Origin of the sequence: Rhodococcus sp. AQ5-07 (genome assembly GCF_009707305.1) — a bacterium.
Lineage (GTDB): Bacteria > Actinomycetota > Actinomycetes > Mycobacteriales > Mycobacteriaceae > Rhodococcus_F > Rhodococcus_F erythropolis.
Window position 1 is genome coordinate 1,440,138 of the sequence record NZ_CP046099.1, and the last position, 432,363, is coordinate 1,872,500.

General features: G+C 63.1%; 364 protein-coding genes, 3 tRNA genes, 2 rRNA genes, 2 pseudogenes and 3 riboswitches (2 of these 374 running past the window's edge). Of the genes and pseudogenes, 189 read left to right on the top strand and 182 right to left on the bottom strand.

Features of this window, described 5'->3' with window-relative positions; translation table 11 throughout:
* On the bottom strand, positions 1-94 hold the beginning of the coding sequence (locus GJB56_RS06845; protein ID WP_230091147.1) for a sensor histidine kinase. The gene continues 1,121 nt to the left of window position 1, outside the view; only the first 94 of its 1,215 coding nucleotides appear in the window; it begins with the start codon at positions 92-94; the stop codon falls past the left edge of the window.
* A gap of 111 nt (positions 95-205) precedes the next feature.
* Between GJB56_RS06845 and GJB56_RS06850 the strand changes: the two genes are divergently transcribed.
* The gene (locus GJB56_RS06850; protein WP_003943331.1) at positions 206-406 is read left to right on the top strand and encodes a hypothetical protein; all 201 of its coding nucleotides are present in this window, start codon (positions 206-208) and stop codon (positions 404-406) included.
* Position 407: 1 nt separating this feature from the next.
* A complete protein-coding gene (locus GJB56_RS06855; protein WP_113683587.1) occupies positions 408-1,109 on the top strand; it encodes a GAP family protein in 702 nt (233 codons plus the stop codon).
* A gap of 30 nt (positions 1,110-1,139) precedes the next feature.
* On the opposite strand, the gene GJB56_RS06860 is transcribed toward GJB56_RS06855, so the two are convergent.
* Positions 1,140-2,060, bottom strand: coding sequence for a hypothetical protein (locus tag GJB56_RS06860; RefSeq protein ID WP_019748298.1), 921 nt, complete (start codon positions 2,058-2,060; stop codon positions 1,140-1,142).
* Complete coding sequence (locus tag GJB56_RS06865; RefSeq protein ID WP_003943322.1) at positions 2,057-2,413, bottom strand: GntR family transcriptional regulator; 357 nt, start codon at positions 2,411-2,413, stop codon at positions 2,057-2,059. Before GJB56_RS06865 ends, GJB56_RS06860 begins: the two co-directional genes overlap by 4 nt.
* A gap of 145 nt (positions 2,414-2,558) precedes the next feature.
* On the opposite strand from GJB56_RS06865, the gene GJB56_RS06870 reads away from it, so the two are divergent.
* The 10 genes from GJB56_RS06870 to GJB56_RS06915 all read left to right on the top strand — a co-directional run bounded on the left by GJB56_RS06870 (position 2,559) and on the right by GJB56_RS06915 (position 14,160).
* Positions 2,559-3,311, top strand: coding sequence for a YebC/PmpR family DNA-binding transcriptional regulator (locus GJB56_RS06870; protein WP_007732951.1), 753 nt, complete (start codon positions 2,559-2,561; stop codon positions 3,309-3,311).
* Positions 3,312-3,436: 125 nt separating this feature from the next.
* Positions 3,437-4,006, top strand: coding sequence for a crossover junction endodeoxyribonuclease RuvC (ruvC, locus tag GJB56_RS06875; protein WP_020907638.1), 570 nt, complete (start codon positions 3,437-3,439; stop codon positions 4,004-4,006).
* The gene (ruvA, locus tag GJB56_RS06880) at positions 4,003-4,602 is read left to right on the top strand and encodes a Holliday junction branch migration protein RuvA (RefSeq protein ID WP_007732953.1); all 600 of its coding nucleotides are present in this window, start codon (positions 4,003-4,005) and stop codon (positions 4,600-4,602) included. The genes ruvC and ruvA overlap by 4 nt, the downstream gene beginning before the upstream one ends.
* Entirely contained in the window at positions 4,599-5,696 is a 1,098-nt protein-coding gene (gene ruvB, locus GJB56_RS06885; RefSeq protein ID WP_019748300.1) for a Holliday junction branch migration DNA helicase RuvB, read from the top strand. Before ruvA ends, ruvB begins: the two co-directional genes overlap by 4 nt.
* A 136-nt stretch (positions 5,697-5,832) precedes the next feature.
* On the top strand, positions 5,833-6,180 hold the full coding sequence (yajC, locus tag GJB56_RS06890; RefSeq protein ID WP_113683588.1) for a preprotein translocase subunit YajC: 348 nt from the start codon (positions 5,833-5,835) through the stop codon (positions 6,178-6,180).
* Between the two features lie 220 nt (positions 6,181-6,400).
* Positions 6,401-8,122: a protein translocase subunit SecD gene (gene secD, locus GJB56_RS06895; RefSeq protein WP_019748302.1), complete on the top strand. Its 1,722-nt coding sequence runs from the start codon at positions 6,401-6,403 to the stop codon at positions 8,120-8,122.
* Complete coding sequence (gene secF, locus GJB56_RS06900; RefSeq protein WP_020907642.1) at positions 8,119-9,342, top strand: protein translocase subunit SecF; 1,224 nt, start codon at positions 8,119-8,121, stop codon at positions 9,340-9,342. The genes secD and secF overlap by 4 nt, the downstream gene beginning before the upstream one ends.
* Positions 9,343-9,344: 2 nt before the next feature.
* Complete coding sequence (locus GJB56_RS06905; protein ID WP_113683589.1) at positions 9,345-11,075, top strand: ABC transporter substrate-binding protein; 1,731 nt, start codon at positions 9,345-9,347, stop codon at positions 11,073-11,075.
* On the top strand, positions 11,072-11,650 hold the full coding sequence (locus GJB56_RS06910; protein ID WP_019748305.1) for an adenine phosphoribosyltransferase: 579 nt from the start codon (positions 11,072-11,074) through the stop codon (positions 11,648-11,650). The genes GJB56_RS06905 and GJB56_RS06910 overlap by 4 nt, the downstream gene beginning before the upstream one ends.
* 98 nt (positions 11,651-11,748) lie before the next feature.
* Entirely contained in the window at positions 11,749-14,160 is a 2,412-nt protein-coding gene (locus GJB56_RS06915; protein ID WP_029255290.1) for a RelA/SpoT family protein, read from the top strand.
* A 52-nt stretch (positions 14,161-14,212) separates the two neighbouring features.
* On the opposite strand, the gene GJB56_RS06920 is transcribed toward GJB56_RS06915, so the two are convergent.
* Together GJB56_RS06920 and GJB56_RS06925 are read right to left on the bottom strand one after the other, a co-directional pair.
* Positions 14,213-15,025, bottom strand: a complete 813-nt coding sequence (locus GJB56_RS06920) for a peptidylprolyl isomerase (RefSeq protein ID WP_370627687.1) — start codon at positions 15,023-15,025, stop codon at positions 14,213-14,215.
* On the bottom strand, positions 15,025-15,906 hold the full coding sequence (locus GJB56_RS06925; protein ID WP_113683590.1) for a peptidylprolyl isomerase: 882 nt from the start codon (positions 15,904-15,906) through the stop codon (positions 15,025-15,027). The genes GJB56_RS06920 and GJB56_RS06925 overlap by 1 nt, the downstream gene beginning before the upstream one ends.
* Positions 15,907-16,100: 194 nt before the next feature.
* On the opposite strand from GJB56_RS06925, the gene GJB56_RS06930 reads away from it, so the two are divergent.
* From GJB56_RS06930 to GJB56_RS06945, 4 genes are all read left to right on the top strand, one after another.
* Positions 16,101-16,781, top strand: coding sequence for an MBL fold metallo-hydrolase (locus GJB56_RS06930; RefSeq protein ID WP_021344166.1), 681 nt, complete (start codon positions 16,101-16,103; stop codon positions 16,779-16,781).
* 15 nt (positions 16,782-16,796) lie between these two features.
* Entirely contained in the window at positions 16,797-18,068 is a 1,272-nt protein-coding gene (gene hisS, locus GJB56_RS06935) for a histidine--tRNA ligase (RefSeq protein WP_019748310.1), read from the top strand.
* The gene (locus GJB56_RS06940) at positions 18,058-18,687 is read left to right on the top strand and encodes a hypothetical protein (protein ID WP_020969537.1); all 630 of its coding nucleotides are present in this window, start codon (positions 18,058-18,060) and stop codon (positions 18,685-18,687) included. Before hisS ends, GJB56_RS06940 begins: the two co-directional genes overlap by 11 nt.
* Positions 18,688-18,753: 66 nt before the next feature.
* The gene (locus GJB56_RS06945; RefSeq protein ID WP_019748312.1) at positions 18,754-19,743 is read left to right on the top strand and encodes a malate dehydrogenase; all 990 of its coding nucleotides are present in this window, start codon (positions 18,754-18,756) and stop codon (positions 19,741-19,743) included.
* A gap of 33 nt (positions 19,744-19,776) precedes the next feature.
* On the opposite strand, the gene GJB56_RS06950 is transcribed toward GJB56_RS06945, so the two are convergent.
* Both GJB56_RS06950 and GJB56_RS06955 read right to left on the bottom strand, forming a co-directional pair.
* Positions 19,777-21,069, bottom strand: coding sequence for a hypothetical protein (locus GJB56_RS06950; RefSeq protein WP_113683591.1), 1,293 nt, complete (start codon positions 21,067-21,069; stop codon positions 19,777-19,779).
* A complete protein-coding gene (locus GJB56_RS06955; protein ID WP_378666465.1) occupies positions 21,066-21,395 on the bottom strand; it encodes a type VII secretion target in 330 nt (109 codons plus the stop codon). The genes GJB56_RS06950 and GJB56_RS06955 overlap by 4 nt, the downstream gene beginning before the upstream one ends.
* A 173-nt stretch (positions 21,396-21,568) precedes the next feature.
* On the opposite strand from GJB56_RS06955, the gene otsB reads away from it, so the two are divergent.
* On the top strand, positions 21,569-22,357 hold the full coding sequence (otsB, locus tag GJB56_RS06960; RefSeq protein ID WP_019748315.1) for a trehalose-phosphatase: 789 nt from the start codon (positions 21,569-21,571) through the stop codon (positions 22,355-22,357).
* Between the two features lie 9 nt (positions 22,358-22,366).
* Here the strand turns inward: otsB and GJB56_RS06965 are convergent, their stop codons facing one another.
* The 5 genes from GJB56_RS06965 to GJB56_RS31600 all read right to left on the bottom strand — a co-directional run bounded on the left by GJB56_RS06965 (position 22,367) and on the right by GJB56_RS31600 (position 26,702).
* A complete protein-coding gene (locus tag GJB56_RS06965; protein WP_113683593.1) occupies positions 22,367-23,167 on the bottom strand; it encodes an alpha/beta fold hydrolase in 801 nt (266 codons plus the stop codon).
* A 133-nt stretch (positions 23,168-23,300) separates the two neighbouring features.
* A complete protein-coding gene (locus tag GJB56_RS06970) occupies positions 23,301-24,092 on the bottom strand; it encodes an ABC transporter permease (RefSeq protein WP_019748317.1) in 792 nt (263 codons plus the stop codon).
* Positions 24,092-25,066 (bottom strand): ABC transporter ATP-binding protein, encoded by a 975-nt coding sequence (locus GJB56_RS06975; protein WP_021332944.1) that lies wholly within the window; start codon positions 25,064-25,066, stop codon positions 24,092-24,094. Before GJB56_RS06975 ends, GJB56_RS06970 begins: the two co-directional genes overlap by 1 nt.
* An 80-nt stretch (positions 25,067-25,146) precedes the next feature.
* A complete protein-coding gene (locus tag GJB56_RS06980; RefSeq protein WP_113683594.1) occupies positions 25,147-26,202 on the bottom strand; it encodes a serine/threonine protein phosphatase in 1,056 nt (351 codons plus the stop codon).
* On the bottom strand, positions 26,199-26,702 hold the full coding sequence (locus tag GJB56_RS31600; RefSeq protein WP_230091149.1) for a hypothetical protein: 504 nt from the start codon (positions 26,700-26,702) through the stop codon (positions 26,199-26,201). The genes GJB56_RS06980 and GJB56_RS31600 overlap by 4 nt, the downstream gene beginning before the upstream one ends.
* A 158-nt stretch (positions 26,703-26,860) precedes the next feature.
* On the opposite strand from GJB56_RS31600, the gene GJB56_RS06990 reads away from it, so the two are divergent.
* Genes GJB56_RS06990 through GJB56_RS07000 form a run of 3 tightly spaced genes read left to right on the top strand, consistent with a single transcriptional unit; the run spans position 26,861 to position 30,942 of the window.
* Positions 26,861-27,481, top strand: coding sequence for a TetR/AcrR family transcriptional regulator (locus GJB56_RS06990; protein ID WP_020969546.1), 621 nt, complete (start codon positions 26,861-26,863; stop codon positions 27,479-27,481).
* Positions 27,481-29,244, top strand: coding sequence for a 3-oxosteroid 1-dehydrogenase (gene kstD / locus GJB56_RS06995; protein WP_113683595.1), 1,764 nt, complete (start codon positions 27,481-27,483; stop codon positions 29,242-29,244). The genes GJB56_RS06990 and kstD overlap by 1 nt, the downstream gene beginning before the upstream one ends.
* Positions 29,245-29,259: 15 nt before the next feature.
* Positions 29,260-30,942: an ATP-binding cassette domain-containing protein gene (locus GJB56_RS07000; RefSeq protein ID WP_113683596.1), complete on the top strand. Its 1,683-nt coding sequence runs from the start codon at positions 29,260-29,262 to the stop codon at positions 30,940-30,942.
* Between the two features lie 17 nt (positions 30,943-30,959).
* Here the strand turns inward: GJB56_RS07000 and GJB56_RS07005 are convergent, their stop codons facing one another.
* Positions 30,960-31,607: a hypothetical protein gene (locus GJB56_RS07005; protein ID WP_030245609.1), complete on the bottom strand. Its 648-nt coding sequence runs from the start codon at positions 31,605-31,607 to the stop codon at positions 30,960-30,962.
* Between the two features lie 439 nt (positions 31,608-32,046).
* Between GJB56_RS07005 and GJB56_RS07010 the strand changes: the two genes are divergently transcribed.
* Positions 32,047-32,601: a LysM peptidoglycan-binding domain-containing protein gene (locus GJB56_RS07010; protein ID WP_019748325.1), complete on the top strand. Its 555-nt coding sequence runs from the start codon at positions 32,047-32,049 to the stop codon at positions 32,599-32,601.
* A 12-nt stretch (positions 32,602-32,613) separates the two neighbouring features.
* Here GJB56_RS07010 and GJB56_RS07015 read toward each other — a convergent pair whose 3' ends face one another.
* Positions 32,614-33,345: a TetR/AcrR family transcriptional regulator gene (locus tag GJB56_RS07015; RefSeq protein ID WP_113683597.1), complete on the bottom strand. Its 732-nt coding sequence runs from the start codon at positions 33,343-33,345 to the stop codon at positions 32,614-32,616.
* Positions 33,346-33,542: 197 nt separating this feature from the next.
* Here GJB56_RS07015 and GJB56_RS07020 point away from each other — a divergent pair, with 197 nt between their 5' ends.
* From GJB56_RS07020 to GJB56_RS07040, 5 genes are all read left to right on the top strand, one after another.
* Positions 33,543-35,102 (top strand): amino acid permease, encoded by a 1,560-nt coding sequence (locus tag GJB56_RS07020; RefSeq protein ID WP_113683598.1) that lies wholly within the window; start codon positions 33,543-33,545, stop codon positions 35,100-35,102.
* Positions 35,103-35,104: 2 nt separating this feature from the next.
* On the top strand, positions 35,105-35,938 hold the full coding sequence (locus tag GJB56_RS07025) for an urea amidolyase associated protein UAAP1 (RefSeq protein WP_113683599.1): 834 nt from the start codon (positions 35,105-35,107) through the stop codon (positions 35,936-35,938).
* Positions 35,935-36,588 carry an urea amidolyase associated protein UAAP2 gene (locus GJB56_RS07030; RefSeq protein ID WP_113683600.1) on the top strand — a complete coding sequence of 218 codons (654 nt, stop codon included), beginning with the start codon at positions 35,935-35,937 and terminating at the stop codon, positions 36,586-36,588. Before GJB56_RS07025 ends, GJB56_RS07030 begins: the two co-directional genes overlap by 4 nt.
* Positions 36,585-38,567 (top strand): 5-oxoprolinase/urea amidolyase family protein, encoded by a 1,983-nt coding sequence (locus GJB56_RS07035; protein ID WP_113683601.1) that lies wholly within the window; start codon positions 36,585-36,587, stop codon positions 38,565-38,567. Before GJB56_RS07030 ends, GJB56_RS07035 begins: the two co-directional genes overlap by 4 nt.
* 159 nt (positions 38,568-38,726) lie before the next feature.
* A complete protein-coding gene (locus GJB56_RS07040; RefSeq protein WP_113683602.1) occupies positions 38,727-39,092 on the top strand; it encodes an AraC family ligand binding domain-containing protein in 366 nt (121 codons plus the stop codon).
* On the opposite strand, the gene GJB56_RS07045 is transcribed toward GJB56_RS07040, so the two are convergent.
* The 4 genes from GJB56_RS07045 to GJB56_RS07060 are packed head-to-tail and all read right to left on the bottom strand — an operon-like array spanning position 39,070 to position 42,635.
* On the bottom strand, positions 39,070-39,852 hold the full coding sequence (locus GJB56_RS07045; RefSeq protein WP_113683603.1) for a Fic/DOC family protein: 783 nt from the start codon (positions 39,850-39,852) through the stop codon (positions 39,070-39,072). The two genes, GJB56_RS07040 and GJB56_RS07045, sit on opposite strands and share 23 nt — an antisense overlap.
* Positions 39,849-41,282, bottom strand: a complete 1,434-nt coding sequence (locus tag GJB56_RS07050; RefSeq protein ID WP_230091150.1) for a putative nucleotidyltransferase substrate binding domain-containing protein — start codon at positions 41,280-41,282, stop codon at positions 39,849-39,851. The genes GJB56_RS07045 and GJB56_RS07050 overlap by 4 nt, the downstream gene beginning before the upstream one ends.
* A 49-nt stretch (positions 41,283-41,331) precedes the next feature.
* Complete coding sequence (locus tag GJB56_RS07055) at positions 41,332-42,216, bottom strand: DUF5995 family protein (RefSeq protein ID WP_020969555.1); 885 nt, start codon at positions 42,214-42,216, stop codon at positions 41,332-41,334.
* Positions 42,217-42,269: 53 nt separating this feature from the next.
* Positions 42,270-42,635: a RidA family protein gene (locus GJB56_RS07060; RefSeq protein ID WP_019748335.1), complete on the bottom strand. Its 366-nt coding sequence runs from the start codon at positions 42,633-42,635 to the stop codon at positions 42,270-42,272.
* 98 nt (positions 42,636-42,733) lie between these two features.
* On the opposite strand from GJB56_RS07060, the gene GJB56_RS07065 reads away from it, so the two are divergent.
* The 4 genes from GJB56_RS07065 to GJB56_RS07080 are packed head-to-tail and all read left to right on the top strand — an operon-like array spanning position 42,734 to position 48,478.
* Positions 42,734-43,771 (top strand): Rv2578c family radical SAM protein, encoded by a 1,038-nt coding sequence (locus GJB56_RS07065; protein ID WP_003944842.1) that lies wholly within the window; start codon positions 42,734-42,736, stop codon positions 43,769-43,771.
* A 37-nt stretch (positions 43,772-43,808) separates the two neighbouring features.
* Positions 43,809-45,233: a 3' terminal RNA ribose 2'-O-methyltransferase Hen1 gene (locus tag GJB56_RS07070; RefSeq protein WP_113683604.1), complete on the top strand. Its 1,425-nt coding sequence runs from the start codon at positions 43,809-43,811 to the stop codon at positions 45,231-45,233.
* Positions 45,230-47,773 (top strand): polynucleotide kinase-phosphatase, encoded by a 2,544-nt coding sequence (locus tag GJB56_RS07075; protein WP_084325908.1) that lies wholly within the window; start codon positions 45,230-45,232, stop codon positions 47,771-47,773. The genes GJB56_RS07070 and GJB56_RS07075 overlap by 4 nt, the downstream gene beginning before the upstream one ends.
* 36 nt (positions 47,774-47,809) lie before the next feature.
* The gene (locus tag GJB56_RS07080; RefSeq protein WP_021332950.1) at positions 47,810-48,478 is read left to right on the top strand and encodes a class I SAM-dependent methyltransferase; all 669 of its coding nucleotides are present in this window, start codon (positions 47,810-47,812) and stop codon (positions 48,476-48,478) included.
* On the opposite strand, the gene GJB56_RS07085 is transcribed toward GJB56_RS07080, so the two are convergent.
* Positions 48,439-49,668 (bottom strand): MFS transporter, encoded by a 1,230-nt coding sequence (locus GJB56_RS07085; protein WP_021332951.1) that lies wholly within the window; start codon positions 49,666-49,668, stop codon positions 48,439-48,441. The genes GJB56_RS07080 and GJB56_RS07085 overlap by 40 nt on opposite strands.
* A gap of 70 nt (positions 49,669-49,738) precedes the next feature.
* Here GJB56_RS07085 and GJB56_RS07090 point away from each other — a divergent pair, with 70 nt between their 5' ends.
* Positions 49,739-50,794 carry a LacI family DNA-binding transcriptional regulator gene (locus GJB56_RS07090; protein ID WP_228117894.1) on the top strand — a complete coding sequence of 352 codons (1,056 nt, stop codon included), beginning with the start codon at positions 49,739-49,741 and terminating at the stop codon, positions 50,792-50,794.
* Positions 50,791-51,414, top strand: a complete 624-nt coding sequence (locus GJB56_RS07095; RefSeq protein ID WP_230091151.1) for a hypothetical protein — start codon at positions 50,791-50,793, stop codon at positions 51,412-51,414. Before GJB56_RS07090 ends, GJB56_RS07095 begins: the two co-directional genes overlap by 4 nt.
* Positions 51,415-51,509: 95 nt before the next feature.
* Here the strand turns inward: GJB56_RS07095 and GJB56_RS07100 are convergent, their stop codons facing one another.
* Complete coding sequence (locus tag GJB56_RS07100) at positions 51,510-52,328, bottom strand: helix-turn-helix domain-containing protein (protein WP_113683606.1); 819 nt, start codon at positions 52,326-52,328, stop codon at positions 51,510-51,512.
* Positions 52,329-52,417: 89 nt separating this feature from the next.
* Between GJB56_RS07100 and GJB56_RS07105 the strand changes: the two genes are divergently transcribed.
* Positions 52,418-52,789 carry a cupin domain-containing protein gene (locus GJB56_RS07105; protein WP_020969562.1) on the top strand — a complete coding sequence of 124 codons (372 nt, stop codon included), beginning with the start codon at positions 52,418-52,420 and terminating at the stop codon, positions 52,787-52,789.
* On the opposite strand, the gene GJB56_RS07110 is transcribed toward GJB56_RS07105, so the two are convergent.
* From GJB56_RS07110 to GJB56_RS07125, 4 genes are all read right to left on the bottom strand, one after another.
* Positions 52,790-53,518 (bottom strand): HD domain-containing protein, encoded by a 729-nt coding sequence (locus tag GJB56_RS07110; protein WP_020907678.1) that lies wholly within the window; start codon positions 53,516-53,518, stop codon positions 52,790-52,792.
* 208 nt (positions 53,519-53,726) lie between these two features.
* On the bottom strand, positions 53,727-54,323 hold the full coding sequence (locus GJB56_RS07115; RefSeq protein WP_021344205.1) for a CHAP domain-containing protein: 597 nt from the start codon (positions 54,321-54,323) through the stop codon (positions 53,727-53,729).
* A gap of 17 nt (positions 54,324-54,340) precedes the next feature.
* Entirely contained in the window at positions 54,341-55,912 is a 1,572-nt protein-coding gene (locus GJB56_RS07120) for an MDR family MFS transporter (RefSeq protein ID WP_019748347.1), read from the bottom strand.
* Positions 55,913-55,955: 43 nt separating this feature from the next.
* On the bottom strand, positions 55,956-56,588 hold the full coding sequence (locus tag GJB56_RS07125) for a TetR/AcrR family transcriptional regulator (protein WP_024487257.1): 633 nt from the start codon (positions 56,586-56,588) through the stop codon (positions 55,956-55,958).
* A gap of 113 nt (positions 56,589-56,701) precedes the next feature.
* Between GJB56_RS07125 and GJB56_RS07130 the strand changes: the two genes are divergently transcribed.
* From GJB56_RS07130 to GJB56_RS07145, 4 genes are all read left to right on the top strand, one after another.
* Positions 56,702-57,061: a zinc ribbon domain-containing protein YjdM gene (locus GJB56_RS07130; RefSeq protein WP_020907681.1), complete on the top strand. Its 360-nt coding sequence runs from the start codon at positions 56,702-56,704 to the stop codon at positions 57,059-57,061.
* Between the two features lie 101 nt (positions 57,062-57,162).
* Positions 57,163-58,194 (top strand): ABC transporter substrate-binding protein, encoded by a 1,032-nt coding sequence (locus GJB56_RS07135; protein ID WP_230091152.1) that lies wholly within the window; start codon positions 57,163-57,165, stop codon positions 58,192-58,194.
* 51 nt (positions 58,195-58,245) lie between these two features.
* Positions 58,246-58,665, top strand: a complete 420-nt coding sequence (locus GJB56_RS07140) for a DUF1622 domain-containing protein (protein ID WP_007728052.1) — start codon at positions 58,246-58,248, stop codon at positions 58,663-58,665.
* A 31-nt stretch (positions 58,666-58,696) separates the two neighbouring features.
* Positions 58,697-60,097, top strand: coding sequence for a DUF2252 domain-containing protein (locus GJB56_RS07145; RefSeq protein ID WP_019748352.1), 1,401 nt, complete (start codon positions 58,697-58,699; stop codon positions 60,095-60,097).
* A 4-nt stretch (positions 60,098-60,101) separates the two neighbouring features.
* Here GJB56_RS07145 and GJB56_RS07150 read toward each other — a convergent pair whose 3' ends face one another.
* From GJB56_RS07150 to ypfJ, 3 genes are all read right to left on the bottom strand, one after another.
* Positions 60,102-60,818, bottom strand: a complete 717-nt coding sequence (locus tag GJB56_RS07150; protein ID WP_113683608.1) for an SRPBCC domain-containing protein — start codon at positions 60,816-60,818, stop codon at positions 60,102-60,104.
* Between the two features lie 2 nt (positions 60,819-60,820).
* Complete coding sequence (locus GJB56_RS07155) at positions 60,821-61,432, bottom strand: ArsR/SmtB family transcription factor (protein WP_113683609.1); 612 nt, start codon at positions 61,430-61,432, stop codon at positions 60,821-60,823.
* Positions 61,433-61,508: 76 nt separating this feature from the next.
* Positions 61,509-62,432 carry a KPN_02809 family neutral zinc metallopeptidase gene (ypfJ, locus tag GJB56_RS07160; protein ID WP_021332960.1) on the bottom strand — a complete coding sequence of 308 codons (924 nt, stop codon included), beginning with the start codon at positions 62,430-62,432 and terminating at the stop codon, positions 61,509-61,511.
* Positions 62,433-62,595: 163 nt separating this feature from the next.
* Here ypfJ and aspS point away from each other — a divergent pair, with 163 nt between their 5' ends.
* The 3 genes from aspS to GJB56_RS07175 all read left to right on the top strand — a co-directional run bounded on the left by aspS (position 62,596) and on the right by GJB56_RS07175 (position 66,761).
* Positions 62,596-64,404 carry an aspartate--tRNA ligase gene (gene aspS, locus GJB56_RS07165; RefSeq protein WP_019748356.1) on the top strand — a complete coding sequence of 603 codons (1,809 nt, stop codon included), beginning with the start codon at positions 62,596-62,598 and terminating at the stop codon, positions 64,402-64,404.
* Between the two features lie 18 nt (positions 64,405-64,422).
* Positions 64,423-65,388, top strand: coding sequence for a DUF389 domain-containing protein (locus GJB56_RS07170; RefSeq protein WP_019748357.1), 966 nt, complete (start codon positions 64,423-64,425; stop codon positions 65,386-65,388).
* A 191-nt stretch (positions 65,389-65,579) separates the two neighbouring features.
* The gene (locus tag GJB56_RS07175) at positions 65,580-66,761 is read left to right on the top strand and encodes a kinase (RefSeq protein ID WP_024487255.1); all 1,182 of its coding nucleotides are present in this window, start codon (positions 65,580-65,582) and stop codon (positions 66,759-66,761) included.
* 71 nt (positions 66,762-66,832) lie between these two features.
* On the opposite strand, the gene GJB56_RS07180 is transcribed toward GJB56_RS07175, so the two are convergent.
* Complete coding sequence (locus GJB56_RS07180) at positions 66,833-67,213, bottom strand: nuclear transport factor 2 family protein (RefSeq protein WP_019748359.1); 381 nt, start codon at positions 67,211-67,213, stop codon at positions 66,833-66,835.
* Between the two features lie 207 nt (positions 67,214-67,420).
* Here GJB56_RS07180 and GJB56_RS07185 point away from each other — a divergent pair, with 207 nt between their 5' ends.
* The 11 genes from GJB56_RS07185 to aroQ all read left to right on the top strand — a co-directional run bounded on the left by GJB56_RS07185 (position 67,421) and on the right by aroQ (position 79,214).
* Positions 67,421-68,767: a replication-associated recombination protein A gene (locus GJB56_RS07185; RefSeq protein ID WP_371331482.1), complete on the top strand. Its 1,347-nt coding sequence runs from the start codon at positions 67,421-67,423 to the stop codon at positions 68,765-68,767.
* 77 nt (positions 68,768-68,844) lie between these two features.
* Entirely contained in the window at positions 68,845-71,517 is a 2,673-nt protein-coding gene (gene alaS, locus GJB56_RS07190; protein ID WP_019748361.1) for an alanine--tRNA ligase, read from the top strand.
* A gap of 2 nt (positions 71,518-71,519) precedes the next feature.
* A complete protein-coding gene (ruvX, locus tag GJB56_RS07195; protein ID WP_003944838.1) occupies positions 71,520-72,053 on the top strand; it encodes a Holliday junction resolvase RuvX in 534 nt (177 codons plus the stop codon).
* Complete coding sequence (gene mltG / locus GJB56_RS07200) at positions 72,050-73,360, top strand: endolytic transglycosylase MltG (RefSeq protein WP_019748362.1); 1,311 nt, start codon at positions 72,050-72,052, stop codon at positions 73,358-73,360. Before ruvX ends, mltG begins: the two co-directional genes overlap by 4 nt.
* Positions 73,350-74,189, top strand: coding sequence for a shikimate dehydrogenase (locus tag GJB56_RS07205; RefSeq protein ID WP_019748363.1), 840 nt, complete (start codon positions 73,350-73,352; stop codon positions 74,187-74,189). The genes mltG and GJB56_RS07205 overlap by 11 nt, the downstream gene beginning before the upstream one ends.
* Before the next feature lie 80 nt (positions 74,190-74,269).
* Positions 74,270-74,908, top strand: coding sequence for a prepilin peptidase (locus GJB56_RS07210; protein ID WP_019748364.1), 639 nt, complete (start codon positions 74,270-74,272; stop codon positions 74,906-74,908).
* 225 nt (positions 74,909-75,133) lie between these two features.
* On the top strand, positions 75,134-75,832 hold the full coding sequence (locus GJB56_RS07215; protein WP_020907692.1) for a S1 family peptidase: 699 nt from the start codon (positions 75,134-75,136) through the stop codon (positions 75,830-75,832).
* 111 nt (positions 75,833-75,943) lie between these two features.
* Positions 75,944-77,131 carry a chorismate synthase gene (aroC, locus tag GJB56_RS07220; RefSeq protein ID WP_003944974.1) on the top strand — a complete coding sequence of 396 codons (1,188 nt, stop codon included), beginning with the start codon at positions 75,944-75,946 and terminating at the stop codon, positions 77,129-77,131.
* Between the two features lie 13 nt (positions 77,132-77,144).
* Positions 77,145-77,654 (top strand): shikimate kinase, encoded by a 510-nt coding sequence (locus GJB56_RS07225; protein WP_020907693.1) that lies wholly within the window; start codon positions 77,145-77,147, stop codon positions 77,652-77,654.
* A 25-nt stretch (positions 77,655-77,679) separates the two neighbouring features.
* Complete coding sequence (gene aroB, locus GJB56_RS07230) at positions 77,680-78,789, top strand: 3-dehydroquinate synthase (protein WP_020907694.1); 1,110 nt, start codon at positions 77,680-77,682, stop codon at positions 78,787-78,789.
* On the top strand, positions 78,786-79,214 hold the full coding sequence (gene aroQ, locus GJB56_RS07235; RefSeq protein ID WP_020907695.1) for a type II 3-dehydroquinate dehydratase: 429 nt from the start codon (positions 78,786-78,788) through the stop codon (positions 79,212-79,214). Before aroB ends, aroQ begins: the two co-directional genes overlap by 4 nt.
* Before the next feature lie 87 nt (positions 79,215-79,301).
* Here aroQ and GJB56_RS07240 read toward each other — a convergent pair whose 3' ends face one another.
* A complete protein-coding gene (locus tag GJB56_RS07240; protein WP_019748369.1) occupies positions 79,302-79,910 on the bottom strand; it encodes a B-4DMT family transporter in 609 nt (202 codons plus the stop codon).
* Positions 79,911-80,021: 111 nt separating this feature from the next.
* On the opposite strand from GJB56_RS07240, the gene GJB56_RS07245 reads away from it, so the two are divergent.
* From GJB56_RS07245 to GJB56_RS07340, 19 genes are all read left to right on the top strand, one after another.
* Entirely contained in the window at positions 80,022-81,116 is a 1,095-nt protein-coding gene (locus GJB56_RS07245; RefSeq protein ID WP_069146550.1) for a M24 family metallopeptidase, read from the top strand.
* Positions 81,117-81,150: 34 nt separating this feature from the next.
* Complete coding sequence (gene efp, locus GJB56_RS07250; RefSeq protein ID WP_003944958.1) at positions 81,151-81,714, top strand: elongation factor P; 564 nt, start codon at positions 81,151-81,153, stop codon at positions 81,712-81,714.
* Positions 81,715-82,212, top strand: coding sequence for a transcription antitermination factor NusB (gene nusB / locus GJB56_RS07255; protein ID WP_007728014.1), 498 nt, complete (start codon positions 81,715-81,717; stop codon positions 82,210-82,212).
* Positions 82,213-82,385: 173 nt separating this feature from the next.
* Entirely contained in the window at positions 82,386-83,027 is a 642-nt protein-coding gene (gene pyrR, locus GJB56_RS07260; protein WP_020907698.1) for a bifunctional pyr operon transcriptional regulator/uracil phosphoribosyltransferase PyrR, read from the top strand.
* Positions 83,024-83,968 carry an aspartate carbamoyltransferase catalytic subunit gene (locus GJB56_RS07265; protein WP_003944883.1) on the top strand — a complete coding sequence of 315 codons (945 nt, stop codon included), beginning with the start codon at positions 83,024-83,026 and terminating at the stop codon, positions 83,966-83,968. The genes pyrR and GJB56_RS07265 overlap by 4 nt, the downstream gene beginning before the upstream one ends.
* Complete coding sequence (locus GJB56_RS07270; protein ID WP_113683610.1) at positions 83,965-85,302, top strand: dihydroorotase; 1,338 nt, start codon at positions 83,965-83,967, stop codon at positions 85,300-85,302. The genes GJB56_RS07265 and GJB56_RS07270 overlap by 4 nt, the downstream gene beginning before the upstream one ends.
* Before the next feature lie 6 nt (positions 85,303-85,308).
* Entirely contained in the window at positions 85,309-85,875 is a 567-nt protein-coding gene (locus GJB56_RS07275) for a PH-like domain-containing protein (RefSeq protein ID WP_113683611.1), read from the top strand.
* On the top strand, positions 85,872-87,047 hold the full coding sequence (gene carA / locus GJB56_RS07280; RefSeq protein WP_003944927.1) for a glutamine-hydrolyzing carbamoyl-phosphate synthase small subunit: 1,176 nt from the start codon (positions 85,872-85,874) through the stop codon (positions 87,045-87,047). Before GJB56_RS07275 ends, carA begins: the two co-directional genes overlap by 4 nt.
* A complete protein-coding gene (gene carB / locus GJB56_RS07285) occupies positions 87,047-90,403 on the top strand; it encodes a carbamoyl-phosphate synthase large subunit (RefSeq protein WP_113683612.1) in 3,357 nt (1,118 codons plus the stop codon). Before carA ends, carB begins: the two co-directional genes overlap by 1 nt.
* Positions 90,400-91,221 carry an orotidine-5'-phosphate decarboxylase gene (gene pyrF, locus GJB56_RS07290; RefSeq protein ID WP_020907702.1) on the top strand — a complete coding sequence of 274 codons (822 nt, stop codon included), beginning with the start codon at positions 90,400-90,402 and terminating at the stop codon, positions 91,219-91,221. The genes carB and pyrF overlap by 4 nt, the downstream gene beginning before the upstream one ends.
* Before the next feature lie 57 nt (positions 91,222-91,278).
* The gene (locus GJB56_RS07295; RefSeq protein WP_020907703.1) at positions 91,279-92,478 is read left to right on the top strand and encodes a glycosyltransferase 87 family protein; all 1,200 of its coding nucleotides are present in this window, start codon (positions 91,279-91,281) and stop codon (positions 92,476-92,478) included.
* 369 nt (positions 92,479-92,847) lie between these two features.
* On the top strand, positions 92,848-93,168 hold the full coding sequence (mihF, locus tag GJB56_RS07300) for an integration host factor, actinobacterial type (RefSeq protein WP_003944825.1): 321 nt from the start codon (positions 92,848-92,850) through the stop codon (positions 93,166-93,168).
* Positions 93,169-93,204: 36 nt separating this feature from the next.
* Entirely contained in the window at positions 93,205-93,804 is a 600-nt protein-coding gene (gmk, locus tag GJB56_RS07305) for a guanylate kinase (protein WP_029255329.1), read from the top strand.
* A 98-nt stretch (positions 93,805-93,902) separates the two neighbouring features.
* Positions 93,903-94,202 (top strand): DNA-directed RNA polymerase subunit omega, encoded by a 300-nt coding sequence (gene rpoZ / locus GJB56_RS07310; RefSeq protein ID WP_003944996.1) that lies wholly within the window; start codon positions 93,903-93,905, stop codon positions 94,200-94,202.
* Positions 94,199-95,497, top strand: a complete 1,299-nt coding sequence (gene coaBC, locus GJB56_RS07315) for a bifunctional phosphopantothenoylcysteine decarboxylase/phosphopantothenate--cysteine ligase CoaBC (protein WP_113683613.1) — start codon at positions 94,199-94,201, stop codon at positions 95,495-95,497. The genes rpoZ and coaBC overlap by 4 nt, the downstream gene beginning before the upstream one ends.
* A 188-nt stretch (positions 95,498-95,685) precedes the next feature.
* The gene (metK, locus tag GJB56_RS07320; RefSeq protein WP_003944827.1) at positions 95,686-96,900 is read left to right on the top strand and encodes a methionine adenosyltransferase; all 1,215 of its coding nucleotides are present in this window, start codon (positions 95,686-95,688) and stop codon (positions 96,898-96,900) included.
* A 25-nt stretch (positions 96,901-96,925) separates the two neighbouring features.
* Positions 96,926-98,944, top strand: a complete 2,019-nt coding sequence (locus GJB56_RS07325) for a primosomal protein N' (RefSeq protein WP_019748377.1) — start codon at positions 96,926-96,928, stop codon at positions 98,942-98,944.
* Between the two features lie 190 nt (positions 98,945-99,134).
* On the top strand, positions 99,135-99,803 hold the full coding sequence (locus GJB56_RS31605) for a PadR family transcriptional regulator (RefSeq protein WP_370627685.1): 669 nt from the start codon (positions 99,135-99,137) through the stop codon (positions 99,801-99,803).
* Positions 99,804-99,897: 94 nt separating this feature from the next.
* Positions 99,898-100,917: an esterase/lipase family protein gene (locus GJB56_RS07340; protein ID WP_019748380.1), complete on the top strand. Its 1,020-nt coding sequence runs from the start codon at positions 99,898-99,900 to the stop codon at positions 100,915-100,917.
* Positions 100,918-100,959: 42 nt separating this feature from the next.
* On the opposite strand, the gene GJB56_RS07345 is transcribed toward GJB56_RS07340, so the two are convergent.
* A complete protein-coding gene (locus GJB56_RS07345; RefSeq protein ID WP_003944900.1) occupies positions 100,960-101,166 on the bottom strand; it encodes a hypothetical protein in 207 nt (68 codons plus the stop codon).
* A 288-nt stretch (positions 101,167-101,454) separates the two neighbouring features.
* On the opposite strand from GJB56_RS07345, the gene fmt reads away from it, so the two are divergent.
* The 16 genes from fmt (at position 101,455) to tpiA (ending at position 117,414) form a co-directional block, all read left to right on the top strand.
* Positions 101,455-102,378 carry a methionyl-tRNA formyltransferase gene (fmt, locus tag GJB56_RS07350; protein WP_019748381.1) on the top strand — a complete coding sequence of 308 codons (924 nt, stop codon included), beginning with the start codon at positions 101,455-101,457 and terminating at the stop codon, positions 102,376-102,378.
* Positions 102,375-103,823 carry an RsmB/NOP family class I SAM-dependent RNA methyltransferase gene (locus GJB56_RS07355; protein ID WP_019748382.1) on the top strand — a complete coding sequence of 483 codons (1,449 nt, stop codon included), beginning with the start codon at positions 102,375-102,377 and terminating at the stop codon, positions 103,821-103,823. The genes fmt and GJB56_RS07355 overlap by 4 nt, the downstream gene beginning before the upstream one ends.
* Positions 103,824-103,863: 40 nt before the next feature.
* Positions 103,864-104,211 carry an MmcQ/YjbR family DNA-binding protein gene (locus tag GJB56_RS07360; RefSeq protein ID WP_019748383.1) on the top strand — a complete coding sequence of 116 codons (348 nt, stop codon included), beginning with the start codon at positions 103,864-103,866 and terminating at the stop codon, positions 104,209-104,211.
* Between the two features lie 98 nt (positions 104,212-104,309).
* Positions 104,310-104,993, top strand: coding sequence for a ribulose-phosphate 3-epimerase (gene rpe, locus GJB56_RS07365; RefSeq protein ID WP_019748384.1), 684 nt, complete (start codon positions 104,310-104,312; stop codon positions 104,991-104,993).
* A gap of 8 nt (positions 104,994-105,001) precedes the next feature.
* Positions 105,002-106,054: a bifunctional diaminohydroxyphosphoribosylaminopyrimidine deaminase/5-amino-6-(5-phosphoribosylamino)uracil reductase RibD gene (ribD, locus tag GJB56_RS07370; protein ID WP_113683614.1), complete on the top strand. Its 1,053-nt coding sequence runs from the start codon at positions 105,002-105,004 to the stop codon at positions 106,052-106,054.
* A gap of 5 nt (positions 106,055-106,059) precedes the next feature.
* Positions 106,060-106,668 carry a riboflavin synthase gene (locus tag GJB56_RS07375; protein ID WP_003944892.1) on the top strand — a complete coding sequence of 203 codons (609 nt, stop codon included), beginning with the start codon at positions 106,060-106,062 and terminating at the stop codon, positions 106,666-106,668.
* A gap of 110 nt (positions 106,669-106,778) precedes the next feature.
* Entirely contained in the window at positions 106,779-108,053 is a 1,275-nt protein-coding gene (locus GJB56_RS07380) for a bifunctional 3,4-dihydroxy-2-butanone-4-phosphate synthase/GTP cyclohydrolase II (protein ID WP_003944833.1), read from the top strand.
* Positions 108,050-108,547 (top strand): 6,7-dimethyl-8-ribityllumazine synthase, encoded by a 498-nt coding sequence (ribH, locus tag GJB56_RS07385; RefSeq protein ID WP_003944999.1) that lies wholly within the window; start codon positions 108,050-108,052, stop codon positions 108,545-108,547. Before GJB56_RS07380 ends, ribH begins: the two co-directional genes overlap by 4 nt.
* Positions 108,544-109,017 (top strand): PH domain-containing protein, encoded by a 474-nt coding sequence (locus GJB56_RS07390; RefSeq protein ID WP_099697595.1) that lies wholly within the window; start codon positions 108,544-108,546, stop codon positions 109,015-109,017. The genes ribH and GJB56_RS07390 overlap by 4 nt, the downstream gene beginning before the upstream one ends.
* 74 nt (positions 109,018-109,091) lie before the next feature.
* A complete protein-coding gene (gene uvrC, locus GJB56_RS07395; protein WP_019748387.1) occupies positions 109,092-111,284 on the top strand; it encodes an excinuclease ABC subunit UvrC in 2,193 nt (730 codons plus the stop codon).
* Positions 111,281-112,180, top strand: coding sequence for an RNase adapter RapZ (rapZ, locus tag GJB56_RS07400; protein WP_003944872.1), 900 nt, complete (start codon positions 111,281-111,283; stop codon positions 112,178-112,180). Before uvrC ends, rapZ begins: the two co-directional genes overlap by 4 nt.
* The gene (locus tag GJB56_RS07405; protein ID WP_019748388.1) at positions 112,177-113,241 is read left to right on the top strand and encodes a gluconeogenesis factor YvcK family protein; all 1,065 of its coding nucleotides are present in this window, start codon (positions 112,177-112,179) and stop codon (positions 113,239-113,241) included. The genes rapZ and GJB56_RS07405 overlap by 4 nt, the downstream gene beginning before the upstream one ends.
* Complete coding sequence (gene whiA, locus GJB56_RS07410) at positions 113,238-114,215, top strand: DNA-binding protein WhiA (RefSeq protein ID WP_021344225.1); 978 nt, start codon at positions 113,238-113,240, stop codon at positions 114,213-114,215. The genes GJB56_RS07405 and whiA overlap by 4 nt, the downstream gene beginning before the upstream one ends.
* Before the next feature lie 158 nt (positions 114,216-114,373).
* Complete coding sequence (gene gap, locus GJB56_RS07415) at positions 114,374-115,393, top strand: type I glyceraldehyde-3-phosphate dehydrogenase (RefSeq protein ID WP_113683615.1); 1,020 nt, start codon at positions 114,374-114,376, stop codon at positions 115,391-115,393.
* 17 nt (positions 115,394-115,410) lie between these two features.
* Positions 115,411-116,622, top strand: a complete 1,212-nt coding sequence (locus GJB56_RS07420; protein WP_019748389.1) for a phosphoglycerate kinase — start codon at positions 115,411-115,413, stop codon at positions 116,620-116,622.
* Between the two features lie 6 nt (positions 116,623-116,628).
* On the top strand, positions 116,629-117,414 hold the full coding sequence (gene tpiA / locus GJB56_RS07425) for a triose-phosphate isomerase (RefSeq protein ID WP_019748390.1): 786 nt from the start codon (positions 116,629-116,631) through the stop codon (positions 117,412-117,414).
* Positions 117,415-117,524: 110 nt separating this feature from the next.
* Here the strand turns inward: tpiA and GJB56_RS07430 are convergent, their stop codons facing one another.
* A complete protein-coding gene (locus GJB56_RS07430; protein ID WP_113683616.1) occupies positions 117,525-118,310 on the bottom strand; it encodes a tyrosine-protein phosphatase in 786 nt (261 codons plus the stop codon).
* A gap of 209 nt (positions 118,311-118,519) precedes the next feature.
* Between GJB56_RS07430 and secG the strand changes: the two genes are divergently transcribed.
* From secG to GJB56_RS07445, 3 genes are all read left to right on the top strand, one after another.
* On the top strand, positions 118,520-118,753 hold the full coding sequence (gene secG / locus GJB56_RS07435; protein ID WP_003944946.1) for a preprotein translocase subunit SecG: 234 nt from the start codon (positions 118,520-118,522) through the stop codon (positions 118,751-118,753).
* Positions 118,754-118,856: 103 nt separating this feature from the next.
* Complete coding sequence (ppc, locus tag GJB56_RS07440; protein ID WP_029538096.1) at positions 118,857-121,631, top strand: phosphoenolpyruvate carboxylase; 2,775 nt, start codon at positions 118,857-118,859, stop codon at positions 121,629-121,631.
* A 104-nt stretch (positions 121,632-121,735) separates the two neighbouring features.
* Positions 121,736-122,521 carry an oxidoreductase gene (locus GJB56_RS07445; protein WP_070796977.1) on the top strand — a complete coding sequence of 262 codons (786 nt, stop codon included), beginning with the start codon at positions 121,736-121,738 and terminating at the stop codon, positions 122,519-122,521.
* Here GJB56_RS07445 and GJB56_RS07450 read toward each other — a convergent pair.
* The 4 genes from GJB56_RS07450 to GJB56_RS07465 all read right to left on the bottom strand — a co-directional run bounded on the left by GJB56_RS07450 (position 122,508) and on the right by GJB56_RS07465 (position 124,589).
* The gene (locus GJB56_RS07450; protein ID WP_230091153.1) at positions 122,508-123,020 is read right to left on the bottom strand and encodes a hypothetical protein; all 513 of its coding nucleotides are present in this window, start codon (positions 123,018-123,020) and stop codon (positions 122,508-122,510) included. The two genes, GJB56_RS07445 and GJB56_RS07450, sit on opposite strands and share 14 nt — an antisense overlap.
* 121 nt (positions 123,021-123,141) lie before the next feature.
* Positions 123,142-123,462, bottom strand: coding sequence for a TfoX/Sxy family protein (locus GJB56_RS07455; protein WP_019748395.1), 321 nt, complete (start codon positions 123,460-123,462; stop codon positions 123,142-123,144).
* Positions 123,463-123,489: 27 nt separating this feature from the next.
* Positions 123,490-124,212: an AAA family ATPase gene (locus tag GJB56_RS07460; RefSeq protein WP_029255337.1), complete on the bottom strand. Its 723-nt coding sequence runs from the start codon at positions 124,210-124,212 to the stop codon at positions 123,490-123,492.
* 32 nt (positions 124,213-124,244) lie between these two features.
* Complete coding sequence (locus GJB56_RS07465; protein ID WP_113683617.1) at positions 124,245-124,589, bottom strand: iron chaperone; 345 nt, start codon at positions 124,587-124,589, stop codon at positions 124,245-124,247.
* A gap of 67 nt (positions 124,590-124,656) precedes the next feature.
* On the opposite strand from GJB56_RS07465, the gene GJB56_RS31900 reads away from it, so the two are divergent.
* Complete coding sequence (locus GJB56_RS31900) at positions 124,657-124,785, top strand: hypothetical protein (RefSeq protein ID WP_268248279.1); 129 nt, start codon at positions 124,657-124,659, stop codon at positions 124,783-124,785.
* A gap of 10 nt (positions 124,786-124,795) precedes the next feature.
* On the opposite strand, the gene GJB56_RS07470 is transcribed toward GJB56_RS31900, so the two are convergent.
* From GJB56_RS07470 to tkt, 6 genes are all read right to left on the bottom strand, one after another.
* Entirely contained in the window at positions 124,796-125,719 is a 924-nt protein-coding gene (locus tag GJB56_RS07470) for an SDR family oxidoreductase (RefSeq protein WP_113683618.1), read from the bottom strand.
* A 326-nt stretch (positions 125,720-126,045) separates the two neighbouring features.
* Positions 126,046-126,783, bottom strand: coding sequence for a 6-phosphogluconolactonase (pgl, locus tag GJB56_RS07475; protein ID WP_021344233.1), 738 nt, complete (start codon positions 126,781-126,783; stop codon positions 126,046-126,048).
* Positions 126,776-127,684 carry a glucose-6-phosphate dehydrogenase assembly protein OpcA gene (gene opcA, locus GJB56_RS07480; protein WP_019748400.1) on the bottom strand — a complete coding sequence of 303 codons (909 nt, stop codon included), beginning with the start codon at positions 127,682-127,684 and terminating at the stop codon, positions 126,776-126,778. Before opcA ends, pgl begins: the two co-directional genes overlap by 8 nt.
* The gene (zwf, locus tag GJB56_RS07485; RefSeq protein ID WP_020907722.1) at positions 127,684-129,228 is read right to left on the bottom strand and encodes a glucose-6-phosphate dehydrogenase; all 1,545 of its coding nucleotides are present in this window, start codon (positions 129,226-129,228) and stop codon (positions 127,684-127,686) included. Before zwf ends, opcA begins: the two co-directional genes overlap by 1 nt.
* Positions 129,229-129,232: 4 nt before the next feature.
* Positions 129,233-130,357, bottom strand: a complete 1,125-nt coding sequence (gene tal / locus GJB56_RS07490; protein WP_113683658.1) for a transaldolase — start codon at positions 130,355-130,357, stop codon at positions 129,233-129,235.
* A gap of 5 nt (positions 130,358-130,362) precedes the next feature.
* Positions 130,363-132,465, bottom strand: a complete 2,103-nt coding sequence (gene tkt / locus GJB56_RS07495) for a transketolase (protein WP_019748403.1) — start codon at positions 132,463-132,465, stop codon at positions 130,363-130,365.
* A 201-nt stretch (positions 132,466-132,666) separates the two neighbouring features.
* On the opposite strand from tkt, the gene GJB56_RS07500 reads away from it, so the two are divergent.
* Positions 132,667-133,650 (top strand): heme o synthase, encoded by a 984-nt coding sequence (locus GJB56_RS07500; RefSeq protein ID WP_003944994.1) that lies wholly within the window; start codon positions 132,667-132,669, stop codon positions 133,648-133,650.
* Between the two features lie 56 nt (positions 133,651-133,706).
* On the opposite strand, the gene GJB56_RS07505 is transcribed toward GJB56_RS07500, so the two are convergent.
* Positions 133,707-134,672 carry a quinone oxidoreductase family protein gene (locus tag GJB56_RS07505; RefSeq protein WP_020907725.1) on the bottom strand — a complete coding sequence of 322 codons (966 nt, stop codon included), beginning with the start codon at positions 134,670-134,672 and terminating at the stop codon, positions 133,707-133,709.
* 83 nt (positions 134,673-134,755) lie between these two features.
* Between GJB56_RS07505 and GJB56_RS07510 the strand changes: the two genes are divergently transcribed.
* Positions 134,756-135,118 (top strand): hypothetical protein, encoded by a 363-nt coding sequence (locus GJB56_RS07510; protein ID WP_019748406.1) that lies wholly within the window; start codon positions 134,756-134,758, stop codon positions 135,116-135,118.
* A gap of 63 nt (positions 135,119-135,181) precedes the next feature.
* Here the strand turns inward: GJB56_RS07510 and GJB56_RS07515 are convergent, their stop codons facing one another.
* The 5 genes from GJB56_RS07515 to mptB all read right to left on the bottom strand — a co-directional run bounded on the left by GJB56_RS07515 (position 135,182) and on the right by mptB (position 141,243).
* Positions 135,182-136,156, bottom strand: coding sequence for a COX15/CtaA family protein (locus GJB56_RS07515; protein WP_019748407.1), 975 nt, complete (start codon positions 136,154-136,156; stop codon positions 135,182-135,184).
* A gap of 101 nt (positions 136,157-136,257) precedes the next feature.
* Positions 136,258-137,652: a hypothetical protein gene (locus tag GJB56_RS07520; RefSeq protein ID WP_021344236.1), complete on the bottom strand. Its 1,395-nt coding sequence runs from the start codon at positions 137,650-137,652 to the stop codon at positions 136,258-136,260.
* Between the two features lie 47 nt (positions 137,653-137,699).
* Positions 137,700-138,536 carry an ABC transporter permease gene (locus tag GJB56_RS07525; RefSeq protein WP_370333988.1) on the bottom strand — a complete coding sequence of 279 codons (837 nt, stop codon included), beginning with the start codon at positions 138,534-138,536 and terminating at the stop codon, positions 137,700-137,702.
* A gap of 14 nt (positions 138,537-138,550) precedes the next feature.
* On the bottom strand, positions 138,551-139,492 hold the full coding sequence (locus GJB56_RS07530; protein ID WP_007727917.1) for an ABC transporter ATP-binding protein: 942 nt from the start codon (positions 139,490-139,492) through the stop codon (positions 138,551-138,553).
* The gene (gene mptB, locus GJB56_RS07535) at positions 139,489-141,243 is read right to left on the bottom strand and encodes a polyprenol phosphomannose-dependent alpha 1,6 mannosyltransferase MptB (RefSeq protein WP_081329031.1); all 1,755 of its coding nucleotides are present in this window, start codon (positions 141,241-141,243) and stop codon (positions 139,489-139,491) included. The genes GJB56_RS07530 and mptB overlap by 4 nt, the downstream gene beginning before the upstream one ends.
* A gap of 130 nt (positions 141,244-141,373) precedes the next feature.
* Between mptB and GJB56_RS07540 the strand changes: the two genes are divergently transcribed.
* The 8 genes from GJB56_RS07540 (at position 141,374) to GJB56_RS07575 (ending at position 162,674) form a co-directional block, all read left to right on the top strand.
* Entirely contained in the window at positions 141,374-142,120 is a 747-nt protein-coding gene (locus GJB56_RS07540; protein WP_269455348.1) for a helix-turn-helix transcriptional regulator, read from the top strand.
* 155 nt (positions 142,121-142,275) lie between these two features.
* Complete coding sequence (gene sufB / locus GJB56_RS07545; protein ID WP_003944799.1) at positions 142,276-143,736, top strand: Fe-S cluster assembly protein SufB; 1,461 nt, start codon at positions 142,276-142,278, stop codon at positions 143,734-143,736.
* A complete protein-coding gene (gene sufD, locus GJB56_RS07550; RefSeq protein WP_020907733.1) occupies positions 143,736-144,956 on the top strand; it encodes a Fe-S cluster assembly protein SufD in 1,221 nt (406 codons plus the stop codon). Before sufB ends, sufD begins: the two co-directional genes overlap by 1 nt.
* 61 nt (positions 144,957-145,017) lie before the next feature.
* A complete protein-coding gene (gene sufC, locus GJB56_RS07555; protein WP_003944795.1) occupies positions 145,018-145,824 on the top strand; it encodes a Fe-S cluster assembly ATPase SufC in 807 nt (268 codons plus the stop codon).
* 5 nt (positions 145,825-145,829) lie between these two features.
* Positions 145,830-147,095 carry a cysteine desulfurase gene (locus GJB56_RS07560; protein ID WP_113683619.1) on the top strand — a complete coding sequence of 422 codons (1,266 nt, stop codon included), beginning with the start codon at positions 145,830-145,832 and terminating at the stop codon, positions 147,093-147,095.
* A gap of 3 nt (positions 147,096-147,098) precedes the next feature.
* Positions 147,099-147,602 carry a Fe-S cluster assembly sulfur transfer protein SufU gene (gene sufU, locus GJB56_RS07565; RefSeq protein WP_003944894.1) on the top strand — a complete coding sequence of 168 codons (504 nt, stop codon included), beginning with the start codon at positions 147,099-147,101 and terminating at the stop codon, positions 147,600-147,602.
* Entirely contained in the window at positions 147,599-148,021 is a 423-nt protein-coding gene (locus tag GJB56_RS07570; RefSeq protein ID WP_003944963.1) for a metal-sulfur cluster assembly factor, read from the top strand. Before sufU ends, GJB56_RS07570 begins: the two co-directional genes overlap by 4 nt.
* A gap of 340 nt (positions 148,022-148,361) precedes the next feature.
* A complete protein-coding gene (locus GJB56_RS07575; protein WP_113683620.1) occupies positions 148,362-162,674 on the top strand; it encodes a non-ribosomal peptide synthetase in 14,313 nt (4,770 codons plus the stop codon).
* 1 nt (position 162,675) lies between these two features.
* Here GJB56_RS07575 and ku read toward each other — a convergent pair whose 3' ends face one another.
* Entirely contained in the window at positions 162,676-163,515 is an 840-nt protein-coding gene (gene ku, locus GJB56_RS07580) for a non-homologous end joining protein Ku (RefSeq protein ID WP_442792712.1), read from the bottom strand.
* A 149-nt stretch (positions 163,516-163,664) separates the two neighbouring features.
* Here ku and GJB56_RS07585 point away from each other — a divergent pair, with 149 nt between their 5' ends.
* Positions 163,665-164,636, top strand: a complete 972-nt coding sequence (locus GJB56_RS07585) for an alpha/beta hydrolase (RefSeq protein WP_113683622.1) — start codon at positions 163,665-163,667, stop codon at positions 164,634-164,636.
* 32 nt (positions 164,637-164,668) lie between these two features.
* On the opposite strand, the gene GJB56_RS07590 is transcribed toward GJB56_RS07585, so the two are convergent.
* The gene (locus GJB56_RS07590) at positions 164,669-165,799 is read right to left on the bottom strand and encodes a lycopene cyclase family protein (RefSeq protein ID WP_113683623.1); all 1,131 of its coding nucleotides are present in this window, start codon (positions 165,797-165,799) and stop codon (positions 164,669-164,671) included.
* A gap of 10 nt (positions 165,800-165,809) precedes the next feature.
* Entirely contained in the window at positions 165,810-166,595 is a 786-nt protein-coding gene (locus GJB56_RS07595; RefSeq protein WP_019748418.1) for an SDR family oxidoreductase, read from the bottom strand.
* 129 nt (positions 166,596-166,724) lie between these two features.
* Here GJB56_RS07595 and GJB56_RS07600 point away from each other — a divergent pair, with 129 nt between their 5' ends.
* Positions 166,725-168,356: an ABC-F family ATP-binding cassette domain-containing protein gene (locus GJB56_RS07600; protein ID WP_020907739.1), complete on the top strand. Its 1,632-nt coding sequence runs from the start codon at positions 166,725-166,727 to the stop codon at positions 168,354-168,356.
* 60 nt (positions 168,357-168,416) lie between these two features.
* Here GJB56_RS07600 and GJB56_RS07605 read toward each other — a convergent pair whose 3' ends face one another.
* Together GJB56_RS07605 and acnA are read right to left on the bottom strand one after the other, a co-directional pair.
* Positions 168,417-168,983, bottom strand: coding sequence for a TetR/AcrR family transcriptional regulator (locus GJB56_RS07605; protein ID WP_003944970.1), 567 nt, complete (start codon positions 168,981-168,983; stop codon positions 168,417-168,419).
* Between the two features lie 101 nt (positions 168,984-169,084).
* Complete coding sequence (gene acnA, locus GJB56_RS07610; protein WP_019748421.1) at positions 169,085-171,886, bottom strand: aconitate hydratase AcnA; 2,802 nt, start codon at positions 171,884-171,886, stop codon at positions 169,085-169,087.
* 456 nt (positions 171,887-172,342) lie between these two features.
* On the opposite strand from acnA, the gene GJB56_RS07615 reads away from it, so the two are divergent.
* From GJB56_RS07615 to GJB56_RS07650, 8 genes are all read left to right on the top strand, one after another.
* Positions 172,343-172,933, top strand: a complete 591-nt coding sequence (locus GJB56_RS07615) for an Rv1476 family membrane protein (RefSeq protein ID WP_020969605.1) — start codon at positions 172,343-172,345, stop codon at positions 172,931-172,933.
* A gap of 451 nt (positions 172,934-173,384) precedes the next feature.
* On the top strand, positions 173,385-174,932 hold the full coding sequence (locus tag GJB56_RS07620; protein ID WP_113683624.1) for an NlpC/P60 family protein: 1,548 nt from the start codon (positions 173,385-173,387) through the stop codon (positions 174,930-174,932).
* Positions 174,933-175,082: 150 nt separating this feature from the next.
* Positions 175,083-176,279: an AAA family ATPase gene (locus GJB56_RS07625; protein WP_021344246.1), complete on the top strand. Its 1,197-nt coding sequence runs from the start codon at positions 175,083-175,085 to the stop codon at positions 176,277-176,279.
* Entirely contained in the window at positions 176,276-177,268 is a 993-nt protein-coding gene (locus GJB56_RS07630; RefSeq protein ID WP_003944991.1) for a DUF58 domain-containing protein, read from the top strand. Before GJB56_RS07625 ends, GJB56_RS07630 begins: the two co-directional genes overlap by 4 nt.
* Positions 177,265-178,245: a VWA domain-containing protein gene (locus GJB56_RS07635; RefSeq protein WP_113683625.1), complete on the top strand. Its 981-nt coding sequence runs from the start codon at positions 177,265-177,267 to the stop codon at positions 178,243-178,245. The genes GJB56_RS07630 and GJB56_RS07635 overlap by 4 nt, the downstream gene beginning before the upstream one ends.
* A gap of 70 nt (positions 178,246-178,315) precedes the next feature.
* The gene (gene fabG1 / locus GJB56_RS07640) at positions 178,316-179,065 is read left to right on the top strand and encodes a 3-oxoacyl-ACP reductase FabG1 (protein WP_007727875.1); all 750 of its coding nucleotides are present in this window, start codon (positions 178,316-178,318) and stop codon (positions 179,063-179,065) included.
* A 54-nt stretch (positions 179,066-179,119) separates the two neighbouring features.
* Complete coding sequence (gene inhA / locus GJB56_RS07645; RefSeq protein ID WP_003944803.1) at positions 179,120-179,917, top strand: NADH-dependent enoyl-ACP reductase InhA; 798 nt, start codon at positions 179,120-179,122, stop codon at positions 179,915-179,917.
* Between the two features lie 84 nt (positions 179,918-180,001).
* Positions 180,002-181,054, top strand: coding sequence for a ferrochelatase (locus tag GJB56_RS07650; protein WP_021344248.1), 1,053 nt, complete (start codon positions 180,002-180,004; stop codon positions 181,052-181,054).
* Between the two features lie 17 nt (positions 181,055-181,071).
* Here the strand turns inward: GJB56_RS07650 and GJB56_RS07655 are convergent, their stop codons facing one another.
* Both GJB56_RS07655 and GJB56_RS07660 read right to left on the bottom strand, forming a co-directional pair.
* Positions 181,072-181,680, bottom strand: a complete 609-nt coding sequence (locus GJB56_RS07655) for a hypothetical protein (RefSeq protein ID WP_020907744.1) — start codon at positions 181,678-181,680, stop codon at positions 181,072-181,074.
* 106 nt (positions 181,681-181,786) lie between these two features.
* Complete coding sequence (locus tag GJB56_RS07660; RefSeq protein ID WP_003944783.1) at positions 181,787-182,128, bottom strand: metallopeptidase family protein; 342 nt, start codon at positions 182,126-182,128, stop codon at positions 181,787-181,789.
* A 77-nt stretch (positions 182,129-182,205) separates the two neighbouring features.
* On the opposite strand from GJB56_RS07660, the gene GJB56_RS07665 reads away from it, so the two are divergent.
* Positions 182,206-182,697: a hypothetical protein gene (locus GJB56_RS07665; protein WP_019748429.1), complete on the top strand. Its 492-nt coding sequence runs from the start codon at positions 182,206-182,208 to the stop codon at positions 182,695-182,697.
* Between the two features lie 181 nt (positions 182,698-182,878).
* Entirely contained in the window at positions 182,879-184,645 is a 1,767-nt protein-coding gene (locus tag GJB56_RS07670; RefSeq protein WP_228118218.1) for an enoyl-CoA hydratase-related protein, read from the top strand.
* Here the strand turns inward: GJB56_RS07670 and GJB56_RS07675 are convergent.
* Positions 184,635-185,426 carry a hypothetical protein gene (locus GJB56_RS07675; protein ID WP_020969612.1) on the bottom strand — a complete coding sequence of 264 codons (792 nt, stop codon included), beginning with the start codon at positions 185,424-185,426 and terminating at the stop codon, positions 184,635-184,637. The genes GJB56_RS07670 and GJB56_RS07675 overlap by 11 nt on opposite strands.
* Before the next feature lie 67 nt (positions 185,427-185,493).
* Between GJB56_RS07675 and GJB56_RS07680 the strand changes: the two genes are divergently transcribed.
* From GJB56_RS07680 to GJB56_RS07690, 3 genes are read left to right on the top strand one after another with little or no spacing between them, the layout of a single operon-like run.
* Entirely contained in the window at positions 185,494-186,321 is an 828-nt protein-coding gene (locus GJB56_RS07680) for a DUF3097 domain-containing protein (protein ID WP_003944813.1), read from the top strand.
* A 42-nt stretch (positions 186,322-186,363) separates the two neighbouring features.
* A complete protein-coding gene (locus tag GJB56_RS07685) occupies positions 186,364-186,795 on the top strand; it encodes an NfeD family protein (protein ID WP_113683626.1) in 432 nt (143 codons plus the stop codon).
* A complete protein-coding gene (locus GJB56_RS07690; protein WP_003944935.1) occupies positions 186,795-188,078 on the top strand; it encodes an SPFH domain-containing protein in 1,284 nt (427 codons plus the stop codon). The genes GJB56_RS07685 and GJB56_RS07690 overlap by 1 nt, the downstream gene beginning before the upstream one ends.
* Before the next feature lie 36 nt (positions 188,079-188,114).
* Here the strand turns inward: GJB56_RS07690 and GJB56_RS07695 are convergent, their stop codons facing one another.
* Genes GJB56_RS07695 through GJB56_RS07705 form a run of 3 tightly spaced genes read right to left on the bottom strand, consistent with a single transcriptional unit; the run spans position 188,115 to position 190,039 of the window.
* Positions 188,115-188,648: a hypothetical protein gene (locus tag GJB56_RS07695; RefSeq protein ID WP_003944797.1), complete on the bottom strand. Its 534-nt coding sequence runs from the start codon at positions 188,646-188,648 to the stop codon at positions 188,115-188,117.
* A gap of 55 nt (positions 188,649-188,703) precedes the next feature.
* Positions 188,704-189,300, bottom strand: a complete 597-nt coding sequence (locus GJB56_RS07700; protein ID WP_003944858.1) for a hypothetical protein — start codon at positions 189,298-189,300, stop codon at positions 188,704-188,706.
* A 31-nt stretch (positions 189,301-189,331) separates the two neighbouring features.
* Positions 189,332-190,039, bottom strand: a complete 708-nt coding sequence (locus tag GJB56_RS07705) for a TVP38/TMEM64 family protein (protein ID WP_166655130.1) — start codon at positions 190,037-190,039, stop codon at positions 189,332-189,334.
* Between the two features lie 423 nt (positions 190,040-190,462).
* Here GJB56_RS07705 and mutA point away from each other — a divergent pair, with 423 nt between their 5' ends.
* From mutA to meaB, 3 genes are read left to right on the top strand one after another with little or no spacing between them, the layout of a single operon-like run.
* Positions 190,463-192,358: a methylmalonyl-CoA mutase small subunit gene (mutA, locus tag GJB56_RS07710; RefSeq protein ID WP_020969616.1), complete on the top strand. Its 1,896-nt coding sequence runs from the start codon at positions 190,463-190,465 to the stop codon at positions 192,356-192,358.
* Positions 192,355-194,607: a methylmalonyl-CoA mutase gene (scpA, locus tag GJB56_RS07715; protein WP_019748436.1), complete on the top strand. Its 2,253-nt coding sequence runs from the start codon at positions 192,355-192,357 to the stop codon at positions 194,605-194,607. Before mutA ends, scpA begins: the two co-directional genes overlap by 4 nt.
* 17 nt (positions 194,608-194,624) lie before the next feature.
* The gene (gene meaB, locus GJB56_RS07720; protein ID WP_003945003.1) at positions 194,625-195,617 is read left to right on the top strand and encodes a methylmalonyl Co-A mutase-associated GTPase MeaB; all 993 of its coding nucleotides are present in this window, start codon (positions 194,625-194,627) and stop codon (positions 195,615-195,617) included.
* A 61-nt stretch (positions 195,618-195,678) separates the two neighbouring features.
* Here meaB and GJB56_RS07725 read toward each other — a convergent pair whose 3' ends face one another.
* The 14 genes from GJB56_RS07725 to GJB56_RS07790 all read right to left on the bottom strand — a co-directional run bounded on the left by GJB56_RS07725 (position 195,679) and on the right by GJB56_RS07790 (position 212,568).
* Complete coding sequence (locus GJB56_RS07725; protein WP_019748438.1) at positions 195,679-196,626, bottom strand: sulfite exporter TauE/SafE family protein; 948 nt, start codon at positions 196,624-196,626, stop codon at positions 195,679-195,681.
* Between the two features lie 230 nt (positions 196,627-196,856).
* Complete coding sequence (locus GJB56_RS07730) at positions 196,857-197,891, bottom strand: nucleoside hydrolase (RefSeq protein ID WP_113683628.1); 1,035 nt, start codon at positions 197,889-197,891, stop codon at positions 196,857-196,859.
* Positions 197,884-198,360: an OsmC family protein gene (locus tag GJB56_RS07735; protein WP_019748441.1), complete on the bottom strand. Its 477-nt coding sequence runs from the start codon at positions 198,358-198,360 to the stop codon at positions 197,884-197,886. Before GJB56_RS07735 ends, GJB56_RS07730 begins: the two co-directional genes overlap by 8 nt.
* 31 nt (positions 198,361-198,391) lie before the next feature.
* Positions 198,392-199,705 (bottom strand): CoA transferase, encoded by a 1,314-nt coding sequence (locus GJB56_RS07740; RefSeq protein WP_020969619.1) that lies wholly within the window; start codon positions 199,703-199,705, stop codon positions 198,392-198,394.
* A gap of 18 nt (positions 199,706-199,723) precedes the next feature.
* Positions 199,724-200,602, bottom strand: coding sequence for a hypothetical protein (locus GJB56_RS07745; RefSeq protein ID WP_020907755.1), 879 nt, complete (start codon positions 200,600-200,602; stop codon positions 199,724-199,726).
* A gap of 3 nt (positions 200,603-200,605) precedes the next feature.
* Positions 200,606-201,694 carry a hemolysin family protein gene (locus GJB56_RS07750; RefSeq protein ID WP_003944826.1) on the bottom strand — a complete coding sequence of 363 codons (1,089 nt, stop codon included), beginning with the start codon at positions 201,692-201,694 and terminating at the stop codon, positions 200,606-200,608.
* Positions 201,687-203,069: a hemolysin family protein gene (locus GJB56_RS07755; protein ID WP_019748444.1), complete on the bottom strand. Its 1,383-nt coding sequence runs from the start codon at positions 203,067-203,069 to the stop codon at positions 201,687-201,689. The genes GJB56_RS07750 and GJB56_RS07755 overlap by 8 nt, the downstream gene beginning before the upstream one ends.
* Positions 203,070-203,380: 311 nt before the next feature.
* The gene (locus tag GJB56_RS07760) at positions 203,381-204,817 is read right to left on the bottom strand and encodes a GuaB1 family IMP dehydrogenase-related protein (protein WP_020907756.1); all 1,437 of its coding nucleotides are present in this window, start codon (positions 204,815-204,817) and stop codon (positions 203,381-203,383) included.
* 3 nt (positions 204,818-204,820) lie between these two features.
* On the bottom strand, positions 204,821-205,702 hold the full coding sequence (locus tag GJB56_RS07765; protein WP_020907757.1) for a DMT family transporter: 882 nt from the start codon (positions 205,700-205,702) through the stop codon (positions 204,821-204,823).
* A 4-nt stretch (positions 205,703-205,706) separates the two neighbouring features.
* Positions 205,707-207,209: a DEAD/DEAH box helicase gene (locus tag GJB56_RS07770; RefSeq protein WP_020969621.1), complete on the bottom strand. Its 1,503-nt coding sequence runs from the start codon at positions 207,207-207,209 to the stop codon at positions 205,707-205,709.
* 62 nt (positions 207,210-207,271) lie between these two features.
* Positions 207,272-208,729: an NADP-dependent phosphogluconate dehydrogenase gene (gndA, locus tag GJB56_RS07775; protein WP_113683629.1), complete on the bottom strand. Its 1,458-nt coding sequence runs from the start codon at positions 208,727-208,729 to the stop codon at positions 207,272-207,274.
* Between the two features lie 217 nt (positions 208,730-208,946).
* Positions 208,947-210,914 carry a DEAD/DEAH box helicase gene (locus GJB56_RS07780; RefSeq protein WP_113683630.1) on the bottom strand — a complete coding sequence of 656 codons (1,968 nt, stop codon included), beginning with the start codon at positions 210,912-210,914 and terminating at the stop codon, positions 208,947-208,949.
* A gap of 261 nt (positions 210,915-211,175) precedes the next feature.
* Positions 211,176-212,129 (bottom strand): M56 family metallopeptidase, encoded by a 954-nt coding sequence (locus GJB56_RS07785; protein WP_003944922.1) that lies wholly within the window; start codon positions 212,127-212,129, stop codon positions 211,176-211,178.
* 25 nt (positions 212,130-212,154) lie between these two features.
* Positions 212,155-212,568, bottom strand: coding sequence for a BlaI/MecI/CopY family transcriptional regulator (locus GJB56_RS07790; RefSeq protein ID WP_003944876.1), 414 nt, complete (start codon positions 212,566-212,568; stop codon positions 212,155-212,157).
* Positions 212,569-212,759: 191 nt separating this feature from the next.
* Between GJB56_RS07790 and GJB56_RS07795 the strand changes: the two genes are divergently transcribed.
* The gene (locus GJB56_RS07795; protein WP_113683631.1) at positions 212,760-215,333 is read left to right on the top strand and encodes a bifunctional lysylphosphatidylglycerol flippase/synthetase MprF; all 2,574 of its coding nucleotides are present in this window, start codon (positions 212,760-212,762) and stop codon (positions 215,331-215,333) included.
* Positions 215,334-215,343: 10 nt separating this feature from the next.
* Here the strand turns inward: GJB56_RS07795 and GJB56_RS07800 are convergent, their stop codons facing one another.
* The 3 genes from GJB56_RS07800 to GJB56_RS07810 are packed head-to-tail and all read right to left on the bottom strand — an operon-like array spanning position 215,344 to position 218,740.
* Positions 215,344-216,195, bottom strand: a complete 852-nt coding sequence (locus GJB56_RS07800; RefSeq protein ID WP_020907760.1) for an ABC transporter ATP-binding protein — start codon at positions 216,193-216,195, stop codon at positions 215,344-215,346.
* The gene (locus tag GJB56_RS07805) at positions 216,192-217,283 is read right to left on the bottom strand and encodes a FecCD family ABC transporter permease (protein ID WP_113683632.1); all 1,092 of its coding nucleotides are present in this window, start codon (positions 217,281-217,283) and stop codon (positions 216,192-216,194) included. The genes GJB56_RS07800 and GJB56_RS07805 overlap by 4 nt, the downstream gene beginning before the upstream one ends.
* On the bottom strand, positions 217,280-218,740 hold the full coding sequence (locus GJB56_RS07810; RefSeq protein WP_019748453.1) for a FecCD family ABC transporter permease: 1,461 nt from the start codon (positions 218,738-218,740) through the stop codon (positions 217,280-217,282). Before GJB56_RS07810 ends, GJB56_RS07805 begins: the two co-directional genes overlap by 4 nt.
* Positions 218,741-218,942: 202 nt before the next feature.
* On the opposite strand from GJB56_RS07810, the gene GJB56_RS07815 reads away from it, so the two are divergent.
* Both GJB56_RS07815 and GJB56_RS07820 read left to right on the top strand, forming a co-directional pair.
* The gene (locus GJB56_RS07815) at positions 218,943-219,725 is read left to right on the top strand and encodes a hypothetical protein (RefSeq protein WP_020907762.1); all 783 of its coding nucleotides are present in this window, start codon (positions 218,943-218,945) and stop codon (positions 219,723-219,725) included.
* Positions 219,726-219,961: 236 nt separating this feature from the next.
* Positions 219,962-220,390, top strand: a complete 429-nt coding sequence (locus GJB56_RS07820) for a PaaI family thioesterase (protein ID WP_020969625.1) — start codon at positions 219,962-219,964, stop codon at positions 220,388-220,390.
* A gap of 87 nt (positions 220,391-220,477) precedes the next feature.
* Here the strand turns inward: GJB56_RS07820 and GJB56_RS07825 are convergent, their stop codons facing one another.
* On the bottom strand, positions 220,478-221,893 hold the full coding sequence (locus GJB56_RS07825; RefSeq protein ID WP_019748456.1) for an NAD(P)/FAD-dependent oxidoreductase: 1,416 nt from the start codon (positions 221,891-221,893) through the stop codon (positions 220,478-220,480).
* A gap of 410 nt (positions 221,894-222,303) precedes the next feature.
* Here GJB56_RS07825 and GJB56_RS07830 point away from each other — a divergent pair, with 410 nt between their 5' ends.
* On the top strand, positions 222,304-223,101 hold the full coding sequence (locus tag GJB56_RS07830; protein WP_113683633.1) for an ArsR/SmtB family transcription factor: 798 nt from the start codon (positions 222,304-222,306) through the stop codon (positions 223,099-223,101).
* 421 nt (positions 223,102-223,522) lie between these two features.
* Here the strand turns inward: GJB56_RS07830 and GJB56_RS07835 are convergent, their stop codons facing one another.
* Complete coding sequence (locus tag GJB56_RS07835; protein ID WP_029255360.1) at positions 223,523-223,825, bottom strand: hypothetical protein; 303 nt, start codon at positions 223,823-223,825, stop codon at positions 223,523-223,525.
* A gap of 58 nt (positions 223,826-223,883) precedes the next feature.
* Between GJB56_RS07835 and GJB56_RS07840 the strand changes: the two genes are divergently transcribed.
* From GJB56_RS07840 to galE, 5 genes are all read left to right on the top strand, one after another.
* Complete coding sequence (locus GJB56_RS07840) at positions 223,884-225,971, top strand: glycosyltransferase (protein ID WP_113683634.1); 2,088 nt, start codon at positions 223,884-223,886, stop codon at positions 225,969-225,971.
* A 61-nt stretch (positions 225,972-226,032) separates the two neighbouring features.
* Positions 226,033-226,305 carry a PqqD family protein gene (locus GJB56_RS07845; protein ID WP_020969628.1) on the top strand — a complete coding sequence of 91 codons (273 nt, stop codon included), beginning with the start codon at positions 226,033-226,035 and terminating at the stop codon, positions 226,303-226,305.
* Between the two features lie 64 nt (positions 226,306-226,369).
* Positions 226,370-227,191, top strand: a complete 822-nt coding sequence (locus tag GJB56_RS07850; protein ID WP_029255362.1) for a hypothetical protein — start codon at positions 226,370-226,372, stop codon at positions 227,189-227,191.
* Positions 227,170-228,300: a nucleotidyltransferase family protein gene (locus GJB56_RS07855; RefSeq protein ID WP_113683635.1), complete on the top strand. Its 1,131-nt coding sequence runs from the start codon at positions 227,170-227,172 to the stop codon at positions 228,298-228,300. Before GJB56_RS07850 ends, GJB56_RS07855 begins: the two co-directional genes overlap by 22 nt.
* Positions 228,297-229,331 (top strand): UDP-glucose 4-epimerase GalE, encoded by a 1,035-nt coding sequence (galE, locus tag GJB56_RS07860; protein WP_113683636.1) that lies wholly within the window; start codon positions 228,297-228,299, stop codon positions 229,329-229,331. Before GJB56_RS07855 ends, galE begins: the two co-directional genes overlap by 4 nt.
* Here galE and GJB56_RS07865 read toward each other — a convergent pair.
* On the bottom strand, positions 229,303-230,286 hold the full coding sequence (locus GJB56_RS07865) for a hypothetical protein (RefSeq protein WP_113683637.1): 984 nt from the start codon (positions 230,284-230,286) through the stop codon (positions 229,303-229,305). The genes galE and GJB56_RS07865 overlap by 29 nt on opposite strands.
* Positions 230,287-230,773: 487 nt before the next feature.
* Between GJB56_RS07865 and GJB56_RS07870 the strand changes: the two genes are divergently transcribed.
* A complete protein-coding gene (locus GJB56_RS07870; RefSeq protein WP_020969633.1) occupies positions 230,774-231,907 on the top strand; it encodes a GGDEF domain-containing protein in 1,134 nt (377 codons plus the stop codon).
* Here GJB56_RS07870 and GJB56_RS07875 read toward each other — a convergent pair.
* The 4 genes from GJB56_RS07875 to GJB56_RS07890 form a co-directional block, all read right to left on the bottom strand.
* On the bottom strand, positions 231,896-232,369 hold the full coding sequence (locus GJB56_RS07875; protein WP_019748468.1) for a DUF5709 domain-containing protein: 474 nt from the start codon (positions 232,367-232,369) through the stop codon (positions 231,896-231,898). The two genes, GJB56_RS07870 and GJB56_RS07875, sit on opposite strands and share 12 nt — an antisense overlap.
* A gap of 73 nt (positions 232,370-232,442) precedes the next feature.
* Complete coding sequence (locus GJB56_RS07880; protein ID WP_153213195.1) at positions 232,443-233,618, bottom strand: lipase family protein; 1,176 nt, start codon at positions 233,616-233,618, stop codon at positions 232,443-232,445.
* A 110-nt stretch (positions 233,619-233,728) separates the two neighbouring features.
* Positions 233,729-260,305, bottom strand: a complete 26,577-nt coding sequence (locus GJB56_RS07885; protein ID WP_113683659.1) for a non-ribosomal peptide synthase/polyketide synthase — start codon at positions 260,303-260,305, stop codon at positions 233,729-233,731.
* A 279-nt stretch (positions 260,306-260,584) separates the two neighbouring features.
* On the bottom strand, positions 260,585-260,941 hold the full coding sequence (locus tag GJB56_RS07890; RefSeq protein ID WP_020907776.1) for a hypothetical protein: 357 nt from the start codon (positions 260,939-260,941) through the stop codon (positions 260,585-260,587).
* A gap of 189 nt (positions 260,942-261,130) precedes the next feature.
* Between GJB56_RS07890 and GJB56_RS07895 the strand changes: the two genes are divergently transcribed.
* On the top strand, positions 261,131-261,469 hold the full coding sequence (locus GJB56_RS07895; protein WP_019748472.1) for an RNA polymerase-binding protein RbpA: 339 nt from the start codon (positions 261,131-261,133) through the stop codon (positions 261,467-261,469).
* A gap of 427 nt (positions 261,470-261,896) precedes the next feature.
* Here GJB56_RS07895 and GJB56_RS07900 read toward each other — a convergent pair whose 3' ends face one another.
* From GJB56_RS07900 to GJB56_RS07925, 6 genes are all read right to left on the bottom strand, one after another.
* Complete coding sequence (locus GJB56_RS07900; protein WP_113683639.1) at positions 261,897-263,075, bottom strand: PrsW family intramembrane metalloprotease; 1,179 nt, start codon at positions 263,073-263,075, stop codon at positions 261,897-261,899.
* Entirely contained in the window at positions 263,072-263,725 is a 654-nt protein-coding gene (locus GJB56_RS07905) for a hypothetical protein (RefSeq protein WP_230091154.1), read from the bottom strand. Before GJB56_RS07905 ends, GJB56_RS07900 begins: the two co-directional genes overlap by 4 nt.
* Before the next feature lie 136 nt (positions 263,726-263,861).
* A complete protein-coding gene (locus GJB56_RS07910; protein WP_113683640.1) occupies positions 263,862-264,707 on the bottom strand; it encodes a hypothetical protein in 846 nt (281 codons plus the stop codon).
* A 92-nt stretch (positions 264,708-264,799) separates the two neighbouring features.
* Positions 264,800-266,368, bottom strand: a complete 1,569-nt coding sequence (gene lnt / locus GJB56_RS07915; protein WP_113683660.1) for an apolipoprotein N-acyltransferase — start codon at positions 266,366-266,368, stop codon at positions 264,800-264,802.
* A 37-nt stretch (positions 266,369-266,405) separates the two neighbouring features.
* Positions 266,406-268,040 carry an amidohydrolase gene (locus tag GJB56_RS07920; protein WP_020969641.1) on the bottom strand — a complete coding sequence of 545 codons (1,635 nt, stop codon included), beginning with the start codon at positions 268,038-268,040 and terminating at the stop codon, positions 266,406-266,408.
* Between the two features lie 12 nt (positions 268,041-268,052).
* Complete coding sequence (locus tag GJB56_RS07925; RefSeq protein WP_113683641.1) at positions 268,053-268,613, bottom strand: FxsA family protein; 561 nt, start codon at positions 268,611-268,613, stop codon at positions 268,053-268,055.
* Between the two features lie 250 nt (positions 268,614-268,863).
* On the opposite strand from GJB56_RS07925, the gene GJB56_RS07930 reads away from it, so the two are divergent.
* Entirely contained in the window at positions 268,864-269,523 is a 660-nt protein-coding gene (locus tag GJB56_RS07930; RefSeq protein ID WP_020969642.1) for a hypothetical protein, read from the top strand.
* Between the two features lie 37 nt (positions 269,524-269,560).
* Here the strand turns inward: GJB56_RS07930 and GJB56_RS07935 are convergent, their stop codons facing one another.
* Together GJB56_RS07935 and GJB56_RS07940 are read right to left on the bottom strand one after the other, a co-directional pair.
* Positions 269,561-270,220 (bottom strand): response regulator, encoded by a 660-nt coding sequence (locus tag GJB56_RS07935; protein ID WP_003945024.1) that lies wholly within the window; start codon positions 270,218-270,220, stop codon positions 269,561-269,563.
* Between the two features lie 57 nt (positions 270,221-270,277).
* A complete protein-coding gene (locus GJB56_RS07940; protein ID WP_019748480.1) occupies positions 270,278-271,441 on the bottom strand; it encodes a sensor histidine kinase in 1,164 nt (387 codons plus the stop codon).
* 38 nt (positions 271,442-271,479) lie between these two features.
* Here GJB56_RS07940 and GJB56_RS07945 point away from each other — a divergent pair, with 38 nt between their 5' ends.
* The 4 genes from GJB56_RS07945 to GJB56_RS07960 are packed head-to-tail and all read left to right on the top strand — an operon-like array spanning position 271,480 to position 276,058.
* Positions 271,480-272,247 carry a TSUP family transporter gene (locus GJB56_RS07945; protein ID WP_080910376.1) on the top strand — a complete coding sequence of 256 codons (768 nt, stop codon included), beginning with the start codon at positions 271,480-271,482 and terminating at the stop codon, positions 272,245-272,247.
* A 30-nt stretch (positions 272,248-272,277) separates the two neighbouring features.
* Complete coding sequence (locus tag GJB56_RS07950) at positions 272,278-273,798, top strand: TldD/PmbA family protein (RefSeq protein WP_021344293.1); 1,521 nt, start codon at positions 272,278-272,280, stop codon at positions 273,796-273,798.
* Positions 273,795-275,153, top strand: a complete 1,359-nt coding sequence (locus tag GJB56_RS07955) for a metallopeptidase TldD-related protein (RefSeq protein ID WP_113683642.1) — start codon at positions 273,795-273,797, stop codon at positions 275,151-275,153. Before GJB56_RS07950 ends, GJB56_RS07955 begins: the two co-directional genes overlap by 4 nt.
* A complete protein-coding gene (locus GJB56_RS07960; protein WP_020969646.1) occupies positions 275,153-276,058 on the top strand; it encodes a TIGR01777 family oxidoreductase in 906 nt (301 codons plus the stop codon). The genes GJB56_RS07955 and GJB56_RS07960 overlap by 1 nt, the downstream gene beginning before the upstream one ends.
* Before the next feature lie 5 nt (positions 276,059-276,063).
* Here the strand turns inward: GJB56_RS07960 and GJB56_RS07965 are convergent, their stop codons facing one another.
* Positions 276,064-276,444: a PPOX class F420-dependent oxidoreductase gene (locus tag GJB56_RS07965; protein ID WP_113683643.1), complete on the bottom strand. Its 381-nt coding sequence runs from the start codon at positions 276,442-276,444 to the stop codon at positions 276,064-276,066.
* 203 nt (positions 276,445-276,647) lie between these two features.
* On the opposite strand from GJB56_RS07965, the gene GJB56_RS07970 reads away from it, so the two are divergent.
* A complete protein-coding gene (locus GJB56_RS07970) occupies positions 276,648-278,303 on the top strand; it encodes a GMC oxidoreductase (RefSeq protein ID WP_113683644.1) in 1,656 nt (551 codons plus the stop codon).
* A gap of 39 nt (positions 278,304-278,342) precedes the next feature.
* On the opposite strand, the gene cobN is transcribed toward GJB56_RS07970, so the two are convergent.
* The gene (gene cobN, locus GJB56_RS07975) at positions 278,343-281,963 is read right to left on the bottom strand and encodes a cobaltochelatase subunit CobN (protein ID WP_092763989.1); all 3,621 of its coding nucleotides are present in this window, start codon (positions 281,961-281,963) and stop codon (positions 278,343-278,345) included.
* A gap of 39 nt (positions 281,964-282,002) precedes the next feature.
* Positions 282,003-282,135, bottom strand: a riboswitch (cobalamin riboswitch).
* A 51-nt stretch (positions 282,136-282,186) separates the two neighbouring features.
* On the opposite strand from cobN, the gene cobG reads away from it, so the two are divergent.
* The 9 genes from cobG (at position 282,187) to GJB56_RS08020 (ending at position 287,937) form a co-directional block, all read left to right on the top strand.
* Positions 282,187-283,329, top strand: a complete 1,143-nt coding sequence (cobG, locus tag GJB56_RS07980) for a precorrin-3B synthase (RefSeq protein ID WP_021344300.1) — start codon at positions 282,187-282,189, stop codon at positions 283,327-283,329.
* A gap of 19 nt (positions 283,330-283,348) precedes the next feature.
* A complete protein-coding gene (locus GJB56_RS07985; RefSeq protein ID WP_007729839.1) occupies positions 283,349-283,975 on the top strand; it encodes a precorrin-8X methylmutase in 627 nt (208 codons plus the stop codon).
* Positions 283,972-285,459, top strand: coding sequence for a precorrin-3B C(17)-methyltransferase (gene cobJ / locus GJB56_RS07990; protein WP_113683645.1), 1,488 nt, complete (start codon positions 283,972-283,974; stop codon positions 285,457-285,459). The genes GJB56_RS07985 and cobJ overlap by 4 nt, the downstream gene beginning before the upstream one ends.
* A gap of 26 nt (positions 285,460-285,485) precedes the next feature.
* Positions 285,486-285,845 carry an HNH endonuclease gene (locus GJB56_RS07995; RefSeq protein ID WP_020969652.1) on the top strand — a complete coding sequence of 120 codons (360 nt, stop codon included), beginning with the start codon at positions 285,486-285,488 and terminating at the stop codon, positions 285,843-285,845.
* Complete coding sequence (locus GJB56_RS08000; protein WP_113683646.1) at positions 285,842-286,246, top strand: nuclear transport factor 2 family protein; 405 nt, start codon at positions 285,842-285,844, stop codon at positions 286,244-286,246. Before GJB56_RS07995 ends, GJB56_RS08000 begins: the two co-directional genes overlap by 4 nt.
* Positions 286,247-286,350: 104 nt before the next feature.
* The gene (locus tag GJB56_RS08005) at positions 286,351-286,602 is read left to right on the top strand and encodes a hypothetical protein (protein WP_021344304.1); all 252 of its coding nucleotides are present in this window, start codon (positions 286,351-286,353) and stop codon (positions 286,600-286,602) included.
* Entirely contained in the window at positions 286,599-286,931 is a 333-nt protein-coding gene (locus tag GJB56_RS08010; RefSeq protein WP_037119480.1) for a type II toxin-antitoxin system HicB family antitoxin, read from the top strand. The genes GJB56_RS08005 and GJB56_RS08010 overlap by 4 nt, the downstream gene beginning before the upstream one ends.
* Before the next feature lie 98 nt (positions 286,932-287,029).
* Complete coding sequence (locus tag GJB56_RS08015) at positions 287,030-287,269, top strand: PLDc N-terminal domain-containing protein (RefSeq protein ID WP_046378573.1); 240 nt, start codon at positions 287,030-287,032, stop codon at positions 287,267-287,269.
* 77 nt (positions 287,270-287,346) lie between these two features.
* The gene (locus tag GJB56_RS08020; protein WP_046378574.1) at positions 287,347-287,937 is read left to right on the top strand and encodes a dihydrofolate reductase family protein; all 591 of its coding nucleotides are present in this window, start codon (positions 287,347-287,349) and stop codon (positions 287,935-287,937) included.
* Positions 287,938-288,353: 416 nt separating this feature from the next.
* Here the strand turns inward: GJB56_RS08020 and GJB56_RS08025 are convergent, their stop codons facing one another.
* Positions 288,354-289,136 (bottom strand): alpha/beta hydrolase, encoded by a 783-nt coding sequence (locus GJB56_RS08025; protein ID WP_113683648.1) that lies wholly within the window; start codon positions 289,134-289,136, stop codon positions 288,354-288,356.
* A 273-nt stretch (positions 289,137-289,409) separates the two neighbouring features.
* Here GJB56_RS08025 and ccsB point away from each other — a divergent pair, with 273 nt between their 5' ends.
* A complete protein-coding gene (gene ccsB, locus GJB56_RS08030) occupies positions 289,410-290,369 on the top strand; it encodes a c-type cytochrome biogenesis protein CcsB (protein WP_113683649.1) in 960 nt (319 codons plus the stop codon).
* A 13-nt stretch (positions 290,370-290,382) separates the two neighbouring features.
* On the opposite strand, the gene GJB56_RS08035 is transcribed toward ccsB, so the two are convergent.
* The 8 genes from GJB56_RS08035 to GJB56_RS08070 form a co-directional block, all read right to left on the bottom strand.
* Complete coding sequence (locus GJB56_RS08035; protein ID WP_029538145.1) at positions 290,383-290,898, bottom strand: DUF1990 domain-containing protein; 516 nt, start codon at positions 290,896-290,898, stop codon at positions 290,383-290,385.
* Positions 290,898-291,257 carry a VOC family protein gene (locus GJB56_RS08040; protein ID WP_019748498.1) on the bottom strand — a complete coding sequence of 120 codons (360 nt, stop codon included), beginning with the start codon at positions 291,255-291,257 and terminating at the stop codon, positions 290,898-290,900. Before GJB56_RS08040 ends, GJB56_RS08035 begins: the two co-directional genes overlap by 1 nt.
* 10 nt (positions 291,258-291,267) lie before the next feature.
* A complete protein-coding gene (locus GJB56_RS08045; protein ID WP_113683650.1) occupies positions 291,268-291,909 on the bottom strand; it encodes a ScbR family autoregulator-binding transcription factor in 642 nt (213 codons plus the stop codon).
* Positions 291,910-292,068: 159 nt separating this feature from the next.
* A complete protein-coding gene (locus GJB56_RS08050; protein WP_230091155.1) occupies positions 292,069-292,989 on the bottom strand; it encodes a HAMP domain-containing protein in 921 nt (306 codons plus the stop codon).
* A 145-nt stretch (positions 292,990-293,134) separates the two neighbouring features.
* A complete protein-coding gene (locus GJB56_RS08055) occupies positions 293,135-293,881 on the bottom strand; it encodes a cobalt-precorrin-6A reductase (RefSeq protein ID WP_113683651.1) in 747 nt (248 codons plus the stop codon).
* A 23-nt stretch (positions 293,882-293,904) separates the two neighbouring features.
* Positions 293,905-294,654 (bottom strand): precorrin-4 C(11)-methyltransferase, encoded by a 750-nt coding sequence (gene cobM / locus GJB56_RS08060; RefSeq protein WP_113683652.1) that lies wholly within the window; start codon positions 294,652-294,654, stop codon positions 293,905-293,907.
* On the bottom strand, positions 294,651-295,934 hold the full coding sequence (gene cbiE / locus GJB56_RS08065; protein WP_113683653.1) for a precorrin-6y C5,15-methyltransferase (decarboxylating) subunit CbiE: 1,284 nt from the start codon (positions 295,932-295,934) through the stop codon (positions 294,651-294,653). The genes cobM and cbiE overlap by 4 nt, the downstream gene beginning before the upstream one ends.
* Complete coding sequence (locus tag GJB56_RS08070) at positions 295,931-296,692, bottom strand: SDR family NAD(P)-dependent oxidoreductase (protein ID WP_069146593.1); 762 nt, start codon at positions 296,690-296,692, stop codon at positions 295,931-295,933. Before GJB56_RS08070 ends, cbiE begins: the two co-directional genes overlap by 4 nt.
* Before the next feature lie 30 nt (positions 296,693-296,722).
* Between GJB56_RS08070 and GJB56_RS08075 the strand changes: the two genes are divergently transcribed.
* Positions 296,723-297,148, top strand: a complete 426-nt coding sequence (locus tag GJB56_RS08075; RefSeq protein ID WP_019748505.1) for a PPOX class F420-dependent oxidoreductase — start codon at positions 296,723-296,725, stop codon at positions 297,146-297,148.
* Here GJB56_RS08075 and GJB56_RS08080 read toward each other — a convergent pair whose 3' ends face one another.
* Complete coding sequence (locus GJB56_RS08080; RefSeq protein WP_020969665.1) at positions 297,149-298,285, bottom strand: M24 family metallopeptidase; 1,137 nt, start codon at positions 298,283-298,285, stop codon at positions 297,149-297,151.
* A gap of 37 nt (positions 298,286-298,322) precedes the next feature.
* On the opposite strand from GJB56_RS08080, the gene GJB56_RS08085 reads away from it, so the two are divergent.
* Positions 298,323-299,288, top strand: a complete 966-nt coding sequence (locus tag GJB56_RS08085; protein WP_069146631.1) for a 5'-3' exonuclease — start codon at positions 298,323-298,325, stop codon at positions 299,286-299,288.
* Between the two features lie 4 nt (positions 299,289-299,292).
* Here GJB56_RS08085 and GJB56_RS08090 read toward each other — a convergent pair whose 3' ends face one another.
* The 7 genes from GJB56_RS08090 to pafA form a co-directional block, all read right to left on the bottom strand.
* Positions 299,293-300,126 carry a DUF4333 domain-containing protein gene (locus tag GJB56_RS08090; RefSeq protein WP_020907805.1) on the bottom strand — a complete coding sequence of 278 codons (834 nt, stop codon included), beginning with the start codon at positions 300,124-300,126 and terminating at the stop codon, positions 299,293-299,295.
* Between the two features lie 52 nt (positions 300,127-300,178).
* Entirely contained in the window at positions 300,179-302,890 is a 2,712-nt protein-coding gene (locus GJB56_RS08095) for a DEAD/DEAH box helicase (RefSeq protein ID WP_021344319.1), read from the bottom strand.
* 48 nt (positions 302,891-302,938) lie between these two features.
* A complete protein-coding gene (gene tatC / locus GJB56_RS08100) occupies positions 302,939-303,967 on the bottom strand; it encodes a twin-arginine translocase subunit TatC (RefSeq protein ID WP_019748510.1) in 1,029 nt (342 codons plus the stop codon).
* 73 nt (positions 303,968-304,040) lie between these two features.
* Entirely contained in the window at positions 304,041-304,316 is a 276-nt protein-coding gene (gene tatA, locus GJB56_RS08105) for a Sec-independent protein translocase subunit TatA (RefSeq protein ID WP_003944836.1), read from the bottom strand.
* A 134-nt stretch (positions 304,317-304,450) separates the two neighbouring features.
* The gene (locus GJB56_RS08110; protein ID WP_113683654.1) at positions 304,451-305,428 is read right to left on the bottom strand and encodes a helix-turn-helix transcriptional regulator; all 978 of its coding nucleotides are present in this window, start codon (positions 305,426-305,428) and stop codon (positions 304,451-304,453) included.
* On the bottom strand, positions 305,428-306,441 hold the full coding sequence (locus tag GJB56_RS08115) for a helix-turn-helix transcriptional regulator (RefSeq protein WP_019748512.1): 1,014 nt from the start codon (positions 306,439-306,441) through the stop codon (positions 305,428-305,430). The genes GJB56_RS08110 and GJB56_RS08115 overlap by 1 nt, the downstream gene beginning before the upstream one ends.
* Positions 306,442-306,551: 110 nt before the next feature.
* Entirely contained in the window at positions 306,552-307,910 is a 1,359-nt protein-coding gene (gene pafA / locus GJB56_RS08120) for a Pup--protein ligase (RefSeq protein WP_007729869.1), read from the bottom strand.
* 144 nt (positions 307,911-308,054) lie between these two features.
* On the opposite strand from pafA, the gene GJB56_RS08125 reads away from it, so the two are divergent.
* Complete coding sequence (locus GJB56_RS08125; protein WP_021344323.1) at positions 308,055-309,473, top strand: phosphatase PAP2 family protein; 1,419 nt, start codon at positions 308,055-308,057, stop codon at positions 309,471-309,473.
* A 37-nt stretch (positions 309,474-309,510) separates the two neighbouring features.
* Here the strand turns inward: GJB56_RS08125 and prcA are convergent, their stop codons facing one another.
* From prcA to dop, 4 genes are all read right to left on the bottom strand, one after another.
* A complete protein-coding gene (gene prcA, locus GJB56_RS08130; RefSeq protein ID WP_047888147.1) occupies positions 309,511-310,278 on the bottom strand; it encodes a proteasome subunit alpha in 768 nt (255 codons plus the stop codon).
* The gene (gene prcB, locus GJB56_RS08135) at positions 310,275-311,153 is read right to left on the bottom strand and encodes a proteasome subunit beta (RefSeq protein WP_019748515.1); all 879 of its coding nucleotides are present in this window, start codon (positions 311,151-311,153) and stop codon (positions 310,275-310,277) included. The genes prcA and prcB overlap by 4 nt, the downstream gene beginning before the upstream one ends.
* The gene (locus tag GJB56_RS08140) at positions 311,150-311,344 is read right to left on the bottom strand and encodes a ubiquitin-like protein Pup (RefSeq protein WP_003944925.1); all 195 of its coding nucleotides are present in this window, start codon (positions 311,342-311,344) and stop codon (positions 311,150-311,152) included. Before GJB56_RS08140 ends, prcB begins: the two co-directional genes overlap by 4 nt.
* 147 nt (positions 311,345-311,491) lie before the next feature.
* A complete protein-coding gene (dop, locus tag GJB56_RS08145; protein ID WP_019748516.1) occupies positions 311,492-312,991 on the bottom strand; it encodes a depupylase/deamidase Dop in 1,500 nt (499 codons plus the stop codon).
* Between the two features lie 58 nt (positions 312,992-313,049).
* Here dop and GJB56_RS08150 point away from each other — a divergent pair, with 58 nt between their 5' ends.
* Positions 313,050-313,607, top strand: a complete 558-nt coding sequence (locus GJB56_RS08150) for an NUDIX hydrolase (protein WP_020969670.1) — start codon at positions 313,050-313,052, stop codon at positions 313,605-313,607.
* A gap of 66 nt (positions 313,608-313,673) precedes the next feature.
* Here the strand turns inward: GJB56_RS08150 and GJB56_RS08155 are convergent, their stop codons facing one another.
* Entirely contained in the window at positions 313,674-314,351 is a 678-nt protein-coding gene (locus tag GJB56_RS08155) for a TIGR00266 family protein (protein ID WP_003944961.1), read from the bottom strand.
* Between the two features lie 118 nt (positions 314,352-314,469).
* Positions 314,470-316,245: a proteasome ATPase gene (gene arc, locus GJB56_RS08160; RefSeq protein ID WP_003944870.1), complete on the bottom strand. Its 1,776-nt coding sequence runs from the start codon at positions 316,243-316,245 to the stop codon at positions 314,470-314,472.
* Positions 316,246-316,440: 195 nt separating this feature from the next.
* On the opposite strand from arc, the gene GJB56_RS08165 reads away from it, so the two are divergent.
* Positions 316,441-316,965 carry a hypothetical protein gene (locus tag GJB56_RS08165; RefSeq protein ID WP_113683655.1) on the top strand — a complete coding sequence of 175 codons (525 nt, stop codon included), beginning with the start codon at positions 316,441-316,443 and terminating at the stop codon, positions 316,963-316,965.
* 64 nt (positions 316,966-317,029) lie between these two features.
* Here GJB56_RS08165 and GJB56_RS08170 read toward each other — a convergent pair whose 3' ends face one another.
* Positions 317,030-317,953 (bottom strand): tRNA (adenine-N1)-methyltransferase, encoded by a 924-nt coding sequence (locus GJB56_RS08170; RefSeq protein WP_007729892.1) that lies wholly within the window; start codon positions 317,951-317,953, stop codon positions 317,030-317,032.
* A 138-nt stretch (positions 317,954-318,091) separates the two neighbouring features.
* On the opposite strand from GJB56_RS08170, the gene GJB56_RS08175 reads away from it, so the two are divergent.
* Positions 318,092-318,982: a RecB family exonuclease gene (locus GJB56_RS08175; protein WP_370627683.1), complete on the top strand. Its 891-nt coding sequence runs from the start codon at positions 318,092-318,094 to the stop codon at positions 318,980-318,982.
* A 1-nt stretch (position 318,983) separates the two neighbouring features.
* Positions 318,984-319,793 carry a thioesterase family protein gene (locus tag GJB56_RS08180; protein WP_019748522.1) on the top strand — a complete coding sequence of 270 codons (810 nt, stop codon included), beginning with the start codon at positions 318,984-318,986 and terminating at the stop codon, positions 319,791-319,793.
* A gap of 46 nt (positions 319,794-319,839) precedes the next feature.
* On the opposite strand, the gene hisG is transcribed toward GJB56_RS08180, so the two are convergent.
* From hisG to metH, 6 genes are all read right to left on the bottom strand, one after another.
* The gene (gene hisG, locus GJB56_RS08185) at positions 319,840-320,691 is read right to left on the bottom strand and encodes an ATP phosphoribosyltransferase (protein ID WP_003944905.1); all 852 of its coding nucleotides are present in this window, start codon (positions 320,689-320,691) and stop codon (positions 319,840-319,842) included.
* A 97-nt stretch (positions 320,692-320,788) separates the two neighbouring features.
* Positions 320,789-321,052, bottom strand: a complete 264-nt coding sequence (locus tag GJB56_RS08190) for a phosphoribosyl-ATP diphosphatase (RefSeq protein ID WP_003944933.1) — start codon at positions 321,050-321,052, stop codon at positions 320,789-320,791.
* Positions 321,053-321,111: 59 nt separating this feature from the next.
* Positions 321,112-322,026 carry a pseudouridine synthase gene (locus GJB56_RS08195; RefSeq protein ID WP_113683656.1) on the bottom strand — a complete coding sequence of 305 codons (915 nt, stop codon included), beginning with the start codon at positions 322,024-322,026 and terminating at the stop codon, positions 321,112-321,114.
* A gap of 3 nt (positions 322,027-322,029) precedes the next feature.
* Positions 322,030-322,890 (bottom strand): oxygen-dependent tRNA uridine(34) hydroxylase TrhO, encoded by an 861-nt coding sequence (gene trhO / locus GJB56_RS08200; protein ID WP_003944828.1) that lies wholly within the window; start codon positions 322,888-322,890, stop codon positions 322,030-322,032.
* A gap of 12 nt (positions 322,891-322,902) precedes the next feature.
* A complete protein-coding gene (locus tag GJB56_RS08205; RefSeq protein WP_020907815.1) occupies positions 322,903-323,601 on the bottom strand; it encodes an HAD family hydrolase in 699 nt (232 codons plus the stop codon).
* Positions 323,594-327,163 carry a methionine synthase gene (metH, locus tag GJB56_RS08210; protein ID WP_154606652.1) on the bottom strand — a complete coding sequence of 1,190 codons (3,570 nt, stop codon included), beginning with the start codon at positions 327,161-327,163 and terminating at the stop codon, positions 323,594-323,596. Before metH ends, GJB56_RS08205 begins: the two co-directional genes overlap by 8 nt.
* Positions 327,164-327,331: 168 nt before the next feature.
* On the opposite strand from metH, the gene GJB56_RS08215 reads away from it, so the two are divergent.
* The 6 genes from GJB56_RS08215 (at position 327,332) to GJB56_RS08240 (ending at position 337,725) form a co-directional block, all read left to right on the top strand.
* Positions 327,332-328,186 carry a PAC2 family protein gene (locus GJB56_RS08215; RefSeq protein ID WP_230091210.1) on the top strand — a complete coding sequence of 285 codons (855 nt, stop codon included), beginning with the start codon at positions 327,332-327,334 and terminating at the stop codon, positions 328,184-328,186.
* Entirely contained in the window at positions 328,183-329,343 is a 1,161-nt protein-coding gene (locus GJB56_RS08220) for an MFS transporter (RefSeq protein ID WP_113684315.1), read from the top strand. The genes GJB56_RS08215 and GJB56_RS08220 overlap by 4 nt, the downstream gene beginning before the upstream one ends.
* A gap of 146 nt (positions 329,344-329,489) precedes the next feature.
* On the top strand, positions 329,490-330,575 hold the full coding sequence (locus GJB56_RS08225) for a hypothetical protein (RefSeq protein WP_019748530.1): 1,086 nt from the start codon (positions 329,490-329,492) through the stop codon (positions 330,573-330,575).
* A gap of 33 nt (positions 330,576-330,608) precedes the next feature.
* Positions 330,609-332,114, top strand: coding sequence for a TIGR02677 family protein (locus GJB56_RS08230; protein ID WP_019748531.1), 1,506 nt, complete (start codon positions 330,609-330,611; stop codon positions 332,112-332,114).
* Positions 332,111-333,553: a TIGR02678 family protein gene (locus tag GJB56_RS08235; RefSeq protein WP_113684314.1), complete on the top strand. Its 1,443-nt coding sequence runs from the start codon at positions 332,111-332,113 to the stop codon at positions 333,551-333,553. Before GJB56_RS08230 ends, GJB56_RS08235 begins: the two co-directional genes overlap by 4 nt.
* Positions 333,550-337,725, top strand: a complete 4,176-nt coding sequence (locus tag GJB56_RS08240; protein ID WP_047888143.1) for a TIGR02680 family protein — start codon at positions 333,550-333,552, stop codon at positions 337,723-337,725. The genes GJB56_RS08235 and GJB56_RS08240 overlap by 4 nt, the downstream gene beginning before the upstream one ends.
* Before the next feature lie 57 nt (positions 337,726-337,782).
* Here the strand turns inward: GJB56_RS08240 and mshC are convergent, their stop codons facing one another.
* Together mshC and GJB56_RS08250 are read right to left on the bottom strand one after the other, a co-directional pair.
* A complete protein-coding gene (gene mshC, locus GJB56_RS08245; protein WP_047888142.1) occupies positions 337,783-339,024 on the bottom strand; it encodes a cysteine--1-D-myo-inosityl 2-amino-2-deoxy-alpha-D-glucopyranoside ligase in 1,242 nt (413 codons plus the stop codon).
* A 10-nt stretch (positions 339,025-339,034) separates the two neighbouring features.
* Positions 339,035-341,224, bottom strand: a complete 2,190-nt coding sequence (locus GJB56_RS08250) for an MMPL family transporter (RefSeq protein ID WP_230091156.1) — start codon at positions 341,222-341,224, stop codon at positions 339,035-339,037.
* Between the two features lie 30 nt (positions 341,225-341,254).
* On the opposite strand from GJB56_RS08250, the gene GJB56_RS08255 reads away from it, so the two are divergent.
* Positions 341,255-341,716, top strand: a complete 462-nt coding sequence (locus GJB56_RS08255; protein ID WP_003946187.1) for a MarR family winged helix-turn-helix transcriptional regulator — start codon at positions 341,255-341,257, stop codon at positions 341,714-341,716.
* Here GJB56_RS08255 and GJB56_RS08260 read toward each other — a convergent pair.
* Genes GJB56_RS08260 through GJB56_RS08275 form a run of 4 tightly spaced genes read right to left on the bottom strand, consistent with a single transcriptional unit; the run spans position 341,713 to position 344,778 of the window.
* Positions 341,713-342,504 carry an SCO1664 family protein gene (locus GJB56_RS08260; RefSeq protein WP_020907822.1) on the bottom strand — a complete coding sequence of 264 codons (792 nt, stop codon included), beginning with the start codon at positions 342,502-342,504 and terminating at the stop codon, positions 341,713-341,715. The genes GJB56_RS08255 and GJB56_RS08260 overlap by 4 nt on opposite strands.
* Positions 342,505-342,523: 19 nt before the next feature.
* Positions 342,524-343,123 (bottom strand): DUF3090 domain-containing protein, encoded by a 600-nt coding sequence (locus tag GJB56_RS08265; RefSeq protein ID WP_019748537.1) that lies wholly within the window; start codon positions 343,121-343,123, stop codon positions 342,524-342,526.
* A gap of 55 nt (positions 343,124-343,178) precedes the next feature.
* Positions 343,179-343,874, bottom strand: a complete 696-nt coding sequence (locus GJB56_RS08270) for a histidine phosphatase family protein (protein ID WP_019748538.1) — start codon at positions 343,872-343,874, stop codon at positions 343,179-343,181.
* A 58-nt stretch (positions 343,875-343,932) separates the two neighbouring features.
* The gene (locus GJB56_RS08275) at positions 343,933-344,778 is read right to left on the bottom strand and encodes an undecaprenyl-diphosphate phosphatase (RefSeq protein ID WP_019748539.1); all 846 of its coding nucleotides are present in this window, start codon (positions 344,776-344,778) and stop codon (positions 343,933-343,935) included.
* Between the two features lie 228 nt (positions 344,779-345,006).
* Here GJB56_RS08275 and GJB56_RS08280 point away from each other — a divergent pair, with 228 nt between their 5' ends.
* The 5 genes from GJB56_RS08280 (at position 345,007) to GJB56_RS08300 (ending at position 349,746) form a co-directional block, all read left to right on the top strand.
* Entirely contained in the window at positions 345,007-345,942 is a 936-nt protein-coding gene (locus GJB56_RS08280; protein ID WP_003946175.1) for an aldo/keto reductase, read from the top strand.
* 92 nt (positions 345,943-346,034) lie between these two features.
* The gene (locus GJB56_RS08285) at positions 346,035-346,721 is read left to right on the top strand and encodes a biliverdin-producing heme oxygenase (protein ID WP_003946162.1); all 687 of its coding nucleotides are present in this window, start codon (positions 346,035-346,037) and stop codon (positions 346,719-346,721) included.
* Positions 346,718-347,725, top strand: coding sequence for a heme/hemin ABC transporter substrate-binding protein (locus tag GJB56_RS08290; RefSeq protein WP_019748542.1), 1,008 nt, complete (start codon positions 346,718-346,720; stop codon positions 347,723-347,725). Before GJB56_RS08285 ends, GJB56_RS08290 begins: the two co-directional genes overlap by 4 nt.
* A gap of 63 nt (positions 347,726-347,788) precedes the next feature.
* The gene (locus tag GJB56_RS08295; protein WP_021344344.1) at positions 347,789-348,886 is read left to right on the top strand and encodes a FecCD family ABC transporter permease; all 1,098 of its coding nucleotides are present in this window, start codon (positions 347,789-347,791) and stop codon (positions 348,884-348,886) included.
* On the top strand, positions 348,883-349,746 hold the full coding sequence (locus GJB56_RS08300) for a heme ABC transporter ATP-binding protein (protein ID WP_080910962.1): 864 nt from the start codon (positions 348,883-348,885) through the stop codon (positions 349,744-349,746). The genes GJB56_RS08295 and GJB56_RS08300 overlap by 4 nt, the downstream gene beginning before the upstream one ends.
* On the opposite strand, the gene GJB56_RS08305 is transcribed toward GJB56_RS08300, so the two are convergent.
* On the bottom strand, positions 349,727-350,149 hold the full coding sequence (locus tag GJB56_RS08305) for a hypothetical protein (protein ID WP_020969683.1): 423 nt from the start codon (positions 350,147-350,149) through the stop codon (positions 349,727-349,729). The two genes, GJB56_RS08300 and GJB56_RS08305, sit on opposite strands and share 20 nt — an antisense overlap.
* A gap of 183 nt (positions 350,150-350,332) precedes the next feature.
* Here GJB56_RS08305 and GJB56_RS08310 point away from each other — a divergent pair, with 183 nt between their 5' ends.
* From GJB56_RS08310 to GJB56_RS08320, 3 genes are all read left to right on the top strand, one after another.
* Positions 350,333-351,358, top strand: coding sequence for a hypothetical protein (locus tag GJB56_RS08310; RefSeq protein ID WP_113684311.1), 1,026 nt, complete (start codon positions 350,333-350,335; stop codon positions 351,356-351,358).
* Complete coding sequence (locus tag GJB56_RS08315) at positions 351,358-351,606, top strand: DUF5703 family protein (RefSeq protein ID WP_003946171.1); 249 nt, start codon at positions 351,358-351,360, stop codon at positions 351,604-351,606. The genes GJB56_RS08310 and GJB56_RS08315 overlap by 1 nt, the downstream gene beginning before the upstream one ends.
* Before the next feature lie 75 nt (positions 351,607-351,681).
* Positions 351,682-352,752, top strand: coding sequence for a quinone-dependent dihydroorotate dehydrogenase (locus tag GJB56_RS08320; RefSeq protein ID WP_080910956.1), 1,071 nt, complete (start codon positions 351,682-351,684; stop codon positions 352,750-352,752).
* Positions 352,753-352,810: 58 nt separating this feature from the next.
* Here the strand turns inward: GJB56_RS08320 and GJB56_RS08325 are convergent, their stop codons facing one another.
* Positions 352,811-353,347: a YbhB/YbcL family Raf kinase inhibitor-like protein gene (locus GJB56_RS08325; RefSeq protein WP_113684310.1), complete on the bottom strand. Its 537-nt coding sequence runs from the start codon at positions 353,345-353,347 to the stop codon at positions 352,811-352,813.
* A gap of 65 nt (positions 353,348-353,412) precedes the next feature.
* A complete protein-coding gene (locus tag GJB56_RS08330) occupies positions 353,413-354,765 on the bottom strand; it encodes a M20/M25/M40 family metallo-hydrolase (protein ID WP_003946170.1) in 1,353 nt (450 codons plus the stop codon).
* Positions 354,766-354,883: 118 nt separating this feature from the next.
* On the opposite strand from GJB56_RS08330, the gene GJB56_RS08335 reads away from it, so the two are divergent.
* From GJB56_RS08335 to GJB56_RS08370, 8 genes are all read left to right on the top strand, one after another.
* A tRNA-Leu gene (locus GJB56_RS08335) sits at positions 354,884-354,969 on the top strand.
* 162 nt (positions 354,970-355,131) lie between these two features.
* Positions 355,132-355,217 (top strand) — tRNA-Leu (locus tag GJB56_RS08340).
* Positions 355,218-355,325: 108 nt separating this feature from the next.
* Positions 355,326-356,867, top strand: coding sequence for an SDR family NAD(P)-dependent oxidoreductase (locus tag GJB56_RS08345; protein WP_003946151.1), 1,542 nt, complete (start codon positions 355,326-355,328; stop codon positions 356,865-356,867).
* A gap of 157 nt (positions 356,868-357,024) precedes the next feature.
* Positions 357,025-357,456, top strand: coding sequence for a universal stress protein (locus GJB56_RS08350; protein ID WP_020723653.1), 432 nt, complete (start codon positions 357,025-357,027; stop codon positions 357,454-357,456).
* Positions 357,457-357,500: 44 nt separating this feature from the next.
* A complete protein-coding gene (locus GJB56_RS08355) occupies positions 357,501-358,751 on the top strand; it encodes a saccharopine dehydrogenase family protein (RefSeq protein WP_019748550.1) in 1,251 nt (416 codons plus the stop codon).
* A 152-nt stretch (positions 358,752-358,903) separates the two neighbouring features.
* Positions 358,904-361,087 carry a malate synthase G gene (locus GJB56_RS08360; RefSeq protein ID WP_019748551.1) on the top strand — a complete coding sequence of 728 codons (2,184 nt, stop codon included), beginning with the start codon at positions 358,904-358,906 and terminating at the stop codon, positions 361,085-361,087.
* Positions 361,088-361,246: 159 nt separating this feature from the next.
* The gene (locus GJB56_RS08365; RefSeq protein ID WP_113684309.1) at positions 361,247-362,941 is read left to right on the top strand and encodes a VWA domain-containing protein; all 1,695 of its coding nucleotides are present in this window, start codon (positions 361,247-361,249) and stop codon (positions 362,939-362,941) included.
* Positions 362,941-364,089, top strand: a complete 1,149-nt coding sequence (locus GJB56_RS08370; protein ID WP_084324764.1) for a metallophosphoesterase — start codon at positions 362,941-362,943, stop codon at positions 364,087-364,089. The genes GJB56_RS08365 and GJB56_RS08370 overlap by 1 nt, the downstream gene beginning before the upstream one ends.
* Before the next feature lie 22 nt (positions 364,090-364,111).
* On the opposite strand, the gene gcvP is transcribed toward GJB56_RS08370, so the two are convergent.
* The 11 genes from gcvP to GJB56_RS08425 form a co-directional block, all read right to left on the bottom strand.
* Positions 364,112-366,970 (bottom strand): aminomethyl-transferring glycine dehydrogenase, encoded by a 2,859-nt coding sequence (gene gcvP, locus GJB56_RS08375; RefSeq protein WP_113684308.1) that lies wholly within the window; start codon positions 366,968-366,970, stop codon positions 364,112-364,114.
* A 53-nt stretch (positions 366,971-367,023) separates the two neighbouring features.
* Positions 367,024-367,152, bottom strand: a riboswitch (glycine riboswitch).
* A gap of 3 nt (positions 367,153-367,155) precedes the next feature.
* A riboswitch (glycine riboswitch) is annotated at positions 367,156-367,283 on the bottom strand.
* Positions 367,284-367,360: 77 nt separating this feature from the next.
* Positions 367,361-367,915: a MerR family transcriptional regulator gene (locus tag GJB56_RS08380; protein ID WP_021344354.1), complete on the bottom strand. Its 555-nt coding sequence runs from the start codon at positions 367,913-367,915 to the stop codon at positions 367,361-367,363.
* Positions 367,916-368,250: 335 nt separating this feature from the next.
* On the bottom strand, positions 368,251-368,724 hold the full coding sequence (locus GJB56_RS08385) for a bifunctional nuclease family protein (protein ID WP_003946194.1): 474 nt from the start codon (positions 368,722-368,724) through the stop codon (positions 368,251-368,253).
* A 93-nt stretch (positions 368,725-368,817) separates the two neighbouring features.
* Entirely contained in the window at positions 368,818-369,555 is a 738-nt protein-coding gene (gene ftsR / locus GJB56_RS08390) for a transcriptional regulator FtsR (protein WP_003946161.1), read from the bottom strand.
* Positions 369,555-370,049, bottom strand: a complete 495-nt coding sequence (garA, locus tag GJB56_RS08395; protein WP_113684306.1) for a glycogen accumulation regulator GarA — start codon at positions 370,047-370,049, stop codon at positions 369,555-369,557. The genes ftsR and garA overlap by 1 nt, the downstream gene beginning before the upstream one ends.
* A gap of 211 nt (positions 370,050-370,260) precedes the next feature.
* Positions 370,261-370,665: a glycine cleavage system protein GcvH gene (gene gcvH, locus GJB56_RS08400; protein ID WP_019748557.1), complete on the bottom strand. Its 405-nt coding sequence runs from the start codon at positions 370,663-370,665 to the stop codon at positions 370,261-370,263.
* A 44-nt stretch (positions 370,666-370,709) separates the two neighbouring features.
* Positions 370,710-371,489 carry a DUF881 domain-containing protein gene (locus GJB56_RS08405; RefSeq protein WP_113684305.1) on the bottom strand — a complete coding sequence of 260 codons (780 nt, stop codon included), beginning with the start codon at positions 371,487-371,489 and terminating at the stop codon, positions 370,710-370,712.
* A 3-nt stretch (positions 371,490-371,492) separates the two neighbouring features.
* A complete protein-coding gene (locus GJB56_RS08410) occupies positions 371,493-371,843 on the bottom strand; it encodes a small basic family protein (RefSeq protein ID WP_003946178.1) in 351 nt (116 codons plus the stop codon).
* Positions 371,844-371,856: 13 nt separating this feature from the next.
* On the bottom strand, positions 371,857-372,723 hold the full coding sequence (locus GJB56_RS08415) for a DUF881 domain-containing protein (protein ID WP_020907836.1): 867 nt from the start codon (positions 372,721-372,723) through the stop codon (positions 371,857-371,859).
* Positions 372,720-373,319: a CDP-alcohol phosphatidyltransferase family protein gene (locus GJB56_RS08420; protein ID WP_020969691.1), complete on the bottom strand. Its 600-nt coding sequence runs from the start codon at positions 373,317-373,319 to the stop codon at positions 372,720-372,722. The genes GJB56_RS08415 and GJB56_RS08420 overlap by 4 nt, the downstream gene beginning before the upstream one ends.
* Positions 373,320-373,428: 109 nt before the next feature.
* Positions 373,429-374,043, bottom strand: a complete 615-nt coding sequence (locus tag GJB56_RS08425; RefSeq protein ID WP_020969692.1) for an NUDIX hydrolase — start codon at positions 374,041-374,043, stop codon at positions 373,429-373,431.
* Positions 374,044-374,182: 139 nt separating this feature from the next.
* Between GJB56_RS08425 and GJB56_RS08430 the strand changes: the two genes are divergently transcribed.
* Both GJB56_RS08430 and GJB56_RS08435 read left to right on the top strand, forming a co-directional pair.
* Positions 374,183-376,318 (top strand): bifunctional lysylphosphatidylglycerol flippase/synthetase MprF, encoded by a 2,136-nt coding sequence (locus tag GJB56_RS08430; RefSeq protein WP_020969693.1) that lies wholly within the window; start codon positions 374,183-374,185, stop codon positions 376,316-376,318.
* Positions 376,319-376,322: 4 nt separating this feature from the next.
* Positions 376,323-378,590, top strand: coding sequence for a DUF2254 family protein (locus tag GJB56_RS08435; RefSeq protein WP_097387349.1), 2,268 nt, complete (start codon positions 376,323-376,325; stop codon positions 378,588-378,590).
* Here the strand turns inward: GJB56_RS08435 and GJB56_RS08440 are convergent.
* From GJB56_RS08440 to GJB56_RS08460, 5 genes are all read right to left on the bottom strand, one after another.
* Entirely contained in the window at positions 378,552-379,841 is a 1,290-nt protein-coding gene (locus GJB56_RS08440; protein WP_113684304.1) for an alpha/beta hydrolase, read from the bottom strand. The two genes, GJB56_RS08435 and GJB56_RS08440, sit on opposite strands and share 39 nt — an antisense overlap.
* Before the next feature lie 65 nt (positions 379,842-379,906).
* Entirely contained in the window at positions 379,907-382,390 is a 2,484-nt protein-coding gene (gene pepN / locus GJB56_RS08445; protein WP_113684303.1) for an aminopeptidase N, read from the bottom strand.
* A 48-nt stretch (positions 382,391-382,438) separates the two neighbouring features.
* Positions 382,439-383,239, bottom strand: coding sequence for a bifunctional hydroxymethylpyrimidine kinase/phosphomethylpyrimidine kinase (thiD, locus tag GJB56_RS08450; protein WP_113684302.1), 801 nt, complete (start codon positions 383,237-383,239; stop codon positions 382,439-382,441).
* A gap of 93 nt (positions 383,240-383,332) precedes the next feature.
* Entirely contained in the window at positions 383,333-383,947 is a 615-nt protein-coding gene (locus tag GJB56_RS08455; protein WP_230091157.1) for a class F sortase, read from the bottom strand.
* A complete protein-coding gene (locus GJB56_RS08460) occupies positions 383,944-384,684 on the bottom strand; it encodes a hypothetical protein (protein ID WP_113684301.1) in 741 nt (246 codons plus the stop codon). Before GJB56_RS08460 ends, GJB56_RS08455 begins: the two co-directional genes overlap by 4 nt.
* Before the next feature lie 337 nt (positions 384,685-385,021).
* Here GJB56_RS08460 and GJB56_RS08465 point away from each other — a divergent pair, with 337 nt between their 5' ends.
* Together GJB56_RS08465 and GJB56_RS08470 are read left to right on the top strand one after the other, a co-directional pair.
* Complete coding sequence (locus GJB56_RS08465) at positions 385,022-385,465, top strand: DUF7144 family membrane protein (RefSeq protein WP_020969697.1); 444 nt, start codon at positions 385,022-385,024, stop codon at positions 385,463-385,465.
* A gap of 21 nt (positions 385,466-385,486) precedes the next feature.
* Complete coding sequence (locus tag GJB56_RS08470; RefSeq protein WP_113684300.1) at positions 385,487-386,308, top strand: class II glutamine amidotransferase; 822 nt, start codon at positions 385,487-385,489, stop codon at positions 386,306-386,308.
* An 84-nt stretch (positions 386,309-386,392) separates the two neighbouring features.
* Here the strand turns inward: GJB56_RS08470 and GJB56_RS31340 are convergent, their stop codons facing one another.
* A complete protein-coding gene (locus GJB56_RS31340; RefSeq protein ID WP_162793459.1) occupies positions 386,393-386,512 on the bottom strand; it encodes a QsdR family transcriptional regulator in 120 nt (39 codons plus the stop codon).
* A gap of 672 nt (positions 386,513-387,184) precedes the next feature.
* On the opposite strand from GJB56_RS31340, the gene GJB56_RS08475 reads away from it, so the two are divergent.
* From GJB56_RS08475 to GJB56_RS08485, 3 genes are all read left to right on the top strand, one after another.
* The gene (locus GJB56_RS08475; protein WP_113684299.1) at positions 387,185-387,829 is read left to right on the top strand and encodes a hypothetical protein; all 645 of its coding nucleotides are present in this window, start codon (positions 387,185-387,187) and stop codon (positions 387,827-387,829) included.
* A 336-nt stretch (positions 387,830-388,165) separates the two neighbouring features.
* On the top strand, positions 388,166-388,531 hold the full coding sequence (locus tag GJB56_RS08480) for a hypothetical protein (protein ID WP_162793458.1): 366 nt from the start codon (positions 388,166-388,168) through the stop codon (positions 388,529-388,531).
* Positions 388,532-389,553: 1,022 nt separating this feature from the next.
* On the top strand, positions 389,554-390,402 hold the full coding sequence (locus tag GJB56_RS08485) for a hypothetical protein (RefSeq protein WP_154606654.1): 849 nt from the start codon (positions 389,554-389,556) through the stop codon (positions 390,400-390,402).
* A 372-nt stretch (positions 390,403-390,774) separates the two neighbouring features.
* Here the strand turns inward: GJB56_RS08485 and GJB56_RS08490 are convergent, their stop codons facing one another.
* The gene (locus tag GJB56_RS08490) at positions 390,775-392,082 is read right to left on the bottom strand and encodes a hypothetical protein (protein WP_113684297.1); all 1,308 of its coding nucleotides are present in this window, start codon (positions 392,080-392,082) and stop codon (positions 390,775-390,777) included.
* Positions 392,083-392,307: 225 nt separating this feature from the next.
* Complete coding sequence (locus GJB56_RS08495; protein WP_113684296.1) at positions 392,308-392,898, bottom strand: M48 family metalloprotease; 591 nt, start codon at positions 392,896-392,898, stop codon at positions 392,308-392,310.
* A gap of 499 nt (positions 392,899-393,397) precedes the next feature.
* Here GJB56_RS08495 and GJB56_RS08500 point away from each other — a divergent pair, with 499 nt between their 5' ends.
* Both GJB56_RS08500 and GJB56_RS08505 read left to right on the top strand, forming a co-directional pair.
* Positions 393,398-394,834: a hypothetical protein gene (locus tag GJB56_RS08500; RefSeq protein WP_154606655.1), complete on the top strand. Its 1,437-nt coding sequence runs from the start codon at positions 393,398-393,400 to the stop codon at positions 394,832-394,834.
* A 292-nt stretch (positions 394,835-395,126) separates the two neighbouring features.
* Positions 395,127-396,140: a hypothetical protein gene (locus tag GJB56_RS08505; RefSeq protein ID WP_154606656.1), complete on the top strand. Its 1,014-nt coding sequence runs from the start codon at positions 395,127-395,129 to the stop codon at positions 396,138-396,140.
* 379 nt (positions 396,141-396,519) lie between these two features.
* Here GJB56_RS08505 and GJB56_RS08510 read toward each other — a convergent pair.
* Positions 396,520-397,772, bottom strand: a pseudogene (locus GJB56_RS08510) (IS3 family transposase).
* A 273-nt stretch (positions 397,773-398,045) separates the two neighbouring features.
* On the opposite strand from GJB56_RS08510, the gene GJB56_RS08515 reads away from it, so the two are divergent.
* The 4 genes from GJB56_RS08515 (at position 398,046) to GJB56_RS08530 (ending at position 402,989) form a co-directional block, all read left to right on the top strand.
* Positions 398,046-399,161, top strand: a complete 1,116-nt coding sequence (locus GJB56_RS08515; RefSeq protein ID WP_113684292.1) for an HNH endonuclease signature motif containing protein — start codon at positions 398,046-398,048, stop codon at positions 399,159-399,161.
* A gap of 175 nt (positions 399,162-399,336) precedes the next feature.
* Positions 399,337-400,533 carry an ABC-three component system protein gene (locus GJB56_RS08525; protein WP_162793456.1) on the top strand — a complete coding sequence of 399 codons (1,197 nt, stop codon included), beginning with the start codon at positions 399,337-399,339 and terminating at the stop codon, positions 400,531-400,533.
* On the top strand, positions 400,520-401,023 hold the full coding sequence (locus GJB56_RS32055; RefSeq protein WP_442792713.1) for a three component ABC system middle component: 504 nt from the start codon (positions 400,520-400,522) through the stop codon (positions 401,021-401,023). Before GJB56_RS08525 ends, GJB56_RS32055 begins: the two co-directional genes overlap by 14 nt.
* 73 nt (positions 401,024-401,096) lie before the next feature.
* Positions 401,097-402,989 (top strand): DUF3732 domain-containing protein, encoded by a 1,893-nt coding sequence (locus tag GJB56_RS08530; protein WP_154606659.1) that lies wholly within the window; start codon positions 401,097-401,099, stop codon positions 402,987-402,989.
* 298 nt (positions 402,990-403,287) lie between these two features.
* Here the strand turns inward: GJB56_RS08530 and GJB56_RS08535 are convergent, their stop codons facing one another.
* The 11 genes and pseudogenes from GJB56_RS08535 to GJB56_RS31610 form a co-directional block, all read right to left on the bottom strand.
* Complete coding sequence (locus GJB56_RS08535) at positions 403,288-403,497, bottom strand: hypothetical protein (protein ID WP_154606660.1); 210 nt, start codon at positions 403,495-403,497, stop codon at positions 403,288-403,290.
* A gap of 238 nt (positions 403,498-403,735) precedes the next feature.
* Positions 403,736-404,524 (bottom strand): CPBP family intramembrane glutamic endopeptidase, encoded by a 789-nt coding sequence (locus GJB56_RS08540; RefSeq protein ID WP_113684289.1) that lies wholly within the window; start codon positions 404,522-404,524, stop codon positions 403,736-403,738.
* 1,230 nt (positions 404,525-405,754) lie between these two features.
* Positions 405,755-406,213, bottom strand: coding sequence for a hypothetical protein (locus tag GJB56_RS08545; RefSeq protein ID WP_154606661.1), 459 nt, complete (start codon positions 406,211-406,213; stop codon positions 405,755-405,757).
* 434 nt (positions 406,214-406,647) lie between these two features.
* Positions 406,648-407,142, bottom strand: a complete 495-nt coding sequence (locus GJB56_RS08550) for a hypothetical protein (protein ID WP_113684286.1) — start codon at positions 407,140-407,142, stop codon at positions 406,648-406,650.
* Positions 407,143-407,279: 137 nt separating this feature from the next.
* Complete coding sequence (locus GJB56_RS31345) at positions 407,280-407,426, bottom strand: hypothetical protein (RefSeq protein WP_195849591.1); 147 nt, start codon at positions 407,424-407,426, stop codon at positions 407,280-407,282.
* The gene (locus GJB56_RS08555) at positions 407,411-407,791 is read right to left on the bottom strand and encodes a hypothetical protein (RefSeq protein WP_154606662.1); all 381 of its coding nucleotides are present in this window, start codon (positions 407,789-407,791) and stop codon (positions 407,411-407,413) included. The genes GJB56_RS31345 and GJB56_RS08555 overlap by 16 nt, the downstream gene beginning before the upstream one ends.
* Positions 407,784-408,584 carry an N-formylglutamate amidohydrolase gene (locus GJB56_RS08560; RefSeq protein WP_113684284.1) on the bottom strand — a complete coding sequence of 267 codons (801 nt, stop codon included), beginning with the start codon at positions 408,582-408,584 and terminating at the stop codon, positions 407,784-407,786. Before GJB56_RS08560 ends, GJB56_RS08555 begins: the two co-directional genes overlap by 8 nt.
* Positions 408,585-409,024: 440 nt before the next feature.
* Positions 409,025-409,684 (bottom strand): hypothetical protein, encoded by a 660-nt coding sequence (locus tag GJB56_RS08565; protein ID WP_113684283.1) that lies wholly within the window; start codon positions 409,682-409,684, stop codon positions 409,025-409,027.
* A 60-nt stretch (positions 409,685-409,744) separates the two neighbouring features.
* Positions 409,745-410,971, bottom strand: coding sequence for an insoluble domain protein (locus GJB56_RS08570; protein ID WP_113684282.1), 1,227 nt, complete (start codon positions 410,969-410,971; stop codon positions 409,745-409,747).
* A 75-nt stretch (positions 410,972-411,046) separates the two neighbouring features.
* Positions 411,047-411,859 (bottom strand): hypothetical protein, encoded by an 813-nt coding sequence (locus tag GJB56_RS08575; RefSeq protein ID WP_230091158.1) that lies wholly within the window; start codon positions 411,857-411,859, stop codon positions 411,047-411,049.
* 83 nt (positions 411,860-411,942) lie between these two features.
* Positions 411,943-412,335, bottom strand: a pseudogene (locus GJB56_RS31610) (transposase); the annotation flags it as partial.
* Between the two features lie 294 nt (positions 412,336-412,629).
* Here GJB56_RS31610 and GJB56_RS08585 point away from each other — a divergent pair.
* Positions 412,630-412,905, top strand: coding sequence for a hypothetical protein (locus tag GJB56_RS08585; protein WP_205318861.1), 276 nt, complete (start codon positions 412,630-412,632; stop codon positions 412,903-412,905).
* 61 nt (positions 412,906-412,966) lie between these two features.
* Here the strand turns inward: GJB56_RS08585 and GJB56_RS08590 are convergent.
* From GJB56_RS08590 to GJB56_RS08685, 20 genes are all read right to left on the bottom strand, one after another.
* A tRNA-Pro gene (locus tag GJB56_RS08590) sits at positions 412,967-413,040 on the bottom strand.
* A gap of 102 nt (positions 413,041-413,142) precedes the next feature.
* On the bottom strand, positions 413,143-414,570 hold the full coding sequence (gene der / locus GJB56_RS08595) for a ribosome biogenesis GTPase Der (protein WP_019748583.1): 1,428 nt from the start codon (positions 414,568-414,570) through the stop codon (positions 413,143-413,145).
* Positions 414,567-415,247 carry a (d)CMP kinase gene (gene cmk / locus GJB56_RS08600; RefSeq protein WP_029255443.1) on the bottom strand — a complete coding sequence of 227 codons (681 nt, stop codon included), beginning with the start codon at positions 415,245-415,247 and terminating at the stop codon, positions 414,567-414,569. The genes der and cmk overlap by 4 nt, the downstream gene beginning before the upstream one ends.
* Positions 415,248-415,258: 11 nt before the next feature.
* Positions 415,259-416,680 (bottom strand): pseudouridine synthase, encoded by a 1,422-nt coding sequence (locus GJB56_RS08605; RefSeq protein ID WP_113684280.1) that lies wholly within the window; start codon positions 416,678-416,680, stop codon positions 415,259-415,261.
* 77 nt (positions 416,681-416,757) lie between these two features.
* Positions 416,758-417,486 carry an SMC-Scp complex subunit ScpB gene (gene scpB, locus GJB56_RS08610; RefSeq protein ID WP_406682407.1) on the bottom strand — a complete coding sequence of 243 codons (729 nt, stop codon included), beginning with the start codon at positions 417,484-417,486 and terminating at the stop codon, positions 416,758-416,760.
* Positions 417,483-418,355, bottom strand: a complete 873-nt coding sequence (locus GJB56_RS08615; RefSeq protein WP_019748586.1) for a segregation and condensation protein A — start codon at positions 418,353-418,355, stop codon at positions 417,483-417,485. The genes scpB and GJB56_RS08615 overlap by 4 nt, the downstream gene beginning before the upstream one ends.
* Positions 418,355-419,368 (bottom strand): ParA family protein, encoded by a 1,014-nt coding sequence (locus GJB56_RS08620; RefSeq protein WP_020969711.1) that lies wholly within the window; start codon positions 419,366-419,368, stop codon positions 418,355-418,357. Before GJB56_RS08620 ends, GJB56_RS08615 begins: the two co-directional genes overlap by 1 nt.
* A gap of 143 nt (positions 419,369-419,511) precedes the next feature.
* Complete coding sequence (gene xerD / locus GJB56_RS08625; protein WP_113684279.1) at positions 419,512-420,435, bottom strand: site-specific tyrosine recombinase XerD; 924 nt, start codon at positions 420,433-420,435, stop codon at positions 419,512-419,514.
* A gap of 1 nt (position 420,436) precedes the next feature.
* Positions 420,437-421,069, bottom strand: coding sequence for an NUDIX domain-containing protein (locus tag GJB56_RS08630; RefSeq protein ID WP_020907867.1), 633 nt, complete (start codon positions 421,067-421,069; stop codon positions 420,437-420,439).
* A 6-nt stretch (positions 421,070-421,075) separates the two neighbouring features.
* Positions 421,076-422,836 carry a CTP synthase gene (locus GJB56_RS08635; protein ID WP_003946139.1) on the bottom strand — a complete coding sequence of 587 codons (1,761 nt, stop codon included), beginning with the start codon at positions 422,834-422,836 and terminating at the stop codon, positions 421,076-421,078.
* 156 nt (positions 422,837-422,992) lie between these two features.
* Positions 422,993-423,946, bottom strand: a complete 954-nt coding sequence (locus GJB56_RS08640; protein ID WP_019748590.1) for a copper transporter — start codon at positions 423,944-423,946, stop codon at positions 422,993-422,995.
* Positions 423,943-425,127, bottom strand: a complete 1,185-nt coding sequence (gene steA, locus GJB56_RS08645; RefSeq protein WP_113684278.1) for a putative cytokinetic ring protein SteA — start codon at positions 425,125-425,127, stop codon at positions 423,943-423,945. Before steA ends, GJB56_RS08640 begins: the two co-directional genes overlap by 4 nt.
* An 86-nt stretch (positions 425,128-425,213) precedes the next feature.
* Positions 425,214-426,992 carry a DNA repair protein RecN gene (gene recN, locus GJB56_RS08650; RefSeq protein WP_113684277.1) on the bottom strand — a complete coding sequence of 593 codons (1,779 nt, stop codon included), beginning with the start codon at positions 426,990-426,992 and terminating at the stop codon, positions 425,214-425,216.
* Between the two features lie 2 nt (positions 426,993-426,994).
* The gene (locus GJB56_RS08655; protein ID WP_019748593.1) at positions 426,995-427,942 is read right to left on the bottom strand and encodes an NAD kinase; all 948 of its coding nucleotides are present in this window, start codon (positions 427,940-427,942) and stop codon (positions 426,995-426,997) included.
* A complete protein-coding gene (locus GJB56_RS08660) occupies positions 427,939-428,796 on the bottom strand; it encodes a TlyA family RNA methyltransferase (protein WP_019748594.1) in 858 nt (285 codons plus the stop codon). The genes GJB56_RS08655 and GJB56_RS08660 overlap by 4 nt, the downstream gene beginning before the upstream one ends.
* A gap of 1 nt (position 428,797) precedes the next feature.
* The gene (locus GJB56_RS08665) at positions 428,798-429,040 is read right to left on the bottom strand and encodes a hypothetical protein (RefSeq protein ID WP_019748595.1); all 243 of its coding nucleotides are present in this window, start codon (positions 429,038-429,040) and stop codon (positions 428,798-428,800) included.
* Between the two features lie 76 nt (positions 429,041-429,116).
* Positions 429,117-430,100: an HAD-IIA family hydrolase gene (locus tag GJB56_RS08670; RefSeq protein WP_113684276.1), complete on the bottom strand. Its 984-nt coding sequence runs from the start codon at positions 430,098-430,100 to the stop codon at positions 429,117-429,119.
* Entirely contained in the window at positions 430,097-431,038 is a 942-nt protein-coding gene (locus GJB56_RS08675; protein ID WP_073513327.1) for a hypothetical protein, read from the bottom strand. The genes GJB56_RS08670 and GJB56_RS08675 overlap by 4 nt, the downstream gene beginning before the upstream one ends.
* A 61-nt stretch (positions 431,039-431,099) precedes the next feature.
* Positions 431,100-431,216: ribosomal RNA gene (rrf, locus tag GJB56_RS08680) — 5S ribosomal RNA — on the bottom strand.
* 159 nt (positions 431,217-431,375) lie between these two features.
* A 23S ribosomal RNA gene (locus GJB56_RS08685) occupies positions 431,376-432,363 on the bottom strand; it runs 2,147 nt beyond the window's last position.

The following is a 432,363-nucleotide window of genomic DNA, read 5'->3' on the forward strand; positions in this document are numbered from 1 at the left end:
ACAGGCCGACCAGGTAGAGGAGTACCCCGATCGCGAACAGGCCGAAGGCGATGAGCGGATCGTTCCACTTGCCGACACTCCGACTTCTGGTCACCACAGACTTATCAGAGCACATCGGGGCGCCTGACTTGTCATACCAAATGATGAGGTCGGCGTTGTTCCGATGGCTGATGTGCGGATTCGATAGAGAAGACAGGCTCGACGTATGAAAATTCGCTTCGAGTTGATGATCGGCATTCTCTTGGTCGTCGGTGGCGGCTGTCTGTGGCTGTTCGCGCGTGACGCCGAGTTCTTCTGGTTTCGCGGCGGACCACTCGGCGTGATCCTCGCGATCATCGGTGCCTTCGACATCGTGAATGCAGTCCGAACGAGGGAGACAGCGATACCCGAGCGCCGAAACGACTGACGTGGAACTCGTCCTGCTCACCACGCTGGGCGGGCTCGCCCTGCTGGACAGTACGAGCATCGGAACTTTGGTCGTCCCGGTCTGGATGTTGTTGATGCCGGGACGACCGCAGGTTCGCAGGCTGCTGACGTATCTGGTGGTCATCACGACGTTCTATTTTGTTGTCGGGGTGGCAGTCTGGACGACGGCACGGGCAGGTATGCCTGTCGTCGCCCCGCTGCTCGAAACCCCCGCCGCCCGCGGTGCGCAGTTGATACTCGGTATCGCGTTGTTCGCGTGGAGCTTTCGATTCGATTCCGAGAAGAGGCGCACATCCGGTCAAGCCGATCGAACCCATGTTTGGCGAGAGCGGGTGCTCGGCTCGGCCAGTTCCGCGAGAAGTGTTGTACTTCTGGCAATTGCTGCCGGGACCGCCGAATTGGTGACGATGCTGCCCTACTTGGCGGCGATCGCGATGATCACCGCTGCTCGGCTGTCCGCAGTCACGTCTGCGTCGATACTTGCCGGATACTGCCTGATCATGGCCACTCCGGCAGTGCTTCTGTTGTGCGGGCGGATCGTGGCCGGCGACCGACTGGACAAGCCGCTGAGCGGGGTGGACTCGTTCATCTCACGCCACGGCTACAGCGCGATGGGTTGGGTGTTCGGCATTGCCGGCTTCTACCTCGCCGGCAATGCCGCTGCCGTGTTGTTCGTGAATTGACGTTGTTCGTAAATTGACGTTGTTCGTGAATCAACCAGCCTGAACCAACGAATTGATCAGCTTCACACCGTCTTCCGGGTGATCGACGGTTACGGCGAACAGTCGTCCGTTCTCGAGAGTGACCACGATGGCCTCACCCGAGCGGAGCGTGACGGCTGTTCCGCGCGGTGTCATTCGGTAACCCCATCCACCCCATTCGGCCGGACGTATCGCGTCGACTGATGCGGACTTCACCTTCGAGATGGGGATCTTCTTCCATCGAACGCCCCAGGAACTGATGCCGACACCATGACGGTCGACGCGAACGGTGACCGACGCGAATGCTGTGACGGCGAGGGTGGACACACCCAGGATCACGGCAACCCACCAATCCGAGTACGCGGCAGTCGCGATCACGAGAACTACGAGGCCGGCGGTAACGATCCACGGCCAGACGCTGCGGACCTGCCCGACCCACACTGCACGTTCGGAGGCCGTCAGCGGAGTGTCGAGCGTCGGGGTTGGCAGTGGCGACTCCGGGCCGCTTCGTTGCTGGTCAGGCAGCGCGTATGCCAGAACTCCTACGAGTACCGCCGCGATCGGCGCAAGAATCCACCAGCCGATACGCGCGTCTTCCGGCGACCCGGCGTCGATCGTCAAGGCGACGCTCAGAATCCAGATCGTCGCCAGTGTCGCACTCGAGATCGAGGTTACGGCGAGAAACAAGGGCGCGTTGTCGCTCGAACGGGCCGCGACGACACAGGCGCAAACGACAGCCACCAGTGAAATCACCAGTGCGATGGCGAAAAACGTCGTCGTGGTGCTGAACCCGTCCGGGGTCGATCCGGACCAATGGCTCGCGACGGTCTCGGGTAGGCGGTCACCCCACGCGAAGCGTGCGAGAACCAGAATCAGGGTCGGGATCAGAGTCAGCGAAGCTGCTGTCCAGAGTCGGATCTTGCTGGTCGTCATTGTGTGCTGGTCTCCTTGATGAGGTCGAGCATGTGCGCAGTGTCGAGTCCGAGATTGCGGGCCTGCCGTACGAACTCGCGCGCAGATTCGTTGAGAGCTGTTCTTCCCGAGTCGAATTCGGCGCGAATGACGGCGCCACGTCCGCGTCGGAGGTCGATCAGGCCTTCGTCGCGGAGTGTTGCGTACGCACGAAGAACCGTGTGGAGATTGACGTCGATCGACTCGGCGAGAGCGCGAGCGGACGGCAGGCGGTCACCTGGTCCGATCTCACCGCGGATGACCGAGCCACGAACCCCGGCTGCAATCTGCTCCGCTAGTGGAGTTGTGGAGGCGTGATCTATTCGGACCAACATGTTTGCATTCTATGCAAACAATGCGCGGTTTGACTAATTCGTGTCGGGGGATGCAGCGCGTTGTGACGTGGGACGGGTAACATCGGCAGAGCTGAAAGACGCGCATTCGGCGTGCGCAACGCAGCAGGAAAGGGGCTTGAATCGCATGAGCGGCCACTCAAAATGGGCCACCACCAAGCACAAGAAGGCTGTGATCGACGCACGTCGTGGCAAATCCTTCGCGAAGCTGATCAAGAACATCGAGGTGGCGGCACGAACCGGCGGTGGCGATCCCACGGGCAACCCCACCTTGTACGACGCCATCCAGAAGGCGAAGAAGACGTCTGTTCCCAATGACAACATCGAGCGTGCGCGCAAGCGCGGCGCCGGTGAAGAAGCGGGCGGCGCAGACTGGCAGACCATCATGTACGAGGGCTACGGACCCAACGGCGTCGCCGTTCTGATCGAGTGCCTCACCGACAACCGCAACCGCGCAGCCGGTGAAGTTCGCACCGCGATGACCCGTAACGGTGGCAACCTCGCTGACCCGGGTTCCGTCTCCTACCTGTTTGCTCGCAAGGGCGTCGTCACGCTCGAGAAGAACGGCCAGTCGGAGGACGACGTCCTGATGGCTGTGCTCGACGCCGGTGCCGAGGAAGTCACCGATCTCGGTGAAACCTTCGAAATCGTCAGTGAGCCACAGGATCTGGTTGCCGTCCGTTCGGCACTTCAGGAAGCCGGCATCGACTACGACTCCGCTGAAGCCGATTTCCGCGCTTCCGTCGAGGTTCCCTTGGATGTCGACGGCGCACGCAAGATCTTCAAGCTCGTCGACGCGCTCGAAGACTCTGACGACGTGCAGAACGTCTACACCAACATCGATCTGTCCGACGAAGTTCTCGCGGCTCTCGAAGACTGATTGCTTTTCAACTCAACCCGGCCCTGACGTCCGCGTCTCGGCCGGGTTGCGTGTTGATGCGGGGCAGTACGCCCGCGCACCGCTAAGCTATCGAACAGCTGTTCGGTATGGAGAGGTGTGACAAAGTGCGCGTGCTCGGAGTGGACCCAGGCTTGACTCGCTGCGGGTTGGGTGTGGTCGACGGGAGCAACGGCAGGAAAGTGCGCCCCATTGCCGTCGACGTGGTGCGGACCCCGCCCGAGATGGACCTCGGGTCTCGGCTACTGCGGATCTCCGATGCGGCGGAACTGTGGATCGAGCAGTACAAGCCGGAGGTCGTCGCGATCGAGCGTGTATTCGCGCAGCACAACGTCAGTACCGCGATGGGCACGGCGCAAGCAGGCGGAGTTGTCGCGCTCGCTGCCGCCAGACGCGGCATCCCGGTGTGTTTCCACACGCCCAGCGAGGTGAAGGCCGCCGTTACCGGCAGCGGTAACGCCGACAAGGCGCAGGTCACCGCGATGGTGACGCGAATCCTGAACTTGAAGACGGCGCCGAAACCGGCTGACGCCGCTGACGCTCTGGCGCTCGCGATCTGTCACTGCTGGCGAGCACCGATGATCGAGCGAATGGCCCGCGCCGAGGCGATGGCCGCTGAACAAATGCGTAAGTATCAGGCAAAATTGGCCGAGATGAAGAAGGCAGGTTCACGATGATCGCGTCGGTACGCGGCGAGGTACTCGATATTGCACTCGACCATGCGGTCATCGAAGCGTCAGGTGTCGGCTATCGGGTCAATGCCACCCCGGTGACTCTCGGTGCACTGCATCGGGGAAGCGAAGCGCGACTGTTCACGACGATGATCGTTCGCGAAGACTCGATGACGCTCTACGGTTTTTCCGATACCGAGTCGAAGGACCTGTTCAGCCTCTTGCAGACGGTTTCCGGAGTCGGACCGCGCCTGGCGATGGCAACTCTTGCAGTGCTCGAACCGGACGCATTGCGGCGGGCACTCTCGGAAGGCAACCTGACGGCGTTGACGAGGGTCCCCGGTATCGGGAAACGCGGCGCCGAGCGCATGGTCGTCGAACTGCGCGACAAGGTCGACGCCGTCGCGACGACGGCCGGCGCGGCGTCCGGTGTCGTCGTCGGCAGTTCGATCCGTGATCAGATCGTCGAGGCTCTCGAAGGTCTGGGCTTCCCGATCAAGCAGGCCGAGCAGGCCACGGATTCGGTCCTGGCGGAATCGCCCGAGGCCACTACGTCGGTAGCACTGCGTTCTGCTCTGTCGCTGCTCGGTAAGACTCGATGAACTTCGACCCGATCGACGATTTCGACGACGAGTCGCAGGTCTCTGCCGAATTGGTGGCGGGAGACGGCGATGTCGAAGCGAGTTTGCGCCCCAAGAGTCTCGACGACTTCATCGGGCAACCCCGTGTTCGCGAACAACTGCAGCTCGTGCTCACCGGAGCAAAACTTCGCGGCAGCACACCTGATCACATCCTGATGTCCGGTCCCCCCGGACTCGGCAAGACGTCGATGGCGATGATCATCGCGGGGGAGTTGGGCTCTTCTCTGCGGTTGACGTCCGGACCGGCGCTCGAACGCGCCGGAGACCTGGCCGCGATGCTGAGCAATCTCGTCGAGGGTGACGTGTTGTTCATCGACGAGATTCACCGAATCGCTCGTCCGGCCGAGGAGATGTTGTACCTGGCGATGGAAGACTTCCGTGTCGACGTCGTCGTCGGTAAGGGGCCGGGTGCCACGTCGATTCCTCTGGAGGTTGCACCGTTCACGCTGGTCGGTGCGACTACACGGTCAGGTGCGCTGACCGGTCCGTTGCGCGACCGCTTCGGGTTCACCGCTCACATGGATTTCTACGAACCCGAAGAGCTGCAACAGATTCTGATGCGTTCGGCCGGAATTTTGGGAGTCAATCTCGAAGTTGACGCTGGCGCCGAAATCGCACGACGCTCGCGGGGGACACCGCGTATCGCGAACCGATTGCTGCGCCGGGTTCGCGACTTCGCCGAGGTGCGCGCCGACGGAATCGTCACCATGGACGTCGCTCAGGCGGCCTTGGCTGTCTACGACGTGGACCAGTTGGGCTTGGACCGTCTCGACCGATCCGTACTGAGTGCATTGGTGCGGTCGTTCGGCGGCGGGCCCGTCGGCGTGTCGACGCTTGCGGTGGCCGTCGGCGAGGAACCGTCGACGGTGGAAGAAGTGTGCGAGCCGTTCCTGGTTCGGGCCGGGATGATCGCCCGGACGCCGCGAGGACGCGTGGCTACCGCCGCTGCCTGGACTCAACTCGGAATGACACCGCCGCCGGATGCCGCAGCGGGCGGTATCGAGGTTCGTGTCAACGAACCGCAGGCCACGTTGTTCGATCCGAACGGAGAGTGAATTTCGACTGGAAAGGCCTACTTGAACGGCCGATCTGTCAGGAATCCTCAGACTAATGGCACACTGGTGTATTGCGTAGGTCCATCCGGGACCATCGCGGCGTAAAACGTGCAACACAACCGAGGTTGATCAACACATGTCGAGTTTGCTTTTCCCACTCTTGATCCTCGCACTGCTGGTGCCCATGTTCCTGGGCATGCGCAAGCAGAAGAAGGCTTTGGCTGCCACTTCCGAGATGCAGGACTCGCTGCAGGTCGGCGATCGAGTGCAGACCACGGCCGGGCTCTATGCCACGATTGCTTCTCTGGACGACGGCACCGTGGACCTCGAGATCGCCGACGGTGTCATCACCACCTGGTCGCGTCTGGTCATCCGTGAGCGCGTTGTCGAGACGACCGAAACCGACGAGTACGACGACGACTCGGTTTCCGAGATCGAAGAATCAGCTGCTGACACCGAAATCCGGCTCACCAAGGAGTCCTGACTTCGTCGACCTGGCACGTGTTCTAGAGTTGTGAACTCGGACACACGTCCAGATCGGTTGGTCTGTAGTAGTTCTTTCATCGGAGTAGTTCTTTCACCAGCAGCTCAGTTCATCCCGTTGATCAATCGTTGCAGTTCGAACGCCGCAGCTCGGGTGGTCGTCGACCGCCCGAGCCCTGCATTTACTGAAGCTCTGCACCTACTGAGGAGACTTAAAGATCGTGGCACCTTCCACCGGAACGGTGCATCCGGTCCGCTACCTGGCCCTTTTCGGGGTCCTGGTGGTGGCACTGTATGCCCTGGTGTTCTTCACTGGAGACAAGTCGGCCACGCCGAAACTCGGCATCGACCTGCAGGGTGGAACGCGCGTCACGTTGACCGCTCGTACCCCGGACGGCAGCGCTCCCAGTCAGGACAGTCTCAAGCAGGCTCAGGAAATCATCGAGACCCGCGTCAACGGTCTCGGCGTTTCCGGCTCCGAGGTCGTCGTCGACGGTGACAATCTCGTCATCACCGTTCCCGGCGACGACAGTGCGCAGGCTCGCTCGCTCGGCCAGACCGCCCGTCTGTACATCCGCCCGGTGACGGGTTCGATCGATGTCGCCACCCGTGACGCGAACCGGACAGCTACCCCTGAGGCGCCGGCGGCCGAAACTCCGGCCACTGATGCCCCGGCTCCCGAGGCGCCGGCCGACGGGACCCAGACGCCGCAGAACCGCCCGTTCCTGGCTCAGGACCCGACCACTCCGGAGGCAACCCCGGCGCCGGAGACGACAACACCGGCTCCCCCCGCGGACGCATCGAGTGACGGCACCGACGAAGGCGACGCAGCAGCAGCGGAAATCGCCGCAGCGCGCGCCCTCCGACAGAGCAGCGATCCGACGGTGCAGCAGCAAGCAGTGGCGAACCTCGACTGCTCCGTCGCGGATCCGCTCCGTGGAAACGACGACCCGACTCTTCCGCTGGTCGCGTGCTCGCAAGACGGACTGAACATCTATCTTCTCGGTCCTTCGATCATCGACGGCCAGGAGATTGCCGACGCGTCTTCGGTCTTCAACTCGCAGCAGTCGCGCCACGAGATCAGCCTCTCGTTCAAGACGACCGGCAGCAACACCTGGGCCGAGTTCACCTCTGCCAACATCGGCAAGCAGGCAGCGTTCACGCTCGACTCGAAGGTCGTCAGCGCCCCCACGATTCAAGGTGCAACGCCTGCGGGTAGCGCGACCTCGATCACGGGCAGTTTCACTGCGGAGAGCGCCAAAGAACTTGCCAACACTCTGAAGTACGGTTCGCTTCCGCTGTCGTTCGCAGCTTCCGAGGCCGAGACGGTCTCGGCAACGCTCGGCCTGGCCTCACTGCAGGCGGCATTGATTGCCGGCGCGGTCGGTCTCGTTCTCGTTCTGCTGTACTGCCTCGTCTACTACCGGATGCTCGGCGTCCTGACGGCGTTGTCGCTGATCCTCTCCGGAGTCATGGTCTACGCGATCATGGTTCTGCTCGGCAGATACATCGGCTTCACACTCGACTTGGCCGGCATGGCTGGTCTGATCATCGGTATCGGTATGACCGCCGACTCGTTCGTCGTGTTCTTCGAACGCATCAAGGACGAAATGCGTGAGGGCCGTAGCTTCCGCTCCGCGGTGCCACGCGGTTGGGCGCGAGCGCGCCGAACAATTCTTTCCGGCAACGCGGTGAGCTTCATCGCCGCTGCAGTTCTGTACGTGCTGGCGGTCGGACAGGTGCGAGGCTTCGCCTTCACCTTGGGTCTGACCACCATCCTCGACGTGATTGTCGTGTTCCTCGTGACGTGGCCACTGGTCAGTATGGCGTCCCGTTCGGCGTTCTGGTCCAAGCCCAGCGTCAACGGTCTCGGCGCAGTGCAAGAGGTTGCCCGCGAACGTAAGGTTGCCGCCGCTGCGTCGGCTAAGGAGACACGAGCATGAGCGAGTCCAACAACTCCCCGGTGGGGTCCAACAACAGTTCCTCGGCCGAGTCCGCCGATGCCGCAGCCCGGTCGGAGATCACCGACTCCGGCGTCGATCAGGGCGCGATGCCCAAGCACAGTTGGCTCTCGCGGCTGTACACGGGAACGGGTGCGTTCGAGGTCGTCGGCAGGCGTCGTTTCTACTACGGACTGACCGGCGCTCTGGTCGCCATTGCGCTGCTCAGCATCATCCTGCGCGGCTTCACCTTCGGTATCGATTTCGAGGGCGGATCGCGCATTCAGTTCCCGGCCGAGGGTGGAGTCGAGACGTCGGAGGTGGAAACCGTCTACTCCGACACACTCGGGTTCGAGCCGGTCAGCGTGCAGACGGTCGGCTCGGGTGCCAGCGCCACCGTGCAGATTCGGTCGGAGACGTTGAACGCGACGCAGATCAACGATCTGCAGTCGGCGCTCTTCGACGAGTTCCAGCCCAAGGACAAGAACGGGAACCCGTCGGCGCAGGCCATCAGTTTTGCGGACGTGAGTGAAACCTGGGGCGGCCAGATCACCAAGAAGGCGCTGATCGCGCTGATTGTGTTCCTGGTGATCGTGAGTATCTACATCGCCATCCGCTTCGAGCGGGACATGGCGGTAGCCGCGATTGTCGCGTTGTTCTTCGACATCATCGTCACTGCCGGCGTCTACTCGCTCGTCGGTTTCGAGGTGACGCCCGCGACGGTGATCGGTTTGCTCACCATTCTCGGTTTCTCGCTGTACGACACAGTGGTGGTGTTCGACAAGGTCGAAGAGAACACACGCGGTGTTCTGCATCTGACGCGCCGGACGTACGGCGAGCAGGCCAACCTCGCGGTGAATCAGACCTTGATGCGATCGATCAACACGACCGTCATCAGTGTGCTCCCGGTGATCGCTCTGATGGTTGTCGCGGTCTGGATGCTCGGCGTCGGCACGCTCAAGGACCTTGCGCTGGTTCAGCTCGTCGGCATCATCGTGGGTGCGTACTCCTCGATCTTCTTCGCGACGCCGCTCCTGGTGTCGATGAAGGAACGCTGGGGACCCGTTGCCGCGCACACTCGTAAGGTGCTCTCGCGCCGGGCTACGCTGGCCGAGAAGGGTACGCAGACGGTTGCCGTCGGCGCACCAGTTGCACGCCGTGCGCCGGTTGCTCCGCAGCCGGGTGTGCGGCCGACCGGAAAGCGAAACAAGAAGGGGCACTGAACATGCTCCCAAGAACACGCACACTGGTTCGATCGATGACGTTCGTTGCGGCCACCGCTGTGGCTGCCGGTTCGTTGGCGGCCTGCTCGGAAAGCGCCGAGCAGGTTCCGTCCATCGGATATGCCATCGACAACTCCATCTCCACGTACAACGCCAACACGACAGCTGGATCGGTGTCCGGGGCGATGGCCGCGTTCGGCCGGGTGCTTCCCGGCTTCACGTTCACCGGTCCGGCCGGTGCTCCTGTGTCGGACACCGACATCGGCACGGCGTCGGAGTTGCCCGGTGACGTGCTCACGGTCTCGTACAAGCTCAATCCGGCGTCGGTGTACTCCGACGGGATTCCGATGTCCTGTGACGATCTGGTCCTCACCTGGGCGGCGTCGAGTGGCAAGTACACCAAAGACGTCGATGGTGCGGTGAAGCCCATGTTCGACACGGCGAACAATCTCGGTTACGCGGACATCGACCGGATCGACTGCCAGAGCGGGTCGAAGGACGCGACTGTCTTCTTCAAGCCCGGGCGATCGTTCAACGATTGGCGGTCGTTGTTCGGTGCGACTGCATTGATGCCTTCACACATCGTGACGCAGCGCGCCGGAGTCGGCGACGTGGTGAGCGCGGTGAATGCCGGTGACACCGAAGCGTTGTCGAAGATCGCCGACTTCTGGAACACCGGGTGGAACCTGACTCCAGGTCAGGTGGACACCTCCGTACTGCCTTCCGCTGGTCCGTATCGAATCGACTCGTACAGCGCCGACGACGGCCTGGTGCTGGTCGCGAACGAGCGGTGGTGGGGCAACAAGCCCGCGACCGATCGCATCGTCGTCTGGCCACGTGGTGTGAATCTGACCGAGGATCTCGACAAGAACTCGATCGAGGTCGTCGACGTCGCTTCCGGGTCGGCCGGCGAGCTCGGTACTCCGTCCGGGTTCGACGTCCAACAGATTCCGTCGCGGTCGATCGAGCAGTTCGTTCTCGCGACGTCTGGTTCGCTGGGCGACGAAGCCGCCCGTCGAGCGTTCGCGCATTGTGTTCCGCGGACAACTCTGTTCGAGAAGTTCGGGCAGACGGAGAATGCGCCGCAGGCTGGTCTGGGTTCCGGCGTGGTCGATTCGCGACTGATGGCGCCGGATTCACTCGTGTACAGCGACGCCGCTGCGGTCGACGGTGACCGGTACGCCAATGCCGACGTCGATGCCGCGAAGACGTCGTTGTCGGAAGCCGATCTCGACCAGTTGACCGTCCGGGTCGGGTACCTCGCACCGGACCCGGTGCGGGCGCAGATCGTCTCTGAAGCCAAAGCCGCGTGTGCTCCAGCGGGAATTACGATCGAGGACGCGAGTACCGACAGCTTCGATCCTGCGAGTCTGCAGTCCGGGGGAGTCGACGCTGTGCTTTCCGGCATGGCAGGCAAAGTCGGGGCAGGCGGAACAGCGAGCATGATCGACGCGCGCGGAGCGTTGCGATCGGGCAACGGCGCAAACCTCGGTACGTACGGAAATGCACGGATCGATCAGATCATCGATCAGTTGAACGTGGATGCGAGCACCAGTGCGCAATTGGGACTCTCGGTGGAGGCGGAGAACATCCTGTGGACCCAGGTGCCTACGATTCCACTGTTCAATCAACTACGAACTGTCGCTGTAGCTCCAGGCATGTCGGCAGTGTTGGTCAATCCGACTCGGGCCGCTACCGGCTGGAACATGGACAGATGGGTATTACGCAGATGAGCGTCTCGAATGGTGTTGCCTTGCACACGCCTGAAGAATTGATCGCAATCCACCGGGCTGCCGGAGACGCCGTTGTTCGGCTGACCCGCTGGGCGGACAACTTTCCCGGGCCCGGGGTTCGGTTCGCCGATCTGACTCCGGTGTTCGCCGACGCCGAGGGGTTCGGGGCCGTGCTCGACGCCCTTGTCGCCTGTGCTCCGGACGCCGACACGATTGCGGCCGTCGATGCTCGCGGTTTCCTGCTCGGTGCCGGCGCGGCTGCGAAGATGGGTGCAGGGGTGGTGGCCGTGCGGAAGGTCGGCAAACTGCCGCCGCCGGTACTCTCTCGTTCGTACAGCCTCGAGTACGGATCCTCGACTCTCGAGATCCCCGCAAACGGCTTCGATCTCACCGGGCGGAATGTTCTGGTGATCGACGACGTTCTGGCTACCGGAGGGACACTCGAGGCGGCTGTACAGTTGGTTGAGTTGGGTGGAGCGAACGTCGTCGGCGTCGCAGTGGTGCTCGAGATCGAGGAACTGCGCGGTCGAGATCGCTTCTTGAAGTACCCACTGACATCCCTGGTGAAGGTCTGAGTATTAAAGTTGTCTCCTGGGGGTCGAGTTAGACCTCCAGGGCAATTACCCGATGCAGGGCGGTTGCCTCAACCAACTCGGTGGTAGGAGGTGGCGACATGACGTCGAATCTTGATCGATCACAGAACTCGGGTGCAGTGTCGCAGGAGACGGGTGCAGATCCGGCTCCGGAGACGACACCATCGAAGTCCGCGGTGCCCGACGATTCGGGATCTGCGCAAACTGCCGGCAATCGGGGTGGGCAGAACCTGGCCGTGCCCGCTTCCGCCTCCCGTAGGGTGCGCGCTCGGCTTGCTCGGCGCATCACCGGTCAGCGCAACGCCACCATCCGCCCGGTGCTCGAGCCGTTGGTCAGCCTCCACCGTGAGCTGTATCCGAAGGCCGACCTCGCGCTGCTCCAGCGTGCGTACGACGTCGCCGAGGACAGACATTCGAGCCAGCGTCGCAAGTCCGGCGATCCGTACATCACGCATCCGTTGGCCGTCGCAAGCATTCTGGCCGAGTTGGGTATGGACACCACCACCCTCGTCGCAGCCCTGCTGCACGACACCGTCGAGGACACCGGGTACTCACTCGAAGAGTTGACCAAGGACTTCGGTGACGAGGTCGCTCACCTCGTCGACGGCGTCACCAAACTCGACAAGGTCGTTCTGGGCACCGCCGCCGAGGGCGAAACCATCCGCAAGATGATCATCGCGATGGCGCGGGACCCGCGCGTGCTCGTGATCAAGGTCGCGGATCGTCTGCACAACATGCGCACGATGCGATTCCTGCCGCCAGAAAAGCAGGCACGTAAGGCGCGAGAGACTCTCGAAGTCATTGCGCCACTTGCACATCGACTTGGAATGGCGACCGTCAAGTGGGAACTCGAGGACCTCTCATTCGCCATCTTGCACCCGAAGAAGTATGACGAGATCGTTCGACTGGTCGCCGATCGCGCGCCTTCTCGTGACACCTATCTGGCCAAGGTTCGGGCCGAGATCAACTCGACCCTGTCCGCCTCGCGGATCAACGCCATCGTCGAAGGCAGGCCCAAGCATTACTGGTCGATCTATCAGAAGATGATCGTCAAGGGCCGCGATTTCGACGACATCCACGATCTGGTCGGCGTCCGCATCCTGTGTGAAGAAGTGCGTGACTGTTACGCCGCGGTCGGCGTTGTCCACTCACTGTGGCAGCCGATGGCCGGACGCTTCAAGGACTACATCGCACAGCCGCGCTACGGCGTCTACCAGTCGCTGCACACCACCGTCGTGGGACCGGAAGGCAAGCCCCTGGAGGTCCAGATCCGGACCCAGGACATGCACCGGACCGCGGAGTTCGGTATCGCCGCGCACTGGCGGTACAAGGAGACCAAGGGCAAGCACGCGGGCGACATCGCCGAGGTCGACGACATGGCGTGGATGCGTCAGCTACTCGACTGGCAACGTGAAGCGGCCGATCCGGGGGAGTTCCTCGAATCGTTGCGTTACGACCTCGCGGTCAAGGAGATCTTCGTCTTCACGCCAAAGGGTGACGTGATCACGTTGCCTGCCGGATCGACTCCCGTCGATTTCGCGTATGCGGTGCACACCGAGGTCGGGCACCGATGCATCGGTGCCAGGGTCAACGGCCGGTTGGTCGCGCTGGAACGAACTCTCGAAAACGGCGAAGTGGTGGAGGTCTTCACGTCGAAGGCTGCCACCGCCGGGCCGAGCCGAGATTGGCAGACGTTTGTCGTCTCGCCGCGTGCCAAGGCGAAGATCCGTCAGTGGTTCGCGAAGGAACGCCGCGAAGAGGCGCTCGAGTCCGGCAAGGATCAGATCGCGAAGGAAGTCCGCCGTGTGGGACTTCCGTTGCAGCGGTTGATGAATGCCGAATCGATGAGCACGATCGCGCATGAACTTCGCTATCCCGACGTCTCGGCGTTGTACACGGCGGTAGGCGAGAGCCAGGTGTCAGCGCACCACGTCGTGCAGCGACTGGTTGCTCATCTGGGCGGCGTCGGCGCCGTCGAGGAGGAACTGGCCGAGCGTTCGACGCCGTCGACCATGCCGGTGCGCACCCGCAGTACGGGTGACTCCGGAATTCTGGTTCCCGGAGCACCCGGTACGGTGGCAAAACTCGCAAAGTGTTGCACGCCGGTTCCGGGCGATTCGATTCTGGGCTTCGTCACGCGCGGTGGGGCGGTCAGCGTGCACCGTACCGACTGCACCAACGCCAACTCGCTCCACGATCAGTCGGAGCGAATCATCGACGTCGAATGGGCACCGTCAGCGACCTCGGTGTTCCTGGTCGCGATCCAGATCGAGGCGCTCGATCGTCATCGGTTGCTTTCCGACGTCACCAAGGCGTTGGCCGACGAGAAAGTGAACATCCTGTCGGCCTCGGTCACCACCTCAGGTGACCGAGTGGCGATCAGCAAGTTCACCTTCGAGATGGGCGACCCGAAGCACTTGGGTCATGTGCTCAACGTGGTTCGCAATGTGGAAGGCGTCTACGACGTCTACCGCGTGACCTCTGCTTCGTAAACTGCTGTGCGCCTTTATTAACCGCGGGCGGTTAATAAAGGCGCACAGTCGGTCAGGCGACTACTGCAGTCTCGATGGTGATCGGGGTGTTGGGTGCGCCGCCACCGGTTGCACCCATGCCTCCGTCGTCGCCGTCGGCTGCGATCTTCTCGATCGTCGCCAGGCCGGCGTCGTCGATGGTGCCGAAAACCGTGTAGTCAGGCGGCAGCATCGAATCCTCGTAGACGAGGAAGAACTGGCTACCGTTGCTGTCAGGTACGGACGAATGAGCCATCGCCAGAGTGCCACGGGGGTAGACGACCGGCAGCGACAGCGCCGGGTCGTTCCCAGCGTATGTGGTCGTGGGGTACTCGTTTGCAAATTGGTACCCCGGTCCACCGGTGCCCTTACCCGACGGGTCGCCGCATTGGAGAATCTGCAGACCAGGCATCGTCGAGAGTCGATGGCACGGGGTGTCGTCGAAATACTTCTGCTCGGTCAGGCTCACGATGCTGTTGACCGTGCAGGGGGCTGCTGCGCGATTCAGTTCCATCCCGATCGGGCCGGCCGTAGTCGTGAGCGCGACGTTGACGGTTCCCTCGGTGGACACGCCCGTGGAGTTCGGCGGATTGACGGTCTTTGCAGCGCCCGCCGCGCTCGGGTACGAGCAGTCGACAGTCGCCGACGCCGGAGTCGGGACAGGCGGGAGTGCGTCGAACTGTGACATGTCGAGCGGCGGCATGGCAGCCGTTGTCGTCTTCGCCTTGGAGGTGCTGGACGGCGAGTCCGAGCTACCGGAATCACTGGAACAACCAGCCAGAAGCAGCGCTGCGGCGCTTGCAGCGGCAATAACTACAGGAAAGCGCATCACAGGATTACGTCGCATCAGTCGAGCCTTACTGTCTTGATGTCGGTGGTCAGATTCGGCTTGCCGTCACCCTCTGGTGTCGATCCGCCGGCCGCGACCTTGTCCAAAGTGGCGAGACCGGTCTCGTCGATCGTGCCGAAAACCGTGTACTGCGGCGGGAGTTGTGAGTCGCCGTAGACGAGGAAGAACTGGCTGCCGTTGCTACCGGGTGTCCCGGTGTTGGCCATCGCAACCGTGCCGCGCGCGTAGGTGACTGGCTCTTGCGCTGCCGGGTCGGTGGTGGCGTACGCCGTGGTGGGGAACTCGTTGTCGAATCCGTAGCCCGGTCCGCCGGAGCCGGTGCCCGACGGGTCACCGCACTGCAGAACCTGGAGCGAGGGGCTCGTCGTCATGCGGTGGCAGGTGGTGTCGTTGAAGTAATCCTGCTGCGCCAAGCTCACGAAGCTGTTGACCGTGCACGGAGACTTCGTTCCGTCGAGCGTGAGCCCGATGTTTCCCCGCGAGGTTTCGACGCTGATGCTCGGCGTCGCGTCCGGCGCGGTGGTGGGAATCCCGTCGGTACGAGGAGGGTTGTTGGCCTTGGACGCGGTAGCGCCGTCAGCCGGGTACGAGCAGGAAACAGTGTCGGCCAGCGGCGTCGACAGACCGGCCGGCATTGCACCCGCGGTCTGCGGCGTGAGGCTCGAATCGTCGGCAGCAGTGTTGGTGGTGTTCGCGTCGTCGTCACTGCGATTGCTGAACCAGATGAGTCCACCGACGACGCCGACTACGACGACCACGCCGAGCGCAGTTCCGGCTATCGTCATCTGCTTGCGCTTGCGGGCACGTTCTGCGCGACGTTCGAGCTGACGCTCGAGCTTGCGTTTCGCCGCCTCGCGGCGTTGCTCGTTACTCGGCACTGCTGTAGTCCTCCGTATCGCGGGTGGATCGTGGTCGGCCCGCCGAGCGACACCCTGGGGTCGGCTTCGGCAAGCGGCTCTACTCGTCGTCAGAGTCTCCCATTGCAACCTGAGAACTTACTGGCGGGGCAGCAGCTTAGGCTGTAACCGACAGCGTGTTGTTCGTTTCCACCCTTCGAAGAGGAGTTGCCCCCGTGCTCGTCACTGGTTTTCCGGCCGGGATGTTCCAAACCAACTGCTACATACTCGCTCAGGACGACGCGTGCGAATGCGTAGTCGTCGATCCGGGTCAGGATGCAGCCGAGCCGCTCTTCGAATATCTCGACTCCAAGGACATGTCGGTCAATGCAGTACTTCTGACCCACGGTCACCTCGATCACGTGTGGTCGGCCCGCGAGGTCTGTGAGCGGTACTCCGTGCCCGCGTACATCCATCCCGAGGATCGCTACATGCTCAGCGATCCGGCACGAGGGATCGGCCCGACGATGAAGGAATTCATTCAGGGCATGACGTTCGTGGAGCCGGACGAGGTGATCGAACTGAGTGACGGAGACAAGATCACCGAGGCCGGAATGACGTTCGTCGTGGACCACACGCCCGGGCACACGCAGGGATCGGTGGTGTTCCGCACCCAGGCGAACACCGAGAGCGGGCCCGTGGACTTGGCGTTCACAGGTGACACCCTGTTCCAGGGTTCCATCGGGCGCAGCGACCTGCCAGGCGGAAATCACGAGCAGTTGCTCGCTTCGATCGCCCGGAAGCTACTGGTACTCGGTGACGAGACCGTGGTCCTGCCCGGGCACGGTGGCAACAGTTCGATCGGCGCCGAGCGAAGCTCGAACCCGTTTCTCGTTGGACTCAGCGCACAAGAATAAGGAAAAGTACCTCTCGTGAGTAAAGCCAGCACCTTCTCTGCACCCAAGGGAATTCCGGACTACGTTCCGCCGCAGTCAGCCGAATTCGTCGCCGTTCGTGACGGTTTGACGCGCGCCGCCAGGTTGGCCGGGTACGGCCACATCGAATTGCCGATCTTCGAGGACACCGGCCTGTTCGCGCGCGGTGTCGGCGAGTCGACCGACGTCGTCAGCAAAGAGATGTACACGTTCGCCGATCGCGGTGACCGTTCGGTGACGTTGCGTCCCGAGGGAACCGCCGGTGTCATGCGTGCCGTCATCGAGCACAGCCTCGATCGTGGACAGTTGCCGGTCAAGGTCAGCTACGCGGGCCCGTTCTTCCGCTACGAGCGCCCGCAGGCCGGTCGCTACCGCCAGTTGCAGCAGGTCGGCGTCGAGGCCATCGGGATCGACGACCCCGCGCTCGACGCTGAGGTCATCGCGATCGCTGACGCCGGATTCCGGTCGTTGGGGCTCGACGGCTTCCGCCTCGAAATCACCTCTCTCGGCGATGACACCTGCCGACCGCAGTACCGCGAACTGCTGCAGGAGTTTCTCTTTGCACTTCCGCTCGACGAAGACACACGGCGACGCGCCGAGATCAACCCGCTTCGGGTGCTCGACGACAAGCGCCCAGATGTACGCGAGATGACGGCCGGCGCACCGCTCATGCTCGATCACCTCTCGGAGAGCTGCAAGGCGCACTTCGACGAGGTACTAGCGCACCTCGACGCTTTGGGAGTTCCCTACGTCGTCAACCCGCGCATGGTCCGCGGCCTCGACTACTACACCAAGACGACCTTCGAATTCGTGCACGACGGACTGGGCGCGCAGTCCGGAATCGGTGGTGGTGGTCGTTACGACGGACTGATGGAACAGCTGGGCGGACAGCCGCTCTCGGGGATCGGGTTCGGAATCGGCGTCGACCGCACGGTTCTCGCGCTCGAGGCCGAGGGTAAGTCGGTTGCGCCACCGGCACGTGTCGACGTCTTCTGTGTACCGATGGGAGCCGAGGCGAAGGCGGCACTGGTGAAGATCGCACACCAGTTGCGTGCCAATGGGATTCGCGTCGACCTGGCGTACGGAAATCGTGGCGTCAAGGGCTCGATGAAAGCGGCCGATCGCTCGGGCGCCGCAGTCGCGTTGGTTCTCGGCGAGCGCGAGCTCGAAGAGGGCGTTGTCGTTGTCAAACAATTGGCGACGGGTGAGCAGGAGACGGTGCCGCTCGACCAAGTTGTCGACAAGCTCGGGGATCTCGTTGAGCACTGAGGCTGAACCGGTTTCGCTCGATCTGGTTCCCGTGGCGTTGATCGCGCCGCGGCTGAAGAAGTTCGCCGTTGTTGTGGTGGTCTTCGGTGTGGTCGTCGGGTTGATCGTCAGTGTGTTCTCGACGGTGACGGTCGGAGTGATCGTCGGTGCCGTCATCGCGGTTCCGACGTCACTGGCGATTCTGATGACGCTGCGCCGGCATATCACCCTGTATGGCAACAGGATTCGAGCACAAGCTGGTTTTCGCACCAACGACGTCGACGTGGCCGAGGTGCTCACGGCGGCGTTGACGGTGCGATCCGGCCGGATCAGCGAGGTCAGCCTGACACTCGGTGACGGTCGGTCCACCGTGCGAATACCGCTGGCGCTCTACACGGCAGGGGGCGGGCGCGAGTTGGAGATCCTTGCACTCCGCAAGCTCGCCGACGCCCTGGCGGCCAGTGAGTTGGTACCGGCTGCCGCGTTGTCCTCGGTGCTGATCGAACAGTTGCGTGCCGAAGCCCGCGGCGCCGGACTGGCCGAGCGTCCGCTCTACCGCGCCGTCGAACTCGTGACGGCGGAGGGACGAGTGCCGAGAACCACACTGACAGACCACGAAGTGGCCGGATTACTCGACTAGCGTGGAAACCGTTCTTACAGCGTTGTAGAACGGACAGTCGTGAAAACGGCAGGTGAGGAGTCGGCAATGAGTATTGCGCCCGTAACCGTCACGGTGACCGGAGCGTCGGGTCAGATCGCCTACGGCATGCTTTTCCGCATAGCTGCGGGGGAGATGCTCGGCGCTGACGTACCGATCAAACTTCGACTGCTCGAGATTCCCGCCGCCGTGTCCGCTGCCGAAGGCGTCGCGATGGAGCTCGAAGACGGCGCATTTCCCTTGCTGAGCTCCATCGACATCACCGACGATCCCGATGTCGCCTTCTCCGGCGCGAACGTCGGGATGCTGGTCGGTGCACGTCCGCGGAGCAAGGGGATGGAGCGCGCCGACTTGCTGAGCGCGAACGGCGCTATTTTCACAGCGCATGGGAAGGCGATCAACAACAACGCAGCCTCGGACGTCAAGGTGCTGGTCGTCGGAAACCCGGCCAACACCAACGCTCTCATCGCGATGAACAACGCGCCGGATGTACCCGATACTCGGTTCAGTGCGCTGACGCGCCTCGACCACAACCGAGCGATTGCGCAGGTGGTGAAGAAGACCGGCGTTCGTGCGTCGTCGGTGCGCAAGGTGTCCGTCTGGGGAAACCATTCGGCGACGCAGTACCCGGACCTGTCCCACGCGACCGTCGCGGGTGAGCCTGCGCTCGCGGTGATCAACGACCGAGACTGGGTGGAGAACGATTTCATCCCGACTGTGCAGGTACGAGGCACCGCCATCATTGCTGCGCGTGGATCGTCCTCTGCGGCAAGTGCGGCCAGCGCGTCGATCGACCACGTCCGTGACTGGGTGATCGGAACGGCCGAAGACGACTGGGTATCCATGGCCGTCTGTTCGGACGGTTCCTACGGGGTGCCAGAAGGATTGATCTCGTCCTTCCCGGTGACCTGTGCCGATGGTGAATTCGCTATCGTTCCGGATCTCGCGATCGACGACTTCTCACGCGAACGGATTGACCTGTCCGTCAGCGAATTGGAGCAGGAGCGTGCGGCGGTACGGGAGTTGGGCTTCGTTTGAGGTTGTAATGCCGCCCCGGCCGGGGAGTCCCGATCAGAGATCTCGGAACAGGTACTGATCGGGATTCTCGGCACCGAGCACGGGCGGTGACACCATCGGTAGATCGTCGACCATCGAGTTTTCGTCACCGGCGCTGACGAGATACCCCGGAGTCGTGCGTGACGACTCGTCGTCCCGCGTTCCGCGAGGACCGCCGCCCATCATGCCGCCCGGCGATATGCCGCTACTGCCGACCGCCGAAGATGGTGCACCCAGGCCGGGCGTTGCTACCGGAACCGGTTGAACTGCAGCAACTCCCGCTGCACCTCTCATCGTTCCACCGGTAGTGCCGCTTCCACCCACCCATGCTCCGCCGGAGCTCGCTGTCGCACTGGGCGACGGCGACCCGCCGGCTGCGAGTGACGTCGACGAATTGCCTGCGCCCCACAGCTTGTCGACGCCGGTCGGAAGTCCGGCGCCTGCCTGCGCTGCCGAGGTCCGAACGGCGTCGGCGCCTGAGTGGGTGGAGAACGGTGCGTCGCCGGCATCGGTCGATCCAGACAGCGGCGATCCAGACAGCGGCGATGCCGACACGGCTGATGCCGCCAGAGGTTGGGCGATCTGACGGGCGGCGTCGGCGAGCGCCTCCGGAGTGGCAAGGTTGGCGAGAGCCTCACCGATCGGTGGAGTCGGCACGGGGATCGACCCGGCAAGGGCGTTCATGGCAGCGGTGTGCCGGAGCATTTCCCCGCGAGTCTGTGTCACCGCCGCGACGGCTGCCTGCATGTGTTCGGCTGCGGAGGCAATCAGCATCGCCTGTCCTGGTGGTGTCCACGCGATCGGTGCAGCAGCTGCAACCGTGGTCGCGAAGGACTGCGCGATCGCCGCGAGATTCGCGTTGCCTCGCTGCACCGATTCCGCGGCGGCAGCAGCGGTTTTCGATATCGCGGTTCCGCGTTCGCTCAATTCTGCGCCGCTGTTCTGGGCGGATCGCGACAGTTCGGTCGCGGCTTCGCTGCCGGTGCTGTTCCAGGTCTGGCCCACCTCGGCGACCGCGCTTTGGGACAGTCCCATGGCTTGGTCGATGAGAGTGGACGCCTGGTTGAAGATGCCGACGGGATCGATGCCGGCAAAAGTGCCGGTGCCGAGGCTCTTCCCGAGTTCGATCAACGGCGCGAACAGATCTTCGATTCCGGGTAATGCCGGAACCGGTATGCCGGCGAGCATCGATTCGACCGTGTTGTTCGGCAATGCCGGGGCCGGAGCACCACCTTGAAGGAATTCGAGGACCGTCGTCGAGTCGTCTTCGGTGTTCATGCGATCGGTGTCGATGCGATCGCTGTTCACGCGATCGCGTCCGTCGATCCAGCGATGCCGGCCAGATCTGACGCGGTTGAAAGATCTGTGGTGTCGTAGGCCTGAGCGGCTGCACTCGCCGTTGCTGCGTTGCCGGCGTAGAAGGTCGCCAGTGCTGCAACATCTTTGGTGTGAGTTGCCTGGGCGCGCGCGAATGCCGCGAGAAACTCGATGCCGACAGGACCGACGGCTGGTGCGACTGCCGCGATGTTGGCGCCCAGATCGACGGCGGCGGCCTGCGCGATGTGTCCTGCAGCTTCGGCCGACGTCGAGCCGTACCTTCGGATGTCGTCAGTGACGACAGTCAATTCGCTCATCATTACCCCCCAGTTGGTAAGCGTCGTGAGAACTGTATCGGAGAGAAGCGGCGCCGGAGGGGAGTGGACACGGCTCACCCTGCGCTTTCCGGACAACCTGGACGAAGTGGCAGAGATTACATTCTGATCCGGTGTTGGTATTGCGGGTGCGATCGATTTGGCACACTCGAACCATGCGAACCGCTTCGGACGTCATCCTCCGACTCACGTCCGATCCAGCTCGCTGTGGACTGGTGATGGATTTCGACGGTGTGCTTGCACCTATCGTCGACGATCCGTCGGCCAGTGCGCTCCTGCCCGGTGCCGAGGAGGTGCTCGCGACTTTGTCGAGGCACTTCGGCGTGGTGGGCTTGCTCTCGGGACGGCCGGCGTCGTTCTTGCGAGAACGACTGAGTCTGGATTCGGTTGTTCTCATGGGTTCCTACGGCGTCGAGACCTGGACGGAGAACGGAATCGAAGTGCTTCCGGCCGTCGCTGCGTTCAGTGATGCCGTCGCCGAAGCAGAAGCCGAACTGCGTCGCCTGTTCGACTCTCAGTCAGTTCCTGGCATCCACGTCGAGAGCAAAGGCCTTGCGGTGGCTGTGCATTGGCGTCGGGCCGCGGATCGAGCGGTCGCGCAGCGCCTGGTGGAAGCAGCGACGACAGAAATCGCGAGCCGGACCGGGTTGCGGCGTGAGCCCGGCAAGTTGGTCGAAGAATTGCGTCCACCCGTTGAGGAGGACAAGGGGACAGGCCTCCTTCGCGCGATCGCCACCGCAGGCGTCGACGTCGTCGCGTACGCGGGCGACGACCGTGGTGACCTACCTGCCTTTGCTGCTGTCCTTGCCTCGGGTGGAGAAGCGTTGGTGGTCAAGGGCGATGACATTGCACCGGAAGTGGCTGCTGTCGACGGCGTCCAGTTCGACGGCCCGCCGGCATTCCTCGATTGGATGAAAGAGCTTGCCGCGCACCTGGAACGCTGACACGTGAGGTCAGTCTGCCAAGAACTCGACCAGCGCGCGGTTGACCTCTTCCGGATTGTCCTGTGTGCATTGATGTCCGACGCCGGTGATCACCACCCGGCGAGTCAGGTCCGGTAGTTGATCGCTCAGGGCGTCGTAGATTCGATCGAGTTGGCGCGGCATGTCGACCTCTCCCCGCATCAGGAGGGTCTCCTTTCGGGGTGCCGTATCCACCGGGCAGAGTGACGCGAACCCGCTTGTTCCCAGATCCAGCCAGGTCTGCCGTCCGGCGGCCAGCATGCAGTCTGCAACGTATCTGCGAGTTGCGGGATTTCGACTCGACCACCGGCCACTGTAAAAGGCAAAGGGACCCCACGGAATCCGTCGATACAAATGCGTGCCGATTTTGATCGCCGAGGCAGCGGCTCCACTCATTTCCCGGTGCTGGCCAGGGCTGCCGATCATGACGAGCTTGTCTACTCGATCCGTATGACGATGGGTGAACTCCTGCGCGATGTTTCCGCCGAACGAGTGTCCGACGATGCTTGCGCGATCGATTCCGAGCGAGTCGAGCATGACCTTCACGTCGTCGATCACAGTGTCGAGAGTGGCGCGGTGGCCTTCCTCGAGAATCGACAGCCCTTGACCGCGTAGGTCGGGCAGCACCAGGGAATAGGCGCCCGCGAGTTCCGCGACCTGGTTGTCGAACATTCGATGATCAACTCCGGCGCCATGCAGGAAGACCACGCATTTCCGATCGAGCGCCGGCGTGCGCCACACACGCATTTCGGTGCCCGGAGTGGAAATAGTCTGGGTTGTCAGAGTCTGCATCGCTGTCCGTTGCCTCAGTTCGTTGCCGAATCAGATAGAAGTGAGCCTATCCTAAGTTCTGTGAACCGCGGTTGTGGCAACAAGAAACTGGCCGCACCGGAACATCTCCGGTACGGCCAGTCTTGGTGTTAGGTCAGGCGTCGCGCTTGTTGACGACGGCGATGCTGATTCCGAAAACCACCAGCACAAATGCTGCGAAGTAGAACAGGCTTCCCCAAGGGCCCCAATGGAAATTGGTGCTCGAACCCGAAGAGAGGAAGTGGTCGGCGTTGGCGAACGGGAGGAACGGTGTGACGTTCCTACCGAAGGATCCGAACATGCCGAACAGGCTCTCGATGAGCAGCGGCCAGAGCAGGAGCAATGCAATAGCGCCGGCAGATTGCCGCAGGAGTGCTCCGACGGCGATGGCAAGGACAACGCAGAGGAAGGCGAAGATCGGTACGCCGTAGACGGCGCGCCAGGCATCAGCGTTGTCGAGTGCCAGATTGGTGGAACCTTCAGAGCCTGCAGCAGCTTTGGTGATGAATACCGCGCCGAGCATGAGAACGAAGGACAGCGCCGCGCCGAAGGCGCCGATCAGGCCGGCTTTGGCGATCAGGACCGAAGCCCGGCTCGGGATGGCCTGGAAGGTGGTGCGGATGATGCCGAAGCGGTATTCGCTGGTAATCGCGAGGGCCGCCATGATCATCAGGACCATGACGCCGAAGCCGGAAACTCCTAGTCCCGCTTCATTGAACGTGGGGAGGAACTTCTCGAAATCAGGAGTTCCTGATGCGGCTTCGTCGTTGTACGCCTGAATGCTCGAACTAGACGAACGCCCGATCATCCAGGCGACGCCCAACCCTAGGACGATGATTGTGATCGTGCACCACAGCGGCGACTTGGTCGTGGTGATCTTGATACGTTCTGCACTGAGAACAGCCATTACAGTGCACCTCCCATAGCATGCTGTGTGTTTGTGTGGTGGGCTCCGGCACCCGGATCGATACCGGATGCGTGGTATTGGACATCGTCTCCGGTCAACTTCATGAACGCGTCCTCGAGCGACCCCTGCACAGACGCCAACTCGTGCAACACGATTCCCTGCGAACCAGCCAGACCGCCGATCACATCAGTGGTCGAATCCACCACCACCAACACCGGCTCCGATCCTGAATGTTCCTCGCGGACAGTCAGTCCGTGGGCAGTCAATGCGGCATGGAGAGCGTCCAATTGTGGGCTGCGCACGCGCACCGTCGACTCCGACGAGCGATCCACGAACTCCGCGACCGTCGAATCCGAAATCAACCGTCCCCGACCGATCACCACCAACTGCTCCGCCGTCAATGCCATCTCCGAGAGAAGGTGACTCGACACCAGCACCGTGCGGCCCTCGGCGGCCAACCGCTGCATGAACTTACGAATCCAGACGATGCCCTCCGGATCGAGACCGTTGACCGGCTCGTCGAACAACAACACCTTCGGATCACCCAACAACGCACCCGCCAACCCGAGACGCTGCGACATACCGAGCGAGAACCCGCCGGCCTTCTTGCCCGCCACCTCGGACAATCCGACCAACCCGAGCACCTCGTCCACGCGGGACTTCGGGATCCCGTTCGAAGCGGCCATCCACTGCAGATGCGCCCGCGCACTGCGATTGGGGTGCACCCACTTCGCATCCAACAACGCGCCCACCGTCCGCAGCGGTGTCTTGAGCTCGCGGTACGGCTTGCCGTCGATCAACGCCGCACCCGACGTCGGCTGATCCAAACCCAGGATCATCCGCATCGTCGTCGACTTACCCGCACCGTTCGGGCCCAGAAAGCCCGTCACGATGCCCGGCTTGACCGTGAACGACAAATCGTCCACCGCTTTCGTCGGTCCGTAAACCTTGGTCAATCCCCTCAGTTCAATCATGATGAGAACTGTGCCCTACGGCGCTGACCAGCACATCGGTCCGGAGGATGACATGGACCCTGAGATGTGGAGACGGCAGTTCAGGGAAAACCCTGTCCTCGACCGGAAGTCGGAACTGCCGCGGCATGAGGGTAGGGCGCATCGAAGTCGCCGTCGAACAATCGCCAGTAGAAGTCGTTCATTCTCGCAGCGGCGGGCGCGTGCCGGGTCAAGATCGCGGCCACCTCCGGTGCCACATCACCTGGGACATGACCTGTGGCGCATCGTCGTACGTACTGGTTGCGGGCGACTGGTCCGCCGTGTTTCGGTCTCGGCACTCCGCAGACTTCGGTGACCAGCCAGTTGACCAGAAGCATGGCGGCGTAGTCGGCGTCATGGGTGGCATGGCGCCGGACGAAGTCATGTTCGGTAGTCGACAGGTCGAAGTGTTGGGATGTGGCCAGTCCGAAGTCGGTGAGGTAGATCCGCTCCATATCGGTGCGCATGTTGCCGAAATGGCCGTCCATGTGCAGCAACTGTCGATCGCGTAAGAACGCCACGATCTCCGAAAACTGTCGCTCGACTTCGGCAGCTTTGGCGGCCGGGTTGTCTTGCAGCCAATCCGAGATCGGGTGTGCGATGTACTCGCAGAACAGTACGAGGCTGCACGGCGCAGTGGCGAGTGCTTCGAGGCGGACCCGCGCTTCACTACTGGCGCAGGCGGTGGGAACGGAAGCGATGTCGGCGTGTTCGAGTGCAACCGGCGATCGACCGGGCAGCACCCGCCAGTGGTAAAGCATTGGGAACGACTGTGTTTCGCCGGCCAGAACGGCCTCTGTGACCATGACGTTCGCGGCCAGCTCTCGCCAGGCGTTGAAGCTCGGGCCCCCAATGCCGTACTGGCAGAACGTCGGCAAGTCGAAATGGTTGGAAGTAGAGCCCACGTCGGCGAGTTCCTGTTCGGTCAGTGGGATGCGTTTGGTGAAGACCGGAACGCTGTCGAACCTGTTTTCGCAGACACCGACGAGTCCTGCGGCGCCGCCCACGCCTACGCTCGAGACTCGAGCGGTGTCGACCAGTCGGGCCAGTTCGACATCGTTCCGGGAAGACAGGAATGCTGATCGTTTCCGGTGGCGGTCAATCCTGACGTCCGTCATTCCGCGACTGTGCCACAGGCTCGTCCGGCTTCGATTTCGCGGAGCCGTCTGTCGAAGTCACCGATTCTGGCGGTGTCCTCGTAGTAGTCCTCCTGCTCGACGATTCTTCCCCACTTGGTTCGAACGAGAAGCACTGTTCGATTTTGATAGATGACGGCGCCGTCCGGACCACGGGCTCGGTCGTCGAATCGGGCGAGCAGTGTCATGCGCCAGAGCGGACCACCGAAATACGCTTCGGTGACCGCGCCTTGAAGCCCCGCGTCGACAAATTCCTGGAGAAACGTCTCGATTTGGTCCCGTCCGGCATGCACTCCTGCCCACCGATGATCACCCTCGGCGAATCTGAGCACCGCGTGGTGGTGATAGGAATTCAACAGCGGCCGGTAATTGCCGGAATTGAGTGCACGTACGTCGCGTCGGAACTTGAAGATGAGTGCTTTGCGCAGAAGTGATCGCGAGACGATCGCCGTTCCGAAGCCCGCCGCGAACCATCGTTTCATCTTCGAAGCTTGTCGTGGCATCGAATGCCCTGTCAACGAAATGCCGAGGTCTGCTGATATCTGACAGAGAATTGGATATTGACAGTGACTGTCACAATAGGTGAGACTCGCATTATCGAGAATGGCCGGATCTCGGCCGAGGCGGGAGGACGTTGCTGATGTCACTACGGGAGAGACAACGGTTGCAGGTGCGAGCAGACATTCAACGTGCGGCATTCGATCTGTTCGCGCGTGACGGTTTCGAGGATGTGACCACCGAGCAGATTGCGGCAGCAGCGGGGGTGTCGGCGAGTACGTACTTCCGGCACGTTCGTAACAAAGAGGATCTGCTGTTGGACCCGGTCAGGCAGGGCGGTGCCGGGATCGTGACACTGCTCGAGGATCGCCCGGCATCTGAGTCGGCTGATCTTGCGATCTCGCGGGCAATCCTCGAGCGTTCCAATGCTTTCGAGTCCGCGGAGATCGATCAGTGGCGAGCAGCGTTCCGCACCGCGCCGCACCTGATGGATCGAGTCGCGCTGATCGCGCCCGAGCATCGTGATCGGTTGGTGGAGTTGGTGGCACAACGAATGCAACTCGATCCTGAAAATGACAGCCGACCAGGACTACTCGTTCACTTGATGTTGGCGGCGGCGGAGTTCGGCTATCGGCAATGGATACGTAACCCCCAGAAGCGTGGGGCATCACTTCCCGTGTGCGTCGAGGGGGCACTCGACGCGGTTCAGGGATCCCGGTGGCGCACGCAGGATGACGATGACATGAAAGGTCGTGACCAGTGATGAACGAGAACTCTCGAAACTCCGAGCTCTCGGTAGTGGATGTACCAGCGGTGGATGTGATCGTTGTGGGATCGGGGGCTGCCGGCATGTCCGCAGCCATCACTGCAGCCCGCAACGGACTCTCGACAATTCTCGTGGAGAAGTCGGAGTACTGGGGCGGTTCGTCGTCCCGGTCCGGGGGCGGAGTGTGGATTCCGGGAAACTCGATACTTCGCCGCGAGGCGCCGGCGGATGATATCGACTCTGCGCGAACATATCTGAAGAGCATTGTCGGAGAGGATGCAGACACCGACCGTATCGACACGTATATCGATCGAGGCCCGGAAGCCCTCGATTTCCTGATTCGGCACTCTGCACTCGAGCTCGAATGGGTGAAGGGTTACTCCGACTACTTTCCCGAGGCACCTGGCGGACTTGCAAGCGGCCGCTCGTGCGAGCCGCGCCCGTTCGACGCGCGAGCTCTGGGCGACGATCTCGCGACCCTTCATCCGCCGTACATGAAGGTGCCGCTCAACATGGTTGTCCAACAATCTGATTACCGTTGGCTGAGCACGGGGGTTCGGCATTGGCGGGGGCCGGTGCGAATGCTTCGGGTGGGAATGAGATCCCTGGTCGCAAAAGCTCGGAAGAAGAAGCTGATCGGGCTCGGGCCGGCGCTCATGGCGGAACTGATGCTCGGAGTTCGGGACGCCGGAGTGACGGTCGAGCTCGGAACGAGGCTTGTGGATTTGGTTGCCGACAATGATCGTGTCGTGGGTGCGCGACTCGAGTCCGGGGGAGTGCAGAGAACCATGCACGCTCGATGCGGTGTCATCCTCGCGTGCGGCGGGTTCGACAACAACGACGACATGCGAGGCGAGTATCAGCGCCGGCCGAGTAGTGCGCAGTGGACTCTCGGGGCACCGACCAATACCGGAGACGGTATCCGTGCAGCTCTACGCGTCGACGCGGCAATTTCGTACATGGACGACGCGTGGTGGGCCCCGTCGATTCCGCTACCCAAAGGCCCGTGGTTCGCCTTGGCGGAACGCTCGTTGCCTCGAAGCCTGATGGTCAACGCCAGCGGTCAGCGCTTCATGAACGAGTCGCTTCCCTACGTCGAAGCCGCGCACGCCATGTTCGGCGGAAAGTACGGCCGAGGTGAAGGACCCGCTGAAAACATCCCCGCTTGGCTGATCTTCGATCAGACGTACCGTGACCGTTATCTGTTCGCGGGAGTGCCGGCGCGCAGGCCGATACCTCGGTCGTGGATCGAATCGGGTGCGATCGTGCGAGCTGGATCGATTGCCGAACTCGCTGCCGAGATCGGAGTGCCGGGCGATGCGCTGTCCGCCACCATCACACGATTCAACAGTCACGCGCGCGACGGAGTCGATCGCGACTTCGGCCGTGGGACAAGCAGATACGACCACTACTACGGCGACTGCACCAACAAGCCCAACCCCAGCCTCGGAGAACTCACGAAGGGTCCGTTCTATGCCGCGAAGATGGTGCCCGGAGACCTGGGGACCAAAGGCGGCATCAACACGGACGCTCGCGCGCGAGCGTTGCGCGCCGACGGTTCGGTCATCGACGGGCTCTACGCAGCAGGTAATACCAGCTCGCCGGTCATGGGTCATACCTATGCCGGTCCAGGTGCAACTATCGGTCCCGCAATGGTTTTCGGATATCTGGCCGCGCTCGATGCGGTCGGACGATCCCATGACGGTCGTGAACTCGACACCGAAGGCAGGAATAATGGTTTGGCAGATCGCCGTGGGTAGGGTTCCCTTGAGAGCGTGACCCACCTCAACATCGCCGACGTCGACTACTTCCTTCCTGATGGTCGACAACTGCTCAGCGGTGTCAGCTTTCGGGTCGGAAACGGTGCAAAAACTGCACTGATCGGGCCCAACGGGACTGGTAAGACGACATTGCTTCGCATTGTCGCCGGAGACGCCGTCGCTGACGAGGGCGCTGTCACTCGATCCGGAACACTGGGCGTGATGCGGCAATTCGTCGGCCAGGTTCGCGACGAGTCCACCGTGCGCGATCTTCTGTTGTCCGTCTCTCCGGCGCGGATCCGGGATGCAGCACTGGCGCTCGATACGGCAGAAAACGCGATGATCGAGCGCGACGAGGAATCAACTCAAATGAAGTATTCGCACGCGCTGGCCGATTGGGCCGATGCGGGCGGCTACGAGACCGAAGACTTCTGGGACAAGGTCACTACCGCGGCTCTCGGTGTTCCTTATGACCGTGCGAAGTGGCGCGCGGCCAACTCGCTCAGCGGTGGCGAGCAGAAACGGTTGGTTCTCGAAGCACTGTTCGCTGGGCCCGACGACGCACTCCTGCTGGACGAGCCGGACAACTACCTCGATGTTCCGGGCAAACGATGGCTGGAAAAGACGATCTCGGAATCGTCGAAAGTGGTTTTGTTCGTCAGCCACGACCGCGAACTGATCGCCAACGCGGCCACCCACATCGTGACGCTCGAGCCTGGAATCAGCGGCGCAACGTCGTGGACCCACGGCGCTGGGCTGGCCAGCTACCACCAGGCCCGCGAGGATCGCAACGCTCGATTCGAAGAACTGCGTCGACGCTGGGACGAGGAGCACGCGAAACTGCGTGCCCTGGTTCTGCGATTGCGTGAAAAGGCCAAGTTCAACGACGGCGTCGCTGCGCGGTATCACGCCTCGCAAACCAGGTTGGCGAAGTTCGAGGAGGCAGGGCCACCCGAAGCGATTCCACTTCAGCAGAAGGTGACAGTTCGGCTGGCGGGCGGGCGAACCGCCAAGCGCGCGTTGGTATGTCAGGATCTCGAGCTGACCGGATTGATGAAGCCTTTCGACACCGAGATCTGGTACGGAGATCGGGTTGCCGTGCTGGGCTCCAATGGATCCGGGAAGTCACATTTCCTTCGTCTCTTGGCGGGTGGTGGGACCGATCCGGGGACCGAGCATCTGCCCGTCGAGGCGCTCGACATCGCGCCGGTCGAGCACGGGGGTACTGCGACGCTGGGTGCCCGGGTACGTCCCGGATTGTTTGCGCAGACCCATTCCAGGCCTGATCTGACCGGGAACACGCTGCTCGAGATCCTGCACATGGGCGACGAACACCGAAACGGAATGGGGCGTGAAGCGGCGAGCCGCGCGCTCGACCGTTACGGATTGTCCCAAGCAGCCGAACAGAAGTACGACGACCTGTCCGGCGGACAGCAGGCGCGCCTGCAGATTCTGCTCCTCGAGCTTTCCGGCGCCACGATGTTGCTGCTCGACGAGCCGACAGACAACCTCGACCTTCATTCGGCTGACGCGCTCGAACAGGGCATCGCACAGTTTGCCGGCACCGTCATCTCGGTAACCCACGATCGTTGGTTCGCGCGCGGGTTCGACAGGTTCCTCGTCTTCGGATCGGACGGGAACGTGTACGAGAGCGAGTCTCCGGTGTGGGACGAGGCCAGGGTCGAACGAGCGCGCTGAGATCGAGTAGCCGCTTGCTATCTGGGGAGTGGCGGCAACTCGTTGATCATCGCGCGCAGGAGGCCCGGATCGCTGCGATCCGATCGAGGTGGGGGACAGCGCGAAAGATCGAGCAGTGTCGGGAAGCCCCACAGAACGCGACCTGGATCCACCCTGTCCACCGCCGAGTACCAGTGGGTGAGCGGCTCGGCGAGCGCCGCGTGAAGCTCGAAATGCCGTCGTCGGCGGCTGGGGTCTCCTTCGCGCTGCAGTCGAAGTTGCTTCGGTGACGGTATCGAGATGACGGTCAGATCCGCGAGACCCAGTTCGAGGCGCGTAAAAGCCGTCTCGACTGCCTCGAGCTCGTACTCGAATCGCTCCCTAGGTGCTGCGCCCACCGCGGCGAGACACCAGCTGTAGTGCAGTTTCAGCGGGTCGCTGTCGCAGAGCGCGATCCCGGTTCTCGATTCGAGTTCTTCCGCTTGCGACCATCGCTTCGAATTGACCGTTGCCCAGTAACTTGCCTGGACGTCGAGATCCGTGCCGTCCGGCTCGCGCCCCGTGGGCTGATACTCGGCGACGAATCCTTCCGCTGCGGTTTGTCCACCGAGTTGGGTTCGGCACCAGGTGGTCTTGCCGGCGGCGCTGGGTCCTTCTACTGCGACGATCACCAGTTCATTCTCCATAATGATTGGGGCGGTTGGTTTTTGCTCGTTGCCAGGACTCTCTTAACATTTGAATGGGGCTGTTTTGCGTTCCGACACGCCCGTTTCGGTGCGGTGGGTCACAAAATCGCAGTGACGGTTGCCACATAACGGACGGATAACGATCGGTATGGTTGAAGTTCGAATCAACTAGTTGACCTGTGGTTATTTCTTGAATCTCGACTGAATCTGGTACGGCAGTGCCGGAAAACTGCCCCGTGACCAATCCGTGACCATCGCCTACGGTCGTTGACAGCCCGAAACAACCGGGCAAACACCGACCCGCAACTGCGTGCTTCTGCCCCGCGGGTCCGGTACTCCCGAAACCTTCGCGGGGCAGGAGTGAAACAGGCGAGTCGATCGACGAGACGTGAAAGCGTCCGGGCCGACCTCGTCCGCGGTAGCGGAGAGGATTTACCCAATGACCAGCATCACCTTCAAGCGCGCCCTCGGCGCAGTTGCAACCGCAGGCGCAGTCGTCGCAATCCCGCTCGCCATGAGCACCGGCACCGCTTCGGCAGCCGGCCACGACTGGTCCGGAGTCGCAAACTGCGAGTCCTCCGGTAACTGGGCCGCCAACACCGGAAACGGCTTCTACGGCGGACTGCAGTTCACGCAGAGCACCTGGAACGCATTCGGTGGATCGGGCAACGCTGCCAACGCCAGCCAGTCTGAGCAGATCCGTGTCGCCGAGAACGTTCTCGCAGGCCAGGGCGTCGGCGCATGGCCCGTCTGCGGTCAGTACCTGACCACCGGCACCACCGCAGGCAACTACGAGGCCGCAGCAGCCCCCGTCACCGCTGAGGCTTCCGTCGAGTCGGCTCCGGCAGCAAGCACCGGAAGCGGCAACTACGTGGTCAAGGCAGGCGACACCCTGTCGAAGATCGCTGCTGCACACGGCATCTCGCTCGAGAACCTCGCCAGCCAGGTCCCGAACATCAACCTGATCTTCCCGGGACAGTCCCTCTCGGTCTAGTCTCGTGGCCGTTTAGGTCCTCATTGCGTCGAAATTGTCCGGAGCTGATGCAGCCCCGGACAATTTCGACGTTTCTGCGTTCGCAATGAGCTCTGCTGCTTCCGTGTGGATGGGATCAAGATCCTGGCGCCACCCCAGAATGTGCAGTGCCGACCCGGCGATGACGGCGGAGTCGGGGATCGGGGTGCCTTCGAGTGCGTCGGCTCGCGCGCTGATCACGCTTTCCACCAGGCGAAACGGAAGCTCGGCCAGGTGAGTTGATGCTGGATCGTCAATCGCGTCGAGCACTGCCTGGGCGAGGGCCCGGTATTGCTCGCGAAGCCGATCGCGATCGGCTCGGAACGACATGAACCTGTCGCTTCTCAGTTCCGGCAAGAGATAGAGGACGCCGAGGTTCCACCGTCCGGTGATCAGTTGGGCCGCGTCGATGTACGAAAGCGCGTACAGCTTCACCTCGGGTGAGGTGCCGAGTGGCCTGAGATTCTCCGCGAAGTCCAGCGCCGGAGTCACGGTGTCGGCGAGCAGTGCAACCAGGATGTCGTCCTTGGTGGCGAAATGGTTGTACAGCGACGCCTGACGCATTCCGACTGCTTCGGCGATGTGGCGTGTCGACGTCGCGGCGAAGCCTCGGGTGGTGAACAGTTCAGCGGCTGCATCCAAGATCTCCGCCCGGGCAGTCCCACCCGGGCGTCGGCGAGCGGTCAGGCGGGGTCGTCCGGGGCCGGCGTTGGTCACGCCTTCCATAGTGGCAGGCTCTGGCCTTACATGCGGGGTGGCCGTCGCTGTGAGCATTCGGTCACGTGCTCGAAACGTACTCAACGAGCCTGTTACAGAATCAGGCGAATCGTATACGCGGGCGTCACCTGCGGCGAGTGGATTTCGCGAAAACTATCAATCGACAGTTATTCGCCTCTGAATCGCTTCGCCGAAGGAGTACGCCGTTGAGTGCAACCACCCCGGCTGCGCAGCCCACCACCGCATCCGCACTCGCCTCTTCGCCTCACGACGACGGTGACCTCGCGGAGTTCGGCTACGAGCAGCAGCTGCATCGATCGCTGGGAAAGTTCGCGTCGTTCGCCGCGGGCTTCTCCTTCGTTTCCATCCTGACCACGATCTTCCAATTGTTCGGCCTCGGTTTCGGTTTCGCGGGTCCGGCGTTCTTCTGGACCTGGCCCGGCGTCTTCATCGGTCAGTTCATGGTTGCTCTCAACTTCGCGGAACTTGCTGCCAGATATCCGATTTCGGGCGCCATCTACCAGTGGTCGCGGCGGATGGGTGGTGAAATCGTCGGCTGGTTCGCGGGTTGGTTCATGATTCTCGCTCAGATCGTCACCGCGTCGGCCGCCGCGATCGCCTTGCAGGTCGTGCTCCCGAATGTGTGGAGCGGGTTCCAGATCATCGGTGAGGACAGTGCACTCACCTCCTCGAGCGGTGCTGCCAATGCCGTGCTGCTCGGATCGGTACTTCTGGTTCTGACCACCTTCATCAACTGCATCGGCGTCAACTGGATGTCGCGTATCAACAACATCGGCGTGACCTGCGAAATCGTCGGTGTCATCGCGGTGATCGGGATGTTCTTCACCCACGCTCAGCGCGGACCGGACGTCGTCTTCGACACCGGCAGTGCCGGCGGTCAGCCCGGATACGCCTGGGCGTGGATCATGTCCGGACTGATGGCTGCCTACGTCATGGTCGGCTTCGGTTCGGCAGGCGAACTGGCCGAGGAGACCCGCAACCCCCGACGCGTCGCACCTCGTACGATCCGCCTTGCACTCTCCGCTTCCGCACTCGGCGGCGGCTTGATGATCCTCGGCGCGTTGATGGCAGCGCCCTCACTCACCGACGGACGCCTGGCCACGGAAGGTTTGCCGTACGTACTGACCTCCATTCTGAGTTCGCCGTGGGGCACGGTCTTGTTGATCGACGTCTCGATCGCAGTGTTCGTGTGCACCTTGGCCATTCAGACTGCTGCTTCACGGCTGATGTTCTCCATGGCCCGCGACGGGCGGCTTCCTGCCTCGCAGGTACTGGCAAAGGTCAACCCCCGCACCGGAACACCTATCGCGCCGTCCGTCCTCATCGGTCTGGTCTGCATTGCCGTCCTGGCCGTCAACGTAGGCAACTCGGCAATTTTCGCAACCCTGTCCAGCGTATGCATCATCTTGATCTACTTGGCCTACCTCATGGTGACGGTGCCGCTGCTGGTTCAGCGTCTCAAGGGATGGCCTCGCACGGCAGTCGGCCCCAAGTTCGACGCCGAAGGCAAAAAGCTTTTCTCCCTGGGCATCTGGGGAGTTCCGGTCAACATCGCCGCGGTTGTGTACGGCGCGCTGATGGTGATCAACCTGTCCTGGCCACGAGCCGAGATCTTCAACCCCACGGGGGAGTACCCCATTCTGCAGTGGGCCGCGCCCATCACGATAGCGCTGGTCGTGGGGCTGGGAGTCGCTTGCTTCCCACGTGGCCGCGCCACCCCGAATCCCGTCACGATCGGAGCCTGACCATGAGTACTCAGACCACCGCCGGAGCGCGCGAGCATGCCCGGTCCCAGGCCGGAACAATCACAGACTCCATGCCGGTGTTGCCGGCCACCCGCTGGCCGAACCCGCCCGACGACGTCGCTCCCGAACGTCTGACCTGGGCTGAAACAGTGCCGGGTGGGCGATACACGACCAAGGTTCTCGCCCGTGGAACCCGATTGCGACTTCGCGACATCGTCGGCAGCGCCTGTGCAAACATCTTGCTCTACCGCGCCGACGCCCCCTGGGAGCGTCTCAACGTCGCCGATACCGTCAAGGTGCCATGGCAGGCCTATCTCGGTGTCGGGCACCCGTTGCTCTCCGATCAGGGGCGAGTACTCGCGACGGTGGTCGCCGACACGTCGGGTCACCACGACGCGTTCTGCGGAACGACGTCACGCGCTACCAACGAGGCGAAGTACGGGCAGGGTTCGCTGCACAGTGCCTCACCCGCCGGTCGTGAACTGTTCACCGTCGCTGCCGCGAAGAACGGACTCGGGCCGCAGGACATTGCGCCGCCGTTGTCCCTCTTCCATGGTGTCCGCGTCGAGGCGGACGGCGCTCTCACCAGTACGGGTTCCGCCGGCGCCGGCGCGACGGTCGACCTTCTGATCCACCTGCCGGTCATCGTGATGATCGCCAACACCGCGCACCCACTCGATCCGGCGCTGGAGTTTCCCACCACGTCCCTCGAAGTGCTCGCGTGGAACGCGGCCGACGAACTCTGCAGCCTTGACGATCTCGGGCCGGAATACCAACGCGCAGTGCTCAATACCGAAGACGCCTGGACGGCTTCGAACCTGGAGGAGATCGCATGACCACCACCTTGGATGTCCCCGCCCTCGTTCCCGGAACGGTGATCCTCGACGAGATTACTGAAGCCTTCGGGCCGTGGTCCGCAGTTGTACGCGCCGGCGACGTCCTGACCATCGTCGATCTGCACGGAAATCAAGCCGTCGACACACTCGTCTACGCCAGTGACGATCACAGCGTTCGGTACTCGGCAGCAGCGACGGTCACAGCGCAGCAGAATCTGTTTCTGACCACAGGATCCGTGCTCCGCAGTGACGACGGAACTCCACTCATGACCCTGGTCGCGGACGAGGTCGGAAACCACGACACCGTCGGCGGAGCGTGCTCACAGGAATCGAACACCCTGCGATACGGCCACCACACCAAGCATCAGCACGCGTGCGTCGAGAACTTCCTCGTCGAGGGCGCCAAATGGGGGCTCGGTAAGCGGGACCTGGTGTCCAACATCAACTTCTTCATGAACGTCCCGGTCGACCCCGACGGCACACTCGGAATCGTCGACGGACTGTCTGCGCCAGGCAAGCGGCTCGCGTTGCGTGCCGAACGCGACGCGCTTGTCCTCGTGTCCAACTGCCCGCAGATCAACAACCCGTGCAACGGCTTCGATCCGACGGCCGTCCGCATGATCGTCACACGGCCGGAGGCAGACGAATGAACGCAAAACTGACCATCGTGCGTCCCGGAATGTTGACGACGGTTCAGGACTATCCAGGGCGCGTCGGGTACTGGCAGATCGGTGTCCCACCGTCGGGCCCGATGGACGACCTGTCGTTTCGGTTGGGAAACACCGCACTCGGAAATCCCGAAGGCGCACCCGGCATCGAATGCGCGATGGCCGGACCTGCGATGACGTTCGACGAGGACACCACGGTGTGCGTCACGGGCGCTCCGGTGTCTGTGACCGTCGACGGCATCGCCCACGGTCAGTGGCGTCCTGTTTTCGTCCCCGCTGGAGCGGTGCTCGACGTCGGGACGCTCAGCGGCCCAGGACTGCGCATCTACGTACTCGTACAGGGCGGAATCGAGACCGACGACTATCTCGGCAGTGCGTCGACCTTCACCCTGGGCAGGTTCGGTGGACACGAAGGTAGGACTTTGCGGGCGGGGGACGTTCTCAAACTTGGACAGGCGACCGGCGCAGCGGGAGGTGTTCCCGCCGAGCATGTTCCGGCGATACACACGTGCTGGGAACTTGCGGTGACCGAGGGCCCGCACGGGGCGCCGGAGTTCTTCACCCGCTCCGACATCGACACGCTGTACGCGACCGAGTACGAGGTCCACTTCAACTCCGACCGCACCGGAGTCCGGTTGATCGGTCCGAAACCTGACTGGGCCAGAACCACCGGCGGCGAAGCGGGACTTCACCCTTCGAACATCCACGACAACGCGTATTCGATCGGTGCACTCGACTTCACCGGCGACACGCCCATCCTCCTCGGACCCGACGGACCGAGCCTCGGCGGCTTCGTCTGCCCGATCACGGTGGTGTCTGCTGATCGCTGGAAGCTTGGACAGTTGGCTCCCGGGAACAAGATTCGCTTAGTGCCGGTCCGCGCCGACCGGGCAGCCTCCCGCCGTGACCTCGGAGTATCGCGTCGAGCGTCCAATTCGGTTGTGCATTCCTCCGGTGGTGACGGCGACGACGGCGTCATAGCCCGCCGTGACGGCGACACCGCGGTCACGTACCGGCGCTCAGGCGATGACAATGTGTTGGTCGAATACGGCGACATGAATCTCGACCTGGCGTTACGTGCGCGTGCACATGCACTGCATCAGCGACTCGAAGCCGAGAAGCCGGCCGGACTACTCGATCTCACCCCGGGAATCCGTAGCCTGCAGGTCCGCGTCGACCCAGACGTGCTGCCTGTCGGCAAACTGATGGGAATGCTCGCCGAGGCGGAGGACACCTTGCCTGCGGCCAACGAACTCGTTGTGCCCAGTCGCACTGTGCGGATGCCACTGTCGTGGGACGACCCGGCTACGCGCGAAGCGATCCAGCGGTACATGCACGGAGTGCGCGCGGACGCGCCGTGGTGCCCGTGGAACATCGAGTTCATCCGCCGGATGAACGGTCTCGAATCCGTGAACGACGTGTTCGACACCGTTTTCGGCGCCGAATACATGGTGCTCGGACTCGGCGACGTCTACCTCGGAGCTCCGGTCGCGACGCCGCTCGACCCACGTCATCGCCTTGTCACGACCAAGTACAACCCCGCCCGCACCTGGACCCCCGAAAACGCCGTCGGGATCGGTGGGGCTTACCTCTGCATCTACGGCATGGAAGGCCCAGGTGGGTACCAGTTCGTCGGGCGTACGACGCAGGTGTGGAATCACCGCCACCCCGCGAAGTCGGGCCCGTTCGAGGAGGGCACTCCGTGGTTGCTGCGATTCTTCGACCGGATCTCCTGGTACCCCGTCGAGCCGGAAGAGCTGATGGATCTGCGCGCGGACACCGCCGCCGGCCGCGGCGGGGGAGTCGAGATCGAGGACGGCAGCTTCTCGCTGGCCGAGCATCAGGAGTTTCTCGCGTCGAACTCGCACTCGATCGAGGAGTTCCGCGCGATGCAGTCCGTCGCATTCGGAGCCGAGCGTCAGCGCTGGTCCGACGCAGGAGAGTTCGCGCTACCCGGTTGATGGTCGAGTGAGCACAGTCGTCTTAGAGTGAGCACCGCTTCCAGAGTGTCGGAAGCGGTGCTCACTCAGCAGTAACGGTGTTCAGTCCGCGGTGGTTGTCATCATTGGTCATTCATGGTTGGTCATTGTGGAGGTCGACGACGTGAGCGACACTCAGCCATGCGATTCGTGACTCTGCCCCAAGGAAGCCTGGACGCCGACGAGTACGGCAGCCGGAACATCACCATGATGCAGCTCGCCCGTTCGGCGGACGGTGGAGAATTCAGGAGTCACTTCGCGTGGTGTCGGCCGAACAGCCTGTTGGGGAAGCACTCTGCGAACCTCTGGCAGCTGTACGTCGTCGTGGACGGCTCGGGCTGGGTAGCCGAAGACGACGGTCGACGGGTCTCGATGGCGTCAGGCGAGGCAGTGTTGTGGAGCCCTGGCGAGATCCACGAGTCCGGTTCGGATGACGGGATGCTTGTGGTGATAGTGCAAAGCGGCGCTCCGTTCACCGGGCTCGTCAGCGAGTCAGCGCGCGATTGAACAGATCGATGAACGGGCGAGGCGACGGGGTCCCGGTGGGCCGGAAAGGCGCAGAATCCCTGGACGCGGATACCCACTCGGTTCTGCTCACCCGCGACAAGTCGAGCTGATATCGGGTGTCGGCGGCGAGTCGGTGCAGGAAGAGAGTTCCGGTTCGCCCGTTTCCTTCCCGAAACGGGTGGGCATGATTGAGCGTCGAGTACACCGATGCGAGCGCGAACGACGCAGCTCCGTGATCGAGCGCTACCCAATCGACGGCGGCGATGATCTCTTCCACCTCGGACAGGTAGTGCCGAATCGCCGAGACCGGAGCAAATGTTGCCGCACCTTTCCTGATGTCGACGGTTCTGATGTGTCCGGCCCACTGGTACAGATCTTGGAAAACGTGCTGGTGAAGTAGGAGAAGTTCGGCTGTGTCTCGCGTGTGCGGTACGAGGTCGCCGCCGAGATGCGCCTCACCCAGACGAAGCGCGGTCGCCGCGAACTCGAGTGATTGCAGTGCGGCGGGATCTCGCACGTCGAAATTGTTCTCGAGCACCGATGTACCGCGATAGACGTACGGCGCTGATCTTCGCCAGCGGATCCGCGGGGGAATTGCTGACGACAGGCCGACGGCTCGCGCTAATTCCTGCTCGAAATACTCACGCCGAGAAAGCATCCCGATCATGACGGCCTCGAGTTCCGCGATCTGCTCGTTACTCGGATCCCAGCCTTCGAGGCGCTCCGCCGCCAGAACCTGTTCGAGCGCAGTGCGATTCACGGGTCGATGTCGGGTAGCGCCGACGCGGACGCGGCATATTCGAGTCGTCGTTGCACACCTGCGACCTCGCGCACTGCATTGCTCAGCAAGCTCCGCGAGAGCGGAGTGAGTTCGGAGATCACGACTTCGTCGGTCGGTGGCCGACCTGCCGCGAACTGATCGGTCTGGTGGCGGACACGAATCTGCTGCAACACCTCGAAAGATTCGATCAGTACCTGGGCGTCGTCGTCGAGTAGGAAACCGCTTCCCGCTGCAGCCTTGAGGCGTTCGAGTGTCGAACTCGTGCGGGCGCCCACGGAAATCCCCGCCCATCGAGCGATGTTCACGATCGGTTGGACGGCGCTGGCTTTGAGGTCGACGGTTCCGGTCCGACGCGTCATCACGTCCTTGAACGAATGGAGCTTTGCCTTGTCTCCGACCGCTTCGCGAAGGAGCAGTCGCATGACGGCCGGGTGCAGTCGCAGTTGATCCAACGCCGCAGGGCGAGGATCCAACGCCGGATCGCCTGCGACGACGCGGGCATCCGCCAGCATCGACAACATGACCAGGGCTTGGTCCTGGTACGGATTGGATACCCATTTCCGCAGCGCAGTGCGCCATTGTGGGAGCGTCCGAGCAAACCTGGCCTGGGTCGCGACGGCGTTCTTGGTGTCGCGAGGGAACCCGCAGAGATCGAGGATGTCGTGGATGGTCTTCGCGGCGTCGGCTCCCTCGTGATGAGATTCGCCGCCCCACACCAGCGCACTGTCGATATCCGAAGAGGGGAGCGCTTCACGCCTGGCGACGCTGCCGAGCGACAGCCACGCGAAATCCGGTCGCTCGTCTCCGCCCACCACCAATTCGATGGCTCGCCTGACCGTCACGTCGATCAGCACGGCCAGCGTCGCGCCGATGTCGAGCGGTGAGACCCGTGAGGCCACCAATTCCGTCACCAGAACAGGGACCGCGCGGGCTGTTTCGACGAGGTGGGCGTCGTCCTGTGCTGTGGCGAGCGCTGCGCGCAGTTCGAAACCCTGATTGGTGGCCGAAGTCAGGAGGTCGCTGAGTTCGAGCACACCCATCAGTGCGCCTGCCTCGGTCACGACCGGGAGATGGCGCAATCCGTACTCGAGCATGTCGGTCACGGCGTCGGCGCCCAATCGATCCGGATCGACTGTCACTGCTGACGGCGTCATCACTGTTGATACCGGCTGATTGCTGTCGATACCACCGACTACCACGCGAGCGCGTAGGTCACCTTCGGTGAAGATTCCGAAATCGCTTGTCTCCGTCGGGATCACAACAGCACGGCGGCCCGCATCGGTCATCAACTTCGCGGCCTCGCGGATGGTTGCCTGGCCGTCGCAGACAATTGCGGGCCCGCGCAACAGGTCTCGCACCCGGCGCATGGCGGGACTCTGGATGCCTTGCCCCGCCGAGTGCCCCGTCATGGGGTCATTGTCGCAGGTGTGTCCGTTTCAGGCAGCGGAGGGTGAGATGTCAGAGACCGCCGAGTCGCGAGAGTACGTCGAGAGCGGAATCCGTAGTACGCCAGAGTGCGTCGATCTCCTGTTCTGCGCCGGGACGTGTCTGCGGATTCTGGAGGGCGAATCCGTTGGCCAGTGTGATGGTGTTGTATCCGCTGTCGGCGGCGCGGAGCAGCAGTTCCGAGGGCTGCGAGTTTCCGGCCAATCGGTCGAGTCCTTCGCCGACGAAGTAGAACCGCCAGAGCGGCCCCAGATCGGCGTCGTACTCGGCCTTGGTGAGGGTCACGATCGAACCACCCTTGACGGCAATGGAATCGACGATCTTGTAGAAATCCGTGACATCCTCCGCAGTGGTTCCGGACGTGGCGACGGCGTGAGCGAGGTCGACGGTGAGATGCGCGTTGTAGCCGGCCATGGCAACCCGTGCTGGACTGGCGTCGCACTGACGTGTCAGGGCGAAGTAGTTGGTCCACGCCGGATCGGTGGGAGTACCGGTGAACTCCGCATGGACGTTCACCAGGTACCTGCGCAGCAATTCGAAGCTGACGGAATGGGCCCACTCGTCATCGGCGAAGGCCGCAGGGTCTCGCTGCAGCGGCATCACCGCCTCGTGTTCGACAGCGTCGAGGCCGATGGAGAACAAGCCTCGCCAATCGTGGTGTGAGACGAGGATCGACGTGATCTCACGATGACGTTCGACAGCGGTCTCGAGCCGAGGCAGTCCGGCACCGTTCAGCGTCGTGACGTCGCTGAGTTCGGCAATCCGGCCCACCTCGGCATTGCTCAACTGGCTGCCGCAAGCCGTCGAAAGACTCTCGCCCGGATCTGCGAGTGCAGAACCGGGCGAGAGGAAAGCGGCGGTGATGCCGAGCGCGAGCGTCAACGGATACAGCCGCATCGGTTTCATCGGCTCAGACTAGGCGCCCATTTCACAAATGTCCGGATTGGCGATCAGCTGAGAACCGCGTCGGCCTCGATCTCGATGAGCAGAGCGGGGTCGATCAGCGAGCTGACCTCGAGGATGGTCGTGGCGGGACGAATCTCGCCGAACACTTCACCGTGCGCGAGAGCGGCCTGCTCCCACTGCGTCATGTCGCGCAGGTACATGCGAGTGCGGATGACGTCGTCGAGCGAGGCGCCGGCCTCGGCAAGTGCTGCCTTGATAGTTTCGAGCGCTGCGCGGGTCTGATCTGTGAGGGTCTCACCAGGAGCGGTGGTGCCAGAGACTGCGATCTGGTTACCGATGCGCACGGCACGGGAGTAACCGATCTTGGGTTCCCATTCGGAACCGGACGAAATATTGATTCTGTTCGACATGCCCCGAATTCTGCCAACAACTTCCCGGCCGTGGTGAGGCACGGTCGGGTATTCGCTCCATCTTGACATACCTTAGAACAAGTGTTCGACTTGGGGCCATGAGGTGGTCGGGTCAGGCATTGGATGCAGATGACGGAGCGCTACCCGGACTCGAACGGGCCGGGTTGGTTCGCTCCGTGCAGACTCCCGAGTTCGAGGGAATTACGTTTCACGAGGTGCTCTGCAAGAGCGCGCTCAACAAGATGCCCGAAGAGTCGACGTTGCCGTTCAGCTTCACCGTCAACGCTTTTCGTGGTTGCTCGCACGCATGCCGATATTGCTTCGCGAGACCGAGTCACGAGTACCTCGACCTCGACGCCGGCGCGGATTTCGATTCCCAAGTGGTCGTGAAGACGAACATTGCCGCGGTGCTCCGCAAGGAATTGGCGCGAAAGTCCTGGAAACGGGAGGCAGTGGCACTGGGTACCAACACTGATCCTTATCAGCGAGCGGAGGGCCGATACCGCTTGATGCCCGGCATTATTCGCGCGTTGACCGAATCGGGAACTCCCTTCTCGATCTTGACGAAGGGAACTCTGCTCCGACGGGACCTGCCGCTGTTGAAGATGGCGGCGGCGCAGGTCGACGTCGGAATCGGAGTGTCATTGGCGATCAACGACGCTGCACTTCAGAAGCAGATCGAGCCTGGTACCCCGTCACCGCGGGCGCGTCTCGAGATGATCCGGGCCATCACCGACGCGGGATTCTCGTGCAATGTCATGGTGGCGCCGGTCATTCCGTTCCTCACCGATTCCACCAGTCACCTCGACGGTCTGTTCGAGGCACTGTCCGAAGCCGGTGCGACGAGTGTGACGGTCTTCCCGATGCACCTGCGGGGGAGTACTCGGGGTTGGTTCATGAATTGGCTTGCTCAGGAACATCCGGCACTCATCCGTCGCTACCGCGAGCTGTACGGGCGGGGTGCGTATGTCACTCCCGAATACAAGCGTTGGCTCGCAAGCCGTGTCGAGCCATTGGTCGAGCGTCATGGGTTGGGTGGTCGTTCGGAGCATCGAGACGTCAGTGCGGCTGGCAGTGAACCGCGTGAGGCGCCTCGGGAACTGGTGGGTGCGGGAGCAGCTCTCACTTTGTTCTGACGGCCGCGGGCGCGTAAATCGGAGGCGCCCCGGACGTTTGCCGGGCTACATTCGCCTGGTGCTACTCACACTGACGTCCACCCCGACCCCGCAGACTCCTGATGCGACCGCGTTGAGCTACCTGCTGCACAAACATCCCGACCGCGTGCAAACCTTCGACTTGGCGATCGGCACCGCCACGGTTCTGTACCCGGAGGCCTCGGCCGAAAAGACCACGGTGGCAGTGATTGTGGACGTCGACCCCATCGAACTTGTGCAGAGTAGGTATCGCCGCGGCAAGAGTGGCGACAACTTTTCGCTGGGGGAGTACGTCAACGATCGGCCGTATGCGGCGTCGTCCATACTCTCGGTTGCTCTGTCGAAGCTGTTTCGGACCGCGTTGACGGGAACGTGCAAGTCGCACCCGGAACTCGTCGGAGCCGAACTCGCGTTGACCGTCTCGATTCCGGTGGTTCCGTGTGGCGGCGATGCGGAATTGCCTCGTCGGCTGTTCGAGCCGCTGGGCTGGGACGTGACCGCGATACCGGTGCAGCTTGATCCGCACCTACCGACGTGGGGAAACTCCGACTTCGTGTCGCTGACACTTACCGGGGAACACACGGTGCAGAGTGCCCTACGGCACCTCTACGTGCTGTTGCCCGTCCTCGACGATGTGAAGCACTACTGGGTGGGACCTGACGAGGCAGACAAATTGATCCGCGTCGCTGGAGAGTGGTTGGCGTCGCATCCGGATTCCGCGCTGATCATGTCCCGCTACCTGGCTCGTCGACGCGACCTGGTCGAATCGGTGGTCGATCGACTGATTCCCGAACAAGCTGAGGCGCAGATCGAAGCACCGAGACCGGATCCGCCGCTGGCACGCCTTCGCGTCGACGCAGTTTTGGCGACGCTTCAGCGACTGCACGTGAGAACAATTGTCGATATCGGTTGTGGCGAAGGTAAATTGCTCGAGGCGCTGATGCCGCACGCTCAATTCGACAAACTTGTCGGCGTCGATGTGAGCGCGCGCGAACTGACACGGGCGCAACGCAGATTGAAGTTCACCGAAATGTCCGACGTCCAGCGTGAACGTGTGTCTTTGATGCAGTCGTCCGCGACGTACCGCGACGCACGCTTGAAAGGCTTCGACGCAGCCGTGCTGATGGAGGTGGTCGAGCACGTCGACACGGCGCGCCTGCCGGCGCTGGTCAGATCGGTCTTCGTGGACGCAGAACCGCAGTATGTGCTGCTGACTACTCCGAATGCCGACTACAACGTGCTGTATCCGGCATTGGCCGCGGGAGAGTTCAGGCACCCCGATCACAGGTTCGAGTTCTCACGGACCCAATTCGACGACTGGGCAACCGAAACGGCCCGAGTCCACGGCTATTGCGTGGAGTTCGAATTTATCGGAGCAATTGATCCGGTCCTCGGCGGGCCGACACAGATGGCAATCTTCACGAAGGAGGCACGAACGTCATGACGGTGTACGAGATTCCAGATCTCGCCCTGGTAGTACTCATCGGCGTCAGTGGCTCGGGAAAGTCGACCTTTGCGGCGCGCCACTTCGGTGAGTACGAAACCCTCTCGAGTGACACATTCAGAGGGTGGGTCAGTGACGATCCGAACTCACAGGAGTCGACGTCCGATGCTTTCGAAGTGCTGGAGTTCGTCGCGGCCAAGCGTTTGCGACGCGGACGCCTCACGGTGGTCGACGCGACCAACGTCCAGCCCGCTGCGCGCAAGCGACTCGTTGCGTTGGCTCGCGAGCACGACATACTGCCGGTGGCAGTCGTGCTCGATGTTCCGGAATCGGTCTGTTCTGCACGAAACGACGCACGCTCTGATCGGACGTTCGGACGCGACGTGATTCGTCGCCAGCACCAACAGTTGACTCGCTCGCTCCGCGGGTTGGGTAAGGAAGGTTTCCGTTCGGTTCACATCCTCAGAGGTGAGGACGCGGTTTCCGAAGCCACATTCTTGCGCCACCCGCTCCGCAGCGATCTGCGTGTCGAGCGTGGTCCGTTCGACGTCATCGGTGACATCCACGGATGTCGAAGTGAGCTCGAGACGCTCCTCGTGAAACTCGGCTACACCGTCGACTTCGGGACGGATGGCAGAGCTGTCGATGCGGTGCCGCCGGTCGGGCGAACTGCCGTCTTCCTCGGTGACTACGTGGATCGGGGACCGGATTCGGTCGGTGTGCTGCGTCTGGTCATGGGGATGGTCGCGGCGGGACATGCGATAGCGGTTCCGGGTAACCACGAGAACAAACTCGTCAAGGCGCTGCGCGGTAAGAAGGTCACGCCGAGTCACGGACTCGCCGAGACCCTCGAGCAGATGGCCAGCGAGTCGGCGGAGTTCCGCGAAAGCGTCGTCGACTTCTGTGACGGTCTCGTCGCGCACCTCGTCCTGGACGACGGCAAACTCGTTGTCGCGCACGCCGGTCTCAAGGAGGACTACCACAACAGGGCGTCCGGCCGAGTGCGAAGCTTTGCGCTCTACGGTGAAACCACCGGTGAGACGGACGAATTCGGCCTGCCCGTTCGATACCCGTGGGCGCAGGACTACCGAGGATCAGCGATGGTCCTCTACGGTCACACTCCGGTGCACGAGGTGGAATGGATCAACAACACCGCGTGCCTCGACACCGGCTGTGTGTTCGGTGGATCCCTCACCGCCCTTCGATACCCGGAACGAGAGATCGTGTCGGTTCCGGCGGAGCAGGTTTGGTACGAGCCGGTGGTACCGCTGGCACCGCCGACTCGTGATCCGGATGTGCTCGATCTCGCCGACGTCCTCGAAACAACCGGCGTCGACACCGAACTGCGCGGTCGAGTGTCCGTTCGCACCGACAACGCTGCCGGCGCCTTGGAAGTGATGAGCCGATTCGCCGTCGCGCCGCAATGGCTGCGGTACCTACCGCCGACCATGGCGCCCTGCGCGAGCGCCCAATCCGATGATTATCTGGAACACCCGTCGACCGCGTTCGACGCATACCGGGCCGGCGGAATCGGAACAGTGATCTGCGAAGAGAAGCACATGGGTTCGCGGGCAGTGGTGCTCGTGTGCCGTGATCGATCGGTTGCTCAGTCCCGCTTCGACGCACCGGATGCGCTCAGCGGGATGGTGCACACCCGCACCGGCCGCCAGTTCTTCGACGACGACCTGACTCAGCAGTTGATCGACGACATCGCCGCCGCAGTCACCTCCGCTGCGTTGTGGGAAGAGTTGGGCACCGACTGGCTGCTCCTCGACTGCGAATTGTTGCCGTGGAACGTCAAAGCGGAAGGTCTGCTGCGCTCGCAGTACGCGTCGGTCGCCGCGGCCGGGCGATCAGACCTCACAGCTCGCGAGGCCGTGTTGGCGCGGGCCGGGTCGCGGGGCCTGGACGTGGCGGAGATGTTCGAACAGACAACTGTTCGGGCCGCCAGTATCGAGCGCTTCGGCGAGGCGTACCGACGGTACGTGTGGCCGACGAACGGACTGGACGGCGTCACCATCGCGCCGTTCCAGATTCTGGCGGCCGAGGGCAAGTCGTACGGGGAACGGGATCACGAATGGCACCTGGGTATTTCGGACCGCCTGGCCGCGGCCGACCCGAGTCGATTTACCACTACACGTCGCCTGGTGGTCGATCTCGGTTCCGAAGACTCGGTGTCCGAAGCGACGAAGTGGTGGGAGTCGCTCACCGGTGACGGTGGTGAGGGGATGGTCGTCAAACCGCTGGCGAATCAGATTCACGGACCGCGGGGGTACAACGCGAAGGTTCAGCCGGGGATCAAGGTTCGCGGCCGGGAGTACCTGCGATTGATCTACGGTGCCGACTACCTCGAACCGTCGACGCTTGCGAGATTGCGTAACCGCAACCTCGGACACAAGCAGTCGATGGCGCTGCGCGAGTACGCGCTCGGCATGGAGGCGGTATCCAGGCTCGTCGACCGTGAACCATTGTGGCGAGCGCACCAGGCCGTGTTCGCAGTGTTGGCTCTCGAATCGGAGCCGGTCGACCCGCGGTTGTGACGGCCGGTGCCCGGGCTCGGATTGATACCGTCGGGTATGGGTGTGATTGCGCGCTTGGACGGTTTCAACCGACGCCATCCGTGGAGTCACAACGATCACTACGGCCGGTGGGTTCTACGTAATCTGCGCGGAGTCAGGTCGGGTCGCGCTCTCGACGTGGGGAGCGGGACCGGCAATCTGATCGACCTCTTGCGGCGGCGGTTCGACGTGGTGGTCGGTGTGGAACCTGACCTGACGACGTCTGCCGCCGTGCGCGCAAGGTTTGTCGACGACGAGAACGTGATCATCGAAGCACGGCGGATCGAGGACTTTGCATCCGAGGCGAAGTACGACGCGATCACAGTCGTCGCGGCGTTGCATCATCTTCCACTCGAAGAGTCGATGAAGCGGCTGAGCGGCCTGCTCGAACCGGGCGGCCGGCTCGTCGTGGTCGGGTGTTATCGATCGACCACAGCCACCGACGCACTCCTGTCGGTGTTGGCGACCGTGTGCAATCCCGTCGTCGGCGTCGTCAAGCATCGACGGGTTGCCTCCGAGCCACTGAAGGCGATGACGGTTCCCACCGCGGAACCGAGTGAGTCGATGGCTGACGTCCGACGCGCGGCCGCGTTGTATTTGCCAGGTAGCCGGATCAGGAGACGACTGTTCTGGCGATACACCCTGATCTACGACGCGACCGTCGCTGCCGCGTCGGTGGGGGAGTGAGTAGACCGCTGCGGTTCGCGGGGAAATGCGCGTCGGCCGAACCCGACTATCACCAACGAACCGATCATCAGAGTGGCCCCGATGCCCGCCAGATGTGAGAGCCCGCCACCGTCGACGACGGCAGAGCCGAGCAAGGCACCCGTAGCAATCGCGATTTGGAAAACGACCACGTAGACGGCGGAGGCTCGGTCGGTCCCGATCGGGACGGCGCGCAGAACCGAGGACTGGAGGCAGATCGGAACGGTGGTGAACGCCGCACCCCACAAGATCGTGGCGACAACTGCGAACGCTCCCATCGACGGCGCCAAGAGCCAGAAGATGGCCAGCGCGCCTGCCACCGTCGCGATCGAGATGAGCGTGAAGAGACGCGGTCGGCGGTCGTAGTACTTGCCGGCGACCCACACTCCGACTGCGCCGGCGGCGCCGTAGACCAGAAGCATCGCGGTACGGATGCCACCGGACGAGCCGAGGCTTTCCTCCACCAGAAGTGTGAAGAACGTGTACGAAGCGAACTGCCCCAGGGCGGCAAACAGCGTTGCCGCGCAGATGACGGCGAGTGCCCGTTTCATCGCCGGTGTCGGCTTCGGTTTGTCTCGCTTGCTCCGATGGTGTTGATCGACCGGCATTTCGGGCAACGCACGATGCAGTGAGAAAGCGATGACCACTGCCACCACACCGATTGCCGCCGACGCAGTCCGCCAACCCCAGGATTGGCCGATCGCCGAAGACAGTGGACCTCCGAGAACAAAAGCGAGAGACGTACCGGCATACACCATCGCGATTGCCTTGCCCTGTTGTCCGCGCGGAACCAGAGTGGCTGCGACCGGGGCAACGACAGCCCAGAACACTCCGTGCGTCGCAGCGCAGAGCAATCGTCCGATCACCAGCATCGGATAGTTGACGGCCAATGCTGCGACCAGTTGCGACACCGCGAGGGTGGCCACCGTCAGAACGACAACACGTCGGCGCGGCCAAGTTTTGACCGCTCCGATCAGCGGAAGCGTCAAGACCGCGACACCGTATGCGTAGAAGGTCAGCAGTAGGCCGACACGCCCTTCGGTGACGTCGAGGTCCGTCGAGATTTCGCTGAGCAGTCCGACGGGGAGCATTTCGGCCGTCACGTAGGCGAAGGCTGCTCCGGCCAGTGTCATCAGCCGTAGCGTGGTTGCCTTCGGCAGTCGAACAGTCATGTTGTGTAACGATACATGTATCGATACACACCTGCGCAATGGATATTTTGCACTCGCTATGCTGATGCTCATGGCCATACGTGCGCAGCGTTCGAGTCGTCCGACGATGGCCGACGTCGCCAAGGCCGCAGGCGTGTCGGTGATGTCGGTGTCGTACTCCTTCGCGCAGCCCGAGCGCGTGTCTGAATCAACGCGGGCCAAGGTGTTCGCCGCCGCCGAAGAGCTCGAGTACGCGGGCCCTAACCGGGCGGCGCAGTCCTTGCGGAGCGGGAAATTCAACAACATCGCGGTCGTCTTCAGCGAGAAGCTGACGTACGCCTTCGAAGACGCAGTAGCTCGGCGATTCCTCTCGGGAGTCGCCGAAGCGTGCCTGGATGCGAACGCCGGGCTGATGATGCTGCCGAACTCGGGGAAACCGGGAGACGTCGACAGAGTTCGCGACGCGGCAGTAGACGGCTTTGTCGTCTGGACCACCGTCTTCGACGATCCCATCCTTGACGCGATTGTCGGCACCGGAAAACCCGCATGCATCCAGGGTGGGCCGTTGCACGAGGGTGTGGATCTCGTCGGGATGGACGATGTTGCCGGCGCCGTTGCGATCGCGGCAGTCGGGTTGTCGGGGGCGCAGCGCCCCGCGGTGATCAGCCTTCCGTGGGATCGTGAGCGTCGGTCCGAGATTCGGATGGACGTGGTTTCAAGTGAAGCGTTCTTTCCGGTGTCCCGCCATCGGCTCGAGGGCTACGAGCGCGCCGTCCGCGACGCGGGCCTCGATTGGCCCTCGGTGCGGGTGGGGGTCGTCACCGTCAACGAGCGGAGCGAGGGTGCGCGGATGGCTCGGTCCCTGCTCGACGTTCCCGAGAGCCGAAGGCCCGATGTCATCTTGGCGATGAGTGACGAACTGGCTCTGGGGGTTCTGGACGCGATCCGTGAACTCGGCCTCGCGCTGCCCGACGATGTCGCAGTCGTCGGATGGGACGACACAACAGCCGCATCGGACGCCGGCTTGACCACAGTTCGCCAGTCCCTGTTCGATCAAGGGCGCAATGCAGCTCGCGTGGTTCTCGGGCTGGACGATGCGGTGGAGCCGGTCGAGTGGTCGGTGCGTCGGCGAACTTCGACACGATGATCACGCCGGTAGTGGTCGACGCTCTGCGTCTTCGGTGGTTCGTTCCTCCCGAATTGGGGGAGACCGTCCGGTGGGGACTTTCCTGGAATGTCGACAGCCCGAGCAGGTGGGTGGTAGTCGAGCCGGCGTGGGTCTTGACGGCGGAAGTGCGAACGAGTTCGAAACCATTGATGTGGAGACTGCCTCGCGACGGGTCAGACATCCGGGAGCCGGTCCAGCCGGCGATCGCTCGCGTCGGCGCACTGCAATTCATGTTCGACGCCGAACTACCGTTGCCGTCTCGGATCGAAGCCGCGGGCGCTTTGCAACTACGCGCCGGAACTCCTCGTGACGACACAAATGCCCGTCAGGCGTGGACCGATTTCGACGAGAATGCCTCTACTACCGGAGTGGTTCGCCGTCTACGGCTGATGTCGATGGAGTCCGACATGCTGCCCGACCCGAAGTTTCCGCACGGCCCGAACTGGGGTTGGGCATCGAGGCAGTTCGTGTCCGGGTCCGAGCGGTTCTACGAATTGGCCCGCGCGCCTCGCGCGTTGCGCTCGTATCAGCTGACCGATCGTGAATACGGGCCGCGGCGCGAGGACCTCCTCCTGGTCGACCTCGAGACGGCTGCTTGATCGTTGGGACCTGACACCGTTTTCATTCAGTGGACACAGGCACCAGCTGACCGGAACCAGTGTCTGCTCGACGAAACCGGTGCCAGGTGCTTCGACTAGCGCGCTCTGCCGACCACGTTTAGTGCGTATTTACCGGGCGGCGCCCCGACATGCTTGACGAAGTGCCGCGACAGGTGGGATTGATCGTGGAATCCGACGTCGACGGCCATGTCCGCCAATTCGCGAACGGCGAGGATTGCGCGTCGCGCCAGATCGATCCGACGTCCCGTCACGTACTTGTGAGGCGGAAGCCCGAAATGCTTCGCGAAGTTCTTGATCAGATACGTGGGGTTCCGTTGCAGGATGTTCGACGCTTCCCGCATCGTGATTCCCGTTGTGAGTCGCGCATCGAGCAGGTCCCGAAGTTGATCGGCAACGCGTTCGTCAACGGTCGGCGTGTGAAGGGATCGACCTGTGGCCGGTGTGAGGATCTTGTTCAATCTTTCAGCGAGGAACCTCAGGCGACTTTCGGCTTCGAGTGATTCGCCGTCCGGGCCGAGTGCAGAGTGCAGTTGATCGATGCGGTGGCGCAGTAGAGGGTCTCGAATCTCGGGGCTGTCCACCGCCGGGCCTATGAGGACCTCGCCGAGAACTGACGTGTCGAGGTAAAGGATTCGTTGACGAAATCCGGCCTCGGTGACCGGAACTCCGTCGTGTGCGATGGCTGGCGGCAACAGAGTCACGATCTCGGGTGCTGCGCCATGAGCGCGATGATCGAGGTCGTATGCAATCGTGCCGCGGTCGACGAGCATCAGAGACCACTGATCGTGCGTGTGTTTGGGATAGGCGTGTCCGACGAAATCGGCATGGAAGACCTCGGTGATTCCCGCGAGGCCCGGTGCCCACGCGGTGATCTGTGCGCCGCGGGGATCCATGTCAGAAACGTACAAGACGCAGCTGCCGCGGGTGACGAAGAGTGGCGGGGTCGTCATCGCGGTGGTGGCGCGCCCGAGGGAGGAACAACATGAACAGTTCGGCAACAGCGGTATCGCTCCGCGAGAAGTTCGGTCAGTTCACCGAGCACTGGTCGCCCAAGAAGATTGCGGTCCTCAATGATTACGAGATCAAGATCGTCAAGATCAAAGGTGAATTCGTCTGGCACTCCCACACCGACACCGACGAAATGTTCCTGGTGACGAAGGGGCAGATTCGAATCCAACTCCGAAACGGAGATGTTCCACTGGGGCCCGGTGAACTGTTCGTGGTACCTCGCGGAGTCGAACATTGCCCGATCGCCGAGGAAGAAGCGGAGGTGATGTTGATCGAACCCGTCGGCGTGGTGAATACCGGGAACGTCGGAGGACCGCGAACTGCAGTGCTCGAGGACTTTTCGTAGTTACCGGCTCTTCCAATCCAGGGGATTGGTACGCAACGGCAGGGCCATTCCCGATCTCCAGAGCGTCGCCGCGCGAGAGTGCGGACGGAGCTCGACCTCGCGCCGCATCGATTGCGCGAACTCGTCGGTGAACCCTGTTCGCGGGTACTCCGCGATTGTTGCATCAACAGTTGCTCGCGGAATTTCGGGCGCACGCCGACCGGCAACGTCGAAATGCGCTGCGGCATGCAATAGATAGGCGTCAGCGCCCGCGCCGCGGTCGACGGTCAGATCCATGTGTAGACGGATCGCTTCGCCGATTCGCCGTACCGACCTCTCCGAAGTTCCCACTCGGGTCGCGAGTTCTTCTGCGTCTGCGGCACTGATGTAGGTGAAACACCCGTGCTCGGCCGATCCTTCTGCGCCCAGTCCGACATCGTGAAGGGCGCACGCAGTGAAGAGATCTTCGGGGTCGTACTCGATCGCATCGATCTGCGCGAAGGCGTCGGCCCAGATCCAGCAGCGCAGGCTGTGGTTCAAGACCGCGGGGGAGAGGGTTCCTCTGGCGTGATCGAGCGCTTCGCTGCACAGCTTGGTGTCCGGGAGTGGGCGTTTGCGCAGCTCGGGTGTGCGAGTGGGGTAGCGGCCGAGCCGCAGCCGGAGCATCGACGGCGTGCTCATGGCCTGCGCAGCAGCCGCGCGGGCCATGAGCTGTATCTGCTCGAGGGTGGTCAGCTCACCAGGGCGCATCGAATTCCTGTCTGAGGTAGGGGGCAGCTGGATATGAATCTAGTTGTCAGGTCAGATCCTTCGTTCGATATAGATATCTGTCGACGACGGAAACACTGAATTATCCGAACAATGTCGATCAGTTTGCACCAATCAACGGTTGAACCAATTCGGAAATCTCACCGCTCGCAACAATCAAGTTTCATCACGCAAAGACGGCGGGGGTGGCTCAGATGACGCCGAACCCGACGATCCCCGGGACTTCCGACGGGACGATGCGATGGAGCATGACCTTGTTGTTCTCGTTGCCGCCGACGGTCGTCAGAGTGCCGCCGTCGTTGACCAGAACGACGTTGACGTGTTGGCCGAAGGGGCTCGAGTCGCCGTACAGGATCGTGTCGCCGACCTTGGGCTGGTAGTCCTGACCGTAGGGGACAAACGCGTCGACGGACTCGTAATACTCCTGCAGCGTGTACACCCCGGGGATGCGCCACGACCCTGAGTTGGGGTTCGAGAACGGCGTGCCGATCTGGTTCATCGACCAGCTCACGAAATCGGCACACCACGATTCTTCGACACCCTCGGCGTATTTGGTGCCGGGACTCCCTGACTCCCACTCCTGCTCGAGGACGCCCAGTAGCGCACTCTGCTGAGCGCTGAGAATGCCGTGGTCGACGGCCGGGAACGAATCGAGATTCTCGCCGGCAAGAGCGTCGTCGCCGCGCGCGAACCACCACAGTGCGCCGGCGACAGCTACGACCACCACAACGCCGAATACGCCCAGAACAGCGAGAGTGCGTCTGGGCGTATTCGGTGCGTGCGACATCACGCCACGATAGTCAATTACTCGAGCGGGGGTGCCGAGCGATCGATCGTCGTCGCGAGTGGCTTCTCCTTGACGAAGAGCAACAGGACAACTGCCGCGATGACCAAGGGGACGAGGTACAGGAAGATCGGCGCCAGCGCGTCGTTGTACGCACCGACGATGATCTCGCGAACCTGGCTGGGCAACTTCCAGAGGATTCCCGGGGTCAAGGAGTTCTCGTCACCACCGACCGCGCCGCCATTCGCGGGGAGTCGCTCGGCCAGGAGATTGGTCAGACGCGAGGCGAACAGGCTGCCCACGATCGCGCTGCCCAACGACGCACCGATCTGACGGAAGAAGTTGTTCGACGCGGTGGCCGTTCCCACTTCGGCCGCGGGGAAGGTGTTTTGCACGATCAAGATCAAGATCTGCATGACGAGGCCGAGGCCGATACCCATGAGTGCGATGTAGCAACCGAAGACCAGCAGTGAGGTCGACGGCGTCAGACGTGAGAGCAGGACAAGAGCGACTGCGACGATGGATGTTCCGACGATGGGGAAGATCTTGTAGCGGCCGGTCTTGCTGACCAGCTGACCGGATCCGATGGAGGCGACCAGCAGGCCTGCCATCATCGGAATCATCATCAGTCCTGCTTCGGTGGCGTTCTTACCGGTCACCATCTGGATGTAGGTCGGCAGGTATGCGAGCGCACCGAACATCGCGATGCCGATGATCAGACCCGCGACCGTGGTCAACACGAAGTTTCGTTGAGCGAACAGGTGCATCGGAATTACCGGTTCGTCAGCACGCTTCTCGACGAAGACAAACGCCACTGCGGTCACGATGCAGCCGATGATCAACCCGATGATGACGCCTGACCCCCAGGCGTAGGTGTTGCCGCCCCAGGTGGTGAACAGGATCAGACAGGTTGCGGCCGTTGCGACGAGGATCATTCCCAGATAGTCGATGCGAGGTTTGCCGAGGTTCGGCTTCCGCAGGTGAAGGAATGCCATTGCGCTCGCGATTGCGAGGAGCCCGAGGGGGATGTTGATCCAGAATGCCCAGCGCCAGCCGATGCCCTCGGTGAACCATCCACCGAGAAGGGGGCCGGCAACCGAAGCCAGTGCGAACACGCCGCCCATCGCACCCATGTACCGGCCGCGTTGCCTGGCCGGGACGACGTCGGCGATGATCGCCTGGGACAGCAGGATCAATCCGCCGCCGCCGAGTCCTTGCACGGCTCGACCAGCGATGAGTGTGGTCATGTCGTGGGACAGACCGCCGATCACCGAACCGACGATGAAAATGCTGATGGCGCCGATGAAGAGGCCCTTGCGCCCGATCAGGTCACCGAGTTTTCCGTACACCGGCATCATGACGGTCGAGGCGAGGATGTATGCCGTCGTCACCCAGACCATGTGGTTGACGCCGTTCAATTCGCCCACGATGGTCGGGAGCGCGGTGCTGAAGATCATCTGGTCGAGCGATGCCAGAAGCATCGTGATCATAAGCCCGACAAAAACGAGGATGATCGACCGTTTGTCCGGCGCGGCCTCGGTATCGGTATGCGTGCCGTCGGGCTCGACGGTCGCAGCTTCTCGAGTGGACATGTAGTTCCTTAGTTGAGTGACAGCTGGTGCGAGAGAGTGTGGATCAGCTCTCGGACCTGAGTATTCGAGCCATCAGGAGTAGTGCCGGATCAAGCAAGTCGGTTCTGGGGCTTGCCCGTTCACTGTTCTGCCATTTTCGGAAGACGTAACGCATCGCGGCGCCTGCGGTGATGACCGTTGCCGTGGCTTCGTCGGCAGCGGCTGTATCCGAGTGCAGGCGGCGATACTCGGTTCTGTGCGACAACTCCCGCGTGAGGATCCGGGTGAGCGTGTCTTCAAGATCGTGGAAGGTGGCCAGATGTTGTTGCAACAGCGTGGGATGACGTTCGAACAATTCGCGTCGATGCGCGAGCAGATCGGGTCGCTCGTCGACGATCTGCATCGCCGCCTCGAAGACCGCGAGGGCGCCGCGCAGCGGATCGTCCGGGTGCTCGCCGATGAGCGTGAGCATGGTTGCCTCACTTGGCACGACGAGCATGAGCCCACCGATCGCCGCGTCCTTGGTGGGGAAGTAGTTGAAGAACGTGCGGGTCGACAGATTGCAGGCCTCGCAGATCTTCTCGACGGTCACTTCGTCATAGCCCAGGTCGAGGACGAGTTCGACGGCAGTGTGCTCGATCAACTGCCTCGTCGCAATTCGTTTTCGTTCGCGCAATCCGAGAGTTTCGGTTCCCATTTCATCCATAATTGCACAGAGTGCAAAGTTTCATCGAATGCAATATTTCGCCCAAGAATGCCTCATGAAATGCAAAAATGGGGATCGGGTGCCTGGTGGATAAGATGAACCGCGTGGAAGACACCTTGCCCCCTTGCCCCGAATGCGCCGGCGAATACACCTACGAGATGGGCGCGTTGATGGTCTGCCCGTCCTGCGCGCACGAGTGGGCGCCGACCGGTAGTGCCGGCGAGGACTCGGGTGTGGTGAAACTGGGTGTGGTGAAAGATGCCGTAGGAAACATCCTTGCGGACGGAGACACGGTGACGGTCGTCAAGACACTCAAGGTGAAGGGCAGTCCGACCGGCATCAAGTCAGGTACGAAAGTGCGCAACATCCGCCTTGTTCAGGGCGTTGGCGACCACGACATCGACTGCAAGGTCGACGGCATCGGACCGATGCAATTGAAGTCGAGTGTCGTCAAGAAGGTGTGACCGGACAGCGATAGATGTCGGCTCGAAATCCTGTTCAGTTTCGACGGTTCGATAGCCACAATCGAGGAGATCTTCGACCGCTCGAACGAATGGACCGAACTGTGCCGAACTCGATCTGCCTGGCGCCCGCACTCGATAACACCACACTCGATACAGACGAGCAGTGGGAACGCATCGTCGATGCGCTGACACGCAGGGGATTGTTCGGCGCCGGGCTCGGTGTCGCGGCTGCGACATTGCTGGCAGCGTGCAGCAGCGACGAAAACGGCTCGGCGCCAAGTGGTCTCGTCACAGTGCAGGATGAGACGGGCAGTGTCGAGATTCCGTCGGATCCGCAGCGAATGGTCATCGCCCACGTCAGCGCCATGGCGACGGTCCTCGACCTCGGTGTGCCGCCGGAGAAGATCGTCGGCGGCTTCTTCGGTCTCGAAGGGGTGGGCGGCGACGCGGTGTTGCGCACGATGCCGGAGGCGGCGAACATCCCGAACCTCGGCACGGCGGGAACGTGGAACAAGGAAGCGATCATCGGCGCGTCGCCGGATCTGATCGTCATGCTCCTGACCGCCGGAAATGCTTATGCGGCAAAGTCCTACGACGAACTCTCTGCGACCGGTGTTCCAGTGTTCGCCGGCTTCAACGGGTACCTCACGTGGGACGAGATGAAGAAGTTGGTCACCTCGATGGGCGTCGCGGTCCGACGGGAAGAAGCTGCTGCGGAATTGAACGCGAGAACGGAAGAGCACCTCCTCGCAATCAAGGATCGGCTCTCGGCCCTCGGCTCGCTACCGTCGGTGACGCTGCTGCGTACCGGCGAAAACGGTGTCGTCTACAACCAGGTCGACGCTCTTCTCGATGCTCTCGGTTTCCCGGGCGATCGAGCTACATCGGAGGAGTTCACCCGCACACTCACAGCGGAGCAACTCGATCAGGTGACCAGCGACGTGATCATCGTGGGTGCATTCCAGGACCAGCAGGACGTCCGCGCGCAGTTGGCAATGAACCCGCTCTGGGAGCGTCTTCCCGCTGTCCGCTCGGGGAACGTCCATTGCGTCGACGACAGCCTGTGGGGCTCGGGCTATTCTCCTCGCGCGACCGAGCTGCGACTCGACGACATCGAGCGGATCTTCAGCTGACTCCGTCGTGTCACCTCGACTTATCGGTGCATTACCTCGAGAATCATGATCATGGACAAAATCAGGTTCTTCGAGCTTGTCACCGAATGGTTCGAAGTACTCGGTGTTGTCGCCATGGTCCTCGGGTTCGTGTTCGCATTCGTGATCGCGGGGCGCGCCTGGAGTCGAACGCGCGACGGTAGTTCAGCGTTTCGCACTCTGCGCGAGACGATGGGTGCGGTCATCCTTCTCGGGCTCGAGATCCTTGTCGCCGCTGATCTGGTGAAGACTGTGACGTCTTCACCGTCGCTGACCGACGCCGCAGTTCTGGGCATGATCGTTCTGATTCGGACCGTGTTGAGCCTGTCGATTCAGATCGAGATCGACGGGGTACTTCCGTGGCGCAAGGCGTTGGTGTCAAGTCCGGAACTCCTGGTACGCGCAGCGCGCGGATCAGGAGGCCGAACGACGCCCGACGCGTCGAGTTCGTAGCGATAGCCGTTGCGAGTGAAAGGTCGGGCAGATGACAGCAGTGCGTACCGAGCATCCCACTGTCGACGAGAGGCGGGCGCGCGGCCGCCAGGCGCGTAGAGATACGCCATTGGCCGCGCTCGCGGATCTGACAGAGAGCGACCGCGATCCGATATCACTGCTGGAATTGCAGGCGAAGTCGCGGGTACAGGACCTGGTGCCCATCCGATACGGGCGCATGTCGGCGTCCCGGTTCTCGTTCTTCCGTGGTGCTGCCCTGGTGATGACGGACGACTTGTCCCGAAGCCCTGATTCCGGCCTGAACAGCCAACTCTGCGGCGACGCACACCTGAGCAACTTCGGTATCTATGCGACGCCCGAGCGAAAGCTCGCGTTCGACATCAACGACTTCGACGAAACGTACCCGGGGCCGTTCGAATGGGACGTGAAACGGCTGGCCGCCAGTTTGGCGATCGCAGCGAAGGACAACGGATACTCCGGCAAAGAGCGTAAGAAGATCGTTCGCGGGTGTGCGGCCGAGTATCGCGAAACCCTGATCGCTCAGGCAGGATTGGGGAACCTCGCAGTTTGGTACGCGCACATCGCACCCGAAGACGGACTGGAAGAACTTCGCGTCGATTTGAAGAAGCGAATGCTCGAGCGGACCCAGGCGACGTTGGACAAGGCTCGTCGCCGAGACAGCGCTCAGGCTGCCGGCAAATTCACCGAAATCGTCGACGGGAGAAGGCGGTTCATCAGTGACCCGCCGCTGATCGTGCCGGCAGAGGAATTGTTCGCGGGCACCGACCTCACTCAGATCGAGGAGTTGCTACGTCAGCGCGTTCGTTCCTATCGAAGCACGTTGCAGTGGGACCGTCGGGTGTTGCTCGAAAGCTTCGAGATGACGCACATCGCGCGGAAAGTTGTCGGTGTCGGGAGCGTCGGAACGCGCGCGTGGATGATCCTGATGAAAGGCGTCGACGACGACGATCCGTTGATCCTGCAGGTCAAGGAGGCGCAGCCGTCCGTTCTCTCGGCGTACGTCGATGGCCCCACCTTCTCCAACGAGGGCGAACGAGTAGTGAACGGGCAGCGCCTGATGCAGGCCACCAGTGACATCTTCCTGGGGTGGGAGCGCGGACCGGGACTCGACGAGGATGAGCACGACTTCTACATCCGCCAACTTCGGGACGGCAAGGGATCAGCGGTCATCGAAACCATGAAACCTGAAGGGATGGAACTCTACGGGCGACTATGCGCGAGGGTCCTGGCCTATGCGCATGCTCGCTCGTCCGATCGGATTGCGATCGCCGAATATCTCGGTGACGGAACCGAATTCGATTTCGCGATCGGGGAGTTCGCGGCTGCCTACGCCAAACGCAACGCACGCGATCATGCCGCTTTGCTGACCGCGATCGACGACGGTCGCGTGTCAGCAGAGCGGGGAGTGTGACGACTCAGGCGAACACGCCGTCGAGCCAGGCCTGCCACGCTGCCGTTGCTGATCCACCGTCAGCGCCCTCTGCGAAGAGGTGATGGGCCGCGTCGACGGTGCCGCCGAAGGCGTTTCGTCCGTAGAACCGCAGCAATGCGTCCTCGGTACGCAAGCCGATGAACCAGTCGTTGATGTAGTCGACAATCGCGTCGACGGTTCCGATTCCGGGGACTTCCACCGACGCGGCTTCACCGACAGCGGTGCCCGAGGTGATTCCGAGGGCGCTGCGAAGCGTTCCCATCGCTTGCGGCGAGGACGAGGATTCCGGGCCTTCGGCTGAGACATAGGTGACGGGTTTGCCGGCGAAGTACCGCACGTATTGGCCGAGACTGTGCAGGTAGAAGTCCGTGTGCTTACTCGCGCCGTCGTACTGGTTGTCCCAGTCCTCGGCAAACACTCCGGCGTGGACGTAGCGGACAACGGCGGTGCTCTCGTCGCGGGCCTCGACGACGTACTCGAGGTTGTTGAACCAGCCGTCGGGGCCTTGCATGTGGATGGCTAGCTCGCGGGGCGGCTCCCACGTCGCGATGATCGGGCTGTCCGGACTACTGCCGTCCGCAGGGATTTCGAGCGGGGACGGGAACATCCAGCCGGCCGTCTCTGCCGAGATTGCGGCCCAGATCTGCTCGGGAGTTCCGGGGACGACCACCTCGCGGCGGATTTCGAATTTCTCGGACATCGCTACTGCTCCGTTTCGGGTGTGGTGACGTGGGGTGTGGTGAGACTGGGATGCAGGGCGACAACCAAGCGGTGATTGCGCCCGGCTTCGGAATTGCCGTCGTGGTATTTGGCCACGAGTGAGTTGACCGACTCGCCGAGTTCGCCGGCGAAGGCGGCGCGGTCGGCCGCCGTGGCAAAGGTGATGTCGCTGTCGATGGCAAAGGACGCCAACGGTTTTCCGGCCGCAGTTGCGCCGGCGATCAGTTCGCCGACCTCTCGGACGATCCGCGCCGCGAGAGTGACGAGCCAGCGCGCCGAGAGCTGATCCGGGAACCGGCTCGGGTCCGGCGCGAGCGCGGACATTGCAGCGGGGGAGATGACGTACGACGCGGCGCTGGCCTGCATGATCCGCTCCGTCATGTTTCCCCGCTTGCGCTCCTCGACGAGTTCGACGAGTCCGTGTTCCTCGAGAGTGCGCAAGTGGTAATTGATCTTCTGGCGCGTCAAGCCCACTCGGGGTGCCAGCGAGGATGCTGATGCCGGGACTGCCAGTTCAGCCAGAATCCGTTGGCGGATCGGATCGAGCGAGGCCTCGGCAGCTGCGGGACGATCGATGACTGCAACTTCCAACATGAGAAAACCATCCCACCGACAACCAAATCTGTCAAGACAGAAAAAATTGTCGGCGGGATGGTATTTCGGAGGTTCTCTACCGCTTCAGATCGGGCGGATTGTTCAGATCCCGCGCCGAGTACGTGTCACACGACGAAATCTGGCCGGTCTGGTATCCGGTCTTGAACCACGCCTGCCGCTGTGCGGAGGAACCGTGTGTCCAACCTTCGGGGTTGACCCGACCGGTCGTGGACTTCTGGATGCGGTCGTCGCCCACCGATGACGCCGCCGAGAGGGCGTCCCGAATATCGCTCTCGGACAAGGGCTTCAGGAATGGTTGACCGGTCGCTTCGTCGGGAATCGTGTCCGCAAAATGTGCCCAGACGCCGGCGTAGCAATCGGCCTGGAGTTCGGTGCGAACCGCGCCGGACTGCTCGCCCTGTGGGTCAGCTTGCGCGCGGCCGATGTCGCCGAGCTGATTCTGGATGTGATGTCCGAACTCGTGAGCGACCACGTACTCCTGTGCGAGCGGTCCGGCACTGGAACCGAAACGGTCGACGAGCAATTGAAAGAAGCTCGTATCGAAGTACGCCGTTTGGTCCGCCGGGCAGTAGAACGGACCGACATCACTCGACGCCTGGCCGCAACCGGTGTTGACCGAACCGCTGAACAGAATGACTTCGGGTCGCACGTATGCCGTGCCGGTCTGCTTGACCAACTGCTGTTCCCAAACGTCGTCGAGGCTTCCGACGGTCAGTGTGACGCGGCAGTTCACATCGGCGTTTGCCTGAGCGCCGGTGCACTCGTCGACCGACGACAGTCCGGTCGACGAACTCGAAGTTTCGGTGGACGTGCCCAGTAGTGAGCCGGGGTCACCGCCGAACAACAGCGCCAGGATCAGAACGATGATGCCGCCCGCGCCACCGCCGATCGCGATCTTGCCGCCGCGGCCACCGCCGCCCCCGCCGCCTTGAACCTGAACGCGTCCCGCTTCGCCGCGGGCCCCCTCGTTGAAGGTCATCTATGTCCGCTTTCTGCTGTCGTGAACAAGTGCTTGCCGTCACTTCTGGAGATAGCTTCGCATGCGATGCGGGTCCGCGTTTCCGCTCTGCGCAGTTCGCTCCGTAGGATCGCAGGCAAAGTAGTCGGTCATCGGTTATTGGAAGTAGTTCGAAAGGAATCCCGTGCTGCGCACACATCTCGCCGGTTCATTGCGACCCGAGCAGGCAGAGCAGACCGTAACGCTCACCGGTTGGGTAGCCAGGCGTCGTGATCACGGCGGAGTGATCTTCATCGATCTCCGTGATGCATCCGGAGTTGCGCAGGTAGTTTTCCGGGCAGGTGACGTGGCCGAGCAGGCGCACCGTCTGCGCGCGGAATACTGCGTTCGCGTAACCGGAACGGTCGAGGTTCGCCCCGAGGGCAACCAGAACTTCGAGATCCCCACCGGAGCAATCGAGGTCAACGCCACCGAACTCGAGGTTCTCAACGAAAGCGCACCGCTGCCGTTCCAGCTCGACGATCAGGTCGGCGAAGAAGCACGCCTCAAGTACCGATACCTCGACTTGCGTCGTGAAGGGCCCGGATCCGCAATTCGCTTGCGTTCCAAGGTAAGTGCCGCAGCGCGCGGCGTTCTCGCGCACCACGAGTTCGTCGAGGTCGAGACTCCGACGCTTACGCGTTCGACGCCAGAGGGTGCCCGTGACTTCCTCGTACCGTCACGCCTGCAGCCCGGTAGCTTCTACGCACTGCCGCAGAGCCCGCAGCTGTTCAAGCAGCTACTCATGGTCGGCGGCATCGAGCGCTACTACCAGATCGCGCGTTGCTACCGCGACGAGGATTTCCGCGCCGATCGTCAGCCCGAGTTCACTCAGCTCGACATCGAGATGGCTTTCGTCAACCAGGACGACATCATCCTGCTTGCCGAGGAAATCCTGACGGCGCTCTGGAAGCTCGTCGGCCACGAGATCAAGACGCCGATCGATCGCATGACCTACAACGAGGCAATGCGTCGTTACGGCAGCGACAAGCCGGACCTGCGTTTCGGTATCGAACTCGTCGAGTGCGCGGAGTTCTTCAAGGACACGACCTTCCGCGTCTTCCAAGCCGAATACGTTGGCGCCGTCGTGATGCCCGGTGGTGCAAGCCAGCCGCGCAAGCAGCTCGATGCCTGGCAGGAGTGGGCGAAGCAGCGCGGCTCCAAGGGCCTGGCGTACGTGTTGGTCGGCGAAGACGGCACTCTCGGTGGTCCCGTTGCCAAGAACCTGACCGACGCCGAGCGTGAGGGCCTGGCCGCTCACGTCGGAGCCCAGCCGGGCGACTGCATCTTCTTCGGAGCGGGCGCGACCAAGTCGACGCGCGCTCTCCTCGGCGCTGCCCGTGGTGAGATCGCCCGCAAGAAGGATCTCATCGATCCCGACGCGTGGGCCTTCGTGTGGATCGTCGACGCTCCGATGTTCGAGCCGACCGCCGACGCCACTGCATCCGGTGACGTTGCTCTCGGCCACTCCGCCTGGACCGCCGTGCACCATGCGTTCACGTCGCCGAAGCCGGAGTTCTTCGACACGTTCGACACCGATCCGGATTCCGCTCTCGCCTACGCCTACGACATCGTCTGCAACGGCAACGAGATCGGCGGCGGCAGTATTCGTATCCACCGCAAGGACATTCAGGAACGAGTGTTCAAGGTGATGGGTATCTCCGAGGAAGAGGCGCAGGAGCAGTTCGGCTTCCTTCTCGACGCCTTCGCCTTCGGCGCGCCTCCGCACGGCGGAATTGCTTTCGGCTGGGACCGCATCACCGCTCTCCTCGCCGGCATGGATTCCATCCGTGAGGTCATCGCGTTCCCGAAGTCCGGTGGCGGCGTCGACCCGCTGACGGATGCTCCGGCACCGATTTCTGCGCAGCAGCGCAAGGAATCGGGTATTGATGCGAAGCCCGAGAAGAAGTCAGAGGACAAGAAGTCCGAAGGCGACACCGTCGAAGCCAAGTAGAGCCGACACCGGATCGCCATGCTGCATTTGCGGGTGATCTGCCCGACCGAGCGCACCGAGCAAGTTCTCGGTGCGCTCGCGTCGCAGCGGGGCGCGACACACATCGTCGTATTACGTGATGTCGCGGTTCATCCCGCCGGCGACATGGTGGAGGCCGACGTCGCCCGTGAGGCGGCCAACGACGTCGTCGATGCTCTGACCGCTCTCGGCGTCGCCGAGGACGGCGGAATGACGCTCGTACCAGTCGAGACGGTGTTGTCGGCGGCGGCGCGCAAAGCTGAGCGCGACGTGCCGGGTGATCCCGCGGATTCCGTCGTGTGGGAGGAATTGCTGTCCCGCACTCGGGAAGAATCAACTCTCAACGGATTGTTCGTCGCGTTCCTGACGATCGCATGTCTGCTCGCGGCAATCGGCGTTGTCACCGACTCTCAGATCACGATCGTGGGCGCCATGGTCGTCGGCCCGGAGTTCGGGCCGCTGGCCGCGCTGGCTGTGGCACTCGTACGGCGGGATCGACGGTTGCGTCGACGTTCGATTCTCGCGCTCGCCGTCGGATTCCCCATCGCGATGGGCGTGACTCTCGCCGCAACGTTCGTGGTGAAGTTCTTCGGGTGGATGGACGTCGTGAGTCTCGAATCGCTCCACGAGGTCGATTTCGTCTACAAGGTCGGGCCCATCTCGTTTGTCGTCGCGCTTCTTGCCGGTGCGGCTGGAATGCTGGCACTCGTCTCGTCGAAGTCCGCTGCCTTGGTCGGAGTGTTCATCTCCGTCACCACGGTTCCTGCCGCCGGTTTCGCGGTGGTTGCGGCAGCAAACGGAGAATGGCGGATCGCCGGGTTGTCGTCGCTGCAACTGGCTGTCAACCTGGTCGGGATCGTCACTGCCTGCGTGCTCGTCCTCTGGGTCAGAACCCGGGCCGACGAGGAATTCGAAGCAGCGTTGAAAGGCATTTCTCGATTTGTCGACGAGGACAAAACTCCATGACATCGCCGGTTCGGAGTTCTGCTCACCGACAGCAGAATTCTCGCGAGAACTGTGTGCCGGTGTGGCGATTAGGGACTTTTGTCATCACCGCAGGTAGGCGGCAATTTCTGTCGCTGTGAGAGCTTGAATTCGCCGCTGTGAGTGGATGAGCTGGGCATGATCGGAGTCACTAACGGGTAAGTTGGTCGGTGATGACCGCATTACTGGCAGACCCCGTTTCCGAAGTCGTCGCAGCTGCTGAGCAGTTGCTGACACGCCGCACAGGGGCACCCGTAACCCTGGTGGATCCAGTCGATCTCGGGGGGAGTGGCCGCACCGTCGTGCTACGCGTACGTGTCGCCGAGAACCCGTTCTCGCTGCCTCGAACGCTGGTGATCAAGCAGGTCCGCGACAACTTCCAGGGAGCCACCAAAACCGCGATTGCGCTCCCCGCCGCGTCCGAAGGTGACTTCGACGTCGAGACCGCTTTCCTTCGTGAAGCGGTGTCGTATCAGTTCGCCAACGCGCTTGCCAAGGACGCACGCCCCGGCGCCGAACTGTTGGCGTCCGACCTCGATGCTCGCCTCTTGATCCTGAGTGATCTCGGCGACGCCACCGCAATCAGCGTCCGACTCGAAGACTCCGACCCGGACACCGTCACTCACACGCTGATGGCCATGGCGCAGGCCATGGGGCGCATGCACGCCGCGACCGTCGGCCGTGAGGACGACTTCACCGCACTGCTGCGTCGAGCCGAGGTCGCCCATTGCTCCGATGAAGTGGCGGATCAGGTGGGACGCGCAGTGGCCGGTGTTCCCGCGATGTTGGTGGAAAGTCTCGGCATCGATGTGAGTTCGGACATTCTCGAGCAGGTTCAGCACGCGCAGACACTGTTCAGTGGCGGTCGATTCCGCGCCTTCAGTCCGTCGGACCTGTGCCCAGACAACATCATCGTCAACGACGACGGCGTGCAGTTCCTCGACTACGAGTGGGGTGGCTACCGGGACGCCCTCCTCGACATCACCTACGCGTTGGTGTCGTTCCCCGGTTGCCTGTGCAACATCGACCTGACCGAAGAGCGGGCGTCGGCGATGGTCGATGCCTGGCGGGCCGAGGTCGTCGGGATGTGGCCGGCCCTGGCCGACGAGGCCGAATTGGGGCGCAGGATCGTCGAGGCCCAACTCATCTGGGTCTGGCTCAGCACCTATCTGTACCTGCCCGAGGATCATTCACGTATCGCCGCTGTCCGCGAGCACTATCTCTCGATTCCACGGGCCGACGCACTGGTGGGACGCTGGGCAAGACTCGCGCGTTCGGCGAAGCTCGCCGGCAACGACGCCGTCGAGGCACACGCCCGCGACGTCGTGGCGGCGCTGCGCACCGAGTTCAGTTGAGTTTCTGACTGATCACACGCAGAAGGGCGCCCGTGCATGCAGCACGAGCGCCCTTTTTCGGTCGAGTCCGCTCAGTTGTCGGAGACCAGATCGTTCTCGGACAGGTCCGTCGCCGCGAGCGCCGTCGCCAGATCAGGATGGCGGAACGTCGACGTCACCTGGTCGGCCACGACTCGGAAAGCCGAGGCCAGGGTCGCGGACTTGTCCGGTTCGGCCGCCCACGTTGCGGTCTGTTCGACGACGACCACGCCATGGTGGACGTACATCTTCCCGGGGACGAGCGTGATGCCGGCGTTGGTGGCCCACTCGCGCAGGGCAGCGAGTCCCTGGCTCGCGCCCTTGGGGCCGCCTACCTCGATGTCGTCACTCGACAACTGCAGAAGCGTGTCGATGTCTTGGGAGTTGAGTGCATCGTGCCACGCGAGGACGGTGGCGATCTCGGAGGTGCTCATGGCGACAACGCTATTACAGCGCCTTTGCCGAGGACGTGAGGGCTGGCGGAACTGCGGGTTGTGTCAAGCGTCGGTGGTCTCTAGTAGCGTCGATTCGTGAGCGATTGGCAAGCGGAAGACAGTGTGGGGGCGAAAGACGGCGTGGTGGCGGAAGACGGCGTGGTGGCGGAAGACGGCCTGTTCGAGGCAACTCCGGAGGAATCCGCGATCGTCGACGAACCCGATGTCGTGTCTGTCGCCGAGCGCGCATTGTCCTCGGTGCCGCCTGGTGCTCCTCTGGCTGTCCGCATGCGCCCCCTCACTCTCGGTGAAGTTGTCGGTCAACAGCACCTGCTCGGCCCTGGTGCTCCGCTGCGCAGAATGGTCGAGGGGTCCGGCGCTGCATCGGTACTTCTGTACGGACCTCCCGGCACCGGCAAGACCACGCTCGCGTCGTTGATCTCGGGCGCTACCGGCCGTCGGTTCGAGGCATTGTCTGCCCTGTCCGCCGGCGTCAAGGAAGTCCGCGGTGTCATCGAACTTGCCCGCCGTCGTCTGCTGAACGGCGAACAGACCGTCTTGTTCATCGACGAGGTCCATCGTTTCTCCAAAACCCAGCAGGACGCCTTGCTCGCCGCGGTCGAGAACCGGATCGTGCTCCTGGTCGGCGCGACCACCGAGAACCCGTCCTTCTCGGTCGTCTCCGCGCTGTTGTCGCGCTCGTTGGTCCTGCAACTGCAATCGCTCACCGCTGCGGATGTCCAGGAACTGCTCGAGCGTGCGGTCACCGACGAGCGCGGGTTCGGGGGAGCGATCGCGATCGACGACGACGCGATGGAACACCTCGTTCGTCTGGCAGCCGGTGACGCACGCCGAGCCCTGACGGCACTCGAGGCCGCTGCCGGAGCTGCACTGGACACGGCCGGTGACGCTCCGGGCCCGGTGGTGCTCGACCTCGCGACCGTCGAGGCCAGTGTCGACAAGGCCGCGGTTCGGTACGACCGTGCCGGGGATCAGCACTACGACGTCATCAGCGCCTTCATCAAGAGCATTCGCGGCTCCGACGTCGATGCCGCCCTGCACTACCTCGCTCGGATGCTGACCGCGGGCGAAGACCCTCGTTTCATCGCGAGGCGTCTGGTGGTTCATGCCAGCGAGGACATCGGCATGGCGGACCCGATGGCGCTGCAGACTGCCACCGCCGCTGCCCAGGCAGTGCAGCTGATCGGTATGCCGGAGGCTCGTCTGGCGCTGGCACAGGCCACCATTCATCTGGCGACGGCTCCCAAATCGGGTGCGGTGATCGCCGCTCTCGGTGCAGCCATGGCCGACGTGGCCGCCGGAAAATCCGGACTGGTACCGCCGCATCTGCGTGACGGGCACTACAAGGGTGCCGAGCAATTGGGCAACGCAGTCGGATACAAGTACCCGCACGACACACGTGATGGTGTTCTGCGGCAACAGTATCCACCGGACGATCTGGTGGGTGTCGACTATTACCAGCCCACCGCACACGGCAACGAGCGAGAGATCGCCGATCGGGTGAGCAAACTCCGCCGAATCGTTCGTGGCTGACGCCTGCCAGGTTCCACCGGTCGACGCGTTAGTCTGGACACCCATAGCTCGACGCTCTTGAAGGTAAGGACCGGTTAGTGCAAACCCACGAGATCCGCAGGCGATTCCTCGACCACTTCGTCAAGGCCGGCCACACCGAGGTGCCCAGCGCCTCGCTGATTCTCGACGACCCGAACCTTCTGTTCGTCAACGCGGGCATGGTTCCGTTCGTGCCGTTCTTCCTCGGGCAGCAGACGCCGTCCTACTCGCGCGCGACGTCTGTGCAGAAGTGTGTCCGCACCCTGGACATCGAAGAGGTCGGCATCACCACCCGCCACAACACCTTCTTCCAGATGGCGGGCAACTTCTCCTTCGGTGACTATTTCAAGAAGGAAGCCATCTCCCACGCCTGGCAGTTGCTGACAGGTTCGGTCGAGGACGGCGGATACGGCATCGATCCCACGCGCTTGTGGGCAACCGTCTATCTCGACGACGACGAAGCGTTCTCGATCTGGCGCGACGAGGTCGGTGTGCCCGAAGAGCGCATCCAGCGCCGCGGCATGAAGGACAACTACTGGTCCATGGGCATTCCCGGACCGTGCGGCCCCTGCTCCGAGATCTTCTACGACCGCGGCGCCGAGTACGGCGTCGAGGGTGGCCCGGAAGCCGACGAGGATCGCTACATCGAGATCTGGAACCTCGTGTTCATGCAGAACGAGCGCGGCGAGGGCACCAACAAGGGCGACTACCCGATCCTCGGACCGCTGCCGAAGAAGAACATCGACACCGGCATGGGCGTCGAGCGCGTTGCGTTCCTCCTGCAGGGCGTCGAAAACGTCTACGAGACAGACCTTCTCCGCCCCGTCATCGACAAGGCCGCCGAACTGACCGGCAGCGTGTACGGGACCGATCACACTTCTGACGTCCGTTTCCGCGTCATCGCCGACCACGCACGCACCGCCGCGATGTTGATCGCCGACGGTGTGAACCCCGGCAACTACGGCCGCGGATACGTCCTGCGCCGGTTGCTGCGTCGCATCGTGCGCTCGGCCAAACTGCTCGGCAGCGAGCAGCCCACCATGCGCGAGTTCATGATCGTCGTCCGCGACACGATGGCGCCGTCGTACCCGGTTCTGGAAACCGACTTCACGCGCATCGAGAACGTTGCCGTCGGTGAGGAGACCGCGTTCCTCAAGACGCTGGCGTCCGGTTCGGCCCTGTTCGAGAATGCTGCCGAGACGGTCAAGTCGTCCGGAAAGTCGGTCATCGCCGGCGATCAGGCGTTTGCACTGCACGACACCTACGGCTTCCCGATCGACCTGACGCTCGAAATGGCATCCGAGGCCGGTCTCACCGTCGACGAAGACGGCTTCCGCACGCTCATGGCCGAGCAGCGCAAGCGCGCCAAGGACGACGCTCAAGCGCGCAAGCACGCGCATGCGGACCTCACGGTCTACAAGGAACTGCTCGATCGAGGTGCCACCGAGTTCACCGGTTTCGACGAGCTCGTCTCCGAGGCTCACGTCCTCGCACTGATCGTCGACGGTGTCCGCGTGCCGGTCGCGAAGGCAGGTCAGGACGTCGAGGTCATCCTCGACCGCAGCCCGCTCTACGCAGAGTCCGGTGGACAGATCGCCGACATCGGTTCGCTCACCGCGCCGGGTCTCGAAGCCAAGGTCAACGACGTGCAGAAGATCGCCAAGAAGGTCTGGACGCACAAGGTGACGGTGCAGAAGGGCGAGATCACCGAGGGCGACGTCGTGCTCGCGCACGTCGACGCCGAGTGGCGCAAGGGTGCAACCCAGGGGCACTCCGGTACCCACATGGTGCACGCGGCGCTGCGTCAGGTGCTCGGCCCCAACGCCGTTCAGGCGGGTTCGCTCAACAAGCCGGGTTACCTCCGCTTCGACTTCTCCTGGCAGGGTGCGCTGTCCGACTCCCAGAAGCAGGACATCGAGGCACTCACCAACGAAGCCGTGGCGTCCAACTACGCGGTCAACACATTTGTCACGGATCTCGACAAGGCCAAGGCGATGGGTGCGATGGCACTCTTCGGTGAGAACTACGGCGACGAGGTTCGTGTCGTCGAAATCGGCGGTCCGTTCTCGATGGAACTGTGCGGCGGTACTCACGTCGGAAGCTCCGCCCAGATCGGTCAGGTCACGCTGCTCGGTGAGCAGTCGGTCGGCTCCGGAATCCGACGCGTCGAGGCGTACGTCGGTTTGGACTCCTACCGCTACCTCGCCAAGGAACGCGCTCTCCTCGCCGGACTCTCCTCCTCACTGAAGGTTCCTTCGGAAGAGGTACCCGCCCGCGTCGAGGCGCTCGTCGAGCGACTCAAGGTGGCCGAGAAGGAACTCGAGCAGACCAAGGCCAAGGCTGTGCTGGCGTCGGCAGGCGAGTACGTCGCCAAGGCCAAGCGCATCGGTAGCGTCCTGGTCATTGCCGAGCCTGCTCCCGCGGGAGTCGGCGGCAACGATCTGCGCAGCCTCGTCACGGACATCAAGGGCCGACTCGGCTCCGAACCTGCCGTTGTAGCTCTCCTCGGTGACGTCGACGGCAAGGTCCCGTTCGTGGTCGCATCCAGCAAGGCGGCCCAGGGTCTCGGTGTGAAGGCCGGCGAGCTTGTCGCGTCCTTCGGTCCCAAGATCGGTGGCCGCGGCGGCGGAAAGCCCGACATGGCCCAGGGTTCGGGTTCGGACTCTGCCGGAATCCCGGCGGCGCTCGATGCGATCCGGGACAGAGTCGGAGAGCTGGCGGGCGGCAGCTGACGGTGGTGGCTACGCAGCAGGGTCCCGATCGCCCCGGCATCGACGACCCTGGTCGCGGGCGGCGCATCGCCATCGACGTCGGCAGTGTTCGCATCGGCGTCGCGTCCAGCGACCCCGACGGCATCCTCGCGACACCGGTGGAAACGGTTCCACGCTCGAAGGAGCGTGGGCCCGACGCGCCGGATATCCGGCGCATTATCGCCATCGTGTCCGAATACGAGGCCGTTGAGGTTATCGTCGGACTGCCACAGACGCTGCGCGGTGAGCAAGGTAAAGCCGCCGGTATCGCGACTGCATTCGCCAAACGACTGCAGCGGGCCGTCGAACCGATCCCGGTGAGATTGTCCGACGAACGACTGACGACCGTCACGGCTGCGCGCAACCTCCGCGAAAGTGGAGTCAAGGCTCGCGGCCAGCGGCCGATGATCGATCAGGCTGCGGCGGTGGAAATCCTGCAAGGCTGGCTGGACGAGCGGAGTAGAGCTGTGAAACCAGGGGAGTCGTCGAAGGACGCTGCACTGGAGGGCGATCTGTGAACGCGCGGTGGGATGAGGGCGGCGGAAGCCGGCCCACCAGTTCGTTCGACTTCGACAACGACGAGACCATGGTCATGCGTGCGTTGCCGCAGAACATCGATCCGCCGCATATGTCGCGAGCGGAGGCACGCAAGCAACGCGAAGCGCGCAACAAGCGCGCCAAGCGAGGTAAGAAGGTTGGTGTTCTCGCGCTCCTGGTGTTGGTGATCGCGGTTCTCGGTGTCGGTGCCTACGGCGCCCTCTGGTACATGGATCGCAACAAGGCCGCGGAGGACTTCGCCGGCCCGGGCGGCGCACCCGTGGTCATCCAGATCAACAGTGGAGAAACCGCATCGGAGATCGGTGCGACGCTGGAGGCGAAGAACGTCGTCGCGAGTTCTGCTGCTTTCTACAACGCTGCGATCGCCAATCCGTCGGAGATCCAGAAGGTACAACCCGGCTTCTACCAGGTGCCGGTGCAGAGTAGTGCCGCGAGCGCACTCGACAGTTTGGTTGCCCCGGACTCCCGAGTCGGCAGTGTTGTCATCGCCGAAGGGCGTCAGCTGCACGACAGTTCGGACGCGCAGACCGGCTCGCTCAAGAAGGGCATATACAACCTGATTTCCGAGGCGAGTTGTGTCGGCCCGGTTTCTGCTCAGAAATGTGTCTCGACAGACGAATTGAACACTGCGGGAGCATCTTCCGATCTGGCTTCGCTCGGCGTGCCGGACTGGGCGATGTCGTCGGTCAAGAGTGTTCCGGACAAGGATCGCCAGCTCGAAGGTTTGATCGCCGCCAGCAGTTGGGATTTCGATCCCACTGCGACGCCTACCGAGATCCTGCGGTCGTTGGTCGAGGGTAGCGCCGCCAAGTACGAGGCCACCGGGATTCTGACAGCCGGCAGCGGAGTCGGAATGTCGCCGTACCAGTTGTTGGTGGCAGCGTCGCTGGTCGAACGTGAGGCATTGCCCGGTGACATGGCCAAGGTCGCGCGGGTGATCGTCAACCGACTCGCAGTCGATCAGCCGTTGCAGTTCGACTCCACGGTCAACTACTCACTCGACACCACCGAGGTCGCCACGACCGATGCCGACCGTGAGCGCGTCACCCCCTGGAACACGTACGCAATGCCCGGTCTGCCTGCGACGCCTATTGCTTCACCGAGCATCGACGCGCTGAAGGCCGTGGAATCTCCGGCGGCCGGTGACTGGTTGTACTTCGTCACGATCAACAAGGAAGGCCAGACGCTCTTCACCAAGAGTTACGAGGAGCATCTGGCCAACATCGAACTGGCACAGCAAAGTGGGATTCTCGACAGTGGACGGTAGTACCGCGACTTCGCTCGCGACGCCGCGTAAGGCGGCAGTTCTCGGAAGCCCGATCGCTCACTCGAAGTCGCCGTTGCTGCACCTTGCTGCGTACGAGGCTTTGGGTCTGAGCGATTGGACCTACGAGCGGATCGAATGCACCGGCGAGCAGTTGCCTGCCCTCGTTGACTCACTCGGCCCCGAATGGGTCGGCCTCTCCGTGACGATGCCGGGCAAGATCGCAGCACTCGACTATGCCACCGAACGCACACCGCGAGCGGTGACCATCGGCTCGGCCAACACCTTGGTTCGCATCGAGGGCGGTTGGCGTGCCGACTGCACGGACGTCGACGGAGTCAGCGGTGCGTTGATCGCCGGCGGCGTCGGCGATCTCAGCGGCACTTCGGCGGTAGTCGTCGGCGCGGGCGGCACCGCGCGGCCGGCATTGGTCGCGTTGGCCGACATGGGAGTTCGGGCAGTCACCGTGGTCGCGCGTGATCCGGGACGTGCGTCCGGGGCCGTCGAATGCGGCGGCGCGGTCGGGTTGGAAATTGATCTGGTCACCTTCGACGACGCACGACTCGGTGGGATCTGTGCCGAATCCTCGGTCTTGGTCAGCACCGTTCCCGCAGAAGCGGCCGCGCCTTTCGCCCAGCAACTGGGGAGGGCACGATTTGTCCTCGACGCGATCTACAACCCCTGGCCGACGCCACTCGCTTCGGTTGTCGAGGCGGCTGGTGGCACGGTGATCGGTGGCCTCGAGATGTTGCTCAATCAGGCCTTCGGGCAGGTAGAGCAGTTCACGGGCAAGCCCGCTCCGCGAGAGGCGATGGCAGCCGCTATCGCTTAGCTCTGTTCACAGTGTCGAGGTAGTCCACAAGGCGATTCGTAGAGTGCCGCTGGTGAACGCCAGACACCAAGCTCGAAACCATGTGGACGTTGGTGGTCTTGGCAGGCGCTGGGGTAGTCGCTGGTGCCGGTGCTCGGGCGATCGTCGACAGTTGGTTGCGACGACACGGTTATCGACCAGTCGTGGCTCTCTGTTGTGTGCCCCAGTGCGGTGTCGCCACAGGTTGGGTTGCCGTCGGCGCACTGAATACCTCGGTGGTGCAACTGATCTCAGGTCTTGCCGTGGTGTGGTGGTGCGTCGCAATCTCGACTGTCGACCTGGCCGTGCGCCGGCTGCCCAACAGTTTCACGCTGCCGGGTTACGTCGTCGTGATGGTCTACGCGGCGGCGTCGGGAACGGTGTGGGTTGCTGCAGTGGGATCGGCACTGCTCGCCGGAATCCACCTCCTGGCGCACGTGATGTCGCCTGGTTCCATGGGTCTCGGCGATGTGAAGCTCTCTCTTCCGTTGGGCGCTCTGACCGGATTGGTGGGCGCTGACGCCTGGCTGTGGTCGTTGGTGTCTGCATCGGTGCTCACCGCAACCCTGGGTGTCGTGATCGAACTGCGAAAACTGGGCCGGCGACAGTCGGAGCCGGTAGCCCACAATTCGCCCATCGCGCACGGTCCCTCGATGTGCCTGGCAGCCTGCGGTTCGACGGCGTTTGCCTGGTTGACGTGACGAGTGCAACATCCGCGGAAAACCTTGCGTTATTGACTGTTCAACGACGGACCGTGATCTGCAGGAAAGACGTAACCGTCGGTTTCATAAAGGCGGGTATCGCAGGCGCGCAGTCCCAGTATGCGGCGAGTCGGACTTGCCGAATGTCCACTCCCTGACGTTGACTGAGGCTTCGGAAATGGGACAAAACGAATCTCGTTTCGCACTCGATTATCGGGGGAACCTATGCGCACAAGGCTTTTCGTCGCTGCGGCAGCCTGTTTGGCGGCTGTGGCTGCAGGGGCGGGCGTCGCCGGCGCCGCGCCTGCACCTTCGTCGGTGGCACTGGGCGGGGGCTCAGGAATCCTGCTGCCGGACGTGGATCATTCCGATCCGGAGCAAGTTGCGGCGTGCACGTTGACCGCGGTCGGATACGACAACGCCGGCTCGCTCGTGGCACTCACCGCCGGACACTGCGGAGTTGTCGGGGACCGGGTGTTCGCCGAATACCTGCCCGAAGCCGGCCCCATCGGTCGGTTCTCCTACTCGAGTCCGGTCTCGGATATCGCGGTGATCGATCTCGACGACGCGAAGGTAGCCCCGCTACGTACCGTCGGCGGCACGACGATCAACGGAATCGGCGCTCCGCCGGCACCGGGCACGATCGTGTGCAAGGAAGGCCGTTCGACCGGCAACACGTGCGGTATCACCTGGGGCTACGACTCCGTCTACGGTGAAATTGTCGAGCACACGTGCTCGATTCCCGGAGACTCCGGTGGACCACTCGTCGTCGGCGATCGCCTGGTGGGCTTGATCAGCAACGGCTTCGAACCGTACTGCTTCGAGCCGCTCCCGCCGCCGTTCCATGCTCCCGACAACTCGGCAGACATCAACATCGGTTTGGCTGACATCAATGCCAACGGTGGAGGATTCCGCCTGTTCTAGGCCCGCAGGAACCTCTGAGATGGCCCACACGCATCGTGCGTGTGGGCCATCTGCGTTCACCCGGAGGGCCACTGTGACAACTGAGGTCTGCGACGTGGAAAGATGGTCGGCGTGCTGCGTTGGATAACTGCCGGAGAATCCCATGGTCCCGCCCTCGTCGCGATGCTCGAGGGCATGGTCGCGGGGGTCGAAGTGACCTCTGAGGCCATCTCGTCCGAACTTGCCCGTCGTCGACTCGGTTACGGCCGTGGCGCGCGGATGAAGTTCGAGGCCGACAAGGTCACCATCATCGGTGGTGTCCGCCACGGATTTACGCTCGGTGGCCCCGTGGCCATCGAAATCGGCAACACCGAGTGGCCCAAGTGGGAAACCATCATGTCCGCCGACCCGGTCGACCCGGACCTGCTCGCCGATCAGGCTCGCAATGCCCCGCTGACGCGCCCGCGTCCCGGTCACGCCGATTACAGCGGCATGCTCAAGTACGGCTTCAACGACGCGCGTCCCGTCCTCGAGCGCGCCAGCGCTCGCGAGACCGCAGCCCGTGTAGCCGCCGGAACAGTCGCACGGTCGTTCCTGCGTCAGGTATTCGGTGCCGAGGTCGTTTCACACGTCATTTCCATCGGTGCTTCCGAGCCTTACGTCGGGCCCGTGCCGGAGGGCAAGGACCTGGACGCGATCGACGCGAGCCCGGTCCGCGCATTCGACAAGGCTGCAGAAGAGTCGATGATCGCCGAGATCGAATCGGCCAAGAAGGACGGCGACACCCTCGGCGGCGTCGTCGAGGTCGTCATCCACGGCCTGCCGGTCGGACTCGGCACTTTCGTCAGTGGCGCCGAGCGTCTCGATTCACGACTTGCCGCAGCTCTCATGGGAATTCAGGCCATCAAGGGTGTCGAGGTCGGTGACGGCTTCGAGACCGCGCGTCGTCGTGGCAGCGAGGCTCACGACGAAATCCGCCCGGGCCCGGACGGCATCGTGCGTTCCACGAACCGCGCAGGCGGTATCGAAGGTGGCATGACCAATGGTGAGGCCCTTCGAGTTCGCGCCGCGATGAAGCCGATCTCGACGGTTCCGCGCGCTCTGGCGACGGTCGACATGGAGAGCGGCGAGGAAGCGGTTGCCATCCACCAGCGCAGCGATGTGTGCGCGGTTCCGGCCGCCGGCGTCGTCGCCGAGTCGATGGTTGCGCTTGTCGTGGCTCAGGCCGCACTCGAAAAGTTCGGTGGTGATTCCATTGCTGAAACCACTGCCAACTACCGTCGTTACGCCGAGGGCATCGCAGCCCGACCGCCTCGATAGGACTCACGTATCGATGAAGCCGAAGGCTGTACTCATCGGTCCGCCCGGTGCCGGCAAATCGACCATCGGTCGACGTCTCGCGCAGGCACTCGAACTCGAATTGGTCGATACCGACGCCGAGATCGAACGGACCACGGGTAGAACGATCCCGGAGATCTTCACCCATGACGGAGAGCCTCGGTTTCGTGAGATCGAGGAATCGGTGGTTCGCGACGCGTTGCAGGCCACCGACGGAATCGTCTCGCTCGGCGGTGGTGCGATCCTGTCCGATCGCACGCGCGAACTGCTCCAGGGTCACACGGTCATCTACCTGGAGATCAGTGTCGCCGAAGGGCTTCGCCGCACGGGGGCGAACAATCATCGTCCGCTGCTGGCCGGCGGAGATCCCAAGGTCAAGTACCAGGAGCTGATGAGGCGTCGTCGTCCGCTGTACCGGCGTTCGGCCACGATTCGGATTCGGACCGACGGCCGAAGCCCGGCGCGTGTCGTCGGGCAATTGGTGTCGAAACTTCAAGACAAATGAACAACCGGAGCGGAGTAGTGGAGCAGTGACCGAACCCGTACGTGTAGAGGTGAAGACCGCAAGTCCCTACCCGGTCGTGATCGGCCGCGGCCTGCTCGGTGACCTTGTTGCCGAGTTCGACGGCGCGCGCACTGTCGCGATCTTCCATCAGCCGCCGCTGGCAGAGACCGCGGAGGCTGTACGGGCTGCGTTGGCAGAGAAGGGAATCGACGCTCACCGCATCGAAATCCCCGACGCCGAGGACGGTAAGGATCTTGCCGTCGCGGGCTTCTGCTGGGACGTGCTCGGCCGGATCGGCCTGACTCGCAGCGACGCGATCATGAGCTTGGGCGGGGGAGCGGCGACCGACCTCACCGGCTTCGTCGCGGCTACGTGGATGCGTGGTGTCAAGGTTGTTCACGTCCCCACCACTTTGCTCGCGATGGTCGACGCAGCAGTGGGCGGCAAGACCGGTATCAACACCGAAGCGGGCAAGAACCTCGTCGGTTCGTTCCACGAGCCGGGAGCGGTGTTCATCGATCTCGCGACGCTCGAGACTGTGCCGCACAACGAGATCGTTGCAGGCATGGCCGAGGTCATCAAGACCGGATTCATCGCCGACCCGGTGATCCTGGACCTCATCGAAGCCGATCCCAAGGCTGCTCTCGATCCGTCGGGAACTGTTCTGCCCGAGCTGATTCGGCGCTCCGTCGAGGTCAAGGCCAAGGTCGTGGCCGCGGATCTGCGCGAGTCGGATCTGCGCGAAATCCTCAACTACGGCCACACCCTCGGCCACGCGATCGAACGTCGTGAGCGCTACAAGTGGCGCCACGGTGCCGCTGTCTCCGTCGGCCTGGTCTTCGCTGCCGAACTCGGACGGCTCGCGGGCCGACTCGACGACGCCACCGCCGATCGTCACAAGTCGATCCTCGATCTCGTCGGGCTGCCGACGTCGTACGACGGTGATGCGTTCGGCGATCTGATGAAGGGAATGCAGACCGACAAGAAGAACCGTGCCGGGTTACTCCGTTTCGTGGTCCTCGACGGCCTCGCCAAGCCGGGCCGCCTCGAAGGGCCGGATCCGAGCCTGCTGGTCGCGGCGTACTCCGCGATCGCCCGTGATCCCAGGCCGGCCGGCGGAACGGTCCTGCTGTGAGGATCAACGTCGTCAACGGACCCAATCTGGGGCGTCTGGGTAAGCGTCAGCCCGAGGTCTACGGCGCGACCACACACGACGATCTGATCGAATTGTGCGTCGCGGCAGGTAAGGACCTCGGCGTCGAGGTGATCGTCCGTCAGAGCGATCACGAAGGCGATCTGCTCGGTTGGATCCACGACGCGGCGGACGCGGGGGAACCGGTGATCCTCAATGCCGGTGGCTTGACGCACACGTCGGTGGTCCTGCGAGATGCATGCGCCGAACTGACCGCAGGTCTCGTCGAGGTGCACATCTCGAACGTTCATGCGCGAGAAGAGTTTCGGCACCATTCCTACCTGAGTCCGATTGCGACCGGCGTGATCGTCGGACTCGGCGTCGCCGCGTATCCGCTGGCGATCAGGTTCCTCGCCGAGCGAGGCTGAACGAGGGAAGTCGAAAGGCCGACCACACGAATGCGGCCCCGAGGAAAATTTCCTCGGGGCCGCATTCGGTTGTGTGGACGGCGGGCGTTACTGCTCGCGCTTGCCCAGATCGATCGCTGGGAAGACCGCGGTATCGGCGTCGGATTCCTCGACGGACATGGCGGCTCCGCTGTATGCGTGCTGCTCGGTGGGGGAGTCGTAGCCCTCGCTGACGGGCACCGGTTCGTGGTGACGCTCGTGGGACGGGGTCTGCGGAGCGGTTCCGTTCTTGCGCTGCTCACGACTGACGAAGAAACGTCCGACGGTGATGGCGATCATGGCAGGGACGAAGATGAGAAGGATCGTGAACGCCGCACCGGAGGTCACCTCGAAGAACAAGCCCTGCTGAGTGAGTTCGAGGGAGGGGACCAGGCTGAGTGCCCAGCTGGCAGCGCCGGCGACGAATCCGCCGACCAAAGCAGCTTTGAGCCACAGCATGGTCAGATCGGCGCCGTCCTCGGGTTCGGGGAAGTTTCGGCGGTCGCGAATGCCGTCGATACCACCCCAGATCGCGGCGAAGACGATGACGATCAACAGGGACAGCCAGCGCAGGGTGGACCCCTGAAGTGGCCACTGTGCGATTGCTGCACCGAGCAACGCACGAAACACAACATGTATCAGGGCCATGCCGAGGCCACGTACCAACCACGCATTCATGGGTACAGCCTAACTAGAACCCATTGCACCTTGTGGCCTAACCCACACTTATTGCTGTAACCGTGAGTTTCGAGTTGATCGGCAGGTCTGCCAGGGCGGTAGGTTCGAGGGATGCCGGTCGACTTCAGAACACGCCGTGAATCCCTCAGACGCCTCCTCGCGGAGCGCGAACTCGACGCGATTCTCGTCACAGATCTCCTCAACATCAGGTACCTCACCGGTTTCACCGGTTCCAATGCGGCGCTCGTCGTCAGTGCGTCCGATTCGGCGTCCGACGAACGCGCGACGGTGATCTGCACCGACGGTCGTTACGTGACGCAGGTGGCGGAGCAGGTTCCGGACCTGCGCGCTGAAATCGCCCGTTCGAGTGCTGCGCACTTGATCGAGAAGTCGACGATGCCCGTTCTCGCGTTCGAGTCACACGTCGCGACGTTCGCCGAACATCGCGCATGGACCGAGGCAGCACCGAAGATCCGGTTCGAACCGGCGAGTGGACTCGTCGAACAGTTGCGCATGGTCAAGGACGAGCACGAGGTGGAGTTGTTGCGCGCCGCATGCACTTCAGCTGATGTCGCGTTGGCGCAGTTGATCGCTCGCGGCGGTCTGCGACCTGGCCGAACCGAACGAGAGGTCGGTCGTGAACTGGAAAACCTGATGCTCGACAACGGCGCAGACGGTATTTCCTTCGAGACGATCGTGGCGGCAGGCGCCAACTCGGCGATTCCGCATCACCGACCGACCGACGCGATCCTGGCGTCGGGTGACTTCGTGAAACTCGACTTCGGCGCACAGGTCGGTGGGTACCACTCGGACATGACCCGGACGTACGTGCTCGAGTCCGTTTCCGATTGGCAACGGGAGATTTACGAACTCGTCGCGCGGTCACAAGCTGCCGGTTGCGATGCCCTCGCTCCGGGTGTCGAATGTGCGGCCGTGGACGCCGCCGCCCGTTCGGTGATCGACGATGCAGGCTACGGCGAGTTGTTCCTGCACGGCCTCGGCCACGGTGTCGGCCTCGAAATCCACGAAGCACCGGGAATCGGCAAGCTCGGCACCGGTACACTTCTTTCCGGCGCGGCGGTGACCGTCGAGCCGGGCGTGTACTTCTCCGGGCGCGGAGGTGTACGGATCGAGGACACGCTCGTTGTTCGTGAGCAGGGGCCAGAGCTGCTCACACTGACCGCAAAAGACCTTACCGTCGTCTGAGACGGTTTCCCGACCCCTAGGAGACGCGAAGCAAGTGGCTTCCACCAGTGATTTCAAGAATGGTCTGGTTCTGCAGATCGAAGGCCAGCTGTGGACGATCATCGAGTTCCAGCATGTCAAGCCCGGCAAGGGCCCTGCCTTCGTGCGCACCAAGCTCAAGAACGTGCTCTCGGGCAAGGTAGTGGACAAGACGTTCAACGCCGGTGTGAAGGTCGAGACCGCCACGGTCGACCGTCGTGACATGACCTACCTGTACCACGACGGCAGCGACTACATCTTCATGGACGGCGACACCTACGACCAGGTGTCGATCAGTGAATCCACCGTCGGCGACCAGTCGCGTTTCCTGCTCGAGAACATGGCCGTCCAGGTCGCGACCCACGAAGACGTTCCCCTCTTCGTCGAGCTTCCGGTCACGGTCGAGCTCGTCGTCAAGCACACCGATCCGGGCCTGCAGGGCGACCGCTCCACCGGCGGCACCAAGCCTGCCACCCTCGAGACCGGTGCCGAGATCAACGTGCCGCTCTTCATCAACACCGGTGACAAGCTCAAGGTCGATTCCCGTGACGGCAACTACCTCGGGCGTGTGAATTCCTGAGTGTCCGGCACACATAAGAAACTCGGTGCACGCCACAAGGCGCGCAAGCGTGCCGTCGACTTCCTCTTCGAAGCCGAGGCACGTGACCTCGATCCGGTCGCGCTCGCATCGGAGCGTTCCGATCTGTCCGTCAAGGACGACGCGGTAGCACCCGTCGCGGCCTACACCGTCACGTTGGTGTCCGGCGTTGCGGAGAATCTGGACCGGATCGATCAGGTCATCTCCTCGCATCTGCAGGATTGGACGCTCGAGCGTCTGCCCGCCGTCGACCGTGCGATTCTGCGTATCGCCGTGTGGGAGCTCTTCCATGCGACGGACGTTCCGCCGGTTGTCGCCGTGGACGAGGCCGTCGAACTCGCGAAGCAGCTCTCGACGGACGACTCTCCGGGATTCGTCAACGGAATCCTCGGTCAGGTCGTTCTCGTTGCGCCGCAGGTTCGATCGGCTGCAGCTGCGACCTCGCAGCGCGCGCAGGAATCGGATTCGGGTACCGAGTAGCAAGTTCTGTTCCACCACCGCCGTGCGAGTGTCACCGTGCGCGTTGTGTGTCTGCACACAACCGGTCTCAGTCGCTGCTCGCACGGCGGGATCAGGTCTGTCGGCTGATAGGGTGGGGACCGTCAGACATCCTTTAACGATCCGTCCAGTGAGGCGGAGAAGGAGGTCGCTGTATGAGCGTGCCCGAAGGGTCTCGCCCATCCGATCTTGCAGGTCCAGGCAGCGCCAAGGCATCCGCTGGTGCCGAGGCAAGTAGTGAGACCCGTGAATTGTTGTCCGCCCAGGATGTGGGCCGGACCATCGCGCGGATCGCTCACGAGATCATCGAGAAAACCGCACTCGACGGACCCGAGGGAACAGCCCCTCGTGTGGTCCTGATCGGCATCCCGACGCGCGGAACCACCCTCGCCACGCGACTGCGCGCCAAGATCGAAGAATTCTCCGGTGTGCGTCTTCCCATCGGATCTCTCGACATCACGCTCTACCGTGATGATCTCCGCACCAAGCCGCATCGCCCGCTCGAGCGCACGTCCGTCCCCGAAGGTGGCGTCGACAATGCTCTGGTCGTCCTGGTGGACGATGTCCTCTTCTCCGGTCGCACCGTGCGCTCCGCCCTCGATGCGTTGCGCGATCTCGGTCGCCCCCGGGCCGTCCAACTCGCAGTGCTGGTCGATCGCGGTCATCGCGAACTGCCGCTGCGCGCCGACTACGTCGGCAAGAACGTCCCGACCGCGAGGTCAGAAGACGTCAAGGTTCTCCTCCAGGAACACGACGGCAGGGAAGCGGTAGTCATCTCCGGAGGTAAGAGCGCGTGAAGCACCTTCTTTCCATCGCGGACCTCGATCGTGAGTCCGCGGTAGAACTTCTCGACGAGGCAGAACGCTTCGAGCAGGCGCTGCTGGGCCGCGAAGTACGCAAACTCCCGACGCTGCGCGGACGCACTGTCATGACGGTGTTCTTCGAGAACTCGACGCGCACCCGGGTGTCCTTCGAGGTGGCCGGCAAGTGGATGAGCGCGGACGTCATCAACGTCAGCGCATCGAGTTCCTCGGTGTCCAAGGGCGAATCCCTGCGCGATACCGCGATGACCCTGCGCGCGGCCGGTGCCGACGCCCTCATCGTGCGGCATCCGGCTTCGGGTGCCGCCCATCAGATCGCCAAGTGGACCGGAGCGGCCGACGACGGTGGCCCGGCAGTCATCAACGCAGGTGACGGCACGCATGAGCATCCAACTCAGGCGCTTCTCGACGCTTTGACCCTTCGCCAGCGCCTCGGCGACATCGAGGGCAAGCGGATCGCGATCGTCGGCGACATTCTGCACAGCCGTGTGGCCCGGTCCAACGCGCTGCTGCTCTCGATGCTCGGCGCGGAGGTCGTCTTGGTGGCGCCTCCGACACTGTTGCCGGTCGGCGCGCACACGTGGCCGGTCACGGTCTCGCATTCGCTCGACGCCGAACTGCCCGGACTCGACGCGGTGCTGATGCTGCGGGTTCAGGCCGAACGCATGAACGGCGGCTTCTTCCCTTCGCAGCGCGAGTACTCGATCAACTACGGCCTGTCCGAGAAGCGACTGGCGATGCTGGCCGACCACGCGGTGGTCTTGCACCCCGGTCCGATGCTGCGCGGCATGGAGATCGCATCCGCCGTCGCCGATTCCTCGAAAACTGCTGTACTGCAACAGGTTACCAACGGCGTACACATGCGCATGGCTGTCTTGTTCCGACTGCTGGTCGGGTCGGAGGACGGTGCGCTGTGACCAGAAACGAGAACGGAGAATCACCCGTGAGTGTCCTGCTCCGCGGAGTCCTGATCTACGGAGAAGGTGAGCCCACCGACGTACTCGTCGGCGACGGCACGATCCTCGAGATCGGCGTGGACCTCGATCCGGCCACGGCATCCGAGGTGATCGATGCCGGCGGGCAGATCCTGCTTCCCGGCTTCGTGGACCTGCACACCCATCTACGTGAGCCTGGTCGCGAAGACACCGAGACCATCGAAACCGGAAGCTCCGCGGCCGCTCTGGGTGGATACACCGCGGTCTTCGCGATGGCGAACACGAGCCCCGTCGCCGATTCGGTGGTCATCACCGATCACGTCTGGCGACGCGGACAGGAAGTCGGCCTCGTCGACGTCCACCCCGTCGGCGCAGTCACCGCAGGCCTGGAGGGCAAGCAGCTCGCCGAGATGGCGACCATGGCCGCAGGCGTCGGCAAGGTCAAGATGTTCTCCGACGACGGTCACTGCGTCTACGACCCACTGATCATGCGTCGCGCGCTCGAATACTCCAGCTCGTTGGGCGTCCTGATCGCGCAGCACGCGGAAGAACCGCGTTTGACGGTCGGTGCGGTCGCCCACGAGGGTCCCACGGCCGCGCGTCTCGGACTGGCCGGTTGGCCGCGAGCAGCCGAAGAATCGATCGTGGCCCGTGACGCACTGCTCGCGCGTGACGCCGGCGCCCGCGTTCACATCTGCCACGCATCCACCGCCGGAACCGTCGAACTCGTGAAGTGGGCTCGCAGCCAAGGGATTTCGATCACCGCCGAGGTCACCCCGCATCACCTGCTCCTCGATGATTCACGTCTCGAGACGTACGACGCCATCAACAAGGTCAACCCGCCGTTGCGTGAGGCCAGCGATGTTGCTGCCCTGCGCAAGGGTCTGGCCGAGGGCATCATCGACTGCGTCGCGACTGACCATGCACCGCACGCCGAGCAGGACAAGTGCTGCGAATTCGCGGCCGCCCGCCCCGGAATGCTCGGCCTCGAGACCGCGCTCTCGATCATCGTGCAGACGATGGTCCAGCCCGGCCTGTTGGACTGGCGCGGTGTTGCCCGGGTCATGAGCGAGCGCCCAGCGGCGATCGTCGGACTCGAAGATCAAGGCCGTCCCATCGAGGTGGGGGAGCCGGCCAACCTGACATTGGTCGATCCGTCGGCCGAGTGGACGGTCCACGGCCCCGACCTGGCGAGTGTCGCGCATAACACTCCGTACGAGTCGATGACATTGCCCGCACGGGTCACGACCACACTGTTACGTGGCCGCATCACCGCACACGACGGGAATGTGCGGCTGCGGAGTAGCGAGGAGTAGCGCGTCATGGACAGAGCACTGTGGATCATCGGTCTGGCGATCTTCTGGGTCGCGATGATCGGCCTGATGTACGTCGGCTGGCGTGGACGCGCTCGACGGCAGAAAGACAAGATCGGCGAACTGCCGACGGTACCGGCAACCCTGGGTGAACTGCTCGTCCTGCCGACCACCGGCCTGTACGTCGGTAGCACCATCGCACCCAGTTGGCAGGACCGCATCGCCGTCGGCGACCTCGGTTTCCGCGCCACCTGCGAGATCAGCCGCTACAGCGGCGGAATTCTGGTCGAGCGTGACGGTGCGTCGGCAATCTGGATTCCGGAGAAGTCGATCCGCGCAATCCGCACGGAGAACGGTCTTGCCGGCAAGGTCATGAGCAAGGACGGCGTCCTGGTGATGCGCTGGGAATTGCCGAGCGGAACCGAGATCGACACGGGCGTGCGCGGTGACGACAAGACGGTTTATCCGGACTGGGTCAAGCCGGTAACTGCTTCGAACAAGACTGCCTCGAACAAGACGAATGACAACGAAGACGCAAGCTCTGGCGACATCGAGCAGAACGGAAAGAACGCATGAGCGGCTTTGGCAACAGCCCCGCAGTACTGGTCCTCGAAGACGGACGGGTGTTCCGCGGAACCACCTTCGGTGCGGTTGGACAGACCCTGGGCGAAGCGGTGTTCAGCACCGGCATGACCGGCTACCAGGAAACGCTCACCGATCCCAGCTACCACCGCCAGATCGTGGTCTCCACCGCGCCGCAGATCGGCAACACCGGCTGGAACGACGAAGACGACGAGTCGGTCGGACCGACCGGCGAGAGTGCCGGCGCCAAGATCTGGGTTGCCGGGTACGTCGTTCGTGACCCCTCGCGCGTCACCTCGAGCTGGCGTGCAACCGGTTCGCTGCAGGCCAAGCTCGAAGAGCAGGGCATCGTCGGAATCGCCGGGATCGACACTCGTGCCCTGGTTCGCCACCTGCGTACTCGCGGTTCGATGAAGGCAGGCGTCTTCTCCGGTGAAGCCATCGCCGCCGATGACGAACTGGTCCGACGGGTTCAGGATCAGCCGACCATGCTCGGCGCCGATCTTGCCGGTGAAGTCAGCACCACCAGCGGCTACGTCGTCGAGCCGAAGGGCGGGGAGGCGCTGTACACGGTTGCCGCGATCGATCTCGGTATCAAGACAAACACCCCGCGCATGTTCGCCGAGCGCGGTATCCGCGTCCACGTCTTGCCGTCCAATGCGAGTCTCGAACAGATCCTCGACCTCAAGGCCGACGGAGTGTTCCTCTCCAACGGTCCCGGTGACCCGGCCACCGCCGACGGCGCAGTGCACCTGACGAAAGAGGTCATCGGACAGGGCTTGCCGCTGTTCGGTATCTGCTTCGGCAACCAGATCCTGGGCCGCGCCCTGGGCCTGAGCACGTACAAGATGAAGTTCGGCCACCGCGGCATCAACATCCCGGTGATCGAGCATCAGACCGGTCGCATCGCGATCACCGCGCAGAACCACGGCTTCGCGCTCGAAGGCGAAGCCGGCCAGGAATTCGACACCCCGTTCGGTCGCGCGGTGGTCAGCCACACCTGCGCCAACGACGGAGCCGTCGAAGGTGTTCGCCTGCTCGACGATTCGGCCTTCTCGGTGCAGTACCACCCGGAGGCGGCAGCCGGCCCGCACGACGCTGCGTACCTCTTCGACCGCTTCACCAGCCTGCTCTCCGCACGGAAAGAAACCGGAGTCAAGAACTAATGCCACGCCGTACAGATCTCAAGCACATCCTGGTAATCGGCTCCGGTCCGATCGTCATCGGTCAGGCCTGCGAGTTCGACTACTCGGGCACCCAGGCTTGCCGCGTCCTCCAGGAGGAGGGCCTACGCGTCAGCCTGGTCAACTCCAACCCGGCCACCATCATGACGGACCCCGAGTTCGCCGACGCCACGTACGTCGAGCCGATCACGGCCGAGTTCCTCGAGAAGGTCATCGCCAAGGAAGCGTTGCAGGGCAACAAGATCGACGCCGTCCTCGCGACGCTCGGCGGTCAGACCGCTCTCAACGCCGCAGTGGCGCTGCACGAGCAGGGCATCCTCGAGAAGTACGACGTCGAGCTGATCGGCGCCGACTTCGACGCCATCCAGCGCGGCGAGGATCGCCAGAAGTTCAAGGACATCGTCGCCAAGGTCGGTGGCGAATCCGCGAAGTCCGCAGTTTGCTACACGATGGACGAAGTACACGCCACGGTCGCCGAACTCGGTTACCCGGTTGTCGTGCGTCCGTCCTTCACCATGGGCGGCCTCGGTTCCGGCATGGCGTACGACGTCGACGATCTCAACCGCATCGCCGGTGGCGGTCTGGCCGCGTCGCCGACGGCGAACGTCCTGATCGAGGAATCCATCCTCGGCTGGAAGGAATACGAACTCGAGTTGATGCGCGACAGTCGCGACAACGTCGTGATCGTCTGCTCCATCGAGAACGTCGACCCGGTCGGTGTCCACACCGGAGACTCGGTCACCGTCGCTCCCGCGATGACGCTGACCGACCGCGAGTACCAGGCGATGCGCGACCTCTCCATCGATATTCTGCGTGAGGTGGGCGTCGACACCGGTGGCTGCAACATCCAGTTCGCGATGAACCCGAAGGACGGCCGCCTGGTTGTCATCGAGATGAACCCGCGCGTTTCCCGCTCGTCGGCGCTGGCGTCGAAGGCGACCGGTTACCCGATCGCCAAGATGGCCGCCAAGCTTGCCATCGGCTACACGCTCGACGAGATCGTCAACGACATCACCAAGGAAACCCCGGCTTGCTTCGAGCCGACACTCGACTACGTCGTCGTCAAGGCTCCGCGGTTCGCTTTCGAGAAGTTCCCCGGTGCCGACGGAACCTTGACCACCACGATGAAGTCGGTAGGCGAGGCCATGAGCATCGGCCGCAACTTCACCGAGGCTTTCGGCAAGGTCATGCGTTCACTCGAGACCAAGCGTGCGGGTTACTGGACCGGCGCCGACATCGAGACGGAGAGCCTGGACGCCCTGCTCGCCGATCTGAGCGTTCCGCAGGACGGCCGCATGTACGGCATCGAGAAGGCATTCGCCCTCGGCGCAACTGTCGAGCAGCTCTTCGACGCCACCAAGATCGATCCGTGGTTCCTCGACCAGTTCCAGCAGATTCACGAGCTCGGTGAAAAGCTTCGCGCTGCAGAGTCTTTCGACGAGGCTGCCCTGCGTCAGGCCAAGTACCACGGCATCTCGGACCGCCAGATCGCGGCTCTGCGCCCCGAACTCGGTGGTGACACGCACGCAGGTGAGGACGCCGTTCGCGCTCTGCGTGATCAGCTGGGCGTGCGCCCCGTCTACAAGACCGTCGACACCTGCGCCGCAGAGTTCGAGGCCAAGACGCCGTACCACTACTCGACCTACGAGCTTGATCCCGAGGCCGAGTCCGAAGTTGCTCCGCAGACCGAGCGACCCAAGGTTCTGATCCTCGGATCCGGCCCCAACCGCATCGGCCAGGGCATCGAGTTCGACTACTCGTGTGTCCACGCTGCCCAGACGCTGTCCGAGGCCGGGTACGAGACCGTCATGGTCAACTGCAACCCCGAGACCGTCTCCACGGACTACGACACCGCTGATCGCCTGTACTTCGAGCCGCTGACATTCGAGGACGTCTTCGAGGTCTACCGCGCGGAGGCGCAGTCGGGCACCGTTGCCGGCGTCATCGTCCAGCTCGGCGGCCAGACCCCGCTCGGATTGGCGAAGCGCCTCGAAGCTGCCGGCGTTCCCATCGTGGGAACCAGCCCCGCAGCCATCGACCTGGCGGAGGACCGCGGCGAATTCGGTCGCGTGCTCACCGAAGCCGGTCTGCCTGCACCGAAGTTCGGTACCGCCACCACGTTCGACGGCGCCCGCGAGATCGCAGCAGGCATCGGCTACCCGGTGCTGGTGCGTCCGTCGTACGTGCTCGGTGGGCGCGGCATGGAGATCGTCTACGACGAGGCTTCACTCGCCGACTACATCTCGCGTGCCACGGAGATCTCCGACGATCGTCCGGTCCTGGTCGACCGCTTCCTCGAAGACGCGGTCGAGATCGACGTCGACGCTCTGTGCGACGGCACCGAGGTGTATCTCGGCGGCGTCATGGAGCACATCGAGGAAGCCGGCATTCACTCCGGTGACTCGGCGTGCGCACTCCCGCCCATCACTCTGGGCCGTGCGGACCTCGAGAACGTCCGCCGCTCCACCGAGGCTCTCGCAAAGGGCATCGGCGTCAAGGGCCTGCTCAACGTCCAGTACGCCCTCAAGGACGACATCCTCTACGTGCTGGAAGCAAATCCCCGCGCCAGCCGTACGGTTCCGTTCGTCTCCAAGGCGACGGCCGTCCAGCTGGCCAAGGCATGCGCCCGCGTCATGCTCGGCGAATCCATCGCCGACCTGCGCGCAAGCGGCATCCTGCCGGCGACCGGCGACGGTGGAAACACCCCGGCCGGTGCACCGATCGCGGTCAAGGAAGCTGTGTTGCCGTTCAACCGCTTCCGCCGCGCCGACGGTACCGGCGTGGATACCTTGCTCAGCCCGGAAATGAAGTCCACCGGTGAAGTCATGGGTATCGACTTCGACTTCGGTACGGCTTTTGCCAAGTCGCAGACGGCCGCCTACGGGTCGTTGCCCACCACAGGCGCGGTGTTCGTCTCGGTCGCCAACAAGGACAAGCGTTCGCTGATCTTCCCGGTCAAGCGCCTGGCAGATCTCGGATTCACCATCCTTGCCACCGAAGGAACCGCAGATGTGTTGCGGCGCAACGGTATCGAGTGCAAGCAGGTGTACAAGCAGTCGGGTGAGAATGTTCCGGCCGGTGCCGAGACCATCGTCGACCAGATCCGCAGCGGTGAGGTCGCCATGGTCATCAACACCCCGTACGGCAACAACGGTCCGCGTGTCGACGGCTACGAGATCCGAAGCGCAGCAGTCGCGTCGAACATCCCGTGCATCACGACGGTCCAGGGCGCCTCGGCAGCCGTGCAGGGCATCGAAGCGGCCATCCGCGGCGACATCGGAGTTCACTCCCTGCAGGAACTGCACGCAGGTCTTCGTCAGCCGGCACAGCAGTCGTGAGTCACAGTTGGGGGCATCGTCTCCGGTCCGCGATCGCGGACCGGGGGCGGCTGTGCGTCGGTATCGACCCGCATCCCGCGCTTCTCGACGCGTGGGGACTGCCACGTACCGCCGAAGGTCTGGAGACTTTCGCCGAGATCTGCGTCGAGGCCTTCACCGGTGAGGTTGGACTCGTCAAACCTCAGGTTGCGTTCTTCGAGGCGTACGGCAGCGCCGGCTTCGCCGTGTTGGAGCGGACCATCTCGGTTCTTCGCGATGCTGGAACGCTTGTCGTCGCGGACGCCAAGCGCGGTGACATCGGTTCGACGATGGACGCGTACGCGCAAGCCTGGTTGGGTGATTCGCCGTTGGCCTCCGACTCGGTCACCGTTTCGCCGTACCTGGGATTCGGGGCGTTGGCTCCGACACTCGAACTGGCAAGGCAGAACGCACGCGGGATCTTCGTGCTGGCACGAACCTCCAATCCGGAAGGCGGCGTACTTCAACAGTCGTCGGCTGACGGTGTGAGCGTGGCTCAGTCGATCGTCAACGCTGCGGTCGACGCGAACTCCGACGGCCGTGACACCGTCGGACTGGTGGTCGGTGCAACTCGGGACCACGGTCTGGACCTGTCGCAGTTCAACGGCCCGATTCTCGCTCCGGGGCTCGGCGCGCAGGGTGCGACGGCAGCGGATCTCGCAGACATCTTCGCGGGATCGACCGAGCTCCTGCTGCCGAACACTTCCCGTGGGGTGCTCAAGCATGGTCCTTCGGTATCGGCACTTCGGGAGGCAGCAATGCGTGACCGAGACGAGATCGAAGCCGCATTGGCGCACTGATCCGTGAGTGACCTCGAGGCTCGTTCGAGCGGTGGAACCCGGTGGTACCGTCCGTCGGTGAATCGTTGGTGGCAGATCGGACTTCTCGTCGCGGCGTGCGCGCTGCTCGCCACCGGGTTCCAATCCGTCACCGGCGTACACGGCGACGATCTCGCCGTGTACCGGACGGCAGGTCAAGCCGTCCTCGACGGCTCGAACCTGTACGACGAGTCGTTCAACGCGAGACTGCCGTTCACTTATCCGCCCTTCGCTGCGCTCGTCGCCGTTCCGGTCGCCTTGGGTTCCTGGGGTGCGGTCCAGTGGGGATGGAGTTTCGTCAGCCTCCTGATGCTGGCCGCGATCATCGTGCTCAGCTATCGCGAGGTCCCGTTCACACGTAGGCGGCCCGTCGTCGTCTACGTGGGTTTCCTGGTCCTGTGGACGGCGGCATCGCCGATCTCCGATCACCTCGGGTACGGGCAGGTCGGGTTGTTCCTGACACTCCTGTGCCTGATCGACGTGCTGGCTCGACCACGGTGGATTCCCGAGGGTGTGCTGGTGGGGATCGCCGGGGCCGTCAAACTGGTGCCTCTCGTCTACATCGGTTACTACGTGATCACCGGGCGTTGGAAAGCAGTTGCGGGCGGCCTCGCCGGCTTCCTCGGCGCCACGGCACTCGGCTTTGCCGTTCTCCCGCGCCAGACGATCGACTACTTCGGTGACATCGCCTCACTCTCGGGGCGCGTCGCGGTCGGTGACCCGTCCGTGTTCGGTAACCAGTCCGTGCGTGGAATGGCCTTACGGCTACTCCCCGAGGGCCTGGTGGGTCCGGCATGGCTCGTCGCCTGTGCAGTGTTGGGTGTCCTCGGAATTGTCGCGACGCGGCGCGCTCAGCGCCTGCGAGGTGATCTTGCCGGTTTCACGGTGGTTGCTCTGCTGGCGGCAATCGTGACTCCCATTGCCTGGACCCACCACTTCGTGTGGTTGGTGCCGGCGGTGGGTGTGCTCCTCGTTCCGATCAAGTCGGGCGTGGGGGAGGACACCCGATCGGTACCCGCGTGGTCCTGGATCGCGATCGGTCTCACCGCTGCGGTCGTGCTGTTTCGGCTTCCTCGGGTCGGCGCGGACATGGATATCCCGGTCGTCGGCTTCGTCCTGGAGAATTCATTGCTCTGGGCGAGCCTCGCGGTAGTACTCGCTCTGGCCGCCCCCGGCGTGAGCCGCACCGAACCGGACACGGTCGATGCCGACGATCCGAAATCGTCGCTGCCGACCTGAAAACAGGCCGCGACACGCGCATGGGCGTCGAAAATGCTCGAAATTTTTGGATGTGTCGGCGACCACGTTCATTCCCGCAGGTAACGATTTCGCACACACGCATGGGGACGTCGCACCCGATGTATCGAAATGCTTTGTGTTACAGTCTATTTCGGTACTGCACGCACGTTCGTGTTGCGTCGAATCCGTCTCGATCCAGCCGAAAACGGCGACGATGTGTGACATCGATTCGACGCGCATAACCCACCGCGATCTGCATCGGACCGCGGGGGGTGGGTTAGCAATTCGCGCCAGGCGTGAGTACGGTCGCTATCGCTGCTGGTTATCAGCGGAATAGACAAAATTTGCACACGACGAGACGGAGGAACCGTGGCCCTTCCCCAGTTGACTGATGAGCAGCGCGCTGCTGCTTTGGAGAAGGCAGCTGCTGCCCGCAAGGCCAGGGCTGAGCTCAAGGAGCGCCTGAAGCGTGGCGGCACCGACCTCAAGCAGGTCCTCAAGGACGCCGAAGACAACGAAATCTTGGGCAAGATGAAGGTTTCGGCACTGCTCGAGGCGCTGCCCAAGGTGGGCAAGGTCAAGGCTCAGGAGATCATGACCGAGCTGGAGATTGCACCGACCCGTCGCCTTCGTGGCCTCGGTGATCGGCAGCGCAAGGCTCTGCTCACCAAGTTTGACTTCGAGGCCTGAGCCGACAAGTGATGATTGCTGACGCGGCAGTGTCTGATGATTGCTGACGCAACAGTGTCAGAGAGCAAGACCGCAGTGCGGAGGGGTCGGCTGGTTGTACTGGCCGGCCCTTCGGCTGTCGGTAAGTCCAGCGTCGTTCGCGAGCTGAGAACTCGGTTGCCTGAACTCGTTTTCAGCGTTTCGGCGACCACTCGCGATCCCCGTCCCGGTGAAGTGGACGGCAAGGACTACCGATTCACCTCCCGTGAAGAATTTCAACGGATGATCGACTCCGGTGAACTTCTCGAATGGGCGGAAATCCACGGCGGTCTACAGCGCTCCGGCACCCCGGCAGCGCCGATCGAAGAAGCGCTCGAAGCTGGAAAGCCCGTACTCGTCGAGGTCGATCTCGCCGGAGCACGAGCTGTCCGCCAGGCGATGCCCGAAGCTCTGTTGGTGTTCATGGCTCCACCGAGCTGGGACGTTCTGGTGCAACGGCTGACCGGACGGGGAACCGAAACGGAAGACGTCGTGGCACGCCGACTCGAGACGGCCCGAGTGGAATTGGCCGCGCAGGACGAGTTCGACACGGTCATCGTGAACGAGGATGTAAGCCGTGCTTGCGATGAGTTGGTATCCTTGTTGGTTGGGAACTGATTCCGCACCCTTCGGGAACCGATTTCCACCCCGTTTCTCAGATATCCGGATCGATAAAACTAGTTCTTCAATGAAGATCTAATTCAGGAGACACAAGAGTGAGCAGCACTTCAGCCGCGTCCGCAGCAGGTCAGGGCGCTCTGCCTGCCTACGACACCCCGCTCGGCATCACCAACCCGCCGATCGACGAGTTGCTCGAACGCACCTCTTCCAAGTACGCCCTGGTCATCTACTCGGCCAAGCGTGCGCGCCAGATCAACGACTACTACAACCAGCTCGGTGACGGCATCCTCGAATACGTCGGACCTCTGGTCGAGCCCGGTCTGCAGGAAAAGCCGCTGTCCATCGCGTTGCGTGAAATCCACGCTGATCTCCTCGAGCACACCGAAGGCGAGTGAGCACCACGTCTGCCGCACCCGAACCTCGTTCGGGTGTCGGGGGAGTGTCCGACGCGCCCACATCGATACGTAAGCGCATTGTCGTCGGTGTCGGTGGGGGTATCGCCGCGTACAAAGCGTGCTCGATCATCCGCAGCTTCACCGAGAGCGGTCATCACGTCCGCGTGATTCCGACCGAATCCGCTCTGGAGTTCGTCGGCCGCGCCACGTTCGAAGCACTCTCCGGCAACCCGGTTCACACCGGCGTCTTCAGCGACGTCCCGCAGGTTCCGCATGTCCGCCTCGGACAGGAAGCCGATCTCGTTGTCATCGCGCCGGCAACCGCTGATCTGATGGCGCGAGCTGTCATGGGCCGCGCGGACGACCTGTTGACAGCCACCTTGTTGACCGCACGCTGTCCGGTCGTCTTCGCCCCCGCAATGCACACCGAGATGTGGGAGCACCCCGCAACGGTGTCCAACGTGGCGACACTGCGCTCGCGCGGCGTCCACGTGATCGAACCTGCCTCCGGGCGTTTGACCGGAAAAGACACCGGAGCCGGTCGACTTCCCGAACCCGACGAGATCGTCGGGTTGGCATCGTTGCTCCTCGAGCGCTCGGACGCGTTGCCGCGCGACCTGGAAGGTCGCCGCATTCTGGTCACCGCCGGCGGTACTCGCGAGCCGCTCGATCCGGTGCGCTTTCTCGGTAATCGCAGCTCCGGCAAACAGGGCTACGCGCTCGCCCGTCTGGCCGCCCAACGCGGCGCTCACGTCACGCTGATCGCCGGTTACACGGCCGATCTTGCCGACCCCGCCGCTGTCGACGTCGTGCACATCAAGACGGCCGAAGATCTCCGGTTGGCAGTGGAGAAGCACGCACCGGGACACGACGGAGTCGTCATGGCTGCAGCTGTCGCGGACTTCCGCCCCACCACCGTCGAAGGCAGCAAGATCAAGAAGGGCGCAAACGAACCCGACTCGATCAGCCTCACCAGAAATGCCGACATCCTCGCCGGTCTCGTCGAAGCGCGTCGTGACGGCGATCTGGACGCTCGAACGGTGATCGTCGGATTCGCCGCAGAGACCGGTGACGCCCACGGTGACGTTCTCAGTTACGCCCGCTCCAAGCTTGCCCGCAAAGGTTGCGACCTCCTCGTGGTCAATGCGGTCGGCGAGGGCAAGGCGTTCGAGGTCGATCACAACGACGGTTGGCTGCTCGGTTCCGACGGCTCGGAGTCCGCGCTCGAGCACGGATCCAAGGCTTTGATGGCCAGTCGAGTACTCGACGCCCTGGTCAAGCTCTTCCCCGAGTAGCGACACGCGCCCGATGGTGAGAGTTACCCCACGATAATCGGGTGAGCACAAGGGTGTTGCGCAGGCGGTCCAACCGTTATCGTCGGCTCAGCCCCCAGCTAACAAAGCATGACAAAACGGTCACCGAACGGTGATTCGGATACTTCAATAAGCTGTAGTCAAGAACTCAGTCGTCGAGAGGGAGATCTGTGAGCAAGTCCGGCAGTCGGCTATTCACCAGCGAGTCCGTCACCGAGGGGCATCCGGACAAGATCTGTGACGCGATCAGCGACTCGATCCTCGACGCGCTGCTCACCCAGGACCCGCGCGCCCGCGTGGCCGTCGAAACTCTGGTCACCACCGGCCAGGTTCACGTAGCCGGCGAGGTCACGACCACTGCGTACGCAGACATTCCGAAGATCGTGCGCGACACGGTCCTCGAGATCGGCTACGACAGCTCGGCAAAGGGCTTCGACGGTAACTCCTGTGGCGTCAACGTCGCGATCGGCGCGCAGTCGCCCGAGATCGCGCAGGGTGTCGATCACTCGCACGAGGCTCGCGTCGACGGAATCAGCGACGACGAGATCGACCGTCAGGGTGCGGGCGACCAGGGCCTGATGTTCGGCTACGCCACCACCGACACGCCGGAACTGATGCCGCTGCCCATCGCGTTGGCTCATCGTCTCTCTCGCCGGTTGACCGAGGTCCGTAAGTCCGGCGTGCTGCCGTACCTGCGCCCGGACGGTAAGACCCAGGTCACCATCGAGTACGACGGTGACAAGGCTGTCCGTCTCGACACCGTGGTCATCTCCACCCAGCATGCCGCTGACATCGACCTCGACAACCTGTTGACGCCCGATCTTCGCGAGAAGGTGCTTCACTCGGTGCTGACCGACGTGAACCTCACCGATCTCGACACCTCCGATGTTCGTCTGCTGGTGAACCCGACGGGCAAGTTCGTCCTCGGTGGCCCGATGGGTGACGCCGGTTTGACCGGCCGCAAGATCATCGTCGACACCTACGGCGGAATGGCTCGCCACGGCGGCGGCGCGTTCTCCGGCAAGGACCCGTCAAAGGTCGACCGAAGCGCTGCCTACGCCATGCGTTGGGTGGCCAAGAACGCTGTTGCCGCAGGTCTGGCCGACCGCATCGAGGTTCAGGTCGCATACGCCATCGGCAAGGCAGCTCCGGTCGGACTCTTCGTCGAAACCTTCGGCACCGAGAAGACCGATCCGGCACGGATCCAGAAGGCGATCACCGAGATCTTCGACCTGCGTCCGGGAGCGATCATCCGCGACCTCGACCTGCTGCGTCCGATCTACGCGCAGACGGCGGCATACGGTCACTTCGGTCGCACCGACATCGACCTCCCGTGGGAGAGCACCGATCGCGCCGACAAGCTGCGTAGCGCAGCTGGTCTCTGATCACTGACGTACAGACGGGGCGCGGGTGGGCGCGGAAAGAGTAGCGGCAGAAGTCGATCCGGTCGCCCGGGTGCTGCCGATGCTCCCGCTCGCTCACCTCGACCGTGAATTCGACTACCTCGTTCCTCGTGAACTCGAAGCGGATGCGCAGCCCGGAGTCCGGGTGCGCATCCGCTTCGCTGGTCGTCTGGTGGACGGTTTCATCGTCTCGCGCGAGGCCACCAGTGACCATCAGGGGAAGTTCGGCTGGCTCGAACGCGTCATCTCGTCCGAGCGGGTCCTGACGGCCGAAATCGCGCAAGTCGTCGATCGTGTGGCGGAGCGTTATGCCGGAACCCGTGCTGACGTTCTCCGTTTGGCGGTACCGCCGCGCCACGCGAAGGTCGAGGCGGAACCGTGGGAGCCCGCCGAGCCGCCGTCCGCTCCTGAACCGATCGAAAATGGTTGGCATCTCTACAGATTCGGTGACGCCTTCCTGTCCGCGATTCGCGAGTCGAAAAGCCCGCGTGCGGTCTGGCAGGCGTTGCCTGGTGAAAACTGGCCACTGCGCCTGGCCGAATTGGCCGGGGCTGTAGCGGCAAGTGGCAAATCCGCGATCCTGGTTGTGCCCGATCAACGCGACCTGGACCGCGTCGTCGCCGCATGTACCGAACTCTCCGGAGCGGATGCAGTGGTGGGTCTGTCCGCAGGCCTGGGGCCGGCCATGCGATACCGAAGGTGGCTCGCTGCACTGCGCGGGACCGCCCGGATCGTCGTCGGCACGCGCAGTGCAGTTTTTGCGCCGACGCCCGAGACCGGTCTTGTCGTCGTCTGGGACGACGGCGACGACAACTTGTCCGAGCCGCGGTCGCCGTATCCACATGCCCGCGAAGTTGCCGTCCTGCGTGGCTACGTCGCCGGGTGCGCCGTCGTGATCGGTGGGTTCTCCCGTACGGCAGAATCGCAGGTACTCGTCGACTCGGGATGGGCGCACGATCTGGTCGCTACGCGGGACGTCGTTCGTGCTCACGCACCCAAGATCACCGCGCTTGCCGACAGCGATCAAGCCTTGGCCCGCGATCCGGGAGCCAGAGCGGCTCGTTTGCCCGCTATTGCATTCGCGGCCGCCCGGCGCGCTCTGGGTGAGGGCAACGGAGTCCTGGTGCAGGTGCCTCGGCGGGGGTACGTACCGACCCTGGCCTGCGGAAAGTGCCGTGCCCCGGCACGGTGCCGTCGGTGCAACGGCCCACTGGCTCTTCCCGCTGCGGCAGGTCCCGACGGCGCCGGGACACCGGCGTGCCGCTGGTGCGGGGTTGCCGATGCCGCCTACCGATGTCACGCGTGCGGGGCGAAAGCGTTGCGCGCGGTGGTGGTCGGTGCCGGCCGGACCGCCGAAGAACTCGGGCGCGCTTTTCCCGGTGTGAAAGTGGTTCTGTCCGGAGGCGGTGATGTGGTCAAGGAACTGCCACACGGGCCCGCGTTGGTGGTCTCGACGGTGGGTGCGGAGCCGGTGATGACCGGCGGCTACGGCGCCGCGCTCTTGCTCGACGGTTGGGCACTGCTCGGTCGGCCCGATCTTCGCGCCGCCGAGGAAACACTCAGACGCTGGATGTCGGCTGCTGCCATGGTGATTCCGCTGTCCGAAGGTGGTGAAGTTGTGGTTGTCGCAGACTCGGGTATCCCGACGGTGCAGGCGTTGGTCCGATGGGATCCGGTGGGGCACGCACAGTCTCAATTCGAGGAACGGGACGAGGTCGGCTTTCCTCCGGCCGTTCACATGGCTGCGATCGACGGTGGATCCGCAGCAATTGCGGAGTTGGTGGACTCAGCTGATCTGCCGGCAAGTGCTGTACTACTCGGACCAGTGGAATTGCCTGCGGGGGAGAGGCTTCCGTATTCCGGTGAGGACGAGAGCGGTGTCGCGCCGGAGCGAATGCTGGTCCGCGTTCCACGCAAGGACGGTCGCGGCCTTGCGGACGCTCTGGCACATGCGAGGGCCGCGCGCAGTGCGCGGAAGTCATCGGGTCCGGTCCGCATTCAGATCGACCCACGCCGCATCGGCTGATTTTCGAGTTCTCCAAGGCATGCTTGTGTGCAGCAAAAATGTTGCGCAACCCGATATGGCGATATATCGTCGAACTATCAACGATAGTGATGGAGGTTCGACAGTGGATGCAAGTTTCCCGAACGAGGGGATGTTCGGCCGACGCGGTTTCTTCGGCGGTTTCGGCCGTGAGCAACGGCCACCATTTGTGATGTGGGTGCCGACGGACGACGGCGCGCCGGGCGATGGTCCCGGCGATCGAGACGGTGGACGACGCGGTCGACCGCACGAGCGGCCGGGCTTCGGTGACATGCCACGCAGAGGCCATCGGCGGGGGCGTTTCGGTCCAGACGGCGGACCCGGCCCCGGCTTCGGTCCGGGCGCTCAGTTCGGTCGCGGGCGAGGACGTGGCGGACGAGGTCGTCGTGGAGATGTGCGCGCTGCGATTCTGTTGTTGATCGCGGAAGAGCCGATGCACGGCTACGAATTGATTCAGCAGATCGTCGAGCGCAGCGGCGGCGTCTGGAAGCCGAGTCCGGGTTCCATTTATCCCGCGCTGTCCCAACTCGAGGACGAGGGACTGGTCATCATCGAAAAGGTCGCCGGCCGCAAGACCGCCAAGCTGACCGAGGAAGGCGTCGCGTACGTCGAGGAGCATCGCGCCGATCTCGGGGCACCGTGGGATGACGTTCGTCTCAGCGTAGGGGAGCCGGAGCAGGACCTTCGTGAACTGATCGGCCAGCTGATGGGCGCGGCCGGTCAAGTGGCTGCTGTAGGCACACCAGCGCAGGTCAAGGCCGCAGCCGACGTGCTTGTCGAGGCGCGCAAGTCGCTCTACCGAGTGCTTGCCGGTGATGACGCCGATGAAGGCGGCAATTGAGACGTCGGATACCTACTGTTCGGTAGGGTATGCGCCCCGAAGTTTCTGGTGTTACGGTCAGCTCCCTCGTAGGATCAGAGCAGGAGCAGGAACAATGGCTGGCGTCAAACGGTCTGTGGGACTGACATTTTCGGTAGCAGTGGCGCTGCTGATCGGAGCACCGCCGGCGATATCGGCTGCCGCACCGACGCTCCCGTCTGCGAGTGCCGACGCGATGGACGTTCCTCTCGACATCGGTCCGGGTCAGGCGACTCGTTCCGTTGCCACGGCATATGCGCATGCTCATCCAGGATCCGCGCCTGCCGGGTCGAACGATTTCGGCTGTGAGCCTTCCGCCACGCATCCCCGACCGGTTGTACTCGCCCACGGAACCGACACCGAGGCGTACGCGGATTGGGCGGCCCTGTCGCCGGCACTGGCAGCTGACGGCTACTGCGTCTTCGCCCTCAATTACGGCGGTGCGATCGAAGACGAAGACGGGGACGTCGCACACGAGACTTACGGCGTCGGCGACATAGTCGGTAGTGCGACCGCATTCGGTTCTTTCGTCGATCAGGTGCTGACCGCGACCGGAGCGGACAAGGTCGACGTGATCGGCTACTCCCAAGGCGCGACGGTGACGCGGTACTACGTCAACAAAATGGGCGGCGACGCCTACGTCGATCATTGGGTCGGCTTGGCTTCGCCGACCTACGGCGGGGTGATGTTCGGGTTGGTTCCCATCGTCCGTGCGATCCCCGGCGGAGAAGACTTTGTCGAAGATGTCTTTTCGCGAGCTGTCCGCGAGCAGATGCAGGGGTCGGATACGTTGAACGCCCTCAACGACGGCGGCGATACCGTACCCGGAGTGCGCTACACGACTATCGGGTCCACTGTCGACGAGATGATCCAGCCGTCCTCGAACATCGCGCTCCGCGACGCCGGTGCAGAAAACATCGTCCTCCAGGATCTGTGCCCGTCGAACCTGACCGGCCACTTCCGCATGCCGTACGACCCCTACGTGATCGACGTCATCCGGACGGTCCTCGACCCCGATGCCGAGCGGCACGCTTCGTGCAGCGCGGTGCCGCTCGGCACGGATATTCCGCAAGTGGTCATCGACGCAAATTCGTGAGCTGCAAATTCGTGAGCACCGAGACCACGTGGGTCGGGATGTTTACTCGGCGAGCTTGGCAGTGGCCTGCGCCCACAGGAAGAACTTGTTCGTTCCGAGGTCGCGGACGGTCTTGATGTTGAACGCTGCCTTCAAATGTTCTGCGTCCGAATCGCTTACGCCGTTGAGTGCCGCGACCGGGGCGTCCGCCAATTCTTCGACGGACTTTCCTGCGTAGGCCTTGTCGAACTTACTGTCGATGCCTGCCATCTAAGTTCCTCCGTGTGATCGGTGTATCCCGTATCAGCCTCCGCCGAGTGGCGACGACAGAGACAGTCAATACCGAGGACCGGTGAATCTGCAGGGTTCTGATCAAAGAAATTGCTGAGAAAGTGGTTCGGTGTGGCGCGAGGTAGGTCGTAGCTCCCGCAGTCCTTAGACTGACAGTTCCACCCACCGACACATCCGGGAGCATTTTCGTGAGTTGCAGTCCACCGCGTTCGACAGGCCGATCGGCTGATCAGAGTCCGAAGAGCCCAACGAAACGGGAGAGCTGACATGCGCGTCGTGTTCGCCGGAACGCCCGAACCCGCGGTTCCTTCACTGCGGCGTCTCATCGAGTCCGCCAACCACGAAGTGGTAGCCGTCGTCACGCGTCCGGACGCTGTGGCGGGCCGCGGTCGCAAAGTCACCCGCTCGCCGATCGGTCTGCTTGCCGACGAGCACGGCATCCCGGTCCTGACCCCGGTCAAGGCGTCCGATCCCGACTTCGCAGCCGAACTCGCCCGCCTGGAACCGGACTGCGCACCCGTCGTCGCCTACGGAAACCTGTTGCCGCAGAACGTCCTCGACATTCCGAAACACGGTTGGGTCAATCTGCATTTCTCGCTGCTTCCGGCGTGGCGCGGCGCCGCGCCGGTGCAGGCCGCGATCAGTGCCGGTGACGAGGTGACGGGCGCCAGTGCGTTCCGTTTGGAAGCCGGCATGGATACCGGCCCCGTGTACGGAGTGATGACCGAGCGGATTCGCGACACCGATACGGCAGGCGACCTGCTCGGGCGTCTGGCGGAAAACGGCGCTGCCCTGCTCGAATCGGTACTCGACGGCCTGGAGGCCGGAGAGATCAACGCGGTTCCGCAGTCTGCCGACGGCGTCTCGTACGCCCCCAAGGTGACTGTGGACGCGGCCCGCGTGCGGTGGGAATTGCCCGCTCGCACGGTGGACCGGCACATCCGAGCAGTCACACCCGCACCCGGGGCCTGGACGATGATCGGTGATCTTCGAGTCAAGGTCGGCCCGGTCACCGTTACGGACGAGACCCTGGCAGTCGGTGAGATCTCGGTACGCAAGGATGGTCTGTACATCGGTACCGCGACCACCGCGGTACGACTCGGGCAGATTCAGCCCCCGGGCAAGAAATTGATGTCGGCAGGGGACTGGGCACGCGGTGCCCGACTCGACGCGGAGGTACGAGCACAGTGACCGAATCACGACGACCGGCACGGCGGACACAGGGTCCCGGAGCCAAGAATGCAACCGGCGGCAAGAACACCAAGCCGAAGCAGGCCAAGCGGCCGGATCCGGCAACCGCCGGGCTCGATCAGCCGCGCCTGGCTGCGCGCGACGTCCTGCGCGCGGTCCGTGAACGTGACGCATACGCGAACCTGGTTCTGCCCGGGCTCCTGCGTGACCGCAAACTCGACGCACGCGATGCGGCGCTGGCGACCGAACTCGCGTACGGCGCGGCACGTGCTCAGGGCCTCCTGGATGCGGTGATCGCGCATGCGGCGGGTCGGCCGATCGAAGAGATCGACGGAACCCTGCTCGATGTACTCCGACTCGGCTCGTACCAACTACTGCGTACTCGTGTCGCACCGCACGCTGCTGTTGCCACCTCGGTCGACCTCGTTCGCGCCGAAAACGGCCAGGGCCGAGCAGGATTCGTCAACGCGGTCCTGCGCCGTGTTTCCGAACGCACCCAGGACGAGTGGGTCGAGCTGCTAGCCCCGAAGGACCCGGTCGGCCGACTCGCCTTCGAGCACGCGCATCCCCTGTGGATCGCGCAGGTATTTGCCGACTCGCTCGGCGCTGCAGCCGGAGAGCTCGAAGACGTCCTGATCGCCGACGACGCCCGCCCCGCCGTGCACCTCGTCGCCCGCCCCGGTGAGATCTCCGCCGAGGAGCTCGCACTGGTGACCGGCGGCGAGATCGGGCCGTACTCGCCGTACGCCGTGCATCTCGACGGCGGTGACCCCGGACAACTCGAGGCGGTCCGCCAAGGCCTGGCAGGAGTGCAGGACGAGGGCAGTCAGCTGGTTGCCCGCGCCCTCAGCATTGCTCCTCTCGAAGGTGAAGACTCCGGACGCTGGCTCGATCTCTGCGCAGGTCCAGGAGGAAAAGCGGCACTTCTCGGTGCTCTTGCCGGCATCGAAGGTGGTCGACTCGACGCCGTCGAGCCGGTCGAACACCGTGCCGAGTTGATTCGCAAGACCACTCGCGAGCTTCCCGTGGACGTACACGTGGCGGACGGCCGCGAATCCGGGCTCGAACCCGGATACGACCGCATCCTCGTCGACGCTCCCTGCACCGGGTTGGGTGCGCTGCGTCGGCGCCCGGAGGCACGTTGGCGTCGCCAGCCGTCCGATGTGGCTCCGCTCGTGAAGTTGCAGCGTGAATTGCTTGCTGCCGCAATCGAACTGGTTCGCCCCGGCGGAGTGGTGCTGTACTCCACGTGCTCGCCGCACTTGTCGGAAACGCTGGCAGTGGTCGCCGATGCGGTGCGGCGTCATGGCGTCGTGGAACTCGACACCAAGGAATTGGTGCCAGGTGTCCCGGACGTCGGAGACGGATCGTCGGTTCAGTTGTGGCCGCATCGACACGGCACGGACGCTATGTTCATGGCCGCTTTGCGCAAGCCGCTGGCCTGATCGGATGACTTCTGGGCATCGGTAGTCGTATGGTGCCTACATGGTTACGTGGGAACAGGTTGTAGTACTGGGTTCGGCTCTTCCCTCCGTGGAAGAGTCGACCTCGTACAACACCCCGGCACTCAAGGTGGCAGGTAAAACTTTTGCGCGGCTCCGCACCGAAGCGGAGGGCGCTTTGGTCGTGATGTGCGGTCTGGACGAGAAGGAGGCGCTACTCGCCAGTGGCGAGGCGGCTTTCTTCACCACAGATCACTATCACGGGCACGGATCGATCCTCGTGCACCTCGAACTGATCGACGAGGTGCAGTTGGGCGAGATGCTCGAAGATGCGTGGCGGATCAAGGCGCCCGCCAAGGTGCGAAAGCTCCGCACCGTCGTCAAGAACTGATCGGATTTCACCGGCTCCGATGTGCATGCACGGTCGGCGATGAAGCACAGCCGATGTGCATGCACGGTCGGCGATGAGTCACAGCTAAACTCGGCGGCGTGGCTTCCCCGATGATTGCACCGTCCATTTTGTCCGCAGATTTTGCTCGACTCGCCGATGAAGCGACTGCCGTGTCCGGCTCCGACTGGCTTCACGTCGACGTGATGGACGCGCATTTTGTTCCCAATCTCACGCTGGGTCTGCCGGTGGTCGAGAGTCTGCTGAAGGCGACGGACATTCCTCTCGACTGCCATCTCATGATCGAGAATCCGGAGCGCTGGGCGCCGCCGTACGCCGAGGCCGGTGCGTACAACGTCACGTTCCACGCCGAGGCCACCGACGACCCGCGTTCGGTTGCCCGCGATATTCGTGCAGCTGGTGCCAAGGCGGGGCTGAGCATCAAGCCTGGAACCCCGATCGACGACTACCTGGAAATTCTCAAGGACTTCGACACCCTCTTGATCATGAGCGTCGAACCCGGATTCGGTGGTCAGTCCTTCATGCCTCAGGTGCTCGACAAGGCACGCGCAGTTCGCAAGCTCGTCGACTCGGGTGAGCTGACGCTCCTCGTCGAAATCGACGGCGGCATCAACGCTTCCACGATCGAGCAGGCCGCTGAAGCAGGGATCGACTGCTTCGTCGCCGGTTCGGCGGTGTACGGGGCGAGTGATCCCGGTGAGGCGGTGCGCAAGCTCCGCGCGCAGGCCGCCTCGGCGTCGCCGCACCTGACGCTGTCGGTCTGAGCCGCTCGATGGCAAAGGGTGGACAGGCGTCGACGGCTGATCTTGACGCCGCGATGCAGATTGCGCTGGCCGCAGCCGATTCTGCGCGCGGATTCACCAGCCCCAACCCGCCGGTCGGCGCTGTCATCCTCGCCGCCGACGGCACCATCGCGGGCGTCGGTATGACGCAACCGCCCGGTGGACCGCACGCGGAGGTCGTGGCTCTCGACGAGGCTGGCGATGCGGCACGTGGTGGAACGGCCGTGGTGACACTGGAACCGTGCAATCACCAGGGGCGAACCGGCCCTTGCTCGCAGGCATTGATCGACGCCGGGGTCTCGGCGGTCGTCTACGCAGTCGGTGATCCCAATCCCGAGGCTTCCGGCGGCGCAGCGACGCTCATGCGAGCTGGAATCAGCGTCACCGCCGGACTGCGAGCACCCGAGGTGGAAGCTGGTCCACTGCGAGCCTGGCTGCACAAACAGCGCACCGGTCGCCCGCACATCACGTGGAAGTACGCGGCCAGTCTGGACGGGCGCAGCGCCGCCGAGGACGGAACGAGTCAGTGGATCACCGGTCCGCAGGCGAGGGCGCGCGTGCATGCTCAGCGGGCGCAGATCGATGCGATCGTGGTCGGCACCGGCACCGTGTTCGCCGATGATCCATGGCTGACGGCGCGTCAGCCCACCGGTGAGCTAGCGGCGCATCAGCCCGTACGCGTCGTCGTCGGAAAGCGTGAAATACCTTCGACGGCAAGCGTTCTCGATGACACCGCACCGACTCTGTTGCTCAACACCGACAACATCGACGAAGTTGTCGAGGCGTTGGGGGAGTACACAGACGTACTGCTCGAGGGTGGGCCCCGTCTGGCCGGAGCATTCCTCGCCGCCGGATATGTCGACGTCATCGAGGCGTACATCGCTCCGATACTGCTCGGCGCGGGCGCTTCCGCGCTCGTCGATGCCGGAGTGCACACCATCACCGACGCTCACCGATTCCGTTTGGAGTCCGCGGTAACGATCGGCCCCGATATTTTGTTGAGTCTGGTTCCGGAGAGTTCTGCTCCGGGGAACGAGGAGTAGGGCGCGTGTTCACAGGAATTGTGGAAGAACTCGGCGAAATTGTCGCCAAGGAAGAACTGGTCGATGCTGCACGCTTCACGGTGCGCGGGCCACTGGTCACCTCCGACGCCGGTCACGGCGATTCGATCGCGGTCAACGGCGTGTGCCTGACGGTCGTCGATGTGCTTGCCGACGGTTCGTTCACCGCAGACGTCATGCAGGAAACGCTGAACCGCTCGAGCCTGGCGAAGTTGGATGTCGGCTCTCGCGTCAACCTCGAGCGCGCCGCGGCGCTGAACAGTCGACTCGGCGGCCACTTGGTTCAAGGGCACGTCGACGGAACTGGCCACGTCATTTCCCGCTCGCCTTCCGAGAACTGGGAGGTAGTGCGGATCGCACTGCCGGACTCCATTTCCCGATACGTGGTGGAGAAGGGTTCGATCACTGTCGACGGAGTCTCGCTGACGGTCTCCGCGCTGGGTGGCGACCGCGGGTTCGAGTACTTCGAGATCTCGCTGATCCCGACAACGCTCGAGTTGACGACGCTCGGAACCGCTGTGGTCGGTACGCCGGTCAACCTCGAGGTGGACGTGATCGCCAAGTACGTCGAGCGGCTTCACTCTGCCGGTCGGTAGGACCAGGCTGATCGGACCCGTCCGATTGGTCGTAGGGTTGTCAGTGCATCCGTCGGATGCACTTGTTGTATTCGATGATGTTAAAAGTCAAGACTTTGGAGTGCGAGCACGTGACCAGGTTCGACAGTATCGAGCGCGCAGTAGCAGATATCGCTGCAGGTAAAGCTGTTGTCGTCGTGGACGACGAGGATCGCGAGAACGAGGGCGACCTCATCTTCGCCGCCGAGAAAGCCACCCCGGAACTGGTGGCGTTCATGGTCAGGTACACCTCCGGCTACCTGTGCGTGCCGCTCGACGGTGACGATTGCGATCGGCTGGGCCTGCCCCCGATGTACGCCACCAACCAGGACAAGCACGGCACCGCCTACACCGTGACCGTCGACGCCCGCGAAGGAATCGGTACCGGCATCTCGGCATCGGACCGCGCTGCGACGATGCGTCTGCTCGCAAACCCCGAATCCGGTGCCAACGATTTCACTCGTCCCGGCCACGTCGTTCCGCTCCGCGCGAAGGAAGGCGGAGTGCTGCGTCGTCCGGGCCACACGGAAGCTGCAGTCGACCTCGCCCGCATGGCGGACCTGCGTCCCGCCGGCGTCATCTGCGAAATCGTCAGCCAGAAGGACGAAGGCGCGATGGCTCAGACCGACGAGTTGCGAGTCTTCGCCGACGAACACAACCTTGCTCTGATCTCGATCGCGGACCTCATCGCATGGCGTCGCAAGCACGAGAAGCACGTACTGCGCATCGCCGAGGCCCGCATCCCCACCCGCCACGGTGAGTTCACCGCTGTCGGCTACACCAGCATCTACGACGAGGTCGAGCACGTTGCGCTGGTGCGCGGCGACATCGCAGGCCCCGACGGAGACGGTAGCGACGTACTCGTCCGCGTTCACTCCGAGTGCCTCACCGGCGACGTCTTCGGTTCGCTGCGGTGCGATTGCGGCCCACAGCTCGACGCCGCACTGGACATGGTCGCCCAGGAAGGCCGCGGCGTTGTCCTGTACATGCGCGGACACGAGGGTCGTGGCATCGGCCTCATGCACAAGCTGCAGGCCTACCAGCTCCAGGACGCCGGTTCCGACACAGTCGACGCCAATCTCGAACTCGGGCTACCGGCGGACGCCCGCGACTACGGCATCGGTGCGCAGATCCTCGTCGATCTGGGGATCTCGTCGATGCGTCTGCTGACCAACAACCCGGCCAAGCGTGTGGGTCTGGACGGCTACGGCCTGCAGATCACCGATCGCGTTCCGATGCCGCTGCGCGCGAATGCGGAGAACCTCACCTACCTGCGCACCAAGCGAGATCGGATGGGTCACGATCTGATCGGACTGGACGAGTACGAGGCGAACCAGAACACCGCACAGCCGGGAACCGCACTGTGAGCGGCGAAGGTCAGCCGCAGCTCGCGATCGCCGAGGCCAAGGATCTGAAGCTGGCGATCGTTGCCGGGCAGTGGCACGCGACGATCTCCGAGGCTCTGATCGCCGGCGCGCAGCGCGTCGCGCAGGAGGCACAGATCAAGGACGTGACACTGGTCCGTGTCGCCGGTGCGATCGAACTGCCGGTCGTTGCGCAGGCATTGGCGCGCACGCACGACGCCGTCGTCGCACTCGGTGTTGTCATCCGCGGCGGCACGCCGCACTTCGAGTACGTGTGCGACGCGGTCACCGCGGGCCTTACACGCGTCTCACTCGACGAAAGCACTCCCGTGGGGAACGGTGTCCTGACCACCGACACCGAGCAGCAGGCTCTTGACCGTTCGGGGCTGCCGGGTAGCGTCGAGGACAAGGGCGCACAGGCCTGCGCCGCCGCACTGGACACCGCAGTGACCCTGCGCCATCTCCGAGCACCATGGACCGAGGATTCGTTTCGATGAGTACACCCGGCGACAACGAGAACTGGGAACTGATTGCGTCACCGCGTAAGTCGACGCGATACGCGATCGGAGTTGCTGTCCTCCTGGTGATCGTTCACGTCACACTTGCACTCCTGCTCCGCCAGGGGTCCACCGGCGTGTACTTCCGAGCCGCGGACCAACTTGCGATGGCAGGCATCGGCACCATTCTGGCTCTCGGTGTACTGATGTTGACGCGGCCCCGGGTCAAGGTGGGCAAGCAGGGAATCGCCGTACGAAACATCTTGGGCGAGAAGATGGTCGACTGGGATCTGTTCGAGGGACTCTCGTTCCCCGACGGCGCCGCCTGGGCACGCATCGAATTGCCCGACGACGAGTACATGGCAGTGATGGCGATCCAGTCCAACGACCGTGAGTACGCCGTCGACACGGTCGGCAAGTTCCGCGAACTGGCCGACCGCTACGCACCGGTCGCGCACAAGAGCAACTGACGTCTTCCGACCGGTTCGGTGCCCGCATCCTGCGCGTTTCCGAGTCGGTCGGTGGCGGCGACTAACCTGAAACCGTGCCGGATCCCTCGACTTACCGCCCCGCTACCGGAACCATTCCGGCTGCGCCGGGCGTCTACAAATTTCGCGATCCGCATGGTCGGGTCATTTACGTCGGAAAGGCGAAAAGCCTCCGTTCACGTTTGAACTCGTACTTCGCGGACGTCACGACACTTCATCCCCGTACTCGGCAGATGGTGACCACCGCCGGCAGCGTCGAGTGGACCGTCGTCAGTACCGAAGTCGAAGCGCTTCAGCTCGAGTACAACTGGATCAAGGAATTCGATCCGCGGTTCAACGTGCGGTACCGCGACGACAAGACGTATCCGGTTCTCGCCGTGACGCTCAACGAAGAGTTCCCGCGGCTGTTCGTCTACCGCGGTCCGCGGCGCAAGGGCGTCCGCTACTTCGGTCCCTACTCGCATGCCTGGGCGATTCGCGAAACACTCGATCTGCTGCTGCGAGTGTTTCCCGCACGAACGTGCTCGTCCGGAGTCTTCAAACGACACAACCAGATCGGCCGGCCGTGTCTGCTCGGTTACATCGACAAGTGCTCGGCGCCCTGCGTCGGACGAGTCAGCGCCGAGGAGCATCGTCAGATCGTCGAAGATTTCTGCGACTTCCTCGCCGGCCGCACGGACAAGCTGGTCAAAGATCTCGAAAAGCGCATGCAGCAGGCTTCCGAGGACCTCGATTTCGAGACTGCAGCCCGTCTGCGTGACGATATCGGGGCTTTGCGCAAGGCGCTCGAGAAGCAGGCCGTCGTACTCGGTGACGGCACCGACGCCGATCTCGTAGCCTTTGCCACCGATGATCTCGAAGCCGCCGTTCAGGTGTTCCACGTGCGCGGCGGACGCGTGCGGGGTCAGCGTGGATGGGTCGTGGAGAAGGCAGGCGATGCCATCGACTGGGCCGCACTCGACGCCGAGTCCGACCTGCCGATCCTGGTCGAGCAGTTCCTCACCCAGTTCTACGGTGAGCAGGCGGCACTCGACCCGGGAGCGGGCTCCGAGGCCGGGATCAGCGCCGTTCCCAAGGAAGTTCTCGTGCCGGTCCTGCCCGCCAACGCGACCGAGATCCAGGCGTGGCTGAGCAAGCTTCGGGGATCGCAAGTGCAACTGCGGGTTCCGCAACGCGGCGACAAGAAAGACCTCGCCGAAACGGTCCAGCGAAACGCGAAAGAGGCTCTGGCGCAGCACAAGCTCAAACGCGCCGGTGATTTCACCTCGCGTTCTGCGGCGCTTCAGGGCATCCAGGAAGCACTGGACCTGGACTCGGCTCCGCTACGAATCGAATGCATCGACATCAGTCATGTCCAGGGAACCGACGTCGTGGCGTCACTGGTCGTGTTCGAAGACGGGCTCCCGCGTAAGTCGGACTACCGCCATTACGCGATCAAGGAAGCTGCCGGCGACGGTCATTCCGACGACGTGGCGAGTATCGCCGAGATCACTCGCAGGCGGTTCCTCCGACACAACCGCGACCTGGGCATTCTCGCTGCGTCGGCGTCGACCATGGACGCGGACGGTGGGGATCTGGCTCCCGAAGCGGCGATCGACCCGGCGACGGGCCGGCCTCGGCGGTTCGCCTATCCACCCAATCTGTTCGTCGTGGACGGCGGCGCCCCCCAGGTCACGGCCGCAGCGGCGGTCCTCGACGAGCTGGGGGTCACCGACGTCGCGGTAGTCGGCTTGGCCAAGCGACTCGAAGAGGTGTGGGTACCGGGGGAAGAAGATCCGGTCATCCTTCCCCGAACGAGCGAGTCGTTGTACCTCCTGCAACGCATCCGAGACGAAGCCCACCGCTTCGCGATCACGTTCCATCGCAGCAAGCGCTCGAGGCGGATGACGGCTTCGGCTCTGGACTCGGTCAAGGGGCTCGGTGAAACTCGCCGTACTGCTCTGGTGGCTCACTTCGGTTCCGTGGCGAAGCTGAAAACGGCAACGGTCGAGGAGATCATGCAGGTCCCCGGTATCGGTGAGACCACAGCCACAGCAGTTCTGGCCGCACTCGGCACGGATTCGGCTGCAGCCGATGCGGGTGCTGAAGCTCGAGCGCTGCCAGCCGCGGTAGGGGATGATGAGCTGGACAAGGAATCCGAATCGTCTGTTACCTCTGCTGACGCGCCAAGCGCCGAATCCGGTAGCGGTGACGAGGGCTCCGAGTCGCGAGAATTGTCCATGCCGACGACGGGGCCGAGTGCACAGTGACTACCGACAGCGCCAAAGACAGTCGAACGATGGATTTCCTGCTGGTGACGGGATTGTCCGGAGCCGGTTTGAGTACCGCTGCCAAGGTGCTCGAAGACCTCGGCTGGTATGTCGCGGACAATTTGCCACCTGAGCTCATTTCCCGGATGGTCGGTCTGAGCTTGACCTCCGATCCGCCGGTCGATCGTCTCGCCGTCGTGATCGACGTGCGGAGTCGACTCTTCACCGGCGATCTCGGGTGGGTGCTCACCGAACTCGAGGCGGAGCCGATCCACACTCGGGTGCTGTACCTCGAAGCGTCCGACGACGTGTTGATCCGACGGTTCGAACAGGTTCGCCGCAGTCATCCGTTGCAGAACGACGGCATCGACGGCACGTTGTCCGAAGGGATCGCAGCCGAGCGTCGGCAGTTGGCCGTGGTGAAGGCGGCCGCCGATCTGGTCATCGACACGTCGGCGCTGAAGGCACATCAGTTGCGTCAGAAGATCGAAACGGCGTTCGGGAACGATGCCAACCGCACGATGAAGGTGACGGTCCAGTCGTTCGGATTCAAGTACGGCCTGCCGATGGACGCCGATCTCGTCTGTGACGTTCGATTCCTGCCCAATCCCCACTGGATCCCTGAACTTCGCCCGCACACCGGTCAGGATGCCGACGTCCGCGACTACGTGTTGTCCCGCGAGGGTGCGGAAGACTACCTAGACACCTACCGACATCTGGTCGATTTGACGATCGCCGGATATCGGCGAGAAGGAAAGCGCTACATGACAATTGCGGTCGGGTGTACCGGCGGTAAGCACCGAAGCGTGGCCATGTCCGAAGCTCTCGCGAGGCGTTTGGGTTCCGAGGACGACATCTCGGTCAGCATCGTGCACCGGGATCTGGGGCGCGAATGAGTGAACCGACACATAGCTCGCGGGAGAAGCCAGATGGGCCGGCCATCGTCGCGCTCGGCGGCGGGCACGGATTGTTCGCCACGCTCCAGGCCGTCAGACGCCTGACGGTCGACGTCACCGCAGTGGTCACGGTCGCCGACGACGGTGGTTCGTCGGGCCGGCTGCGCGCCGAACTCGGCGTCATCCCGCCCGGTGACCTCCGGATGGCGCTCGCGGCTCTCGCGTCGGACGAACCCGAGATAGTCGACTGGACTCGGACCATTCAGCATCGCTTCGGCGGTGTCGGCGCACTTGCCGGGCACTCGGTGGGCAATCTCATCCTGGCCGGACTCACCGAGGTGCTCGGCGATCCGGTCGTCGCGCTCGACGAGATGGCGCGACTGCTGCGAATCCGTGGCCGCGTGCTGCCGATGTCGCCGATCGCGCTCGAGATCGAAGCCGACGTTCAAGGACTCGAAGAGGACCCACGCGTCAGCCGCTGCATTCGTGGACAGGTCGCCGTCGCGACCACGCCGGGCAAGGTTCGGCGTGTGAGACTGCTCCCGTCCAATCCGCCCGCGTGTCCCGAGGCTGTGACTGCGATCGATCGTGCCGATCTCGTGGTTCTCGGCCCGGGATCGTGGTTCTCGAGCGTGATCCCGCACGTACTGGTACCCGAACTTGTCGAATCACTGTCGTCGACGAATGCTCGAAAGGTGCTGGTGCTCAATCTCGCACCCGAGCCGGGGGAGACCGCCGGATTCTCCGCAGAGCGTCACCTGCACGTACTCTCCCAACACGTGCCCGATTTTCGGGTCGACTACGTGGTGGTCGACTCGGCGTCGGTACCGGCCGGGCGTGAACGTGAACATCTGCAGCGTGCGGCGGATCAATTTTCAGCCGAAGTCAGGTACGCGGATGTCGCGGACACCTCACCGGGCGCAGCGCATGTACACGATCCGGCAAAACTGGCCGATGTACTGGCTGAACTGTCGAGCAGTGCGGCAGTAGGGGATTCGACACAGTCTTCCCTGCAAGAACAGCAATCCGAAGAACAGAGGGAGAACGCTTCGTGGCAATGACAGCGGAGGTCAAGGACGAACTGAGCCGGTTAGTGGTGACTCAGGTCAGCTGCCGCAAGGCAGAGGTCTCCGCGTTGCTGCGCTTTGCCGGTGGGCTCCACATCGTCGGCGGCCGGGTGGTCGTCGAAGCAGAGGTGGATCTGGGCTCTACGGCGCGACGTCTGCGCCGGGAGATTTTCGACCTGTTCACCTACAGTGCCGATGTTCACGTACTCAGTGCGGGCGGGCTTCGAAAATCCGCTCGCTACATCGTGCGTGTGGCGAAGGAGGGTGAGGCCCTCGCGCGCCAGACGGGACTGCTCGATCTTCGCGGGCGCCCGGTTCGCGGCTTGCCTGCGCAGGTCGTCGGCGGAAGTGTCGGCGACGCCGAAGCAGCTTGGCGCGGTGCGTTCCTCGCGCACGGTTCCCTGACCGAACCCGGCCGTTCGTCGGCGCTCGAAGTGAGCTGCCCCGGCCCGGAAGCTGCACTTGCTCTGGTCGGAGCTGCGCGGCGTCTGGGGATCTCGGCGAAGGCACGTGAGGTTCGCGGAACGGATCGTGTGGTGATCCGCGACGGTGAGGCCATCGGCGATCTCCTGACCCGAATGGGAGCCCAGGACACACGCCTGGTGTGGGAGGAGCGACGGATGCGACGCGAGGTCCGCGCCACCGCCAATCGTCTCGCCAATTTCGACGACGCAAACCTGCGACGCTCTGCTCGCGCTGCCGTTGCGGCTGCTGCGCGCGTCGAGCGTGCGTTGGAGATCCTCGGCGAGGACGTGCCCGATCACCTCGCGGCGGCGGGCGCACTGCGCGTTGAGCATCGGCAGGCGTCCCTCGAAGAACTCGGCCAGTTGGCCGACCCGCCGATGACCAAGGACGCCGTTGCCGGACGTATCCGTCGCCTGCTGTCCATGGCTGATCGCAAGGCGAAGGAAACGGGCATACCCGACACCGAATCCGCAGTGAATGTGGAGCTACTCGAAGAGGGGTGACCTGCCCTCCGTCAGGGTGGGCTGCGCACGTTCGGGCCACGCGCATTAGGGTATGAGTCACATCGACCGATGAACCCCACGTCCGCGTCGTGCACACACGGATTCGGAGTATGCGTGGGTCAAGTTGCACACCAGAATCATGGTCAAAGGAGCGAATTGTGACTGTCCGGGTTGGCGTAAACGGTTTCGGCCGTATCGGACGTAACTTCTTCAGGGCGGTGGATGCGCAGAAGGCGCTCGGAACCACCGATATCGAGATCGTGGCAGTCAACGACCTGACTGACAACGCGACGCTCGCTCACCTGCTGAAGTACGACTCCATCCTCGGCCGTTTGCCGTACGACGTGTCGCTCGACGGTGACGACACGATCGTCGTCGGCGATCAGCGCATCAAGGCCCTCGCACACCGCGGCCCGTTGAACGAGCTTCCCTGGGGCGAGCTGGGCGTCGACGTCGTCGTCGAGTCCACCGGCATCTTCACCGACGCCGCAAAGGCCAAGGGACACCTCGAAGCCGGCGCCAAGAAGGTCATCATCTCGGCTCCGGCCAAGGGTGAAGACATCACCATCGTCATGGGCGTCAACGACGACAAGTACGACGGCAGCCAGAACATCATCTCCAACGCGTCGTGCACCACCAACTGCCTCGGCCCCATCGCCAAGGTTCTCGACGACGAGTTCGGCATCGTCAAGGGTCTGATGACCACGATCCACGCGTACACCCAGGATCAGAACCTGCAGGACGCTCCGCACGCAGACCTCCGTCGCGCCCGCGCAGCTGCCCTCAACATCGTTCCCACCGGCACCGGTGCAGCCAAGGCAATCGGCCTGGTTCTCCCGCGGCTGCTCGGCAAGCTCGACGGCTACGCACTGCGCGTGCCGATCCCCACGGGCTCGGTCACCGACCTCACCGCGAACCTGAAGAAGTCGGCTACCGCCGACGAGATCAACGCCGCGATGAAGGCCGCTGCCGAAGGACCCCTCAAGGGCATCCTGAAGTACACCGACGCACCGATCGTCTCCTCGGACATCGTCACCGACCCGCACTCGTCGATCTTCGACTCGGGTCTGACGAAGGTCATCGACGACCAGGTCAAGATCGTTTCCTGGTACGACAACGAGTGGGGCTACTCCAACCGCCTCGCCGACCTCATCGGCCTCGTCGCCAAGTCTCTCTGAGCGGAGTTTCGATAACAGTGGCAGTTCAGACGCTGAAGGATCTGCTGGACGCTGGGGTCGAGGGGCGCACCGTACTGGTGCGTTCCGACCTCAACGTCCCGTTGGATGGCGGAGAAATCACGGACCCGGGCCGCATCGTCGCGTCCGCTCCCACCCTGCGGGCACTTGCCGAGGGTGGAGCGAAGGTCATCGTGACCGCGCACCTCGGGCGCCCCGACGGTCAGCCCGATCCCAAGTTCTCCCTCGCACCGGTTGCTGCGAAGTTGGCCGAAATCCTCGGTCGCAACGTGCAACTCGCCGGTGACGTAGTGGGACAGGACGCGCTGGCTCGTTCCGAAGGACTCACCGATGGCGACGTCCTGATGCTCGAGAACATCCGTTTCGACCCTCGCGAGACCAGCAAGGACGAAGCCGAGCGGGTCAAGCTCGCCAAGGCTCTCGTCGAGCTGGTCGGTGACGACGGCGCATTCGTCTCCGACGGATTCGGTGTTGTTCACCGTAAGCAGGCGTCGGTCTTCGACGTCGCGAAGCTGCTCCCGCATTACGCCGGTTACCTGGTCGGCGCCGAGGTCGAGGTGCTCGCCAAGCTCACGCAGGACGCTGCGCGTCCGTACGCGGTGGTGCTCGGTGGCTCGAAGGTCTCGGACAAGCTGGCCGTCATCGAGGCACTGGCACCGAAGGTCGACACTCTGGTGATCGGCGGCGGAATGTTCTACACGTTCCTCGCGGCTCAGGGTGTCTCCGTGGGCAATTCGCTGTGCGAAGAGTCCATGATCGAGACCTGCAAGGGTCTCCTCGACCGGTACGCCGACGTCATCCACATCCCTCAGGATGTTGTCGTCGCGGACTCCTTCTCGGCCGATGCCGAGTCGAAGATCGTTCCGTTCGACAAGATTCCCGACGGCTGGATGGGACTGGACATCGGACCGGAGTCGGTCAAGCGCTTTGCCGCGATCCTGACCGGCGCCAAGACGGTGTTCTGGAACGGCCCGATGGGCGTGTTCGAGTTCCCGAAGTTCGAGGCAGGCACCCGCGGTGTCGCCGAGGCAATCGTGGAGGCAACCGAGAAGGGCGCCTTCAGCGTCGTCGGTGGCGGCGACTCTGCAGCAGCCGTTCGTCAGCTCGGTATCCCGGACGAGGGCTTCTCGCACATTTCCACCGGTGGTGGCGCTTCCCTCGAGTACCTCGAGGGCAAAGAGCTGCCTGGCATCGCAGTTCTGGAAGGCTGATCCGACATGGCACGTAAGCCGTTGATCGCCGGCAACTGGAAGATGAATCTGAACCACCTCGAGGCTATCGCCCTGGTGCAGAAGATCGCTTTCTCCTTGCCTGCGAAGTACTTCGACAAAGTGGACGTCACGGTCATCCCGCCGTTCACCGACATCCGTAGCGTCCAGACGCTGATCGAGGGCGACAAGCTCCTCCTCACGTACGGCGCGCAGGATGTCTCGGCTCAGGACTCGGGTGCGTTCACGGGTGAGATCAGCGGCTCCATGCTGGCCAAGCTCGGATGCACCTTCGTCGTGGTCGGCCACTCGGAGCGTCGCACCCTTCACGGTGAGACCAACGAGACCGTCCTCGCCAAGACCAAGGCCGCTCTCAAGAACGGCCTCACGCCGATCGTGTGCATCGGTGAAGGCCTCGAGATCCGCGAAGCGGGCGATCACGTTGCCTACAACGTCGACCAGCTCAAGGGTTCATTGGCGGGCCTGAGCGCGGAGGAGATCTCCAAGATCGTCATCGCGTACGAACCTGTCTGGGCCATCGGCACCGGCCGGGTCGCTTCTGCCGCCGATGCACAGGAAGTGTGCGCTGCGGTACGAGCAACAGTTGCCGAACTTGCCGACGCCGAGGTCGCAGCCGGCGTTCGCGTTCTGTACGGCGGCAGCGTCAGCTCCAAGAACGTCGGAGAGATCGTCGGCCAGACTGACGTCGACGGCGCTCTGGTCGGCGGCGCGTCGCTCAAGGCTGACGAGTTCGCGACACTGTCTGCGATCGCTGCAGGCGGTCCACTCCCGTGATGTGATCGGGTCGTGAGCTGGAAACTGCAGGACACTGTTACTGCATGACACTGAACTGCGGGCGTGTGACCGAGTAGGTCACACGCCCGCAGTTTTTTGATTCGCCGGATTCAGCGCACGAGTTTGGTTTCCAAAGCGCCGACGAGTTCGGGAGCAAGGTCCAACCCGGTGGTCAGATAGTTCTCGACGGTCCCGTAGTGGTGTTCCACCTGCTCGAAGGCAGCGCCCAGGTAACTTGCGTCGACGGACAGCAGCAACCGGATCACCTCGCCCTTGTCTGCATCTGTGGCGGCGGCGATCGTTGCGACCGTCGCATCGATGTACTCGGCCGAGTACGTATTCGTGAGCAGGTAGTCCGCCATGATCGTTTCGCGCAGTACACCGGCGAGTGTTTGCAGTAGTGCTGCTGCCCAGCCTGTTCGGTCCTTGCCTGCCGTGCAGTGGAAGAGTTGCGGCCCGGCGGTAGTGGCCAGGGCGGCGAACAACTGCGAGAATCCGCTGCGAGTGACCGGGTCTGCGACAAAGCTGCGATTGATGTTCTGCATGAAAGCTGTTGCAGCGTCCGCTGTTCGGAGAGCCATCGCTTCGGCGTGGATGTTGCCGGACAGGATGGGAATGTGGGCGTACATAGCCGGCGTAGGCACGGTGTCGGGAGTTTCGTTCGCTTCGGTTTCGGAGCGCACGTCGTAGACGGCAGTCAGCCCCAGCGATTCCACGATCGCAAGATCCTCAGGCGAGGGCGTCAGCACGTTTGCGCGGTAGAAAACTCCGCGGCTCATCGCCTGTCCGCTGGTCGTGACGTACCCGGGGCCGGCCACGTCGCGGAAGTTGTGAATCGAAGCCAGACGTGGTGTGTCAGGCAAGGGTATGTCTGGCAGTGCAGTGTCGGAAAGCATGGAGCCGGCCTTTCGGAGGTAGAGTCGCGTCAACTGAAAAACTACTGAATCGGTATCTCGACAGTGTGATCGATGCCACTGACCAAGAGTCGTGCCTGGCCGGGTGCAAAGTCATGTGCGAGGCGGGTATGTGGTCAGGCTATCTGTGCGCGCCTGTATGGTGTTATCGGTTGTAGTTGTCCCTATTGGATTGGTGGACGTAGACAGACATGAAACTGTTCCTGGATATCCTGCTGGTCATCACCAGCTTGCTCCTCATCGCCTTGGTGCTCCTGCACCGCGGTAAGGGCGGCGGTTTGTCGAGTCTGTTCGGTGGCGGTGTCCAGTCCAGCCTGTCCGGATCGACTGTTGTCGAGAAGAACCTCGACCGGTTGACGGTCTTCACCGCGTTGATCTGGCTCATTTCGATCGTCGGCATCGGCCTGGAGATCAAGTTCGCCTGATTCTCGGCTCATGACTTGCAGCCGGTAGTTTTTCACACACGAATTTCAGACACGGAACCCCGCCTATCGAGCGGGGTTCTTTGTTTCGGTCGATAATTGAGTGATGACTGAAACCGCGTCGCATCGAGAAACACCGCGAGAGGCCACCGAGCCGCTGCGCGAAGACATCCGGCTTCTCGGCGGAATACTCGGACAAATAGTGCGAGAGCAAGCCGGCGACAATGTTTTCGATCTGGTCGAGCGAGCCCGTGTCGAGTCGTTCCGAGTCCGTCGGTCGGAGATCGACCGCGCCGAACTGGTGTCGCTGTTCGCCGAAATCAGTACGGACGACGCCATTCCCGTCATTCGTGCGTTCAGTCACTTCGCGCTGCTCGCCAACCTGGCCGAGGACATCCACCGCGAGCGTCGACGGGCCATCCACGTCAACGCGGGTGAACCGCCCCGCGACAGCACTCTCGCCGCCACGTACACCAAACTCGATGCAGCCGATATCGATTCGGCTACCGTCGAAGAAGCGCTGCGGGGCGCCCTGGTCTCACCCGTCATCACCGCTCACCCGACGGAGACTCGACGCCGCACGGTGTTCGAGACGCAGAGTCGGATCACCGAGTTGATGCGATACCGCGAGCGCACGGCGCTGAGCGTCGCAGAAACCGCTGATGTCGATCTGCAATTGCGCCGTCAGATCCTGACCCTGTGGCAGACGGCTCTGATCCGGCTCAGCCGCCTCCGTATCCAGGATGAAATCGAGGTAGGCCTGCGCTACTACGACGCGGCGTTGTTCGAGGTGATTCCGAAGATCAATGCCGAGGTCCGCAAAGCTCTACGCACGCGTTGGCCGGACGCCGGGCTCCTGCCGGAACCGATCCTGAGGCCGGGTTCGTGGATTGGCGGTGACCGGGACGGCAATCCGTACGTGACCGGCGAAATCGTCCAGCGCGCCACGTCGCGCGCTGCGGCGACTGCTCTCGAGCATCATCTCGAGGAACTCGAACATCTCGAGCGTGAACTGTCGATGTCGGCGCGGCTGGTGTCCGTCACGCCCGAACTCGATCTGCTGGCGTCTACCTCCGGCGACGATTCTGCATTCCGGGCCGACGAGCCGTACCGTCGCGCGATTCGCGGCATCCGCGGGCGATTGAGCGCAACCGCACTGACGGTGCTGGGGGAGTTGCCCGCCCACGGCTCCGACGACGGACTCGAGGCGTACACCGACCCGGCACAGCTGCAGCGGGATCTCGGAATCATCGACACCTCGTTGCGTCGTTTCGGCGACGAGACCATCGCCGACGATCGACTCGATCGGCTCCGAGAAGCGGTGGAGGTGTTCGGCTTTCACCTGTCCGGTCTGGACATGCGGCAGAACTCCGAGGTACACGAAAGCGTCGTCGCAGAACTTCTGGCGTGGGCCGGAGTTCACCCGGACTACACGTCCTTGCCGGAAGCCGATCGAGTCGAACTGCTGTCGGCCGAGTTGACGACGCGGCGACCACTGACTTCGCCGGACGCCGAGTTCAGCGAATTGACCACCAAGGAACTGGCCATCATGGCGGCCGGCGCCAAGGCAGTGCGGGTTCTCGGAGCGGGCGCAGTACCCAACTACATCATCAGCATGTGTACCTCGGTCAGCGACATGCTCGAAGCTGCGGTGCTGCTCAAAGAGGTCGGGGTGCTCGATCCGGGCGTCGGTAGCGAACCCTCCTGCCCGATCGGCATCGTCCCGTTGTTCGAGACGATCGAGGATCTGCAGGGCGGCGCCGACACATTGCTGGCGACGCTCGACATCCCGATCTATCGTGCGATCGTCCGTTCGCGCGGTGACAGTCAGGAAGTGATGCTCGGGTACTCCGACTCGAACAAGGACGGCGGGTACTTGGCCGCCAACTGGGCGCTGTACCGTGCCGAACTCGACCTCGTCGATGCCGCGCGTAAGAGCGGAATCAGGTTGAGGCTCTTCCACGGCCGCGGCGGAACCGTCGGACGTGGCGGCGGACCGAGCTACGAAGCGATTCTCGCGCAGCCCCCCGGCGCAGTCGCTGGTTCTCTGCGAATCACCGAGCAGGGTGAGGTGATTGCGGCCAAGTACGCCGAACCGCGTCTGGCGCACCGCAACCTCGAAACACTCATCGCCGCGACTATCGAGTCGACGTTGCTCGATGTCGAAGGTCTTGGCAGCGACGCAGATGCGGCCTACGCGGTGTTGGACGAGTTGGCGGCACTCGCCCGTACCGCGTACAGCGAATTGGTGCACGACACACCAGGATTCGTGCAGTACTTCGAAGCGTCGACACCGGTCGCCGAGATCGGAGCACTCAACATCGGCTCTCGTCCGGCCTCTCGCAAGCAGACCAAGGCGATTTCCGATCTGCGTGCCATTCCCTGGGTGCTCTCGTGGAGTCAGTCTCGCGTGATGCTTCCGGGTTGGTACGGAACCGGCGCCGCGTTCGAAAGATGGATAGACGGAGACGACACTCGGCTTGCCACGTTGACGGCCCTGTACGAGAAGTGGCCGTTCTTCCGAACCGTGCTCTCGAACATGGCCATGGTGATGTCGAAGTCTGATCTCGGTTTGGCGGCCCGCTACGCGGACCTCGTGCCCGACGCCGAACTGCGCGATCGAGTCTTCGGAATGATCACCGACGAGCACGAACGCACAATTCGCATGTACAAGGCAATCACAGGCAACGAGAACCTCTTTGCCGACAACTCGGGCCTCGAGCGTTCGGTTCACAACCGGTTCCCGTACCTCGAACCTCTCAACCATCTACAGGTCGAGCTGATCCGTCGGTACCGTTCCGGCGACGAGAGCGATCAGGTGCGTCGGGGTATCCAGCTGACGATGAACGGCCTGGCCACTGCGCTTCGTAACAGTGGCTAGGTAACAGCGGCTGGTTCTGCAGGTTTACCAGGGTGTGCGTGCGGCGACTCTAGAGCTGTCGCACGCACACCCAACGCTGCGCACCGGACCGAACGGGGACCGCAGTGGATCTGCAATTGGACGGACGAACTGCCGTGGTTACCGGCGCGGGAAAAGGTATCGGGTTGGCGATCACTCGGGCCTTGGTGGCCGAGGGAGTCCACGTCGTCGCGGGCTCGCGGACGCTCTCGGCGGAACTCGAATCGCTGCAGTCCGGCGGCGCCGTCACCTTTGTCGGCGTCGACCTCGCGAGTGTCGAAGGATCTACCCGACTGCTCGAGGTTGCAGCAGCGAGGGGCGGCGTCGACATCTTGGTCAACAACGTCGGCGCCGTCACTCCGAGAACGAGCGGCTTCGCGGCTATCACGGACGAAGAGTGGGCGTCGTCGTTCAGTCTGACGTTCTTGTCGGCTGTACGCACTGTTCGCGCTGCGCTGCCGGAGTTGATCCGCCGAGGTGGCGGGAGCATCGTGACGATCAGTTCGGTCAACGCATTCTTGCCTGACCCCACGGTGATCGACTACAGCGCCGCCAAAGCGGCGTTGACCAACTTCTCGAAGTCGTTGTCGAAAGAACTGGGCGGGAAGGGGATCCGCGTCAATACCGTCAGCCCTGGTCCGGTGCAGACCGAGTTGTGGCTCGGCAAGCACGGAGTGGCCTCGACGCTGGCGAAGGCGAATGGTTCAGCGGCCGACGATATCGTCGAAAGTGCGGCCGCCGGCGCCGAGACGGGCCGCTTCACCTTTCCCGAAGAGGTAGCGGACCTGGTGTTGTTCCTCGCCAGCGATCGCGCGGGGAACGTGACGGGCGCGGATTTCGTGATCGACGGCGGTCTGATCAAGACCTTGTGATCATTGCTGCCTGAAACCTGATCATGTGCGCGACGGTCGACGACGTGATGCACAGGATCACTGCGGACGCGATGACCACCCACAATCCCCACCCGATGGACGGTCCGGCGGTGTGCCCTGCGACCTCCGTACTACGTCGCACAATGGACGCGGCGTTTCCGACGGCAACGATCAAGACGGCGATTCCCACCAGCGGTCCCGTGCAGTGATTCTTCATCTCGGGCGTGACGTCTCGAACCATGAGGGTGATAAGCGCGGTTACCGCGCCCAGAGCGAGGACGAGTGTGATCACTCCGCATTCGTCGATACCACTGTGGTCGAGGGCGGAGGACGACGTCCACGGGCCGAGGCTTCCGGCGACGATCCCGGCGCACGCCCACAGCGATCCGATGAGGCTAGGTCCGTAACGGTCGGGCATGAGGGAGGGAATCGTGCGGGTTGACGGCGACTGAAACCCGAAGGCGCGTTGGTGATCCGGCTGATTGGGTGTGAACGTCACGCGACGGACCACCTTTCCTCCGCGCCGTCGTGGCGCCCAATCCAATGCTTTTTCGGAGTCTAGGGCCGCCCACTTCACTTTTTGCCGAATCGAGCGAAATTGATCGAACCGGCAGTACCAGTCAGTGCACGAAGTCCAGAGCTTCCTTGATCCACGCATTGAACTCGACGTTCGAACTCGTCCCGGTTCGGTCGACGACGATCCATCCCTTGCTCATCGGCTTACCCCGCATCTCGGGCCAACTTGCACCCTTGTGCGTCAGGAGTTCGTCAACTCGATCGGGGTCACACCGAACCATGATGTTGCCGTGTGAGTTCGCACTGGCGGCCAGCTTCCCGTTCACCATGAAGCTCAGCCCACCGAACATCTTTACTTCTTCGACGTCGCTCTCGCCCGAGAGCGCATCGCGGATACGCTCAGCCAGCGCCTTGTCGTATGCCATGGAGGCCTCCTGGGGTGGAGTTCCAGGTTAGATCAGGTGGCGCAGGTACGTCTGCGGGTCGTGAAGGAACCGCTGCCAGTTCGAGACCAGATCGAGGTCCTCCCAGCTCGCGGCTCGGATTCCCCATTCGCCGATCTCGAGCAGATTGGCGTTCGGCAGTGCCGCGATGATCGGCGAGTGCGTCGCGATCACCGCCTGCGCGCCGGATGCCACCAGCTCACCGAGCAGTGCGACCAGCGTCAAGGTCCCTTGGAATGAGAGTGCGGCATCGGGTTCGTCGATCAGATAGAAGCCGCCGTCGGAGGTCCTCGACGACAAGATCTCGAGCAGCGCCTCACCGTGTGAAAGGTGATGGTAAAGCGGTTCAGGTCGCCTGGGATTGGGGTTGTCCTCCAAATACGTGTACAACCCGTGCAAGGTTTCGTCTCGGAGGTAGTACGCCCACTTCGACGCGCCGGGGCTCCGCTCGACCACAAGGTCGAGGCCGCTCGGTTCACTCGATCTGGTCTGATGTCGCGTATTGGTAGACCCGCCTTCGGCATTGAGACCGAGAACGGCGGCAAGAATTTCGATGACGGTCGACTTCCCCGCTCCGTTTTCGCCGACCAGAATGGTGACACCCGGTGGAAGTTCAAGACCGTCCCGAACGATCTGCGCAACCGCGGGCACCGTCATCGGCCAGCTGCCTACGTCAGCGCCCGACGATGTCCCGGCCTTGATGCGTCGGATGGGTTGTCTCTGCACGGCCATACGCTCTCACAAGGCTCCGACGGGAACTGAGGTTAGTGGCGCTGCGCGAGCAATTCGATGATTCGAGCCACGAGATCGAGGGGGATCGGTTTGTTCAGCGGGAACTTCACGGTTGATTTCGCAGCCCGGTACGGGTCGACGGACTTCTCGAACTCTGCGTCACCTGCCGGGAGTGGGTACATCGAGATGTGGTGTTTCCAGCCTGCGAAGTGAACCAGGTTCTTCCCATTCACCGTCATGGTCGGCATCTGATAGCTGATGGTCTCATCGAGGCCGGGAACAGTGCTGTGGATCGTCTCGCGGATGCTCCCGAGGGATCGCTGCACGTCGGTGGGAAACGACGCGATGTAATCGTCGATCGTCGCGAATTCGGCCATGAGCGGATCCTAATCGCGCTCCGACTCCCACTGGCGGCGACTTGGGGGACAAATGAGACCATTAGGTATGAAAAATCTGGAACCTTGGGAGTTCGCCGGCATGCTCACGCATGTGCGCGCCTACCTGACCAACGCAAGGCGCTTTCTGCGGGGGTGGTCTTACCGCGAGGTAGACGGCTCGTCGGAAGACCGTTGACTAGTCACGCTCAGCGTTGGTAATGCCAAAAATCGGGGCGGCTGCCGTCGGTGTCGGTGAACCCGTATTCCGTTCCGAGTTCGCCTGAACTGACCGAACGCTGATTCCATCGCTTCCGATTCGAATCGGCGGCGAGGGCGGCGATCGCACGTCCTGTGAATCTTGGTGACTCGGAGCGGGCAAAATCCGGAGGTGCAGTCGGCCTATCCCGCTCCGGCGACAAAGCGTCACGCCAATTCGATTCACCGACACCAAAATTGTCGAGCATCATCTCCGATCGCAGGAACCCCGGAGTGATGGCGACGGCAGTACAGCCGAACGGGGCAAGTTCGTGGCCTTGCGAAAATGCAAGCCTGTTCACGGACACCTTCGCCAGGTCGTAGAACACCGAGATGCGATAGTTCGATGCGTTGTATCCGGTAGTGCCGTCAGTTATTTCGGCGACCAGTCCGCCTGGCCGATCGATCATCAGCGGCAGGAGGTGGTGCGACGTGGTGATGTGGGTGTCGATCGCCAGGCGCAGAATGTGAAAGCCCTTGTCCAGATCGTGTTCCCATACCGGCGTGTTCCACTCCGCCGGCCCACCCTTGAGTAGTTCCGCGCCCCAGATGTCATTGACCAAGATGTCGACATGTTGATAGTCGGCGCGCAAGCGTTCGGCGAGATCAGCCACTTGTTTGCTCTTGAGATGATCGACGGCAATCGGCACGCCGACGCCGCCCAGTTCGGTGACAAGCTCTGCCGTCTCCTCGATGGTTTCGCCGCGCGGATAGTCCGACTGAAGTATTCCGGCAGATGTGCTCCGGCCAGTGCAGATGACGGTTGCACCGGCCTCACCCAGGGCTGCGGCGATTCCGCGTCCGGCGCCCCTCGTCGCCCCGGCAACAACAGCCACTCGCCCGCGAAGTGCATCCGGATTCGGTGTCCACGACATTGTTCGATTGTTCTCGCCTGGATTGATTCGTTCAAGAGTGAAAGCGATCTACGGAACCGAACCCTACTTCGCGGCGTCCAAGGTAGTAATCGCTCGAAAGAACGAGACAGGGGGAGAGATGAATCGTTGTGCAGGGCAGAGTGCCCGTTGGAGACAAGGGATCTCGGGATTGAGTTCCGTTCCGTCAAAAGGAAATTCGCATCGGCTCCGGACTCAGCGGGTAGTCATGACTCGCCACTGTGAAAATGTCCTCGATGTACCACCGGGCCGGGAATCGCCTGAAGACGATTCCCGGCCCGGTGTGAAATCAGATCCGTGAAATCAGATCAGAGCTGCGAGGCAGCGTCCGTATCGAGGAACCAACGCGTCGCCACCAAACCGGTGGCGCCGGCGGACGGCCAGTCCTCGGACGAAGCACCTCCGACGGCTTCGGCAACGGCCTCGGCCTTTGCAGCACCCGAGACGAGCAGCCAGACCTCTTTGGCACGCCGAACAGCAGGCAGCGTCAGGGTGATCCGTACCGGTGGCGGCTTGGGGGAGTCCGTCACCGCGACAACGAAACGAGCTTCTTCGCGAACGGCGTCGGTATGCGGGAACAACGAGTTGACGTGTCCTTCTCCACCCATGCCGAGCAGGTGCACGTCGAACGTCGGAACCTGATTGCCGTGTGCCTGAGCGCCCAGCAGTTGTTCGTATGCCGTCGCCGCCCCGTGCGGATCACCGTCGTAGATACCGTCGGATGCGGCCATCGCATGCACCCTGTCGGGATCGACCGGCACATGATCGAGAAGCGCCTCACGAGCCTGGACTTCGTTCCGCTCGGGATCGCCGGACGGCAGGAACCGTTCGTCGCCCCAGTACAGATCGATCTGCGACCAGTCGATGTCGCCGGGAGCGTCACGCAACTTCTCGAGAAGTGCGATCCCGGTTCCGCCACCCGTCAGCACGATGGATGCGAACCCGCGAGCCTTCTGGGCATCAACGATTGTCGTGACCAGGCGTGCGGCAGCGGCATCGACCAGTTGGCCGGCGTCGGAAAACTTCTCTACGACAACATCACTCATAGGTCACCTTCTCCAATCCAGCCAGCGCTTCTTCGTAGATCTCGTCCGGATCGAGCCGACGCAATTCCTCGGCGAGGCAATCGCGCGTCTCTCGACGACCGAGCGAGACCAGCGAGTCGGGCTGACCGGTGCGGATCAGGGTTGCGGTCGTACCCTCCTGTGGGCGGCTGATGGAGATGCTGCGAGTCTCCAGCTTCAGCTCGACGGTGAGCTCACCCGTACGTCGGATGACCGGACCGTCGATCTTGGCTGCCAACCAACCGGCGAGAATATCCAGTGCCGGTTCGGTTTTGAGACCGGAGACCACCGCTGAGGTGATCTTCTCGTGCGGCGGCTGATCGAGAGCCGACGCGAGCAGTGCGCGCCAGTAGGTGACGCGACTCCAGGCGAGATCGGTGTCACCGGCGGTGTACGACGCGAGTCGTCCCTTGATGGTGGCAGTCGGATCCGGGGCACCGGTGGCGTCGGTGATGCGACGGATCGCAAGCTTTCCGACGGGGTCCTTCGCCGGAATCTCAGGTGCCTCGAGGGGCCACCACGCGACTACCGGTGTGTCGGGGAGCAGGAACGGGATGACGACGCTGCTCTCGTGGTCCGCCAGGGGGCCGTAGAGGCGCAGCACCACGACCTCAGAGGCGCCGGCATCCCCACCGACGCGGATCTGAGCATCGAGCCGAGGCTCGCTCTGCTCGTCGCCACGCAGAAGCACGATGACGCGGCAGGGGTGCTCGCGGCTTGCTTCGTTGGCGGCCTCGATTGCGGCCTCGGCGTTCCCGGTGTCCCTGGTGCAGACGACAAGCGTGAGCACACGTCCCAAGGTGACAGCGCCGCCGGTCTTACGTACCTCGACCAGTTTCTTGCTGACCTGGACCGTGGTGGTGGAGGGCAAATCGAGAATCACTAGGGTCGCCTCCATTCGCGTCCGGTGCGTTGCATCATTTCGTCCGCAGACGGTGGTCCCCACGTTCCAGCCTCGTAGGGTTCCGGCTTGCCGCCGGCTGCCCAGTGTTCGAGGACGGGATCGAGGATTTCCCAAGACAATTCGACTTCGGCATTGACGGGGAAGAGAGACGGCTCGCCGAGCAACACGTCGAGGATGAGTCGCTCGTACGCCTCCGGTGACGACTCGGTGAAAGCCTGACCGTACGAGAAGTCCATGTTGACGTCACGGACTTCCATGCTCGATCCGGGAACCTTCGAGCCGAACCGCATGGTGACGCCCTCGTCAGGCTGCACGCGGATCACGAGTGCGTTCTGGCCGAGATCTTCGGTCATGGTCTTGTCGAACGGCAGGTGTGGTGCGCGCTTGAAGACCACTGCGATCTCGGTGACGCGGCGGCCGAGACGCTTGCCCGTGCGCAGGTAGAATGGCACGCCCGCCCAGCGACGGGTGTCGACCTCGAGGGTGATGGCGGCAAAGGTCTCCGTTGTGGAGTCCGCTGCGAAGCCCTCTTCTTCGAGGAGCCCGACCACCGGCAACCCGCCCTGCCAACCACCTTCGTATTGTCCGCGGGCAGTGGTCTCGTCGAGTGGTTCGGCCAGACGCGTTGCCGAAAGAACCTTGATCTTCTCCGCCTGCAGATTGAGCGGTTCGAAGCTGATGGGTTCTTCCATCGCCGTGAACGCGAGCAATTGGAGCAGGTGGTTCTGGATCACGTCACGGGCCGCGCCGATGCCGTCGTAGTACCCGGCACGCCCACCGAGGCCGATGTCCTCGGCCATCGTGATCTGGACGTGGTCGACGTAGTGCGCGTTCCAGATCGGATCGAACAACTGGTTCGCGAAGCGCAGAGCCAGGATGTTCTGGACCGTTTCCTTGCCGAGGTAGTGGTCGATACGGAAGACCGTGTCCTCGGGGAACACCTTGTTGACGACGGCGTTCAGTTCGCGAGCGCTCTCGAGGTCGTGACCGAACGGCTTCTCGATGACAACTCGTCGCCACTGACCGTCCTCGGCCTGCGCGAGGCCCGACGCCGACAGTTGCTCGAGCACCTGAGGAAACGCGTTGGGCGGAATCGCAAGGTAGAACCCGTGATTGCCGCCGATACCACGTTCGTTGTCGAGCGTGGCCAACGTCTCGGACAGGTTCTGGAAGGCCTCGGCCTCGTCGAAACTGCCCTCCACGAACCGGATACCTTCGGCGAGCCTCTCCCAGACGTCCTGACGGAACTTGGTGCGAGCACCGTCCTTGACTGCTTCGAGGACGACGTTCGCGAAGTCCTCGTCCGTCCATTCACGCCGGGCGAACCCGACCAGAGCGAATCCGGGCGGCAACAGTCCACGGTTGGCGAGGTCGTAGATGGCTGGCATGAGCTTGCGCCTGGCGAGGTCGCCGGTAACACCGAAGATCACCAGGGCGCAGGGCCCCGCAATGTGCGGAAGCCGTTTGTCGGTGCTGTCCCGAAGGGGATTCACCCAATCTGATGCCGCCGCGGAATCGCTCACAGGCTCAGCTCTTCTGGGTTGCTGCGCGAAGCTGCTCGGCAGTTGCGTCGAGCAACTCGTTCCAGGACACCTCGAACTTGTCGACGCCCTCGGTCTCGAGGACCTTGAACACGTCCGCAAGATCGATGCCGACAGCTGCGAGCTGATCGAAGACGACCTGCGAGTCCTGAGCGGTGCCCGAAATCGTGTCGCCCGTGATCTCACCATGGTCGGCGAGAGCGTCGAGCGTCTTCTCCGGCATGGTGTTGACCGTGTTGGGCGCAACCAGCTCGGTGACGTAGAGCGTGTCCGGGTAATCCGGGTTCTTCACGCCGGTCGACGCCCACAGCGGGCGCTGAGCCTTGGCGCCATCGGCCAGGAGAGCCTGGAAGCGCGGCTGCACCTCGAAGATCTGCTGGTACGCGTTGTACGCCAGACGAGCGTTTGCGAGTGCAGCCTTGCCGCGAAGCTGGAGAGCTTCCGGCGTGCCGATCGCCGTGAGGCGGTTGTCGATCTCGGAATCCACACGGGAGACGAAGAACGAGGCGACCGACTCGATGGACGAGATGTCGCGGCCGGCAGCCTTGGCGGTGTCCAGACCGTCGAGGTAGGCGCCCATGACAGCTTCGTAGCGCTCGACCGAGAAGATCAAAGTGACGTTGACGCTGATGCCTTCACCGATCACCTTGGCGATGGCGGGGATACCGGCCAGCGTTGCGGGGATCTTGATGAGGACATTCGGGCGGTCGACGATCTTGTGCAGCTCGATCGCCTGCGCGACAGTCGCGTCGGTGTCGTGCGCCAGACGAGGATCGACCTCGATGGACACGCGGCCGTCGACGCCGTTCGATGCCTCGAACTGCGGGGCCAGGATGTCGCACGCAGCGCGCACGTCGTCGGTGGTGACGGCCGTGATGGTGGCGTCGACATCGGCGCCGCGCTCGGCCAACTCGCGAACCTGAGCGTCGTAGTCGGAGCCCTTGGACAGTGCCGCCTGGAAGATCGACGGGTTGGTCGTGACACCCACGATCGACTTCGTGTCGATCAGGTTCTGCAGGTTGCCGGACTGGATGCGATCTCGCGAGAGGTCGTCGAGCCAGATGGAAACGCCTGCAGCGGAGAGCTTTTCGGTATTCACGTTCTGTGTCATCGAGATCATCCCTTCACAGATGCGAGGGAGCGCTGCGCGGCTTCGACAGTCGCGTCGGCGGTGATGCCGAACTCCCGGTACAAGGTCTTGTAATCGGCGGAAGCGCCGTAATGCTCGAGCGAGACGGCCTGACCGGCGTCGCCGAGGATGCGCCACCACGGCATTGCGATACCGGCTTCGACGGACACGCGTGCGCGGACGGCGGGCGGAATGACCTCGTCGCGGTACGCCTGATCCTGCTCGAGGAACCAGTCGAGGCACGGCACGGAAACGACGCGGGTTGCGACGCCCTGAGCTTCGAGGGTCTCGCGAGCCTCGGTGGCCAGATGCAGTTCGGAACCGGTCGCAAGCAAGATGACCTCGGGCGAACCGTTGGCAGCGTCGACGAGGACGTAAGCGCCGCGCTTGACGCCTTCGGCAGCCTTCTCCTTGGTGCCTTCGAGAACCGGGATGTCCTGGCGGGTGAGCGCCAGAGCCGTCGGGCCCGTCTTGTTCTCGAGTGCTGCCTGCCATGCGAACGAGGTCTCGTTGGCGTCACCCGGGCGGACGACGGCGAGGTTCGGGATCGCTCGAAGAGCAGCGAGGTGCTCGACCGGCTGGTGAGTCGGGCCGTCTTCGCCGAGACCGATGGAGTCGTGGGTCCAGACGTAGGTGACGGCAGTCTTCATCAGTGCAGCCAGGCGAACCGCCGGACGCATGTAGTCGGAGAAGACCATGAAGGTTCCGCCGTACGGGCGGGTGGGCCCGTGCAGCGCGATGCCGTTGAGGATCGAGCCCATCGCATGCTCACGGATACCGAAGTGGAGCGTGCGGCCGTAAGGCTGCGCAGTCCAGTCGCTGGTGGAGATGGAGAAGGGGCCGAACGAATCTGCGCCCTTGATGGTGGTGTTGTTGCTGCCGGCGAGGTCGGCGGAACCGCCCCACAGTTCGGGCAGGATCGGTCCGAGCGCGTTGAGTGCCGAACCGGAGGCCTTGCGAGTCGCAACGCCCTTGGCGTCGGCCTCGTAGGTCGGGAGAGCGTCGGCCCAGCCGGCAGGGAACTCACCGGCGAACAGGCGGTCGAAGAGTTCCTTGCGCTCGGACTCACGTGCGGCCCACGCGTCGAACTCGACCTGCCATGCCTTGTGTGCGTCGGCTCCGCGCGAGACGACCTCACGGGCGTGAGCCAGAGCGTCGGCGTCGACGTCGAAGGACTTGCTCGGATCGAACCCGAGGGCTTCCTTGACCGCGGCGACCTCGTCGGCACCGAGTGCAGAGCCGTGAACGTCGCCGGTGTTCATCTTCTTCGGCGCCGGGAAACCGATGATGGTGCGGAGCAAGATGATGGACGGACGGTCGACGACGGCCTTGGCTGCGGCAACCGCGTCGAGGATGCCGGAGACGTTCTCGCCGCCATCGACGTGCTGAACGTGCCAGCCGTACGCCTCGTAGCGCTTTCCGACATCTTCGCCGAGAGCGATGGCGGTGTCGTGCTCGATGGAGATCTTGTTGTCGTCGTAGAAGACGATCAGGTTGCCCAGTTCCTGGACACCCGCGAGAGACGACGCCTCGGAGGTGACGCCTTCCTCGATGTCACCGTCGGACGCGATCACGTAGATGTGATGGTCGAAGGGGGAGGAGCCGACCGGGGTCTCCGGATCGAACAGCCCGCGCTCACGACGCGCAGCCATGGCCATGCCGACTGCGGACGCAAGGCCCTGGCCGAGCGGACCGGTGGTCATCTCGACGCCGACGGTGTGGCCGACCTCGGGGTGACCGGGGGTCAGTGCGCCCCACGTGCGGAGAGCTTCGAGGTCAGCAAGCTCGAGACCGTAGCCCGAGAGGTAGAGCTGGGTGTACAGCGTCAAGGACGAATGGCCACAGGAAAGAACGAAGCGGTCACGGCCGACCCATTCTGCATCCGAAGGATCGTGGCGCATGATGCGCTGAAAGAGGGTGTATGCCAACGGCGCCAAGCTCATTGCAGTTCCGGGATGGCCGTTGCCGACCTTCTGAACCGCGTCGGCGGCGAGCACGCGGGCGGTATCGACAGCCTTGGTGTCCAGGTCGGTCCAGTCCGAGGGGTGGACGGGTTGCGTGAGGACGTGGATCTCGTCTGTGATCGACACTGGCAGATGTCTCCTGACATGGTGTACGTGGATTGCGAGGGTGGGGTGTCCCTCCACTGCGTAACCCAGCCTAATGGTCCTGGCTGTCCGGGTCGATTCGGTTCCTCAATGGCTGCGGTCTACCATCGTTCGTAGTAGAGGACAGTGTCAGCAGTGTGTCGTGAACAGTTAGTGCGGTAACGCGTGGTGCAAGGAGAGAACGTGCGGACAGGGCAACAGCCGAGCGGACATGGCTTCGGCAGCCCAGGTGCCGCCCCGCGGGCGACCAATACCGATACGGTGTGGGGTCGCGCAACGGGCAAGGTTCTGGCTTATATCGCGCTCACGAAGCCGCGAGTTATCGAATTGCTGTTGGTGGCAACCATTCCGGCAATGCTGCTGGCAGATCGCGGAACGGTCGACATCGTTCTGATCCTCAGCACCCTCTTCGGTGGCTGGATGGGCGCAGCGAGTGCGAACTCGCTCAACTGCGTCGTCGACGCCGACATCGACAAGGTGATGAAGCGCACCGCGAAGCGTCCGTTGGCCCGCGAGGCGGTGCCGACCCGTAACGCACTCGTCTTCGGCCTTCTTCTCGGACTCGCGTCGTTCCTGTGGCTGTGGTGGCGAGCCAACCTCCTGGCCGGCATCCTCGTCGTGATCACGATCGCGTTCTACGTCCTCATCTACACGATGGTTCTCAAGCGTCGCACCTGGCAGAATGTCATCTGGGGTGGCGCAGCCGGATGTATGCCCGTCCTCGTAGGCTGGGCCGCTGTCACCGGGTCACTGAGCTGGCAGCCCGTCGTGCTGTTCCTGATCATCTTCTTCTGGACGCCGCCGCACACCTGGGCACTCGCGATGCGATACAAAGAGGACTACAAGGCGGCAGGCGTTCCCATGCTTCCGGTGATCGCCACCGAGGAGCACGTCACCAAGCAGATCCTGTTCTACAGCTGGGCGATGGTCGTCACGACGCTTGTCCTCGTCCCCGCGTCGGGCGTCATCTACGCCGCAATCACCATCGTCGCCGGTGCGTGGTTCCTGCTCATGGCTCATCAGCTGTACCGCAGCGTTCGCGGCGGTGCTCAGGTCAAGCCGCTGCGCCTGTTCCTGCAGTCGAACAACTATCTTGCGATCGTTTTCGTCGGCCTCGCTGTCGACTCGGTTCTCGGACTCCAGACGATCAGCGACATGCTCAGCTGATTCTGCTGTGCGCCTTTATTAACCGCGGGCGGTTAATAAAGGCGCACAGCACTTCGCTAGGGGATCAGAACGATCGACCCGGTCGTTGCTCTACCTTCCAAATCCCGATGGGCTGTTGCCGCGTCGGCGAGGGGATACTCGGCGCCGACGCGAATATCGAGCTTCCCGGCCGCAATGGCGTCGAAGACATCGCCGGCACGCCAGGTCAGTTCCTCACGAGTGCGAATGTGATGCGCAAGCGTCGGACGCGTCAGGAACAGCGAACCCGATGAATTGAGCCGCTGCGGATCAACCGGCGGAACCGGGCCACTGGCCGCACCGAACAATGCGACAGTGCCGCGAATACGGACGGAAGCCAGGCTCGAATCAAAAGTTGTCGCGCCGACGCCGTCGTATGCCGCCGCTACTCCTTCGCCGCCGGTCAACTCCCGGACTCTCGCTGCGATGTCCTCGTCGTACCGCAGGACCTCCGAGGCACCGGCGCCGCGCGAGAGTTCTTCCTTCGCATCCGACGACACAGTCGTGATGACCTTCGCCCCGAGGCTGACGGCCATCTGCGTCAGGATCAACCCGACGCCGCCCGCGCCCGCGTGCACGAGCACGGTGTCGCCGCTCTGGATCGGATACGTCGACTTAGCGAGGTAGTGCGCCGTCATCCCCTGCAGGAGCGCCGACGCTGCGGCCGATGCCGGGACACCGTCGGGCACCTTCACCGCGACTGCGGCGGGAACAGCCACCTTCTCGGCGTAGCTGCCCGTGGCGGCCGCCCACGCGACACGGTCACCAACGGCGAATTCGGTGACGTCGGAACCGGCAGCTTCGACGACGCCGCTGCCCTCGTCGCCGGGAATATAGGGGAGCGGGCGCTTGTACTGGCCCATTCGGAAATACGTGTCGATGAAATTGATGCCGATCGCTTCGGTCCTGACGAGTAGATCGCCTGGGCCGGGTGTCGGTTCGGGTTGTTCGGTCAGAGTCAGAACCTCTGGTCCGCCGGTCTCGGTCACGTAGATGGCTCGCATGGTTTCTGTTCTACACCCGGGACGGCCGACGCTCAGTCCATGCCTGGTGTCGCTTCCGGGCTACCGACCAGTATTGTCGAGTCATGAGCACCGATACCGAGAAGTCGGACGCCACCCCGTCCGCGCCGGAACTGCCGAAGTCCACGGTGAACGCCATCACCAAGTTCGTCGCCGAGCACGGCGGCTCCGCCAGCGCCGTCATTCAGCCGGTCGGCCTGGCCGGCGTTCGCATCACTCTCGTGGGTGCCGACGGCATCCTCGGTGATCAGGTTGTCGAGGACCTCGCCACGGCCAATGCCGTCGTTGCGTCGTTCGACACCGTCACCGTTGCCGAGTGGGAGCGTGAGCTGACGAGCATCGTCACCCCCCAGGAAGGCCACTTCAAGAAGATGGCCGGTTGGGTCGCCAACCAGACCCGGTTCCCGAAAGCACGCAACGAAGCCTGAAATGACGTGTGGGGCGTAGGAACACCTCTTGGTGTTCCTACGCCCCACACGTGTCTTGAAGCGTCAGAGAGCCGGTATCGGCGAATCGGTCGGCGTGTACTGGCGGGTCTTACCCGCAGCCCAAACTGCTGCGGTCGCAGCCGTGCACAGTCCTGCACCGGCGACGTGCATGATCACCAGAACTTCCGGCACATCGGTGAAGTACTGCACGACCCCGATGAGCGCTTGGGCGAGGATCAGTCCGAGCAGGACCTTCAGACGGATCTTCACGGCCGCAGATGTCCCGACCGCATATAGACCGAATGTCAGACCCACGACCAGCGCGAGATATCCGACCAGCAGCTGTGAGTGCAGATGAACAAGCGTCACGATCTCGACCTCCAGGCGCGGAACCGTGCGGTCCAGGCCCTTGTCGCCCGCGTGGGGACCTGCACCCGTCACGAGAGTTCCGGCGACCAATACGCCGGCGAGCGCGACACCTGACAGCGCGGTAAGCCAGCGCAGCGGCTTCGGCATCACGACCAGAGTTGTTGCCTCGTCGGGTTCCGCGATCTTCGCGTACATCACCGTGGCAACCCAGACCATCAGCATCGACGCAACCAAGTGAATGGCGACCGTCCACCACAGGAGACCTGTGAGGACGGTGATACCGCCGATCACTGCCTGAACGACAGTGCCGAGCGGCATCATCCAGGCGTAGACAAGCACCTCTTTGCGGCGGCGAGCGCGAGTCACCGCGAGCACGATTGCGGCAGCGACGATGACGACCAGGAACGTGAGTAGGCGGTTGCCGAACTCGACGGCTTGGTGAATCACCGCGACCTGTCCGTGGCCGACCGGGACGAAGCTACCGGGGAAGCACTGCGGCCACGTCGGGCAACCGAGTCCCGAGTCCGTCACGCGCACCACCGCGCCGGTGACAGCGATGCCGCCCTGCGTCAGGATCACGATGAACGCGATGATTTTCTGCGTTTTCAGCGAGGGGAGAGGTAGTCGATCCACCAAGCGTAAAAATCCGGCATACACACGATTCACCACGCCAACGATCGTAGTTCCCCATCAACTACACAGTGTCGTTGGGGGCAGGCGTTGAAGCAGGCGCGAAGCGAGCTGCCCCGCGTCGTCGGGACCAGCTCGCGTCAGTTCGCGCGAACGCGCACGATTCCCGAGATCGTTCCCTGGAAGTACTCGCCCGACTCGGTGATGAGTGCCGACATCTGCAGGGTGTCGTTGAGGATCGTCGACGGCAGCGGAGTCGAACCGATCTGTGACCCGTCCTTCGAGTCGATCACCGCGAACGAGTACCCGTCGAGCGGAGAGGTGCTCGGATTACCGTCCCGCGTGACGGTGTAGATCGAGCCGTCCGCCGTCGAGAGGTGCGGTACCGCGGAGCTACGAATCGTGTTGTCCCACACGACATGGCAGCCGACCGGATCTATGTCGACCCGGGTCATTCCGCCGTTGAAGGGTGCCGTGGCGGGGACCGCTGGACCGGCACCTTCAGGAGTCGTGGGGTACGGGTATCCGTAAGTGCCGGCCACGTAGACCGAATGACCGATGCCGACGGGGGAGTTCTCGCTGCCACTCGGTGAGCCGTCCTTGCTGGCCGCGGACAACACCGGCTGCGTGCACACCTCGGCGCCCGTGTCAGCGCGATAGACGTGCAAGCTCACTGTCGGGTGGGCGTTGTCGACGATGGTCAAGAAATCGCTGCCCGTCGACGGGCCGAAGTACGTCGGAGTCGATCCGGTTCCCCAGCTGAGCTGACCCGGATTGCGGGCCGGCCCTCGGTCGTACGGCTGACGCCAGTCGATGACGACTTCGTCGCCACTTCGCTTCAGTTGGTAAAGCGCGTGGGTCGTTGCGACGGCAGTGCCCGTCGGGGAGGTGGAGATGCTGTTCTGCACCTGCTCACCCTCGGGGAGCGCAATGCTGTGCGCGATTCGATCCGCGCCGACGTACCCGACGGTGCCGTGCCCCGTGGCGAACCAGACATTGCCGTCCCAATCCGGAGCGAGGCCGGTGACGTTGTCGTCGGCGGCAACCGCACCACTGAGATCGATGACATCCGCGAGTTCCAGCCGCCAACTGCCGTCCGGATTCTGCGCATGGGAAATGCGGACCAGTTGACGGTTTCCGTCGACGGCTACGAGACGGTTCTCGTTGTCGAGGTAGGCGTAGACGCCGCCGAGCAGGCTGCCCTTCGCGAGCGGCAGTTGCGCGACCGACCGTCCCAAGGGTGTGGCGTCGGCCTTCGGATCGATCAAATGGATGGTCGGGATCTGGCCGATCATCGTCGTGCAGAGCGAGACGATCATGCCGTCGGACCCCTGGAGGACCGTCGGGCAGGCGGCCATCATCGGGAAAGCTGTCACCTCGTGTGGGCCGGTTCCTGGACCAGGCAGCGGCGTGACGTCGGACGAGCCCGCGTCACCGTGCATGGTGGAAGTACCGACGGGACCGAGGTGCGGATTTGCAGGTGCGAGTGGACCGGACACCGAAGGGGTCGCCGTTGCGGGTCCGGCACACAACATCACTGTTGCGGCCACACAGCCGACGATCTGAGCTGTCCGTCGTGTACTCACGTGAACTTGAACCACCTTGCTGCGCAGACTCCGGCCACTGCGGCCCAGACGAGAAGTACGAGAATCGAGAACCAGTCCATCGAGGTGTCGAGGGCCGCTTCGAGTGCGTGTGCCAGGGCGCCGGACGGAACAATGCGCACCAGCGTGTGAACAGCGGTCGGGAGTTCACCGCTGGCGAAGACCACACTGCCGATGCCCACCATGATGAACCACAGGACGTTGGCGAGCGCGAGAACGATTTCTGCTCGCAATGTACCGCCGAGCAGCAGGCCAAGCGCTGCAAATGTGACAGTACCGATGGCAATGACCACTGCGCCGAGTACAAGTTCGACGAACGACGGACGCCACCCCAACGCCAAACCGATAGCGCCGAGCAACAGCGACTGCAGCGCCACGACGATGATGACGGCAGCGCTCTTGCCTGCGATGATTCCCCACCGCGGTAGAGGCGTTGCACCGAGTCGTTTGAGCGCGCCGTATCGGCGATCGAATCCGACGGCGATGGCCTGTCCGGTGAACGCCGTCGACATCACGGCAACCATCATGACACCGGGGAGCACGGTATCGACCCGAGAATCGCCCAAATCGCCGATCGGAAGTAGACACAGTCCGATGAGCAGGGTGATCGGGATGAACATGGTGAGCAGCAATTGCTCACCGTTGCGGAGCAGAAGTGTCAGCTCCAGTTTGGTCTGCGCCGCCAGCATCTTGGCCGCCGAATTGGGGCGGGGATCCGGCGAGAAGGTGCCTGGCTCGAAGCGGTTCTCGGCGAGCCGCCGGTCTCGGGCAACGCTGATGGGACTGCTCTGGCCGTTCGACGCTGTTTCGTTCATGACCTTGATCTCCGTCATCCCCTCAGTTCCCGGCCCGTCAATTCGAGGAAGACGTCTTCCAGACTCCGTTGATCGACGCGAATGTCGTTGATCAGCACGTCCTGATCGGCACACCACGTCGCAACTGTTGCCACGGTTGCCGGATCGATTGCACCTTCGACGACGTAGGTGCCTGGGTTGGATTCCTCGATGCGGAACCCGGCGAGTGAACCGGCCAGCGAATCGAGGCTCAAACCGGGAACCGTCGTCAGACGGAGTTGTCCTTCGGCGCCCTTGCTGGTGACCTCGGCCGGCGTTCCCGATGCGACGATCTTGCCGTGGTCGATGATGACCAGTTCGTCGGCGAGTGCTTCGGCCTCGTCCATGAGGTGTGTGGTGAGCAGGACGCTCACGCCGTCGCGTCGCAGAGCGTCGATGAGTTCCCACACGAGCAGGCGCGCCTGAGCGTCGAGTCCAGCGGTGGGTTCGTCCAGAAATACCAATTCGGGGCGGCCGACCAGCGCGCACGCCAGGGACAGTCGTTGCTGCTGGCCTCCGGAGAGACGGCGGTACGGGGTCTTGCGCGCATCGGTGAGGCCGAGTTTGGAAAGGAGCCAGGCGGGATCGAGCGGGTCGGCCGAGTATGCGGCCACGAGGTCGAGCATTTCCCCGGCCTTGGACCCGGGGTACGCGCCGCCGCCCTGCAGCATGACGCCGATTCGTGAGCGGACTTCACCGGAGTCGGCGATGGGGTCGAGACCGAGCACTCGAACCGTGCCGGCATCGGGGGTGACAAACCCTTCGCACATCTCGACGGTGGTTGTCTTACCGGCTCCGTTGGGGCCGAGCAGGGCAACGACCTGGGCCGTCTCGACAGTGAGATCGATACCGTCGACGGCTCGAACACCGTCGAAGGACTTGACGACACCCTGGATCTGTACCGCCGGCGTCGACGATCTGGAGGCTCTCGAGGTCACGGGGAATCAGCGTAAGCCCCCGCCGAGTTGTCTTCGTCTACCGGTCCGCCTTTCGTGATCTCCGCTACTGGCTTGTCGCTACGCCAGGGGAGTGAATTGCGGGTGAAGACGATGAGCGTTCCGGCGGTGAGGATGGTCGCGATGACGGCCTGCACGATCATGAACGGAAGGTATTCGGCGCCGTTGGACATCAACATGACGCTGACGATCGAGGTGAAAACGACGGCAGGGATGCGGAAAATCGGTGCGGTGGCCCACGCGGCCAGCGGAAGGATCGCCCACAGCAGGTACCACGGCTGAACAACGGGGAACAGGAGAACGATCGCTCCGAGTGCGATGCCGAGTCCACCGACCGGGTGTATGCGGCCCATGTACACCGAGATCATCATCCGTGCGGTGACGAGCATGGCGACGAGAGTCGCGATGGGCCGCGTGATCGTGAGGATCGCCGTCGTGTGATCGCCGAGTCCGAGCAGTACACCGGCCAATCCCGTGCCGACGCCCAGGAGCGTCGGGATGGACATCCAACTCCGGACTGCGGTGGCGGTGTCGAGGGTGTTGATCCAACCCATACCGAGCCCACTGGCCACGCTGATGACAAACGTGACGACAGCGGCAACGACGCCCAGGAGGATCGCGGCTCCCGCCAGGGCTTTCCAGGTTCCACCCCAACGCCGAGCCAAGGCCATGCCGACAAATCCCAAGGCAAGCAAGGACGGAATTTTGACGGTCGACGACAATGCGATCAAACCTGATCCCGCAACGAGATAGAACAGCGCTCGGCCACGGATGGGCCCGGACCCTTCGACTGCGCGGAGGGCGATCTCGATTCCGGCGAGCATCAACCCGAGCATGAGCGCTTCGTTGTGGATGCCGGCCACCAAGTGGAAGAGCAACAGCGGGTTCGCGGCACCGAGCCAGAGCGAACTGACGGCAGAGACACCGCATCGCTTGGCCAGTCGAGGTATCGCCCACACGATGAGCGCGACGCCGGCCAATGCGAGCAAGCGGTGCAAGAAGATTCCGGCCACGATGTTGTCGCCGGTCAGTGAGCTGATCCCGCGTCCCAGCCACAGGAAGAACGGTCCGTACGGAGCCGGGGTGTCGCGCCAGATCGTCGGAACCGTGCGGGTGAGAACGTGGTCGACACCCAGTGCCGCCTTGGGACCGATGGCGTACGGATCGAGTCCACGGGCCGCGATTTCGCTTTGAGCCAGATACGAGTAGACGTCGCGGCTGAACATCGGCGGTGCGACCGAGAGCGGCAGGATCCACAGCAGGAGTGTGCGGTCCAACTGGGAACGGGTCATGCGCCGCGGTGCGCCGGAACGGCTGCGTATGTCCCCGACTGCAAATCGGCCCATCATCAGCCAGGCCAGAACGACGAGCACGGTTCCGGTCATCGTCATGGTGAGTGAGACCGTCGGCATACGTCCGGGAAGGCTGAGGACTCGAAGTCCTGCGGTCGGATTCTGCAGGACGGGTTGTGCGCCGGCGCCGAGCGCTCCGACTGCCATCAAGACCGCGCCGGTCGCGCCGAATCGGCGGATCCCTCGCAGTTGTGCGGTTTCCTTCGCGTTCAGGCCCGGGCGCTCGTCCTCGTCGCCGTGCAGCACCGCGGCCATACTCTGCCGGGGAGCGGATCCGAAAGGTCGAACGCCGATTGTGGAAAGCGCGAGTGCCTTGGGTTTTTCCAGCAGGATCGCGCGCGCCGATCGCGCGGTCGTCGTCTTCTCGGGGGTCTGCGGCACACCAGGCAGCGTAGCGGCTCCATCCAGCCGGACAGACAAGCACAAACAACGTAGGTTGTCCGGATATTCCCGAATGTAATGCAGGTTGCCCTTAGTAGACCTGCGAAAAGAATTCCGTCACACTTGTGTTGTGAAAAGAAATGCGTCAGACCCACGAAGCAAGGAAGTTGCAGGTCAGCCCACTGTAGCGGCCTCGCCGAGTGCTGCCGCAAATCCGGTGACGGTGAGCGTCGAAGGTCAGACGCGGGCGGCAGTGGTCAAGCTGCTACTCGAAGAAGGCCCCATTACCGCCTCCGAAATCGGCACACGCCTCGGTTTGAGTGCCGCAGGTGTCCGACGTCACTTGGATGCGTTGATCGAGTCCGGCGAAGCCCGTACCGCTTCGGCGTCGTCGCTGCGTCAGCGCGGACGAGGTCGTCCCGCCAAGCAGTTCCAGATCACCGCGACCGGTCGCGGCCGCCTCGGCCACACCTACGACGATCTGGCGGGAGCCGCGATGCGGCAACTCCGTGAAATCGGCGGAGACGCGGCAATCGAGGAGTTCGCCAAGCGTCGGGTCCAGGCGATCGTCGGAGACGTCGAACCGGCTGATCCGACAGATGTCGACAACGTCGAGGCGACAGCGGACGCAATCGCCGAAGCCTTCAACGCGGTGGGGTTCGCAGCGTCGACCCGGCCAGTCGGCAACGGCGTGCAGATCTGCCAACACCATTGCCCGGTTTCCCATGTGGCAGAAGAGTTTCCGGAACTGTGCGAGGCAGAGCAGCAAGCATTCCGGCAATTGCTCGGGACTCATGTCCAGCGTCTGGCGACCATCGCCAACGGTGACTGCGCCTGCACGACGCACGTGCCCCTCGTGTCCACCGGGAGTAGATGACCGGACCACAGTGTTCTACCGAGCGTTGCCGCCGTGCAGCGTTCGAATTGAGATTTTTCAGCTAGTTCTTCAAAGTCAGAACTGCTCGACCACAGCGACCAGCCCTCGCTGAACCCGAGCAGCCGTCAAGAAACAAGACTCCGGAAGGAGCTCGCATGACCGTCACATCAGACCAGGCGACTACCACTGCGGCAGCAGGCACCGAGCCGCTCACGCAGGAAGAGACCATCGCGTCCCTCGGTCATTACGGCTACGGCTGGTCCGATTCCGACGAAGCCGGAGCCAGCGCGCAGCGCGGGTTGTCCGAGGCTGTCGTGCGGGACATCTCCGCCAAGAAGAGCGAGCCCGAGTGGATGCTCGACATCCGCCTCAAGGCGCTGCGCACCTTCGACAAGAAGCCGATGCCGAACTGGGGCAGCGACCTCGAAGGTATTCACTTCGACAACATCAAGTACTTCGTCCGGTCCAGCGAGAAGCAGGCCGAGTCGTGGGAAGACCTGCCCGAGGACATCAAGAACACGTACGACAAGCTCGGCATCCCCGAGGCGGAGAAGCAGCGCCTCGTTGCCGGCGTCGCAGCTCAGTACGAGTCCGAGGTCGTCTACCACTCGATCCGTGAGGACCTCGAGGAGCAGGGCGTCATCTTCCTCGACACGGACACCGGTCTCAAGCAGCACCCGGAGCTGTTCAAGGAGTACTTCGGATCGGTCATCCCGGCCGGCGACAACAAGTTCTCCGCGCTGAACACCGCCGTGTGGTCCGGTGGCTCGTTCATCTACGTTCCGCCGGGAGTCCACGTGGACATCCCGTTGCAGGCGTACTTCCGCATCAACACCGAGAACATGGGTCAGTTCGAGCGCACCCTGATCATCGTCGACGAAGATGCCTCCGTGCACTACGTCGAGGGTTGCACCGCGCCGATCTACAAGTCCGATTCACTGCACTCGGCCGTCGTCGAGATCATCGTGAAGAAGGGCGGCCACTGCCGCTACACGACCATCCAGAACTGGTCCAACAACGTCTACAACCTGGTGACCAAGCGCACCAAGGTCGAGGCAGGCGGATCCATGGAGTGGGTCGACGGCAACATCGGCTCCAAGGTCACCATGAAGTACCCGGCCGTGTGGCTGATGGGCGAGTACGCCCGCGGTGAGGTTCTCTCCGTTGCGTTCTCCGGCGAGGGCCAGCACCAGGACACCGGCGCCAAGATGCTCCACCTCGCGCCGCACACGTCCTCGACCATCATCAGCAAGTCTGTCGCCCGTGGTGGCGGACGTGCGTCGTACCGCGGTCTGGTGCAGGTCAACAAGGGTGCCCACGGCTCCAAGTCGACCGTCAAGTGTGACGCTCTGCTGGTCGACCAGATCAGCCGAAGCGACACCTACCCGTACGTCGACATCCGCGAGGACGACGTCACCATGGGTCACGAGGCCACCGTCTCCAAGGTCAGTGACGATCAGCTCTTCTACCTGATGAGCCGCGGACTGACCGAGGACGAGGCGATGGCCACCATCGTGCGTGGATTCGTCGAGCCCATCGCGAAGGAACTCCCGATGGAGTACGCGCTCGAGCTCAACCGCCTTATCGAACTTCAGATGGAAGGGGCTGTGGGTTAGTGACCACGCCAGAGACCGGAGTCATCGGAGCTGTTGCCGGGGAGAACCCGACCGCTCCTGTAAAGGGTGCAGCCACAGGCTCACCTATCACGAACAAGGGCGAGCAGTTCTCCTCGTTCGACGTCAATGCATTCGAGGTTCCCGGCGGACGTGACGAGATCTGGCGGTTCACCCCGCTGCGTCGTCTCCGGGGACTGCATGACGGCAGCGCCGTCGCCAACGGACAGGTCACCGTCGAGGTCGACGGGGGAAGCGACATCACCGTCGAGACCGTCGGCCGTGACGACGCGCGTCTGGGCAAAGCCGGCGTTCCCGCTGATCGCATTGCAGCGCAGGCGTATTCGAGCTTCGAGACTGCAACGGTCATCTCGGTGGGCGCCGAGGTCGAGGTCGAGAAGCCAGTCGTGGTCACCATGACCGGCCCCGGAGTCGACAACGTCGCCTACGGACACACCCAGATTCACCTGGCACAGTTCGCCAAGGCGACGTTCGTGATCGACCAGCGCGGCAGCGGAACCTTCGCGGAGAACATCGAATTCGTTCTCGGTGACAGTTCGCAGCTGACCGTGGTGGCCATCCAGGACTGGGCGGACGACGCAGTTCACGTGACGTCACACCACGCTCGCCTGAACCGCGACGCAGTGCTTCGATACACCTCGATCAGCCTGGGCGGCGACCTGGTTCGCCTGTCCGCCACCGTCAAGTACGACGGACCGGGCGGCGACGCCGAACTGCTCGGCCTGTACTTCGCCGACGCCGGCCAGCATCTGGAACAGCGTCTGCTGGTGGATCATTCGCAGCCCAACTGCAAGTCCAACGTGGTCTACAAGGGTGCGCTTCAGGGCGATCCCGGATCCGGCAAGCCCGACGCGCACACCGTGTGGATCGGCGACGTTCTCATCCGCGCCGCAGCGGAGGGCACCGACACGTTCGAGCTCAACCGCAACCTGGTGCTGACCGACGGCGCCCGCGCCGACTCGGTTCCGAACCTCGAAATCGAGACCGGTGAGATCGTCGGAGCCGGCCACGCAAGTGCAACGGGACGTTTCGACGACGAGCAGCTGTTCTACCTGCGTGCTCGTGGTATCCCGGAGGATCAGGCTCGTCGTCTGGTCGTACGTGGGTTCTTCCACGAAATCATCAACAAGATCGCTGTTCCCGAGGTGCGCGATCGCCTCGAAGCCGCAGTCGAAGCCGAACTTGCAGCCGTCGGCTCCTGACCGCCCCGCCTGCGACACCACCCCGTCGCTACGCTCGCCCGCCTCATCTTGAAGGAATTTCATGTCTACCAGTGACAACACCACCACCTCGGTCCTCGAGGTTCGTGACCTGCACGTCGAGGTCGCCAACTCCGATGCCAACGCCGAGCCCATCCAGATCCTCAAGGGCGTCGACCTGACGGTCCGCTCCGGCGAGACCCACGCGATCATGGGCCCCAACGGCTCCGGCAAGTCGACTCTGTCGTACGCCATCGCCGGTCACCCCAAGTACCAGGTCACATCCGGCTCCATCACCCTCAACGGTGAAGACGTCCTCGCAATGAGCGTCGACGAGCGTGCACGTGCCGGGCTCTTCCTGGCAATGCAGTACCCCGTCGAGGTTCCCGGCGTTTCCATGTCCAACTTCCTGCGCACCGCCGCCACGGCCGTGCGAGGCGAGGCTCCCAAGCTTCGCCACTGGGTCAAGGAAGTCAAGGAAGCCCTCAGCGAGCTCGAGATCGATCCCTCGTTCATCGAGCGCTCGGTCAACGAAGGCTTCTCCGGTGGCGAGAAGAAGCGCCACGAGATCCTGCAGTTGGGCATGCTCAAGCCGAAGATCGCGATCCTCGACGAGACCGACTCCGGCCTCGACGTCGACGCTCTGCGCACCGTCTCCGAAGGCGTCAACCGCTACAAGGAGCGCGAGAACGGCGGCGTTCTGCTGATCACGCACTACACGCGCATTCTGCGCTACATCAACCCCGACTTCGTTCACGTGTTCGTCGGTGGCCGCATCGTCGAGTCCGGTGGACCGGAGTTGGCCGACGAGCTCGAGACCAACGGCTACGTTCGTTTCACCGCGGACACCGCAGCTACCCAGGGAGCGTAATCACGATGACCACCTCGGTGCGCGAGCTCGACGTCACAGCGGTTCGGGCCGACTTCCCGATCCTGGCGCGAACCGTGCGCGACGGAAAACCTTTGGTGTACTTGGATTCCGGCGCTACCTCGCAGCGTCCGGTCCAGGTTCTCGATGCCGAACGGGACTTCCTGACCACGTGTAACGCGGCAGTACACCGGGGTGCTCATCAGCTCGCAGAAGAGGCGACGGACGCGTACGAGAATGCTCGCGCCACCATCGCTTCTTTCGTGGGCGCGGATTCGGACGAGTTGGTGTTCACCAAGAACGCCACCGAGGCTCTCAATCTGGTGACCTACGTTCTCGGGGACGATCGCTTCGACCGCCATGTCGGTCCTGGCGACGAAATCGTCATCACCGAACTCGAACACCACGCCAACCTCGTTCCCTGGCAGGAACTTGCGCGCCGAACCGGTGCGACGCTCAAGTGGTACGGCGTCACCGACGACGGCCGGATCGATCTCGATTCGCTGGAGCTGACAGACGCGGTGAAGGTCGTTTCGTTCACCCACCAGTCCAACGTGACCGGCGCGATCGCGCCCGTCGAGGAATTGGTGCGACGAGCACGCGCCGTCGGTGCACTCGTCGTGCTCGACGCGTGCCAGTCGGTGCCTCACATGGCCGTCGACTTCCACGAACTGGGAGTGGACTACGCGGCGTTCTCGGGCCACAAGATGCTCGGCCCTTCGGGGGTCGGAGTTCTCTACGGCCGTCGTGAACTGCTGGCAGCGATGCCTCCGTTCATCACCGGCGGGTCGATGATCGAGACGGTCACCATGGAGGTCAGCACCTACGCGCCGCCGCCTCAGCGTTTCGAAGCCGGCGTACCGATGACCTCACAGGTGGTCGGACTGGGCGCTGCCGTGGATTACCTGAACACCTTCGGGATGGACGCCGTCGCTGCGCACGAGCACGTGTTGGTGGAGGCTGCTCTCGAAAAGTTGTCGGCGATCGAAGGTCTGCGCATCATCGGACCGCAGACGTCCGAGAACCGCGGCGGAGCGATTTCATTTGTCGTGGACGGTATTCACGCCCACGACCTCGGACAGATCCTCGACGACGAGGGCGTCGCGATCCGCGTCGGACACCATTGCGCGTGGCCGCTGCATCGTAAGTTCGGTGTCGCTGCGACGGCCCGTGCGTCGCTTGCGCTCTACAACACCACCGCGGAAATCGATGTTCTCGTTGCAGCGATCAAGCGTGCGCAGGAATTTTTCGGTGTCGCAGGGGAGTTGAACTGAATCATGCGCATGGAGCAGATGTATCAGGAAGTGATCCTCGATCACTACAAACATCCGCACGGCCGCGGACTCCGTGAGCCGTTCGGCGCCGAGGTGCACCACGTCAACCCGACGTGTGGCGACGAGGTGACGTTGCGCGTCCAGATATCCGAGGACGGAACGGTCTCCGACGTCTCGTACGACGGGCAGGGTTGTTCGATCAGCCAGGCGTCGACGTCGGTGCTGAACGACCTCGTCATCGGGATGCAGGTCACCGACGCACTGAAGACGGTGACGGCGTTCAACGAGATGGTGAGCAGTCGGGGCACCGTCGAGGGGGACGAGGACGTTCTCGGCGACGGCATCGCGTTCGTCGGTGTCTCGAAGTATCCGGCACGCGTGAAGTGCGCCTTGCTCGGATGGATGGCATTCAAGGATGCTGTAGTCCAGATTGTCGACGGCAGTGCTGTGACGACGGCGGACAGCAGCAGTGAATTGGTCGACACGACTGAAGGACAGGGATCATGACCGAGACACAACCAGTGCAGGACGCCGAGGTCGGCGCTCCGGTGAATCCGAATCCCGATTCCACTGCGGAATTCGGTGGCGCACAGGGCAGTGGCACTGTCCCGTCGCCTGAGCGACTCGACGAACTCGAAGAAGCGATGCGCGACGTCGTCGACCCCGAACTGGGAATCAACGTCGTCGATCTCGGCTTGGTCTACGGACTCTTCGAAGACGACGGTGTCGTCACGATCGACATGACTTTGACGTCGGCGGCGTGCCCGTTGACCGACGTGATCGAGGACCAGGCGCGCGGCGCACTTGTGCGTAGCGATCTGTGTACCGACATGAAGATCAACTGGGTGTGGTTGCCGCCGTGGGGACCGGACAAGATCACCGAAGACGGACGCGAGCAACTGCGCGCACTCGGCTTCACGGTCTGACAAGCAGCCTCGCTGCACGACCAACTGAATACATTTCACCGGAGCGTCGGTGCCCGTTCGTCGGGTACCGGCGCTTCGGTTTGTTATATAGGGCCGTTTTAGCCATGATATTCAGGACAATAGTCCCAAATGGTTGTTTGATGAATATTTGCTGGAAGCTGACTGATCGGTAACATCGCAGCTGATTGTCACGATGTGATCTCCGGCGGGCGATTTGCCAGTTTCCACCCGAGCTTTCCAATGTATTCGTCTCATTTCGAAGTGCCCCGATCAGTTCGAAGCGTCCAGCGGACGCATATACCTGTTTGCATCATGATCAAGTTGTAAGAGGGAGATTCGTGTGGATGGCAGTCCCGACCGAGGAATCGTTTCCGCAGCTCGTCCGGACGACGAACTCACCTTCCCTCTTTCTGCCGCGCAACTTTCCCTGCTTGTCGCACAACAGCTTCGACCCGAGATTCCCGTCAGCATCGCTCAGTACGTCGACGTGGACGGTCCGCTCGACATCGAGCTGCTGACCGCTGCCAGTAAACAGACCGGCCGTGAGATCGGCTCCGGATACCTGCGCCTGGTCGAGTTGGACGGGGTTGCGCGTCAGTGGCTCGATCTCGACATGGACGACTCTCTCGACGTGGTCGACCTGCGCGCCGAATCCGATCCGGAATCGGCGGCGCGAGAATGGATGCGCAAAGAGCACACTGCTGCCATCGATCCGTTCACCGATCGCCTGGTCAGGCTGGCAGTCCTGGTGCTTCGCGACGACCATTACTACTGGTACAGCCGTATTCATCATGTGGCGCTCGACGGTTTCGGCGCGATGTCGATGATGAACCGCACAGCCGAGATCTACACCGCCGCGGTGCGGGATCTGCCAGTTCCCCCAGCGGTAACTGCCCCCCTCCAATCGTTGGTGAAGGCAGAGGCCGACTATCTGGGCTCTTCCCGGTGGGAACGCGATCGCGACTACTGGAACACCAAGATGGCCGACAAGCCGGGCGGAACCTCGCTCGCGTCCTCGACGGCTCCGTCGCAGGCGTGGTCACGCCTTCGGTCGGCGACGGTACCTACGGAACTGCGAAGCTCCCTCGAAAGGCTTGCCGTCGCTCACGACGTGACTACGTCGTCAGTGGTGATCGGTGCACTGGCGGCTTACCTCGCCCGGGCCACCGGGACCCGCGACGTGGTCCTCAGCTTGCCGGTCTCGGGGCGGACGACAAAAGCTGCTCGCCGGTCCGGCGGAATGATGTCGAACGTCGTCCCGATACGTGCGAGTGTCGATCCGCACTTCGCGGTGGGAGACTTGCTGCACGAGGTGAAGATCGAACTCACCGGCGCACTGCGTCATCAGAAGTACCGCCACGAGGACCTACGACGCGACCTCAACGCCGGTGATCACAGCATCGCCGACGGACGCGGCTTCCACGGGCCGTTGATCAACCTCATGCTGTTCCACTCGGGAATCACTCTCGGGGACGCGCACGGCGAACTGAACGTGATCTCGACCGGGCCGATCGAAGACCTCTCGGTCAACGTCTATCAGACTTCCGCAGCCGAAGAGATCCAGATCGACTTCGCCGCGAATCCAGACCTCTACACCAACGAGGACATCACGCGTCACCACCGACGTTTCCTCGAATTCCTCGAATTGTTCTGCGCTGCGGAATCGGGAACTCGATTGATGGACATCGACCCGGACGCCGCGGGGAAGTGGATCGCCGAAGTTCAACACGCCCGCAACGTCGAGTACTGGTCTTCGACATTGTCGAACCCCGCCGAGGATCTGGGTTTGCCGGTCGTCGCCGGATCCGGTCGGACGTCCACGCCCCTCGAGATCGAGGCAGACCTCTGCCGCCGCCTCGAGACGATGGCGACGACGATGAACACGAGTCTGTTCGTGCTGTTCCAGTCTGCGATGGCCGGACTGCTGCGCCGCGTCGGTTCGGCTGACGAGGTGTCGATCGGCGTCTCGGTCCGCGGGTACGGCGCCTCGAACCCGGACGATTTCGTCTCGATGTTCGCCAACCAGTTGGTGCTTCGCTCGACGGTGTCGAACACCATGACGCTCAACGACCTGGTCGGTGCGGTGGACACCGTCGCAATCGAAGCTTTCGAACACGCAGACATTCTTCTGTCTTCAGTAACCGCCGCACTCGGTGACGGCCGCTGGGTGGAGACGGGCCCGTTGTTCCGGGCGATGGTCTGCTTCGAGGAGCCGCTGGATGCTCACCCGAGGTTTCCGGGGCTCATGGTCGGTGCGCCTATCGGATCGGATCTGGCCACCGTGCCGGAACTGTTTGTCTCCCTGGCGATTCCGACTGGTGAGCATGCCGATTTCGATCAGCCGATCTCCGGTGTTCTGGATTGGCTCGGCACGAAGGAGCAAGCCGAGGACCTCGCCGACCGTTATCTACGAATCTTGACCGCGATGGTCGGTGCTCCGCACTCGGCGCTCGGCTCAGTGGATCTACTCCGCCCGGACGCGCGCCAGGCGCTGGTGCCGCCCGTTCTGCCGATTACCCCGGTCCGAACGCTCTCCGACATCCTTTCCGACCGCATTCGGGCGACCCCGGAAGCGATCGCCGTTGTCGCAGGTAGCGAGCGCGTGTCGTACCGCGAACTCGATCGACGATCGAATCAGTTGGCGCGCAAGCTCGTCGAGCATGGCGTGCAATCCGAGTCGTTGGTCGGAATCATGCTGCCGAAATCCGTGGACATGATCGTTGCCGCTGTCGCGGTAGTGAAGGCCGGCGGCGGATACCTCCCACTCGATCGTGCGCACCCCGCCGAGCGTTTGGCATACGTGGTCGAGGATGCGCAACCGGTGTGCGTCATCTCCGATTCCACTTTCCCGAACTCCGCCTTTCCGAACTCTGACGTGGTGGTCGTCGGGGTCGACTCCGACGAGTACTCCGGTGAGGGTCTGGAAACCGATGAGTGCCCGCGCGGGCACGGAGCCGACAATCTGGCGTACGTGATCTACACCTCGGGGTCGACGGGCCGACCCAAGGGCGTCTCGGTTACCCACGCCACCGTGGTGCGATTGTTCGAGAACACGCAGGTCGAATTCGGATTCGACGGCAACGACGTGTGGACGATGTTCCACTCGTTCGCCTTCGACTTCTCGGTGTGGGAAATGTGGGGCGCGCTGCTCCACGGTGGAACGCTGGTTGTGGTCGATCACGAAGTCTCACGCGACCCCGATGCCTTCCGCGCGCTCGTCGCCGCAGAAGGCGTCACCGTGCTCAATCAGACGCCCTCGGCCTTCTACCAGTACATCGAAGCCGACCTTCGGGCCGATTCGGCGACCCGGCTCCGGTACGTGATCTTCGGTGGCGAAGCCTTGGATCTTCGTCGCCTCGGGCGCTGGTATGACAATCACGCGGGCTACGACGATCACACGGAATCCGGGCCCGCACTCGTCAACATGTACGGCATCACCGAGACGACGGTGCATGTCACCCATCTCGAAATCGACCGGGCGAGCGCGAGTGCGGTTACCGGCAGCCGGATCGGTGACGCGATCGACGGACTTCGTGTGTACCTGCTCGACGAGCATCTCTCCCCGGTCCCGGTGGGGATTGCGGGGGAGATCTATGTCGCCGGCGGTCAACTCGCCCGTGGCTATCTGGGCCGACCAGACCTCACCGCGGGCCGGTTCGTTGCCGATCCGTTCAATGCCGGCGGACGACGGTTGTACCGGTCCGGTGACCGCGCACGATGGATTGCGCCTGGACAACTCGAGTACCTCGGACGCGGCGACGCGCAGGTCAAGATCCGCGGATTCCGGATCGAACTCGGCGAAATCGACTCCGTGATCCTCGGCGCGCCGGGAATCGACGACGCCGTGACCGTCGTGGCTCCGACGCCGGCCGGCGGCGCTCTCGTGACCTATGTGACCGCTTCGGACGCCGTGGACGCCGAAGCCCTTCGCGCGCACGCCGCCGAAGCCCTCCCGACCTACATGGTTCCCGATGCCTTCATGGTCATCGATTCGATTCCGTTGACCACCAACGGAAAACTCGACCGGCGTGCGCTGCCGTCGCCGATCCTCGCCTCCACCAGGGTCTTCCGGCCCCCGACGACCCCGACCGAGGGCAAGGTAGCCGCGGTTCTGGCTGACATCCTGGGTAGCGGACCGCTCGGGCTCGACGATAATTTCTTTCATTTGGGCGGAAACTCGCTGGTAGCGACGACGGCTGTGGCGCGCTTGACCGAAGCCACCGGAGTTCGTATGCCACTGCGTGCGCTCTTCGACCATCCCACGGTGTCCGGGATCGCGGCGACGATCGAGCGTGCCGCCCAGACCCCGGACGCTGACGGTATCCAGGTCGTGGCCCGGCCGGCGGTACTACCTCTCGCTCCCGCGCAGCAGCGACTGTGGTTCCTGAACCGCGTCGCACCGGAATCAGGTGCATACAACATTCCGTTGGCGGTGTCGTTGCGCGGCGACGTCGATCCCGACGCACTGAGCGCCGCGATCGTGGACGTCGTGACACGTCACGAGTCACTACGCACCGTGTTTCCTCAAATCGGGGACAACGCAACGCAGAAGGTTCTGGGCCTGGGCGAGGGTATCGCGGGGCTCGAGTCGATCGAAGTGGAACGCGAGAATCTCGAAAGTGTGATCTTCGAATTCTCCTCGGCGGGTTTCGATCTGGTCCGCGAACGCCCGGTCCGCTACCTGCTGATCACTGTCGCCGACGATGAGGAAGGCGATGGCAAGGACGGCGATGACGAGCAAGCAGTCCTCGTCGTAGTTCTGCACCACATGGTGGCCGACGGCTGGTCGCTCGCGCCGTTGGCTGCTGATCTCACCGGCGCTTACGCCGCCCGCGTCGGCGGCAACAGCCCGCAGTGGGCGCCCCTTCCGGTGCAGTACGCCGACTACACGCTCTGGCACCGAGAACACCTCGGCGACGCGGCATCCACCGATTCGCTTGCCCACTCACAGATCGCGTTCTGGAAGCAGCAGCTGGCGGGAGCGCCCGAGCAACTCCACCTGCCGACGGACCGTCCGCGCCCACTCGACCCGACCATGCGCGGGGCCGGAGTCGACATCAGAATTGGCGCTTCCACTCATCAGAAGCTCGTTGTACTTGCCGGCGATCACGACGCCACGCCGTTCATCGCCCTGCACGCGTGCTTCGCCCTGCTTCTGGCCAGGTACAGCGGCACGGACGACATCGTCATCGGAACACCGGTGGCAGGACGAGGGGACAGATCTCTCGATCTGCTCGTCGGCATGTTCGTCAACACTCTGGCCTTGCGGACCGTCGTCGATCGGGACGCGACGTTCGCCGCACACCTGTCGCAGGTCAGGGCCGTCGACGTGGATGCCTTCGACAATGCGGACGTGCCTTTCGACGTCGTCGTGGACGCGCTCGAACTGGACCGCTCGCCTGCGCACCATCCGGTCTTTCAAGCTGCCATCACCTCTCGGATAACCACCGCTCACACAGCCGAACTGGCCGGGGTGTCGATGACGGCGCGGGCAGTCGAGACGGGGCTGACCAAGTTCGACCTCGAGCTCACCGTCACCGAACGTCACGAGTCCGGGGCCGCAGCAGGAATCGATGCCACGTTCACCTATTCCACCGACCTGTTCGACAACGCGACCGTCGAAGCCTTGGCGCGAAACTTCGTGACCCTCGTGGAATCGGCAGTGTCGGAACCGACTGCACCGGTTGGTGATCTTCGTGTACTCGGATCCCGGGAGAGTGCCGCGATATTGCCGCGGCGCGGCGTGGCTTCGGTGGGCGAATCGACGCTGGCGCAGATCCTCGGGGATACCGCGAGTACGTATCCCGACGCGATCGCCCTCGAAGACTCCGAGCGCTCACTCTCGTACGGGGAGCTGGAGCGTCGATCGAATCGGATCGCTCGATACCTCATGGACCTGGGCGTCGGCCCCGAGACACCGGTCGCACTGGCCGTCGCCCGATCGGTCGACTCCGTGCTCGCAGTCTGGTCGGTCACCAAAGCCGGTGGCGTTTTCGTCCCGGTCGATCCCCGTTATCCCGCAGATCGAGTTGCGCACATGCTCGAGGATTCGGGTGTGCGGATCGGAATTCGGTCCGCCGAGGTTGCGGCCGGTCCGGCAACCGGCGGGAACGTCGCAGTCTGGATCGACCTCGGCGACGCGGACACGGTTGCAGAATGTGCCGCCTACTCCGACGCTGCCATCGACGACGCTGCCATCGACGACGCGGACAGAACAGCGTCGATCACTGCGGCGGCTGCGTACGTCATCTACACCTCCGGCTCGACCGGAGTGCCGAAGGGCACCGTCGTCACTCACGCAGGTTTGGCCAATCTTGCTCGCGAACAACAGGATCGGTATCGGATCACCGCCGGGTCGCGGACTCTGCATTTTGCGTCACCGAGCTTCGACGGCGCAGTACTCGAGCTACTGCTCGCCGGTTCGACCGGCGCGACGATGGTGATCGCCCCTCCCGACATCTACGGAGGGGAGGCGTTGAGCGAGTTCCTCCGAAGCCGCGATGTCACTCATGCCTTCATCACTCCGGCTGCTCTGGCGACCGTCGATCCGGCGGGCGTGACGGCGCTGGAATGCGTAGTCGTCGGCGGCGACGTGTGCACCCCGGAATTGGTCTCGAGCTGGGGCAACGGGCGCAGACTGCACAACGGATACGGCCCGACCGAAACCACTGTCATGGTTGCCATCAGTGACCCACTCTCACCGGGCGAGCCGATCACCATCGGCGGTCCCATCCGCGGAATCGACGCCGTGGTGCTCGACGCTCGGCTGCAACCGGTCCCGATCGGCGGCGTCGGCGAGCTGTACATCGGTGGGCCGGGGCTTGCACGTGGTTACCACCTTCGTCCCGCGCTGACGTCGGATCGTTTTGTCGCGCATCCGTACTCGACGTCCGGTGCCCGGATGTACCGAACCGGTGACCTGGTCCGCTGGACCAAGGACCTGACCCTCCGCTACGTGGGCCGCAGCGATCATCAGCTCAAGATCCGCGGGTTCCGCATCGAACTCGGCGAGATCGACGCTGCTCTGATGGATTCCCCTCTCGTTCACTTCGCCACGACGATTCCCGTCGAATCCGCCGCAGGCACCACTCTGGCGTCGTACGTGCTGCTCAGCGGCGACGCTGATATCGAGTCGCTCTTTGCGGCACTCGCCGACACGCTGCCGCGGTACATGATTCCGTCGTCGATCACCCCGATCGACGCGATTCCGTTGACTCCGGTCGGCAAACTCGATCGGAGAGCATTGCCGACGCCGATACCGCGCGAAGTCCTCGGTACGGGTCGTGAACCCGAGGCCGGGCCCGAACGCACCGTCGCCGACGTGTTCGCTTCACTGCTCGACGTACCCGATGTCCGGGCCGGAGACAGTTTCTTCGATCTCGGGGGCAACTCCCTCGTCGCGACGCAGGTGTCCGCGCGGTTGAGCGCAGCGACGGGACTCGCTGTGGACGTGCGCTCGATCTTCGAAGCGCCGACCGTCGAAGCGCTCGCTGCACGTCTGGCGGCGAGCGCCGAAGAATCAGACGATCGACCTGCCCTGAGCGCCGGTGCTCGCCCGGACCGACTACCGCTCTCCGCTGCGCAACAGCGGCTGTGGTTCGTCAATCGCTTCGACCCGCAGTCCGCGGTCTACAACATTCCGTTCGCGATCCGGATCACCGGAGACATCCACGGCGATGCACTCGAGGAGGCGCTTGCGGACGTCATTGCACGCCATGAGGTGCTTCGAACGATCTACGTCGACAGCGCCGACGGCCCGAGTCAGGTCATCCGAGCAATTTCCGACGTGCAGTTCTCCGTCGAGCGCTACCGCGGATCCGAAGGTATCGAATCCGCGACGACGGAGTTCGCGGCGCGTGGGTTCGATCTCGGTTCGGATCTGCCGATTCGGGCCATGCTGGTGCGCGAGGACACTTTCGCTCACGTACTGGTCGTCGTCATCCACCACATCGCCTTCGACGGCTGGTCCCTGACTCCCTTCGCGACAGATTTCGTCGCGGCGTACTCCGCACGCGTCGTCGGAGACGCCCCGGTTTTCACACCGCTCGACGTGCAGTACGCCGACTACGCGGTGTGGCAGCAAGACTCGCTCGGGCAGATCGACGACCAGGAGTCTCTGGTTGCCCGCGAGCTGACCTTCTGGACCGCTGCCATGGCCGGTGCCCCGGACGAGGTACTGCTACCAGTGGATCGCCCACGCGGATCTGTCACCACGACCGCCGTCGGATCGGTGCCGATCGTCATCGACGCGGCGACCGGGGAGCGGCTCGCCGCCTTGGCAAGGCGCAGTGGCACGACGCAATTCATGGTCGTACACGCGATCTTGACGGTTGTTCTGGCGCGTCTCGGTGCTACCGACGACGTGGTGGTCGGCACTCCGGTGGCTGGCCGCGGCCGACCCGAACTGGATTCCCTGATCGGGATGTTCGTCAATTCGGTACCGCTTCGCACACCGGTCGATCACCGAGCGTCGTTCACCTCCCTGCTCGAGGTCGTCCGTGAACGCGACCTTGCCGCCCTCGCGCACCCCGAGTTGCCATTCGAGGTGCTGGTCGACGCCCTCGATCTCGACCGGTCAACTACGCGACACCCGCTGTTTCAGGTCATGCTGTCGTACCACCAGAATGTGGTCTCGCCGCAGGTAACCGTCCACGACGCGCATCTCGAGGCGCAAGCGCTCGAACCGTCCGTCGCGAAGTTCGACCTCGAGTTCACCCTGCTGGCAGGCGATTCCGAGAACGCGGAGATCACCGGGTCGCTCAGGTTTGCCGAGGCGCTCTTCGACATTTCCACTGCGGAAACGATCGCCGCACGTGTGCAGTCGGTGGCCCGCGCCGTCGCCGCAGACCCGGACACCGCAATCGACGACATGGAATTCCTCAGCACCCTCGAGCGTGCGTCGCTGATGCCGGTACGCGGTCCGGCGTGGACCAGTTCGCGCACCTTGGCCGAAATATTGACGCGGACCGCCACCCGTTCAGGCGATTCGGTGGCCCTTCGATCTGGTGACACCACCGTGCTCTACCGAGATCTCTTCGCCCGTGCATCGGCGCTTGCCCGCCGTTTGACCACAGAAGGTATCGGCGCCGAAGACATTGTGGCGATAGCGATTCCGCGTTCGATCGACTCGATCGTCGCGTTGTGGGGCGTTTCCTTGACCGGCGCCGCGTTCGTTCCGGTCGATCCGCGATACCCAGCCGATCGCATTCTGCACATGCTCACCGACTCCGGAGCCACTCGCGGAGTGACAACGGAAGCGGTGATCGAATCACTGCCCCGTCCGGTTCCGTGGATGACGATGGACGACATCCACGGCGACGGTGTCTGGCAGCCGGTTCCTGCCGCGCCGATCCGAATCGACAACCTCGCCTACATCATCTACACCTCCGGATCGACGGGAAAGCCCAAGGGTGTCAGCGTCACTCACCGTGGCCTGAGCGCATTGGCCGCCGAGCAGACGGCGCGCTACGGCATCTCGGCGCAGTCGAGGACGCTGCACTTCTCCTCACCGAGCTTCGACGCATCCATCCTCGAACTGCTGCTCGCCGTCGGTGAGGGCGCGACGATGGTGATCGCATCTCCCGATGTGTACGGCGGCGAGGACCTCGCAAAACTGATCACCGATCAGCAGGTGAGCCACGCGTTCATCACGCCGGCAGCGCTGGCCTCGGTCGATCCCACCGGGCTGGACGTCTTGCAGTCGATCGTTGTCGGCGGCGAGGCCTGTTCACCCGAACTGGTCCGCAAGTGGGCACCGGGTCGCCGGTTGTTCAACGGTTACGGGCCGACGGAAACCACGGTCATGGTGTGCATCAGCGATGCCCTGACGGTGGGGGAGACCGTGACCATCGGCGGACCCGTCCGGGGCGTGTCCGCGGTAATTCTCGACGGCTCGGCTCAGCCGGTACCCGTCGGGGTCACCGGTGAGCTCTACATCGCCGGCCTGGGACTTGCCCGCGGCTACCTCGACCAACCCGCGTTGACGGCGACGCGATTCGTGGCAGCGCCGTTCGGCCCGGCCGGCGCCCGCATGTACCGGACCGGTGACCTGGTTCGGTGGACGCCGCTCGAGACGATCGAATACGTCGGACGCTCTGATCACCAAGTGAAAGTACGCGGATTCCGCATCGAACTGGGCGAGATCGACTCCGTCCTCAGCGATTACCCCGGCGTCGAGTTCGCGGTCACCGTGGGCATCGACGCAGCTTCCGGTGAGACGATGTTGGCGTCGTACGTAGTACTCGGCGCCGATGCGGTCGAGATGGACGAATTGCTGATCCATGCGCGCCGCTCACTGCCCGCCTTCATGGTGCCGTCGGCGATCACCCCGATCGAGCACGTTCCGCTGACCCCCGTCGGGAAACTCGACCGAGCGGCACTGCCGGCGCCGACACTGCGTTCGTCCGAGCGAAGTGTCGAGCCGCTGACCACCGCGACCGAACTCCAGGTTGCCGGCGTCGTGGCAGAACTACTGGGTATCGAACAGATCAGTGCGTCGGACAGTTTCTTCGAACTCGGCGGCAACTCACTGCTCGCCACCAGACTGGCCCAGCGACTGGGCGAATCGTTGGGCAGGCAGGTACCTGTCCGAATGCTGTTCGAGCACCCCGAAATTCGGGAACTTGCCACCGTGCTCGACACATCCGCCGGGGCGAAGGCGCTACCACCGATCACCGCCGTCGACCGCCCCGAGCAAGTTCCGCTGTCCTACGCGCAGGCCCGCATCTGGTTCCTCAACCAGATGGATCCCGGCTCACCCGCGTACAACGTCCCCGCCGCGATCTCCCTCGACGGTGCACTCGACGTCCCAGCCCTCGAAGCTGCGGTCCTCGACGTGATCGAAAGGCACGAAATCCTGCGCACGGTGTTCCCCGACTCCGACACCGGCCCACACCAGGTGATCCAGGATGCATTCACCTCGCTGGAGTACGCAAATGCGGACACCCGTGAACCGGCAGAGCTCGCCAGAGAATTCGCGTCGCGTGGATTCGACATCACGACCCAATCTCCCGTTCGCGCGCTCCTGCTCGAGTCGACGCCGCAGCACCACACACTTGTCATCGTGATCCACCACATCGCGGCGGACGGATGGTCGATCGCGCCGTTGATGAAGGACGTACTCACCGCCTACGTCGCGAGAAGTTCGGGACGCGCTCCCGAGTTCACCCCGCTCGAGGTGCACTACGCGGACTTCGCCATCTGGCAGCGGGAAGCGCTGGGCTCTGTGAACGAATCCGAGAGCGTGCTCGGGGCACAGGCGTCGTACTGGCGGGAGACGTTGCGGGGAGCACCTGAGCTGATCGACCTTCCGAGCGATCGAGCGCGCCCGCTCACCCAGTCGTTGAGTGGCGGCCACACCGCGGTCTCGCTTCCGGCGCACACCCGGATCGCGGTCGAGGCGGTCGCCGGCTCGAATGCGGCGACGCCGTTCATGGTGTTGCACGCTGCCTATGCCGTGCTGCTGTCCAGGCTGAGTCGAAGCACGGACATCGTGATCGGATCTCCGGTCGCCGGGCGAGGACACCGAGTTCTCGACGACCTCGTGGGAATGTTCGTGGGCACGGTCGGACTGCGCACGACGGTCGATCCCGGGTCGACGTTCGTCGACGTTCTGCGTACTGTCCGCTCCGTCGATCTCGACGCCTTCGCCCACGCGGACATTCCGTTCGAGCAGGTCGTGGACGTTGTGGCGCCGACCCGGACCACCGACCGTCATCCGGTGTTCCAGACGATGATCTCGTTCCACGGCGCCCACCCGACGACGTGGGACCTGCCTGGACTTGCCGTTCGTGCCCACGAGATCACACCGGACATCGCCAAGTACGACCTGCAGTTCACCGTTGTCGAACAGATCGCGGAGGAAGGCGGCGGCTACGAGGCCTCCCTCACATACGCGAAGGACCTCTTCGACACCGATACGGCGGAGTCGTTTGCGGTGATGCTGGAAACGATCATCGAGACACTGACTGCCCAGCCCTCCGCCGTCGTCGGTGACGTGGATCTTGCGGGGCGTGGCCTGCGTGCGTTGCCCGGACGTCCGGCCGGCGATGCTTTGACCTTGCCGGAGTTGCTGCTTCGCGGCGCGGCCGATCCGCATGCTCCGGCAATCGTCGACGTCGCGGCTTCCGCCACGCTCACGTACGGCGAACTCGACCGACGCTCCGACGCAATGGCGTTTGCGTTGATCGCTCGCGGGATTGCGCCGGAAATGATTGTGGCACTCGCGCTTCCGAGGTCGGCCGACTATGTGATCGCGCTCTGGGCCGTAGCGAAAGCCGGCGGAGTGTTTCTTCCCGTGGACCCGGCGTACCCCGCCGAGCGGATCGAGCACATGCTCACCGACAGTGGGGCGGTACTCGGTATCACCATGGGCGAGTATGTGGCCGGCCTTCCGGGCGCCACGTCGTGGATCGAGCTCGACGCGGTCGAATTCACCACCGAAATCGAGGCAGCCCATTCCGAGACACTGCCGGACGCGCCACTCGAGTTCGACAACCCGGCTTACCTGATCTACACCTCGGGCTCGACCGGAAAACCCAAGGGCGTATTGGTCACTCACGCGGGATTGGCCGCGTTTGCCGACGAACAGCGGGAACGTTTCGGCGTCACCGCGCACTCTCGCGCTCTGAGCTTCGCCTCGACGAGCTTCGACGCGTCGGTTCTCGAGCTCCTTCTGGCATTCGGCGCCGGCGCAACGATGGTGATTGCGCCTCCGACGGTTCTCGGCGGTGTCGAATTGCACGAACTGCTCGACGAGCAGATGATCACCCATGCATTCGTGACTCCGGCCGCCCTGGCGACTGTCGATCCCGCCGGTCTCGACCATCTCGAGGCCGTCGTTGTCGGTGGCGACGCCTGCACCGCCGACCTCGTATCTCGGTGGGCGCCGAGGCGCCGAATGTTCAACGCGTACGGCCCGACCGAGGCCACCGTCGCAGTCACCATCAGCGATTCACTCGTCGCGGGGGAGACCGTGACGATCGGCGGTCCGATCCGAGGCGTGGATGCGATGGTTCTCGATTCCCGACTGCACTCGGTCCCCGGACGGGTCGTCGGTGAGCTCTACGTGTGCGGCGACGGTCTCGCCCGCGGGTACCTCGGCAACCCCGCGCTCACGGCAGCGCGGTTCGTCGCCGACCCGCACGGACCCGAAGGCTCTCGGATGTACCGCACCGGGGATCTTGTGCGTGAAGATCGCGCACGGTCGCTTGTCTATCTCGGACGCGCGGACCACCAGGTCAAGGTTCGAGGGTTCCGGATCGAACTCGGTGAAATCGACGCGGTGCTGGCGTCGGAGGCGTCCGTGCATTCGGCTGTGAGCGTGGTCGTCGGCGACGGCGTCGACGCTCGGATAGTCGCGTACGTCGTCCCGGCACACGGGGACGTCGACGTCACCGCACTACGACGCCACGCAGGCACATCCCTACCTGCGCACACGATCCCGTCCGCTTTTGTCACGATCGATGCAGTCCCGACCACACCGGCGGGCAAGCTGGATCGCGCAGCTCTGCCTGCGCCCCTCTGGGAGGCGCCGAGTGGACGCAGTCCGGAAGGCAGCGACGAGATTGCGATCTGCGCTGCTTTCGCGGAGGTCCTCGATCTCGCCGACGCAGACACGTACGCCGATTCGAGCTTCTTCGAACTCGGCGGAAACTCGCTCATGGCAACGCGTTTGGTCGCTGCCATCAAGGAACGCACCAGCATGACCGTCCCCGTCGCGTGGATATTCTCCGACCCGACGCCGGAGGCATTGGCGCGCAGACTCTTCGAACTCGAGGCAACAGTTGTGACAAGTGACGCGGATACCTCCGCACTTGCAGTAGTCCTGCCACTACGCCCGGAAGGCCGCGCCGAGCCACTGTTCTGCATCCATCCGGCCATCGGATTGGCCTGGTGCTACGGGGCACTCGATCGGTACGTCGATTCCAGCCGGCCGCTCTACGGCCTGCAGTCGCCGATTCTGACGGACCCCGAATTCCGGGCGGAGCTGATCGAGGATTTCGCAGCGCGGTACGTCGAGGAAATTCGCGGAGTTCAGCCGCACGGTCCGTATCACCTGCTGGGGTGGTCGATCGGGGGATTGATCGCTCATGCGGCGGCGGTGCAGTTGCAAGCCGCGGGTGAGAGCGTCGCCGACCTGATTCTTCTCGACAGCTTCGTTCTCGAAGACCCGACGATGGCGGGCGCGCAGCCTTCTCTCGCCGAACTGATCGGCGGGTTGGGGATCTCGGTCCCGGACGCCGACGAGCGTGATCTGACACCGGAGGATGCCGAAGCGCTCTTGCATGAAGCCATCGGCGATCACCCTTTGGTCTCGAGCGATCGGATCGAGCGACTGTTCGAGGAATACTCCGCAGGCGCGGAGCTTGCCCACCGGTACCGCCCGGGCAAGTTCGTGGGCGATCTGCTGTTCTTCTCGGCACAGACCGACACCTTCGACCCGCTGCGAACGGCGTCGGCGTGGCGACCGTTCGTGTCCGGGGTGATCATCGACCGTCCGGTGCCCACGTCACACGCCGAAATGTTCACCGAGGCAGGTCTGGAGGCGATCGGGCCCGTGATCAACCTGGCGGTCGGAACCGGTCGTCACGCGGCCCCGGACGTCGACGCCGAGTTGGACGCTCTGATCGAGATCCAAGACGTGCGCGGCTGACTCAGGCTCGTTTCTTCCTCGACGTCGTCGACTTCGACGAGCCGGCCTTGGAGGCGTTCGACTTCGCTTCGTCCACACTGCGCTGCAGTGCGGCAACGAGGTCGACCACCTCTGCATCGGTGCCCTCTTGGTCGACCTCGGCGGCGGGGATGACCTTCTTGCCGCCGTTCTCGATCATCTCGTCGAGCAACTGCCGCAGTTGGAGCTGGTAGTCGTCGGTGAACTCGGTCGGATCGAAATCGCCCGCCATGCTCTCGACGAGCGTCTGCGCCATCTTCAGTTCCTTGGCCTTCGGCTTCTCCACGTCGTCGAGTGAAGGGAACTCTGCTGCGCGAACTTCGTCGGGCCACAGCAACGTCTGGATCACGAGGACGCCGTCGCGAGCGCGCATCGCGGCCAGGCGCGTCTTCTGTCGCAGAGTGAAATGCACCAGTGCCGTTCGATCACTCTCGGTGAGCACAGTCGAAAGCAGGACGTACGCCTTCGGCGACGCCGAATCCGGTTCGAGGAAGTAACTCTTCTCGAACAAGATCGGATCGATCTGATCGTTCGGCACGAATTCCAGCACCGGAATCTCGTGCTTCTCCGCGGCCGGGAGTTTGTTGAAGTCCTCGTCGCTCAAGATGACGCGCGATCCGTCTTCCGAGTCGTACGCCTTGTCGATGTCCGCGAACTGAACCGTGTTTCCGCACTCGGAACACACACGGTTGTACTTGATGCGGCCACCGTCTTTTGCATGGACCTGGTGAAATCGGATGTCGTGGTCCTCGGTCGCCGAGTACACCTTGACCGGAACGTTGACCAGACCGAAGGCTATCGAGCCTTTCCAAATCGAGCGCATGCCTCCCATGATGGTCGCCCCCAGCCGATTGCGCGAGGCAAACGCTCACGGTTGATCCCGAACCGTTGCGTCCGGGTGGGCCGGTTCGAGGCGCGGCGAGCGGGTATCCGCTCCGAGAATCCGACTCGCACACCTGGGGGCATACTCCGATGAGTATCCGAACCTACCGTCGACGCGTAGCAGCAGCGCTGGCAATTTCACTGGTTCCACTGCTGTTTGCGCCTTGGCCCGCGAACGCAGATCCGGCACGCACCGTAACCATCAGCGTCCACTCCGATGCGATGGGCCGCGACATTCCACTCGAGGTGATCCTCCCCGCCGACACGAGCGCCCCACGGCCCACGTTGTATCTGCTCAACGGCGCCGGTGGTGGCGAGGACAGTGCAACGTGGGAAGGACGGACCGATGTCCTGGACTTCTTTGCCGACAAGAACGTCAACGTCGTGACGCCGCTGGAAGGAGCGTTCAGCTACTACACCGACTGGCAGAAGGACGATCCCGTACTCGGACGCAACAAGTGGCAGACGTTCCTCACGCGTGAACTGCCGCCAGTCATCGATGCGCAGTTCGGTACCAACGGGGTCAACTCCATCGCGGCGATCTCGATGACCGCGACCTCGGTACTCAATCTCGCGATCTCAGCCCCAGGGCTGTATCGGAGTGTCGGGGCCTACAGCGGGTGCGCGGAGACTTCCACCCAGCCGGGTCAGGACTACGTGCGACTGGTGGTCGGTGCGCGGGGTGGCGCTGATCCGACAAACATGTGGGGACCGTTCGACGGTCCGGGATGGCGCGAGAACGATCCCGTCGTGAACGCGGAGAAGCTGCGGGGGACCGAACTGTACGTCTCCACCGGATCCGGGCTGCCAGGTCCGCACGACAACCTTCAGGCGCCCGATGTGAACGGAAATCCCGGAGCACTCCTGAATCAGATCATCGTCGGCGGCATCATCGAATCCGCGGTCAACGGGTGCACACACGGATTGGCGGACCGACTGAACGCACTGGGCATCCCCGCGACCTTCGACTTCAAGCCGAGCGGAACCCACTCGTGGGGTTACTGGCAGGACGACCTCCACAATTCGTGGCCGATGATCGCCGGCTCGATGGGAGCGCAGTAGTCGGTGCGGATCAGTAGTCGGTGCGGATCTAGTCACCGGAGAAACGGCGCGCGCATCAACGTCTTTCTCACGTGCCACGGTGACGATCGGAACAGTGTTGCCATCACCTTCGCCGTCGCGGCCGCGTCCCGCCGATCGGAAAGGTATGACCGCTGAGCCTCGACCGGTAGATCGAAGAACTTGTCGAAGAATGTGGTGACTTCGCCCGAGTCGAGGGTGAGAAGTGCGTTCAGACCAACGCGGCGGAGAGCGGATACCGCCTTGGCCGAGCGAGGCCAGAGTGCCGCGTTCGGATCCTCACCGTCGGCGATTGCTTTCGCGACAGTGTCGGCCTCGGCGAGTGAGGAGGCAACGCTGTATCCGGTTCCCGGATGCATCAGACCGCCTCGCCCGCCGAACCGGAGGACAGCGTCCGGGGACGAGTCCTTCGGGCCTTCGACCGCAAAACGGACTCGCTCGACCGGCGCGTCGTCGGGGACTTCGCAGCCCCGATTGTGAAGTCGGGTGCGCAGACGTGTTTCGAGTTCGCGCAACCCCAACGCCGGCCGGCCGACGAGGCAGGTCTCCTCGAGGAGGACTCGCTCGTCGTCGAGCGGGACCGCGTAGAGAAACGACGGAGTGTCGGCGTCGGAGGTGCCGTTGTCTGTTCGCCAGTCCATGAACCAGGCCTCGCTGCCGCCCAGAATCGGATCGGCCAGAGCTCGGTCCACGATCATTCCGAAGGCCGTCTGCTGCGCGGTTGTCACTGCCAGATCGGTGCCTCGGGCGTCGACGACGACGGATCCCGTCAGCTGCGATCCGTCCACGCACACGACGGTGGTAGGGGACAGTGTTTGAGCACGTAAGCCTCTGACCTTTATGGATGTGCCGGTGAGAAATGATTGCAGTAAAGATGTATTCAATACGCAATAGATGCGATCAAGCGTTTTCTGCCCGCTGGTCCACACGCTCGGGCGCTCGATCCGGCTCGCGATCACCTCGCCCGGCAGCCACGACGGCAACTCGTCTGCCCACGCCGAGTACGTCGGCGTCCACACCCGATGAGGATGCGGATCGACAACGACAACGGTGAGTTGCCGGGCGATACAGCGCGTCGCGAGTGCCCGCCCCGCCGGCCCTCCGCCCACGATCACCACGTCGGCGGAGGAGTCGAGTGTGCTCATGATCGGCGCACTACATCGATCCCGTTGCGAGCAGACCGCCGTCGACCCGGACCGTTTCGCCGGTGATCCATGCCGCCGCGTCGGAGACGAGGAAGCCGACCAAGCCGGCAACGTCCTCGGGAGTGCCGAGCCGCTTCATCGGGTAGCCCGCCGACGCCTTGTCCTCGCCGGCAGCGACCAGGGCTGCCGCGAACTGCGTCTTGACGATCCCGGGAGCTACGGCATTCACACGAATCTTCGGTCCCAGTTGCCAGGCCAGTTCTTCCGTCAACCGGATGAGCGCAGCCTTCGACGCGCCGTACGCCGCGATGACGCCCGTCGACCGGATCCCGGCCACACTTGCCAGGTTCACGACGGCTCCACCGTGTTCGCCCATCCACGCCCGATGTGCTTGTTGGACGTAACCGAGGGCGGCAACCACGTTCACGTCGAAGATCTTGCGCACGGCGTCGAGGTCCGCCTCCATGAGCGAACCGAAGACGGGATTGATTCCGGTGTTGTTGACCAGAATGTCGAGCGAACCGAACTCGGCGACGGCGCGGTCGACGGCACCGGATCGGGCCTCGGCATCGGCTGCGTTGCCCGCGAATGCGACGACCTTGCCGCCGTGCCCCAGATCGGACAGTTCGGATGCAGCAGCCTCGAGGGGCTCCGGCTTGCGGGCTGTGATCAAGACGTCGGCGCCGCGAGCGAGGAGTTCGGCGGCGACAGCTTTGCCGATTCCGCGACTTGCGCCGGTGACGATGGCGGCGCGGCCTTCGAGGTCGCGAGGACGAGTGCTGTTTTCGCTAGTCATGTCCCGAACGTTAGCGGACTCACACGCTCCTGGTCGGAACGACCGTCAGGTCACGGTAAAATCGATAGTTCTTGTGTCTGTAGTCAGGCATTGTTTACCCGTATTCGTCGTTTTTCCTGAGGAGTTTGCTTGATTACCGCCACTGACCTCGAAGTTCGTGCCGGTGTCCGCACCCTTCTCACAGCTCCCGGGCCTTCGCTGCGCATCCAGCCGGGCGACCGGATCGGACTCGTCGGACGCAACGGAGCCGGAAAGACGACCACTCTGCGCATCCTCGCCGGTGAAGGTGAGGCATATGCGGGAAGCGTCGTACGCACCGGTGAACTCGGATACCTCCCGCAGGACCCCAAAGAGGGCGACCTGAGCATCCTCGCCAAGGACCGGGTTCTCTCTGCCCGCGGCCTCGACACGATGCTCCGCGAGATGGAGAAGCAGCAGATCCTGATGGGCGAGGTGCTCGATCAGGAATCTCAGGACCGCGCGGTCAAGAAGTACGGCCAGCTCGAGGATCGATTCTCGGCCCTCGGCGGCTACGAAGCCGAGAGCGAAGCCGCACGTATCACCAGCAGCCTCGGCCTCGAAGACCGTATTCTCGGGCAGCCGCTCAGCACGCTGTCCGGCGGTCAGCGTCGTCGTGTCGAATTGGCGCGAATCCTCTTTGCCGCCTCCGACGGCAGCGGCGCCCGCTCGGACACGACTCTGCTGCTCGACGAGCCCACCAACCACCTCGACGCCGACTCCATCACCTGGCTGCGTGGATTCCTCCAGAACCACGAGGGCGGACTGGTGGTCATCAGTCACGACGTCGACCTGCTCAACGACGTCGTCAACCGTGTGTGGTTCCTCGATGCCGTCCGCGGTGAGGCCGACGTCTACAACATGAACTGGAAGAAGTACCTCGACGCTCGTGCCACGGACGAGCAGCGTCGTCGCCGCGAGCGCGCGAACGCCGAGAAGAAGGCCGGTGCGCTGCGGATTCAGGCTGCGAAGATGGGTGCAAAGGCAACCAAGGCCGTCGCGGCTCAGAACATGGCCAAGCGAGCCGACAAGCTGATGGCGAACCTCGATGCCGAACGTGTCTCGGACAAGGTTGCGCGGATTCGTTTCCCCGAGCCCGCCGCTTGTGGCAAGACTCCGCTGATGGGCAAGAACCTCACCAAGGTGTACGGCTCGCTCGAGATCTTCACCGGTGTCGATCTCGCGATCGATCGTGGGTCTCGTGTGGTTATCCTCGGACTCAACGGTGCAGGTAAGACCACACTGCTCCGCATCCTCGCGGGCGCGGAGAAGGCGGACGCGGGTGAGCTGATCGCCGGTCACGGACTCAAGGTCGGCTACTTCGCTCAGGAGCACGACACCCTCGACGACGACGCGTCCGTGTGGGAGAACATCCGCCACGCTGCGCCGGATACAGGGGAGCAGGAACTGCGTTCTCTGCTCGGTGCCTTCATGTTCACCGGCCCACAGCTCGAACAGCCGGCCGGAACGCTCTCGGGTGGTGAAAAGACGCGTCTGGCTCTGGCCGGTCTGGTGTCGTCCGCTGCCAACGTTCTGCTTCTCGACGAGCCCACCAACAACCTGGACCCGATCTCACGCGAGCAGGTGCTCGACGCGCTCCGCAGCTACACCGGTGCCGTCGTCCTGGTCACTCACGATCCGGGCGCTGCCGAGGCACTCAACCCCGAGCGGGTCATCCTCCTGCCCGACGGCAACGAGGACCACTGGTCGCAGGAATACCTCGAGCTGATCCAGCTCGCCTAACCCCCTGTGAGTGGTTAGGGAGTCCCCGCACTCCTCAACCACTCACAGGGGCGAAGCCCCTCAATCTCGCCGCCGCACCGATTCCTCGACCAGATCGAGAACAGCTGACAGGTTGTCGACGCCGTGGCCGGAGGCGATTCTCGCGACCAGGCCGTCCATCACCAGATCCAGATACCCGATCAGGATTTCGGTCGGAACGTCGTCACGGAGCCGACCGGCCGATTTCTGTCTGGCGAGGCGCGCACTGGTCGCTTCCGTCAGTTCTACGGAGCGCTGTGACCACTTCTCGCGGAAGTCGGCGTCGTTGCGCAGTCGACGCGCTATCTCCAGTCGCGTTCCCAGCCAATCGAATTGATCGGGCTGCGCGAGCATGTCCCGCATGACCTGGACGAGTCCCTCTTCGGCGACGACATCTGCCATCCGGCTCGCATCCTCGCTTGCGAGAGCGAGGAACAGGCCGTCCTTGTCCTTGAAGTGATGAAAGATCGCTCCTCGGGACAAACCGGTGACTTCTTCGAGACGGCGAACTGTGGCGCCGTCGTAGCCGTATTCCGCAAAGCAGCGGCGGGCGCCGTCAAGGATCTGACTGCGCCGTGCCGCGAGATGGTCTTCACTGACCTTGGGCACGTTGTTGTCCTCGTCTCGCGCTTTCTTTGTGCTCTGAACGCACGTGGCGGACTCAGCACCTCGCTGAGTCCGCCACGTGGGTTAGAGCAGGGCTCGGTTGACTAGCCCCGGATCATGTTGCGAAGCACGTACTGCAGGATGCCACCGTTGCGGTAGTAATCCGCTTCGCCGGGGGTATCGATGCGTACGACTGCGTCGAACACGACCTTCTCGCCGTTCTCGCGCGTCGCCGTGACCTTCATGGTCTTCGGGGTGACGCCCTCGTTGAGCTTCTCGACGCCTTCGATGTCGAAGGTCTCGGTGCCGTCGAGCTTGAGCGAACCTGCGGACTCGCCGACCGGGAACTGCAGCGGGACAACGCCCATGCCGATGAGGTTGGAGCGGTGGATGCGCTCGAACGACTCGGTGATGACGGCCTTGACGCCGAGCAGGCTGGTGCCCTTGGCTGCCCAGTCACGCGAGGATCCGGAGCCGTACTCCTTGCCGCCCAGGACGACCAGCGGGATGCCGGCTGCCTGGTAGTTCTGCGACGCGTCGTAGATGAATGCCTGCGGTGCGCCTTCCTGCGTGAAGTCGCGGGTGTAACCACCGGAGACGTCGTCGAGGAGCTGGTTGCGCAGACGGATGTTCGCGAACGTTCCGCGAATCATGACCTCGTGGTTACCGCGACGCGAGCCGAGCGAGTTGTAATCCGCACGCTCGACGCCGTGGGAGTCGAGGTACTGCGCAGCGGGGGTACCGACCTTGATCGGACCTGCCGGGCTGATGTGGTCGGTGGTGACCGAGTCGCCGAGCAGTGCGAGGACGCGAGCGCCCTTGATGTCCTTGACCGGAGCCGGATCCATCGTCATGCCGTCGAAGTAGGGTGGCTTCCGCACGTAGGTGGAGTTCACGTCCCACTCGAAGGTGTCACCCTTCGGGGTTTCGAGGTTCTGCCAGCGGCTGTCGCCCGCAAAGATGGTTGCGTACGACTTGCGGAACATGTCCTGGTCGATCGAGGACTTGATCGTCTCTTCGATTTCCTGCGTGGACGGCCAGATGTCCTTGAGGTAGACGGGGTTTCCGTCGGTGTCGTTACCGAGCGAATCGGTCTCGAAGTCGAAGTCCATGGTTCCGGCGAGGCCGTATGCAATCACGAGCGGCGGGGAAGCCAGGTAGTTCATCTTGACGTCGGGGGAGATACGTCCCTCGAAGTTACGGTTACCCGAGAGCACCGCGGTGACCGAGAGGTCGTTGTCGTTGATGGCCTTCGAGACTGCCTCGGGCAGGGGTCCGGTGTTACCGATGCACGTGGTGCAGCCGTAACCGCCGAGGTAGTAACCGAGCTTCTCGAGGTACGGCCACAGGCCGGCCTTCTCGTAGTAATCGGTGACGACCTGCGAACCGGGAGCCATGTTGGTCTTGACCCACGGCTTGGTGGCGAGGCCCTTTTCGACGGCGTTGCGTGCGAGCAGTGCAGCACCGAGCATGACCGACGGGTTGGACGTGTTGGTGCAGGAGGTGATACCTGCAACAACGACGGCGCCGTGGTCGAGAACGAACTCACCGGCGTCGGACTTGACGACGACCGGCTTGCTCGGACGGCCTTCTGCACCGTTGGCAGCAGAGAGAACGTCGACCGCTCCGTCGTCGGCAAACGACAGAACCGCGGGATCGGAAGCCGGGAAGGACTCTTCGACGGCCTCGTCGAGCTGGGTGTGCTCGGTCGGGTAGTTCTCTTCCACGTAGTTGTGGATGTCCTTGCGGAACGCAGTCTTGGACTCCGACAACAGGATTCGGTCCTGCGGGCGCTTCGGGCCGGCGATCGAGGGAACAACGGTTCCCAGATCCAGCTCGATGTACTCCGAGAAGACGGGTTCCTTGTCGGGGTTGTGCCACAGGCCCTGTTCCTTGGCGTACGCCTCGACGAGAGCGAGCTGCTCGTCGCTGCGGCCGGTGAGGCGCAGGTACTCGATGGTCTCGGCGTCGATCGGGAAGATCGCTGCGGTGGAACCGAATTCGGGGCTCATGTTGCCCAGCGTTGCGCGGTTCGCGAGCGGAACCTCGGCAACACCGTTGCCGTAGAACTCGACGAACTTGCCGACGACGCCGTGCTTACGGAGCATCTCGGTGGCGGTGAGCACGACATCGGTTGCGGTGACGCCGGGCTTGATCTCACCGGAGAGCTTGAAGCCGACAACGCGGGGGATCAGCATGGAGACGGGCTGGCCGAGCATTGCTGCCTCGGCCTCGATGCCGCCGACGCCCCAGCCGAGCACGCCGAGGCCGTTGACCATCGTGGTGTGCGAGTCGGTGCCGACACAGGTGTCGGGGTATGCCTGTCCGTTACGGGACATGACGGTGGGCGCCAGGTATTCGATGTTGACCTGGTGAACGATGCCCATTCCCGGGGGGACGACCTTGAAGTCGTCGAATGCGCCCTGGCCCCAACGGAGGAACTGGTAACGCTCGCCGTTGCGCTCGTATTCGAGGTCGACGTTGCGCTCGAGTGCGTCGGCCTGGCCGAAGACGTCGAGGATGACCGAGTGGTCGATGACCATGTCGGCGGGGGAGAGCGGGTTGACCTTGTTCGGGTCGCCGCCGAGGGTGGTGACGGCCTCACGCATGGTGGCGAGGTCGACGATGCAAGGAACGCCGGTGAAGTCCTGCATGATCACGCGGGCAGGCGTGAACTGGATTTCGATGCTCGGCTCGGCTGAGGGATCCCAGCTCGCGATTGCGCGGATGTGATCCGCGGTGATGTTGGCACCGTCTTCGGTGCGGAGAAGGTTCTCGGCGAGAACCTTCAAGGAATAGGGCAATTTCTCGGTGCCGGGGACGGCCGAGAGGCGGAAGATCTCGTAAGAGTTCTCACCGACCTCGAGGGTTCCCTTGGCTCCGAATGAATCGATACTGGTGCTCACGTCTGCTCCACTCGTCTATGAGGGTCGCTACCGACGGGGCTGTGTCGGCAGCTGAAGCGAGGTACTTCGGCCGGGAAGACCCTCCGTAGCTCACGCCAATCGCACAGTTCGCGTGAGAACTGTCCGAACATCGGAGCTGCAGTAGAACCTGTCCTGACCGGTGGTACCTCTTGGTCCAAGTCTAACAGTACGCTTGTCCTGTGAGAATTCAGGGCAAGTCGACCGAAACAATCTTCATGCAGACTGCGGGCCTGCGCAACGCAGGCTTGGCTGGGTGACCACACCCACAGTTATCGCTCGGGCGGCACGCGCGGCGGTTGCGTGTGACGCCTGGTGGCAGTCGACCTGAAGTAGGCTGCATGCAGGCCCGTCGCGGGTCGGCCGCCGAAAAACGACCTCGGAAGAACTCCCCGCATCTCAGCGGTGGACGGAATCCGAACAGCACCCGGATGAGAGATGTCTGCTCCTACCAATCACGCTTTTGCGCCTGTGCACGTGAAGTCCCCGTTGCACGTCGCTGTTCCGTCGGATGTCGATCTCGACGACGTGCTCGCGGACCTTTCGACGGACGGCGTCTCCGCCCCGGAGTCCGATGTTGTGGGGCTGACTGCGGTGGTGACCGACGCCCGTGAACGTGGTGTCGACTTGAGCGTCGTGGTGGTCGACGCAAATCCGGGCCGGCCGTCCGATCTTCGCGACCTGGCCACGACGGTCGGCAAAACCGAAGGCGGCACGGTTCTCGTTCTGAGCCCAGACTGGATGGGTAGCTACAGCGACTCGATCAGTCGCGTGCAGCTCGAAACCGCGCAGGACCGATCTTTCGGAGAAAGTGCGAGCGTGACCGCGGACCGCTTCTCGCACGAGATCGTGGCGCCGGGTCCGCCGTGGACGCTTTACACGGTCCTTGTCATCGCACTGGTTGCGGTTATTGCCGGAATTACCTTTGCCGTCAAGTGGCGGCGAGAGCCGGAAAACGCGCAAACCAGACATATCGCCTCGACTTCAGAAACGGCGACATCTTCCGACCACCGGGCCGATTCCGTCTGACCTTGGTCCTTTTGCGAGATTTTCAGTAACTCGTCGAAAACAGGTACTCACCGCTGTTTGCGGTGAGTACCTGCCCTTTTTGGTACCTGCATGCCATTCGACCAGCTCAAATACCGTTTGTGTTATTTGTGGCTAAAGTTTCCAAAGAACGCTTGAGTGTCGTACGGTACAACTGGCACTTTTTGGGGAAGAAGTGTCGCAGACAGGCTGATGTTGTTCGACGCGTACTTGTCGGTTGCCTTGTTCTCGAGGTGTCGACGGTGGCGTTCGTACGGCACGTCCAGGTCGACGAGCAGCTCTCGGGCTGTGGGCGACCGGTGCTTGGTCTGCGCATTCCCTCCCCGCACGGATCGGCGACCCAGCGGGCCGTGGCGTTACACGCGAGGGAGAGTTATTTGTGAGGCAAGTAACACGTGGCGGCGAGTCCCGTCGTGGTCCTTCCCGTAAGTCGATGCGCCTGGCGCAACTGGTCATCGGATTCGGCATTGTCGGGTCCCTGATCGTCGGTACGCCCGCCATGTCCTCGGCCGTACCACCGCCGCCGCCGAATCCGAGTGACTCGGACATCGCTGCGGCCGATTCGCAGGTCTCGTCGAGCGTCGGCACCGTCAGCGCGCTCATCAATCAAGTCGCATCGGCCAACGAACAGTTGTCGGCACTCGACAACGAAGTTGCGATCAAGCGTGAAGACGTCAACAAGACGCTCGTGGATCTGCAGAACGCTCGCGGCGCCGCAGACACCGCAGCGCAGGCCGTCGGCGTCACCAAACAAGCTCTTAAGGACGCGTCGGCGCAGATCGAGGTCGCTCAGACGGACTTCGACAAGTACGCACGCTCGAGCTACGTCAAGGGCACCAACACCGCGTCCATCTCGTCGTTCCTCGACGCCAAGGGCCCGGGCGATGTCCTCGACCGCGCGCAGGTCCTCAAACTGCTCGGCAATACGCAGAGCGCAGTGCTTGACGGTCTCCAACGAGCACGTACCGAGCAGGCGAACAAGGACTCCGCGACCCGCCAGGCAAAGCAGCAGGCCGACGCCGCCGCCGAGGTCGCGGCACAACTGAAGGATCTGGCCGAGCAGGCGATTCAGATCGCGCGCAACGCTCTCGATCAGCAGGTTGCCAAGAAGGCCGCGATCGAAGCCGAGCGGAACTCCGCTCAGGCTCAGCTCGACGCCGCCCGCAATGCAGTCGCAGGTTTGCAGGGCCAACGCCAGGCGTATGCGACGTGGGACGAGCAGCGTCGCGCCGAGGAAGCTCATCAGAAGGCTCTCGAAGCTGCCGCCAAGGAAGCTGCCGCACAGGCTGCTGCCCGCGCAGCTGCCGACCAGGCCGCCAAGGATCGAGCTGCAGCACTGGCAGCGGCTCAGCGTCCGCACACCGCTGTGGAAGACCCGACTCCGACCGTCATCCCGGACGACGACGACACCTGGACTGACGAGGAAACCGGGACCGACGAGGAAACAGGCACGGACGAAGAGACCGGTACCGAAGAGGAAACGGTCACGACGCCCAAGCCCACCACCCCCAAGCCGACGACGCCGAAGCCCAGCACGCCGAAGCCTTCCGTTACCGGAAGCGCTGCAATCGAATCCGTCATCGACCGCGGAATGTCTCAGCTCGGCGTGCAGTACGCCTGGGGCGGCGGCGACGAAAACGGTCCGACGCGAGGCATCCGTGACGGCGGCGTCGCCGACAGTTACGGCGACTTCAACAAAGTCGGGTTCGACTGCTCGGGCTTGATGATCTACGCCTTCGCCGGCATCGGAATCTCGCTGCCGCACTACACCGGCTATCAGTACACCGCGGGCACGCAGGTTCCGTCTTCGGAGATGAAACGCGGCGACATGATCTTCTACGGCCCCAACGCCAGCCAGCACGTGGCGCTCTACCTCGGTAACGGGCAGATGCTCGAGGCACCACAATCCGGTTCGAGTGTCATGGTCTCCCCGGTTCGCTGGGGCGGAATGACGCCGTACGCCGTCCGACTGGTGTCCTGACCGTCAGAGGAAATGCCGCTGACACCCGCATTGTCAGGGAACTATCAAGTTCCCGACGTGGTGTTACGGCATCGAGCGCAACTACCTGGAATAGTTGACGGGGAACACGTTACTGTCGGTACTTTTCTAGGTGAAAGCGATGGATTCTTGGTGACCTCACGTGAAGATTCGGTCGGAACGGTCGACGTAAGCAAGGCGAGCGGAAGTGCGGACGGAGCAGCACCTTCCCTGGCAGCCGACGTTCAGACCTTGGAACGAGCGATCTACGAGGTCAAGCGAGTCATCGTCGGGCAGGACCGGCTTGTCGAGCGCATTCTCGTCGGACTTCTCGCCAAGGGGCACGTCCTCCTCGAAGGCGTACCCGGTGTCGCCAAGACGCTGGCCGTCGAGACTTTCGCGAAGGTCGTCGGCGGTTCGTTCTCCCGCGTTCAGTTCACCCCCGACCTGGTGCCAACCGACCTCATCGGCACGCGCATCTACCGTCAGGGCCGCGAGGAGTTCGACACCGAACTCGGACCCGTCGTCGCCAACTTCGTGTTGGCCGACGAGATCAACCGTGCCCCGGCCAAGGTGCAGTCCGCGCTCCTCGAGGTGATGGCAGAACGCCACGTCTCGATCGGTGGCAAGCGGTACCACATGCCCGATCCGTTCCTGGTGATGGCGACGCAGAACCCCATCGAGAACGAGGGTGTCTATCCGCTCCCCGAGGCGCAGCGCGACCGCTTCCTGTTCAAGATCCTCGTCGACTACCCGACTGTCGAGGAAGAACGCGAAATCGTCTACCGGATGGGTGTGGCAGCCCCGGAGCCGCACCAGATCCTCGGTCCGGAGGAGTTGGTCAGGCTCCAACGCGTCGCCAGCAACGTCTTCGTCCACCACGCGCTCGTCGACTACGTGGTCAGGGTCATCGCCGCTACGCGTACGCCGCGTGAGGTCGGACTCGAGGACGTCGCGGGCTGGATCGCGTACGGCGCCTCACCCCGCGCGACGCTCGGCATCATCGCCGCGTCGCGGGCTCTCGCTCTCGTCCGCGGCCGCGACTACGTCGTGCCGCAAGACGTCATCGAGGTGATCCCGGACGTGTTGCGCCACCGCCTCGTTCTTTCCTACGACGCCATGGCCGACGAGGTGACTCCCGACGCGGTCATCGCCCGGGTGCTGCAGACCGTCGGACTGCCGCAGATCGCCGCGCGGCCTGTTCCTACCGTTCCCGGTCCGCCTCAGCAGGGCGCACCGCAGGCACCTCAGCTCAACGCACAGGGCACCGCGAATCCACAGGGCACAGTCAATCCACAGGGAAACGGCGCGCCGATCGCGACCGCTGAGACGATGAGTCGCCCGCAGTGACCGAAGGCCGCGACGGTGGCCAGGCGACACCCGCCGGATCCACCGGTTCGCCGCCGTCGTTCCGATCCGGCGAGCTCAGCGATCCCAAACTCACCGCTGCGCTGCGCACCCTCGAGCTGACGGTTCGTCGTCGCCTCGACGGTGTGCTGCACGGCGATCACCTCGGCCTGATTCCCGGCCCGGGTTCCGAACCGGGTGACGCCCGCGAGTATCAGCCGGGCGACGACGTGCGGCAGATGGATTGGTCCGTGACTGCACGGACGACGCACCCACACGTGCGCCAGTCGGTCGCGGATCGTGAGCTCGAGACGTGGCTTGTCATCGACCTGTCTGCAAGTCTCGACTTCGGGACCGCCGGATGCGAGAAGCGCGACCTGGTTGTCGCCGCAGCCGCGGCGATCACTCACCTGACCAGTTCGGGCGGTAACCGCGTCGGCGCCATCATCTCGACGGGCGCCCAGACAACTCGAATTCCGGCCCGCGGTGGGCGCATTCACGCACAGGCGATGCTCCGCAAGATCGCGACGACTCCGCACGCTCCGGACGGGGTACGCGGTGATCTGGTCGGCGCTATCGAAGCGCTCAGACGGCCACAGCGTCGGCGCGGACTCGCGGTCGTCATCAGCGACTTCCTCGGGCCGATCGACTGGGAACGCTCGCTGCGCGCCATTTCGGGACGTCACGACGTGCTCGGCGTCGAGGTGGTAGATCCGCGCGACCTCGAACTTCCGGACGTCGGCGACGTGGTGCTCCACGATCCCGAGTCCGGCCGGACCAGAGAATTCACCACGACGCCGCAACTGCGCGCCGACTTCGCCAGAGTCGCCGCCGAGCATCGCGTCGAGGTCAGGCAAGCTCTACGTCGTTGCGGCGCACCGCTCATGTCCCTGCACACCGATCGGGACTGGATCGCCGACGTCGTGAGATTCATCTCGGCACGCCGACACAGTTATGGTGCCGGCGCCGGAACTGGGGGCGTTCGTTCGTGAGTCTTTCTCAATTCACCGCACCGTGGTGGCTGCTGTTCCTTGCTGTCATCGCCGCGTTGGTGGTCGGTTACGTACTGGTGCAGAAGCAGCGGGCCAAGCACACACTTCGGTTCACGAACTTCGAACTGTTGGAGAAGGTGGCGCCTTCGCGGCCCGGGCGGTGGCGTCATATTCCGGCGATTCTGATGGTCGTCGCGTTGGTGTTCTTCACCGTCGCCCTTGCCGGTCCGACGGCAGACAAGAAGGTCCCGCGAAACCGTGCCACGGTGATCCTCGTGATCGACGTGTCGCTGTCGATGCAGGCCACCGACGTCGAGCCGACGCGATTGGCAGCAGCGCAGGAAGCTGCGAAGTCGTTCGCCGACGGTCTGACTCCCGGCATCAACCTCGGGTTGGTCGCATTTGCCGGAACGGCTTCGGTTCTGGTGTCGCCCACCACGAATCGTGACGCGACGAAGGTCGCCATCGACAACCTCAAGCTCAGTGAGCGGACGGCGACGGGCGAGGCGATCTTCACCTCGTTGCAGTCGATCGACACGCTGTCGGCTGTTCTCGGCGGCAGCGATCAGGCGCCACCGGCGCGCATCGTGTTGCTGTCCGACGGTAAGCAGACCGTTCCCGAGAACTCGGACGATCCGCGGGGCGGATTCACCGCTGCCCGTCAGGCCAAGGACAAGGGCGTTCCGATCTCGACCATTTCCTTCGGAACGACATACGGGCGAGTCGAGATCGAAGGAGACCGAATCCCCGTCCCGGTCGACGATGCGTCACTGAAGGAGATCGCCAACCTGTCCGGCGGAAGTTTCTTCACGGCATCGAGCCTCGAAGAACTGCGCCAGGTGTACGACACGCTCGAAGAGCAGATCGGTTTCGAGACGACACGAGGCGATGCGAGTCGACCGTGGTTGGTCCTCGGCGTCGTGTTCGCGACCGCTGGTCTGACGATTGCCCTGGTACGCAGGCAGCGTCTGCCCTGATCGAGAGCAGTTCCGAATTGTCCAAATACCGCTGGTACGCGGCCCGCAGAGAATTGATAGGTTGATCGCCATGTCTACCCCTCCCACGACAGTGGTTTCCGAACGGACCGTCACCACACCGCGCTCGGTGCTCGTCACCGGCGGTAACCGCGGAATCGGCTTGGCCGTCGCTCAGCGGCTCGCCGCAGACGGCCACAAGGTAGCCGTCACTCATCGCGGTTCCGGTGTCCCCGAAGGGTTGTTCGGCGTCGTTTGCGACGTCACCGACACCGAGTCGATCGACCGTGCATTCAAAGAGGTCGAAGCGCACCAGGGGCCGGTCGAGGTCATCGTCGCCAATGCCGGCGTCACCGACGACACACTGATCATGCGAATGAGCGAAGAGCAGTTCACGAGCGTCGTCGACGCGAACCTCACCGGTACGTTCCGCCTCTCGAAGCGTGCGACCCGGTCGATGCTGCGCGCGCGTTTCGGACGCTTCATCTTCCTCGGTTCGGTGGTGGGTCTGGCGGGACAAGCCGGCCAGGTCAACTACGCCGCGTCCAAGGCAGGCATCGTCGGTATCGCTCGTTCCCTGACAAGGGAACTCGGCTCGCGTTCGATCACCGCCAACGTCGTCGCACCGGGTTTCATCGAGACCGACATGACGGCAGCACTGGGCGACGACGTGAAGGACAAGGCCACCGAGTTCATCCCGTTGCAGCGGACCGGAAAGCCGGAAGATGTTGCAGCAGTTGTCAGTTTCCTCGCCTCCGACGATTCGGCATACGTCTCGGGTGCAGTCATCCCCGTCGACGGCGGACTCGGCATGGGGCACTGACCCGCTTTTCGCACACACACCTTTCTCGTACGTCTGAAATCAGGAGGACATCTCATGGGCGGTTTGCTCGAGGGTAAGACCATTCTTGTCACCGGCATCATCACCGATTCGTCGATCGCGTTCCACGTGGCCAAGGTCGCGCAGGAGCAGGGCGCGAAGGTACTGATCACCGGATTCGATCGTCTGCGCCTCATCGATCGCATCGCCCAGCGCCTGCCGCAGCCCGTGCCGCCGGCAATCTCGCTCAACGTCCAGAGCTCGGAGGATCTCGCATCTCTCGCCGAGCGTGTGCGCGAGCTGGCTCCCGAGGGTATCGACGGCGTGGTCCACTCGATCGGCTTCGCTCCCCGCTCCTGCCTGGGAAGCCCGTTCATGGACGCGCCGTGGGAAGACGTGGCGGTCGCGCTAGAGGTGTCCGCATACTCGTACAGCGCACTGGCCAAGGCCTTGCTGCCAGTGCTCAACGACAACGCGTCCATCGTCGGAATGGACTTCGATCCGGCACGCGCAATGCCCTTCTACAACTGGATGGGTGTCTCCAAGGCAACCCTCGAGGCCGTCAACCGTTACGTGGCCAAAGAGGTCGGCGTCCGCGGCATCCGCTCGAACCTGGTGTCCTCCGGCCCGATCAAGACCCTGGCCGCCAAGGCCATTGCCGGCGACAGCACCGGTCCGGGCGCGGAGTTGGACAAGCTGAACACCGCATGGGACGGTGCTGCGCCCATCGGCTGGGACGTCGACGATCGCGAGCCGGTCGCCAAAACGGTCTGCACCGTTCTCTCGGATTGGTTGCCCGGCACGACCGCGTCGATCATCTACGTCGACGGCGGCTTCCACGCGATGGTCGGCTAGTAGCACCCCTTCTACTACACAGGTGAGTACCCGGGTGACCCCCGCCGAACGGCATCACGCAAGATTGAACGCATGACCGCAAGTATGGACATGCAGTTCGATGCTCTTCTCGTTTTGTCGTTCGGCGGTCCCGAAAAACCCGAAGACGTACGGCCGTTCCTCGAAAACGTCACGCGCGGTAGGGGAGTGCCACCGGAGCGGCTCGACGCCGTTGTCGAGCACTACATGCATTTCGGTGGAGTTTCGCCCATCAACGCGCTCAACCGAGACCTGATCGAACGGGTCGAAGGTGAGTTGGCAGCAGCCGGCGTGGACCTGCCCGTGTACTTCGGCAACCGCAACTGGCACCCGATGGTCGAAGACACCGTCGCCAAGATGCGCGAGGACGGTGTCCGCAATGCCGCCGTGTTCGCCACGTCGGCGTGGGGCGGTTACTCGGGATGTCGGCAGTACCACGAGGACATCGTCCGTGCCCGTGAAGCCGTCGGTGACGGCGCACCGACGCTGACAAAACTTCGCCAGTACTACGACCATCCGCTCGTCGTCGGCGCGTTCGCCGACGGTGTGCGCGCGGCCCGCGCAGAGTTGCCCGAAGCGACTCGCGATACCGCGCGCCTGGTGTTCACGGCGCATTCGGTCCCGAGTGCCGCAGACCGCAATGCAGGGCCGCCGGCAGAGGGCGGAAACCTCTACAGCCGACAGGTTGCCGAGGCTGCGAAGTTGGTTGCCGAGGCCGTCGGCGTCGAAGATTTTGATCTGGTGTGGCAGTCGCGATCAGGCCCGCCGCAGGTTCCGTGGCTCGACCCCGACATCTGTGATCACCTGGATACGCTGTCCGCCAAGGACGTTCGCGCCGTGATCGTGTGTCCTGTCGGTTTCGTCTCCGATCACCTCGAAGTGGTGTGGGACCTGGACACCGAGGCCAAGGACAAGGCGGCCGAACTCGGTATGGATTTCGTGCGCGCCGCGACACCCGGCCGCGATCAGCGTTTTGCGCAGCTGGTGCCGACGCTCGTTCGGGAACTGGCCGACGCCGAGCAGCCACTGCGATTGGGGGTCGAGCCGCTGCTCGGCTCGACCACCAACGGTCTCTCGTGTGCGGTGAACTGCTGCGCCGCCGTTCAGCGCCCCCGCTGACGGAAGCTTTCCGACGCTCAGGAGTTCGGCTGCTTCAGCTTTCCGCAGGGTCCCGGAACGGTGGACGTGCTGCGTGAGGTGAGGAGCGTCTCGACGATCTGTCGATCCTCGGGGCTCAGTGACGGGTCGATGTAGTTGAGCTTGGGCGCCCCCAGTTCGCGGACTCGCCCGGCGAGGGTCGCTACAAATGACACTCGTTCTTCGTCATCGTCGTTGACGTCGTGGATCTGCAGCACCGACACCGGAAACTTGCGCAGCGTCACAGGCAGGAAGCGGGCGCCGAGCACATGGTCGACGTTGAATCCCGCCCACTGCCCCTGGTTGGCTTCCACGCATTCGGCGTCGGAGTGAATTGCGCTCTCGCCGATGTACTTACGGGCGGGGAGCATCTTCTTCGGCGCAAGTTCGGATGCACCTTGCTGCAGCACGGGAAAGTCGCCGTCCGAGTACAACCAGGGTTGGTTGGCCATCGAGATCAACCGGCCGGCGTCCAGATCCGGGAGATAGCGAGACTTGAGGAGAAACGCGACGCTGTCGACCGAGATGCCCAGCAGTTCGGCGGCCTTCTGTCGGCTCATCGCAAACGTCGGGGCATTCTTCGGGGCGATCTGGATCAAATTGACCATGCGAACTCCTGTAAGTGTTCAATTTTTGCGGGTTTGGTACAGCTGACATGACAATTCGCCGATTATCAACCTCTAGCTGATTTCCGACTTGTAGATGAGTCGGTTGTCACCATCCGAGTTCACGCAACCGGGGATCTCCGATCCCGAAGTGGTGGCCGATTTCGTGGATCACGGTTCGGCGAACTTGCTCGATCACCTCGTCTTCGGTGCTGCAGATCGCACAGATGGCCCTGCGGTAGATCGTGATGCGGTCGGGGAGGACGCCGGCGTACGTGGTGGTTCTCTTGGTCAGTGGGATGCCCTGATACAACCCGAGCAACCCCGGTCGTCCCCCTTCGAGTTGAACGGTCACCGCGACGTTGGCCATCTCCGCACCCAACTTCGGGGGCAGACTGTCGAGCGCCCGCTTGACCATGTCCTCGAACTGACTGTCGTCCACGTCGATCATCTGCCCATTGTGCGTGCGAGGGCGGGATCCGGGTGTGTCCATGTGGAAACAGTGCAGCTTACGGCTATGTTCATTGCGTGGCCGAAGACCTCTATCACCGTTACGAATTCACATTCATCGTTCAGATGCTGACAGTCTCGCAAGAGCAGGCGATCGAAGAGAGCTTGGGCGGAAAGGTCGAGGACCGGCGTGGACTGCAGTTGCTGACGCTCACCTCGGAAGGTATGCGAGCGGCGACGACGGCTATCACCGTGGTCGACCAGTTGGTGGCTGCAGGCGTGCGTCCCCAGCGGACGCATCCCGATTTGGTGTCACGTCAGGACATTGCCGACCGTGCGGGAGTGACGAGGCAGGCTGTCGGACAATGGGTGCGAGGGGTCCGGCAGGCGGCCACTCCCTTTCCGATTCCGTACAACTCGGTCGCCGGGGGGATCTGGTTCTGGGGCGATGTCCTGGATTGGTTGCGCCGTCAGGGGTACAGCCAGGACACCGGTTTGCGCTACCCGACGCTGGACGAACATATTCGCATCGACCGCCATATCGCGATCAATCACAAGACTGCGGGTTGACCGATCAATCGGTTTGCCTGAAAATAGCTATTGAAACAAACCGACGGTAGGTATAAAGTCCCTAAATACCTCAATCAATCTATCGGTGCGTCGGTCCTGCTCTGGGGGGAGTTCGGTCTGCGCTGCAGATACCCGAGCATGCGAGCAGGAATCCATGGTTTCGACCCCCGAAGTTAGACCGATGCCCAAATCGGCCGCACTCACGACTTCTGTGGCTATTTCCAGCGCTGGAGCAACGACGAAGCTACGCGAAGATGCAACGGGCAGGGGTCGTCTGCGAGCGGCGACGGCGGCGCTGTTCCGGCGCTCACGCCCACGCGCGGCTTCCGCGCCACCGTTGAGCGTGCTTCTTCTCGTCACCTCCGACAATGGTCTCTCGCAGCGGGCTGGTCTTGTTCTTCGCGAGGCGGGGCACCAAGTCCGCACCGCCGTCGTCGCCGACGCGGACGCAGTGCTGGCCGCGACGTCTGCGGGAGATTTTGATCTCATCATCTGCCCGTTTCTGAAAGCCTATGTACCGGAATCTATTTGGCAGCGGTGGACAACGATCATCATCCATCCCGGCCCGCCCGGTGATCGCGGACCGTCGTCGCTGGACTGGGCGATAACGGATGGCGAACCGATCTGGGGAGTGACCGCGTTGCAGGCCGCCGAGGAACTCGATGCCGGAGCGGTGTGGGCGTGGCGGACATTCGAACTCCAGAGCGGTGTAACCAAATCTTCGGTATACAACGAGGCAGTCACCGACGCGGCGATGGAGTGCATTACGGAGGTCGTCGAACATTTCCGTACTCCTGACTTCAAGGCGATCCCATCGGACCGAGTTGCGCGGCCCGTGGCATCGGCCCGATCGAGGCCCAGCATGAAACAGGCCGATCGCGTTTTCAGCTGGGAGGAAGACGCGTCGAGCATCGTCCGCGCCGTCAACGCCGCCGACGGGTTTCCCGGCGTCGCCGTTCAGTTGGGGCTCGACCGGGTCTACGTCTACGACGCTCACCCCGATACCCACGTCGATGCAGCGCCCGGCACAATTGTCGAGTACTTCCACCAGGCGATACGTGTCGCCACCGGTGCGGGCTCCGTATGGATCGGACATGCGCGGCTCGTCGGCGCCGGCAATGTCAAACTTCCGTCGACCGCGGTCGTACGTCCGGACGTGTTCGTTCCACAGGTCTGGGAGAGTCGTTACCCCGAGACCGACTATCACCGCGACGGCGAAATCGGATATCTCTCGTTCCGCTTCTACAACGGTGCTATGAGTACGAAGCAATGCGCCCGACTGGCCGCCAGGCTCCGCTGGGCGATCGCGCAGGACACCAAGATCCTTGTCCTGACGGGTGACTACGACAGATTCAGCAACGGTATCCACCTCAACGTCATCGAGGCAGCGTCGGATCAAGCCGGAGAAGCGTGGGCCAATATCAAAGCCATCAACGAGATCGCGAAAGCGATCGTCACCTGTACGGAACAGGTTGTGGTGGCGGCATTCACAGGCAACGCCGGTGCCGGCGGGGTCATGCTCCCGCTTGGAGCCGACGTAGTCGTGGCCAGGGACGGTGTGGTTCTCAATCCTCATTACGCCACGATGGGCCTGTTCGGCTCGGAACTGCACACGTACACATTTCCGGCTCGGGTCGGCGAGGAGCAGGCCCGCAGCCTGCTGGCCGAGTGCAGTGCGATCGGTATCCGTCGAGCCTTGGACATCGGACTTGTCGACGCGATCGGCCCCAGACGGCCGGATCTGTTCGAGGCGTGGTTGCTCGAGGTCGCCACCGACTTGCTCGAAGGAGATCGGATGGAATCGATGCTGGAGCGCAAACGTCTTCGACTGGAACGTGATCCGGTGGAGCCCTACGAGGAGCGTGAGCTCGAAGAGATGAAGATCGACATGTTCGGTGACCGCAACGGGTTTGCCGAGAAACGCCGGAACTTCGTGCTCAAGCTCTGATCGACACGCTGTTCGCCGACGCGACACGGGCAGTGCGAACGACGTCCCACAGTCGTCGCAGCAGGTCGTCACGCCTCTGCGCAGTGGACACGCTCGGGGCCTGATTGGTCGAGACCGACGCAGCGACGGTAAGAATGGCTGCCACGTTGTCGGCGGTGTCGATCACCTGTAGATGCCGAGGTGACAGTGTCGACGGCCAGCGGTACCCGGCCTGGGCCTGCAGCGCTTCGGCGACCAGCGTACGAGCGTCGCCCCCAGGCATTCCGGTGGCTACGGCCGGAAGCCCGCCGAGCACCTCCGCTGCGTCCCGAACAGCCTGGCGCAGTTCGTATTCGGCTTCACGGAGTCCGATCGATTCGGCGCTGCCCGCCACAGCGGGAATGGAGAAAACCGTCCACCGCAAGACGTCCGGACCTTCCTGCGACGGCACGAGGCCGACTCCCGGCTTGCCGACGGCGCCGATCTGTATCCCTTCACCCGTTGCGATCGCAGCGCGTGCGAACTCGGTGCCAGTGGGCAGGCCACGTACATCGCCGGCCGTAGGAAGGACCAGGCGGACTTCAGCAGCCTCCGAGCGGGCGATTCTCAACAGGGTGGACACACCCGAAGCCGTGACTCCCGGCCACTCGAGATCGTGGCGGACCGCGGTTTCCGCATCGGCGGCGCCGATCAGGTGCATCGGCGCCCACGCGGCAAGGGCGTCGATGACGTCGTCCGGCGCAGCGTCGCCCGCGAGCCATGACGCTGCCCACACGGTGAGGGTTGCGCTGGGAGAACTCATGACCGTGAAGTTTAGTTCGGCGTGGCGACATGCGCGGCCCCGGCGTTGTGACCTAGCGTGATCCGGCGTGAGCGGTGGCAACGGATACGGTGACATTTTTGCGGGTCATACCCGCAAACAGAAGCGCGTGACGCCTGAAGTGGCGGCCGAACGTGATCTTGTCGTCGAGGATGCGGCGACAGGATTCTGCGGTGCGGTAGTCGGTTTCGAGCGCACGTACGACGGCGATTTCGTGCGACTCGAGGACGGGCGTTCCCGGACGCGGTTGTTCGCGATGCGCGAGGCGGCCTTCCTCATCGACGGCTCACCGGTCACCCTCGTTCGCCCGGCCCCCAAGCCCGCGTCCACCAAACCCGCACGATCGGCTTCGGGTTCGACCCGAGTCGAAGGCTTACGTGCACGCACGGCACTGCCCAGCCGGATCTGGGTGGAGGGAGTACACGATGCTGCCCTCGTCGAGCGGGTGTGGGGCCATGACCTTCGCGTCGAAGGTGTTGTCGTCGAACATCTCGAAGGGCTCGACAATCTGGGGGAGCGGCTTGCCGAATTCGGGCCGGGCCCCGGCCGCCGTGTCGGTGTCCTCGTCGACCACCTGGTCACCGGTTCCAAGGAAACCCAACTGACTCAGGGCCTCGGCCCGAACGTGTTGGTGACCGGACATCCGTACATCGACGTGTGGGAGGCCGTTCGTCCCAAATCTGTCGGAATCGCCTCCTGGCCGAAGATTCCACGCGGCGAGGATTGGAAGACGGGAATCTGCCGCGAACTGGGCTGGGGGACACCTCAGGAGGGCTGGCGGCGGGTCTACAACTCGGTCGAGAGCTTCCGCGATCTGGAAGCTCCCTTGATCGGTGCCGTCGAACAACTTGTCGATTTCGTTACCGAGCCGAACTGACGTAGCGGCGGCCTGGGTCACACATTCTGGTTAGATGGTGTTGTGGCTGCACTTATTTGGCTGATCGGAGCACTGGTGCTCGCCGGGGCCGAAGCGCTGGTGGGGGATTTCTTCCTGCTGATGCTCGCCGGTGGGGCGCTCGCTACTGCCGGTGTCAGTGCTGTCACCGACTTCCCGGTGTGGGTCGACGCCGTCATGTTCGGAGTGTTCTCCGCCGCCCTCGTCCTGGGCGTGCGACCGATCATGTTGCGTCGCTTCGGTAGTCCGCCACCGACCCCGACCGGAATTCAGGCACTCGAAGGTAAGCACGCTCTGGTTCTGGAAGAAGTGGGCGAGCATTCCGGGCAGATCAAGTTGGACGGCGAGGTGTGGACTGCCAGGCCGTACGACACCACCGAGGTGTACCCGCCGGGCACCAAGGTGACGGTGATGGAAATCAACGGCGCAACAGCAGTCGTCTGGAGGGGACCTTAATGGCAGCACTCATAGTGCTCGGTGTGTTGGTGCTATTCGTGATCTTGGTGGTCGCGAAGTCGGTAGCACTGGTACCGCAGGCAGAAGCCGCGGTGATCGAGCGGCTCGGTAGGTATTCGAAGACGGTGTCCGGTCAGCTCACATTCTTGATCCCGTTCGCCGATCGTGTGCGCGCCAAGGTGGATCTTCGTGAGCGGGTGGTCTCCTTCCCACCGCAACCGGTGATCACCCAGGACAACCTGACACTGTCCATCGACACGGTGGTGTACTTCCAGGTCACCAATCCGCAAGCTGCGGTGTACGAGATCAGCAACTACATCGCTGCCGTCGAGCAGTTGACAACCACGACGCTGCGAAACGTCGTCGGCGGAATGACCCTCGAAGAGACGCTGACCTCGCGTGATTCCATCAATGGTCAGCTTCGTGGTGTCCTCGACGAGGCGACCGGCCGCTGGGGCCTGCGAGTGGCCCGCGTCGAACTCAAGAGCATCGATCCTCCGCCCTCCATCCAGGAGTCGATGGAAAAGCAGATGAAGGCGGACCGCGAGAAGCGCGCGATGATTCTGACGGCTGAAGGCCACCGCGAATCCGCTATCAAGACAGCCGAGGGTGCCAAGCAGAGCCAGATTCTTTCCGCCGAGGGCAACAAGCAGGCCTCGATCCTCAACGCCGAGGGTGAGCGTCAGTCCCAGATTCTTCGGGCTCAAGGTGACCGCGCGGCCAAGTACTTGCAGGCCCAAGGCGAGGCCAAGGCCATCGAGAAGGTCTTTGCTGCTATCAAGTCCGGTAAGCCGACTCCGGAATTGCTTGCATACCAGTATCTTCAGACGTTGCCGCAGATGGCGCAAGGCGATGCGAACAAGGTGTGGCTCGTGCCCAGCGACTTCGGTGACGCACTGAAGGGATTTGCGAAAACGCTTGGCGCGCAGGGGCAGGACGGTGTCTTCCGTTACGAGCCGCCGGCCGCCGAAGAGAATCTTCCCAACCCTGAGGACGATTCAGCTGAGGTGGCGGAGTGGTTCGAAACGAAATCCGATCCGGCTATCGCAGAAGCAGTCCGCGCCGCTGAAGTTGCTGCACGTACTCCCGTCGAAGATCCGGCAGCTGCGGTCAGGCACCTCCGTGAAAGTGCGCCCGAGCAGCCCGGATTCGTAGATCCCGCGCTGCCGCAGCAGAGTGAAAATCCTTGGCCCGGTCAGCTACCGCTGCCGTCCGAACGCGAAGAGTTCCAGCAGAAGTACCCCTACCAGGATCAGCCGCCGGAGGGCGGCCAGCGCCGGTAGGCTCCTCTCGTAGTAATCGGGACGGGCACTCGTCACCTACGTGATGAGTGCCCGTCCCGTTCCGCATACAGCGATCGCCCAGAGGACACTGACGAAAGTTCCCATGATGAACTGCTCGGACGCGTGAGGTTCGCGAAGTTCCGGGTACCGTGCGAGCCCCTTGACTGCCAAGACGATCGCGATCCCCTCCGGCCAGGTTGCGAGAATCGACGCCGCCACCGCGAGCCGTTCGAGGATGCCGATCACACGTCCGCCGCGAAGAGGTCCGGCGTCCGGTGCCGGGCTCCCGTCCGGTTGGCGACGAGCGATCTTGAAGGTGGCAAGTACCAACGGTGCACCGGCCGTGGCGGCGGCAAGTACGCACAGGACAAGCGTCGCCCCGAGAGCGAAACCGGTGACCGGGGTCGTTCGGGTCGATGCCAGTGCGGCAACACCCAGCGCCGGAAGAGCCACCACGGACGACGCCCATTCGGGGACTTCCAGTCGACCACGACTGAGCGGTCCCAGTGCCGCTGCAACTGCTGGTGCCGCGGCGGCGACGGCGAGCGCGATCAACGCCAGAACGACCATGTATTCGAGCCCCCTGCTGTGTCGACGAGTTTGTACCGGTGCGAGCGTGAGCAGTCTAGGGCTGGAGTCTGACCAAAAGTCGTTCTGCGAGTCTGCGCCCGGCGAGTTCTGCGTGCCACCCGGCTGTCAGGAGTCGCTTGGACATGGCCTGTTTGGTGATTCCGAGGTGGGCCGCCGCGCTGACCTGAGTGAGTCCGCTGTCCATCAGAGCGATGGCTTCGCGTCCGTCCTTCGTCTGTCTCGTGACAATCGTTCCGAGCAAGGTGAACGCGGCATCGACATCGGCGGCGAGTTCGTCGCGTGAGCTGTCGGCCGGCGCCTGTTCGACGGCAATTCTGGCCGGAGCTCGCTTGGCTCGCTCGACGGCGATCCGAGCAGCTTCGAATGCCGGTCCGCGTCCGGCCCGGGTCTGCCGTGGGAGAGGCTGCTCGACGGGACCGATCCCGATCCCGACACTCCAGTGCTCGCGCCGAATCAGCTCGAGTGCGACGAGGACGAGTAGAGCCGGATCGTCGGTCACCGCTTGAATCTCGTCGCCCGCCGTGCGCTCGAACGGCCGCAGGAGCCTGCGATCGGCCATGTCGTCGATGATGTCCCCGACGCGGTCGACATCGCGTCGGCTACCTCGCTGATCCACTGTCAGTACGAACATTGGTCAATGCTAGATAGTTGACTGTCAATAGTCAATCGTTTTGGGTTGACTCAATCAAATCAACCTCTTGAGGTTGACCGCTGTCGACGATGGTTTCGCCCGGCGAAGGCTGACGGCGAGCGTCGAACACCAGACCGGCGATGCCGATCGCAATGCAGATCCCGGACAGAATCAGGAGACGAGGATCGGCTTCGCCGGAGAGCGCATCGCCCAGAACGACAATCCCAACAGTGCCGGGCAAGATGCCGACGACGGTGGCAAGGATGTAGGGCACGATCCGGATCGACGAAATGCCGCAGCAGTAGTTCACCACCGAGAAGGGGACAAACGCGATCAAGCGCAGAGAGCCGACGGCCAGCCACCCCCGCTTTTCGATCCGTTCGTCCACCCGCCGGATCGTCGGACTCGAAATCCGTTGCCACACGACGTCACGGCCGATCGCGCGGACCAGGTAGAGGGCCAGAACCGCGCTCACAGTCGTTGCCGCCACGGTAAGGGCGATGCCGGTCACCGAGCCGAAAAGAACCCCCGCACTGAGGGTGAAGACAGTGCGCGGGAACGGCGCGACGGTGACTATCGAATGAACCAGGAAGAACACGAGGGGAAACGCCGGGCCAACCGAGTCCGCCCACTCTCGCACCTGGGACACCGTGGGATGTGGGGCGAGGAGGGCTGCGAGGAACAAAGCGAGCACTACCAGGACTATTGCGATCAATCTTCGGTCCAGCAGGCGTCCCATCACAGGTCACAAGGCTACCTGCGAACGGTGAACCGGGCCGACTGCCGACCCGCAATCGTGAGTCGAACATTGCCACGGGGGCGGGAAAGCGACGTGCTCCAGGCGACAATGAAACGGCGCTGTGACGAAAACCACTAGGCTTTCGGAGTGGCCTTCACCTGTAGTCCCGGCCAGTGAAACGAACTCGCGGGTAACCCGTAAACATGCTGAACAATCGCTAGGTAAGGGCCGGTCACACGTGCACGAACGACCGAATCTGCACGTCGTCTGACCGGTCGGAAAGTGGCCGCGAACAGCCCTGTGAAGAACATGACGTGATCCTCACGATATCTGGGCTCAACCGCGGGTTAGCATCACAGAACTAACGAACAAATCCGATTATCGGTAAAGCGCTCACGCAAAAAATGAGAGGGAGCGGACACAGTGTCATTAGCTTCAGAAGCCGAGGCTGTCGAGCAGGCGTACGCGGAGTGGCAGCGCTCCGTAGCCGGTGTGCTCGCCAAGTCCCGCAGAGTCGATGCGGCAGAGCTGGGCCCCGAGCCACAGAAACTGCTCGAAACCGTCACCTACGACGGTGTCACTGTCGCACCGCTCTACAGCCCACGCGACGAGCGTCCCGAGCAGAGCTTGCCGGGCACGTTTCCGTACGTGCGTGGCGTCGACGCTCACCGTGATGTCAATGCCGGTTGGTTGGTTTCCGCTGCATTCGGAACCGCTTCGGCGGCCGAGACTAATCGCGCCATCCTGGACGCCCTCGAAAACGGAGTCAGCGCACTCTGGTTGAAGGTGGGCGCCGACGGCGTTCCGGTCACCGACCTCGCCGCTGCGCTCGAGGGCGTTCTTCTCGACCTCGCACCGCTCACGCTCGACGCAGGCGCCGAGGTGAACGATGCAGCCCGCGCACTCTTCTCTCTCCTCGATGCTCGCGGCGAAGCCGGCGACGGCGTCAGTGATCGCAGCAGTATCCGAGTCCACCTCGGTGCAGCGCCGCTGACCAGTTCGTTCTCCGGCGCAGCCGACGTCGAATTTGCAGGCGCCGTCGAGTTGGCCGCCCTCGCTGCAGCTCGCGCGGAAACCGTGCACGCGATCACCGTCGACGGCACGGCCTTCCACAACGCGGGTGCCGGCGACGCCGAGGAACTCGGAGCCGCGATTGCCGCCGGACTCGAATACCTCCGCGCACTCACCGCAGAGAGCGGTCTGACCATCGGTGCTGCGTTGTCGCAGTTGGCTTTCCGCTACTCGGCAACCGACGATCAGTTCCAGACCATCGCGAAGTTCCGCGCCGCACGTCTCGTGTGGGCCCGCATCGCTCAGGTCTGTGGAGCTTCCGACTTCGGTGGAGCGCCGCAGCACGCAGTCACCTCCGCCGCGATGATGGCTCAGCGTGATCCCTGGGTGAACATGCTGCGCACGACCCTCGCCGCATTCGGCGCCGGCGTCGGCGGAGCAGATGCAGTGACTGTTCTTCCGTTCGACGTCGCCCTGGCCGACGGCACCCTTGGTGTCAGCAAGTCCTTCTCCTCGCGCATCGCGCGCAACACGCAGTTGCTTCTCCTCGAGGAGTCGCACCTGGGCCGCGTGCTCGATCCGTCGGCGGGCTCCTGGTACGTCGAGGACCTGACGCAGCAGATCGCCGCCACCGCGTGGGAGTTCTTCCAGGAAATCGAAGCAGCCGGCGGATATCTGGCGGCACTCGAAGCGGGAATCGTCTCCGGTCGTATCGCTGCCACGAAGGCCAAGCGCGACTCCGACATCGCACACCGTAAGACCACGGTCACCGGTGTCAACGAGTTCCCGAACCTCGGCGAAACGCCGCTGTCCGCCGAAGCCGTCGAGCCCGGCCAGTCCGTCGCCCGCTACGCAGCTGCATTCGAAGCGCTTCGTGACCGTTCGGACGCGTTCCTCGCCGCCGGCGGCGCCCGTCCCACCGCGCTTCTCGCGCCGCTGGGCTCGGTTGCAGAACACAACGTGCGCACCACGTTTGCGTCCAACCTGCTCGCTTCGGGTGGTATCGACGCAGTCAACCCCGGCCCCCTCGAGGTAGGCGCAGAAGCCATCTCCGCAGCCGTCAAGGCTTCCGGTGCCACCGTCGCGGTGCTGTGCGGCACGGACAAGCGCTACGGCGAGAGCGCCGCAGCGGCCGTCGCCGAACTTCGCGCTGCCGGCATCACCAAGGTGCTGCTCGCAGGACCGGAAAAGGCAGTCGCCGACGCGACCGGCGATTCTCGCCCGGACGGATTCCTCACAGCCCGCATCGACGCAGTGTCGGCTCTGACCGAACTGCTCGACTTCATCGAGACGGGAAGCTCCAAGTGACGACACGAGAGGTCAAGCACGTGATCGGCAGTTTCGCCGAGGTCCCACTCGAGGACCCGCAGTCTCCGGCACCCACACCGCCGTCGGTCGAGCAGGCACAGGCGCTCATCGAAGAGGGCGCAAACGCCAACAACTACGCCGCCGAGCAGGTTGTCTGGTCCACCCCGGAAGGCATCGACGTCAAGCCGGTGTACACCGGTGCGGACCGCACGGCCGCCGCCGAGTCCGGTTACCCGCTCGACAGCTTCCCGGGCGCAGCGCCGTTCCTGCGTGGTCCGTACCCGACCATGTACGTGAACCAGCCGTGGACCATTCGCCAGTACGCCGGATTCTCCACTGCCGCGGAGTCGAATGCGTTCTACCGTCGTAACCTCGCGGCCGGTCAGAAGGGCCTCTCGGTCGCCTTCGACCTCGCCACACACCGCGGCTACGACTCCGATCACCCTCGCGTTGCGGGTGACGTCGGAATGGCCGGTGTCGCAATCGATTCCATCCTCGACATGCGTCAGCTCTTCGACGGAATCGACCTCTCGCAGGTGTCGGTCTCGATGACGATGAACGGCGCTGTGCTCCCGATTCTCGCGCTGTACGTCGCCGCGGCAGGCGAGCAAGGCGTCACCCCGGACAAGCTGGCCGGAACGATCCAGAACGACATCCTCAAAGAGTTCATGGTTCGTAACACCTACATCTATCCGCCCAAGCCCTCGATGCGGATCATCTCGGACATCTTCGCGTACTCCAGCGCGGAAATGCCGAAGTACAACTCCATCTCCATCTCGGGCTACCACATCCAGGAAGCCGGAGCGACGGCCGATCTGGAACTGGCGTACACCCTTGCGGACGGCGTCGAGTACATCCGCGCCGGCCTCGACGCCGGTATGGACATCGACAAGTTCGCACCTCGCCTGTCCTTCTTCTGGGCCATCGGCATGAACTTCTTCATGGAGGTCGCCAAGCTCCGCGCCGGACGCCTCCTGTGGGCCGAGCTTGTTGCCAAGTTCGATCCCAAGAGCGCGAAGTCGCTCTCGCTGCGTACCCACTCGCAGACCTCGGGCTGGTCCCTGACCGCGCAGGACGTCTTCAACAACGTTCCGCGTACCTGCGTCGAAGCCATGGCTGCCACCCAGGGCCACACTCAGTCGCTGCACACCAACGCACTTGACGAGGCCATCGCACTGCCGACGGACTTCTCCGCCCGCATCGCCCGTAACACCCAGTTGCTGCTGCAGCAGGAATCCGGCACCGTGCGTCCCATCGACCCGTGGGGCGGCTCGTACTACGTCGAGTGGCTCACCAACGAACTCGCCAACCGGGCTCGTAAGCACATCGAAGAGGTCGAGGAAGCCGGCGGAATGGCTCAGGCCATCAACGAAGGCATCCCGAAGCTGCGCATCGAGGAAGCTGCCGCCCGCACCCAGGCACGCATCGACTCCGGTCGGCAGCCGCTCGTCGGCGTCAACAAGTACGTTCCCGACGAGGTCGACACCATCGAAGTTCTCAAGGTCGAGAACTCCAAGGTCCGCAAGGAACAGCTTGAGAAGCTGGTTCGCCTTCGCGCAGAACGTGATCCGGAAGCCGTCGAGGCCGCACTCGCGAACCTCACCCGCGCTGCCGCATCCACCGAAGGCGGCATGGAGAACAACCTCCTCGCCCTCGCTGTTGTCGCCGCCCGCGCGATGGCTACCGTCGGCGAGATTTCCGACGCCCTCGAAAAAGTGTACGGACGCCACCAGGCCGAGATCCGCACCATCAGTGGTGTGTACCGCGACGAGGCAGGAACGGTGAGCAACATCAGCAAGGCGATGGAACTGGTCGAGAAGTTCGCCGAGGACGAGGGACGTCGTCCCCGTATTCTCGTCGCGAAGATGGGCCAGGACGGTCACGACCGTGGCCAGAAGGTCATCTCCACGGCCTTCGCGGACATCGGATTCGACGTCGACGTCGGACCGCTGTTCCAGACCCCCGAAGAGGTCGCCAATCAGGCGGCCGACAACGACGTCCACGTAGTCGGTGTGTCGTCGTTGGCAGCCGGTCACCTCACCTTGGTGCCGGCCCTGCGGGAGGCTCTGGCTGCGGCCGGTCGACCCGACATCATGATCGTCGTCGGCGGCGTCATTCCGCCCGGTGACTTCGACGAACTCTACGAGGCCGGCGCTGCTGCCATCTTCCCGCCCGGCACCGTCATCGCCGACGCTGCCAGCGGATTGTTGGAGAAGCTCTCCGCCCAACTGGGTCACGACCACAGCTGAGAAGGGGGTCACTGAAGATGGCACGTCAGCCCATCGACATTGATTCCCTCGCCGAGGCGGTACGCGGAAATCAGCGTGCCGGCCTCGCTCGGGCGATCACCCTCGTCGAGTCCACTCGCGACGACCACCGGGCCCTTGCGCAGCAGCTTCTACTGAAGTTGCTGCCCGAGGCCGGGGGAGCGCACCGGATCGGCATCACCGGCGTTCCCGGCGTCGGCAAGTCGACGTTCATCGACGCGCTCGGAATGTACTTGCTGGGCAAGGGACATCGGGTTGCGGTGTTGGCGGTCGATCCGTCGTCCACCCGCACCGGCGGCTCGATTCTCGGCGACAAGACACGCATGGCTCGGCTCACCGTCGAACCGAATGCGTACATCCGGCCGTCACCGACGTCCGGCACGCTCGGTGGTGTTGCCAAGGCAACCCGCGAGACCATCGTGCTTCTCGAAGCTGCCGGTTTCGACGTCATCCTGGTGGAGACGGTGGGTGTCGGCCAGTCCGAAGTCACTGTTGCCAACATGGTTGACTGCTTTACGTTCCTGACCCTCGCTCGTACCGGTGATCAGCTCCAGGGCATCAAGAAGGGTGTCCTCGAGCTCGCAGATCTGGTGGCGGTCAACAAGGCCGATGGAAAGCATGAGCGCGAGGCAAAGGGTGCTGCCCGCGAATTGGCCGGAGCGCTTCGCCTGATCTACCCGCACGACGCCATCTGGAAGCCGCCCGTCATCACGATGAGCGGCCTCGAGGGTGTCGGGCTGGACGAGTTCTGGGGAACTGTCACCAAACACCGTGAGGTGCTCACCGAAGCAGGACAGTTCGAGGAGAAGCGTCGCAAGCAACAGGTCGATTGGACCTGGACGATGGTCAACGATCAGCTGCTACGCAGGCTCTCGAGCAACGATCGGGTGCGTGCGATCCGGGCCGACGTCGAGCAGAGCGTGCGTGACGGTTCGCTGACAGCAGCGTTGGCGGCGGGGCGAATTCTCGACGCGTTCGACGGAAGCAACTAGGGCGAAAAAACAAAATCCCGGGTATCCGACAGCGGATACCCGGGATTTCTTCTGTGACGAGCTATCGTTCGCGTTTGACCGCAGGCTCGGTGAGTTCGTTCTCGACAGCGAGTTCGACTCCCGTGAAATCGCCTTCTGCCTCGGCTGGGGTGAGCGTGGACCGCTTCCACGCGTAAAACAGCAACGCTGCCCACGCGCCGAGAATGGCCAGGTAGCCGGCCACTGTGACCGCCCCGGTGATGTCGAAGGATTTGAACAGCTTCTGTGCGTTGGTCAACACGATGACGCCGCCCACCGCCGTTCCGAGCAAGGTTGCAGGCACGCGGCTGACCAGCCACGCCGCGAACGGGGCAGCGATGACACCGCCGAGCGCGAGACCGGCGACAACGAGGAGGTTTCCAGCAGACTCACGACCCAATCCGACAAGAAATCCCAGCGACGCGGCTGACGCGACCAGAAACTCCGAGGCGCTGACCGAGCCGATCACGGTGCGCGGCGCGGTCTTGCCCCGCGAGAGCAGCGTGCTGGTGGTGATCGGACCCCAACCACCACCGCCGGATGCATCGATGAAACCACCGAACAGGCCGAGTGGGGACAGGAAACGTGCAGTGTGCGGAGTGGTACGAGCATCCGCGACGGCCGGTGGGCGGACCGAAAAGCGAAGTGCCACATAGATACCGATGGCCAGCAGGATCGTCGCCGTGATGGGGACTGCCGCTTCGGTGGACAGACCCGAGAGCACGGTTGCGCCGATGAATGCACCGACTGCGCCGGGCACACCGAGCTTGGCGACGAGCTTCCAGTCGATGTTCTTGAACTTCCAATGCGACACGCCCGAAGCGAGGGTGGTGCCGACCTCGGCCAGGTGAACAGCGGCGCTGGCCTGAGCCGGACCGAGGCCACCGATCATCAACAGAGTGGTTGCGGTGACACCGAAGGCCATACCGAGGGCGCCGTCGACGAGCTGGGCGCCGACGCCGACAAGGGTGAACAAAAGAAGGTTGAACATGAGAAGACAGACTCCGAGCGAAGAAGCGACAAAGTCAGGGGTGCAGGCAGCGAGAATCGCCGCTCAGCAACACGCCTGATCGAAGCATGCGCTACGACGAGTGGGCCAGAACGCCATCAATCCGAGCGCAAATGCCGGGGAGGCATCGTGGCTGGAAATCTGCACGTCAGGTCCTTTGTTCTCGTTCGTTGGTGTTCTGTCCATGCGAGCATAGCCGGTGCCCGGCTCGGTCAACCCACGACGCGGGCGTAATTTCCCACTCGGTGGACAAGTCGATCAAAGAATTCCGCCGGATCGGTGCTGACCGCGATATCCGCGTTGGGCTCACGCTTCCAGTGCCCGACCCAGTCCGCGACCGTCGTTCCGATCAGCAGTGGACTCTCGGTTTCGACATCTACCGTTGCCGGCTTCAGCGTCGCCAAGCTCGGATCGAGCGCGACGGCAGCAGCAAAGGGATCATGCATGTGAGCAAGAAAGCCCTGGTCGTATTCACGATGGAATTCCATGTAGAACCGGATCGCGTCGGACATATGCCTGATCACGCTGTTGGACGCGGAACTGCGGACGTCGGGGCCGTCGTCAGGCGAGATGATCTCTTCCGGAGTGCTCCCGGCAGCGTCGGCGAGCCGACGCACATGTTCGGGGAACATCTCGATGGATTCGGTGACGTTGAGGCCGCAGATGATCGGGCGCCGGTGCGCGGGTACGACGGAGAACGCGTCGAACACCTCCTTGGCGGCGTGCGGGTCCACCGAGACGTTCCACTCCGCGGTCGGCGTCGTGTTGCCCGGATAGTTGAACGACCCACCCATCACGACCAGTCGCTTCAGCAGAGACGGCAGATCGGGTTCACGTCTGATCGCCAGCGCAAGGTTGGTGAGCGGCCCCGTCACCAATCCGGTGAGTTGTCCGGGGTACTCACGCACGAGATCCACCCAGAGGTCGGTGGCCGTTCGGACCGAGCGCTTGCGACCCGAATCGGGGAGGACGGCATGGCCGATCCCTTGCGGACCGTGAGTCTCCTCGGTGGTGCGCAACGGGATGACCAGTGGCTCGCGGGCGCCGAGTGCAACCTCGATGTCCGGGGCGCCGCAGAGCGCAAGCCAGTTCAAGTTGTTGGCCGCGACCTGTTCCACCGGAACGTTGCCGGCGGTGCTCGCAATCCCCAGAATCTCGGCTTCGGGGCTGGCAAGGAGATAGAGAAGCGCCAACGAGTCGTCGATGCCGGTGTCGACGTCGACGATGAGCTTGTGCGTATCACTCATCGGTGGCCACCAGGATCGTCGGTGAATGCAGGACAGGGAAGTTGACCGACCGAGCGATGAAGCACTTCGTGTGTGCGGGGCCGTGAAGCTCCTCGGCCTTCTCGACCATCGACGCCTCCGCGACCAATACCGTCGGATTCAACGTCACTTCGATGAACTGGCCGCCGCCATCGGATTCCTCGATCATGCTGCCGACCGGCTGATCGCTGTAGTCGAGAACGACGACCCCAGCGGCAGCTGCCAGACCGAGGTACCAGAGCATGTGGCATTGGGCGAGGGAGGCAACGAGCAGTTCCTCGGGGTTCCATCGCTGCGCGTCACCGCGGAACGAGGGATCGGAGCTGCCGAGAAGTTCCGGCTTTCCGACCGCGGATATTGCATGATTGCGCGAATATCCCTGCGTGCTGGACGTTCCGGTTCCCAGATCGCCCGTCCACTGAAGGTCGAGTGTGTAGGTATGTGACTTCACAGGTCCATCTTGCCCTGAATGTGCCGGTCCCTCAGTGTGCCCACTCCGCCCGATCCGATCCCCACGGATGGGATGGTTCGGGGTAGTCCTCGAACTCTGCCAGCGCGGGTCGTGCGGTGGTCACGTCGGCATGGTTGACAACAGCATTCAGGCCGGGAGCGGTCGGTAGACCGGGATGGACGGTTCGGCCGGGTGCGTCGAGAAGACGGGCGCCGGTGCTGGCCAATGACACGTCGACATCGCGGCCACGGCCGTCGTGCGAGCGCAGCGTCAACGCGTCGAGGATCCCAGCTGCCAAGAAGTATCCGGTCGAGTGGTCGAGGGCCTGCGCTGGAAGTGCGCCCGGTTTCTCGCCGCCCTCGAGGAACGAGATACCGGATGCGGCCTGCACGATGCTGTCGAAGCCGCGGCGATTCGCCCACGGACCTTCCCATCCCCATGCGCTGACGCGCCCGTGAATCAGGTGGGCGGGAAGATCCTGCCCGATGAGTGCTTCGAGTGCGCCCGGACGGTAGCCGGTGACCAGTACGTCTGCGGTGTCGAGGAGTTCGCGGAATGCTGCCGCTTCTGCCGAGGACTTCAGGTCGAGAAGCGCCGACCGCTTGCCCTGGCCACTGTCGAGGTGCTGCCATCCGATCTCGGGGATCGCCGGAGGGTCGATCCGCAGAACGTCAGCGCCGACCAGCGCGAGGGCACGGGTCGCGACCGGGCCGGCGATGACGCGGGTCAGGTCGAGAACACGTGGGCGCGTCGGATGCGTGCGGGGTTTTCCCTCGTCGCGTACTCGGATGGATACCAGAGGCTCAGACCTCGCAGCTGCGCACTGCTCACTCAGGCGCCACTCGGTCTCGGTACGAACACGGACCGCGATGGCGCCGATCTCGGCGGCCTGCTGCTCGATCTCGATGGCGCTGAGTTCGGATATCCGTTGCGCCACTGCATCTTTAGGTGATCCATGGTCGAGTTCGAGGATGGCGAGCAGGCGGTCGCGATGGTGTGGATAGTTGCCGTGCGTGCGGACCCAACCGTCGCGGGCGGCAAAGAACCCCGAGTATTCGGAGAATCCGTTGATCGGTTCGCCGCCGATCCGGAACAGTCGATCGCTCGAGAAGGACGCGGCGATGCGCTCGGGATCGAGGGTCCAGTGTCCGTCGCCCGGGCTGGTTGACCGATGAATTGCCGAGGCGAAGGCCGCGACTGAGCCTGCAGCGAGGTCGAACACCGGCAAGTGCGCCGCAAGGAAGCCCGCCGAGTCCGGGCATTCGATGTGGCCGCGTCGGTCGTCGGTGTGCACCCCGACGTCACGTTGGTATTCGTCGAGATAGAACCCGTACCCGTGATCCATGTGGCGCCTTTCGGCAGTTCAGTGGCCGAGAAGCTCCCGGCACTTCTCTGCCAGCGTATCGCGGAGCGGCGCAGCACGATCCGCCAACTGTTGTTGCTGACGCACGTATTCGGCGCGGCCCGCGGGAGTTTCGATACGAATGGGGGAGTACCCGTACTCGGCGAGGTCGTATGGGCTCGCGCGCATGTCGAGTTCACGGGCCAGGAGCGCGTGTTCGAAGCACCGCATCACCAGATCGGAATCCACGAGTGGCAACAACTTGAAGCTCCACTTGTACAGATCCATACCGGCGTGCAGGCAGCCCGGCTGTTCGTGATCGATCTGGGTTTCGCGTGCAAGCGGGAGCGAGTTCTTGGGGGCCGCGTCCGGTGTGAAGAACCGGAACGCGTCGTAGTGCGTGCATTTGAGTGGCAGGGATTCGACTACCGCGTCGGTACCGGCGAACCCGAGCCGCAGCGGCACTGACTGGTGACGGATCGCGTCCTCGCCGCCGCGATAGACCATCGCCCATTCGTGGAGGCCGAAACAGCCCAGCACAGCGGGCCGCGCCGACGTCTGATTCAACAGATTCCACACGAATTCGACTGTGTGACGCCGACGCTCCAGCACGGCGGCCTCGACCGTCGCGGTACCCGATTCGTCGACGCGGTAGCCGGAGAAGGCTGCGTATTCGCCGGCGTTCTCGAGTGCGACTCCGTACCCGGGGTGCCAGCGGCGCAGTTGCGCGGGCTTGAAGTTGTAGTACGTGAAGAGGAAGTCGTGCACCGGGTGAGAGATACCGGCGCTACGACGCGCTCGGTGCGGCTCGACGAGCTTTTCCACCTCCTCGAGGTGAAGTGCCCGCCGAACCGTCCACTCGCTCTGCGCGAGTGCGAGTGAATGCACCGAACGTGTCATCGATCAGCTGTTTCTTTGTCCGGGAACAGCATCTGTGCCGCGGTGCGTGCCGTCGCGAACCGTTCCGACGTACTCCTCGAGCAGATCCTCGAGCGCGACGATACCGATCACGACTCCGTCGGCGTCCGTGACTGCTCCGAGGTGCGAGCTGGCCCGACGAAGGCCGGCCAACGCTTCGGCCAGCGGCGTGCTGAGCGGAACGATGGGCAACGGGCGGATATCCGATGTCGGAACGACGGTGTCCGGCCCGGCAGCTTCGTCGAGCACCTCGTCGAGCACATCCTTGAGGTGCACGTACCCGGCCAGCGATCCGTCGCTCGCTCGGACCGGGTAACGCGAGTATCCGGTCTCGATGACCGCACGCTCGATCTCACCCAGTGTTGTTCCCGACGGCGTGAGGGGAATGGTCCGCACCTTGTCGAGGGTGATCAGGACCTCGGAGACGGTGCGATCTGTCGATTCGAGTGCCTGCTTCAAGCGCCGGTGTTCTTCGGCGTCGATCAGACCCTCGGATCGCGATTCACCGATCATCGCGGACAACTCCACCGCCGAGACAGTGACATCGAGTTCGTCCTTGGGTTCGACGCGCAGGAGCTTGAGTACTCCGTTGGCGCAGAGGTTGTAGAACGCGATGATCGGGCGAGCGATCTTGATGAACGCCAGATGCACGGGAACGAGCAGCATGGCCGTCTTCTCGGGGCCCGCCAACGCGATGTTCTTGGGCACCATCTCGCCGAGCAGGATGTGCAGCACGACGACCAGCGAGAGCGCGATCGCAAACGAAATCGGGTGCAGCAATCCGTCGGGAAGGCCGACGGCTTCCATCGGCACCTCGAGGAGGTGCGCAATGGCGGGCTCGGCGACCTTACCGAGGAGGATCGAGCAGATCGTGATGCCCAGCTGAGCTGCCGCAAGCATCAGCGAGAGGTTCTCACCGGCCTTGATGACCGTGAGTGCCCGCTTCTTACCCTGCGCGACAAGTGCCTCGAGGCGGTCGCGTCGTGCGGAGATCAGCGCGAACTCCGCACCGACGAAGAATGCGTTACCGGCGAGCAGCACGACGGTGAGGAGTACACCGAAGAGGTTATTCATCGTCGGACTCCTTCGTGTCGTCGTCTGCGGATTCGGGTTCGACATGTGCCGGGACCGGCGTGATGGTCACTCGGTCGATACGACGGCCGTCCATACTGGTCACTCGGGCGATCCACTTGCCGCGGGAATCACCGGACGAGTCGACGTCGGGCAATTCCACTTCGTCACCCTCGTCGGGGATTCGGCCCAGTTCGGTGAGCACCAAACCGCCGAGCGTGTCGTAGTCGCCTTCGGGCGCGGTGTATCCGGTTGCCGACGTGACCTCGTCGATGCGCAGGAGACCGGAGCACGACCAGCCGTCGCCGACGCGCTGTACGTCGAGTTCGGGTTCGTCGTGTTCGTCGCGCACATCACCGACGATTTCCTCGATGAGGTCTTCCATCGTGACGATGCCGGCTGTTCCGCCGTATTCGTCGACGACAAGAGCGACCTGCATGCCGTCGGAGCGGATCCGCTCCATGACGGTGTCTCCGTCCAGGCTCGACGGCACGACGGGAACACGTTGAGCCAGACTGTCGACGCGCGTCGTGCGCCTGCGCTCGGCCGGAACGGTGAACGCGTGTTTGATGTGTACGACGCCGACTGTGTCGTCGAGATCGCCGCGAACGACGGGGAAGCGCGAGTAGCCAGTTCGCGACGCCGTCACGATCAGGTCTGCGACGGTGTCCGAGAGTTCCAGCGATTCGATCTTCACTCGCGGAGTCATCAGCTCTTCTGCGGTGCGGTCACCGAACTGCAGCGAACGGTCGACGAGCATCGCCGTGCCCTTGTCGATGGACCCGCGCTGCGCGGACGTCCGCACGAGGGACCCGAGTTCCTGCGGTGATCGCGCCGAGCGCAATTCTTCCGCGGGTTCGATGCCCAGGCGTCGCACAATCCAGTTGGCGGTTCCGTTGAGGCCGTTGATGGCCCACCGGAAGATCAGCGAGAAGCCCGCTTGCAGGCCCGCAGTCGCGCGGGCGGTGGGCATCGGTTTGGAGATTGCGAGGTTCTTCGGTACGAGCTCACCGAAGATCATGGAGAACGAGGTCGCAATCACGAGCGCCAAGATCAAAGACGTTGTCGAGGCAGCGGATTCGCTGAGCCCGACGGCCTTCGTGACCGGTGTGATGAACCGTGCCAGAACGGGCTCGGCCAGGTAACCGGTGATCAGGGTTGTGATCGTGATACCCAGCTGAGCGCCGGAGAGCTGGAACGAGAGAGTCTTGTGCGCGTGTTGAACCTGCCGCGAGCGTCGGTCGCCGCCACGAGCAGCTTCGTCGACGGTGCTGCGTTCGAGCGCGGTCAGTGAGAATTCGGCCGCCACGAAGAGGGCGGTGCCTGCAGTCAGCGCGATGAAGCCGACCAGGCTGAGAATGGTGAAAACGATGTCCATGTGTCATCGCCACCTGAGGTGTGCAAGGGGGCCGCCGGGTTTGTCTCCCGGCTCGCTAGAGGAGCCCTCCGAACCAGCGGAATCAGACGATTCCTCGGATAAAACGACGGGTGTAGCGCCGGGTAAGTGTGTGGGTGCCTCGGGCACCGGGTTCCTCTCGTCGAAGCCGAGTATTTCTCGGCTGTAGCGGGCTCGGTCGGGTCGCCGATGGGCACCCGACCGAGTTTTGTTTCCTGTTTACGGATCCAATGATACCGGCGGGTGCCCGGGAGTAGGGACCCGAGCACCCGCCGACTGTCATAAAACGTGGTTCACCAACCCGACGGAAGCGGCCGTCCTTCGGCGAATCCGGCGGCGGACTGCACTCCCAGAACTGCCTTCTCGTGCAGCTCCTCGAGTGAGCGCGCACCCGCGTACGTGCAGGTACTGCGTACGCCGGAACAGATCTGATCGATCAGGTCCTCGACTCCGGGACGCTCGGGATCGAGACGCATCCGCGAACTGGAGATGCCTTCCTCGAACAATCCCTTACGGGCGCGATCGAAAGCCGTTTCGGTGGCGGTGCGAGCGGCAACAGCGCGCTTGGAGGCCATACCGAAGCTCTCCTTGTACGCGTTGCCCGCCTGATCGACTTTGAGATCGCCGGGGGACTCGTACGTGCCGGCGAACCACGAGCCGATCATGACGTTCGACGCGCCCGCCGCGAGGGCGAGTGCAACGTCGCGAGGGTGGCGAACGCCGCCGTCGGCCCAGACGTGCTTGCCGAGCTCGCGTGCTGCTGCAGCACATTCCGCGACGGCCGAGAACTGCGGGCGTCCGACGCCGGTCATCATGCGAGTCGTGCACATGGCTCCGGGCCCGACGCCGACCTTGACGATGTCTGCGCCTGCGGCGATCAGATCACGGGTTCCCTGTGCGGACACGACGTTGCCTGCAACCAACGGGACGCCGAGGTCGAGCGCCTTGAGCGTGGTGAGCGCATCGATCATTCTCTGCTGGTGACCGTGAGCCGTGTCCACGACGATCACGTCGGCACCGGCGTCGACGAGTGCCTTGGCCTTGGCGCCCACGTCACCGTTCACACCGACCGCAGCAGCGACTCGGAGTGCGCCGCGATCGTCGACTGCGGGGTCGTAGATGCCGGCACGAATCGCGCCGGTGCGAGTGAGGACGCCGGCGAGGGTTCCGTCCTCGTTGACGATGACGGCCAACGGATCGTGCTTGGTTTCGAGCAGTTCGAAGACCTCACGCGGTGTGGCGGTGACCGGGGCGGTGACGAAGTCGGTGATCGCGACGGTACGTAGGCGAGTGAACCGATCGACATCCGCGCAGGCAGCCTCGGTGACGACACCGAGAGGCTTGCCGTCCTCGACCACTACGACTGCGCCGTGTGCACGCTTGGGTAGCAGCGCCAGCGCATCGGAGACGGCGTCGTCCGGACTCAGCGTGACCGGCGTATCAGCGACGAGGTGGCGGCTCTTGACGAACGCCACGGTCTCGGCGACAGCGTCAGTGGGGACGTCCTGCGGAATGATGACCAGTCCGCCGCGGCGGGCGACAGTCTCGGCCATGCGGCGGCCGGCGACTGCGGTCATATTGGCGACGACGACGGGAATGGTCGTTCCGGATCCGTCGGAAGAATTGAGATCGACGTCGAACCGAGAGGTGACCTCGGTCCGGTTAGGGACGAGGAAGACGTCGTCGTAGGTCAGGTCGTATGGGGGGCGTTGCCCTTCGAGGAACTGCACGTTTCACGAGCCTACCGTCGATTCCGCCGTAGCGCCCTCGGTATCGCGCGCTTGTGAGCGGGAGAGGGCGATCGTGGTCATGATCATGACGGCGACGGCGCACCCGATGAGAGCAATTCCGGGACCGTCGACGCGGAGGCGTTCGTCGAGAACCGTCATCCCCAGGAAGATGGCCGCGATCGGCTCGCCGATCGTCAGGGCGGGTAGCGACGCCGACAGGGGCCCGACCTGGAACGCGCGCTGTTGGAGGTAGACCCCGATTGCGCCCGAGGCGATCAGCGCCCACGTCTGCCATGCCGAAATCACCCCGACGACACCGTGCCCGAGTAGGTCGGTGACGTACTTGGTGAAAGCGACGGCCACGCCGTAGAAGATTCCGGCCGCGGAGCCGAGAAGCAGTGCGCGCCAGCCACCGTCGAGTTTGGACAAGCCGCCGATAGTTGCGACCACGGCCACTGCGACCGTGATCGTCAGGGGCACAGCCCAATCCGACCACGGAGCGTTGCTGTCTCCCTCGGTGGGATCGCCGACTACGAGGAAGATCGCCAAGGAAATCGCGAGCATGATCGCCAACGACCACGCAGAACGGGTGATGCGAATTCCAGAGAACCTGGCCGAAAGTGGCAGCGCGAACAGCAGCGAGGTCACGATCAGCGGCTGCACCACCAACACCGAACCCAACGACAGTGCAACGGCCTGCATGACGTAACCGCCGCCGTCACCGATCAGCCCGGCCCACCACCGAGGACTGCGAATCAACGACGCCACCAACGCCTCGCCCTCCGGAACCGCAGACGCGGCGCGCTGCTGAGCGACGGAGGCACACGCGAAGAGAAGCGCGGCGACGAGTGCGCAGAGAACCGAGATCAGTGGAAGATCACCCATTCCCTCAGTGTGCGCGCTTGCCCGCCCGATTTCCGGCAGACGGCTTTCCTGCGCCGGGTGCGCCGCGACGCGGGGTCAAGCCCTTGGACGCCAGTCGCTCCGAACGGGTCGGGACGGGAGTGCCGTCCGCACGGATCTTCTTCACACTCTTCGGATCGGTGACGCGCCGCGAGGAAGCGGCGCGCTTGTCGCCGTCCTTCTTCATCCGGCCTCCGGCAGCGGTCCGGCCTGCAGTGTCGTGTTCCTGACGGCCGCGCTTGGCGGTGTGCTTGACGGCGACCGTCGTATCGGGAGCTTCGACCGGTATTCCCGTCGGCTCCATCGCGCCGGTGATGCGCGTGAGCTCCAGATCGTCGGGGCGGACCCGCACGCCGTGAACCTTGATACCTGCCTGCTTGGTCAACTTCTCGACCGAATCACGTTCTTCGTCGGTGACGATGGTGACGACGACGCCTGATTCCCCGGCGCGTGCCGTCCGGCCGGCCCGGTGCAGGTAGTCCTTCGCCTCCGCCGGGGGATCGACGTGAACGACGAGCGTCACGTCGTCGACATGGATTCCGCGCGCGGCGACATCAGTGGCGACCAGGACCGGTGTCGTCCCGTCGGAGAACGACGCGAGGGTCTTGGTCCGATTGTTCTGCGTCTTGCCGCCGTGCAGGGCGCCTGCGGAGACACCGATCAAATGCAGTTGCTGCGCAAGACGATCCACACCGTGCTTGGTCTTGACGAACATGATGGTCCGCCCCGCCCGTGAACCGATATGTGCGACAACGGATCTCTTGTCGTCGCGGTCGACGAAGAGCAGGTGATGCTCCATGGTCGAGACGGTGGCAACCGGGGGAGCAGTCGAGTGCGACGCCGGATTGCGCAGGTAACCCGCGACCAGATCGTCGACCTTGCCGTCGAGTGTTGCCGAGAAGAGAAGGCGCTGACCGTCTTTCGGTGTCGTGTCGAGAATCTTCGCAACCTCGTCGATGAAACCCATGTCTGCCATGTGGTCGGCTTCGTCGATGGTCGTGATCACGACGTCGTCGAGAATCACCGACTTCTGCTCGAGTAGGTCGAGTAGGCGCCCTGGGGTCGCGATCAGGAGATCGACGCCGCGGGCAAGGATGTCGGCCTGACGCTTGATCGGAACGCCACCGACCGCATTTGCCACACGCAAACCGATCTCGGTAGCAGCGTCGTCGAGTGCCTTGTGGATCTGGATCGCCAGCTCACGGGTGGGAGCGAGCACCAAACCGCGCGGACGATTCCGCTTGCTCGCCCCACCCTTGAGGCGCACCAGCATCGGAAGCCCGAAGGCCAGAGTCTTTCCGGAACCCGTCGCGCCGCGCCCGAGGACATCCCGGCCGGCAAGAACATCGGGGATGGTTGCCGACTGAATGGGGAAGGGGGCATCGATGCCGCTACGGCGCAACGCGTGCACCATCACGGCGGGGATTCCGAGGTCGACGAACGAACGCCCTTCGGTCGAGGTGGGCGAGTCGATCGTCGATTCCTGCATTTGTCCAGGCTACCGGGTATCGGTAGACGCAGATGACCGCATCTACCGATACCCGCTGTGAATCAGGCCTCGATTTCGCTGCGGTCACCGCTCCACAGTGTGTGGAACTTGCCCGGCTTGTCGATGCGCTCGTAGGTGTGCGCGCCGAAGAAGTCGCGCTGCCCCTGAGTCAGGGCGGCCGGCAGACGCTCCGCGCGGAGACCGTCGTAGTACGAGAGCGAAGACGCGAACGCCGGTACCGGAATGCCGAGCATCGTCGCGGTGGCGACCACACGGCGCCAGCTGTCGATGCCTGCCTCGATGGCCTCGCGGAAGTACGGCGCCAGAATCAAGCTCGGCAGGCTCGGATCCGCGTCGAACGCGTCCTTGATGCGGTTGAGGAACTGCGCACGGATGATGCAGCCACCGCGCCAGATCGTCGCCAGGTCGGCAGGCTTGAGGTTCCAGTCGTACTCGGCGCTGCCGGCAGCGATCTGATCGAAGCCCTGCGCGTACGCCACGATCTTCGACGCGTACAGCGCGGCCTGGATGTCGGCGGCGAACTGCTCGGCGTCAGCAGGCTTGTCGCCGAGAGAGCCGGCGGCCAGACCCTGCGCCTGAGCTGCGGCGCGCTGATTGCGGCTACCGGACAGTGCGCGAGCGAAAACGGCCTCGGCGATACCGGTGACCGGCACGCCCAGATCCAGAGCGGACTTGACCGTCCAGCGGCCCGTGCCCTTCTGCTCGGCAGCGTCGACGATGACGTCGACCAACGGCTTGCCCGTCTCGGCGTCGACCTGGCGGAGCACCTCGGCGGTGATCTCGATCAAGTAGGACTCGAGCGTGCCCTTGTTCCACTCGGTGAAGACGTCTGCGACCTGACCGGCGTCGTAACCGAGTGCGTCGCGGAAGAGGTTGTACGCCTCGCCGATGAGCTGCATGTCGGCGTACTCGATGCCGTTGTGCACCATCTTGACGAAGTGACCGCTGCCGTCGGGGCCGATGTGCGTGCAGCACGGGGTGCCGTCGACGTGAGCGGAGATGGACTCGAGAAGCGGGCCGAGAGCCTCGTAGGACCCCTTCGGGCCGCCGGGCATGATCGACGGACCGTTGAGTGCGCCTTCTTCGCCACCGGAGATACCAGCGCCGACGAAGTGCAGACCGCGGGCGCGGATCGCTGCTTCACGACGGATCGTGTCGGTGTAGAGCGAGTTGCCACCGTCGATGATGATGTCGCCGGGCTCCATGGCGTTCGCGAGCTCTTCGATCACGGCGTCGGTCGGGGCACCGGCCTTGACCATGATCAGGACGCGTCGCGGCTTCTGCAGTGCGGCAACAAACTCCTCGACGGTCTCGGTGCGCACGAAATCGCCCTCGGAACCATGCTCGGCGATCAGGGCATCGGTCTTCGCGATGCTGCGGTTGTGCAGGGCAACGGTGTGACCGTGGCGGGCGAAATTGCGGGCAATATTCGAACCCATGACGGCCAGGCCGGTGACGCCGATCTGAGCTCGGGGTGATTCGGTGCTAGTGGTTGACATACTTACAGCTTTCCCTCTCGGTCCGCGGCTGTGAAATCATGCGCTGTGCGCAGCCGAAAACGGTGCGGCCGCGACGCGCGTGAACATCAGACCGTGCATACAAAACACGGATGCAGATCACTTTAATTGCAGTGACCTGCATCCGTCTCGATACAGCTTCCGGCACAGCCGGAAGGTTCTCAGTGTTCAGTTGTCGAGCCGCAGCTCAGCGCAGGTATTACCGCTGATCGCGCTTCGGGCCGTCGAATCCGTCATAGCTACGACGGTCGGTGCGGCTGCGGAAGCCGCCACCGCTGGTCGAGGCTGCACGGTTGTCGCCGCCGTCGCGGTTGCCCTGGTAGCCACCGGAAGAGCGGTTGCCCTGGTATCCGGTCGAGGGGCGGCTGTCGCGATCGCCGTACGAGCGGGTGTTGTCGCGGTTGCCCTGGTAGCCACCACCGGACGAACGGTTGCCCTGGTATCCGCCGCGGCTCTCGCCGTCACGGCTTCCCTGGTATCCGCCCGAAGAGCGGTTGCCCTGGTAACCCGTCGACGGGCGGCTGTCGCGGTCTCCGTAGGACGGACGGCTGTCACGGTTGCCCTGGTAACCACCGCTGGAGCGATCACCCTGGTATCCACCGGAAGAGCGGTTGCCCTGGTATCCGCCGCGGCTCTCACCGTCACGGTTGCCCTGGTATCCACCGGAAGAGCGGTTGCCCTGGTATCCGGTCGAGGGGCGGCTGTCGCGGTTGCCCTGGTAACCACCGCTGGAGCGATCACCCTGGTATCCGCCGCGGCTCTCACCGTCACGGTTGCCCTGGTATCCACCCGAAGAGCGGTTGCCCTGGTAGCCGCCGGAAGAGCGGTTTCCCTGGTAGCCGCCACGACTTCCGCCACGATCACCGAAGGAACGCTCGCCACGAGAAGAGCTCTCGCGCAAGGGTTCTCCGGTCGGCTTCTTGGCGCCGGTGATGCGAGCAAGTTCAGCAGAACCCGGGGTGACGGCAACGGCTGCGGCATTGACGCCGGCCATTCCGGTCAGACGCTTGAACTGACGCTTCTGGTTGGGCAGCACGATGGCGACAACGGTGCCCTTCTCGCCGGCGCGAGCGGTACGACCAGCGCGGTGCAGGTAGTCCTTGTGGTCGGCCGGGGGATCGACGTGAACGACGAGGTCGATGCCGTCGACGTGGATACCGCGCGCTGCAACGTCCGTTGCGACGAGGACCGGGGTGCGGCCGTTCTTGAAACGCTCGAGGACGCGGGTGCGCTGGTTCTGTGCCTTGCCGCCGTGAAGCGACTCGGCAGCGATGCCGACTGCGCGGAGGCGATCGGTGATTCCCTCGCAACCGAGCTTGGTGCGGGCGAACATGATGGTGCGTCCGTCACGGGCACCGATCTCGGCGAGGACGGAATCCTTCTGCCCACGATCGACGAGGAGGACGTAGTGCTCCATCGTGTCGACGCTTGCGCGGCCGTCTTCGGTGGAGTGGGTGACGTGGTTGGCCAGGAACTGACGAACCAGCGACTGGACCTCACGGTCGAGGGTTGCCGAGAACAGCAGACGCTGTCCGTCTGCGGGGGTCTCGCCGAGGATCGAGCGAACCTCGGGCAGGAAGCCCATGTCCGCCATCTGATCGGCTTCGTCGAGTGCGGTGATTTCCACCGAGTCGAGGATGCAGGTGCCCTGACGCAGGTGATCGCCCAGGCGACCCGGCGTTGCGACGAGGACGTCTACGCCGCGGCGAAGCTGATCGACCTGCTTGGCGAACGGCGTTCCACCGACAGCGGGACGAACCGTGAGTCCGAGTGCGCCGGCGTAGGAGTTGAGGGAGTCGACCACCTGGAAAGCAAGCTCACGGGTGGGGACGAGCACGAGTGCGCGGGGACGCTTTGCGGCCGGGCGATCTTCGTGGCGTGAGAGGCGGGTCAGCATCGGCAGGCCGAAGGCGAGGGTCTTACCCGATCCGGTCTGTGCGCGGCCGAGAACGTTGGTTCCGGCGAGCGCGTCCGGGATGGACTGCGCCTGGATGGGGGACGGGACGGTGATGGAGTTGCGCGCCAATGCGGCAACAAGCTGCTCGGGCAGGCCGATCTCGGCGAAGGTGATACCCGGCTCGGTGGCGACTGCTTCTTCGGCAGCGGGGGTGTTGACGGTGGGGTCTTCGATGTTCTCGGAAGACGACATTTGGACAGCGTTGGTCACGCGGAAACCTCTCCGGACTACGGGCACGTCGCGGAGCGGAAGAAGCCATGCTGAAATACACGACACAGTTCGCAAAGGGACGAGCCAGGGCACATGTCACCTGGCAATCCGAACGCATACTGCGGGGAATTGGGCTGTGTGCCGTTATATGTTGACGGACCACGATGGTGGCCGTGGTCCACTCTACGCCACCGGGGACACCGAAGTCAGGTAGCCCCGCCTGTGACCTGCACTACTACACGGGGTTGCGCAGGTCAAGACTCAGTATGCGTTGAAAAGCAGTCGAAGTTCGGTGAGCCAGGGCACAGCCACCGCAACCGTGGGAACAACGAGAATCGCGACCGCCCCGAGATACGCAAAAACTGCGATGCGGGGATCTGCATCGTCGGCCGAGAGGCGCTGCACTCGGATGAGCGTCGACGGGCCGCCCGCTGCCATCGCTCCGCGGGGTGCCGTCGATCCGGCACACGCGACAAGTGCCCGCGCGAGGGGAGTGGGACCGGTAGCCCGCACAGCTGAATCGTCGGCGAGCAACTCCACCAGCAGTTGTACCGATCCCAGAGCCGACTTGCTACGGACGAAACGGGGGAACGCGTGGTTGACGGCCGTGAAAGCCTCGAGGACCAGATCGTGACGAGCTCGCAGGTGTGAACGCTCGTGCGTCAGAATTGCTTTGACCTCGGCATGATCGAGGTTCTGCAGAGTGCCTTGACTGAGAACCACGCGTTGGCGCAGACCTGGCAGGCAGTATGCGATCGGTTCGTCCACGTCCAGCACCCGCAGATCGGGTGTGCGTTCCACCGACGCGGGCATGGCGCAGTCGTCGAGAAGGTCCACCAACACGCGGTGACGTGCACGGCGACGTCGGGTTCTCACAGCGACCTGGATTATCGAGAAGATCAGCTTCGCGCCGATCAGAAGCGTCAGGGCAAAAACAACCACGTACAGAATCCACAGCGGGAGCCCGAGTGCATCGATTTCGGCGGTCGGGGCCGTCGTCGGCCTACCGTCAGCGCCGGGAACGAGCAGCTGGCTGGCAATGGCCAGGCCCGAGCTGAATGCCGACAGCACCGCAGCAATTGCGACGGCTTGCCACAGAACCAACGCCGCGCGTGGAGCGCGGTAAGGCCACGTGGAGCGGCTCAGGAGTGCGGGAACCGGACCGGCCAGCAACAAGGCAAGCAGTCCGAAAACCAGTGCAGTAGTGGCGTTCATGTCCTACACATCATGCACGACGAAATCAGTTCGGCCTAGAAATTCCGGGCTGCGCAGCCTTTTTCGCGGACTCGCGCACCTCGAGGGCAGCGAGCGCTTCGCGGAGAGCATCGGCTTCGTCAGCATTGACCTGTCCCACGAAGTGGACGAGTGCCGCAGCGCGACCGCCGGACTCCGGAGCCTGGGCCAGAGCGTCGACCATCAGGCTCGCGACCAGTTCTTCGCGCTTGTTGACGGGAAGATAACGATGGGCGCGATCGTCACGCTGCTGAATCACCAGATGCTTCTTCGCCAGGCGCTGCAGAACGGTCATTACCGTCGTGTACGCCAATTCGCGATGTGTCGCGAGTGCTTCATGCACCTGTCGCACAGTTTGCGGTTCCGATGTGGACCACAAATGATCCATCACCGCGCGTTCGAGTTCACCTAGACCTGCCATTCTTCGATTCTACGGACTTCCACGACGAAATACGTACTACTGGTAGTAGTAACCGCCTCGGTGGGGGTGTGGTATTGGCCATAGTGATCTGCGTGACGGTTACGGTGGTGTGAGACGACCAAAGTCCCGACAATGACGATGCCCGATAATTGCAAGCCAACAGTCGATCCGCAGAAAGTAGCCGCACGTAGATGACGATCGACAGTTCGCCGGGCACCGAAGAATCGACATCACGGGCGCGGGTAGTCACGCAGAAAGCTGCCGGCATCATCCGTTTCGGCATTCGCGACGCACCCTTGACGGTCGTCCTACTTCTCACCATGTGGATACTGGGCGCCGTAACCGGCAGCATCGTTCACGGACCGTCCCGCGATCTCGAGCACACGATCGGGGCGGGAATGGGCTCGATCCAGCACGGACATGTCTGGATTCCACTGAGCTCCGCGCTGTGGGCAGGAAACCTGCTCGGGTACATCGGCGCGAGCGTGCTCCTGATTGCGGTCGCTGCACCCCTCGAACGGCGGATGGGAACGATCAAGCTGGCGATCGCCGGCGCAAGCACTCAAATCTTGGGAGTTCTGCTCGGGCTCGGCTGGGCATCCTTCGTGAAAGTGTTCGACTCCAATTGGGGGTTCCGCCTCCATGTCGGCTCCGCTGTCGGCGCGAGCGCGTGGATCGTCGGCGCCGCGATGGCCGCCAGCTCGAACATGGGGACATTGTGGCGTCGCCGCATCCGCGTCGGAACCCTGGCTTTGACCATCACCTTGGCCCTGTTCAGTGGTCAGCTGCAAGATGTCATCCGATTCTTTGCCGCTGTGGTGGGTTTGGTCATCGGACAGTGGATCGTCGGACGATCGGCTCGCGGTGAACGCATCGCCGGGACACAGCGAGAGGGCCGCGTCCTGGTCGCCATCGTCGTCGCGGCAAGTGCGATCGGCCCGATGATCGCCGCGCTGTCCCCACAGGCGGTTGGCCCACTCGCCGTACTCCGCGATCTCTTCCGTGGTGTTCCCTGGACTGTCGCAGAAGTACGTGAGCTGTGCGCCGAATCCGCGTCGGATCCGGACTGCCGACGCGGCCTCCTCGAGCTGAGACTCTCGGGGATCGGGCCGACTCTGCTCTCGTTGATGCCGTCGATTTTTGTGCTGGTGTTGAGCGATGGGCTCCGTCGTGGCCGCAGATTCGCCTGGATTGCGACTGTCTGTGCTCAGGTCGTCTTACTCGTCCTCTCGATCGGGAACTTCGTCATCAGGTTCGTCGACGCAGTCGACAGTGACAGCTTGTTCTACGGAATCAGCGATCCGAACGTGTATCGAACTCTGGTGCCGTTCCTGACACCGCTCTTCGTGCTGATCCTGCTGATCGCCACACGTCGATACTTCGACGTCGCGGCCCCGGCCAAGACGTATCGACGTCTCGGTGCTGCGATCGTGACCTTGCTCGCGGTCCTCGCCGTGATCTACGTCGGCGGCGGAATGCTCGCCAGGCACGGGTTCGACCGCGAGCCCACGGTCACGATGCTGCTCGCGGACTTCCCACAGCGCCTTGTACCGCCGGTGTACCTGCAGTTGATCGACCCGCGCCTGCTTCCCGTGGACATCGAGTCGACGTTGCTCTTCGAGTGGACCGGCGTCGTGTTCTGGGGCGTTGCCGCCTTGTTGGTGTTCGTGAGTTTCCTCAAGCCGGTCAAGACCGCCGATCCCAAAGCCGCCGAACGAGCGCGATCCATGTTGATCGCCGGTACCGGCAGCCCGTTGTCGTGGATGACGACGTGGAAGGGGAACACCTACTGGTTCAGCGCGGACGGTTCGAGTTACGTCGCGTATCGCGTCATCGCCGGCGTTGCTCTCACCACCGGTGATCCGGTCGGTCCTCCAGATCGCATGCGCGCGGCGATCGAGGGGTTCGCCGAGTTCGCGTCGTCGAACGGTTGGATTCCCTGCTTCTATTCCGTGACCGACGACGCCCGAACCATCACCGATTCGATGGGCTGGAGCGGTCTACAGGTCGCCGAGGAAACCGTGCTCGACCTGGGACAAGTCGCGTTCACAGGAAAGCGGTTCCAGGACGTGCGCACAGCACTGAACCGGGCGAAGAAGTCCGGTATCACCGCCGAGTGGATTTCCTTCCCTCATGCACCTCTCGCGATCAAGGATCAGATAGTCGCCATCTCGGAGGAGTGGGTAGCGGACAAGGGGATGCCCGAGATGGGATTCACCCTCGGCGGACTCGACGAGGTCGACGACGAACAAGTGCGATGCCTGATCGCGGTCGACGAGGATCGCACCGTGCACGGTGTCACATCGTGGCTACCGGTGTACCGCGACGGCAAAGTCGTCGGGTGGACACTCGACTTCATGAGGCGACGCTCCGAAGGGTTCCGTCCCGCGATGGAGTTCCTCATCGCTTCCGCTGCACTGAAATTGGAGGAGGAGGGCGTCGAGTTCCTCAGTCTGTCCGGTGCACCGCTGGCAACAATCGCCGGTGACTCCGAGAGGAATGCGAACGAACCGGAGGCCACGACTTTCTCGGCGATGATGGACAGCGTGCTCGACCTACTCGGTCGCACCCTTGAACCGGTGTACGGATTTCGATCGCTGCTGGCCTTCAAATCGAAGTTCCAGCCGCGATACGTGCCGATGCACATGACATTCGCCGATCCAGCCGCGTTGCCGAGCATCGGCAACGCGGTCGGACGGGCATACCTGCCGACCGTGACGATCGGTCAGGGATTCAAACTCGTTCGGACGATTCTGGGTCGCTGATTCGCGATCGTCACGCAGGCTTTGCCGGCCCGCCGACGGCGCCGAACACGTGCCGGGTTCCGATCGGAACGATCAGCGGCCGATCCGAGACGGGATCGTCGATGACCGCAGCTTCGAGACCGAACACCTCGAGCAGAAGTTCCGCGGAAATGATGTCCTTGGGGACACCAGAAGCGACGACGGCGCCGTCGCGCATCACGATCAGATGATCGCTGTATCTGACCGCGAGATTGAGGTCGTGCAGAACCATCACCACGGTGCGCCCCATTTCCTCGTGGAGTTGATCCACCAGGTCGAGGACTTCCATCGAGTGCGCGAGGTCCAGATAGGTAGTCGGTTCGTCGAGAAGCAGGATGTCGGTTCCCTGGGCGAGAGCCATCGAGATCCAGGCTCGCTGACGCTGACCGCCGGACAATTGATCGACGGGCCGATCGGCGAGATCCGAGACACCGGTCAGCTCGAGCGCTTCGGCGACCTCGCCCTCGTCGTCCGCGGACCACTGCCTGATCCACGACTGGTGCGGGTGGCGCCCACGTGAGACCAAATCGGCGACGGTGAGCCCTTCCGGCGCAACCGGAGTCTGGGGGAGCATTCCGAGCACCCGCGCGACTTCCTTGGTCTTCATCGAACTGATCGCCTTGCCGTCGAGGATGACCGATCCACCCTTTGGCTTGAGCAGACGACCGAGCGCGCGCAAGAGCGTCGACTTGCCGCAACCGTTGGGTCCGATGACCGTCGTGATCACGCCGGTGGGGATCTCGAGATCGAGTCCGTCGACGATGATGCGATCCCCGTACCCGAGCGTCAGATTCTGCGCGACGAGACGCGAAGGAGCATCGGTGGACTGGGCGATGGTGGTCATGCTGTGACCTTCCGATTGTTACGAACCAACAGGTAGAGCAGGAACGGGCCGCCCAGTGCGGAAGTCACGATTCCGACGGGGAGTTCCACAGGCAGAATTGTTCGAGCGATGACGTCGCTGCCTACCACCAGTACAGCACCGGTCAGCGCGGAAGCCACGATGGGCGGGCCGGCGGAGCGCACCAGACGCATGGCGACCTGTGGCGCAGCCAGGGCGACAAAGCCGACCGGACCTGCTGCTGCGGTCGCGATGGCGGCCAGTGCCACGGCGGAAAGCAACAACTTGGCCTGTGATGATTGCAAGCGAACACCGAGTGAGGTTGCGTTGTCGTCGCCCAACCGCAGCGCTCCCATGGTGAACGATGCGATCACCGCGTAGCCGCCGACTACTGCGACGGCGATTGCGACCGGCCACATCTGATTCCAGGTGGCACCGTTGAGTGAACCGTTGAGCCACACCTGTGCGCGAGAAGCGTCGTTGATGTCCGCCGAGATGAGGAGCCATCCCGTCGCTGCCACCAGCATGGCGTTGATGCCGATACCGATCAGGATGAGGCGGAACCCCTCGACGCCCTTGCGCCACGCCAAGGCGTAGATCACCACTGCTGTCAGTAGGCCGCCGCAGAGCGCAGCCAACGGAATCCCCAGTGTGGCAAGCAGTCCCACGAACGAGCCACCCCCGCCGAGTACGATGAGTGCCACTGCGGCGGCACTCGATCCAGCCGTGATTCCGAGGATGTCGGGGCTGGCGAGGGCATTGCGCGCAATCGTCTGGGTGACCGCACCGGCAATGCCGAGTGCCATACCGATGAAGAGCGCGGTGAGCGACCGAGGAAGTCGAAGGTCGAAGACGATCAGGTTCTGTGTCTTGCTGCCATTGCCGAGCAGGACCGAAATGACATTGGGGATCGAGATCGGATAGTCGCCCCGCCCGATGTTGATGCAAAGCAGAAGGAACAGCGCAACTGCGAGGGCAATGCTCACCGACACCGCGAGTGGGCGGTAGACCAGCGAGAATCCACCGAGGCGGATCGACTTACGTGAGGGGACGGTCCGGGGGAGTACCCGGAGTTCCTGCTTGAGCGTCACAGACTTGCCAACTTCCTGCGGCGTACGAGAGCGATGAAGAACGGAGCGCCGAACAGGGCCAAGATGATGCCGACCTGCAACTCACCAGGGCGCACGACCACGCGGCCGATGATGTCCGCGGTGATCAACATGACCGCGCCGAGTAAGCCCGCGTACGGGACCAGCCAGCGGTAGTCGGGTCCGGTGATGGCCCGGGCCACGTGAGGGACCACCAAACCGATGAACGCGATCGGACCACACGCCGCGGTGGCGGCGCCGGTCAGCAGGGTGATCGCGACGATGCCGAGTGTGCGACTGAACGCGATGTTAGTTCCCAAGGCTTTTGCGACGTCTTCACCCAAGCTGAGGACGTTGAGCCCCGGCGTACTTGCCAAGGCGATGACCAATCCGAGTATCAGGAAAGGCAGGACCTGCCAGAGGACGTCGAACCCGCGACCGGACACCGACCCGACAACCCAGAAACGGTAGGCGTCCAGGCTCGTCTGGTCGAGGATTATCACGGCGTTGGTCATGGCTTGCAGGAAGAACGCGACGGCTGCGCCCGCCAGAGCCAGACTCAGAGGACTTGCGCCGCCGTTTCCGATGGAAGACAAGCCGAAAACGACGATGCTGGCGACGAAGGATCCTGCGAACGCGAACCAGAGGTACTGACTCGGCGCCGTAAAGCCGAAGAGGTAGATCGCCATGACCACGAAGAACGCCGCGCCTGCGTTGAGGCCGAGTAGACCGGCATCCGCCAACGGGTTGCGCGTGTGTCCCTGAATCAAGGCACCGGCGATACCGAGTGCAATTCCGACAACAAGACCCAAAATCGTTCGTGGGGCGCGCAACGTCCGCACGATGATGTCCGTTTGAGTTCCGTCCGAATTGAAGAGCGCGTGGAAGATCTCGGCGAACGTCAGTGGACGAGCACCCACCGCGATACTCGCGAGCATCACAAGCGCGAGCAGCACGGTGAGGACCGCGAGTCCGATCAGGCGGCGCCGGCGAGTTGCACCGACACTGTTGTCGCGTGCGAGTTCTTCGAAGCCCTCGTCGCGGGCCGTGCTTTCTCGGACCACCTCGATGCCGCTTCGGTCGAACGGTCTGCGCAGAGCCCGGCGGACACCGATGGGCTGTTTGGTGGTCGCGTCACGCGTGACCAGGCCAACCCATCCCTTCCCCGAGGTCCGACCGGTGGCCCCCTCACGGAATCCGAGGTTCCACACAAGCAGACCGACGGCGATCGCTATTGCTGTCCCGCCGAAGACTGCTCGATCGGCCTCGCCGCCACCGTTGTCGTCACGGAGCGACTGGACGATGTACCAGCCGACGATCAACGGAAGTAGGAACACCGCCGCGTCGAAAAGTCCAGCCAGGACACGCATTCGGACAGGAGCGGGGCCGCGCGGCACGATGCGCCGTCCGTACGTCTCGCTGGGTCCTCGGGGATGTCCGTTCCCGAGAGATTTGATCATCGTCACTGGCGGTTCGAGCTCCTGGTCTTGGTGCGCAGGGAATTCGCATCTTAGGTTACGGAACCCTATGCGGGTGCGCTTCCTGCGGGGGACGTTCCTGTGAATATGCGGTGCCCAGCGTCACAGTTCTTTACTCTTGAATTATGGTGAGGCTAACCTACATTAAGAACCACAAGACAACTTCGGCCGATTGGAGTGCACGGTGACCATCACCTTGACCACCCAGCATGCGGATGTTCGTGAATTCGAACTCCGGTCGAACGCATTGAGCCGCACCAGCGTTCGCCTACGAGCACTCAACCCTGACTATCCGCGCGTCTACGCGGTTGCCGCCATGGCGGGCGAAGGTAAACGGCGTTGGTGGCAACTGAGCGAGGGCCTGTGCGGGGATCGGGTGCATCAGATGTTCGCCCGTTCACTTCAAGATCTCGACAGCGCCGAAGCTGCGGCGATCCAGGTTGCAACGTCACTTATTCATGCCGTGGTCGGCAGGGTGGCCGCGTCGATCGTCTCCGAGGGGTCCGCATGGGACCCGGGGCTCGAGAACCTGTTCATCCACATGGACAGCGACGGCGGAATCGACTGGGCCGGCGTGGTCGACGAAACGCTGCGCGTTGCGCCCAACGGACGGGAGTCCGGCAGTGACGGTGTCGTCGACATGCCATGTGAAGAAGCGCTCCTTGTCTGGACCGCGCACCGTTGCCTGACTTCACTCCGAGCGATCTATGACGCCGTCGCCAGGTGTGCGCCCGTCGACCAGTTCAGATTCTGGGGCCTGGTAGGGGAGTCGATCCTGGGTGCAGCGGCCTACGTCCCCATCTTGGCCGGTGAGGGCGAATCGGCCGCTCAGCGTCGAGGGCAGGGACTGCTGGACGCCTTTGTCGCCGCCGGGCTGCCGGTTCGTGCGCGCCGCAAGGTCTCGCTACGCCCTCGTTGGAACCAGTTCGACGAAGGGCTTGCTAAATTAGGTCAGCCTTGCCTATGATTATGGAACACCTCGCAGAGAGCTACACGACGCGAGAGTGACGAAACTGCCGGACCGCGCCGGAGTCCTGAGGGCTGCAGAGACTCCCGGTCCTTCCCACGGCGGGTTTCCCATCGAATGATGGGAAACCCGCCGGTTCTTTTTCCAGACCTGATTCCAAGCTCGAGTTACCTCTCGTGTAATCAGGTAGGGAGTGGCAGCCACACCGGCGCCAGAGAATCACAGATGGAGATGGCATGGTCGACACTGCTGAGACCGCAGAGATGATGAAACGGCTCGGGACTGGCTTCGACGCCACCATCGGCCTGGAATACACCGAACTGAGCCCAGACCGTGTGAGGGCGCAATGGACGGTCAAGCCCACGCTGCACCAGCCCGCCGGGATACAGCACGGGGGTGTGTACTGCTCGGTGGTGGAGTCTCTCGCCAGCGTCGGTGGCACCGTGTGGCTGGGCGAGCGAGGACACGTAGTCGGAGTCAACAACAACACCGACTTCCTGCGCGCAACGCGGGAGGGCACTCTCACCGCTGAAGCCACCCCGATTCATCGCGGACGCACCCAGCAACTCTGGGAAGTTCGCATCACCGACGAGAACGGCCGACTCGTTTCCAAGGGGCAGGTTCGCCTCGCGAACATCACCGAGGTGGCGAAGATCGGAAACTGACCACGCGGCAGTCGATCAAATGACGAAGGGCGGCTGTGGAGTTGAACTCCACAGCCGCCCTTCGTTATTCGCCCAGGTGCTGATCGATCAGCCGGCGGCCTTCTGCTGCTTGCCGGCAGCCTTCTTGGCTTCGCCATTCGAAGTGCTGCCGGACTCCGTCGCTTCCTTGTTCTTCTTCTCCAACTCGCCCATCGCGTTTCGCGCGAAGACCTGCTGCTCGGTGGACGCCATCTGAGCACGGCCACGCCCGAAGAACGTCACTGCCCACGACAAGAGCGTCGAGGCGCGTGAACGGAATCCGACGAGGTACAGGAGGTGAATTGCCAACCAGGCAACCCACCCGATGAAGCCGCTGATCTCGAGCTTGCCCACCTTGGCTACCGCGCTGAAGCGCGAGATCGTCGCCATACTGCCCTTGTCGAAGTACTTGAACGGAACTCGTTCCGACGGGGACTTTCCATCCAGTGACGCTTTGATCTGTTTGGCCGCATACTTGCCGCCCTGCATGGCGACCTGAGCCAGTCCTGGAAGCTTGTCGAGCGACATCATGTCGCCGATGACAAAGACGTTGGGGTGTCCGGGAAGCGACAGGTCAGGATTGACCATCACTCGGCCGGCGCGGTCGGTTTCTCCGCCGCTTTGCTCTGCAAGCTGCTTGCCGAGGGGGCTGGCCTGCACGCCGGCGGACCAGACCTTGCACTGCGACTCGATGCGGCGAAGAGTGCCGTCCTTTTCCTTGATGATCAGACCGTCGTTGTCGACGTCGGTGACCATTGCGTCGAGCTGGATCTCGACGCCGAGCTTCTCGAGCGTCTCGGCAGCCTTGCGGCTGAGCTTCCCGCCATACACGGGCAACACGGCAGGGGCGCCGTCGAGGAGCACGACGCGCGCTTCACGAGGATCGATCTTGCGGAAGGCGCCGTCCAGCGTTCGACGGGAAAGCTCGGCGATCTGCCCGGCCAACTCCACCCCGGTGGGGCCGGCGCCGACCACGACGAAGGTGAGCAAGCGCGCGCGCTCGGCGGGATCGTCCGACAGTTCGGCCTGTTCGAAGGCCCCGAGGATTCGTCCGCGCAGTTCGAGGGCGTCGTCGATCGTTTTCATTCCGGGGGCGAACTCCGCGAACTGATCGTTGCCGAAGTACGACTGACCGGCACCTGCCGCCACGATCAGACTGTCGAACGGCGTAACCGTGACGCGTTCGAGCAGACGCGAGGTCACGGTCTGATTCTCGAGATCAATGGTCTCGACCTCACCGAGCAGCACCTGGGCGTTCTTCTGCTTGCGCAGCACCAGTCTCGTGGCGGGAGCGATGTCACCGACCGAGAGGATGCCGGTCGCAACCTGATAGAGGAGCGGCTGAAACAGATGGTGGGTTGTACGCGCGATCATCGTGATGTCGGCATCGGCTTTTTTGAGAGCCTGAGTGCCGAACAATCCTCCGAAGCCGGAACCGATCACCACTACGCGGTGGCGGTGCGGTTCAACCGACTGGATGCTCATTCCGTACTCCTCGAGTTCTAGGCGACAGTCCTACGGTAGTCCCACCGCGGCCGAGCTTCTCTGCGAGCAGTCCGACGCGCGCCGGTGTGTCCGAATCGATCAAGCAGCCTCCGGCGGCGATCACCCCGAGACGCGTGTCATCCTCGCGCCGGGGGTGTTCACCACTTTGTCGAGGTGTCAGCTACTGGCGGACCGACAAAATGAACAGTGCGATGCACCCGCCGACGAAAACCAGGATCGACAGAGCCACCGAGGCATACCCGACACCCACTCCAATTGCTGCCCAGTCCATGTGCTCAACCTCTCTTACGGTGTGATCCGGGATTCAGATCACATCTGCCTGAAGACATCACACCCTATTTATCCCTACTTCCGAAACCCGGCACGCCCAACCATTGACATGCAAGCAAATGCTTGCATATCGTGAAGTTGTGAACGACCGGATGAATGCAGCCTTCAAAGCACTTGCCGATCCCACGCGAAGACTTCTGCTGGACCGCCTGTTCGTAGCCAACGGGCAGTCGCTCGGTGAGCTGTGCGAGAGCCTCGACATGAGTCGCCAAGCTGTCACGCAACACCTCACGGCGCTCGAGGATGCAAATCTGATCAGCACGGTGCGGCAGGGGAGAACGAAACTTCACTATCTCAATCCCGTTGCGCTCGAGGAGATTCGAGAGCGATGGATCAACAAGTTCGAGGTACCGCGCCTGCATGCGCTCAGTGCCGTCAAAAAACTCGCGGAGGAAGCCATGACCGACAAGCCCAGTTTTGTATATGTCACCTACATCGCCAGTACGGCCGAGAACGTCTGGAAAGCACTCACGGACGCGGGGGCCACTGCAGAGTATTGGGGACACAGCAACGTCTCCGACTGGCAGCCGGGATCGACGTGGGAGCACCGCCGGATCGACGGTTCGAACATCGCGGATGTAGTCGGCACCGTAGTCGAAAGCAGCGCACCGTCCAGGTTGGTCACCACCTGGGCTGATCCGAACGGCGAACCGGGCGTCGATATCTCGCGGGTGAGTTTCGACATCGAAGCCTTCGGCGCGATCGTGCGATTGACCGTCAAGCACACCGATTTGGCAGACGAATCGGCTCGCATGGAGGTAGCGGGCGGATGGTCGGCGGTGCTGTCGAATCTGAAGTCCTACCTCGAGACCGGAAATACTCTTCCGGTGGCGCCGTGGGAGATGCCGGTCGGTTGACGGTTGTCGACCGGGACAAACGAGTCCCCTGAACAGGAGGAGATCGCCGTACTTCTGTCCGAACAGTCGGCGCAGTCCGGACTCAAATTCGCATACCCGTCAAATATCGGCGCGTTCAGTCTGTAAAGTTGCCGGAAGGATGCTAGCGTTTTGCCCGACATCGAGTGAGGACGACCTCGTCTCGGACGCATGGGAGAAACGCTATGGGCGGCGACGCTTTTCAGAATGTTCCGGTTGATCGACGCAAGTTCGTCAAGACAGTTCTAGCGGCCTCGGCGGTAACTGTTCCGGTCGTGACGTCGATCAGCCTCGGTGGTGCGGCACCGGCCTTCGCAGCCGGTGACACGCCGAACCTCTCCGGAGCTCCTACTCGTGGTCAGCAGAATCCGAATCAACCAGGCGGCGAGCAACCAGGCGGGAATCAGCCCGGTGGTAATACTCCGGGAGGGAACCAGCCGGGCGGAAACGAGCCGGGCAACCCCGGATCGTCGGGAAGTTCGGGATCGTCGGGAAGTTCGGGTAGTTCCGGGAGTTCGGGATCGTCTGGAAGTTCCACAGGTTCCGGATCAACCGGTAGCTCGTCAGGTTCGGGTGGAACGACGACCGCCAAGCCCACCGGGCCGACGGAGCCGACAGAGCCGACCGTCCCAACCGTCCCAACTGTGCCGACCACTCGCACCGAGCCGACGTTCCCAACCAGCCCGACCAAGCCGACAGATCCCACGGAACCTGCGTAACCGACGTAATCGATACAACGCCACGGGTTCCCAGGGAGCACACCGATGCCCGAGTTCGACGACGCCCTGCACCGCGCTCTGAAGAGGCTTCAGAGCGCGGTGCCAGTACAGGTGAAAGAAACTCCGCCGCACGGAGAATCTGCCGACCTCACCATTGCAATCGCGACCTACGACGATTTCGACGGCGCATACTTCACGATCCACTCGATCCTGGTCCATCATCGCGAGATTCTGGACAGAGTCGAATTCGTCTTGTTGGACAACAACCCCGAGGGGTTGCCGGCGCCGATGCTCGAATCGTTTGCCGGTTACATCGATCGGTTCCGCTACATCCCGTTCACCGACGTTCGATCGACTGCGGTGCGGGACGTCCTGTTCCGCAAGGCCACCGGAAAGTATGTCCTGGTCCTCGACTCCCACGTGATCCTGGCACCGGGATCGTTGTCGGCGTTGCTGGCGTATTTCGATGCAAATCCGGAAACTGACGATCTGATCCAGGGACCGATGCTCTCCCAGGATTCCTCGCACATCGCGGCCACCCACATGGACCCCAAGTGGCGCAACGGAATGTTCGGCTCCTGGGGAGTTGATCCGCGAGCGAAGCAACACCCGGACGTGCCTTTCGAGATCATCATGCAGGGCCTCGGCTCATTTGCCTGCAGGCGTGAGGCATGGCCGGGATTGAACTCGCACTTCACCGGATTCGGCGGTGAGGAGGGATACATCCACGAGAAGTTCCGGATCAACGGCGGAAAGGTCGTCTGCCTTCCGACATTTGGTTGGCACCATCGATTCGAGCGCCCGGCGGGTGTCCCGTATCGAATAAATTGGGAAGATCGCGTTCACAATTACCTGCTCGGTTGGAATGAGGTCGGATGGGATCTCGACTCACTCCATCGTCAGTTCTCCAGGTACCTCGGTGATTCGTATCCCGAGATTCGTCGCCGTGCCGAACTGAGCGTCCAGCGACCCGAGTTGGTCTTCGGCGGGGTGATCGTTCTCAGCGACGACGGCCGAGTAGCTCCGTGGCGTTCATGCCTGGCGGAGGCCGAGTCGATCGAACTGACCGTTCACCGTGCCATTCCGGCGGAGGACGACGGTCCGGATGGGTGGAGGACGGCCTCAGCGTTCGTCGCCGGACTCGACAAGGCGATTCTGCTGGGCTGGAAGTCGGTGGTCTTCCTGGACGAGGCTCGCGTGATCGAACCCGCGGTTATGTACAAGCTGCGGAACATAACAGACGACCTCCCCGCCGAAGCCGATGCGGCCGTCATCCACGCACACGGCGAAGACCTGGTCGGGGCTGCACTGATTGTTCGCGCCGCGGCATACCGAACCTTGCGAGACGAACTCTCTCGGAGCATGGACGGACCCGTGCGGTCCGACTTTTCACTGGCGACCTATCTGCTCGAGCGGGGCGCAGTCGACGTTGTGCTCGATCGCCCACTGTCGCCTGCCCGAGTAGGGGGAGAACCCACCCTGACTGTCGAGGATTCGAAGTCGGACCTCGGTGTTGTCGTCGTGAATCTTGACCTCGATATCGACAGATGGAAGGCGTCCTGGCATCGATTCATTCGCTTACCGCGCGTAACAGCGGTGGAGAGAGAATCAGCTTTCGAGGACGTGATGAATCAGGAAGCGGCCTTTGCCGTCTCGTGGCGTCGCGCGGTTTCTCGGGCGACCGAGAAGAGCTGGGATTCGGTCCTCATTGCAGCTGACGACGTGAGTTTGCTGGATGCGGCTGCGTCGATCCTGGACCACGCACGTGAAGACCTCGATCACCGCGATTGGGATGTCGTCCAACTCGGACACGACGCGAAATCGGCCGACGGAGCGCTGATCGACGGTTCGGCGCTCTTGCGCACCAGTCCGGAGAACCGTGGAGTTCACGCCGTCCTCGTTCATTCGCGCGCCTTCGAACGAATTCTGGACGCGATTGCGGATCCGGAGGTAGACCCCGAAGCATTCGAAAAATGGGCGGGCCACTACAAAACTTTGGGCAACTACCTGGTGGATGCGAACGCCGGGGGAGCGCTCACGTGTCTGACGCTCGCACCCGGCATCGCCTCCACACGCAGCCTGATTCGTTCGGGCGCAATCGAATCCGAATACTCACGACGCTTCTCGCTCTGACACCACCGCAAACGCAAATAGCTCAACACGAATATCGGACTGGTTGGAACAAGGAGATATCTTGACGGAACTACTCGAAGACGCGAGGCCTCAGCGCTCACAGACGGTGGAGAGCAATGATCTCACCGACGGTGTCGTGCTGTACGACAGTTCCAGCGAGGTTGCCCATCACCTCAACCCCGTCGCGACTTTGGTGTGGGAACTGTGTGACGGCCGGACCGTCAGTGACATCGTCCAGGCGGTGTCGGAGGTACTCGAGATCCCTGACCATGACGCGGAGTCGGTGGTCAGCGAGACCTATGGACAGCTGAGCGCCTCGCGTCTGCTGGTGTGAGAATCCCGTGACAGGCAGCCACGTACCACAATTCCGAACGCACTACCTATGGGTTGATGCGATCGTGCGCGGCCCTGCCATACCCGAACTCGGTGTCATCGAGCATCGAATTGCCAGCCCCTGGCCTGCGGACCACAACATCGAAGTTCGGATTCAGCGGAATCGATCGACGTTCGGTCGCTGGGACGCCACCATCGACTCGACCATCGGAGGCAGAAAGGAACCGCTGATCGGTCTCGACGGACTCCACCTCGCGGAGAACGTTTACCGCACTGTGCACCGGGATGTCATGACGGCCGCAGATACCGAACTGTGGACACGCCTGCATGCCGCTCTGGTCGACTGCAACGGTGTGAGAGTGGCGATCGCCGGGCACTCCGGGGCGGGTAAAACCACCTTGGCGCTTGCCCTTGCCTTACGGGGTGCACAACTGCGAGCTGACGAAGGGGTCTTCATTCGCGGTACCGAAGCGGTGGGCTTGCCGCGCCGGGTCCACCTGAAAGCCGGTACGTTCGACGTTCTCCCGGACATCAAGGCGCACGATTCGCTGTATCTCCCGTATACCCCTTCGGTGTGGGCACTGGACCCGTCGACATTGCCCGCGACTCCCAACGTCGATTCGGCGGTTCGCGGAATCGATCTGGTGCTGATTCTCGATAAATGGGACGGGGGTCCTACTCGTGTCGCGCCGATGCCCGCACCCCAGGCGATACAGTCGCTGGCCGAGCAATCCGCTCTGTGGTCCGACAATCACGGACTGACCCTGAGAAACATCGCTGCCCTGCTCTCGAATGCCCCGTGCTACAGAATGATCCGGCACCACGGCGACACCGGCGCCGACACCGTGGAGGAACTGGTGGCGTCATGCGTGACACCCGGTACCTGATTTCCATGTTGGAACCCGAGCGCGGGGCCGACGTCATCCGTTCGTGTTCGCAGCAAGATTGGCCGCGAGTCATCGACGCCGCTGCCAGGCACAAGGTGCTGCCGCTGCTGGCCGCCCGCGCAGTCGATGCCGGCTTCGCATCGGTCCTGCCGGCGAGTTTCGCCGAAATGCTGTCGGAATCCGCAGCTAGCGCGTCGAGTCCGGAATTGACGCTGAGCCTTGTCCATCACCGAAACGCGCTTCGTATCGCGGACCTCGATGCGCAGCGCGTAGACCTGCAAGAGTTGTTACACAGCAGCGGATTTCCGACTGTCGCGCTGAAAGGTGCTGCTCTTCTCGAGCGAAGAATCTGGCCGAACCCGGCGGCACGACGGATGACGGACATCGACCTCTTGGTCGTAGATCCCGCACACGCCGTTCCAGCCAACGACGCGATCATCGACTTCGGCTATCGAATGGTTCGCCCGGACGAGGTGGCAAGGGATTCCATCGATCACGACGATCATCAGGAACCAGCGCTCCTTCGCGACGACCGTCACGGCTCCGTCGAAATCCATTCACACTTGCTTCCGCGGTTCGCCCGTCACGCGTTGACCCGCGAGTCCGCGGTCCGAGGACTCAGCGCGGAGACCGAAGGATCCAGACTTGCCCTTGCCGATGTCACGCTTCATGTCATCGCTCACGCGCGGCTTGCCGATCGCGCCTTGATTCGCGCTGATCTGGCGTTGAACAGCGTCTTCGACGTGGGGTACCTGTTCGACTCCGAGCCGTCACTCCCGGCGATGCTCGCGCGACGCCGATTGCCGCGCGATGTCCGTCGCGCGGTGAACGTCCACTGGGCTGCGGTGGAATCGATCTTCGGAGTGAATACCGGGGTGACGACTACGTCGGCGCGTTGGTGGTGGCAATGCACGCTGTGGTTGGCCGATCGCCCACGTCTGCACTCGCTCTACCGCGATCTGGTCATGGTGCCGCTCTTTCTCGACCGTGATCGGCTTTCCATCCGGGACGGGCGCGACCTACGTGGATGGGACTTGGCACGCTCACGCGTATCCCACTTCGTCCGTCGTGCGAGGGCTGCCGTCGAAGATGCCGGGGGAGCAGCGTGAAAGTACTGATCACCGGCGGAGCGGGATTCATCGGAAGCACCGTGGCGTCGAAGTGCGTCGACGCCGGGATCGATGTCGTGATTCTCGACAACCTGCTGACCGGCCGTGCCGAATTTGCGCACAGATTCCCGTTCTACTGCGGCGACATCGCGGACGAGAAACTGCTCGACAGGATATTCGCAGATCATCCCGATATCGTTGCCACAGTTCACGGTGCGGCCTTGATCGTGGTCGGAGATTCCGTGAGTAGCCCGGCGCGGTACTACGAGAACAACGTATCCAAGTCACTGACACTGGTATCGAGTGTCCTTCGGAACGGCTGTGAGCGCTTCTTGTTCAGTTCCTCTGCTGCGGTGTACGCGCCGAGCGACGGTGGGTGTGTCGACGAACATTGGCGGATCGCACCGCAGAGTCCCTACGCGCACAGCAAGGCTCAGTTCGAAACGATGCTTGACGACATCGTGGCGGCCACAGGATTATCGGCAATATCTCTACGCTACTTCAACCCTGTCGGGGCAGATCCGGAGCTGCGAAGCGGACCAGCGTCGGCGCGCCCGACCCACGCACTCGGAAAGCTGTTCGAATCATATTCGACAGGAACGCCTTTCAGGGTTACGGGGACGGATTGGCCGACGCGCGACGGATCGGGAGTGCGTGACTACGTTCACGTCTGGGACCTTGCAGACGCTCATGTTCGAGCACTCGAAAGGTTCGACCGGGTCACCGCTGATTCATCACGCATGACTGTGGTCAACTTGGGCAGCGGGCGGGGGACGACGGTGTGGGAATTGGTACACACATTCGAGAACGTGCTCGGCGAAGACGTCGACGTGGTCGCTGCCGACCGACGCACCGGTGACACTGCCGGCGCCTATGCGTCGAACGATCGTGCGTTACGACTACTCGGGTGGGTTCCGACGTTCACCCTGGAACAGGGGATCGGGGACACTGCACGGTGGCTGGCCGTACGGGCGCACCGGCTGAATTCTGCGCCGCTGAGCGTCAGCTTGGTGGCTCGCCCTCGACGGTGATGTTGTTGCTTCGTAGCCAGAATGTGGCGTCCGGATCCCACCCGGCGAGCACGGTGGCCCCCGAGTTGGCCGACAACGGGATCGCGATGCCTGGCGTGGTGAGATAAGCCATCAAGGTCAGATGGACGGCGTCGTAATCTGCGGCCACCGAAACCCAGTCCGGAATGAACCAGTCACGGTATTCACCGGTCGTGTCGTACCAAACGAAGCGACGTGAAGCGGGCACTGGCAGGGGATAGGTATCGACCAGATTCGCCCAGTCCTGCGGACCGGTGATCTCGTAGATGCGGGGCGCGCCGTAGATCCTTACCGGCTGCACCCGCGCCTCGTTCGAGGAGCTGTCTTCTTCGAGAAACACCCCGAGGGCCCCGATACCGTCGCGGGCCCTGGTTGTTTCGGATGTGCCGTTGGCAAAAGGGGTAGACCACCATTCGCCTCCGATGTTACGGTCCGGATCTTCGATCTGGTATTCCAGAAACTGACGTTCGTTGTCGAGTGCCTCAGCGCGCCACTGTTCGAGGCCGTCCTTCGTGGGGTAAATCCGCAGGGGTAGGACCGACCAGCCGTAAATGGGGTTTCGCTTTTCAACCAGATTCTGGTTCAGGCGGTCGATCGGCTCGGTCCACCAGGCGGTGTGTGGCGAGTCGAGTAGGGCTCCGGCAATCGATCGCAGCGCCGCTGCGACATCCGGCCGGACGAAGATCAGGTCTTCTTCGTCCGGCGGCTCCCAGTAGCGTGCAAAATCCACGGCATACGCAAGACAGTGCAGAATCTCGAGTTCGGACATCTCGCCGATTGCCCGGATATCAACAGCGCCGAGAACTTCGAGCGCATGTTCCGGCGATTGAGGCCAGTGTCCACCGGATGTGCGTGCGCCGGCGCGGCACGCGTGCCCGACGTTCGCACAGAAGCGACGGCCACGCGGTGAACCGAGGACGAGTGCAACGGAATCCATGTGGGTAAAGCTAGCGGACAGGCTGACGGGGGACGTTCGAATAACCATTACTTGACATAATGTAGATTATCGGCAAATTGTCGACCTGGCGATATCGGCTCATGATCCGTTTCCTGCGTCGTCGATCCGTAGATGTATCTGTCGACCATTCGCGTGCTTCCGCCCTGAACCGCTGGACGCATTGCGTGAGCTGATCATCTTGGCGTGCCCGTCGTCGGACAATCAATCGTCGCTCGCCGTCCGACCCCGGCCGGCCACCGAGCAACCCTGCCGCTCAGGTGTCCAGGCCGCGCGGCAGGCCGCCTGACGCGGGTTGATGTTGATGGATGAGTCTCGCCCACTCCCAGCTACCCCGCCTCAATTCGTCACTGTGACGTATTGGGGACGACAGGCTGCGTGCGGGTGCAGTTCCATTGTCATCGCCACGGACTACTATCGCCGCATGTGTTTTATTTCGACCGGCCGCTTCGAATGATCAGTGGCCGCGATGAGTGACACACCCAAGGCCGTGCACCGCTGGCTTGCAGTGCCAGACCAGTTCGACCGATTCACGCGATTCTTGCGCGACAACGGAATTCTGATGCCGACTCGGATAGGCATCGGCATATTGGTTTTCCTCCTGGGAGTCACGATTCTGCTGAAGCGACTGGGCACCCATTCGGTACAGACCATCGGATTTCCGTTGGACGTCGTCATCGCAGTGCTCGTGATGATCGGCGGAACAGCGCTGCCGTTCACTGCGACGACCCGGGAACGGTCGTACCTTTTCGTCATCGCGGGCGACCTCGCTGTTGCGGTGATCGTGCTGGCGGAGGCCAATCCGGATCAAAGGCTGTTGGGGTGCCTCGTCTTCGGACTCGTCGGCTCATATATAGCGTTCTTTCACAATCTTCGAGCGCAGCTGTGGCACCTGCTGTTTTCCGGGGCGGTCATCGTTATCGCCAGCATTGGCGTGTTCACCGATGTACCTTCCGGCCTCTCAGACGTCCTGGGACGCATTGCCTTTGCCATCCCTGTCATCACCGTCATACCGGTGGTCACGCAGATTGCTCTGGCGCTCCTGAGCAACGACGCTCAAAGCTCCGAACTCGATCCGTTGACGGACCTGCTGAATCGGCGTGGACTCTCACGGCGGACTTCCGAACTCCTGCAAGCGAAATCCAGCCTCGACCAGTCCTTGCTGGTGGTGGTGATCGACATCGACAATTTCAAACACTTCAACGACACCTACGGTCACGACGTCGGCGACCGCGTCATCCTGCGCACGGCGTATCGACTCCACGACTGGGCCAGATCGGACGCAGCGATCGCTCGTATCGGCGGTGACGAGTTCGTCGTCGTTCAGATCATGCCGTTGCCGTACGTCGGCGACTTGCTCGCACGGATCGCCCCCATCATGAACTCCCCTACGGGCGAACCACTCTCGACGACAAGCATCGGCATAGCCATACACAACGGCGGCTGGCCAGACGTGCAAGCAGCAGAAAGCGGCGTTCACGATCTACATCGCCTAGCCGATTCGGCGATGTACGAAAGCAAGAGGATGGGTGGAAATCACGTCCACTCCATCGTTCTCACCGATCAACAGCCACAACAGTCAGGCGGTCGGTCAGTCGTCTGATTCTTCGATCAGATGCATCGCGGCTTCCTCCGCCGACGCTGCGCCGCCGTCGATTCCGACGTCTCCGGCAATGAGTTCGCTTTCCTCGTCCTCGTATCGGCCCTCGTCTTCGGCAACGAGACGCCCGACGCGGCGATTTCCGACTTCGTCACCGTTCGGGAATTCTTCTTCCCGTTCGAATTCGTCGGCATCTGCCGGATCCTTCAGGGGATCTCCCAGTGACGCGTACGGATCCGGTTCTTCCTCGGCCAGGCGCTCGTCGAGGGTCTCCCCCGCCGATTCTTCACTGCCGGTCAACCCGTGGGCGTCCAGGCCCAATGGGCGTTCCGGTGGTGAGATTCCCTCGTCGAGAATGTCGTCCACGCCTCGATCGATCAGGGTGTCTTCGGGTTGAAGCTGGTCGTCGGGATCGAGACTGTAATCGCCATTGCCGGCCGCGCCGGTGTCATCCGTGTCGCTCATACGATCAACGATGCCACGGGCACACCGAGTTGGCCATGTGCCGCGCCTGCTCGATACATCACTCCGGAGACATTCAGCACGAACGCGGGGCCGGCACTCCGTCGAACCGGTCCTGCAGGTACTCGAACGCGGTGGGCAGACCGAGGACCGCAGTGGTGAGGTGGTCCGGGCTGGGGAACAGCTGAGATTGAACCGTGGCTCCGGCGGCGCAGTACCGAGAAATCGTGTTGACCACCGAATCGATGGGGATAAGGACGTCGTCGGGCGTGTGCCATTCGAATACCGGGGCAGTCGGCACACCCGGATAGAGCTCGACGCTGTTGTCGTCCATAACCTTTCGCACTTCGGGGCTGGACAACAGGGAAGTCGACGTCGACACCTGGGAAGCGCTGCGTCCTGCGCCAACTCTCAGGATGTCGTTGGTGCACGCGTTGGTGAGTTCGGTCCGCATCGACCGACCGAGGTCGTTGAGTTGGTTGCTCAGCGGAAGAAGGTCGGGGTACTCGCGTTCAAGGCCCATTGCGGCGGCGAACGCGAGGCCGAATGCCGGGTGCGGATCCTGTCCGAGGCCGTTGGCCATCTTGGACAGATTCATCGGAACGCCGCCCTCGGCTACACCGACGAGGTTGACCTCGGGTGCGTAGGTCGGGGCCAGTGCGGCCGCCCAGGCGGTGGCCATTCCGCCGCCGGAGTAACCGGCCATACCGACTGGGCTGGCGGCACTACGCAATTCGGGGATTTTCTGAACGGCGCGGATACCGTCGAGCGTGATCTGTCCTCCCAGGCGTGCGGCGCCGTAGGCGCTGTTGGGTCCGAGATGGTCGGGAAGGGCAATGGTCCATCCACGTTGAAGCGCGACGTTGAGGATGGGCGCTTCACGGATGACGATGTTGGGATCCGATGCGTAAAGCGCGCGAGATGGCGCACATCCCGTTCCGAGTGCGTTGACGATGTGCTGATAGGAGAGCAACGGGCCGTCTTGCGCTTGATTCGGCGGGACCAGGATCGTGCTGACCGCGGCGATCGGCTTGTTCTCGGAGTTCGTGGACCGATAACTGACCTGCCAGATCGCGACACCAGGGAAAGTCATCAGGTCAGGGGCCCGGCGCACGGAGATCGGCGTGCCGGCGGTCCCCTCGGCCGCTGCTTGCGAATAGAACGGGTCAGGGTCCGGTGCCGGATATGCGGGATCTGCTTGTGCAGTCCACCCGGAGAGAAGTGCGGCAGTCAGTGCAGCAGCAGTCAGCATCGATCCGGTAAACACGCGTCTGGTTCGCAGTTTCAACGTTTTCCCCTCGTCCGGACCCACCCGGGGTCCATCACCCTGTGTGTTTCACTCATACCCATGTCGAACCTGGTTCAGACACCCCACTGAGCGATAACTTCCCGCAATCGTACAGCTATGGTTGCCGCCGGACCCGGTTCGATCATCTGGTTGTGTTCACAGTCGACTTCGGTGACTCGGATGTCGCCTTGTACAAACCTTCGCCATTCGGCCACGTCGTGTCCGTTCTCCGTAGATCTTCCGGCTACGAAGAACTCGATGGCCCCAAGATGGACAGGCGGTTGGTGCCGATTCGTCAATTCGACGGAGTGGGAGTAACCGCGACTGATCCGCGCTAGATGCTCCGCTTCGATTCCGATTCCGGCGCCCAGGGTCTGCTCCAGCAATTCCGCCGCTTCTTCGAAGGTTTCGACGGTCTCGGATCCCGCCGGCATCGCGAGCCCGGCCAGTAGTTCGGAGACCGAGAGTTCTGCGGGCTGATCGGAATCCGACGACGGATAGCTGTCGAGGATCGACAACGTCACGTCACGTCCGCTCCGAGTGAGACTGTGCGCCACGGCGTGTGCGATGACGCCGCCGAGCGACCAGCCAGCCAGATGGATCGGGCCGGTCGGTGCCACGGCTGCAATGCGATTCGCGTAGTCGTCGGCGAGTTCGGTCAGCGAGTCGAAGCTGGGTCCGCCGCTCAGGGACGGTAGCTGAAGACCGTATACGGGTTGATCCAGCTCGAGGTGCTTGACGAATTCTGCATAACCCCAGGACAATCCGATACCCGGATGGACGAAGAACAGTGGTGCTCGATCGGATCCGGCGCGCAGCGTGATCATCGGGGCGAGCAGATCCGAAGAATCGTCCGGTGTGTGTGCGTCCATTCCGTCAGCCGCCCGGGCGACACCGGCCGGTGTCGGATCCAGGAAAAGCGACTGCAACGGCACTCGCATCCCGAGGCGCTTCTCGAGTTCGATGGTTATTCGAGTGGCGACGATCGACGTTCCTCCCAGTTCGAAGAAGTCGTCGTCGACACCGATGTGCTCGTGACCGAGCACGGTCTCGAAGATGTCGACGACCGTTCGTTCGGTGTCATTGGTCGGCGGCGCGTACGGGACAGTACGACGCTCGAAGCTCGGCGTCGGCAGTGCTTTACGGTCCAGCTTGCCGACCGGTGTCACCGGAATTCGGTCGACGACGACAATCGCGCCGGGAACCATGTGCGCAGGCAGGCGAGAAGACAGGTGGCGGCGAAGCTCCCAGTCGTCGACGGTCTGTCCTTCCACAGGCTGGATGTAGGAGGCGATCATCGTCTCCCCCGACGGTGCTTCGTGCCCAAGTGTTGCGGCGAAGTAGACGGATGGGTGTGCCATCAGGACTGAGTCGATTTCGCCCAGCTCGATGCGGAATCCGCGGACCTTGATCTGGAAGTCGCTGCGGCCGAGGTATTCGAGTGTGCTGTCGGAGCGCCAGCGCACCAGGTCGCCTGTGCGGTACATCCGCTGGCCGGGTTCGCCGAACGGATCGGCGACAAATCGGTCGGCGGTGAGGTCGGGACGATTGTGGTACCCGCGGGCGAGTCCGGGGCCGGTCACGTACAGCTCCCCGATGACTCCCACTGGCACGGGCTTGAGGTGCCCGTCGAGGACCAGGCCGGCAAAGCCGATGGCCGGTCGGCCGATGTTGATGTCCTTGCCCGGCCGCATGGGTTCACTGACGCTGGCCTGGATGGTGGATTCGGTAGGTCCGTATCCGTTGAACATGCGGCGGTCTCGGCCCCAGATGTCCACGAGTTCGGGTGGGCAGGCTTCGCCACCGACTGCGAGCACGCGGAGTTCTGGCAGCGCGGAGCTTTCGATGGAGCTGAGCGCGGTCGGCGTGATGAACGCGTGTGAGACGTGTTCGTCGGCAAAGATTTCGGCCAACTCGGATCCGCCGAAGACCGTGGGTGGGATGACGACCAGGCAGGCTCCGCTGCCGAACGCCATCATGAGTTCGAAGACCGAGGCGTCGAAGCTCGGTGATGCCAAGTGAGAGATACGCGAATAGGGCTGGACGTTGAATCTCTGATGTTCCTCGGCGTTGAGGTTGGACAAACCGAGGTGGGTGACGATGACGCCCTTCGGCTTCCCGGTTGAACCCGAGGTGTAGATCAGGTACGCGGGATGCCCGTGATGCAAGGGGATCGTGCGGTCGAGGTCGGTGATCGCGGCGGCGCTCTGGCCGTCGATCTCGTCGACGGTCTGCGCTTCATCGAGGACCATCCACTCGACAGTGTCGGGAAGTTGACTGCGGTGAGCGTCGTCGGTGATGCCGAGTACGGCCCGCGAATCGTCGAGCATGTGGTTGATGCGATCGTCTGGATAGTTCGGGTCGACCGGCAAGAATGCTGCTCCGGTTTTCGTGACCGCCCAGATGGCGACGATCTCCGCCGTGGACCGCGGCAGACCCAGCGCCACAAAATCTTCGGGTCCGACACCGCGCCGGCACAACGCTCGAGCCAGCTTCGTCGATTCCTCGTCGAGCTCGCGGTAGGTCATCGACCCCTCGCGACTCGAGAGAGCTGGAGCATCCGGGTTCGAGGCGACTGCCTCGGCGAGGATCTCCGGCCACACCTGCACGCGAGTCGCTGCTGCACCGGATGCCGGCACCAGGGCTGCTGTTTCGTCGGCGGCGAGGATGCCGATGTCGGCGATACGTGTTGCGGGTTCGCGTCCGACAGTGTCGAGGATCAGACGCAGGCGGTCGGCAAAGCGCCGAATGGTGGCGGGTTCGAAGAGATCGGTTGCGAAGTCGAAGGCAGCGGACATCCCGGCCGGGGCGCCGGACTCGTCGAACTTCTCGTCGACGATCAGTTCGAGATCTTCCTTCGCGTATTCGGTTTCCACGGTGAGGCCTTCGATATCGAGGCCGGGCAAGTGGAAATGCGCTGGTTCGTTGTTCTGAAGTTCGAGGGCGACCTGGAACAACGGTGAGTACGACGTGGATCTGGTCGGATTGATGACGTCGACGAGCCGTTCGAATGGCAGATCCGAGTTCTGGAATGCGGCCAGATCGATTTCCCGGATGTGTTCCACCAGTTCGGCAAACGTGATGTCGGGGTCGACGCCTGTGCGCAGGACCAGCGTGTTGACGAACATTCCGACGAGGTGGTCGAGCGCTGCCTGACCGCGGCCGGCGATCGGTGTGCCGATGGTGACCTCTTCGGCGCCGGACAGCTTCGACATCAGCACGGCCAGTGCGCCGTGCAGAGCCATGAACATCGTCACTCCGTTTGCCCTGGTGAGGTCCGCGAGGGCGCGGTGGGTGTTGGCGTCGATGTCGAAGGTGAATCGGTCGCCGTGGAAGGTCTGTTGCACGGGCCGCGGGTGGTCGGTGGGCAGTGCGATGACGTCGTCGAGGCCGGCGAGTTGCTCACTCCAGTAGCGCAATTGGCGACTGATGACGGATTCCGGATCGTCTTCCGATCCGAGTACGCGGTGCTGCCACAACGTGAAGTCCGCGTACTGCACTTCGAGTGGCGCCCAGGTGGGTTCGGTTCCTGCCGTGCGCGCCAGGTAGGCCGTCATCACGTCGCGTGCGAGCGGCGCCATCGACGAACCGTCGGCGCAGATGTGATGGACCACGACAAACAGAATGTGAACGGGTTCATCGGTGTCGAGGCGGAAGAGCGCGACGCGCAGCGGCAGGTCCACCGACACGTCGAAACCGGTCGTGGCGAGTCGTTGCATGCGCTCTGCGAGTTCGTGCTCTCCCAACGTCATTTCACGGACCGGCGGTACGGCCTCGTCGGCGGTGAGCACTTTCTGAATCGGATCGCCGCCGACGGCGGGGAACACCGTCCGCAGGGTTTCGTGCCGCTCGACGACGTCGGCGATCGCCTGTTGCATGGCGGTGACGTCGAGGTCACCGGTGAGGCGAACAGCTAGTGGGATGTTGTACGCGGCTGAGCGTGTGTCGAACTGGTTCAGGAACCACATGCGCTGCTGCGCCAACGAGAGCGGGACGTTACCGTCGCGCTCCATGGGAGTGAGCGGCACAGTGCCGACGGCAGTGACAGCGTCGGAAAGCCGTTCGGCGAGCTGAGCTGTCGTCGGTGCCTCGAAGAGCACTCGCACCCCGACGTCGATGTTCAGTGCGGAGTTGAGCCGCGAGACCACACGAGTGGCGATCAGCGAGTTGCCGCCGAGTTCGAAGAAGTTGTCGTCGACGCCTACCTGCTCGACGCCGAGTACATCGATGAAGGCGTCGGCGATCCGACGCTCGAGGCTGGTGCCGGGAGCCCGGAATTCCACGCCGGTTCCGGTGAACTCCGGGGTCGGCAACGCTTTTCGATCGAGCTTGCCGACCGCGGTGCGCGGTAGCTCGTCGACGATCATGATACTGGCCGGAACCATGTGCGAGGGAACACGTCCGGCGAGGTGCGCGGTGATCTCTGCGCCGGTCAGCGTCGACCCTTCCTCGACGGTGAGGTAAGACGCGAGAACGGTTGCGCCAGCCGGTCCGTCGACGCCGAGTGTCACGCAGTTCGTGACACTTGCCATTGCAGTGATCTGGGCGTCCACCTCACCGAGTTCGATACGGAATCCGCGAATCTTGACCTGGAAGTCGCTGCGCCCGACGTACTCGATGGTGTGATCGCTTCGCCAGGAGGCGATGTCACCGGTGCGGTACATCCGGTCGCCTGGCTTGCCGAAGGGGTCGGCGACAAATCGCTCGCTGGTCAAGCCGGGACGCCGGTGGTATCCGCGAGCCAGGCCGATGCCGGCGATGTACAGCTCACCGGGAGCTCCGACGGGCACCGGTTGCAGCCGCGAATCGAGGATCATCTCGTGCACACCGCGGATCGGGCCACCGATCGTGATGGGTGCACCCACTGTCATGGGTTCGCTGATGTCTGCCATGACGGTTGTCTCGGTGGGGCCGTAGGCATTGACGAATTCCCGCCCGGGTGCCCACAGACCGACGAGATGTGGTGGCAGGGCCTCTCCCCCGACGACGACGTGCCGGAATTCGTCCAGGCCGGCCGGATCGACGGTGGCGAGTGCCGCCGTGGTGACGAACGCGTGAGTGACGTGTTCGCGGCGGATCAGACTTGCCAGTTCGGCGCCGCCGTAGATGTCGGTCGGGACGATCACCATGGTTGCTCCGACACCGAATGCCTGCAGGTACTCGAAGATGGCACCGTCGAAGCTGGGGGTGGCGAAGTGCAGGGTCCGAGAGTGGTGATCGGCGTGGAATCGACGTTGCTGATCGAGTGCGAAGCTGTCGAGTCCGGTGTGGGTGACGACAACTCCCTTGGGTCGGCCGGTGGATCCCGAGGTGTAGACCACGTAGGCGGCGTTGTCCATGACCACCGGTGCAAGCCGTTCGTCCTGGGCGATCGGCAGCGTGCAGCTTGTGGCGACGTCGTCGTCGAATGCTTCCTCTCCGAGCACCAACCAGGACACTATGGGTGGCAATGTGTCGATGGCGTCGACGACGGTCAACCCGAACAACACCTCGGAGTCGCTGAGCATGTGTTCGATTCGGTCGGCCGGATAGGTGGGGTCGACGGGGACGAACGCTGCGCCGGTCTTGGCCACTGCCCACACCGCGAGTACTGATTCGACGGACCTTTCGATGCCAATGGCGACCGACGTCTCGGGCCCGGCGCCGCGGCGGATCATGGCTCTGGCCAACTGGTTCGAGCGTCGGTCCAGTTCGATGTAGGTCATGGAACGGCTGCCTGCCGAGAGCGCGATGCGGTCGGGATATGTGGCGGAGACGTCGGCGAGTATTTCCGGGAGCGTACGAGCGGAGCGACCCGGGGATCCGAAGACCGGCGCAAGATCACGGCTCTCGAACTCCGTGAGAACCTGCAGGCGGGCCAGCGGCTGATCCGGCGCCGACGCCAGCTGCTCGAGGACGATGCCCACGCGCTCGGTGATCTTCGCGACTTCGCGGGCGGAGAAGTGCGTCGGCAAGTACTCCATCTTCAGGTTCAGCGTGTCACTTTCCGACGCGACAACGGCAATCGGATAGTGCGCCGAGTCGCGTCCGTCGATGCCGAGGACGTGCATTCCCGCGATGTCGGTTTCGGCGGTCAGGGCTGCCTCGTCGACGGGATACGACTCGAATACCGTCAGGGTGTCGAATGAACCGGCGGCGCCCACTGCTCCCGCGATGTCCGACAGTCCGATGTGGTGGTGGTCGAGTAGTGACGCTTGCTCGGATTGGACGCGAATGGCCAGTTCCGCGAGGGTTTCTCGGGCGTCGAGGCGGATTCGCACGGGCACTGTGTTGATGAACAAGCCGACAATCGATTCCACACCGGACACCTGTGGTGGGCGTCCGGAAACGGTTCCACCGAAGACGACGTCGTCGCGGCCGAGGAGTTCGGCGAGCACGATTCCCCAGGCCACTTGGACCAGGGTCGCCATGGTCAATCCGCGGCTTCGCGCGAACGCCCGAAGGGTCTCGGCTCGTTCGGTCGGCAGCGAGTACGAGTGAATGTCACTGGCAACGGTTTCGGCGGCGGTGCTCGCTTGCGAGAGTTGGGTGGATGAGTCCACTCCTCGTAGCGCTTCCTGCCAGGCTCGCAGAGAAGAGTCGGGGTGCTGCTTCGAGATCCAGGTGAGGTAATCGCGATACGACTGAACTCTGGGCAGAATCTCAGGGTCGCCGTCGGTTGCGTAGAGAGTGAGCAGGTCGCGAAGTAACAGCGGGGTTGACCAGCCGTCGAGCAGGATGTGGTGGTTCGTCACGACGAAGCGTGCTGTGTCCGGTCCGAATCGTACGAGCATGAACCGGATCAGGGGTGCTGTTTCCATATCGAAACGCTGAGCGCGATCACGCTCGAGCAGCTGAGCGAACGCGACTTCACTGTCCTCGGTCCCGGACAGGTCGATCTCGGCCCAGCCGATCTCGACACCGGAACGGATTACCTGCAGCGCCCGCCCTCCCGGCGCGGAGGCAAATCCCGCGCGCAAGCTCGGATGACGATCAACCAAGGCCTGCGCGGCGCGACGCAGGCGCGGTGCCTCCACCCGACCCCCGAGCTCGAGGGTCAGTTGCACCATGTACGGATCGATTTCCGTTTCGTCGAACTGGGCGTGGAAGAGCATGCCCGACTGCAGCGGTGACAGTGACCAGATATCGGTCAGGTCGGGGAACCTACGCTCGAGCTGTTCGATGCTCTGCTGATCCGCGGTGACGAGATCGAGATCGGTGGGCGTGAGCTCGCGCTCGGAGTGTTCGTCCACGTATTCACTCAACGAGCCGAGTGCTCGGGACCAGAGTTCCGCCAGTTCCGTGACTTCGGCTTCGCTGAGGATGCCGCGGGGGAAGGACCACGTAGCGCGCAGAATCGGACCGTGCGCGGTGTCGGTGGTGACGGCATTGATGTCGAGCACCGACGCGGCGGCAAGATCTCCGCTGTGCGCTTCGTCGAGCGTCACTTCCGAGATCGGCAGCCACGGCACCTCGCCGTGCTCGGGGTCCGAGCCGGCAAAACGTCCGAGGTAGTTGAACGAGATCTGAGGTGTGGGCAACTCCTGTAGTTCGTCGTTTCGGTCGAGGTACTTGAGCATCCCGAACCCGATGCCGTTGTCCGGCAGACCGAGCAGCGTTTCCTTGACGACTTTCACAGCGGAGGCCGCGGTTGATCCCCCGGACAGTGCATCGACGACATTGAGTCCGGTGAGATCGATCCGGACGGGGAACAAGGTGGTGAACCAACCGACTGTGCGCGAGAGGTCTGCGCCAGGCGCTGCGTTCTCCTCGCGCCCGTGTCCCTCGAGATTGACGAGCACTTCCCCGCTGCGCTGTCCGCGCGATCGACGCCAGGCGGTGACGGCAATCGCGAGAGCAGCAAGCAGCCCGTCGTTCACCGAGCCTCCGAAATGTCGTGGCACCGCCGAGATGATGTTCTCGGTCACCGAGGTCGGTACGTCGACGCTGACGCGGTCGACGGTGGCTCCGACGTCGACCGCGGGGTCTAGCCCGCGCGTTCCGAGCATTGGTTCGTCGGTCCGCATCCTCGACCACAGGTCGATCTCGTCGCGTCGATCTGCGGCGGTCTCGGCGAGCGCTGTCGCCCAGCGACGTATCGACGTTCCGCCGGGCGGAAGAATCGGTGTTTCGCCGTCGAACGCCGACGCATATGCCGTGACCAGGCCGGGGACCAGCATTCGCCAGGACACACCGTCGACCGCGAGGTGATGAAGTACCAGGAGCAACCGTCCCGCCTCAGGCCGGTTGCCGTTCGCGCTGACCGGATCCAACCAGACTGCGCTGATCATCTTGCCGTGCTCGGGATCGAGTCGGCTGGATGCGTCCTGCATCGCGGCTTCTGCCGCGCGCAGGAATTCTTCGCCGCCGGTGGACACGATGGGGGTTCGGTGCAAGATGTCGGAGGCTGCGACGGTGCCGGGTTCGCTGATCTCGAGTTGGTGAGTCACGGCCTCCAGACGTGCCCGCAGTACGTCGTGGCGGTCGAGGATCGTTTGTAGTGCGCGCTCCAGCGCGGGGCCGGACACATCCGCGGGCAGTGCGATCAGCGCGCTCTGGCTGTAACTGCGGATCGTGCTCAGGTCACCGCGACTGCGTTCGACGAGCCACTCCATGATCGGTGTGAGCGGTAGCGGGCCGGCTCCCCCGCCGGGTAGCTCGGTGAGAACCGGTGCCGTTTCCGATGATTCGATGAGGAGGACCTTGGTGAGGCCGGCCACGGTTTTCGCTTCGAAGACGTCCCGCGGAGTGAAGATGAGGCCTGCGGACTTCGCCCGTGAGACGAGTTGGATCGACATGATCGAATCGCCGCCGAGGCCGAAGAAGGAATCGTCCACTCCGATACCGCCCCGCCCCAGAACCTCTCCGAAGAGGTCCGCGAGGACCGCTTCGGTGGCGGTGGCTGGTGCCCGCGTCGCCTCGGTTGTTCCCGTCACGGTGAAGTCCGGAGCCGGGAGGCTGCGTCGGTCGAGCTTTCCGTTGACCGTCAGTGGAAGCGATTCGAGGACGACGATCGCGGTGGGCACCATGTACTCCGCGAGTTCGGCGGCGACGAAGTCGGTCACCGTCGCTGAATCGACGGTACTGCCTGTTTCGGCGACCACGTACCCGACGATCCGCGGTGACGCTCCCTCTGTGCGAACAAGTGCTACCGAGGCAGCGACGCCGGGGCAGCGGAGCATTGCGGCTTCGATCTCTCCGAGTTCGATGCGGAAACCACGCACCTTCACCTGGAAATCACTGCGGCCCACGTACTCCAACTGCCCCGCGTCGTTCCACCTCGCCAGGTCCCCGCTCCGATACATTCGATCCCCCGAACTACCGAATGGATCGGGAAGGAACCGCACCGAAGTCAATGCGGGTTTCCCGAGGTATCCCCGAGTCACCTGGTCACCGGCGACGTACATTTCGCCGACAACACCTGGTGGCACCAGGTTCAGTCGCCGATCGAGTACGTAGACGGACAATCCTGGTACTGCTCGCCCGATGATGCTCGCCGACGCGTGCTCGCTGTCGTTGCGGTCGAGCGCGATTCGACTGACGTGCACTGTCGTCTCGGTGATCCCGTACATGTTGACCAGCGTCGGCGCCGTGTCGGCCCGCCGGTCGTACCACTTGCGCAATTGCCCGAGATCGAGCGCTTCTCCACCGAAGACGACGTAGCGCAGTGCAAGGTCGAGACCGGTGCCGTTCGGTGAGTACGCACGGTCGGCTTCGGCGAGTTGGTAGAAGGCGGTGGGTGTTTGGTTCAGCACCGTCACTCGCTCACGGCGGAGCAGTTCGTGGAACATGTCCGGCGATCTGGTCGTGTAGTAGTCGACGACGACCAACCGGCCACCGTGCAGCAGTGGCCCCCACAGCTCCCAGACGGAGAAGTCGAATGCGTACGAGTGGAACATCGTCCACACGTCCGTGTTGTCGAACCCGAATGTCGGGGAGGTGTTGTCCATCAGAGTAAGGACGTTTCGGTGGCTGACCTGGACACCTTTGGGGCGCCCTGTGGATCCGGAGGTGTAGATGATGTACGCGATCGCGTCGGGCAGAAGTGGTGTCGTCCGGTCCGCGTCGGTGATGCGATGTGGCGCGGAGTGATCGAGGCGTACAGCGATCTCCGGCGATCCGAGTTCGACGATGTCGATGCCGGATTCGATGATCTCCGAAGGTAGGTCGCTTCGGAAGTCTCCGGTCGTGACCAGGCATACCGGCCGCGCGTCGTCGAAGAGGAATCGCATGCGCTCGGCCGGGTAGGTGATGTCGACCGGCAGGTATGCCGCCCCGGTTTTGATGACGGCGACGAGGGCGAGCACGAGATCGGTGGTTCTGGGCATCGCAACGGCAACCACGGATTCCGGACCGATACCGCGGCCGATCAGGAGCCGCGCCAGGCGGTTCGCGCGCCCGTCCAGTTCGGCGTACGTCATGGCGCCGTCGCTGTCGTTGACCGCGGTCGACGACGGATGTGCTGCAACAGCTTCGAAGAATCGGTCCGCGATGTTGTCGGCCGGAGCCGGTTCGGCGTGAGTGTTCCACTCGGTCAGCATCTGTCGACGCTCGCCGGCGCCCACGACGTCGATGTCACCGGTAGGAGTCGACGGCTCTCGGGAGACCGCCTCGAGGAGGGTGAGCAGCCTGCGTGAGAACGATTCGATCAATTTACCGTCGAACAGGTCTGTGGCGTAGATGAATTCGGCGTCGATTCCATCCGTTCCGCCATCCGCGTCGTAACGCTCGGTGACCGAGAGTTGCAGATCGAACTTGGCGACGGGTAGGTCGAACTCGACTCCCGAGACCGACAGCCCTGGCAGTTCGAGTTGCGGTAGCGCGTTGTTACGGAACTCGATGAGGATCTGGAACAACGGAGTGTGCGAAGTCGAGCGTTCCGGGGCGAGTGCGTCGACCAACCTTTCGAAGGGCAAGTCGGTGTGTTGGAACGCGCCGAGGTCGCCTTCGCGAACCTGGGCGAGTACGTCCTCGAACGACGCGTCGGGCGTGATCTGTGTCCGCAGCACAAGAGTGTTGACGAACATTCCGACCAGGTGATCGAGTTCGGCCTCTCCGCGTCCGGCGACGGGTGTACCGATGGCGATGTCCTCGGTACCCGCCAGGCGTGCCGCAAGTACCGCCAGTGCTGCGTGCACGACCATGAACATGGTGCTGCCGTGCTCGCGGGCCAGATCGGTCAGCGCCCGATGGGTCTGCGGCGATACCGCGAACCGGTGGACAGAGCCGACCATGGACGGCTTTGCCGGACGTGGGAACGACGTCGGCAGGGCGATCGGCTCGCCCAGTCCCGCGAGTCGGTCCTTCCAGTAATCGAGCTGACGGGTCAGAGCCGAGTCCGGATCTTCCTCGGAGCCGAGCACTTCGTGCTGCCACACAGCGAAGTCGCCGTACTGCACGGCCAGTTCCGACCAGCTCGGCGCACTGCCGGCGCTGCGGGCCGCATATGCCGCTGCCACGTCCGCTGCCAGGGGGTTCATCGAGAACCCGTCGGCGACGATGTGGTGGACGACGATCACGAGTACGTGCCTGCGCTCGTCCCCGTCGACGCGCAGGACCGCGCAGCGGATCGGAACTTCGGCCGAGGCGTCGAAGCCTGCCGAGGCCAGCTCGAGGATTCGATCGGACGCTCTGGCAGCAGTGACGATTTCCGGCTCCAGGATCGGCATGACCTCGTCGCTGGGCATCACCTGCTGCACCGGCTGTCCGTCGATCGAAGGGAACTTCGTCCGCAAGCTCTCGTGGCGACCCAATACGTCCGCTACCGCGGCCTGCAATGCGGCGAAGTCCAGATCGCCGTCGAGGCGCACTGCCAGGGGAACGTTGTAGGCGGGGGAGGTCACGTCGAACTGGTTGAGGAACCACATCCGCTTCTGTGCCAATGACACGGGCAGTGGATCCGGGCGAGATCGCCGAGTCAACGGTGGTCTGGGGTTCTCGCCGCGGCCGACACTCTCCGCCAGACGAGACAGCTGCCGAACTGTCGGAGACTCGAACAATCCTCGAACGCCGATGTCGGTGCCGAGAAGTGCGTTGACGCGGGCGATGACGCGGGTCGCGGTCAGTGAGTTTCCGCCGATGTCGAAGAAGTGAGTATCGATACCGATCGGGGACACTCCGAGCACGTCCTCGAAAACGCCCACGACCAGCCGTTCGAGCTCGGTCGCCGGTGCAGCGAGTGTTTCGGCATCGGTGTCGAAGCGAGGTGCCGGAAGAGCAGCCCGATCGACCTTGCCGACGCCGGTCAGTGGTAGCTCGTCGAGCACGACGACGCTCGCTGGCACCATGTGTGCCGGCAGTAGCTCCCGTGCCGCCGCCCGGATGTCCTCGGCGCTCACCGGGCGTTCGTCGTCGCAGACGACATATGCCGCCAAGGCCTGCTCGTCGGAGGGTCCGCGCACCGCCAATGTGACCGCGTACTCCACACCGGGCAGCTGACCCAACGCCGTGTCGACCTCGCCTAGTTCGATACGGAACCCGCGGATCTTGACCTGGAAGTCGCTGCGTCCGAGGTACTCGATGGTGCGGTCACTGCGCCAGCGCACCACGTCTCCGGTGCGGTACATCCGCTCCCCCGGCTCGCCGTACGGGTTGGCGACAAATCGTTCGCTCGTCAGCGATGAACGCCCGTGATAGCCGCGCGCGAGTCCAACTCCGGCGACATACAGTTCGCCGGGAACTCCGACGGACACCGGTTGAAGTCTGCGATCGAGGACGACCTCGCTGAAGCCGCGGTTCGGCGGCCCGAGATAGACCTTCTCACCGGCTGGAATGGGGTCACTGAGGTTGCAGGAGATGGTGGTTTCGGTGGGTCCGTAGACGTTGACGAACGATCTTCCCGGCGCCCAGGTGCGCACCAGGTCCGCCGAGGGAGCCTCGCCACCGACCGTGATGGTGGTCAGATCGTCGAGTCCCTCGGGATCCACCGACGTCAGCGCTGCGGGCGTGATGAACGCGTGCGTGACATGTCCCTCTCGGAGAACGTCGGCCAGTTCGGCCCCTCCGTAGACGGTGGTGGGAGCTACGACCAGTTCGCCGCCGACGGCGAAGGCGAGCAGATACTCGAGAACGGAGGCGTCGAAACTCGGCGAGGCGAAATGCAGTGCGCGTGAATTCTCCGTGAGACCGTAGCGATGACGCTGTTCGTCGGCGAAGTTCTCGAGACCGGTGTGCGTGACGACGACACCCTTGGGCCGGCCGGTCGAGCCCGAGGTGTAGATGAGGTAGGCAGTGTTCTCCAGCCGCGGGGTTCCCCGGCGCTCGTCTTCGCGTAGCGGTGACGTGGACACTCCGGAGAGCCGAGTGGCGTTCTCCGGGTCGTCGAGTTCGAGCCACTTCGTTGCGCCACCGCCGGCCGGTGCGTGTGCAGCCGTGGTCATTCCGAGCGATGATGCCGAGTCCTCGAGCATGAACGAGATCCGGTCACTCGGGTAGCGAGGATCGATCGGCACGAAGGCGGCGCCGGTCTTGGTGATCGCCCAGACCGCTGCGACGGATTCGAAGGACCGTTCCACACAGATCGCCACCCGTGAGTCCGGGCCCGCGCCTTCCGAGATGAGCACGCGCGCCCACTGATTCGACGCCTCGTCCAGCTCTCGATAGGTCATCTTTCTGTCACCACAGGACAGTGCGACCCGTTCGGGGAATCTGCTCGCGGTGTCCGAAAAGATGCGATCGAGTGTCCTTACCGAGCGGCCTTGCCGGCCGCGCGCGGGAACCAATTGCTGCACTTGCGAATCCGGCATCAAACGCAGTTTCGCCAGCGGAAGATCCGGTTGTGCGGTGATCAGTTCGAGGGTGCGGAGCAGCCGGTCCGCGATCGCGTCGATGTCGTGATCGCCCAGGACTCCCGGGAAATACTCGAATTTGAGCCGCAGTCGCCCGTCTGCCGCAGAGGCAACGATCGCGAGTGGATAGTGCGCGGCATCCTCGGCGTCGTGGACGTCGAGAACGTGCATTCCGGCGATGTCGGTGCCCGAGGAGAGTCCACCGCGGTCGACGGGATACGACTCGAACACAGTCAGCGTGTCGAACGATGCAGCGGCCCCCACTGCCGAAGTGATGTGCGAAAGCCCCACATGATGGTGATCGGACAACCGCGCCTGTTCCGCTTGGACACGAACGCACAGCGCTGCCAGTGACTCTCGCGGGTCGAGGCGAACTCGGACGGGGACAGTGTTGATGAACAAACCCACCATCGACTCGACGCCAGACACCTGGGGTGGTCGGCCGGAGACGGTTCCACCGAAGACGACGTCGTCGCGGCCGAGGAGTTCGGCGAGCACGATTCCCCAGGCCACCTGGATCAAGGAGGCTGTCGTCAGGCCACGGGAGCGGACGAATCCACGCAGAAGTTCCGTCTCACGTTCTCCGAGGGCTGTGGTGGTCGAGCGTGAGGTGGCGCCGTCCTCGTCGACGGCGTGAGTTCCGGTGAGCAGCGTCGGGTCGCCGAGTCCGCGGAGCGCTTCGCCCCAGGCTTCGATCGACACGCTGTCGTCGCGAGTGCTGATCCAGCTCAGATAGTCCCGGTAGGGGTGCACGCGTGGGATGGCACTGTGATCACTGTCGGTGGCGTAGAGCGTCAGTAGGTCACGGACCAGCAGCGGCATCGACCATCCGTCGAGGAGGATGTGGTGGTTGGTCAGGATCAACCGATACGCGTCGTCTCCGGTTCGCAGAAGCAGGAACCGCAGCAGGGGCGGCGTGGCCATGTCGAAGCCTCGCACCCGATCCGCATGGAGGAGCTCGCGTATCTCGGTTGCCTGTTCGGTGGGGGCCAACGGAGAGATGTCGATCTCGGTCCACGGCACGTCCACGTCGGCGCTGATCACCTGCACCGATCGCCCACCGGTGTCGGTCGTGAACGCAGCTCGCAGGTTCTCATGACGGTCGAGCAACGCCTGTGCGGCGCGGTGCAACCTGGACGCGTCGACGCCGTCGAGTTCGAGTGCGAGTTGGACGGTGTACGCGTCGACTGTGTGTTCGGCGTAGCGGGCGTGGAAGAGCAGTCCGGATTGCAGCGGTGAAAGGGACCAGACGTCGGTCAGTGTCGGGAACTCGCGCTCGAGGTGGTCGATGGACTCCTGGTCCAGTTCGATCAGGTCGATGTCCGACGGTGTGAGTCCCCCGCGTTCGCTGTGTTCGGCGTAGGTGGCCAGAGCGCGCAACGACTGCACCCAGAGTTCGGCGATGGCGCGAGCATCGCGCTCTGCCAGCACGCCGGTGGGATAGGCGATAGTGGCACCGATGTGCGGTGCACCCGAGATTTCGGTGGTGACGACATTGACGTCCAGGACCGAACCCACGGGCATCTCGGACCGAGCTGCCGCTTCCAGATCGACGTCACGGGCCAGTGCCCAGTCCCCCAGCGACTCTCCTGCCTCGGTGCCGGAGAAACGACCGAGATAGTTGAAGGAGATCTGCGGTTGGCGGAGATCTTCCAGTTCCGCTCGGCCCACCTCGTCGAGATAACGCAGAACTCCGTACCCGATGCCGCTGTCCGGAACTCCCAACAGTTCTTCCTTGACCCGCTTGAGAACCACCGCTGCCTCGGGGCCGCTGCTCAACACGTTCGAGATGTCGATGTCGGCGAGGTCGATTCGCATCGGGAAGACACTGGTGAACCAGCCGACGGTGTGCAGGACGTCCGCACCGGGCACCACGTGAGCCTCGCGTCCGTGACCTTCCATCGAGACGAGCACGTTGTCGGTTCGTATGCCCTGTGCCTGCCTCCACTGCGTCAGTGCCAGCGCGAGAGCAGCAACGAGACCGTCGTTGACGGATCCACCGAAGAGCGCGGGAAGCGTGGTCAGGACTGTGTCGGACAGTTCGACGGGCACGTCGGCGACAACTCGGCCGACCGAATCGAACGTGTCGAGCCGCGGGTCCAGCGGCCGGGTTCCGATCAGAGGGTCGTCACCTTCGAGGATCGAACGCCACCGGGGCAATTCGACTCTTCGATCGGGCGCGATGTCACGGAGCGCATGCGACCAACGACGAACCGACGTGCCCGAATACGACGGCTCCGGCTCCTCGCCGGCGTCGATCCGGTGGAAAGCGGACGCAAGTTCCGGTACGAGCACGCGCCAGGACACGCCGTCCACCGCGAGGTGGTGGATCACCAGGATCAACCGGCCGGTGTTGCGTACGCCGGACAACCAGACGACCCGCACCATCTCGCCCCGGACGGGGTCGAGTTCTCGACGTGCATCACCCAGGGCAGCGACGATCGCCGCGTCGAACACTGCGGAGCCCGGCTCGGCCTCGACCTCGACTACCCGGCAGATGTCCTCGGCTGCAACAGATCCCGGATCGTCGACAACGAGCCCGCGCTCGCCGTCGAGTTCGAGACGCGAGCGAAGGATGTCGTGACGATCGAGAACAACTTGAAGCGCTGCGGTCAACTGCTCCGCACTGCGAAGCCCGTGCGGCGCATTGAGAAGAGTCGCTTGGGAGAACGAATCGAGCCCCTGGAGATCGGAGCCGAGCCGGTCGAGCCACCACTGAGCCACCGGCAACAACGGCACGTGGCCGACGCCGCCTCCGGGAAGTTCCTCGAGCACCTCGGGTTCGTCGTCCTTGGTCGATGCCAGCAAAACCGCAAGACCGGCGACCGATTTCACCTCGAAGACGTCACGCGGGGTGAACACGAGCCCGGCGTCGCGGGCACGGGCGACGAGCTGAATCGACATGATCGAATCGCCGCCCATCGAGAAGAACGAGTCGTCGACGCCCACCGATTCGACACCGAGGACATCGACGAACAAGGCGGCCAGCGTGCGCTCGGTATCGGACTCGGCAGCCCGCGAGCGTGCCTGGGTTGCTCGCAGGTCGGGAACCGGCAGGGCTCGGCGGTCGAGCTTTCCGTTGGCAGTCATCGGCAGTTCGTCGAGCACGACCACCGCCGCAGGAACCATGTACGGGGCCAGAGCCGAGCCCGCGAACGCGATGACGGCCTCGGGATCCACAGTCTGAGCATCGTTGGCGGGCACGACGTATCCGACGATTCGCGCGGCGCCTCCGTCACGTTCGAGCGTGGTCACCACGGAATGCGCGACCCCGGGGTAACGAGCCAGAACTGCTTCGATCTCGCCGAGTTCGATGCGGAACCCACGAATCTTGACCTGGAAATCACCTCGGCCCTGGTACTCGAGTTCGCCGTTCTTGTTCCACCTGGCGAGGTCGCCGGTGCGGTACATCCGTGTGCCCGCACTGCCCGCGGGATTGGGCACGAAACGTTCGGCGGTGGTGCCGGCGCGGTTGCGGTAACCGCGGGCGAGTCCGTCGCCACTGACGTACAGCTCCCCCGTCACTCCGACCGGGACGCGGTGCAGGCGATTGTCGAGGACCCACGCAGTGATGCCTGTCGACGGGCGACCGATCGTCACTCGATCGGCCGGGGACATCGGCTCGGTGATGCTGGCGACGACCGTCGATTCGGTCGGTCCGTAGGCATTGATCATGATCCGGTGATCACTGACCCAGGCGGCGACGAGATCGGGCGGGCAGACGTCGCCACCGGTTCCGATGCAAACCAGCTCGTTCAGTTCGCTCGGATCGACCGTGGCCAGAGCGGCCGGGGTGATGAAGGCGTGCGTGACGTGCTGATCGGCGATCAGGCTCGTCAGTTCGGTTCCGCCGATGATGCTCGGTGGAGCGATGACCATCGTGGCCCCGGCACCAACGGCCATCAGGAGTTCGAGAATCGAGGCGTCGAAGCTCGGTGAGCTGAAATGCAGCGTGCGCGAAGTCGATTCCACCCCGTATCGAGTACGTTCCTGTTCGGCGAGTGCCGAAAGCCCACGGTGAGTGACCATGACACCTTTGGGGACGCCGGTGGAACCGGAGGTGTAGATGACATAGGCGGGATTGTCCAGAGACACCGTCCCCGCCAGTTCCGAGGCCTCCAGCCGCTGATCTCCGAACTGTTCGAGGGTTACCAGTGTCTCGGCCTGATCGAGCAGAACTGCGTCTGCCTCGTCGGGGACGACACCCACATGCTCGGCGGTGGTGAGGACGACGCCCGCTCCCGAGTCGTTGATCATGTGATGTACGCGGTCGACGGGGTACGCCGGGTCGACGGGTACGAATGCGGCGCCGGTCCGAGCAACCGCCCAGATCGCGACCACGGATTCCAGTGAGCGTGGCAATGCCAGGGCGACAACGGATTCCGGACCTGCCCCGCGGCCGATCAACAGTCGTGCAAGCCGATTGGCCCGGCGGTCCAGATCGGAGTACGTCAGATGTCGGTCGCCGAAAATCAGTGCAGTTCTCTGCGGTTCGTCGACGTACTTCCGCTCGAGCAACGTCGAGAAGTGAACCTGGCCGGGAAGTTCCGGTGCAGACACGACGCTCATCGTGTCGGTGTCGACCACGAGATCGATGTCGCCGACCGGCGTGTGCGGTGATTCGGTCACCGCACCGAGGATCCGAACAAGATATCGAGCGAAGCCTTCGACCGTCGACTCGTCGAACAGGGCGCTCGCGTAGGTGAACCCGGCCTCGATTCCCGCCGGCCGGCCGTCGTCGTCGAATGTCTCGGCAAGCGTGAGTTGCAGATCGAAATTCGAGACGGCGGATTCGAGTTCGAGGACCTCGACCTCGAGGTCCGTCAGACGAACTGCTGGTCGACTGGTGTTCTTGAACTCCAGCATCACCTGGAACAACGGGGAATGCGAAGTCGACCGCTCCGGAGCCAGTGCATCGACGACGCGCTCGAAGGGGACGTCTGCGTGAGCGAAGGCGTCGAGGTCGGTGCTGCGAACTCTGGCCAACAGATCGGTGAACGAGGCTGCGGGGTCGACATCGGCGCGCAGGACCAACGTTCCGACGAACATACCGACCATCGGATCCAGGAGGGCATTTCCGCGTCCGGCGATCGGCGAGCCGATCGTGATGTCTTCCAGGCCGGACAATCTGGCCACGAGCACCGCGTACGCGGCGTGTATCGCCATGAACATACTGCTTCGGTGTTCGATCGCGGTTTCGCTCAGACGACGATGGATGCCGGCATCGATGTCGAATCGAACGACGCCGCCCGAGAGATCCTGTACACGCGGCCTCGGACGATCTGCGGGGAGCGCGAGAAGCTCGGGCACACTTGCCAGCTGACGTGTCCAGTACTCGAGCTGGCCGGCGAGGGTGCTCTCCGCTTCGTCTATCCGTCCGAGAGCCCTTTCCTGCCAGATCGCGAAGTCCGCGTACTGGACCGGGAGAGGAGACCAGTCGGGTGCCTCACCTCGATGCCGTGCCGAGTACGCGCTCATCACGTCGCACGCCAACGGTGCCATCGAGAATCCGTCGGCGCAGATGTGATGGACGACCACAGCCAGGACGTGATCTTCTGCGTCGACCTCGATCAGTTCCGCCCTGATCGGTGGAGCCTGCGTCACGTCGAAGCCCCTTGAGGTGACGCGTTCGATCTCCCCGAGTACCGCTTCGGTGCTCGCGCCGACAATCGGTAGCGACCCCAACGCTTCACCGGGTTCCACGATTACCTGCGCCGGCACTCCCTCGATCATGGGAAACAGCGTGCGCAGCGATTCGTGGCGATCGAGCACATCGGTGATCGCGCCTTCCAAGGCCGCAACGTCCAACCGGCCTCTCAGCCTGATCGCTATGGCCACGTTGTACGCCGCGGAGGTGACGTCGAATTGATTGACGAACCACATGCGCTTCTGGGCCAGCGACAGCGGAATCGACTGCGGCCGCGGAAACGCCTCGAGCGGAAGAACGGCTGCTCCCCCTCGCGCCGTGGCGCACTCGACCGCCAACTGCGCAACGGTCGGCGCGTCGAACAACTCTCTGATCGACAGGTTCAACGAGAGTGAATCGTTCACGCGCGCCACGGCTCGGGCAGCGACGAGACTGTTTCCGCCGATCTCGAAGAAGTTGTCGTGAACACCGACTGCCCCGGATTCCAGAAGCTCCTCGAAGATCGCCGCCAACTGTGCTTCGAGCGGTGTTCTCGGCGCCAGATACGTCTGCGAACTGTCGAAGCTGGGCGCGGGCAGAGCTTTCCGATCGAGCTTGCCGGTCGAGCCGAGCGGAAACACGTCGAGGGCGATGACCACTGCGGGAACCATGTAGGCGGGAAGGAGACCTCTCAACTCGGCGCGCATGCCGTCCGTGTCGATCGAGGTGCCTGTCTCGGCGATGACGTAGCCGACCAAGCTGTCACCGACCACGTCGTCGTGATGGACGAGAGCAGCAGCTTGCGTGACACCGGGCAGCCTGAGCAACGCTGCTTCGACCTCGGCGAGCTCGATGCGCTGGCCGCGGATCTTGACCTGGAAATCGCGTCGACCGACGTAGTCGAGCAGCCCGTCGGCGCGCCACCGGACGACATCACCGGTTCGGTACATCCGGGTGCCAGCCGGGCCGTACGGATCGGCCACGAATCTGTCGGCGGTGAGATCGCTGCGCCCGAGGTATCCACGCGCCAGTTGCACTCCCGCCAGGTACAGCTCGCCGTGAACGCCGACCGGAACGGGATGCAGCCGCCCGTCGAGGACATAGAGCTGGGTGTTCCACACAGGCGCACCGATGGGAACGGTGACGGTCATGTCTGGGGTGAATTCGGCGGCGCTCACGTCGACGGCAGCCTCCGTGGGTCCGTACAGGTTGAACAATCCTGCAGAACTCAGACGGGTGAACGCCTCCGCGGTGGTGGGAGCGAGAGCTTCACCGCTGCAGAACACCTGACGCAGGCTTGCGCACTGCCCGGCAGTCGCGACCGCGACGAATTCCGCGAGCATCGACGGAACGAAGTGCGCCGTCGTGACGCCTTTTTCGGCCATCAACGCCGACAGGTACCCGGGATCACGGTGCCCCTCCGGTTCCGCGATCACCAACTGCGCACCAGTCTGCAGGGGCCAGAACAGTTCCCACACCGAGACGTCGAAGGTCACCGGAGTCTTGTGCAGCACCACGTCCGACGCGTGAAGTGAGTACGCGTCTTGCATCCACAGAAGGCGATTGACGATCGAACGGTGTGATACTGCAACGCCTTTCGGCCGACCGGTCGATCCGGACGTGAAGATCACGTATGCAGCATTGTCCGGGAGGAGGGGTCGGATCCGATCAGCGTCGGTGATCGGCACCGTCGTGGACACGGGACGATCGAGATCGACGTCGACGATCGGGACTCGCGCGGGAAGTGCGCCGTGGTCCTGGGGCCGGCTCAGCACACAGATCGGTGCGGCGATGTCGAAGACGTACGCGATACGTTCGGCCGGATGGTCGGGGTCCACCGGGACATACGCCGCGCCGGCACGGATCACGGCGTGGACCGCGACGAGTAGTTCGGGTGACCGGCGAATCGACACCGCGACGCGCATGTCCGGGCCGACACCGTGGGCGATGAGGGTTCTGGCAAGTTCACTGACCCTCGCGTCGAACTCCGCATACGTCAGTGTCCGCTCGCCGTAGATGAGCGCGGCCCCCTCGGGCGTCCGGGCTGCCTGCTCCGCCACCAGGTCGGAGAGGGTGGTGATCGGTACGGCGTGTTCGGTGGCATTCCAGCGCTCGAGGACCAGTTCCGCCTCGCCCACAGCTGTGAGATCGACGTCGCCGACGATTGATTCGGGGTCGGCCGCTACCGCGTCGAGGAGCATCGTGAAGCGATCAGCGAGGCCCGACATGGTGTCCGAGTCGAAAAGTTGGCTGGCATAGTTCAACTGGCCGTCGAGATGGTCGCCGCGGTCGGTGAGAATGACCTGAAGATCGAACTTCGCTGCACCCGTGGACAGTTCGTCAACAGTGATGTCGAGCTCGGGCAAGGTGACCTCGGCGGGAGCAGCGCCTTGCATCACCAACATGACCTGGAACAGCGGTGCCTGGCGCTCTGCGAGGGATTCGACGAGTACGTCGTACGGCACTTCGGTGTGCTGCAAGGCCGCCACGTCGACGTCCCGGACGCGGGTGAGAACTTCACCGAAGGTGAGTCCCCCGTCGAGAACCGTCCTCAGCACCACCGTGTTGACGAACATTCCGACGACGTCGTCGAGGGCGCGCTCGCTACGCCCGGCCACCGGGGTGCCGATCGTGATGTCGTTCGCTCCACATTCTCGACTGAGCAGGACGGCCAGCGCGGCGTGGATCACCATGAACACGCTGACGTCGCATCGCGCCGCGATCTCGCCGACCCGGCGGTACGTCGCGGAGTCGATCCGGAAATCGAGATCTCCACCGCGCAGCGAGACACCTGCAGGCCGCGGGTGATCCATCGGCAGTTCCGCGAGCTCACCGCGTTCGGCGAGCGTGTGCGACCAGAACCGCAACTGCTCGGCGAGAATCGAATCCGGGTCGGACGCTTCGCCGAGCGCTCCTCGTTGCCATTCGCTGAAATCGCCGTACTGCACTTCGAGCGGCAACCACGCCGGTACACGCCCGCTCGCCCTCGACGCGTAAGCGACCATCACGTCACGAGCCAGCGGCGCCATCGACAGGCCGTCCGCTGCAATGTGGTGAACGACGAGGACCAGCGTGTGCTCGCGTTCGTTCACCTCGAGCAGAGTGGCGCGGATCGGCACCGATTCGCTGACGTCGAATCCCGTTCGTGCCAGTTCGCTCGCCCGCGCTGCGGCCGCTGCGGCAGGCACCGTTTCCACCTCGAGATGATCGAACATCTCGTCCACACCGAGAACGTGCTGGACCGGACCACGGGCGCTCTCGGGGAAAACGGTCCGCAAGACCTCGTGCCGAACGATCACGTCCCGCAGTGCGGTGAACAGTGCGTCGACGTCGAGATCGCCGGTCATCGAAACCGCGATCGGAATGTTGTACGCCGGCGAACTCGGATCGAGTTGATTGGTCAGCCACATACGTTGCTGAGCCAGAGATACCGGTATCCGGTCAGGGCGATCGATACGCGTCAGTGCTGGGGCGCGCGTGTTCCGCGAGTCCGCGAGGTCTGCGCGAGCAGCCAGAGCGGAGACGGTCGGCGCCTCGAAGAGGTCGAGAACGCTCAGCGTCGTCCCGAGTGCTCCGTTGACCCTCGACACGACTCGGGTCGCGATCAGCGAGTCACCGCCGAGGTCGAAGAAACTGTCGTCTGCTCCTGCCCTGGTGATGCCGAGCAGATCGCAGAACACCGCAGAAATTCGCTTCTCGGTCGAGGTCTCGGGGGCACGGTATTCGGCCGTGCCGCCAGCCGAATCGATGTCCGGTAATGCTTTCCTGTCGATCTTTCCGGCGGGAGTCAGTGGAATGGAATCGAGTACGACGATCCGCGACGGAACCATGTGCGCTGCCAACGAGGATCCGGCGTGGGCGATCAATTCGGAGTTGTCGATGTGCGTGCCCTCAGCCGCCGTGACGTACGCCGCCAACAGTGTTTCCCCACTCGGGCCCGAAACTCCGGCGGTGACGGCCTGCGCGACGCTCGGATGGCGGCGCAGTACGTCGTCGATCTCGCCGAGTTCGACGCGGAAACCGCGGATCTTGATCTGGAAGTCGCTCCGTCCGAGGTACTCCAGCTCACCCGCGCCGTTCCACCGCGCGAGGTCACCCGTGCGGTACATGCGCTCTCCCGCAACGCCGTTGGGGTCGGCGACGAATCGTTCGGCCGTGATCGTGGCTCGCGCGTGGTATCCACGCGCCAAACCGATACCGCTCACATAGAGTTCGCCGGCGACACCGATCGGCACCGGTTGAAGCCGCGAATCCAGGAGGACGGCCGCGGCGCCGCGCATCGGCTTTCCGATGGTGACGGGAACATCGCTGCTCAGCGGTCCGGTCAGGGTGGCGACGACGGTGGTTTCGGTCGGTCCGTACGCGTTGAACATCGAGCGTCCGTGTGACCACTGATCTACCAGCGCGGGCGAGCAGGCGTCGCCGCCGGTCACGACCACTCGTAGATCCGGTAGGCCGGCGGGATCAACTGTTGCCAGCGCGGCCGGGGTGACGAAAGCGTGTGTCACCCGGCCGACGCGCATCACCTGGGCCAGTTCGTCGCCGCCGTACACGGTGGGCGGCGCTATCACCATCGTCGCCGCGCCGCCGAAGGCAAGGAGAAGTTCGAGTACCGAAGCGTCGAAGCTCGGCGACGAGAAATGCAGGGTGCGGTCGCCTGGTTCGACTCCGAACCTGATTCGTTCTTCGTCGGCGAAGCTGCTCAGCCCGCGGTGACTGACCACGACGCCTTTGGGGACGCCGGTAGATCCCGAGGTGTAGATCAGGTAAGCCGGGTCGTCGTAGCGCACGCGTGAGCGACGTTCGCCATCGTCGAGCGGTGCGTCCGAGCGGTACGCGTTCGGTTCGTCGGTGCTGAATTCGTCCAGAAGCAGCCAGTCCACCGAATCGGCGAGCCCGGCATGGTGCTCCCCCACGCTGATTCCGACAACAGCTCCCGAATCGGTGAGCATGTGCCGAATACGATCCTCGGGGTAGTGCGGATCGATCGGAAGGAAGGCGCCGCCGGTCTTGGCCACTGCCCACGTCGCGGTCACCGATTCGATCGACCTCGACAGTGCAAGGGCGACGTAGGTGCCTGGGCCGACTCCCCTGTTGATCAGTTCGCGGGCGAGTGTGTTCGACTCGGCGTCGAGTTCCCGGTAGCTCACCTCACGATCACCGAAAACGAGCGCTGGGGCATCGGGGTTCACAGCCGCGGCCCGGCGGAGGATATCGGGCAGGGTCAACGGCGCGGACGCGGTCGCTCCCTGTGCCGGCACCAGGGACTCACGCTCGAACTCGTCGAGAAGATCGAGATCTCCGACCGACGTTCGCGGGGCTGCCGCTGCGCCCGCAAGGATCCGCACCAGTCGCGAGAGGAAGGCTTGGACCGTGGATTCGGCGTAGTGCTGCGTGGAGTACGCCACCTCGAGGGCGCCGGTATCCGCGTGGACGTCGATCGCCACATCGAGGCCGGCAATCGTGGTCTCCTGCGAGCCGTCGTTGAGATGGACGTGCAACTCGGGCAGCTCGGGGATACCTGCCGCCGATCGAACCAACAACGTGTCGCGTTCTCGAGCAAGAAAACTCACGAACTCGTCGAACGGCGCCGCCGGATCGACCTCGCAGCGCAGTGGCGAAGTCCCCCACTCGGTCCTCGTTCCGATCAACACGTCACGGCGCTCGGTCGATCTCGACAACAATGCCGCAAATGCCGCGTGGACAACGGCGAAGAGTGAGACATCTTCCGTACGTGCAAGTTCGGCGACCGCGGGATCGAGCGGGAAGCTGAGCCGATTCGTAGTGGTCGGCTCCGATTCTGCGTCGATTCGCTCGAGCCCCAGCGCCGAACCCTCGTCGGAGTCCCCCAGATATCCAGCCCAGAACCTTTCGGTTTCCCTCCGCTGCGCACTGCGTGCCCCGGCCTCGGCGCTTGCCGGATGAATCCGGTTCATCGGCGTACCGGCCGGTGCTGCTGTCAGTTCTGCGACCAACTCGGTGAACGCCCGGTGGTGTTCAACCAGTTCGTCGTGACCGTAGCGATTGGGGTTGCCACGAAAGTCGATCAACGTCTGAGCTGGGTCGCCACTCTGGTACACGTTGACCAGGAGATCCTCGACGGGCCCCGACGTGACGATGTGAAACTCGCCGGTCAGTGATCCCAGTGTTATCTCCTGCCGGAAGAGCATCACATTCATCATCGGACCGGACAGTCGTGCATCGCCGACCGCCAAGCCCGCATCGCGCCTGATGTCTTCGAGACTGCATCGCTGATGACGAAGCGCGCCGAGGAGTTCGAGTTGGACCCGCCCGACCAGATCGTCCACGCTTTCGTCGGGGTCGACGTGGATGTGAAGGGGCGCGACGTTGACCAGCATTCCGCCGGAGCGTTGCAGCGGTGCCGTGGTCCTCGCCGAGACCGGCAGATTTATCAGAACGTCGTCGTAGCCGGTGTTGCGAGACAAATAGCACGCCAGTGCAGAAATCAGCACCGCCGCCGCAGTGGCACCGGAACGCGAATTCCACTCGTCCAAGGCAACAAGGCTGTTCGCCGACATCGCGGCACTGACGAGTTCGCTACGCGCGGTCGGAGGTCCCTCACGCGTTGCCAACGTAGAACCGTGCTCGACGCCGGACACTCGCTGGGCCCAGTATTCGCGGTCGGCCTCGAACCGACTCGATTCGCGGTACTTCTGATCGAGTTCGGACAGCGTCGTGACGTCGAGCGCCTTGTTTACCGCAGGCTCCCGGCCCTCGACTGCTGCGGTGTAGATCGCGGCAATGCGATTCACTATCGTCATTCCGCTGTATCCGTCGAGAGCAACGTGGTGAATCCTGGTGTACCACAAGTAGTCTCGATCGCCAGTTTGGAGAATTGTCATCTCGACGAGACGATCACGCGTCAAGTCGAGCGTCGTCGCGTAATCGTTGTCCATCCACTCCGACGCAGCCTGCCGAGGGTTCTCACGCTCGCGGAAGTCGAAGTAGTCGATACCCGGATCGATCGTGAAGTCCACGATCTGGCACGGCTCACCATCGGGGTACATCAACCGCAGAAATGGCGACTCGAACTCGTGGGCGGCCTCCACTGCAGCGCGGCTGAGCAGTTGCATGTCCAGGTCGCCGTGGAACTCGATGTACTGCGCAATGAAATACGGCACCGTCGGGTGAAGTTGCTGCGCAAACCACATACTGCGCTGCACCGCTGACAGGGGAAACGCCCCTGCCGGCAGGCTTCGCGATCCGGTCAGCGGATCGATCCTCTTGTCGGTATCCATCACGACCACCCCCACACAGCGTTGTGACGATCAGCGCCGGGAACTGTGGCTAGGGGATTGAAGAGAAACATCGCACCGCCTCGATATCGAGTGGAAACCATGTGGCGATCCTGCGAGAGCGCAGCCGAAGGTCATCGACCTCGACGAAGGGTCGCTTCGAAGTCCGAACCTCCCCGAAGGTCCGAACTCAGGATCAGAATTTGTCGTCGTCAGGCGTCAGGCGCACCGCAGTGCTGCGGTGCTCAACGCAAGGCTAGAAACCGGTTGCCCACACCTGCTTCACCGGAAACGTTCGGCTTCACGGGCAAGTTCGGTCAACCGTTCACACAACTGTGCGAGTTCCGAACTTTCGGCTCCCTCGGCAACAGCAGTCGCCACATCTTCGGCGGCGCAGCGAACCTCGAACATCCGATCCACCAGTTCGACGGCCTCGACGGCGGTCAAGATGACGGCGTCAGCCGGGATCGTCGTGCCCTTGACGGCATTGCGCTGCTCGTACGCGCGCTGGCGACAAGACTGGCTGCAGTACCGGCGACGACGACCCACTCCCGTCACCGCGACCTCGCGGCCGCACCACACACACGGGTTTCCGGAACGCGCAGTCTGCGGTGATCCGACGCGTGTGCTCTCAGCCATGAGTCGACACTGTACTCGAGATTCGGACGCCTTCGCTGAACGCGCGCGGTACCCGGTAAGATGGAGAGGTTGCGTCTTCTCGCCACACGGGAACCAATCGGGTGCTCGTGGCGTTGTAGATGAGTGTGAGCGTCTACTCCCCAAGTCAGGGCGCCCACCAGCGGTGACGAACGAAGAGAGGACACCACCATGGCAGATCGCGTACTTCGAGGTAGCCGTCTCGGAGCTGTGAGCTACGAGACCGACCGTGACCATGACCTCGCGCCCCGTCGTATGGCCAAGTACAAGTGCGAGAACGGCGAGATCTTCGACATCCCGTTCGCGGACGAAGCCGAGATCCCCGGCACCTGGTTGTGCCGCAACGGCCTCGAAGGCGCCCTCATGGAGGGAACTGCCCCCGAAGCCAAGAAGGTCAAGCCTCCCCGCACCCACTGGGACATGCTGCTCGAGCGTCGCTCGGTCGAGGAACTCGAAGAGCTCCTCAAAGAGCGTCTCGATTTGCTGAAGGCCAAGCGTCGCGGCGCATGAACTAGCACTTCGATCAAGACCGTCCGGTTCTACACCGGGCGGTCTTTCTCGTTCTACGGGGAGTGATCGTTCACAAGTCGACGTCATACTTCGGCCCTTCTTCGACGTGGCAACTTCAGGATGCTTCGCGGTCCTCAAAGGCACTTCAGGACAACGTCATTCAGCATCCAGGCGCACTCGCGAGCCGACAGTGCGCGGATTCGCGATTCGCGCTGGAGAACCATCGGCACTGCTTCGTGCACCAGTGTGAGCTGTATCCCCCACCCCGCGACACACCAAACTTCGGTACCCCGCTCACGCCGATCGTGAACTGGTAGCCCAGTCACTCGGCCGGGTTGCTTGCCAAGTGACGTTGGCAAACAACCCGGCCGACTGGGGTGTGGGTAAATGACTTACGGTGCTGAACGGTACTTCCGCTACTTCGCGGTCACCGAGCGATGCTCTGTGCCGCGGTTCCTTGGCGGAGGCGGGTGATTTCGTTGCGTGATTCGACGACCTGGGAGCTGTCGTCGCCCTTGCTGACAGCAAGGTCGCTGCACAGATCCAGCGCGGCACGAACGATATGTCGTCGTTGGCGACGTTCGGTGCGAGTGGGTGCGGCTTTCGCGTAAGTGCGTTGTTGTCGCCATCCGCCGGCGGCTGTCACCTCGGCGTCGGTCAGGACGCCGGACTCGATTTCCGGGGCGAGAATGTCACGGACGAAGTGGGACTCACGTGGGTGCGCCCAGACGAACGCGATCCACAAGGCAGTGAAAGCGAAGACGATGTCGCCGATCATGATGACGAACACGAGCGAACTGCTGCCGCCGGCGATCGCGAGCATCGAATCCCACACGCCGTGGATCAGGATGGGTGCCACGATCAACGCCAATCCGCGTCCGATCCGCCGGGGCTGGGCCGGGGTGCCGATCAGATAGATCACGCCGGCGCAGAAAAGGGCTGTAAAGAGGGGATGAGAGACGATGTCGGAGTAGGTGCGGGTGGCGATGGAACCGATCAGGCCGTCGGTTTGGTGGGCGCCGAAGCCCTGCGTCGCGCCGGCAATCGAGTACAGAAAGTCTTCGCTGGTCTGAAATCCCAAGCCGATGAAAGCGCCGAGGAGCAGGCCGTCGGTTGCGGTGCGCACCAGTCGCGGTGCAAGCGCGAGGAGGACGACGATGCCGATGCCTTTGGCGGTTTCCTCCACGAACGGTGCAGAGAGGCCCGCATGCCAGTCCTGAGCCCATACCTGCCCGAAAATCTTCGTGTAGAGCGAGCCGACTGCTCCGTTCGCGGGTACTGCGATAGTGAACGTTGCTGCGGTGGCGCCCCAGATGAAGCCGGTGACCACTAGTCCTACGGGTTGGCGTTCGTAGCGGTCGATGTGCCGGAACCACCATGTCCAGACCGCGGCACTGATGATGCCGACGATGCCGGCAACGAGGAGTGCGCGCCCGAAGTATCCGGCGAAGGGGGCGAACATCTGCCAGCCTTTGACGAGGCCGAATCCGCACATCCACAGGTATATCCAGAACACGACGTTGCGTGGTTGGAAGAAGCGAAATTTCTCGCCCCAGGCCGTCGTATCGAATGCGCGGGAGCGGGTTTCGAGGAGATCGCTGCTCACTTGGTGTCTCCCTCATGTGTGCCGATGGAGGCGATCATGTCGGTGATTTCTCGACCGCGGGCGGCGATCTGATCGGGTGGGCCGACTACCTGTACCCGAATTCCCTCGCCGTCGGTGACGAATGTGGTCACCGATCCGGCGGACCGCGGAGTGTCAAAGCTGACCTGGACGCCGCTCAGACCCCCGTCGGTGCTGATCGGCTGGCGTGTACCGGAGACCGCAAGCACGGAACTGCCGTTCGTCGCAAGACTCACGGCATCTGTTTGGGAGAGGAGCTCGTCGGCAGTTCCACTGAATGTGTCGGCGTCGACGCTCACGGTGACGGTGCCGCCGGTCAACGTCACACGTGGGAGCGAATCGGACGCGCCATGTTGGTCGGTTCGGAAACCACTCTCGACATTCCAGCCCGCAGGTGCGGCGAAGGAGACCGTTTCGGTCACGGCCATTCGGTCTCCGGCGCCGGTTGGATCTTCGGAGGAGACAGCGGAATCGATGGCGGGCACGATCACGGTCCAGAGCATCCACACCCCCAAGATCGCGAGGGCGTGTGGGAAGACGCGTGTGTCGAGTCCGAGGAAGCGGTGATCCGCTGGTGGACGTCGTCCGTGTATGGGCTCGTGCTTGTGTGCAGTACTCGAAATAACGCTCAATTTCCCTCGTTTCCATTGCACGGCAGGTGCACTGACTATCGCAGAAACGGACAAATTCCGTGCATCAGCCGGCACCTGCCGGTCATCGAGACGATCGTGCACCAAGTTCCCGTCGGCGCGAGATCACCGAGAGCTCCTAGTCGACGGTGAACCGTCGCATCGCCAGATGTCCGAACACGCCGACCAGAATCAACGTGACGCCTGCGGTCACGGAAACGGAGTCGGTCACCAACCCCGCGATGCCGGTCACGGCTACGAACACCGGCAAAAAGTCGAACAGCCTGAAAATCGACTGCGGTGGTTCGGTTTCGAGGCCCTGAGCCTGAGCGGCCTTGTTCGGCGCATACTCGGGGTACCACTCGGTGAAGGAGATCGCGAAGAAGGTTCCGAGCAACTGCAGAATCCATCCGGTCCAGAAGTTGTCTCCGTCGTGCAGCAGTGCGTCTCCGAACAGGCCCACTGCGGCCGACCATGTGAAGGCGAGCGCCCACACTGCGGTGATGACGTAGTTGATGCGCAGAAACAGTGGCGTCGTCCAATACTCTTCAGGCGTCGACTCTTTCGCGTACTGCAAAGTGAAAGGATTGCGGAGCAGGATCGATCCGAAGGCAAAGACCACCAGCGCGATGTTGGTCAGTTCGCCTCCCCAGAGTTCGAACCACCGAATCGTGTTCGCCGACGCGAGGAGGCCGATGGCCGCCAGAACGCCGAAGAACACGACGTCGAAGACCTCCAACAGCTTCACCGTGCCGCCGCGCCGGTGACTGGCCGCCAAGATCAGCAGTGACAACCCGAGCGCGGCGGCCGCGGATTCCTCGAACCTTCCCGGCCCGGAGAGCAAGGACAGCAGGATCCACGGTGACAGCCCCGCGAGCGGTGACTGCAGCACCGCGTCGACGACACTGGTCTTGCGAACTGCAGTCTGGGGCCCGGTCTTCTCAGGCTGGGTCTTGTCTGGCTCGGTCTTGTCTGGCTCGGTCACAGGAGGCCGCCTTTACGCAGGAACGGGTGGCACAGCGAGTACCCGCGTAGGCGCCCCTCGGAACATCGGCAGCCCGATATCCGTTGCTCGGGTCAGATTGCCGCAGTCTCCTCAGGTGATTGCTCGGCCCGATCTCGGCGCCGGGCTACCAGCGCCAGTGAAATCGCACCGACCGCGATGATGCTGAGCACGATCTCCGGCGCCGGACCTACTCGGGTAGCGAGGGTGGAGCTGGTCGAGAGCGGCACCTTGGCCACAAGTGCCGCCGGCACGAACAGGTCGGTCTGCGAAGTCACTGCCCCGTCGGGAGCGATGATGGCGCTGACACCACTGGTTGCGGCCACAACGACGGCACGGCCGTGCTCGACTGCCCGCACACGGGACATTGCCAGCTGCTGATACGTCATCTCGGTGTCCCCGAAGGTGGCGTTGTTGGTCGGTACTGCCAGCAGCTGCGCACCATTGCGCACCGATTCCTGGAACGCCCGGTCGAACGCAACCTCGTAACAAGTCGCGACGCCGATCGGTACACCCGCTGCGTGGACAACGCCGTTGCCATCGCCGGGCACGAAATTGCCCGCACGATCGGCGTACGAGGAGAAGTTCCGGAAGAAGCTTCGGTATGGCAGGTATTCACCGAACGGCTGGATGATCTTCTTGTCGTGCTGTTCCTGAGGACCATTGGCGCCGTCCCACACGATCACTGAATTGGTGGTCGTCCGATCGGCATTCACGAGTACGGTGCCGACAAGAATCGGGGCTCCGATCGCTTCGGAGGCTCGGGTGATGTCGGCCGCGGCATCGGCGTTTCGCAGCGGGTCGATGTCAGAGGCATTCTCCGGCCAGATCACGACGTCAGGCTGATCGACGCGGCCCGCGTCCACCTCGGCTGCCAGTTTCACAGTTTCGGTGACGTGGTTGTCGAGGACCTGCTTGCGTTGCGAGTTGAAGTCCAAGCCCAACCGCGGAACGCTGCCCTGGATCGCGGCGACGGTGATCGTTCGGTCGCCGGAATCCATGGTGGCAAGAAACGGCGACACCACGAGAGCAACGATCACGGGCACGATGGCGGCGGCAACGGCTCCGAAGAATCCTCGGTCCCATCGTTTTGCCGCGACAACGACGACGACTGCTGCCAAGCCGGTACCGGTCAGGGCCACCGCGAAGCTGAGCAGCGGCGCACCGCCGATACTCGCGAGTGGGAGGAGCCATCCTTCGGATTGACCGAATGCGAGCCTGCCCCAAGGAAATCCGCCGAAAGGGACGCTGGAACGAAGCCACTCGGTAAGCGTCCAGGTCGCGGCAATCCACAAAGGTGCCCAAGGCAACCTCGCCACCAGTACCGCCAGCAACCCGAACAGTCCGATGAACAACGACTCCACCGCGGCCAACGCGATCCACGGGACCGCGCCCACGAACACACCGATCCACGGAAGCAACGGCACCAGGAATCCGAGACCGGCCAGGTACCCGTAACCGAAGCCGGCACGAAGACGCAATCCGCCTCGACCGAAGTTCGTCAACACGCACGTCAGAAGAGCGATCCCGACTGGCGCCAGAAACCACAGCGGACGAGGTGGGAACCCGGCGAAGATCAAGAATCCGCCTGCGGCTGCGTACAGCGAACGTAGCCATGCCGAACCGGTGAGCACAGCGCTCACGCGGGAGCGATCACTGCTGGGCGCCTCTGCGCCGGCCTCACTCACTCGTCGAGCCGCGCTGGTAGACGACGCGTCCGCGATGCACCGACTTGATGCAGACCGGAATCGGCGCATCTTCCGCCAGCCTGGGCAGAGCGGGTACTCGCGAGCGCGGATCGGTAGACCATCGCTGGACCGAATCGGCCGGTGCACTGACTTCGAGTTCGCCTGCCTCCCACAACACGTAGGAGGCGGGTGCACCCGGATTGAGCGTTCCCGCGGCGCCGTCCCGCACTCCGCCCGCGCGCCAGGCGCCGCGCGTTGCGGCGGAGAAGGCCGCACGCGGTGAGATTCCACTTCCGTCGGTGCGGTGCTGGACAGCGGCGCGCAGCATCGCCCACGGCTCGATGGGGGTGACCGGGGCATCGGAGCTGAATGCGAGCGAGACACCCTTACCGGCAGCAGGTGCAAACGGATTCAACGCTGCTGCGCGGTCGACTCCCAGGCGCGTGGCGTACAGACCGTCGGTACCGCCCCACAGTGCGTCGAACACCGGTTGGACGCTCGCGATGACACCCAAGGCCGCGAAGGTTTCCGCGTCGGCCATCGACATCATTTCCGCGTGCTCGAGGCGGTGACCCAACGCGGCGACCTTCGGGCCACCCAGTTCGTCGGCGACCTTGCGGAACGCGGCCGCTGCCGACGAGACGGCACCGTCACCGATCGCATGGAAGCCGGCCTGGACACCCGCGAGGGTGCAGGCCCGGATGTGTGCGGCGATCGCGTCGACGTCGAGATAGGCGTTGCCCGTCGAATCAGGTTGGTCTGCATAGGGTTCGAGCAGCCACGCGGTATGCGAACCGAGCGAACCGTCGATGAATAGATCCCCGCCGAGTCCGTCTGCTCCGGTTTTGTCGAGGAGTGCACGAGCATCCTCTTCGGTGTCGACGCGCTCACCCCAGTAGCCCCGAACCTCCACTCCGTGGTCGTGGGCCAGCAGTTCCTGGAAATCGGTCAGTCCCGAGATGTCCGGTCCCCCGCACTCGTGCACTGCGACGATCCCGCGGGAGGCGCACAGATCGAGCGCCGCGGTACGAGCAGACGCGCGCTGAGATTCGGTCAGCAGGTTCCGAGCCGCATTGCGCGCCAGGTGGTGTGCGTCGAAGGTCAGCGGGCCGTCGGCCGAGTATCCGGCAGTGTCGGCGAGGCCGGAGATCCCGTCGCGCAATGCGCTCGAGCACGCGGCCGAGTGAACGTCGATCCGCGAGAGATACACCTTGCGGCCAGGGGCAGCCGCGTCGAGATCCGCGGTCGAGGGCGGCGTCTGATCTGCCCACTCGGTGTCGTCCCAACCGTGTCCCCAGATGACTGCGTCGGGATGGGCAGTTTCGGGGTTTGCCGCTGCGAATGTTCGTACTCGCGAGAGGCATTCGTCCAGTGAGTTCGCGCCCACGAGATCGAGACCGACGAGATTGAGTCCCAATGCAGTGATGTGGACGTGGGTGTCGACGAACCCGGGAGTGACAAACGCACCGCCCAGGTCTTCGATCTCCGCGGCGGGGTGCAACGCCCGTCCGGCGCGCTCGTCGCCGACCCACACGACGGTGCCGTCGGTGATGGCGATCGAGGTCGCGTCAGGTGCAAATGAACTGTAGATCCGGCCGTTGACCAGCAGACGAGTAGTCACGAGCACCCAGTCTGCCTGTTAGTACTGCGGCCCCCGCGAACGGGTGGGTGTATCCGTGTCCAGAATCTCACCCTCGAGGACGAGTTCCTTGCCGTTGCTTGCTACGTACTCGGTGGTTTCGGGTGTCTCGACGATGATCTCGCCGTCGATCACCTCGCCGTTTCCGCGCATGCGCGCCGCGTAGCCGCCGGTTCCGGCGAAGGCGTCACCACCGGCGGCAAATGCTGCTGCGCGCTTGCCTGCCAGGAGCACCGCAAGCGGGCGGAGCGCCCACCGGGTCGGCGGAATCAGAAGCAGAAGGCCCAGAACCGAAGTCACGAGTCCGGGTACGAACATCAACGCGGAGCCCGCCGCGACCAAGGCGCCGTCGGCGACCGCCAGTGACGGCGATCCCTCACCTCGCGTTGCCTTGCGGAATCCGTCCATGACTCGTCGCCACTGCGAACGCATGAGGATCAATCCGACAAGCGAACCGGCGAGAAACAGCAGCACTGTCCAGGCGACACCGATGGCGTTGCCCACGATGACCAATGCGGCGATCTCGACGATCACGTAGAGGAGGAATACGGCGGCGATCATGACGTCCCCTTTCAGACGGTCTATCCGTTCAACGCTCGAGGGGCCGGATTTTCTCCCGACAACGACGCAGAGGTGCAAAACAGGCGAGTGCCGTGAGTCACACGGGCCTTCTCTCGCGCACGTGCGACTTGCCTGGCGTTAACTAACGCTCCGCTAACGATTCTAAACCTCAAGTTGACGTTGAGACTATGCGCATGGTCAAGTCACTTCGGGCCGCATTTCCCGGCCTCATGAAATGAAGGAGCCCGACATGAGCCGACTCCCCGGCAAGACACTCGCCCGACGCATTCCCGCTGCCATCGCCGGCACTGCCGCCGTCGTGGCACTCACCGCCGGCAGCACGATGATCAGCGCGGGAACCGCGGCCGCAGAACCGGTAGTACCCGAAGGAATTGCCGCGCTGATCGCGCAGGCCGCAGCCATCTCCCCCGAAGCCTCTGCTGCTGTTCAGCAGTTGATCGGCACGGCAGGCGCTGATCAGATCACGACCGCCCTCGATCTCCCGGACATCGGCGTCACCAAGCCGCAGTCGTTCATGTACCCCGCACCGACGGTCGGGTGTGGCGTGGCCGGTGAACCTGTCACCGTCACCCTCAGCTCCGCACAGGCCGGTCCGAACTTCCCGTTGCCGCCGTGGGTCGAGGCCGACCATCTCCGGTTCCAGGCAATCCCGGGTTACGTCGGCATACCCAAGACCTCAGGGTTGAGTGTTGCCTGGATCAACGTCGGCACCTTCAAGGGTGGCATCGTCCCGTTGGACGAGAAGTTGCCCGTACTCGATACGCCGTTGCTCTCGAAGGTCGTCGACACCGGCGACGGCAAGGTGTTTGCCGCTCTGTTCGGCAATGTCGATTACGCAGACGGGAAGACCTGCATCGTGCTGCCAACAGTGGGCGCTTTTGATGCCTGAGCAGAGCGAAACGCTCGCTGCCTGACAGGCGGCTGGCCTACGCGCCCGGAGTTACCAGTCCGGTCTCGTAGGCCAGCACCACCGCCTGCACACGATCACGCAGATCGAGTTTGGTCAGAATGCGTCCGACGTGCGACTTGATCGTCGATTCGGACAGGTACAGCTGCTGTGCGATCTCGATGTTCGACAGTCCCGTGGCCACGTGCCCGAGGACTTCGCGTTCGCGTTCGGTCAGGACGTCGAGAACCACCGGATCGCGTCGCGGCGCCGGACCGTCCACGATGAACCTCGACAGCAGACGACGTGTCACCTTCGGGGAAACAACCGCATCACCGGCCGCCACGCTGCGGATAGCCGACACGAGGTCCTCGGGCGGGGTGTCTTTGAGAAGAAACCCACTCGCTCCGGCACGCAGGGCGCCGAGCGCGTGTTCGTCCAGGTCGAACGTCGTCATGACCAGGACCCTGGATTCGATCCCGGAGGCAAGAATCTGCTCCGTCGCTTTCACCCCGTCGACAATCGGCATCCGCACATCCATCAACACGACGTCAGGCTTCAGCGCCACCGCCGCTGCGACCGCCGCGGCTCCGTCACCGGCCTCACCGATGACCGAGATGTCCTCATGTGCTTCGAGCACCATGTTCAGGCCCATCCGCATGAGTTCCTGGTCGTCGACTAGCAGCACGGTGATGGGCACGGCGTAAACCTATCGGGCCTGAGACGTCGGTGCCAATGCGATTGCGGCGAGCCGGTATCAATCGTGGATCTCGAGCGGCAACTCTGCGTACACACGCCAACTGCCGTCGGGGCGTCGTCCCGTCTCGAGTGTCCCGTGCAGTACCGCCACCCGCTCACGCATGCCGACCAGTCCGTTGCCCGAACCGTGAGCGAAGGTCGAGCTCGACGTTCCGTTGTCGACGACCTCGAGCAGTACCGCGGTCTCGGTGCGGCGCACGGTGACTCGGGCCTTCGGGTTCGCGCCGGCGTGGCGGAGGACATTGGTCAGTGATTCCTGAACGAGGCGATGAATGCCCAGGCTGACCGATGGACTGACGTCGTCGAGCTCGCCGGTCAGCTCGAGGCGCACGCCGAGACCGGCAGCCCGCATCATCTCGACGACCTTGGCGATGCCGGCCGTTCCGTGTTGCGGCATCAAATCGCTACTGACCTCGGTGCGCAGAAGCGAGACGGTCCGGCGAAGCTCGGCAAGCGCGTCACGTCCGGTGCTGGAGATGTTGCCGAGCGCCTTCTTCGCCAACGCGGGATTGGAATCGACGGCGTACGAGGCGCCGTCCGCCTGAACGATCATCACGCTGACCGCGTGTGCGACGACGTCGTGGAGTTCGCGGGCGATCCGGGTTCTTTCCGTCGCCACCGCATCCTCGGCGCGGCGGTCTCGTTCGTATTCGGCCACTTCGAGTCTGGCGGCCACTTCCTCGTCGTAGGCACGTCGCGCGCTCAAGAACTCGGCGGTGATCCAGGCCAATGCATAGAGCAGCGTCGCGATGATGATCGTCAGGATCACGTCTTGGCGGATGACGAGCAACGAGAAAGTCATGTCCAGGGCAAGGAAGCACGCGAATATCGCCCCGGTACGCCGATCGACGTACGCAACGAGTGTGTAGAGCGAAACTCCGAGCGCCAGCAGGCCTGGATGTTCCGCAGCCGGATCCCCGGTCGCCCACATCATCAGGGTCGCGAAGTACGACATCGACAATATGGATGCAGCGGACACACGCGGATATTTGCGACGCCACACGACGGGAAGGCAGATCAGAAATCCGACGACGAGCTGAGGCCACCGCTCCTCACGCGGCGAACTGACGAACGTGACTACCTCGAGCGCGAAGAACACGAGCGCCAGCGCGCTGTCCGCGATCATCGGCTTTCCTCGCAGCCACAGGCTGAACCTCCGCATGTGCTCAAGAGTGTCACAGCTGTGAAAGAGTCACCGCCGTGGATATTGCTGATTGGGGACTGCTGATGACGGCAGCAACGGCGGCGGGTTGGGTGGACGCCGTCGTCGGCGGCGGCGGATTGATTCTGTTGCCCGCGCTCTTTCTGGTCGCCCCGCAATTGACCCCGCAGGCCGCACTGGCCACCAACAAACTGACGGCATTCACCGGGACGAGTGCTGCGGTGTACACGTTCTCGCGTCGAATCCCGATGCAATGGCGGCAGATGGCGCCGGCAGCCGCCTTGGCTGCGGTGACGTCCGCGTGCGGGGCGGCGGCCGTTTCACTGATCGACAAGAAGTACTTCATTCCGATCGTGATGGTCGTACTCGTCGCTGTCGCCGTCTTCGTGACAATGCGGCCGACGCTGGGCACCACGATCGCCACTCATCGTCCGACGCAGCGCAAGACCGTCCTCGTCCTGCTGCTCTCCGCCGGACTCATCGGGCTTTACGACGGTCTGCTCGGACCCGGTACCGGCACTTTCCTCATCATCAGCTTCGCCACCTTCCTCGGAACCGAATTCGTTCGGAGCGCAGCCATGGCGAAGGTGATCAATCTCGGTTCCAATTTCGGCGCGCTCGCCTACTTCGCCGTCACCGGGCATGTCTGGTGGAGTTTGGGTTTGGCGATGGCGGTGTGCAACGTTCTCGGCGCGGTCATCGGTTCGCGGATGGCGCTGAGCAAGGGATCCGGATTCGTCCGGATCACGCTGTTGGTGGTCGTGATCGCCATGGTGATTCGCCTCGGATGGCAGCAGTTCGGTTGAGATCGGCGGTCGTCGGCTAGCGTCGTGTGCGTGACCGTCACCCGAGATGTCGATGCAGATTTCCTCGCCCTCCCGCTGCGAGCTGTCGCTGATGCGGCGCTGTCGGCAGCGAGAACAGCCGGCGCTCAGCACGCCGATGTTCGTGTCCACCGCGTGCTCACACAGTCGATCCGCTTGCGCGACGGCGTAGTTCAGGCGGTGTCCGACGGAGACGAGATCGGGGTCGCCGTCCGTGTGATCGTCGACGGCACGTGGGGATTCGCTTCGCACGCCGAGGTATCCCCTGACGTCGCGGCTGCGCTGGCACGCCAAGCGGTCGAGGTTGCGAAGGCATTACGCTCGCTCAATCGGGATCCGGTCACCCTCGCCGACGAGCCCGTCTACGCCGACGCGACGTGGGTGTCCCCGTACCTCGAAGATCCCTTCGCGACACCGACGGCCGACAAGGTAGCGCTGCTGGTCGACTACTCCGGACGGCTTCAAGCCGCTGACGGCGTGGATCACGTCACGGCGAGTGTCCTCCAGGTCAAGGAGCAAACTTTCTACGCGGATCTGGCCGGTTCGTCGATCACCCAGCAACGGGTGCGTCTGCACCCCGAGTTCGAGGCGACCGCCGTCGACAAGTCGGCCGGCAGCTTCGAATCGATGCGCACCTTGGCGCCGCCGGTAGGTCGCGGATGGGAGTACCTCGGGGCGCAGAGCACGTGGAACTGGGGCGATGAGCTCGCGCAGATCCCGGAGTGGCTGGCCGAGAAGACCAAGGCACCGACCGTCGAAGCGGGTCCGACCGACCTCGTGATCGATCCGACCAATCTGTGGCTCACGATCCACGAATCCATCGGACACGCCACCGAATACGACCGGGCGATCGGCTACGAAGCGGCCTACGCCGGTACGTCGTTCGCGACGCCGGACAAGCTGGGAACGCTGAAATACGGAACGCCACTCATGCACGTGACCGCCGATCGCAACGAAGAGCACGGCCTGGCCAGCGTCGGATTCGACGACGACGGCGTCGCCTCTCAACGGTGGGATCTGGTGGCAGAGGGAACACTGGTCGGGTATCAACTAGACCGCGTGTTCGCGCCGAGGCTGGGGCTGACGCGTTCCAACGGCTGCTCGTACGCCGACTCCGCACATCACGTTCCCATCCAGCGAATGGCCAACGTCTCGCTCTCCCCTGACCCTTCTACGGACACCTCGACCGCAGACCTGATCTCGCGAGTCGAGAACGGCATCTACGTCGTCGGTGACAAGTCCTGGTCGATCGACATGCAGCGCTACAACTTCCAGTTCACCGGTCAGCGGTTCTTCAAGATCCGTGACGGAAAACTCGACGGTCAGGTACGTGACGTGGCGTATCAGGCGACGACGACGGATTTCTGGGGCTCGATGGAGGCCGTTGGCGGTGAGTCGACCTGGCGCCTGCAGGGCGCGTTCAACTGCGGCAAGGCGCAACCCGGTCAGGTTGCGGCGGTCAGCCACGGCTGCCCGTCCGCTCTGTTCCGCGGAGTCAACATCCTCAATACTCGTTCGGAGGCTCAGCAGTGATCGATCCGCAGCAGGTCGTCGAGCGTGCATTGGCCGCGAGGACGGTAGACGAATCGTTGGTGATCGTGACCGATGCGAGTGAGGCGTCGCTGCGGTGGGCCAACAATTCGATGACCACCAACGGAGTTTCGCTGTCCCGGACGTGGACGGTGATCTCGATCGTGCGCGAGGGTGACATCGCGAAGGTGGGCACTGTCAGTTCCAGCAGTGTCGATCCGGAGCAGATTTCCGCACTCGTACAGGCAAGCGAACAGGCTGCGCGCACAGCCACTCCGGCTGACGACGCGTCCGACCTGATCACGCAGTCGGCGGCAGAGACCGACTGGGACCTGCCGGCCGCCCTGACCGACATCGGTGTCTTTGCGCAGTTGGCTGCCGACCTGTCCACGGCCTTCGACAGTGACGACCAGTTGTTCGGCTTCGCTCACCACCAGTTGCACACCACCTGGCTCGGAACTTCGACGGGCGTGCGACGTAGAACGGCTCAGGCCACCGGCTCCGTGGAGATCAACGGCAAGCGCGGCGACGCCAGCGCCTGGGTCGGATCCGGAACTGTCGATTTCACTGACATTTCAGTGCCGAATCCTTTGTCGCAGTTGACCACTCGACTCGACTGGGCGGAAAATTCGGTCAGTCTGCCCGCCGGCCGCTACGAGACGATTCTTCCGCCTTCGGCTGTCGCGGACCTGATGATCTATCTGATGTGGACCATGGAGGGGCGCGGCGCCGAAGAGGGCCACACCGCACTTTCCACCACCGGTGGTACCCGGATCGGCGAAAAGCTCGGATTGCCACTGACACTCACCTCCGACCCCGGCGCCGAGGGCTTGCAGTCCGCGCCGTTCGTGATCACGACGTCGTCGAGTGAATCCGTCTCACTGTTCGACAACGGTATGGAGATCGAACCCGTCGACTGGGTCCGAGACGGCGTCGTCAATGCACTGGCGTACCCGCGCCACGCTGCACGAGAATTCGGTCGACCTGTCGCAGTTCCCGGCGACAATCTCATCCTGACCGGTGGTGACGACACCTCGATCGAGGACATGATCGCAGGTACCGAGAAGGGGCTACTGCTCACAACCCTCTGGTACATCCGTGAGGTGGATCCGACGACGCTGCTGTTGACCGGACTCACCCGTGACGGGGTGTATTTGATCGAGGACGGCAAGATCGTCGGCGCCGTCAACAACTTCCGTTTCAACGAGAGCCCGCTCGATCTCCTGCGGCGGGTCACCGAGGCTGGACGCACCGAGATCACGCTTCCCCGCGAGTGGAAAGACTGGTTTACCCGCACGGCCATGCCGCCGATGCGGATTCCCGACTTCCACATGTCCTCGGTCAGCCAGGCGCAGTGATGACGAAGGTCGTGATCGCCGGCGGTACCGGCGCTCTCGGCCGCCGAATCAGCGACGATCTCGCCGACCGCGGGTATGACGTCGTGGTCCTGACTCGGTCACCGAAACCCGGCAGGCACAGGCAGGTTCAGTGGGACGGTGTCACGGTCGGCGACTGGGCAGGAGAACTCGACGGCGCCGCGGTGATCAACCTCGCCGGCGAGTTGGTCGATCGCCGACCCACCCCGGCAAACATCGCACTGCTCACCAGTTCCCGAGTCGATCCGACCCGCGCACTGGTCGAAGCGTCGAAACTACTGGCGCACCCTGTTCCGGTGTGGATCCAGGCGAGCACGCTCGCAATCTACGGCGACGCCGGAGAGACCCGACTCGACGAGGCTTCCCCACTCGCTGACGGACCACCTCAGATGACCGACGTCGCAAAGGACTGGGAGGCAGCGGTCGAGGGAGCAAACACGTCACGAGTAGTGATCCTGCGAACCAGCGTCGTGTTGGAGAAGGGCACACCGGCGCTCGAGCGACTCCTGTTGCTCGTACGTCTCGGTCTGGGCGGACGCGTTGCGTCAGGTCGACAATGGACAAGTTGGATTCACATCGACGACTGGCTGTCGATCGTTCGTTGGGCCCTCGAACCCGATTCGGCTGCCTCGGGGGTGGTCATCGCGACTGCCCCGGATCCCGTCCGCAATTCAGAACTGATGGCCGGGCTGCGCAAGCACCTTCACCGGCCACCTGCGCCGCCGACGCCCGCTGTCATGGTCAGATTCGGCGCGTTCCTGCTGCGCAGCGACGCTGCCTTGGGCCTGACGGGTCGTCACGCCGTGTCGAAAGTGCTGACGGACAACGGCTTCCCCTTCACCTATCCGCGGTTCGATTCAGCGTTGGACGATCTGCTCGGCAACTGACGCGGTCAAGCTGCAGTGATGGCAAGTCCGATCGTTCCGGTCTTGCCGCGGCGCAGGAGACTGCCTTTCATGGTGATCCAGCCAAGGATTCCGTAGCGACGCGCGATCGCGTCGCGAGCATGATCGGTGCCCGGCGCGTCGAGGATCTCGGCGACGGCGGCAATCGGTTCACCCTTCGGATTTCCCCTCGCGTCACACGCGGCGACTGTGACCGAGGGGTTTCGCTTGATGCGCTTGACCTTGTAGGAATCGGTGACGGTCCACATCAGGAGCTTGTCGCCGTCCGGCGCGGCCCAGAGCGGCGTCGCCACCGGCGTTCCGTCCTTGCGGAAGGTAGTGAGTAGGACGTACTTGGCCTCGGAGACGCGCTTGAAGTCGGAGTTCACTCCTCGAGGATAGGGGCGGGAACCTCTCACTGGACACCGATGAGCCTCGGCGACTACCCGGCGACCTTCCGCAATCGGCTGAAACATGCCACTTATGCACGTTTTATTCGGTTTCTGTGCGCATTCAACATGCCGTTTCGTCCCCAAACTGCATCTCGAGTTATTCTGAGGCAAATCGTCGAACTGGGGAGTCGAACAAACACATGCAGCGTCGTGACATGCAGCGTCGTGACTTTTTCAAAGCGGCCGGAGTGGGGGCAGCAGTTGCAGCCGCGACACCGCTCATGTCGACCTCGATCAGCCACGCCGCCCCCGCGCCTCTGCGTGCGCTACCGATGGGTGCCGATCACTACCGCGCACTCGTCCCCGAGTTGTTCGTACTCTCGCCCACTCCCCCGGAACATTCCGAAGCCATCGTCATCGGGTCAGGTTTCGGCGCCAGCGCGACCGCTCTCCGGTTGGCGCAGAGCGGCACCCAGGTCACCATCCTCGAACGCGGACTCCGATGGCCGCATGATCCGCAGCGGGAGATTCACACCTCCGACATGCTGGCCGACGGCCGCGGAGTTTTCCGGCGCACATCGTTCACCAACCTCACCGGACTCCCGGTGGTGTGCGACTACTTCAGCGGCGTCCTCGATGCCACCGACTACGAACACATCTCGGTCTGGCGCGGCGCTGCAGTCGGCGGTGGTTCCATCATCTTCACCGGCGTGATGATCGCGCCCGAGCGCCGATTCTTCGACGCAGTCTTCGGCAACTCCCTCGACTACGACGAGATGGCGTCCACCTGGTACCCCAAGGTGCGCCAGATGCTGCGTCTGAGCCCGTTGCCCGAAGATATTTACCAAACCCCGAATTTCGGCCACTCGCGTCGTTGGGATCAGGACGCTCGTCGTGCCGGATTCGATCCGCAGCGGATCGACGGGATCTGGAACTGGGACGTGGTGCGCTCAGAACTCGACGGCCGAACCCGAGCCTCGGCCACTGTCGGTGACAGCAACATGGGTAACTCCAACGGCGCGAAGTTCGACCTCACACAGAACTACATTCCTGCCGCCGAAGCCACCGGACGAGCCACCGTCTGTTACGGACATCAGGTGCTCGCGATCAGTCGCGAACGTGATGGACGCTACGTCGTCGACGTCGAATCGACGGATCCGACGGGTGGCGTTCTGGCCCGGAAGACTCTTACCTGTGACCGTCTGTTCCTCGGCGCCGGTTCGATCGGCACCTCCGAACTGCTGGTACGCGCCCAGGCGACGGGCGCGCTGCCGAACCTCAACGAACACGTCGGTAAGGGCTGGGGAACGAACGGCGACGCCGGGATGGTGCGCTCGTTCGGCTTCAGTGACGGCACTGCGCAAGCCGCACCGTCGGCATCACGGATCGTCGACGAGTCGGGAATGCCCCTCTCCCTGGAAAACTGGTACGTCCCCGGGCTACCCGTCAACATGGGCATGCTCGGAACCTTGGGTATGACCCTCGATTCGCAGCGTGCCGACTTCGCCTACGACGGGGGCAACGATCGGGTGGTGCTGAACTGGCCGAAGAACGGCAACGACGCCACCGTCGAGGCCCTGCGCGCCGTCCAGAACAAGATGGCCTTCGCCGGCACCACGCTGCCGTCCGCCTTGCCGTTCGCGAAGGACGTCAATTCCTCGTTCACCGCGCATCCCCTCGGCGGTGCGGTTCTGGGCAAGGCCACTGACGGCTACGGGCGAGTCAAGGGCTACGACGGCCTGTACGTGATGGACGGCGCTGCCATTCCGGGCAGCACCGGCACCGTCAATCCGTCACTGACCATCACTGCTCTGGCGGAGCGGAACATCGCTCAGATCATCAAGTCCGGACGCTGAAACACTTCAGCGCCCGGACCTGCCGGTGATTCTCGAGGTTTACTCCCCCTCGAGTTCGCCTTCGGTTTCGAGGTACACCTGACGCAAGCCGTCGAGTGTCTTCTGCTCGGGGTGCTCCCACATGTTGCGCTCGGCGGCTTCGAGGAGCCGCTCGGCGATTCCGTGCAGGGCCCACGGGTTGGATTGCGTCATGAACTTCTGGTTCTGCTCGTCCAGAACGTAGGTCTCGGCGAGCTTTTCGTACATCCAGTCCGCGACCACGTTGGTGGTGGCGTCGTATCCGAAGAGGTAGTCGACCGTGGCTGCCATCTCGAAGGCACCCTTGTACCCGTGACGGCGCATCGCGTCGAGCCAGCGGGGATTGACCACGCGCGCCCGGAAGACACGTGCGGTCTCTTCCGAAAGTGTGCGTGTGCGAACCGATTCCGGCCTAGTGCTGTCGCCGATATATGCCTCGGGCGACTTTCCGGTCAGCGCGCGCACGGTGGCAACCATGCCGCCGTGGTACTGGAAGTAGTCGTCCGAATCGGCGATGTCGTGCTCACGTGTGTCGGTGTTCTTGGCCGCCACGTTGATTCGACGGTAAGCACTGCGCATGTCGTCGGCTGCCGGGATTCCGTCGAGCCCACGGCCGTACGCGAAGCCGCCCCAGTTGGTGTACACCTCGGCGAGGTCGTCGTCACCGCGCCAGGTCTTGGAGTCGATGAGTTGCAGCAGTCCGGCGCCGTAGGTTCCGGGCTTCGAACCGAAGATACGGGTGGTCGCACGCCTGGCGTCGCCGTGCTCGGCAAGGTCGGCCTGTGCGTGGGCGCGCACGTAGTTCTGCTCGTCCGTCTCGTCCAGTGCCGCGACCAGCTGAACGGCGTCGTCGAGCAGTGCGAGCACGTGCGGGAACGCATCACGGAAGAATCCGGAGATGCGGACGGTGACGTCGATGCGCGGGCGGCCGAGTTCTTCGAGATCGATGACTTCGAGGTTGACGACGCGTCGGCTTGCTTCGTCCCAGACGGGGCGAACACCGAGGAGCGCGAACACTTCGGCGATGTCGTCGCCGGAGGTACGCATTGCGGCGGTTCCCCACACCGACAGACCCACCGAGCGCGGGTATTCGCCGTGATCGGCGAGATAGCGAGCGGCGAGCGACTCGGCCATCGCCTGACCGGTCTCCCACGCCAGGCGTGAAGGAACTGCTTTGGGGTCGACGGAGTAAAAGTTACGACCAGTGGGAAGAACGTTGATCAGGCCGCGCAGCGGCGAACCGCTCGGACCCGCGGCGATGAATCCGCCGTCGAGCGCGTGCAGGACCTGCTTGATCTCGTTGTCGGTCTGCCGCAGACGCGGAACCACTTCGGTGGCCGCGAACTGCAGGATCTTCACGACGGTCTCGTCGTCGCTGAGTTGTTCTGCCGCAGCGGGGTTCCAATCGGCGTCGTACATGCCGCGAACCAGTGCGTGCGCCTTTTCCTCGACGTCGTCGACACGGCTGCGCGACTCGTCGCCGTCTTCGCTGAGCCCGAGTGCTTCACGCAAACCGGGGACGCTCTGTTCGCCGCCCCACATCTGACGGGCACGCAGCATGGCGAGGACCAGTTCGATTTCGGCGTCGCCCTGGGGTGCACGGCCGAGAATGTGCAGACCGTCGCGGATCTGGACGTCCTTGATCTCGCACAGCCAACCGTCGACGTGCAGGAGCATGTCGTCGAACACGTCTTCTTCAGGCCGCTCGGCGAGGCCGAGGTCGTGGTCCATCTTGGCGGCACGCATCAGTGTCCAGATCTGCTGGCGAATAGCCGGGAGCTTGGACGGATCGAGTGCGGAAATGTTGGAGTGCTCGTCGAGCAGTTGCTCGAGGCGGGAGATGTCGCCGTAGCTTTCGGCACGGGCCATCGGCGGGATCAGGTGATCGACGAGCGTCGCGTGAGCACGACGCTTGGCCTGTGTTCCCTCGCCCGGGTCGTTGACCAGGAACGGGTAGATCAGCGGCAGGTCGCCGAGCGCTGCGTCGGTGCCGCAGTTGCTGGACATGCCTAGCGTCTTGCCCGGCAACCATTCGAGGTTGCCGTGCTTGCCGAGGTGCACAACGGCGTCGGCGCCGAATCCGCCGTTGTCCGGGGTGGCAGCGATCCAGCGGTAGGCCGCGAGGTAGTGGTGGCTCGGCGGCAGATCCGGGTCGTGGTAGATCGCGACAGGCTTTTCACCGAATCCCCGTGGCGGCTGGACCATGAGGACGATGTTGTTGAATCGCAGTGCCGCGATGACGATTTCGCCGTCCGGATCCTGCGAGCGATCGACGTACAGCTCGCCGGGCGCTGTGCCCCAGTGTTCCTCGACTCCGCTGCGCAACTCTTCGGGCAGGGTGGCGAACCAGTCGCGGTACTTCGCTGCCGAGATGCGGATCGGATTGCCCTCGAGCTGCTCGGCAGTGAGCCAGTCGGGATCCTGTCCGCCGGCCGCGATCAGGGCGTGGATCAGCGCATCGCCGTCCTTGGCTGCCAGGCCGGGAACTGCGTCAGGGCCGTCGACCGGACCGAGATCGTAACCGGCAGAACGCATTTCGGTGAGCAGATCGATTGCGCTCGCCGGAGTGTCGAGGCCGACGGCGTTGCCGATGCGGGCGTGCTTGGTCGGGTACGCCGAGAGCATCAGAGCAACGCGACGCTGGGTGGTCGGAATGTGACGAAGCTTGCCGTGACGGACGGCGATACCGGCGACACGGGCAGCGCGCTCGACATCGGGGACGTACGTGGACAGCCCGTCGGAGTCGATTTCCTTGAAGGAGAACGGGACGGTGATGATGCGACCGTCGAACTCCGGCACCGCCACCTGCGTCGCGACGTCGAGAGGCGACAGTCCGTCGTCGTTCTCGTCCCAGGTGGCGCGGCTACTGGTCAGGCACAGCCCCTGCAGGATCGGGACGTCGAGTGCAGCGAGTGCGGCGACATCCCAGGCTTCGTCGTCCCCACCAGCGGACGCGGTGGCGGGCTTGGTGCCGCCGGCAGCAAGAACTGTCACGACCATGGCGTCGGCGCGGCGGAGCGTGCTCAAAAGTTCGGCTTCTGCGGTTCGCAGAGATGCGCAGTAGATCGGCAGCGCGGTTCCACCGGCCTCGGCGACCGCGTCGCACAACGCCTGGATGTACCGGGTGTTTCCGGCCAAATGCTGGGCGCGGTAGTACAGAACTGCGATGACCGGACCGCTCGCCGAGTCGAGATCGGGCGCGAAATCAGCGATTCCCCAGGAAGGCAGGTGGGCCGGCGGCTCGAAACCGTGGCCGGTGAGCAGGACGGTGTCGGAGAGGAAGTGGTGCAGCTGTGCCAGATTCTGTGCGCCACCCTCGGCCAGGTAGTTGTGCGCCTCGGCAGCAACACCGGCGGAGACCGTCGAGCACTCCATGAGGTCGGCATCCGGCGCGTGCTCGCCGCCGAGAACGACTACGGGGAGTCCGGAGGCGAGGACCATCTCCAAGCCGTCTTCCCAGCTGCGACGGCTGCCAAGGATACGAACGATCACGAGGTCGACGCCGTCGAGCAAGGGCGGCAAGTCCTCCGAGACCAGCAAGCGTGAGGGGTTGGCCCAGCGATAGGAGACGCCGTCGCCGGCTTCCTGGCTGGCGCGGGCGCTCAGCAGATCGGTGTCGGACGTGGAGAGCAGAAGAATCACGGGTGAAGCCTTCCTGGGGTTTCGCGCCCCGTGGCACAGATCTGTCATCGACGGCGGTTGAGGGTCTGACTCGTGTTTCCGAGCGGAAACACGTCCCGCTCAAGCAACACTCACAGTGGCGCGACCGCACCGGACTTTCACCGGTTTCCTCAACTGCCGTCACTGGTGGTGGTGATGCTACCGGTCCGCAGAAGGCACTCATGACAGGTCGTACCCTGGAGCCATGCCCACGGACCGTTCACAGCCAGACGCGTGCCCGGGTGCACTGCAAGTTCACCACGCCGCCGACGGCGCACTGGCACGCGTGCGCCTACCCGGCGGACTCCTCACCCCGGTCCAATTGCAGACGCTCGCCGACGCAGCGCGCGATCTCGGCAACGGGCAGATGGAACTCACCTCGAGGGGCAACGTCCAACTGCGCTCGGTCTCGGATCCCGAAGCCTTCGCAGCGCGAATCGCGTCGGCCGGCCTGCTGCCGTCCGCGACGCACGAGCGAGTGCGCAACATCCTCGCGTCCCCACTGTCCGGCCGTATCGGGGGCGTAGCCGACATTCGTGAACTGGTCCACCGTCTCGATTCGGCGATCCAAGCGGATCAAGCATTGGCGGATCTGCCAGGGCGAACCCTGTTCACCCTCGACGACGGGCGCGGAGACATCACCGGGCTACGGGGCGATTTCGGACTCCATGCGCGCAGCGCCACCGAGCATTCACTGGTGCTCGCCGGTCACCACACCACTCATCTCGTCCAGGCGGACGACGCCGTCGAATTGCTCCTCGAGGCGGCTCGATCATTCCTCGACGTCCGCGACAAGCACTGGCGCCTGGCCGAGGTTCCGGACGGAATCGAACGCACCCTCGAGCAGCTGGGTCTGAGCGCCGAGTCCACCGGTGCTGCGGACCTCACGCCGGATGCACGGCCCACCATCGGCTGGCTCGAGCAGCGCGACGGGACCGTAGCCCTGGGCGGAGGCTTGCGATTCGGGCTGCTCGACGCTCGGCTGGCCGAGTTCCTGGCCGCCGTCGACAAGCCCGTTGTCGTGACGCCGTGGCGATCGGTGCATATCTTCGACCTCGACGAATGGGCTGCCGAGCAGGTAGTCCGGGTGTTGGCGCCGATGGGGTTGATCTTCGACGAGAACTCACCGTGGCTCGACGTCACCGCCTGCACCGGAAGCCCGGGATGCGAGAAGTCGCTCGCCGATGTGCGCACCGACGCAATCACCGCCGTCGAGCAGGCAGAACTGCCCGTCGTCGGGCGCCAGCACTGGGCCGGGTGCGACCGCAGCTGCGGACGTCCCCGCGGGGACGTAGCGGATGTGATTGCGACGGGTGACGGTTACCGGGTGAATCCGGCCGATCGGTGATGCCTCTATCGTGTGGCACATGATCGAGTACATCCGTGACGGCGCGGAAATCTATCGCCAGTCCTTTGCCACCATTCGGGCCGAAGCCGACCTGAGCCGTTTCCCGGCGGATGTCTCGCAAGCCGTAGTGCGCATGATTCATGCAAGTGGCCAGGTCGATCTCGTCGACGACGTCGCCTTCACACCCGGTGTCGTCTCGGCTGCGCGCGCAGCTCTGCGCGACGGCGCGCCGATTTTCTGCGACGCCCAGATGGTGGCTGCCGGCATCACGCGCAAGCGTCTGCCCGCCGGTAACGACGTCATCTGCACCCTCGGCGATCCGCGGGTTCCCGTGCTGGCGTCGACCATCGACAACACTCGCTCGGCGGCTGCTCTCGAACTGTGGGGAGCCAAGCTCGAGGGCGCTGTTGTCGCGATCGGAAACGCACCCACCGCACTGTTCCATCTCCTGAACCTCATCGAAGCCGGCGCACCCCGTCCGGCCGCCATCGTCGGAGGTCCGGTCGGCTTCATCGGCGCTGCCGAGTCGAAGGAAGCCCTCATCGAACACGCCAGCGGGATCGATCATCTCGTTCTCCGCGGCCGACGCGGCGGCAGCGCGATCACCGCGGCCGTCGTCAACGCGATTGCGAGCGAAGTCGAATGAGTGCAGGCAAGCTCTGGGGTGTCGGTATCGGCCCCGGCGATCCCGAATTGGTGACCGTCAAGGCCGCCCGCGTCATCGGCGAGGCCGATGTGGTTGCGTTCCACTCCGCGAGGCACGGCAAGAGCATCTCCCGCGGAGTTGCAGCGCCGTACATGCGCGAAGGACAGATCGAAGAACACCTCGTCTACCCCGTGACCACCGAGACCGTTGATCATCCCGGCGGATACCAGGGCGCGATGGACGAATTCTACGAAGCGGCTGCCGAACGGCTGGCAGTTCACCTCGCGGCCGGTCGAACCGTCGCGTTGCTCGCCGCCGGCGATCCGCTCTTCTACAGCTCCTACATGCACATGCACAAGAGGCTGGCCGATCGCTTCGACGCCGAGGTGATTCCCGGCGTCACCTCCGTCAGCGCGGCATCTGCGGCACTCGGAAAGCCGCTGGTCGAGGGTGAAGAGATCCTGACGATCCTGCCCGGAACGTTGCCGCAGGCCGAGCTGACCAGGCGACTCAAGGAAACCGACGCCGCAGCCATCCTCAAGCTCGGACGTACGTTCCCCCCGGTCCTGCAATCGCTCGAGGATTCCGGCCGCTTGGATGAAGCGCACTACGTCGAGCGCGCGAGCACCACACGTCAACGCGTCGAATCCGCTGCCGAGGTCGACCCGGACGGAGTTCCGTACTTCTCGATCGCCATCGTTCCGAGCCCGTCGAACAACCCTCGACCTGCAACCGAATCCCGCGGCGAGGTGGTCGTGGTCGGACTCGGGCCGGGCGACACCGCCTGGACCACACCTGAAGTGGCGCATGAGCTTTCGTTGGCCACCGACCTCGTCGGCTACGGCCCGTACGTCGATCGCGTGCCGACGCGTCCGGGCCAGCGGCGCCATTCCAGCGACAACCGCGTCGAAGCGGAACGCGCCGCGATGGCGTTGGACCTGGCGAAGAACGGCGCCCGTGTAGCTGTCGTCTCGTCGGGAGATCCCGGCGTATTCGCCATGGCTGCAGCAGTTCTCGAAGTTGCCGCCGAAGACCAGTGGCGCGACGTCCCGGTACGCATCCTTCCCGGTATGACGGCGGCAAATGCTGTCGCCAGTCGCGTCGGCGCTCCCCTCGGGCACGACTATGCGGTGCTCTCGTTGTCCGATCGCCTCAAGCCGTGGGATATCGTCGCTCGCCGTATCTCGGCAGTTGCAGCCGCAGACATGGCATTTGCGGTCTACAACCCGGCGTCGAAGTCCCGGACGTGGCAGGTCCAAGCCATGAAAGACCTCGTGCTCGAGCACCGCTCCCCCGAGACTCCTGTTGTCATCGGGCGCGACGTTGCCGGCGCCGAGGAATCAGTTCGCGTCGTGACCCTCGGCGAGCTCGAGCCTTCCGAAATCGACATGCGGACTCTGCTGATCGTTGGATCGTCGATGACCACGGTCGTCGAAACCGGTTCGGGCCGTCAGGTGTTCACCCCGCGGCGCTACCCGGAGTAACCACCACTCGGCGATAGCATGGCGTCATGCCCGTCAACCGGACCCGGAAAGCCAGATACGCGCGCAAACGCAAACGCCGAATGGATCTGGTGGAGCACGACCTGTCCGTCGAGCAGTGGTCCGCGCTCAAAGCGGCCTGGGGTGGCTGCGCGTACTGCGGTGAGCCGGACGGGTCGCCGCAGCGTGACTGTGTGCTGGCGATCTCCCGTGGTGGGCGCTACACGCTCGACAACATCGCACCGGCGTGCCGCTCGTGCAATGCAAGCAAATGCAACAGCGAGGTCACTCTCTGGTTGCGGCGCAAGGGGTATGACGAGAAGGCCTTCCTCCTGCGACACGCGGAGATAGGTATCGAGATGAGGGCGCAGTTCTCGGAGCAGTCGTGACGACCCCGCACGAGTTGCGCCCGATCCTCGACGAGTTGATGGAGTTCGAACCTCTGTTTCACCGAACTCGAGTAGCGATGTCACGAGACGAGTTCGATGCGGTCGTCGACCCGGAGTTCCGGGAGATCGGAGCCTCCGGCGCTCGATACACCCGCGACTACGTGCAGTCGGTAGTTGAGCGCCGACGCCTCCGCGGCGAGGTGAACGACGCCGCCGAACTCGGGTGGACGGTTGACCGGCCAGCGCTGAGCAGGATCGCGCCTGACACCTATCTGGTGACGTACCGGCTGGCGCAGGCGCATCGTGTCACCGAGCGATCATCCATCTGGCGGTTCGCCGAGAATCGATGGAGTGTGTTGTTTCATCAAGGCACAGTCGTCGAAAGTGGTTTGGAAGCGTGAACAGCTCCACCTCCGCCTCGGGAGAGAGAATTGCACGGTGTGGGCACTTACACCTTGCGCACTCCGCTGACCCACGGTGATACTAGATGCAGTATCAATATTGCATGGGGAAGAGAGACAAGCTGCTCGCGCAAATGCGGACCGCGCCGCAGAACGTCACCTACGACGAACTGTTCGCACTCTGCATCGATGTCTTCGGCCAGGCCAGGCAGAACGCCGGGTCTCACGCCAAGTTCCAGACGCCGTGGCCGGGACCACGCATCAACATTCAAAAGGGTTCGGGCGGTAAGGCCAAGCAGTACCAGGTAGGGCAAGTTCTGGCAGCAATCGAACGCATGGAAGGAGAATCGCCGTGATCCCCGCAGTGGAGCACTACACATACCGAGTCGAGTGGTACGAACCAGACGGAGAGTTCCTGGGAACCTGCACGGAGTTCCCTGGCCTGTCGTGGCTCGCGGATACTCAAGCAGCCGCCCTCGACGGCATCCGTACAGCGGTGGCCGAGACGCTCGCGGACATGGCAGAGACAGGTGAGCGGATCCCCGAACCGCTGAGCGAGCGCGGATATTCGGGCAAGTTCCAGGTCCGAATCACCCCGACTTTGCACCGCAAGCTGGCACGAGCAGCCGCCGAGGAAGGAGTTTCCCTCAACGCGTTGGTCTCCGAACGTCTCGCGTCCGCGTAATCAACGGGGCACCGAGGGAACGTCGATCTCGCAGTAAGCCCGAGCGCTGGAGCGTGTTGTTCCAATCAAGTCACAGCGGTTGAAAGGGATTTGTAAGCGTGAACGAATCGATCCACAACCCCACCATTCCGCTTTGGGTGGACATCACCTTCACCGTCTTCGTTCTTGCCTGGATCTTCATCACGATTAGCGTGCTCGTGGCGATCGTGCGCACCGACTTCGACCGCTCGGGCGGCAAATTCTGGTGGTCGGCACTGGTGATCGCGGTGCCTGTACTCGGTGCGCTCGTCTGGTTACTGTTCGGTCGACCCCCGCGTGACTCCAGGTCCCGAACCTGATCTACACCGACGGCCCGGCAGTAGTCTGAGTACGGTCCGGTGCTGTCACTCTGCGCGTATCAGGGGAGAACAACGAGATGAGACCACTTCGATACTCGATCAACGTCACCCTCGACGGCTGCTGCCATCACGAGGCGGGGCTTCCACCCGACGAGGAGTCGATGCGCTACTGGACCGCTCAGATGGAACGAGCCGATGCTTTGCTGTTCGGCCGGGTGACCTACGAGATGATGGAGTCGGCGTGGCGGCGGCCCGCAACGGGGGCGTGGCCTGACTGGATGGACGAGTGGGAGATCCCGTTCGCCGAGGCAATGGACCGGGCTAAGAAGTACGTCGTGTCGAGCACGCTGAGCGGGGTCGATTGGAATGCCGAACTCGTGCAAGGCGACTTGGGGTCAGCGATTCAACGGCTCAAGGAGCAGCCCGGCGAAGGTCTGTGGGTTGGCGGCGTGACACTCCCCCTGGCATTGGCAGACCTGGGACTGATCGACGAGTACGAGTTCGTTGTGCAACCGGTCCTTGCCGGACACGGACCGACGTTGCTCGCCGGTCTGCACGAGCGCATCCAGCTTGAGCTCGTCGACCGCCACGAGTTCCAGTCGGGTGCAGTCGCCGTGCGATATCGGCCCACTCAAATACCGCCCCCGGGTCAGGTATCGGACGGGTAGTCGACGCATGGCTGGACATGCGCGGTTGAAACCACATGTCGTCGCCTCAGTTCGGACGCGAGAAGAGTTTCCAGTCTTGTTCGGTGTTCGGTATTGACCGGATACTCGGCACAGCACGAGCATTAGCCACCGAAGTTCTCCGGACAATCCTCGACGAGATCGAAGTATCGAACTGGATCACGAACAAGTTCGTTCCGCCCGGCGGACCGTAAGGACCACTCGTCGCTATCGAACACTCTGGCCCCCTATTCCACGGGCACTGCACCTCGAGCTGTAAGCACCCCCGGTCGAGGGCCATGCTTGCGCGCACCCTCGCGCGCCTCAGCAAAAATGGCCAAGCTGGACGGCTACTAGCGAGCGAAGGATCAAAATCGTATCGGCGTCCGACACAGGCCGGACGCCGATACGTGTTCACGTCAGCTCACAGGAGCGCCACCGCTCCCGCCGAGGTGGCGGGCGAAGAACCGAGCCGAACTGTCTCGCTCGTAGTCGGGCACGGGATAGTGCCTGCCCGAGTAGGCGTGCAGCGTCTTCTCCTTCGAACCGAAGGCATCGAACAACGCCACCCCTGACGTGCGGTCGTAATCCTTGTCGTCCCAAGGGATCCGGTACTCGACCGGGACCGTGAGCTTTCGCGCTGCCTCGATGAGGGAGTCGTCCACAAAAACTCCCCCGAAGCTCATGGCAGCGATCCTGGATTCGACCGGGGCCAACATCAGCCCGGTCACGACCCCTAGCGACACGCCGCCGAAGCCGATCGGAGCGTCGGCGTTGACGTCGGGCAGTGTTTGCAGAGCGTCGATGGTCGCCTGCCATTCCGGCACTGCACGCTCCGCCAACGATCGGTTGTACTCGACGACGATCGGGGCGATCGGCTCGTGGGCCGCCCTAGCCTGGTGGATCGCCTCGACCCACTGTTCGTCCTGTGTGTTCCGCGGCCGGTCGCCGTGTCCGGGCGCGTCGATCGCGGCGACTGTGAACCCGTGGGAGCTCACGCTGTGGAGCGCACTGGCAACCAGTCCTGGTGCCTTCTTGTGCATGCCGCCGGAGTGCCCGGACAGCAGAAGGGGTGATTCGACAGATCCGGACGCGGGTGACCAGAGCACACCGGTGATGTCGTCCAGAGTGAAATGGCGTTCGACGACCCCGTTCAACGTCGTCTCGGAAGTGAATTCGATGGTCTGAGAATTGGATTGCATGGTGTTACCTTTCGGGATGCCTACTCGAGGCGCTCCCGGCGACACCTACGTCAATCGCCGATCCGTGAACACGAGTGGGAGCACCCACATGGTTACAGCGTTCATGGGTCTCACCTCCTGGCGTGTTGTCACGGTCTCGCACAAGCTATCAATCCGAACCGAAGCTCGTCCAATCATTTTCCGGACCACTGATCCGACAGACGGCCCTGCCAGTTCTACGATCGTGTGTAGTAGATTCCAAATGACAACCAACCGGTCGTTATGAGGAGCCTGATGTCGGTCGATCCAGTTCTCGCGCAGTACAGCGACTACGCCTTCGCGTCGTCTTTCGCGATTTACGTTCTCGCCCTGGTTCTTTCCGTCGTCGACTTCGCCAGCGCACCCCTCTCTGCCACAGTGCGACCGGCACTCGCACATGCCGGAAGTGCATCGAATCCGGCGTTGCCCGGCCGGATCGCATTGCCGCCGAATCGAACCCGCGCCCATCGTGCGGGTCGCGCTGCCATGTCTCTCATCGTCGTCGCCCTGGTGCTCAACGTCACCGCGCTTGCACTTCGCGGCATCTCGACGCACCGATGGCCTCTCGGAAACCTCTACGAGTACGCGCTTTTCCTCAGCGCGGCATTGGTGGCATGCTGGCTGGTCATTCTGCGGCGGTACCCGATTCGATCGTTGACCATCTTCGTTCTGTCACCCACCGTGGTGCTTCTGTTCGTCGCCGCCGCAAGCATGTATGCCGAGGCAGCGCCGGTCGTACCCGCTCTTCGTTCGTACTGGATCGGCGTGCACGTCACGATCATCGTCGCCGCCTCCGGCATCCTTACGTTCGCAAGTGCGGTCAGCGCACTTTTCATGATTGCCGAGGTGGGTCCGCAGTCGAAGAAACGCGCGTTGCGTTGGATTGCGGCACGACTGCCGTCATCCGAATTGCTTGACCGCGTGGCCTACCGAACAACGGTCGTCGGGTTCCCATTGTTCAGCATCGGGGTGATCTGCGGGGCGATCTGGGCGGAAGCCGCGTGGGGACGTTTCTGGGGCTGGGACCCCAAAGAGACGGTCTCGTTCATCTCCTGGGTTCTCTATGCCGCGTACCTCCATGCGCGCGCTACCGCAGGGTTGAAGAACATGCGTGCGGCATGGATCAATGTTGCTGCGCTCGCAACCATGCTTTTCAACATGTTTGCAATCAACTACGTCGTGTCGGGATTGCACTCGTACGCTGGATTGAATTGACGCCTACAACGGGTCAAACCCGCGATCGGTCGACGCTCGCGCGGACGGCACGGATGTAGCGGCGCGTCACAAACGCCTGAACTCGACGTCCGATCGGAGCGCCGAGACGCACCCACCACGTTCCAGGCTTGGAGAATGCGACGATCTCGATACGAACCGCTTGGCTGGTCTCGTCGAACTGGACGACAAACAACTCCTCCCCGCATTCGGGGTGGCCTGCGCGGGTTCCGTACGCGAAGCCCTTGCGATTGGGGTCGTCGACGACATAGACGATCCGAACCGGGATAGTCACCGGACCGAGTCCGAAAGTCGCATCCTGACCTGCCACCGCGGTCGGGGCTGCCGTACGGACGGTCAGACCGGCTCCGCGGTGCATTCCCCATTCCAGGACGGTACGAGCTGCGACCTCGAAATCTTCACGTCCGGATCCGACGGTCGCGCTCTCGTGAACGTGGTGATAGCCAGCGGGGAGAACGCCTGCCGTCGCGCCCACCTCGAGGTACGTCAGTCCGCCCGGGCCGGACACCATCACTGCTCGCGTCGGTGGCTGAGGATGTTGATCACGTGACCGTCGGGGTCGGCAGCGAAGAACCTGCGCACACCCCACGGCTCCTCGGTGACGGGGTAGACGATCGTGTCGCCGCGCTGCACCGCGGCCTCGTACGCTGCGTCGAGATCGTCCACCTCGACGGAGACGTCCGGCACGACGGGGGCATGAGCGTCGTGCGTCATGACGCTGATCTGCAAGGACGGATCCGTCGGCGAAGCCAACGTCACGATCCACCCGTGATCCATGACAACTTCGAGGCCCAGCACTTCGGTGTAGAAGCGCTGCGCGGCCTCGAGTGAACTACTCGACAGATCCGAAACTATCCGCGTGACGGCCATGTCCCGCAGGCTACGCCGCCGCCGGAGTCCACCGCGACTTGACGAGGCGCTCGATGTCACCGGAAAGTTCGTCGCTGACGATTCCCGGAAGCAGGATCTGCCACATCTCGTCGACACGATCCGGAAGGTCCGAGCGTCGGGTGAGAACGTTCGAAACCAGCTGTACCCCGGTGAATGCCGAGGGCATGAACCTGCCGAACGATTCTGCGCTGACCGATTTTCGGATTTCACCTTCCGCCTGAGCTTTGGCGGTGAGATCCGTGATTGCCGAGATCCATTCGGCGTACGGTTCCACCGGCCCCTCGTACGTGCTCAGTTCCAGCGTCAGGCGAATGCCCGCGCGAACGATCGGCTCGTCGACAATCTGACGTGCCATTTCGTGCGTGAGCATGATCATCTGTTCCAACGGGTCCTTGCCCGTCGCGGAAATCGCCTGCACCGATTCGATCGAGAGCCGATGCTGTTCGGCAATGATGAATTGCGCGAGCTCGTCCTTCGACGCGAAATGGAAGTACAACGCGCCCTTGGTAGTACCGGCCCCCGAGACTATGTCGGCCATGCTGGTGCTGCCGTAACCAGTCTTCTCGAACTGCGCGGCCGCGCCGGCAACGATTTGCTGCCGAGTCAGCTCGGCGCGTGCTTGCTTGACCACTGAATCCCTCTCGTCCTCCAAAGGCCCCCGCCCAGCAAACCCCACGGTTCGCGCCACACTCCAGCTATACCCAAAAACTTCACAATTGCCCCACATTACCAGCGCTCCTTCCATTGCTTCAATTACGAATGCAACAAAGGCGCTGGTCAGACGTCCGATTTAGAGGGAATCTCCTCTCCCCAACGTGCTTTCGTCAACCCGCGCACGGTCCACCAAGTCTCCGACTAGGAGCGTCAACTCCATCATCTGGTCCGTGATTTCCTCACGCAACTGCGTTGCATCTGCCTCGGAAATCGCGCCGGACTTGGTATCGAAAGACATCAACAACTCGATATTGGTGCGAAGTGCAGTCAACGGAGCCAGAAGGTCCTGGCCCGCTTCGGTGATCAGACTTCTCTGGCGCGCCCGCGATTCCGACAACGTCCCGAGCATCCGATTGAAACTGACTGTCAACGACGCCAACTCGTCGTCGCCGGTCACCGGAATCGGCGCAAGATCATCCGTTTCGGCAACCCGCCGCGTTGCCGCAGTGAGTCGCGCAATTGGTCGTAATCCTGTGCGTGCCACAGCATCTCCGGCCGCATAGGCGAGTGCGATGCCGGCCGCCCCGAGTGCCGCCAACACCACTGCGAGTCGCTTGAGGACCGAACGGGTCGGCCCCAAGGATTGGGCGACAACCAAAGTTTGGCCCGCAACCGAGGGCTCGACAAGAATTCGATACGCATCGACGGTTGCGATCGTCTGCGACGAATTGCCGTCTGCGATCGACCTGATGGCGTCTGCGCTGGTGCTGAACGGCGGCAGACCGGGAGTCGCCGTCACCAAGGCGCCGTCGGCAGTGAGAAGCCCCACCGCCTGGATGACCGCTGTATCCGCGCCGGCCGTCAATCCCAGAACCGGTGTGACACCGCCGAAATTGACGGTGTCGGTGATCGCGTCACTCGTGCGCTCGAGTTGTCGATCGACGTTGCCTTGCAAATACGCGTTGAACACGATGTACACCGCCGACGCCGACACGATCACCGCGATCGCCACCAGCCCTGCAGTCAGCAATTTTACGCGCGCGTGGAGCGTCCGCACGTGAATTCCCGATGGTTTTCGACGGCTCATTCCGGGAACCGACACTCTCATGCGCGGTCCCGCAGTGCGGCGTCGAAAGATCCCAACATCCCTCCAGTATGGTCACGGAACCTTAGACGAACCTGAAGCGAACGCGATGTCGGCCTCACAGCGCCGTTCCACTACCGAAAGCCGTGAGCCAGTCCACCGCCCCGGCTTCGGTGTCGAATGCCGGAGCGGTCGCCGGGATCGGTGGTCGTTCGACGACGATCACCGGGATCGACAATTGCCTGGCGGCGGCGATCTTTGCGTACGTCTGCTCGCCGCCACTGTTCTTGGTGATCACGACGTCGATGCCGTGAGTTCTCATCAGATCGACTTCCGCTTCGACGTCGAATGGGCCACGTGCGAGCAGCAATTGCGAATGAGGCGGCAATGTCCCTGAAGGCGGATCGATGGAACGCACGAGAAACGAGACGTTCTTCACGCGGTCGAACGCCGAAACTCCTTGCCTCCCGATCGTCAGAAAAGCGCGTGAGCCGATCGTCGGCACCAATTCTGCGGCGTGATCGAGATCGCGTACCGGAAGCCAGGTGTCGCCGGGTTGCTCGCGCCACGGGGGGCGTCGGTACATGGCGTACGGAACGGAATTCGCGCGGCACGCGTCGAATGCATTTTTGGTGATGCGAGCGGCAAACGGATGCGTGGCGTCCAGCACTGTACGAATATCGTTGGCCGACAACCACTCCGAGAGTCCTTCGGCTCCCCCGAACCCACCGATGCGCACTTCCCCCTCCGGCCATCGAGGATCACGAACCCGGCCGGCCAGCGATGTGACAACTTCGAGGTCGGCTGAACCGGCCAACCGAGAAGCGATCACTCGGCCTTCACCCGTGCCGCCGAGCAAGAGCACGCGACGACGAGTACCCGCCGAGGTCAGTGTGTGCTTCTCTCACGCGCCGCCGAGTAGAGATAGCTGTCCGGGAATCCTTCAGCAGTCAACACTCGGCCGACGATCACAACGGCCGTCTTCGTGATGCCGGCTGCATGAACAAGTTCGACGACCGTCTTCAAAGTGCCTCGAACAACGATCTCCTCAGGCCGCGAGGCGAAGGCGACGACCGCCACCGGGCAGTCCTCGCCGTAATTGTCGGCCAACTCGGATGCGATCTGTTCGATGCGATGAGCGCCGAGGTGAATCACCATCGTTGCGCCGCTGCGGCCCAGGGACCGCAGATCCTCGCCCTCCGGCATTGCCGTCGACAAGGTGGAGACTCGGGTGAGAACAATGGTCTGCGAGACGCCTGGGACGGTCAGCTCACGCCCCAGTGCAGCTGCTGCCGCGGTAAATGCAGGAACACCGGGAATCATGTCGAAATCGACACCCGCGGCGTCCAGGCGACGAGCCTGCTCGGCCACCGCGCTGAAGATCGACGGATCACCGGAGTGCAGACGCGCGACGTCCAGCCCGGCGGAATCCGCTTCGACAAGGATTGCGGTGATCTCGTCCAGGCTCAGGCGAGCGGTGTCCACGACCTGCGCCCCGACCGGGCACCACTCGAGCAACTCCGCTGGGACAAGGCTTCCGGCGTACAAGCACACAGGGCTCGCAGCGATGATGCGTTGCGCGCGGACAGTGATCAGATCTGCCGCACCGGGACCCGCACCGATGAAATGAACGGTCATTGTGTGGATTCCTCCGGCGTATCTGTGTCTGCGCCTGCAGACGGCTGACTTTTTGTGACGGACCATTGGACCACCGGAAGTTGCGGTCGCCAAACGTTGAACGCACCCAAAGGCTCGGCGCGCTGCACCTGAAAGCGTCGCAGCGTCCCACCCTGGCGACTCATCCAGCCGAGCAGCAACGATTCGGACTCGGCAGTCACGGCGTTGGCAACCAGACGCCCGCCCACGCTCAACTGCTCCCAGCACGCTTCGAGCATTCCCGGTTGCGTGACGCCGCCGCCGACAAACACCGCATCGGGACGCCGAACCTCGTCCGCAAACGCCTCGGGCGCGGTCCCTTTCACGGCCAACGCAGGCACGCCGAGATTGAGTGCATTGGCACCGATCTGCGATACCCGGCTCGCCACCTTCTCGAATGCTGTTGCAGTGCAACGCGGGTGGGTTCTCATCCACTCGATAGCGACGGTTCCCGACCCTCCGCCGACGTCCCAGAGGTGTTCTCCCGGCGCCGGTGCGAGTGCGCACAACGTCAATGCGCGGATCTCCTGCTTGGTCATCTGACCGTCGCCGACAAAGGCAGCATCCGGTAGACCCGGGATTCGAGTCAGCCGCAACGGATGATCGACCGAGATGCACTCGACGGCCAGAACGTTCAACGCGTCCACGTCCTCGTCCGCGTGATCCCACTCGTCCGCCACCGTGACGGTCCGCGATTCCTCGGCCCCGCCCAGCTGGGCCAGTACAGTCAGAGTCGATCGTCCGAAGCCCGCGCCGGACAACAGACGTGCCACCTCCCCCGGTGTCGAGCGCCCGTTGCTCAGAACCAACAGGCGCGCGCCATCGACCACTGCCGCCAAGACGGTCGCCGAGTCTCGGTTCACCAGGCTCACGACGTCGACCTCGGACGATGCCCATCCCATTCGCGCGCTCGCCAACGCCACCGACGACGGGTGGGAGATCACTCGCACGTTGTCCGCGCCGAGCAGCCGGACCAACGTGACGCCGAGGCCGTGGAACATCGGGTCACCGCTGGCGAGAACACATACTTTGCGGTCCGCGTTCTCGGCGAACATCGACGGCAACGCCGGAATCATCGGAGACGGCCAGGTGAGCCGGGTGGGCGCACGCCGTGCCCCGAGATGTGCCGCCGGGACCAAGTCCAACTGGCGCGGCGATCCCATCAGGACCTCCGCACCGAGGATTGCGCCCTTTGCGCTCTCGGACAGCCCGTCCCAGCCGTCGGCGCCGATGCCGACGATCACCACCGGGTGTGCGGTCATCGCGGCATCCGGCGCCAGATCGTCTGAGGCAGAAGCCGCATGACGAAGAACACCGGCTGCAGAATTCGCGGAACCCACACCCGAGTCGCCCCGGAGTTCAGTCCCCGTACGACGGCGTCGGCGACCTGCGACGGAGTGCTCGACATCGGGGCAGGCGACATTCCCTCGGTCATCTTCCCGATGACGAACCCTGGCCGTACCAACATCAACTGCACGCCCGAACCGTGCAGCGCGTCGCCCAGACCGCTGGCAAAACCTTCCAAGCCGGCCTTTGCGCTCCCGTAGACGTAGTTGGCGCGGCGAACCCGAACGCCGGCGACGGACGAGAACACCACGATCTTTCCGGTTCCCTGTCGGCGCGTGATCTCCGCGAGGTGCGTGAGGATGCTGATCTGCGCCACGTAGTCGGTGTGCACCACCGCGACCGCATGCGCCGCGTCGGTTTCGGCACGCGCCTGATCGCCGAGAATTCCGAAGGCCAGTACTGCAACCGAAATCCGACCGTGCTCGGCGACTACGGCGTCCAGGAGGTCTCCGTGCGTGTCGACGGCGTCGGCGTCGAACTCGACGGTGGAGACGCCGACCGCTCCGGCGTTCCTGAGCATCTGCTCCTGCTCCGACAGCTCGCCGCTGCGTCTGGCAGCCAGAACGATGTTGCGGCCCGGCGCGAGCCTGACCGCGATCTCGAGGCCGATCTCACTTCGTCCGCCGAGGAGCAGTACCGTCTCGATGTCATTCACGTTCGCACCCGCAGTCACCGCTCCAGTGTCCTGGATTACCGTCGTGGCATGACGCTCACCCCCTCCACCACGCCATCGGCACAGCAGACTCTCACCGAAGACGGGCTGAAGTTCGTCGGTGAATACCACCTCGCGACACTCACGACGTTGCGTCCGAACGGCACCCCACACGTCGTGGCCGTCGGGTTCACCTGGGACCAGGAAGCCGGAAAGGCGCGCGTGATCACCAGCGGTGGTTCACAGAAGGCGATAAACGCAGCGCGTGGCGGATACGCCGCAGTCAGTTCGGTCGACGGTGGTCGCTGGCTCACGCTCGAAGGGCCGGCACGCGTGCTCGCCGACGAGGACTCCGTGGCCGACGCCGTTCGGCGCTATGCCGAGCGGTACCGCCAGCCACGGGTCAACCCAGCGCGCGTGGTCATCGAAATCGACGTCACCCGCATCCTCGGGTCCGCGGCGTTCAAGGAAAGCTGATCAGCCGAGGACAGTCAGGCCGTGCGGACGGTTGTTGAACGACTCGCAACCGTCCGCGGTCACGACGACGATGTCCTCGATACGGGCACCCCAACTGCCGCGGAAGTAGATTCCCGGTTCGATGCTGAAGGCCATACCTTCGACGAGTTCGATGGTGTTGCCCTCGACGATGTACGGCTCCTCGTGCACGGACAGCCCGATACCGTGACCGGTGCGGTGAACGAAGACCTCCGCAAGACCTTGTGCGGCAAGCACTTCGCGGGCGGCAACGTCGACGGATTCTGCGGATACTCCTGGCCGCACCGAATCGACGGCAGCCTGCTGTGCCGCTTCGAGTACCGCGAACTGCGCTGATACCTCGGCGGACGGCTGCCCCATGCTGTACGTGCGGGTGGAATCCGAGTTGTAGCCGGGCTCGACCGGTCCGCCGATGTCGATCACCACGATATCGCCGCTCTCGATCACCCGGTCCGAAACCTCGTGATGCGGATCGGCGCCGTGCGGGCCTGATCCGACGATCACAAACGCGGCCTCGGTGTGCCCCTCTTCGAGAATCGCCTCCGAAATTGCCTCGCCCACTTCGGCTTCCGTACGGCCGACGATCAAGAACTCGGCCATGCGGGCGTGAACACGGTCGATCGCCGCACCGGCCCGTCGCAACGCCTCGATCTCGGCGTCGTCCTTGACCATCCGCAATTCACGCAATACGCCGGTAGCGAGGATCGGCAACGCGCCCAAGGTGTCTGCGAGCGGGATCAGGTGCAATGCAGGCATCGCATCCGTCACCGCAACCTTGGCGCCGGTCGGGAGTTGCGCCGCCACAATCGCATACGGGTCGACACCGTCGACCCAGTCGAGGACGGTCAGCCCGAGATCGCCCACCGCCGATTCCTTCAACGACGCCAACTCCAAGCGAGGAAGCACGACAGACGCCTTCGCCGTGTCCGCAGCGATGACCAACGCGGTCAAGCGCTCGAACGAGTCGGCCCGAGAACCCGTCAGGTACCGCAGATCCGGGCCTGGAGTCACCACCAGACCGTCGAGTCCTGCTGATCGAGCCAACTCCGCGGCGCGAGCGATACGTGCGCCGTAGACGGCGCTGGAGAATCGGGAATCCTGTTCGGCTGGAGACGTCATGGCTTACAGGTTAGTGCCGACTGGCAGGATGGTGACCATGAGTGGGCCATTGCTTCTCCTCGACGGTGCCAGCCTGTGGTTTCGTGCGTTCTACGCGCTGCCCGAGTCATTCGTCGACCCCGACGGAAGACCTGTCAACGCCGTGCGCGGTTTCACTGACATGGTGGCTTCCCTGATCACCAAACACCAGCCGAGTCGTCTCGCGGTGTGCCTGGACTTGGATTGGCGACCGCAGTTCCGCGTCGATGCAGTCCCGACGTACAAAGCGCATCGCGTCGAAGAAGGCTCTGACGGTTCGTCCGAAGAAGTTCCGGACACGTTGACGCCTCAGGTCGACATGATCATGGACGTGCTCGCAGCAGCAGGAATCGCGACGGCGGGTGCCGTCGGACTCGAAGCCGACGACGTGCTGGGAACGCTTGCCGCCACCGAGCGCGAAGATCTCACCGTCGTCGTCAGTGGTGACCGAGACCTTCTGCAGGTCGTCACCGACGAGTACGTGCCCGTTCGTGTCCTCTACGTGGGCCGTGGCTTGTCCAAGGCAGAACTCTTCGGACCGGTCGAGGTTGCCGAGAAGTACGGAGTACCCGGTGATCGTGCGGGCGAGGCATACGCCGAACTCGCGGTACTGCGCGGAGACGCCTCCGACGGTCTACCCGGCATCAAGGGTGTCGGTGAGAAGACTGCGTCGACGCTGATGCTGCGCTACGGCTCGTTGGCCGGACTTCGCGCGGCCGCAGCTGATCCGGAATCCGACATGGCCAAGGGAATTCGCGCAAAACTCACCTCACCAGAGGCCATCGCTTACCTTGATGCTGCGTTGCCGGTAGTACGAGTGGTTCGCGACGCGGACGTTCAGTTCTCGAAGGACGACCAACTCCCGGCGACCCCCGCCGATCCCGCACGCTTCGAGGAAGTAGCGGCCTCGCTGAACATCGAGCGCTCGGCCGGACGGCTTGCCGCCGCGCTCGCGGCTGCGGCGGCAGGCCGTTCCGACCAGTAGAGCGTCAGCTCGGGCGGCTGACCTCGTACGTGCCGTTGTCGTCGACAAAAGTCACAGTCACGTTCGACTTCACACCCGCGATCGAAAGCGTGCAGGTGAACTTGTTGCCTGACTTGACTTCCTGGTCCGCGGGGCACTGAACGTTGCTCACGTTCTTTGCCCCGTAGGACTCGGTGACGATCTTCTCGACGCCGGCCTGAGCCGCGCTCTGATCGAGTGTGTTCTTGCCGAAGACACCGAACACCAGGGCCACCACGACAGCAGCAAGTACGACGAGAACACCGATCGCACCGAAGATCAAGGGCTTCTTCGACTTACCCGACTGGTTTCCGGGCGCACCGGGACTCGGGAACGGCTGAGCCTGGTTCCACTGATTCTGCTGTCCCGGCGCTTGGCCGGGAGCCGCGGCGCCCCATGCCTGCTGAGGTGCGGCAGCAGGCGGCTGACCCCAGGCCTGGGTCGCGTCAGGTGCCTGCTGTTGCCCGGGCTGACCCCACGGCTGAGCGGGAGGCTGCTGCTGGGGTTGTCCCCACGGCTGTTGCTGGCCGGGTTGTCCTTGTCCAGGTTGCTGCGGCTGACCGTACGCAGGCTGACCACCAGGCTGCCCGGGCTGGCCGTAGGCAGGTTGTCCCCACGGCTGTTGCTGGCCGGGTTGTTGACCGGGCTGCGGTGTTTGACCAGGCTGACCCCACGGCTGCTGCTGACCAGGCTGCTGACCAGGCTGCTGCTGACCGCCCGGCTGCTGAGGATTCTGCCCCCACTGCTGCTCGTTCGGCTGCTGCTGATCACCAGGACCCCATTGCCGATTCGGATCGTTCGGTCCGTAAGGCCCGCTCATGTTCGCCTCCCACTCGAAATACCAGTCTGCGAATCAAACCACATAGTTGCGGTCATGCTGCGTCGACAGCAACTACCCCGCGACGAATTGCAGCTACCGCCCGCGCCGCAGTCTTCGCGACGTCGGCATCCGTCGATGTCAGGCGGACCTGATCGAGGAGATCGATCACCTGACGACACCAACGTACAAAGTCACCCGCAGACAGCGCACGGCCTTGCACTCCGGCCGCGATCAGTGCGTCGACAAGCGAGTTCTCACTCGCCCAGTGATAAACGGCGGTGACGAATCCGAGATCCGGTTCCCGCGTCGGCGGCAGCTTGTGGCGAATCTCGTCCGACCGCAGTTCGCTCCACAATCGTTGAGTGTCGTTGAGGGCGTGACGAAGCGCCGCTGTCGGCACCCGATCAACGGTGTCGCCGTCCCGACGTGATTCGTAGACCACCGAGGAGACGACGGCCGCCAACTCGGCCGGGCTGAGACCTGTCCACGCCCCGGTCCGCAGGCACTCGGCGACCAGAAGGTCGCTTTCCGAGTAGATGCGGCTGAGTCGTCGTCCGGATTCGGTGACTTCGGGCGCTGCTTCGGCAGTCATGTATTCACGCTCTTTGAGTAGCGCAATGATGCGGTCGAACGTCCGCGCCAACGAGTTGGTCGTGGCCGCTGCCTTTTCCCTCATCGACTGCGTTTCCCGGGCCAGCCGGTTGTAGCGCTCACCGATCCGGCTCAGATGTTCACGATCGGGCCAGCTGTGGCACGGATGCGAGCGAATAGCGCGTCGCAAAGTAGCGACCTCGGCGTCTTCGGACGCGCCCGCCTTGTGGCGCTTCTTCCGCCGGGGGGCACTGATCCCGGTACTACGCAACGCCGAGGCCAGATCGCGCCGGATCCTTGCGGTGTGGTGATCGACATGCTTGGGCAGGCGCATCTTTCCCAGAACGTCGGCTGCTTCCGGGAAATCACCCGAGGAGAGTCGGCCGGCCCACTGATCGGCAGTCAGAACCAGCGGACGCGGGTCCTTCGGATCGTTGTCCGGGACGAGGACCACTGCCACCCCGGAATGACGACCGATGGGAATTGCGATCACATCACCGCGGGCGAGTGCACGGAGGGACTCCACCGCATCTCCGCGTCGGTCTTCGCGGCCCTTACGTTCGAGCGCGCGCTCGCGCGCACTGAGCCGCTCACGCAACGACGCGTATTCGAAGTATTCGCCGTCCGCACCGCCGAGTTTCTCCTGCAAACCCTTCAGTGCTTCTTCGTTTCGCTCGATGCCACGCACCAGGCCGACCACCGAGCGATCCGCTTGGAACTGTGCGAAGGAACGCTCGAGCAGCTTCCGTGAATCGGCCGCGCCCATGCGTTCGACGAGGTTGATCGACATGTTGTACGAGGGGCGGAACGAACTGCGGAGCGGGAAAGTCCGGGTCGACGCCAAGCCGGCGACATCCGTGGGCTCGACCCCTGGCTGCCACAGGACCACAGCGTGCCCTTCGACGTCGATGCCGCGTCGGCCTGCCCGACCGGTCAGCTGCGTGTACTCCCCCGGTGTCAGTTCGGCATGCGATTCACCGTTGTACTTGACCAGACGTTCGAGGACCACCGTGCGTGCCGGCATGTTGATGCCGAGGGCCAGCGTCTCGGTCGCGAAGACCGCCCGCACGAGACCTTTGACGAACAGTTCCTCGACTGTCTGGCGAAATGCCGGCAACATGCCGGCATGGTGAGAGGCCAGTCCGCGTCGCAGTGCCTTGCACCAGTCCCGATATCCGAGAACTTCGAGATCCTCCTCGGGTAGTTCCCCGGTGTGTTTCTCGATGATGGTGTCGATCTCGCGAACCTGCTCCGGAGAAGTCAGATCCAGTCGGGACCGCAGGCACTGTGCAAGAGCCGCATCACAACCGGCGCGGCTGAAGATGAAGGTGATGGCCGGGAGCAGTCCGGACTGGTCCAGCTGCGCGATGACGTCAGGTCGTGGCAAGGGTCGGAAATCGTTGGAACTCTGGTAGCTGCCACGACGCCCGCGGCCACGCGGCTGCCAGCTCTCGACGCGTTCGAGAGCCTGACGCTGCTTGACGTGGCGAACCAGATCCTGATCGACGAGCACGGTCTTCGGCCCAGCCGCAGGATGACTGCGGCTGTCGAAGAGATCGAAGATCCGTCGACCGACCATGATGTGCTGCCACAGCGGGATCGGCCGCGTCTCGTCGACGACCACGGTGGTGTCGCCGCGGACGGTTTCCATCCAGGAGCCGAATTCTTCGGCATTGCTCACGGTCGCCGACAAACTCACCAGCCGAACATCCTCGGACAGGTGCAGGATCACTTCCTCCCACACCGCACCACGGAACCGGTCCGCCAGGTAGTGCACTTCGTCCATGACTACGTGCGAAAGCCCGCGCAGTGCCTCGGAATTTGCGTAGAGCATGTTCCGCAGGACTTCAGTGGTCATGACGACCACCGGTGCGTCGGAGTTGATACTCGAATCACCCGTCAGCAGGCCGACCTCGCTCGGGCCGTACCGCTCGACGAGTTCTGCGTACTTCTGATTACTCAACGCCTTGATCGGCGTCGTGTAGAAACACTTGCGGCCCGCCGCGAGAGCCAGGTGGACAGCGAACTCGCCGACCACGGTCTTGCCTGCGCCGGTCGGCGCGCAGACAAGGACTCCGTGGCCCGCTTCGAGCGCAACGCATGCCTTCACCTGGAATGGATCGAGTTCGAACTTCAGGCTGGACGCAAACGTGCTCAGTTCACTCTTGTTCATAACCACCTCGTCAGGGTTTCACACGCCGCCGACGTGGTGGCACGGCGCTCAGAGGGTGTCAGTGAAATCCTGACCGGGCGCGTTGTCGCCGCCGGTGTCGGATTTCTCCGCAACCGGAGCCTTGGACTTGGACTTACGTCCGAACAAACCACTCGATTCGGCCTTGGGTTTGGTCGGATTGTCGAAAGCCTCGTTCAGATCGGACGGAGACGAGATGGAGGACGCTTCCTCGTCGGACAGTGCGCCCCAGTCTTCACCGGCTCGCTTGGCCTTACGTTTGTCGTTGAGGCGAGCGATCTGAACAGCGACCTCGAAGAGAAGCGTCAGGGCCAGCGCGAGCGCCAGCATCGAGAACGGATCCGAACCCGGCGTGGCGACTGCAGCAAATACGAAAAGCCCGAAGATCAATCCTCGACGCCAGGCCTTCAAACGCTCGTACGTCAGAATGCCGGCAAAGTTCAGCACGACGACGAGCAGTGGAATTTCGAAGCTGACACCGAAGATGAGCAGCAGGTTGATGATGAAGCCGAAGTACTCCGAACCACTGAGCGCGGTGATCTGGACGTTGTCACCGATGGTCAGGAGGAAGTGCAAAGCCTTCGCAACGACGAGGTACGCCAGGATCGCGCCGAGAATGAAGAGTGCGGCACCAGCGGTGACGAATCCGACCGCGTATCGACGTTCTTTGGCGTAGAGCCCCGGGGTGATGAATGCCCACAATTGGTAAAGCCACACTGGGCAGGCAAGAACGATGCCGGCGGTGAGCGCCACTTTGAATCGCAGCATGAACTGCTCGAACGGCCCGGTCGCCAGCAATCGGCACGCGTCGTCGGTGCTGAGGTTGGCGCGACTCTCGGACGGAAGCTCGCAATACGGTCCACGAAGCAGATCGCCCAGACTCTCGAGACCGAGTATCGAGTGTGAGTACCAGAAGAAGCCGAACGCCGTGGTGATGATCACGCCGAGGAATGCGAACAACAAACGAGTCCGCAATTCGTACAGGTGGTCGACCAACGACATGGTGCCGTCTGGGTTGACCTTCCGCTTGCGGTTACGCGGATCTAACGGAATACGCACTGTGCATCCTGGTCTTGGTCAGCAGACAACCGGGGTGAACGAATATTTCACCCCGGCTAGAACGCAGTGTGTACTAGAGCGGCTTGACTTCGGTCGGCTGCGCAACAGGTGCTGCTGCACCGTTTGCGACCACCGCGGTGTTGGCCGTCGGCAACTGTGCCGGAGCAGGCTGTGCGACCGGCGCGCTTGCGGGCGCCGCATCGTCGTTCTGCATTTCCTTGACTTCGCTCTTGAAGATGCGGAGTGAACGACCCAGACCGCGTGCTGCATCGGGAAGCTTCTTCGACCCGAACAGAATTACGACGACAACAGCGACAATCAGCCAATGCATCGGCTGCATTGCACCCATAACGACCTCCCATGATCAGATTCCTCGATGCTACCGGACACAACCGGCGCTCGGAGGTGTCAAAGCACTTACTTCAGCTACCTTTTACCTGTTTGTTTCCTGCGAACCCACTGAACGCGGAGTTTCCCCAACTTTTACGAACCGATTACGTCGTAGGCGTCGAGTGCCGCAACGGCCCGATCATGGACTTCGGAGACCAGTTCCGGCGGATGAAGGACCCGAACTCCCTCACCGAATCCCAACACCAGCCTTGCCATCCATTCGAGTGTTCCGAAACTCATCGTCGCCTCGACCGACCCGTCGTCGTTCACGTGCTCGACGTCCATCGGGTAGTAGTCGAGCATCCACACCCACTCTTTGGTGATGAACAACCGTGCTTCCGGAAGGGAACCGTCGCCGCTGAACAACTCGAGATTCGAATCTTCCTCGAGGGCCTGCGGCGGCGGGTCGGCGGGCTCGTCGAGTTGGACGGCGGCATCGATCCGATCGAATCGGAACAACCGCACACCCTCGGCCTGACGGCACCAGGCCTGGAGGTAGCTGTAGTTGTCGACCAACACGATACGAACGGGATCGACGATGCGCTCGGAGACCGCGTCACGCGAGGCCGAATAATACGTCAATCGCAGGGCGGTCTTGTCTGCGAGCGCGGCTCTGACCGTCGCGGCGATCGGGTCTTCGGCGATGTCCGGCGCCGGCGATGTATCCCGGTCCTGACCGATAGCTCGTGCCGCGGCCGAGCCTGCTGCGTCCTCGATCTTCGCGATAGCGCGCTGGGCCGACGACGGATCGACCATGCCCGGCATTTCCACCAACGACCGAAGGGCGATCAGCAATGCCGTCGCTTCGGTAGAGGTGAGGCGCAGCGGGCGATCGATCCCGGCCGAGAACGTGACCTCGATACTTTCCTCGGAGAAGGACAGGTCGATGAGATCGCCGGGACCGTACCCGGGCAGTCCGCACACCCACAGCTGATTCAGATCGGTCATCAGTTGAGTCGTGCTGACGCCGAGTTCCTCGGCGGCCTCGGCGGGACTGATGCCCGGATTCGCCATGAAGTACGGCACGAGGTTGAGCAGCCGTGCCAACCGCGATGACAGTCGATTGCTCATCAGTTGTCCCCCTGTCCGTCATTGCTGGTGGCCGGGCTCGCCGCGGCGGCGCGAAGCTTCGCGACGACCTCCGCACGCAAATCCGGTGGGTCCAACACCAGTGCATCCAAACCGTGACCGGCGATCAACCGAGCGGTCCATTCCCAGGATCGGACGGGAATGGCCAGCACGCTGCCATCACGATCGGTCAGCCGCCGATCGGACGACGACGTCGCAAGCCGCCGAAGCTCATGTGCGCGGCCGTCTGCGACCCAGACCGTGGCGGTTCCGGTGACGACTCCCGATCCGGTCACGCGGTCGACGACCTCGCGAAGATCAACACCTTCGGGTTTGTGAACCGAACCGGCCGGGCCGAACTCCCTGACGTCGTCACCGATCCGGGAGAGCCGGAAGGTCCTCACCGCATCACGGTCGACGTCGTGCCCGACCAGATACCACTTGCCGTTGTGCGTGACGACGCCCCACGGCTCGACGGTGCGCTCGGTGAACGGTTCGTTCAACGCGCCGCGGTGCTGAAAATGAACTGCTCGTCCGGCGTCGACGGCTGCAAGCAGCTTGCCGAGCGCGGGCTCCGAACCGCGGGTGCGCGCGGGAATCGCCGTGACCGGCGCGGCACTGACTTCTGAGTCGACCTGGACGCCGGCCGCTCGGAGTTTGAGTAGTGCACTCTGGGCTGCCGAAATCAGTTCCGGCGACTCCCACAACTGCACGGCGACAGCAACCGCAGCAGATTCCTCGCTGGTGAGGTCAACGTCCGGAAGCTCATAGGCATTGCGATTGATCCGATAACCCTCGACCGTCGAGAACCGTCCTGCCAGACCGGTTTCCAACGGGACACCCAGGTCACGAAGTTCGTTCTTGTCGCGTTCGAACATGCGACTGAACGCTTCGTAGTTCGCGGAATCGTTGTACCCGGCCACACTGTCGCGGATTTTCTCCGCCGTGAGGAACTGTCTGGTGGACAGCAATGCGATCACCAGGTTCATCAACCGCTCGATTTTTGATGTCGCCACGCCGAAATCCTAGTGGCTATCCGATAACCGAACGCGCGCCGGACACTTTCGTGCCCGGCGCGTCGCCGCAAAACAGACCTGCCGTGTTGTAAATCGTGAAAATGAGTGACCTACATCGAAGCGATCAAACGCTCGACACGCTCGTCGACGGAACGGAACGGATCCTTGCACAGCACCGTTCTCTGCGCCTGGTCGTTGAGCTTGAGGTGAACCCAGTCGACCGTGAAGTCCCTGCCTGCGGCCTGGGCTGCAGTGATGAAGTCGCCTCGCAATTTGGCGCGCGTGGTCTGCGGCGGATTCTCGACGGCATCGTCGATCGTCTCGTCCTCGGTGACCCGCTTGACCAAGCCCTTTCGCTGCAGCACGTCGAAGACACCCCGGCCGCGTTTGATGTCGTGGTACGCCAAGTCGAGCTGCGCGATCTTGGGATCGGACAGGTCGAAACCGTGACGGTCCTGATAACGCTGGAACAGCTTGCGCTTGATGACCCAGTCGATTTCCGTGTCGACCTTCGCGAAATCCTGAGCTTCGACGGCATCGAGGGTGCGACCCCACAGGTCGACTACCTGCTCGACCTGCGGGTCCGGTTCGCGGTTACGCAGGTGTTCGACTGCCTTGGCGTGGTATTCGCGTTGAATGTCGAGGGCACTGGCCTGACGACCACCAGCTAGACGGACAGGCTTTTTACCCGTCACGTCGTGACTCACCTCGCGGATGGCACGAATCGGGTTGTCCAAAGCGAAATCGCGGAACGAAACCCCGGCTTCGATCATCTCGAGCACGAGTGCTGCAGAACCGACCTTGAGCATCGTCGTTGTTTCGGCCATGTTCGAATCGCCGACGATCACGTGCAGTCGGCGGTACTTCTCGGCGTCGGCATGCGGTTCGTCGCGGGTGTTGATGATCGGGCGCGAGCGAGTGGTCGCCGACGAGACACCTTCCCAGATGTGTTCCGCGCGCTGCGAGAGGCAGAACGTCGCGGCCTTCGGCGTCTGCAGCACCTTGCCGGCGCCGCAGATCAACTGGCGCGTGACGAGGAACGGCAACAAGACATCCGAAATGCGGGAAAACTCACCGGCGCGCGCGACGAGAAAGTTCTCGTGGCATCCGTACGAGTTTCCGGCCGAGTCGGTGTTGTTCTTGAAGAGGTAGATGTCGCCACCGATCCCCTCCTCGGCGAGTCTCGCCTCGGCGTCGATCAGCAGTTCTTCGAGCACTCGCTCACCGGCACGGTCGTGATTGACCAACTGGATGAGGCTGTCGCATTCTGCGGTCGCGTACTCCGGGTGCGAACCCACATCCAGGTACAAGCGGGCTCCGTTACGGAGGAAGACATTGGAGCTGCGACCCCACGACACGACACGACGGAAGAGGTAACGAGCAACCTCGTCGGGGCTCAGTCGCCTGTGCCCGTGAAAGGTGCAGGTAACGCCGAATTCCGTCTCGATACCCATGATTCGTCTCTGCACACTTCGACACTACAACCAGAATGCGAGGTTCACCCGTGTACTTCGATCGCGTCGTAAGTCACGACTCGACAACGTCGGGCGGCGGCATAGTGTGACGGTGTGAGCCTTATTCGCCGAAAAGTTGTCCGAAGCGACGTCAAAGTCATGGAAAGCACTGGAGCACTGCGCCCTTCCGTGCTCGACCCGACCATGCGGTTTCTCTCCAGAGCTGCCGATCACGGCGTTTTGTGGATGGTTGTCGCAGCCTTGCTCGCGATGATCGGTGGCCGCCCCAGGAGGGCAGCGGCACGTGGGATGCTCGCGCTGGCAGGTTCGAGCGCGCTGGCCAACGGCATACTCAAGCCCCTCTTCCCTCGGCGGCGCCCACCGGCGCGTGTCTGGCTGAGCCCGAAGCGAGGCGTCGACATTCCGACGTCGTCCTCGTTCCCCTCCGGGCATTCGTCTTCTGCCGCGGCATTCACCGCGGCAGTGGCCATGGAGTCCCCGGCGGCGGGCGCCGCACTCGCGCCACTGGCCGCAGCAGTGGCGTACTCACGCGTTCACAACGGAGTGCACTGGCCGTCCGACGTCTTCGCAGGCCTCGCGGTAGGCGGCGCAATCGCTGCCGGCACGCGTCGTTGGTGGGCGGTGCGGGACGAAGAACCCGCCGAACTCGGACCCGAGTGCGTGGTTCCCGCGCTCGCGCGCGGAGAAGGCTTGTTGGTCTTCACCAATCCTGGTTCAGGCTCCGAGGACGACGGGATCGTGGAATCGATTCGAGAACTGCTACCGGAGGCCATCGTCTACGAGTTCGACGCGGACATCGACTTCGACATGCAGATCGATGCCAAGATCCCCGAACTCTCGCCGAAAGCGTTAGGAGTATGCGGCGGCGACGGAACAGTGGTCACGGTCGCGACCGCGGCGACAAAGCACGAGCTACCACTTGCGGTCTTTCCCGGCGGAACGTTGAACCATTTCGCCCGCGACGTCGGGGCGGTGAATGTCGAGGAGACCGCACAGGCAGTCGAGTCCGGTCAGGCGGCATTTGTCGACCACGCGGTGGTGCGCACGGATTCCGGAGTGACTGCACGGTTTCTCAACACAGCCAGCCTGGGCGGATACCCGGACGCTGTGCGTCTGAGGGAAAAGTGGGAACCGCGTTTCGGTAAGTGGCCGGCCGCTGGTGCTGCAATGATCCGGGTTCTCGCAGCGGCAGAGCCGATGACTGTCACCATCGACGGGAAGCGGACCACCATCTGGATGCTTTTCGTCGGAAACGGGCGATACTCCCCCGCTGATCAGGTGCCTATGTCGCGTCCGGAGATGAACCGTGGACTGCTGGACGTCCGCTACTTGCGCGCGGACAAGAAGTTCTCGCGTTCACGCCTGCTGTTTGCTGCTGCCACAGGAACATTGGGCAGCTCGCGGGTCTACGTTCGCGAACTCGTGTCCTCGATGTCGGTTCGAGTGGCCGATTCACCGGTCGCCATCGCCACCGACGGTGAAGTGGTGGCAGACGCGCGCCGGTTCGATTTCGACACCGAACCGGGCGCGGTGGCCGTCTACAGAATCACTCAGTAACTCCAGACCTGCAGTAACTCCCAGACCGACGCAGCAACTACGAGGGTGCGTCGCCGTTTGCCGGCGGCGCGTCCTCAGTTGCTGCCGGAGTTGGAAGCATCTCTTCCAATGCCGAACCAGCGATTCTTTTGAACGCACGGCGTGGACGGTTGCTGTCGAGAACGGCAACCTCGAGTGCACTCACATCGAGTGTTCGCGGTTCCGCCTCAGTGGTTCCGGCCGGCGCCGGACCGCCCTTTTGAAGCGCCCCGACCGCGAGCCGCACCGCGGATTCGAGGTCGAGGTCTCGCTGGTAGAACTCGCGCATCGCCGTCACGATCGGTTCGGTTGTACCGCCCATGACCACGAATTCCTGCTCGTCCGCGATGGAACCGTCGTACGTGATCCGGTAGAGCTGAGCCGGCGTACTACTCCCGAAACGGCCGATCTCGGCAACGCAGATCTCGACCTCGTACGGCTTGGGCTGCTCGGTGAAGATCGTTCCCAAGGTCTGTGCGTACGCATTGGCGAGGGAACGCCCCGTGACGTCCCGACGGTCGTACGAGTACCCACGCATGTCGGCGTGGACGATGCCCGCGCGGCGCAGATTCTCGAACTCGTTGTACTTGCCCACTGCCGCAAATCCGAGACGGTCGTACAGTTCACTGACCTTGTGCAGCGCCCTCGACGGGTTCTCGGCGACAAAGAGCACTCCGTCACGGTAGGTGAGAACGACGACGCTGCGTCCGCGGGCAATTCCCTTGCGCGCCAATTCCGAACGATCGCGCATGATCTGTTCGGCTGATGCGTAGTACGGCATCGTCATAGCGCAGACTCCCCTTCCGGACTCGCTGTCGCAGTACGAGCCGCGACGATCTCCCTTGCGATCTCGGCAGCCTTGGCCGTCGACAACTCCACGGCACCGGCCGAGGTGATGGTGACCGCTGTCGGATAGATCCCGCGTGTCAGATCAGGACCACCGGTAGCCGAATCGTCATCTGCCGCGTCGTACAGCGCCTCGACTGCGAACCGAAGCGCGGTGTCCTCGTCGATTCCCGGGGAATACAGCTTCTTGAGCGCCGATTTCGCGAACAGGGAACCGGATCCGACTGCGTGATAGCCCGCGCGCTCCTCGTATCGCCCACCGACGACGTCGTAGGAGACGATGCGACCTGCCCTCGACGGATCGACCGCGTCCAGGTCGTAACCCACGAGCAGTGGCACGACCGCCAAGCCTTGCATCGCTGCTCCGAGATTTCCTCGAACCATCGACGAAAGTCGATTGGCCTTGCCGTCGAACGTGAGTGGGACGCCTTCGATCTTCTCGTAATGTTCGAGCTCGACCGCGAAGAGCCGGACCAGTTCGATTGCGATCCCGGCCGTACCGGCGATACCCGCAGCCGAGTAGTCGTCCGTGACGTACACCTTCTGCACGTCACGGCTGGCGATGAGGTTGCCCATCGTCGCTCGGCGATCACCCGCGAGCAGAACTCCACCCGCATAGCTGATCGCGACGATGGTGGTGCCGTGCGGAGCTACGTCTCCCCCGCCCATGACAACACCTCCTGTGTCGGCGAAGCGGTTCTGCGGAAGATGCTCCGGTGCATGCACCCGAAGGTATTCCGAGAATGACGACAGATTCGAGCCGAAGCTCAACCGTGTGTCCCCGTCGGTGATCCGGGGCGCGCGATCCACCGTCACTGGCCGCCCTTCTGGACATAGGCACGGACGAAGTCCTCGGCGTTCTCTTCCAACACGTCGTCGATCTCGTCGAGCAGGTCGTCGGTTTCTGCAGCGAGCTTCTCACGACGTTCCTGGCCGGCACTGCCGTCGCCACCAGTGGTTTCGTCGTCTTCGCCGCCACCGGCACGCTGCGTCTGTTCTTGAGCCATCGCCGTCGACCTCCTTGTGTGAAGGGAGCTCTCGCGAGCATCCTGTTCGGCCCAGCAGAGTCGGTAACTGATCCCGCTCGGACCTTCACCCTACCGAGCGGCACCGTCAGGTGTGGAGAGACGCGACGGCGAGCCGCATCGGCTGTTTCAGTGAGTGAGCTGATCAACCAGTTCCGCGGCGCTGTCAACGGAGTCGAGCAACGCTCCGACGTGCGCTTTGGTACCTCGAAGCGGCTCGAGGGTGGGGATGCGGATCAACGACTCGCCTCCGAGATCGAAGATGACCGAATCCCAGCTCGCGGCCGCGATATCGGCCCCGAATCGGCGTAAGCACTCGCCACGGAAGTATGCGCGAGTGTCGGTGGGAGGGTTCGTGACCGCGTCGAGAACCTGCTGTTCGGTGACAAGCCGCTCCATGGAGCCGCGAGCAACCAGACGGTTGTAGAGGCCCTTGTCGAGTCGCACGTCGGAGTACTGCAGATCCACCAGATGCAATCGCGGAGCCGACCACGCGAGTCCCTCACGATTGCGGAAACCTTCGAGCAGGCGCAGTTTGGCCGGCCAGTCGAGGATGTTCGCGCACTCCATGGGATCGCGCTCGAGGAGATCGAGAACCATCGCCCACTTGGCGACGATATCGTCCGCTCGCGGATCACGATCCGCCTCGCGATCGAGGAACTTCGAGACACGTTCGAGGTAAATACGTTGCAGCGCAAGCCCCGTCAGTTCACGACCGTCGGCCAGCGCAACGGTCTTGCGAAGAGTGGGGTCGTGGCTGATGTGGTGGACGGCGGTGACCGGACGTGCCAGTTGCAGATCGGTGAGGTCGACGCCCGCCTCGATCAGGTCGAGTACCAGCGCGGTTGTTCCCACCTTGAGGTAGGTCGACATCTCCGCGAGGTTCGCGTCACCGATGATGACGTGCAGCCGGCGGTACTTGTCCGCATCCGCGTGCGGTTCGTCGCGGGTGTTGATGATTCCGCGCTTGAGCGTGGTCTCGAGGCCTACTTCGACCTCGATGTAGTCGGATCGCTGCGAAAGCTGGAATCCGGCCTCGTCGCCGGACTGACCGAGACCTACACGACCGGAACCGCAGATCACCTGCCTGGACGCGAAGAACGGCGTCAAGCCGGTCACGATCGAGGCGAACGGGGTGTCACGCGAGCAGAGGTAGTTCTCGTGCGTGCCGTACGACGCACCCTTGCCGTCGACGTTGTTCTTGTACAACTGCAACCGTGGGGCACCCGGCACGCTGGAGGCGTGCCGCGCAGCTGCCTCCATCACTCGTTCGCCGGCCTTGTCCCAGATCACGGCATCGAGCGGGTCGGCGACCTCGGGGGCCGAATACTCAGGATGGGCGTGGTCGACGTACAACCGTGCCCCGTTGGTGAGAATCATGTTCGCGGCGCCGATCTCGTCAGCGTCGATGACCGGTGCGGGCCCGCTCATTCGCCCCAGATCGAAGCCTCGGGCATCTCGCAGCGGAGATTCGACCTCGTAATCCCAGCGTGTGCGCTTGGCCCGTGGCACGCCCGCTGCGGCGGCGTAGGCAAGCACCGCCTGGGTTGAAGTGAGAATCGGATTCGCCGACGGCTCACTGGGTGAAGATATTCCGTATTCGACCTCGACACCGATGATCCGCTGCATGACACAAGAGCCTATGTGATTGCGGCGCGGCACCCACAGGCGTGGCACAGTTGGAGGAATGCACCAACCTCTCACCGCAGACCTGAATCCCGCGGACGAGGTAGTCGCCGTGTACGACCGGACGGGTAATCCGATCGGCCGAGCACCACGTTCCGTCGTCTACTCGGGTGGGCTCTGGCACGCGAGTGCGGGGGTCCTGGTTCGCACCGGGGACGGCTCCCGCATCTACGTCCATCGCCGAACCGATACAAAAGCGGTGTTCGGGGGCTATCACGACTGTCTTGCCGGAGGTGTCGTTGATCCAGGTGAGACGCCGCAGGAAACCGCGATCCGTGAAGTCGGTGAAGAACTCGGAATCTTCGGAACAGCAGATCAGCCACTCCAACTGACGGAGATCGCTCGAATCTCCTGGGACGGCGAGTGGAACAACTCTCCGTTGCGCTGTCACCTGTTTGCGTTCGAACTCAGATACGACGGGCCGATGGCACATCAACCCAGCGAGATCGCCGAAGGTTGGTGGTGGACGCCGAAAGAACTCGGCGCCCACCTGCAGGACCCGTCGTGGCCGTTCGTTCCGGACTCACGCGCGCTGCTGGCCGACTATTGCTGGAGCTGAACACCGCTGGAGTTGAACACCGCTGGAGTTGAACACCGCTGCGACTGAACACTGCCGCGACCGTGATCAGCCCGGGGTGATCGCTGAGAGCCAAGCAGCAAACGCGCTGGGGTTGCGGGTCTGCGCGAGAACGCGTCCGGGGCCGGTGAAGTCGAAGACAAATCCTTCACCGGACTTCATCGACTGAATGGTGCGCCCCTGAACGGCGCGCCGCATGTTGAAGTTCATCCCGAGGTCGTAGGCGACCACGTGACCGGTATCGATCGTGACCGTCTCGCCTGGCTGCAAGTCGATGACGTCGATCGCGCCGTAGACGGCCAGCACTACTTCACCGTCGCCACTTGCCCGCAGACCGAATCCACCCTCACCGCCGAAGAGGTTGGACATGCCTCCCCACTTGGACTCGACGGTCACGCCGTAGGAGTTGGCCAACCAGGTTCCACGGTTGAGGAAGAACGGGCGATCGGACGTGATGGTCAGTGGGATCAGATCGCCGGGAAGCACGCCGGTCACGTCGACCCAACCACCTTGCGGCGGAGCGGTATACGTCGTGACGAAAAACGACTCCCCACTGAGCATCGACCGCTTGAGTCCCTGCAGGACGCCGCCCTGCGCCTTCGCTTCGAGAACTACGCCGGCGGAATGCGCGAGCATTGCCCCGCTCTCCACGCGCAGCGGTTCGCCGGGCGCGAGGTAGCAGCGAGCGACAGTGGACGACGGATTGTGTCGAAGATGTATCTGCACGGCGGGACTCTAAACCAGCGCGACCGACCGGTCCAATCGCAACGGAGGGAACGGCAGCGACGCACAGATCGGGCCGACGACTCCCGAGGAGTGGCCGGCCCGATCGGTGTTCGTTTCGCTACAGGTACTGGCCCGTGTTCGACTCTGTGTCGATCGCGCGGCTGGCACTGGCGTTCTTACCGGTGACGAGTGTGCGGATGTAGACGATCCGCTCACCCTTCTTGCCCGAAATACGTGCCCAGTCATCAGGATTGGTGGTGTTCGGCAGATCCTCGTTCTCGGCGAACTCGTCGACGATGGAATCGAAGAGGTGCTGCACACGCAAGCCAGGAGCACCGGTGTCGAGTACCGACTTGATCGCGTACTTCTTGGCGCGGTCGACGATGTTCTGGATCATCGCACCCGAGTTGAAGTCCTTGAAGAACAGAACTTCCTTGTCGCCGTTGGCGTAGGTGACCTCGAGGAAACGATTCTCTTCGCTCTCCGCGTACATGCGATCGACGACACGAACGATCATCGCCTTCAAGCATGCGGTGCGATCGCCACCGAACTCGGCAAGGTCGTCCGCATTGATCGGCAGACCGTCCACCAGGTACTTCGAGAAGATGTCCTGAGCGGATTCCGCGTCGGGGCGCTCGATCTTGATCTTCACGTCCAGTCGGCCGGGACGCAGGATGGCCGGGTCGATCATGTCCTCACGGTTGGAAGCGCCGATGACGATGACGTTCTCGAGCCCTTCCACGCCGTCGATCTCGCTGAGCAGCTGCGGGACGACCGTTGTCTCCACGTCGGAAGAGACTCCCGAACCACGGGTACGGAAGATCGAGTCCATCTCGTCGAAGAAGACGATCACCGGCGTCCCCTCGGACGCCTTCTCACGAGCACGCTGGAAGATCATCCGGATGTGACGCTCGGTTTCGCCGACGAACTTGTTCAGAAGTTCCGGGCCCTTGATGTTCAGGAAGTAGGACTTGGCGTCCTTGCTGTCCTGACCGCGAGCTTCGGCGATCTTCTTGGCCAACGAGTTGGCGACGGCCTTGGCGATGAGCGTCTTACCGCAACCAGGCGGACCGTAGAGCAGTACACCCTTCGGCGGCCTCAGCGAGTACTCGTGGAACAAGTCCTTGTGGAGGAACGGGAGTTCGACGGCATCACGGATCTGTTCGATCTGACGCCCGAGACCACCGATGTCGTCGTAGTGAACATCCGGAACTTCCTCGAGAACCAGATCTTCGACCTCGGCCTTCGGGATGCGCTCGAAGGCGTACCCGGCCTTGGTGTCGACGAGCAACGAGTCGCCCGGACGCAGTTTCCTGGTCGGAGAATCGGCGTCGTACGCGATGATGTCGGCTTCGGGGTCGGCGAAGACGGCTGCCAACGGTGCTGCGAGCCAGACGATGCGCTCTTCGTCGGCATGACCGACCACCAGTGCGCGCAAGCCGTCGTCGAGTACCTCACGGAGCGTGCTGATCTCACCGACCTGCTCGTAGGTGCCGGCCTCGACGATGGTGAGTGCCTCGTTGAGGCGCACCGTCTGTCCGAGGGCAAGGGTGTCCGTGTCGATGTTCGGTGAGCACGTCAATCGCATCTTGCGACCCGACGTGAACACGTCGACGGTCTTGTCCTCGTGTACCGAGAGAAGGACTCCGTAACCGCTCGGCGGCTGACCGAGTCTGTCGACTTCTTCACGAAGTGCGATGAGCTGCTGACGGGCCTCCTTGAGGGTGTCCATCAACTTGCTGTTTCGGATGGACAGCGAGTCCACCTTCGACTCCAGCTCACGCACCTGCTCCGGCGATTGTGCAAGTTGTCGGCGCAGTACTTGTGCTTCCACTCGTAGCGCGTGGAGTTCTTCTGCTGCCGCAACCGAATCCGGGTTCTCTGTCGAGCTCATGTGCGTCTCCTCCCAGTGCGATCCATCAACGCTACCGGCATAAGGCCCTAAGTGTCGCCAGACACGGTGCGCGAGTGCGAATTCACACGTGAGTACGGACCGTGCCGACTGGTCTCGAGCCAGGTTTTGGTCATGTTAGCCTTGCCTACAAGATGGAGACAGCGCCTGTCTCTCTTTACAACGAAAGGTAACGCTGTGATCATCCGCAAGACTCTCATCAGCGCTTGTGCCGTCGCTGCCGTCCTGACCATGGGCGCATGCAGCTCGGACGACAACAAGGATTCGACGGCTGCCAGCGCGACTTCGGTCGCCGCCTCGAGCACCACGGCCAAGGCCTCGGCTTCCGCTACGACGCCTGCTGCCGCTGCCGCAACGGCTCCGACGGCCGAGGAGCTCAACGCTTCGCTCGTCGCTCTGATCGATCCGGCCAAGCCGATCGAGGAGAAGACCGCTCTGGTGGTCGACGGAACCAAGCGTCAGGCCAACATCGAGACGATGAGTGCTGCGCTGGGCGGTAACCCGGCCTACGCGATCACGTTCAACGTGGACAACGTCAAGGTCGACGGTCAGACCGCAACCGCAGACGTCGCCGTCGTCAGCCCGCACGGCGCCGCACCCGCCACCCCGTGGACCTGGGAGCTCGAAGACGGCTCCTGGAAGCTGTCCGACACCTCGGCATGCGTGCTCCTGGAAATGGGCCGCGCTTCCTGCACCGCATAACTTCCAGCTACGACAAGAGCGGCGATCCGGAATCCGGATCGCCGCTCTTGTTGTTTTCGTGTGACTACTTGGCTGCCGTGTTCGAGCCCTTGCCCGCGCGCCGCTGCGGCTTCGGGGTGACCGTTCCTTCGGCCAGACGACGAGCGCTCACGAGGAACGCGGTGTGGCCCTGCATCCGATGCTCGGGACGCACCGCCAATCCGACGACGTGCCAACCGCGCACGATCGATTCCCACGACCGTGGCTCGGTCCAGCATTCCTGCTCACGCATCGCTTCGACGACCTTCGAGAGCTGAGTAACGGTCGCGACGTAGACGATCAACACGCCGCCTGGCACGAGCGCCTTCGAGACGGCGGGCAGGACGTCCCATGGAGCCAGCATGTCGAGTACGACGCGATCGACCTTGCCGCCGTGCGCTTCCGGATCGAACTCCGCCAGATCGGCGATGGTCAGTTCCCAGTTCGGCGGACGTTCACCGAAAAAGGTCTCGACGTTGCGAACCGCGTGTTCGGCATGATCGTCGCGGACCTCGTAGGAGATGACCTTGCCCTCGGGTCCGACGGCACGCAGTAGTGAACACGTCAGTGCGCCGGAGCCGGCTCCGGCTTCGAGCACGCGTGCTCCTGGAAACACGTCGCCTTCGTGGACGATCTGAGCTGCGTCCTTCGGGTAGATGACCTGTGCACCGCGCGGCATGGACAGCACGTAGTCGACCAGTAGCGGGCGCAGGGCGAGGTAGGGCGTGCCGTTGACCGACTTGACGACGCTGCCCTCGTCGGCGCCGATCAAATCGTTGTGAACGATTCCGCCCTTGTGGGTGTGGTACTCGCGGTTCGCCTCGAGAACGATCGTGTAGTGGCGTCCCTTGCCGTCGGTCAGCTGGACTCGGTCGCCGACGCGAAACGGCCCCGACGGCCGCTTGCCCGGCGCAGTGAGATCAGCTTCTGGAAGCTCTTGTTCGGGAATCTCGGCGACAGCGGACTGCACAACCTCATCCACTTCGGTCGTGCCTTCTTCTGGTTGCAGCTCGTTCGCCATGCGCAGATGATCCCTGTTCGCTTGTTTCCGGTGTCCTCGCCACCGGCTCCGACGGAGTTGTCGGACCAACCGCATAGCCTGCCAGGTGTGAGCTCTGTCGAATTGCCAACCCCCACTCCAACGGGTGCAACATCACAGGAGCGCCCGCGTAGTCGGCCGGCGCTCTCTCCTTCGCGTGCGGGTGACTACAAGCAATGCCCCCTGCTCTACCGGTTCCGAGCGGTCGACAGAATTCCGGAAACACCTACCAGAGCCCAGGTCAGAGGCACCGTCGTCCACGCGGCCTTGGAAGCGCTTTTTGCACTCCCGACCGGTCACCGGGTTCCCGATCGCGCAGCCGAACTCGTCCGTCCCGCGTGGGAACGTGTCAGTGCCGAGTCTCCCGAGGCAGCTGATCTGATTCCGGAAGACGAGCTGGACGCGTTTCTCGGCGAAGTCGGCAAGCTCGTCGCGACGTACTACACGCTCGAAGATCCCACTCGATTCGATGCCGAGGCGTGCGAGGTCTACGTCGAGACCGAGTTGGAGAACGGCGTTCGACTCCGCGGCTTCGTCGACCGGATAGACGTTGCACCGACCGGCGAGGTGCGGGTGGTCGACTACAAGACCGGAAAGGCACCCCGCGAGTTCACCGAGTCCAAAGCGCTCTTCCAGATGAAGTTCTACGCGCTCGTACTACTGCGCACTCGCGGAATCGTTCCCGCGCAACTGCGCCTGATCTATCTGGCCTCCGGCTCGATTCTCACGTACGCCCCGGATCACGACGAGCTCATTCGATTCGAGCGGACCCTCTCCGCCATTTGGAAGGCGATCCTCGCGGCAGGTGCGACCGGAGACTTCAGACCCAAGCCTGGCAAACTGTGCGACTGGTGCGATCACAAGTCACTGTGCCCCTCGTTCGGCGGAACACCACCGCCGTATCCAGGTTGGCCGGACCTGCTGAGCACCGAACCTGTTGCTGCAAAGGAGAATTCATAACATGACGGACAGTTCGTACTACCGCTACCTCGGAACCACGGAGGAAGGGCACGAGCGGTTCGCGAGCACGCAGGCGACTGTCAGCATCTGGGGCCCGACACTGCAGCACGGTGCTCCCCCGTCGGCGCTGTTGGTACGAGCCCTCGAGCGGTGCGGTGCGCGCGACGAAACCCGTCTGACGCGCGTCGTCGTCGAGATTCTCGGGCCCATTCCGATTGCCGACCTCGAAGTCCGGTCGTGGATCGAACGCCCCGGTCGCCGAATCGAATTGATCGTCGCCGAGCTGTGGGCAACCACCGCCGACGGATCTGCCCGCGCGGTTGCGCGCGGTACGGCATGGCGGATGGAGACCGTCGATACCGGCGAGGTCGTCCACGTAGTCGATCCCCCGCTCGAACCCCGTGACAGCGGCACCCCGGGCGTTCTCGAGGGTCTCTGGAGCGTCGGCTACCTCAAGACCCTCGACTGGTCCTGGATTGCTCCGATCGGGTGCGTGGGAACCGGGAAGGTCTGGGCGCGCCCCAAGCCCGAGCTGGTCGAGGGCGAGAAGATGTCTGCCCTCGAGCGTTTGTTCGCGGTGGCCGACATCTCCAACGGCGTCGGCGCCAAGCTCGACCCTGAGCACTGGACGTTCCTCAACACCGATCTCACGGTGCATATCTTCCGTGTGCCCGAGGGCGAGTGGGTCGGTGTCGCCGCCGAAACCACAACCGGTCCGGATGGCGTCGGCATGTGTGCGGGAGTGCTCTACGACGAGCAGGGTGCCGTCGGCCGTATCGCCCAGACTTTGCAGATTCGCGCCCGTTCCTGATTTCCAGGAACGGGCGCGAATGCGCGTAAATCTATTCAGGCAGTGATCAGAAAGCGCGTACCGAGCGGATGTTCGACGCGAGGATGGCCTTGGCGCCGAGTTCCGCCAAGGCATCCATCACCTGGTTGTGTCCCTTGATCGGAACCATCGCGCGAACCGCGACCCAGTCGGGGTCAGCCAACGGCGAGAGGGTCGGCGACTCCATACCCGGAGTCATCTTGATGGCGTCGTCGAGGATGGTGCGCGGGCAGTCGTAGTCGATCATCAGATTCTGCTGCGCGAAGACAATTCCGCGTACGCGTTCGATGAGCTGATTGCGTGCGGGATCGTCCTGCGGAGCGCCGGTGCGCTCGATCAGGACACCTTCGGAATCGCAGAGCGATTCACCGAAAGCAACGAGGTTGTGTTGGCGGAGAGTACGACCCGACCCGACCACGTCGGCGATCGCGTCGGCGACACCGAGCTGAATCGAAATCTCCACTGCTCCGTCGAGACGGATGACGGTTGCGTCGAGTCCGCGGTCGGTGAGGTCCTTGCGGACAAGGTTCGGGTACGACGTCGCAATGCGCAGGCCGGACAGATCCTCAACGGCCCAGTCCTTGCCTGCCGGTGCTGCGTAGCGGAACGACGAACGGCCGAAGCCCAGTGACAGACGCTCGGATACGGGAGCGCCCGAGTCGCCGGCGAGATCACGACCAGTGATGCCGAGATCCAGCTCACCGGAGCCGACGTAGATCGCAATGTCCTTGGGACGCAAGAAGAAGAACTCGACCTGGTTGGCAGGATCGAGGACCGTCAGATCACGGGAATCGGTGCGTCGACGGTAGCCGGCCTCGCTGAGAATTTCGGCGGCGGACTCGGACAGTGAGCCTTTGTTGGGAACTGCTACGCGCAGCATGGTGGATGTCCTTTCGGAAGGTGTGGGTGACGTGAGACGACATGAATCGGAAGCCCTGGACGAGCGAGATGGCGAACATCTCGCTGGTCAGCTCCGATCACAGATGTCGGTACACGTCCTCGAGGGTCAGTCCGCGACCGACCATCAACACCTGCGTCCAGTACAGCAGCTGGGAAATTTCCTCGGCTAGCTGCTCATCGCTCTGGTATTCCGCAGCGATCCACACTTCACCGGCTTCCTCGATGACCTTTTTGCCCTGAGCATGCACACCGGCGTCGAGGGCGGCGACAGTGCCGGACCCCTCAGGGCGAGTAGCAGCACGCTCGGTCAATTCGGCGAACAAGGATTCGAAGGTCTTCACGGGTACACATTCTTTCACGAGGACGGAAGCGGTTTGCACACGCCCACGAACAGCGGTGTTCACAGGCCTGCGTCGAGGCTGCGCGAACTCACGAACCTGCGAGTCTGCCCGGTGATCGGATCCGGGTATTCCAACGCCCGCGCCAACAATCGCAACGGAGTCGAGAAGTCGCCGGGCACCGCGGGAAGGTACTCGGGGTAGTAATTGTCACCGACGATCGGGACGCCCAGCGAGTTGAAGTGCAGCCGAAGCTGATGGGTACGGCCGGTCCGTGGCAGCAACCTGTATCGACCGAGAGTCCGGCCGGCCGAGTCGGTGATCGTCTCGATCAGTTCGATCGAAGTCTCACTGTTCGGCTCGCCATCGATCTCGGTAGCCGTCATCTCGCCGTGAACTTTGTTGATGCGGCTACGCACCGTGCGAGGGAAAGTCAGTTCCGGATCGAAGCCTGCAATCGCCTCGTATTCCTTGACGATCCGCTGCTCGGCAAAAAGTTCCTGGTACGGCCGTCGTAGGTCCGGTGTCACCGTGAATACGATGACACCCGCCGTCATTCGGTCGAGGCGATGAACGGGCGCAAGATCCGGAAGATCCAGATCACGACGCAGTCGCACGACGGCGCTTTCGACGATGTGCGCTCCCCGTGGAATGGTCGCCAGGAAGTGCGGTTTGTCGATCACGAGAATGGAGTCGTCGCGGTACAAGATCTCGATCTCGTGCGGAACCGGAATCTCGGGGGCCGGCTCGCGGTAGAAGTACACGAAACGGGTCGGCTGGTAGGGCGTTCGGCTCGTGATCTTCCGCCCGTGCTCGTCGACGACGTCTCCGGCATTCACGAGGTCCGCCCACAGGTCCCGCTCCCCCGGGTGCTCGCCGATCAGATGCTCGAGGACGGTATGCGCCGACGACTCCGCCGGCATCCGCAGCCGGTCGGGTCCGAGACCGTTTCGGATCGGCAACGGAGCCTTGGGCACTACTCAGTCCTGCTCGAGGTCTGGTGAACAACTCTCGCAGAGCAATTCGAGGGTGCGGCCGTCGCCGTCGATCCGATTGCGGTACCGCGGTGTCGGAGTACCACAATCGACACACACGCCGAGTGTCTTGGCTTCGGATGAGAACTCGATGTTCATCCGCTTGTCGAACACGTACAGGGAGCCGTCCCAGAGGCCCCGGTCGCCGAAAGTCTCGCCGTAACGGACGATTCCGCCGTCCAACTGGTAGACCTCGTCGAAGCCGCGTGAGCGCATCAGCGAAGACAACACCTCACAGCGCACTCCGCCAGTGCAGTAGGTGACTACGGCTTTGCCCTTGAGATGGTCGTATTTTCCACTGTCGAGTTCGTCGACGAAATCGCGGGTGGTGGCGACGTCCGGAACTACCGCATCCCGGAAGCGGCCGATCTCGGCTTCGAAGGCGTTGCGGCCGTCGAAGAACACAACGTCGTCACCGCGACTGTCGACGAGTTCGTGTAGTTCCTTGGGCGCCAGATGAACTCCGCCACCGACAACACCGTTCTCGTCGACTTTCAGCTCGTCGGGGGCTCCGAACGTCACGATCTCCGAGCGAGCCTTGACGCTGAGGCGAGGGAAGTCGTTTCCGAGTCCGTCCGACCACTTGATGTCAGCGGTACGGAACGGCTCGTAGCCACGCGTTCCGCGGACGTATCGCTTGACATCCTCGATGTCTCCGCCGACCGTCGCATTGATTCCGTGAGGCGAGACGATGATCCGGCCCGTCAGGTTGTTGGACTCGGCCAGGCTGTGCTGCCACAGCTTGATCGCTTCCGGGTCCGCCAACGGCGTGAACTGGTAGAACAGAACAATTTTCGGAATAGCCACAGCAAATCCCGCCTAACGTGCCGCGCTCGAGTGAACGTCGTGAAGATCGTGAATGGACAAGTCCACCAGAGACTCTCGAAACACGCGTCCAGGCCCCTCCGGGACATCGACCTCACACGGAACGACGAGCACCGCGCAACCCGCGGCGCTTGCCGACGCAGTACCGGTCGGCGAGTCCTCGATCGCGAGGCACTGCGCCGGTTCGAGTCCGAGCAGATGCGCTCCGCGCAGGTACGGATCCGCCGCCGGTTTTCCGTTGGGAACCTCGTCGCCGCACACCGAGTGGTCGAAGAATTCACGGCCGAGCATGCCGAGTGCCCGATCGACCAGTACTCGCTCGGTGTTGGTGACCAGTGCAGAACGCAGACCACCGTCACGCACGGTCGCCAGTGCATCGCGAGCACCCGGCCGCCAGGTCACGCCGTCCTCGAACAGATCGCCGACGCGGGTGTACATCCAGTCCTTCGCCTCGGCGACGGCATCGGGATGCTTCTCCAAGCCGAGGGCGTCGAACACCGTCGCCAGGGCGAAGGGGCTCGACGCACCGATGACGGCGATGCGTGTCGCTTCCGTCATCGGTCCGCCCAGGCGTAGGGACAACTCACGAAGCGCGATGTCCCACAGCTTCTCCGAATCGAGCAGGGTGCCGTCCATGTCCCACAGGACACCACCGAGGGTCGATTCGGATACCTCGGTCAACAGTTCAGACATTGAAATACTTTGCTTCCGGGTGGTGCAGGACAAAAGCGTCCGTGGACTGCTCGGGATGCAGCTGCAGTTCCTCGGACAATTCGACACCGATTCGCTCGGGTTCGAGCAACGCCACCAACTTGGCACGATCCTCGAGGTCCGGGCACGCGCCGTATCCGAACGAGTAACGAGCGCCGCGGTACTCGAGATCGAAGTAACCGGCAACCTCGGTCGGGTCCTGCTCCGCGACGGTATGCCCCTCGGGAAGCACAAGCTCTTCACGAACGCGTCGATGCCAGTACTCGGCCAGAGATTCCGTGAGCTGGACGCCGATTCCGTGAACTTCGAGGTAATCACGGTACGAGTTCGACGCGAACAACTCGTTGGCGAAGTCCGCGATCGGCTGACCCATCGTCACCAACTGGAACGGAAGAACGTCCACCTGGCCGGTCGCTTCTGCTTCCTTACGCGAGCGCACGAAGTCAGCGATGCACAGGAAACGGTCGCGATGCTGACGCGGGTAGGTGAACCGGAACCGTTCAGGTGCATCCGGTTTCGGTTCGGTGAGCACGATGACGTCATCGCCCTCCGAGATCGCCGGGAAGTAGCCGTACACAACCGCGGCGTGCGCGAGGATGCCCTCGGACGTCAGCCGATCGAGCCAGTACCGGAGCCGCGGACGGCCTTCCGACTCGACCAGTTCCTCGTACGTCGGACCGTCGCCCTTGCGCTGACCGCGAAGGCCCCACTGGCCGAGGAAGAGAGCGCGCTCGTCGAGCAGCCCCGAGTACTCGGACAGAGAGATTCCCTTGACGATGCGCGAGCCCCAGAACGGCGGTGTCGGCACCGCGATGTCGGTAGCGACATCGGAACGCTCCGGCAGGACGACGGGAACCGCTGCAGCTTTACGCTTTTCGGCGATGCGCTTGGAACGCTCGTGACGAGCCTTACGCTCGGCAGCCTTCTCGCGAGCAGCGATGGCCTCCGGGCTGTCCGGCGCCGGGCCGCCGCCGCGCTTGGTCGTCATGATCTGGTCCATCAAGTTCAGACCCTCGAAAGCGTCGCGGGCATAGCTGACGTCGCCCTCGTACACCTCCTGCAGATCGTTCTCGACGTACGAACGCGTCAGCGCGGCACCACCCAGCAAAACCGGGAACTGTTCCGAGACACCGCGAGAGTTGAGTTCCTTGAGGTTGTCCTTCATGACCACTGTCGACTTCACGAGCAGTCCGGACATGCCGATGACATCGGCCTTGTGCTCGATCGCAGCATCGAGAATGGTCGCGATGGGCTGCTTGATGCCGAGGTTCACGACGTCGTAACCGTTGTTACTCAAGATGATGTCGACAAGGTTCTTGCCGATATCGTGGACGTCGCCCTTGACCGTCGCAATGACGAGGCGGCCCTTGCCGTCGTCGTCCGTCGCTTCCATGTGCGGCTCGAGGAACGCAACTGCTGCCTTCATGACCTCGGCGGACTGCAGAACGAACGGCAACTGCATCTGTCCGGAACCGAACAATTCACCGACGGTCTTCATGCCCGAAAGCAGTGTCTCGTTGATGATTTCGATCGGGGACTTGACCGTCATTGCTTCGGTGAGATCGTCGTCGAGGCCGTTGCGCTCGCCGTCGACGATGCGACGCTCGAGCCGGTCGAACAACGGAAGTCCGGCGAGTTCCTGCGCACGGGACTCGCGCGCCGACGCAGCCGAGACACCCTCGAACAGAGCCATCAGCTTCTGCAGCGGGTCGTAGCCCTCGCTACGACGGTCGTAGACCAGGTCGAGTGCGGTTTCACGCTGCTCGTCCGGAATTCGCGCCATCGGCAAAATCTTGGACGCGTGAACGATCGCCGTGTCCAGACCGGCCTCGGTGCACTCGTGCAGGAACACCGAGTTGAGGACCTGACGTGCCGCCGGGTTCAAACCGAACGAAATGTTCGAGATACCCAGGGTGAAGTGCAGTTCCGGGTACGCAGCCTTGAGCTGACGGATGGCTTCGATGGTCTCGATGCCGTCGCGTCGCACCTCTTCCTGACCGGTGGAGATGGGGAAGGTCAAGGCGTCGACGATGATGTCGGACTCGGCGAGTCCCCAGTTTCCCTTGATGTCCTCGATCAGACGCTTGGCGATGGCGACCTTGGTCTCGGCGGTGCGAGCCTGGCCCTCTTCGTCGATGGTCAGGGCGACGACTGCCGCGCCGTGCTCCTTGACCAACGTCATGATCTTGTGAAAACGCGATTCGGGGCCGGCGCCGTCCTCGTAGTTGACGGAGTTGACAGCGCAGCGGCCACCGAGGTGTTCGAGACCGGCCTGCAACACGGCAGGCTCGGTGGAGTCGAGCATGATCGGCAGCGTCGAGGACGTCGCCAGACGGCTGGCCAGTTCCGACATGTCGGCGGCACCGTCGCGGCCCACGTAGTCGACGTTGAGGTCGAGCATGTGTGCGCCGTCGCGGGTCTGGTCCTTGGCGATGTCCAGGCACTTCTGGTAGTCCGCGGAGAGCATTGCCTCGCGGAAAGCCTTGGAGCCGTTGGAGTTCGTGCGTTCACCGATCATCAGGATGCTGGCGTCCTGCTCGAACGGCACCGCCGAGTACAGCGAAGAGGTACTCGGCTCGTGGATCGGGGTGCGCTGGGCCTTCTCGACCTGACGGACCGCGTCGGCGACCGCGCTGATGTGCTCGGGTGTCGTACCGCAGCAGCCGCCTACGAGGCCGAGTCCGAACTCGGAAACGAAACCACTGAGGGCTTCGGCCAATTCGTCGGCGGTCAGCGGGTACTCGGCGCCCTTGGGGCCGAGCTGCGGCAGGCCGGCATTGGGCATGACCGACACCGGCAGCGTCGAGTACTTGGACAGGTGCCGGAGATGTTCGCTCATCTCGGCCGGCCCGGTGGCACAGTTCAGGCCGATCATGTCGATACCGAGTGGCTCGAGTGCCGTCAGCGCCGCACCGATCTCACTGCCCAGGAGCATCGTTCCAGTTGTCTCTACCGTCACGTGCGTGATGATCGGCAACCGCAGTCCGAGTTGCTCCATCGCGCGCTGACTGCCGAGAATGGCCGCCTTCACCTGAAGCAGGTCCTGGCAGGTTTCGACGAGGATGGCGTCGGCGCCACCGTCGATCATGCCGAGCGCGGCTTCGGCGTACGCGTCACGAAGGACTGCGTACGGTGCGTGTCCGAGGCTGGGGAGCTTGGTTCCCGGTCCCATCGAGCCGAGTACGAATCGGGCCATGCCGTCGCGGCCTGGTCCCATCTCGTCCGCTACTTCACGGGCGAGAGCAGTGCCTTTTTCCGCGAGTTCGCGGATCCGGTGAGAGATGTCGTAGTCGGCGAGGTTGGGCAGGTTGCAACCGAAGGTGTTGGTCTCGACGGCATCGGCACCAGCGGCGAAGTACGCACGGTGGATGTCTTTGAGCACGTCGGGACGGGTGTCGTTGAGGATCTCATTGCACCCCTCGAGGCCGAGGAAGTCGTCCAGGGTGAGGTCCGCGGCCTGCAACATGGTGCCCATCGCTCCGTCGCCGATGACAACGCGCTGTTTCAGCGCATCAAGCAGGGCAGAGTTAAATGGGGCAGACATGCCGTCCAGAGTAGTGGGCGCACCGACAAGCTCTGGCCGTAGGCTGGGTGGGTGAGTCCAAGTGAGTTCCCCGTCACTCCCGACGGCCCGGTCGATTTCGACGATTCGGCGGCCTTCGAGAGCCCTGACGGCTTTGCCGTCGACAGCAGCGACCGCCTCGAGGGCGACATCCCAGTCCTACGTGAGCCCATCCTCGTTGCAGCTTTCGAGGGCTGGAACGACGCCGGTGACGCAGCCAGCGGTGCGGTCGAACATCTCGAGCTGATCTGGGATGCCCAGCCGCTCGCCGAACTCGATTCCGAGGACTACTACGACTACCAGGTCAACCGTCCCACGGTCCGTCAGGTCGACGGTGTCACTCGCGAAATCGTTTGGCCGGCAACACGTTTGTCGGTCTGTTCGCCTCCAGGCAGTGAGAGCGACATCGTCCTTCTTCGCGGGATCGAACCCAACATGCGGTGGCGTAGTTTCTGCGAGGATCTGCTCGAGTTGATCGACCAACTGAACGTCAAGACGGTGGTCATCCTCGGCGCCCTGCTCGCCGATACTCCGCACACCCGCCCGGTGCCGGTCACGGGCACGGCGTACAGCAGCGAATCCGCTGCACGATTCAACCTCGAACAGACCCGATACGAAGGCCCGACAGGCATCACCGGAGTTCTTCAGGATGAGTGCGTTCGTGCTGGTGTACCCGCTATTTCGTTCTGGGCAGCGGTTCCGCACTACGTCTCGCAGCCACCCAACCCGAAGGCCACAGTGGCCCTCCTTCAACGAGTCGAGGATGTTCTCGACATCGAGGTCCCCCTCGGTGAACTCCCAGCTCAGTCGGAGGATTGGGAGGAAGCGGTCAACGAAATGACCGCGGACGACGAGGAAATCGGCGAATACGTGCGCACCCTGGAAGAGCGGGGAGACGCCGAAACCGACATCAGCGAAGCAATCTCCAAGATCGACGGCGACGCCATCGCCGCGGAATTCGAGCGCTACCTCAGACGGCGAGGACCCGGCAGCTTCGGACTGTGAGCAAGAACACTCCAGAAGAAGGTGGAAGTACACAGCGCCCACTGCGCCTCCGGCTTCAACTGATCGCGCTGTACGCCGGCGGGTTCCTCGGCCCGTTCGGCGGCGGCGTGGTTGCTTCGATCCTCCCCGAGATCGGTGACGATCTAGGGGTCGGACCGTCGGCGGCCGCCTCCTCCCTCACCGCGTACCTGCTCCCCTTCGCCGCTCTGATGTTGGTGTCGGGGACGCTCGGGACACGGTGGGGCAAGGTCCGGACGGTGCGGATCGCATACGGCGTCTACGTCTTCGCGTCGTTGGCATGCTTTCTCGCCCCGACACTCGAGATCTTCCTGGCCGCCCGGGTACTGCAGGGCTCCGCGAACGCATTCACCACGCCGCTGTTGCTTGCTTCGTTGGCGGCCGCAACTCCGCAGGCTCGGTTGGGTCGAGCCCTCGGTGCCTTCGGCGCATTCCAGGCGGCAGGGCAGTCGTCGGCTCCGTTGATCGGCGGACTGGCGGCCGAATTCGACTGGCGTCTGGCCTTTCTCGTCATCGCAGTGGTCGCGGGCATTCTGGGAGCCGTCGGACTCCCGAAGTCCGAAGCACCGGCAGCGACCACCCCCGCCCGTCTCCGCGATGCATTACGCCCCGAAGTGCTCCGCATCGGTATCGCTGCATTGCTCGGCTGGGGCGCCCTCGGTGGACTGAGCTTCCTGCTCGCCTTCCGCTTCGAAGACGAGTTCGGGCTGTCCCCCACCGTCCGCGGCCTACTGCTCACCGTCTTCGGCGTGGCCGGCATCCTCTCGGCCCGGCGCATCGGAATCCTCATCGATCGCATCGGCGCACGCTCCTCCGTGATGATCGGTGCACTGGGCGGAGCAGTTCTGGTCTCCGTCGTCGGCCTTGCCGGCTTGGTGCCGGTGATCGCGATCGCATGGTTGGTCGCAGGTGTCGCGAGCCAGTTCGTCCTTGTCGGCGTCAACGCGGCGGTGCTCGGATCCGCGGGGCCCAACCGTGGCGGCGCCGTGTCGGTCGTCCAAGCGATGCGCTTCGGCGGCGCCGCTCTTGCTCCCCTGGCCCTGACACCGATTTACGACTCTTCGCCTGCCGCGAGCTTCCTGATCCCCGCACTATTGCTCGCCGTCGTCGCTCCCCTGATCATGCCGAAGCAACGCTGATCGGTCTCGGCAGTTTCGAATTTGAAGTTGTGTAGGTAGTGAGTTTCTCGGGGAAAGCGACCACCGTTGTAGCGACGCTGTCAGGGTGAACATTATTCGGAAAATCTTGTGTTTCCGTCGTCGACAGATATTGATACCATTGGAACATGAGCGAATCTGAGTCGGAACCGGAACGGCCGATCGACATTTTTCGGCGATCGGTTGCCGTCATCGAAGAAAATTTGCCTCCTACCTGGTCTTTGTCGACACAGCGCTCCCCCGACCTGTCCGAGGCGCCACTCCGACTCGACCTCCGCTCCCCTGACGGCGCGGTGGCCAAATTCGGCGTCTACGCCGCTCACGGTGTCCTGAGCAGCGACGTTCCCGGTATCGCCGATCGCTTCCCCACCGGTCAACCCGGCTTCGTGTGCGCAAAATATCTGTCCGAGCCGGTCCGCCGGCAGCTCGATTCCCACGCGATCTCGTACGCAGACGCCACGGGCAACGTGTCGTTGACCGCTGATCGACCTGCCGTCTGGGTGCGTGGACGCGGAGCCGACGCCGATCCGTGGCGGGGGCCCGGACGTCCTTCCGGACAGTTGACGGGCGATCCGTCAGCTCGCGTCGTGCGTGCGCTTGCCGATTTCGCGGCGCCACTGGCGATCACTGCCTTGGTGCGCCTGGCCGGTGCGTCGACGGGAGCAACCTATCGGGTGGTTCAGACACTGTCGGATCGTGAACTGGTGACCAGGCTCCCCCGCGGTGGGATCGGTGACGTCCGCTGGCCGAAGATGCTTCGTGAATGGGCGGCTGAAGCCGGCGCCAAAGCGCCGACGCCTCACGGCTTTCACGCGCCGGACGGGTTGGAAGCACTCTTCGATCAACTGCGTCAGCTCAGCGGTCACATCTACGCCGGTACCGCCTCGGTGGCCGCGGCACCCTTTGCTCGGTACGCGCCCACTCGACGTGCCCACTTCCATGCCGACAACGTCGATCAGTTCGCCGACGCTCTCGGACTACGGCGGGTGGAATCCGGCGGTGACGTGTGGATCACCGCTCCCCTCTCACCGTCTGCCTTCGACCGATTGCTCACCCGCGACGGCATCCGCATCGTCGCCCCCAGCCAAGCGTTCGCCGATCTGCTGGTCGGCCCGGACTCCGACGAGGCGGCGGCCGAGCACCTGCTCACATGGATGATCGAGAACGAATCGCAGTGGCGACGCGCCGCATCCCCTGCTACGGATCGCCCGTAGGAAAAAGAGGGGGCGTCTCTCGCCTACCCTGTCATGGTGGAAGAAACGAGTGCGCCCGATTACGCCGCGTACGCCGACACCAATCGACTGAAGCTGTTTTCGTTCACGATCGCGGAAAAACGGGCCGAGTACCTCTGGGTACTTCGTGCCTTCGACCATGCTCGCGCCAACTACACCGTCCTGCTGCATGCCGGAGCCGTCGCGCAAATCCTCGAGAAGATCGGTGGATCGGATCCGGCGGCCGATCTGTCGGCAGCAGAGGTCACTCCCCTGTTGGATCAGCTCCATGTGTGGGAGATCCTCGAGCGCAGCTACGACGGAACCCGCGCGGCCACGCTGGCCGAGTACCGCAATCGCCACTTCGTCTACCAGTTCGGTCAGGCTGGATACCAGGTCTATCGATCAGTCGAAGACGTTCTCGCCGCACGCCTGGACTCGGCCTCGCTCTCGCGCCTCGCTCTGCCGGACCTGCTCGCAGATATGTCCGAACTCGCCGAGGCCAACCGAAGCTCCGACGGCGACCTGATCTTCCGCAAGCTCAAGCGCCTCGACTCGACGCTCTCCGACATGGCCGATCGAGCCGCGCACTTCTATCTGACCCTCGGGGACCTCGTACGGACCACGGAGATCACTCCGCAGGCTTTCCTCACGCACAAGGACGCTCTGCTCACGCATATGCGGGAGTTCAGCTCCGATCTGGCGCGCTACGCCCCCAAGCTCAAGGAAGCGATCGAGCACGTCGAATCCACCGGGGTCGATCGCATGATCCGCCTCGCCGCCGCCAGTGACGAACGGGTGTTCGTCCCGATCACCGAACGCGAAGACGACTGGGCTGCGCGTTGGCGAGGATTGACCGCCTGGTTCGTCTCCGCGGAATCGGGGATCAGCGAGTCCGAGCGTCTACGTGAGGGCACGATGAGCGCGATCGCCGCGGTTCTGGCGCTCCTTCGCCGCGTCACGGAAACCCGTCGCGGCGGCGTCAGCCGCGAGAGCCAGCTCCGGCACCTCGCCGGCTGGTTCGCCGCCACGCCGTCCGAAGACGCAGCTCATGCTCTGTTCCAGGCAGTGTTCGACCTCGGCCGTCCACGCCACCTCTCGATGGTGCATCCGGACGCCGACATCATTTCTCACTCACGTTCGTGGTGGGAGGCACCGCCGGTCGAGATCGCGCGAACACTCGCCGAAACCGGCCGCCCGCCCTCACCAGGATTGCCGAGCAAGGTCGCCCGCAACGACGGCAGCATCCGCCGCCTACGCGAAGAGCAGTTGGCAGCGCAACGTACGCGCAGCGCCGCGGCGCAATCACTCGCGTCGAACGGCGTCTATCAGCGTGAACTCAACGAGCAGGAGACCGAAGTTTTGCTGAGTCTGCTCAATGCAGCACTGACCGCGCGTGTTCCGGTGGTGGGACGCGTCAAGAGTTCCACCGGTAGTGAGAACGGGGTGAAGCTGACGCTCAGTCCCTCGGACGGTTCGACCACCATCAAGACCGCCCGCGGGCGTATGCACCTCGACGGCATCGAGGTCAGTGTTCGATGAGAGCTCGCGAGATCACGCCCCTTGCCCTCGACTCGTATCAACGCGCGGCGCGGGTGATCCTGTCCAACCACCTGATCACCTCGACGTACCCGGATCGAATTGCGTTGCCGCTCTTGCGCCGTTGGGCCACCGAGCTGCGTGACGACCTACTCGAACTGTTCGGCTATCGCCTCGAGGTGACGGAGACCACCGCGCGCCTGTTCACGGTGTCGGATCGACTCAACCCGTCGGCACCGGCCCGAACTGCCTCCGAGCGAACCTTCGATCGCACCCGTTACGCCTACCTGGCATTGTGCCTGGCCGCGTTGGGCCGCGCCGGGAACCAGATCACGTTGTCGGAGTTGGCGGATCACGTCGCGGCCGATGCTGCACAAGTCGACGGCGTCGAACTCTCCACCGATCGTGCGTCGGACCGCGACGCCTTCGTCGACGCAGTGGGCTGGCTCGGCGTCAGAGGCGCCATCGCCCTCGCCGACGGTGACGCAAACGGCTGGGCGTCCAATCCCGAAGCGGGAGAAGCGCTCTACGACATCGACCGTTCCGTCGTCGTAGCCCTGTTCCGTCCGCCGCGCGCCCTGCAGCACCTCCACTCCATCCGCGGACTCCTGGCCGCCGACACCTCGAGCGCTGCCGAGGACGACGGAATTCCCGTGGACGCGAAAGAGATCGGACGCCGAGTGCGTCGGGCTCTCGTCGAGCGGCCGGTCGTACTGGCCGGTGAACTCGATCAGCACGAATTGATCGCCTTGGCGCAGCCCAAGACCGCGTCGGAAGTCGAACTACTGACGGGGTTGGTGGCCGAGCGTCGCGCCGAGGGAATCGCGATGATCGATCCCACCGGTCGCCTCTCCGACGTCCGCTTCCCGAGCACTGGAACGATCGCCCAGGTAGCGCTACTCCTCGCCGGCGAGATTGCCGACCGCGTACTCGACGTCGACGCTCCGGAGCTGCCGAAACTTCCGATCCCGCACGTGTCGGACGATCACCTGATCGAACAACTCGATGCCGCCATCCCCGAGGCCGGGATCTTCGAGGACCTCGCCGACGAGGACGACGATTTCGTGCTGCCCGCCGGCGAACCGGCCGAGCCCCCGGAACCCGTCACGTACCCGATGATCGACGACGACTGGCTCGCCGACAAGGTCACCGAGTTGGTGGACCAGTTCGGTCGCACGTTTGCAGCGCAATGGCAGGCCGATCACAACGGGCTGCGCAAGCAGGCGCTCGGGTTGCTGCAACGTCTGCGCCTGACGCATGCGGTCGACGGCGGCGTACTGGTGTTGCCCGTCCTTGCCCGGTACCGCGACGTCGTGGTCTCCGTACGCGAACGCGATCCTCAGATCGACTTCGCGGTAGACAACTCCGCACCGGATCCGGTCGACGAATTCGGCCCCGAATCTTCCACCAACGGCGAACTATCAGAGGTAGAGAACGTATGAGCAACGCCCGCTTCCGACCTACTCGGGCTGGAATCATCAACCTCTGGGATTACCGAGACCAGGAGTTCTCGTTCGCCGACGGTCGACTGGTCCTACGAGGGCCAAACGGATCCGGTAAGACCAAGGCCCTCGAGGTCTTGTTCCCGTTCGTTTTCGACGGCCGCATCGAACCGCGGCGCCTCAACCCCTTCGCCGGTGAAGAGCGCACGATGAAGTCCAACCTTCTCTACCGGGGCCAGGACAGCGCGCACTCCTACGTGTGGATGGAGTTCTGCCGCGGCTCCCTCGAAGATCCCGAGTCGGTGACCGTGGGAATCGGCATGCGGGCAACCCGCACCAACGACAAGGTCACCCGCTGGTACTTCGTCGCCGACGGCCGCGTCGGAGTCGACTTCTCGCTGATCGGCAACGACGATCGTCCTCTCACCAAGAAGCAGTTGGCCGAACAACTCGGCAGCGATTCCATCACCGACCGTCCCCTCGACTACCGCACCGCGATCGACGCGCGAATGTTCGGTCTCGGAGTGCAGCGCTACGACCAGCTGATCAATCTCATTCTCACGCTTCGCCGTCCCCAGCTCGCGAAGAACCTTGATCCGAAGGGCCTTTCGCAAGCGCTCACCGACGGCCTCCGTCCACTCGACGACCAACTCGTCCTCGAAGCTGCACGTTCGTTCAGCGATATGGAAGAGGTCGGCCGCGCGCTCGAGGGGCTCGCAGCCGCCGATCAGGCAGCGCAGAGTTTCATCGGCGTCTACACCAAGTACCTGCGTCAGCAGTCGCGCGGAGAGATCGAACAGGTCAGCACCCGCCTCGCAGCAGTCACCAGAGGCGTTGCCGCCATGGACGAGTCGTCGCTCGCCCAGACCCGCAGCCGTGAAGCCCGGGCAGCAGCCGAGGAGCGCTTCAACCAGGCCGAGCAGGCACTCGAGAACGCGCGCGCCAATGTCGAGGCGTTGCAACGCTCGAGCGCCTACGAAGGCAAACAGCAACTCGACGATCTCGCTCAGGCCGTTTCGACGCTCAAGCTCTCGACCGAGCAACAGGCAGACAAGTCGAGGAAGGCGCAGGCTGCACTCGCGCAGCGCGGCGACGAAGCCGACAAGGCTGCATCGTCGGTCAAGCGTGCAGCCGAGGCACTCTCACGTGCCGAGGACGAACTGCAGGCAGCCGCCGAGGACGCCGGCATCGTCTGGACTCCCCTGCCCGACGGCTCACGCAGCGACCAGATCACCGCAGCAGTGCGTGGCCATGCCGAGGAGCGTGACGGCGACGTACGCGTAGTCCGCACTGCGCTCGCGACCGTCGAGAAGGCCGCTACCGAACGAACCCGGGCCGAAAACAGCTCGCGCCGTGGACAAGAGCTGCTCGAAGCGTCCAAGGCCGCTGTGCTCGAAGGCGAAGCTGCCGTGGAACTCGCACGCAGTCAGTGCGCCAGTGGGCTGCGCGCGTGGTGGACCGATCACTCCTCCCTGTTTTCGGCTGTCGGCGCCGACACCTCGCTGTTCGAGGCTCTCGACGCGGCGCTCGCCGAGGTCGGCGACGAGGACGCTCCGGCGCTGTCCGCAGTTCTCACCGAGCACACCGAGGCAGGCACCGAGACGCTGCGCGAGCGACGTCGTGAGGCCGAAGCTGAAATATCTGCATCACACGCCTCCATCGCAGCTCTGAAATCCGAGCGCAAGGCCGTCTCGGCGGAACACGACGATGCTCCGCCGGCCTTCCACGCACGGACCGACAACCGCAGTGATCTGGGTGGGGCACCGCTGTGGCAGCTGGTGCGCTTCGCCGATTCAGTCGAACCAGACGTGGCTACGGGAATCGAATCCGCACTCCAGGCGGCAAATCTGCTGGACGGCTGGGTCTGCCCCGACGAAACGATTCCCGATCACGTCAGTGAGCAGTTCCTGACCGCTCTGCCGGTCAAGCAGCGCCCGAAGGGACGAACGCTGGCCGACGTCCTCGAGGTCGAAGGCAATGCCGACGTACCCGACGCTCGGGTACAGGACATTCTCGCGTCGATCAGTCTCGTCGAGGCACCGGGCGACTCCGATGCCAGCGTCGCGATCGGCGTCGACGGGCGCTTCTGGCAGGGCGTCGCGCGTGGCCGGCACGTCAAGGCCGACGCCGAGTACATCGGCACGACAGCGCGGGCGCGTCGACGCGAAGCTCGGATCACCGAGATCGACGCGGCTCTGGAAGAACTTGCCGCGGCAGTCGATGCAGCCAAGGCACTGGTGACGCAGACCAACGAGCAGCTGAGCCGAATCAACTCTGCGGCAAAGGAATTGCCGAAGACAGGGTCGATCCTCCGCGCACTCAAAACTGTCACCGAATCCGCCGGTGCACTCCGCACTCGCTCGGAGGCCACGGAAACAGCGCAACGCGAACTCGATGCGGCGATCGCCGATCTCGCGGCGAAGGAAAAGCAACTCCGGGCGACGGCGTCGCAGCACCGGACCCCGCATATCGGCCGTGAACTCGACTCCCTCGCGGCGGCGATCCGTCATTTCGAGAAGCAGGGCGAACTGGCGCTGCGCTGCCGACGCGAACATGCCAAGGAAGTCGAACTCGAACGCGAGTCTCGCGACCGTCTCGACGAATCACGCGCCAATGCGGAGGAATTCGCCGAGGAAGCCGCCATCGCCGAGGAGAGTCTGCTTCAGCAGGTCCAGCGCCTCGAGACACTGCGCGACACCCTCGGGGCCAGCGCCGAGCAGATCGACCTCGACCTGGCAAAAGCCCGCGCGAAGATCGAAGAATGCAAGGTCGAACAGCGTGCTGCGCGAAAGGCGTACGACGCTGCGGTACTCCAGATCGGCACGGCAGAGGGTGCGTACAACACCGCCGTCGAGACGTTGCGCCACACCCTGACCGAAACCCGCAGTGATGCAGAGCGACTCGCACCCTATGCTCGCCCGGACCTTCTCGAGTTGTTGGGCGTCAAGGAACATCTGAGCTGGCCGGCAAGTTCAGCGGCGTGGATGAGCCCCGATCAGTTGGTCTACCGCATCCAGAACGAAGACCGCAGCGAGGACGCGGCCCACCCGCCCGTCCTCCCCGAAGACGTCGACAAGTTGTACCGAGCGCTCGAGGCTGCGACCTCGGCGGTACGCGTCACCGACGGAGCCCGCAAGGCAACCCGCACGGCACTGACCTCGGCGTTGCAGGACTTCGACGCCCAACTCGCAGCGGCCGGACAGGACTACCGCCTGCAGTGGGATGCACCGGACGGACTGACCGTCGTACGAGTGCAGGACGATCAGGGCTATTCGTCGATCGGTGAATTCGCAACGCGGATCCACGATGCTCGTGGCGATCAGGAGCAGTTGCTCACCGAATCCGAGCGTCGCATTCTCGAAGATGCCCTGCTGACCGGATTGGCTCAGCAGATCCACGAGCGCACGGTCGATGCACGCGTGTTGATCGCACAGATGGGCACGGAGATGCGTGAGCGTCGGATGTCCTCGGGCAACACCATCGGCGTTCACTGGGTGCTCGCCGACAACCTCGACGACAGCTCGCGGGCGATCTCCAAGCTGCTGGATCGAGACGCGTCGGCCCTCGGCGTCGATGAACTGGCTACTCTGCGAGCTCATTTCGCGACCCAGATCCGTACCGCCCGCGCGGCGCACCCCGAACGCTCGTACCCGGAAATCCTGTCCTCGGCGCTCGACTACAGGCAGTGGCGCGTGTTCTCGTTCACCCTCATCAGCGGTGAGGGCAAGGAAGACCGCCTTACCGTCGCGCGGCACAGCGCACTGTCCGGTGGCGAGCAGTCGGTTTCGCTGCACCTTCCTTTGTTCGCCGCGGCGCACGTCATGTTGGACTCGGCCGACCCGCACGCCCCACGTCTGCTGGCACTGGACGAGGCCTTCGCCGGTGTCGACGACAACGGACGCAGCGAGCTGCTCGGCTTGAGCGTTCAGTTCGACCTGGATCTCTTCATGACCGGCTACGACCTGTGGATCACGTACGCAGACGTCCCCGGCTGTGCGCACTACGACCTCGCGCACTCCACGGCCGAACAAGCTGTCAGCGCCGCGCTGCTGGTGTGGTCGAACGGTGAGCTGCTCGCCGAGCACGACGGAACGGATCTGGCGCGGGCATTGGGCTCGCCGCTACGGCGCCGGGTGCCGACACCAGCCGAAGGTGCGTTGGACTACGCCTAGAAACTGCTGTGCGCCTTTATTAACCGCCCGGGGTTAATAAAGGCGCACAGCAGGGATTCAGCGAAGCGAAATACCCAGTAGGGCGTCGACGGCATCGGCGAACTCGCCGGGTGCCTGCGTGTCGGATCCGCCGCCCTCGATGGCGCGGCGTGCCCAACCGTCGAGCGCGTCGAGCGCCTTCGGAGTGTCGAGATCGTCGGCCAAATGCTGACGCAAACGCGCAACAGTGTCGGTGGCTGACGGCGCGGAATCGAGAGCCGCTGCCTCGCGCCATACCTTCAGACGCGACTGAGCATCCTCGAGGACCTGATCGGTCCACGCGCGATCCTGGCGGTAGTGGCCGGAGAGCAATCCGAGACGAATTGCTGCGGGATCGACCCCTTCACCGCGCAGTTTCGAGACGAAGACGAGGTTTCCGCGACTCTTCGACATCTTCTCGCCGTCGAGGCCGATCATGCCGGTGTGCACGTAGTGCCGCGCGAAACGGCGATCACCCGTTGCCGATTCGGCATGTGCTGCCGAGAACTCGTGGTGCGGGAAGATCAGGTCGCTGCCACCGCCCTGGACGTCGAAGCCGGAGCCGATGCGGTTGAGCGCAATGGCCGCGCACTCGATGTGCCAACCGGGGCGTCCCGGTCCGAAGGGCGACGGCCAAGAAGGCTCGCCCGCACGCTCCGCCCGCCAGACGAGTGCGTCGAGCGGATTGCGCTTTCCGACGCGATCGGGATCTCCGCCACGTTCGGCAAAGAACTTCTCCATCGTCGCGCGGTCGTAGCCCGACTCGTAGCCGAACTGCTCGGTCGCGTCGGCGCGGAAGTAGACGTCGGGGAACTCCGCGTCGTCGACGATGTACGCGGCGCCGGACGCCACGAATTTCTCCACCAACTCGACTACTTCGTTCACCGATTCGACGGCGCCGATGTAGTCCTTCGGCGGAAGCACGCGCAGCGCTTCCATGTCCTCCCGGAAGAGCGCGGTCTCACGCATGCCGAGGACGATCCAGTCCTCGCCGTCGCGATTGGCGCGCTCGAACAGCGGGTCGTCCACGTCGGTCACGTTCTGGACGTAATGGACGTCGTGTCCGGCGTCGCGCCAGATGCGGTTCACGAGGTCGAACGTGAGGTAGGTGGCCGCGTGACCGAGGTGGGTGGCGTCGTACGGGGTGATGCCGCAGACGTACATCGTCGCTTTCTTGCCCGGGGTGACGGGGCGAACCTGACGGTCGGCTGTGTCGTACAGCCGCAACGGCGGCCCCTGACCGGGAACGGACGGGAGTGCGGTATCGGACCAAGACTGCATGCTGCCGAGCCTAGTGGAGACTGCTCTGAGGCTGGGAAGGTGCTGGCTGATCCTGCTCCGGTTCGGGCATCGACGCGAGCTTGCTCGGCCACCAGATCTTCTGACCGATGTCGTAGGTCAGGGCCGGGACCAGCAAGGATCGGACGATCAGAGCGTCGAGCAGGACACCGAACGCCACGATGAACGCGATCTGCGCGAGGAACAACAGCGGGATCACCGCCAACGCCGAGAAGGTTGCTGCCAGAACAACTCCGGCAGACGTGATCACCCCGCCGGTCACGGTGAGTCCCCGCAGCGCACCCGCCCGAGTGCCGATCTTCAGCGCTTCCTCACGCACCCTCGTCATGAGGAAGATGTTGTAGTCGATTCCCAGAGCCACGAGGAACACGAACGCAAACAGCGGGACCACTGGATCCGCGCCGGGGAACCCGAAGACGTGGTCGAACACCAGCGACGAAATGCCCAGTGTCGCAGCAAACGAGAGCACAACGGTGCCCATGAGAAGCAGCGGTGCGAGAAGCGAACGCAGCAACAGGGAGAGAATCACGAACACCACGATGATCACCACGGGAATGATGAGTGTCCGGTCCCGTGTCGAGGTGGTCTTCGTGTCGAGGTCGGTCGCAGTGACGCCACCGACCAACGCGTCGGCGCCGTCCACGGAGTGAACTGCATCACGTAGTCGCACGATGGTGTCTTCGGCCTCGAGTGAGTCGGCAGCGTCAGTCAACGTCGCCTGCAGGGAGACTCGTCCGTCGACAACCAGTGGGGCTCCCCCGTTCTGCACGACGCTTACGTCGCTGACGCCCTCCACGCGACTGGCTGCCGCGACGGCGTCCACCTGATCAGCATTCGCGATGACCACGGCCGGGGAACCCGAACCCGCGTCGAAGTGCTCGCCGAGAATCTCCTGGCCTGCAACCGAATCGACGTCGAGCAAGAAGATGTCGGACGAAGAGACACCGCTGGCTTTGAACTGCGGGATCATCAGCGCGAAGATCACAAGCACCAGCGTCGACGCCACCCAGAAGCGGCGCGGGTGCCGTCCGATTCGAGCAGCGAGCCCGGCCCAGAACCGGTGATCGTTCGCCTCGTCGTGGTGCTCGCGGTCGGCGTCGAACTTCGGCTTGGTCGGCCAGTACGCAGTCCGCCCGAACAGAACGAGGACAGCGGGTAGGAACGTCATCGATGCGAGGAAGGACGCGGCGATACCGATGGCGGCCACCGGACCGAGTCCGCGGTTCGAGTTCAGGTCGGAGAGCAACAGGCACAGAACGCCCGCGATGACCGTTCCGGCAGATGCCGCGACGGGTTCGAGCGTCGCGCGCCACGCAGTCCGCATTGCTGCGTACTTGTCCTTCTCGATCCGCAATTCTTCCCGGTAGCGAGAGACCAGAAGCAGCGCGTAGTCGGTGGCGGCACCGAACACGAGGATGAACAGGATGCCCTGGCTCTGACCGTTCAGTGCGATGACGTCCGCGTCGGCGAGCAGATACACGAGCAAGCTCGACAATCCGAGTGCGAAGATCGCCGAAAAGATCACCACGAACGGCAGGATCGGACTCCGGTAGACGATGATCAGGATCAGGATCACGACGGATCCGGCTACCAACAACAGCAGTCCGTCGATACCGGCGAATGCTGCCGACAGATCCGCAACCTGCCCAGCGGGGCCGGTGACCTTGACTGTCAGTCCGTCAGGGCTCGACTCCAGCGCCGCGCGCAGCGCTTTCACGCTGTCCTTGACCTCGAGGGTGCTGTCGACCGGCAGGAACATCTGCAACGCCTGGCCGTCGGCCGACGGGATCGGCGGCGATGACGCGTCACCGAATCCCTCGGTACCGACAAACGAATCGACGGTCTGGGACAGGAAGGTGGAGTCGGTGGGCTCGAGGCCACCTGGTCGTTCCGCCACGACGATGGCCGGCACGAAGCGGGTGTCCGTGAAGCTCTCTTGAAGCTTTGCCACCTCGGTGGCTTCGGCCGACGCCGGCAGGAACGACGTGTTGTCGTTCTGCTGCACGGTGCTGAGCTTTCCGGCGAACGGGCCGCCGAATCCTCCGATTGCCAGCCAGCCGATCACAAGGAGAGCTGGCACAATCCATCGAAGGCGACGAACAGGACGATTTTGTACTGGTGTGCTCACTGGGTCTCCAGGGATCGGCAGCAGAGAGGACTTGCCGACTATTTTGTTCAGCATGCTGAGTAATTGCAAACGGAAGGCAAAAACATGAGCAGCGACGGCCTGGACGACTGGCCAACCGGCCGGCTGTTGTCCACCGCTGCGCGCCTGGTAGAGCACTCGTGGGAGAAGGTTCTGCGGTCTCAGGACATGACGCACGCGGGCCTGATCGTGCTCCACTCGATCGCCGGTGGGGCGGCATCTCAACGCGACATCGCGAAGAACGCCCGCGTCACCGATCAAACGATGAGCCGCACGATCGACCGTCTCGAACGAGCGGGTTACGTCACGCGTGACACCGATCCGCGGGACGAGCGCCGGCGCGTGATCGCGATAACCGACGCCGGAAGACTGACGTACGAGCGACTACTGACGCTCGAGAAGGAAGATGCGGCGTTGACCGTCGGCGTCGGGGACGTCGCCGCGCTGCGCGAACAACTACTGCGATTGGTTCGCTCACCCGGGTTGAAGACGGCAACTCGCGAACAGCAGGAAACGTCTCGAGACTAGAAAGCCGGCCAGGGAATCGTTCGATGGCCGTTCGGTTCGGGCATTACCGCGGACTCGGCGAACTGCATCGCCCGGACCGCCAAGGCCACGATTTCCTCTTCGGTGATCAGTTCGGACAACTCGTCCCCGAGATCTCCATCGAGAGTTGTCGCGAATTCGGCGACGTCGGCGATCAAAGCACCGGGTACGGGCTGCCCCGCCCACCCCCACAACACAGTCCGCAGCTTGTTCTCCGAGTGAAGACAGATTCCGTGATCAACGCCGTACACCGAGCCGTCGACGCCTTCGAGGGCGTGACCACCTTTGCGGTCGGCGTTGTTGATGAGGACGTCCAGAACGGCCATTCGCTGCAGCCGTGGATCGTCCGCATGGATCAGAGAGACTGGTTCGCCCTCCGAGTCGAAGGCCTGCAGGACCTCGAACCACCCTGGCGGAACATTGCCGGGACTGCACAGGTCGACCATCTCGAGTCCGCCAGATCCATCCGCGCGGCGATCGACGGTGTCAATCCAGCGCTGCACCATGCCTGTCCCGAAAGGGCCGTCCCGCAACACTGTTCGCGGAATCACTCCCCAGCCCAGCGCCTCGGACACGCGGTACGACGCAACCTCACGCCCGGCCAGAGTGCCGTCCGGGAAATCCCACAGTGGGCGTTCACCCCGCACCGGTTTGTAGACCACACGGGTGGACTGCTCCCCCAGAGTCGACTCGCACACCAGCGTGGCGTTGCTTGCCGTGGTTATCTGGCCGATCAGGGTCAGATCTCCCTCGAGCAGAACGTCCGGCATTCCAGGTTCGGACACGACGTCAGACCTCGTCGTCGTCTGCGTCGTCGATCGCAAAACCGAAGGACTCGCCGCGCCGGTATCCGTTGGTTCGGATGCACACGTGCCCCTCGGGCGCCAGCGGCTCACCACACAGAGGGCATGGCGCGCGTCCCGCCGCGATGACGCGTTCGGATCGGAGCGAGAATTCGCGCGCTTGTTCCGGGGTCAGGAACACACGGACCGCGTCCGGACCGTCGTCGGCGTCGTCGAGGACAACCGATTCGTCGAACTCCGTCTCGCTGACGGCAAGCAACTCCACGACGACCGCACCGGCATCGGCGTCCCAACCGAGCCCCATCGTGCCGACCCGGAACTCCGCGTCGAGCGGTGTGACCAGCGGGCTGAGATCGGAGACATCGTCGGCCTGCGGCGGAACCTCGGTTCCGAAGCGTCGATGTACCTCTTCGAGGAGAAGGCCCATGCGATCGGCGAGGACCTGAACCTGCTGCTTCTCGAGCAGCACACTCACCACCCGTGAATCGTGCACGGCTTGGAGATAGAAAGACCTGTCACCGGGCTCGCCCACCGTTCCTGCGACAAATCGGTCAGGAGTGCGAAATACGTGAATCGCGCGCGACATTGCACCTCCTCGAGTTCGAGCAGAACATCACTGAATACCCATTATCCGTCACAGCTCACGCACCGACCTCTCCGCCGGGTACGGACTCCTGCGCGGGAGCCGAACCGTTGGTCGCGGTCTTCGCTGCACTGATCGCTGCGAGAACGTCTCCGGTGTCGTTGACTCGAAGAACGAACGGCAGTGTGGCCGTGTAGCGAATCACGCTGACCGAGGCCGGCTCGGCGACGATCCGCTGGAACGAATCGAGGTGCATCGCAAACGCGTCGGCGAGAACCGATTTGATGACGTCACCGTGTGTGCAGGCGATCCAGACGACGTCCTTGCCGTGTTCTTCGGCCAGCCGTGCATCGTGCTCTCGGATCGCGGCAACGGCTCGCGCCTGTACCTGGGCCAGCCCTTCACCGCCGGGAAAGACTGCGCCGGAAGCGTGGCGCTGCACCACTTTCCAGAGCGGTTCTTCCAACAGCTCCTTGAGCGGGCGACCCGTCCAGTCGCCGTAATCGACCTCGATCAGGCGATCCTCGACCACCGGCGTCAGACCACGGTCGACGGCAATGGGGCCGACCGTCTGCTCGCACCGCAACAGCGGCGAGCGGACGATCTCCGCGATGTCCAGACCGACCAGCCGATCGACGACGCCTTCGGCCTGTTTCCGGCCGTGGTCGTCGAGTTCCACACCCGGCGTTCGACCGGCCAAGGTATGGGCAGTGTTGGACGTCGACCGCCCGTGCCGCAGTAGGACAACTGTCATTCCACAACCCTAATGGGGCGGTGGCCGCACGGACGGGTGGTCGACGTCGAAACGGGCTCTATGTCGCGGACACGACCCCTGTGGCCAGCAGCGCAAGGACGACTACGCCGAGAGCGATTCTGTATCCCACGAACCAGTACATGGAGTGATCGACAACAAATCGAAGCAGCCAGGCGATCGCTGCGTAACCGACCGCGAAGGCGATGACGGTTGCCACCAGCAACTGCGGACCGCTCGCGTTCAGACCCTCACCGGCCGGCTCGAAGGCATCCGGGAGGCTGAACAAACCGGAGGCGAGAACCGCCGGGATCGCCAGCAGGAACGAGTAACGAGCTGCGGCCTCACGGGTGAGTCCGAGGAAAAGACCGGCACTGATCGTGCCACCCGAACGTGAGACACCCGGGATGAGCGCGAGCGCCTGAGCCGAACCCATGATGATGCCGTCGCGCGCTGTGAGCGATTCGATCGGGCGCGTCTTGCGTCCGTAGTACTCGGCAGCGGCGATGACGAGCGCGAACACGATCAACATCGTGGCAATCAGCCACAGATTGCGTGCGCCGGTACGGATCTGGTCTTTGAACAGAAACCCGAGGATGCCGACCGGAATGGTACCGATGATGACGTACCAGCCCATCCGGTAATCGAGATCGCCCCGGTGCTCGGCATTGAACACACCCCGAAACCAGGCAGTGATGATCCTCACGATGTCGCGCGCGAAGTAGATCAACACAGCTAGTTCGGTGCCGAGCTGCGTCACCGCGGTGAACGACGCACCGGCGTCACTGCCGAAGAATATCTCCGACACGATTCGCAAATGTCCGGAAGACGAGATGGGCAAGAACTCGGTCAATCCCTGCACGAGGCCCAGGATCACGGCCTGGAGCCAGGTCATCGCTTCGCCCATCACTCACCGATCCCGGCTGATTCGAATGGGGTTACTGCACACAGGTTTCGTGTGTCGGGTTCACGTTTCACCGGCGCCACGCTACCGGGGCCCACGACGCCGCGCCGCGCCCGGCACGTCCGTGTCCGAATACCCCGACTCGAGGCGAGCGCCTACTAGTCTGCACGTGGTGAGATCTCTCGGGTGCCGCACTTGCGCACACGAGTCGGGCGCGAGATGCAGGCGGTTATGAAGCACAGATCTGTCGGAACGAGCGGACTTCGGGTCTCGCGACTTGGGCTCGGCACACTGACATGGGGACGCGACACGGACGGCGACGAGGCTGCGGCGCAGCTGCTCGCCTTCGCCGAGGCCGGCGGAACCTTGGTCGACACCTCGCCCGCATACGGCGCCGGTGCGGCGCAACGGATCCTCGCCGAGTTGCTCGACGACGTCGTTCCACGTGACGAACTCATCATCAGCTCGAGCGCCGGCATCGATCCCACTCCGATCGGCACCGACCGCGTCGACTGCTCGCGGCGCGGATTGCTCCGCCAGCTCGACGCGACTCTTCGTGAACTCGGAACCGACTTCCTCGACATGTGGCAGGTCGCAACCTGGGATCCGCTCACGCCCGTCGACGAGGTTGCAGCAACCCTCGACTACGCGGTCTCGAGCGGCAAGGTGCGGTATGTGGGCGTGCGCGGCTACCTCGGCTGGCAGCTCGCGACGGCCGTCGGAGCCGGTGGCGCAACAACACTCGCCGCGACGCAGGCCGAGTACTCGTTGCTCGCGCGCGGCGTCGAGGAAGAATTGTTCGCAGCGGCGGCCCACCACGGCGTCGGAGTGTTCGCCGCAGTACCCCTGGCGGGCGGTGTTCTGACCGGCAAGTACCGCGACGGCATTCCCGTCGATTCCCGCGGCGCCGACGAAGCACATTCGCAAGATGTACAGAGCTATCTGACCGATTCCTCGATCCGGGTGGTCGACGCCGTCGTTACCGCCGCCGACGGTCTGGGTACTTCCCCACTGGCGGTGGCACTGGCCTGGGCGCGCGATCGCGCCGGGGTGGCCAGCGCCGTCGTCGGCACGCGGGATCTCGCCCAGTTGACAGGAGTACTGGCAACCGAAGAATTGGAACTTCCGAAAGCGATTGCCGCGGCTCTCGACGATGTGAGCGCTTGATCTGTCCCGCTGATCGAAATACCGAAGGTATCGTGTTGGCGAGGGCAGGCTAACCTAGTAGGCAACGCTTGACTACAGCCTCAGGAGAATCAATGACCACGCTCGACGTAGACAGCCTTTCCGCAGACGCAGGCCCCGCCTTCTCCGAACGAATCAAGACCGAGACGGACGCAGCACACCGCGAGACGGAGCAGTCCCGATTCGTAGGCGCGCTTCTCGGCGGTGAGCTGACCACGGCTGGCTACGCCGCTCTTCTGGGACAGACGTACCTCGTCTACACGAGCCTCGAAGAGGCCGGCCGCACACACGCCGACAACGAGTTGGTCGCTCCGTTCCTGTCCGAGGATCTGTTGCGGGTGGCTTCGCTCGAAGCCGATCTCGAGTTCCTCGGCGGACCGAACTGGCGCGACGAACTCGTGGCCTTGCCGGCAACCGAGCGTTACATCGCCCGCCTGAAGGAAGTGGCGTTCGACTGGCCCGCCGGCTTCGTCGCACATCACTACCTGCGATACATGGGTGACCTCTCGGGCGGACAGATCATCCGCCGGATGCTCGAGCGCGCCTACGGATTCGAGACCGACGGACTTCGCTTCTACATCTTCGAAGGCATCCCCAAGCCGAAGCCTTTCAAGGACGACTACCGCTCGAATCTGGATGCGCTGCAAATTCCGGCCGAAGAACAGCAGCGTTTCATCGACGAGGTGAATCTGGCGTACCGCCTCAACGGTGACCTGTTCGCCGACCTCGAAGGCGACATCGAGAGCTACCTCGTCAAATGATGAAGCGCTTGGCCGCGGCGGCACTGGTCGCAGCAGCCGGTTTCGGTCTGGTGGCTTGCGGATCCAGCGACAACTCCACGACATCTCAGGGTGCCCGGACCGCAGTACTCGAAGATTCCAGCCCGGTTCCCGTGTCCGACAACCCGACCGCAACGCTGCCCGTGACGGTGAAGAGCTTCGACGGCGTCGACGTGACCATCACCGACAACAGCCGGATCGTTGCGGCCGACCGCTACGGGACGCTCGCAACGACAACGGTGGCGCTCGGTCTCGGTGACAACCTTGTCGGCCGCGACACCGCCGCCAAGTTCCCCGCGGTCGCGGACGTACCGGTTGTCACGGTCGGCGGCCAATCGCTCAATACCGAAGCCATCCTCGATTTGAATCCCACCGTGGTTCTCACTGACACGAGCATCGGGCCCAAGAGCGTCCAGGATCAGTTGCGCGCCGCCGGTGTTCCCGTGGTGTTCTTCGACCCGACCCGAACCCTCGAAGGTGTGCCGGGGCAGATCCAAGCAGTCGCCGACGCGCTCGGCGTTCCGGCCCAGGGCGCAGCGCTGATCGATCGAACCGAATCGGAGATCGCTGCTGCGCGCGATCTGGTTCCCAACGACGGCGATCCACTGAAGATCGCGTTCCTCTACATGCGCGGATCGGCCATCACCATGATCGGCGGTGAAGGTTCGGGTGCCGATTCCTTGATCGAGGCCCTCGGCGCCACAGATGCGGGTACCGCCTCGGGCATCACACAACAGTTCGTACCCATCACCAGCGAAGCGCTCATCGCCGCAGCGCCTGACGCCCTGCTGATGATGACGGACGGATTGGCATCGATCGGCGGAATCGACGGCCTCGAAAAGGTCCCTGGCATCGCTCAGACGCCGGCCGGAAAGAACAAACGAGTAGTCGACATGGAGGACGGTGTCCTGCTCAGCTTCGGGCCGAACACCGGACGCGTCATGGCGGCACTCGCCGAAGCGATCTACGAGCCCGGTGGATCGTGAGCAAAGATTTGTGAGTGCTGATTCGTGAGTACAGAAACAGGTAGTTCCGAAGCAGGTAAGTCTGTGTCCGCAGCCGAGGATTCACATGACGTCGGGGGCGCCGACAAATCGGCGTCTGGCCCCGCGTCGCGGTCGCGGGTGAGTGCGGTTCTGGTCAGCTTGACTCTCGCCCTGGTGATCGCCGCAGTGCTGTCGGCGTGCATCGGTCAAGTTCCGACATCGCCTCTCGAGGTTTTGGGCAGCATCCTGCACCGCATCGGGATCGATCTCGGTCCGATGCCCGCCCATCCCAGCGGTGAAGTGACTTTGTGGGAGGTTCGCTTCCCCCGCGTCGTGCTCGCCATCTGTGTCGGCGCGGCGCTGGGATGTTCCGGTGCGCTCCTGCAGGGTGTGTTCTCCAATCCACTCGCGGAGCCCGGGGTGATCGGAGTGTCCGCGGGCGCTGCAGTTGGCGCGAGCGCTGTCATCGTCGTCGGCGGCACGTTCGTGGCCGGCTGGGCCGTTGCTGCGGCAGCGTTCGTCGCCGGGCTGTTCACCACCGCGGCGGTCTACCTGCTTGCGCGCCACGAAGGCCGAACCGAAGTAGTGACATTGGTGCTGACCGGCGTCGCGATCAATGCGTTCGCCGGCGGACTCATCGCGTTCTTCACCTTCGTCGCCAGCCCGTCCGCTCGCGATCAGATCGTGTTCTGGCAACTCGGCTCACTCAACGGAGCGTCGTGGAATGCCGTCATGATCGTGGCGCCGATGACCGTTGTCGGAATTGCCGCGACGGTCATGATCGCGCCACGTCTGGACCTTCTCGCACTCGGTGAACATGCAGCTCGTCACCTGGGTGTCAACGTCGAACGGCTGCGCCAGTTCGCGGTTCTGATCGTCGCTCTCCTGGTCTCGGCGAGTGTTGCCTTCACCGGCATCATCCTCTTCGTCGGACTGATCGTTCCGCACCTGATGCGCATTCTTGTCGGCCCCGGCCACCGCGCGCTGATTCCGGCGAGCGCCCTTGCCGGCGCACTGGTTCTGCTTGTCGCAGATCTCGGCTCGCGGTCGCTGATCGACAACGCAGACCTGCCCCTCGGAATGCTGACCGCTCTGGTTGGCGGCCCCTTCTTCTTCTGGCTTCTCCGACGAACACGCGCGCAACAGGGCGGGTGGGCATGAGCAGCCTCGTAAGAAACTGGCGCGAACTGTTCGGCCGCGTCACCCCCGAACCGGAAAGCCCTGGCGTCGGTGATGTCACCCTCGAAGCGCGCGACATCACCGTCGAACGCGGTGGTCGACACATTCTCGAAGGCGTATCCATCGAAGTCCGGGCAGGCGAGCTCGTCGTCCTCGTCGGACCGAACGGCGCCGGTAAGTCGACTCTTCTTGCGGCGTTGGCCGGTGATCAGCCCGTCATCGCTGGGCGGGTGGACGTCGAAGGCACCGACCTCACTCAGTGGGCGCCGATCGACATGGCGCGCCGACGCGCGGTTCTCCCCCAGAAACACACGATCGGATTTTCGTTTAGCGCTCGCCAGGTCGTTCGCATGGGACGTGCGCCATGGGCCGGAACGCGCCGAGAAGACCGCGACGGCGCTGCTATCACCGCGGCGATGAAGACCTGCGATGTCGAGGGGTTCGCCAATCGGCCGTTCGCCGTGCTGTCCGGTGGCGAGCAGGCGCGGGTCGCTCTTGCCCGGGTACTGGCACAGGAAACGTCGACCATCCTGCTGGACGAGCCGACTGCAGCACTCGATCTCGGACACCAGGAAGCGGTGATGTCCGTGGCGCGCGCTCGCGCTGCGGACGGCGATGCCGTCGTCGTCGTTTTGCACGATCTCGCGTTGGCAGCGGCGTATGCCGACCGAATCGTCGTACTCGAGAATGGACGCATCGCCGCCGACGGTCCCCCGGAATCGGTGCTACACGAAGAGCTTCTGACCCGCGTCTACGGTTATCCGGTCGAGGTGTTCCCGCATCCGACAACCGGAGCAACGCTGGTTATCCCGCGCCGAGAATTCACCGAACAGAATCGATGATCGATCCCAGCCTGTTCAGGACTGCTCTCACCGTCGGTAGGCTGCGACCCTCGCCCTGACGAACGCCGTCACCGACGTCCGGATGTGACCAATCAGTCTCGGTCGAGAGAACTGCGTCGCGGACCACACCGGCGATGCTTCGCTCGTCGGTCAGATCGATGTCGGTGACCGATCGCTCCGCCGTGGCGACAACGTCCGAAGGGGTCGGCACACTGTGCTCGCAGTATTCGCCGTAAACCTCGACGAACAGCACGCTCTTGCGTACGCGGAACGCGAAAGTTCGACCGTCGGACCTGCCGAAACCGTGTGCATGAGCGCCGACGGTGAGGTCCTCGATCTCGAAGCCCGGCCGCGCCGGTTCGGGCGGCTGTGCGCCGGAATCGGTGGGTTCTGTGGGAATCACAATGATCTCCTCGGTGATTGCAGCGTCAACCGCAACCGCTGTTCGTACGGTATCGCGTCAAGGGTGTGAGCGGAATGGTCGGTAGTTCCTCGACGCGATGAACGGCGCCCGACTGCGATCAGGGATGATCGATGACAGTCGCACTGCGTGAAGAACAGATGACAAGAAAAAGAGGAACTACACATGGCTCGCCTAGGGATCCGCACCACTGCAGCAGCAATGGGGGCGGCGGTTCTGCTGGTCACAGGATGTTCTTCCGGAGATGGCGGAGACGACCTCATCACGATCGATCCCGCTACGGCAGCGGTCTCACCGGCCACCACCAGCACCCCGGACGGCGTGGTTCACCCGTATTCAGGTCTGATCGATTCCATCACATTCGACCCGATCACGCGCAGCGCTGTTCTGGTTGCCAACGACCCACAATCGGTGCTGGTCGTTCCTTCGGACAGTTTGGCCGGCGCCGACCCCGCCTCCGCAGGTCGTCCGATAGCTCTGGATTCAGACGTACGCGACGTTTCGATCGGCTCCGACGGTAGCGCTCTGCTGGCGATGGATCGCCAGGTAGTGAAGCTGAATCTGACATCGGGCGAACAGACGTCCATACCGGTCGACGGCCAGGCGAACTCCGCGGTTGAGCTGACCGACGGCCGCATCGCGATCGGCACGGACAATGGTTCAGTTCACATCGTCGACCCGAAGACCGATCAGTCACAGACGGTTTCGGGGTTTGCATCCGTCGACGAACTTGCGGTGACCGGCGACAACCTGAGCGCCCTCGATCACCGTCAGACCTCGCTGACGGCGATCAATCTCGAAGACGGCAAACTCGGCGTCGCTCTTCGCGCCGGTGAGGGCGCAACTCATCTGGCCACCGATCGCTTCGGACGCATCCTTGTCACCGACACCACCGGCAACGAACTGCTCGTCTTCACGGCCGATCCGCTCCTGATGCACCAGCGCTACCCCGTCGGCGAATCGCCTTACGCCGTCGCCTACGACGAGACCGCGGATCGGGTGTGGGTGACACTGACGGCGACCAACGAAGTGGTCGGCTTCGATCTGTCGTCCGGCATCCCCGTGGAGACCGGGCGGTTCAAGACGGTGCGACAGCCGAATTCGTTGGCCGTAGACTCTTCCAACGGCAATCTGATCGTCGGATCGGCAACCGGTGACGGGCTGCAGGTCATCCCGTCACGGGAGAACTGATGGAAAAGCGTACGCGCGGGATCCCCGCGCAGTGGGAGACGTCGGACGACAAGTTCGACTACGTGCCGCTCCGGCTACCGCCGAACGTTTCGCGGGTCACGGCGTCGATGCGCCTGGCGATCTCCGCCGAGTTCGGCGGGTGGGAACTCTCCCGAGTCCGTCTCTACCCCGACGGCAGTCGTCGCGTGCTCCTCAAGCGAAAGAAGACGCCGCTGCACGTGACCGATCCGGACGGCATTCAGCACTGATCGTTCAACAGACGACCAGAACCCGCCGCTATCGAAACCGCTGACAAAATCACACCATCGAAGAGCTGGAGAATCGTGTACCAACTGCTGCTGAGCCTGATGTTCCGAGTCCCACCGGAACGCATCCACCACATTGCCTTCACCGCGATGAAACTGGTGACACGGTTCGCTCCCCTTCGCTGGCTGGTCGCAAAAGTCCTTGTCGTCGACGACCCGGTTCTGCGCAGTCAGGCTTTCGGTCTGACGTTCCCGGCACCTCTCGGTCTGGCCGCAGGATTCGACAAGGACGCCACCGGAGTTGACGCCTGGGGCCCGTTGGGATTCGGTTTCGCCGAGGTCGGAACAGTAACGGCCCAAGCTCAGCCCGGTAACCCCGCGCCGCGTCTCTTCCGACTTCCGGCCGACCGCGCTCTGATCAACCGAATGGGCTTCAACAACCACGGCGCTGGTCACGCGGCGAATTTCCTGCGACAGCGCCGCGTCACGGTGCCGATCGGTGCCAACATCGGCAAGACCAAGATCGTCGAAGCTGCCGACGCCGCTGCCGACTACACGGCCAGCGCCCAGCTTCTGGGTCCGCTGGCCGACTTCATGGTCGTGAATGTCAGCTCGCCGAACACGCCCGGACTCCGTGATCTGCAGGCCGTCGAATCTCTGCGCCCGATCCTGCAGGCCGTGCTCGACACCGTCAGCGTGCCGGTACTGGTGAAGATCGCGCCCGATCTCTCGGACGAGGACGTCGACGCTGTCGCCGATCTGGCAGTCGAGCTCGGGCTTGCCGGAATCGTCGCGACCAACACCACGATCCGCCGCGACGGTTTGAAGACCCCGGATGCCGAGGTAGCTGCACTCGGCGCTGGCGGGCTGTCCGGTGCACCGGTTGCCGACCGCTCGCTCGAGGTGCTCCGGCGCCTGTACGCCCGCATCGGCGACAAGCTGACCATCATCTCGGTCGGCGGTATCGAGACAGCCGACCAGGCGTGGGAACGCATCCTCGCCGGCGCGACGCTGGTGCAGGGGTACACCGGCTTCATCTACGGCGGACCGTTCTGGGCTCGCAGCATCCACAAGGGCATAGCCAAGCGGGTCCGCGCAGCCGGTTTCTCGTCAATTGCCCAGGCTGTGGGAGCTGAGAACCCTCGCTAGAAACTGCTGTGCGCCTTTATTAACCGCCCGCGGTTAATAAAGGCGCACAGCAAAGTGATTACTCGACCTCGAACGTCCCGGTCAGGGTTGCACGCGCAATCGCGTGATGGAACACGTTGAAACCGAGGAACGCCGGCGACGAGTCAGGGGTGACTCCGTCGAGCGTCTCCACGTCGAGGGCATGCACCACCACGATGTAGCGATGCGGACCGTGCCCGGGAGGCGGGCCTGCACCGATGAAACCGAACCCGCCACCGTCGTGGCGGAGGGTGACGGTTCCGGCGGGCAGGACATCGCTGTCCGCTGCGCCGGCACCGGCCGGGAGTTCGGTGACGGAAGCGGGGATGTTCGCCACGGCCCAGTGCCAGAATCCTGACGCCGTCGGTGCGTCCGGATCGAACACCGTCACCACGAAGCTCTTCGTCTCGGCCGGAAAGCCGGACCACGAGAGCTGCGGTGAGATGTCTTCGCCACCGGGAACACCGAAAGCTCCACTGGCCTGAGTAAGCTTCAGCGGCTGGCCCGCAGTGATGTCGTCACTGGTCAGCTCGAAACTCGGCAACTTCGGCAATGGTTCGTACGGATCGTGCGCCATGCGAATCCTTTCTGTGACAAGAGAGCTCGATGTGCGTCGAGCTCACGGATCTATCTACGTGCTCGTCAGGAATTGAGCAGGAAATGTTCCAGAACACGTGTCCCGAACAGTAGTGCGTCCACCGGAACTCGCTCGTCGACGCCGTGGAACAGCGCGCTGAAATCCAGCTCGGGTGGCAACTGCAAAGGTGCGAAGCCGAAGCAGCGAATGCCCAGTTTCGCGAATGCCTTCGCGTCGGTTCCGCCGGAGAGCATGTACGGAACTGTGCGAGCTTCCGGATCATGCGCGAGGATCGCCTCGTTCATGGCATCGACGAGATGTCCGTCGAACGTCGTTTCGTACGAATCCAGCTTGGTGATCCACTCGCGGGTTACGTCGGGGCCGATCAGTTGGTCCACCGTGCGCTCGAATTCGGCCTGCCGTCCCGGCAGCACGCGGCAGTCGAAGACCGCCTCGGCAGTCTGCGGAATGACGTTCGCCTTGTATCCGGCCTTGAGCATCGTCGGGTTCGCCGTGTCACGGAACGTCGCCCCGATGATGTTGGCGATCGTCCCCAACTTCGCGAGAGTCCCGTCGATGTCAGGTGATCCCGGATCGAAGTCCAATCCGGTCTCTTCGCCGACGGCGGTGAGGAACTCGGCAACCGAATCCGAGATCACGATCGGGAACTGATGAGCAGCGAGTCTCGAGACCGCGCCGGCGAGTGTCGCGACTGCGTTGTCGTCGTGGAGGAAGGAGCCGTGCCCGGCGCGTCCCTTGGCCGTCAGACGCATCCAACCGAGGCCCTTTTCCGCAGTCTCCACGAGGTAGAGCCGTCGGTCGGTTCCGTCCGGCCGCGGAACCGTCAGCGAGAAACCGCCCACCTCACCGACGGCTTCGGTCACTCCCTCGAACAGATCCGGGCGGTGCTCGACCAGCCACTGGCATCCGTACTTTCCGCCAGCTTCCTCGTCCGCCACGAAGGCGAACACCAGATCACGCGGCGGTACGACGCCTTCCGCCTTGAACTGCCTGGCGAGGGCCAGGATCATCCCGACCATGTCCTTCATGTCCACGGCGCCGCGCCCCCAGACGTAACCGTCCTGGACGGTGCCGGCAAAGGGATGGACGCTCCAGTCGGCGGGCTCGGCCGGAACGACGTCGAGGTGACCGTGAAGCATCAATGCACCTCGACCCGACTCAGCTCCCTTCAAGCGAGCAAAGACGTTCCCGCGGCCGGGCGCACCGGACTCGACGTATTCCGTCTCGTAGCCGACTTCTTGAAGCTGCGCGGCAACCCACTCCGCGCACGCACGCTCACCCTTGGTGGTTTCGAGTTCTCCCGTGTTCGAGGTGTCGAAGCGGATGAGAGAACTGACCAGTTCGACTACTTCTGCTTCGGCTCTGCTCGGATTCGGATTATTCGGGGTTGTGGTCATTCCACTTTCCTACCATCGAATCAAACGACGCGGGCGACCGGAATGCCCCGCAACCTGGCGATTTGGGGCAGCTGACCTAATCGGATACTCTTTCCCAGCACCGAGAAATCGGGGCCGAGTCCGAGTGGCGGAATGGCAGACGCGCTAGCTTGAGGTGCTAGTGTCCTATTAACGGACGTGGGGGTTCAAGTCCCCCCTCGGACACTCGAATACAGCAAAAAGACCCCAGCCTGATCAGGTTGGGGTCTTTTTGCTGTGCGCCTTTATTAACCCCCGGCGGTTAATAAAGGCGCACAGCAGTGGGGCGATTTGGGACCTGGCGATGGCATCGGATACTCTTTCCCAGCACCGAGAAATCGGGGCCGAGTCCGAGTGGCGGAATGGCAGACGCGCTAGCTTGAGGTGCTAGTGTCCTATTAACGGACGTGGGGGTTCAAGTCCCCCCTCGGACACTCTGTGTTGAGACAGACAGGAAAAGCTCCGGTTCATCGAACCGGAGCTTTTCTCGTAATTGGCGAAGTTCCCGCACCAGGGAACAGTCCGCGCGAGCGGCGATCGAGATGGAACAGAAGTTCGAAGTGGATACAGACACCAAGAAGTCGGATGCACTGCAGGCAGATTCGCTGGAAACAGCCGATTCAGAATCTGCTCGAGCCGAACTCACCGGCCTCGACCCCGCAGAACTCGAAATCTGCCTGAAGGTCCTTTCCGAAGCCGCCGAACTCGACGACGAGCATCCCGATTCGATCACCATGCAGCGCGCTGTCGGCCATCTGTTCAAGCGACTCAAGAAGAAGCGCCGCCTCGCCTCGCGCGCAGCCGTCAACGAAGCGGACCGCCAAGTAGTCGCCGCGACTGCCACAGGTTCACCCGATCGCATCGACGACGAGACCGCAGGCATTCCGATCAAGTCGAACACCGCCGGCGCTTCCGCCGGCACGCTCATCAAGGCGCGACCGTGCTACATCTGCAAGCAGCGCTACACCGCAGTCGACGCCTTCTACCACCAACTGTGCCCCGAGTGCGCTGCCACCAGCCGCAGCAAACGTGATGCGAGCACTGATCTCACCGGCCGACGCGCACTTCTGACCGGCGGCCGCGCGAAGATCGGTATGTACATCGCGCTGCGCCTGCTGCGTGACGGCGCACATCTGACCATCACGACGCGATTCCCCAACGACGCGATCCGCCGATTCAAGGCGATGGAAGACAGCAACGACTGGATTCACCGTCTGCGCATCGTCGGCATCGACCTCCGCGACCCCGCCCAGGTTGTTGCACTCGCGGATTCCGTTGCCGCACAGGGTCCGCTCGACATCCTCATCAACAACGCCGCGCAGACCGTCCGACGCTCCCCCGGTGCCTACGGCGCTCTGGTTGACGCCGAGTCCGGAGCACTGCCCGCCGGTGAACTCCCTGATGTCCTGACCTTCGGCAAGACGAGCGACGCTCACCCCGCGGCTCTGGCCGGATCGCTGTCGGACGTCGCAAGCATCACCTCCGGAAATCTGTCCGCCGACGCGGTCAGTTCACTCGCACTCGTCGCCAAGTCGGCTTCACCCGATCGCATCGAGCAAGGCATCGCCATCGACGCCGGCGGGCTGCTGCCGGACCTCGCGCACACCAACAGTTGGGTCCAGACCGTCGAGGAAGTCGATCCGATCGAGCTTCTCGAAGTCCAGCTCTGCAACTCGGTCGCGCCCTTCATCCTCGTTTCACGCCTGCGCCCGTCGATGGCCGCGGCAGCTGCGCGACGCAAGTACGTCGTGAATGTCTCCGCCATGGAAGGCCAGTTCAGCCGCGCATACAAGGGCCCTGGCCACCCGCACACCAACATGGCCAAGGCAGCACTGAACATGCTGACCCGCACCAGCTCCAAGGAAATGCTCGACGACGGCATCCTCATGACCGCCGTCGACACCGGCTGGATCACCGACGAACGCCCGCACTTCACCAAGATGCGGTTGGCCGACGAAGGTTTCCACGCGCCGCTCGACCTTGTCGACGGTGCAGCCCGCGTCTACGACCCCATCGTTCAGGGCGAGTTGGGCGTCGACCTGCACGGCTGCTTCCTCAAGGATTACAAACCCTCGCCGTGGTGATGGGCGGCACCCCGCAGTGGTGACAGGCAGCACCTAGGCGCCCCGATGTGGCGATCTCGTCACCGCCAAACCCCCGTGTCGAGTAGCTCAATTCAGGTAGGGCACAGCATTGCAGGCGATAATGGACTGCGAACCTGCTCACCGACTCGGAGGAACCATGACGATCGCCGTCGTACACAAGGACAGCCCGGAAGGCCGCGCCGCAATCGTGGCCGCCGCACGGGAATCCGTGGGTCGAAGCGAGGAACTGCTGGTTCTGCACGTCCTGGACGATGTCAACATCGGGGACACGGCCGACACCGGAGACACCGAGGACGATCGGGCCGCTCTTCGCGGCGAGATTCAGTCAGCGCTCGACGCCGGTGGATTCTCGGAGACGAAGTGGGATCTGCGCACCACCGAGCACGACGGCGATCCGGTGACCGCGCTCGTGAACCTGGTCCACGGCGCGGGTGTCGATCTCCTGATCGTCGGAACACGCCGGATGTCCCCCATCGGCAAGTTCCTCCTCGAACGCCCGCTGCAGCGTCTCCTGCTCGAAGTGGAGGCTCCGATCCTCGTCGTCAAGGAACCCCTCCCTGCTGAGTGACCACGGTCACATCACTTTCGAGTGCGCGTTTGTAGGCTGGCTCCATGACTGGAACCTCGCCCGCCCGAGAACTCGACATCATCGTCTACGGAGCGAGCGGCTTCGTCGGAAAGCTACTCGCCGACTACCTCGTCAAACATGCTCCCGAAGGCACGAAGATCGGCCTCGGTGGCCGCTCCCTCGAGAAGTTGGCAGCCACTCGCGCCGATCTGGGTACCGCCGCTGCCGATCTCCCCCTGATCATCGCCGACGCCGACGACGCCACCGCATTGAAGGCGCTCGCGCAGCGAACTCGGGTCGTCGCCACCACGGTCGGCCCGTACGCCAAGTACGGTCACACCCTTGTTCACGAATGCGCCTCCGCCGGAACTCATTACGTCGACCTCACCGGTGAGGTGCTGTTCCACCGCGAGAGCATCGACGCCAACCATGAGCTGGCGGTCTCGACCGGCGCAAAGATCGTCCATTCCTGCGGATTCGATTCCATCCCTTCCGATCTCGGAGTTCACGTCCTCCACGAGAAGGTCACTGCCGACGGCGCCGGTGAGCTCACCGACACAACGCTGGTGGTCACGGCGCTGCGCGGCGGAGTGAGCGGTGGCACGATCGATTCGCTTCGCAATCAGATCGACGTGTCGAAAGACGATGCGCGCCTGCGGAAACTCGCTGCCTCGCCGTATTCACTGAGCCCCGATCGTGACCGGGAGCCGGACCTCGGACGACAGAACGACGTGAGCGTGGTCGACGGCAAGAAGATCGATCCGTCGTTGAAGGGATGGAAGGCACCGTTCGTGATGGCGTCGTACAACACACGAGTCGTCCGTCGCAGCAATGCGCTCCGAGAGTGGGCGTACGGCAAGAAGTTCAAGTACAGCGAGGTGATGAGCGTCGGCTCCTCGGTGGTGTCACCGGTAATCGCGGGCGGTGTCGCAGTCGGCCTCGGCGCGCTGGTCGCCGGACTCGCTCTACCTCCGACGCGTTTCCTTCTCGACAAGGTATTGCCTGCACCCGGCGAGGGCCCGAGCGAGAGCACCCAGAAGAAGGGGCACTTCACGCTCGATGTGTTCACCACGACCACGACCGGCGCTCGATACACCTCACGAGTGAAGGCGAAGGGCGACCCGGGATACAGCGCGACGGCGGTAATGCTCGGCGAATCTGCGTTGTCATTGGCGAAGGACCACAAGGATCTCCCCCCGGCCACCGGCGTTCTGACTCCAGCGACAGCGCTCGGCGACGTCCTGGTCGAGCGTCTACGCGCGGCTGGTTTCGAGATTTCCGCGCGCAAACTCTAGACAGAACGAATTTCACTTGATCGTTTCAGCTCTTCGCGCCCGATTATCGCAGCTCAGGGCGCGGACAGCGGTGGGAATACTCCCAGGTAACATTGATGTTGGTTCATGGCATCCATATGTGGTGCTCCGCTTTCGGAAAAGTGAGGCTATTCATGACTGAGCGCGTTCAGGTCGGCAGTCTTCAGGTTGCCAAGGTTCTCTACGACTTCGTGGTCGAGGAGGCTCTTCCCGGCACCGGTGTAGACGCCGAGACGTTCTGGGCCGGCGCCGACAAGGTCATCACCGAGCTCGCACCGAAGAACCGCGATTTGCTTGCCAAGCGTGACGATCTGCAGGCTCAGATCGATCAGTGGCATCGCGATCATGCCGGCGCTCCCATCGACGCTGCCGCATACAAGGCGTTCCTGCAGGAGATCGGCTACCTCCTGCCGACGCCTGCCGAGTTCTCGGTCACCACCGCGAACGTCGACACCGAGATCACCTCGACGGCCGGCCCGCAGTTGGTCGTGCCGATCCTCAACGCGCGCTTCGCTCTCAACGCGTCCAACGCCCGCTGGGGTTCGTTGTACGACGCGCTGTACGGCACCAACGCCATCTCGGAGGAGAACGGCGCCGAGAAGGGTTCCGGCTACAACAAGGTCCGAGGCGACAAGGTCATCGCCTGGGCGCGTGAATTCCTCGACGCGGCAGCACCTCTCGCGTCGGGGTCGCATGCAGATTCGACCAAGTACGTGATCGACGGCAGTGAACTGAAGATCACGTTGGCAGACGGTACGGTCACCACCCTCGCCCAGCCGGAGAAGTTCGTCGGCTACCTCGGCGAGAAGGACGCACCGACGAGCATCCTGCTGCTCAACAACGGATTGCACGCCGAGATCCAGATCGACGCGTCCTCCCCGATCGGCAGCACCGACGCCGCCGGTGTCAAGGACGTCGTTCTCGAATCGGCCGTCACCACGATCATGGACTTCGAGGACTCGGTCGCCGCTGTCGACGCCGACGACAAGGTTGTCGGTTACCGGAACTGGTTGGGCCTCAATCGCGGTGATCTGTCCGAGGAGATCAAGAAGGGCGCCAAGTCCTTCACTCGTACGCTCAACGGCGACCGTAAGTACACCGCCGTCGACGGCAGCGAACTCAGCCTGCACGGTCGTTCGCTCCTGTTCGTCCGCAACGTCGGTCACCTCATGACCAACCCCGCGATCCTCGATGCCGACGGCAACGAGGTCCCCGAGGGCATTCTCGACGCTTTGATCACCAGCACCTGTGCAGTGCACGGCCTCTCGATCAGTGACGCCAACGGCCCGCTCGACAACAGCCGCACCGGCTCGATCTACATCGTCAAGCCCAAGCAGCACGGCCCCGAGGAAGTTGCCTTCACCACCGAACTGTTCGGCCGCGTCGAGCAGGTCCTCGGGCTTCCCGAGAACACGCTCAAGGTCGGCATCATGGACGAGGAGCGTCGCACGACAGTCAACCTCGCTGCCTGCATCAAGGAAGCAGTCGACCGCGTCGTGTTCATCAACACCGGCTTCCTCGACCGCACCGGCGACGAGATCCACACCTCCATGGAAGCCGGCGCGATGGTGCGCAAGGCCGAGATGAAGAAGCAGAAGTGGATCGGTGCGTACGAGGACTGGAACGTCGACACCGGACTGGCCTGCGGCCTGCAGGGCAAGGCGCAGATCGGCAAGGGCATGTGGGCCATGACCGAGCTGATGGCAGACATGCTCGAGCAGAAGATCGGCCACCCCAAGGCCGGCGCCAACACCGCGTGGGTTCCTTCGCCGACCGGCGCAACGCTGCACGCGACGCACTACCACCGCGTCGACGTGTTCGCTGTTCAGGACAGCCTGAAGGGCAAGCCGCGTGCGAGCGTCGACGACATCCTGACCATCCCGCTCGCTCCCAGCACCGACTGGACGGACGCGGAGAAGAAGGAAGAGCTCGACAACAACTGCCAGTCCATCCTCGGCTACGTCGTCCGCTGGATCGACGCGGGCGTCGGCTGCTCCAAGGTTCCCGACATCCACGATGTCGCGCTCATGGAGGACCGTGCCACCCTGCGCATCTCGAGCCAGCTGCTCGCCAACTGGCTGCGTCACGGCATCGTCAGCGAGAGCGACGTTGTCAGTGCACTCGAGCGCATGGCCCCGGTTGTCGACCGTCAGAACGAGGGCGACGCCGAGTACCGCAACATGGCACCTGATTTCGATTCCAACATCGCGTTCCAGGCTGCCAAGGAACTCATCCTCGAAGGCGCGAAGCAGCCCAGCGGATACACGGAGCCGATCCTGCATCGCCGCCGGCGCGAGTACAAGGCTGCCAACGCCTGATTTCACCTTCTTCGAACTCGAAGCTGAACCCGAACAGCCTCGGCACCGCTACCGGTGTCGAGGCTGTTCGCGTAGGCCCCGAAGATTCGTCACTAGACTGGCCGAGGACACAGTCCGTTCAGCAGACATTCTTCGAGTGACCAAGGTAGGGCAAGGTACGTGGGCGAACATCGCGGCGGGTCAGGCGCCAGAGGTATCAGCAAGGGGCCGATTCTCGTCGTCGTGCTGATCGTCTTGATCGTTGCAGGCTTCTTCGGGTGGAAGGCCCTCAGCAACCGGATCGACGATCAGGGCCAGCAGGCAGCAGGTACGTGCGTCGAAGGCAACAAGACACTCGACGTCACCGCGGATCCGTCCATCGCCCCACAGATCGAGGAACTGGCCAAGCGGTACACCCAGACCTCTCCGGTCGTGCGCGATCACTGCATCACCGTCGTGGTGCACGGTGCGCCGTCCGCGTCGGTCTCGACGGCACTCGAAGCCGGTCCGGCGGCACCCTGGGACGACGCAGCATTGGGACAGCGTCCCTCCCTGTGGATCCCGACGAGCTCGTTCGAACTCGCGCCGCTGGCGGGCAAGGCCGTGATCAACGGTGATCCTCGCTCGCTCGCGAGTTCCCCGATCGTTCTGGCAACCGGCCCCGAGACCGCGACAACATTGGTCGGCGCAGCATCGAGTTGGAAGTCATTGCCTTCCGATCTGACGGTCGCCCTGCCGGTCGGAAGTACCGAAACCTCGATGGCCGCACAGGCGATCGCTGCCGACGTCGCCGATGCGGGTGCCGGTCCGATCACGACGGATCAGGCGAAGTCCGCGCAGGTCAACGCTGCGCTCAGTGCGCGGGCGTTGCAGTTCCAATCCTTGCCGAGTCCCCCCACGTCCACCGCCGAAGCCCTCGGAGCACTGAGCGCCGGAACACCGGATTCGGTGAAAGCCGTTCCGGCCACGGAACAGTCGATAGCGCAGAGCGCGAACGCGGCGATGACGACGTACTCCCCCGCCGGCGCAACGCCAGTCGCGGACTATCCGGCGGTCATCGTCTCGGGCAGCGGGATCGACGAAACCGCCTCGCGCGCAGCGGCGCAGTTTGCCGATTTCATGCGTGAGCCGAATCAGTCACAGTTGTTCGTCGGCGCCGGTTTCCGGGTCGAGGGTCAAGATCTTCCCGATCTCGGTGCGGTGTCTCCGGCCAAGATCTCGTCCACGTTGAAACCGGCTTCGGCCGAAACCGCAGCTGCGCTCGGTGACATCGTCGCCAATCCGGTCTCTCCGCGTAGTGCCACCATCCTGATGGACACGTCGGCGTCGATGGGTACCGACGACGGTGGCGCTACCCGCTTGGCGAACGTTGCCGCGGCAGTGAACACCCAGTTGGGTCGCAGCCCTGACGCTTCGGACATCGGCCTTCGCGAGTTCAGCACGGGCACCGACGGAAAACCGTCCGAGCGCATCCTGGTTCCGGGCGGTTCACTGTCCGAGCCGAATCGGCGCGCCACCATCACCGATTTCCTCAACGGGCTTCGAGCCGGCGGAAAGACCTCCAAGTATCCGGCGCTTGCCAGCTCCTACAAAGCCGCGGTTGACGGTTTCGACGCGGGACGAGTCAACTCGGTGCTGCTGATCACCTCGAGTACACCTGACGAATCCACCACGACGCGAGCCGAACTGCTCAGCGCGATCGCCGCTGCGGGCAATCCGTCGCGTCCGGTACAGGTCGACGTGATCGTCGTCGGTGCGGGCGACGACGTCTCCACACTCCAAGACGTCTCGGATCGGACCGGCGGAACCTTGGTTCGCGTCGATTCGACGTCCGACCCCGCTCTCGCGGCCACAGTGACCAAGATGCTGTCCTGATGGGGCGCGTCGCGGTTTTTGCAGTCCTTCTCGCCCTTCTGACCTGGTTCCTGCACCGCCGACTCGTTCGCGCCACCGGCATCCCGAGGCGATGGGCTCGTCTTGCCGACACTGCGCTTGTCGTCTTGGCGGTCTCGACGCTCATCGGGGTCGGCAGCGGCGAAATCTTCCCGACGTCCTGGGCGCGACCGATCGGATTTCTCGGATGGGTCTGGCTGGCTTCGTGGCTGTACCTGATTCCCGGACTGCTCGTGATCGGCCTGTTTGCCGGGATCAGTCGACTACGTGCACGCCGCACGGATACCACGACCGAAGTCGACCCGGCCAAGCGTCGTACGTTGCAGTTGGCTACAGCAGCAGTCACTCTCGCGGCGATCGGCACCGCCGGCTACGGCGTCTACGAGGCGTCGGGCCCCAAGATTTCACGCGTCCGCGTGCCGCTTGCTCGCCTACCTGAGCGCTTCAACGGATACCGGATCGCCTTGATCACCGACCTGCACGTGGGACCGGCCCGCGGGGTCGACTTCACCCGCAAAGTGGTCGAGATCGTGAACTCGCAGAATGTCGATCTGATCGCGATCGGCGGCGATCTCGTGGACGGCACCGTCGCAAAAGTTGCTCCCGATCTTGCTCCGCTCGCCGATCTTCAGGCGCCGGACGGAATCTTCGGAGTCAGCGGAAACCACGAGTTCTACGCGGACGACGGTGGCAAATGGCTCGACGTGTGGGAAACATTGGGGATCACCACACTTCGCAACAGCCGCGCCTCGATCCAGCATGACGGCGACACCATCGACATCGTGGGCATCCACGACTACACGTCGCCGGCCCCGTACGAGCCGAACCTTACTGCCGCGCTCGCAGGTCGCGATGCGAATACTTTCGCCTTGCTTCTCGCGCACGAACCGCGTCAAGCGATCGAGGCGTCCGAGATGGGTATCGATCTGCAGCTGTCCGGGCACACTCACGGCGGTCAGATGTGGCCGCTGCGCTATCTCGTTCCGCTGCAGCAACCTTCGGTGCAAGGCTTGGACAGGGTCGGAAACACAGTGCTGTACACGACGCGTGGCGCCGGGGCCTGGGGCCCGCCGGTGCGCGTCGGCGCACCGCCGGAGATCACCGTTCTCGAACTCGTACGCGAGAGGTGATGATCTCCGGCGGGCACACGCCTTAGTTGCCTGCGAACGCTTCGATCGGCGGGCACGAGCAGACCAGGTTGCGGTCGCCATGTGCACCGTCGATACGACGCACGGACGGCCACACCTTCGGGCGAGCCTTGCCTCGCGGGAAGACGGCGATCTCACGCGAGTACGGGTGATCCCACTGCGCTGCAATGCTTCCGGCAGTGTGGGGAGCACCGCGTAGCGGGTTGTCCTCCACCGTCCACTCGCCGGCGCCGACGCGATCGATTTCGCCGCGAATAGCGATCATCGCCTCGCAGAACTCGTCGATCTCTTCGAGGTTTTCGCTCTCGGTGGGCTCGACCATCAGTGTGCCGACCACGGGGAAGCTCATGGTCGGTGCATGGAAACCGTAGTCGGCCAGACGCTTTGCCACGTCGTCGACGGTGACGCCAGTGTCCTTGGTCAACCCACGGAGGTCGAGGATGCACTCGTGCGCGACCATGCCGTTCTCGCCGGTGTAGAGAACCGGGAAGTACTCGTCGAGTCGACGCGCGATGTAGTTGGCCGACGCGATGGCGGTCAGGCTGGCGCGGCGCAGGCCCTGAGCACCCATCATCCGGATGTAGGTCCAGGTGATGGGCAGGATGGACGCACTGCCGTACGGCGCTGCCGAGATCGTGCCTCTACCACCGAGTTCGGGGGCCATCGGATGTCCGGGCAAGAACGGCGTCAAGTGTGAGCGCACACCGATCGGGCCGACGCCGGGTCCGCCGCCGCCGTGCGGGATGCAGAAGGTCTTGTGCAGATTCAGGTGGCTGACGTCGCCGCCGAATCGGCCCGGACGGGCAAGGCCGACAAGCGCATTGAGGTTGGCCCCGTCGACGTACACCTGTCCACCGGCGTCGTGTACCGCTGCGCAGATGTCGGAGATCTCATGCTCGTAGACACCGTGTGTTGAAGGGTAGGTGATCATGATCGCGGCGAGACGCTCGGCGTGATCGGCGATCTTCGCGCGCAGATCGTCGACGTCGACGTCACCGTTGGGACGGCAGGCGACTACCTCGACGCGCATCCCGGCCATGACGGCGGACGCCGCGTTGGTGCCGTGAGCACTCGACGGGATGAGGCAGGTGTCGCGGTGGTCGTCGCCCCGGCTGAGGTGGTAGTTGCGGATCGCGAGCAGGCCCGCGTACTCCCCCTGGCTGCCGGCGTTGGGTTGCAGGCTGACGTTGTCATAGCCGGTGACCGCGACCAGCCAGTCTTCGAGATCCTTGATGATCTTCAGCAGACCGGGTGCATCCGACGTGGGCGCGAACGGATGGATCGCGTTGAACGCGGGCCAGGTGATGGATTCCATCTCGGCGGTCGCATTGAGCTTCATGGTGCACGAACCCAGCGGGATCATGCTGCGATCGAGGGCGATGTCCTTGTCGGAGAGCGCGCGCAGGTAGCGAAGCATTGCCGTTTCCGTACGGTAACGGGTGAAGGCTTCGTGCTGCAGGTAGTCGGACGTGCGCTCCTGAGCAGCCCGAACCGAGTTGCCCTCGGCTTCGATGGCGACAACAGCATCCTCGATACCGAACGCGTCGAGCACGGCAAGGACGTGGTCGGCGGTGGTGGCCTCGTCGCAGGAGATACCGACATGATCGGCATCGACCAGACGCAAGTTGATCCCGGATTCCTTGGCCGCAGCGACGACGTCGGCTGCCTTGCCCGGAACCTGAGCCAGCACGGTGTCGAAGAACGAATCGTGGACTACGGTCACGCCGCCCTCGCGCAGGCCGTTTGCCAACGCATGTGCGCGGGCAGCGACGCGCAACGCAATCGCCTTGAGCCCCTCGGCGCCGTGGTAACTCGCGTACATCGCAGCGAGGATCGCGAGGAGCACCTGCGCGGTACAGATGTTGGACGTCGCCTTCTCGCGGCGAATGTGCTGCTCACGTGTCTGCAGCGCGAGGCGGTATGCCTTGTCTCCGTCGGCGTCGATGGAGACGCCGACCAAACGGCCGGGCAGCTGACGCGCGTGCTTGGAGTGCACGGCCAGGTAACCGGCGTGCGGTCCGCCGTACCCCATCGGAACACCGAAGCGCTGGGTGGTGCCGAAGCACGCGTCCGCACCGAGTTCACCCGGCGAGGTGATGAGCGTCATCGCAAGAAGGTCGGCGCCGACGGCAACCAGTGCGCCGCGCTCGTGAGCTTCCGCGATGATCGAGGTGTAGTCCACGACGCGTCCCGAAGCGCCCGGGATCTGCGCGATGACACCGAAGAAATCACCCTCGGGCAGTCCGGCAGTGAGATCTGCGGAGACGATCTCGATGCCGAGCGGCTCGGCGCGTGTCTCGATGACGGCGAGGGTCTGCGGGTACAGGTCCGCGTCGACGACAAAGCGTGGGGACTTGCTGCGGTTCGCGCGGCGCAGGAGCGTCATGGCTTCGGCAGCGGCGGTGGCCTCGTCGAGCATCGACGAGTTGGCCAGTTCCATGCCGGAGAGATCGGCGACCATGGTCTGGAAGTTGAGGAGGGCTTCGAGGCGGCCCTGGCTGATCTCCGGCTGATACGGGGTGTACGCGGTGTACCAGGCCGGGTTCTCGATGATGTTGCGCAACAACACCGGCGGCGTCAACGTGTCGAAGTAGCCGAGGCCGATCATCGACGTCGCGACAGTGTTCTGGGCTGCGAGTGCAGTCAGTTCGGCAAGTGCCTCGTGCTCTCCGACCGGAAGCGGCAGAGCGTCGAGTCCGGCCGCGATGCCGTTCGGGGCAGCGTCGAGGATGACGGAGGGAACGGCCTTGGTTGCCAGTTCGTCGAGTGAATCGACCCCGACGAGTTCGAGGATGCGCGCGAGTTCCGCGGCGTTCGGACCGACATGGCGGTCGGCAAATATACGGCTTGCAGCGTCGATCACGACAACTCCCAGACAGATCGGAGGATCAGGACACACACCGAACTGCGGTGCGTTCCTCCCCCTCTGTCGCATGCTCGATTCCCGAGCGCCTGAGAGATTCGGTAGTGATCCGCCGAAGACGGAAGCCACAGCCTTTCCCCGTCGGCGGGTGGGTTGTCCCACCGCTTTCCAGAGGCGTCGGAGCCCGTACGGTCCTTGGTGCCTGAGAGATTGACGGGGAGGTATTGCTCCTTCGGCGCCCTGATCCCGCTCACGACTGGCCTTTGAGACAAAGACAAGTTCGGTGAATCGGTATCCGAGGCTCTCCCGTACGCCGGCGACGCAGGCCCAGTCTAGTTGACCGAAACGCCTACCTGCACCGTGGCATCCTCCAAAGAGATGTGACGTACGTTATCCGGTTTTGCGGCTGGCGCGATTCTTGCGTCGCGAAGCCAACTCGTCTTCCGGGTTGGGATCGCTTTCGCCGCCGTCAGCCCGCTCGGCTGGGAAGTCGGCGATCGTTCCGGTGAGTTCACGCATCGCTCCACTGACGGCGATGCCGAATACGCCCTGACCACCCTGGAGGAGGTCGACGACCTCTTCGGGAGACGTGCATTCGTACACGGTGGTGCCGTCGGAGAACAGGGTGATGTTGGCAAGATCGCGGACGCCGCGCTTACGGAGGTGATCGACGGCAACGCGAATGTTCTGCAGTGAGATGCCGGTGTCGAGCAGACGCTTCACGATCTTCAGAACGAGGATGTCCTTGAAGGAGTACAGACGTTGGCTACCGGATCCGGCAGCGCCGCGGATTGACGGAACAACCAACGACGTCCGTGCCCAGTAGTCGAGTTGGCGGTACGTGATCCCGGCGATCTGGCACGCACTGGGTACTCGATATCCGACGAGGTCGTCGGGGATGGAATCGTCCGGGAACAGGCCTGGCTGCAGCTCTTCGGAAGACATTTCTGCAGTCGGCTCGGCACTATCGGCTATGCCCGTTCCGCGCTTATTCGACTGTTCTTCCACTGCCGTCTCCCTCTCGCTTCGCCATCATGTAACCAACCTGTGCTATCAGCAGTCACGAGAATCCCGTGCCGACCGAACTTTCAGATGTGAATCCAAGGCAGGTAATTCCATGAGTGGACTTACCCAGAGTACGCCTCGATCGACAAGGCGAGAAGATCTCCACCGCACGCAACGGTAAGACCACGAGGGTGCTCGGTCAACGCAACACGCCGACCGAGACTCAACCTCTACTTGAGAGTTGAAGACTAAAGCCTGATTACGGACAAACAGGACTAACCGTCAGTGGCTTTGAAGTCGTCCGGCGAGATGGTGTCAAGGAATTCCTTGAACTTCTCGACCTCGTCTTCACGCTCGTCGGGAATGACCAGACCGGCCTCGGCGAGAACAGCCTCCGACGCGAAGATCGGAACGCCGATGCGCAGGGCCAATGCAATCGAGTCCGACGGACGTGCCGAGACGGTGGTCTGCTCGTCGAAGACGAGATCCGCGTAGAAGGTGCCCTCTTGCAGGTCCACGATCCGCACTTCCTTGAGGCTCCGACCGAATGATTCGATCAAGATCTTGATCAGGTCGTGAGTCAGCGGCCGCGCCGGCTCGACTCCCTGTTGTTCGAGAACAATCGCGGTAGCTTCGGTTTGCCCGATCCAGATCGGCAGGTACCGATCGCCGTCGGACTCTCGCAGCAACAGGACCGGCTGATTCTGAGGCTGCTCGACACGAACTCCGATCACACGCATTTCGCCCATCGAGCTTGCCTCCAACCTGACGTGATCCAGCCGACCGACTCCGATGCGGTCGTACTGAAATTCTATTCGAGTGTGCCCCGCTGATCGAGGAACTCAGCGATCGAGACTTCCCCGAACCGCCGACTTGACCAGACATGTGTGCAAAGTCAGCGACAGCGCAGCCAGTTCCCGGACCATTTCCTCGGCACGATCACGTGCTCCGGCGTCACGACCCTTGGCAACCGGTCCGGCGATCTGGGTCACGAGTCCCGCTTCACGATCAGCAGCCAACTTGAACGCCCGCAGATGACGAACCTCCAAGCCGTACTCGGACATCGCCTTCGCGGTGCGCGCCAGCGTCACGGCGTCCTCGTCGAAGAAGCCCGCTGCGCCGGGAACGACCAAACCGGTGCGGATCAGATCGGTCAGAAACCGATCGTCGATGTCGGCGCGAGCGAGAAGGTCCTGACGACCGACTCGAACTTCGCGATCGACCCGGAACGCCTCGGGTGAGACATCGCCCGTAGCGATCGACAGGACGCGAGCACGACGAGGCGCAGGAACTTCTGCACTCACCGTCGCTGCGCCGCTGTCGATCGCTTCGAGTTGTTCTTTGATCACTTTGAGCGGCAGGTACTGATCGCGTTGAGCGGTCAGCACGAAGCGAAGACGCTCGCAGTCCTCGACAGAGAATCTGCGGTATCCCGACGGTGTCCGTTGTGGGCTGATCAAGCCCTCGGACTCGAGGAAACGGATCTTCGAAATCGTCACGTCGGGAAAATCTGGACGCAACCGATCCAGCACGGAACCAATCGACATTCCGGGCTGGCTCTGCTGCCGCACTGCCGTCATTAGCTACCCGCACCTGCTGACGACTCGCCAACCTGCGAACCGCCGGCACGAGGGCCGGTGAGGAACACCAGACGGAACTTGCCGATCTGAACCTCGTCACCGTTCGCGAGAACTGCCGAATCGACAGGCTCACGGTTGACGTAGGTGCCGTTGAGGCTTCCGACGTCGACGACGTGGAAATCTGCATCTTCCTGACGGAACTCGGCGTGACGACGGCTGACGGTCACGTCGTCGAGGAAGATGTCGCTGTCCGGGTGCCGACCTGCCGACGTCGTCGGCTGATCGAGCAAAAAGCGGGATCCTGCATTCGGTCCCCGCTTGACCACCAGAAGGGCGGCTCCGGCGGGAAGGCCTTCCACGCCCGAAACCGGCTGCTCGGCGGCCGGTGTTGCAGAGGAGGTGTTGTCGAGCTCATTGAGGAAGTCCGCACGGAAAACCGAAGTGGTCTCCGCCGGCGACTCCCCATAGCCCGCGTCGTTACCGTTCTCGCTCACTGTTTCTCCTCCTGGGTCAATCATCCAGATCATGAATCACTGGACTACGCAGTGCACTTTCTTCACGAGCATCTTTCACAGTCACGTTCGATACGGCCCTGCGCCCCGACTCGGCACATGCGTACCTAACGACCGTACCCTGCGCAGACCGCCGCGTGCAGCGAGACAGGCCGCGACACAACACGAGTTGGCCGGTCCACGCGCAGGTTTTCTACTCGGACGTGAGTCCCTTGTATGCCTCCGCGTCCAGCGTTGCCGCGAGTGCGGCGTCGAGTGTGGCCTCGTCGGCGACCTCGAGCTCGACCAACCAACCCGTGTTGTACGGATCGGTGTTGACGAGGTCAGGCTGTCCGTCCAATTCACCGTTAGCTGCAAGAACTTTCGCAGTGAACGGAGCAAAGATGTCGGAGACGCTCTTGGTCGACTCGACCTCACCGAGCGATTCACCGGCGGTCACGTCTTCGTCGACAGCAGGAAGCTGGACGAACACGACGTCACCGAGCTGCGACTGAGCAAAGTCGGTGATACCGACTCGAACTGAGGTCGGGCCGGTCCGCTTCACCCACTCGTGCTCCGCGGTGTAGCGCAGATCGGTAGGTGTATCGAGCTCACTCACAGTGGCTTCCTTTCACAGGCCGTCCGAAAGTCGGACGCAAAAGATCAATTTCCGGGTTGAGCGTATTGGCGTGGATTCAATTGTCGCAAGACGGAGATCGTGACCTGCTGCGATTGGTCGACTGAGGAAGTTCCGCCGTTGCGTGCGACGTTGTCGAAAACGCCTCCGGGAATGTTCAACGCTGCTGCCAACGTCGGTGGATCCCCGATCGCGGTCACAGTGTACGGCTGCTCGATCCGGGTTCCGTCCAATTCGATCTCGCCGCCGCGCCCGCTCACCCACGAGTTCACGCCGATACGAATGGGTTCGCCGTTCGCACCTGCGATCGAGATGGCTTCGGCACCGGCAGCGCGTAGTTCCTGGATGAGATCGAGAATCACTTCGGAGCCGACGCCCCCTGCTGGATCCGTCAGGGTCATCGTCACACCCGGTCCGGTAGCAGGAGCGGTCCCCACCTGAATGGAAAGCGAGGTCAGCCGCCCCCGCGCCTCGTCGAGCGCTGCTCCCGTGTTGCCGCCGGCTTCCAAAGTGGCAAGCGATTCCTGAAGATTCGCGACTTCCTGCCTCAGCGCGGCTTCACGCCGATTCAAGTTGTCGAGAACCACCAGGAGGTCGGCAGGGCGCGCGGCGTCGAGTGAATCTCCGGCCACGGTGCTGCGTACCTGTGTGGCAATCGCGACACCGAGCACACCCAGGAGCACGGCGGCGAGGATCGCGAACACGACGTTCGTGCGATGTTTCGACGGCGAACGCAACTCGTGACGACCTTCACCCGTAGTCGTCACCGGTGGTTCTTCGGGGTCAGTCGTGGCGTGGTCGGACATGGCTCACGCTCCGAACAGTCGTCGTCGCAATGCCGCTGCGTTGCCGAAGATCCGGATACCCAACACGACGACGATTGCCGTCGAGAGTTGAGTACCCACACCCAACTGATCGCCGAGCCAGACGATCAACGACGCGACGAGCACGTTGAAGACGAAGGAGACCACGAACACCTTTGCGTCGAATATCTCGTCCAGATACGCGCGTAGCCCGCCGAAGACGGCGTCGAGTGCCGCAACGACAGCGATCGGAAGATAGGGCTGGATGACGTCGGGCACCTGCGGGCTGAAAACGACGCCCAAGACGATGCCGACGACCAGTGCTGCGAGTCCGTACAGGGCGGAACCGGCCTTCATCGAACTCCTTCTGTCACTTGGGTTCTGTGGGTTCTGTTGCCACCCGGACCGCACGAGGCGTCGCGGGCGGCAGTGTCAACGAGTCGTCCTCGGCCACTGCGAAACCGACTCCGTACAGTTGCGAGACGCTCGACATTCTCACGTAGGCGTCGCTGACGACGAACTCTCGCTGCAGCGCGCGCGTGTCGCCGATCGCCTCGACGCGGTACGGCGAGAAGACAGGTTGGTTGTCGACGAGCATCGCGCCGCCCGCCTGACGGATGGTCACCGTCGGCCCGATTCGCACGCCGCCGACGGCGATTGCCTCCGCTCCGCCAGCCCACAGGGCGTTGACGACGGTCTGCAGATCGCGATCGAGGACAACTGTCTTACCGCCGACGCTGCGCTGGGACGCATCCGAGAGGTTCGGGCGTCCGGCCGGGTCCGTCAACGTCACCACCAGCCCCTCCCCGTGAACAGCTTCGGCTCCTGCGCCGGATTCGACCGCTCGCAATTGATCGAGGACCGCGCTACCTCTGGCATCGCCTTCGAGCGCTACGCCACGGGCGGCGTCGACGTCGCCGCCGAGTGAATCGCGGGACGCGGCCAGCGAATCGATTCGATCCTCCGCGTCACGGACCTTGGCGACCAACTCGCTTCGAACCTCCTCGGTGCCGGTCACCTGCTTGGTGGCCTGAACTGCAGAGACCGTGACGATGAACCCGATCAGCAGTGCACCGAGGGCCAGCCACGGCCCCGTCTTCGAGGATCTGTTCGTCGTGTGCTCGTGTTGGCGTTCGAATGCCGTCGCTTCGTAGCCCGGATCGAGATGTTCGGTCATGAGCGACCGAAGCAGCGACGGTACCGGGTTACGACGGACGTCCTCCCCGGTCGACTTCATCGAGGCACGACCTCGTGCGTTCGCGCAACGTCAACGGCTTTGAGCACGTAGATCGCAGCAGTCCACACGTACAGGACGGTTCCCCAGATCAGGAAAGCGAAACCGAAGGCATGGGTGAACGGTCCGATGGCCCAGTCTCCGTGTCCGGCAAGAATCAAGGGCAGCGCGAACATCAGGAGGAAGGTCGCAGCCTTGCCGAGGTAGATGACCTCGGGCGGCGGCAGTCCACGCCGGCGGTAGATCGGCAGCGTCAACGCGAGTAGAAGATCACGGCCGATCAAAATCGCCGCGACCCACCAGGGAATGAAATCGCGGGCAACGAAGGTGACCAGTGTCGTCACGACGTACAGGCGATCGACCAACGGGTCGAGAAGCGCTCCCAGACGCGAGGTCTGCCCGAGCACCCTGGCCAACTTGCCGTCGAGCCAGTCGGTGAACCCGCTGAGCATCAGCAGCGCCAATGCCCAGCCGTCCGAGTGCGTGACGAGCAGCAGGTAGGCGAACAGCGGCAGAGCGAGTAGACGCACGATACTGAGCACGTTGGGAACAGTGAGAATCCGATCCGTGGGGACCAGTTCTTGTTCGCCAGAGTTCACTGCACACACCTCGCGTCTTTCGATTGCCGTGCGGCCAGCTTTCCACAGCACGACGGACTATTCGCCGAGGCGCCGTAGCCCGAACTGTCCCGAACGTGTCGAGCTGACCTTATCGCCAGGCGAACACCGGCTGCTCGAGGTTGTCGATGCGCGTGTTCCGTCCGTTCAGCACTTCGCGGAACTGATAGATGACGGCTCCGGTCGGCGCATGGATCAGGCTCGTTCGGAAAGGCCATTGGATCACCGGGTTCGGTGATTCCTCGATGGTGACGAATCGCGAGTCCACGTCGAGTTCCTCCGACGTCACGGCATACACCTGGGCCACCTCGTCGGGATTGGGTACCAGTCCCCCGATGTCCTCACCGGACCAGACGACGAACGGTCGGATCACAAATCCCGAACGGGTGACGTAGTCGTCGAGCCGGCCGATGATGTTCGACTCAGGGACGTCGACGCCCAACTCTTCGGACAGCTCCCGAACCGCTGCTTGTTCGGAAGACTCACCCGGGTCGACGCTTCCGCCTGGCAACGCGAACTGACCGGGGTGAGCGCGCATCTTGCTCGGCCGCTTCGTCACCGGGAACACGGGTGTTCCGTCCGCAGTCCGCATGACGACGATGACCACCGACGCCGAGCGCCTTCCGTCCAATTCGACCGACCGAGGTTCGAAAGCGGCAAGTGAGGCGACCAGGTGGTCCCGATTCAGTAAATCTCCGTTCACCATGGCTCGACAGTAGCGCCACGAGACTGAGACCCCCAGCCAGTCTCGTCCATTTTGACCGCTTCGCCTGATTATCGGTCTGTATTCCTGTCATGCTGAACAGGCAGAATCCACCGTGCGGCATGGCGAGAAGAGAACCTCGATGGCTGAGCAGTCCCAGACCCCCACCCCGCAGACCGACCAGAGCGCGCCAGGCGCGCCGAATCGGGCCTCTCGCTTTGCCTCCGACGCGCTGAGCGTCCTGCGGCGCGTGCCGTTCACCTCGATCGTCGTGCTCACCATCACCGTCGTCGGGATCGCGACCGGCGCCTTGTGGAATCACGTCCGTACCTACTCGTGGTTCGACGACATCGCCTACGGAGTCCCTGCCTTGCAGGAAGGTAAGTGGTGGACTCTCGTCACGGGTTGGTTCTTCGGCTTGACGCCGGGTCAGTATGTTTCGATCATCGTCGTTTTTGCCTTCGCGGTCGGCTGGTGCGAGTGGCGCCTGGGAACCAAGAACGCGGCCATCGTCACGATCAGCGGTCAGTTGGCGGGCGAACTGGGTGCATCGCTCCTCCTCTGGGCGGGCAGCCACACCGATTGGGATTGGGCTCGCAACCTCGCCACCCACCGCGACGTCGGTGTCACCACCGCCATCATCGCCGCACTCGCCGCGACCACCGCAACTCTGCGCTCGCCCTGGCGAATGCGAGTGCGCGCCATCCTGTGCGCGTACATCGCGATCGCCTTTCTCTTCGAAGGTCGCCTCGCCGACGTACAGCACCTCATCGCGGTTGCGATCTTCCTTCCGGTCGGCGAAAAGTTCTTCGGCGACGGAGAGCGCGGGTTCATCCCCCGAACGCGACGCGAGATCCGTCTGCTCGGATTCATCGGCCTGCTCCTGATCGGAGTGGTCGAGATCGCCGTGTGGTTGTTCCCCGGCAGTGGACCCTTCGGGCCGACGGAAGCCGAAACCGGTTCGGGCTGGACCGCATTGGTCGACGTGATCATCGTTGCACTGATCGCGGATCAGTTGCGACGAGGTCGCCGCTGGGCCTGGTGGGTTGCCGTGGTGTTCGGCTCTCTGACGGTCTTGGCCACCGCCCTCGTCCTCGGTTCGGTCATCTTCTTCGACTACGAAAGCGCCGGAGCCGTCACGGTCGGTACCGCGCTGCTCTGGCTTCTCGAACTCATCTTGCTGATCAAGGGCCGTCACGCTTTTCACGTGCCGATGCGGCGCAAGATTCGAGGCGGACCGCTGTCCGGGAACGATCCTCGCGCCACTGCTCGGGAACTGCTCAAACAGCACGGCGGCGGAACCATGTCGTGGATGACGACGTGGGACGGCAACAGTTACTACTTCGGCGAGTCGGGTGAGAGCGTCGTTGCATTCCAACGGCATGTCGGTGTCGTCGTAGTGCTGGCCGATCCGATAGCGAGCCCCGACCGACTTGCCGCGGCGGTCGACGAATTCACGACGATGTCCGAAGCCAACGGCCTCACTCCCTGCTTGTTCTCCGTAGGGAAGGAAACAGCCGATGCCGCCACACGGCGCGGGTGGCGCACCGTTCAGGTCGCCGAGGACACGATCGTCGACCTGCCGGAATTGCAGTTCACCGGAAAGTCCTGGCAGGACATCCGCTCGGCGCTCAACAAGGCCAAGAAGGACGACATCACCTTCCGGATGACAACACTGGCAGACGAGCCGTTTTCCGTCTTGGCTCAAGTGCGCGCTATATCCGAGGAATGGGTGGGCGACAAGGGACTCCCCGAGATGGGGTTCACCCTCGGCAGCGTCGAGGAGGCGCTCGATCGCGACGTCCGGGTCGGTTTGGCCGTCGACCCGACGGGAAGTATTCACGGCGTCACCTCGTGGTTGCCGGTGTACGGCGAAGGCGGCGTGGTCCGGGGTTGGACGCTCGACGTCATGCGTCGACGCCCGGACGGCTTCCGGCCGGTGGTCGAGTTCCTCATCGCATCGTCGGCCCTCGAATTCAAAGAACAAGGTGCCCAATTCGTCTCACTGTCCGGCGCGCCGCTGGCCCGCAGCGACGACGGCGCCGACGCCGCATCGATGGACCGCCTGCTCGACATGCTCGGAGCCGCGATGGAACCGCTCTACGGCTTCCGGTCTCTTCACGCATTCAAGAAGAAGTTCAAGCCGAGATACGAACCCGTTTTCCTGTGTTTCCGCGACGAGGCCGACCTGCCTCGAATCGGAATCGCGCTCACGCGTGCTTACCTTCCGGACGCGACAGCTCCTCAGCTGATCAAGCTCGCCACCAGCAAGAGCTGACGCCGTGCGGTCCTGGTTCGAGCACACGGTCGTCGACACCGGCAGACTCCCACTGTTCTTCCTTCTGCTCGCCTTTGTCCTGACGTTCCTGTTCATTCGGTTCAGCGTTCGAATGATCCGAGCTGAGGTCTCGTGGTGGCCAGGCAATGTCACGCCCGGTGGAATGCACATCCACCACATGGTTTTCGGTTTGATGATGATGCTCGTGTCCGGCTTTGCCTTCATCGCTCTGGCCGACTATCACACCCCGATCGCCAACTGTGTTCTTGCGTCGGTGTTCGGTATCGGCAGCGCGCTGGTCCTCGACGAGTACGCACTCGTGCTACATCTGCGCGACGTCTACTGGGCCGAAGAGGGTCGCTCGTCCATCGACGCGGTGTTCGTTGCCATCGCGATCTCGTTCCTTTTCCTTCTCGGAGTCCACCCGATCGGGTTCGCGGGAGAGTTCGACCCGTATGAGCAGGACCGTAGCCTGGCGACGTTGATCGGCGTTGTCGTCGCGATCGTGATCCAACTCGGACTCGCCGTGATCACGTTGATGAAGGGCAAACTCTGGACCGGCTTGATCGGACTGTTCTTCACCCCGCTTCTGTTGGTCGGAGCAATTCGGTTGAGTCGCCCGGGTGCGCCGTGGGCGCGTTCGCGTTACCGCGACAAGCCCGCGAAGATGAGCCGGGCAGTCGCCCGTGAGCAGCGGTATCGCGAGCCGATGATCCACGCGAAGATCTACGTTCAGGAAACGGTGTCAGGAAGTTTCGGTTCCACTCCTCCGACCCCACCACCACTCCCAGTCGTCGACACCACGACGCCTACGACGAAAGTCGGACTATCACGGCGGCTTTCGGACAGAATTCGCTGGCGCCGAACTCGCCGACGATTACGAACAGTCCCGGTCTGGCGCCTCCCCGTGATCCTCGTCGTGCTGTCCGTCGTCACCGCGAACATCCTCGTCGGGATCGACGGAGACCTGGTGAGCGACGGCGACGTCGGTACCATTTCCGAGGGCGTGGACGCCGGGGCCACCGCAACGCTGCTCAGCGTCATCGCCGGCGGGATGATCACTCTCACCGGTCTGGTGTTCACCGCCATCACCCTCGCAATGCAGTTCGGCGCCTCGCAGATTTCGGTGCGGGTGGTCCCGATGCTTGCGCAACAGCGAGTGATGCGGTGGTCGATCGGCATGTTTCTGGCCACGTTCGTCTTCTCCTTGATCATTGCGCTCGATCTGGCGCTCGATTCGGAGAATTCCTCACCGACCATCTCCACGGCGATCGCACTCCTTCTGGCATTGGCCAGTGCGATCCTGTTCATCGCGTTGGTGGCGAAGGTCGGGTCGATCCTCAATTCCAGTCGGTTGCTGCGTTGGATAGCGGCCCAGGGTCGCAGCGCGACGATTCGTGCCTATCCGCTGTACGAGGACTTACCTTCCGGCGCACCGAAACCCAGTCAGCCGCTCCCCCTCCCACAACCGCGCGAGTCCGAAACCTCCGAGAGCGCCGACGCACTGGTGATTCGCCTGCGCCACCTCTCACCCGACGGCCGGATTCTGCTGGCGATCGATCTCGCACGACTGCAGCGGTTGGCGAGCCGCTGGGACGTCTCAGTCGAGGTCGTCCCCAGCATCGGCGAGTTCGTCGCCCAGAACGCGCCCCTCTTCGAGGTACGCGGACCGTCGCTGAAGGTACGTCCTGACACCTTGATGTCGTGCTTGATCTTCGGTGACACGCACAGCCCGGTCGTCAGCCCCGGTGCAGCGCTTCAGTCGATCGTGGACATCGCACTCAAGGCACTGTCACCCGCCATCAACGACCCTGGCCGAGCGGTGCAGGCTCTCGACCACATCGAAGATCTTCTGGTACTTCTCGCCCCGCGGGTCCGCTTCGACACGTCAACCTCGGATCTCACGCTGATCCGAGGGCAGCAACGCACCTGGACCGATTACGTGTCCGTCGCCACCGACGAGATCCGGCACTTCAGTACCAATTCCGCGCAGGTCCAGCGTCGTCTACGCGCGGTATTCGCGACCTTGCTCGAAGCCTGCCCGCCGGACCAGCACCCTCCGCTACTCGAGCGCGTCGACGCACTCGATGCGCAATTGACCCGAGAATGGACCGGCGCACTCGACCTTCGGCTCGCGAGTGTGGCAGATCCGCAGGGATTGGGCTCCGAAGCCGGGGCGACCGGAAGAATTCACCCGCTGATCATCGGGTCTTCGGAACTTCCAGACGAACGTTCATCCGGGCAGGCCGAGTCGCGTTCCCAGCCAACCTAATTGACTCGCCAATCCAGCCGACCACACCTGGAAGCTGTGTCCTCCGTCGACCTCGGCGTACTGGACGTCCATCCCTGCGGCTTTTGCGGCTTCGTAGAGCGTTTGAAGACCTGGGCGGTAGTCGTTGTCCTGTTTGCCGACTACGAACACTCCGGCGCTGTCGGGGAACTTCTTCTCCCGGAGCAGATCCTGCGGATTCACTGCCACGAACGCGGCTTCGTTACCGCCGAACGCTGCATCGACCGTCTGCTTCCGATCACCGAGGGTGGGTTCGATCTGACCGGACAGATCCAGGAACGTCGGATACTCCGCGGGGAAGTTCGTTGCCATCTGGAACGCGCAGGTACCGCCGTAGGAAAGTCCCCCGATCGCCCACTTCCTCGGGTCGGGATCCACCTGGAGGTTCCCGCGCACCCAGTCGGGAACATCGCGCGAAAGGTACGTTGCGACGTTCCCGAGTTGGGAATCGACGCAGAGCGGATTCGCCAGTTCCGACCCGGTCCCGTCAGCAACGACGACAACGGGAGCCAAGCCCGAATGCGCAGCGGCGTAGGCGTCCATGGTCTGGACGAGACGTCCGCCCTGTAGCCAGTCCTCGGGCGCGCCTGGTTGGCCGGCAAGCAGTACCAACACCGGCAACTCCGGTCGTGGGTTGGTGAAATACGCGGGCGGTAGGTAGATCTCGGCGTCGCGGGCGCTGAATCCGGAGACCGTCCCCGCAATCGTGACCGTGCTGACCTTGCCGGCCGACGGCATGTCCGCTGGAGCCTTCCATTGCGAAACCGGTACCGCCCCGTCCTTGCCGTCGTCCAGGTCGGCGAGTGAAACCTTCTCCGCGTCCGAGAGTCCCAGCGCTGTTCCCAACGTCGGATACGACTGGAACTGCAGATTCACGTGAGCCGCGCTCGACACGACCACCAGGAGCACGGAGACCACGGTGAGCACGCGGCCGTCGATCCGCGTCGCCGCAAAGACCCGCGAAACACCCAGCAGCACGCCGAGAATGCCCAACCCGATCCACACGTAGACCGGACGGGCAATCGGATCGGGGAACGGGTGCCACACCTTCTCGATCAGCCAGTACAGCACGAGAGTGATCGCAATTGCCGCGACGATGCAGACCGGAATCGAGATCAGCACGTGACGCCTCGATCTCGAGAAGATCAGCCACAGAAGTGCCAGAATTCCGAGCACCGTCACCACGGGCGGAACCGGGCCCGTGACCAGCGAAAGATCCGTGATCGTGTGCACGTCGTCTCCCGTCGCAGCCCTGTTTAGACAATATCCAAGAACAGGACATTTCGGAGCTGATGGCGTCAGATCACTGCGTTCGACGCCTGGGCACGTAGGTCTCGGGCCAGGTGATCCCGACGCTCGAGAACAAGCCTCCGCAGCGACGCGGGCGCCTCCGCATTGGCCTGGATCCAGGAATCGACAGCAGAGGTGTCTTCAGCTGCCGGGAAGAGCCCGTTCACCAACCGTCGCGCGATCTCGATGCTGCGTTCGGACCACCACTTCCCCAGGGACGAGAAGTACTCGACCGCATATCCCTCGATCAACGACGGGTCCGTGCCCGAACGGAATCCGGCGATCGTCGCATCCAGGCGGTCGTTCGAGAGTGAGGCATCGGTGGTCGCCGACGCCCAGGCAGCCGCCTTGGTCTCGCCATCGGGAATCGACGCCGCGGCGCGGACGTACGCCGTTCGACCCGCTGACGTGCTGTCCTTGCTCAGCTCACCGTCGAAGTCGCTTACACTCGCATGCCCGGTCGCGGACAGGGCGATCCACAATGCCCACCGCAGATCAGGATCGAGAGCCAGTCCGACCGGTCCCGGGCACGTGCCGTCGAGTATCGACCGCAGCTCGCCGGCGCGAGCATCGTTGACCGCTGCGGCGGCCGACAGAGCCCGTGCCCATGCCAGCTGTCTTCCGGACTCCGGTTCGGCTTCGAACAACGCCTTCCAGGTCGTTTCCAACCAGCCCGCACTGACATTGGGCCGCAAGCTTTTCGGAACGTAGTGAAGAACCGCGTATTGGGCATCGGTCAGGATCGCGCTGAGAATCGCAAGATCTGTCTCTGCGGGAGCGAATCGTTCCACCATGTCGAGGTATCGGAACACCGAGAGCTGCGCATCGCGCACCGAGTTCCACAGCGACGACCAGATCACACCGCGCGCAAGCGGATCGCTCACGCGGTCCAGGGACGCCTCGACCGTGGACAGAGATTCCGCGTCCAATCGCACCTTCGCGTAGGTGAGGTCTTCGTCGTTGAGCAGTGTGAGCGCTCCGGGCGGAAGGTCGACCGACGTGCGGGATTCGGTGATGTCGAGTTCGACGCGTTCGGTGCGAACAAGATCTCCGGACTCGTTGTAGTCGTAGATTCCGACTGCGAGCCGGTGCGGCCTCGGGTCCGTCTGGACCAGGTCTGTTCCGTCGAGCGACAGCGTGGACACTCCGGTGGTCTGCAACCAGATTCGGGCCCATTCGCGCACATCGCGTCCGGAAGTCTCCGCGAGCACGTCGAGCAGATCAACCAGCGTGGTGTTCCCGAAGGCGTGGGCCTTGAAGTACCGTCGTGCCGCTTCGAAGAACGCGTCACGGCCGACGAACGCCACGAGTTGCTTGAGGACACTGGCACCCTTGGCGTAGGTGATTCCGTCGAAGTTCAGCTTTGCAGCTTCGAGATCGACGATGTCGGCGACGATGGGATGCGTGGTCGGCAGCTGATCTTGGAGGTACGCCCACGCCTTTCGCTTGATGGCAAATGCTACCCAGGCATCGGTGAAGCGAGTGGCTTCGGCGCTGACCAGCGATCCCATGAAGTCGGCGAAGGATTCCTTGAGCCACAAGTCATCCCACCAGACCATGGTCACGAGATCGCCGAACCACATGTGCGCCATTTCGTGCAGGATCGTGTTGGCGCGACGCTGATGCTGCTCGTCGGTTGCGGTGCCGCGGAACACATACGCCTCGGTGAAGGTCACCAGTCCCGGGTTCTCCATGGCGCCGAGGTTGTACTCGGGGACGAAGATCTGGTCGTACTTGCCGAACGGATACGGATAGTCGAAGTGCTCGGCGTAGAAGTCCAGCCCCTGACGGGTGATGTCGAAAACGTTGTCTGCATCGAGGTGTGGAGCCAACGACGCCCGGCACAAAGCGCCCAACTCGATAGTGAGTTCGCCGCGACTCCACGACGAGGCCACGCGGTGATACGGCCCGGCCGCGATCGCGGTGATGTAAGTCGAGATCGGCAGCGTCGGTGCGAAAGTGACGCGTTGCGCACCGTCGACGGAGAGCGTCTGTGTCGCGGGCTGATTCGACAGGACTTCCCAGCCGTCAGGTGCTGTCACCTCGAATGTGAAGGGCGCCTTGAGGTCCGGTTGCTCGAAGCAGGCGAAAACACGCCTGGCATCGGCGGGCTCGTATTGCGTGTACAGATACGTCTGATCGTCAGCGTCGTCGACAAATCGGTGCAGCCCTTCACCGGAACGGCTGTAGTGGCCGTGAGCTGCCACCCGAACGACGTTCGATCCGCCGAGTCCGCGCAGCACAATCCGGGATCCGTCGTACTCCACCGGAATCGACGCACCGTCGACCTCTACGGAATCGACTGCAGCACCGATGAAGTCGAGCCACGTGGACTCCGCCGACGACGTCAGATCAATTATCGTGACGGTCGAAAAGGTCTTCGCGGCAGAGTCCGCCGCCGATCGCAGATCCAACTCCACCCGGTACCCGGTGACGTCGATGGTTCGAGATCGTTCGGCGACTTCGCTTCGATTCAGGTTCGCAGTACTCACGCACTCGATCCTGCCAGGCCGCGCGCGGCGATGTGAGCCGCAGTGTGCCTATCCCTTGAAAGCGCCCTGCCAAACGGTGTCGAACGGCGTGTGTGCCGAGACGCGGCCTTCGATGCCCGCCGTGACGAACTTCTTGGCCAGAGCGACGGCTTCTCCCACGTCGGCGCCCTTTGCCAGTTCGGCGGTCACTGCGGCGGCCAGCGTGCAACCGGCACCTGAGACGCGCTCTTCGCCGACCTTGGGGGCCGAGAGAACCGTCACGTCGGTCCCGTCGAACAACACGTCGACAGCGTCGCCACCGGCGAGTTCGACACCACCCTTTGCGAGCACGTACTTGGGTCCCAGGTCATGGATACGACGTGCGGCCTCGATGAGGTCGTCCACGCTTTCGATACTGTCCATTCCGGCGAGGGTACGTGCCTCGAACAGGTTGGGTGTGACGACGGTGGCGAGCGGGAGGATCGAATCACGAAGTGCTGTATCGGTATCGAGAGCCGCGCCGGGCTCCTGGCCCTTGCAGATCAGGACCGGGTCGAGGACGACGTGGCGCCAGGACTGCCGACGCAGACCCTCTGCCACAACCTCGATCGTGGAGGGAGTGCCCAACATGCCGATCTTGACGACGTCCAGATCGTGAGCCGCAGTGGCAGCCTCGATCTGATCAGCGATCACGTCAGGAGCGATCGGCACGAAGCGATGACCCCAGTTGTTCTTGGGATCGAACGAGACGATGCATGTGGTGGTCGCTACGCCGTAGACGTCCAATGCCTGGAACGTCTTCAGGTCGACCTGCAGGCCGGCACCGCCAGTCGCTTCGGACCCAGCGATGACATAGGCGAGGTCAACCACAGCACAATCTCCTTCTTCGGACTTTCGAAACGTGCGTGGATGGCCACGAACGCGGGGCCCAGTTTATCAATCGTTCCGACGTCTGGTTTTCGCCTATGCAGGCACCGGAGTTCCCCACGCGACGTCGTTGTCCTCGTAACCGAAGGGTGGACCGACGAATTCGCCGCCGCAGGTGATCAGCGCGAGGGTTTCCGGTCCGTCGAGGCTGTTCAATCTCTCGACCGGCAGCTCGCCGTCCTTGCCGTAGTGATCGACCGCATCGATACGGTAGTTCCAGGTCTGTCCCCCGGCGCCCGCCACGGTCACGATCGAGCCGATTTCCAGTGTCGAGAACTTCTTTCCGAAACCGTCACCCTGATAGATGTCGTTGATGTGTCCGGTGATCACCACGGTGCCCGCGCCCGAACCCGGGAATGCCGAATCTGCCCACCATCCGATCTCACTGACATCCTCAGGCGGAATGAGCGAGCCGTCTGTCGTCGTCTTGATCGACAGAACGTCAGCGGTGCTGTCGACTATGCGAAGCGTGGTCGGGACATCCGGACCGTCGACCACAGCGCGAATCTCTGGCGGCAAATCTTGTTGGCCGGTCGCGAGGACGCGGGTCGGCGAGTCACCGTCGTCAGAACATCCGCCGATCAAGAGCATTGTCGCCACTACTGCGGCGGCCCATGTTCGACGGTCCGTGAATCCAGGTGCCGCTGTCACGGGCGAGAAGTCGGGCCGGACGGAATCTGGGAAATTGGTACTCGGTTTCCGACGTCACGACCGGGAAGTGCGTCACCGGAATCCCCACCGTTCCCACCGGAACCGTTGTCACCGCCACCGCTTCCGCCACCGCTTCCATTCCCGCCGCCGCCGGGGCCCGGGCCGGGGCCGGGGCCGGGGCATTCACCTCCCGGATCGGTGGTATCGCCTGCCAAGACAATCTTGACTGCCGAGAGGTTGACCGTCTCGTTCTGTGCCACTTGCCCAGGCGTTGTGACGTCGAATGCGAGCTTGGCACGAACCGGAATGACCGAGCCGTCGTCGGCATCGGTGACCGTTGATCCCGAGCGACCGAGATCTTGGGTCAACGTCATTCTGGAGATCAAATCCTGATCTCCGGTCAAGCCGGCGCCGTCGATCCGAAGGGTCCCTCGGACGGGACTTCCGTGGGCTCTGATCGTCACCGATGCGCGAAACTCGAGGATATCTCCCGGCACTGTCCGCCACGCCTCGATCGAGTTGATTTTCGTTCCCGGCGAACCAGTCGAGATGTCGTACCAACCGTCAATCACTGCCGGATCGAGTGACATCGAATTGTCGTTGATCTCGGGAGTGCACGCGTGGGTGAGTGCGACTGGTGCTGCCGATCCCACCGCGGGAAGTGCCGTCGATACAAAAGCTGCCAAGACGAAGGCCGTCGCGGAGATGCCCGCGGAACGCCTGCCGAAGATCGTCATTCTCTCGCTACTCTTTTCCGCGGACCGTAGCTTCCGGTCAATTCAGTCAAAATACCAGCACAGCTGGACAAATAGGTCGAAATCCGTGCCGAATTCTTCTTGTTTTCTGTGAACTTCGGTTACGAGCAATTCCTCCGCACACGCATTCCGGCAAGGGGTACATCGCATCAACAGGGGCCAGAAGTTACATTTCATCCGCGCATCGGAGCAGAACGCACTGATTTCTCACCGAACCGGACCGGCATTTCCGTTTCACGGCAGTCGGCCGGTGGAACAACGATCGGTACAACGTGCCGGGCACGTGTCCGGTCACCCCACCGAATCAAGGGAAACCGCCATGTCGGATACAACGTCAGTCAAGCAGGGTTTCGCGGTAGGAACATCAATCGGGGCAGCAGTCATCCTGGTGACGGTCGGCATCGTGCAGTTCTTTCAAGGACTCGCTGCCGTCGCCGAAAACGAAGTGTTCGTAGTCGGGATCGACTACGTCTATCAATTCGACCTGACGACGTGGGGTTGGATCCATCTCGTGCTGGGCGCGCTCGTCGCTCTCGTCGGTCTCGCACTGTTCACCGGAACGGCGTGGGCGCGGGTATCGGCAGTCGTGATCTGTGCGATCTCGATCATCGCGAACTTCTTGTGGCTGCCGTATTACCCCTGGTGGTCGACTCTCATCATCGCGCTGAACATCGTCGTGATCTGGGCTGTGTCGACATGGAAGCCCACCCAGACGACGCACGCCGCTGCGCATGCACCGACAACGCCGACTCAATCTGTTTGAGTTGAAAGCATGTGTAGGTGGATGGCGTATTCGGGAGAACCGATACTCGCCCATGACTTGCTGTTCAGGCCACAGCACTCGCTGATCGACCAGAGCCTGCATTCTCAACTCGGGGCAACGACGACGAATGGTGACGGCTTCGGAATCGGTTGGTACGGCGAGGGGTCCCAACCAGCAGTGTTCAAGAGCATCGAACCCGCGTGGAACGACTCGAACCTGCGCGAGGTCACCTCGCAACTGCGCACCCCGCTCATGTTCGCCCACGTGCGCGCTTCGACGGGAACTGCGGTGCAGCGCAGCAACTGCCACCCATTTCGGCACGGCAATTGGTTGTGGATGCACAACGGTTCACTACACGGATTCCACGACATGAAAAGGGAATTGGTGACTGCCATTGATCCGTCGCTCTTTCCGGATCTCGAAGGATCGACGGACTCGGAAACCTTGTTCTTCCTCGCGCAGACGTTCGGCCTGACCGACGATCCTTTCGAAGGTGTCGCGAGGGCCGTTGGATTCGTCGAGCACACGGCTCGCTCGCAGGGAATCGACAATCCGGTGCAGATGACCGTTGCCACGTCGGATGGCATCTCCACCTGGATCTTTCGCTATTCGAGCGAGAACCGGTCGAGGTCATTGTTCTTCTCCACCGAGATCTCCACGTTGCGCAAGCTCCATCCTGAGGTGGATGCCCTGCACCATCTGAGTGAGGAGACCCGAATCGTCGTATCCGAGCCTCTGCGCGACCTTCCCGGAGCATGGAACGAGGTTCCCGAGTCCGCCGCAGGCGTCATCCGGCCCGGACGAGACGAGATGCGGAACTTCGCGCCGATCCCACCCGCCTGAGTTTGCCACACAACCAGCGTAGCTGTGAAATAGCTTGCATTCGAAGCGCTTTCACGAAAACTTAGAAAACGAAAACTCGGCGCGCTAGTCACGCGAGAGGATGAGCCGGAACGCCAGGCGAGCCTTCTCTGCGTCCGGAGTGCCACCGGTGAGCAAATCGTTGTAGATGAACGACTCACCCACGCGAACCAGCAGATAGGCCATGTCCTCGACGGGCAGGTCTGGCCGAATCTGCTCTGGTATTTCAGCTTAGATCAGCCCTCGCACGGATTCGACCATCGTCCCCTGAACCGGCCCCAGCCCCGTTGTAAGACCCGGTACGACGTCGGCGTCGGACCCGGAGTCGCAAAGGGATCAGCAATGTCCAACGCCCGGGACGCACGGAGCACGAGGACCGGAAATAGACAGAGCCCCAACGCTAGTCCCAAACACACAACAACCGCTCCGGGGACGGATCTTCCAAGGCCGGCTGGAAATCGCGGCTCGCACCCGCCATATGCGCAACCGACTCGTGGGCCACCAAACCAGCGACATCGGATCCGCGCAACGGTGGGCGAATCGCCGGAGCAGTCGTAGTCGCCCCAGCAGTTGTGACGCCGGAAGTGTCGGAGCCGGTGCCTGCCACAGTCGAGGTACCGGCATCGACAGCGCATCCCGCAACAAGGCTCGCGAAAGTGGCCGATGTGAGGATTGACTCCGCGCCAGCCTTCCGGCGGGCGTCGACCTACTACTTCGGGGGTCATCGCACACATCTTGCGGTCGGCGTTCATGCTTTTGAGGCTCGAGCTCGTAGGCGATCCAGCCCGCTGAGAAGCTCGCGCCGCGCTGGGACAACGCCTGCCTCACAGCGGCCCGGGAAATGACTAACATCGTGAGATGAGCTACGATTTCTGGCTTTTACCCGCCGAGCACTGCCAAACCGCCGCAGCCGCCCGTGCCTTCGCACTGGCGCAGGACGAGGCCGACGAACCGGCGACCTCGATTGCCTCCAGTCTTGCCGCGGACATCAGCGCAGTCAACGCAGATCTGACAGAAGAACAGGGATTCTTGTCGGTCACTCCATTGAGTGGAACCGGCGCCGCGGTGTTTGTTCCATCTCCGTGGCGACGCATACAGGATGCTCGCGATGTGATGGTGCCTCGAGCATTCGCCGCCGACTATGGCATGTACGACCCACAGCTCGACATAGTGCTCAGTCCGCGCAGGTCGGTCGCCGGAAAAGTCTCGACCTCTCGCGAAGGGACCTTTCCCACGATCACTCCAGATTTGATCGACCACTTCGTTGGAGCAATGAAAGTGGACGATTTCGTCGTCGTCGAAACCAGTGACGAGGTCTACATACAAACCACACGCATCGATATCAACGGCTTCGCGGTTGAACACCGAGCAGGATCTACAGACCAGCATTTCGATACCGAAGTGCTGGCGGCGCCGGAGGTCGTCGACATGATGAAAGCGTGGCTGGCGAGTGGCGATGCCGCGATCACCGATCAACACTCGTGGACCAAAACTGCCCTGTAACAAAAGTCCCGAATCGAGCACAGCCGATGACCTCTGCCGCCGGCGAAGACCGGTTGATGCGGGACCTGGGCGACGACGATCGAGCCTTTGGAGTCGAATTCCCCTGTACTGCATCGTGTAACGATGATTGGGTGCAGTTGAGCCAGCAGATCAGCGGGGATTTTGGGCAGGAATCAGGGAACGATTTGCACAGGTTCGAGTGAACACAGACGTTATGTTGGTCGTGTTAGCAATAGGTGGGCTGACAGCGGGGATAATTTCGGTCATTGAATACGAATCGTGGGAGTTTCTTCCCCCGTAATTGTGGGATTCGTAGCTGCCGTAGCAACCGTTTCGGTGGGCATCTTCTCGTCCCGTAGCGAGAGAAAATCCCTACAGGTAGATCGTGCCGCTGCTCAAATTTTGGCGACATTTTCTCGCGTCCACATACAACATATTGCGTTAACTGAAACGCTAGAGACCGAACATGGCGACTTTTATCATGACGTGGCTCGACGGCTGGAAGAACTCGGAGTTCTGGAAAGCTCCGACCCATCGGACGAGTCGGGACGAGTCATCTTTCGCGTTACTCCGTTTGGAAAGCTCGCGCTGGATGAGGGTCTGCATCAGAGCGATCGTCAGCATATAGCCAACATGGAATCGTTAGCGGCCGAGAATACCGGACCAGATGATGAGATCGAGGGCGAAAATCCTGTTCGGTAGGTGTACGGGTGCAGCACAACCGAGAGGAAACATTGCCTAACACCTCACGAAGATGCGCGATGTGCGGAATATTTGGCCACAGAGATGAGGTCATCCCAGGAACCAGACTCTAGCGCGTAGCAAAAACGCACACGAGACCGGATCCACGGACGGGTTCGTCACTGCGATTCGCGATCACGGCGCCGAGTTGCCAGATCCCAGCCCAGTAGCCAAAAACTGAATGTGGGTGTACACCCAGCCCACGTTGCTCGAACAGGTCCGAACCGCGCCATCCGGCAATACGTCACCGATACGGCCTTGACCTCGTGGGGATCCCACCACGCCTCGTCACAGTTGGCAACACCTCCGCCGGCGGTTCCCCGCCTGGTGCCGTTTGAAATAAACGTCCTCAAATTGCGTGTGTCCCAAAATGAATGGCCAAACGAGCACCTTCCCGACCGACCGCACTACGGCATGGACGTCAACAACCTGGCGATTCCAATCGTCGGAATCTCGCAGCGGACATGATCTCACTGCGCTCCGCAGTATCCCGACAACGCTGACTGAAGTATCGACGTTCATCCCCGTCAACAGCGACGAACGTGGAACGTCGAACAAAAGCGTCCGCCATACAGGGCCAATCACCGCAGTCGGATGCGAGTAGGAACCTAATCTACTACGACGACAATAACTTGCGAGGACCATGCAGGTACGTCACCTCGGGCCTCCCAAGCACCGACGAACAGATCTGATGAACAAACTCGCAACGAACGCGCCGGAACTCGAGTCCCCCCCAAAAAACTGCCTGGGCCAGGCAACCCGAAGCCGAACATGGATCTGCGCTACGAGGTGAAGCCCACGTGCTTGTGCAGTAGTACGAGCCGGTCCTCAAGGCAGAGTTCGGCTGTGGCCATGCGGCACGGCAGGCAAGAACCCTCCGGATGGCATTCCCTGCCTACCACGGCCTTTACTTCGTCCCTACCAGGCCGTAGACCAGACCCCTCCACGGGTTGCATCGGATCTTAACGCCGTAGCATCATTGCGTGGAAGATCAATGTGCGGTCATCGCTTTCCAAGACAGCCCGGTAAGTGGTTCACTCGTTCGCGTCTATAAAACGCCGGATATCTATCGAGACACCCTAATTGGACGAGCTCGACCGGACAAACCAATCAAGTTCGCAGTCGGATCTCCAAATCTACGTTCAGGACTATGGCGAATCTGGTCCACGAAAAAGTCCGACGATGTCTATGTCAAAGCAATGTCGGAAGAAAGTTTCACGAAGATCAGCTTGCATGAGTCGGGCGACTGGCGACATCAGATCGCCTTCGAACGGACGGCACACCCAAAAGTACACTGGGTTCGGCGCCCCGACCCGTCATCGCGAGTGCTAGACGCTTGGACTCGACCGGCGCCCGTCAACGGATGGATCGAGGCCTTCACCTTACTGATTCCCAGCGAAGACATCGTCCATGTTCCGAACGACCCGACCAAACTGTCCGATGTGACGAGGTGGATCACACAACCTCCAGCAGGCGAATGCTCCGAGTTCCGGTTCTTCCTTGTCGAGAGCACCGCATCTGCACGCCCGTTCCGATACACGAGTCGTACGACAGGACTGATCACTGTGGTCGGCGCCTATCGCCTGCACGGCGGCAACATCTTCTTAGTGACTCACAACCGCACGAAACTGAGCACCAACGAAGAGCAAAAACTTAACGACCTCAGGTGCAATCCAATTTGCGCCCCGGCACCTGACTTTCCCCTCCATCCTTCAACCGGGCCCCGGTCGATCGCGTGGACCACTTACGAGGACGGCCACCGAGTCTATTTCGACCTCGCACTATTTCCTCATCGAAACGAGGAAGCCGTTCTGGCACATGTCATCAGCTGACGTCAGACGAGACCCTCGCGGTCGACACGAACGCAACATGGACAGCGAGCATGCGGCCGCTATTCGACGGGCACAGCCCGATCGCTGGCAGATCATCCTCCCAGCCAAACGCCTTCACGTTTCTTCTCCGAATGTCAACTACTCTCGGCAACGACGTGGGGCCGCTCCCGTCCGCGATCTGATCGAATTGGAGAAACTCAGGGGACGACCGATCGCATCGGGTCTGCGGGCGCCGGAGTCAAGCCGCCATCGGCAGCGGCCTACCCTTTCTGTCGCTGAACTTCTGTCGCAAAACCGATTCCTAGCCAGTACAACTGGCGAATCCGGTAAGGGACGGAGCTCGACGATCGCCCGAGAGCTGTTCCGGAAGGTTCAGACGGATCGGTCCGCTCGGCGATAGGTCAGGTCAAGCACCTTCTCTCGCCAAGCACGGAAGTCCTCTTCGTTGGAGAGATTAGCCGCCGTGCCCGAGATGGCGACTCGCAGTTGCTCTTTCCGCTTCTTCGAGCCGTATTCGTCGACGCTGCGCTCGCCGACGAACAGCGTCCGGGTTCTCGGGAACTTCGAACTGCTCACGATCCTTCGCTTGAGCAGCTCGATCAGCTGACCGGCAGCCTCCCTCGCACGGTCCGCTTGGTCCATCGTTGCCCGTTCACCACGGTGAACGATTCGGTTGCGTTCACCTGCGACGTCGCGCAGCCAAGCGCGGATGTGGCCTTCCTTGTCATCGTCCCACGACCCACCCCCGAGTTCGTCGCACTTACGCAGGAGGGTGTGCGGTCCGGAATTGATGAGGCCAAGTTTGGCCGCGGCGATTGCTTCGATCTCGGAATTTTCCCATTTCAGTGACAGCGCCAAGTTGGTAATCCAGCTTTCACACGCGATGGCGTAGCCCAGGATTGCCATTTCGGGCAGTCCTGCATCGAGCGCGATATGCGCCCGCATCAGCAGATCGGCCATCACCGCCGACGTTGTTCCGTGTCTCAGGTCTGCGAACCGGCGTCTGATCTCGTCTTGATCCGCTTTCGATAGCGGAGCTTCGTGATAGCCGACGGAGTCAGCCCGCGGCCCTTCATGGTGGTACGTCCCCCATTGACCCGTCCAGATCAGTTTGCCTTCGGACACATCCGCGTAGGTGTACGGGATGCTCTGTTCAGGCAACACTTCCACGCTGATATCCCGCAGAGCGTGTCCACTAAGACGGGTCGCTCGGATCTGGTCCGCGATCGCCCAGACGACAACATCGAGAGGACCAAGAACATCTCGGCGACGCAACTGCTCGTCGACGGGATTGAACACTCCGACGGGAACGAAAGCGGTCACCACGGAAACGCGTCGTGTCCGCGGTGTCATCGTCACCGAGGACGGAGCCAATGAGCCGATCAAGAAGCCCAAATGATCAGTCGGCGTCGTTGTGCACGGCACGTCTACCTGCGCCGCGGTCCAAAAGAGACGGATCGGAATCGGGATATCGAGCCAGGCACAGTCGATCGGAGTGTCACGATGAGGGCTGCGCAGAAGTCGCGCGGTGTCGATGTCGACCTCGATCGGTTGGTCGAGAGGAACAAGCATCGGAAGGCGCACACTCAACGCGAGGCAGCGGGGAGCCTTCTGTGCGTCGAACCAGATATCGGTCAGCACGCGCGGAAAACCTTGTCCGTCAACACCATCAACTTTCACCGGCCTATTGTTTCAGACCGGACGAACCATTCAGACCGGACCTATAAGGTCGTCGTCTATAGCCTAACGAAGCGTTCACCAGGTCGCGCGCCTATAGGAGACAGCGCATCTGCGGTTCGGCCATCCGACCGCGATCGATTAGCCGATTAGGCTACATGCCTCACCCTCAGCTCCACACCCGGTGCCGATATCGAGCGGTAATATTACCGACGTCGAAAACAGTATCTAACTGCTTCGCACACGAGCGGCACGACTCGCAGGACTTGGATGAGAAGGTCTAGGCAACCGCTGCCCGACCAGAGACTCCAAGAACTCGACAACCGAGCCCTTATCCATGATGGAAGCCGCAAAACGATCAGCTTCGTACTCCGAACTCCACGAGAAAAACGGCACAACCACATGCAGTGCCAGAACACCGAGCATCACCGCGACCGTTGCCAACAAGGAAAACAGATCCGACCCGCCGAACAGCTTCACGACTAGAAACCCGAGAGCAACCAACCCGGCCGGCATCACCGACATGAGAATCGCAACTGAACTTCGACGACACCTCGTGTCAAACTTCGGATCCGCCCAATGCCCCAACTCGTACACAACCACAGCCTCGACCACCCCATCCGAAGTCGACGGTTCAGACAGGAAATCCTTCTCACGGATCGAAACTTCGTTCTTCTTGCGATTGTAGAAACCACAACGACCCGACTTCTTCACAAACTTCAAAGTCGGTACAGAATGCACAGAATCAGTGCTCGAACTGATTCGATCCATCGTCTCTGCACAAACAGTCTTGCGCCGGATCAATTCCCCTGAATCCATACCCGCCCCGACCCTTCATCACTAAATTGCGCCGAATCTCGACCCCGCACACTACTCGAACTCGATAGCAACACGACCCAGAATGGGTGAAAATTGTGCATACGTGACATTGGCCCTGAGAATCCAAATATACAGTGCTGCAATAGCTTTCAATAGATAGTTCTCCAAGTAGAGCAATTGCCGAGCCCGCTGAAGGCGCTCGTCGACGAACTCCCTGTCCGCGGGAGCCCCCCGAAAAATCGGTCGCACAACGCACCAATGATGTTGGAGGGCGTTCGCCACGAGGTAGCAATTTGGCGCGGCAAACGGTTCGGGTACGTCGCGAACAGGCGTCCACCAGCCCGCTGGTCACTCGCAGGAAGGTGGGTCGCCTGCTCCCGAAAACCGCAACGCGTGTCGAGCCTTCCGGAGCCATGGACTTCACAGTGCCCGGGGATTCTTCAAGGGTTATCAAGACCACTCCACTGCTGATTGCACACGCTGTGCATGATGTAACACTATGGAAAACGGCATAGCACTGAACGTGAGCCCTAAACCCGGCGTCTACCGCTGTCGATGGGAAATACCTGCCGGCTTTGGGCGCGTCGAGCATCCTGCTGCTGCACTCGACGACGTCGTAGTCGACGGCCATGCCAAAATGGACGAGGTGACAACTCGTCGCCCGACACGTTTCTGGTCACGCATTCGCCGCCGTAGTGATCGTTCCTCTGAAACGCTCCAGTCCCCGGTTGCTGAAGAACCCGCAGCCGACTTAACCGCCGATAGCTTCGCCGGGGAAGTCGACCTCCAAGCCGATCAGGCGCCCAAAGGCACTCTTTACGAGTGGATGCCAGGACTGCATGTCACCCCAGAGACAGGGGAAGCTAGTTTCTCATTTCCCCAATACTTCCATCTGCCCGCTCTTCGCGGCTATATCGAAGACTCCGCCAGCGAGATCCTCCTTCTCGACGTAACACTGTCCACCTGGACACCCGGGCAAACTGACCTTCGCGCTTCAACCGCGCTGGTCGGAGTCGACCTCCCCCCCGAAGATTCCCCGCGGTTCTTCGGAGCGGAGTGCCAAATATCCGGAATCGACGCGATCGGAGGATTCACACCACTACTCAAAACAAATCATCCTCCAGCCGGATCCAACCCACGATCAGGAGAATGGAAAGCCACCGGCAACGGCAACAGCACCCAAATCTGGAACGACGACGGCGCCGAGGTCACCCACGAGTACAACATCAGTTACACAGCCTTCGACCCATACTTCTTCCGCGTTGGATTCACCCCTGTGGTCAGGATCGAAGTTGGCCAAGCCCTGACCCTTCGCGACTGGATTGACCACTGGATCACCCCCGTTCAGCGGATCACGTCCGTCGCCACCGGCCGGGAAGAGCGCATCACATATCTCTCACTTCACCAAGAAGACAAGACCTGCCGAGAGCCCGGTAGCGGACTTCACGTATTCGGATCGGGCATCACTCAGAAACCCTTCGCATCTCGCGGTTCGTCAGTTAGAGAAGCACGCAGCGCTTTCACCACTGCCCGTGACGAGTTGTCCCTGCTGGAGTTGGTCCGAACGTGGCGTCGTCAACTCGACGACAAGAACCCGATTCTTGAAACTTACGACCCTGTATTGCTCCGACGGAACCAACACCCACGATCACGATTTCTACTGCTTATACAAGCTCTCGAAGGCCTCTCCGGCTATCAGAACCGCGCAACTTTCCAAGAACGCACAGAAAAGCATCTAGCGGCCCGAGAACGAGTGCTCACCCGATTGCAGGCCCTCGCCGACAACCCCGACGCAAAACTCGAATCTGCCGACTTGAAATTCGTGAAAACCCGCATCTCGAAGCGCCCCCGGAGAACTTGGATGCGGCACTCCGAACTCTATTCGGACAAGTCGGCGCCGAGAAACTTCTCGACGAACTCGCATCCAATTCGCTGATCGAAGAGGTCCTTACCACCTTTGACGCATCCAACCGCAAGGTCGACAGCGCGTTGGCCCGACTAAGAAACGACCTCGCCCACGGAAACCGCAGCTACCCTCCTCAACAACTGAGCGCCGTGGCCGACATCCTCGAACGGGTTGCCCGTGCCCACATGCTCCGCACCCTGGGATGTTCCGAACAGGTGCAAATCCGCGCAATCACAACTGACTGAGGCGGCACCTCGGAGGAGATCGCCTACACGACATAGCCACCTGGCCCGAAAAGCGGCCGACGCTATGGTAGTCCCCTATGACCACCTCACGGCCTGTCATAGCTGTATACGAATTCCCCCAACCTATCTGGGTGGATCACAACGTGCTGGGAGGACGGTTCGAGACCCATATCGGCCCCTTGTCTGCCAGCATAATCACGCCACCGATAGCTGACGGAGGCCGAGTAATCGCCCCGAAACTTTCGGACCTTCCTCACAACGCACTCGCACCGTTACTCGGTGAACGTCCACACCGACTCGACGCCTATCCAGCCAGCGCTACCGGCATAGATCCCGAATGGGCCACCGAGTACGCCGCTCATCACACTGGTGGTGCCACCGCACTCCGTGCCGTCTGTATCGAGTTGAGCGAAAGTCCTGCCGCTCCAATTCATAACGACATACACAGCGCCATCGGCGATCACGAGTCCACCTCCCGCTATTCCATCCAGGGGACACCTACTGCTCGGATCGCAGACGTCGCCGGGCGCAACATTGAAGCTTGGTACACACGGCTCGCCGAATGGGTGACCGTCTTGACCGAACAAGACCTCGACCACCACCATCGGATCTACGACGCATCACTCATTGCCCCTGGACTACGGGTATGGCAGGGCGAGTCGTGGAACATATCGGCATCCCGATACCAAATCCCCACAGTCATACCAATCGACTTGAGCGCATGGAGAGAAACACTCCTGCACATCGGAGAATGCAAGCGGCCACCGCTCGAATGGCAGCTACTTGTCCAAGCCGCGAAAGCCGTCGACCGCGGCTACTACCGGCGAGCGATGATCGACTACGCAACTGCAGCTGAAGTCTGCCTCAGCCGAATCGTCCAGACCAGCACCGCCCCTGCATCCAAACCAAGCAAAAAATCAAATCTGCACACATGGTCGAACTGGCTCGTGAAACACGAGCCGATCCTCTACACGGTCGATCAAGACTTTGACGTGCTCGTCAACGCCCGAAACAACGCAGCGCACCGCGGCATCGAGCCCTCTCCCGACGACATCACCACCAGCGCAAGATGCGCCCACCGCATCGTCTAAGCTCACGGTTTCACCTAACACACAGCTTCAGTGTGGCAACGCCAAGGAGCCACCTGCTGCGGCATGGACGTCACAGCGTAGGCGTCATCTTTTCCTGGACGAGATCGGGTGTCTTTGGTTCGGTTGATGCGGCTATCTCTCCCGGATGTCGCCATTCCCACCGACGATTCCCGCCACACACAAACCAGACGAGCGAGGCTCTCATTCAGGTGAGGGCGATGAGCCGCCACATTCCCTACAGATGAGCTGGAAAGTGGCCTTCGATCCAACCGAGATCCTGCAAGTCTTTCCACAACCAGGACAGAGCCATCTTTGTTGCGGGCTTGTCTTCGAGCATTCGGAAACGACCTGAGTGAATCGCACCGGCGAGTCCGGAGACTTACTGATTTGAGAACTCCGCAATTCGCGTAGTTCTGTGTTCACCGTAGTAGAACGCCTCGAGTTCGGCCGGAGGCACATCCCCGCAGTGCTCGTAGAGTCGTCGGTGGTTGAACCAGTCCACCCACTCCAACGTGGCGATTTCCACATGTTCGACCGTTCGCCACGGCCCGCGAGGCTTGATCAACTCGGTCTTGTAAAGGCCGTTGATCGTCTCGGGAAGAGCGTTGTCGTAGCTCGACCCGGTAGCCCCGATCGAGGCATCGATACCGACCTCAATGAGCCTGTCGGTGAACGCAATTGACGTATATTGCGACCCGCGGTCGTTGTGGTGAATGAGCCCGGACAGGTCGGTGATCCCTTCTCGGCGTCGGGTCCAGATTGCGTGCTCGATGGCATCGAGCACCAACGGTGTCGTCATTGTCGTCGCCGTCCTCCATCCGAGAATTCGGCATGAATATGCATCGATGACGAACGCGACATAGACCCAACCCGACCATGTCGAAACGTAGGTGAAGTCGGCTACCCACAACATGTTTGGTGCCACCGGGTTGAACTTCCGTTGCACCAGATCGTCCGCGCGACGACCTTGTGGATCGGAGATGGTGGTGCGTTTGGTCTTACCTCGATGTGCCCCTTAGAGTCCGAGGACACCCATCAATCGTTCGACCGTGCACCGGGCCACGTCGATACCCTCTCGACGCATTTCCAGCCACACCTTGCGTGCGCCGTAGACCGAATAGTTCTCGGCATGCACACGGCTGACCTCGGCTTTGAGTTCTTCGTCGCGAACGGCCCGCCTGGATGCCGCGCGGTTGCGGGCTTCGTAGTAGGTGGACGGCGCAATAGAGCAGCCGTGCTCGCTGAGCACCCTGCAGATTGGCTCGACGCCGTACTCGCTTTTGTATCGGTTGATGTAGTCGATGATCACTTGTGGTTGCGGTCGAGCTCCGCTGCGAAGAAAACCGATGCCGACTTCAGGATCTCGTTGGCACGCTCGAGTTCCCGATTCTCAGCGCGAAGCTTGCGCATCTCCGCCGCCATTTCGCTCGTCACGCCGGGACGCATCCCGGCGTCGGTTTGCGCTCTCCGGATCCAGTTAAGCAGCGTCTGCGCTGTTCCGATACCGAGTTTGTCGGCCACGGATTCGACCGCGGCCCACTCCGACGGGTACTCGTGTTGGACTTCTGCGACCATCCGCACCGCCCGCTCACGCAGTTCGGGCGGGTACCTTTTGTTCGTTGCTGACGACATGACTCCATCTTTCCCAAAGGATGAAGTCTCCGGACACTCCGGTGCGATTCACCGACAAGCACTTCCTAGAGCATGAGAAGCAGCACCGAACTGGCAAATTACCCAAATCCATGCGCCGTTCCGTTCCCGCATTTCACAGGACATAAACCGCTTGACCAACCTCATGACGATTAGGGAAAGCGTTCGTGACGGTTTTGCTGCTCCGCCTACTACGATGGTGGATACGGCGTGATCTTAAGGGAAATTGCGATTGCAGGTAATCGAGATGCAACCATGACGACTGACGAACTCCCAGAATGGTTCGCAAAAAGAACGACGCCCGGCCAACCTGCAGACGCCACCGATGTGACTGGACACTGCCTCGAATGGACTGGGGCAAAGCACCCAGCCGGATACGGCAACGTCTACAACCGTGAAGATAGACGGACCTGGCTAGCGCACCGCATGGCTTACACGCTCGCCGTCGGAGCAATTCCAGCCGGGCTGACCATCGACCATCGATGCCACAACCTGCTCTGTGTCAATCCGGCGCACCTTCAAGTCGTGGCGCGCGGGGAAAACACCCGCCGCGCGCAGACGCGCAGGTCGGTTAACAGGTCCAAGACTCACTGCAAGCGCGGCCACGAGCTGAACGAAGTAAACGCGTACGTCCTTAACGGGCAGAGACGCTGCCGGGCGTGCCGGCGTTTACGTCACCACGCAGTCAAGGCCGGACGCATCGTCAATAGGACTGCTCGCGAGCGGTTTGATTCGAAGTGGAAAGCAGATGGCCAGACCGGCTGCTGGCTATGGACTGGGACTAAAGATTGCTCGGGGTATGGCATGGTCACGGTGGCTGGTCACAACCGCCGGGCGCATCGCCTCGGCTACGAACTGTATGTCGGGGAGATTCCGGAAGGTCTCACAATTGACCACGTATGCAGCAACCGCGCATGTGTCAATCCCGATCATCTTGAGACAGTGACCCGCGCCGAAAACACCCGGCGCGCCGTTGCAGCCAATCGCCGAACCCATTGTAAAAAGGGTCACGAGTTCACACCTGAGAACACTTTCATGGACTCCGGCAAGAGAAGGTGCGCAATTTGCACGCGTGCTCGTGACCGAGAGCGGTATGCGAAAGACGGTGAGAAGCGGCGTGCTCTCGCGCGATTGCAGGGGAAGCGCTATTACGCCCAGCATCGCGAACAGGTCCTTGCCCGGCAACTCGAACGTCGAATTGCGGAGAATGAGAACCGCCCCGCCCGCGTGCCCGCCTCGCATTGCAAGCGTGGTCATGAATTCACGCCAGAGAACACGATCCATCGCAGCGATGGCGGAGGACGCAGGTGCCGCGAGTGTCGGACGACCTACAACAGCGCCTACGCCGCCGCGCGCAAACCTAGAAAATAACGTCGTCCGGGATGCGGCCCTATCCACTTTCCGGCACTGACGACAACCCGCTGCGCCACCGTACTCGTCAGGTGTTCATAATGTTCACAGACGATCCCGCCGACCTAGAATCTCGTGAAATGTATGCTGCAGCAGCTACGTCAAACCTCGCGGATACATACGAAAGGGCCAAACGATGGGAAAATCCCTCTCTGTGCATGGCGCTGCCGGTCAAGCACTAGGTTACTTTCACCAATGTATGTGGGCTCTCATCGAACTCGGCAAACGCGCGTCCGTTGATCCAATGGTAGAACTGCGACTCGAGGCTCTGGACGATCTTCAGTTCGATCAGGCCGGATCGCCCACAGAACTTCTCCAAACCAAGCACCATGTCGGCGCTCCAAAAGCTATAACATCTACCAGCGTCGACGTGTGGCGGACTCTGAACGTTTGGATGGACCTCCCCCGCGACTTGAACCCCATTCTGCGCCTCGTGACCACATCGATCCTCCCTTCAGATTCAGACCTAGCTGGCCTTCGGCTTGGTGAGCATAGGAACACTGCCGACGCCGTTGACGCGTTGACCAACGCTGCAGAAACATCTACGAATCAAGCGACCGAAAAATGGCGACATCGATTTCTCGCGCTTGATCCATCCGAGCGTGAATCCTTGGTGATGAATATCGTTCTGAACGATTCTTCCCCACAGGCAGCACGACTGGAAGAAAATTTGACATTAACCTTCAGATACGCAATTACCCCCGGACAGGAAGCAGTATTCTATGATCTTCTGCGCGGATGGTGGACTGGGATAGCGGTACGCCTTCTCGACCGATCGCTCGAATCCGTCACTGGAAATGACTTGATCGTTCAGATATCTGATATCGTTGACCAGCTAAGAACGGATACTCTTCCGATAGACCCGGCTGCCCTTGAACCTTTTAGCGAATCATCTACAGGCCCTTACCGGTCACGCCGCTTTGTGCAACAACTTTCTTGGATTGCGCTCGATAATACGCGGCTATGGAAGGCTATTCGCGATTATCATCGATCTTTTACGCAACGCTCATTCTGGCTAAGGCACCAACTTCTCTCAGAAACAGAGCTCGATCGCTTCGCTTTTCAACTGCACGACGAGTGGGAGCAAATTTTCGATACTCGTGTTTATGAGATGACGAGAGATGGGCGAATAGATTTCGAAGCCGTTGGTCAAGAAATATTCACGATGATAGCCCACGAATCGCGAGCGAAACTTCGGGATCGATTTGAAGCTCCCTGGTTCAATCGCGGAATGTTCCATGCCCTCGCGGATGGCGAAGTTGGCGAACAGATCGGATGGCATCCAGAATTCGTGTCCAAGCTAGAAGAAATTCTGTCCGATGTCGCAAGCTGAATCAGAACCCGCACCTACTGGTGGTAGAGCACCCGAAGCGATCGCTCTCTTCAATGTCGCATTAACGTCCGAGCTTTTTGTCAATGCATGTTGGCACAAGCAGCAGCATGGTGTTCGTGGACTGTGTTGGCCTGCGGCGTTTGTAGTACTGCCATTGACTCTTCATCCCCTCACGCGCGCGACATTGCCGACGAAGTCAACTGTCTCGTTGGCAGGGTGGGCAGTCCGCCACCCTGACCTGATCGCCGACATGGATCATCGCGTTGCAACGATGGTGACACCTACCAAACGAGCTATCAGGCATGGGATTCGAGCCGGACGACTTCGCCTCGACGGAACGGATCTTGTCGCAACCGCTCGACCACGGAACCCGAGCAAGGTTTGGCCGGCAGAACTCACCGAAGCCGTGCGCGCTGCTCGCATCTGCGGACGTTGGTTCAATGTTATAGAAGTCCAATCAGCGTTCGAGCTTCTCGGAATTGGGAGTTGAAGTGCAATTAATTTCGTTGGGTGTATACAACCAATTCGGAGATCGACGAGATCTGTTTTTTAAACTGCGATCCTTGAATATTCTCACTGGTCGCTCGCGGACGGGAAAATCCGCAGTCCTCGATATTGTCGAGTTCTGTCTCGGTCGCGATGAAGTTACCATTTCTGCAGGGACAGTCAGCGATCATGCTGCCTGGTATTATTTGATAGTAGAGTTCAAAAATGAGCGGGTTCTTCTCTGTCGGCCAAATCCGAGTACAGCCAGCACGAACCGAGCGATGATTCGATTCGGCGATCTCGAACTAACTGCGCCAGATTTCCAAGATCTTGAGGTCAACGCCGATACGGACGTCCTACGAGATGTGCTCAGCGAACGCCTTGAAATAGAACGTTTTACCGTCGAACCGGACCAACGCTCCTTACGTACATCATTTCAGGTATCAGTCAGGCAAGCCCTTTTTATGTGTTTTCAGTCTCAGGATGAGATTGCAAGTAGAAACTTGCTATTTCATAGACAGGCAGACAGGAATGTAAAGGAAGCGTTACGGGAATCTCTGCCATACTTTTTGGGCGTATCAACTCCGGAACAGGCAAATATTCGGCGTCAACTTGTTTCGGCTCGACGAACATTGCGAGGCATTGAAAATAGACTGCAAGCAGCGGAAGCAGACTTGGATGTTCGAGAAGTTCGGGTAGCTCAACTGATTCGGTCAGCCATCGGTCTTGGGTTGCTTCCCGAAACCGCTGCGGACTCGGCTGCACCCGCCCGAAATTTATTGTCCCAAGCACTATCCTTTACGTATCCCCGGAATGGCTTCGTCGAGGATGAAACTGTCTCTCGCCGTGGGGATCTGGTCGAAGAAGGCCGGGCTCTTCGTGGCCGACTCCGCGAGATTGACGATCAAATCGTGTTGCTCAAACGACTTCAGAACGACCAGTCCAGCTCTGACGTCGAATACGGCTTCCAACATGACCGACTACGTGCGCTGGACCTTCTCCTCCCCAAGAAGAACGGGACCGACAACGCCACATCAACATGCCCACTATGCGATCAGGACCTTCACACACCGGACGAATCCATCTCTGACCTTCGGCATCTACTAGCCACCCTCGAAGAGCGCCTATCAGCATCTCGCGGAGCTACCGCTCGGCGAGAGGCAACCATTGAACGTATCGGCGGTGTGCGGAAGGAAATAGTCGCTGCGATCGGCGATAACGTAATTGATTTGGACGCGTTGTCTCAACAAGAAGCTCAGATCGCAGCTGGCCGTGAGAGAGGTGAACAGATCGCGTTCCTTCAAGGCCGAGTTAGCCAAGAACTGGAGCGAGGAGTCGATTTCACCGACGATCTCGGAGCCCTCAGAGACAGCGCGCGGTTGGCACGCGGACACGTCGCTCGGTTGGAGCACGCATACGAGGACGACAATCCCGCATCTGCTCTCGAAGGCGCGATGGACTCTCTGTCCGAACTAATGACCGATTACGCCCAGGCATTGGAGCTTGAGGGGTCCCAGCACACCGTACGACTCGACCCATCCGAACTAACGGTAGTGATTCAGCGACCGGGCGGCCGGATTCCTCTCGCCCGAATGGGAAGCGCCGCAAACTTGATTGGGTACCATCTTGTCGCCCATCTGGCGCTACATCACTGGTTCGTCACGCATGACCGACCGGTCCCGCGATTTGTGATGTTCGACCAGCCAACCCAAGCGTTCTTTCCCGAAAAGGTAGTCGATGCTGCCGACCATGAAGATGCCGACTGGACGGCAGTGCGACAACTATTCACACTCATGCGGGATGTGGTGGCCTCACTGGATGGAGATCTCCAAGTAATCGTGTGTGACCACGCGAACCTTTCGGATCCATGGTTCGCCGACTCAGTGATCGACAACTGGCGAAACGGCGTCGCCCTGATACCCACCGATTGGCTCACCGCCGACGAACCTAACGGGCCAAGATCGGAGTGACCAGCCGGGCTCGGGTTTCGACGAGGTGCTGTCAAGCTGTTTGCAGTACAGCAGTTTTCGAGCGCAACAGGCCATCATCCGGAGCAGTCGGTCAGGCAGTGTGGCGTAGTTCGGTGACCTGAGATCTGCAAGTTCTGAACGACGGAAAGCTCCCGCGAGCGCGAGTAGCAGTAGCGCTGAATCGTGGCGCTCTCATACCTGATCAATCCAACCGCAGCAGCCCTCACGAGCTGTCACCAAGATTTGCTCAATGTCGTCGAGCAGCAGTGCATCACGTTGCCGACTAAGTGAGTTCGGATCACGCCTTACGCTGTAGTCCTGCCAGCGTCGACGCTACCAACTGACTCACGCTTGGTGGAGGTGCTTCCGCCACCCGATGGAAGAAATTGATCACCGCCACCCACCGTCGCAGCGTCGCAGGTGAGTACGTCAGCCTGGTGTCCGTCCCGGTATTCGCTGTGCCGGCTTCTGCGAGATACGACGCCACGGTCTCAGGTGCGGCCGGCAACGCTACGAGATCATTCGAAGAGCACCAGTGGGCGAAGCGATTCCAGTCAGACCTATAAGCCGAGTGGTCGAAGATGCCTGCGACTGGCTGACTGCAGCGACGACTCGGGCCTTCGCTTCTTCTCCCCTCCCTCCCAAGGCGAAAGCTGTCCGAGGCCCTGGGCTGCGGCTGGGAGATTCGGAATCGTTGACGGATCCATACCTCGTACCGTATCGGACCCCCTGACCTCCCCGAGGAACTAGTGAATCCAAGGCAGCACACGGAATGAGTCGAGATTCCACACGAAATGGCCGATGATTGCTGGCCACAGCGATTTGGTGGCCAGGACCAGCGGGTAGAACAGGAACCCGAAGGTCGCCGCGATCAATACATTCCAGGCTCCGTACGAACTGTGAAAGTAGCCGAATCCGACCGCGCTCAGAAGCCCGCCACCCACGACAGCAGTGACGCTGAGAGCGATCCTCGCGTATCGGCTCTCGACACGATCTCGGAGCTGCCACAGCAGAATCCCTGGGCCGCGAAATACGATCTCTTCCACAACAACACCGGCGAAGATTGTCAACGCCATCCAGGCCGCGGGGACATCGGTGTACCAAGCGCTTCGGTCCTCCCCCACAACCGTCGCCGCGATATTTGTAACCGAACGCAACCACGGATCAAGCACTGTGAACAGTACGTACACCAGGACCACAGGAGTGATCGCTCCCCACAGCAGAACCTGCGCTGGCAGCCAGCGGCTGCGCACCTGAGGCATGGCGAAGATCCCACCAGTGGGTCGCGGATGGAGGAAGGTGCGGCGATCGGCAGCGTTGACATACAGGTAGCCGAGGAGCTGAGTCGCGATCAGAGCAAAGATTCCCAGAGGGATCGCAGCGACTAGCCAAAGAGGCTCGACCGGCTGTATCCCGCCCACATATACGGCGCTCGCACAGGCAAACACCCCCACCATTGTGGAGACCGCTTGCCAGGCCATCACATTTGCTGAGTGGTGAACAAAGACATCGGGTTCAAGAGCGGTGCGCGTCATCTGGAGATTTGACCATCCCGTCCCGACAACTGCGGAACTAACGTGCGGCCACCTCAATCCGGTGAGGAGGCATGGGTGTCAGGGTGAATCCGGCAAAGAGACTCTGCTGTGGGCGATATGGCGGGTTCAGACCACCTACCCACTCAATTGGGTTGCTGACGCACCGATGGGCGCAGCTTCCGGCAATACTCCCGGTGCCCGTTATACGAGTTCTCCTGTCCTGACCCCACCTACGACGTCGACACCTGTGCGTGAGGACTGTCGCGCAGCTCTGTCGATCTGATCTAGCGCAACCCGAGGAGATGCCATGCCGACCGAGCTGTCTCGTTGCGGTCTTCGAGATCTACCGGCCATTCCCCGATTCTCGATTCTTCGTTTCTGAGGCAATTTATGACATGAAACGCGAGGTAATCGCCCTCGTCGGTCGTGAACGCAGAGATTCGGGCCCTCAGATGATTCGCGTCCCACAAGAGAGTGCCGTGCTCGAGTAGAAGCATCACGTCCTGGTTGATCCGGGTTTGCTTGTCGGTTTCTGATTCTGATTGGAATCGGAAGTTTGCCACCTGAATTAGCGCGTCCCGATCAGCTTCGGTCGGTGGGACAGGAGTCGAATATTGATCGAAACCCATCGACTGCAACGTGGCGTCCCTCTCCACAATCGTCGGGTTCGACGTTCCGACTACACACTCGTACGGATGTACCACCGTCACAGGTGATTCCGGCCGAAGGAACAAGGTGACAGGAATGTCGATTGCATTGTCGACGATTTCGACGTGGACATTCGCTCGTCGACTCGCGTGACGTGATTGACCGCTGGTTCGGTGACGATGCCATCAGCATCCTTGATGCTCAAGACATCGCCAGGAAGCAGGTCGAGGACATTGCGAACTTCGGTCCCGTCGGTGCGGAAAATGATTCGGTTTGACTGCTGATGTGTCATGACCAGAGTTGACCACCGCCAGATTGCAGGTGCGGCACCCCAAGCTCAGCGGCCCGCGGCCGGGAAACCAGTCCACTTCTCACACTGCTAGAAACATGACGCGATTGAAGGGAGAAAAGACCAGGTCGCCACACACTGCCAACCTGATCACGAAAGATCAGGTCAGGACCGCGGACGAACATTACGATCAAAGGGGGCAGGATGTGGCGACCAGGTGCTCGTCGCATTCTTTACGCTAGGCAGGCCCACTGACACGACCGGCACCAAGCTGTTTTGGGCTGAGCTGTCGCCTACTCGGATTTGATGAGGGTGCCTTCCGCGTGGAGAATCCAACCGTTGATTTCACGGAGAGGAATCGTTTTCACCTGGCCCCGTTCCTTTCCCGTCAATGCGTCCAGCGTGAACACTTCGTCACCGTTCTTGACGTAGACGATACCGTCGAACAGCTTCTGTAGTTCGCCGCCGACTGCGCTGATCGCAGCGGTGTCGACCGTAGCCTTCACCTCACCGCTTACCCGGTCTACGACGTAGGTGAAGGAGTCAGTACCAGCGCCTTTGTCCGCCGTGAACGACGCGAAATTGTTGACCGGGCCGTACGTCTTCGCGGTGATCTTCGAGTGCTCGAAACCACTCAACGGCTGTCCGGTTTCGGCGAGGACGTTCGTGCGCAGGTTGTAATTGGCGTCACCGTAGAAGGTCCCCACGTCCGGCACAGCTGCACGCGTAATCTGGACTGCTGGAAGATTCACCACGGCAACTTCGTCCGCTGTGCAAGTGCTCTTGTTGTCGCGGGGGCCAGGCAGAGCCGAAAGGTCGATCGACCACTTCGCGACCCCCGTGGATGCGTTGAGGCCGAATGTTTCCGTGGCCGGATTCGATGTCGTAGTGCAGTCCGCTGCGGTCTTCGGGACGAGCTAGGCGGGAATTGTGTCCGTCAACGCCGGGACACTCGTGATCGAAGTGAGAACGTCGTTGCGGGCCCAGTCGATTTCACCGCTCGTGTTCACCGCTCGTGGGGCGAACACCGAGCATGGTGACCTCAGTAGCGGCCGTCGGCGCGTTCATCCCCCCGGCAGGATTCCGGAGTTTCGTTTTGTCGGTCAACGCGACAACTTATCTGCAGTATCTGATAATTCAGGACACGCCTGATTCCCTCGGCATACCGGTCATAGTGCTTGCGCATTCAGTTTTTCGACATGTCTGGCTGGTACGCCTGAGATCGGGCGATGCCGATGTCGTAGTCGTCGACGTACTCCCCCGCCCCGGGCGTGTAAATGCCGCCGACACGGTCGGGGTCATAGGCCTTGAACGCGACATCGGGCCGACCGCCGTTGAATCGGCCGAACTGTTGGTAATCCCAGCCGTCGGGTGCGTAGTCGTCGTTCCAAGCCAGGCGCGCGACAGGGACGAATCCGGCGTCCGCGTAGAGCGTTGGCAGGACGGTGTCGAAGCAGTCCAGACGACGACCTCCGAGGGTGGTTGCCTGTCGGAGCATCGACTGCGCGACATCAGAGTGCGCGCTGTCCTTGTGCGCGAACACCGAGACGACTTCGTCGTCTTTGAGTGCGACGCCGGCTTTTCCGTCGTCGGTCACCAGGAGCCGCATCTGCCGGTACTCGGTTTCCTCGCAGACGTGGACCGACGCCGCATAGGGATTTTTTCGGGTGAGCTCGAGCATCTGCTCGCGTTAGACGCCGGCGTCGGCGGGAACTAGTTCGTAGAGCGTGGGAGCAGATAGTCCGCGCGCGGCGAAGCTTTCGTGTTCGTCGGCAGGGAGGGTGTGGTCGGTGACCGGTTGGATCTGGCGGTCGCCAATTAAGAGCCGAGGGCTTCGGCTTCCTCGATCCCCCAGTCCGGGAAGCGTGCTTCGATCGCTTTGCGCTGGTTCTCCGGGAGTTCCGGGCTCCAGCCGTACTTCCTCCAGAACTTCTCGCGGCGTTCCTGCGTCATCGGTTCGTCCATCGTGTTCCCCTCTTGTTTCTCTCGTTGTCATTGTCCACGCCGCCTTGTATCCGGCGCAGGGCCTCGGTTTGTTCGGCGCGTAGCTGCTCTCCGGCGGTCAGTCGCCGCGTCAGCTCGGCGCGGCGGTCTGGTTCGGGTTCGACGGTCATTGCTGCGCGGAGTTCGTTCTGGCCACCGGGGGTGGAGTCATAGACCTCTAGGGTGTCGCGATAGGCGGCTTCGGCGGTGGCTACGCGCCGTTGCAGGCGTGCGTGGCTGGGGTTCTCCTCGAGCGCGGTGCGAGCCACATCGCCTCGGACGGCGGCATTCTCGAGGCGTACGCGTATATACCGGGTGCAGCGTGGGCCGGGTTTGGGTTTACACATCAGCGACTCGGGCGGTCGCTGTGTCGATCAAAGCGGCGAGATCCCGGCCGAGCTGCGCGAGGCGTTCGAGATGGGGGGTGCGCGGATCGGCCAGGTAGGTGTCGCGGCGCAATTCGATCATCACCGACGACACCCGATCGTCGATGCCGTAATGCATTAGGGGCACGTACGTTCCGCTATAGGGCGTGTTTTCGGAGATCTTACCGAGGGACGTGAAAGCGTCACGGGCGGAGTCGATCAACCACGGCGGTGTATGCACCGGGTCGGTGCCGATGCACAACGATGGCCTCGGCGCGGCAGCGTCCTCAAATCCGGACGGACCCTCTGGGTATGAGTGCAAGTCGATGACGATCGCCCGCCCGCAAGCGTTCAACCGGTTCTCCACGGCATCGGTGACGGCGTCAGCGTAGTGACGGAAGTAGGCCTCGATCAGTTCCGCCCGACGTGTATACGGTTCGGCGCGCAACTGCAACCCAGAGCAGGACCGGGTGTAGACGGCGCCGCGACCGAACGCCTCTGCCGGATCGCCGTCGGGGAACCGTTCGGGGTCGATAACCAGACGTGAAAGCTCGTTAATCACGATCGTGGGCCGCACGCGAACGTGGGCGAGGGCAGTGAGCGCGATCTGATCGGTGGCGGTGTCGGTGGCTTCGTCCAGCTCGTCGGCCAACTCTTTATCGGTGAGCATCAGGTCGGCGCGGATTGCAGGTGGGATCAGATGTGAGGAATGCGGAACATGGATGATGACCGGCGAGCCCTCGTTGCCCGGTATGACGGTCAAGTTATTGGACACTGAATTCCCCCTGTTGATCTCGGCGTGTTCATCCTGTCAGCAGGTCACGACGTGCTTTTAAGTACGTGAATTATTCACGCTGGCAGGTTGTTCGGAATCTACGGAGCGCATTTCGTAGTCTCTTCTCCTGGTCAGGTGCAGTCGATGTGGAAGAACAAGTAGAAGTGCCCTACTACGAATAGGGATTTTCCAGTCGACGGGCGCGTCGGCGGCGGTATTGATGTCGATCTGGTCGGGCAGTCGTCGGTGGAGTCTGTGACGGCCGTTCCGCTTGGTAGCGGCGGGCATCCCGGCGACTGCACTCGTGTCGTCGCTTTGACATGCGGTGCGGCAATAACCCCCACTACGGCGACCGCGACAGTTACGGCGCGGCGGGTTCGGTTGGCAGAGTTATTCATTGGGAATTCACCTCTCTCGAAGCATGTCGTCGCCGTCGTGGGTCAGCTGATGCTGTCAACGAACCAGCGGCCGTCGATGTCTTTGGCTGTGATGGTCTGCGAGAACTGACCTGACGCTTGGCCAGGTCGCATTTCGGTGAGAGCGACGTTGTAGATCCCGATCGTGACGGGTGTGATGCGCACGCAGTGGGTGGCTCCTTTTGGGACGGTGTCAATTCCGGCTTGGATCTTCTCCTTCGCTGGCAGGGAGGTGTCGGGGGTGGTGAGTGCACGGACGGCTGTTCCGGAGCGGGTGACGTAGTAGGCGTATTCGAACGCTGCGATGACTCCGGGGCCGCTTTTCTGGTCGCCGGGGTCGGTGCGGCATGCCGTTGGATCGGTTTCAGCAGCGGCGGGAGCGGGTGGGGTGACGTCGAGGGTAGGTGCCGTTTCCGGGATGTCTGTCTCGTCGGCGATTCTTGCCTGTGCGCGCTCGTCATTGCCGGAGAGGAGACGCAGCACGAACCAGCCGAGCAGCGCGACCACAACAATCAGAGCAGCCATGTAGTGCAGGCGAGGTGATCGAGGCTCCTTCTTGCGCAGCGGCTTCGGCGTCTTCTGAGGCTTGAGCGCGGAGACTGTTTCAGTCGTGTCGGTGGTTGCCCCGTGGGGTGTGCCGCCGAGTAGGTCGACTACTGCGGGGTGTCTTTTCGTGTTCGTCATCGCTGTCGTCCTTTCGGTGCTCGCGCCTGGTTCTGCTGAACGTGCTTGACCGGGCGAGCGTTACGCCGGGATACCTGCGCCGACTGCGTCGCTGATCAGCGAGGACGCCAGGCCCGGGGTGGCGTTGGTGAGGAAGTCCGTGAGTGCGGTGTCGACGTGTTCGATGATCTGCTCGCCTCCGGGCTGGGCTGCGACGAAGTCGCGGGCCTGCTGGTCGATCGCAGGGGCTGCGGCGACGGTGTCGCGGACGGTGGTGGCTACGGCCTCACCGATGGGGCCGGAGTTCTCCCAGTCGGTGAGCGTGTGTTGGGTCTGGCTGGTGACGGCGGGTTGGTCGATGTCGAGGACCTCGATTTCGACGGGTTCGCCGAGTTCGCCTGCGCCGTACGCGACGGCGGCGGTGAATCCTGCTATTCCTCCGCCCAGTCCGCCGAGAACGAATGCGGGGGTGCCGGCGAGGAGGGCGCCGGTACCGGCGCCGGCGGCGGTTCCGGCGAGCCCGCCTGCTACCCAGCCGATTCCGGGGACGAAGACGTTGCCTAGTCCGAGGCCGATGTTTCCGCCGACGGTGCCGCCGATCAGTGCTCCTCCGATGGCGAATGGGGTCGCGAGGCTGATTCCTCCGGCGAGTGCTCCGGCGGCGGCTCCGCCGACTTGGGTGGCGGCGTCGCGGCTGGCTTTGTCGACGGGGACGCCGAAGGAGTTCCAGCCGGTGGCGACTCCGGATTCGATGATGGCGGTGGTGTTGTTGGTTCGTTCGAGGTCGACGTCGGAGACCCAGTTCGGTTGTGCGATGTGGAAGGTTCCGATGCGGAGGGTGTCGCGTGGGGCGATGATCGGGGCGACGGCGTCGACGGGGCCGGGGAGATGGAGCTGGGTGTAGTCGGTTGGTGTGGTGTCGGTGTAGGTGGGTGGTGTGTAGGTGTTGGTGTCGTAGTCCCAGTTCAGTAGCGGCTGGTAGTCGATGTTCTGGTATTGCGTGGGTGGGTCGATCCAGTAGATGGGCTCTGTGAGGGCTGGAGGTTCTGTGGCCGGCGGCGGGGTGGGTTCGGTGGTTACTCCGGACTGTCTGCCGCCGTCGTTGATGCCGGCTTGTCCTCCTCCGTCGGTGATGCCGGCCTGGCTGGGCGCTGCGATTGCCGGTGGTGCGAGCGTGATTCCGGCTGCCATTGCTGCGGCAGCGACGACGGCGATGGCGCTTTGGCGGGCGATGGCGTGGCGGCGGTGTCGGCCGTGTTGGTGTGCGCGGCGGCTCGCTCGGTTTCCTACGGTGGTGTCGTTGCTCATGGTGGTGCCTTTCGTTCAGGAGGTAGCGGATGGGTACTAGGAGGGGGTCGGTGTGCGGCTCCGGCTGATAGGGGGTCAGTCAGCGGCGTGGGTGATGAGATCGATGACGGTCGAGGCAATCACGGTCAGGGCTTCGGTGGTGCTGCGCCGGAGCTTCGAGGGCGCGATGCGCTCTCCGGAGGCGAAGAGTGGTTCGAACGGCATCCGGGCGACCGAGTGGACGCCGGCGTCGAGGAAGGCGTCGACAGCGTCGATTTCGACCATCGGTGCGTCTCCGGGTCCGTCGGTGATGACGACGATGGTGCGAGCCATCATCGCCGGGCCGGCGGTGGTGGTGAGGTCGAGGAGCATGCGGTGTGCGGCTGCGGCGGCGTCGCGGCGGAGCGGGACGGGCACGAGGAGGACGTCCGCGTGGGTGGTTGCCCAGTGCCAGCTGCCGGCGAGGCGGTTGTTGCCGGTGTCGGCGATGAGGATCTCGCGGTGTTGGGACAAGATCTGTGCCGCCGATTGGGCGTCGTCGTAGCCGAGACTGGATCCGTGGGCGCCGTTGTTGCCGGCGACGATGTCGTCGCCGCCTGGTTGGCGGGTGAGGTACTGCGAGAGCGCCGAGGGTCGGATGCTGCCGGGCGCGGCTGCGCCGGCGGCGATCAGTGACCGCACGTCGTGTCCGTCGCGGGGTGGGATGCTGACGCGGTCGGCGAGGCTGCCGCCGACGTCGGCGACGTCGACGCAGACTGTGGTTGCGGCGCCGCGGTGTTCGGCGATGATCGCGTTCAGCCCTACCGCGAGTGGGGTTTTGCCGACTCCTCCTTTCGGGTTGGCGATGGTCACGATCGAGAACCTCGGGAGGGGGCCGGTGATGGATGCGATGGCGGTGCGGTGGCGCATTTCGGCGGACTCGGGTTTCGGGGCGATCCGTAGGTTGAGGATGGTGTTGAGTCGGGTCTGTAAATGATCTCTTCCGAAGATGCCTACCGCCAATGCGGCAGTTGGTCCTGGCAGTTAGACCGCAGCGTTGTCACGACCATCGCCGACAACACATTCAACCGCCGCCACGCTAGAGCAAAGGACGAGTTGGGTGTGACGTTTCTATTGGAATCGTTTCCAGGCTTAGGAGGTCTGCGATACGCAGACAACTTGGAGGCTCAACTGGGCGGCGAGGTAGAACGCCCGCAACAGGCGGCGGTCGTATCGCCTCTGCCGCCACAGGTTTCCGCTCACCCGACCCGAATCAGATGGTTCCGGTCCAGACCCGCGATGCGCGCCAACCGATCCGGGGTTCCGAACGCAGTGAGATCACCACCAGTGACAGCGAGGACTTCCGCTCCGAGCACCGGACTGAAGCCGGCCACTGACTCGACCACCGCGGTATCTCCTCCAGCACCTGATGACCGGACAGCAAGATCAACGTCGCCTTGACATCGGTAAGGTCCAGCGCCCGCTCCATCGCCGGGAAATAGGAGCAAAAGCCAAACGGTGGATAAGCGCCGTAGAAATACTCGGTTTATCGGCCGGTCGACACCACGAACTTTGCAAGCTCTTGTGCTCGTGCTGCTAACCTTCCACCCGTGCCGGATTCTGCGGATGTTCGCGAACGCCTTCGGTCTTACTTGGATCCAGATGACGAGATCCGGTACGTATTTCCAGCGGACGTTCTGATGAGCGCGAAACCGAGTGTGTTTGTCGTGGTGAGCCGAAAGGCGATCACCGTCTTCTCGACGAGCTTTCGGTCCAGAAAAGTGCCGAGGTCGATCCTCACCCAGTTTCCGAGAATGACCGTCCTCGGCCTGGTCGATACTGCGTCCACGTCGCATTTCGTCGTGGCGGGCATAACGTACGAGATCGATGAAGAATATGCTGCAGTCGTGAATGCTGCCGACGGGGAGATCACGTCACCGCAGGACTTTCCACGAGATCCGTTGCCGAACCTGTGAGGCACATACAAAAAAGGCAGTTTCTCATTTCTGAGAAACTGCCTTTTTGATCTAACGCCGGTCGGGCTGACAGGATTTGAACCTGCGACCACTTGACCCCCAGTCAAGTGCGCTACCAAGCTGCGCCACAGCCCGTCCCACGCCCTTGTTTCGGGCGCTTGGAAAGATTACATCAGGGACGGGCCGAAGTACCAATCGGCTGGTCAGAGCCTTTTCGGTACCGATTTGGACGCAGAATCAGCGGCCCTTACGGTCACGCTTCTCGCGCACTCGTACGGATACGCGGATCGGGCTGCCGTCGAAGTTGAACTCTTCACGCAGACGCCGCTCGATGAAGCGGCGGTAGCCGGCCTCGAGGAAGCCCGTGGTGAAGAGAACGAATGTCGGCGGGCGTGTGCTTGCCTGAGTCGCGAACATAATGCGAGGCAGGCGGCCACCACGCATCGGCGGCGGTGTGGCCGCCACAACTTCCTTGAGCCAGGTGTTCAGGCGACCCGTGGGGATGCGCTTGTCCCAGGACTCCAGAGCCGTGTCGAGAGCCGGCACGAGCTTCGCCACAGCGCGACCGGTGTGGGCGGAGATGTTGACTCGCTGAGCCCACGGAACGCGGACCAGATCGCGGTCCACTTCCTTGTCCAGCATGAGTCGACGGTCCTCGTCCACGAGGTCCCACTTGTTGAATGCGATCACCAATGCACGACCCGTGTCGGCCACCATGCTCAGAACACGGAGGTCCTGCTCGGTGATCGGCTCGTGTGCGTCGATCAGCAGGATCGCGACCTCGGCGGCCTCGATCGCGCTCTTCGTACGCAGCGACGCATAGAACTCCGCACCGCTGGCATGGCTGACGCGCTTGCGCAGACCAGCTGTGTCGACGAAACGCCAAGGGCGCCCGCCGAGTTCGACGATGGAGTCGACCGGGTCGACGGTGGTGCCGGCAACGTTGTGCACGACGGACCGCTCATCACCGGACAGCTTGTTGAGCAAGCTGGACTTGCCGACGTTCGGCTTTCCGACGAGAGCAACACGACGCGGACCGCCGCCGGGGATACCTTCACGCGGGGTTTCCGGAAGCTTCTCCAGAACCTCGTCGAGCAGGTCGCCGGTGCCGCGCCCGTGCGTCGCACTCACGGAGTACGGCTGACCAAGACCCAAGGACCACAGCGCTGCAACCTCGGACTCGGTGCGTCCGTCGTCCACCTTGTTGGCAACGAGGATGACCGGAGTCTTCGAGCGGCGAAGCACTCGAGCGACAGCTTCGTCCGTCGTCGTAGCGCCGACAACGGCGTCGACGACCAGGAGAATGGCGTCAGCCGTTCCCATGGCCAATTCGGCCTGGCGGGCAACGGCCTGCTGAAGACCCTTTGCGTCGGGTTCCCATCCGCCGGTGTCCTGGACGAGGAAGCGCCGTCCGGCCCAGTTCGCCTCGTACGAGACGCGGTCACGAGTGACGCCGGGGATGTCCTCGACTACCGCTTCACGACGGCCGATGATGCGGTTGACGAGCGTCGACTTGCCGACGTTCGGTCGACCGACAACAGCCAAGGTCGGGACGGCAATGTGCGCTTCGCCTTCGCCGTCCGCTTCGAGATCGGCGTAATCCCACTCCGATTCCTCGGACCAAGTTCCGTCACCGGCATATTCGGTTACCAGATCGTCGCTCACTGCACTGCTCCAGTTCTGTCGCTGACCACCAACAGCAACTTGGCGATCACATCTTCAATTCCCAATTCGCTCGTATCCACCAGGATGGAATCCTCGGCAGGGCGCAACGGCGACACTGCCCGAGTCGAATCGAGATGGTCACGGCGCTGCACATCAGCCAGCACCGCTTCGTAATTGTCTTCACGGCCTTGGCCGACGTTCTGCGTATTGCGCCGTGCTGCACGGGTTTCCGCCGATGCGGTCAAGAAGATCTTGACGTCTGCATCGGGGAGTACGACGGTTCCGATGTCGCGACCTTCCACGACGATCCGCTCCGCACCGGCCGCCAACTCACGCTGAGTGGCGACCAGCAGGTCGCGAACCTCGGGCACAGCCGAGACCGCGGAGACAGCCTTGGTGACCGCGTCGCCGCGGATCTCCTCACTGACGTCCGCGCCGTCGAGATGCACCTGCTCACTGCTTGGATCGGTACCGATGGACCACGGCAATGCCGCAACGGCAGCGGTGATCGCGGCGGAATCAGCCAGATCGATTCCCTGACGAAGCACGTGCAGGGTCGCGATCCGGTAAATGGCTCCGGTGTCGAGGTAGCGAGCACCCAAACGCTGCGCCAACGCGCGAGAGACGCTGGACTTGCCGGTTCCGGACGGTCCGTCCATAGCGACTACCAGCGGCATGGACGAATCGGTCACAGGCCGACCGCCTCGTACAGTCCACCGACCTCGCTACGTCCGAGGACGCGCTGCGTTCCCGGACGCTGATCGCCGAGAGCGACAACTCCGACGTTGGTGCGAACCAGACGGACAACGGGGTGACCGACGGCATCGAGGAGACGACGCACGATGTGCTTGCGGCCCTCGTGCAGTACGAGCTTGACGAGCGTCTTGCCCTCGTTGATCTCGAGCACGGTGAACGCGTCCACCTTCGCCGGACCGTCATCGAGAGTGACACCGTCACGCAGCTGCTTGCCGGTGCTGCGCTCGACAACGCCGTGAACCGTGGCGAGGTACGTCTTCGGAACCTCGAACGACGGGTGCATCAGGCGGTGAGCCAAGTCGCCGTCGTTGGTGAAGAGGAGCAAGCCTTCGGTGTCGGCGTCGAGACGGCCGACGTGGAAGAGCCGCTGACCCGACTGAACGCGCTCGGAGACGATGTCACCGACGCACGGACGACCGAGATCGTCGGACATGGTGCACTGCCAGCCACGCGGCTTGTTCATCGCGAGGTAGACGAGGTCCTTCTGCACGACGACGCGGACGCCGTCGACACGAACCACTGCATTCTCGGGGTCGACACGCAGACCCTGTTCGACCACGATGCGGCCGTCGACCTCGACGCGCCCCTGGTCGATCAGTTCTTCAGCTGCACGGCGTGATGCGACGCCGGCCTGAGCAAGCACCTTCTGCAAGCGGACGCCGTCGCCCTTCGGCGGGCCGTCGTGCTTGGTGATCTCGGCATGCTGATGACGTGCCGGCTTGGCGTTGGAGACCAACGGGTTCTGAGAGACGACGCGCTGCGGCTTCTCGGTCTTCGGCTTGCCACGCTTGTTGGTCGCCGGCGGTGTGGGAGCTGCCGGGCGCTTGCGCGGAGGTCCGTCGAACTTGGATCCACGAGGTGCGTTCGACCACGCGCCGCCGCGAGGAGCGTCGGGGCGTGCGCCGCGCTGATCGTCACTGCGACGGTCGGCGCCACCGCGCGGTGCCCGACGGGCGTCTACGTGGGGGGTCCGGCGGTCATCGCTGCGGGGTCCGCGGCGGTCGTCAGTGCGCGGTCCGCGCCGATCGTCGTTGTAGCCACCGCGACGGTCCTCCGTACGTGCGGGGCGACGGTCGTCGCTGCGCGGAGGGCGACGGTCATCGCTGCGCGGAGGGCGACGGTCATCATTGAATCCACCGCGACGGTCGTCCGTGCGGGGACGGTCGGATCCGGCGTTGCGGTCGTATCCGGAGGTACTGCGGGAAGTGTTGCTGCGTCCACCACGGGGCGCTTCGCTACGTGCGCCGCGGGGGGCGTCGCTGCGACCACCACGGGGGGCATCGCTGCGTGCGCCGCGGTTGTCGCGGGAGTTGTTACGGTCCGGTGTGCCATCTCGGCGAGCGGGATTGTTCACTTTTTTCCTGTCAGTTTTCTACTGTTTCCCGAGCGTGGTCGGGTCTTTCTCGGTGCTGACGACGGCCGGAATTCCGGTCAGTCGTCGACTTCGGTGTCCACTACCTCAGTGGGCACGTCTGCCTTGTTCATTCTCGCAAATCGCGGATCGGATTCCAGGCTTTCGCTGATGTCGTCGATGAGATCGACATCAGGCAAGAGCGGGGCCAACTCCGGGAGCTCGCTGAGCGAGGCCAGCCCGAGCCGTTCGAGGAACAGTTCGGTCGTGGAGTACCGTGTCGCGTTGGTGTCCGGGTCAGGCCCGGCTTCCGCGATCAGTCCGCGGGCAAGGAGGGTGCGTACCACCCCGTCCACGTTGACGCCTCGTACCGCACTGATCCGCGCACGAGTCAACGGTTGACGGTATGCGACTACGGCCAAAGTTTCCAATGCCGCCCTGGTCAATTTGGTGCGTGCGCCGTCCAATAGCAGCTTTTCCACGTACGGGGCAAACTCTTGTCGCGTGTACAGACGCCATCCGTCGCCCGCGTAGCGAAGGTCCATTCCGCTGCCGCGAGCGGTCAATGCGGCCGACATCGACGTCAGGCGTTCTTCGACGCGCTCCGGCGCGGTTCCGGTGACAGATGCGAGTTGGTTCACTTCGGCCGGCGAATCCACGACAAGCAGAAGCGACTCCAGCACTGCGTCGAGTTGATCGTCGTCGAGGTCGAAATCGGGTGCAGACTCTTCGGACTCCGAGGCGTCGTCGGTAGGCTCGATCATCTCGTCTAGCTGCGAAGACTCTGATTCCGTCGGTTCGGCGTTCATCCGTAGTCCTCCTCTGTGACCGGCGCGGCCGGGTCGTCTCCGGTCCAACTCACCATCAGCGGTCCGAGGGCCTCGGGTTGCTCGAACACGATGACCTGCCGGCGATACAGCTCGAGCAATGCGAGAAACCTTGCCACTATCTCGACGGTGATTTCGCACTCGGCAACGAGGTCCCCGAAGGGTGTCCACTCCCCGATGCCTCGCTCGCGCAGCAACTCGAGAATTCGCTCGGCCTGTTCGGGTATCGAGATATTGGACACATGGAGGTGATCGAGGCCCACTGTCGGCACCGGACGCGGTGTGAACACCGTCGCCGCGATCTCCGCAAAACGCTGAGGGTCGACGCCCAACAACACCTCGGGCAGGAGTTCGGTGAACTGATCCTCGACGGCAACCGAGCGCGGATAGCGCCGCAGCGCTGCTTCCTCCAACTCACCGAACAGCGCCGCAACCTGTTTGTACGCCCGATACTGCAGCAGTCTCGCGAAGAGAAGATCGCGTGCTTCGAGAAGCGCCAGATCCTCCGCGTCCTCGACCTGCCCGGCGGGCAACAATCTGGCCGCTTTCAGATCCAGAAGCGTAGCTGCGACGACCAGGAATTCCGTCGTCTGATCAAGGCCCATCGCACTGCCGAGTTCCTTGGTGTACGCGATGAAATCGTCCGTGACGGTGTGAAGGGCGACTTCGGTGACGTCGAGCTGCCGTTGATTGATCAGGTTCAACAGCAGATCGAACGGGCCTTCGAAGTTCCGGAGAGTGACTCGAAAACCGGCAGCCTTGGCTGCGGTCTGAGCGTCGGTCGGCACGTTCGGATCGATCGAATCCGGCTCGACTTCGACCGGATCTTCTTGCGATGCAATCAGTTCCACTAACGACCAGACCGGTGAATGACCTCGCGGGCCAAGGCTCGATATGCCTCGGCGCCAGCCGATTTCGGCGCCCACGTCGTGATCGGCTCACCGGCAACGCTGGTTTCGGGGAATCGAACGGTGCGGTTGATCACCGTGTCGTAGACGACGTCGCCGAACACCTCGACCACTCGCGCCATCACCTCACGAGCGTGCAGGGTCCGGGCGTCGAACATCGTGACGACGATGCCGGCCAACTCGAGCTTCGGATTGAGACGGTCGTGCACCTTTTCGACGGTGTCGTTGAGAAGCGCCAGGCCGCGCAGGCTGAAGTACTCGCATTCCATCGGAATGATGACCGAATCGGCGCACGCCAGCGCATTGACCGTGAGCAGGCCAAGCGACGGCTGGCAGTCGATGAGGACGTAGTCGTACCGATCGAGAACCGGGTGCAGCACGCGCCCCAAAGTCTGCTCACGCCCGACCTCGGTGACCAATTGAATCTCGGCGGCCGAAAGGTCGATGTTGCTGGGGAGCAGGTCCAGACCGTCCACCCGAGTGCGCATCAACACGTCGTCGATGGACACACGCGGTTCGACCAGGAGATTATGGACGGTCAGTTCCAGGTCGTGATGCTGAACGCCCAGACCAGCAGACAACGCTCCTTGGGGATCGAGATCCACCAAGAGCACTCGGCGACCGTATTCGGCCAACGACGCGCCCAGGTTGATGGTCGACGTCGTCTTGCCGACGCCGCCCTTCTGGTTGCACATCGCGATGATCATCGCGGGTCCGTGGTGCGCCAACGGTGTCGGTTGGGGTACCTCGCGGACCGGCCGGCCCGTCGGACCGAGTTCTTCCGTGGAAACAGCAGGGGTTTCCGCAGGTGGCGAGGCTACTGGCGTCGTATCTATTTCGAACATCGCCTCTGGTTCGGAGGGTACAGCTGGTGCTGATTCGTTCACGCGCTCGAAGAGTTGGGCATTGACATGCGGCGGCGCGGACTCCGCCGCTGGTGGCTGCGATGTCGACACGGTCCGATGCTCCCCTACTCTTTCGGCGGTTGCTCTCGGCGCCGGCAAACCCCCGAAACTGCGGTGGAGGCCGCTCGCGCTCCTTGAACGCTACCGCTTACATCACCGAATGGTCTCGCAGACACGCATGAGCCAACCAACGCCTAACGGGCGCGTGGGTGTGCCTGAGCCCACACTTCGCGCAGCGCTGTGACGGTGACCAGTGTGTAGATCTGCGTCGTGGTTACCGAAGCGTGACCGAGAAGTTCCTGCACGACGCGTACGTCCGCGCCGCCGTCGAGCAGGTGCGTGGCAAACGAGTGCCTGAGCGTGTGGGGTGAGACGTCCGCCTTGATTCCGGCCGACGCGGCCGCGTCCTGAAGAATCTGCCATGCACTCTGACGCGAGAGGCGTCCCCCGCGCGCGTTGAGAAAGAGGGCAGGAACACCACGCGTCGCGAGGCTGGGGCGCCCGCGGACGAGATACGCGTCGACGGCGGCGATCGCCGGCCTGCCGACGGGGACGATCCGCTGCTTGCCGCCCTTGCCCTTGAGCAGCACGGAACGGGTTTCGGTGTCGATGTCGTCGACGTCCAGATCGATCGCCTCGGTGATGCGTGCTCCGGTCGAGTACAGAACCTCTAAGAGAGCGCGATCCCTCAGGTCGCGGGGCCCGTCACCGGCCGCACCGCCACCCGAAGCGTCGAGTAGGGCGATCACGTCGTCGAGCGGCAGAGCTTTGGGCAACTTGCGTCCGGGCGTCGGCGGCTTGACCGTCCGAGCCACATCGACACCGACCAGGCCCTCGGCGGCGGAAAACTTGTGGAATCCGCGGACCGCGATCAGGGTCCTCGCTGCCGAACTGGCCGCCAACGGTACGACTCCGGCATCTTTGTCACCCAGGCGCAGATGAGTCACGAATTCGGTGACGTCGTTCTCCGTCACGCCCGCAACGTCGTCGATGCCGCGCCCGTTCAAATACTCCGCGTACCGATTCAGGTCGCGGCGATACGAAAGCAGAGTGTTGCGCGCAGATCCTCGCTCGACCGCTAGATGGTCGAGATACGAGTCCACCTGTCGGGCAAGCACTTCAGGCTCGCGACTTGCGTTCTCCGAATGCGCGAGGACGATCGGGCCACGGTGCGTCGGCGGGGCGCAGCGGCTTTCCCGTCGAGCGTGCGGTAGCGATCGCGAGAATGCCCGATACCGCGGTGGCATTGACGATGTCGCCGCGCAGCGCCATGTCGACGGCGTCGGCGAGCGGAACTCGCGAAATCTCGAGATCGGCTTCTTCGTGTTCGGGATCGTCGCGCTCCACCTCGTGCAGTCCCTCGGCGAGGAAGACGCGAACCGCCTCGTCCGTGAACCCGGGTGAGAGAGCTACATCGACCAGCACCGACCATCGATCGGCGCCGAGTCCGGTTTCTTCGCCCAGCTCACGCGCCGCCGCCTCGACCGGGCTCTCCCCCGCAGCGTCGAGCAGACCGGCAGGGATTTCCCACAACCGGTGCCCGAGCGGGTGACGGTACTGGTGAATCAGCACCAGGTTGTCGTGCTCGTCCAGTGCCACGACGGCAACGGCGCCGTGGTGTTCGACGACTTCCCGATCGGCACGCTGACCACCAGGCATCGCAACGGTGTCGACGCGCAACGCGATGATCGCGCCGGTGTAGACCGTCTTGGAGCCGAGGGTGTCGAATTCGTGCCGACCGGGATCGCTCATGTGTGGCTAGACCTTTTCCACGTTCTCGACTGCAGCGTCGAGCGCCGTCTCGGTGGCAGCGGTGTCGATCTTCTCGTCACCGTGGACGTCGACGGGCAGGCGCTCTTCGAGCTTGTACGTCAACGCTGCTTCGACGAAGGCGGCGAACAGCGGGTGCGGGCGCGTCGGGCGGCTCTTGAGCTCCGGGTGTGCCTGGGTGGCAACGAAGAACGGATGCTGCTCACGCGGGTACTCGACGAACTCGACCAGGTGACCGTCCGGCGAGGTTCCGCTGAACTGCAAGCCGGACTTGGCAATCCGGTCGCGGTACGTGTTGTTGACCTCGTAGCGGTGACGGTGACGCTCGGAGACGTCCTCGGTTCCGTAGGCCTGAGCGACGACGGAACCCTTGGTCAGCACGGCCGGGTAAGCACCCAGACGCATGGTGCCACCGAGGTCGGCGTCACCGGCGATGACGTCTTCCTGATCAGCCATCGTGGAGATGACCGGGTGCTTGGTGTCCGGCTCGAACTCGGCCGAGTTGGCATCGTCGAGGCCGACGCTGCGAGCAGCTTCGATGACGACGCACTGCAGACCCAGGCACAGACCCAACAGCGGCAGCTTGCGTGAACGTGCGAAACGGATCGCGCCGAGCTTGCCCTCGATGCCGCGGATGCCGAAGCCGCCCGGGATCAGAACACCGTCGACGTCACCGAGAGCGGCCTGCGCTCCGGCTTCGGTCTCACAGGCGTCCGACGGAACCCAGGAGATCTCGACCTTGGACCGGTTCGCGAATCCACCGGCGCGCAGTGCCTCGGTGACGGAGAGGTATGCGTCGGGCAGGTCGACGTACTTGCCGACCAACGCGACGCGCACGGTCTCACGCGGCTGGTGAACACGATCGAGGAGGTTGCCCCACACGGTCCAGTCGACGTCGCGGAACGGGAGACCGAGCTGGCGAACGACGTAAGCGTCGAGGCCCTCACGGTGCAGAACCTTCGGGATGTCGTAGATCGAGGGAGCGTCGGGCGTCGAGATGCAGGCGTCGACGTCCACGTCGCACATCAGCGCGATCTTGTTCTTGAGGCCCTGCGGAACGTCACGATCGCAACGAAGGATCAGCGCGTCGGGCTGAATGCCGATGCTGCGCAACGACGCAACCGAGTGCTGCGTGGGCTTGGTCTTGAGTTCTCCGGAGGGGCCGAGGTACGGCACGAGGGAGACGTGCAGGAAGAAGACGTTGTCGCGGCCGACGTCGTGGCGGACCTGGCGAGCGGCTTCGAGGAAGGGCTGCGATTCGATGTCGCCGACGGTTCCACCGATTTCGGTGATCACGACATCCGGGCGGTGTCCCTGCAGATCCGGACCGCTCATCTCGAGGATGCGACGCTTGATCTCGTCGGTGATGTGCGGGATGACCTGAACGGTGTCACCGAGGTACTCGCCGCGGCGTTCCTTGGCGATGACCGTCGAGTACACCTGGCCGGTGGTGACGTTCGCCTGACCGGATAGGTCACGGTCTAGGAACCGCTCGTAGTGCCCGACGTCGAGGTCGGTCTCGGCACCGTCTTCGGTGACGAAGACCTCGCCGTGCTGGAAGGGGTTCATGGTGCCCGGATCCACATTGAGATAGGGATCGAGCTTCTGCATGGTCACGCGCATTCCCCGCGCGGTCAACAACTGTCCCAGGCTCGAGGCGGTCAAACCTTTGCCGAGCGAGGAAGCTACACCTCCGCTGACGAAGATGTGCTTGGTGGCGGTACGCGTGTTAGTGCGTGACTGTGGCAAAGGGACTCCCGTGACGACTGTGCAGGGCTTGGTCTGATGAAGCATGCTGGGGCCTGCCGACCCACGGGATTTCACGGTAACACCTATCGGGGGTCGGTGCCTACAACGCGCCGACTTTCCGCCCCCGATGTGACCGGCGTATCAATACCGGGGTGTTCAGTTGGTGGGTGCGCCGACGGTAACCGCCGCCGCTCCCGGTCCCGTGCCGTAGCGGCCGGCGCCGCCGTTCAACTGTTCCTGAAGTGCCAACGGCGTCGTGATCTTGCCCGATTCCCGATCGATGTTGTCGATGGTCGTCAAGCCCGCTGAGAGCGCCGCGTCCGCACGTGCGACGGCAACCGGACCACTGCCCTCGGCCGAGCCAGGTCGGCCCGCGAGAATCGTTCCTGCGCCGCGTCCGTCGAGAGCACCGGCAAACCGGGCGATGACGGCGCCGCGGTTACCCGTGGCTGCGTCGGATTCACTCTTGTTGTCGCCGGTGAGAACCACCGCGAGCTGAGCCGGCTTGACCGCTCCGTCGTCGTAGCTGATGAAACCGGCGCTACGCAGCGAGTCGAGCGCGAGATTCATCTCGTCCGGAGTGCTCTGCGGTTCGCTGTTCTGCCCGTTGAGAAGCAGAACCGAACCGAGCAGATCACCCGCGAGACTGCCCTGATCGACCGCACCGGTCTTGAGGGTGATCCCCGCAGGGATGACATTGGTGACGACGGTCCGCAAGCGGTCACCACCGGTGGCGTCGACAAACGAATCGGTGAGCGAGACGCGTCCGGTCACGGCACCGCCGGCGGCAGTGACGAGTCGGTTGACACCGTCGAGATCACTGGGATCCGCGTCCGGTGCCGTGATGACGACGACGGTGCGACCAGCGAGACTGTCACGCACGACGCGACCGCCGACAGCGGCATCGAAGCCGTCCGCGGAATTGAGTTGCTGCTGAAGCTGATTGGACTGTTGATTGAGGTCTTCGATCTCGTTCTGCAGGTCCGCCTTGTCGTCACGCAGACCGGACAGCAATCCACTCGACAGCATTCCGGAACCGAGCACCACGCCGATCGCGAGTGCCAGAAAGATTGCCGCTATGGAAATTGCATGTTGACGCATCGAAATCACTTGAAGAGCCCCTGAACCCACAGCGCGAAGCTGTTCCACGTTGCGATTGCCCAGTCGAGAACTTCACTACCGGCATTGGACACGACCAGGGCGACGATCACTGCCACCAGGGCGGCGAGCACCAGGAGCGCGATCGCGCCGCCGGACACTCGACTTCGATACAGCGTTGCCACAGCCTTGGCATCGACCAGTTTCGGTCCAACCTTGAGCCGTGTCATGAACGCCGACGGATTGCTTTCACGACGCCCACGGTCGAAGAACTCGTCCAAGGACACCACGTTGCCGACCGTCACGATCAGTGAAGCTCCGTGGTGATCGGCAAGCAGCAGGGCAAGGTCGGTCGGTGAGCAGGTCGCCGGGAACGTCATCGCCCCGATACCGAGATCCTGGATTCGGGAAAGCCCCGCCGCATGACCGTCCTGGTCTGCAGGCAGAACAACTTCCGCGCCGGACTTGAGCGTGGAACTGGTGATTTCTTCCGGGTCGCCCACGATCAGATCGGGGCGGTATCCGGCCTTGCTCAACACGTCCGCACCTGCGCCGACACCGATCAGGATCGGCGAATACTCCTTGATGAAGGGCTTGAGGTTCTTCAGATCGGTCTCGCGTTCGGGGCCGTCGGAGACGACCACGACATGGCGGTCCTTCAAGTCGATATCGATGTCCGGAACACCGATTCCGTCGATGAGCAACGGGCTTTCGGTGCGGATGAACTCGATGGTGTTACCCGAGAACGCTTCCAAGTGATCGACCAGGCCGGTCTTGGCCTCGATCATCCGGTCGGATATTTCGGCCTCGGTCTGCTCGTCACCCTTGACGAGGCTCTTCTCGCCGTTGAAGATCTCACCCTCGTGCAGGCGGATCTTGCTTCCGTCCTTGATGTTCTTGAAGACATCACCGTCGACAGCATCGATGAGAACGATGTCGTTGGCGACGATCACTTCCGGTCCGAGGTTGGGGTACCGCCCCGAAATCGACGGCGACGCGTTGACCACGGCCATGACTCCGGCTTTCACCAGAGCATCGGCGGTCCGGCGATCGATGTCGACTTCGTCGAGGATCACGATGTCTCCAGGACCGACACGGCGTAGAAGCTTCGCCGTGTTCCGATCGGCCCTGGCGATGCCACTGATCCCAGGCAAGGATTCGGTGTTACGTGAGAGCAATCCGGGCATCTTCATGGCTTCGATGATGAACCTGAAACCGCGTTGACCGGTGGAGGCGCGCCGACAACTACCACATCAGTCACACCAACACCACAGAACCTTCAATCTGTGACGCGGGCCGCATTCGCGATCTCGAGCAGTTCTTCGGCGTGCGCACGACCGGTTTCGGTGTCGTCCAGCCCTGCCAACATACGGGCCAATTCGACCACCCGATCCGAATCCGACAAGGTCCGCACGCCACTGCTGACCACTCCGCCTTTGTCGTCGACCTTGTCCACCACGAGGTGGGTGTCGGCAAACGCAGCAACCTGCGGAAGGTGGGTGACAACGATAACCTGATGCGTACGAGCAAGTTTCGCCAATCGGCGGCCGATCTCGACAGCAGCGCGGCCACCGACCCCCGCGTCCACCTCGTCGAAAACCATCGTCGCACCGGTGTCGCTACCAGCGAGAACAACCTCGAGCGCCAGCATGACGCGTGACAGCTCACCACCGGAAGCGCTCTTGCTGATCGGAAGTGACGGTGCCCCACTGTGCGCGGACAGGCGAAATTCCACCTCGTCGACGCCGGCAGACCCGGCATGAAGGTCTACTCCCCCGACACTGAGCGGCGCCGAGTCCTGTGGGCCGGCAGGCTGCGAACGCACAGTCACTTCGAGGCCCGCACGTCCCATCGCCAGACCAGCGAGTTCCGCGCTGACGGCTTTGGCGAGCTTTGCCGCCGCCTTGACTCGCGCGGCGCTCAGCTTGGTAGCGGCCTCCGCGGTCAGACCAGCCGTCTCCTCGACCTGCTTGGCCAACAGTGACAACGCATCCGAGGACACGTCGAGTTTGGATAGACGAGCGCGAGCAGTATCTGCCCATTCGAGAACACCGTCGACATCGGCGGCGTACTTGCGAGTCAGAGTCTTCAGTTCCGATTGCCGCGACAACAAAGAGTCCAGAGCACCCGGGTCTGCGGGCAGCCCGGACAGGTAGGTGTTCAGGTCACCGGCAACGTCGGTGACGACGGCAATAGCGTCGGCCAACCGGGAACCGAGGCCATCCAGATCGGCGTCGGTGACCGACTCGATGCGCGCCCTCGCTTCGGACATCAGGTCTAGCGCCGGCATGACACCGACGTCGCCGCTTGCCATGTCGTCATTACCGGCGAGCGCAGCGTGCGCCTCTTCCGCAGCCGAGCGGAGCGAATCGAGTTCACTGAGTCGACGAACTTCGGCAACGATCGCCGTGTCCTCGCCGGGCTCGGGTGCCACGCCGTCGATTTCGTTGAGCGCGAAGGTCAACTGATCTGCTTCTTGCGCCAGTTCACGAGCCTTCGACGTGCGCTCGATCAATTCCGAACGAGCATCGAGCCACTCACGACGGTGTTTGCGGTACCTCGTCAGCAGCGTTCCGATTGCCTTGTCCCCGAAGCGGTCCAGCGCGTTGCGTTGCTGGTCGGGACGAAGCAATCGCAGCTGATCGTTCTGTCCGTGGACAGTCAGAAGTGGGTCCGTGAATTCGGAGAGAACTCCCGCCGGCACGCTTCGTCCGCCGAGATGAGCCCGTGACCGCCCATCGCTGCCGACTGTCCGAACAGCGATGATGGTCCCGTCCTCGTCGCGCTCGGCGCCGGACGATTCCAGGATTCGGACGATCTCACGCTCGGTGGCCGGCGAGACGTCGTCGGCGATGAATCGTCCTTCGACAACGGCCCGCGACGCGCCCAACCGCACTCGACCGGCATCCGCTCGCGCTCCGCTGAGGAGGTGCAAGCTGGTGACGACCATCGTTTTACCTGCGCCGGTTTCACCGGTCAGGACGGTCAGGCCCTCGTGAAACTGGGCGCTGGCCTCGGAGATCACACCAAGACTGTCGATACGGATCTCTGCGAGCACGATTAAGGCTTCCTTCCTCGCCATCCGGTAACCGGAAGCTCGAACTTGCGAACCATCCGATCAGCGAAAGGCGCAGAGTCCAACCGGACCCACTTGACGGGAGTAGCGCCGCGAACGATCTCGACGCGAGCGCCGGCAGGCAGTTCCAAGGTACGACGGCCGTCGCAGAAGACCAGGCCGTCGTGGCTACCGGCGACGGTCTCCACCGCGATAATCGAATTCGGGCTGGTGACCAACGGCCGCGCGAACAGCGCGTGCGCGTTGCTGGGTACGACGAGCAACGCTTCGAGTTCGGGCCACACGACGGGGCCGCCTGCGGAAAATGCATAAGCGGTCGAGCCTGTGGGAGTGGACACGAGAACACCGTCGCAACCGAACGCGGACACCGGTCTGCCGTCGACTTCGAGGACAACTTCGAGAACTCCCAGACGCGAACGGTTCTCGATACTGGCCTCGTTGAGCGCCCACCCGCGGTCGATGATCTCGTCGTCCACCCGAATCACGACGTCGAGTGTCATACGGGACTCGACGCGATATTCCTTGCGAACTACCTGTGCGAGAGCCTCGTCGAGATGCTCGGCCTCGGTCTCTGCCAGAAATCCGATCCGTCCGAGGTTGATGCCCAGTACCGGAATGGACGCTTCTTGAGCGAGTTCGGCGGCGCGCAGAAACGTGCCGTCGCCACCGAGAACAAGTACCAACTCGCATCCAACGGCAGCATCAGGGCCGGGATGAACAACCGTGACGTCGAGACCCGGCGCAGAGAAACCCTCGGGTTCCGTCATTGCTTCGATGCGCGAGCTGTCTGCTTCGTCGACGAGGACTCGCAGTCCGATTCCCGCGCGCTCGAAGATCTTCCCGACCCGCTTGGCAGTTTCCGTGATGTCACGTCGACCAGGGTGTGCGACAAGAAGGATCTCGCGCGACTCGCCGTTCGTGACCGCGTTCACTGGGGCCCTTCCTCTACAGCCTTGCGAATCATGTCCTCCACCGTAGGAATTCCCTCGGTGTTCGTCTCGGCGTCGGTATCCGTCTCTTCGTCGCCGGATGTACCCGTCTTTCGAAGCCACAGGAAATACTCGACATTTCCCGACGGACCGGGCAATGGGCTGGCCACGACACCTAACGTCCGCAGACCCACCTTTGCAGCAGCCTCCGACACGTCGAGCACAGCGGAGATTCGCAATTCCGGATCTCGTACGACGCCACCGGCACCGACGCGGTCCTTGCCCACCTCGAACTGAGGCTTGACCATCGGAACCAGGTCCGCGCCGTCAGCGGTACAGGCGACAAACGCCCCGAGTACCAGTTTGAGAGAGATGAACGACAGGTCCGCGACAACGAGATCGACAGTTCCGCCGATCGTCTCGGCATCGATAGCGCGAACATTGGTTCGGTCGATGACATGCACTCGGTCGTCGGACTGCAGGCGCCACACCAATTGGCCGTAACCGACGTCGACGGCGACAACTTCCTTCGCACCGCGTGTCAGCAGAACGTCCGTGAACCCGCCGGTGGAAGCGCCGGCGTCGAGGCACCGGCGACCTTCGACCGTCAATCCTTCGGCACCGAAGGCGTCAAGGGCACCGATCAGTTTGTGAGCACCGCGCGACGCCCACGAGACTTCCTGCTCCACCTCGACGACCCGAAGCGGCGTTCCGGCTTCGATCGCCGTCGCGGGCTTGGTCGCAACGGCTCCGGAAATGAGAACTCGGCCCGCGGAGATCAGTTCTTGCGCATGATCTCTCGATCGTGCCAGACCGCGACGGACCAATTCGGCGTCCACCCGTGCTCTACGTGCCACGTCAAGCCCTGTCCACAGAGGCGAGTGCCTGGACGAGCACCTCGTGTGCCTGTTCCAAAATATGTGCCTTCTGCGGAATCACACCTGCTCCGTGATGATCGTTCGGATCGTGTTCGATGCCGCCGAGGCGTGCCAGCAAACCGTCGACGTCAGAACGTATTCGTTCCGGATCGACGGTAGGGCGTGACCCGGGCAACGGTGATCCGTTGCTCGAGTTTCCGGGGTGCGGTGTCGGCGTGCTCATCGGGCACAACGTTAGTGCATGACTCTCGGTTGCGCATACACCCGCACCCCCGCGAGTCGAACACATATGCGAGAAATCAGGCCAGCCAGGAAGCAAACAGATCCGCCACGCCGGCATCCGACGCTTCCAGCGTCTGGAACGACGGATTAGCCCATGCGACAGGCGCAACCGCACGTAGAAGTGACATTTCGTCCCCGACAACCGGGCCGTCGACAACCAGCGCCGACCCGTTCACGGAGACAGACCACTTGGAGTCCGCACCGACCAGCGATTCGACGGCCGGCTGATTGAGCGAATCCAGAGTTGCTGCAATGTAGGTGGGGCGCTGCTCAATCGGAGCCCGCACTACGTCGCCCGGCGTGCTCACACCGGTCAGTACTAACAGTGAGTCGATCGAAACAGCATGTGCGCCTTCGATATCAGTGTCCAAGCGATCACCGACGACCAGTGGACGCGAGCACCCACTGCGTGCAAGCGCATCCTCCATCAGCGGAGCAGCAGGCTTGCCTGCCACCAAGGGTTCCTGCCTCGTGGCGGCGCGCAGAGCCGCCACCATCGAGCCGTTGCCGAGCACCAAACCTCGTTCCGACGGCAGTGTGGTGTCCAGGTTCGCAGCCACCCACAGCGCCCCGGCCCTGATCGCCAAGCATGCCTCGGCGAGGATCGACCAGTTGGTCTCCGTCGAATGTCCTTGGACGACTGCAACCGGGGAATCCGCGAATTCGCGCACCGGAAACAACCCGACGCGTGTCACCTCGTCGGCCAAGGCGTCGGTACCGACGACAAGTACGGCGGCACCGGGTTCGAGACGCTCAGCCAACAGGCGCACCGCCGTCTGAGAACTGGTGACCACGCGATCGTCTTCGGAATCGAAACCGAGTTCGGTCAGATGTGCGGACACTGCCGAAGGCGAGCGACTCGCATTGTTGGTCACGTAGTACAGAGCCTGCGTACCCTGACCCAACGCAGCCTGGGTGCCGGGAATCGCATGAGCTCCGGCGTACAGCGTGCCGTCGAGATCGAGCAAAAGTACGTCGTACTGAGTACGAAGCACGGTCACTGATCTTCTCCGGTCAACTCGGCCACCCGTTCTTCAGCATCCGTGTCACCCTCGAGGTCTGCAGCTGCAGCATTGAGGAACCACTTCAATCCGTCTTCGACACGACCGGCTGCAACGAGGGCATCAGCGTACGCATAGAAAAGCCGAGCCGCCGCTTCACCGGTACGCGCTGCGTCAAGATCCTTGGTCTGCAGTGTGACAACTGCCTGATCGAACTGACCGAGATCCATGCGGGCGCCGGCGACCACGATCCTCAACTCAGAAGCCTCGTCGCCGGAAAGCAGGGCAGCCTCGTCGCTACGACCGAGCTCGATTGCGCGTTCGGGTCGACCCAAACCGCGTTCGCAGTCGGCCATGACAGCGATCAGACCCGGTCCACCAGCCATTCGACGGGCAGCGCGAAGCTCGGAGAGAGCTTCAGCCCATTCACCGGCGTGGTACGCGGTGATTCCAGCAGCTTCACGAACGACCGCAATTCGGCCGGCGCGCTGACGAGCAGCGCGCGCGTGGAGCAGTGCAAGTTCCGGGTCTTCGTCGACAAGCTTGCCTGCCATGACGAGGTGACGCGCAACTGTGTTGGCGTTGTCCTTGTCGAGGCTGAGTAGATCTCGACGCACGGCCGGATCCAACTCGGTGGGCTCTACGTTGTCGGGCAAATCCGGTTCGTCAGGTCGTGCTTGCTGACGGTTGCGGTCACCGTCGCGTCCACGAGGGGTGAACCCACCCTCGCCGCCGCGACGCTGTCCGCCGTTGAATCCGCCGCCACGGTTACTGTTTCCAGCACCGCCACGGTTGTTGTCTCCGGCACCACCGCGGCGGTCTCCGCCTGCAGCGCCGCGTGATCCACGCCCGTCGTTGTCACGACGGGGGCCACCTGATCGAGGCGCTCCTCCCCCACGGAAGGACCGACGCTCGTCGCCATTCTCCGACACAGTCATTCCTCTCATACAACGCACGAAAGGGGACCCAATATGTTGGGTCCCCTTTCGGTTAACGGGTGTTCGGCGGTGTCCTACTCTCCCACACCCTGTCGAGTGCAGTACCATCGGCGCTGAAGGGCTTAGCTTCCGGGTTCGGAATGGGACCGGGCGTTTCCCCTTCGCTATGACCGCCGTAACTCTATGAAACTGTCACAGTAACCAACTTCTGATCACCTGGTTTCACCGTGCACCAACCCGAACCCGTTACCGGATGGATGGATGACGGAGAAAACAGAGTTTCTCATCAGTATCTGTGTGTTGTTTCAGATACCGCACAGTGGACGCGTAGCTTCTTTGTGGTAAGTCCTCGGCCTATTAGTACCAGTCACCTGCATGCATTACTGCACTTCCAGTTCTGGCCTATCAACCCGGTGGTCTGCCGGGGGCCTTACCCCCTCGAGGGGGTGAGAAACCTCATCTTGGAACAGGCTTCCCGCTTAGATGCTTTCAGCGGTTATCCCTTCCGAACGTAGCTAACCAGCGGTGCTCCTGGCGGAACAACTGGCACACCAGAGGTTCGTCCGTCCCGGTCCTCTCGTACTAGGGACAGCCTTCCTCAAGTTTCTAACGCGCGCGGCGGATAGAGACCGAACTGTCTCACGACGTTCTAAACCCAGCTCGCGTGCCGCTTTAATGGGCGAACAGCCCAACCCTTGGGACCTACTCCAGCCCCAGGATGCGACGAGCCGACATCGAGGTGCCAAACCATCCCGTCGATATGGACTCTTGGGGAAGATCAGCCTGTTATCCCCGGGGTACCTTTTATCCGTTGAGCGACACCGCTTCCACTTGCCGGTGCCGGATCACTAGTCCCGACTTTCGTCCCTGCTCGACCTGTCAGTCTCACAGTCAAGCTCCCTTGTGCACTTGCACTCGACACCTGATTGCCAACCAGGCTGAGGGAACCTTTGGGCGCCTCCGTTACATTTTGGGAGGCAACCGCCCCAGTTAAACTACCCACCAGGCACTGTCCCTGAACCAGATCATGGTCCGAGGTTAGAGGTCCAATTCGATCAGAGTGGTATTTCAACAACGACTCCACGATAACTGGCGTCACCGTTTCACAGTCTCCCACCTATCCTACACAAACCGAACCGAACACCAATACCAAGCTGTAGTGAAGGTCCCGGGGTCTTTTCGTCCTGCCGCGCGTAACGAGCATCTTTACTCGTAATGCAATTTCGCCGAGTCTACGGTTGAGACAGCTGAGAAGTCGTTACGCCATTCGTGCAGGTCGGAACTTACCCGACAAGGAATTTCGCTACCTTAGGATGGTTATAGTT

Excerpts from the sequence above, each read along its gene's own strand:
- GJB56_RS06850 (WP_003943331.1), top strand. The coding sequence starts at position 206 with ATGAAAATTCGCTTCGAGTTGATGATCGGCATTCTCTTGGTCGTCGGT.
- GJB56_RS06860 (WP_019748298.1), bottom strand. The coding sequence starts at position 2,060 with ATGACGACCAGCAAGATCCGACTCTGGACAGCAGCTTCGCTGACTCTG.
- GJB56_RS06865 (WP_003943322.1), bottom strand. The coding sequence starts at position 2,413 with ATGTTGGTCCGAATAGATCACGCCTCCACAACTCCACTAGCGGAGCAG.
- GJB56_RS06870 (WP_007732951.1), top strand. The coding sequence starts at position 2,559 with ATGAGCGGCCACTCAAAATGGGCCACCACCAAGCACAAGAAGGCTGTG.
- ruvA (WP_007732953.1), top strand. The coding sequence starts at position 4,003 with ATGATCGCGTCGGTACGCGGCGAGGTACTCGATATTGCACTCGACCAT.
- ruvB (WP_019748300.1), top strand. The coding sequence starts at position 4,599 with ATGAACTTCGACCCGATCGACGATTTCGACGACGAGTCGCAGGTCTCT.
- yajC (WP_113683588.1), top strand. The coding sequence starts at position 5,833 with ATGTCGAGTTTGCTTTTCCCACTCTTGATCCTCGCACTGCTGGTGCCC.
- secF (WP_020907642.1), top strand. The coding sequence starts at position 8,119 with ATGAGCGAGTCCAACAACTCCCCGGTGGGGTCCAACAACAGTTCCTCG.
- GJB56_RS06905 (WP_113683589.1), top strand. The coding sequence starts at position 9,345 with ATGCTCCCAAGAACACGCACACTGGTTCGATCGATGACGTTCGTTGCG.
- GJB56_RS06910 (WP_019748305.1), top strand. The coding sequence starts at position 11,072 with ATGAGCGTCTCGAATGGTGTTGCCTTGCACACGCCTGAAGAATTGATC.
- GJB56_RS06915 (WP_029255290.1), top strand. The coding sequence starts at position 11,749 with ATGACGTCGAATCTTGATCGATCACAGAACTCGGGTGCAGTGTCGCAG.
- GJB56_RS06920 (WP_370627687.1), bottom strand. The coding sequence starts at position 15,025 with ATGCGACGTAATCCTGTGATGCGCTTTCCTGTAGTTATTGCCGCTGCA.
- GJB56_RS06945 (WP_019748312.1), top strand. The coding sequence starts at position 18,754 with ATGAGTATTGCGCCCGTAACCGTCACGGTGACCGGAGCGTCGGGTCAG.
- GJB56_RS06955 (WP_378666465.1), bottom strand. The coding sequence starts at position 21,395 with ATGAGCGAATTGACTGTCGTCACTGACGACATCCGAAGGTACGGCTCG.
- otsB (WP_019748315.1), top strand. The coding sequence starts at position 21,569 with ATGCGAACCGCTTCGGACGTCATCCTCCGACTCACGTCCGATCCAGCT.
- GJB56_RS06965 (WP_113683593.1), bottom strand. The coding sequence starts at position 23,167 with ATGCAGACTCTGACAACCCAGACTATTTCCACTCCGGGCACCGAAATG.
- GJB56_RS06970 (WP_019748317.1), bottom strand. The coding sequence starts at position 24,092 with ATGGCTGTTCTCAGTGCAGAACGTATCAAGATCACCACGACCAAGTCG.
- GJB56_RS06975 (WP_021332944.1), bottom strand. The coding sequence starts at position 25,066 with ATGATTGAACTGAGGGGATTGACCAAGGTTTACGGACCGACGAAAGCG.
- GJB56_RS06980 (WP_113683594.1), bottom strand. The coding sequence starts at position 26,202 with ATGACGGACGTCAGGATTGACCGCCACCGGAAACGATCAGCATTCCTG.
- GJB56_RS31600 (WP_230091149.1), bottom strand. The coding sequence starts at position 26,702 with ATGAAACGATGGTTCGCGGCGGGCTTCGGAACGGCGATCGTCTCGCGA.
- GJB56_RS06990 (WP_020969546.1), top strand. The coding sequence starts at position 26,861 with ATGTCACTACGGGAGAGACAACGGTTGCAGGTGCGAGCAGACATTCAA.
- kstD (WP_113683595.1), top strand. The coding sequence starts at position 27,481 with ATGAACGAGAACTCTCGAAACTCCGAGCTCTCGGTAGTGGATGTACCA.
- GJB56_RS07005 (WP_030245609.1), bottom strand. The coding sequence starts at position 31,607 with ATGGAGAATGAACTGGTGATCGTCGCAGTAGAAGGACCCAGCGCCGCC.
- GJB56_RS07010 (WP_019748325.1), top strand. The coding sequence starts at position 32,047 with ATGACCAGCATCACCTTCAAGCGCGCCCTCGGCGCAGTTGCAACCGCA.
- GJB56_RS07015 (WP_113683597.1), bottom strand. The coding sequence starts at position 33,345 with ATGGAAGGCGTGACCAACGCCGGCCCCGGACGACCCCGCCTGACCGCT.
- GJB56_RS07025 (WP_113683599.1), top strand. The coding sequence starts at position 35,105 with ATGAGTACTCAGACCACCGCCGGAGCGCGCGAGCATGCCCGGTCCCAG.
- GJB56_RS07030 (WP_113683600.1), top strand. The coding sequence starts at position 35,935 with ATGACCACCACCTTGGATGTCCCCGCCCTCGTTCCCGGAACGGTGATC.
- GJB56_RS07035 (WP_113683601.1), top strand. The coding sequence starts at position 36,585 with ATGAACGCAAAACTGACCATCGTGCGTCCCGGAATGTTGACGACGGTT.
- GJB56_RS07040 (WP_113683602.1), top strand. The coding sequence starts at position 38,727 with ATGCGATTCGTGACTCTGCCCCAAGGAAGCCTGGACGCCGACGAGTAC.
- GJB56_RS07050 (WP_230091150.1), bottom strand. The coding sequence starts at position 41,282 with ATGACGGGGCACTCGGCGGGGCAAGGCATCCAGAGTCCCGCCATGCGC.
- GJB56_RS07055 (WP_020969555.1), bottom strand. The coding sequence starts at position 42,216 with ATGCGGCTGTATCCGTTGACGCTCGCGCTCGGCATCACCGCCGCTTTC.
- GJB56_RS07060 (WP_019748335.1), bottom strand. The coding sequence starts at position 42,635 with ATGTCGAACAGAATCAATATTTCGTCCGGTTCCGAATGGGAACCCAAG.
- GJB56_RS07065 (WP_003944842.1), top strand. The coding sequence starts at position 42,734 with ATGAGGTGGTCGGGTCAGGCATTGGATGCAGATGACGGAGCGCTACCC.
- GJB56_RS07075 (WP_084325908.1), top strand. The coding sequence starts at position 45,230 with ATGACGGTGTACGAGATTCCAGATCTCGCCCTGGTAGTACTCATCGGC.
- GJB56_RS07080 (WP_021332950.1), top strand. The coding sequence starts at position 47,810 with ATGGGTGTGATTGCGCGCTTGGACGGTTTCAACCGACGCCATCCGTGG.
- GJB56_RS07085 (WP_021332951.1), bottom strand. The coding sequence starts at position 49,668 with ATGACTGTTCGACTGCCGAAGGCAACCACGCTACGGCTGATGACACTG.
- GJB56_RS07090 (WP_228117894.1), top strand. The coding sequence starts at position 49,739 with ATGGCCATACGTGCGCAGCGTTCGAGTCGTCCGACGATGGCCGACGTC.
- GJB56_RS07095 (WP_230091151.1), top strand. The coding sequence starts at position 50,791 with ATGATCACGCCGGTAGTGGTCGACGCTCTGCGTCTTCGGTGGTTCGTT.
- GJB56_RS07100 (WP_113683606.1), bottom strand. The coding sequence starts at position 52,328 with ATGGATCCCCGCGGCGCACAGATCACCGCGTGGGCACCGGGCCTCGCG.
- GJB56_RS07105 (WP_020969562.1), top strand. The coding sequence starts at position 52,418 with ATGAACAGTTCGGCAACAGCGGTATCGCTCCGCGAGAAGTTCGGTCAG.
- GJB56_RS07110 (WP_020907678.1), bottom strand. The coding sequence starts at position 53,518 with ATGCGCCCTGGTGAGCTGACCACCCTCGAGCAGATACAGCTCATGGCC.
- GJB56_RS07115 (WP_021344205.1), bottom strand. The coding sequence starts at position 54,323 with ATGTCGCACGCACCGAATACGCCCAGACGCACTCTCGCTGTTCTGGGC.
- GJB56_RS07120 (WP_019748347.1), bottom strand. The coding sequence starts at position 55,912 with ATGTCCACTCGAGAAGCTGCGACCGTCGAGCCCGACGGCACGCATACC.
- GJB56_RS07125 (WP_024487257.1), bottom strand. The coding sequence starts at position 56,588 with ATGGGAACCGAAACTCTCGGATTGCGCGAACGAAAACGAATTGCGACG.
- GJB56_RS07140 (WP_007728052.1), top strand. The coding sequence starts at position 58,246 with ATGGACAAAATCAGGTTCTTCGAGCTTGTCACCGAATGGTTCGAAGTA.
- GJB56_RS07145 (WP_019748352.1), top strand. The coding sequence starts at position 58,697 with ATGACAGCAGTGCGTACCGAGCATCCCACTGTCGACGAGAGGCGGGCG.
- GJB56_RS07150 (WP_113683608.1), bottom strand. The coding sequence starts at position 60,818 with ATGTCCGAGAAATTCGAAATCCGCCGCGAGGTGGTCGTCCCCGGAACT.
- GJB56_RS07155 (WP_113683609.1), bottom strand. The coding sequence starts at position 61,432 with ATGTTGGAAGTTGCAGTCATCGATCGTCCCGCAGCTGCCGAGGCCTCG.
- ypfJ (WP_021332960.1), bottom strand. The coding sequence starts at position 62,432 with ATGACCTTCAACGAGGGGGCCCGCGGCGAAGCGGGACGCGTTCAGGTT.
- GJB56_RS07170 (WP_019748357.1), top strand. The coding sequence starts at position 64,423 with ATGCTGCATTTGCGGGTGATCTGCCCGACCGAGCGCACCGAGCAAGTT.
- GJB56_RS07175 (WP_024487255.1), top strand. The coding sequence starts at position 65,580 with ATGACCGCATTACTGGCAGACCCCGTTTCCGAAGTCGTCGCAGCTGCT.
- GJB56_RS07180 (WP_019748359.1), bottom strand. The coding sequence starts at position 67,213 with ATGAGCACCTCCGAGATCGCCACCGTCCTCGCGTGGCACGATGCACTC.
- GJB56_RS07210 (WP_019748364.1), top strand. The coding sequence starts at position 74,270 with ATGTGGACGTTGGTGGTCTTGGCAGGCGCTGGGGTAGTCGCTGGTGCC.
- GJB56_RS07215 (WP_020907692.1), top strand. The coding sequence starts at position 75,134 with ATGCGCACAAGGCTTTTCGTCGCTGCGGCAGCCTGTTTGGCGGCTGTG.
- GJB56_RS07225 (WP_020907693.1), top strand. The coding sequence starts at position 77,145 with ATGAAGCCGAAGGCTGTACTCATCGGTCCGCCCGGTGCCGGCAAATCG.
- GJB56_RS07240 (WP_019748369.1), bottom strand. The coding sequence starts at position 79,910 with ATGAATGCGTGGTTGGTACGTGGCCTCGGCATGGCCCTGATACATGTT.
- GJB56_RS07245 (WP_069146550.1), top strand. The coding sequence starts at position 80,022 with ATGCCGGTCGACTTCAGAACACGCCGTGAATCCCTCAGACGCCTCCTC.
- pyrR (WP_020907698.1), top strand. The coding sequence starts at position 82,386 with ATGAGCGTGCCCGAAGGGTCTCGCCCATCCGATCTTGCAGGTCCAGGC.
- GJB56_RS07275 (WP_113683611.1), top strand. The coding sequence starts at position 85,309 with ATGGACAGAGCACTGTGGATCATCGGTCTGGCGATCTTCTGGGTCGCG.
- carA (WP_003944927.1), top strand. The coding sequence starts at position 85,872 with ATGAGCGGCTTTGGCAACAGCCCCGCAGTACTGGTCCTCGAAGACGGA.
- carB (WP_113683612.1), top strand. The coding sequence starts at position 87,047 with ATGCCACGCCGTACAGATCTCAAGCACATCCTGGTAATCGGCTCCGGT.
- gmk (WP_029255329.1), top strand. The coding sequence starts at position 93,205 with ATGATTGCTGACGCAACAGTGTCAGAGAGCAAGACCGCAGTGCGGAGG.
- GJB56_RS31605 (WP_370627685.1), top strand. The coding sequence starts at position 99,135 with ATGTGGGTGCCGACGGACGACGGCGCGCCGGGCGATGGTCCCGGCGAT.
- GJB56_RS07340 (WP_019748380.1), top strand. The coding sequence starts at position 99,898 with ATGGCTGGCGTCAAACGGTCTGTGGGACTGACATTTTCGGTAGCAGTG.
- GJB56_RS07345 (WP_003944900.1), bottom strand. The coding sequence starts at position 101,166 with ATGGCAGGCATCGACAGTAAGTTCGACAAGGCCTACGCAGGAAAGTCC.
- fmt (WP_019748381.1), top strand. The coding sequence starts at position 101,455 with ATGCGCGTCGTGTTCGCCGGAACGCCCGAACCCGCGGTTCCTTCACTG.
- GJB56_RS07360 (WP_019748383.1), top strand. The coding sequence starts at position 103,864 with ATGGTTACGTGGGAACAGGTTGTAGTACTGGGTTCGGCTCTTCCCTCC.
- ribD (WP_113683614.1), top strand. The coding sequence starts at position 105,002 with ATGGCAAAGGGTGGACAGGCGTCGACGGCTGATCTTGACGCCGCGATG.
- GJB56_RS07390 (WP_099697595.1), top strand. The coding sequence starts at position 108,544 with ATGAGTACACCCGGCGACAACGAGAACTGGGAACTGATTGCGTCACCG.
- GJB56_RS07405 (WP_019748388.1), top strand. The coding sequence starts at position 112,177 with ATGAGTGAACCGACACATAGCTCGCGGGAGAAGCCAGATGGGCCGGCC.
- whiA (WP_021344225.1), top strand. The coding sequence starts at position 113,238 with ATGACAGCGGAGGTCAAGGACGAACTGAGCCGGTTAGTGGTGACTCAG.
- tpiA (WP_019748390.1), top strand. The coding sequence starts at position 116,629 with ATGGCACGTAAGCCGTTGATCGCCGGCAACTGGAAGATGAATCTGAAC.
- GJB56_RS07430 (WP_113683616.1), bottom strand. The coding sequence starts at position 118,310 with ATGCTTTCCGACACTGCACTGCCAGACATACCCTTGCCTGACACACCA.
- secG (WP_003944946.1), top strand. The coding sequence starts at position 118,520 with ATGAAACTGTTCCTGGATATCCTGCTGGTCATCACCAGCTTGCTCCTC.
- ppc (WP_029538096.1), top strand. The coding sequence starts at position 118,857 with ATGACTGAAACCGCGTCGCATCGAGAAACACCGCGAGAGGCCACCGAG.
- GJB56_RS07455 (WP_019748395.1), bottom strand. The coding sequence starts at position 123,462 with ATGGCATACGACAAGGCGCTGGCTGAGCGTATCCGCGATGCGCTCTCG.
- GJB56_RS07460 (WP_029255337.1), bottom strand. The coding sequence starts at position 124,212 with ATGGCCGTGCAGAGACAACCCATCCGACGCATCAAGGCCGGGACATCG.
- GJB56_RS07465 (WP_113683617.1), bottom strand. The coding sequence starts at position 124,589 with ATGGCCGAATTCGCGACGATCGACGATTACATCGCGTCGTTTCCCACC.
- GJB56_RS31900 (WP_268248279.1), top strand. The coding sequence starts at position 124,657 with ATGAAAAATCTGGAACCTTGGGAGTTCGCCGGCATGCTCACGCATGTG.
- GJB56_RS07470 (WP_113683618.1), bottom strand. The coding sequence starts at position 125,719 with ATGTCGTGGACACCGAATCCGGATGCACTTCGCGGGCGAGTGGCTGTT.
- pgl (WP_021344233.1), bottom strand. The coding sequence starts at position 126,783 with ATGAGTGATGTTGTCGTAGAGAAGTTTTCCGACGCCGGCCAACTGGTC.
- tal (WP_113683658.1), bottom strand. The coding sequence starts at position 130,357 with ATGACACAGAACGTGAATACCGAAAAGCTCTCCGCTGCAGGCGTTTCC.
- GJB56_RS07505 (WP_020907725.1), bottom strand. The coding sequence starts at position 134,672 with ATGCGAGCCATCTACGTGACCGAGACCGGCGGACCAGAGGTTCTGACT.
- GJB56_RS07510 (WP_019748406.1), top strand. The coding sequence starts at position 134,756 with ATGAGCACCGATACCGAGAAGTCGGACGCCACCCCGTCCGCGCCGGAA.
- GJB56_RS07520 (WP_021344236.1), bottom strand. The coding sequence starts at position 137,652 with ATGTTGTGTGCCGGACCCGCAACGGCGACCCCTTCGGTGTCCGGTCCA.
- GJB56_RS07525 (WP_370333988.1), bottom strand. The coding sequence starts at position 138,536 with ATGAACGAAACAGCGTCGAACGGCCAGAGCAGTCCCATCAGCGTTGCC.
- sufB (WP_003944799.1), top strand. The coding sequence starts at position 142,276 with ATGACCGTCACATCAGACCAGGCGACTACCACTGCGGCAGCAGGCACC.
- sufC (WP_003944795.1), top strand. The coding sequence starts at position 145,018 with ATGTCTACCAGTGACAACACCACCACCTCGGTCCTCGAGGTTCGTGAC.
- GJB56_RS07560 (WP_113683619.1), top strand. The coding sequence starts at position 145,830 with ATGACCACCTCGGTGCGCGAGCTCGACGTCACAGCGGTTCGGGCCGAC.
- sufU (WP_003944894.1), top strand. The coding sequence starts at position 147,099 with ATGCGCATGGAGCAGATGTATCAGGAAGTGATCCTCGATCACTACAAA.
- GJB56_RS07570 (WP_003944963.1), top strand. The coding sequence starts at position 147,599 with ATGACCGAGACACAACCAGTGCAGGACGCCGAGGTCGGCGCTCCGGTG.
- ku (WP_442792712.1), bottom strand. The coding sequence starts at position 163,515 with ATGCGCTCGATTTGGAAAGGCTCGATAGCCTTCGGTCTGGTCAACGTT.
- GJB56_RS07585 (WP_113683622.1), top strand. The coding sequence starts at position 163,665 with ATGAGTATCCGAACCTACCGTCGACGCGTAGCAGCAGCGCTGGCAATT.
- GJB56_RS07590 (WP_113683623.1), bottom strand. The coding sequence starts at position 165,799 with ATGAGCACACTCGACTCCTCCGCCGACGTGGTGATCGTGGGCGGAGGG.
- GJB56_RS07595 (WP_019748418.1), bottom strand. The coding sequence starts at position 166,595 with ATGACTAGCGAAAACAGCACTCGTCCTCGCGACCTCGAAGGCCGCGCC.
- GJB56_RS07615 (WP_020969605.1), top strand. The coding sequence starts at position 172,343 with ATGTCTGCTCCTACCAATCACGCTTTTGCGCCTGTGCACGTGAAGTCC.
- GJB56_RS07620 (WP_113683624.1), top strand. The coding sequence starts at position 173,385 with ATGCGCCTGGCGCAACTGGTCATCGGATTCGGCATTGTCGGGTCCCTG.
- fabG1 (WP_007727875.1), top strand. The coding sequence starts at position 178,316 with ATGTCTACCCCTCCCACGACAGTGGTTTCCGAACGGACCGTCACCACA.
- inhA (WP_003944803.1), top strand. The coding sequence starts at position 179,120 with ATGGGCGGTTTGCTCGAGGGTAAGACCATTCTTGTCACCGGCATCATC.
- GJB56_RS07650 (WP_021344248.1), top strand. The coding sequence starts at position 180,002 with ATGGACATGCAGTTCGATGCTCTTCTCGTTTTGTCGTTCGGCGGTCCC.
- GJB56_RS07655 (WP_020907744.1), bottom strand. The coding sequence starts at position 181,680 with ATGGTCAATTTGATCCAGATCGCCCCGAAGAATGCCCCGACGTTTGCG.
- GJB56_RS07660 (WP_003944783.1), bottom strand. The coding sequence starts at position 182,128 with ATGATCGACGTGGACGACAGTCAGTTCGAGGACATGGTCAAGCGGGCG.
- GJB56_RS07670 (WP_228118218.1), top strand. The coding sequence starts at position 182,879 with ATGCCCAAATCGGCCGCACTCACGACTTCTGTGGCTATTTCCAGCGCT.
- GJB56_RS07675 (WP_020969612.1), bottom strand. The coding sequence starts at position 185,426 with ATGAGTTCTCCCAGCGCAACCCTCACCGTGTGGGCAGCGTCATGGCTC.
- GJB56_RS07690 (WP_003944935.1), top strand. The coding sequence starts at position 186,795 with ATGGCAGCACTCATAGTGCTCGGTGTGTTGGTGCTATTCGTGATCTTG.
- GJB56_RS07695 (WP_003944797.1), bottom strand. The coding sequence starts at position 188,648 with ATGGTCGTTCTGGCGTTGATCGCGCTCGCCGTCGCCGCCGCGGCACCA.
- GJB56_RS07700 (WP_003944858.1), bottom strand. The coding sequence starts at position 189,300 with ATGTTCGTACTGACAGTGGATCAGCGAGGTAGCCGACGCGATGTCGAC.
- GJB56_RS07705 (WP_166655130.1), bottom strand. The coding sequence starts at position 190,039 with ATGGGACGCCTGCTGGACCGAAGATTGATCGCAATAGTCCTGGTAGTG.
- meaB (WP_003945003.1), top strand. The coding sequence starts at position 194,625 with ATGGCACGTCAGCCCATCGACATTGATTCCCTCGCCGAGGCGGTACGC.
- GJB56_RS07725 (WP_019748438.1), bottom strand. The coding sequence starts at position 196,626 with ATGTTCAACCTTCTTTTGTTCACCCTTGTCGGCGTCGGCGCCCAGCTC.
- GJB56_RS07730 (WP_113683628.1), bottom strand. The coding sequence starts at position 197,891 with ATGAGTGATACGCACAAGCTCATCGTCGACGTCGACACCGGCATCGAC.
- GJB56_RS07740 (WP_020969619.1), bottom strand. The coding sequence starts at position 199,705 with ATGGATCACGGGTACGGGTTCTATCTCGACGAATACCAACGTGACGTC.
- GJB56_RS07745 (WP_020907755.1), bottom strand. The coding sequence starts at position 200,602 with ATGACACGTTCGGTGCATTCACTCGCACTCGCGCAGAGCGAGTGGACG.
- GJB56_RS07750 (WP_003944826.1), bottom strand. The coding sequence starts at position 201,694 with ATGAATAACCTCTTCGGTGTACTCCTCACCGTCGTGCTGCTCGCCGGT.
- GJB56_RS07755 (WP_019748444.1), bottom strand. The coding sequence starts at position 203,069 with ATGGACATCGTTTTCACCATTCTCAGCCTGGTCGGCTTCATCGCGCTG.
- GJB56_RS07765 (WP_020907757.1), bottom strand. The coding sequence starts at position 205,702 with ATGGGTGATCTTCCACTGATCTCGGTTCTCTGCGCACTCGTCGCCGCG.
- GJB56_RS07770 (WP_020969621.1), bottom strand. The coding sequence starts at position 207,209 with ATGCAGGAATCGACGATCGACTCGCCCACCTCGACCGAAGGGCGTTCG.
- gndA (WP_113683629.1), bottom strand. The coding sequence starts at position 208,729 with ATGTCAACCACTAGCACCGAATCACCCCGAGCTCAGATCGGCGTCACC.
- GJB56_RS07785 (WP_003944922.1), bottom strand. The coding sequence starts at position 212,129 with ATGAACGCCACTACTGCACTGGTTTTCGGACTGCTTGCCTTGTTGCTG.
- GJB56_RS07790 (WP_003944876.1), bottom strand. The coding sequence starts at position 212,568 with ATGGCAGGTCTAGGTGAACTCGAACGCGCGGTGATGGATCATTTGTGG.
- GJB56_RS07795 (WP_113683631.1), top strand. The coding sequence starts at position 212,760 with ATGACGATCGACAGTTCGCCGGGCACCGAAGAATCGACATCACGGGCG.
- GJB56_RS07800 (WP_020907760.1), bottom strand. The coding sequence starts at position 216,195 with ATGACCACCATCGCCCAGTCCACCGATGCTCCTTCGCGTCTCGTCGCG.
- GJB56_RS07810 (WP_019748453.1), bottom strand. The coding sequence starts at position 218,740 with ATGATCAAATCTCTCGGGAACGGACATCCCCGAGGACCCAGCGAGACG.
- GJB56_RS07820 (WP_020969625.1), top strand. The coding sequence starts at position 219,962 with ATGGTCGACACTGCTGAGACCGCAGAGATGATGAAACGGCTCGGGACT.
- GJB56_RS07825 (WP_019748456.1), bottom strand. The coding sequence starts at position 221,893 with ATGAGCATCCAGTCGGTTGAACCGCACCGCCACCGCGTAGTGGTGATC.
- GJB56_RS07830 (WP_113683633.1), top strand. The coding sequence starts at position 222,304 with ATGCTTGCATATCGTGAAGTTGTGAACGACCGGATGAATGCAGCCTTC.
- GJB56_RS07840 (WP_113683634.1), top strand. The coding sequence starts at position 223,884 with ATGCCCGAGTTCGACGACGCCCTGCACCGCGCTCTGAAGAGGCTTCAG.
- GJB56_RS07855 (WP_113683635.1), top strand. The coding sequence starts at position 227,170 with ATGCGTGACACCCGGTACCTGATTTCCATGTTGGAACCCGAGCGCGGG.
- GJB56_RS07865 (WP_113683637.1), bottom strand. The coding sequence starts at position 230,286 with ATGGATTCCGTTGCACTCGTCCTCGGTTCACCGCGTGGCCGTCGCTTC.
- GJB56_RS07870 (WP_020969633.1), top strand. The coding sequence starts at position 230,774 with ATGAGTGACACACCCAAGGCCGTGCACCGCTGGCTTGCAGTGCCAGAC.
- GJB56_RS07875 (WP_019748468.1), bottom strand. The coding sequence starts at position 232,369 with ATGAGCGACACGGATGACACCGGCGCGGCCGGCAATGGCGATTACAGT.
- GJB56_RS07880 (WP_153213195.1), bottom strand. The coding sequence starts at position 233,618 with ATGCTGACTGCTGCTGCACTGACTGCCGCACTTCTCTCCGGGTGGACT.
- GJB56_RS07885 (WP_113683659.1), bottom strand. The coding sequence starts at position 260,305 with ATGGATACCGACAAGAGGATCGATCCGCTGACCGGATCGCGAAGCCTG.
- GJB56_RS07890 (WP_020907776.1), bottom strand. The coding sequence starts at position 260,941 with ATGGCTGAGAGCACACGCGTCGGATCACCGCAGACTGCGCGTTCCGGA.
- GJB56_RS07895 (WP_019748472.1), top strand. The coding sequence starts at position 261,131 with ATGGCAGATCGCGTACTTCGAGGTAGCCGTCTCGGAGCTGTGAGCTAC.
- GJB56_RS07925 (WP_113683641.1), bottom strand. The coding sequence starts at position 268,613 with ATGATCGCCGCCGTATTCCTCCTCTACGTGATCGTCGAGATCGCCGCA.
- GJB56_RS07930 (WP_020969642.1), top strand. The coding sequence starts at position 268,864 with ATGAGCCGACTCCCCGGCAAGACACTCGCCCGACGCATTCCCGCTGCC.
- GJB56_RS07940 (WP_019748480.1), bottom strand. The coding sequence starts at position 271,441 with ATGCGGAGGTTCAGCCTGTGGCTGCGAGGAAAGCCGATGATCGCGGAC.
- GJB56_RS07960 (WP_020969646.1), top strand. The coding sequence starts at position 275,153 with ATGACGAAGGTCGTGATCGCCGGCGGTACCGGCGCTCTCGGCCGCCGA.
- GJB56_RS07970 (WP_113683644.1), top strand. The coding sequence starts at position 276,648 with ATGCAGCGTCGTGACATGCAGCGTCGTGACTTTTTCAAAGCGGCCGGA.
- cobG (WP_021344300.1), top strand. The coding sequence starts at position 282,187 with ATGCCCACGGACCGTTCACAGCCAGACGCGTGCCCGGGTGCACTGCAA.
- GJB56_RS07985 (WP_007729839.1), top strand. The coding sequence starts at position 283,349 with ATGATCGAGTACATCCGTGACGGCGCGGAAATCTATCGCCAGTCCTTT.
- cobJ (WP_113683645.1), top strand. The coding sequence starts at position 283,972 with ATGAGTGCAGGCAAGCTCTGGGGTGTCGGTATCGGCCCCGGCGATCCC.
- GJB56_RS07995 (WP_020969652.1), top strand. The coding sequence starts at position 285,486 with ATGCCCGTCAACCGGACCCGGAAAGCCAGATACGCGCGCAAACGCAAA.
- GJB56_RS08005 (WP_021344304.1), top strand. The coding sequence starts at position 286,351 with ATGGGGAAGAGAGACAAGCTGCTCGCGCAAATGCGGACCGCGCCGCAG.
- GJB56_RS08020 (WP_046378574.1), top strand. The coding sequence starts at position 287,347 with ATGAGACCACTTCGATACTCGATCAACGTCACCCTCGACGGCTGCTGC.
- GJB56_RS08025 (WP_113683648.1), bottom strand. The coding sequence starts at position 289,136 with ATGCAATCCAATTCTCAGACCATCGAATTCACTTCCGAGACGACGTTG.
- ccsB (WP_113683649.1), top strand. The coding sequence starts at position 289,410 with ATGTCGGTCGATCCAGTTCTCGCGCAGTACAGCGACTACGCCTTCGCG.
- GJB56_RS08035 (WP_029538145.1), bottom strand. The coding sequence starts at position 290,898 with ATGGTGTCCGGCCCGGGCGGACTGACGTACCTCGAGGTGGGCGCGACG.
- GJB56_RS08040 (WP_019748498.1), bottom strand. The coding sequence starts at position 291,257 with ATGGCCGTCACGCGGATAGTTTCGGATCTGTCGAGTAGTTCACTCGAG.
- cobM (WP_113683652.1), bottom strand. The coding sequence starts at position 294,654 with ATGACCGTTCATTTCATCGGTGCGGGTCCCGGTGCGGCAGATCTGATC.
- cbiE (WP_113683653.1), bottom strand. The coding sequence starts at position 295,934 with ATGACCGCACACCCGGTGGTGATCGTCGGCATCGGCGCCGACGGCTGG.
- GJB56_RS08075 (WP_019748505.1), top strand. The coding sequence starts at position 296,723 with ATGACGCTCACCCCCTCCACCACGCCATCGGCACAGCAGACTCTCACC.
- GJB56_RS08080 (WP_020969665.1), bottom strand. The coding sequence starts at position 298,285 with ATGACGTCTCCAGCCGAACAGGATTCCCGATTCTCCAGCGCCGTCTAC.
- GJB56_RS08085 (WP_069146631.1), top strand. The coding sequence starts at position 298,323 with ATGAGTGGGCCATTGCTTCTCCTCGACGGTGCCAGCCTGTGGTTTCGT.
- GJB56_RS08090 (WP_020907805.1), bottom strand. The coding sequence starts at position 300,126 with ATGAGCGGGCCTTACGGACCGAACGATCCGAATCGGCAATGGGGTCCT.
- GJB56_RS08095 (WP_021344319.1), bottom strand. The coding sequence starts at position 302,890 with ATGAACAAGAGTGAACTGAGCACGTTTGCGTCCAGCCTGAAGTTCGAA.
- tatA (WP_003944836.1), bottom strand. The coding sequence starts at position 304,316 with ATGGGTGCAATGCAGCCGATGCATTGGCTGATTGTCGCTGTTGTCGTC.
- GJB56_RS08110 (WP_113683654.1), bottom strand. The coding sequence starts at position 305,428 with ATGAGCAATCGACTGTCATCGCGGTTGGCACGGCTGCTCAACCTCGTG.
- GJB56_RS08125 (WP_021344323.1), top strand. The coding sequence starts at position 308,055 with ATGGAAAGCACTGGAGCACTGCGCCCTTCCGTGCTCGACCCGACCATG.
- prcA (WP_047888147.1), bottom strand. The coding sequence starts at position 310,278 with ATGACGATGCCGTACTACGCATCAGCCGAACAGATCATGCGCGATCGT.
- GJB56_RS08140 (WP_003944925.1), bottom strand. The coding sequence starts at position 311,344 with ATGGCTCAAGAACAGACGCAGCGTGCCGGTGGCGGCGAAGACGACGAA.
- dop (WP_019748516.1), bottom strand. The coding sequence starts at position 312,991 with ATGCAGCGGATCATCGGTGTCGAGGTCGAATACGGAATATCTTCACCC.
- GJB56_RS08150 (WP_020969670.1), top strand. The coding sequence starts at position 313,050 with ATGCACCAACCTCTCACCGCAGACCTGAATCCCGCGGACGAGGTAGTC.
- arc (WP_003944870.1), bottom strand. The coding sequence starts at position 316,245 with ATGAGCTCGACAGAGAACCCGGATTCGGTTGCGGCAGCAGAAGAACTC.
- GJB56_RS08180 (WP_019748522.1), top strand. The coding sequence starts at position 318,984 with ATGACGGACAGTTCGTACTACCGCTACCTCGGAACCACGGAGGAAGGG.
- hisG (WP_003944905.1), bottom strand. The coding sequence starts at position 320,691 with ATGCTGCGCGTAGCAGTTCCCAACAAAGGCTCACTGTCCGAGTCCGCC.
- GJB56_RS08205 (WP_020907815.1), bottom strand. The coding sequence starts at position 323,601 with ATGTCTGAACTGTTGACCGAGGTATCCGAATCGACCCTCGGTGGTGTC.
- metH (WP_154606652.1), bottom strand. The coding sequence starts at position 327,163 with ATGTCTGCCCCATTTAACTCTGCCCTGCTTGATGCGCTGAAACAGCGC.
- GJB56_RS08225 (WP_019748530.1), top strand. The coding sequence starts at position 329,490 with ATGAGCGAATCTGAGTCGGAACCGGAACGGCCGATCGACATTTTTCGG.
- GJB56_RS08230 (WP_019748531.1), top strand. The coding sequence starts at position 330,609 with ATGGTGGAAGAAACGAGTGCGCCCGATTACGCCGCGTACGCCGACACC.
- GJB56_RS08235 (WP_113684314.1), top strand. The coding sequence starts at position 332,111 with ATGAGAGCTCGCGAGATCACGCCCCTTGCCCTCGACTCGTATCAACGC.
- GJB56_RS08240 (WP_047888143.1), top strand. The coding sequence starts at position 333,550 with ATGAGCAACGCCCGCTTCCGACCTACTCGGGCTGGAATCATCAACCTC.
- mshC (WP_047888142.1), bottom strand. The coding sequence starts at position 339,024 with ATGCAGTCTTGGTCCGATACCGCACTCCCGTCCGTTCCCGGTCAGGGG.
- GJB56_RS08250 (WP_230091156.1), bottom strand. The coding sequence starts at position 341,224 with ATGCTGAACAAAATAGTCGGCAAGTCCTCTCTGCTGCCGATCCCTGGA.
- GJB56_RS08255 (WP_003946187.1), top strand. The coding sequence starts at position 341,255 with ATGAGCAGCGACGGCCTGGACGACTGGCCAACCGGCCGGCTGTTGTCC.
- GJB56_RS08260 (WP_020907822.1), bottom strand. The coding sequence starts at position 342,504 with ATGCCGGACGTTCTGCTCGAGGGAGATCTGACCCTGATCGGCCAGATA.
- GJB56_RS08265 (WP_019748537.1), bottom strand. The coding sequence starts at position 343,123 with ATGTCGCGCGCGATTCACGTATTTCGCACTCCTGACCGATTTGTCGCA.
- GJB56_RS08270 (WP_019748538.1), bottom strand. The coding sequence starts at position 343,874 with ATGACAGTTGTCCTACTGCGGCACGGGCGGTCGACGTCCAACACTGCC.
- GJB56_RS08275 (WP_019748539.1), bottom strand. The coding sequence starts at position 344,778 with ATGGGCGAAGCGATGACCTGGCTCCAGGCCGTGATCCTGGGCCTCGTG.
- GJB56_RS08280 (WP_003946175.1), top strand. The coding sequence starts at position 345,007 with ATGAAGCACAGATCTGTCGGAACGAGCGGACTTCGGGTCTCGCGACTT.
- GJB56_RS08285 (WP_003946162.1), top strand. The coding sequence starts at position 346,035 with ATGACCACGCTCGACGTAGACAGCCTTTCCGCAGACGCAGGCCCCGCC.
- GJB56_RS08290 (WP_019748542.1), top strand. The coding sequence starts at position 346,718 with ATGATGAAGCGCTTGGCCGCGGCGGCACTGGTCGCAGCAGCCGGTTTC.
- GJB56_RS08300 (WP_080910962.1), top strand. The coding sequence starts at position 348,883 with ATGAGCAGCCTCGTAAGAAACTGGCGCGAACTGTTCGGCCGCGTCACC.
- GJB56_RS08310 (WP_113684311.1), top strand. The coding sequence starts at position 350,333 with ATGGCTCGCCTAGGGATCCGCACCACTGCAGCAGCAATGGGGGCGGCG.
- GJB56_RS08315 (WP_003946171.1), top strand. The coding sequence starts at position 351,358 with ATGGAAAAGCGTACGCGCGGGATCCCCGCGCAGTGGGAGACGTCGGAC.
- GJB56_RS08325 (WP_113684310.1), bottom strand. The coding sequence starts at position 353,347 with ATGGCGCACGATCCGTACGAACCATTGCCGAAGTTGCCGAGTTTCGAG.
- GJB56_RS08330 (WP_003946170.1), bottom strand. The coding sequence starts at position 354,765 with ATGACCACAACCCCGAATAATCCGAATCCGAGCAGAGCCGAAGCAGAA.
- GJB56_RS08345 (WP_003946151.1), top strand. The coding sequence starts at position 355,326 with ATGGAACAGAAGTTCGAAGTGGATACAGACACCAAGAAGTCGGATGCA.
- GJB56_RS08350 (WP_020723653.1), top strand. The coding sequence starts at position 357,025 with ATGACGATCGCCGTCGTACACAAGGACAGCCCGGAAGGCCGCGCCGCA.
- GJB56_RS08355 (WP_019748550.1), top strand. The coding sequence starts at position 357,501 with ATGACTGGAACCTCGCCCGCCCGAGAACTCGACATCATCGTCTACGGA.
- GJB56_RS08360 (WP_019748551.1), top strand. The coding sequence starts at position 358,904 with ATGACTGAGCGCGTTCAGGTCGGCAGTCTTCAGGTTGCCAAGGTTCTC.
- GJB56_RS08370 (WP_084324764.1), top strand. The coding sequence starts at position 362,941 with ATGGGGCGCGTCGCGGTTTTTGCAGTCCTTCTCGCCCTTCTGACCTGG.
- GJB56_RS08380 (WP_021344354.1), bottom strand. The coding sequence starts at position 367,915 with ATGTCTTCCGAAGAGCTGCAGCCAGGCCTGTTCCCGGACGATTCCATC.
- GJB56_RS08385 (WP_003946194.1), bottom strand. The coding sequence starts at position 368,724 with ATGGGCGAAATGCGTGTGATCGGAGTTCGTGTCGAGCAGCCTCAGAAT.
- ftsR (WP_003946161.1), bottom strand. The coding sequence starts at position 369,555 with ATGACGGCAGTGCGGCAGCAGAGCCAGCCCGGAATGTCGATTGGTTCC.
- GJB56_RS08405 (WP_113684305.1), bottom strand. The coding sequence starts at position 371,489 with ATGTCCGACCACGCCACGACTGACCCCGAAGAACCACCGGTGACGACT.
- GJB56_RS08410 (WP_003946178.1), bottom strand. The coding sequence starts at position 371,843 with ATGAAGGCCGGTTCCGCCCTGTACGGACTCGCAGCACTGGTCGTCGGC.
- GJB56_RS08415 (WP_020907836.1), bottom strand. The coding sequence starts at position 372,723 with ATGAAGTCGACCGGGGAGGACGTCCGTCGTAACCCGGTACCGTCGCTG.
- GJB56_RS08425 (WP_020969692.1), bottom strand. The coding sequence starts at position 374,043 with ATGGTGAACGGAGATTTACTGAATCGGGACCACCTGGTCGCCTCACTT.
- GJB56_RS08430 (WP_020969693.1), top strand. The coding sequence starts at position 374,183 with ATGGCTGAGCAGTCCCAGACCCCCACCCCGCAGACCGACCAGAGCGCG.
- GJB56_RS08460 (WP_113684301.1), bottom strand. The coding sequence starts at position 384,684 with ATGACGATCTTCGGCAGGCGTTCCGCGGGCATCTCCGCGACGGCCTTC.
- GJB56_RS08465 (WP_020969697.1), top strand. The coding sequence starts at position 385,022 with ATGTCGGATACAACGTCAGTCAAGCAGGGTTTCGCGGTAGGAACATCA.
- GJB56_RS08470 (WP_113684300.1), top strand. The coding sequence starts at position 385,487 with ATGGCGTATTCGGGAGAACCGATACTCGCCCATGACTTGCTGTTCAGG.
- GJB56_RS31340 (WP_162793459.1), bottom strand. The coding sequence starts at position 386,512 with ATGGCCTATCTGCTGGTTCGCGTGGGTGAGTCGTTCATCTACAACGAT.
- GJB56_RS08475 (WP_113684299.1), top strand. The coding sequence starts at position 387,185 with ATGAGCTACGATTTCTGGCTTTTACCCGCCGAGCACTGCCAAACCGCC.
- GJB56_RS08495 (WP_113684296.1), bottom strand. The coding sequence starts at position 392,898 with ATGGATTCAGGGGAATTGATCCGGCGCAAGACTGTTTGTGCAGAGACG.
- GJB56_RS08500 (WP_154606655.1), top strand. The coding sequence starts at position 393,398 with ATGGAAAACGGCATAGCACTGAACGTGAGCCCTAAACCCGGCGTCTAC.
- GJB56_RS08505 (WP_154606656.1), top strand. The coding sequence starts at position 395,127 with ATGACCACCTCACGGCCTGTCATAGCTGTATACGAATTCCCCCAACCT.
- GJB56_RS08515 (WP_113684292.1), top strand. The coding sequence starts at position 398,046 with ATGACGACTGACGAACTCCCAGAATGGTTCGCAAAAAGAACGACGCCC.
- GJB56_RS08525 (WP_162793456.1), top strand. The coding sequence starts at position 399,337 with ATGGGAAAATCCCTCTCTGTGCATGGCGCTGCCGGTCAAGCACTAGGT.
- GJB56_RS32055 (WP_442792713.1), top strand. The coding sequence starts at position 400,520 with ATGTCGCAAGCTGAATCAGAACCCGCACCTACTGGTGGTAGAGCACCC.
- GJB56_RS08540 (WP_113684289.1), bottom strand. The coding sequence starts at position 404,524 with ATGACGCGCACCGCTCTTGAACCCGATGTCTTTGTTCACCACTCAGCA.
- GJB56_RS08550 (WP_113684286.1), bottom strand. The coding sequence starts at position 407,142 with ATGCTCGAGCTCACCCGAAAAAATCCCTATGCGGCGTCGGTCCACGTC.
- GJB56_RS31345 (WP_195849591.1), bottom strand. The coding sequence starts at position 407,426 with ATGGACGAACCGATGACGCAGGAACGCCGCGAGAAGTTCTGGAGGAAG.
- GJB56_RS08555 (WP_154606662.1), bottom strand. The coding sequence starts at position 407,791 with ATGTGTAAACCCAAACCCGGCCCACGCTGCACCCGGTATATACGCGTA.
- GJB56_RS08565 (WP_113684283.1), bottom strand. The coding sequence starts at position 409,684 with ATGACGAACACGAAAAGACACCCCGCAGTAGTCGACCTACTCGGCGGC.
- GJB56_RS08570 (WP_113684282.1), bottom strand. The coding sequence starts at position 410,971 with ATGAGCAACGACACCACCGTAGGAAACCGAGCGAGCCGCCGCGCACAC.
- GJB56_RS08575 (WP_230091158.1), bottom strand. The coding sequence starts at position 411,859 with ATGCGCCACCGCACCGCCATCGCATCCATCACCGGCCCCCTCCCGAGG.
- GJB56_RS08585 (WP_205318861.1), top strand. The coding sequence starts at position 412,630 with ATGAGCGCGAAACCGAGTGTGTTTGTCGTGGTGAGCCGAAAGGCGATC.
- cmk (WP_029255443.1), bottom strand. The coding sequence starts at position 415,247 with ATGCCGCTGGTAGTCGCTATGGACGGACCGTCCGGAACCGGCAAGTCC.
- scpB (WP_406682407.1), bottom strand. The coding sequence starts at position 417,486 with ATGAACGCCGAACCGACGGAATCAGAGTCTTCGCAGCTAGACGAGATG.
- GJB56_RS08630 (WP_020907867.1), bottom strand. The coding sequence starts at position 421,069 with ATGAGCGATCCCGGTCGGCACGAATTCGACACCCTCGGCTCCAAGACG.
- steA (WP_113684278.1), bottom strand. The coding sequence starts at position 425,127 with ATGAAGATGCCCGGATTGCTCTCACGTAACACCGAATCCTTGCCTGGG.
- GJB56_RS08665 (WP_019748595.1), bottom strand. The coding sequence starts at position 429,040 with ATGAGCACGCCGACACCGCACCCCGGAAACTCGAGCAACGGATCACCG.
- GJB56_RS08675 (WP_073513327.1), bottom strand. The coding sequence starts at position 431,038 with ATGACTGTGTCGGAGAATGGCGACGAGCGTCGGTCCTTCCGTGGGGGA.